Origin of the sequence: Lysinibacillus sphaericus (genome assembly GCF_001629735.1) — a bacterium.
Lineage (GTDB): Bacteria > Bacillota > Bacilli > Bacillales_A > Planococcaceae > Lysinibacillus > Lysinibacillus pinottii.
The window spans coordinates 346,028-807,400 of record NZ_CP015224.1 but is presented as its reverse complement, the minus strand read 5'-3'; the positions used below and the strand labels follow the sequence as shown (position 1 = coordinate 807,400).

446 protein-coding genes, 11 pseudogenes, 6 riboswitches and 1 other annotated feature (2 of these 464 only partly in view) are annotated in these 461,373 nt (G+C 37.3%); of the genes and pseudogenes, 111 read left to right on the top strand and 346 right to left on the bottom strand.

Going from position 1 to position 461,373, the window contains the following annotated elements; translation table 11 throughout:
- The 5 genes in view from A2J09_RS03835 to A2J09_RS03815 are tightly spaced (at most 41 nt apart) and all read right to left on the bottom strand, a layout consistent with a single transcriptional unit that may run on beyond the window.
- Nucleotides 1–1,487: the start of an S-layer homology domain-containing protein gene (locus A2J09_RS03835; RefSeq protein WP_012293754.1), read on the bottom strand. It extends 3,163 nt beyond the left edge of the window; the window shows 1,487 of its 4,650 coding nt (coding positions 1–1,487); the start codon lies at nt 1,485–1,487; the stop codon falls past the left edge of the window.
- Nucleotides 1,488–1,511: 24 nt separating this feature from the next.
- Nucleotides 1,512–2,048: a phage tail protein gene (locus A2J09_RS03830; RefSeq protein ID WP_012293753.1), complete on the bottom strand. Its 537-nt coding sequence runs from the start codon at nt 2,046–2,048 to the stop codon at nt 1,512–1,514.
- A gap of 19 nt (nt 2,049–2,067) precedes the next feature.
- Nucleotides 2,068–2,562, bottom strand: a complete 495-nt coding sequence (locus tag A2J09_RS03825) for a phage tail protein (RefSeq protein ID WP_031419402.1) — start codon at nt 2,560–2,562, stop codon at nt 2,068–2,070.
- 25 nt (nt 2,563–2,587) lie between these two features.
- Nucleotides 2,588–3,112: a phage tail protein gene (locus tag A2J09_RS03820; protein ID WP_012293751.1), complete on the bottom strand. Its 525-nt coding sequence runs from the start codon at nt 3,110–3,112 to the stop codon at nt 2,588–2,590.
- Nucleotides 3,113–3,153: 41 nt separating this feature from the next.
- On the bottom strand, nt 3,154–3,621 hold the full coding sequence (locus tag A2J09_RS03815) for a GNAT family N-acetyltransferase (RefSeq protein WP_036161229.1): 468 nt from the start codon (nt 3,619–3,621) through the stop codon (nt 3,154–3,156).
- A gap of 544 nt (nt 3,622–4,165) precedes the next feature.
- On the opposite strand from A2J09_RS03815, the gene A2J09_RS03810 reads away from it, so the two are divergent.
- Nucleotides 4,166–4,522: a hypothetical protein gene (locus A2J09_RS03810; RefSeq protein WP_012293749.1), complete on the top strand. Its 357-nt coding sequence runs from the start codon at nt 4,166–4,168 to the stop codon at nt 4,520–4,522.
- 244 nt (nt 4,523–4,766) lie between these two features.
- Here A2J09_RS03810 and A2J09_RS03805 read toward each other — a convergent pair whose 3' ends face one another.
- The 3 genes from A2J09_RS03805 to A2J09_RS03795 form a co-directional block, all read right to left on the bottom strand.
- Entirely contained in the window at nt 4,767–7,040 is a 2,274-nt protein-coding gene (locus A2J09_RS03805; protein WP_012293748.1) for a DEAD/DEAH box helicase, read from the bottom strand.
- Entirely contained in the window at nt 7,015–7,398 is a 384-nt protein-coding gene (locus tag A2J09_RS03800) for a YppE family protein (RefSeq protein WP_012293747.1), read from the bottom strand. Before A2J09_RS03800 ends, A2J09_RS03805 begins: the two co-directional genes overlap by 26 nt.
- A gap of 217 nt (nt 7,399–7,615) precedes the next feature.
- Nucleotides 7,616–7,810, bottom strand: a complete 195-nt coding sequence (locus A2J09_RS03795) for a hypothetical protein (protein ID WP_008176489.1) — start codon at nt 7,808–7,810, stop codon at nt 7,616–7,618.
- Between the two features lie 380 nt (nt 7,811–8,190).
- On the opposite strand from A2J09_RS03795, the gene recU reads away from it, so the two are divergent.
- Together recU and A2J09_RS03785 are read left to right on the top strand one after the other, a co-directional pair.
- Nucleotides 8,191–8,835: a Holliday junction resolvase RecU gene (gene recU, locus A2J09_RS03790; protein WP_012293746.1), complete on the top strand. Its 645-nt coding sequence runs from the start codon at nt 8,191–8,193 to the stop codon at nt 8,833–8,835.
- 1 nt (nt 8,836) lies between these two features.
- On the top strand, nt 8,837–11,515 hold the full coding sequence (locus A2J09_RS03785) for a penicillin-binding protein 1A (protein WP_012293745.1): 2,679 nt from the start codon (nt 8,837–8,839) through the stop codon (nt 11,513–11,515).
- Between the two features lie 73 nt (nt 11,516–11,588).
- On the opposite strand, the gene A2J09_RS03780 is transcribed toward A2J09_RS03785, so the two are convergent.
- The 7 genes from A2J09_RS03780 to A2J09_RS03750 form a co-directional block, all read right to left on the bottom strand.
- Nucleotides 11,589–11,903 carry a YpoC family protein gene (locus A2J09_RS03780; RefSeq protein WP_012293744.1) on the bottom strand — a complete coding sequence of 105 codons (315 nt, stop codon included), beginning with the start codon at nt 11,901–11,903 and terminating at the stop codon, nt 11,589–11,591.
- Nucleotides 11,900–12,562, bottom strand: coding sequence for an endonuclease III (gene nth, locus A2J09_RS03775; RefSeq protein ID WP_012293743.1), 663 nt, complete (start codon nt 12,560–12,562; stop codon nt 11,900–11,902). The genes A2J09_RS03780 and nth overlap by 4 nt, the downstream gene beginning before the upstream one ends.
- 12 nt (nt 12,563–12,574) lie before the next feature.
- The gene (locus A2J09_RS03770; RefSeq protein ID WP_036161224.1) at nt 12,575–13,303 is read right to left on the bottom strand and encodes a DnaD domain-containing protein; all 729 of its coding nucleotides are present in this window, start codon (nt 13,301–13,303) and stop codon (nt 12,575–12,577) included.
- Between the two features lie 77 nt (nt 13,304–13,380).
- Nucleotides 13,381–14,676: an asparagine--tRNA ligase gene (gene asnS / locus A2J09_RS03765; protein WP_036161220.1), complete on the bottom strand. Its 1,296-nt coding sequence runs from the start codon at nt 14,674–14,676 to the stop codon at nt 13,381–13,383.
- Between the two features lie 28 nt (nt 14,677–14,704).
- Nucleotides 14,705–15,898, bottom strand: coding sequence for a pyridoxal phosphate-dependent aminotransferase (locus A2J09_RS03760; RefSeq protein WP_012293741.1), 1,194 nt, complete (start codon nt 15,896–15,898; stop codon nt 14,705–14,707).
- 16 nt (nt 15,899–15,914) lie between these two features.
- Nucleotides 15,915–16,397 (bottom strand): cell wall elongation regulator TseB-like domain-containing protein, encoded by a 483-nt coding sequence (locus tag A2J09_RS03755; RefSeq protein WP_012293740.1) that lies wholly within the window; start codon nt 16,395–16,397, stop codon nt 15,915–15,917.
- Between the two features lie 332 nt (nt 16,398–16,729).
- Complete coding sequence (locus A2J09_RS03750) at nt 16,730–18,163, bottom strand: tetratricopeptide repeat-containing diguanylate cyclase (RefSeq protein ID WP_012293739.1); 1,434 nt, start codon at nt 18,161–18,163, stop codon at nt 16,730–16,732.
- A 287-nt stretch (nt 18,164–18,450) separates the two neighbouring features.
- Here A2J09_RS03750 and A2J09_RS03745 point away from each other — a divergent pair, with 287 nt between their 5' ends.
- Complete coding sequence (locus A2J09_RS03745; RefSeq protein ID WP_012293738.1) at nt 18,451–20,298, top strand: multicopper oxidase family protein; 1,848 nt, start codon at nt 18,451–18,453, stop codon at nt 20,296–20,298.
- Nucleotides 20,299–20,625: 327 nt separating this feature from the next.
- Here A2J09_RS03745 and A2J09_RS03740 read toward each other — a convergent pair whose 3' ends face one another.
- Nucleotides 20,626–21,873: an MFS transporter gene (locus tag A2J09_RS03740; RefSeq protein WP_012293736.1), complete on the bottom strand. Its 1,248-nt coding sequence runs from the start codon at nt 21,871–21,873 to the stop codon at nt 20,626–20,628.
- A 501-nt stretch (nt 21,874–22,374) separates the two neighbouring features.
- Nucleotides 22,375–22,587 (bottom strand): DUF3955 domain-containing protein, encoded by a 213-nt coding sequence (locus tag A2J09_RS03735; protein WP_012293735.1) that lies wholly within the window; start codon nt 22,585–22,587, stop codon nt 22,375–22,377.
- Between the two features lie 236 nt (nt 22,588–22,823).
- On the opposite strand from A2J09_RS03735, the gene A2J09_RS03730 reads away from it, so the two are divergent.
- From A2J09_RS03730 to A2J09_RS03715, 4 genes are all read left to right on the top strand, one after another.
- Nucleotides 22,824–23,279: a hypothetical protein gene (locus A2J09_RS03730; protein ID WP_036161218.1), complete on the top strand. Its 456-nt coding sequence runs from the start codon at nt 22,824–22,826 to the stop codon at nt 23,277–23,279.
- 531 nt (nt 23,280–23,810) lie between these two features.
- A complete protein-coding gene (locus A2J09_RS03725) occupies nt 23,811–25,565 on the top strand; it encodes an ABC transporter ATP-binding protein (RefSeq protein ID WP_012293733.1) in 1,755 nt (584 codons plus the stop codon).
- Between the two features lie 17 nt (nt 25,566–25,582).
- Nucleotides 25,583–26,260, top strand: a complete 678-nt coding sequence (locus A2J09_RS03720) for a response regulator transcription factor (RefSeq protein ID WP_036161216.1) — start codon at nt 25,583–25,585, stop codon at nt 26,258–26,260.
- On the top strand, nt 26,257–27,330 hold the full coding sequence (locus tag A2J09_RS03715; RefSeq protein WP_036161214.1) for a sensor histidine kinase: 1,074 nt from the start codon (nt 26,257–26,259) through the stop codon (nt 27,328–27,330). Before A2J09_RS03720 ends, A2J09_RS03715 begins: the two co-directional genes overlap by 4 nt.
- A gap of 23 nt (nt 27,331–27,353) precedes the next feature.
- Here A2J09_RS03715 and A2J09_RS03710 read toward each other — a convergent pair whose 3' ends face one another.
- Nucleotides 27,354–27,941: an NAD(P)H-dependent oxidoreductase gene (locus A2J09_RS03710; protein WP_012293730.1), complete on the bottom strand. Its 588-nt coding sequence runs from the start codon at nt 27,939–27,941 to the stop codon at nt 27,354–27,356.
- 119 nt (nt 27,942–28,060) lie between these two features.
- Between A2J09_RS03710 and A2J09_RS03705 the strand changes: the two genes are divergently transcribed.
- Both A2J09_RS03705 and A2J09_RS03700 read left to right on the top strand, forming a co-directional pair.
- Nucleotides 28,061–28,498: a MarR family winged helix-turn-helix transcriptional regulator gene (locus A2J09_RS03705; protein WP_012293729.1), complete on the top strand. Its 438-nt coding sequence runs from the start codon at nt 28,061–28,063 to the stop codon at nt 28,496–28,498.
- A 248-nt stretch (nt 28,499–28,746) separates the two neighbouring features.
- Entirely contained in the window at nt 28,747–29,493 is a 747-nt protein-coding gene (locus A2J09_RS03700; protein WP_012293728.1) for a YqcI/YcgG family protein, read from the top strand.
- Between the two features lie 11 nt (nt 29,494–29,504).
- Here A2J09_RS03700 and A2J09_RS03695 read toward each other — a convergent pair whose 3' ends face one another.
- From A2J09_RS03695 to A2J09_RS03680, 4 genes are all read right to left on the bottom strand, one after another.
- On the bottom strand, nt 29,505–30,821 hold the full coding sequence (locus A2J09_RS03695; RefSeq protein ID WP_012293727.1) for an amino acid permease: 1,317 nt from the start codon (nt 30,819–30,821) through the stop codon (nt 29,505–29,507).
- Nucleotides 30,822–30,836: 15 nt separating this feature from the next.
- A complete protein-coding gene (locus tag A2J09_RS03690; RefSeq protein ID WP_036161210.1) occupies nt 30,837–31,772 on the bottom strand; it encodes an arginine deiminase family protein in 936 nt (311 codons plus the stop codon).
- Between the two features lie 144 nt (nt 31,773–31,916).
- Nucleotides 31,917–32,945 carry a spore photoproduct lyase gene (gene splB / locus A2J09_RS03685; protein WP_012293725.1) on the bottom strand — a complete coding sequence of 343 codons (1,029 nt, stop codon included), beginning with the start codon at nt 32,943–32,945 and terminating at the stop codon, nt 31,917–31,919.
- Nucleotides 32,946–32,957: 12 nt separating this feature from the next.
- Nucleotides 32,958–33,182 carry a transcriptional regulator SplA domain-containing protein gene (locus tag A2J09_RS03680; protein ID WP_012293724.1) on the bottom strand — a complete coding sequence of 75 codons (225 nt, stop codon included), beginning with the start codon at nt 33,180–33,182 and terminating at the stop codon, nt 32,958–32,960.
- Nucleotides 33,183–33,359: 177 nt separating this feature from the next.
- Between A2J09_RS03680 and A2J09_RS03675 the strand changes: the two genes are divergently transcribed.
- The 3 genes from A2J09_RS03675 to A2J09_RS03665 all read left to right on the top strand — a co-directional run bounded on the left by A2J09_RS03675 (nt 33,360) and on the right by A2J09_RS03665 (nt 39,521).
- Nucleotides 33,360–34,748, top strand: coding sequence for a TldD/PmbA family protein (locus A2J09_RS03675; RefSeq protein WP_012293723.1), 1,389 nt, complete (start codon nt 33,360–33,362; stop codon nt 34,746–34,748).
- Nucleotides 34,749–34,751: 3 nt separating this feature from the next.
- The gene (locus A2J09_RS03670) at nt 34,752–36,095 is read left to right on the top strand and encodes a TldD/PmbA family protein (RefSeq protein ID WP_012293722.1); all 1,344 of its coding nucleotides are present in this window, start codon (nt 34,752–34,754) and stop codon (nt 36,093–36,095) included.
- Between the two features lie 330 nt (nt 36,096–36,425).
- Nucleotides 36,426–39,521 (top strand): copper amine oxidase N-terminal domain-containing protein, encoded by a 3,096-nt coding sequence (locus A2J09_RS03665; RefSeq protein WP_012293721.1) that lies wholly within the window; start codon nt 36,426–36,428, stop codon nt 39,519–39,521.
- An 88-nt stretch (nt 39,522–39,609) separates the two neighbouring features.
- Here A2J09_RS03665 and A2J09_RS03660 read toward each other — a convergent pair whose 3' ends face one another.
- From A2J09_RS03660 to A2J09_RS03640, 5 genes are all read right to left on the bottom strand, one after another.
- Complete coding sequence (locus tag A2J09_RS03660; protein WP_227256869.1) at nt 39,610–40,119, bottom strand: QueT transporter family protein; 510 nt, start codon at nt 40,117–40,119, stop codon at nt 39,610–39,612.
- Between the two features lie 149 nt (nt 40,120–40,268).
- Nucleotides 40,269–41,024 (bottom strand): 3-oxoacyl-ACP reductase, encoded by a 756-nt coding sequence (locus A2J09_RS03655; RefSeq protein ID WP_012293719.1) that lies wholly within the window; start codon nt 41,022–41,024, stop codon nt 40,269–40,271.
- 56 nt (nt 41,025–41,080) lie between these two features.
- A complete protein-coding gene (locus A2J09_RS03650) occupies nt 41,081–41,302 on the bottom strand; it encodes a DUF2829 domain-containing protein (protein WP_012293718.1) in 222 nt (73 codons plus the stop codon).
- 51 nt (nt 41,303–41,353) lie between these two features.
- Nucleotides 41,354–42,217: a GNAT family N-acetyltransferase gene (locus tag A2J09_RS03645; protein WP_036161207.1), complete on the bottom strand. Its 864-nt coding sequence runs from the start codon at nt 42,215–42,217 to the stop codon at nt 41,354–41,356.
- Nucleotides 42,218–42,230: 13 nt separating this feature from the next.
- Nucleotides 42,231–42,797 (bottom strand): histidine phosphatase family protein, encoded by a 567-nt coding sequence (locus tag A2J09_RS03640; RefSeq protein ID WP_012293716.1) that lies wholly within the window; start codon nt 42,795–42,797, stop codon nt 42,231–42,233.
- A gap of 485 nt (nt 42,798–43,282) precedes the next feature.
- Between A2J09_RS03640 and A2J09_RS03635 the strand changes: the two genes are divergently transcribed.
- Nucleotides 43,283–44,590 carry an ATP-binding protein gene (locus A2J09_RS03635; protein ID WP_012293715.1) on the top strand — a complete coding sequence of 436 codons (1,308 nt, stop codon included), beginning with the start codon at nt 43,283–43,285 and terminating at the stop codon, nt 44,588–44,590.
- Between the two features lie 244 nt (nt 44,591–44,834).
- Here the strand turns inward: A2J09_RS03635 and A2J09_RS03630 are convergent, their stop codons facing one another.
- The 6 genes and pseudogenes from A2J09_RS03630 to A2J09_RS03610 form a co-directional block, all read right to left on the bottom strand.
- Complete coding sequence (locus tag A2J09_RS03630) at nt 44,835–46,298, bottom strand: spore germination protein (protein ID WP_012293714.1); 1,464 nt, start codon at nt 46,296–46,298, stop codon at nt 44,835–44,837.
- A gap of 150 nt (nt 46,299–46,448) precedes the next feature.
- Nucleotides 46,449–46,916, bottom strand: coding sequence for a 6,7-dimethyl-8-ribityllumazine synthase (gene ribE, locus A2J09_RS03625; RefSeq protein ID WP_008176574.1), 468 nt, complete (start codon nt 46,914–46,916; stop codon nt 46,449–46,451).
- Nucleotides 46,917–46,942: 26 nt separating this feature from the next.
- Nucleotides 46,943–47,551 (bottom strand): annotated as a pseudogene (gene ribB, locus A2J09_RS03620) (3,4-dihydroxy-2-butanone-4-phosphate synthase); the annotation flags it as partial.
- A gap of 26 nt (nt 47,552–47,577) precedes the next feature.
- Nucleotides 47,578–48,216, bottom strand: coding sequence for a riboflavin synthase (ribE, locus tag A2J09_RS03615; RefSeq protein ID WP_036162654.1), 639 nt, complete (start codon nt 48,214–48,216; stop codon nt 47,578–47,580).
- A 180-nt stretch (nt 48,217–48,396) separates the two neighbouring features.
- Nucleotides 48,397–48,522, bottom strand: a riboswitch (FMN riboswitch).
- A gap of 117 nt (nt 48,523–48,639) precedes the next feature.
- Nucleotides 48,640–48,765: riboswitch (FMN riboswitch) on the bottom strand.
- A gap of 93 nt (nt 48,766–48,858) precedes the next feature.
- Nucleotides 48,859–49,137, bottom strand: a pseudogene (locus A2J09_RS23300) (IS5/IS1182 family transposase); the annotation flags it as partial.
- A 289-nt stretch (nt 49,138–49,426) separates the two neighbouring features.
- The gene (locus A2J09_RS03610; protein WP_036161200.1) at nt 49,427–51,052 is read right to left on the bottom strand and encodes an ABC-F family ATP-binding cassette domain-containing protein; all 1,626 of its coding nucleotides are present in this window, start codon (nt 51,050–51,052) and stop codon (nt 49,427–49,429) included.
- Between the two features lie 597 nt (nt 51,053–51,649).
- On the opposite strand from A2J09_RS03610, the gene A2J09_RS03605 reads away from it, so the two are divergent.
- The 3 genes from A2J09_RS03605 to A2J09_RS03595 all read left to right on the top strand — a co-directional run bounded on the left by A2J09_RS03605 (nt 51,650) and on the right by A2J09_RS03595 (nt 54,537).
- Complete coding sequence (locus tag A2J09_RS03605) at nt 51,650–52,774, top strand: YibE/F family protein (RefSeq protein ID WP_012293707.1); 1,125 nt, start codon at nt 51,650–51,652, stop codon at nt 52,772–52,774.
- Nucleotides 52,771–53,550, top strand: a complete 780-nt coding sequence (locus A2J09_RS03600) for a YibE/F family protein (protein WP_012293706.1) — start codon at nt 52,771–52,773, stop codon at nt 53,548–53,550. Before A2J09_RS03605 ends, A2J09_RS03600 begins: the two co-directional genes overlap by 4 nt.
- Before the next feature lie 366 nt (nt 53,551–53,916).
- Nucleotides 53,917–54,537, top strand: coding sequence for an HAD-IA family hydrolase (locus tag A2J09_RS03595; RefSeq protein ID WP_012293705.1), 621 nt, complete (start codon nt 53,917–53,919; stop codon nt 54,535–54,537).
- Nucleotides 54,538–54,570: 33 nt separating this feature from the next.
- Here A2J09_RS03595 and A2J09_RS03590 read toward each other — a convergent pair whose 3' ends face one another.
- Together A2J09_RS03590 and A2J09_RS03585 are read right to left on the bottom strand one after the other, a co-directional pair.
- Nucleotides 54,571–54,945, bottom strand: a complete 375-nt coding sequence (locus tag A2J09_RS03590; RefSeq protein WP_012293704.1) for a methyl-accepting chemotaxis protein — start codon at nt 54,943–54,945, stop codon at nt 54,571–54,573.
- A gap of 48 nt (nt 54,946–54,993) precedes the next feature.
- Nucleotides 54,994–55,269, bottom strand: a complete 276-nt coding sequence (locus A2J09_RS03585) for a geobacillin-26 family protein (protein WP_258858676.1) — start codon at nt 55,267–55,269, stop codon at nt 54,994–54,996.
- A 697-nt stretch (nt 55,270–55,966) separates the two neighbouring features.
- On the opposite strand from A2J09_RS03585, the gene A2J09_RS23295 reads away from it, so the two are divergent.
- Complete coding sequence (locus A2J09_RS23295) at nt 55,967–56,176, top strand: hypothetical protein (RefSeq protein WP_139015325.1); 210 nt, start codon at nt 55,967–55,969, stop codon at nt 56,174–56,176.
- A 301-nt stretch (nt 56,177–56,477) separates the two neighbouring features.
- Here A2J09_RS23295 and A2J09_RS03575 read toward each other — a convergent pair whose 3' ends face one another.
- Both A2J09_RS03575 and A2J09_RS03570 read right to left on the bottom strand, forming a co-directional pair.
- The gene (locus tag A2J09_RS03575) at nt 56,478–57,473 is read right to left on the bottom strand and encodes a VanW family protein (RefSeq protein WP_036162649.1); all 996 of its coding nucleotides are present in this window, start codon (nt 57,471–57,473) and stop codon (nt 56,478–56,480) included.
- A gap of 398 nt (nt 57,474–57,871) precedes the next feature.
- Nucleotides 57,872–58,810: pseudogene (locus A2J09_RS03570) on the bottom strand (beta-propeller fold lactonase family protein); the annotation flags it as partial.
- A 1,176-nt stretch (nt 58,811–59,986) separates the two neighbouring features.
- Between A2J09_RS03570 and A2J09_RS03565 the strand changes: the two are divergent.
- Nucleotides 59,987–60,967 (top strand): hypothetical protein, encoded by a 981-nt coding sequence (locus tag A2J09_RS03565; protein ID WP_012293695.1) that lies wholly within the window; start codon nt 59,987–59,989, stop codon nt 60,965–60,967.
- A gap of 495 nt (nt 60,968–61,462) precedes the next feature.
- Here A2J09_RS03565 and safA read toward each other — a convergent pair whose 3' ends face one another.
- Together safA and A2J09_RS03555 are read right to left on the bottom strand one after the other, a co-directional pair.
- Complete coding sequence (gene safA / locus A2J09_RS03560) at nt 61,463–62,071, bottom strand: SafA/ExsA family spore coat assembly protein (RefSeq protein WP_031418022.1); 609 nt, start codon at nt 62,069–62,071, stop codon at nt 61,463–61,465.
- Nucleotides 62,072–62,302: 231 nt separating this feature from the next.
- Complete coding sequence (locus tag A2J09_RS03555; protein WP_031418021.1) at nt 62,303–62,929, bottom strand: transmembrane-type terpene cyclase; 627 nt, start codon at nt 62,927–62,929, stop codon at nt 62,303–62,305.
- A gap of 169 nt (nt 62,930–63,098) precedes the next feature.
- On the opposite strand from A2J09_RS03555, the gene pgeF reads away from it, so the two are divergent.
- Complete coding sequence (gene pgeF / locus A2J09_RS03550; protein ID WP_012293692.1) at nt 63,099–63,860, top strand: peptidoglycan editing factor PgeF; 762 nt, start codon at nt 63,099–63,101, stop codon at nt 63,858–63,860.
- Between the two features lie 44 nt (nt 63,861–63,904).
- Here pgeF and A2J09_RS03545 read toward each other — a convergent pair whose 3' ends face one another.
- The 4 genes from A2J09_RS03545 to A2J09_RS03530 all read right to left on the bottom strand — a co-directional run bounded on the left by A2J09_RS03545 (nt 63,905) and on the right by A2J09_RS03530 (nt 69,036).
- Nucleotides 63,905–65,017 carry a Ger(x)C family spore germination protein gene (locus tag A2J09_RS03545; RefSeq protein ID WP_012293691.1) on the bottom strand — a complete coding sequence of 371 codons (1,113 nt, stop codon included), beginning with the start codon at nt 65,015–65,017 and terminating at the stop codon, nt 63,905–63,907.
- Entirely contained in the window at nt 65,014–66,093 is a 1,080-nt protein-coding gene (locus tag A2J09_RS03540; RefSeq protein ID WP_227256870.1) for a GerAB/ArcD/ProY family transporter, read from the bottom strand. Before A2J09_RS03540 ends, A2J09_RS03545 begins: the two co-directional genes overlap by 4 nt.
- Before the next feature lie 10 nt (nt 66,094–66,103).
- Nucleotides 66,104–67,513, bottom strand: a complete 1,410-nt coding sequence (locus tag A2J09_RS03535) for a spore germination protein (protein WP_012293689.1) — start codon at nt 67,511–67,513, stop codon at nt 66,104–66,106.
- Between the two features lie 149 nt (nt 67,514–67,662).
- Nucleotides 67,663–69,036 carry an amino acid permease gene (locus tag A2J09_RS03530; protein ID WP_012293688.1) on the bottom strand — a complete coding sequence of 458 codons (1,374 nt, stop codon included), beginning with the start codon at nt 69,034–69,036 and terminating at the stop codon, nt 67,663–67,665.
- A gap of 268 nt (nt 69,037–69,304) precedes the next feature.
- On the opposite strand from A2J09_RS03530, the gene A2J09_RS03525 reads away from it, so the two are divergent.
- A complete protein-coding gene (locus A2J09_RS03525) occupies nt 69,305–70,696 on the top strand; it encodes a branched-chain amino acid transporter BcaP (RefSeq protein WP_036161191.1) in 1,392 nt (463 codons plus the stop codon).
- A gap of 136 nt (nt 70,697–70,832) precedes the next feature.
- On the opposite strand, the gene A2J09_RS03520 is transcribed toward A2J09_RS03525, so the two are convergent.
- The 6 genes from A2J09_RS03520 to A2J09_RS03495 all read right to left on the bottom strand — a co-directional run bounded on the left by A2J09_RS03520 (nt 70,833) and on the right by A2J09_RS03495 (nt 78,215).
- Nucleotides 70,833–71,039: a hypothetical protein gene (locus A2J09_RS03520; protein WP_012293686.1), complete on the bottom strand. Its 207-nt coding sequence runs from the start codon at nt 71,037–71,039 to the stop codon at nt 70,833–70,835.
- 45 nt (nt 71,040–71,084) lie between these two features.
- A complete protein-coding gene (locus A2J09_RS03515) occupies nt 71,085–72,599 on the bottom strand; it encodes an NCS1 family transporter (RefSeq protein WP_036162646.1) in 1,515 nt (504 codons plus the stop codon).
- A gap of 180 nt (nt 72,600–72,779) precedes the next feature.
- Nucleotides 72,780–74,042 (bottom strand): NAD-dependent dihydropyrimidine dehydrogenase subunit PreA, encoded by a 1,263-nt coding sequence (preA, locus tag A2J09_RS03510; RefSeq protein ID WP_012293684.1) that lies wholly within the window; start codon nt 74,040–74,042, stop codon nt 72,780–72,782.
- A gap of 13 nt (nt 74,043–74,055) precedes the next feature.
- On the bottom strand, nt 74,056–75,423 hold the full coding sequence (locus tag A2J09_RS03505; protein WP_051563208.1) for an NAD(P)-dependent oxidoreductase: 1,368 nt from the start codon (nt 75,421–75,423) through the stop codon (nt 74,056–74,058).
- Between the two features lie 99 nt (nt 75,424–75,522).
- Nucleotides 75,523–76,926: a dihydropyrimidinase gene (gene hydA / locus A2J09_RS03500; RefSeq protein ID WP_012293683.1), complete on the bottom strand. Its 1,404-nt coding sequence runs from the start codon at nt 76,924–76,926 to the stop codon at nt 75,523–75,525.
- A gap of 44 nt (nt 76,927–76,970) precedes the next feature.
- Nucleotides 76,971–78,215 (bottom strand): Zn-dependent hydrolase, encoded by a 1,245-nt coding sequence (locus tag A2J09_RS03495; RefSeq protein ID WP_036161188.1) that lies wholly within the window; start codon nt 78,213–78,215, stop codon nt 76,971–76,973.
- Between the two features lie 140 nt (nt 78,216–78,355).
- Between A2J09_RS03495 and A2J09_RS03490 the strand changes: the two genes are divergently transcribed.
- The 3 genes from A2J09_RS03490 (at nt 78,356) to A2J09_RS03480 (ending at nt 82,578) form a co-directional block, all read left to right on the top strand.
- Nucleotides 78,356–79,525 carry a PucR family transcriptional regulator gene (locus tag A2J09_RS03490; protein ID WP_012293681.1) on the top strand — a complete coding sequence of 390 codons (1,170 nt, stop codon included), beginning with the start codon at nt 78,356–78,358 and terminating at the stop codon, nt 79,523–79,525.
- Between the two features lie 158 nt (nt 79,526–79,683).
- Nucleotides 79,684–81,045: an aspartate aminotransferase family protein gene (locus A2J09_RS03485; RefSeq protein WP_036161186.1), complete on the top strand. Its 1,362-nt coding sequence runs from the start codon at nt 79,684–79,686 to the stop codon at nt 81,043–81,045.
- Nucleotides 81,046–81,057: 12 nt separating this feature from the next.
- On the top strand, nt 81,058–82,578 hold the full coding sequence (locus A2J09_RS03480) for a CoA-acylating methylmalonate-semialdehyde dehydrogenase (protein ID WP_012293679.1): 1,521 nt from the start codon (nt 81,058–81,060) through the stop codon (nt 82,576–82,578).
- A gap of 96 nt (nt 82,579–82,674) precedes the next feature.
- Here the strand turns inward: A2J09_RS03480 and A2J09_RS03475 are convergent, their stop codons facing one another.
- The 5 genes and pseudogenes from A2J09_RS03475 to A2J09_RS03455 form a co-directional block, all read right to left on the bottom strand.
- The gene (locus A2J09_RS03475; RefSeq protein ID WP_031418010.1) at nt 82,675–83,007 is read right to left on the bottom strand and encodes a DUF378 domain-containing protein; all 333 of its coding nucleotides are present in this window, start codon (nt 83,005–83,007) and stop codon (nt 82,675–82,677) included.
- 187 nt (nt 83,008–83,194) lie between these two features.
- Entirely contained in the window at nt 83,195–83,686 is a 492-nt protein-coding gene (locus A2J09_RS03470; protein WP_036161182.1) for a methylated-DNA--[protein]-cysteine S-methyltransferase, read from the bottom strand.
- Nucleotides 83,673–84,588, bottom strand: a pseudogene (locus A2J09_RS03465) (DNA-3-methyladenine glycosylase family protein). Before A2J09_RS03465 ends, A2J09_RS03470 begins: the two are co-directional and overlap by 14 nt.
- Before the next feature lie 12 nt (nt 84,589–84,600).
- Nucleotides 84,601–85,110, bottom strand: coding sequence for a bifunctional transcriptional activator/DNA repair enzyme AdaA (locus A2J09_RS03460; protein ID WP_231112985.1), 510 nt, complete (start codon nt 85,108–85,110; stop codon nt 84,601–84,603).
- A gap of 70 nt (nt 85,111–85,180) precedes the next feature.
- Nucleotides 85,181–85,872 (bottom strand): annotated as a pseudogene (locus tag A2J09_RS03455) (isocitrate lyase/PEP mutase family protein).
- A 194-nt stretch (nt 85,873–86,066) separates the two neighbouring features.
- Here A2J09_RS03455 and A2J09_RS03450 point away from each other — a divergent pair.
- A complete protein-coding gene (locus tag A2J09_RS03450) occupies nt 86,067–87,890 on the top strand; it encodes a sensor domain-containing diguanylate cyclase (RefSeq protein WP_227256872.1) in 1,824 nt (607 codons plus the stop codon).
- Between the two features lie 121 nt (nt 87,891–88,011).
- On the opposite strand, the gene A2J09_RS03445 is transcribed toward A2J09_RS03450, so the two are convergent.
- Both A2J09_RS03445 and A2J09_RS03440 read right to left on the bottom strand, forming a co-directional pair.
- A complete protein-coding gene (locus A2J09_RS03445) occupies nt 88,012–89,310 on the bottom strand; it encodes an MFS transporter (RefSeq protein WP_031418003.1) in 1,299 nt (432 codons plus the stop codon).
- 22 nt (nt 89,311–89,332) lie between these two features.
- Complete coding sequence (locus tag A2J09_RS03440) at nt 89,333–91,366, bottom strand: CocE/NonD family hydrolase (protein WP_036161180.1); 2,034 nt, start codon at nt 91,364–91,366, stop codon at nt 89,333–89,335.
- A 286-nt stretch (nt 91,367–91,652) separates the two neighbouring features.
- Between A2J09_RS03440 and A2J09_RS03435 the strand changes: the two genes are divergently transcribed.
- Complete coding sequence (locus tag A2J09_RS03435) at nt 91,653–92,342, top strand: TetR/AcrR family transcriptional regulator (protein ID WP_031418001.1); 690 nt, start codon at nt 91,653–91,655, stop codon at nt 92,340–92,342.
- 58 nt (nt 92,343–92,400) lie between these two features.
- On the opposite strand, the gene dinG is transcribed toward A2J09_RS03435, so the two are convergent.
- From dinG to panB, 5 genes are all read right to left on the bottom strand, one after another.
- The gene (gene dinG / locus A2J09_RS03430; protein ID WP_012293670.1) at nt 92,401–95,172 is read right to left on the bottom strand and encodes an ATP-dependent DNA helicase DinG; all 2,772 of its coding nucleotides are present in this window, start codon (nt 95,170–95,172) and stop codon (nt 92,401–92,403) included.
- 216 nt (nt 95,173–95,388) lie between these two features.
- A complete protein-coding gene (locus A2J09_RS03425) occupies nt 95,389–97,512 on the bottom strand; it encodes a 5'-nucleotidase C-terminal domain-containing protein (RefSeq protein WP_012293669.1) in 2,124 nt (707 codons plus the stop codon).
- 281 nt (nt 97,513–97,793) lie between these two features.
- Nucleotides 97,794–98,177, bottom strand: a complete 384-nt coding sequence (panD, locus tag A2J09_RS03420) for an aspartate 1-decarboxylase (RefSeq protein WP_031417997.1) — start codon at nt 98,175–98,177, stop codon at nt 97,794–97,796.
- A 2-nt stretch (nt 98,178–98,179) separates the two neighbouring features.
- Nucleotides 98,180–99,034, bottom strand: coding sequence for a pantoate--beta-alanine ligase (gene panC / locus A2J09_RS03415; protein WP_012293667.1), 855 nt, complete (start codon nt 99,032–99,034; stop codon nt 98,180–98,182).
- Nucleotides 99,031–99,870, bottom strand: a complete 840-nt coding sequence (panB, locus tag A2J09_RS03410) for a 3-methyl-2-oxobutanoate hydroxymethyltransferase (protein ID WP_012293666.1) — start codon at nt 99,868–99,870, stop codon at nt 99,031–99,033. Before panB ends, panC begins: the two co-directional genes overlap by 4 nt.
- 420 nt (nt 99,871–100,290) lie before the next feature.
- Between panB and A2J09_RS03405 the strand changes: the two genes are divergently transcribed.
- Genes A2J09_RS03405 through A2J09_RS03395 form a run of 3 tightly spaced genes read left to right on the top strand, consistent with a single transcriptional unit; the run spans nt 100,291 to nt 102,043 of the window.
- The gene (locus A2J09_RS03405; RefSeq protein WP_012293665.1) at nt 100,291–100,611 is read left to right on the top strand and encodes a PadR family transcriptional regulator; all 321 of its coding nucleotides are present in this window, start codon (nt 100,291–100,293) and stop codon (nt 100,609–100,611) included.
- Complete coding sequence (locus tag A2J09_RS03400) at nt 100,604–101,206, top strand: DUF1700 domain-containing protein (protein WP_012293664.1); 603 nt, start codon at nt 100,604–100,606, stop codon at nt 101,204–101,206. The genes A2J09_RS03405 and A2J09_RS03400 overlap by 8 nt, the downstream gene beginning before the upstream one ends.
- Nucleotides 101,207–102,043, top strand: coding sequence for a DUF4097 family beta strand repeat-containing protein (locus tag A2J09_RS03395; protein ID WP_031417992.1), 837 nt, complete (start codon nt 101,207–101,209; stop codon nt 102,041–102,043).
- Nucleotides 102,044–102,096: 53 nt separating this feature from the next.
- Here the strand turns inward: A2J09_RS03395 and A2J09_RS03390 are convergent, their stop codons facing one another.
- The 6 genes from A2J09_RS03390 to A2J09_RS03365 all read right to left on the bottom strand — a co-directional run bounded on the left by A2J09_RS03390 (nt 102,097) and on the right by A2J09_RS03365 (nt 107,126).
- Entirely contained in the window at nt 102,097–103,080 is a 984-nt protein-coding gene (locus A2J09_RS03390) for a biotin--[acetyl-CoA-carboxylase] ligase (protein ID WP_012293662.1), read from the bottom strand.
- 145 nt (nt 103,081–103,225) lie between these two features.
- A complete protein-coding gene (locus A2J09_RS03385; RefSeq protein ID WP_012293661.1) occupies nt 103,226–104,404 on the bottom strand; it encodes a CCA tRNA nucleotidyltransferase in 1,179 nt (392 codons plus the stop codon).
- Nucleotides 104,391–105,536, bottom strand: a complete 1,146-nt coding sequence (gene bshA / locus A2J09_RS03380; protein ID WP_012293660.1) for an N-acetyl-alpha-D-glucosaminyl L-malate synthase BshA — start codon at nt 105,534–105,536, stop codon at nt 104,391–104,393. Before bshA ends, A2J09_RS03385 begins: the two co-directional genes overlap by 14 nt.
- Nucleotides 105,537–105,569: 33 nt before the next feature.
- Complete coding sequence (mgsA, locus tag A2J09_RS03375) at nt 105,570–105,974, bottom strand: methylglyoxal synthase (RefSeq protein WP_008181558.1); 405 nt, start codon at nt 105,972–105,974, stop codon at nt 105,570–105,572.
- Between the two features lie 19 nt (nt 105,975–105,993).
- Nucleotides 105,994–106,791 carry a 4-hydroxy-tetrahydrodipicolinate reductase gene (gene dapB, locus A2J09_RS03370; protein ID WP_031417990.1) on the bottom strand — a complete coding sequence of 266 codons (798 nt, stop codon included), beginning with the start codon at nt 106,789–106,791 and terminating at the stop codon, nt 105,994–105,996.
- The gene (locus tag A2J09_RS03365; protein WP_031417989.1) at nt 106,791–107,126 is read right to left on the bottom strand and encodes a nucleotide pyrophosphohydrolase; all 336 of its coding nucleotides are present in this window, start codon (nt 107,124–107,126) and stop codon (nt 106,791–106,793) included. The genes dapB and A2J09_RS03365 overlap by 1 nt, the downstream gene beginning before the upstream one ends.
- A 115-nt stretch (nt 107,127–107,241) precedes the next feature.
- Here A2J09_RS03365 and A2J09_RS03360 point away from each other — a divergent pair, with 115 nt between their 5' ends.
- Nucleotides 107,242–108,111, top strand: coding sequence for a YitT family protein (locus tag A2J09_RS03360; protein WP_008181565.1), 870 nt, complete (start codon nt 107,242–107,244; stop codon nt 108,109–108,111).
- A 56-nt stretch (nt 108,112–108,167) separates the two neighbouring features.
- On the opposite strand, the gene A2J09_RS03355 is transcribed toward A2J09_RS03360, so the two are convergent.
- The 54 genes and pseudogenes from A2J09_RS03355 to prsW form a co-directional block, all read right to left on the bottom strand.
- Entirely contained in the window at nt 108,168–108,842 is a 675-nt protein-coding gene (locus A2J09_RS03355; RefSeq protein WP_008181566.1) for a zinc metallopeptidase, read from the bottom strand.
- Nucleotides 108,843–108,902: 60 nt separating this feature from the next.
- Nucleotides 108,903–109,499, bottom strand: a complete 597-nt coding sequence (locus A2J09_RS03350; protein ID WP_031417988.1) for a lipoprotein heptaprenylglyceryl N-acetyltransferase LhaT — start codon at nt 109,497–109,499, stop codon at nt 108,903–108,905.
- Between the two features lie 237 nt (nt 109,500–109,736).
- Nucleotides 109,737–110,504, bottom strand: coding sequence for a menaquinol-cytochrome c reductase cytochrome b/c subunit (locus A2J09_RS03345; protein ID WP_004232669.1), 768 nt, complete (start codon nt 110,502–110,504; stop codon nt 109,737–109,739).
- Nucleotides 110,505–110,545: 41 nt separating this feature from the next.
- Complete coding sequence (qcrB, locus tag A2J09_RS03340; RefSeq protein ID WP_008181573.1) at nt 110,546–111,220, bottom strand: menaquinol-cytochrome c reductase cytochrome b subunit; 675 nt, start codon at nt 111,218–111,220, stop codon at nt 110,546–110,548.
- 19 nt (nt 111,221–111,239) lie between these two features.
- Complete coding sequence (locus A2J09_RS03335; RefSeq protein ID WP_031417987.1) at nt 111,240–111,746, bottom strand: QcrA and Rieske domain-containing protein; 507 nt, start codon at nt 111,744–111,746, stop codon at nt 111,240–111,242.
- A 154-nt stretch (nt 111,747–111,900) separates the two neighbouring features.
- Nucleotides 111,901–112,350, bottom strand: a complete 450-nt coding sequence (locus A2J09_RS03330) for a DUF2487 family protein (RefSeq protein ID WP_031417986.1) — start codon at nt 112,348–112,350, stop codon at nt 111,901–111,903.
- 141 nt (nt 112,351–112,491) lie between these two features.
- Nucleotides 112,492–113,049, bottom strand: coding sequence for a ReoY family proteolytic degradation factor (locus tag A2J09_RS03325; RefSeq protein WP_031417985.1), 558 nt, complete (start codon nt 113,047–113,049; stop codon nt 112,492–112,494).
- A gap of 14 nt (nt 113,050–113,063) precedes the next feature.
- A complete protein-coding gene (locus A2J09_RS03320; protein ID WP_012293650.1) occupies nt 113,064–114,332 on the bottom strand; it encodes a tetratricopeptide repeat protein in 1,269 nt (422 codons plus the stop codon).
- Nucleotides 114,333–114,428: 96 nt separating this feature from the next.
- Nucleotides 114,429–115,715, bottom strand: coding sequence for a 3-phosphoshikimate 1-carboxyvinyltransferase (aroA, locus tag A2J09_RS03315; RefSeq protein ID WP_036161175.1), 1,287 nt, complete (start codon nt 115,713–115,715; stop codon nt 114,429–114,431).
- A 58-nt stretch (nt 115,716–115,773) separates the two neighbouring features.
- Nucleotides 115,774–116,871, bottom strand: a complete 1,098-nt coding sequence (locus A2J09_RS03310) for a prephenate dehydrogenase (RefSeq protein ID WP_012293647.1) — start codon at nt 116,869–116,871, stop codon at nt 115,774–115,776.
- Nucleotides 116,868–117,968 (bottom strand): histidinol-phosphate transaminase, encoded by a 1,101-nt coding sequence (hisC, locus tag A2J09_RS03305; RefSeq protein WP_012293646.1) that lies wholly within the window; start codon nt 117,966–117,968, stop codon nt 116,868–116,870. The genes A2J09_RS03310 and hisC overlap by 4 nt, the downstream gene beginning before the upstream one ends.
- 18 nt (nt 117,969–117,986) lie before the next feature.
- The gene (aroH, locus tag A2J09_RS03300) at nt 117,987–118,355 is read right to left on the bottom strand and encodes a chorismate mutase (protein ID WP_012293645.1); all 369 of its coding nucleotides are present in this window, start codon (nt 118,353–118,355) and stop codon (nt 117,987–117,989) included.
- Nucleotides 118,352–119,443 carry a 3-dehydroquinate synthase gene (aroB, locus tag A2J09_RS03295; protein WP_012293644.1) on the bottom strand — a complete coding sequence of 364 codons (1,092 nt, stop codon included), beginning with the start codon at nt 119,441–119,443 and terminating at the stop codon, nt 118,352–118,354. The genes aroH and aroB overlap by 4 nt, the downstream gene beginning before the upstream one ends.
- Before the next feature lie 3 nt (nt 119,444–119,446).
- Nucleotides 119,447–120,628, bottom strand: coding sequence for a chorismate synthase (aroC, locus tag A2J09_RS03290; protein ID WP_012293643.1), 1,182 nt, complete (start codon nt 120,626–120,628; stop codon nt 119,447–119,449).
- A gap of 298 nt (nt 120,629–120,926) precedes the next feature.
- The gene (locus A2J09_RS03285; RefSeq protein ID WP_031417978.1) at nt 120,927–121,703 is read right to left on the bottom strand and encodes a CheR family methyltransferase; all 777 of its coding nucleotides are present in this window, start codon (nt 121,701–121,703) and stop codon (nt 120,927–120,929) included.
- Between the two features lie 84 nt (nt 121,704–121,787).
- Entirely contained in the window at nt 121,788–122,018 is a 231-nt protein-coding gene (locus A2J09_RS03280) for a hypothetical protein (RefSeq protein WP_031417976.1), read from the bottom strand.
- Nucleotides 122,019–122,144: 126 nt separating this feature from the next.
- Complete coding sequence (locus A2J09_RS03275; RefSeq protein WP_012293641.1) at nt 122,145–123,770, bottom strand: long-chain fatty acid--CoA ligase; 1,626 nt, start codon at nt 123,768–123,770, stop codon at nt 122,145–122,147.
- 69 nt (nt 123,771–123,839) lie between these two features.
- Nucleotides 123,840–124,607, bottom strand: coding sequence for a 3-hydroxyacyl-CoA dehydrogenase (locus tag A2J09_RS03270; protein WP_012293640.1), 768 nt, complete (start codon nt 124,605–124,607; stop codon nt 123,840–123,842).
- Between the two features lie 14 nt (nt 124,608–124,621).
- On the bottom strand, nt 124,622–125,770 hold the full coding sequence (locus A2J09_RS03265; protein ID WP_036161172.1) for a thiolase family protein: 1,149 nt from the start codon (nt 125,768–125,770) through the stop codon (nt 124,622–124,624).
- A 276-nt stretch (nt 125,771–126,046) separates the two neighbouring features.
- Nucleotides 126,047–126,166: pseudogene (locus tag A2J09_RS22745) on the bottom strand (nucleoside-diphosphate kinase); the annotation flags it as partial.
- Nucleotides 126,167–126,337: 171 nt separating this feature from the next.
- On the bottom strand, nt 126,338–127,195 hold the full coding sequence (locus A2J09_RS03260) for a hypothetical protein (protein ID WP_036161169.1): 858 nt from the start codon (nt 127,193–127,195) through the stop codon (nt 126,338–126,340).
- A 126-nt stretch (nt 127,196–127,321) separates the two neighbouring features.
- A complete protein-coding gene (locus A2J09_RS03255) occupies nt 127,322–127,921 on the bottom strand; it encodes a hypothetical protein (RefSeq protein WP_012293636.1) in 600 nt (199 codons plus the stop codon).
- An 11-nt stretch (nt 127,922–127,932) separates the two neighbouring features.
- A complete protein-coding gene (locus tag A2J09_RS03250; protein ID WP_012293635.1) occupies nt 127,933–128,265 on the bottom strand; it encodes a hypothetical protein in 333 nt (110 codons plus the stop codon).
- 235 nt (nt 128,266–128,500) lie between these two features.
- On the bottom strand, nt 128,501–128,908 hold the full coding sequence (locus tag A2J09_RS03245; RefSeq protein ID WP_012293634.1) for a phage holin family protein: 408 nt from the start codon (nt 128,906–128,908) through the stop codon (nt 128,501–128,503).
- A 180-nt stretch (nt 128,909–129,088) separates the two neighbouring features.
- Nucleotides 129,089–130,432, bottom strand: coding sequence for a phage portal protein (locus A2J09_RS03240; protein ID WP_012293632.1), 1,344 nt, complete (start codon nt 130,430–130,432; stop codon nt 129,089–129,091).
- A gap of 77 nt (nt 130,433–130,509) precedes the next feature.
- Entirely contained in the window at nt 130,510–131,064 is a 555-nt protein-coding gene (locus tag A2J09_RS03235) for a hypothetical protein (protein WP_012293631.1), read from the bottom strand.
- Between the two features lie 64 nt (nt 131,065–131,128).
- Nucleotides 131,129–132,718: a terminase large subunit domain-containing protein gene (locus tag A2J09_RS03230; protein ID WP_012293630.1), complete on the bottom strand. Its 1,590-nt coding sequence runs from the start codon at nt 132,716–132,718 to the stop codon at nt 131,129–131,131.
- 2 nt (nt 132,719–132,720) lie between these two features.
- Nucleotides 132,721–133,116 (bottom strand): hypothetical protein, encoded by a 396-nt coding sequence (locus A2J09_RS03225; protein WP_036162631.1) that lies wholly within the window; start codon nt 133,114–133,116, stop codon nt 132,721–132,723.
- Between the two features lie 28 nt (nt 133,117–133,144).
- Nucleotides 133,145–134,134, bottom strand: coding sequence for a hypothetical protein (locus tag A2J09_RS03220; RefSeq protein ID WP_036161165.1), 990 nt, complete (start codon nt 134,132–134,134; stop codon nt 133,145–133,147).
- A 64-nt stretch (nt 134,135–134,198) separates the two neighbouring features.
- Nucleotides 134,199–134,384, bottom strand: a complete 186-nt coding sequence (locus A2J09_RS03215; RefSeq protein ID WP_012293627.1) for a hypothetical protein — start codon at nt 134,382–134,384, stop codon at nt 134,199–134,201.
- A gap of 32 nt (nt 134,385–134,416) precedes the next feature.
- Nucleotides 134,417–134,587 (bottom strand): XRE family transcriptional regulator, encoded by a 171-nt coding sequence (locus A2J09_RS23290; protein WP_139015324.1) that lies wholly within the window; start codon nt 134,585–134,587, stop codon nt 134,417–134,419.
- A gap of 84 nt (nt 134,588–134,671) precedes the next feature.
- A complete protein-coding gene (locus A2J09_RS03210; protein WP_012293626.1) occupies nt 134,672–135,538 on the bottom strand; it encodes an SU10 major capsid protein in 867 nt (288 codons plus the stop codon).
- A gap of 30 nt (nt 135,539–135,568) precedes the next feature.
- The gene (locus A2J09_RS03205) at nt 135,569–135,964 is read right to left on the bottom strand and encodes a hypothetical protein (protein WP_036161162.1); all 396 of its coding nucleotides are present in this window, start codon (nt 135,962–135,964) and stop codon (nt 135,569–135,571) included.
- 925 nt (nt 135,965–136,889) lie between these two features.
- Entirely contained in the window at nt 136,890–137,852 is a 963-nt protein-coding gene (locus A2J09_RS03200; protein WP_036161158.1) for a hypothetical protein, read from the bottom strand.
- A 1,181-nt stretch (nt 137,853–139,033) separates the two neighbouring features.
- Nucleotides 139,034–139,237, bottom strand: coding sequence for a hypothetical protein (locus tag A2J09_RS03195; protein WP_012293622.1), 204 nt, complete (start codon nt 139,235–139,237; stop codon nt 139,034–139,036).
- A gap of 105 nt (nt 139,238–139,342) precedes the next feature.
- Nucleotides 139,343–140,380 carry a tyrosine-type recombinase/integrase gene (locus A2J09_RS03190; protein ID WP_012293621.1) on the bottom strand — a complete coding sequence of 346 codons (1,038 nt, stop codon included), beginning with the start codon at nt 140,378–140,380 and terminating at the stop codon, nt 139,343–139,345.
- Between the two features lie 116 nt (nt 140,381–140,496).
- A complete protein-coding gene (gene ndk / locus A2J09_RS03185) occupies nt 140,497–140,913 on the bottom strand; it encodes a nucleoside-diphosphate kinase (protein WP_012293620.1) in 417 nt (138 codons plus the stop codon).
- An 86-nt stretch (nt 140,914–140,999) separates the two neighbouring features.
- On the bottom strand, nt 141,000–141,974 hold the full coding sequence (gene hepT, locus A2J09_RS03180; protein ID WP_012293619.1) for a heptaprenyl diphosphate synthase component II: 975 nt from the start codon (nt 141,972–141,974) through the stop codon (nt 141,000–141,002).
- A 19-nt stretch (nt 141,975–141,993) separates the two neighbouring features.
- Nucleotides 141,994–142,698, bottom strand: a complete 705-nt coding sequence (locus A2J09_RS03175) for a demethylmenaquinone methyltransferase (RefSeq protein WP_012293618.1) — start codon at nt 142,696–142,698, stop codon at nt 141,994–141,996.
- Between the two features lie 14 nt (nt 142,699–142,712).
- Nucleotides 142,713–143,480 (bottom strand): heptaprenyl diphosphate synthase component 1, encoded by a 768-nt coding sequence (locus tag A2J09_RS03170; protein ID WP_012293617.1) that lies wholly within the window; start codon nt 143,478–143,480, stop codon nt 142,713–142,715.
- A 252-nt stretch (nt 143,481–143,732) separates the two neighbouring features.
- The gene (gene mtrB / locus A2J09_RS03165) at nt 143,733–143,951 is read right to left on the bottom strand and encodes a trp RNA-binding attenuation protein MtrB (protein WP_004232621.1); all 219 of its coding nucleotides are present in this window, start codon (nt 143,949–143,951) and stop codon (nt 143,733–143,735) included.
- Nucleotides 143,952–144,013: 62 nt separating this feature from the next.
- The gene (gene folE / locus A2J09_RS03160; RefSeq protein ID WP_012293615.1) at nt 144,014–144,583 is read right to left on the bottom strand and encodes a GTP cyclohydrolase I FolE; all 570 of its coding nucleotides are present in this window, start codon (nt 144,581–144,583) and stop codon (nt 144,014–144,016) included.
- A gap of 219 nt (nt 144,584–144,802) precedes the next feature.
- Entirely contained in the window at nt 144,803–145,075 is a 273-nt protein-coding gene (locus A2J09_RS03155; RefSeq protein WP_004232618.1) for an HU family DNA-binding protein, read from the bottom strand.
- 199 nt (nt 145,076–145,274) lie between these two features.
- On the bottom strand, nt 145,275–146,753 hold the full coding sequence (spoIVA, locus tag A2J09_RS03150) for a stage IV sporulation protein A (protein WP_031417971.1): 1,479 nt from the start codon (nt 146,751–146,753) through the stop codon (nt 145,275–145,277).
- Nucleotides 146,754–146,846: 93 nt separating this feature from the next.
- Nucleotides 146,847–147,629, bottom strand: a complete 783-nt coding sequence (locus A2J09_RS03145; protein ID WP_031417970.1) for a YphF family lipoprotein — start codon at nt 147,627–147,629, stop codon at nt 146,847–146,849.
- A gap of 22 nt (nt 147,630–147,651) precedes the next feature.
- On the bottom strand, nt 147,652–147,864 hold the full coding sequence (locus A2J09_RS03140; protein ID WP_008180416.1) for a DUF2768 domain-containing protein: 213 nt from the start codon (nt 147,862–147,864) through the stop codon (nt 147,652–147,654).
- A 223-nt stretch (nt 147,865–148,087) separates the two neighbouring features.
- On the bottom strand, nt 148,088–149,104 hold the full coding sequence (locus A2J09_RS03135) for an NAD(P)H-dependent glycerol-3-phosphate dehydrogenase (protein ID WP_012293609.1): 1,017 nt from the start codon (nt 149,102–149,104) through the stop codon (nt 148,088–148,090).
- A 107-nt stretch (nt 149,105–149,211) separates the two neighbouring features.
- Nucleotides 149,212–150,522: a ribosome biogenesis GTPase Der gene (gene der / locus A2J09_RS03130; protein WP_031417969.1), complete on the bottom strand. Its 1,311-nt coding sequence runs from the start codon at nt 150,520–150,522 to the stop codon at nt 149,212–149,214.
- A gap of 290 nt (nt 150,523–150,812) precedes the next feature.
- Nucleotides 150,813–151,949, bottom strand: coding sequence for a 30S ribosomal protein S1 (gene rpsA, locus A2J09_RS03125; RefSeq protein WP_012293606.1), 1,137 nt, complete (start codon nt 151,947–151,949; stop codon nt 150,813–150,815).
- A gap of 102 nt (nt 151,950–152,051) precedes the next feature.
- Nucleotides 152,052–152,726, bottom strand: a complete 675-nt coding sequence (gene cmk / locus A2J09_RS03120) for a (d)CMP kinase (protein WP_012293605.1) — start codon at nt 152,724–152,726, stop codon at nt 152,052–152,054.
- 96 nt (nt 152,727–152,822) lie between these two features.
- On the bottom strand, nt 152,823–153,482 hold the full coding sequence (locus A2J09_RS03115) for a flagellar brake protein (protein WP_012293604.1): 660 nt from the start codon (nt 153,480–153,482) through the stop codon (nt 152,823–152,825).
- A gap of 86 nt (nt 153,483–153,568) precedes the next feature.
- On the bottom strand, nt 153,569–154,852 hold the full coding sequence (locus A2J09_RS03110; RefSeq protein ID WP_031417965.1) for a PepSY1/2 domain-containing protein: 1,284 nt from the start codon (nt 154,850–154,852) through the stop codon (nt 153,569–153,571).
- Nucleotides 154,853–154,867: 15 nt separating this feature from the next.
- Nucleotides 154,868–155,701: a spore cortex-lytic enzyme gene (sleB, locus tag A2J09_RS03105; protein WP_012293602.1), complete on the bottom strand. Its 834-nt coding sequence runs from the start codon at nt 155,699–155,701 to the stop codon at nt 154,868–154,870.
- Between the two features lie 96 nt (nt 155,702–155,797).
- A complete protein-coding gene (prsW, locus tag A2J09_RS03100; RefSeq protein WP_012293601.1) occupies nt 155,798–156,472 on the bottom strand; it encodes a glutamic-type intramembrane protease PrsW in 675 nt (224 codons plus the stop codon).
- A gap of 84 nt (nt 156,473–156,556) precedes the next feature.
- On the opposite strand from prsW, the gene A2J09_RS03095 reads away from it, so the two are divergent.
- Complete coding sequence (locus tag A2J09_RS03095; protein ID WP_012293600.1) at nt 156,557–157,525, top strand: asparaginase; 969 nt, start codon at nt 156,557–156,559, stop codon at nt 157,523–157,525.
- Nucleotides 157,526–157,553: 28 nt separating this feature from the next.
- Here the strand turns inward: A2J09_RS03095 and A2J09_RS03090 are convergent, their stop codons facing one another.
- The 7 genes from A2J09_RS03090 to A2J09_RS03060 all read right to left on the bottom strand — a co-directional run bounded on the left by A2J09_RS03090 (nt 157,554) and on the right by A2J09_RS03060 (nt 164,984).
- Nucleotides 157,554–159,095: an aminotransferase class V-fold PLP-dependent enzyme gene (locus A2J09_RS03090; protein ID WP_012293599.1), complete on the bottom strand. Its 1,542-nt coding sequence runs from the start codon at nt 159,093–159,095 to the stop codon at nt 157,554–157,556.
- A 4-nt stretch (nt 159,096–159,099) separates the two neighbouring features.
- Nucleotides 159,100–159,660 carry a glycerol-3-phosphate acyltransferase gene (locus A2J09_RS03085; protein WP_036161153.1) on the bottom strand — a complete coding sequence of 187 codons (561 nt, stop codon included), beginning with the start codon at nt 159,658–159,660 and terminating at the stop codon, nt 159,100–159,102.
- Nucleotides 159,661–159,716: 56 nt separating this feature from the next.
- Entirely contained in the window at nt 159,717–160,682 is a 966-nt protein-coding gene (locus tag A2J09_RS03080; RefSeq protein ID WP_012293597.1) for a YpdA family putative bacillithiol disulfide reductase, read from the bottom strand.
- A gap of 113 nt (nt 160,683–160,795) precedes the next feature.
- Nucleotides 160,796–161,551 carry a metallophosphoesterase gene (locus A2J09_RS03075; RefSeq protein WP_012293596.1) on the bottom strand — a complete coding sequence of 252 codons (756 nt, stop codon included), beginning with the start codon at nt 161,549–161,551 and terminating at the stop codon, nt 160,796–160,798.
- A gap of 146 nt (nt 161,552–161,697) precedes the next feature.
- Nucleotides 161,698–162,426 (bottom strand): LysM peptidoglycan-binding domain-containing protein, encoded by a 729-nt coding sequence (locus tag A2J09_RS03070; protein WP_036161149.1) that lies wholly within the window; start codon nt 162,424–162,426, stop codon nt 161,698–161,700.
- Between the two features lie 86 nt (nt 162,427–162,512).
- Complete coding sequence (locus A2J09_RS03065; protein ID WP_012293594.1) at nt 162,513–163,955, bottom strand: RecQ family ATP-dependent DNA helicase; 1,443 nt, start codon at nt 163,953–163,955, stop codon at nt 162,513–162,515.
- Entirely contained in the window at nt 163,956–164,984 is a 1,029-nt protein-coding gene (locus tag A2J09_RS03060; RefSeq protein ID WP_036161145.1) for a YpbB family protein, read from the bottom strand.
- A 106-nt stretch (nt 164,985–165,090) separates the two neighbouring features.
- Here A2J09_RS03060 and A2J09_RS03055 point away from each other — a divergent pair, with 106 nt between their 5' ends.
- The 3 genes from A2J09_RS03055 (at nt 165,091) to A2J09_RS03045 (ending at nt 166,999) form a co-directional block, all read left to right on the top strand.
- Entirely contained in the window at nt 165,091–165,339 is a 249-nt protein-coding gene (locus tag A2J09_RS03055) for a ferredoxin (RefSeq protein ID WP_004232564.1), read from the top strand.
- Nucleotides 165,340–165,473: 134 nt separating this feature from the next.
- Nucleotides 165,474–166,067 carry a hypothetical protein gene (locus A2J09_RS03050; RefSeq protein ID WP_036161142.1) on the top strand — a complete coding sequence of 198 codons (594 nt, stop codon included), beginning with the start codon at nt 165,474–165,476 and terminating at the stop codon, nt 166,065–166,067.
- A gap of 149 nt (nt 166,068–166,216) precedes the next feature.
- A complete protein-coding gene (locus A2J09_RS03045) occupies nt 166,217–166,999 on the top strand; it encodes an enoyl-ACP reductase FabI (RefSeq protein WP_012293591.1) in 783 nt (260 codons plus the stop codon).
- A gap of 53 nt (nt 167,000–167,052) precedes the next feature.
- On the opposite strand, the gene A2J09_RS03040 is transcribed toward A2J09_RS03045, so the two are convergent.
- Both A2J09_RS03040 and A2J09_RS03035 read right to left on the bottom strand, forming a co-directional pair.
- A complete protein-coding gene (locus tag A2J09_RS03040) occupies nt 167,053–167,778 on the bottom strand; it encodes a sulfite exporter TauE/SafE family protein (protein ID WP_012293590.1) in 726 nt (241 codons plus the stop codon).
- Nucleotides 167,779–167,802: 24 nt separating this feature from the next.
- Nucleotides 167,803–169,008 (bottom strand): MFS transporter, encoded by a 1,206-nt coding sequence (locus tag A2J09_RS03035; RefSeq protein WP_012293589.1) that lies wholly within the window; start codon nt 169,006–169,008, stop codon nt 167,803–167,805.
- Nucleotides 169,009–169,308: 300 nt separating this feature from the next.
- Here A2J09_RS03035 and A2J09_RS03030 point away from each other — a divergent pair, with 300 nt between their 5' ends.
- Together A2J09_RS03030 and A2J09_RS03025 are read left to right on the top strand one after the other, a co-directional pair.
- A complete protein-coding gene (locus A2J09_RS03030; RefSeq protein ID WP_012293588.1) occupies nt 169,309–170,133 on the top strand; it encodes a methyl-accepting chemotaxis protein in 825 nt (274 codons plus the stop codon).
- 15 nt (nt 170,134–170,148) lie between these two features.
- Nucleotides 170,149–170,694 (top strand): GNAT family N-acetyltransferase, encoded by a 546-nt coding sequence (locus A2J09_RS03025; RefSeq protein WP_012293587.1) that lies wholly within the window; start codon nt 170,149–170,151, stop codon nt 170,692–170,694.
- 380 nt (nt 170,695–171,074) lie between these two features.
- Here the strand turns inward: A2J09_RS03025 and A2J09_RS03020 are convergent, their stop codons facing one another.
- Nucleotides 171,075–173,876 carry an S-layer homology domain-containing protein gene (locus A2J09_RS03020; RefSeq protein ID WP_051563204.1) on the bottom strand — a complete coding sequence of 934 codons (2,802 nt, stop codon included), beginning with the start codon at nt 173,874–173,876 and terminating at the stop codon, nt 171,075–171,077.
- A 417-nt stretch (nt 173,877–174,293) separates the two neighbouring features.
- Here A2J09_RS03020 and A2J09_RS03015 point away from each other — a divergent pair, with 417 nt between their 5' ends.
- The gene (locus tag A2J09_RS03015) at nt 174,294–175,175 is read left to right on the top strand and encodes a tyrosine-type recombinase/integrase (RefSeq protein ID WP_036161139.1); all 882 of its coding nucleotides are present in this window, start codon (nt 174,294–174,296) and stop codon (nt 175,173–175,175) included.
- Between the two features lie 416 nt (nt 175,176–175,591).
- On the opposite strand, the gene A2J09_RS03010 is transcribed toward A2J09_RS03015, so the two are convergent.
- Together A2J09_RS03010 and A2J09_RS03005 are read right to left on the bottom strand one after the other, a co-directional pair.
- A complete protein-coding gene (locus A2J09_RS03010) occupies nt 175,592–177,145 on the bottom strand; it encodes a flotillin lipid rafts scaffold protein FloT (RefSeq protein WP_012293584.1) in 1,554 nt (517 codons plus the stop codon).
- A 15-nt stretch (nt 177,146–177,160) separates the two neighbouring features.
- Entirely contained in the window at nt 177,161–177,691 is a 531-nt protein-coding gene (locus A2J09_RS03005) for an NfeD family membrane protein (RefSeq protein WP_036161135.1), read from the bottom strand.
- A gap of 386 nt (nt 177,692–178,077) precedes the next feature.
- Between A2J09_RS03005 and A2J09_RS03000 the strand changes: the two genes are divergently transcribed.
- Nucleotides 178,078–178,449 (top strand): hypothetical protein, encoded by a 372-nt coding sequence (locus A2J09_RS03000; RefSeq protein ID WP_012293582.1) that lies wholly within the window; start codon nt 178,078–178,080, stop codon nt 178,447–178,449.
- Nucleotides 178,450–178,536: 87 nt separating this feature from the next.
- Here the strand turns inward: A2J09_RS03000 and A2J09_RS02995 are convergent, their stop codons facing one another.
- Entirely contained in the window at nt 178,537–179,271 is a 735-nt protein-coding gene (locus tag A2J09_RS02995; RefSeq protein ID WP_012293581.1) for a hypothetical protein, read from the bottom strand.
- 157 nt (nt 179,272–179,428) lie between these two features.
- On the opposite strand from A2J09_RS02995, the gene A2J09_RS02990 reads away from it, so the two are divergent.
- Nucleotides 179,429–179,623 (top strand): hypothetical protein, encoded by a 195-nt coding sequence (locus tag A2J09_RS02990; RefSeq protein ID WP_031417945.1) that lies wholly within the window; start codon nt 179,429–179,431, stop codon nt 179,621–179,623.
- A gap of 117 nt (nt 179,624–179,740) precedes the next feature.
- Here A2J09_RS02990 and A2J09_RS02985 read toward each other — a convergent pair whose 3' ends face one another.
- The 4 genes from A2J09_RS02985 to A2J09_RS02975 all read right to left on the bottom strand — a co-directional run bounded on the left by A2J09_RS02985 (nt 179,741) and on the right by A2J09_RS02975 (nt 183,873).
- Complete coding sequence (locus tag A2J09_RS02985) at nt 179,741–180,532, bottom strand: GNAT family N-acetyltransferase (protein WP_036161132.1); 792 nt, start codon at nt 180,530–180,532, stop codon at nt 179,741–179,743.
- Entirely contained in the window at nt 180,525–182,327 is a 1,803-nt protein-coding gene (gene abc-f / locus A2J09_RS02980) for a ribosomal protection-like ABC-F family protein (protein ID WP_036161129.1), read from the bottom strand. Before abc-f ends, A2J09_RS02985 begins: the two co-directional genes overlap by 8 nt.
- A gap of 104 nt (nt 182,328–182,431) precedes the next feature.
- Nucleotides 182,432–182,572 (bottom strand): RAxF-45 family protein, encoded by a 141-nt coding sequence (locus A2J09_RS23850; protein ID WP_012293577.1) that lies wholly within the window; start codon nt 182,570–182,572, stop codon nt 182,432–182,434.
- A gap of 272 nt (nt 182,573–182,844) precedes the next feature.
- Nucleotides 182,845–183,873, bottom strand: coding sequence for an AbrB family transcriptional regulator (locus A2J09_RS02975; RefSeq protein ID WP_036161126.1), 1,029 nt, complete (start codon nt 183,871–183,873; stop codon nt 182,845–182,847).
- A 223-nt stretch (nt 183,874–184,096) separates the two neighbouring features.
- On the opposite strand from A2J09_RS02975, the gene A2J09_RS02970 reads away from it, so the two are divergent.
- From A2J09_RS02970 to A2J09_RS02945, 6 genes are all read left to right on the top strand, one after another.
- A complete protein-coding gene (locus A2J09_RS02970; RefSeq protein ID WP_031417941.1) occupies nt 184,097–184,546 on the top strand; it encodes a LytTR family DNA-binding domain-containing protein in 450 nt (149 codons plus the stop codon).
- A gap of 1 nt (nt 184,547) precedes the next feature.
- Entirely contained in the window at nt 184,548–184,952 is a 405-nt protein-coding gene (locus A2J09_RS02965) for a DUF3021 domain-containing protein (RefSeq protein ID WP_036161123.1), read from the top strand.
- Between the two features lie 5 nt (nt 184,953–184,957).
- Nucleotides 184,958–185,878: an ABC transporter ATP-binding protein gene (locus A2J09_RS02960; protein ID WP_012293572.1), complete on the top strand. Its 921-nt coding sequence runs from the start codon at nt 184,958–184,960 to the stop codon at nt 185,876–185,878.
- Nucleotides 185,878–186,753, top strand: a complete 876-nt coding sequence (locus tag A2J09_RS02955) for an ABC transporter permease (protein ID WP_012293571.1) — start codon at nt 185,878–185,880, stop codon at nt 186,751–186,753. The genes A2J09_RS02960 and A2J09_RS02955 overlap by 1 nt, the downstream gene beginning before the upstream one ends.
- A 134-nt stretch (nt 186,754–186,887) precedes the next feature.
- On the top strand, nt 186,888–187,643 hold the full coding sequence (locus tag A2J09_RS02950; protein WP_012293570.1) for a DUF2087 domain-containing protein: 756 nt from the start codon (nt 186,888–186,890) through the stop codon (nt 187,641–187,643).
- A 17-nt stretch (nt 187,644–187,660) separates the two neighbouring features.
- The gene (locus A2J09_RS02945) at nt 187,661–188,002 is read left to right on the top strand and encodes a GIY-YIG nuclease family protein (RefSeq protein WP_036162625.1); all 342 of its coding nucleotides are present in this window, start codon (nt 187,661–187,663) and stop codon (nt 188,000–188,002) included.
- Between the two features lie 66 nt (nt 188,003–188,068).
- On the opposite strand, the gene A2J09_RS02940 is transcribed toward A2J09_RS02945, so the two are convergent.
- The 3 genes from A2J09_RS02940 to A2J09_RS02930 form a co-directional block, all read right to left on the bottom strand.
- Nucleotides 188,069–188,443, bottom strand: coding sequence for an MmcQ/YjbR family DNA-binding protein (locus A2J09_RS02940; protein ID WP_031417935.1), 375 nt, complete (start codon nt 188,441–188,443; stop codon nt 188,069–188,071).
- Between the two features lie 98 nt (nt 188,444–188,541).
- Nucleotides 188,542–189,360, bottom strand: a complete 819-nt coding sequence (locus tag A2J09_RS02935; protein ID WP_012293567.1) for a YitT family protein — start codon at nt 189,358–189,360, stop codon at nt 188,542–188,544.
- Nucleotides 189,361–189,443: 83 nt separating this feature from the next.
- The gene (locus A2J09_RS02930; protein ID WP_036161119.1) at nt 189,444–190,742 is read right to left on the bottom strand and encodes a M48 family metallopeptidase; all 1,299 of its coding nucleotides are present in this window, start codon (nt 190,740–190,742) and stop codon (nt 189,444–189,446) included.
- Between the two features lie 331 nt (nt 190,743–191,073).
- Here A2J09_RS02930 and A2J09_RS24045 point away from each other — a divergent pair, with 331 nt between their 5' ends.
- From A2J09_RS24045 to A2J09_RS02905, 6 genes are all read left to right on the top strand, one after another.
- A complete protein-coding gene (locus tag A2J09_RS24045) occupies nt 191,074–191,430 on the top strand; it encodes a LysR substrate-binding domain-containing protein (protein ID WP_012293565.1) in 357 nt (118 codons plus the stop codon).
- Between the two features lie 215 nt (nt 191,431–191,645).
- Nucleotides 191,646–191,774 carry a hypothetical protein gene (locus A2J09_RS24380; RefSeq protein WP_012293564.1) on the top strand — a complete coding sequence of 43 codons (129 nt, stop codon included), beginning with the start codon at nt 191,646–191,648 and terminating at the stop codon, nt 191,772–191,774.
- 61 nt (nt 191,775–191,835) lie between these two features.
- Nucleotides 191,836–192,294 (top strand): PTS sugar transporter subunit IIA, encoded by a 459-nt coding sequence (locus A2J09_RS02920; protein WP_036161116.1) that lies wholly within the window; start codon nt 191,836–191,838, stop codon nt 192,292–192,294.
- Nucleotides 192,291–192,554: a PTS sugar transporter subunit IIB gene (locus tag A2J09_RS02915; protein WP_008174366.1), complete on the top strand. Its 264-nt coding sequence runs from the start codon at nt 192,291–192,293 to the stop codon at nt 192,552–192,554. Before A2J09_RS02920 ends, A2J09_RS02915 begins: the two co-directional genes overlap by 4 nt.
- A gap of 34 nt (nt 192,555–192,588) precedes the next feature.
- Entirely contained in the window at nt 192,589–193,857 is a 1,269-nt protein-coding gene (locus tag A2J09_RS02910; protein ID WP_012293562.1) for a PTS ascorbate transporter subunit IIC, read from the top strand.
- Nucleotides 193,858–193,964: 107 nt separating this feature from the next.
- Nucleotides 193,965–194,217, top strand: a binding site (T-box leader).
- 67 nt (nt 194,218–194,284) lie between these two features.
- A complete protein-coding gene (locus A2J09_RS02905) occupies nt 194,285–195,109 on the top strand; it encodes an ATP-grasp domain-containing protein (protein ID WP_012293561.1) in 825 nt (274 codons plus the stop codon).
- A 33-nt stretch (nt 195,110–195,142) separates the two neighbouring features.
- Here A2J09_RS02905 and A2J09_RS02900 read toward each other — a convergent pair.
- Nucleotides 195,143–195,582 (bottom strand): annotated as a pseudogene (locus A2J09_RS02900) (transposase); the annotation flags it as partial.
- A gap of 455 nt (nt 195,583–196,037) precedes the next feature.
- Between A2J09_RS02900 and A2J09_RS02895 the strand changes: the two are divergent.
- Complete coding sequence (locus A2J09_RS02895) at nt 196,038–197,024, top strand: BMP family lipoprotein (RefSeq protein ID WP_036161113.1); 987 nt, start codon at nt 196,038–196,040, stop codon at nt 197,022–197,024.
- Nucleotides 197,021–198,682, top strand: a complete 1,662-nt coding sequence (locus tag A2J09_RS02890) for a methyl-accepting chemotaxis protein (RefSeq protein WP_036161109.1) — start codon at nt 197,021–197,023, stop codon at nt 198,680–198,682. Before A2J09_RS02895 ends, A2J09_RS02890 begins: the two co-directional genes overlap by 4 nt.
- A 55-nt stretch (nt 198,683–198,737) precedes the next feature.
- Here A2J09_RS02890 and A2J09_RS02885 read toward each other — a convergent pair whose 3' ends face one another.
- Entirely contained in the window at nt 198,738–199,496 is a 759-nt protein-coding gene (locus A2J09_RS02885) for an SDR family NAD(P)-dependent oxidoreductase (protein ID WP_012293557.1), read from the bottom strand.
- A gap of 165 nt (nt 199,497–199,661) precedes the next feature.
- Here A2J09_RS02885 and A2J09_RS02880 point away from each other — a divergent pair, with 165 nt between their 5' ends.
- Together A2J09_RS02880 and A2J09_RS24500 are read left to right on the top strand one after the other, a co-directional pair.
- Nucleotides 199,662–200,852 carry an AraC family transcriptional regulator gene (locus tag A2J09_RS02880; RefSeq protein WP_036161107.1) on the top strand — a complete coding sequence of 397 codons (1,191 nt, stop codon included), beginning with the start codon at nt 199,662–199,664 and terminating at the stop codon, nt 200,850–200,852.
- A complete protein-coding gene (locus A2J09_RS24500) occupies nt 200,743–201,018 on the top strand; it encodes a TIGR03943 family putative permease subunit (RefSeq protein WP_324611333.1) in 276 nt (91 codons plus the stop codon). The genes A2J09_RS02880 and A2J09_RS24500 overlap by 110 nt, the downstream gene beginning before the upstream one ends.
- Before the next feature lie 38 nt (nt 201,019–201,056).
- Here the strand turns inward: A2J09_RS24500 and A2J09_RS02875 are convergent, their stop codons facing one another.
- The 12 genes and pseudogenes from A2J09_RS02875 to A2J09_RS02825 all read right to left on the bottom strand — a co-directional run bounded on the left by A2J09_RS02875 (nt 201,057) and on the right by A2J09_RS02825 (nt 213,591).
- Nucleotides 201,057–202,340, bottom strand: coding sequence for an NtaA/DmoA family FMN-dependent monooxygenase (locus tag A2J09_RS02875; RefSeq protein WP_012293555.1), 1,284 nt, complete (start codon nt 202,338–202,340; stop codon nt 201,057–201,059).
- 226 nt (nt 202,341–202,566) lie between these two features.
- Nucleotides 202,567–203,697, bottom strand: a complete 1,131-nt coding sequence (locus tag A2J09_RS02870) for a CamS family sex pheromone protein (protein WP_036161104.1) — start codon at nt 203,695–203,697, stop codon at nt 202,567–202,569.
- Between the two features lie 281 nt (nt 203,698–203,978).
- A complete protein-coding gene (locus A2J09_RS02865; RefSeq protein WP_036161101.1) occupies nt 203,979–204,374 on the bottom strand; it encodes a VOC family protein in 396 nt (131 codons plus the stop codon).
- Nucleotides 204,375–204,522: 148 nt separating this feature from the next.
- Nucleotides 204,523–205,437, bottom strand: a complete 915-nt coding sequence (locus A2J09_RS02860; protein ID WP_031417922.1) for a D-alanyl-D-alanine carboxypeptidase family protein — start codon at nt 205,435–205,437, stop codon at nt 204,523–204,525.
- 90 nt (nt 205,438–205,527) lie between these two features.
- Nucleotides 205,528–206,622, bottom strand: a complete 1,095-nt coding sequence (locus tag A2J09_RS02855) for a sensor histidine kinase (RefSeq protein ID WP_012293550.1) — start codon at nt 206,620–206,622, stop codon at nt 205,528–205,530.
- A gap of 22 nt (nt 206,623–206,644) precedes the next feature.
- Nucleotides 206,645–207,367: a VanR-ABDEGLN family response regulator transcription factor gene (gene vanR / locus A2J09_RS02850; protein WP_012293549.1), complete on the bottom strand. Its 723-nt coding sequence runs from the start codon at nt 207,365–207,367 to the stop codon at nt 206,645–206,647.
- 197 nt (nt 207,368–207,564) lie between these two features.
- A complete protein-coding gene (locus A2J09_RS02845; RefSeq protein WP_012293548.1) occupies nt 207,565–208,152 on the bottom strand; it encodes a pyridoxamine 5'-phosphate oxidase family protein in 588 nt (195 codons plus the stop codon).
- Nucleotides 208,153–208,282: 130 nt separating this feature from the next.
- The gene (locus tag A2J09_RS02840) at nt 208,283–209,056 is read right to left on the bottom strand and encodes a DUF817 domain-containing protein (protein ID WP_012293547.1); all 774 of its coding nucleotides are present in this window, start codon (nt 209,054–209,056) and stop codon (nt 208,283–208,285) included.
- 239 nt (nt 209,057–209,295) lie between these two features.
- Nucleotides 209,296–210,723 carry an amino acid permease gene (locus A2J09_RS02835; protein WP_036161096.1) on the bottom strand — a complete coding sequence of 476 codons (1,428 nt, stop codon included), beginning with the start codon at nt 210,721–210,723 and terminating at the stop codon, nt 209,296–209,298.
- A 276-nt stretch (nt 210,724–210,999) separates the two neighbouring features.
- Nucleotides 211,000–211,905, bottom strand: coding sequence for an arginase (rocF, locus tag A2J09_RS02830; protein ID WP_012293545.1), 906 nt, complete (start codon nt 211,903–211,905; stop codon nt 211,000–211,002).
- 563 nt (nt 211,906–212,468) lie between these two features.
- A pseudogene (locus A2J09_RS22735) lies at nt 212,469–212,749 on the bottom strand (transposase); the annotation flags it as partial.
- Nucleotides 212,750–213,000: 251 nt separating this feature from the next.
- Nucleotides 213,001–213,591 carry a TetR/AcrR family transcriptional regulator gene (locus A2J09_RS02825; RefSeq protein ID WP_031417850.1) on the bottom strand — a complete coding sequence of 197 codons (591 nt, stop codon included), beginning with the start codon at nt 213,589–213,591 and terminating at the stop codon, nt 213,001–213,003.
- Nucleotides 213,592–213,717: 126 nt separating this feature from the next.
- On the opposite strand from A2J09_RS02825, the gene A2J09_RS02820 reads away from it, so the two are divergent.
- Both A2J09_RS02820 and A2J09_RS02815 read left to right on the top strand, forming a co-directional pair.
- Nucleotides 213,718–214,710 carry an NADPH:quinone oxidoreductase family protein gene (locus A2J09_RS02820; protein WP_036161093.1) on the top strand — a complete coding sequence of 331 codons (993 nt, stop codon included), beginning with the start codon at nt 213,718–213,720 and terminating at the stop codon, nt 214,708–214,710.
- A 290-nt stretch (nt 214,711–215,000) separates the two neighbouring features.
- Nucleotides 215,001–216,128, top strand: a complete 1,128-nt coding sequence (locus A2J09_RS02815; RefSeq protein WP_012293542.1) for an acyltransferase — start codon at nt 215,001–215,003, stop codon at nt 216,126–216,128.
- 92 nt (nt 216,129–216,220) lie between these two features.
- On the opposite strand, the gene A2J09_RS02810 is transcribed toward A2J09_RS02815, so the two are convergent.
- Nucleotides 216,221–218,698, bottom strand: coding sequence for an S-layer homology domain-containing protein (locus A2J09_RS02810; RefSeq protein WP_012293541.1), 2,478 nt, complete (start codon nt 218,696–218,698; stop codon nt 216,221–216,223).
- Nucleotides 218,699–219,751: 1,053 nt separating this feature from the next.
- Here A2J09_RS02810 and A2J09_RS02805 point away from each other — a divergent pair.
- The gene (locus tag A2J09_RS02805; RefSeq protein WP_036161090.1) at nt 219,752–220,267 is read left to right on the top strand and encodes a YwhD family protein; all 516 of its coding nucleotides are present in this window, start codon (nt 219,752–219,754) and stop codon (nt 220,265–220,267) included.
- Nucleotides 220,267–220,503 (top strand): ferredoxin family protein, encoded by a 237-nt coding sequence (locus tag A2J09_RS02800; protein ID WP_012293539.1) that lies wholly within the window; start codon nt 220,267–220,269, stop codon nt 220,501–220,503. The genes A2J09_RS02805 and A2J09_RS02800 overlap by 1 nt, the downstream gene beginning before the upstream one ends.
- 152 nt (nt 220,504–220,655) lie before the next feature.
- On the opposite strand, the gene A2J09_RS02795 is transcribed toward A2J09_RS02800, so the two are convergent.
- From A2J09_RS02795 to A2J09_RS02755, 9 genes are all read right to left on the bottom strand, one after another.
- Entirely contained in the window at nt 220,656–220,922 is a 267-nt protein-coding gene (locus tag A2J09_RS02795) for a hypothetical protein (protein WP_012293538.1), read from the bottom strand.
- 159 nt (nt 220,923–221,081) lie between these two features.
- Nucleotides 221,082–221,519: a dUTP diphosphatase gene (gene dut / locus A2J09_RS02790; protein WP_012293537.1), complete on the bottom strand. Its 438-nt coding sequence runs from the start codon at nt 221,517–221,519 to the stop codon at nt 221,082–221,084.
- Between the two features lie 11 nt (nt 221,520–221,530).
- The gene (nrdF, locus tag A2J09_RS02785) at nt 221,531–222,499 is read right to left on the bottom strand and encodes a class 1b ribonucleoside-diphosphate reductase subunit beta (protein ID WP_031417839.1); all 969 of its coding nucleotides are present in this window, start codon (nt 222,497–222,499) and stop codon (nt 221,531–221,533) included.
- Entirely contained in the window at nt 222,487–224,580 is a 2,094-nt protein-coding gene (nrdE, locus tag A2J09_RS02780; protein ID WP_012293535.1) for a class 1b ribonucleoside-diphosphate reductase subunit alpha, read from the bottom strand. Before nrdE ends, nrdF begins: the two co-directional genes overlap by 13 nt.
- Nucleotides 224,577–224,936 carry a class Ib ribonucleoside-diphosphate reductase assembly flavoprotein NrdI gene (gene nrdI, locus A2J09_RS02775; RefSeq protein WP_012293534.1) on the bottom strand — a complete coding sequence of 120 codons (360 nt, stop codon included), beginning with the start codon at nt 224,934–224,936 and terminating at the stop codon, nt 224,577–224,579. Before nrdI ends, nrdE begins: the two co-directional genes overlap by 4 nt.
- Nucleotides 224,933–225,157 carry a glutaredoxin family protein gene (locus tag A2J09_RS02770; RefSeq protein ID WP_031417836.1) on the bottom strand — a complete coding sequence of 75 codons (225 nt, stop codon included), beginning with the start codon at nt 225,155–225,157 and terminating at the stop codon, nt 224,933–224,935. The genes nrdI and A2J09_RS02770 overlap by 4 nt, the downstream gene beginning before the upstream one ends.
- Nucleotides 225,158–225,273: 116 nt before the next feature.
- Nucleotides 225,274–225,452, bottom strand: a riboswitch (cobalamin riboswitch).
- Nucleotides 225,453–225,978: 526 nt separating this feature from the next.
- Nucleotides 225,979–226,884, bottom strand: coding sequence for an NAD(P)/FAD-dependent oxidoreductase (locus A2J09_RS02765; RefSeq protein ID WP_036161086.1), 906 nt, complete (start codon nt 226,882–226,884; stop codon nt 225,979–225,981).
- Between the two features lie 465 nt (nt 226,885–227,349).
- Complete coding sequence (locus A2J09_RS02760) at nt 227,350–231,489, bottom strand: chitobiase/beta-hexosaminidase C-terminal domain-containing protein (RefSeq protein ID WP_012293531.1); 4,140 nt, start codon at nt 231,487–231,489, stop codon at nt 227,350–227,352.
- 79 nt (nt 231,490–231,568) lie between these two features.
- Entirely contained in the window at nt 231,569–233,434 is a 1,866-nt protein-coding gene (locus A2J09_RS02755) for an S-layer homology domain-containing protein (RefSeq protein ID WP_012293530.1), read from the bottom strand.
- Nucleotides 233,435–234,111: 677 nt separating this feature from the next.
- Here A2J09_RS02755 and A2J09_RS02750 point away from each other — a divergent pair.
- The 3 genes from A2J09_RS02750 to A2J09_RS02740 all read left to right on the top strand — a co-directional run bounded on the left by A2J09_RS02750 (nt 234,112) and on the right by A2J09_RS02740 (nt 235,268).
- Nucleotides 234,112–234,474 carry a DUF2085 domain-containing protein gene (locus tag A2J09_RS02750; RefSeq protein ID WP_051563202.1) on the top strand — a complete coding sequence of 121 codons (363 nt, stop codon included), beginning with the start codon at nt 234,112–234,114 and terminating at the stop codon, nt 234,472–234,474.
- A gap of 18 nt (nt 234,475–234,492) precedes the next feature.
- Nucleotides 234,493–234,774, top strand: coding sequence for a zinc-ribbon domain-containing protein (locus A2J09_RS02745; RefSeq protein WP_036161082.1), 282 nt, complete (start codon nt 234,493–234,495; stop codon nt 234,772–234,774).
- 170 nt (nt 234,775–234,944) lie between these two features.
- Nucleotides 234,945–235,268 (top strand): zinc-ribbon domain-containing protein, encoded by a 324-nt coding sequence (locus A2J09_RS02740; protein ID WP_036161079.1) that lies wholly within the window; start codon nt 234,945–234,947, stop codon nt 235,266–235,268.
- 222 nt (nt 235,269–235,490) lie between these two features.
- Here the strand turns inward: A2J09_RS02740 and A2J09_RS02735 are convergent, their stop codons facing one another.
- The 9 genes from A2J09_RS02735 to A2J09_RS02695 all read right to left on the bottom strand — a co-directional run bounded on the left by A2J09_RS02735 (nt 235,491) and on the right by A2J09_RS02695 (nt 245,923).
- Entirely contained in the window at nt 235,491–235,697 is a 207-nt protein-coding gene (locus A2J09_RS02735) for a TM2 domain-containing protein (RefSeq protein WP_012293527.1), read from the bottom strand.
- Between the two features lie 246 nt (nt 235,698–235,943).
- On the bottom strand, nt 235,944–236,273 hold the full coding sequence (locus A2J09_RS02730) for a cupin domain-containing protein (protein WP_012293526.1): 330 nt from the start codon (nt 236,271–236,273) through the stop codon (nt 235,944–235,946).
- Between the two features lie 27 nt (nt 236,274–236,300).
- Nucleotides 236,301–237,281: an ABC transporter substrate-binding protein gene (locus A2J09_RS02725; RefSeq protein WP_012293525.1), complete on the bottom strand. Its 981-nt coding sequence runs from the start codon at nt 237,279–237,281 to the stop codon at nt 236,301–236,303.
- An 83-nt stretch (nt 237,282–237,364) separates the two neighbouring features.
- Nucleotides 237,365–238,192: a helix-turn-helix transcriptional regulator gene (locus A2J09_RS02720; protein WP_012293524.1), complete on the bottom strand. Its 828-nt coding sequence runs from the start codon at nt 238,190–238,192 to the stop codon at nt 237,365–237,367.
- A 420-nt stretch (nt 238,193–238,612) separates the two neighbouring features.
- The gene (locus A2J09_RS02715; protein WP_036162621.1) at nt 238,613–239,950 is read right to left on the bottom strand and encodes an opine metallophore biosynthesis dehydrogenase; all 1,338 of its coding nucleotides are present in this window, start codon (nt 239,948–239,950) and stop codon (nt 238,613–238,615) included.
- Between the two features lie 23 nt (nt 239,951–239,973).
- A complete protein-coding gene (locus A2J09_RS02710) occupies nt 239,974–240,768 on the bottom strand; it encodes a nicotianamine synthase family protein (protein ID WP_036161075.1) in 795 nt (264 codons plus the stop codon).
- Nucleotides 240,769–241,244: 476 nt separating this feature from the next.
- Complete coding sequence (locus A2J09_RS02705) at nt 241,245–242,954, bottom strand: methyl-accepting chemotaxis protein (protein WP_051563200.1); 1,710 nt, start codon at nt 242,952–242,954, stop codon at nt 241,245–241,247.
- A gap of 363 nt (nt 242,955–243,317) precedes the next feature.
- The gene (locus tag A2J09_RS02700) at nt 243,318–244,811 is read right to left on the bottom strand and encodes a helix-turn-helix domain-containing protein (RefSeq protein WP_012293519.1); all 1,494 of its coding nucleotides are present in this window, start codon (nt 244,809–244,811) and stop codon (nt 243,318–243,320) included.
- A gap of 416 nt (nt 244,812–245,227) precedes the next feature.
- Nucleotides 245,228–245,923: a response regulator transcription factor gene (locus A2J09_RS02695; RefSeq protein WP_036161073.1), complete on the bottom strand. Its 696-nt coding sequence runs from the start codon at nt 245,921–245,923 to the stop codon at nt 245,228–245,230.
- 396 nt (nt 245,924–246,319) lie between these two features.
- Between A2J09_RS02695 and A2J09_RS02690 the strand changes: the two genes are divergently transcribed.
- Genes A2J09_RS02690 through A2J09_RS02680 form a run of 3 tightly spaced genes read left to right on the top strand, consistent with a single transcriptional unit; the run spans nt 246,320 to nt 249,938 of the window.
- Complete coding sequence (locus A2J09_RS02690) at nt 246,320–247,396, top strand: GerAB/ArcD/ProY family transporter (RefSeq protein ID WP_061504547.1); 1,077 nt, start codon at nt 246,320–246,322, stop codon at nt 247,394–247,396.
- Complete coding sequence (locus A2J09_RS02685; RefSeq protein ID WP_061504548.1) at nt 247,383–248,783, top strand: spore germination protein; 1,401 nt, start codon at nt 247,383–247,385, stop codon at nt 248,781–248,783. Before A2J09_RS02690 ends, A2J09_RS02685 begins: the two co-directional genes overlap by 14 nt.
- A 27-nt stretch (nt 248,784–248,810) precedes the next feature.
- Nucleotides 248,811–249,938 (top strand): Ger(x)C family spore germination protein, encoded by a 1,128-nt coding sequence (locus A2J09_RS02680; protein WP_036215097.1) that lies wholly within the window; start codon nt 248,811–248,813, stop codon nt 249,936–249,938.
- 345 nt (nt 249,939–250,283) lie between these two features.
- Here A2J09_RS02680 and A2J09_RS02675 read toward each other — a convergent pair whose 3' ends face one another.
- Complete coding sequence (locus tag A2J09_RS02675) at nt 250,284–251,831, bottom strand: esterase/lipase family protein (RefSeq protein WP_012293514.1); 1,548 nt, start codon at nt 251,829–251,831, stop codon at nt 250,284–250,286.
- 1,163 nt (nt 251,832–252,994) lie between these two features.
- On the opposite strand from A2J09_RS02675, the gene A2J09_RS02670 reads away from it, so the two are divergent.
- Complete coding sequence (locus A2J09_RS02670) at nt 252,995–253,513, top strand: hypothetical protein (RefSeq protein ID WP_012293512.1); 519 nt, start codon at nt 252,995–252,997, stop codon at nt 253,511–253,513.
- A 166-nt stretch (nt 253,514–253,679) separates the two neighbouring features.
- The gene (yiaA, locus tag A2J09_RS02665; protein ID WP_031419202.1) at nt 253,680–254,150 is read left to right on the top strand and encodes an inner membrane protein YiaA; all 471 of its coding nucleotides are present in this window, start codon (nt 253,680–253,682) and stop codon (nt 254,148–254,150) included.
- A 102-nt stretch (nt 254,151–254,252) separates the two neighbouring features.
- Here yiaA and A2J09_RS02660 read toward each other — a convergent pair whose 3' ends face one another.
- From A2J09_RS02660 to A2J09_RS02645, 4 genes are all read right to left on the bottom strand, one after another.
- Nucleotides 254,253–255,302: a 2,3-butanediol dehydrogenase gene (locus A2J09_RS02660; RefSeq protein WP_012293510.1), complete on the bottom strand. Its 1,050-nt coding sequence runs from the start codon at nt 255,300–255,302 to the stop codon at nt 254,253–254,255.
- A gap of 19 nt (nt 255,303–255,321) precedes the next feature.
- Nucleotides 255,322–255,960, bottom strand: coding sequence for a GntR family transcriptional regulator (locus tag A2J09_RS02655; protein WP_012293509.1), 639 nt, complete (start codon nt 255,958–255,960; stop codon nt 255,322–255,324).
- 364 nt (nt 255,961–256,324) lie between these two features.
- Nucleotides 256,325–257,305: a serine hydrolase domain-containing protein gene (locus tag A2J09_RS02650; RefSeq protein WP_012293508.1), complete on the bottom strand. Its 981-nt coding sequence runs from the start codon at nt 257,303–257,305 to the stop codon at nt 256,325–256,327.
- Between the two features lie 150 nt (nt 257,306–257,455).
- Nucleotides 257,456–258,055: a TetR/AcrR family transcriptional regulator gene (locus tag A2J09_RS02645; protein ID WP_036161063.1), complete on the bottom strand. Its 600-nt coding sequence runs from the start codon at nt 258,053–258,055 to the stop codon at nt 257,456–257,458.
- Between the two features lie 384 nt (nt 258,056–258,439).
- Here A2J09_RS02645 and A2J09_RS02640 point away from each other — a divergent pair, with 384 nt between their 5' ends.
- On the top strand, nt 258,440–259,837 hold the full coding sequence (locus A2J09_RS02640; protein ID WP_031419199.1) for a hypothetical protein: 1,398 nt from the start codon (nt 258,440–258,442) through the stop codon (nt 259,835–259,837).
- Between the two features lie 459 nt (nt 259,838–260,296).
- Here A2J09_RS02640 and A2J09_RS02635 read toward each other — a convergent pair whose 3' ends face one another.
- From A2J09_RS02635 to A2J09_RS02620, 4 genes are all read right to left on the bottom strand, one after another.
- A complete protein-coding gene (locus A2J09_RS02635) occupies nt 260,297–261,790 on the bottom strand; it encodes a sodium:solute symporter family protein (RefSeq protein ID WP_139015322.1) in 1,494 nt (497 codons plus the stop codon).
- Between the two features lie 211 nt (nt 261,791–262,001).
- On the bottom strand, nt 262,002–263,462 hold the full coding sequence (locus A2J09_RS02630; RefSeq protein ID WP_036161060.1) for an aldehyde dehydrogenase family protein: 1,461 nt from the start codon (nt 263,460–263,462) through the stop codon (nt 262,002–262,004).
- Between the two features lie 42 nt (nt 263,463–263,504).
- Nucleotides 263,505–264,674, bottom strand: coding sequence for an iron-containing alcohol dehydrogenase (locus tag A2J09_RS02625; protein WP_012293503.1), 1,170 nt, complete (start codon nt 264,672–264,674; stop codon nt 263,505–263,507).
- 19 nt (nt 264,675–264,693) lie between these two features.
- Nucleotides 264,694–265,893 (bottom strand): M20 family metallopeptidase, encoded by a 1,200-nt coding sequence (locus tag A2J09_RS02620; protein ID WP_012293502.1) that lies wholly within the window; start codon nt 265,891–265,893, stop codon nt 264,694–264,696.
- Between the two features lie 116 nt (nt 265,894–266,009).
- Between A2J09_RS02620 and A2J09_RS02615 the strand changes: the two genes are divergently transcribed.
- Both A2J09_RS02615 and A2J09_RS02610 read left to right on the top strand, forming a co-directional pair.
- Entirely contained in the window at nt 266,010–266,477 is a 468-nt protein-coding gene (locus A2J09_RS02615) for a PucR family transcriptional regulator ligand-binding domain-containing protein (protein ID WP_036161056.1), read from the top strand.
- 62 nt (nt 266,478–266,539) lie between these two features.
- On the top strand, nt 266,540–267,610 hold the full coding sequence (locus A2J09_RS02610; protein ID WP_012293500.1) for a PucR family transcriptional regulator: 1,071 nt from the start codon (nt 266,540–266,542) through the stop codon (nt 267,608–267,610).
- Nucleotides 267,611–267,906: 296 nt separating this feature from the next.
- Here the strand turns inward: A2J09_RS02610 and A2J09_RS02605 are convergent, their stop codons facing one another.
- From A2J09_RS02605 to A2J09_RS02585, 5 genes are all read right to left on the bottom strand, one after another.
- Complete coding sequence (locus tag A2J09_RS02605) at nt 267,907–268,188, bottom strand: hypothetical protein (protein ID WP_036161053.1); 282 nt, start codon at nt 268,186–268,188, stop codon at nt 267,907–267,909.
- Nucleotides 268,189–268,347: 159 nt separating this feature from the next.
- Nucleotides 268,348–268,731: a GntR family transcriptional regulator gene (locus tag A2J09_RS02600; RefSeq protein ID WP_012293498.1), complete on the bottom strand. Its 384-nt coding sequence runs from the start codon at nt 268,729–268,731 to the stop codon at nt 268,348–268,350.
- A gap of 21 nt (nt 268,732–268,752) precedes the next feature.
- On the bottom strand, nt 268,753–269,532 hold the full coding sequence (locus tag A2J09_RS02595) for an ABC transporter permease (RefSeq protein WP_012293497.1): 780 nt from the start codon (nt 269,530–269,532) through the stop codon (nt 268,753–268,755).
- A 5-nt stretch (nt 269,533–269,537) separates the two neighbouring features.
- Nucleotides 269,538–270,440 (bottom strand): ABC transporter ATP-binding protein, encoded by a 903-nt coding sequence (locus tag A2J09_RS02590; RefSeq protein ID WP_012293496.1) that lies wholly within the window; start codon nt 270,438–270,440, stop codon nt 269,538–269,540.
- On the bottom strand, nt 270,424–270,675 hold the full coding sequence (locus A2J09_RS02585) for a PLD nuclease N-terminal domain-containing protein (RefSeq protein ID WP_036161050.1): 252 nt from the start codon (nt 270,673–270,675) through the stop codon (nt 270,424–270,426). Before A2J09_RS02585 ends, A2J09_RS02590 begins: the two co-directional genes overlap by 17 nt.
- 186 nt (nt 270,676–270,861) lie before the next feature.
- Between A2J09_RS02585 and A2J09_RS02580 the strand changes: the two genes are divergently transcribed.
- Entirely contained in the window at nt 270,862–271,401 is a 540-nt protein-coding gene (locus A2J09_RS02580) for a transcriptional regulator (protein WP_012293495.1), read from the top strand.
- Nucleotides 271,402–271,434: 33 nt separating this feature from the next.
- Nucleotides 271,435–272,295 carry a YitT family protein gene (locus tag A2J09_RS02575; protein WP_012293494.1) on the top strand — a complete coding sequence of 287 codons (861 nt, stop codon included), beginning with the start codon at nt 271,435–271,437 and terminating at the stop codon, nt 272,293–272,295.
- Nucleotides 272,296–272,588: 293 nt separating this feature from the next.
- On the opposite strand, the gene A2J09_RS02570 is transcribed toward A2J09_RS02575, so the two are convergent.
- Complete coding sequence (locus A2J09_RS02570) at nt 272,589–274,190, bottom strand: Na/Pi cotransporter family protein (protein WP_012293492.1); 1,602 nt, start codon at nt 274,188–274,190, stop codon at nt 272,589–272,591.
- A 278-nt stretch (nt 274,191–274,468) separates the two neighbouring features.
- Here A2J09_RS02570 and A2J09_RS02565 point away from each other — a divergent pair, with 278 nt between their 5' ends.
- A complete protein-coding gene (locus tag A2J09_RS02565; RefSeq protein WP_012293491.1) occupies nt 274,469–274,783 on the top strand; it encodes a hypothetical protein in 315 nt (104 codons plus the stop codon).
- A gap of 71 nt (nt 274,784–274,854) precedes the next feature.
- Here A2J09_RS02565 and A2J09_RS22730 read toward each other — a convergent pair.
- From A2J09_RS22730 to A2J09_RS02445, 27 genes and pseudogenes are all read right to left on the bottom strand, one after another.
- A pseudogene (locus tag A2J09_RS22730) lies at nt 274,855–275,067 on the bottom strand (histidine kinase dimerization/phospho-acceptor domain-containing protein); the annotation flags it as partial.
- Nucleotides 275,066–275,263 (bottom strand): annotated as a pseudogene (locus tag A2J09_RS24595) (IS3 family transposase); the annotation flags it as partial. The pseudogenes A2J09_RS24595 and A2J09_RS22730, both read right to left, overlap by 2 nt.
- Before the next feature lie 179 nt (nt 275,264–275,442).
- Nucleotides 275,443–275,961: an IS3 family transposase gene (locus A2J09_RS24590; RefSeq protein WP_012293488.1), complete on the bottom strand. Its 519-nt coding sequence runs from the start codon at nt 275,959–275,961 to the stop codon at nt 275,443–275,445.
- 254 nt (nt 275,962–276,215) lie between these two features.
- The gene (locus A2J09_RS02550) at nt 276,216–277,043 is read right to left on the bottom strand and encodes a M23 family metallopeptidase (RefSeq protein ID WP_012293487.1); all 828 of its coding nucleotides are present in this window, start codon (nt 277,041–277,043) and stop codon (nt 276,216–276,218) included.
- Nucleotides 277,044–277,257: 214 nt separating this feature from the next.
- Nucleotides 277,258–278,670 carry a hypothetical protein gene (locus A2J09_RS02545; RefSeq protein ID WP_012293486.1) on the bottom strand — a complete coding sequence of 471 codons (1,413 nt, stop codon included), beginning with the start codon at nt 278,668–278,670 and terminating at the stop codon, nt 277,258–277,260.
- A gap of 429 nt (nt 278,671–279,099) precedes the next feature.
- Nucleotides 279,100–279,822 carry a peptidoglycan recognition protein family protein gene (locus tag A2J09_RS02540; protein ID WP_012293485.1) on the bottom strand — a complete coding sequence of 241 codons (723 nt, stop codon included), beginning with the start codon at nt 279,820–279,822 and terminating at the stop codon, nt 279,100–279,102.
- Entirely contained in the window at nt 279,819–280,085 is a 267-nt protein-coding gene (locus A2J09_RS02535; protein WP_012293484.1) for a phage holin family protein, read from the bottom strand. The genes A2J09_RS02540 and A2J09_RS02535 overlap by 4 nt, the downstream gene beginning before the upstream one ends.
- Before the next feature lie 12 nt (nt 280,086–280,097).
- Nucleotides 280,098–280,343, bottom strand: a complete 246-nt coding sequence (locus tag A2J09_RS02530; protein WP_012293483.1) for a hemolysin XhlA family protein — start codon at nt 280,341–280,343, stop codon at nt 280,098–280,100.
- A 124-nt stretch (nt 280,344–280,467) separates the two neighbouring features.
- Entirely contained in the window at nt 280,468–280,578 is a 111-nt protein-coding gene (locus A2J09_RS23845) for a CD1375 family protein (protein ID WP_196764891.1), read from the bottom strand.
- Nucleotides 280,578–280,997 carry a hypothetical protein gene (locus A2J09_RS02525; RefSeq protein WP_012293482.1) on the bottom strand — a complete coding sequence of 140 codons (420 nt, stop codon included), beginning with the start codon at nt 280,995–280,997 and terminating at the stop codon, nt 280,578–280,580. The genes A2J09_RS23845 and A2J09_RS02525 overlap by 1 nt, the downstream gene beginning before the upstream one ends.
- 13 nt (nt 280,998–281,010) lie before the next feature.
- Nucleotides 281,011–282,636 carry a hypothetical protein gene (locus A2J09_RS02520; RefSeq protein ID WP_012293481.1) on the bottom strand — a complete coding sequence of 542 codons (1,626 nt, stop codon included), beginning with the start codon at nt 282,634–282,636 and terminating at the stop codon, nt 281,011–281,013.
- Complete coding sequence (locus tag A2J09_RS02515) at nt 282,636–283,184, bottom strand: putative phage tail protein (RefSeq protein ID WP_012293480.1); 549 nt, start codon at nt 283,182–283,184, stop codon at nt 282,636–282,638. The genes A2J09_RS02520 and A2J09_RS02515 overlap by 1 nt, the downstream gene beginning before the upstream one ends.
- A complete protein-coding gene (locus tag A2J09_RS02510) occupies nt 283,177–284,262 on the bottom strand; it encodes a baseplate J/gp47 family protein (protein ID WP_012293479.1) in 1,086 nt (361 codons plus the stop codon). Before A2J09_RS02510 ends, A2J09_RS02515 begins: the two co-directional genes overlap by 8 nt.
- Nucleotides 284,262–284,666: a DUF2634 domain-containing protein gene (locus A2J09_RS02505; RefSeq protein WP_012293478.1), complete on the bottom strand. Its 405-nt coding sequence runs from the start codon at nt 284,664–284,666 to the stop codon at nt 284,262–284,264. The genes A2J09_RS02510 and A2J09_RS02505 overlap by 1 nt, the downstream gene beginning before the upstream one ends.
- Entirely contained in the window at nt 284,666–284,980 is a 315-nt protein-coding gene (locus A2J09_RS02500; protein ID WP_012293477.1) for a DUF2577 domain-containing protein, read from the bottom strand. The genes A2J09_RS02505 and A2J09_RS02500 overlap by 1 nt, the downstream gene beginning before the upstream one ends.
- Nucleotide 284,981: 1 nt before the next feature.
- On the bottom strand, nt 284,982–285,944 hold the full coding sequence (locus tag A2J09_RS02495) for an XkdQ/YqbQ family protein (RefSeq protein WP_139015321.1): 963 nt from the start codon (nt 285,942–285,944) through the stop codon (nt 284,982–284,984).
- Nucleotides 285,937–286,620 (bottom strand): LysM peptidoglycan-binding domain-containing protein, encoded by a 684-nt coding sequence (locus A2J09_RS02490; RefSeq protein WP_036161043.1) that lies wholly within the window; start codon nt 286,618–286,620, stop codon nt 285,937–285,939. Before A2J09_RS02490 ends, A2J09_RS02495 begins: the two co-directional genes overlap by 8 nt.
- Nucleotides 286,613–288,535: a hypothetical protein gene (locus tag A2J09_RS02485; RefSeq protein WP_012293474.1), complete on the bottom strand. Its 1,923-nt coding sequence runs from the start codon at nt 288,533–288,535 to the stop codon at nt 286,613–286,615. Before A2J09_RS02485 ends, A2J09_RS02490 begins: the two co-directional genes overlap by 8 nt.
- Nucleotides 288,536–288,749: 214 nt before the next feature.
- Nucleotides 288,750–288,914 (bottom strand): hypothetical protein, encoded by a 165-nt coding sequence (locus A2J09_RS23610; protein ID WP_008174525.1) that lies wholly within the window; start codon nt 288,912–288,914, stop codon nt 288,750–288,752.
- Nucleotides 288,915–288,943: 29 nt separating this feature from the next.
- A complete protein-coding gene (locus A2J09_RS02480) occupies nt 288,944–289,378 on the bottom strand; it encodes a phage tail assembly chaperone (RefSeq protein ID WP_012293473.1) in 435 nt (144 codons plus the stop codon).
- Nucleotides 289,379–289,438: 60 nt separating this feature from the next.
- Nucleotides 289,439–289,954 carry a phage tail tube protein gene (locus tag A2J09_RS02475; protein WP_012293472.1) on the bottom strand — a complete coding sequence of 172 codons (516 nt, stop codon included), beginning with the start codon at nt 289,952–289,954 and terminating at the stop codon, nt 289,439–289,441.
- A gap of 15 nt (nt 289,955–289,969) precedes the next feature.
- On the bottom strand, nt 289,970–291,292 hold the full coding sequence (locus A2J09_RS02470) for a phage tail sheath family protein (protein WP_012293471.1): 1,323 nt from the start codon (nt 291,290–291,292) through the stop codon (nt 289,970–289,972).
- 1 nt (nt 291,293) lies between these two features.
- A complete protein-coding gene (locus tag A2J09_RS02465) occupies nt 291,294–291,506 on the bottom strand; it encodes a hypothetical protein (protein WP_139015320.1) in 213 nt (70 codons plus the stop codon).
- Nucleotides 291,478–291,936 (bottom strand): phage tail terminator family protein, encoded by a 459-nt coding sequence (locus A2J09_RS02460; protein WP_012293469.1) that lies wholly within the window; start codon nt 291,934–291,936, stop codon nt 291,478–291,480. Before A2J09_RS02460 ends, A2J09_RS02465 begins: the two co-directional genes overlap by 29 nt.
- A gap of 796 nt (nt 291,937–292,732) precedes the next feature.
- Entirely contained in the window at nt 292,733–293,152 is a 420-nt protein-coding gene (locus A2J09_RS02455; RefSeq protein ID WP_227256917.1) for a hypothetical protein, read from the bottom strand.
- 191 nt (nt 293,153–293,343) lie between these two features.
- Nucleotides 293,344–294,372 (bottom strand): DnaD domain protein, encoded by a 1,029-nt coding sequence (locus tag A2J09_RS23605; RefSeq protein ID WP_012293467.1) that lies wholly within the window; start codon nt 294,370–294,372, stop codon nt 293,344–293,346.
- A gap of 326 nt (nt 294,373–294,698) precedes the next feature.
- Nucleotides 294,699–294,992: a helix-turn-helix transcriptional regulator gene (locus A2J09_RS02445; RefSeq protein ID WP_036161040.1), complete on the bottom strand. Its 294-nt coding sequence runs from the start codon at nt 294,990–294,992 to the stop codon at nt 294,699–294,701.
- Between the two features lie 160 nt (nt 294,993–295,152).
- Between A2J09_RS02445 and A2J09_RS02440 the strand changes: the two genes are divergently transcribed.
- The 3 genes from A2J09_RS02440 (at nt 295,153) to A2J09_RS02430 (ending at nt 297,384) form a co-directional block, all read left to right on the top strand.
- Nucleotides 295,153–295,509 (top strand): helix-turn-helix domain-containing protein, encoded by a 357-nt coding sequence (locus tag A2J09_RS02440; protein ID WP_012293465.1) that lies wholly within the window; start codon nt 295,153–295,155, stop codon nt 295,507–295,509.
- 95 nt (nt 295,510–295,604) lie between these two features.
- Nucleotides 295,605–296,126: an ImmA/IrrE family metallo-endopeptidase gene (locus A2J09_RS02435; RefSeq protein WP_012293464.1), complete on the top strand. Its 522-nt coding sequence runs from the start codon at nt 295,605–295,607 to the stop codon at nt 296,124–296,126.
- Nucleotides 296,127–296,484: 358 nt separating this feature from the next.
- Nucleotides 296,485–297,384, top strand: a complete 900-nt coding sequence (locus A2J09_RS02430; RefSeq protein ID WP_012293463.1) for a hypothetical protein — start codon at nt 296,485–296,487, stop codon at nt 297,382–297,384.
- A gap of 158 nt (nt 297,385–297,542) precedes the next feature.
- Here A2J09_RS02430 and A2J09_RS02425 read toward each other — a convergent pair whose 3' ends face one another.
- Complete coding sequence (locus A2J09_RS02425; RefSeq protein WP_036161037.1) at nt 297,543–298,139, bottom strand: TetR/AcrR family transcriptional regulator; 597 nt, start codon at nt 298,137–298,139, stop codon at nt 297,543–297,545.
- 117 nt (nt 298,140–298,256) lie between these two features.
- Here A2J09_RS02425 and A2J09_RS02420 point away from each other — a divergent pair, with 117 nt between their 5' ends.
- From A2J09_RS02420 to A2J09_RS24040, 5 genes are all read left to right on the top strand, one after another.
- Complete coding sequence (locus tag A2J09_RS02420; protein ID WP_012293461.1) at nt 298,257–298,985, top strand: ABC transporter ATP-binding protein; 729 nt, start codon at nt 298,257–298,259, stop codon at nt 298,983–298,985.
- Nucleotides 298,982–300,001, top strand: coding sequence for an ABC transporter permease (locus tag A2J09_RS02415; protein ID WP_012293460.1), 1,020 nt, complete (start codon nt 298,982–298,984; stop codon nt 299,999–300,001). The genes A2J09_RS02420 and A2J09_RS02415 overlap by 4 nt, the downstream gene beginning before the upstream one ends.
- A 159-nt stretch (nt 300,002–300,160) precedes the next feature.
- Complete coding sequence (locus A2J09_RS02410) at nt 300,161–301,033, top strand: ABC transporter ATP-binding protein (protein ID WP_012293459.1); 873 nt, start codon at nt 300,161–300,163, stop codon at nt 301,031–301,033.
- An 18-nt stretch (nt 301,034–301,051) separates the two neighbouring features.
- Nucleotides 301,052–301,753: a hypothetical protein gene (locus A2J09_RS02405; protein WP_012293458.1), complete on the top strand. Its 702-nt coding sequence runs from the start codon at nt 301,052–301,054 to the stop codon at nt 301,751–301,753.
- A gap of 46 nt (nt 301,754–301,799) precedes the next feature.
- Complete coding sequence (locus A2J09_RS24040; RefSeq protein ID WP_012293457.1) at nt 301,800–302,303, top strand: response regulator; 504 nt, start codon at nt 301,800–301,802, stop codon at nt 302,301–302,303.
- Nucleotides 302,304–302,414: 111 nt separating this feature from the next.
- Here A2J09_RS24040 and A2J09_RS02395 read toward each other — a convergent pair whose 3' ends face one another.
- Together A2J09_RS02395 and A2J09_RS02390 are read right to left on the bottom strand one after the other, a co-directional pair.
- On the bottom strand, nt 302,415–303,182 hold the full coding sequence (locus tag A2J09_RS02395) for a DUF4184 family protein (RefSeq protein ID WP_012293456.1): 768 nt from the start codon (nt 303,180–303,182) through the stop codon (nt 302,415–302,417).
- A gap of 305 nt (nt 303,183–303,487) precedes the next feature.
- Entirely contained in the window at nt 303,488–303,931 is a 444-nt protein-coding gene (locus A2J09_RS02390) for a 2-thiouracil desulfurase family protein (protein ID WP_012293455.1), read from the bottom strand.
- 200 nt (nt 303,932–304,131) lie between these two features.
- Between A2J09_RS02390 and A2J09_RS02385 the strand changes: the two genes are divergently transcribed.
- Entirely contained in the window at nt 304,132–304,614 is a 483-nt protein-coding gene (locus tag A2J09_RS02385) for an NUDIX hydrolase (protein WP_012293454.1), read from the top strand.
- Between the two features lie 45 nt (nt 304,615–304,659).
- Here A2J09_RS02385 and A2J09_RS02380 read toward each other — a convergent pair whose 3' ends face one another.
- The 3 genes from A2J09_RS02380 to A2J09_RS02370 all read right to left on the bottom strand — a co-directional run bounded on the left by A2J09_RS02380 (nt 304,660) and on the right by A2J09_RS02370 (nt 307,299).
- The gene (locus tag A2J09_RS02380; protein WP_012293453.1) at nt 304,660–305,175 is read right to left on the bottom strand and encodes a DUF6886 family protein; all 516 of its coding nucleotides are present in this window, start codon (nt 305,173–305,175) and stop codon (nt 304,660–304,662) included.
- A gap of 12 nt (nt 305,176–305,187) precedes the next feature.
- Entirely contained in the window at nt 305,188–305,928 is a 741-nt protein-coding gene (locus A2J09_RS02375) for a class I SAM-dependent methyltransferase (protein WP_012293452.1), read from the bottom strand.
- A gap of 186 nt (nt 305,929–306,114) precedes the next feature.
- Nucleotides 306,115–307,299, bottom strand: coding sequence for a YbfB/YjiJ family MFS transporter (locus A2J09_RS02370; RefSeq protein WP_012293451.1), 1,185 nt, complete (start codon nt 307,297–307,299; stop codon nt 306,115–306,117).
- Nucleotides 307,300–307,412: 113 nt separating this feature from the next.
- Between A2J09_RS02370 and A2J09_RS02365 the strand changes: the two genes are divergently transcribed.
- The 4 genes from A2J09_RS02365 to solA all read left to right on the top strand — a co-directional run bounded on the left by A2J09_RS02365 (nt 307,413) and on the right by solA (nt 312,523).
- Nucleotides 307,413–308,303 carry a LysR family transcriptional regulator gene (locus tag A2J09_RS02365; protein ID WP_012293450.1) on the top strand — a complete coding sequence of 297 codons (891 nt, stop codon included), beginning with the start codon at nt 307,413–307,415 and terminating at the stop codon, nt 308,301–308,303.
- 201 nt (nt 308,304–308,504) lie between these two features.
- Complete coding sequence (gene guaD, locus A2J09_RS02360; protein WP_012293449.1) at nt 308,505–309,872, top strand: guanine deaminase; 1,368 nt, start codon at nt 308,505–308,507, stop codon at nt 309,870–309,872.
- 53 nt (nt 309,873–309,925) lie between these two features.
- Nucleotides 309,926–311,278 carry a uracil-xanthine permease family protein gene (locus A2J09_RS02355; protein WP_031419142.1) on the top strand — a complete coding sequence of 451 codons (1,353 nt, stop codon included), beginning with the start codon at nt 309,926–309,928 and terminating at the stop codon, nt 311,276–311,278.
- A gap of 126 nt (nt 311,279–311,404) precedes the next feature.
- Nucleotides 311,405–312,523: an N-methyl-L-tryptophan oxidase gene (gene solA, locus A2J09_RS02350; RefSeq protein ID WP_036161030.1), complete on the top strand. Its 1,119-nt coding sequence runs from the start codon at nt 311,405–311,407 to the stop codon at nt 312,521–312,523.
- Nucleotides 312,524–312,746: 223 nt separating this feature from the next.
- Here the strand turns inward: solA and A2J09_RS02345 are convergent, their stop codons facing one another.
- From A2J09_RS02345 to A2J09_RS02330, 4 genes are read right to left on the bottom strand one after another with little or no spacing between them, the layout of a single operon-like run.
- Entirely contained in the window at nt 312,747–313,310 is a 564-nt protein-coding gene (locus tag A2J09_RS02345) for a 5' nucleotidase, NT5C type (RefSeq protein WP_012293447.1), read from the bottom strand.
- Nucleotides 313,311–313,328: 18 nt separating this feature from the next.
- On the bottom strand, nt 313,329–314,414 hold the full coding sequence (locus A2J09_RS02340; RefSeq protein ID WP_012293446.1) for an FAD-dependent monooxygenase: 1,086 nt from the start codon (nt 314,412–314,414) through the stop codon (nt 313,329–313,331).
- Nucleotides 314,411–315,523: a bifunctional diaminohydroxyphosphoribosylaminopyrimidine deaminase/5-amino-6-(5-phosphoribosylamino)uracil reductase RibD gene (gene ribD, locus A2J09_RS02335; RefSeq protein ID WP_031419136.1), complete on the bottom strand. Its 1,113-nt coding sequence runs from the start codon at nt 315,521–315,523 to the stop codon at nt 314,411–314,413. The genes A2J09_RS02340 and ribD overlap by 4 nt, the downstream gene beginning before the upstream one ends.
- 15 nt (nt 315,524–315,538) lie before the next feature.
- Nucleotides 315,539–316,270 (bottom strand): GTP cyclohydrolase II, encoded by a 732-nt coding sequence (locus tag A2J09_RS02330; protein ID WP_012293444.1) that lies wholly within the window; start codon nt 316,268–316,270, stop codon nt 315,539–315,541.
- A gap of 270 nt (nt 316,271–316,540) precedes the next feature.
- On the opposite strand from A2J09_RS02330, the gene A2J09_RS02325 reads away from it, so the two are divergent.
- The 4 genes from A2J09_RS02325 to A2J09_RS02310 all read left to right on the top strand — a co-directional run bounded on the left by A2J09_RS02325 (nt 316,541) and on the right by A2J09_RS02310 (nt 320,328).
- Nucleotides 316,541–317,176 (top strand): GntR family transcriptional regulator, encoded by a 636-nt coding sequence (locus tag A2J09_RS02325; RefSeq protein ID WP_031419135.1) that lies wholly within the window; start codon nt 316,541–316,543, stop codon nt 317,174–317,176.
- 158 nt (nt 317,177–317,334) lie between these two features.
- Nucleotides 317,335–318,534 (top strand): quaternary amine ABC transporter ATP-binding protein, encoded by a 1,200-nt coding sequence (locus tag A2J09_RS02320; RefSeq protein ID WP_012293442.1) that lies wholly within the window; start codon nt 317,335–317,337, stop codon nt 318,532–318,534.
- Complete coding sequence (locus A2J09_RS02315; protein ID WP_008174570.1) at nt 318,527–319,381, top strand: ABC transporter permease; 855 nt, start codon at nt 318,527–318,529, stop codon at nt 319,379–319,381. The genes A2J09_RS02320 and A2J09_RS02315 overlap by 8 nt, the downstream gene beginning before the upstream one ends.
- Before the next feature lie 68 nt (nt 319,382–319,449).
- The gene (locus A2J09_RS02310; protein ID WP_012293441.1) at nt 319,450–320,328 is read left to right on the top strand and encodes a glycine betaine ABC transporter substrate-binding protein; all 879 of its coding nucleotides are present in this window, start codon (nt 319,450–319,452) and stop codon (nt 320,326–320,328) included.
- Between the two features lie 55 nt (nt 320,329–320,383).
- Here A2J09_RS02310 and A2J09_RS02305 read toward each other — a convergent pair whose 3' ends face one another.
- From A2J09_RS02305 to A2J09_RS02295, 3 genes are all read right to left on the bottom strand, one after another.
- Nucleotides 320,384–320,698, bottom strand: coding sequence for a DMT family transporter (locus A2J09_RS02305; protein ID WP_012293440.1), 315 nt, complete (start codon nt 320,696–320,698; stop codon nt 320,384–320,386).
- Nucleotides 320,698–321,039 (bottom strand): DMT family transporter, encoded by a 342-nt coding sequence (locus A2J09_RS02300; protein WP_031419133.1) that lies wholly within the window; start codon nt 321,037–321,039, stop codon nt 320,698–320,700. Before A2J09_RS02300 ends, A2J09_RS02305 begins: the two co-directional genes overlap by 1 nt.
- A 125-nt stretch (nt 321,040–321,164) precedes the next feature.
- Nucleotides 321,165–321,261: riboswitch (guanidine-I (ykkC/yxkD leader) on the bottom strand.
- Nucleotides 321,262–321,292: 31 nt separating this feature from the next.
- Nucleotides 321,293–322,441, bottom strand: coding sequence for a PstS family phosphate ABC transporter substrate-binding protein (locus A2J09_RS02295; RefSeq protein WP_036161026.1), 1,149 nt, complete (start codon nt 322,439–322,441; stop codon nt 321,293–321,295).
- Between the two features lie 211 nt (nt 322,442–322,652).
- On the opposite strand from A2J09_RS02295, the gene A2J09_RS02290 reads away from it, so the two are divergent.
- The gene (locus A2J09_RS02290) at nt 322,653–323,126 is read left to right on the top strand and encodes a YbaK/EbsC family protein (RefSeq protein WP_012293435.1); all 474 of its coding nucleotides are present in this window, start codon (nt 322,653–322,655) and stop codon (nt 323,124–323,126) included.
- Nucleotides 323,127–323,200: 74 nt separating this feature from the next.
- Here A2J09_RS02290 and A2J09_RS02285 read toward each other — a convergent pair whose 3' ends face one another.
- Nucleotides 323,201–324,250, bottom strand: coding sequence for a DUF418 domain-containing protein (locus A2J09_RS02285; RefSeq protein WP_012293434.1), 1,050 nt, complete (start codon nt 324,248–324,250; stop codon nt 323,201–323,203).
- 183 nt (nt 324,251–324,433) lie between these two features.
- Here A2J09_RS02285 and A2J09_RS22720 point away from each other — a divergent pair, with 183 nt between their 5' ends.
- Nucleotides 324,434–324,697, top strand: coding sequence for a Parvovirus coat protein VP1-like protein (locus A2J09_RS22720; protein WP_080695175.1), 264 nt, complete (start codon nt 324,434–324,436; stop codon nt 324,695–324,697).
- A 9-nt stretch (nt 324,698–324,706) separates the two neighbouring features.
- On the opposite strand, the gene A2J09_RS02280 is transcribed toward A2J09_RS22720, so the two are convergent.
- A complete protein-coding gene (locus A2J09_RS02280) occupies nt 324,707–325,504 on the bottom strand; it encodes a GNAT family N-acetyltransferase (protein ID WP_012293433.1) in 798 nt (265 codons plus the stop codon).
- A 135-nt stretch (nt 325,505–325,639) separates the two neighbouring features.
- On the opposite strand from A2J09_RS02280, the gene A2J09_RS02275 reads away from it, so the two are divergent.
- Nucleotides 325,640–326,146 (top strand): GNAT family N-acetyltransferase, encoded by a 507-nt coding sequence (locus A2J09_RS02275; protein WP_036161024.1) that lies wholly within the window; start codon nt 325,640–325,642, stop codon nt 326,144–326,146.
- A gap of 45 nt (nt 326,147–326,191) precedes the next feature.
- Here the strand turns inward: A2J09_RS02275 and A2J09_RS24035 are convergent, their stop codons facing one another.
- From A2J09_RS24035 to A2J09_RS02190, 18 genes are all read right to left on the bottom strand, one after another.
- A complete protein-coding gene (locus A2J09_RS24035; protein ID WP_012293431.1) occupies nt 326,192–326,362 on the bottom strand; it encodes a hypothetical protein in 171 nt (56 codons plus the stop codon).
- A gap of 9 nt (nt 326,363–326,371) precedes the next feature.
- A complete protein-coding gene (locus A2J09_RS24030; protein WP_227256916.1) occupies nt 326,372–326,677 on the bottom strand; it encodes a pyridoxamine 5'-phosphate oxidase family protein in 306 nt (101 codons plus the stop codon).
- A 178-nt stretch (nt 326,678–326,855) separates the two neighbouring features.
- Nucleotides 326,856–327,719 (bottom strand): AraC family transcriptional regulator, encoded by an 864-nt coding sequence (locus tag A2J09_RS02265; protein ID WP_012293429.1) that lies wholly within the window; start codon nt 327,717–327,719, stop codon nt 326,856–326,858.
- Nucleotides 327,720–328,309: 590 nt separating this feature from the next.
- Nucleotides 328,310–328,507 (bottom strand): hypothetical protein, encoded by a 198-nt coding sequence (locus A2J09_RS02260; RefSeq protein ID WP_031419126.1) that lies wholly within the window; start codon nt 328,505–328,507, stop codon nt 328,310–328,312.
- 87 nt (nt 328,508–328,594) lie between these two features.
- The gene (gene glnA / locus A2J09_RS02255) at nt 328,595–329,929 is read right to left on the bottom strand and encodes a type I glutamate--ammonia ligase (protein WP_036161021.1); all 1,335 of its coding nucleotides are present in this window, start codon (nt 329,927–329,929) and stop codon (nt 328,595–328,597) included.
- A gap of 200 nt (nt 329,930–330,129) precedes the next feature.
- Nucleotides 330,130–331,476, bottom strand: a complete 1,347-nt coding sequence (locus A2J09_RS02250) for a sodium-dependent transporter (protein ID WP_036161017.1) — start codon at nt 331,474–331,476, stop codon at nt 330,130–330,132.
- A 183-nt stretch (nt 331,477–331,659) separates the two neighbouring features.
- Nucleotides 331,660–332,247 carry an ECF transporter S component gene (locus tag A2J09_RS02245; RefSeq protein ID WP_031419122.1) on the bottom strand — a complete coding sequence of 196 codons (588 nt, stop codon included), beginning with the start codon at nt 332,245–332,247 and terminating at the stop codon, nt 331,660–331,662.
- 219 nt (nt 332,248–332,466) lie between these two features.
- Nucleotides 332,467–332,654: riboswitch (FMN riboswitch) on the bottom strand.
- A gap of 153 nt (nt 332,655–332,807) precedes the next feature.
- The gene (locus tag A2J09_RS02240; RefSeq protein ID WP_012293424.1) at nt 332,808–334,091 is read right to left on the bottom strand and encodes a hypothetical protein; all 1,284 of its coding nucleotides are present in this window, start codon (nt 334,089–334,091) and stop codon (nt 332,808–332,810) included.
- Complete coding sequence (sigX, locus tag A2J09_RS02235; protein ID WP_031419120.1) at nt 334,088–334,621, bottom strand: RNA polymerase sigma factor SigX; 534 nt, start codon at nt 334,619–334,621, stop codon at nt 334,088–334,090. The genes A2J09_RS02240 and sigX overlap by 4 nt, the downstream gene beginning before the upstream one ends.
- Before the next feature lie 79 nt (nt 334,622–334,700).
- Complete coding sequence (locus tag A2J09_RS02230) at nt 334,701–336,476, bottom strand: ATP-binding protein (protein ID WP_031419119.1); 1,776 nt, start codon at nt 336,474–336,476, stop codon at nt 334,701–334,703.
- Nucleotides 336,469–337,185 (bottom strand): response regulator transcription factor, encoded by a 717-nt coding sequence (locus A2J09_RS02225; RefSeq protein WP_004232215.1) that lies wholly within the window; start codon nt 337,183–337,185, stop codon nt 336,469–336,471. Before A2J09_RS02225 ends, A2J09_RS02230 begins: the two co-directional genes overlap by 8 nt.
- Nucleotides 337,186–337,300: 115 nt before the next feature.
- Nucleotides 337,301–338,482, bottom strand: coding sequence for a c-type cytochrome biogenesis protein CcsB (ccsB, locus tag A2J09_RS02220; RefSeq protein ID WP_012293421.1), 1,182 nt, complete (start codon nt 338,480–338,482; stop codon nt 337,301–337,303).
- Nucleotides 338,479–340,155 carry a cytochrome c biogenesis protein ResB gene (gene resB / locus A2J09_RS02215; RefSeq protein WP_036161013.1) on the bottom strand — a complete coding sequence of 559 codons (1,677 nt, stop codon included), beginning with the start codon at nt 340,153–340,155 and terminating at the stop codon, nt 338,479–338,481. The genes ccsB and resB overlap by 4 nt, the downstream gene beginning before the upstream one ends.
- Before the next feature lie 13 nt (nt 340,156–340,168).
- A complete protein-coding gene (gene resA, locus A2J09_RS02210) occupies nt 340,169–340,702 on the bottom strand; it encodes a thiol-disulfide oxidoreductase ResA (protein WP_012293419.1) in 534 nt (177 codons plus the stop codon).
- A 327-nt stretch (nt 340,703–341,029) separates the two neighbouring features.
- Nucleotides 341,030–341,761, bottom strand: coding sequence for a pseudouridine synthase (locus A2J09_RS02205; RefSeq protein ID WP_012293418.1), 732 nt, complete (start codon nt 341,759–341,761; stop codon nt 341,030–341,032).
- Nucleotides 341,762–342,212: 451 nt separating this feature from the next.
- Nucleotides 342,213–343,259, bottom strand: a complete 1,047-nt coding sequence (locus tag A2J09_RS02200; protein WP_012293417.1) for a D-alanyl-D-alanine carboxypeptidase family protein — start codon at nt 343,257–343,259, stop codon at nt 342,213–342,215.
- A gap of 95 nt (nt 343,260–343,354) precedes the next feature.
- Complete coding sequence (scpB, locus tag A2J09_RS02195; protein ID WP_031419117.1) at nt 343,355–343,948, bottom strand: SMC-Scp complex subunit ScpB; 594 nt, start codon at nt 343,946–343,948, stop codon at nt 343,355–343,357.
- A complete protein-coding gene (locus tag A2J09_RS02190) occupies nt 343,920–344,699 on the bottom strand; it encodes a segregation/condensation protein A (RefSeq protein ID WP_031419115.1) in 780 nt (259 codons plus the stop codon). Before A2J09_RS02190 ends, scpB begins: the two co-directional genes overlap by 29 nt.
- Before the next feature lie 55 nt (nt 344,700–344,754).
- Here A2J09_RS02190 and A2J09_RS02185 point away from each other — a divergent pair, with 55 nt between their 5' ends.
- A complete protein-coding gene (locus A2J09_RS02185) occupies nt 344,755–345,258 on the top strand; it encodes a DUF309 domain-containing protein (RefSeq protein WP_012293414.1) in 504 nt (167 codons plus the stop codon).
- Nucleotides 345,259–345,542: 284 nt separating this feature from the next.
- Here the strand turns inward: A2J09_RS02185 and A2J09_RS02180 are convergent, their stop codons facing one another.
- From A2J09_RS02180 to A2J09_RS02125, 12 genes are all read right to left on the bottom strand, one after another.
- Entirely contained in the window at nt 345,543–345,914 is a 372-nt protein-coding gene (locus A2J09_RS02180; protein WP_031419112.1) for a GNAT family N-acetyltransferase, read from the bottom strand.
- A 199-nt stretch (nt 345,915–346,113) separates the two neighbouring features.
- Nucleotides 346,114–347,433, bottom strand: coding sequence for a diaminopimelate decarboxylase (lysA, locus tag A2J09_RS02175; protein ID WP_031419110.1), 1,320 nt, complete (start codon nt 347,431–347,433; stop codon nt 346,114–346,116).
- 223 nt (nt 347,434–347,656) lie between these two features.
- On the bottom strand, nt 347,657–349,105 hold the full coding sequence (locus tag A2J09_RS02170) for a spore germination protein (RefSeq protein ID WP_012293411.1): 1,449 nt from the start codon (nt 349,103–349,105) through the stop codon (nt 347,657–347,659).
- Between the two features lie 15 nt (nt 349,106–349,120).
- Complete coding sequence (sigF, locus tag A2J09_RS02165) at nt 349,121–349,864, bottom strand: RNA polymerase sporulation sigma factor SigF (RefSeq protein ID WP_206700923.1); 744 nt, start codon at nt 349,862–349,864, stop codon at nt 349,121–349,123.
- A gap of 58 nt (nt 349,865–349,922) precedes the next feature.
- Nucleotides 349,923–350,363, bottom strand: a complete 441-nt coding sequence (gene spoIIAB, locus A2J09_RS02160; protein ID WP_031419108.1) for an anti-sigma F factor — start codon at nt 350,361–350,363, stop codon at nt 349,923–349,925.
- Entirely contained in the window at nt 350,356–350,709 is a 354-nt protein-coding gene (gene spoIIAA, locus A2J09_RS02155) for an anti-sigma F factor antagonist (RefSeq protein ID WP_025114066.1), read from the bottom strand. Before spoIIAA ends, spoIIAB begins: the two co-directional genes overlap by 8 nt.
- 272 nt (nt 350,710–350,981) lie before the next feature.
- Nucleotides 350,982–352,232 carry a thymidine phosphorylase gene (locus A2J09_RS02150; RefSeq protein ID WP_012293408.1) on the bottom strand — a complete coding sequence of 417 codons (1,251 nt, stop codon included), beginning with the start codon at nt 352,230–352,232 and terminating at the stop codon, nt 350,982–350,984.
- 12 nt (nt 352,233–352,244) lie between these two features.
- A complete protein-coding gene (gene deoB, locus A2J09_RS02145) occupies nt 352,245–353,426 on the bottom strand; it encodes a phosphopentomutase (protein ID WP_031419107.1) in 1,182 nt (393 codons plus the stop codon).
- Nucleotides 353,427–353,518: 92 nt separating this feature from the next.
- Entirely contained in the window at nt 353,519–354,421 is a 903-nt protein-coding gene (gene xerD, locus A2J09_RS02140) for a site-specific tyrosine recombinase XerD (protein WP_012293406.1), read from the bottom strand.
- Between the two features lie 171 nt (nt 354,422–354,592).
- Nucleotides 354,593–355,057 (bottom strand): ferric iron uptake transcriptional regulator, encoded by a 465-nt coding sequence (locus tag A2J09_RS02135; RefSeq protein ID WP_008174639.1) that lies wholly within the window; start codon nt 355,055–355,057, stop codon nt 354,593–354,595.
- Nucleotides 355,058–355,179: 122 nt separating this feature from the next.
- Entirely contained in the window at nt 355,180–355,692 is a 513-nt protein-coding gene (locus A2J09_RS02130; RefSeq protein ID WP_031419104.1) for a hypothetical protein, read from the bottom strand.
- 58 nt (nt 355,693–355,750) lie between these two features.
- Nucleotides 355,751–356,302 (bottom strand): NUDIX domain-containing protein, encoded by a 552-nt coding sequence (locus A2J09_RS02125; protein ID WP_012293404.1) that lies wholly within the window; start codon nt 356,300–356,302, stop codon nt 355,751–355,753.
- Between the two features lie 75 nt (nt 356,303–356,377).
- Here A2J09_RS02125 and A2J09_RS02120 point away from each other — a divergent pair, with 75 nt between their 5' ends.
- The gene (locus A2J09_RS02120; RefSeq protein WP_012293403.1) at nt 356,378–357,277 is read left to right on the top strand and encodes an aldo/keto reductase; all 900 of its coding nucleotides are present in this window, start codon (nt 356,378–356,380) and stop codon (nt 357,275–357,277) included.
- Nucleotides 357,274–357,753 (top strand): VanZ family protein, encoded by a 480-nt coding sequence (locus A2J09_RS02115; protein ID WP_036161007.1) that lies wholly within the window; start codon nt 357,274–357,276, stop codon nt 357,751–357,753. Before A2J09_RS02120 ends, A2J09_RS02115 begins: the two co-directional genes overlap by 4 nt.
- Before the next feature lie 175 nt (nt 357,754–357,928).
- Here A2J09_RS02115 and A2J09_RS02110 read toward each other — a convergent pair whose 3' ends face one another.
- Together A2J09_RS02110 and A2J09_RS02105 are read right to left on the bottom strand one after the other, a co-directional pair.
- Nucleotides 357,929–358,195: a YqkE family protein gene (locus tag A2J09_RS02110; protein ID WP_036161004.1), complete on the bottom strand. Its 267-nt coding sequence runs from the start codon at nt 358,193–358,195 to the stop codon at nt 357,929–357,931.
- A gap of 22 nt (nt 358,196–358,217) precedes the next feature.
- Nucleotides 358,218–359,402 carry an acetyl-CoA C-acetyltransferase gene (locus tag A2J09_RS02105; protein WP_139015318.1) on the bottom strand — a complete coding sequence of 395 codons (1,185 nt, stop codon included), beginning with the start codon at nt 359,400–359,402 and terminating at the stop codon, nt 358,218–358,220.
- A gap of 206 nt (nt 359,403–359,608) precedes the next feature.
- On the opposite strand from A2J09_RS02105, the gene A2J09_RS02100 reads away from it, so the two are divergent.
- Nucleotides 359,609–360,580, top strand: coding sequence for an alpha/beta hydrolase (locus tag A2J09_RS02100; protein ID WP_012293398.1), 972 nt, complete (start codon nt 359,609–359,611; stop codon nt 360,578–360,580).
- A 48-nt stretch (nt 360,581–360,628) separates the two neighbouring features.
- Here A2J09_RS02100 and A2J09_RS02095 read toward each other — a convergent pair whose 3' ends face one another.
- The 3 genes from A2J09_RS02095 to sirA all read right to left on the bottom strand — a co-directional run bounded on the left by A2J09_RS02095 (nt 360,629) and on the right by sirA (nt 361,986).
- Nucleotides 360,629–361,132 (bottom strand): S-ribosylhomocysteine lyase, encoded by a 504-nt coding sequence (locus tag A2J09_RS02095; protein WP_051563191.1) that lies wholly within the window; start codon nt 361,130–361,132, stop codon nt 360,629–360,631.
- A gap of 110 nt (nt 361,133–361,242) precedes the next feature.
- Nucleotides 361,243–361,461: a YneF family protein gene (locus A2J09_RS02090; RefSeq protein ID WP_004232154.1), complete on the bottom strand. Its 219-nt coding sequence runs from the start codon at nt 361,459–361,461 to the stop codon at nt 361,243–361,245.
- A 99-nt stretch (nt 361,462–361,560) separates the two neighbouring features.
- Nucleotides 361,561–361,986, bottom strand: a complete 426-nt coding sequence (sirA, locus tag A2J09_RS02085; protein WP_025114054.1) for a sporulation inhibitor of replication protein SirA — start codon at nt 361,984–361,986, stop codon at nt 361,561–361,563.
- Nucleotides 361,987–362,328: 342 nt separating this feature from the next.
- On the opposite strand from sirA, the gene A2J09_RS02080 reads away from it, so the two are divergent.
- From A2J09_RS02080 to A2J09_RS22715, 6 genes and pseudogenes are all read left to right on the top strand, one after another.
- Nucleotides 362,329–362,685, top strand: a complete 357-nt coding sequence (locus A2J09_RS02080) for a lmo0954 family membrane protein (protein WP_012293395.1) — start codon at nt 362,329–362,331, stop codon at nt 362,683–362,685.
- Between the two features lie 15 nt (nt 362,686–362,700).
- Nucleotides 362,701–363,339 carry a PspA/IM30 family protein gene (locus A2J09_RS02075; RefSeq protein ID WP_012293394.1) on the top strand — a complete coding sequence of 213 codons (639 nt, stop codon included), beginning with the start codon at nt 362,701–362,703 and terminating at the stop codon, nt 363,337–363,339.
- Nucleotides 363,340–363,451: 112 nt separating this feature from the next.
- The gene (liaF, locus tag A2J09_RS02070; RefSeq protein ID WP_031419090.1) at nt 363,452–364,135 is read left to right on the top strand and encodes a cell wall-active antibiotics response protein LiaF; all 684 of its coding nucleotides are present in this window, start codon (nt 363,452–363,454) and stop codon (nt 364,133–364,135) included.
- Nucleotides 364,132–365,172 carry a sensor histidine kinase gene (locus A2J09_RS02065; RefSeq protein ID WP_012293392.1) on the top strand — a complete coding sequence of 347 codons (1,041 nt, stop codon included), beginning with the start codon at nt 364,132–364,134 and terminating at the stop codon, nt 365,170–365,172. Before liaF ends, A2J09_RS02065 begins: the two co-directional genes overlap by 4 nt.
- The gene (locus A2J09_RS02060) at nt 365,147–365,779 is read left to right on the top strand and encodes a response regulator transcription factor (protein WP_031419087.1); all 633 of its coding nucleotides are present in this window, start codon (nt 365,147–365,149) and stop codon (nt 365,777–365,779) included. Before A2J09_RS02065 ends, A2J09_RS02060 begins: the two co-directional genes overlap by 26 nt.
- A gap of 262 nt (nt 365,780–366,041) precedes the next feature.
- Nucleotides 366,042–366,343: pseudogene (locus tag A2J09_RS22715) on the top strand (transposase); the annotation flags it as partial.
- 313 nt (nt 366,344–366,656) lie between these two features.
- On the opposite strand, the gene tkt reads toward A2J09_RS22715, so the two are convergent.
- Both tkt and A2J09_RS02050 read right to left on the bottom strand, forming a co-directional pair.
- Nucleotides 366,657–368,651, bottom strand: a complete 1,995-nt coding sequence (tkt, locus tag A2J09_RS02055) for a transketolase (protein ID WP_012293389.1) — start codon at nt 368,649–368,651, stop codon at nt 366,657–366,659.
- A 125-nt stretch (nt 368,652–368,776) separates the two neighbouring features.
- The gene (locus A2J09_RS02050; RefSeq protein WP_012293388.1) at nt 368,777–369,010 is read right to left on the bottom strand and encodes a DUF896 domain-containing protein; all 234 of its coding nucleotides are present in this window, start codon (nt 369,008–369,010) and stop codon (nt 368,777–368,779) included.
- A 190-nt stretch (nt 369,011–369,200) separates the two neighbouring features.
- Here A2J09_RS02050 and A2J09_RS02045 point away from each other — a divergent pair, with 190 nt between their 5' ends.
- Nucleotides 369,201–369,728: a GNAT family N-acetyltransferase gene (locus A2J09_RS02045; RefSeq protein ID WP_036160999.1), complete on the top strand. Its 528-nt coding sequence runs from the start codon at nt 369,201–369,203 to the stop codon at nt 369,726–369,728.
- A gap of 143 nt (nt 369,729–369,871) precedes the next feature.
- The gene (gene def, locus A2J09_RS02040) at nt 369,872–370,450 is read left to right on the top strand and encodes a peptide deformylase (protein ID WP_012293386.1); all 579 of its coding nucleotides are present in this window, start codon (nt 369,872–369,874) and stop codon (nt 370,448–370,450) included.
- Nucleotides 370,451–370,468: 18 nt separating this feature from the next.
- Here def and A2J09_RS02035 read toward each other — a convergent pair whose 3' ends face one another.
- Nucleotides 370,469–371,134: a YneB family resolvase-like protein gene (locus A2J09_RS02035; protein ID WP_012293385.1), complete on the bottom strand. Its 666-nt coding sequence runs from the start codon at nt 371,132–371,134 to the stop codon at nt 370,469–370,471.
- On the bottom strand, nt 371,131–371,445 hold the full coding sequence (locus tag A2J09_RS02030) for a cell division suppressor protein YneA (RefSeq protein WP_031419080.1): 315 nt from the start codon (nt 371,443–371,445) through the stop codon (nt 371,131–371,133). The genes A2J09_RS02035 and A2J09_RS02030 overlap by 4 nt, the downstream gene beginning before the upstream one ends.
- 166 nt (nt 371,446–371,611) lie before the next feature.
- On the opposite strand from A2J09_RS02030, the gene lexA reads away from it, so the two are divergent.
- Nucleotides 371,612–372,229 carry a transcriptional repressor LexA gene (gene lexA, locus A2J09_RS02025; protein ID WP_031419079.1) on the top strand — a complete coding sequence of 206 codons (618 nt, stop codon included), beginning with the start codon at nt 371,612–371,614 and terminating at the stop codon, nt 372,227–372,229.
- A gap of 103 nt (nt 372,230–372,332) precedes the next feature.
- On the opposite strand, the gene A2J09_RS02020 is transcribed toward lexA, so the two are convergent.
- The 4 genes from A2J09_RS02020 to A2J09_RS02005 all read right to left on the bottom strand — a co-directional run bounded on the left by A2J09_RS02020 (nt 372,333) and on the right by A2J09_RS02005 (nt 376,527).
- Nucleotides 372,333–373,055 (bottom strand): gamma-glutamyl-gamma-aminobutyrate hydrolase family protein, encoded by a 723-nt coding sequence (locus tag A2J09_RS02020; protein ID WP_031419078.1) that lies wholly within the window; start codon nt 373,053–373,055, stop codon nt 372,333–372,335.
- Nucleotides 373,056–373,089: 34 nt separating this feature from the next.
- Complete coding sequence (locus A2J09_RS02015) at nt 373,090–373,842, bottom strand: prepilin peptidase (protein ID WP_031419077.1); 753 nt, start codon at nt 373,840–373,842, stop codon at nt 373,090–373,092.
- A 258-nt stretch (nt 373,843–374,100) separates the two neighbouring features.
- Entirely contained in the window at nt 374,101–376,194 is a 2,094-nt protein-coding gene (locus tag A2J09_RS02010; RefSeq protein ID WP_012293380.1) for a DUF2339 domain-containing protein, read from the bottom strand.
- 81 nt (nt 376,195–376,275) lie between these two features.
- Nucleotides 376,276–376,527, bottom strand: a complete 252-nt coding sequence (locus tag A2J09_RS02005) for a phage holin (RefSeq protein WP_012293379.1) — start codon at nt 376,525–376,527, stop codon at nt 376,276–376,278.
- A 235-nt stretch (nt 376,528–376,762) separates the two neighbouring features.
- Between A2J09_RS02005 and A2J09_RS02000 the strand changes: the two genes are divergently transcribed.
- Complete coding sequence (locus A2J09_RS02000; protein WP_227256914.1) at nt 376,763–377,761, top strand: acyltransferase family protein; 999 nt, start codon at nt 376,763–376,765, stop codon at nt 377,759–377,761.
- Between the two features lie 182 nt (nt 377,762–377,943).
- Nucleotides 377,944–378,675 carry a CPBP family intramembrane glutamic endopeptidase gene (locus A2J09_RS01995; RefSeq protein ID WP_012293377.1) on the top strand — a complete coding sequence of 244 codons (732 nt, stop codon included), beginning with the start codon at nt 377,944–377,946 and terminating at the stop codon, nt 378,673–378,675.
- A gap of 15 nt (nt 378,676–378,690) precedes the next feature.
- Here A2J09_RS01995 and A2J09_RS01990 read toward each other — a convergent pair whose 3' ends face one another.
- The 6 genes from A2J09_RS01990 to A2J09_RS01965 all read right to left on the bottom strand — a co-directional run bounded on the left by A2J09_RS01990 (nt 378,691) and on the right by A2J09_RS01965 (nt 385,274).
- On the bottom strand, nt 378,691–380,046 hold the full coding sequence (locus A2J09_RS01990) for a YjiH family protein (RefSeq protein ID WP_012293376.1): 1,356 nt from the start codon (nt 380,044–380,046) through the stop codon (nt 378,691–378,693).
- A gap of 394 nt (nt 380,047–380,440) precedes the next feature.
- Complete coding sequence (locus tag A2J09_RS01985) at nt 380,441–381,211, bottom strand: IucA/IucC family C-terminal-domain containing protein (RefSeq protein WP_031419072.1); 771 nt, start codon at nt 381,209–381,211, stop codon at nt 380,441–380,443.
- The gene (locus A2J09_RS01980) at nt 381,208–382,035 is read right to left on the bottom strand and encodes an ABC transporter ATP-binding protein (protein WP_031419071.1); all 828 of its coding nucleotides are present in this window, start codon (nt 382,033–382,035) and stop codon (nt 381,208–381,210) included. The genes A2J09_RS01985 and A2J09_RS01980 overlap by 4 nt, the downstream gene beginning before the upstream one ends.
- Before the next feature lie 50 nt (nt 382,036–382,085).
- Nucleotides 382,086–383,126 carry a FecCD family ABC transporter permease gene (locus A2J09_RS01975; RefSeq protein WP_012293373.1) on the bottom strand — a complete coding sequence of 347 codons (1,041 nt, stop codon included), beginning with the start codon at nt 383,124–383,126 and terminating at the stop codon, nt 382,086–382,088.
- On the bottom strand, nt 383,119–384,135 hold the full coding sequence (locus A2J09_RS01970) for a FecCD family ABC transporter permease (RefSeq protein WP_036160992.1): 1,017 nt from the start codon (nt 384,133–384,135) through the stop codon (nt 383,119–383,121). The genes A2J09_RS01975 and A2J09_RS01970 overlap by 8 nt, the downstream gene beginning before the upstream one ends.
- A 131-nt stretch (nt 384,136–384,266) precedes the next feature.
- On the bottom strand, nt 384,267–385,274 hold the full coding sequence (locus A2J09_RS01965; protein WP_031419069.1) for an ABC transporter substrate-binding protein: 1,008 nt from the start codon (nt 385,272–385,274) through the stop codon (nt 384,267–384,269).
- A 456-nt stretch (nt 385,275–385,730) separates the two neighbouring features.
- On the opposite strand from A2J09_RS01965, the gene A2J09_RS01960 reads away from it, so the two are divergent.
- Nucleotides 385,731–386,042 carry a CotD family spore coat protein gene (locus A2J09_RS01960; protein WP_025114030.1) on the top strand — a complete coding sequence of 104 codons (312 nt, stop codon included), beginning with the start codon at nt 385,731–385,733 and terminating at the stop codon, nt 386,040–386,042.
- A gap of 91 nt (nt 386,043–386,133) precedes the next feature.
- Here the strand turns inward: A2J09_RS01960 and glnA (A2J09_RS01955) are convergent, their stop codons facing one another.
- The 3 genes from glnA (A2J09_RS01955) to A2J09_RS01945 all read right to left on the bottom strand — a co-directional run bounded on the left by glnA (A2J09_RS01955) (nt 386,134) and on the right by A2J09_RS01945 (nt 389,308).
- The gene (glnA, locus tag A2J09_RS01955) at nt 386,134–387,468 is read right to left on the bottom strand and encodes a type I glutamate--ammonia ligase (RefSeq protein WP_031419067.1); all 1,335 of its coding nucleotides are present in this window, start codon (nt 387,466–387,468) and stop codon (nt 386,134–386,136) included.
- 54 nt (nt 387,469–387,522) lie between these two features.
- Nucleotides 387,523–387,900, bottom strand: coding sequence for a MerR family transcriptional regulator (locus tag A2J09_RS01950; protein WP_031419066.1), 378 nt, complete (start codon nt 387,898–387,900; stop codon nt 387,523–387,525).
- 157 nt (nt 387,901–388,057) lie between these two features.
- Nucleotides 388,058–389,308, bottom strand: coding sequence for a methionine gamma-lyase family protein (locus A2J09_RS01945; RefSeq protein WP_031419065.1), 1,251 nt, complete (start codon nt 389,306–389,308; stop codon nt 388,058–388,060).
- Nucleotides 389,309–389,652: 344 nt separating this feature from the next.
- Here A2J09_RS01945 and A2J09_RS01940 point away from each other — a divergent pair, with 344 nt between their 5' ends.
- On the top strand, nt 389,653–390,258 hold the full coding sequence (locus tag A2J09_RS01940) for a trimeric intracellular cation channel family protein (RefSeq protein ID WP_031419064.1): 606 nt from the start codon (nt 389,653–389,655) through the stop codon (nt 390,256–390,258).
- A gap of 76 nt (nt 390,259–390,334) precedes the next feature.
- On the opposite strand, the gene cobT is transcribed toward A2J09_RS01940, so the two are convergent.
- Together cobT and A2J09_RS01930 are read right to left on the bottom strand one after the other, a co-directional pair.
- Nucleotides 390,335–391,390: a nicotinate-nucleotide--dimethylbenzimidazole phosphoribosyltransferase gene (cobT, locus tag A2J09_RS01935; RefSeq protein WP_036160989.1), complete on the bottom strand. Its 1,056-nt coding sequence runs from the start codon at nt 391,388–391,390 to the stop codon at nt 390,335–390,337.
- 90 nt (nt 391,391–391,480) lie between these two features.
- Nucleotides 391,481–391,658, bottom strand: a riboswitch (cobalamin riboswitch).
- Between the two features lie 68 nt (nt 391,659–391,726).
- Nucleotides 391,727–392,584 carry a DMT family transporter gene (locus A2J09_RS01930; protein WP_036160986.1) on the bottom strand — a complete coding sequence of 286 codons (858 nt, stop codon included), beginning with the start codon at nt 392,582–392,584 and terminating at the stop codon, nt 391,727–391,729.
- 269 nt (nt 392,585–392,853) lie between these two features.
- Here A2J09_RS01930 and A2J09_RS01925 point away from each other — a divergent pair, with 269 nt between their 5' ends.
- Entirely contained in the window at nt 392,854–393,249 is a 396-nt protein-coding gene (locus A2J09_RS01925; RefSeq protein WP_012293363.1) for a hypothetical protein, read from the top strand.
- 49 nt (nt 393,250–393,298) lie between these two features.
- On the opposite strand, the gene A2J09_RS01920 is transcribed toward A2J09_RS01925, so the two are convergent.
- The 61 genes from A2J09_RS01920 to rbfA all read right to left on the bottom strand — a co-directional run.
- Nucleotides 393,299–393,601: a rhodanese-like domain-containing protein gene (locus A2J09_RS01920; protein WP_025114024.1), complete on the bottom strand. Its 303-nt coding sequence runs from the start codon at nt 393,599–393,601 to the stop codon at nt 393,299–393,301.
- 95 nt (nt 393,602–393,696) lie between these two features.
- Complete coding sequence (gene hfq, locus A2J09_RS01915) at nt 393,697–393,927, bottom strand: RNA chaperone Hfq (protein WP_031419061.1); 231 nt, start codon at nt 393,925–393,927, stop codon at nt 393,697–393,699.
- Nucleotides 393,928–394,024: 97 nt separating this feature from the next.
- Complete coding sequence (miaA, locus tag A2J09_RS01910; RefSeq protein WP_012293361.1) at nt 394,025–394,927, bottom strand: tRNA (adenosine(37)-N6)-dimethylallyltransferase MiaA; 903 nt, start codon at nt 394,925–394,927, stop codon at nt 394,025–394,027.
- A complete protein-coding gene (locus A2J09_RS01905; protein ID WP_036160983.1) occupies nt 394,914–395,831 on the bottom strand; it encodes an alpha/beta fold hydrolase in 918 nt (305 codons plus the stop codon). Before A2J09_RS01905 ends, miaA begins: the two co-directional genes overlap by 14 nt.
- 3 nt (nt 395,832–395,834) lie before the next feature.
- A complete protein-coding gene (locus tag A2J09_RS01900) occupies nt 395,835–397,481 on the bottom strand; it encodes a glycerol-3-phosphate dehydrogenase/oxidase (RefSeq protein WP_036160980.1) in 1,647 nt (548 codons plus the stop codon).
- Between the two features lie 18 nt (nt 397,482–397,499).
- Nucleotides 397,500–398,993, bottom strand: a complete 1,494-nt coding sequence (glpK, locus tag A2J09_RS01895) for a glycerol kinase GlpK (protein WP_036160977.1) — start codon at nt 398,991–398,993, stop codon at nt 397,500–397,502.
- Between the two features lie 17 nt (nt 398,994–399,010).
- Entirely contained in the window at nt 399,011–400,873 is a 1,863-nt protein-coding gene (mutL, locus tag A2J09_RS01890; protein ID WP_036160973.1) for a DNA mismatch repair endonuclease MutL, read from the bottom strand.
- Between the two features lie 15 nt (nt 400,874–400,888).
- Nucleotides 400,889–403,459 carry a DNA mismatch repair protein MutS gene (mutS, locus tag A2J09_RS01885; RefSeq protein WP_012293356.1) on the bottom strand — a complete coding sequence of 857 codons (2,571 nt, stop codon included), beginning with the start codon at nt 403,457–403,459 and terminating at the stop codon, nt 400,889–400,891.
- Between the two features lie 127 nt (nt 403,460–403,586).
- Nucleotides 403,587–404,243 (bottom strand): outer spore coat protein CotE, encoded by a 657-nt coding sequence (gene cotE, locus A2J09_RS01880; protein ID WP_012293355.1) that lies wholly within the window; start codon nt 404,241–404,243, stop codon nt 403,587–403,589.
- 131 nt (nt 404,244–404,374) lie between these two features.
- Nucleotides 404,375–404,812: a YlbF/YmcA family competence regulator gene (locus A2J09_RS01875; RefSeq protein WP_012293354.1), complete on the bottom strand. Its 438-nt coding sequence runs from the start codon at nt 404,810–404,812 to the stop codon at nt 404,375–404,377.
- Nucleotides 404,813–406,357, bottom strand: coding sequence for a tRNA (N6-isopentenyl adenosine(37)-C2)-methylthiotransferase MiaB (miaB, locus tag A2J09_RS01870; protein ID WP_012293353.1), 1,545 nt, complete (start codon nt 406,355–406,357; stop codon nt 404,813–404,815).
- A gap of 178 nt (nt 406,358–406,535) precedes the next feature.
- On the bottom strand, nt 406,536–407,840 hold the full coding sequence (locus tag A2J09_RS01865) for a carboxylate--amine ligase (protein WP_012293352.1): 1,305 nt from the start codon (nt 407,838–407,840) through the stop codon (nt 406,536–406,538).
- A 77-nt stretch (nt 407,841–407,917) separates the two neighbouring features.
- Complete coding sequence (locus tag A2J09_RS01860) at nt 407,918–408,928, bottom strand: histidinol phosphate phosphatase domain-containing protein (RefSeq protein WP_012293351.1); 1,011 nt, start codon at nt 408,926–408,928, stop codon at nt 407,918–407,920.
- The gene (locus A2J09_RS01855; RefSeq protein WP_012293350.1) at nt 408,928–409,710 is read right to left on the bottom strand and encodes a DeoR/GlpR family DNA-binding transcription regulator; all 783 of its coding nucleotides are present in this window, start codon (nt 409,708–409,710) and stop codon (nt 408,928–408,930) included. The genes A2J09_RS01860 and A2J09_RS01855 overlap by 1 nt, the downstream gene beginning before the upstream one ends.
- Nucleotides 409,707–410,708, bottom strand: coding sequence for an ABC transporter ATP-binding protein (locus A2J09_RS01850; protein ID WP_012293349.1), 1,002 nt, complete (start codon nt 410,706–410,708; stop codon nt 409,707–409,709). Before A2J09_RS01850 ends, A2J09_RS01855 begins: the two co-directional genes overlap by 4 nt.
- The gene (locus A2J09_RS01845; RefSeq protein ID WP_012293348.1) at nt 410,705–411,490 is read right to left on the bottom strand and encodes an ABC transporter permease; all 786 of its coding nucleotides are present in this window, start codon (nt 411,488–411,490) and stop codon (nt 410,705–410,707) included. Before A2J09_RS01845 ends, A2J09_RS01850 begins: the two co-directional genes overlap by 4 nt.
- Nucleotides 411,487–412,332 (bottom strand): ABC transporter permease, encoded by an 846-nt coding sequence (locus tag A2J09_RS01840; RefSeq protein ID WP_012293347.1) that lies wholly within the window; start codon nt 412,330–412,332, stop codon nt 411,487–411,489. Before A2J09_RS01840 ends, A2J09_RS01845 begins: the two co-directional genes overlap by 4 nt.
- 70 nt (nt 412,333–412,402) lie before the next feature.
- A complete protein-coding gene (locus A2J09_RS01835) occupies nt 412,403–413,239 on the bottom strand; it encodes an alkaline phosphatase family protein (protein ID WP_012293346.1) in 837 nt (278 codons plus the stop codon).
- Nucleotides 413,229–414,317: an ABC transporter substrate-binding protein gene (locus tag A2J09_RS01830; protein ID WP_012293345.1), complete on the bottom strand. Its 1,089-nt coding sequence runs from the start codon at nt 414,315–414,317 to the stop codon at nt 413,229–413,231. Before A2J09_RS01830 ends, A2J09_RS01835 begins: the two co-directional genes overlap by 11 nt.
- 239 nt (nt 414,318–414,556) lie before the next feature.
- Entirely contained in the window at nt 414,557–414,934 is a 378-nt protein-coding gene (locus A2J09_RS01825; protein WP_206700921.1) for a 2-oxoglutarate ferredoxin oxidoreductase subunit beta, read from the bottom strand.
- Between the two features lie 208 nt (nt 414,935–415,142).
- Nucleotides 415,143–416,009: a 2-oxoacid:ferredoxin oxidoreductase subunit beta gene (locus tag A2J09_RS01820; RefSeq protein ID WP_012293343.1), complete on the bottom strand. Its 867-nt coding sequence runs from the start codon at nt 416,007–416,009 to the stop codon at nt 415,143–415,145.
- Nucleotides 416,009–417,748, bottom strand: a complete 1,740-nt coding sequence (locus A2J09_RS01815) for a 2-oxoacid:acceptor oxidoreductase subunit alpha (protein WP_012293342.1) — start codon at nt 417,746–417,748, stop codon at nt 416,009–416,011. Before A2J09_RS01815 ends, A2J09_RS01820 begins: the two co-directional genes overlap by 1 nt.
- A gap of 258 nt (nt 417,749–418,006) precedes the next feature.
- Nucleotides 418,007–418,273: a stage V sporulation protein S gene (locus A2J09_RS01810; protein WP_004224903.1), complete on the bottom strand. Its 267-nt coding sequence runs from the start codon at nt 418,271–418,273 to the stop codon at nt 418,007–418,009.
- A 178-nt stretch (nt 418,274–418,451) separates the two neighbouring features.
- Complete coding sequence (locus A2J09_RS01805; protein WP_031419033.1) at nt 418,452–419,249, bottom strand: TIGR00282 family metallophosphoesterase; 798 nt, start codon at nt 419,247–419,249, stop codon at nt 418,452–418,454.
- 130 nt (nt 419,250–419,379) lie between these two features.
- Nucleotides 419,380–420,366 carry a glycosyltransferase family 2 protein gene (locus A2J09_RS01800; protein ID WP_012293340.1) on the bottom strand — a complete coding sequence of 329 codons (987 nt, stop codon included), beginning with the start codon at nt 420,364–420,366 and terminating at the stop codon, nt 419,380–419,382.
- Nucleotides 420,366–421,886, bottom strand: a complete 1,521-nt coding sequence (locus A2J09_RS01795; protein WP_012293339.1) for an oligosaccharide flippase family protein — start codon at nt 421,884–421,886, stop codon at nt 420,366–420,368. Before A2J09_RS01795 ends, A2J09_RS01800 begins: the two co-directional genes overlap by 1 nt.
- 32 nt (nt 421,887–421,918) lie before the next feature.
- A complete protein-coding gene (locus tag A2J09_RS01790) occupies nt 421,919–423,016 on the bottom strand; it encodes a glycosyltransferase (protein ID WP_258858710.1) in 1,098 nt (365 codons plus the stop codon).
- Between the two features lie 58 nt (nt 423,017–423,074).
- Nucleotides 423,075–424,160 (bottom strand): glycosyltransferase, encoded by a 1,086-nt coding sequence (locus tag A2J09_RS01785; RefSeq protein WP_012293337.1) that lies wholly within the window; start codon nt 424,158–424,160, stop codon nt 423,075–423,077.
- A 10-nt stretch (nt 424,161–424,170) separates the two neighbouring features.
- Nucleotides 424,171–424,869: a CpsD/CapB family tyrosine-protein kinase gene (locus A2J09_RS01780; RefSeq protein ID WP_012293336.1), complete on the bottom strand. Its 699-nt coding sequence runs from the start codon at nt 424,867–424,869 to the stop codon at nt 424,171–424,173.
- Nucleotides 424,869–425,585, bottom strand: a complete 717-nt coding sequence (locus tag A2J09_RS01775; RefSeq protein ID WP_012293335.1) for a YveK family protein — start codon at nt 425,583–425,585, stop codon at nt 424,869–424,871. Before A2J09_RS01775 ends, A2J09_RS01780 begins: the two co-directional genes overlap by 1 nt.
- A 69-nt stretch (nt 425,586–425,654) precedes the next feature.
- Nucleotides 425,655–426,590, bottom strand: a complete 936-nt coding sequence (locus A2J09_RS01770) for an O-antigen ligase family protein (protein WP_227256913.1) — start codon at nt 426,588–426,590, stop codon at nt 425,655–425,657.
- Nucleotides 426,591–426,843: 253 nt separating this feature from the next.
- The gene (locus A2J09_RS01765) at nt 426,844–427,608 is read right to left on the bottom strand and encodes a tyrosine-protein phosphatase (protein ID WP_012293333.1); all 765 of its coding nucleotides are present in this window, start codon (nt 427,606–427,608) and stop codon (nt 426,844–426,846) included.
- A gap of 146 nt (nt 427,609–427,754) precedes the next feature.
- Nucleotides 427,755–429,314: a ribonuclease Y gene (gene rny, locus A2J09_RS01760; protein ID WP_012293332.1), complete on the bottom strand. Its 1,560-nt coding sequence runs from the start codon at nt 429,312–429,314 to the stop codon at nt 427,755–427,757.
- A gap of 523 nt (nt 429,315–429,837) precedes the next feature.
- Complete coding sequence (gene recA / locus A2J09_RS01750; protein ID WP_031419019.1) at nt 429,838–430,899, bottom strand: recombinase RecA; 1,062 nt, start codon at nt 430,897–430,899, stop codon at nt 429,838–429,840.
- 160 nt (nt 430,900–431,059) lie between these two features.
- Nucleotides 431,060–432,319, bottom strand: a complete 1,260-nt coding sequence (locus A2J09_RS01745; RefSeq protein WP_012293330.1) for a competence/damage-inducible protein A — start codon at nt 432,317–432,319, stop codon at nt 431,060–431,062.
- A gap of 17 nt (nt 432,320–432,336) precedes the next feature.
- Nucleotides 432,337–432,915 carry a CDP-diacylglycerol--glycerol-3-phosphate 3-phosphatidyltransferase gene (pgsA, locus tag A2J09_RS01740; RefSeq protein ID WP_031419015.1) on the bottom strand — a complete coding sequence of 193 codons (579 nt, stop codon included), beginning with the start codon at nt 432,913–432,915 and terminating at the stop codon, nt 432,337–432,339.
- A gap of 47 nt (nt 432,916–432,962) precedes the next feature.
- The gene (locus A2J09_RS01735) at nt 432,963–433,892 is read right to left on the bottom strand and encodes a helix-turn-helix domain-containing protein (protein WP_012293328.1); all 930 of its coding nucleotides are present in this window, start codon (nt 433,890–433,892) and stop codon (nt 432,963–432,965) included.
- Nucleotides 433,893–433,908: 16 nt separating this feature from the next.
- Nucleotides 433,909–434,694 (bottom strand): DUF3388 domain-containing protein, encoded by a 786-nt coding sequence (locus tag A2J09_RS01730; RefSeq protein WP_008178931.1) that lies wholly within the window; start codon nt 434,692–434,694, stop codon nt 433,909–433,911.
- 226 nt (nt 434,695–434,920) lie between these two features.
- On the bottom strand, nt 434,921–435,178 hold the full coding sequence (locus A2J09_RS01725) for a DUF3243 domain-containing protein (RefSeq protein ID WP_008178933.1): 258 nt from the start codon (nt 435,176–435,178) through the stop codon (nt 434,921–434,923).
- Between the two features lie 44 nt (nt 435,179–435,222).
- Nucleotides 435,223–435,951, bottom strand: coding sequence for an elongation factor P 5-aminopentanone reductase (gene ymfI, locus A2J09_RS01720; protein WP_012293326.1), 729 nt, complete (start codon nt 435,949–435,951; stop codon nt 435,223–435,225).
- A complete protein-coding gene (yfmH, locus tag A2J09_RS01715) occupies nt 435,951–437,249 on the bottom strand; it encodes an EF-P 5-aminopentanol modification-associated protein YfmH (RefSeq protein WP_012293325.1) in 1,299 nt (432 codons plus the stop codon). Before yfmH ends, ymfI begins: the two co-directional genes overlap by 1 nt.
- Nucleotides 437,246–438,517 carry an EF-P 5-aminopentanol modification-associated protein YfmF gene (yfmF, locus tag A2J09_RS01710; protein ID WP_012293324.1) on the bottom strand — a complete coding sequence of 424 codons (1,272 nt, stop codon included), beginning with the start codon at nt 438,515–438,517 and terminating at the stop codon, nt 437,246–437,248. Before yfmF ends, yfmH begins: the two co-directional genes overlap by 4 nt.
- 174 nt (nt 438,518–438,691) lie before the next feature.
- Nucleotides 438,692–439,651, bottom strand: a complete 960-nt coding sequence (locus A2J09_RS01705) for an ABC transporter permease (protein WP_012293323.1) — start codon at nt 439,649–439,651, stop codon at nt 438,692–438,694.
- 1 nt (nt 439,652) lies between these two features.
- Complete coding sequence (locus A2J09_RS01700; protein ID WP_012293322.1) at nt 439,653–440,699, bottom strand: ABC transporter permease; 1,047 nt, start codon at nt 440,697–440,699, stop codon at nt 439,653–439,655.
- Nucleotides 440,699–442,246, bottom strand: coding sequence for an ABC transporter ATP-binding protein (locus tag A2J09_RS01695; RefSeq protein WP_031419011.1), 1,548 nt, complete (start codon nt 442,244–442,246; stop codon nt 440,699–440,701). Before A2J09_RS01695 ends, A2J09_RS01700 begins: the two co-directional genes overlap by 1 nt.
- A gap of 443 nt (nt 442,247–442,689) precedes the next feature.
- Nucleotides 442,690–443,772: a BMP family lipoprotein gene (locus A2J09_RS01690; protein WP_012293320.1), complete on the bottom strand. Its 1,083-nt coding sequence runs from the start codon at nt 443,770–443,772 to the stop codon at nt 442,690–442,692.
- 54 nt (nt 443,773–443,826) lie between these two features.
- Nucleotides 443,827–444,555 carry a GntR family transcriptional regulator gene (locus tag A2J09_RS01685; protein WP_008178950.1) on the bottom strand — a complete coding sequence of 243 codons (729 nt, stop codon included), beginning with the start codon at nt 444,553–444,555 and terminating at the stop codon, nt 443,827–443,829.
- A gap of 186 nt (nt 444,556–444,741) precedes the next feature.
- Entirely contained in the window at nt 444,742–447,033 is a 2,292-nt protein-coding gene (locus tag A2J09_RS01680) for an FtsK/SpoIIIE family DNA translocase (protein ID WP_031419009.1), read from the bottom strand.
- A gap of 153 nt (nt 447,034–447,186) precedes the next feature.
- Complete coding sequence (locus tag A2J09_RS01675; protein ID WP_012293318.1) at nt 447,187–448,854, bottom strand: ribonuclease J; 1,668 nt, start codon at nt 448,852–448,854, stop codon at nt 447,187–447,189.
- A gap of 259 nt (nt 448,855–449,113) precedes the next feature.
- Nucleotides 449,114–450,013, bottom strand: coding sequence for a 4-hydroxy-tetrahydrodipicolinate synthase (gene dapA, locus A2J09_RS01670; protein WP_012293317.1), 900 nt, complete (start codon nt 450,011–450,013; stop codon nt 449,114–449,116).
- A gap of 13 nt (nt 450,014–450,026) precedes the next feature.
- Nucleotides 450,027–451,064: an aspartate-semialdehyde dehydrogenase gene (locus tag A2J09_RS01665; RefSeq protein ID WP_012293316.1), complete on the bottom strand. Its 1,038-nt coding sequence runs from the start codon at nt 451,062–451,064 to the stop codon at nt 450,027–450,029.
- Between the two features lie 82 nt (nt 451,065–451,146).
- Nucleotides 451,147–451,737 (bottom strand): dipicolinate synthase subunit B, encoded by a 591-nt coding sequence (locus A2J09_RS01660; protein WP_012293315.1) that lies wholly within the window; start codon nt 451,735–451,737, stop codon nt 451,147–451,149.
- A complete protein-coding gene (locus A2J09_RS01655) occupies nt 451,731–452,510 on the bottom strand; it encodes an NAD(P)-dependent oxidoreductase (protein WP_012293314.1) in 780 nt (259 codons plus the stop codon). The genes A2J09_RS01660 and A2J09_RS01655 overlap by 7 nt, the downstream gene beginning before the upstream one ends.
- 9 nt (nt 452,511–452,519) lie before the next feature.
- Nucleotides 452,520–452,783 (bottom strand): YlmC/YmxH family sporulation protein, encoded by a 264-nt coding sequence (locus A2J09_RS01650; protein WP_012293313.1) that lies wholly within the window; start codon nt 452,781–452,783, stop codon nt 452,520–452,522.
- A 1,133-nt stretch (nt 452,784–453,916) separates the two neighbouring features.
- Entirely contained in the window at nt 453,917–455,140 is a 1,224-nt protein-coding gene (locus tag A2J09_RS01645; RefSeq protein ID WP_031419006.1) for a M16 family metallopeptidase, read from the bottom strand.
- A gap of 83 nt (nt 455,141–455,223) precedes the next feature.
- Nucleotides 455,224–457,338, bottom strand: a complete 2,115-nt coding sequence (gene pnp / locus A2J09_RS01640; protein ID WP_012293310.1) for a polyribonucleotide nucleotidyltransferase — start codon at nt 457,336–457,338, stop codon at nt 455,224–455,226.
- 447 nt (nt 457,339–457,785) lie between these two features.
- Nucleotides 457,786–458,310, bottom strand: a complete 525-nt coding sequence (locus tag A2J09_RS01635; protein WP_031419005.1) for a DoxX family protein — start codon at nt 458,308–458,310, stop codon at nt 457,786–457,788.
- Nucleotides 458,311–458,701: 391 nt separating this feature from the next.
- The gene (gene rpsO, locus A2J09_RS01630; protein WP_008178982.1) at nt 458,702–458,971 is read right to left on the bottom strand and encodes a 30S ribosomal protein S15; all 270 of its coding nucleotides are present in this window, start codon (nt 458,969–458,971) and stop codon (nt 458,702–458,704) included.
- A gap of 153 nt (nt 458,972–459,124) precedes the next feature.
- On the bottom strand, nt 459,125–460,075 hold the full coding sequence (gene ribF, locus A2J09_RS01625; protein ID WP_012293307.1) for a riboflavin biosynthesis protein RibF: 951 nt from the start codon (nt 460,073–460,075) through the stop codon (nt 459,125–459,127).
- Between the two features lie 12 nt (nt 460,076–460,087).
- Nucleotides 460,088–460,999, bottom strand: a complete 912-nt coding sequence (gene truB, locus A2J09_RS01620) for a tRNA pseudouridine(55) synthase TruB (RefSeq protein ID WP_012293306.1) — start codon at nt 460,997–460,999, stop codon at nt 460,088–460,090.
- A 125-nt stretch (nt 461,000–461,124) separates the two neighbouring features.
- Nucleotides 461,125–461,373: the 3' portion of a 30S ribosome-binding factor RbfA gene (gene rbfA / locus A2J09_RS01615; protein WP_012293305.1), read on the bottom strand. The gene runs 93 nt beyond the window's last position; 249 of the gene's 342 nt are visible here — the last part of the coding sequence; the start codon falls outside the window, past its right edge — the gene reads right to left on this strand; its stop codon occupies nt 461,125–461,127.

Sequence of the window (461,373 nt, the reverse complement as noted above, 5' to 3'; positions counted from 1 at the left end):
GCCCCATTCAGCGTTAGCGTTGCATAACTATCAGCTAATGTCGGTGTAACCTGAATATTTCCTACATTACTAGCTACATTTGCAGTGTAATCTGTCGTACCTGAAGCAAAGGCTGGACTTAACGTTCCTGTTGAAAGGGTTAAGTTGCTTAAGTCTGCATTATTGCTTAATGACCCTGTTGTAAAGGTTTGATCACTTCCATAGCTTGTACCTACAGAGTTTGTCGCATATGCTCTGTAATGGTACGTCGTATTTGGATTTAACCCACTTAGGTCAGCAGTAAAAGTACCTGTTGTCCCTGTTATCGTTATTTTACTATTAATGGTCGTCGGATTGGCAGTCGTTGCATAGACAATTCCTCTTTCTGTAACTATCGCTCCACCATCAGCTGTAACATACCCACCAACCGTTGCTCCTGTTGTTGTCACATTAGATGGGATAGTATTTGTAGTTACAGTTGGAGCATTAGCAGGAATAGAGGTCGTCACTGACTTCATTGTATAAGCACTTTTATTGCCTGCAGCATCTTTTACAATGACATTAAAATAATATGTCGTACTTGGTAATAACCCCGTCACATTAAATACTTCTAAATCTTTTGAAAATCCAGTTCCTAATGCTAAACCGTTTACTTCGATATCACTAACAGTATCCATATTATTACTGCTAGATTGATAGACTCGATACTCTAAATCGCCCTGTAGTGTCACATCGTCTGTTGCCTTTTCCCACCCAAGCGTTACACCTGTTGTACTGACATTTGAAGATGTAATTGTTTTGTTTGATATTGTAGGAGTTTGAGTATCAGAAAAACTGTCGCTCACATTGGCAATTGTTATATTATCAAAGTTTAAGTTTGATGGCTCTGTATTTGGATCATTAGTAGGGAAATCAAATTGCCACGTAATTTCTAAGGATTCAGCACCATTGTAATCAAATTCATTACCATTATTTAAGAGAGTACTTAATTGATGGATCATTCCATTCCCAGAAATCTCCTTATTAGCAATTGAGTGAGAGCCTAACGTAGCTCCATTCGTATCTTTTACAACTAAGGAAAGCTTACTAAATGTGAGTTTAGGAAGATCTGGAACAATACTTATCCCTAAGTCTTTAAACGTGAATGTTTTACATATATTCCCTCCCTCTGCTTTAATAATCAGAGTTTCCTGAGCCTTAGGTGTATAATTTTGTGTATACAATTGTGATGTTGCTGGATCAACTACAAAACCGTTGCTTATTATAAACTTATCCGAAAAGGTTGAAAATCCTGCACCCGCACTGTTATCACCACTGACAGATCCACCGAAATCATATGTACCATCAGCAGTTCCATTCACAGCAGCCTCTACCTCTATGGCAGGGATATAGCCAATCGATGCCATCATTAAAATTAAGACTATTAAAATACGGACATAAAATCTCATTTTTTTACGGACCATTTTAATCCCATTCCTGCCATTTTTGAAAGCCTGCGATCGATTCATAGTTCCACCCCTTTAAATTTCCTGTTACCCTCTAGATGGAAACTCACCCTGTAAGCAAATAATATAATTCATCACCAAGAAGGGCTGCATATTATTATGTGGCTGACTCCCACCTGTCAAACCTAAAGCTTGCGTGTTCATTTGAACATCCAAATTGGTATCATACAAATGTGGTTGTTTGGGTGGTCTCCCGGCCCCTACACCCTCTGCCCAAAATAAACCAATCGGATTACCTGACGTTCCAACACTTTGTATAGCTACTGGAGTATGAGAGTGAGCAGGTATTTGGGACTCCAAAAGCGTCACTGTTTGTGTTCCTACCGCTTCACCAACTTTTCGCGGTGTTAATCCCATTCCTGATCCTTGATTCATAGGTGCTGACGCCATTAAATTCGGTAATGCAAAGGTTGTCTTCCCATCGCCACCATACTGAACACCTAATATAGAATAAAGTGCTGTATTTTGCTGAATGTTCATCAATTGACCGTTACATAACGCCCACCCCTTTGGCGCAAAGTTTCCTGAAAAAATTCGGATTTCACCGATATACGCATCTGCCATTCATACCAACTCCTTTTACTTAATTTCTTGTTGGAAAAATACCTTGAGTAGCGATACAAAAATGTACGGCTAAATAAGGCTGCATATTATTATGGGCCTGTCCTCCTCCAGCAGAAGATAATGCAGCTGAATTCATCGTTACAGTCGGACCATCTGCATATAAGTTATCCTTTTGTGCCCATACATTTCCTTTAGGGGAGGGTACACTTGCAAGGTTTGATGAGCCGTACACTTGATGAGTATGTTGAGGTATTTCATTAACTGTTAAAGAATGTGTCACTTCACCCGCCTTTGTTCCTAAAGGTAATGAAGGACCTACATGGATTGGGACACGTCCTCGCAAATCCGGTAAGGCAAATGTTTTTACCCCATCCCCTCCATAAACCGTTCCTAACAGCGCGTATAAAGCTTGATACTGATTAATAGGAAGCAATTGCCCTTCACAAGATAACCAGTATCTTGGCGCATAATTCATCGCAAATAATCGAACTTCACCTAAATATGGTTCTGCCATTTTCATCCTCCTTTGTACATATGTTTTATGGCTGGGTAGGAAATACTCCATATAACGAAATAATGAAGGAAATTGCTACTGTTGGCATCATGTTGTCATGTGACTGATTGCCACCAACAACCGAGCTAGCATTAGCGTTCATTGTAACTGGCGTTAACGGATTGCCAGCTCCATCTTTATCATTTGAGTAATTAGAATATCCACTTGTCGTTGCCCACAGCTTATTAGTCGGTGTTGAGGTATTCCCAACAGCTGTAGCCGCTTGAACAGTATGTGTATGATTTGGCAGTTGATTGGCAGTTAACGTAATCAATTCTGTACCACCAGCAACACCTATACCGTACTGTGGACTAACATGAATAGGAACACGTCCCATTAAATCTGGCAACTTAAAAGTAGTTTGACCATCCCCTCCATATGTTGTTCCAAGTAAAGCAAAAAGTGCCTCATTTTCTGAAATACTAAGAAGTTGTCCATTGCATAAAGCCCATCCCTGAGGAGCAAAGTTTCCTGCAAACATACGAATCTCTCCTAAATAAGACTCACTCATTGACTCTCACCTCCTTTCGAATAAATTGAAAATTCAGTCTTTTAACCGAGTGACTCAAACCTCATGGCAATATACGGAGAAATGTCTTCGGTAACGTAAAATCCGCATCTTTCATATAGGCGCCTTGCAGGATTTCCATGCCATACATGGAGTGTAACAGACAAATTCTGACTAGCCGCACTGTTTTGTAATTGCTTTAATAACTTGGTTCCATAGCCCTTACCTCTAAAATCAGGCAATAAAGAAATATCAATTAAATGAATATTCCCACTTTTACATTCAGTCATTATCCTACCAATTTCCAAACCTTCATGAAAAATAATTTCATGCTTTGCTTGCGGAAAATTTTGTTGATAAAATCTCTTTTGCGCTTCGTATTGAATCAGTAAAAGCGCGTGTAATTGTTGTTCATCTACGGCAAGCATCGAAAACTCGTTCTTTCGTGTAGAAATATATAACTCGTAAAGAAACGCATCATCTTGAGATACAACATTTCGAGTCTGTACCATATTCCACCACCATTTCATCAAATAGTCATTAAACCTATAAAATTATGTCCCATTTCAGATTAACTAGGAGAGAATAATTGTCCTCCTAGTTAAAAACCATATATTCCTATTTATTTATATATTACTTAAAGTTAACATTCAACAAATATTTGTATATTTAAAATTTTCTTTACCTTACTTTTCTAATTGTTGGTGTAAGTCACACAAACGAGACAAAGCCCCGAATTAATCAACACGAACATGTTTGAATAAAGTTTATTTAGCCTTAACTCCTTTTTAATTCTATTTATTGTGTAATCATACATTGAATTATTATTTAAAAAGTCCATTCTCCATAAAGTTACGGCATCCTTGTTGGTTGACCATTTAAATAATTTTATTTCTAGAAAACTAACACTTTTATCTAATTCGCTTGTACTATTGCAAGTATTTTCTATAAAATGAAATTACATATATAAGGTGCGTTAGATGAATGCCACCCTTACTTTGTAATGAAGTAAAAATATTTATGTAATCATTAATAACTTTTCTTGGAGGAAACGCATTGTTTAAAAATTTTCGTGAAGAACTAAAAAAAGAATGGAAAAACACAACAGAGGATTTAGAAAAAGAAGTATTTAAAGTATGGCAGTTAGAATATAAGGGGCATATTATTCGCATTGTAAATGCTGTGACGGAAGAGGTTCTTTATATTAATAATGAAGTAGTAGATAAAAAGAGTAGAGACAGTATGTTCAAACAAGTTTATCCCTTTGTAAAATTGAAAGGTGAAATTACAGAAACTAATGGAACAGTATCAACAGTAAAAGTAAAAATAGGTGGATTACTCAGTTTAAATATCGTCGTTAAAGTAAATGGTACAATACTACTTCATGAGAAACACAAAATTTCTATCGACTAATTTTTGACTATTCTACTACACCAAATGTTCAGCACTCGAATCAGAACAGTATTGTCTTCACAAATTTATTAATATACCTCTTGCATTGCCAATAAACGTAGAGGAAAAAGTGTAAAAGGACTTAGTTCCATACTAAAAAAAGAAATAAATCCTTCTAAAAAAATTGTCAGGTATATACATTAATAGATAGATAAAGAGAGCTTGAGGAAATCATTCAGATATACCACAAGCCCTCTTTTCTTTTTTAATTAATTTGATTTAATCTCTGAAGAAGTATAATGACCCTCTTTTTTCCTTCCTGCAAACTGTCCTGCGCTCCAATACATGATGGACATCCAGATTCACAAGGACATTTTGAAACATGCTCTAAGGTTTTCATTAATAGATCTTCCCATAAGTCATAGACCTTTTCACTTAAACCAATCCCACCAGGATATTTATCGTAAACAAAAAATGTGGGCAACTCATTATGGGATGCTTTAACTTGTGGGACAACTGCTACATCACTGCTATCACATTGAATAAACAAAGGAATAAACGCATTCATGGCATAGGCTACTCCAATCATTACCTCTGTCAATTCCGCCTCTGACCATTGCTCTGTTAGATGAAGTGAAAGCCATGATGCACTTGTATGCATTTCATCTGGAGGTAAATGAATGGGCCCCGATCCGATATTATCATGCGTTCCAAAGCGAATTTTTTTGAAAATAGTTGCCTGTGCGACTAATCCTACATCCCCGAAGCTAATCGTACCACCATTATATCCTCGGCTTCGATCTTCCTCTAATACCTTCATTTCAACGGCAAGATTGGCATCTGTATAATAATCGACGTCGACTTCACGGACATAGGCTTTCTTTTCTTCCCAGTCGAGCTGCTCTACTTGGAATTGAATCCCTTGATGTAAATAAATCGCTTCCTCATGTAATAATGTCATGGCACTATGACGATCCATTTCTCCAATTACCTTTGTTTGGGCAGGAATAGACAGATTAATAATTACCACATTTTCCTGCGAAGCAGACCGTAAGCTAATATCATGTGCTGGGAAACGATCACTCATCCAATGCCACTTATCACTCGTCTTAAAGACAACGCCTTCTTCGGCTAAATAATCTAACAACTCTTGTATGTCATATTCACCATAAGTATCTTCTATAGAAAAAGGTAATTCAAAAGCGGCACATTTTAAATGATCCATTAGAATTAACATATTTTCTGGATAAATACGTGCCTCCTCTGGTGCACTACCAAGTAAAAATAAAGGATGATTAACCACATACTGATCAAGAGCAGTCGATTGTGCAACATAGATAATTAAAGCCTCATCTTGCCGCCTTCCTGCACGTCCTGCTTGTTGCCAGGCACTTGCGATATTACCTGGATAACCTGTCATAATACATGCTTGTAACTGGCCAATATCGACCCCTAATTCTAACGCATTTGTACTGACAACGGTTTGAATGGTTCCATCACGCAAGCCTTTTTCAATGACCCGACGTTCAGATGGCAAATAACCACCTCGGTAGCCACGCACGGATTCATCAAGCAGCTTATTGCGTGTGAGTTCCTTTAAATAAGTGACAATCATTTCAACCCGTACCCTACTTTTAGCGAAAATGATGGATTGAATACCAGCTATATAAAGCCTCTTTGCTAAATCACTTACCTCTAATACAGCACTTCTACGCACCCCAAAAGTTTTATGAATAATGGGCGGATTATAGAAAAGAAATGTTTTCTTACCGACAGGTGCTCCAGAGTCTGCGATGAGCGCATGTGATTCATTTGTTAGCAACTCTGCCAGCTCCTTAGGATTTTTTATCGTGGCTGAAGTACAGATAAACACAGGGTTACTACCATAAAATTCACATATGCGTTTTAATCTACGAATAACATGAGCAACATGAGAACCAAATACCCCTTTATATGTATGCAATTCATCAATAACGATATACTGCAAATTTTCAAATAGCGATACCCATTTCGTATGGTGTGGCAAAATTCCTGAATGAAGCATATCAGGATTCGTCATAACGATATGTCCTGCTTTACGAACCTTCTGACGAATGCCTGGAGCCGTATCACCATCATAAGTATAACTTAAAATTTCTTCACCACTTTGTTCAATAAGTTCATTCAAGTCATTTTTTTGATCCTGTGCTAAAGCCTTTGTTGGAAATAAATAAATGGCACGTGCGTTGTTATCCTCTATTATTTTTTGCAACACCGGTAAATGATAGCAATACGATTTACCTGATGCGGTTGGTGTAACAGCCGTAAAAGATGTACCACTCTGTGCCAAATCAAAGGCCTCTCGCTGATGCGTATAAAGTTGCTCGATCCCTCTTGCCTTTAAAGCCTTCACTAAAGAAGGATGTAAATTTTCTGGGAAAGAAGCATAACTAGCAGGACGGGCTTCAAGTGTTTGCCAATGAAGAATGCGTTCTTTTAATTCTTCATCATATCTCCATTCATGTAAAAGCTCGCTAATCGTTCGTTTCTTCGATAGCATTTACTGCCTCCTCCTTTACCAGTCGTTCGAAGTTTTTCATTGTAAAGGAGGTAGAATGAATAGCATCTAAAAAACGTTTTTTACTTGTTTCCTTATAATAAGATTGCACAACAAATTGCTCCATCGATTCTACCGTTGAAGCAATTTGTTGTGTATGCATATATTTCGGTCGATTCTCTTGAATCCATTTATTGGCCTCTTGCTGCCATTCCTTCAACAGTTGGTGAATTTTATCAGCATGTGGTTTCACCTCTTGAAAAAAATCAGGTGTACGGTCCTCCTCACGCATTTGCCAAAAACGTGAAACACATCGATCACATTCATCTAATAATTTGGATGTTTGCTGAATAACTAACAATTTTGCACCTCATCTCTCATCAATTACATGTAAGCAAATATTTTTCGTAGCAAGTACATATATATGATGAGTATGTCTTGTCCATCATTTCAACTACGAAAATATGGCATCTCTTGATACCCTTACCTTTACCTACTTGTTTTGTGGTAAATACTGTATCAATTTTAATGCTATTGAGTTAGTTCAATTGCTTATGAGATAAGTGTACCAAAGTCTATCATTTTTCACTACTAATAGGCGAACAAGCATTCTTTACTTGCCAGTTCTTTTCTGCTAAGCTTACTTTCTGGCTAACTGCTTTGAGCTGCAAAAAAAAGTGCATATTCTGAGCATTGTTCTCCAGAGACACTCTCGTGAAAAGTAATTGATTGACCAGATCTAACTGCGCAACTAATTGTTCTAACTTGTTCAAAATAACGCCCCCTTTGCTTTACTTAAGTATTCCTCGCATGTATAAAATTACCTTCATGCGTGACAAAATAAGCGTAAGTTAGCTGAAAGAAGAAGATTTTCGATAAATTTTTAAAAATGAACCTTCCAACTAAAAAGGCGTCCTGAATGAAAGGTGTAGATATTTCACCACTCTTCAAACGTTTTTATGTTTAAATTTATCAGTTATTTTGACGATTCGAGGAAGACAATCATGAGCTTTTTTTCGACGCAATTTGTTTATTCATTGCATCCACTGTCTACTAGTCTTGTAACAAAGACAACACGGATGTAGGTAGAGAAGAGCCATCAAATCATGGTAAACTACTATATAGGAAAGCAGTTTGATAAAGGGTGAGCTAAATGACAATTCGCTATCCAAATGGGAAATTGTATACCCCCAATACTTCTGTACAGAAAACAGAAAAAAAGAGTAAAAGTAAAGATTTGTCTTTTAGTAATCGTGGAAAGACGCTAGAAGATGAAATTAATGAAGCAAACGACTATTATATAAAAAGACGACTTGCTATTATTCACAAGAAACCTGTCCCTGTACAAATCGTCAAAGTAGAGTACCCTTCACGAAGTGCTGCTGTCATTCGTGAAGCATATTTTCGAACACCCTCTACAACCGACTACAATGGTGTTTGGAATGGGCATTATATTGATTTTGATGCAAAGGAAACTGCTTCCAAAACCAGTTTCCCCTTAAAAAACATTCATGAGCATCAAATGACCCATATGCAGCAAGTGACTGAACAAAATGGTGTGGCTTTTATTATCGTTCGCTTTTCAGCTTTTGAACGATATTTTATTGTGCCATATGAAGTTTTACAAAAGGCCTGGAAAGCAATGGAAAGTGGCAATCGTAAATCCATACCCTTTTCAACAATTGTAGAAGAGGCGTATGAAATTCCTACTAGCTATTATCCACGTATCGATTATTTACCCATCATCCAACAACTGATCGATGCAAAATGCTACAGGTTTGAAAGTGAGGAGAAATAGAATGACTGAACGTCGTCGAACACGTGGAGAGCATCAAAAGGCTCTCGCTGAAAAAAATAAAAAAGGTAAGAAAACAACAACAAAATCGTCAACACCCGCTAAAATGTGGATAAAACGTATTTTCTTAACTCTATTAGTCATCGGTGTTGTAGGCTTCATTGGAGGAGCAGGTTTATTTGCTTACTATGCGAGCACCGCTCCTAAGCTTGATGAGGAATTATTGAAAGACCCTGTGTCTTCAGAGTTCTACGATAAAAACGGTGAAATATTTGCAACAATTGGTGCTGAAAACCGCAAATATATAAAATATGAAGATATACCCGAAGACATGGTGAACGCTATTCTTGCAACGGAAGATGTACGCTTTTTTAAACATCACGGCATGGACTTCTACCGTCTAGGTGGTGCCATACTTGCTAACTTCCGTGATGGCTTTGGTGCACAAGGTGCCTCTACCCTAACACAGCAAGTGGTCAAAAACTCATTTTTACAAAATGAAAAGAAATTAAAGCGTAAAGCACAGGAAGCTTGGCTAGCATTTCAATTAGAACGTAAATATTCAAAAGAAGAAATTTTTGAAATGTATTTCAATAAAATGCTAATGTCAGGCCGTATTTATGGATTTGGTACAGCAGCCCAATATTTCTATGGAAAAGAATTAAAAGATTTAACATTAGATGAAGAAGCATTATTAGCAGGATTAGTACAACGACCAAATGCTTATAATCCATTGAAAAACCCTGATCTTGCCAAGCAACGTCGAAATACGGTTTTAGGATTAATGTATCAACACGGAAAAATTTCGAAAACAGAAATGGAAGAAGCTAAAAACGTTGATGTCCAAGCAGGTCTTGCAGACGATGCAACGCGTCAATCCTTTGCTGGTTCGAAATACGATGCCTTCCTAGATGTCGTTATTAATGAATTGGAAAATAACGGTGATGGTTCAGCCATGGCAGAAGGTATTAAAGTGTATACAACACTTGATCCAAATGCCCAAAAAGTTGTTGAAAATGTCATGAACGATGACAGCAATTTCCCGACAGAAGATATTCAGTCAGGTGTAGCAGTCATTGATACGAAAACAGGTGCTATTCAAGCTGTTGGTGGCGGTCGACATTATGGTGCCGAACGTGGCTGGAACTATGCAGATGATTTAACAAAAAATCAACCTGGTTCTACCATGAAACCATTAGTGGACTACGGTCCAGCCATTGAATATTTAAAATGGTCTACAGGCCATACACTTGTAGATGAACCTATGAACTATTCCAATTCAAAACAAACTATTACAAACTGGGATGGCAGATATATGGGTGCCATGACCGCTCGTAAGGCATTATATGCTTCACGTAACGTACCCGCTGTCAAAGCATTACAAGAAGTAGGTACTGAAAATGCGAAGGAGTTTGTTGGACGTTTAGGGATTGAAACAGAAAACCTTTACGAATCAGACGCAATTGGTGGTGGAGCGATTACTATCTCCCCAATTCAAATGGCGGCTTCCTATGCAGCATTCGGAAATAACGGCGTTTATACGGACCCACACGCTATTACAAAAATTGTTTACCGTGATGGGAAAACATCTAAAAATTATACACCTGAGCCTAATGTAGCGATGAGTGAAGCTACAGCTTATATGGTAACAGATATGCTACGTGATGTAGTTGGCAACAAACCTGACGCATCAGGTACTGCAGCTAACGTCCCTGGACTAGATATCGCAGGTAAAACAGGTACAACCAACTATTCAGCTGAAGATTTTAATAAATATAATTTACCGAACACAAGCGTCCCAGATTCATGGTTTGCTGGTTATACGACAAACTATTCCATTGCTATATGGAGTGGCTATGAAAAACATTTTGATCCAATTACAACGTGGGAAGAACGACGTTTACCACAAAATCTATTTAAATCGATTATGCAAGATATTTCAGCAAACGTTGAAACAGAAAGCTTTAAAAAGCCAAGTACAGTTGTAGAAGCAACGATTGAAGTAGGGTCTAAGCCATTGAAATTGGCAAGTGACTTTACACCAAGTGAATTACGTCAAACAGAGCTATTCGTTCGTGGTACTGAGCCAACAGAAGTGTCGAGTGTTTATGAGGCACCAGAATTGGCTACGCCATACAACGTATCTGCAAGCTTAGATTTAGGTGCACAGTCCATCAACATTTCTTGGGAACATGATGCTAGCTTGAATCCAGAGACAGACGAACCATTACCGACTTCCTTTGAAGTAACTGCAACCCGTGATGACGGTAAAAAGTTTGACCTTGGTAAAACAGAGAGTAAAGGTTTAACAGTGGCCAACACGCTGGAAGATGGCAATTACACGATTTCAGTCGTAGCCATTGTGGATGGTGCACGAAGTGAACCTGGTACCACTACTTTCCAAATTACTAGTACAACGGAAGAAGAGGATGTAGAAACAGAAAATCCGGAAGAGCCAAACATTGATTTACCAACAGATCCTGGTGAAGGAGATCAAGATAATGGTAATAATAATGGCAACGGCAACGGAAATGGCAACAACGGTGGCAATAATAATAATGGCAATGGGCATGGGAATAACGGCAACAACGGTGGCAATAACGGTGGTTCAGATGGAAGTCAGCAACCAACGCCGCCTACTGATCCTGTAGACCCAAATGATGAAGAACAAAGCTCAGAATAAACGAAAAACCGAGAAGCACAGGATGCTTCTCGGTTTTTTCATTCTATAAAGAGCTTAAACTATCCTACCCACTCTATTTTTTACTAGCTTGAATTCGCAAACGTGCTGTCCGTTTTTTCGTTTCCTTAAACAATTCATCAAGCTGACGATAACAAGCGTATTGTCCTGGCTTAGCTTTGATAAAGGCAAGCCGTTCAACTCCATTAATCGGCAGCACCTCGTCTCCTGCCGCCTGTACAAGTTGTTCAAACAACTTAATTGCTTCTTCCATTAAGCCTTTTGCTGTACCGTTTCGAGCATCATGGGCTTCGTGGATGTTCGCTTGAAGGGTTGTCCATTGGGCAAACCAAGCATCTACCTGATCTTTTGCAATAGCTTCACTATTCATGCTTCCTTCACCAAACCTTTCTTCAAACGCTTTTGACCTTCACGACAATCGCTGAGTAAAGGACAGGCATGGCAGCCAGGATTTTGAGCCTTACAATGATAACGGCCAAAGAAGATTAACTGATGATGCGTTTTCGACCACTTATCCATAGGTGTTTTTTTCATAATCGTTTCTTCGACTTCAAGCACGGAATCTTTCCATCGGCAAAGACCTAGACGTTTAGAAACACGCTCTACATGGGTATCGACTGCCAGTGCAGGAATATCAAAGGCTACTGATAGCACTACATTGGCTGTTTTCCGCCCCACACCTGGCAATGTTACAAGTGCTTCTCGGGTTGCGGGTATTTCGCCATTATATTCATCTAGTAAACGTTGACATAAAGCCTGGATGTTCTTCGCCTTATTGCGATATAAGCCAATAGAGCGAATATCCTGTTGTAATTCTTCCAATGGGACAGCCAAATAATCTTCAGGCGTTTTATATTTCTGAAATAATGTTTTTGTTACTTTATTAACAAGTACATCCGTACATTGTGCAGATAATAATGTCGCAATTGTGAGCTCAAAGGCGTTGTCATGCACAAGCTCACAATGTGCATTAGGAAACATTCGATCCATTTCTTCTAGGCAATGCTCCCACTGTTTTTTTGTTAACAAACCGGACGCCCCCTATTCTCTCTCTTCTAACCAATTATAAAATGGTACTTTATTGGTTGGTTGTGCATCTTGCTGAACTGTGCGTGCTGGATTTCTACTAAAGGTTTGCTTCTCACGAAACTGCTCACTTTGCTTTTGTGCAGCCTGTGGTGTCGTAATATTTTTCTTCTTCCACTCTAACAAAATCCGATCAATATAACGAATACTCAGTTTCCCTGCAAACACAGCTTCTTTTAATGCCTCTTTAATGAGTGTTGGACTATGGTTGTCCTCATCAAGCCAACATCCTATTTTTTCAAGCTCTAAAGGAGATAAAAGACGTCCCATTTCTTCTTCAAAGAGTCGGAAAATCTCTCCTTCTTCTTGTTGAAGTGTTATGGCGGATTTTTGTTGCTCTTTCATCTCGATCATCTGCACAATTCGCTCCCAGAGTGGATAAACCGAATATTTTTCATAGAGCTTGCCACCTGTATCCACATCACGAGTAATTTCAAGGAAGCCCTTTTGCATTAATCGTTGTAAACGGGATGTTAGTTCATTTTCTGGCATTGTGAGACGATTCTTTAGATCATTCGGTGTAGGGAAGTCATACCCTTCCATATGAAAGGCTAATAAGTGCATGACAATTAGCGCCTCTTCATCCTCTATATTTAACTCCTTATAAAACTGAAAAAAAAGCTGAGGGATGGGAATCATTCTCTGCTCAGTCCATGTACGGAGTCGATGATTATTTGCATTCATATTTCTCTTGACTCCTTCTTTAAGTAAGTAGAAAAGCCGCGTAGATATTTCACTACGCGACTTTGAAATTGATTTGCTTATGGATATAAGCGGTTCAGTAAACGTGGGAATGGAATGGTTTCACGAATATGTTCTGTACCAGAAATCCATGCAACAGTTCGTTCTAATCCAAGTCCAAAGCCTGAATGTGGAACAGAACCATGTTTACGAAGGTCTAAATACCATGCATATGCATCTAAAGATAGGTTATGTTCTTCAAGACGAGATTTTAATAAATCATAGTCATGGATACGCTCAGAACCACCAATAATTTCACCATAGCCTTCAGGTGCAATTAAATCAGCACATAATACAACATCATCGCGATCTGGATGTGGTTGCATATAGAATGGTTTAATGCCTACTGGATAGCATGTAATGAATACGGGCTTGTCGAATGAATTAGCAATGGCTGTTTCATGAGGTGCACCAAAATCGTCACCCCACTCAATATCGTCAAAACCTTGTTCATGTAAAAGCTTGATCGCATCATCATATGAAATACGAGGGAATGGTGCTTTAATATTTTCAAGTTTCGATGTATCACGTTCAAGTCGCTCTAATTCTAATTTGCAGTTAGCCAGAACCGATTGTACAATATGCGTTACATATTGCTCCTGTACCTCTAGATTTTCTTCAAATTCTACAAAGGCCATCTCAGGCTCAATCATCCAGAACTCGATTAAGTGACGACGTGTTTTAGATTTTTCAGCACGGAAAGTTGGACCGAATGAAAATACTTTCCCTAGTGCCATAGCTGCCGCTTCCATATAAAGCTGTCCTGATTGAGAAAGGAAAGCATCCTCATCAAAGTATTTCGTATGGAAGAGCTCAGATGTACCTTCCGGTGAAGACCCTGTTAAAATTGGTGGGTCCATCTTTGTAAAACCATTATTGTTGAAAAATTCGTAAGTAGCACGAATGATTTCATTACGGATTTTCATAATGGCATGTTGTTTACGAGAACGTAACCATAAATGACGGTTATCCATTAAAAATTCAGGACCGTGTTCCTTTGGTGTAATTGGGAAATCTGTCGCTGTATGTAGAACTTCAATTCCTGTTACAGCTAGTTCACAGCCAAAGCTTGAACGTTCGTCAGCTTTCACTTCTCCTGTAATATACATAGAAGTTTCTTGCGTTAGTCCCTTAGCTGTTGCAAAAATTTCTTCCCCCACCTCTTCTTTCACGACAACACCCTGAACAAAGCCAGAACCATCACGAAGTTGTAAGAAGGCGATTTTACCACTTGAACGTTTGTTAGCTAGCCAAGCGCCAATTTTGACTGTTTCACCGATATGCTGTGGCATATCTTTAATCATAATTTTTTTCATAGAAATCCTCCAAAGTTGTCTAGAGGGATTAGTCTTGCCATTTTGATTTTACAAATGTATCAATACGACGGACTGCCTCTTCTAGTAAGTCTAAAGATGTAGCATAAGATAATCGCATAGTAGTTGGTGCACCAAAGCCAGAGCCTGGAATCACAGCCACGTTTGCTTCTGTTAAAATATCCGCAGCGAATGCGTCTACTGAATCATAGCCAGTGTGAGCCATAGCTTCTGCTACATCTGGTAATAAGTAGAATGCACCCTGTGGTTTTAAGACATGGAAGCCAGGAATTGCACTTACCTGTGGGTAAATTTTCTCAAGACGAGATTCGAATGCTTGGCGCATTTCCTCTACAGCGTCCTGTGGGCCATTATACGCTTCAACAGTTGCATATTGTGCAGTTGTTGTCGCATTAGATGTTGAGTGTGATGCAAGGTCAGTCATTGCTTTAACGATGTCCGCATCACCTGCAGCATAACCAATACGCCAGCCTGTCATAGAGTGAGATTTTGCCACACCATTCACAACAATTGTACGTGCTTTCACTGCATCAGAAAGTTGTGCAATTGAAAAATGCTCAATACCATTGTATACAAGCTTCTCATAAATTTCATCTGACACGATTAAAATATCCTTTTCTTCTGCAACTGCAGCAAGTTCTGCAAGCTCTTCACGTGAATATATCATACCAGACGGGTTGCTAGGTGAGTTGATAATGACAGCTTTTGTTTTATCAGTTACAGCAGCTCTTAATTGATCGGCAGTAATTTTATAGCTTTGTTCACGTGTACCTTCAACGTATACAGGTACTCCGCCCGCTAATTTCACTTGCTCAGGATAAGACACCCAATAAGGGATTGGAATAATAACTTCATCGCCCTCGTTTAAAATGACTTGGAATAACGTGTATAAAATATGCTTTGCACCTACACCCACAATCACTTCATTAGGCTGATAAGAAAGGTTATTATCGCGCTGTAGTTTATCGATAATGGCTTTTTTTAGAACTGGAAGTCCACCAGCAGGTGTATATTTTGTATAGCCCTTTTCCATTGAATCAATGGCAGCATTTAAAATGTTTTGAGGTGTATTAAAGTCTGGTTCACCAGCACCAAGGCCAATGACATCAATACCTTGCTCTTTTAGTGCTTTTGCTTTCGCAGTAATAGCTAATGTTGAAGATGGTGTTAAAGTTTTTACACGTGTTGCTAATAAGTTTTTCATCCGGGATCTACTCCTCTTATAAATTCGTAATGCGCTTCCACCAGTCGCCATCCTTAAACATAATATAGACATAGTTGAGTTTGTCGTGGTCGTTTAGGTATGTAATCTCCCAAACAACGCCTGGCTCCTCATAGCCCAATTTCATGTGGAGGACCTTCTGTACATTTCCTTCATTTTTAAAAACCGATAATGCTTGCTTTTCCGTAATACCATCTTCTAATAACACTTCCTGCATGGAATCCTTGTCTAGATTCGTCGGAACAAAGACAGCCTTTTTATCACCGTATTCGTCTACCCCGAACACAGTAACATACGAATGTTTGCCATTATATGTGTAGGACTCCGATACAATTGCGAGGGCTTTGGCATCGAGTGCCAACTGTTCAGCCTGCTCTTCAATTGAACGGAACGGAGCCTCGGCTTTCCAGAGTACTAAAATGCTAATGACAAGTGACAACGAAACAATAAAGACAGAAATGAAAATTAACCAGTTTTTCATCTATTCACCTGTTGTTTCACATCGTGCTTTTTTGGCACAACACATAGCGGATGTTTGTGTGTGTATTTAACTACATTACAATTCATTTTGCTTTCCATTTTGTCAACCTGCTTTCTTTCCTCATACCACAACATTATACAACAATTTTATGCTGTCGTGTTTCTTAATTTCATATATTGTACGTTGCTAGAATAACGTTTTCAAATGATTGGTACAGTAAATTTTATTCTGTAACATTCTGCCTCGTTGTAAATTGTGATGGCACTTCAATTTCTGTAAAGAATATTTACTGAAACAATAGAAAAATTCCTATTCAACACAGTAAATAGGAATCATTCAAATGATGATAGTTCGTATAAAATATGGGTGGCACGGCCATTATCTTTTGCCTCATATAAACAACGATCAGCTTGCTCAAATAAATCATTATAATAATAATTTTTTTGATTGTTTATACAAGCCCCCATACTTACTTTTAGTGGATAGCTTTTCTGGTCTTTTTCTAATGTTAACGTTAGCAAATGGGCGTGTGTATTTTGGACAAGTGCCTTGATGTATGCCTTTTTGGGGTGACGAATACAGACAATGAATTCATCTCCACCATAACGGATAATTTTGACGTCTTCATCTCGCAAAAATTCCTTTAAGCCATTAGCTAAAAGTTGTAAGACCCTATCGCCAAACAAATGACCATGCCTGTCGTTAAATAGTTTAAAATTATCAATATCCAAAACTGTAATACATACATAGGATTCTGCTATTTTGGCAGCATGTAACCATTCATGTAGCTCTTGATCTAAGAAGTGGCGATTCAAGACACCTGTTAAAGGATCATAATGTGCTTTTCTTTCTAATCTCTCTTTTTGACGCTTAAACTCCAAATTCAACACTTGCTGTAGTAAATTATCAACGCTCATCTGTTCCGAAAGGTTAATATACTCTTTTTGGACATCAAAAATTTCATCTCGCCAATTCAATTGGTACAGGACATTCAACAATAAGCGCATCACTTTTTTCATAATGGGCTTATCACCATAGGATTTGGCTAGATCTATTGCTTGTTGATAATATTGCACTGCTTCCTCAAGCTTCTGCTGCTTTTCATATAAAAAGCCATAGCCAAACAAGGCTGCTACTTTTTCAGGTTTATGCTGAGAAATTATGCTAGACGTTAATGAGTCATCAAGCAATGCCTTTCCTGCTAAAAAATCCCCTTCCAAAATATATACATCTGCTAAATTATTATTGATGCGAATATCTAATAATCTTGCTAAATCTGGTTGTGTCTCATATAGCGTTTTATTATACTCTCTTGCTAACAACCCCGCTTGAAGGGCTTCCTTCGTACAGCCCTTCTCTACCTCTATATAGCACAAATTATTATGACAACGAACAAGCATCATAAAATCTTGTAATTCTTGAGCAAAAGCAATTGACTGTTTCGTCATCTCTGCTGTTTTTTCACGGATTCCTACCATATCGTATATTAACGACATGGCCAAATAATAATGCATCAAATCTTTGCTAGTACCATATTTTTCACAAATAGCCTCATACTCGAAAATAAGGCTGACAATGGCTAGCGTATCGCCCAAAGAATGATGTACTAAAATTTTCTGATAGTACAAGTCCAATACAATTTCATAGTTTTTTCCCTCTAAAGCTACTAAAAGACCTTGATCTGCCAGTTTCAACGCCTCTGTTAAAAACCCCTTTATGCGCATTTCCATGATTGTCTTATTTAATTCCTCTAATGTTAACTCCACTGTCTCACCACTTTTCCAAGCCCCTATTTAATCCTTCACTTTGTTCTGTAACAATTATAAGACATATTCATTCACTTCGTTCGACTTTTTAGCAATATCCCAACTATTACCTCGATTTCAAAAAAAACTTTTATAAGACAGCTATTGAATGTCCTTTTGTTTTCCCCTTCCATTAAATTTTTATACCATTACACATTTTTCTCCATTTTTGTCCCAGTCAACTGTTGTTTTTACCCATATGATGTGATAACTAGGCATTTAAAGACATTGAAAAGGGATGTGATGTTTTGAGTTTACCAATTAACCCTTCTGACCCAGCTACCATTCCAAAATTTGTAGATGCTCTACAGAAGCCGGTGACCGCAAAACCAAAATACTGTAGAGGACAAAAGAAACATGATTATTACGAGCTAGTCATGATGGAGGGCGAGCACCGCTTTCACAAGCATTTTCCTAATACATTAATATGGGGGTACAACGGCCTTTATCCAGGACCCACTATAGAAGCGACGAAAGATAAAACCATTTATGTCAAATATAAAAATCAATTACCACTACAGCATTTTTTACCAGTGGATTTTACACTTCATGCCGCCAACGATTCCCAAGAGGTAAGAACTGTCACTCACTTACATGGTGCCAATGTGGATTGGGAGAGCGACGGTCATCCTGAGGCATGGTACACAAGAGATTATCGACATACCGGTCCAAAATTCAATAAAGAAATTCATGAATATACGAACCACCAGCCTGGTACTACAATGTGGTACCATGACCATGCTATGGCTTTAACACGCCTTAATGTCTATGCTGGCTTGGCAGGTTTTTATTTACTTAGAGATGCTCTTGAGGAACGTTCTAATTTGCCATGTGGTGAATACGAATATCCTATTTTAATTCAAGATAAATCATTTAATGAGGATGGCTCCCTTTTTTATCCTGATGAGCCACCATTTCCAGTTACTGTACATCCGTCCATTACTCCAGGTTTCGTAGGTAATACGATTGTTGTCAACGGCAAGCTATGGCCCTATTTAGACGTCGAGCCACGTAAATATAGATTCCGGTTCCTCAATGGCTCCAATCGAAGAGGCTATGTCATCAGCTTGTCAAATGAGCAGTCTATGATACAAATAGGGACAGATGGCGGTTTTTTATCAACCCCACAAGCGATTCAATCTGTAGAGTTACTACCTGCTGAACGCACAGATGTCATCATCGATTTTTCAGCTTGTGAGGGTCAGGAAATCACCTTACTTAACACCGATACAGATTTTATCGATGAGCATACGAACGTCATTATGCAATTTAGAGTATCACTTCCCTTAAAATATGAAGATACGAGTGAAGTTCCAGAGAGGCTGGCAGTCACAATGGATTTACACCCACATCATGCACATATTGAAAGACAATTACCATTGACGGCAACAACTGATGAATTCGGAAGACCTATGTTGTTGTTGAACAATCGAATGTACCATGACCCAGCGACAGAAAAACCTTCTTTAGATAGTATTGAAATTTGGAGTTTTATTAATACAACGCCTTTTATTCATCCTATTCATTTGCATCTCATTCAATTTAAAATTCTTGAACGTCGCCCATTTGATTTAGACCTCTATCAAAATGAGGGAATAGTATCATTTACAGGCCCCCCTGAGGAACCACGGGACTATGAGCGTGGTTGGAAAGATACAGTGAAAGTAGATGCGGGCAAAATTACGAAAATTATTATGCATTGGAAGGATCATGTGGGGAATTACATGTGGCATTGTCACTTCCTTGAGCACGAAGACCATGATATGATGCGACCTATTCTTGTGATGAAAGATGTCCATGCTGTTCAACAGCCTCATGCTGAAATAGAGCCGTCATCCCATCAGGAGGTTACTACTACTACCACTTCTACACCTACAACAAATACTAGTACGACACATCATAATGAGTCACCCGTACCATTATTAAATACTTCTCAAATTCCTTCCACAGAGGAAGAGGAAATAAAGGAATCATTAGTAGAGGAGTCTGTGCATATCGGAAATAATGTTCAACACAGGCCCATTTTGCTTTTCCCAACTAAGTCCACACCTGCGGGTACGAGTAGGCCAAGACGACGTGGACATAGAAGATTTTAGTCACTAACCATTGAAAAGTAGAGGTTTTCTACAAAAGGATAGATATATGTAGGAATAAGGAGTTTTTATGTAGAGGTTGATGGGAACGAAGGGTGGCGACTCTTGCAGGAAAAGCTAGAAAGTCGAGATGCTGGATGGAGTGGATGTGTTCTGTACGAAAGTGAAGCGGCAGCAACGAAGCTTGGGAAGCAGCTCGCCCCCGGCCGTAAAGGAAATCAACGGTTTTACTTTATTTTACTGTAAAGAAAAAAGACTGTAAGCAAACTCGAAATTCATTGAGTTTGTCCACAGTCTGAAACTACCGTGTAAGCGGTAGTTTTTTTGTTTTCAAGTGTGTACACGCCATAATCTATTCGTGAGGAGCGCTAATAGCAGCATCATCATACAAATCATTAGAATCGGTATAAAGATGTTGACGCGAAAGGTCTCAAACAATAGGCCATATCCCATTTGCCCAATGGGGGCCATACATTGTGAAACAGCCATCATAATAGCCATAACCTTACCTAAATTTTCATTGGGTGTTTCCTTTTGCACAAGGGTCATTACGTAAATTGAAATAATAGTCATCATCATTGCCATGACAAGTGCAGAGCCAATAAATAATAAGTATGAAGCATAATAGCCTATTTGAAGCATTGGTGGAATAACGGCTATAGCCATAGGAATGACCAAAATAGCAGTTAGCAATACCCAAACATATAGCCTACTAATTTTTAGCTTTTTAGCAAAATAGCCCATCGTTAATGCTCCAAATATGGTTGCTAAATCAATCATACCCATCCCTATTCCGTATAATGAATCACTAACATTTAATGTGACACGAAGGATGATGGGGACTCCTACGATAAAGAGCGGTGTAAATAATAAATTTAAGAAAGCCGCCAGTATCGTGCATTTTAAAATAAAGGATTGCTTCACAACATATTTAAATCCCTCTTTTATATCCTTGAATAAAGTCAAAACTAATTGTCCATCGTCATCCCGTTTCTCAAAAGGGATGGTCAAAAACATTTCTACAATTGCTGTAAAGAAAAATAATAGCCCACTTACTAGGACAAGAATTTTGATGCCAAGCATTCCATAAAGTATTCCTCCTAGGACAGGTGCAGCCACACCAGCTAAAGCTTGCACCCCATTCACAATCCCATTTGCCTGCTCAAGGTGCTGTTCTTTTACTAATAATGGAATACTAGCTATTACCGCTGGTGAATACATAGCGCTAATGATGGACAGGAGCACCATAACTACCCCTATCCCTAGAACTGAATGATATTCTGTCCACAATGTAATATAGAAAATCAATACAACGACACAACTAATGGCATCAAATAACACCATTAAATGACGTCGATTAAAACGATCGGCAAGGGCACCTCCGAATGGCGTGAGAAGTATAGGTATGCTTGAAATAGCAAAAAGGACGGCAAAAAGGTCTGCCCTACCCGTCACATCTAAAACAAAAAGGGATAGTGCAAATCTTAATAAGGCAGAACCTAAAATAGAGATAATCTGCCCAAATACAAGGATTTTAAAATCTTTTGAAAATCCTTTACCTTTTACGTATGTTTCCATGTAATGACTCCCCCCTAATTAGACCGACTGTCTGTCATTGTTTTTGTATAAAAAAAGTGTAGTGATAAGTTTAGATTTTGGTTGTGACTAAAACTTATACCACACTTTTAGACCGACTGTCGGTTTATGATTAGTATATGGGAACTCTCCAAAAAAAGGAACTTATTTTAATAATTTTTCAAAATTCCTCTGTTGACTAAATGTTTATTTGGTCAATAAAAGCTGTCATGGCATGACTTACATAGCGGTTCACTCGGTAAATAATGAAACGCACTTAGACTAGGAGTAGCATCTATCATACGAATGATACGCAATTACGAATCATTCATTTGCTGAATTAATAGATACGGCTGCCCGTAGCCCCTATATTCGCACGAACTAGAAAACATTCGTCCCTATTCACCTGCTTCATGATATCAATAGAAGCAAGGATTTTATGATTTACCCGTGGAAATTTTTGATGAAAAGAACGGTCCTTGTTTCTACTATATAACCAAATATTTAAATATGTTGAGTTTTCTTTATTAGTGAAATTAATGCTAGCCCTACTACACAAACTACCCCAATAAATAATAATAAAAATCCAATAGGAATTAAAAAGAATGGCTCCTCTAGTGTGCCATCTGATGCTACACTACTTCCTTTTATCATAAAGATCAAAAAACTAAGTAACCCTAAAATAAATGGGGTTGAAGCTAAAATGTATTTTTTCATTATTATAACTCTCCTTAAATTACTAATATTCCTGTACAAAACTTTTTTTAACCTTTACCGCAATCATCCTATGATTTCGTTAATAGGATACATCACGGATATATTTTAAGTCAATCATTTTTTATCGAAAAACAATAAATTTTTATTCTTATACACTTTGTTTTTTAATTGACATTATAAAACCCTATCGATAGAATGACCATAAAGCTCTATTGTAAATTTGGAAGGGTGATTTTATGAGCTATGAAGATTTAATGCAATGGAAAGGTTATTTGTTTTTAGATAATTTAGTAGAGCCAGGGACAAACTCTTTGAGAATATCTATTAAACGAGCTGCCATTAGTTCTAAAAGTGATGATGTAAGCTTTGATGAATTTACATTTAACGATGTCTATCCTATTGAAATTGATACGACCCTCCCAGTCATAGATATAGAATTCGATTCTTATGTATCCTATTCTATTTATGATGAGTCATTTCATTTTGTAAGTCAGGAGGATGAATTCATAGGTAATTCCGTACGTTTATTTACAAAATCAGCTTATTTAGATTTTATAAGCAAAGGGACTATAGCTTTAGATATATACTCCTATAAAGAGCTATTCCATTATCAGATTGTTTGTTTAGACCATATAATTGATATTGTTTCATTCGATAAACCTACTCTATATAAGCAAGTGAATAATTTCTAAAACAGGAAACGTTATTTTGTTGCCTGTTTCATTCCGATAAATATAACCCGCAAACTTGGCCCCTTGCCGATCAAGCATAGTATGAAAAAAAGGAAGTCTAACTGAACAATGAAGCTTAGACTTCTATAAATGGTATTATCTTGTTTAATAGATTTCTGATATTCACCTCTTGAAATATATCTTAATCTTCTTGATCGGATACTCAAGAGAAAACACCTTTAATTACTAGGCATAGCCACTATTATTCCACCAATAATTTTTATATCAGGCTTCCCCTATTGCAAAACACTCTTTTATATTTTAAACTTCCTGATAAAACTTAGTCCCGTATAATGCTAGTTGTTTAAAGCTGATCTTAAAACCGCTTCTTCTAAAACATCTATGCCTCGCTCACTAGCCCTATGTTGAAGGTGATGATGATTTGAACATCACCTTTTATTTCATTTCACATTCAGTTCATAAACGCGTGCTATAGTAAAAGCCATAGGAACGATTTACGTTGTTTGAAGACATTGAAGGAGGCTTATTGCTTTGCAAGAAACATCAAAAGAAACTACAAAAAAACCAGATTGGCGACGATTTATACAATTAGTAAAACGAGCTGAACCACCTATTTGGCTCCTAGTTATCGCTTTAATTATGAGTTTAGCGACTACGGGCGTAGGTTTTATCGTCCCATTATTTACAAAACAATTAGTGGACGGCTTTTCATTAGAATCGCTTAATTATTGGCAAATCATTTTGCTTGGTATTGCTTTTATCGCTCAAGCCATTGCAAGTGGATTATCGATCTATTATTTGAATCGTGTAGGTCATCATGTAGTGGCAAAATTACGTGATCAACTTTGGCGCAAGCTGCTGCATTTACCTATCCCCTATTATGACGAAAACGATACAGGTGAAACATTAAGTCGTGTAACAAATGATACAGCAGTCGTTAAAGAGCTCATTACAGAGCATCTAGCAAACTGTTTATCGGGTGTTATTTCCATCATCGGCTCCATTATTATTCTTTTATTTTTAGATTGGAAAATGACATTAGTGATGTTAATCGCTGTGCCCCTAGCGATGGTTATTTTAATGCTACTAGGAAAACGCATGTTTGTGATTTCGAAAGGGATGCAAGACGAAACTGCTAAGTTTACTTCGGTATTAAATCAAGTTTTACCTGAAACACGCTTAGTTAAAGCTTCTAATGCGGAGCAAGTAGAATATGAGCGTGGGAAAAAGGGCATTACGAATCTCTTTAACTTTGGTTTAAAAGAGGCTAAAATCCATGCACTTATTTCACCATTAATTTCATTCGTTCTGATGTCGGTTCTAGTTGCTATTATTGGCTATGGAGGCGTTCGTGTTTCCTCTGGTGAACTGACTGCTGGTGATATGGTGGCTTTTATTTTATATTTAATCCAAATCATCATGCCCATGACACAATTGACCATGTTCTTTACTCAACTTCAAAAAGCAATGGGTGCCACTGAACGTATTAGTGCTTTATTGGAGCATGAAGAGGAGCATATCGAAGAAGGCATCACAGTTAATAAAATAGATCAGCCTATTTATGTTAACAATGTTGACTTTTCATACGGTGAGGATCCGATTTTATCCAATATAACCTTCACAATAGAGCCTGGCAAAGTAACGGCCATTGTAGGTCCAAGTGGTGGGGGTAAAACAACTACATTCTCTCTATTAGAACGGTATTACCAACCAACTAGCGGTACTATTACGCTAGGAAAAACGCCCATCGAGACATTTTCACTTCACTCCTGGCGTAGTCAAATTGGCTATGTAGCTCAAGAAAGTGCCCTGTTGTCTGGAACGATTCGAGAAAATATTTGTTATGGTGTTGACCGTGAAGTACAGGATGATGAGCTAGAAAGAGTGGCCAAAATGGCTTATGCTGATCAATTTATTAACGATCTTCCCGATAAGTTTGATACAGAAGTAGGCGAAAGAGGCATCAAGCTTTCAGGAGGGCAACGTCAGCGCATTTCTATTGCGAGAGCGCTATTACGGAACCCGCAAATTTTAATGCTGGATGAAGCTACATCAAGTTTAGATAGTAAATCTGAAATATATGTACAAAAAGCGTTAGATAATTTAATGCAAGGTCGCACAACATTAGTCATTGCTCACCGCCTATCAACGGTAGTAGATGCCGATCAAATACTATTTGTAGAAAAAGGACAGATTACAGGGTGTGGCACACATGAAACACTCTTTGAGACGCATGCCATGTATCGTGAGTTTGCCATGCAGCAATTACGAATTAAAGAGAACTAACGAAGGGAATTATTTAAATGACCAAACTATTAATGGTAGATGATGATGCCCATATTCGAGAATTAGTAAGAGTATTTCTTCAAAATGAAGGTCTCGAGGTGATTGAAGCAACGGACGGTGTCGATGCACTGTCCAAGCTAGCCTCTGAAAAGGTTGATATGGTTATCATGGACATTATGATGCCAAATATGGATGGTTGGGCTTTATGTGAGGAAATTCGTTCATATCATACAGACCTCCCTATTCTCATGCTCACTGCAAAAGGAGAAACCGCCCAAAAGGTCAAGGGTTTCCATTTAGGGACAGATGACTATTTAGTAAAACCCTTTGAGCCTGCCGAGCTAATTGTACGTGTAAAATCGATATTAAAACGCTATCGTATTGCGCTCTCTCAAGTAGTAGAAGTTGGCAACGTTAAACTCAATCGTCATACACATGAAGTGGATCTGAATGGAGAAATCATTGTCCTTCGTTTAAAGGAATTCGAACTACTATTTACATTAGCGAGCTATGTGGGCAAAACATTTTCACGCGAACAATTGATTGAAGAAATTTGGGGCTATGATTATGAAGGAGACGAACGCACAATAGATGTCCATATAAAAAGAATACGTGAGCGTTTTCCTCAGGAGATCAGCGGCTTTGTCATCCGCACTCTTCGCGGTCTTGGCTATCGCTTGGAACTAGCCTCATGAGAAAACGAAAATTTCTTGTCAGAGTTCTATTTGTTCTATTCCTCTTTCTCATTACCAATACTCTATTTGCTTTTATTTCTTATCATGTAATGGAATGGCTGTATGGTCAGTTAGGTACAGAACCCCATGATTTTTGGCAGCAATTAGGCACCGTCCTCGGTGTTTTCGTACTCTTTGCCTGTTCGGCCGCTATTATCTTCCTAATTGGGCTCAATCGACAACGGAACTACTGGGACGCTATTGTGGAAGCATTAAGACAGATGGCGAAAGGAGATTTTAATATCCAATTAGATGTAAAAGGCAATGAGGAAGACCAATTCGGTCAATTAATCCATGGCATCAATCATATGGCTATTGAATTAGGAGAGCTTGAAAGAATGCGACAAGAATTTATTTCAAACGTCTCCCACGAAATCCAATCACCTTTAACGTCTATTAATGGCTTTGCGAAGGCTCTTAAGAACATACATCTACCGGAAGAAAAGCGGCTACATTACTTAGACATTATAGAATTGGAAAGTAATCGGTTGTCCAAGATTAGTGATAATTTACTGAAGCTGACTTCGTTAGAATCACAGCATCATCCATTTGAAACAACAACCTATCGACTGGATAAACAATTGCGAAATGTCATTCTGGCTCTTGAACCTAATTGGGTAGCTAAACAACTGGACTTTGATCTCCAGCTAGACAATATAACTATTACCGCAGATGAGGATTTAATGAATCAGGTTTGGATGAATTTGCTAACGAATAGTATTAAATTCACACCCGACAATGGAATAATCACTTTGTCTATGACGCAGCATGACAATACCATTACCATCATTGTCCAAGATACTGGCATAGGCCTATCCGAAGAACAGCAAATGCATATATTTGAACGATTTTATAAGGCCGACCAATCACGGACAGCTACAAATGGTGGGAGTGGGCTTGGTTTAGCCATCGTTAAAAAAATTATTGATATGCATCACGGGACCATCACCGTTGAAAGCAAGCTTGGTGAATTTACAGCCTTTTTGATTACATTGCCCATTGATACTACAAAAACTCGTGCAAACGACTAGAGATGTCTGCACGAGTTTTTTTATTAGTAAGCCACCTTTCTAAAATATTGATACACTTTGTTCAGCTTTTGCTGGTGCTTCCCTTTTTTACTTTCCATGTTACCAAACTCAAAAAACTTCACTTTCTTCATTCCCACAAAACTAAATAGCGCTCTTTTCATCAAAATTTTATGCGCATTATTCAGCCATAGCAGCGGATAATTGGTTGGTCCCTTCATCGTGGACACACATACAACCGACTTCCCTTTCAAGAGTCCTTCTGGGAATAATCCTTTAGTATCTCGATACGCAAAATTCGATGCAAACAATTGATCGAAATAGCCTAACAGCATAGCAGGTGGTCTCCCCCACCATATTGGATAGACAAATACAATCTGATCTGCCCAAATCAGCTGTTGACGATACTTTTCCAATTGCGGATCACGATACATATCCCGACGTCGTTTATGCTCATGGAAAATTAAACGCGGATCGAATTCTTCTTTATATAAATCTAGTAGCTGTATCTCATCAATGGCAGGATTCTCTTGACAACCCTTCATCACTTCCTGTAAAAATGCATAATTTAAGCTCTTGTGGTTTGGATATGTATAGACAATTAATGTTTTCATACTACGCCTCCATTACTTATCATTTGATAACTAAATAATAATCGATTCATTTTTTATTGTCAAATGATAATTGTTTTAAGATAAGTTATTTGTTATCTTGACAATAAGAGGTGATCCAAATGGATAAAAGCAGTTTATTTCATCAATTCGTAACGTTTACAGCAAGTGTCCATCAAGTGACACACGAGCTGTCACAAAACGTGACCGTTGCCAATATAACACCGCTTCAATATAAAATTCTTGAATATATTAAAGTAAGCCAGCCCGTAACGCCTACCGAAATAAGCGAATGTCAGCATATGTCTTTACCCAACACAAGTCGTGAATTGCGAAAATTACAAGACCAAAACCTCATTGAAAAATACAACGACACGGAGGACCGAAGAAAGCAGTACATTCGCTTGTCCATTGAGGGAGATAAAATGATGGAGGAGGCCTTTGCATGCATTGAGGAGCGCTTTTTACAGCTTATTCAACATGCTTCACAGGAAGATATAAAGGATATTCAACTTGCCCTAACTATCCTGGAACAAAAGGTCTTTCAACAAAAAGAATAATATGTGCAGCTTCAATGTTCTTATCAGTCAGCCATTGAAGCTGCACTATTTTTCAAAACAAATATCTTTAGTTTATATGCCGCTCCTCCCATGCTCAAAACAATCTAAATTAAGCAAGACTCTACTCTTCATGCCATCCATTGAGTAATTTATAATTGATCCATATGTCCTTACATATTCATCATAATTTCGTAACCTATTGGCTTTTTCATTAATAGAATAAAGGTGTATAGAAGGAGGAGACTCAAGTGGACGTAGGAATATTTGACAGGAAGTGGATTGAGGAAAATTTGGATACACTTCCAATTTGGCAACAGTCTGCCTACATGGATTTTGCCAACACGATTGCTGATGAAGAAAATACCTTTCCGTGTGTACCTGCCAGAATGGGGTTTTTATCGAATCATCTGCGCTATAGTTTTATTGGAGATCCACGGAAGGAGCAATCCATTCATGAGCTAGCACACTGTTTAAAGGAATTCACAAAATCCTCGCAAACTTTTGGTAAATATACAACACTCACTGTATTCTTTCATACCCCTCAAGATATGCTCTGTAATTATAAAGTCGAGGATTATCAGCAATTGTTTTGGACCATACTTAACCAATTAACTAACATCGACGATCTCGATTGGCCTGAACAAATACCAACCGACCCCGCACACAATGAATGGGAGTTTTGTTTTAACGGTGAGCCCTATTTTATCTCCTGCGCAACACCCGCACATAAAATGCGCAGGAGTCGCCATTTCTCTACTTTGCTCATGGCCATTCAGCCACGCTGGATTTTTGAAGAAATAAACGACTCTACTGCATTTGGGCGAAAATTAAAGAAGCTCATCCGTCAACGCATAGCCCATTATGATGCACTCCCTGGACATCCCGATTTAAAATGGTACGGTCAAGAAGATAGTTATGAATGGAAGCAATATTTTTTAAGTGATGATCATCAAAGTCCGTCCAAATGTCCGTTCTTACGAAGGTCGCAAAAATAACGTCCAAACCATTAGGCTTCCTTATGACTTTGCCTTTTCACAACAATCCAGGTTGCTATCCCTATAAGGACAAGAAAGAGCAGGCTCACGAAAAAGCCGAGTCTGCTTGTTTTTTCTCCTAGCGTACCCGATACTGTAACCGCTATGAGCAGCATCCCCAACCCATTTTTCACATGCTCCCACTTAGATAACTCCATAAGCTTCATATAGGTTATTAAAATAAAGAGCCAGTTATAAATCAACATTAAACCTGCTGCTGTCATCAAATATTCAAAGATTTTTTCAGGCATGAGAAAGCCAATAACGATTGTTATGACTAAGCCACCAGTTAAAAATATAAAGGCAGGCATAGGAACTTTTCTTTTCCCTTTCTTCGCTAGTATTTTGGGTGCATCATGATCCTCTGCCAGTGTAATAAGAATCGTAATCACCGCATAGAGAGAAGCTACCATTGTTGAAAATCCAGCAATGATTAAAACACCATTAAAAATATCTGCCACAAAGGGAATGTGATAACCTTGAAGGGCTGTAATAAAGGGACTCTCATCAATCGTAAAGTCCTTCCAAGAGACAAGCGCTAACGCAAGTGCAATGGCCATTAAAAAAATGATCGTAATAACTACTAACATTATTCTGCCTGCTTTTGGTGCTTCTTTTGGATTTTTTAAATCAATGACCATTAACCCCATTACTTCAATGCCTCCATAGGCGTAAAAGGCATACAATAGCCCGAGCCAAATTCCTTTTATACCTTGTGAGAAAAATTCTTCATAATTCGCATAGAGTGAATCCAATGTAGAGGCTTGTGACCCTTTCGTGATGATGACAATGGCTACGATAATAAACATCACAATCGCTGCCGCCTTTAAAGCTCCAAATATGTTTTGGAAGTTTTCAAAACCCTTCATCCCTGTGAGAATCACAACTAACCCTATAGCAGCATAGATAGAGGCTGCAACCCATAATGGCAATGCGGGAAACCAAAACTTTGTAAAAATTCCGAGCGCCATAAGCTGGCTCCCCATAATAAGAATTTCAGAGATTAAATAGACCCAACCATTACTAAATCCCGCCCACCTGCCAAATGCTTGTTTAGCATAAGTACGAAATGAACCTTTATCAGGATTCTCAACAGACATTTTAACAAGTGCATCATAAACAATATACGTACAAATAGCCGCTAATAAAAAAGGAATTAAAACAGCCGGACCACTTTTATGAATGGCCATACTTGTTCCAAGAAAAAAACCTGTTCCTAGCGTACAGCCTATACCGATAAGCGAAAGCTGCCACCAGGACAACCTGCCCTTACTTGTATTTGATGTCATGTAATCAACCCTTCACTACTTTCTTACTAAAGGCAATGTCATACATCGAATGCCTCCACCACCTTTTTCAAGCTCTGTGATGTCCACTTCCAGTAATTTCTTTTTACTTAATATTGGATGCTTCAATAACTGCTGCTTAGATGCCTGCTTACTGATTACTAACGTTTCTGGATCAAGATTAATTAAGTTAATGTCCGGAATGGTTTTATAGGTTTCCAGCCAGTAAACATCAAAACCATGACGCTGTAAAAATGGTGCGGGCATATCAAAATAACTTCCCTGGGCTGTAAACACCTGTACAGGAAAATAACGCACAAAGCTTTTAGCAATCATTAAGTTATGATTCACAACATTACAATTCATATCTAAATGAAGCGTATCATTGCCTTTCGGTAAATCAATAACCGCAATTTCTGAAAATCCTTGTTGAAAGAAGCGCTCCTTCAAGCTTTCAACAGCCTCTAATGAAGTTCTCATCCCTAGATTCATGAGGATTGCATCCTTATTTAATAGCATGACATCCCCACATTCAAGGGATTGAGAAGGCTGTGCATTGCTTATAAATTGTTCGGGAAACCACTTGGCTAAAATAGCATGAGCATATGGATACTCAGGGCGTCTTAACGAGCTTCCAGCGTTACCAGGTAAAAGCTGCTGCCCCACAACACAGGCTAAATCGCGCACAAAATAACGATTAATGAGCTGTTCACTTAACAACTGCTGTTCTTTTGTTAATTCTTTGGCATAATCGATTACTCTTACCCCAGCGTTTTCAAGCGTTGTCTTCAATGCCAGGAAATTTTCCATAGCTTTATGATGGTTGACAGGCTCACTCCACCCAACCTGCTCAGCTATTTTTGAATCAGTTACATCTACTATCGAAGGTGCACAAAGCATGACCACCTTTAGTTCCTCATGCTCCGACCAACAATTTACTTGAAATGAGTCCATCTTTGTTCTCCTCTTCTGCTTGTCGTTCTCTGTTAGCGTTACCATTGAAGGGGGGATTATACAATAGGAACAGTCACAAACAATGTCATGAACTATATGTAGCATAAATAAAAATTTAGAGAGAACGACAAAGGCTCTCTCTCATTACGTAAAATATTCTAATTTCGCTTGCGGGAAGAACTTTTTCATATAGCCATATAAATGTTCTTTAATATCTTCTTCCTCATCTTTTTGATAAATGTATTTACCTATTCCATATTTCCCCCATTTATATCGTCTCACGGTTTCGTCAAGTTCTAGCTTTGTCATCGGATAATTTTTTTCAATCACACGTTTAGCTGGCTTCGTAAAGCGATGCTGGATAAACTCAAACGTAATATCCTCACGCACATCTTTTGGTAATTCAGCATCTAACCGCTCAAACATCTGATAATACCCCTCCTGCCATCCATCATGTAGATAAATGGGGGCAACGATGAAACCGAGCGGATAGCCAGCCCTTGCCACTTTCCCAGCCGCCTCAATTCTTTTTGCTAATGGAGAAGTTCCAGGCTCAAAATGCTTAATCACATAATCCGCATTGACGCTAAAACGGAATCTTGTTTTACCATTATGTTTAGCATCCAATAGGTGATCCACATGATGGAACTTCGTCACAAATCGTAATTGACCTAATTCACTTTGTCCAAAATGCTCAATAGCACGTTTCAATGTATGTGTGAGATGGTCAATCCCTACAATATCGGACGTACAGGATGCCTCAAAACGTGTAATGTCAGGAGCACGTTCAGCCATATAATGATCAGCCTGCTCCAATATTTCATCCACATTAACATACGTACGAATATAAGGCTTGCTACCCATCGTTGTTTGTAAATAACAATAATGGCAATGACCCATACAGCCAGTGGCAAATGGAATGGCATATTCAGCGGAAGGCTTGGATGTATCAAACTTTAACGTTTTCCGGATGCCCACTACCAAAGTAGATTTGGCTACTCGATACTTTTGAAAATCATTGTCTCCAGGGAGATTTCTTACTTGGTTATGCGAAGTTGTATAGCGTATTTCGATTCCCATCTGCTCAAACTTTTCTTTTAACTCCTGACCTAACGGATAGTGGAGCGCATCAGGCTCAAAATAGACGAGCTGAGGGATAAATGGTTTATTCATCGTTATCCTCCCTCAATGAAAATACTGGTGGTAGGCTTGCTCAGCCGCCATTTCACTTGAAAAAATTAACATATCATTCGTTATCGGATAATAGGTTTCAAATAGGAATACGGCTAGCTCCTCTGGTTGCTCTGGATGATTAACCACCGCGGCTTCCTGTATATTCGCTACATCCTGAATATGAGGATTCCGATAAAAAATATAAACGATATCACCGACATTATATGGTTGTTGCATCTTTTCACCTTCCTCTGTCTTTCTGTTAGTGTGGTGAAATGGTTAGAGAAATATGTCATAAAAAAATTTTTTACGTAATATACATAAATTTATGTGAAGCTATCTTCAAATCTAGGAAAATAGAATAATGCAGAATTTTTTAATTATTTGGTATAATCAAGAAAAGGAGGAAGATATATGATCAAACAATCCATTATTGAAAATGTCCTTGAAGCAGCGCTAGCAACTGGTGGGGATTTTTCAGAAATTTTTATTGAAGATAAATATGTCAATGACTTTGTCTTACAAAGCGGCAAAATTGAACAAAGTATTACTGGGCGTGATTTTGGAATTGGTATCCGCATTTTTTCAGGACTTCAAAGCATCTATACTTACACCAATGATTTTTCTGAGGCAGGTTTATTAGCAGCGGCAGAGCGTGCAGCCCTGGCCATCAAAGGCGGTAAATCGGGTACCATTCACCCTTTGCATAAAGAAATCATCACTCCTATTCATCAAATTCTCCGCATGCCTCATACAGTGGAACACGCAAGAAAAACAGCTATTATGCGACAAGCAGACTCTATTGCCAGACATTATGATCCCCGAATTCATCAGGTAAAAGTTCGATATTTTGATGAACAACAAAACGTACTGATTGCAAATTCAGAGGGTAAGCTTGTTGAGGATACACGCGTTCACAGTAGACTTAGTATGCAAGCGACAGCTACAGAGGGTACTGAGGTACAAACGGGCTTCTATGGCCCAGGTGCACATGCAGGCTTTGAATTTATTGAAAAGCTAGACCTAAACCATTATGCAGGAGAAGCTGCACGTATCGCAGTCACAATGCTTCATGCAGATGAATGTCCAAGCGGTAAATTCCCTGTCATTATTGATAATGAATTTGGTGGTGTCATTTTCCATGAGGCTTGTGGACATGGCTTAGAGGCAACTGCTGTTGCTAAAAATAATTCAGTATTTGCCAATCGTATCGGTGAACAAGTCGCTCCTGAAATTGTTACATATATTGATGATGGTACACTTCCGAACGAGTGGGGATCATTAAATATTGATGACGAGGGAGAAAAAACTAGAAAGAACATTTTAATTGAAAATGGGATTTTAAAGGGCTATTTAATTGATAAATTTAATGCTCGCCGTATGGATGCACAGCCAACTGGCTCTTCTCGTCGACAATCCTATCGATTTAACCCCACATCACGTATGACAAATACGTATATTGCCCCAGGCACATCTACGCCAGCCGATATTATTGCATCGACCGAGTATGGTATTTACGCAAAGTATATGGGAGGTGGACAAGTTTCCCCTTCTACTGGCGATTATAATTTTGCCGTAATGGAGGCCTATATCGTTAAAAATGGAAAAATTGACCGCCCTGTACGGGGCGCAACACTCATTGGCAATGGCGCAAAAACATTGCAGCTCGTTGATCGAGTAGGTAATAATCTCGCTCATGGAGCAGGTATGTGTGGTTCTCTAAGCGGAAGTCTTCCTGTCAATGTTGGTCAGCCAATGATTCGGGTAAGCGAAATAACAGTTGGTGGAACGAAGGGGGAATGATGAATGAACATTGCTAAATACCAGGAAAGACTATTAGACAAGGCACAAGAAGCGGGATTTATAGAAGCGGAGGTTTATTATGAACAAAATAAATCAATTCGATGCATGCTCTACAAGGGCGAGATAGATAGCTACGAAACCTCTGAGGACGGAGGGCTAAGTCTACGAGGGCTTTACAACGGAAAAATGGGCTATTCCTATACAGAAAAACTAGACGATGATTCGATTTCCTTTTTAATTAATAGCGCAAAAGCAAATGCAAACATACTTGATGAAGATGAGGGCGTAGCCATTTTTCATGGCAGCGCTAAATACCCATCCTATGAATATTACAATGAAGAATTAGAGACTATCGGAATTCCAGAAAAAATAGAGCTCCTTCGTTCCATCGAAGAAAAAATTCGCGCATACGATTCACGTATCATTGCTCTTGATTATTGTTTCCTGCAAGAATATACGACTGAACGCTCATTAGTGAATAGTAAAAATCTTGCCTTATCACATAAGGAGAACGGCCTCGTGATTTTCCTCTCCACCGTTGTAAAAGAGGGTGAAGAGATGAAAACAGGACGTTATTTGAAAATGACACGTGATTTTCCTTCTCTGCATGCTGATGATATTGCCAAGGAAGCAGCTGAGGAAGCTCTTGCGAATTTAGGTGAAAAATCGATTCCTAGTGGAAAGTATCCAATCATACTTCGCTCTGATGCATCAGCATCATTATTAGAAACATTTATGCCGATACTGTCAGCTGAAAATGCTCAAAAAGATCAATCTCTATTAAAGGGAAAGGTGGGACAAAAGGTGGCATCAGGGGCAGTTTCCCTACTAAGTACTCCATTCCATCCTGCCGCATTGTCTGGAGCAAGCTTTGATGGTGAGGGTGTTGCAACAAAAGAGCAGGAAATTATTTTAGAGGGGACACTCCAAACACTTCTGCATAATAGAAAAACGGCCAAAAAAGATAACTGTGAAACAACAGGGCATGCCCATAAAGATTCCTATAAAGGAGCCTTAACGATTGCGCCCCAAATTTTATATATTTCAACTGGTGAGAAATCTCTAGATGAATTAATTCAGTCGGTTGGTAACGGTGTATTAATTACTGAATTATCTGGGCTTCATTCTGGTACGAATACGGTTTCAGGTGATTTTTCAGTCGCTGCTAAAGGATTTCAAATTCAAAATGGTAAAATTTCCTCCCCTGTTAAGCAAATGACGATAGCAGGTAATTTTTTCGATTTTTTACAGGATATTAAAGAAACTAGCTCTGATCTTTACTTCCTACCAGGAGGATATGGCTCCTCATCGCTACTTGTAAAGGAACTATCTGTAACAGTGGAATAACACCAAAAAGTAAGCCATTCTAATTTCTCGGCAATTCTTTTATCTATAGTCACCAACCTCTCATTCAGTGGAAGCGACTATGGGTGAGAGAGTTGCCTTCTTTATTGTATAAAGGCAGTGTCATCCACTATTTTTGCTAATCCTCCTACCACCTTCCCTCTTAAAATTCTCTTACAGCTTCTACGATATGTAGACAAGGAAATACTGCGATATAGCAACTAATGGTTAAATTTTCTTTTAGAGGTAAAATGGTGAAACTTTTAGGCCTTTGATACGTTAAATAAGTTGTCATGCTGCGTCAGTTATATGGCATGAAGAAGGGTGGAATATATGAAAAAAATATGGACTTTATTTTTTGCAGCAATGCTTATTGTACCGCTATTGCTGCAACCGGCAACCGCACAAGCGGCAAAAGCCATCACAATTACTGTTGACGGGGTTCAATTGAAGACCGATCAGCCGCCAGCGATGATTCAAGGGCGTGTTATGCTGCCACTTAGAGCAATCTTTGAGGCATTGGGTGCCAATGTAAATTGGGATTCAAGGAGTCAAACTGTAACAGGGTTTAAAGGAGATACTACAGTAGTTCTCAAAATGAAATCGAAGGTAGCTACTATTGATGGCCAGTCAGTTACGCTTGATGTACCAGCACAAATTTTAAGAGGCAGAACTATGGTACCAGTTCGCTTCGTTAGTGAAGCGCTTGGTCAGGAGGTTGACTGGAACTCAAAAAATCAGACTGTCACTATTATATCTGACACTCCAACCTATATCAGTATTTCTCCTGCGAGCAATGTATCTGTACGCGATGTTAATGATCAGGGAGATGGGCGTGACATGGAGATTAGCTTTTCCAGATCGTCTACAGAATCATACGTCGATCATTATCGGGTAATGGTTTTGAAGGCATCCAAAAGCTTCAATTTGGCATCTGCCTTGAAGGTCTCCCCTTCTAATTATACAGTAGTATCTACATCAAATTCGAATCGTGCTGTTACTTTATCGCAGAATTCAAGGGATGTGGATGGAGACTTCATTAGAAATGATCAGCCTTATGTAGTTCGTATACTTGCGGTTGGGAAAGGTTCTTATTCTAGCGTTTTATCGAGTTCTTCCGCAAAGATTACCTTAACGAATTTGTCGTCTGTTACAGAGGTAACAAATGTGAAAATGAATGATATTAACGATTTTGGCGATGGACGCGATATCTCAGTTAGCTTCACTCGTCCGCAAAATGATAACAATATTTCCAATTATCGTATGTATATCGTAAAGTCTAGGGATGCTAGCAATTTTAGTCTTACTACTGCCAATAATTTATCAAGCAGCTACTATACAACCGTGAATAAATCGGGAAATAACGGCAGTATTTTGACAGGAACTTTATCTTCCACAGCACGTGATACTGCCGGTGATCTCATTAAGAATAACGTACCTTATACAGCGTTCGTTATGTCTGTAAGTAACACGAATTCATTAGGAAATAAGCTGTCATCGGGCTCATCATCCGTAACACTTAGTCAAAATACAATGTCTACTCCGATTATTACACAAGTGAGTGATATCAATGACTTTGGGGATGGGCGTGATTTAAGAGTTAGCTTCAATAAAGTGTCCGATGAATCTACTCTTAGCGCTTACAGAATTTTTGTAGTAAGAGCTAACAACTATTCAAATTTTACATTGACAAAGGCAAACAGCTTATCTAGCACTTATTACACACAAGTAAACAAAACAGGCTACAATATTACTCAGGTACTCTCTTCAGGAGCAAGAGATACTGACGGATATCCCATTCAAAATGGCGTTAGCTATCGTGTGTTCGTTATGGCCGTAACAAATAACTCAGCGAATAATACGCTATCTTCAGCCTCGAATACGATTACGCTATATAGCAGCAATGCGGGTGCAGTATCGAATCTATATGCTAACGATGTAAGTGATTATGGCAACGGACGCGACCTCTTTGTCTCTTTCAATAAAGCTGTAGACGAGTCCATTATTAGTCACTATCGGATTCTAGTTGTACCAACAGCTTATTACAATAGCTTCAGTCTGACGGAAGCAAATAATGTATCCAGCAGCAATTATACAACTGTATACAAATCTGGAAAATCCACATACGAGCAAACGTTATCTGAAAATACTCGAGATGTGCGCGGTAATACAATCAAAGAAGGTACTAGCTACCGCATTTATGTTTTAACTGTAGCGAATGGAATAGGAAGCAATGCACTATCTGCGCCGACATCTACGATTACGCTAAATAAGAACTTTAATGTGCAAGCTGTATCCAATCTAAATGTGGCAGATATAGACGATAATGGAGATGGCCGTGATGTGCAAGTAACGTTTACAAAGCCTTCGAATGAATCAAATGTCAATCATTATCGAATTCTAATTGTACCGACAGCTTATTACAGTAGCTTTAATCTTTCACAAGCCAATAGTAGTAATTATTACATCACTGAAAGCAAAGGTGGGAATATAACTACAACGAGAACTTTGGATGGGATTAGGGATGTACGTGGTAATTTTATTACGGAAGGAACTAGCTACCGCGTCTATGTACTGACTGTATCCAATGGAAATTCTCCAAATACCTATGCTCTATCCTCTGCTTCGCCTGTCATTACACTTAGTAAAAGTAAAGCTGTTCAGGCGGTAAGTAATATTAATGTAAGCGATGTTGGTGATTATGGAGATGGTCGAGATTTACAAATATCGTTCTCGAAGCCTTCTGATGAATCCAATATTGGTAGCTACCGTATACTTGTCGTACCCGCATCAAAAGCAAATGGATTTGATGTGAACGCAGCTATTAAAGCCACTAATTTTATGGATATAAATAAAGGTCAATCTAGTATAAGTTTGGGAACTGGTAGTAAAGATACAGAAGGAAGACTGATAACGAATGGCGAAGAATATCGCATCTATATATTGTCCGTAGGTAATGGCACGTCAAAGGCAATGTATAACTTATCCTACCCATCTTCTTCTATTACTTTAGTGGATCATTCAGCACCTGTAGCGGTAGAGAATGTACAACTGAGTATTCAAGGTCAACAAAATAGATATTCCGATATTACCATTAGCTTCGATGTCAAAAACGGACAAAACGTAACGGAATATAGAGTGTTTATGCTACCTAAAGATGCCGCAGATGGTTTCAAAGATAGTGATGCCATTAACAATAATTATAGTACTAGAATTTATCAGAATGGTCTCCCCAATGTAAGTCAAAGTCTAAATATAGATTTAGATGCATTTGGAAAACCACTCACAGCATCCATAGAATATGTGGCTAAGGTTTTAGCTGTGGGCAAAGGAAATTATCTATCAACTACGTCCAATTCAGTGATGCTTCTGGAAAAGCCTGATAATACTAGTGGTGCGGCGTCCCAAGACGCTCAAATTAACCCATAAGACAAATAGTTTATAAAGAAGGGACTCCCAATGGTCTTCATCGACCAATGGGAGTCCCTTCTTGCTGTATGGATCATGCTATAATAAATTATTTGGACAAATCTATTTTTTTATTTAATAAATATATTGATAGTCCACCAACTGTCATAGACAATAATTCTCCAACCCCCACTGTGAACCATGTAGCCCAAAAAGGAAGGTCATAAAGAATGGTTAATTGCCCTGCAACCGTAAACATGGATACAGCAAAAATCAATGCCGTCACTACCATTTTTACGATATCATTGGCGATATGCTTTGTAATGCTTCTACAAAGTACTAGTACTAGGAAGGTGGCAATCCCGCCAATTGGCACATCTACTATCCATGTGGGCGACATAAAATTTGCTAGTATGACGCCTAATGTCACTGCGTATACATAACGCTTATTGTACAAGGCCAGATAATTAAACATTTCTGACAATCGTAGTTGAACAGCGCCAAAGCTAATGACTGACAATAAAACCGTTACAGCAACATATAGTGCTGCAACAAGAGCCGTCTTTGTCAGTTCACTCACTGACATACGGCTTGAATCTTTTACAATCGATGTATGCAATTTTATTCTCCTTTGTAAAATAGCTAATCGCTATTTTAGTAATAACTACGACCAAAGGAAGAGAGCTTAGCGCCCTATCTGAAGTGCCGTAGTGCAAGCAATTTTGCTTACTTGCGTATTATAGCAGAAGAATAACTTGATGAACAATCCTACTTAGTCAACCAGCCACCATCGATTGGTAATACAGTACCATGCATATAATCTGCTGCTGAGCTTGCTAAAAATAAGGTTAAATTTGCAACCTCCTGAGGCTGTGCCCAGCGACCAGCCGGCGTTTCCTGTGCTACCCATTTCGCCATTTCTCCGTCACCCTCAAAATCTGCCTGATTCATCGGAGTTTGAATGGCTCCAGGTGCAATTGCATTTGCTCGTATTCCCGCTCTACAATAATCTAAATCTAACTGCTTTGTATAGCCAACAATGGCATGCTTAGAGGCTGTGTAGGCCGCTCCACCACCACCAGCAACAAGTCCAGCAATAGAAGCCATATTGACAATCGTACCAGCTCCTCTTGCAACCATATGAGGCAAGATTTTATTCGTCACAAAAAACGTTCCTTTAACATTGGTGTTCATAATTTTATCCCATAATGCTTCGTCCGTATCCAACGTCTTTGCAAAGCCATCTAAAATACCTGCTGTATTACATAAAATATCAATTTGTGTAAATGAAGAAATAGCAGCTTCGTACGACTGTTCCACATCTTGTTGGTTACAAACACTACCAACCATATAGGCAAAATGCTCTGGATATTGCTGCTGTAATTGGACTAACCCTTGCGCTTCTATATCAAAACCAAATACATTCGCGCCATTTTCTAAAAAAGCAAGTGCTTGAGCATATCCAATTCCTGATGCAGCCCCCGTAATAAAAATCGTTTTATTTGTATATTCTTCGAATCTCATAACATGTCTCCTTACAACAAGAAGCCACCTCAAAATTGAGATGACTTCTCCTATTATTATTCAACTACTATCCAATCTTCCGCTAATAAATCACATACTGTAGGCGTGAACATTGTGTAGCCTTCTCCACGTACATTAATCAAAAAATAAGGATTCAAAGTCTCTCCATCGTGTTGACTTTGGCCGACTAGCTTCACATATAGTTCAGCCCCGCCCCAGCCTTTACGAATTACTTTTTCTCCTGCTTTTAAGCGTGGTAATATTTCTTCAAACGTCATGTCTTCATCCTCTATTCCCATTCATTATCGCATTAGTATACTGGATTTTCATTAGGTTGACAACAATGGGTAGCATTGCTTTTTCATCTGTACCTGCTCTGTCGTCACCTTTAGTCCATTTGCCACTAAATAGCTTGTTGCTGGATTACTTGCTAAGAAATTAACAGCTGATATATTCACCTTCTGAGCTGTCAAACTGGCTAAAAAATGCGGCAGTAATTTGACATTACTCACGTCTAATACTTCTAATTGATAAAGAATAACCCGCTCCAACTCACCCTGTTTACCCCAAACTGTTTTATATAACATATAGCCCAGCACATCATTTGCTTCGTTATAGAAAACCCGAGCTTCTCCTTGCTTAACGCTATGCCAGCTACATTGCCAAGGGACATCTTCCTGATAAAATGGCACATGAGGTAATTGCTCTGGACGAATTATTTCTGCTCGAATAGCTGATGTTTGTTCTACTCTCGCTGCATATTCCCCACTTAAAAATTGAAGTTGATCGGTTATAGCATAGCCATATTTCTCATACAAAGCAATCGCTACTGAATTTTCCTTTATTGCTTCCAGTACAGCAATTTCAACATTTTCACGTTCATAGATTGCTAGTGTTTCCTCCATTAGTAATCGTGAAACGCCTTTCCCACGATAAAAGGGTGAAATGCCTGTGCCGCCATTCCAAGCCACTTTCTTACCATTAATAATGCGAAAGCCGTTCATAACAATACCAATCGGTTCATCATGGTCAAAAACGACAATGGAGTGCTCAGCTGACAGCCCCTCCCCAACAAGTCGCTGCAAAAACATTTCTGTCGACATGTCAATTGGCACAAAGTATCCTTCAAAGCCTTTGTTCCACGCCCGCAATACTTCCTCAAATGTACATTGAGAAACTGTTTTGATATTCATCATTTCCCTCATCTCAAATTGTATCTAATTTTGCTAAATCTTCTAATGTCAGTTTTCCCAAAATTTCATACCCATGACCTAAGCCCTTAGGTTTTACAATAACGGTGCCCATACTCGAAATATCCCCTAGCCCCATATCTTTCGGAAAACTATGGCCAATCATGACTCTATTGATTCCCTTCGGTGGTTGCATTTCCATCATAGATTGAAAAGCCATTAAAATTGTATTTTGTTGAACAGTCGACAAATTTCCACCTAACATAAAGATCTCAAACAAAAAAGGGTCAATCTGTACCTGAACATTTGGAAAAGCCAACTGAGCTGTTTCAATCGTTCGACAGAAAGGACTAGCTGTGATAGGCGCAAGGATGGGGATTTGCCAATAACGTAGCATCTGGCCATAATATACAGCCTCATGACGACCTTGTTCTGATAAATTTCTTTGATACTGACAACTTTGAAATAGAGCATTCGCTTGATCTACACCTACTGTTGCAGTCCCATGCCTTGCATATAAAATAAGTCCTCCTTCTTTTAATAATTGCAGGAGATCCTTTTCCAATTCTTTCATCCCCTTCATTTTATCACTTTATTCTTTGTAATGTATGTCTTACAAATAGAAAAAAGCTCCCTATTTTTTAGGAAACTTCTTTCTTTTACAGGGAAATAAAGTAACGCTGTCGATCTCCACTTCTGGCAGACGCTCTCAGCAGGAGTCGCATTCCCCTCGTTCCAATTAATTTTTCGATAAAGTACTTTATCTACCAAAATATGGAACAGATGATGTATGACAGGCAAGGGATTTTTTTATGCGACCTTTGTTTCAGGAATTTTATGAACTTTCCTTGGGTATAGGAACTGAGACATAAAATGTGCTATTTCACCTTTTTAGTTTACTTTCTTGTAAAGGATTATTAAACTAGTGTTTACGGTGTGTAATTTTAAAGTCATATTGATTTTGTGTTTTATTTTATGTAGGATAAACAAGCATTGTTTGGTTTACAAACAAAAAATAGAGTTAATTAATATTCTAGAATATTAATAGATGAGGAAGTCCCGAGTTATATGAAAAATCCAAAAATAAAGCTTATATTAATTCTATCAACAATTTTATTATGTTTGTTTACAAGTTTAAACATCATTACATCCTATGTAAAAATTAAAAAGACCGTTGAAGAATCAATTGCTAATCAAAGTCTAGAGGCTGCCACTACCATTGCATCTTCCATCGATACCATTGCCTATCAGCAATTTTTAGATAATCCGCACAAGAATGATTATTATTGGGAAGTAAGAAGTTACTTAAATGATGCAAGGGTAAAGCTAGGTGCATTATTTGTTTATACATTACAGGTGGATAACCCAAAAGTATCAAAAGCAATGGTAATGGGTATGCCGAGTGAACTAAAAAAAGGATTTGAAATAGGTGAGGTTTGTACTGTTCCTGCTCAACAAGTAGAAAAAGCCTATCATGGTGAAACCTATGTTACAGAGGTAATCCATGATTCAGTCCACGGTTCTTATTTATCTGTTGGTGCGCCCATTAAAGATGATACAGGCAAAATAATTGGTTATCTAGGTATTGATATAAGCGCAGATACTTTAAATGGTATTAAAGGGAAAGTCATTGAAGATAACCTATTTATTTTTATTTTCAATGGTGTTTTTATTTTAATTGTTGCTGGTTCTTTTTTATTTTTACAAAGATGGTACCAAAAAGAGGTAGCGAAGGAAGTAGGCGCTACAGAAGATACTTACCAAGCAGAAATCAAAACGTTGATTACCTCGGTGTCTTCGTTACGTCATGATTTCACGAACCATATTCAAGTTTTACATGGCCTTTTACAATTAGAAAAAACAGATCAAGCAAAACAATATTTAGCATCACTGTCTAAAGAAGTGCAAGCGATTAAATCTTTAAAATTAAATATTGATCATCCAGGTTTATCCATATTATTACAAACAAAAAAGCTAACTGCACAGAATCATAATATTGATATGGATTTTACCATCTCTCAGGGCGACTTTAATAAAATTAAAACGACAGATTTAATCAAGATTCTATCGAACTTAATTGACAATGCGATTGATGCTGCCAATGAATTGCCTGAGGGGCAACGTAAAATTATGATTTGTTGTCAAGCAAATGAAACACAATATGAATTTAAAATTACGAATACAGGACCGAATATTGTAGATGAGAATCAAATCTTTAAACAAGGATTCTCTACGAAAAAGCATGAAAATGGTAAAATTCGAGGGCAAGGTTTATTTATCGTGAAAGAAATTGTCCATAAATATCATGGAGATATTTCGATTGAATCATCGAAACATCTTGAAACGACTGCCATCGTCCATATTCCGTTCAAATAGCTACAAAGTGTAGAGACCATTAGACAAAGGCCATTGAGAAAATGATTCTCAATGGCCTTTGTTTTTTCTCATCCTCGTACGCATAGTAATAGAAGTACAGCACGGCATAACAACTTTTTCGGAAAGAGCAAGAGATGCGGCTAGACCCCTTCCGTAATGAAAACCAACGGCCTCATGTTATTTCCATGAAAAAGAAAGAAAAAAAACTTTTTGAGCTTGTCTACAGCCAAATATTAGTCAACGGTCAGACACCCTGATTTTTTTTTGCCTTATTAGTAGCTGTTCGTGTCCGATCTTGTGGTTTTAAGAATGGTGGTCGTAGACTATAGCTCTTTGGCGATAGACGTAGCAAGGACTTGCCGATATCCCCCTTATCGTAATCAGCACTAAAATTTATATAGGGCACACCTAAAACACGCATATTTGCTGCATAAAGGATAATAAAAAAGACTGAAATAAAAAATCCAAACAGACCCAAAAAAGCTGAAAATAAAATGATGATTAATCGGAAAATACTCATTGCTGTCACAAAGGCTTGATTGACTAGTGTAAATGCAGCAATACTTGAAATCGCAATGATAACAATCATCGAAGGGCTTGTCACACCAGCTTTAATCGCAGCATCTCCAATGATTAATCCTCCCACCACACTGATTGAACCACTAATCGCACTAGGCAAACGCAAATTGGCCTCGCGAAACATTTCAAACATAAATAGCATCATCATTATTTCAAGTATTGTCGGAAATGGTAATCCGGTTCTTGACTCGACCACTGTCGCAAGAAGAAGATATGGAAGCTGTTCTTGATGATAGGTGGTTACGGCAAGCCAAAAACCAGGAAGTAACATACTGATCAGTATTCCAAATATTCGGAGCACCCGTTCCATTGAACTAACGATGATGGGATATTCATTGTCCTCAGCTGTTTTAAAGAGCAGCATAATATTGGCCGGAATAATCATGGCATACGAAACGCCATCGATCATTATTAGTATTCGTCCTCTCATTAATGCCTGAAGAGCAAAATCTGGTCTTCCCGTATAATCATGTCTAGGGAGAACTTTAGCCGTTTGTTCAATTGCCTCCATCAGCAAATCGCCATTAACGACAATATCTGTATCAATTTTTTGTAATTGTAAACGGATTTGTTCTAGCATATTCAAATTCACAATGTCTTCCATATATAACACAGCTACCGTTGTTTTAGAGCGTTGACCAATCTCTAATGTTTCTACACTAAATGAATTTGTAGGTAAACGTTTTCGTAGTAAAGCTATATTAATAAATACATCTTCAATAAAATCATCTCTTGGCCCTTTCACAACTAATTCAAGCGTTGTTTCCCCAGGCTCACGATTAGGTCTATTTGAAATATCACTGGAATAAATCAAGTGATCTTCCTCAAAATATAATAAGACGTGGCCTTTATAGACTCTTGTAATAATATCCTCTTTCTTCATGACCTTTTGTAAATAAGGAACATGAAGATGCTGTTCAATTAGTTCTTCTAACGTTTCATCAGAACCACTATTAAATAAGGATTGGACACGTTCGACTACAACGGTTTGAAGAAGTTCTTCGTCTATCATGGCGTCACAGGTTATCATATGGACGGTATGTTGCTGAAATTTATACTGTTGGAATATCACATCAGCAGAGCGTTGAAATAGTGATTTCAACATTTTCAAATTCATCATTTGTTCCATTGAAATACTTCTCATCTCCTACTGAGCCTGCTCAAATTTAGTACATTTATGAAAACTTGGACGTTTAATAAATATACTTAGGCATATTTTTCCCATGGATATAAAAATTATTCAAGCAACCAGTACGGTGATAACCTATTCAGTATGTTCTTAGCCAATCATTTTTTGTAGATTCGCCATCTCAATTGCCGATATTGCCGAATCATACCCTTTATTACCTGATTTTGTCCCCGCACGTTCAATCGCCTGTTCAATATTTTCTGTTGTAACAATACCGAAAATAACTGGCACATTGGTCGTTAACGATACATTTGCTATACCTTTTGCCGACTCATTACATACATAATCATAATGTGTTGTAGAACCGCGAATAACCGTTCCTAAACCAATAATCGCATCATATTTTTTTGTCTCTGCTAATTGTTTCGCAATAAAAGGCACCTCAAAAGCTCCAGGCACCCATGCAACATCAATAGATGCTTCATCAACACCATGTCGCTTTAACCCATCCATTGCTCCATCTAATAATTTGCTTGTAATAAACTCATTGAATCGACCTACAACTACTGCAATTTTTAAATCCGTTCCTATTAATTGTGCTTCAAATGTTTGACCCATTTTTTATAACTCCTTTGTTAGTAGTTTGTTGTTAATGTTTGGCTACGATAAGCGGCTAACGCCTCAATGGAAATCATTTTTAAACCATGATGTGCTGCATACTTTGTCAGTTCTTCAAAGCGCATCATGTGACCATCGTCTCCCATGATTTCACAAATCACCCCAGCAGGAATACTATGACAAAGCTTAGCTAAATCAATGGTCGCCTCCGTATGGCCTCTTCGCTCTAAGACACCGTTATCCTTTGCGATTAATGGAAAAATATGTCCTGGCCGACGAAAATCAGTGTTTTTTGCTTGAGACTTCAGCATCTTTTGTATAGTGAAAGCCCGCTCAAAGGCACTAATCCCTGTTGTTGTGTCTATATGGTCGATACTTACGGTAAATGCTGTTTGATGGTTATCCGTATTATGCTGAACCATTGGGTGCAGTTCTAGCTTATGTGCTAGCTCCTGCGAAATCGGCGTACAAATTAAACCTCTCCCATAAGTCGCCATAAAGTTAATCGTTTCAGGAGTGATATATTCAGCAAGTGCAAGAAGATCCCCCTCATTTTCCCGATCTTCATCATCCACCACGACAATCACTTTCCCTTGTTTTAAATCCTCTATGGCATCTTCAATTGCATGTAGCACTCTTGTCATCTCCTTATTATGTGATCTTAAAAACCATGCCGTGCCAAATAATCTCTTGTTATCATAGACTTGTCTTGCCCGTTCTTCAATTGGTTTACAATATACTTACCTACTAAATCTGTTTCAATATTGACGAATGCGCCAATTTTTTTCATGCCTAAAATTGTTTCCTTGTAAGTATGAGGAATCAGTGAAATAGTGACATAATTCGATTCAACATGAAAGATTGTTAAGCTTGTGCCATCAATCGTTATGGAGCCCTTTGGAATACAGAAACTTGTTAGTTCCTCAGACAATTCGATATCAATATAGACCGCGTTAGCGACTGGACGCTTTCGTAAAATTTTCCCAACTGCATCAACATGGCCAGCAACAAAATGACCACCAAATCGCCCGTTCGCAGGCATCGCACGCTCCAAATTAACTGGATCGCCTACTGCAAGCTGATGTAAATTTGTCGCTTTGACGGTTTCAGGCATGACATCCATCGTCAGCTCTTGATCCGTAAAATGGGTCACCGTTAAACAAACTCCATTGACGGCTATACTGTCCCCTAGCCTTACATCTTCTGTAACTTTTGAAGAGTGAACAGTGATTTTCATACTGTTCTTATTGCTTTGCAAGGCTTTAATAGTGCCAATATCCTCTACAATACCTGTAAACATTTCTTCACCTGCTTTCACTCATTTACGTAGCTTTTATCCGTCACTCTTTCTTTTCTATCCGTCTCCCTTCTGAAGCTTCTATAAAAAGAAAAACCCCTTTCACAAAGGGGTTTTGGGAGTATAAGACATCAATAAATAAGCCTACTTGGATATACATTTTTTCCATAGACTAGTATCTTATTTGTTCTTCTCCCATCCAGACTATCACTGTCGGTTTTGGATTTGCACCAAATCAGCTTGCGCTCACGGACTTTGAATAACTTCATCACCGCCGATTGGGAATTTCACCCTACCCCGAAGAACATCTTCTATTCAATTGATTGGCTAAATAAAAAACTTCCCTACAAGTTTGCGGGAAGTAGTGTAATAAATGCATAATCAAATAGACCTTTTAAATTACATTGAATTTAAAAAGCTCGCACTTATACCCTTCTCCCATCCAGACTGTTACTGTCGGTTTTGGATTTGCACCAAATCAGCTTGCGCTCACGGACTTTGAATGACTTCATCACCGCCGATTGGGAATTTCACCCTACCCCGAAGGATCATTTTATTTAGCTAGTTCTTACGATAACACTATTTAATTATATTATCTATACTTCTGTCTGTATTTTTTAAAAAAGGTGCCACCCCTTACTATAGCTCCACATACGACGCCCAAATATGACGTTGAATGAGTTTTTGATGATGCTTACTTTCTGTACATTGGGAAAGGCTTGGACACTTCGCACAAATCAAAGGATTCGATTTATATTGGCGATATCCTTCCTTCGTCGTTGTCGCATACTTCAATATCTGCCCTTGTTTCAAAGATAACAATAATAATGCCCGTCATATATACTCATGCTTTCGGAAGAATCCATCTTTCATTTTAGGACGTGTATATGGAAGAACAGGCAACATTTGATTCTCTAACAAATAAATATATAGTCTACATGGAGAATTTACTTTTCAATACCCTATGTAGAAGTTGATGGGAACGAAGGGCGGCGACTCCTGCGGGAAAAGCGGGAAAGTCGAGATCCTGGACTGAGCGAAGCGAGGGAAGCAGCTCGACCCCGCCCGCGGAAAGCGTCCGCCTGTAGTGAAAATCAACGGCTTTACTTTATTTTATTGTAAAAGAAAAAAGACTGTAGTCAAACTCTCAAATTTTTTTGAGTTTGTCTACAGTCTGAGCCACCTATTACTATAGAGGTGGCTTCTTAGTCCTTTAATGACTTAACTTTTGAACATAATCATTATAATTTCCTGAAAAGGCGGTCACACCAGTTGGAGATAATGCTAGTAATTTATTTGCTAGCTTATTAAGAAAATATCGATCATGAGAAATGCATAATAATGTGCCATCAAATTGCAAAAGCGCCTTCTCCAATACTTCCTTGCTAAATAAATCAAGATGATTGGTCGGTTCGTCCATTATAAGTACATTTGCTTTTTGCAAAATTAGCTTTGCTAAGGCTACACGCGCTTTTTCTCCACCGCTAAGGGAGGCTATCTTTTTAAAGACATCTTCTCCCGTAAATAAAAAATTACCAAGCACTGTCCGTATTCTTGCCTCTTCCATCGAAGGGAAGGTACCCCATACCTCTTGTAATATTGTATGATTAGGATGTAATGACTCTTGCTCCTGATCATAATAACCTATTGTCACACCATTTCCCCATGCAATAACGCCACGATCCGGAGTTAATTCATGTAACAATGCCTTCAATAACGTTGATTTTCCAACACCATTTGGGCCTATTAATGCGACCCGTTCGCCTCTATATAATGAAAATTCAATATCTTCCATTAATATTTTTCTGCCCGCATGTAACTGATAGGAGAGTACTAGGTCCTTTACCTTCAGTACTTCTTTATGTGAATTCTTATCAGTAGCAAATGTCATTTGTGCATGTTTTTGATTCTTGTGCGGCTTTTCAAGACGTTCTATCCGTTCAAGCTGTTTCCTTTTGTTCTTGGCACTTTTTGAGGAAGTAGCCATAGCAATATTCCGTTGAATATAATCCTCCATTTTTGTGATTTGCTGCTGCTGCATCGTATATTTCTTCTCCAGCAGTTCACGATCTTTAGTCTTGCTTTCCACATACTTAGAATAGTTACCGCTGTATTTTGTTCCATGAGTACGTTCAATCTCATAAATCTCATGGACAAGGGCATCTAAAAAGTAACGATCATGTGAAATAACAAGAATGGCCCCTTGATAGCCACGTAAATAACTTTCCAGCCAATTTAAAGTCGCAAAATCCAAATGGTTGGTCGGTTCATCTAACAGTAACAAATCCGGCTGCGTTAATAAAATTTTAGCAAGTGCCAGTCTAGTTTTCTGACCACCACTTAATGATTCGATAAGTGTGTCTGTCGGTGTACTACTAAAGCCCATCCCATTTAACATACTATTTATTTTTGCCTCGATGTCATAGCCTCCCTGTTGTGAAAACCAATCGGATTTGCTAGCATATCTCTGCATCACTTGTTCCAGCTTTTCAGGGGCATTTAGATAAGAAGACTCACTCATCTGCATTTCCAACTCTCGAAGTTCCTTTTCAACCTCTAGAAGCTCCGTAAATGCCCCAAGCATTTCAGTCCAAATCGTATGGTCTGGCTGCAATCCACTATCCTGTTGCAAATAACCTAGTTTAATTCCTTTCCCCCTATAAATATCGCCTTCATCATAAGGAATATCCCCTACAATCATCTTTAGTAGCGTGGATTTTCCAGCTCCATTTACACCTATAAGTCCAATCCGATCGCCACGTTCCATTTTCATCGTTATGTTAGAAAGAATGGGCTCTCCCAAGTAGCTCTTACTAATTCCATTTAATTGAAGTATCATTTTTTCCATCTCCTTATTTATTTTATCCATTACTAATAAGCAATCGCTCAAGAAATAAATGGACATATAAGGTTACACATCACTTTTCACTCCTTTCAAACACAAAAAAGGTGCCGTCATAAAACGGCACCTTCCACCCCTCCTATGAACAAGAGGGCATGTTAAATTTTACTATTAAACAAAAAAACGCCGTTAAGAACCGGCGTTTTTGTATCTATACATCTCATTTGATTGGATACTATCAGTTTTAAAGAAGGCTAGAAGCAACCGGAACCTGCATCGATATGAAATTTGCTTAAAAAAGGGCATACTTCTCCCTTTGCCAGCAAACCTCCACAAAGATTGTAAGATTTCACCACTATTTCAGTTAAACCTTTTGCACAAACAGTTCCCATTACTTCGTCCTCCCTTCGATTTTATAGTATCCACTAATCTACCATAAATCTTTCTAGATTACAAATGTCCTCTCACGTTCTTATTCTTATATGCCTTGGAATATGGCACGCCTATCGTTACACTTAATAATATATCGGAACTTACTATTGTTAAAATCGTTCCTGTACAAGTGACTATTCAGTCCACTAGGAGGTCATTCCCTTGCAATTTTTAAGAAACTTAACAATTAAACAACGTATTTTCTCTGCCCTATTAATACTCGGCTGCGGAATATCGATCTTTTTCGTTCATCATAATGAACAATTTTATGATCGACCGATTGCTGAAATATTGAATGTCAAAGTGGTAGAATCAGAGCCTCTAACAGATATGTACGACAATGACGATACTTTGTATACGCAGCAAATTAAGGCTGTACTTAAAAATGGGCAGCACAAAGGACAAATAATTGATTTGATGAATGACTACTCTTCGTCTGGAGCCTTTGATCAAGAATACTTTGTCGGCAATGAAATTTTTGTCGCAATAGATGCACATTCGACACAGTCAGATTTAACGGGGACCATTCTCGATTTGAAACGAGATCAAACAATCATGATTATCACTTGGACTTTTATCTTTGCGCTACTCATCATCGGAAAAAGACAAGGTTTATTTGCCATTATTAGCTTAGTCGTAAATGCCAGTATTTTAACATTTGCATTAGACCTTTACGTAAAGCATGGCAGCCTCAATTTATTATTCATCAGTGGTGTGTGTGTCCTATTATTTACTGTTATTTCATTGTTACTGATTAGTGGATTGAATACGAAAACATATGCAGCCATTGTAGCTACTCTTTTAGGGACAATCATAGCCCTTAGTATTAGCTCTGCTGTGATGTGGTTGACGGGAGAAAGCGGCCTACGCTATGAGGAAATGCAATTTTTAACACGTCCCTACCGAACTGTTTTTATGGCTGGTTTATTCATTGGTTCACTTGGGGCTGTTATGGATGTCGCGATTACTATGTCCTCTTCTATTTACGCCCTATATGAACAAGACTCTCGTATTTCTTTACAAGCTTTAAAGGCATCTGGTCAGGAGATTGGAAAAGACATTATGGGTACCATTACAAGCATTCTATTCTTCGCGTATATTTGTGGCTCCATACCAATGGTCATCCTCTATTTGAAAAATTCATCTACATTAGGACTCACTCTATCCTTGAATCTTTCATTAGAGCTAGCTCGTGCCCTTGCAGGGGGTATTGGAGTAGTCCTGACAATACCTATCAGTCAATATACAGCTATTTTTTTTATTAATCGAAAGAGGGTTAAAGAATGAATGTTATCGTTGTTTTGGCAATTATTTTATGTTTATTGATGGTGGTAGTTGGAGGTAAGCAAGGCCTACGCTCGTTTCTTTCTTTATTTTTAAATTTTGCTGTTCTCTTCGTGACCATTTTCCTCATGACAAACCCTAAAAACAGCCCTATTATTCTAACGTTTGTTGCTTGTACTGTCATCAGTTGCATTAGTTTGTTTTATATTAATAAAACAAATAGTAAAACCATTACTGCATTTATTTCGACAATGGTAACGATTGTTGTTTTATTGCTTTTTATTACGTTTATAACGAAAAAGGCCATGATTCAAGGATTTGGCGAAGAATCAACAGAAGAAATAAGTATCTTTTCTCTCTATATCGGTGTTAATTTCGTGCAGATTGGTGCATCGGTCATTATTATGAGTACGATAGGTGCCATTATGGATGTTGCCATTTCCATTGCTACCTCTATGCATGAGATTTTTTATCGCAATCCTTCGATCAGTAGAAAGACACTTTTTACATCTGGAATAAGTATTGGGAGAGACATTTTAGGAACCGATACAAATACTTTATTTTTTGCTTTCTTTGGTGGCTATTTAAGTTTATTGATATGGTTTAAGGATCTCTCTTATTCGATTGGCGAAATCGTCAATTCCAAAGTCTTTAGTGCGGAAATGATGACAATTTTTTGCGCAGGCATCGGCATTGCACTAATTATTCCTATTGCCTCCTCCGTCAATGCTTATTATTTAGTAAAAACACGACAAAAAAAGAATAGCTCTCTCCCATAAAAACAAAACTATCACTTTGTCGTGATAAGTACTGGAGATAAAGTGAGTACCTCTTTGCCTTTATGGTTTGAAACGTACAACACACCTAAAATGGTATGCAAATTTGTATTAGCCCTAACATAAAACACAAAAAGAATTAGGTAGCTATAGAGGGTGTCTCATAAGAGTTTTGAGACACCCTCCTTTGTTGCATCTTTTCCATTGCAAACCCAGCATTTTCTGATAATATTTACCATAAGATGATTACGTAGCTTTTAAAATGACTGTTATCTATGTTTCATGACCTAACAATTGGTCGCCCATTCCATGTAACATTTTTAAGCATAAAACGTCAATACAACTAGATAATAAAGGAGAAAGTTTGCAATGAAAACTATAATTTTTGATTTTGATGGAACGTTGGCAGATTCAACTGCTGTGTTTGCATCAGCATGGAATACATTAGCACAAAAATATAAATTTAAAGGAATTGAATTGAAGGAAATTGATACATTAAAAAAATTATCGATTTCAGAACGTAGTAAGTTATTTGACTTTCCAATGTATAAATTACCTATGATTTTACCGCAATTTTACAAGCTATATCGCCAATCATTAAACGATGTTCATCTTTTTGCAGGGATGAAGGAAGTATTACTCGAACTCGATAATAGAGGATATAAGATTTTGATTATCTCTTCTAATTCAAAGGACAATATTGTAGAATTTCTCAAAATAAATGGCATTCACTGTGTTACAGATGTCCTTTGCTCCAATCGTATTTTTAGCAAAGATAAAGTCATGAAAAAGTTTTTGAAGGAATCAAATGTTTCATCATCTGAAGTGGTATATATAGGTGATGAACAGAGGGATATTGTCGCGTGTAAAAAAGCAGGCATACCTATTATATGGGTAGAATGGGGCTATGACGCAATTGAAGTCATACAAAACGAAGAGCCAGAATACAAAGTAGCGACACCCGATGAAATTTTAGAGATTATTTTATAGCAGGATAATAGCCCTTCACTCGGCTATTATCCTTTAAATTTCTTGTCTTTGATTTCGCCTAATCTGCATTAACTTGTCAGCAGAATTATTTACCCCTTTATAAGGATCGCTTAATTCATGCATACTCGTCGCAACTTGCTGTGTAAAGGCAGCAATTTGATTAGCAGAAGCAGTCACCTGATCAATGGATTGTTTAATGCTTTCTAATTGTTTCGTAATACGATTCGCACTTTCTGTATTGCTCTGGAACATTTTTTGTATTTCAGATGCGACAACTGCAAAACCACGTCCATGCTCACCCGAACGAGCTACTTCTATCGACGCATTCAAACCAAGAATTTTGGCTTTCATCGCTAAATCTTTTACCAATTGAACAATCACATTCAGTTGTTCAATATTGCCTGCCAATCAATACTTTCCTCTGCACTTTGTTCAGCTATGTCATTGACCTCACTATCAATTTATTGGATTATCAGGATTCGGTCTATGTAATTGCCATGATTCAGGTGAAGTAAATTCAATAGTATATTCATAGTTTGTGAAAATATTTTGTTTCATCGAAGATGCGAAAGTGCTAATATCACCAGATGTCTGTTCTTTCATGGACTCTTCTAAAGCTGCAAGTTCATTCAAATCTATTACTAATTTAGATGAATCATCGCCCTTAATTTGAGTTGTTAGAATATTAGAATTCTTATCAAATGTTGCGACCATCGGTTTACCATTTTCAATTGACTCTAATTTTCATTATCTTCAATTACATTTATTTGAAGGCTATCAAGGTATTCAATTGCCTTATCAACCATACCTAATTCTGAATTGAAGTCCGAATTATCAATTATTTGTTTGGATGTAGCTAGGAAGTTGTTCTTTTCCATTTCTTTAGCATTTGCAAGAATTGGAGCGAAATTTGGAATTTAACCATATATTTTTTTATATATAGTATTAGGTATTATTTTCAAGTTATTAATCGAGCAAAAATAATAAATTTAATACTAATAGGATTATCCCTACTAATAAAAAAATAAAACCTAATATATTATTATGCACATTTTTTTCCTTTTTATTTTTAAGTAATAAGTAAGTACCGCAAGTTATAAATATTATAAAGAGTAAAAAAAATCCAACAATTGTTAACCATGTCATTACAATATCACTCCATTCTATTTATTATTAAAATCTTGATAATAAAGCGATACTTCTTAAGTACTTTATTTGCCTACTCTCCATAATACTCATTTGTTAATTATATCCTCTTTTTATACATTATAACTTAATAATTAAAAAACTTAATATGTCTAAAGTGGAAACAGCATCGGTACCACAGCCATTAATCCAGTTTTAACGTTATAATGGGATACAATATTTAATCCAAATGGGACGATTACAAGAGCACAAATAGCAGGTGTAGTGGCAGTATTGAAACTGTATGTACACAAAGACACAACAAAATTTTCAGGCATCAGGCATCAGGCATCAGGCAACGGCAAAACATTTACAGATGTTTAAACTTTCAATTGAAAACGTAACTGCTATAGGAATTATGGGAACAAGTACCAATACGTTTAATCTGAATGATACGTTAACACGTGAACAGGCAGAAAAGTGCTCAACCAACTATTCGAAAGACCAGCTCTAGATAGAATTACAGCACCTTCATTTAAAGACTCACCTTCAACACATTGGGCAATCGGAGAAATTGAAGCAGCTGTAACAGCACAAAGGATAAAAAATAAACAAGAAAATATAATTCGGGGGAACATTGAAGCTATGTAGGTTTTGAGGTGAATACAGTGTCAATAAAGCCCATCGCTTCTATAACAGCCAGTAGTTTTGATGCATTGTCTATTTCTCTCCCTAATGTTTACTATATATCCAATTTTAACTATATCATGCCAGTTAAAAAAGACACCAACGTCCTATGGTGTCTTTTCACAGCATTATTCCTTTGTCAATATTTCTACATATTTTTCAGCTGTTCGTATGTCAATCGTCAAAAAATTTTCTCCATAGGTTGTTTGAATTAAAAAAGGAACATCACTCGTGTTCTGAAACCTAAAATCCAAGCTCCCATAGGAAACAGTCGCATCCCTTCCCTTTGGCACATATCCTATATCCAAGGAATGATGGTGACGTTCTACATATTTAACTCGTAGTTGATCCACTGCATTAAACAGGGTTGAAGAAGTTTGACAAACGCCCCCACCAATGCCCATAACCACTTTTTTATTAATAATTTCTGGTGCAGGCTGATAGCCATTTGCTTCATCTCGAGGTCCGACCATCGTATTAAATGAAAAATGGTCCCCACTACCAACGATGACATTATTAATAGCCTCCGCAGAAAGCTCAATATTTTTATTTCTTCCTACGTCAGCGCTATTAAAATACGTCGTATAGGATGCCACAACGACCTCTTCTAAATAAGGAATGTCCTCTAATGAATAGCCACTTTGAGTCAAATAAAGAGGTACCTCCACTTGACCACCAGTAGCAGAGGCTTCTAGAATTTTCTCCACTAATTCACTTTCCTTTAAAATCATTTGCGGCCTTCCCTTAATAACCTTTCCTGCTTCATCCAATCGATCGAGTATCATGCGCTGGTCATAGCCTTCCTTCTCACTAGTCCCTCTTGCTAGTTCCTTTGCTAACTGCTCAATATTCCGCTGATAGGCTTGCAGCTCTGTCTCATAGCCACTATCCTTCGGTGAAATAGTTTCAATAATCTTCTTTGTCTTAGGATCTACAATCTCTATAAGAGCCGATTCCTTTTGTGGCACTTGCTCATAGGTAACTGTTTTTTTCAATTCTTCGATTTGCTGTTTTACTTGTTGATTTTCTTCCTCTATCCTTGGGTCATTGTTCGAATTTTTTTGGCAACCTACAAGTCCAACTATACATAAAACACAGAACGCGGAAACCCACTTTTTTTTCAACACAAACACCTACCTCTATGGTCATACTACAGAGACATCTTATTCATATATTGCCTATAGTGTGTGGCTTTTGTAGATATTTATTTGTTCTGTTCATATAAAACTTCACTCACAATCAGGATTTGTTTACGATTGAGGATTACAGTTGATAAGTTATGTAACACTAGGGTAGCATGGCACCAATAGTTAGAAGTAAACGACCGCTACCCCCATTTTACGCTCTTCGATTATGTGTAAATTTTTCATAACGTATTCTTTCCAGTTCTTAACCCAATTTTGGTTCAACTGGCACGTCCTGCCAAGGAATGAAGCGCTACGAGTATAAAAAGTTACAGTTTTTTGAAACAATTAAGTCACAAGCACATAATCGTGAATGAAAATAACTTGCTTTTTCCATCCTATAGACAAATTACCCCTGTATCTATACCAGTCGGTCCATTAAACCCTGGGATTGTATCCACTACCATATTGGTAGCTATATCTATGACAGACACTGTATTGTCAGTTTGATTTGTGACATATGCAAAAGTACCATTCGGCAGGATCGTTACTTGGTCAGGTGAAGATCCAACAGGGATTGTAGCTATCACCATATTGGTCACTGTACTGATGACAGATACAGTATTACTACCTTTATTGACGACGTACAAAAATGTACCATCAGGTGTAATGGCTGCTCCTACAGGTCCGGTTCCTACAGGGATTGTACCCACTACTGTATTGATTGCAACATTAATGATAGATACATTATTGCTATTTTCATTTGTCACATACGCAAATTGCCCACTCGGTGTGAAAACAATGGATCTTGGGCGGATTCCAACAGGGATAGTAGCAACTACCATATTGGTTGCTGTATTTATAACAGATACATTCCCTGAATTTTCATTTGCCACATAAGCAAATGCACTATTCGGCGTAAAAGCAATACCTTGAGGTTGGAGCCCTACTGGAATAGTGGCAGTTACAGTATTAGTTGCTGTATCTATAACGGATACAGAATTAGCTGCTGGACCATGGTTTGAAACATAGGCAAGTGCTCCATTTGGTGAAATCGCTACACCAAGAGGCTCATCTCCTACAGGAATCGTAGTGACTACCGTATTGGTTGCTGTATTAAATACAGTTACATTATCCGAGAAAAGCGCTGGCACATACCCAAACGCACCATTTGGTGTAATCGCTACTTCTAGTGGAGCAGTCCCTACTGGAATGGTGGCAACTATCATATTGGTTGCTGTATCTATTACTGAGACTCTGTTATCAGGAGTTTCTAATTGTCCAGCGTCTGTTACATAGACAAGATAGTTACAGCTTGGTGGTACCGGTAAAAAAGGGTGATTACAACGACAAGGGCAACAAAAACCGCAGCAATGGCAATGACAACCTGGATTTGATTTCAACTTGATTCTCAAAAATTTCGGTTCTTTTCTCACGCTGAACTACCTCCCTGACATATATGGCTACTATATGCCCACAGAAGTAGGTTTCTTGTACATTCACCTAATCTAACTAGTTGTAATTAGTTGCTTTACTTTTAAATACATTGTCCGCTAGTTTTACGATGGAGGGGATAAAGATGGCGTCTGTTATTCTTCGTCAGACATGGTTCAACTTTATTTATTCTTCTACACCCTAGGTTTAAATAACAACCGGAATAGTAAGTTATAAAAGCATGAAAAAGACTACCATTACCCATAGGCGCACTCTGAATCCCAAAAAACGTCCAAAATACAATGTATATACTGCAAAAATCTTCCGTATAAATATCTCGACATTTACTTAAATTGTTTATTTACTAAATCAAACGTAACCTTAATAGTAATTTTTTTAATTCGTTCGGATTCATCTTAATAATAATTTGAATCATCCAGAATGCACTAATTAACGCCGATTTTAATAGCAAAATCCCATTAGCAGTTTGAAGAATACTCCAAACCACTTCTTTAAATCTTTTATATACTCTATTACCCGTTAAAAACTTGATATAGAAGAAGCAAATTTAAGCCTATACCTAACACTAGCATCAAATCCACTCTGCTACATAAACCATCGGAACAATAATTTTTTCAATACGGAAGTACTAGCCATATAAACATAAGGGAATTCTACATTACTAGAGTAATCCAAATGTATAATTAGTCGGACAAGTTTGTTGAATAAGCACAAAATTCAATGAGTCGTTATCCATGACACTGTAAGATATATCTTAACTATCAATGTAATCAATAAAGATTAGACTTAACAAATATAGTCATTACAACTGATATCACTAACCGTGATATAAAAAGCCTAGTGTTTTAGTGATATCAAGAAAAAACCTAAAAGTACCTATTGTAACGTTCTTTAAAAGCACCGTCATTGTCCCCTCTATTTTGCCTATTATACCCCAAGGTGTCGGAAGCATGTAATCTATGTTAATGCACAATCCTTATCTACTAAACTTGCATACTATGTGAGTATCTCTTGTGTAAAATCTCAAGGGAAATTCAATTAATGTGAGGAGTTCGTAAATGAGTCAGTTTGAAGAGAATCATTTTGGACAAATGAAAGGTTGTCAATGTAATTGTAGAAGAAAGGAAGAGAATCAATGTCCATGCAGGCGTAGAGATGAAGGTCAACGCCATTGTAGTTGTAAAAATGCAGGTTGTAACAAAGTTGCTCCATGCCATGAAAAGTCCTGTAACCAATGTAAAAGCTGTTGCAGTTCTTGCTATGTATGCTGTCAAGCCCAGTGTGAGCAAATAAGGGTAAATATCAGGGTGTTTAATGAATCGACGTTAGTTTACACTGTAACCCAGGGGGATAATCCAGTCGATCAAGCTGTTTCTTTCAGTGTGTTTGGACTTGATTTTCCAACAATAATTCCAAAACCAAGAACGATTACTGGGGTCATCAGAGCGGATGGAACAATCTATTCAGGAGAAGGATTCAGAGTATCTCACCGCAAAGGGACTGGCTACTATACAATTACGTTTAATCAACCATTTGGGGCTGTGGATTCAGCAGGCAAACCACCTGTAATCCAGATTATTGAAGAACCCATGAACGGAACTATTTTTTTTCAGGAAAGGTCCTTTGGTGAAAAAGTAGCTGACACTATTTCGGGATTGATCGATAGAGAAGGAAATATTCAATTTGGAACCAAGTTACAAAACAGTAATGAGTATGCCTTTACTGTACGAAAAGATCCATGCTATCCAGGATTATTTATTGTGGAGTTTAAACCTGAACTGAATGTCACTTTCGTCTTTACCGACCCATATAGCGGTAGCAATATTAGAGTATTTGAAGTGGAAGCCTCTCAATCTGGTTGCTGCCATTGTCACCCAGGCTTCGGAAATACAAATGAACCAGTGACTGGGACTGGCGTAGACATTGTTTCCCATGATAGTTCTGGTTTCTCTTATAGAACTTATGAAGAAACTACGTTAAGAAGAAGATATACCGATTTGCCAGTGGTTTTCAATATATTGGTCACTAGAGAAAAATAAATTAATCTGTTATAGCTGGCATGGCAACACAGTAAATCAAGTACAATAGTCTATTGTTAGATTTTTATTTAGTTGGAGCACAATATTTTTCAAACTATGGCTACTTGAATAAAGCTTTAAATCAGTTCTCTGACAACCTTTTTATATTTATACAGAATGATCATTTTTTCCAAAATATCAAACCATACAAATCCCCCCTCTACCTTGTGCAGAAGGTAAAAGGGGGAATTTAACATTCAAATACCACTATAGGCCAAAGCTTTGTACATGTTCATACATTTTGACTTTACATAACAATAAAAAAGGAAGCAGTAACGATTTATTGTAGCATTATTGTTAGGGACCTCTTATCTCAACATACTTCCTTTTATATACTTCTTTTTTAAAAACGTACAACTTGATAGACCAATATACAGTACAAACTACGGATACACTGCACATAGCTAGTTTATTTCCAAATGTGAATTATGTGTTATTTTTACATAGTAAATAAATTTATTTTTGTATAAACATTTGCGTCCAGTAGTTGCCATCCGCTACATACCCTATACCGATATGTGTATAGTTTTTGCTGAGAATATTAGCACGGTGACCTTCACTGTTCATCCATGCTGTAACGACTTCCTGTGCCGAGCGTTGACCCTTGGCGATATTTTCACCAGCTGATTGATAAGAAATACCGAAGTTTTTCATCATCGTAAATGGCGTACCATACGTTGGGCTTGTATGGTCAAAATAATTTTTATCATGCATATCCTGCGACTTGTATTTAGCTACTCTTGATAACTCCCAATCGTCTTGTAATGCCGAAAGACCTGCTTTCGCACGTTCCGCATTAACCCGTTTAACGACCTCTTGTTCAACGCTTGCTTGTTCCTTTACAGGGACCATTATTTTTTGACCAGGATAAATTTGATTTGGATTGGCAAGTTGTGGGTTTGCATCAATTAATTCTTGTACTCCTGTTTCCGTTTTCAAAGCGATTTTCCAAAGAGTGTCACCAGATGAGACTGTATAGGATTCAGCCGCCATTGCCCCCACTGGTAGTAATAATGAAGCTGCAATAACTGAAGCAAGTGCTGCTTTTTTTATTTTTTTCAACATGTCTATCATCCTTCCTGTTTGCTCTTCTAATATCGTAAATAGTTTCAGAGCAATAATCATCACAAAATATTTGGAAGGATTTTTACAAATACATGACAGATGAACTACAAAATTTGACGAATCCCTTTTTAACAACCTTTATGAAGATGCACCTTGTCATCAAGTTGCAATATCATTGTAATCAACAAATATTACCAATTATATAAACCACCAATAGTTACCTAATAATCACTACTTCGTCGATAATTTCCTCTTCATTTTGTAAATTAGTAAAATATAGAGACAGTCATAAAAAAGAGTAGCCATAGAAATAATGGTCATGAACGGTGTACGGAAATAGAGATAAAAGCCAATCGCAGCAAACAAAGTTCCAATCATCTTACAGACTGCAATGCCCATAGATTGACCATCTAAATTCCCTCTTCGTAATAATAATCCGATAAATAACCCAGACATCATGAGATTTTGCAAAAATGCTGCATACTTCCCTTCATAATCCTGAAATTGATGAATAATCCCAAAAATCATCAACATGCTGAACATTAAAGTGACTAAAAAAGAGGCATACAATAATTTTTTAGAGAGAATTCTTCGATATTCGGGTGGCGCAAATCGTAAAAATTGCATCAGTATCACGACATCTAAAACGAGCCATGTGAGCGTAATCAATCGTTGAAGGTCATTTTGTGGGTAAAGAAATGTAAAGATAAATTCCCATGCAATATTGGCACAAATAGCAACCATAGGCATACCGTATTTTTTATCCTTCCATCCTTTATAAATAACTAAAATATATGTAATGATCCAGAAAAGACCCATGCCTAATTGACAAATTAATAAAATATCTAGTTGAGGCATCTTTTTATTCTCTCCTTCCACATAGGATTCCCCATACTATATGTGAAGAAATCTATTCATTATGTCTAAAAGTTCGCTAGTAGGGTAAGGGAAAGTAGTAACAAATATTCAAGGGAGTGGAACCTATACATTCATAGTGGAATCTTATATAGTAAAGCGGGGTGATTGAATGAAATCAAAAATATATGTAGATAATGATCAATTTATCGCTGGAACTACCTTAAAGGATCCAATGGAATTAGAGCATAATAATATGGCTTTGCATACTTGCGATAATATCCATGATGTCATTGACAATCGTCAACAATTAGCCACAACTTTGAACTGCAATCTGCAAGATTTTATTTGTACGGAGCAAACACATAGCGCCAACTTTCATCGAGTAACATTTGCCGATAAAGGACGTGGCGCTGAGCAAATGGATACAGCAGTGAAAAACACGGATGCTCTTTATACGTTTGAGCCTAATTTATTATTATGCAGTTTTACAGCCGATTGCGTTCCTGTGATTTTTTATAATGCTGTCAATGGTTTAGTGGGCGTCATTCATTCAGGCTGGCAAGGTACTACCAAAGAAATTACACCTAAACTGTTCCAGCATTTGTTGGAACAAGAACAATGCCGACCTGAGGATTTTCACGTTCAAATCGGTATGGCTTTAAGCCAGCAAAAATTCGAGGTAGATGCTGATGTGTATGAGAAGTTCCGCAGTCTTGGTTATGCAGACGATTTTATGTATTTTAATGCAGCAACGCAGAAATATCATATTGATAATCAAAAAACTGTGAAAAAGCAATGTGAACTTGCTGGTATTCCATCTGAGCAAATCCAAGTTGATGCCACTTGTACATTCCTTAGCCCTGATGGCTTCTCCTATCGTCAGGACAAACAGGCAGGCAGACATTTAAGCTTTATTATGCGAAAATCTTAAACAAACGAAAAGGACAATCCACTTCAGCATAAGGATTGTCCTGCTTATTTTAACGTACCAGTACTAATAATCGACGTCTCAACATGTACCTCTGTTTGTAATTTGCTAATGACTTCCCTCGTTTTTTTGGTCGTCCACTTGCCATGATAGTACATTCTAAATTTTTCACTTAGCCCACTAGGATCGACATCCATATTTTTTAGTTTATCTAAAAACTTGGTAATATCCTCTTCTAGCTGCTTATTTACATCCTTCTCTAACCGACTAATGCTTTCAATCGTATTCAACTCGTATTCTCTCGACCCTTTGTATTCGCTTAACGTTCCTTTAATCTTTAGGCGAATGATGAGCTTTGGTGAGTCAACATTCTTATTACTTTGCATTTTAATAGAGCTCTCAATTAAATCAATCATCAATTTTTCCTCCCCATATCCCTCATGTAGATCTAAATGGAGAGGTGCGAGACTTTTTCTTCCTAGTAATGCTTGAACAATCAACGCTTCCTCAGGCTTAATCACTTCATGCATATGGTTCCCCTTAAAAACAGCAACACCTTTAATTTCAATTTTATCATCGCGTTTTTCAAGATATGGGATGATTGTATCCGTCACAGGATTCGTTATTGTATACATAAAATCATGAATATTCGTATTCGGATTAAATGCTGTATTTATACTGGGTTCCAATAAATCATTAATGTAAATATTAATGTTTGGTTTATCCGGGTAATTTCCCTTTATAATGGCTTCTGCTTTGTCCTTCACAATAGCAATGAGGACTTTATTGCCTACCTCAGCATTCCTGTATAGATGCTGAATGACATTTTGTATCTCACCTTTTCGTGCAAAATCTTCATTAACCAGCACAACTCGTAATTGGTTAAAGACAATTTTTTTATCCGAAAGCTTTTCGATTTCTACGATGCCATTCGATACAAGATCTGTAGACACCGAAAAAATTTGTGTTTTTTGTTGTGCCTCTGGGGAATATTGAGGAATAGCGACCGTTAATTTCATTTGATCTTCATCCATATAGTCGAAAGCCATTATCCCAACCATACCAATATCCTCTAAAGGTACCTTCAACTCTTTTCTTGAACAACCAGCTAATAATAATAAAAGCGCAAGTGTGATGCTTAGTAGAAGCTTTCTATTCATTGTTGCACCTTCTTTTTTCGAACTATATAAATCATGCTTAAGAAGATTGGCCAAATAATTAGCATATACCCAATATAATTACTTGCTGTAAAAAGTTTCTCTTGGAATTCTCGAGAAAATGGCATTCTAATAATCAAAAAAATGATAGCGGCAATCACATATAATTGATAACTATTTTTCTTTTTAAACAACGTATCCACGCCTAATTTGGCACACCACACATAGGCAGTGGCCGTGGATAATATAAAAAATACCCATAACGTTATACCAATAATATCGATTCGTTCCACAAAGGTAAGTTCGCCGGCTTTAAATAAATTTAAAACGGAAAACTCTACGTTTTTCAACTGCCATTCAGAATAATAGATGACGCTTACTACTGTCGTGAAAAAACAAAGGAGAATACTAATCCAAATACCAATCAATGAATGACGAAAGGCTTTTTTTTGATCGATTATATATGGAAAGTAAAACATAATTAATTCATAGCCAAGGACTGATAAATACCCTTCTTTAAATGCATTAAAGAAATCTAGCCCACTAAAATTGAATAAAGGGAGTAAATGACTTACCTCCCCTTTTTCAATAGCCCACTGTGTAAAATATATCATGCCGATTGTAATAAAAAAACTCATCATGCAAAATCTGGCAATAGATTTGATACCACCACTTACAATATATATCAGCAACAGTAAGAAACACAGCACAGGCAATGTGATGGTTTGCTCTTGTAACGCTGTACTTTGTATGAGATGCATATAGTTGCTAATAATTCCTGCACTAAAGATAATAAATTGAATGACAAACAAGAGATTAAGGCTTTTCCCTAAGACTTTCCCGAAAAGAATTTCATTGATACGAAATAAATGTTCATTCGGGTATTTAGAGCAAAGCCAAATCATCGGCCAAAGAGTTAAGGTAGCGATAATACCGAATAATACGGGCATAAACCACTCGGTATAGCCCATAGCACTTAATTTTTGTGGCAATGATAGTATGCCGGTCCCTACCATAATGCTCTGGGCCAAAAAAATGACGTGATAGCGATTTAACATCTTTACGTTAGCTGCGCTCAAGTCTTTTACCTCATTTCTCCTCTGTCGTTTTTTTCTGAGCCCTTGAAATGCCGGATTTTTTCGTTAAATAGTTGATAGGAAATCTGATGACATTATCTAACAAATCGGTTGGATTTCTCGGTATACCTGGCGTCATATAATGAGTTCCTAATGATTTTAAACTTAGTAAATGATGAATTAACCAAGCAAAGGCAAGCATTTGCCCAAATAGACCAAATAACCCAGCCGATAAAATGAAAATATATCGCACAAATCGGCTAGCATTACTCATCAAGAAAATCGGTGGTAGGAAAGATAATAGTGCAGAAGTGGCCACCAACACAATAAGAATATTACTAAGTAGCCCTGCCTGCACAGCCGCAGTCCCTATGACAATACCGCCTACGATACCGATTGTTTGTCCGACTTTGGCAGGCATTCGAGAACCGGCTTCCCGTAATACCTCTACAATAAGTTCGATAAATAACACTTCAATGAGAGGTGGAAAAGGAACTTTACTTCTTGATTCTTGAAGATTTAATAAAAGCTCATATGGCAATATTTCTGGATGGAAGGTTAAGGCAGAAATATACATGGGCGTAATCATAATCGTTAAGAAAAAACCAAAGAAGCGTAGCATTCTAAGTAAAGAGGCTGTTGTCCATCGGTTATAATAATCCTCAATCGACACGAACATTTCAAAAAAAGAGGTCGGACAGACAATTGCTAATTGGCTATTATCCATAAACATGACAATTCGGCCGTCAATAAGGTAGCGACAAATACTATCGGGGCGTACCGTCATATAATATTGAGGAAATGGTGATAATGGATTATCCTCAATTAATTGCTTCAACACCGATATATCCGTAAATAAAGGAAATACCACCTGATCAATACGATTTCTAAGATCATCCAAGTTTTTATGATTCACAATATTGTCCATATACATAATGGAAATTTTAATATTAGCCTCTGAACCAACAATACGATTTTCATTTTTTAGCTGAGCACTTTGAATTCGTCTTCTCACTAGAGAAATGTTGGTCTCCAAAGATTCTGTAAATGCATCCTGAGGCCCTATAACGGTTGATTCCGTTTCAGTATTCGTAATGGCCCTTGTAGGAGCACTATACGTATCCATACTTAATAGCGCATTGGTTTCATGAAAAAACAGCAGTGTTTGCCCAGAATTCAGTTTTTTGATAACTTCTTGTATGTCCTTAGGGTCCACATATTGAGCCATTTGATGAATTTGTTTCATATTATTGGTTAACGGAATAGATACCATTGTTTGTAAGGTCATTTTTTCTATAAGAGAGGAAAAATAGATAAGGGTAACATCCCCTTCTTCTGTAGCAATCATATTTAGTTTTACATCATCTACATCATTAATTTCCTTCTTTAATTTAGCAACAAGCTGTTCAGGCATTTCGTTCATTCCGTTCAACCCCTTTATTCCGACGAATACCAGTTCACATAGAGTTTTTTATAGTTTGGCACGTTTACGAACATTTATGTAAAAAATATGCTAGCAAAAATAGACAAAAAAAAGATGCTCCTCTTATTTTAAGAGAAACATCTTTTTTGCTATTTACCTTGATCTGTACTGTATCGATTTTTGCCAATACCAAATGCATAATAACTAATTGTTACTATTATTAAAAAAATAATTCCTACAATTAGAGAAATACGCGTATCGTCATTAATCCACATGCCAACCAGTACCATGATTAAAAAGATAATCGTTAAGTAATTCGTAATAGGCGCTAATGGCATTTTGAAAGGGTGATTCGCTAATTGTTCACCTTTCACTTTTCTAAATTTCATTTGACTAATTAATATAATAAACCATGGTATCATACCGGGTAAAACACTTGCACTATACACATAGACGAATAAATTCTGTGGTGCAATATAGCTTAAAATGACACCAACCACTAAACCAATTAACACGCCAGCTGTACCAAATAAAGGTACTCCATTTTTGGAAAGCTTCGCGAAAAATTTAGGTGCTTGTCCATTCATCGCAAGAGTATATAACATACGTCCTGCACTATAAATACCACTATTACAGCCAGACATAGCAGCTGTAATAACGACAAAATTAATAATACCTGCCGCCGCAGTAATACCTACCTTGGCAAATGTCGCAACAAAAGGACTACCGATCGTACCCAATTCATCCCACGGATACACTGTCACAATGACAAAGATGGCTCCGATATAGAAAATTAAAATACGCCAAATAATACTTTGAATGGCATTCGTAATTGTCTTTTGTGGATTTTTTGCTTCCCCTGCTGTAATCCCAATAAGCTCTACCCCTTGATATGCTGCGACTACTAACGATAATGCAAAGAAGAAGCCTGTCCAGCCGCCAGTAAAGAAGCCACCATGACTCCATAGATTCGATAAGCCAATCGCAATACCATCATTACCAAAGCCAAAGAAAATCAGGCCAACGCCTGCTACAATCATTAAAATAATCGTTACGATTTTAATCATGGCGAACCAAAATTCAAATTCACCAAAAGATTTAACCGAGATAAAGTTTGCCACACCTAATATGATCATCGCAATGAGACCCGGTATCCATGCTGGTAAATCAGGATACCAATACTGCATATATGTTCCCACAGCTATAATTTCTGACATACCAACAATTACCCATTGGAACCAGTTGCTCCATGCCGTTAAATAGCCTGCTAGAGGGTGTATATATTTATAGCCAAATGTTGCAAAAGAGCCTGTACTTGGCTCCATATAAAGCATCTCACCCATTGCTCTCATAATGAAAAATATAAAAATACCTGCAATTCCATAGGCAAGGAGTACAGAAGGTCCTGTCCATTGAATGGCACTTGCCGAACCCATAAATAAGCCCACACCAATCGTACCGCCAAGCGCGATCATTTGGATGTGACGTGCCTCTAATCCTCTTTGTAATTCTTTGTTGGCCACTCCATAACGCCTCTTTTCCTGTTGTTCTATCTACGTTGAATATACTTTAAAATCATAATCAATTTTTCTTAAAAAGACAATTGTATTTTTAGGAAAAACAAAAAATAATGTTTTTTTGATAGATTTGGCATACTGAACAGCTTCCAATATTCCTATTCTAAAATTTCTAAATATTTTAGTTTTTTCGCTTTATTTCGGCAAAAAGATTGACCCAATTATCAAAAAAGTATAATATTTTCACATATTTCTAAGAAAAAGAGGAGTAACTGTGAGTAAACTATTATTTAGAAAAAAGGAAATCGAGGAACTATTACAAAACGAAGGGACTATTCAACTAAAGAAAACGTTAGGTGCCTTTGATCTTCTATTATTAGGAGTTGGTGCCATCGTGGGCACGGGTATTTTCATCTTGCCCGGAACGGTGGCAGCAACGCATGCGGGACCTGGGATCGTTTTTTCCTTTATTATTGCCGCCATTGTTTGTGCTTTTGCAGGCATGTGTTATTCCGAATTTGCATCAAGTGTCCCCGTAACTGGAAGCGCCTATACGTATGGCTATATTGTCTTTGGCGAAATTGTCGCGTGGTTAGTAGGATGGGCTTTGCTTTTGGAATATGGATTGGCTGTAGCTGCTGTTGCGACAGGATGGTCATCTTACTTAAACTCACTTCTTGCCGGCTTTCATATCGTTCTACCTCAAGCAATTTCAGGAGCCTTTAATCCTGCTGCTGGCACATATATAAATGTACCAGCAATCTTTATTATTTTTGCTACGGCATTTTTATTAACGCTTGGTATTAAAGAATCCACTCGATTCAATTCCTGGATGGTTTTCTTGAAGGTAGCTGTCATCTTACTATTTATTGGCGTAGGGGTATTTTATGTAAAGCCTACTAATTGGGAGCCCTTTCTACCATTTGGCATAAGCGGCGTCTTCAGTGGGGCGGCACTTGTATTTTTTGCTTATTTAGGTTTTGATGCGGTATCTTCGGCTGCTGAGGAAGTAAAAAATCCCCAACGGAACATGCCCATTGGCATTATCGGCTCTTTACTCATTTGTACCGTGCTTTATGTTGCCGTATCAATGGTATTAACGGGGATTGTTCCCTATCATGCCTTAAATGTAAGTGACCCCGTTAGCTATGTGATGCAGCTTGTCCACCAAGATTGGATTGCGGGAATTATCTCCCTTGGTGCCGTAGTAGGAATGATGACCGTTATATTAGTTATGTCTTATGGAGGAACGCGACTCTTATATGCCTTAGGCCGTGATGGTTTACTGCCCAAAAGCATGGCTGAGCTAAGTCCCAAATTTAAAACTCCTGTCAAAAACACATGGATATTTGCATTACTAGTAGCTTTTTGTGCAGGTTTTGTGCCACTTTCTAAGCTTGCTGAATTAGTCAATATGGGTACATTAGTGGCGTTTACCATTGTATCCATCGGTGTGGTGTATTTACGAAAAAATAAAAATATTCCTTCTGGAGGCTTTAAAGTACCATTTTTCCCAGTACTACCGATTTTATCATTTTTATTATGTCTCTTTTTAATTTCACAGCTTTCTATTCTTACATGGATTGCATGTGGTATTTGGTTCATCATCGGCTTGATTGTTTATTTGGCTTATGGTCGAAAGAATAGCGAAATGAATAAACAATAAAAAAAGGTGTCTCTTACAAATTCTTAGAGACACCTTTTTGCCTTCCCATAAAGGCTTACTGTTGTTGCATAGCAAACCCGCAAACATAAAAACCTCTATTCCACCATCGGCCAATGAAATAGAGGCTACTTTGTTATTATAATAGGGTTTGTTCCTGTAATTTTGCTGTGAAATACTTTCGTGCATCTGCCGTTAGAATTTGTAGTAATGTCACTTCTTCCTGACGAGCGAATTCTACAAACATCCCACTTAAATTTTCGTAGACATATTTGATTTTAAAGCCACTATCTAAATAATGATCTACTTTTTCGATTTCCTCTGTGCTTTGTTGGAATTCAGACATGCCATCACCTCACCTTCTTTTGAAAATGTCTTGATGTAGTCTCACTTATTCGGCACCTTTTATTTCTAACAGAGGGTCCGGTTGCTCCACAAGCTCTTCTTCCTCTTGGTCTGTCAACGCAGGGACTTGTTGACCAAATAGTTCATCCAAATTATGTCCGACCGTAATACCTAAATACTTCGCATCACTTGGATCTTCTAGCTCAGCTTGAGGATACTTTTTAAACCACCAATACTTTGCTAACACATAATAGACAATTGCACCTACAAAAAACCCTACTAAAGAAGAATAAGCGGAAAAAATATTGGCAACGGCACCTCCGATTACCCAGGCCACTAACCCAGCGAAATTAAAACCTTTATAGTATTTAAATTGCCCATCTAATTCATACAGTTCTTTGACATGTACACGTCGTTTGCGAATGAGATAATAATCCGCAAATAAAATCCCTACAATCGCTGTTAATATTCCACCTATAATCAATAGAACATTGACCATCACATTAAATAAACTCCAGGGCTGTGCAAGAATACCAATAATCCCCGCAATAACAACCCCTACCCAAAACGGTACTTTTGGACCACCAATATTCGAGAAAATAGTAGCAGCCGGCACAACATTAGCAGATGTATTCGTTGACCATTGTGCCAACACAATCATCAGCAAAAGGATACCTAAAATAAAACCACTTGCACTTTGTTGTAAAGCATTGATGGGATCAGCAGATGCTACTGCCATATAACAAACTGCACCAATTGTGACAATAAATGTGTTCGTTATTGGCATAACAATCAAGGAGCCTACAAGCTGTGTTTTATTCCGCTTGAACCAATTCCGTTCATTTTTAGGTGCTTTAAAAAAACGAGATAATGATGGCATATCTGCTGCCAGCGTTGACCAAAAGCCCATGTTTGCCATGACCACTACCATAAAAGCTGTAAAGGCGGCAAAGCCCGTTGTTGGCGTTTCCACCCACGTCCAAATATTTTTCCCTTGTGATGTGGCATGATCCGCCAATGTGTAATACATCCAGCAAGAAATCAAAATAATGACAGGCGCTGCTAAATCAGCGAAGCGCTCAATAGACTTAATGCCTAATGAGGTATTAAAGAGTTGAAGCGCCGCAAATACAAGGAAACAAATAAACCAATTATCAAAATCAAACAATAAATTTAAAATGCCGTTTATGGCTAATGCTCCAAAATACGTATTAAGACCAAACCAACATGCGGCTGTTATGCCCCTTACAAGTGAAGGAATATGAGTTCCAAATGTGCCGAATGGTGCACGCATATAAACAGGGAATGATAATCCATGCTCAATACCTATATCACCAATTAACGTCATAAAGATACCGATCAAACAGGAACCTACCAACGTAGCTAAAATAACCATTGGTAAGGATAAATTGGTAATTGCTGAACCGCCGATTGCAAAAGCCGCTAAAACAATCGCCATTCCTATCCAAATCACCGCAAAACCAAATGTTCCAATATTTCTTTGTTGATGTGTCACTGGAAGTAAATCTGGGGATTTTAAATAATTCCCGTCACGTTCCATAAAGTTTCTCTCCTTTTTTTTAATTTCCGTGACAACTACTTGAAGTTTTTCCTTCCTCCATCGCCAATTAATGAAGGAAGGTGGAATTTCGATTTTCTTCATTATCTTCATTCAGTTGGTGTTCGAAAGGCTAGAGCTTCCCCCTATAAATGTCTACTACTGAATAAAGATGAAAAGTCTTTATTTTGAGAGACTACTAATGAGCGTTTGGCGTTCATTCCATGTCATTGGTGGAACGGTTGATTTTCGTTCAACCATAGAAATTGCACCATCCACTGGACAAACAATAGAGCATAAATTACAACCTACACAGTCTTCTTCACGAACCTTTAGCAATGGACGTCCATTTTCAGTATAAAGATCAATACATTGATGTGATGTATCCTCGCAAGCAATATGACACTTGTTACAATTTATACAAACATCATTATTAATTTCTGCGACAATTTTATAATTTAAGTCTAAATCACCCCAGTTTGAATATCTTGAAACGGAGCGACCTACTAAATCCATGACGGAAGCTAAACCTTTATCGTCTAAATAATTGTTCAACCCATCAATCATATCCTCCACAATACTAAAGCCATGGTGCATCGCTGCTGTACAAACTTGAACGCCTGTAGCACCCATTAAAATAAATTCTGCGGCATCCTGCCAATTAGAAATTCCGCCAATGCCCGAAATCGGTACATTGACTAATGGATTGCGAGCACATTCTGCCACCATATTAAGGGCAATTGGCTTTACAGCTGGGCCACAATAGCCACCATGTGCTCCTTTACCAGCAACATGAGGAACTGTATTCCAAGTATCTAAATCTACACCTGCTAAACTATTTATCGTGTTTATCATACTTACGGCATCTGCTCCACCTCTAGTAGCCGCTTCTGCCGTAACTGTAATATCCGTAATATTTGGTGTTAATTTCACAATGACCGGTGTACGTGCTGCTTCCTTTACCCAGTATGTTTGCTTTTCCACCAGTTCAGGGACTTGACCAGAGGCAGAGCCCATCCCTCGCTCTGCCATCCCATGTGGACAACCAAAGTTAAGCTCAAGACCATCAACCCCCACATCTTCTACACGTTTTACGATTTCATGCCACTTTTCTTGCTTTGGCTCCACCATTAAAGAGGCTATAATCGCGTGATGAGGAAATTTCTTTTTTGTCTCATATATTTCTTGTAAATTCACTTCTAACGGTCGATCCGTAATCAATTCAATATTATTGAAGCCCGCTACACGTTGACCGTTATAGCTAACAGCCGCAAAACGTGAAGATACATTTAAAATGGGCTCCCCCAATGTTTTCCACACGGCACCACCCCAACCAGCTTCAAATGCGCGTTGTACTTGATAACCTGAATTCGTAGGTGGTGCGGATGCCAACCAAAATGGATTCGGCGATTGGATGCCTGCTAAGTTAATGCGTAAGTCTGCCATGTAAGTTCCCCCCTTATGCAATCTCACTTGGTTTTCTTAAACGTTCATGAATCTTGTATGCTGCATCTTTTCCTTGCTGTACAGCAGTCACCACCATCGCCTCTCCCTGTCCATTGCCAAAGACAACGTCTCCACATGCAAATACTTTGTCATTAGACGTTTGCATCGTTGTCTCATTTATATCAACAACCCCATTTGTATGCGCTAAACCGAATGCTTCAATTAATGAAACAAAACGGGTTTGCCCAATAGCTTTAATAACAGCATCCACTTCAAGGATAAAATTAGAGCCCTGCACTTCCTCTGGTCTTTGTCGACCATCAGGTCCTGGCTCCCCAAGCTTCATTTTCACGCATTCAATGCCTGTCACCCTACCAGCCTCATTACCAATAATTTTCTTTGGTGCTGTGAGCCATTTAAATTCCACACCATCCTGCTTAGCAAATTCATACTCAAATTTATAGGCAGTCATTTCCTTTTGCGTTCTTCGATAAAGTATTTGGACATTGTCTGCACCTAAACGCACCGCACTTGTAGCACCGTCAATGGCTGTATTTCCTGCACCAATAACAGCTACACGTTTTCCTACGATATCATTTGTAAGCGGTCCCATTTTTGTTTTTCTGACAAACTCAATAGCATCGTGGACACCCTCTAAATCTTCACCCTCAATGCCTAGATTTGGAACAGCCCCCATACCAACAGCTAAAATAACATGGTCATATTCTGCCAAAATTTCATCCGCAGTAATGTCGACACCAACCGTCGTATTTGTTTGAATATCCACTCCAAGCTGTTCTATTTGCTCCACTTCCCAATCTACAACATCGTTTGGTAATCGGAAAGCTACAATCCCATAACTCCCTAAGCCACCTGCCTTCGCTTCGGTCTCATAGATGGTTACTTGATAACCGAAACGGCTGAGTTCTCTGGCTGCCGATAAACCAGCAGGGCCTGCTCCAATAATGGCTACCTTCTGTCCATTACTTTGCCCCTGTTTAAATAGCTGGACATTCGTATCCATTGCCCAATCTGTTGCATACCGCTGTAACTCCCCAATTTTGATTGGCTTTGTTGAAGAGTTTAAAACACACACTCCTTCGCATAGTTCTTCTGTTGGACAAACCCTTGCACAGCTAGCACCAATAGGATTTGCTTCTAATATAGTCGTAGCAGAACCCTTCATATTACCAGATGCGATTTTTTTTATAAAATTTGGGATTTGAATACTTGTCGGACACGCTTTAATACATGGTGCGTCATAGCAATAGAGACAACGATTGGCTTCCTCAATAGCCTCATTCTTTGTCATCTTGTTTTTTAATTCCACAAAATTACGTTTTAGCTGTACGGTCATCGCATTTTCTTGAATCGGAACCATTCCACATCCCCCTCATGTGTTCATTTTTTCCGTGCACCCAATTACTAGACCGATTGTTTTGTTCTCCAGCCAAAACAATCGGTTCTAAACGGCAGGAAGCTAGATCTTCAAGGCTTCCGCAGCTACTGCTTTTAATGGACGTTTAATATATTGTCCGCTACCTAGTACACCAACAAATTCTTTATTTTTAATGACATACTCGCCACGTACTAGCACACTAATAGGCTCGCCAGTCACTTCCCATCCTTCATATGGGTTATAGTCGACGTTCATATGGTGTGTTTTAGCCGAAATTTGGCGTTTTGCCTCTGGATCAAAAATAACAATATCTGCATCAGAGCCAATGGCGATTGTTCCCTTTTGAGGGAATAAACCAAATATTTTTGCAGCACTTGTAGAAATCATATCAACAAATTCATGAATCGTAATTCTACCTTTTGCAACACCTTCAGAATATAAAATACTGAAACGATCCTCAATGAAAGGTCCACCATTTGGGATTTTTGAGAAATCATTTAGGCCTAATTGTTTTTTCCCCTTAAAGCTAAAGGAGCATTGGTCAGAGCCAATTGTCTGAAGCTGTTTCGCCTTCAGGGCATTCCATAAATGTTCTTGATGATATTTTGGACGAAGGGGTGGTGACCAAACATACTTAGCTCCTTCAAAGCCTGGCTGTGCAAGAGCTGATTGATCGAGTGTTAAATAGGGTGGACATGTTTCACCATAGACGTCATAGCCCTTTTCACGAGCGGTAATAATTTCATCCACCGCCTCTTTACATGTTACATGCACTACATATAGCTTTGCTCCAGCAATGTGTGCTAACTCGATGGCACGTTTTGTTGCCTCTCCCTCTAATTCGGCCGGACGAGTTAAAGCATGATAAATCGGCTCCTTATGACCTGCACGTCTTGCTTCCTCAACAAGCTCATCAATCACAGAGCCATTTTCACAATGGACCATCACCAACGCTCCAAGGTCTTTGGCAATTTTAAACGCCTTAAAGAGTGTTCGATCTGAGGCTTGGAATTCTTTAGCATAGGCCATAAAGACTTTGACAGAGGTAATTCCTTCTTGCTCTAAAATTTGAGGTAATTCGGCTTCGGTTTCAGGCGTTAAATCGCCAATCATTAAATGAAATCCATAATCAATAGCAGACTTTCCCTTGGCCTTGTCATGCCACTTTTCTATAGCTGCTGATAATTTTTCTTCACCAGCTGTTAGACAGAAATCTAAAATAGTAGTTGTCCCACCAAAAGCCGCCGCAATCGTACCAGACTTCCAATCATCATCTGTTACCGTATTATTAAATGGCATATCTAAATGTGTATGAGGATCAATCCCCCCTGGCAATACATATTTACCAGTTGCATCAATGGTTTCAGCGCCATCCTCACTTAAATTCCGTCCGATTTGCACAATTTTTCCATTATCAATTAAAATATCTGCCTCAAATGCATCCGCAGCAGTAGCTACTCTTCCACCTTTAATAATTTTTTTCACTGTGCCCCTCACCCTTCATCACAAAATTCGAGAATACTTCATGTTTAATGCAATGTATAAGTTTCGCCCATACTAAATTTTGTTTGTAGCGTTAGAACCGTTTCTAGTAAAATATCTGCTCCCTTTGCACAATCCTCAAAGGTTGTTTCCTCTTCCTCACAATGACTCTTCCCCTGAATACTTGGAACAAAAATCATGGCCGACGGAACCATACTTGCCATATACTGGGCATCATGCCCTGCCCCACTAAACATGCGATGAGCAGTATAACCGAAGCTCTGGCAGGCTCTTTCTATTTCATTACAAATGGCTCCATCAAAATGTACGGTTTCTCTCCCCCACAGCTTTACAGGGTGGATATTACACCCTCCTGCGGTTTCTGGTAGCGCATTAAGAATATCCTCAACCTGTTCCATCACCTCAGGATATTGATGACGTGAATCAATCGTAAATGTCACCCTATTAGGGATGACTGTGTGAATATTAGGAACCACGTTCATACGACCAAATGTAAACACTAATTGCTCATCAATCTTTCCTAGCTGCTCATGTAATTCAGTTATAATCGTTGATGCAACAATCATAGGGTCTTTCCGCATTGCCATTGGTGTCGTACCAGCATGATTCGATTGCCCTGTAATTGTAATTTCGTAGCAAACCATACCAAGCACACCTTCTACAACTCCAATTTCTCGTTGTTTGGCTTCTAACACTGGCCCTTGCTCAATATGCAATTCGATATAAGCGAGGGCTTCCTTCAGACGATTGCCTTGCTCTCCCTCATATCCACTCGCTTGTAACGCTTCATGGAAACGAACACCATTTTTATCTGTGGATTGTAGCATCTTTTCTTTGTCAAATTTTGAGGTGATAACCCCTGAGCTCATCATTGCTGGGTCAAAACGAGCCCCTTCTTCATTCGTGAAATTGACAATCATAAGCGGAATATCTACTTCAATTTCATTTTCCTTGATAGTTCGAATGGCCTCAATAGCTGTTAAGACGCCTAATACACCATCGAATTTTCCGCCCTTTTCCACCGAATCTAAATGAGAACCCATCACGATTGGTGGCATATCCTTTTTCCCAGGAAGAGTCGCATAAATATTTCCCATATCATCCACATGAATGTCCATACCTAAAGCTTCGCAACACTCACAAAAATAGTTTCTTGCTAATACATCCTCATCCGAAAGAGACAAACGTGTGACGCCACCCTTATCAGTAGCCCCAAATTGACTAAATTGTTCAATTAACTCTTGCAATCGTCTACTATTACATTTATACATATGCAAGTCCTCTCTTTCACAGTAGTTATTAAACATTTTAAAATAGATATAATTTGAGAGATATGGATAGAAAACTAAAAAAATATGTGCAACTGCACATCATATATGGTAAGTTATGTTCATAATTAAGGGGGGGAAATATGGGGACGATTCGTAAAATTGTGGAGGGAGTTCAATTCCCAATGCTCACATTAGTCGCTGGACATAGTGGTACGTATCGAAGAGTTACGGGTATTAATGTTGTTGAAAGCAATGATTTAATCATGTTTTGTAGACCCAATGAATTAGTCGTCACAACTGGTATTAATTTAGATGCAGACGAAGATTCATTAGAACAACTTGTGAAACAAGCCTACGCTAAAAAAGTAGCTGGTTTTATTATTAATACAGGTCCATTCATTCCTGATATTCCAGAAGCTGTCATCTCTTTTGCCAATCAAAATGATTTCCCTATTTTTCAAATGCCATGGAATTATAGAATAGCTGATCTATTAAAAACGACCTTTCAGTTTATTGCCAACCACCATCAGGAGCTATCCATCGAAGAAAAGGTTCTGTTCAATTTATTATTCCATTACAAACAAAACGCTAATGCAATGAAAGATCAACTAGCACAGCTAGGTTTTCCCCAAGGGAGAGAATTAGCCATCATTACTTGTACAACGGTCGGCACTCAAGCCTCCATCGATCGATATGAGGTCTTGGTGCAGTTCGCTTTTCAAAATCACTATCAACGCTTCTTAAAATTAAAACATAAAAACTACCTCATCTTTTTAATTGATAAAACACAGATCAATACACCGAATATACCCTTCTCAAAAATCGTTGAAGAAATCTATGAAAAAATCACGTTAAAAAATGGTTACTTGGATATTATTATTGGAAAAGGAAACTACCATAAAGAGCTTGAAAATGTCCGTAAAAGTTATGATGAATCATTAACGGTCATTCATTTAGCTCAGCTCCACAACAATCGTTTTTTATACAAATATAAGGAAATAGGTGCCTATAAAATTATTATGGCTGTGCAAAATCAATCACTCATGAAATCCTTCAGCCACGATATACTAGGTCAACTTTATCACTATGATGATGTGCACAACACAGATTATGTGCCATTTTTACGCATCTTTCTTGAGGAAAATGGCAGTACAAGTAGGATTAGTGAACGACAGTTTATTCATCGCAACACCGTTCTTTATAAAATAAAAAAAATTGAATGGCTATTAGATATGGACTTAAGTAATCCCTTTACAAAGACCAATCTATATATTGCCTTTTTAATTGAGGACGTATTAACACATCAATAGATTAAATATCCGACTTTTCTTTCATAAAATATTCCTTCTAAAACACTTAAGGCATACATATAAAGTACAAATGGGGTCGACTTTGCATTTTTGTTGTCCACATTAGACTCAAAACGTATGCATGCTCAGCCATTACCTGTATAGAAGGAGTGAGTGTAGTGACCAATGTAACAAGACCGAATTGGCAAGTCAAAGACGAACAATTTGTTTGGCACGCCATGAAGCCATATAACCCTAAAGCAACGTTGATTGTCCAATCTTCTAAGGGCGCATGGATTACCGATATAGAAGGAAAACGCTATTTAGATGCTATGGCGGGCTTATGGTGTGTAAATGTTGGCTATGGTCGAGAGGCAATTGCTAAAGTTGCCTATGATCAATTACTAGAAAATACGTATACACCGTTATCTGTCGGACATATCCCAGCTATTCAATTAAGTGAAAAGATTAGTGAGCTTTTAGGAGATGATTATGTCGTCTTTTTCTCGAACAGTGGCTCTGAAGCAAATGAAGCTGCCTTCAAAATTGCTCGACAATATCACCAACAAAAAGGACAGCTCAATCGAACGAAGATTATTTCCCGCTATCGTGCCTATCATGGTAGCTCGATGGGAGCCTTAGCGGCAACTGGACAAGCTCAGCGAAAATACAAATATGAGCCATTAGCACCTGGTTTTATCCATGTCACGCCACCTGACTCATATCGCGCCAATGAAGACCATATTCAAAGTAAGGATCCATGTGCATTGCCATCTGTGCAAGCGATCGACCATGTGATGACATGGGAAATGTCAGAGTCCATTGCTGCTGTCATCATGGAGCCTATCATAACGGGCGGCGGTGTGATCATGCCCCATGAGAATTACTTACAAGGGGTGCAAGCAGTTTGTGAAAAACATGGTGCATTATTAATTGTGGATGAAGTGATTTGTGGCTTTGGGCGTACGGGTAAAGCTTTTGGTTTCCAAAACTATGGTGTCCAGCCTGATATTGTGACAATGGCAAAGGGCTTAACAAGCGCTTATATGCCACTATCTGCTACTGCTGTTCGACGTGAAATTTATGAGGCTTTTGCAGGGAATGACGATTACGATTTCTTCCGCCATGTTAACACATTTGGTGGCTCGCCAGCCGCTTGTGCCGTGGCATTGAAAAACATTGAAATTATGGAAGAGGAAAATTTATTTAACTATTCGGCTACGTTAGGTGATACTCTCCTGAAAACTTTACGAGAGGAATTAAAGGAGAACCCGTTTGTTGGGGATATTCGTGGAAAAGGACTTTTGATAGGTATAGAGCTTGTACAAGACAAAAAGAGCAAAATTCCACTAGATGTCACACTTGTTAATAAAGTCATTGCGCACTGTAAAGAACATGGGCTAATTATTGGAAAAAACGGTGTAACTGTGGCAGGTTACAATAATGTTTTAACGCTTTCTCCTCCACTAATTGTCTCCTCAGAGGAGATCGACTTCCTTGTGGAAAAATTCACTCAAGCCTTACATTCTATAAAATTGTAGGAGGACAGCTCAATGGTAACAAATACGGATATTCAAGAATTAGGCCATTTTATCAATGGACAAACTGTTTTGGGAAAAAGCGGATATTTTTCTGATGTATACAATCCAAGTACGGGTTCCGTCATTGCGCGGGTTTCTCTAGCAACACAAGATGAGGTAAAAGAAGCAATCACTGCTGCCAAAAAAGCCTTCCCAGCATGGCGCGCATTATCCGTTGGAAAACGTGCAGAAATCATGCTCAGGTTTCGCCAATTATTGACAGACAATATGGATGAGCTCATCGATATAATCTGTAAGGAAAGTGGAAAAACCAAAGAAGATGCGAAAGGTGAAATTGCACGTGGTTTAGAATCGGTTGATTTAGCCATCAATGCCCCACACTTACTAAAGGGTGAGTATTCGGTTAATGTAGGTGGTCAAATCAACGCTTATTCTTCCAAAGCTCCATTAGGCGTAGTGGCTGCCATTTCACCATTTAATTTCCCTGTTATGGTCCCACTAGCCATCACAAGTATGGCTGTAGCCGTTGGAAACTGCGTCATTTTAAAACCGTCTGAACGCGTCCCCTGTTCTGCATTATATTTATCAGAGCTATGGACAAAGGCAGGTTTACCGGATGGCGTATGGACGGTCATTAACGGTGATAAAGATGCCGTCAATGAGCTCTTATCAAACCCAAAAGTTGAAGCTGTATCCTTTGTAGGGTCGACTCCAGTTGCAGAAACTATATACGCGACGGCTTCTAAATTTGGGAAACGGGTGACTGCGCTAGGCGGTGGGAAAAATAATATGGTTGTCATGCCAGATGCGGATTTAGAGCATGTCGCAAATGCCTTTTTAGGTGCAGCCTATGGTGCGGCTTCTCAGCGTTGCATGGCTATTTCTACCATTATTCCTGTAGGAGAGGATACAGCGAATAAATTAGTCACGCTCCTGGCTGAAAAAATTGCCAAATTAAAAGTGGGGCCTTATACAGATTCCGACGTTGATTTTGGTCCAGTTATTACACAGCATTCGAAGGAAACAATTATTGGTTATATTGATCGTAGCTTAGAGGAAGGCGCAACCATCGTTTGTGATGGACGACATCCGGAAATTTCCAAGCAATCACAAGGGTTTTATCTCGGTCCTACGCTCCTCGATCATGTTAAACCAGGTATGGAAATTTATGAGCAGGAGGTTTTTGGACCAGCCCGTAATATTGTCCGTGTAGGTTCATTAGATGAAGCGATTGCCTTAATAAATGCACATGAATTGGGTAATGGCGTGACAATCTTTACGAATGATGGAGCAGCTGCTCGTAAATTCACTACTGAAATTGAAGTAGGGATGGTTGGCGTGAACGTACCTATCCCCATTCCAGTAGGCTATCATAATTTTGGTGGCTGGAAACGCTCAAGATTTGGTGAGGGGCATATGTTTGGACCCGATCAAGTACGCTTCTTTACGAAAACAAAGACCATTTCAGAGAAATGGATTGCACAGGGTGGTGACACTACATCCTCCTTTGCCTTTCCAAGCAATCAAGAATAATGAAAACTTGCGTAGTCGTTGAACAGACTACGCGAGTTTTTCCCTATTTGAAAAAAACTGACGAACCAATAATGGCCACCAGTTTTTGTCATAAGCTTACTTATTATCTTTTTTCTCCACTTTTTTCACTTCTGTTGTCTTCTTCACTTCAGTGAAATCCGCTTCTTCCCCAGCCTCCATGCCATAGCTAGGATTTCTATCGATACGTGTATAAGTATCTACGTCTTCTTCGTCTTCAAATCGCTTCACCAGAATTGGTAAGGTAATTAAACCAGCGATGCCGACTAGTGCGTAAATCCATCGCGATAAAACCGCTGTTTGGCCGCCAAACAAATAAGCCACTAAATCAAATCTAAAGAATCCAATGAGTCCCCAGTTGATTGCACCAATAATGACTAACACTAATGCGATTCTATAGAGCACGCTCATGAGTACACCTCCTTTATCATTTTTACTCCACGCTAATTTTTTTAGCAGAGAGGTGTCATAAGAAGCGATAAAATGATAAAGACTAGTCATTAAAACCGCCGTTTTGACGGTCTTATTTTTTGCAATAACCACTTTTTTATACAGGCAGAAGTGGCGAGGTGTCCAATTGGACTAAGAGCATTTAACCTTATTTAGTATTGCTCGTTAAATGATGGGATTGTTCATGTTGAAGAAGCCATTTTTTACGCCAAATCCCACCACCATATCCAGTCAAAGATCCATTAGAGCCAATAATTCGATGACATGGAACAACGATACTAATAGTATTTTTACCATTGGCTCTACCAACAGCTCTCACCGCTTTTTCATTGTGAATAGCCACTGCAATATCTTTATAAGAGGCTGTTTCACCGTAGCCTATATTAGGTAATGCATGCCAAACGGCTTGTTGGAAGTCCGTTCCTTTAAAAACATAAGAAAAAGAAAATTCACGACGTTCACCGATAAAATATTCATGTATTTGCTTTAAACATTCCAGCAACACTGTAGGTGTGTCTTGTTGAGGAGCATGGATGAGCTCTTCTCGTTCTGCAAAATTAATGCCCTCAATTGCTTCTGTATTTCCTTCAATTTCAATCATGCCAATCGGTGATTGATAATCTAACTTAAACCGTTTCATATAGTGACCTCCATAAGTAAAAGGTGGCATAAGCCTGCCATCCTTGCCAATGTTGCGAATAATGGAAAATTTCCTCCATTGAAGGTTTTCGTTCCAAACCTAATTGCATTTTTAGTGCATTATGTAGACCCACATCTGCTATAGGAAATGCAGATAGCTCTTGTAAAGATTTCATTAGCACATAATCGGCTGTCCAGGCCCCAATGCCTCGAATAGCCATTAAACTTTTTTTCTTGTCCTCATAATCTTTTTTTTTGATGTAGCCTTTCTTTTGCCAATTGACCATTCGCTATAATTTTCGCAATATCAATGATGTACTCTGATTTTTTCTGCGTAAACTGGAGCATTCTCAATTCCTCCACCTGAATACACGCTATTTTTTCCGGTGTTGGAAATAACCAGTGATTCTCCTCTTCAAAGTGTACGTTTTCTCCAAAATGTTCAACAAATCGCTTTTTAAGTGTATAGGCAAACGTTAAATTAATTTGCTGTCCAATAATAGCCCACACAAGTGCCTCGAATAAGTCAGGTATTCCTAATAAACGTAATCCACTATATTTTTCTATCAAGGGCTGTAAAATGTTATTCTTGTTAGCCATCTGATAAAAACAAGCCAAGTCAGTATTTAAATCAAACCATTCTTTAAGATAGTGGACCACTCTTTCTCTTTCATTAACCGATGGCTGAATCATCGGAAATTCTACTTTCATTTTATAAGCTTGCTCACTTATTCTACATAAAATGAGCTGATCCTCTATCTTTAATACTTTTAAGAGGACACCTTCTTTTATTTGATGGAGAATTTCTTGATTGGATCGCTTTAAAAAAATCAAACACTCTGTAAAACTAAATTCCGCCGGAAGTTCGATTTCTAAATAATCAGTGTGATTTATCCAGTTCATAGTCTATCTCCTTCAAAGATTTCGATATTCTGTGGGCGAGCAATTTTTTAATCGTCGAAACACTTTATAAAAATTAGAGGGACTTTGAAATCCAGCTTCATAGCAAATTTCCAAACTTGTATAGTCTGTATGCTTTAATAGGTGAGCCGCCTTATCAATTCTTATTTTTTCAAGATAAGCTCGAGGAGTTTCCGCCTTCACTTGTTTAAATAGCCGTTCAAGATAAAATGGACTAATACCAACATGGTCTGCCATATCCTGCAAGGTTACCTTTTGCTTATACGCATTGATGATAAAAGACGTTACCTGTTGAATCAATTGTGTTTGCGGTGAACATTCAATTTCAGGCTGACATCGTTTACATGCTCGATAGCCTGCCGCCTCGACTTCTTGAATAGATTGAAAAAATTCAACATTCATCTTTTTGGGTTTTCTTGATTTACAGGAAGGACGGCAATAAATTTTAGTCGTTTTAACCGCCGTATAAAATAGCCCATCAAAAGTTTGATCACAAGCTATAATCTTCTACCACTTCTCCTCAAAGGATAAATTAATTGGATTGTCCACGAATAGCTCCCCTCATTTTCATAGATTATACATATAAAGAAGATGTATCTTGATTTTTTACTAATTGTGCAGCATGCTGTGTTAAATAGGCAATGATTTTATCTGAAAATGCATTGCCAAAACTATCCGCCATACCCCTAATTTTTTTAAAGTTTGGCCATTTGTTAAGCCTGGGATAAAGATACCACTTGCTCCACTCTCTACATAAGCGATGGCTCAAGTCATCGTTTCGTGAAATGGCTGCTCTAACTGAAATACGTATCTGTTCTAGCATTCATAAAAAAATTTCGATAACCGCGATTATCTAATATGGCCCTCATATTTGTGAATAAATGACAGTAATCAGTCAGACTTCTTAATTTTGCTTGATGTTTGAATGAATCTTTAATATTAATTCCGGTTACTCCGACATCTGCTGTCCTTCATACATTGTTAATAATGCTTTGTTCATCATGTCCATATCCCGCTTCAATATCCCCTGTTACTGGGATGTTTACTCGCTCTGCGATAGCTTGAATAATAGCTTAATGACGCTGATAATCAATCCGTTCACCATCTGCATAGCCAAGTAAATTCGCAATCCCCCCTGCTAGTAGTGCCAATCGCCTGAAAACCTGCTTTTTCTAATAGGAGTGCCGATAAACCATCCCAAGCGCTCCCTAAAAATAAAAGCTCCTGTAAGAAATGTAAATCATTAAAAATCTGTATTTTTGACATATGAAAAGCTTCCATATCGTTTACTAGGCCTCATATTATCAGGAAGTCCCCATTATTTCGTCCTCAATCTTGCTGTTATGGTCTATAATAAGGAGGTATGAATTAACTTAAATTTCTAAAAAGAGAAAATTAAACAAATATTGCAGCTAGTCAATTTCACCTAGTAACTATAGAATGGGAGCAATGAATTTTTGATGAAAAACAAAATGATTAGAAAAATCATGTTATTGATTTGTTTTACCCTATCTTTGGTCATCCTTATACCACCTGTTAGTGCAATGAGTCCAACAGATGAGCTAGTAGACCCTATAATATTAGGAGAACATTATAAAATTTTTCGAGATACATCTAAAAAGGTCTCTATTGAAGAAATATTAAACGGCAATTATGATCATCTCTTTGTTGCGAGCAATCAACCCTATCCCTTCTTTTGGCATACTAAAGATACCATTTGGTTGCGCTTATCTATGGCAGATATTTTATTGTATAAAGAGGAACCCTATTGGCTAGAGGTGACCGATAAATTAGATAGTATTGAGTTGTTCTTGGTCAAAGCGGATGGATCCTATGATGTGCAACGTAGGGGAATTGATAATCTAGGGGAACAATCTCTTCCATCTAGGTCTAATTTATTTCACATCCAAGACCCTTCTACTCAAGAAATTTTTATCAAGTTAGATGGAGCATTGCCCCTAAGTATTACCTCCTATTTATATACGGAATTAAGTTTTACGAATAAAATCAGTGACTATAAATTTTTAACTGGCATTTTCTATGGTTTTTTATCTGCTCTATTAATTTATAACTTATTTTTATTTTTTTCATTGAAGGAAAAAGCTTACTTTTTCTATGTTTTATATATGCTGAGCTTTATTTTCTATCAAGCAACTTTAAATTCGCTAGACATTGAGTTATTGGGCACATGGGTGTCGAAGGAATTTTTTATTAAATCATTAACAATTAGTGGCAATTTGCTGCTTTTATTTATGCTTCTATTTTGTCTTCAGTTTCTGGAGTTAAAGACATTTCTACCGTCTTTCCATAAAATCGGAAAATTACTATTGTGGATAACAATTAGTTCTTTAATGGCGTCATTTATTCTCCCAGACGTCGCACTCATCAATAATTTCACAACTACCTTTGCAGTAGTAGTCTTTATCTTTCTATGGCTGTCTGGCATTTTTGTTTTCAGAAAAGGTCAAAAGATGGCTCGATACTATATCATTGGCTGGACAGTTTTACTAAGCTCTATCATTGTTCAAGCGCTGGCCTTTTTAAGTATTATCCCATTCCATCCACGAATTTTTGAGGAAGTACCAGCTATTGGAGCTATTTTCGAATCCATTTTTTTATCATTAGCATTGGGTGATAAAATCAACATCATTAAGAAAGAACATCAAATCATGCAAGAAACATTAAATGAAACATTAGAATATAAAGTTCAGGAACGCACAAAAGAGCTTGAATCAGCCAAGCTTGAGCTTGAAGCATTGGCAAATACGGACCGTCTCACTCAAATACCAAATCGTGTCCGCTTAGATGACGTATTAGAAAAAGAATTTGAGCAAGCTACAGGAAGTGGCACACCACTTTCGATTATTTTGTTAGATATTGATCATTTTAAAGCTGTGAACGATGAATTCGGACATCAAGTGGGTGATCTTGTGTTACGTCATGCAGCAGACCTTTTAAAAAATTATGTACGAGTAGAAGACACGGTTGGTAGATGGGGTGGCGAGGAGTTTTTAGTTGTTTGTCCACGCACTCCCTTAAAGGATGCTGTGCATCTCTCAGAAAATCTAAGACAGCAACTAGAACAACATTCATTTCCAGTTGTTCATCACAAAACGAGTAGCTTTGGTGTGACAAGCTTTGTCATGGGCGATACCATTCATTCTTTATTATCAAGATGTGATAAAGCATTATATAAAGCAAAGGAACATGGTAGAAACCGTGTAGAATATTTTCAAGACGATATAAATTGGGAGACTAACCAAGAGGCATCCCCCCTATTATGATGGCTCTTTTCCTTCTGTAAATACTGCATAGCCTCCTCTAAACGACAAAGATGACTTCGGTTTTTACCAAAGTCATCTTTTTGCCTCAATGGAGCCATTCTATTATTTATTTTTGGCTAAACTAGGTAAGCACCTGGTCCTTCGCAAGCTTTCGTTGCAATGCAATTTCCTTGCGTTTTTCTTTCGTCACACGTTGCCAAATGACTACTGTAACGAAGCCAACAATAGCTAAACCTAATAAAATACCAAAAAATACTTTATAGCCTGCTGTGCCACCCCAATAATCTAAACAAGCCCCTGCAATAATCGGCATGAAGATTTCCCCACTATAGCCAATAATCATTAGCGGCATGGACACTGTACCTGTTGATTCTACAGGATAATCTCCTTCTACTAAAATAGCAAAATGCATTGCCTGTAAAGCATACATTGATGTATAAATAATCCCTATAAATATTAAAAGCATAAGGATAAAGGAAGCCTTGCCGGGCAGTAAAATGAGCCCTACTAAGCCTAGTGCTAATAATATATAGCCAATTAACACCATATTAGACACACCTATCCGGTCACCGATAATGCCTGCACTAAAACTGCCAATTGGTCGACAATACTGAGAGAAGTAGCCCAAAGCCGCAGCGATTAACGTAGATGCACCAAATGCAGCTGTTGCATAAGGTGTGATGTAATAGTAACTAATAATCATCGCATAAGACGTAAAAATAAGAATAGTCGCAAGCCAAGTAGTTGGCATCTTTAACACTTTCCATAGGACTGCCCAGTCAAATGATTTACTCCCATCCTTGTCCTCACGACTGATGGTTCCTTGATCAGGGTCTTTATAAAGCATCATAATCATGAATCCCAACAAAAGACAAATAACCGAATATACCGTAATAACCGCTGAGAGTGCCATTTTATCACTCATATGCTTCGCAAAAAAAGCAAATATCCCTAAAATCACAGCAGATTGAATGATATTGGTTACACCACGACCACCCTCAAAAAAACCAAAAGCTTTTCCTTGCTCATTTTCAGAACCTAAAGAACGTACTGCTTTTACTAATGCTCCCCAAAACGTCATGATGGATGTGATTCCCCAAGCAGCATGTATGAGGAGAAGCACTGGATATGGTGGATACAGTAATAATGTAAAACCTAATAACCCTGTGGCAACTAGAGAAATGGTTAATAAATATTTCGTTTTCCAACGATCTGCACAAAAACCTCCAAATATATAGGAAATTAAACAACAAACACCATACGCACTACCAAGAGTCCCCATTTGAGTATTCGTCAAATGAAATGCATCGAGAAAGACATCATAATAGTAATTTCTAAAATAAGGTAATGCATAAATTAATGCACCTGAAACAGCTAAAATAACTAAAGTAGCTGTATTCTTTTTTAACTTAGCTTCCATATGTTTACCCCTTATATGTTATTTACAAGCCATGACGTTTAATTTTTTGATCCCATTCCTTATGGAAGACCTGTTTGTCATTTTCTTTGATCGCCATCTCCCCAATAATTTGGAAGTTTTCTAGAGTAGATGTTTTAGTAACCGTAATATCAGCATCTATCCACCAACCCTCACGACCTATTTTCATTTTTTGATAGATTGTATAGTGAGCTGACAATGGATCAGCATTCGATAAGGTTAATTCTCGTTTCAAATTATGTTCAACCGTGATATCAATATCATCAAAGCGATATATCCCTTCACCAAAAACGCCTCCAACCCCATCAGTAATACATGTCCATGTATCTGTTAAAATGTCGTATGAAATAGAACGATCCACTCTTCCTTCTTGGAGCGTTGTTATAGGTGTTAATGTTGCACTTTCAGGATTCATATTTGGTCCAGCTATTTGATGTCCATGGAAGGTTGGCAATGTGAAAGTAGCTGTTTCAAGATTTAATGTCAATGTAGCGTCTTCTGGCATCGGCCAAAACATTGGCCAAAACGTTGTTGCTAATGATAAGCGTAAACGGTGCCCCGCTTTAAATTGATGTCCACAGCAATCTAATTGCACAAAGGCTTTCACTTTTTTACCAGGAATTAATAATTCTACATGATCATGACCATTCAAATGTGTTAAATTCATCACGCCATAGGACACACGAGTAACAGCTCCATTTGGTGCAACGTCTGACAACTGCGCAAACAGCATCGCATGTGGTTTATCACTCATTAATTCCACTTCAAACTTCGGATAACCCACAATCTCTAGTGGGTTCTCTAGCATGTCTGTTTCAAATATCATGGCCATTCCGTCATCAACTCGTTGATCTGCTGGACTTTCGCCTAGTACTCCAGCACCCATCCATTCTCCCGATAATAGACCATGATTTTGTGGTGTTTTTAATTGTACCTGTTCTTGGTGATCACTACGATGCTCTACTAATTTTCCATGTGTCAGTTGATACGCCTTCGTTTGTACCTCTGCCACTGTTGGCCATGATTCGAGTCCAACCCAATAGCCATGGCTGACTGGTTTCTTAACAGATGGTTCCATGCTTTTTTCAACCCAAACATTCACCATTGGTCCGTCCATTACATCATTGTCAATTCCTTTTAACCAATGATCCCACCATTTCACGGCCTCTTGTAAAAAGCCCATTGCTGGACCTGGAACTCCATCATGTGGGTAAACATGTGCCCATGGGCCAATAATGCCCTTTCTAGGAACAGAAAGCCCTTCCATTAAACTTAAAACTGTGTTCGTATAGGAATCTTCCCAACCATCTAGTGCAAAAACAGGAATTTCGATGTCATCATAATTCTCACAAACTGAACCATGCTTCCAGTAGTCATCTCTTGTTTGATGCTCCATCCACTGTGCCATCCATAAAGGCATATTTTCTAAACGTTGCATCCATTTTTCACGCCAGCTATCGCCAACAATATGAGGATCAATCGGACGTAGCTGGTACGCTAACATAATGGCGCCCCACCAGAAGTTATCATTTAACAAACAACCACCCTTATAGTGAATGTCATTGTTATAGCGATCATCCGTGAAGCCTACTGTAATAATCGCCTTTAACGCTTTTGGTCTTCTAGCAGCTACTTGCAGAGAATTAAATCCACCCCATGATTTCCCCATCATCCCAATATTGCCATTACACCAGCTTTGGCTAGCCATCCATTCAATTACTTCAAGTGCATCATCCTGCTCTTGCTTTAAATACTCATCTTTTAATAAGCCATCTGACTCACCTGACCCTCGCATATCTACTCGAACAACGGCGTATCCATGTCCCGCAAAATACCCGTGCATTGGCTCATCTCTTGCTCTTGTACCATCTGTTTTGCGATAAGGAATATACTCCAGAATAGCTGGTACTTTTTGTCCTGCTTCTACTGTCGGTAACCAAATTCGACTAGAAAGTTTTGTGCCGTCTGCTAATTCAATCCATGTGTTTTCGATTGTTTCATATGTACACTCAAATTGTGTCACAATTTTTTTACTCATTGAATAAATCCTCCTCTTGTGTTTAAACTCATTGCTCTAGCATCCCTTTTTATCTAATTATTCAGAATCTTAATTATTTACTAATCATGATTATAAAATAATTGTGATTAGTATATCATCTGAAATTCCAATGTACAACACTGAAAATGCTAAAAGCTGATGCTATAATGGAAGATGTAAAGCAAAATTGTTATGCTATAATAAGTTTAAATTAACTTACAAATGGTAAATATATGAATTTAACTAATAATTTTACATGGACAGTGTACGTCGGGGGGACATTACTATGAAAAAAAAGGAAATACAAAGGAGTCGTATGTGGAAATACTTTGTAGACGCCACGGCAGAAATTATAGAAGAAGAAGGATTGGAGAATGTGACGATTAGAAAGGTTGCCGATAAGGCTGGTTATAACAGTGCAACCATTTACAATTATTTTTCAGAAATCTCTCATCTCCTCTTTTTTGCATCAATGAGATGTATGCAAGACTATACGAACGAAGTTGCGCGTTACATAGAAAGAGGCAAAGATCCTATTGATAAATATTTATTAGCTTGGGAATGTTTTTGCCAATACTCCTTCAAACAGCCACAGATTTTTCATGCCGTCTTTATTATGGATTTAGGAGAAACACCAGAAAAATTATTGGAAAATTATTATAACTTTTACCCCAATGATTTAATTAATATTCCAGATGATTTAAAGACTATATTGTTTCAGCACAGCCTGACAAAACGAGGTCGTTCTATGTTAGAAATTGCTTTAAAGGAGGGCTACTTAACAGAGGGTAACGTGGATGCTATTAATGAAATCACACTCTTAATTTGGCAAGGTATGTTTACCAACCTTTTAAATAATCGAAAAAGCTATGATGCTCAACAAGCAACGGAAATCGTTATGAGCTATATTACTAAAATTGTTCAAAACGCTAACCTTTTTGAGGGTCAAACTAACAACAAACAACCCTTACAATAGGATGAAACGTCTAAGCCATTTAAAAACCCCTTCTAGCTCATGCTAAAAGGGGTTCATTCTATTTTTGCCAATGGTTCAGTTCTTTTAATAATTCGGGTAGCTGCAATTTCTTTACGTCGATTGGCGGTAGTGCTTTTATAAATTCTTTGCCATAGGATTTGCTTGTTATTCGACGGTCGAGGACAATAAAAGCACCTTTATCTTGAGATGAACGAATTAAGCGACCAAAGCCTTGCTTAAAGCGCATAATAGCCTCAGGCAATGACAACTCCGTGAAGGAATTGCGTCCTTGCGCTGTAAGATGCTGAGCTCTTGCCTTAAAGATAGGCTCTTCTGGTGAAGAAAATGGCAGCCGCACGACAATAACAGAGGCAAGGGCATCTCCAGGAACATCTACACCTTCCCAAAAACTGTTTGTTCCAAAAAGAACAGCATGGCTAAATTTTTGAAATGATTTCAGAATACGCATACGGCTACCACCTGTAACACCTTGCGCAAAAAGCATATAATCATCTAAAAGTTCACTATCTTGAATGAGCTCGACTGTTTTCCGTAGCATATCCTGGGCTGTGAAAAGCACAAAACAACGACCTTCTGTCATTCTAACAGTTCTCGTAATCGCATGAGCAACTGCCTCAATATATTCTTCCTGACTAACATGCTGAATGTCTGGCATATCAGTGACAATATATGCCTTTGCACCCGCATAATAGGCTGGCGGTGCTTGTAATTTTATTACTTCAACGCTATCAGAAATTCCTAATTGTCGTGTAACAAAACGCTCATTGCCTGGTACCGTTAATGTGCCTGATGTCCATATAATGCTCGCTTGCTTGCGAAGAGGTGCTAATACTTGTTCAATAATGGGTGTTACATTGGCTGGTTTTTTAAAAACATGTAAACTGCCAGGAACACTTCGAACATCAAATTCTAGCCAAACTGAACTTCCGTCCTGTGGTGACAGGAATATGTCTTCCCATTCCGCAATTTTTATTTTTACTTCTCGAATCCAATAATGCCATTCGGATACAACATAAAGATCATTTTTATCTAATTGCTCAATATTATTTTCAAATCCTTGGGCTGCTTCAGTCGCAAGATCAAGCCATTGCTGAGTTAGTTTGCTTACATGTAAAAATGACTCTTTGGCAAGCGTAACATCCTCTATAAACAAGGTACATTTGCTGCTAGCTCGCTTCCCTTTCATATGCTGCTGCATGCTTTGAACTGTTCGTTGAATGGTCTCATCAAATGCACGCTGTAACCGGATAAACTGAGCATCCAGTCGCTGTAAACTTTGCATCGATACGCGTTGTTTTTTCTTTGCCGCTTCACAAAAAAGGTGATATAGTGCTGTGTCCTCCATTGTGCCAATTTGACCGAAAATATATTTCCATTGCGTATAGGAGAAGACTATTTCATCCTGTTGCATCGCAGCCTGAATAAATTGATGTGCTTCATCAATTACCCATCCATCTACTTGTGTAAATATCGGCGTTTGACGAACCAAATCGCTTAAAACCATAGCATGATTTGTCACAATGCAGTCAGCAAATGCACTGTTCTTTAGAGCTTGTTCATAGAAATCAAAGCCTTTAGATGGTTTGTCATTTGGTATTTTGCGGATTTTCTCTAAAAACAGTTGTCCGCCACCTGATACATTCAGCTCACTTAGCACACCCGTCTCTGTTTTCGTCAGCCAAACGAGAATCTGTAAAATAGAAAAAGTATCATCATAGGATTCGTCACCATATGCCATACATTGTTCAAAACGATCTAGATCAATATAATGCTGCATCCCCTTTAGTACGCATATGTTTACTTTTGTACCAAGGATTTTCTCTATCTTTGGTAGCTCCTCCTCTACAAGCTGTTCTTGTAGATAGGATGTATAGGTACTAATCGCGATTTTCTTATGGACAGTACGAGCATATACAATGGCTGGCAGTAAATAACCTGCCGTTTTGCCAATACCCGTGGAAGCTTCAATTACACATTCCTTTTGCTCATGTAGTGCTTGCCAAATCGTATCCATCATCTTAAATTGTGCTGGACGTTCTTCAAAATTGGGTAGAGCCTTTGTCATTAAGGCCGTTTTATCTGCCACTGTTTGCGGATAATCAATCGTCTCTGACGCATTGTCATGTTTATTACGACCATTACAAATCGCAAAATTCCGGTAATAGTGCACATTTTCATTGCCTGTTTTATGCTGACGTTTTATTTGCAGTGCCTCGAAAAAAAGCTGTGAAATATTCGATTTTAAGCGAAAAGAACGCTTATGCATTTGTTCTAATGTTAGTTGAGGCAGACTTAGTAGCTCTTTCCAACAACATTTGAACAGCTCTGCTGTAGCACGAGCATCATCATCCGCTCGATGTGCATTGGCCAACTCTATATTTAAATCCGCCGCCAAGTCTCCTAGCTTAAAGCCGAGTGACATCGGAAACAAAATTTTTGCTAGCTCTACTGTATCCATTTTTTTACCTTGCCACTTTGGAAGGCCTGCCCGTTTAAACTCCGCCTGTAAAAATGATAAGTCAAAATCGGCATTATGGGCTACAAACACACAATCAGCCAGTAGCTCATATATGTAATCCGCATGTTCCTCAAAAGGGTATGAATCCTTTACATCCTCATTTGTTATATGCGTTAAATCTTGAATAAAAGTAGGAATGGCTTTGCCTGGGTTAATAAATTTCGTATAGGTACGCTCAATTTCCCAATCCTTCATAATAACAATGGCAATTTGAATCATCCGGTCCCCATTCGCTGGTGAATGACCCGTTGTCTCCAAATCCACAATGGCATATTTTTGACTTTCCATCATACATCTCAACTCACAGTTCACATTAGATAAGAAGAATTTTATCATATATTTGGTTCAGCAGCATCCTTTCTCCCCTACACGTCTTCTAATAGGCAATTCCTTTTGCTCCATATAAATTAAAAAACCGCAACCTCAGGGAATCCTTTAAGGTTGCGGAAATAGCCTTGTGACATATTTTAAAGATGATGTTGTTTTCAAGCTATTTTTTAGAAAGTATTATTTCTTTTTTGCAACATCAACAATACGACCTTCAGCAGTTGTTTTCACTTCTTTTAATGATAATAATTGCTCTTGTAGGTTCTCCCAATCAGATAAACCTAAATCTGTTACTCGACCTTCTTCATATGCTTTAGCAAACATATCAAAGCCGTCTCCACCTTTAGCAGTGAAGGCATTCGTTGCTACTGTATATGTTTTATTATCTTCTAAAGCAACATACTTGCCAGTTGCTTTATCTAAATATTCGATTGAAACAACACGTGAGCCAGCTTCTTTTGATGAGTCATATTGTAATTTCGCTCCACCAATGTGTAGGAAACCACCATTTTCTTTAGGTGCATTTTTTAAGGAAACTTCAAATGCTGCTTTTAGCTCAGCTCCAGTAGTATCCATTAATGCTAATGTGTTACCAAATGGTAATACTGTAATCACTTGTCCAACCGTAATATTGCCTGCTGGAATTGCTGCACGAATACCGCCACCATTTTGTAGTGCCATGACAACTGTTTTATCTGTATATTTTTGTGCTTTTGCCAACATACCATCTGTAATAATATTACCTAACGCTGTTTCATTGCTACGTACACTTTCTAAGTTTGTTTCAGTTGCACGTGGATTTGCTAACTCCTCAGAAATTTTCACACCGATTTCCTTGTTGTTAACTTCATCAATTTTTGCTTTATATGGCGCTAGTAATTTTACTAATGCTTTATCTTCAGCTACTTTACCAAGGTCGATTAATTCGCCACCGTACTCAGTGACAACACCTTTGCCATCAAATGTGACATCCAATGTTCCTAAAAATTTGACATACTCATTAGCTTGTACAATTAATGTTGCATCTTTTGCTTCGCCTACAGTGTTTGTATCTACAACAAATGGCTCGTCTAATTTAGTATGGTCATGTCCACCAACAATTACATCGATGCCTGGTACGTTTTTCGCTAGTAAAATATCATTATCCACATTTGGATTATCATTATAGCCAATATGTGTTAAAGCAATAATTTTATTAACGCCCATTCCCTCAAAAGCAGCTACTGCTTTTTTCGCTTCTTCAATATAGTTAGTGAATTTCACTTTACCTGGAGAAGCAATATCCAAAGTTTCTTCTGTTGTTAAACCAAAGATACCAACTTTTTCTCCATCAATTTCTTTTACAATACCTGAATAGATTTTACCGTTTTCAGGTTCACTTGAAATAAGATCTGTAAATAAACCTGTAAATTTAGCATCTGCTGAAAAGTCTGTATTGGCATCCACAAATGGGAATTTAGCACCTTTAACAAAGTCTGCAAGTGCTTGATGTCCTTCAGGTGATGAACCTAAATCAAATTCATGGTTACCAAATACCATAGCGTCAAAGCCAATTTCATTTAATAGCGCTAAATCTGCTTGCCCATGGAACTCATTGAAGTATAATGTACCACTAAATGCATCACCCGCATGTAAAGTTAAAACATTTTTCTTTGTTTCACGTTGCTCTTTTACAGCTGTTGCTAATTTCGGTAGTTCATTTGCACGAGCATGTGTATCATTAACATGTAAAATGGATAATGTAAATGCATCTTCTGGTTTTTCAGGCGTTTCTGGGTTTAATTTAGTTAGAGCTTCTGCAATCAATGTTGCGAGTTGTCCACGTGTTACACTTTTACTAGCTTCATGATTTTTAGCACTCTCTAATTCTGGTAAATTAGGAATAGATGACAAGATTTTTGCCAAATCACCATGTGTAATCGTTTGGTTTGGACGGAATGTATTATCTCCATAGCCTGAAACAACTTTTAATCCTACTAATGCAGCGATTGGGCCGTAATACGGATTAGCTGCATCAATATCCTTAAAGTTTGGATTCACAACTTCTATCGTGTCTAGCTTTAATGCGCCTGCAATCATTTTTGCAGCCTGTCCGCGCGTGACATTTGTATCAGGTTTGAATGTACCATCTGGGAATCCGCTAATAATACCTGCCGCATAAAGTGTCGAAATGCCCTTATAATCTGCATGACTTTCCTTTACATCCGAAAATGGGCTAGCTGCTGATGCTGGTGCTGCTGCTACCGCTGTGATAGCCAATGCTGCTGCAGTTGCTGTTAAAAATTTGTTACGTTTATTTTCCATTACAAATGATACCTCCACTAGTAAAATGATGTACTAACAACTAAATTCTACATAAATATCTCATAAAATACTAGAACATTTGTAAAATTTTAATTTCACAAACTAGTTTAATAGTTAGAAAAACAAAATTTTACCAGTACTTTTGTAGCGGTTTTGATTACATAAAAAGGAGGATGGGCTAATCGGCTACAGTCATGAGCCTTGCCATCCTCCTTTTTGATATCGATTTCCAGCCACTTTACTCATTTGTTTCTGGAATCATGGTAAAACGTTCTCTTGTCTTACATCACTGTTGCTTCTGGTTCATAAGAAATCATTTCTTTAATCGAATTATCTTCTCCCATAATGGCAACAGTCGGTTTATGATCCTTAGCCTCATGATTATCCACATATACATAGGAAATAATAATGACAATATCGCCACGCTGTACGAGTCGGGCTGCCGCCCCATTCACACAAATTACACCTGAACCACGCTCACCAGCAATAATATACGTTTCAAAACGAGCGCCATTATTATTATTAACAACATGTACCTTTTCATTTGGGAGCATACCAACTGCCTCAAGTATGTCCTCATCAATTGTTATGGAGCCGACATAATTTAAATCTGCCTGTGTCACTGTTGCACGGTGGATTTTACTATTCATCATCATTCGTAACATATTTATAGTCCCTCTTTCACAGTAAAGATACTATTATCAATTAAGCGTGTCTTCCCAATATACACAGCAGCTGCCAACAATACTTGTTGTGTCGTTTCAGTCACTGGTGTTAAATCTGGGTAGGCTAATAATTCAATATAGTCAATTCGGCCATGAGTTTGTATTTGAATATGAGCTTTGGCCTTTGCTAATGCTTCCCTAACATCTCCCGTTGCTAAAAAGCTATCCCGAGCCAATTGTAGTGCTTCATGAATGGCAGGAGCCTCTTCTCTTTCCGATTCGCTTAGATAAATGTTGCGAGAAGACTTTGCTAATCCATCTTCCTCTCGGACAATAGGTACGACGCGCATGTCTAAAGGAAAATTAAAATCACGGACCATTGTTGTAATAATGGCAACCTGCTGGGCATCTTTTTGGCCGAAATATGCTCTAGTGGGAAGTGTAAGATGGAATAATTTTGCTACAACTTGTAGCACACCATCAAAATGGCCAGGACGACTTGCTCCGCAAAGAATCGTTGCCTGTTCACCCGCATGAATACGAATTCCACCATCCTGCGGATACATTTCTTCAACACTTGGTGCGAATACAAGGTCTACGCCGACAGACTCTGCTAACGCAATATCTCTTGGCAAATCCCGTGGGTAACTTTCAAAATCTTCATTTGGTCCAAATTGTGTTGGGTTGACGAATATACTCATGACAACTAAATCATTTTCTGCACGTGCTGTTTGAGCCAATGTTAAGTGGCCTTCATGTAAATATCCCATAGTTGGAACAAGGCCAATCGTTTTATGAGCTTGTTTAGCTGCTTGAATTTCAGCGGTTAATGCTTGTATCGTTGTCATGACCTTCATGATTGGACGCCTCCATATAGCTGGTCTAATGCATCCTCTTTCATTGTGAAGAAATGCTTCTGTGCTGGGAAAGTACCTGCTTTGACAGCTTCCACATAGCGAACCATTCCTTCACTTGCCTCTTTCCCCATATTGGCAAATTGTTGAACAAACTTTGGCACATGATGTGAGCCATAGCTTAACATGTCATGATAAACCAACACTTGGCCATCTGCTTCTACACCTGCACCAATACCTATGGTAGGAATGATAAGATGAGCTGACACAATTTCTGTTAGCTGATGTGGAATACATTCCAAGACGACTGCACATGCACCAGCCTCTTCACACTGCTTGGCATCCTCAATAAGTTTTGTTGCCTGTTCAGCCGTTTTCCCCTGCACCTTATATCCACCAAGTACGCCTGCTGATTGTGGCAGTAAGCCTAAATGAGCAACCACTGGAATACCTGCAGTTGTAAGTTTTTGAATGACCGGAATGATATCTCCTGCCCCTTCTACTTTTAAGGCGTCAGCACCTGTTTCTTGCATCATATAAATGGCCGTTTTCAATGTTTCATTGACATCACCATGATAGGAACCAAATGGCATATCAACTACCACAAAAGTATCCTTCGCCCCACGTCGAGTTGCTTTTGCATGATGAATCATGTCTGCTACAGTCACTGGCATTGTAGAATCGTAGCCAAGGACAACCATTCCAAGTGAATCTCCTACTAGAATCATGTCAACATTAGCAGCCTCTGCAAATTTAGCGGCTGGATAATCGTAGGCAGTCACCATCACGATTTTCTCTCCTGCCGCTTTCATCTTTAAAAAATCTGTTGTCGTTTTCATTTTGTAGTCCTCCTTTTTAAGGGAAGAAAACAGAAAAACCCCTCGGTTCCAAAATGGACAGAAGGGTTGTGTTTCGTTCGTTAGCAAAAAGCCCCCTGCATAACTCGGCAAGAGGTGCTAGCTTCACTTTGAAAGTGAGCTACTTGTTGAACGTATTGTTTTCTTCCGTCCCTGTCATAAAGATCAAGGCAGATATTTGTTCGTATTGGATCTTGCGTTTAGAAGGTGCCGTTCACAATGGATACTGCCCTTCAGCACATACTATAACAATAAAACTTGTAATCTTCAAATATTATTTTCTAATAATAACAACTTTCATTTATAAAATTTGACAATCAATGCTATACGTCATATACTATCCACATACTATATGGCATATAATATAAAATGAAGTATAAGTAATGAATGTGAGGTGGAAAGATGACATTTCAGCTTGGCTCAGCTTTACTAGATGCTTGTGTATTGGCCATTGTGGACAAAGAAGATGCATACGGCTATTCCTTAACTCAGCAAGTACAATCCGTCATGGATATTTCAGAGTCTACACTGTACCCCGTATTACGTCGCTTACAAAAAGCGGATTATTTAACAACCTACGATCAGCCCTATCAAGGTAGAAATAGACGCTATTATCAAATTACAGAGGATGGCCGTATACGATTATTAGAGCTTTTAAAAGAATGGCGAGTGTATAAGGAAAAGGTTGATTGTGTACTTTTAGGAGGGAATATAGATGGATAGAGATAGCTATTTGAAAAAGCTACGAGGGAAATTACGGCGACTTCCTGCGCATGAGTTAGACACGGCTCTTGCCTATTATGAAGAATACTTTGAAGAAGCAGGCGAGGAAAATGAGCAACAGGTTATTTCAGAGCTAGGCTCCCCCTCTCATGTTGCCTCGCAAATATTGGCAGATTTTGCCTTGAAAGATTTAGAAAACACTTCGGAGAAATCGACTAAAAAGAATATGACAGCTATATGGCTTATTATTCTAGCTATCCTTTCTGCACCGCTTTCTTTACCACTTCTGGCAACAGCTATCGCCCTTATTGTCTCATTTGGTGCTGTCATTATTAGTTTGATTTTTGCGATTGGAGCTGGCATTTTAAGTATTTTTATCGGCGGAATGGCTGCCCTTATTTCAGGATTCTTTATTTTAACAGAGCATTGGCCAACCGCATTATTATTTATGGGGGTTGGCTTAATCATTACAGGGTTGGGTGTCTTACTCTTTCCATTCGTTGCGCGTTTTATTAAGAAAACCGTCCTGGTCTCTGTAGAAACATTGGGCAGATTGTTCCATAAAATAACGAAAACAAAGAAAGGAGGCCTGTAAATGACTTCTAAAAACTCCCTTGTTGCCATAACCATAATTGCATTAGGTATTTTACTGACATTGGTCGGCTATTTTTCAGGAGGTCGATGGTTCATTATCAAAGATGGGGATGGCCTTCACGTGCCAGGTAGCCATAAACTAATTCATGAATCATATAACCTAGATAAGTTTACTAGTATAAATATCGTGAATGATTATGGGGATATTACCATTGTCTCAACTGAAGACAATTATAAACTGGAAACGAATGTACTCGAACAACAAGACGTCTCGTATCATGTTGAAGATGGAACTTTACAGATTGAAACAAAGGCAAAGAAAAAAAATGGGTTTGCATTTGGCTTCTCTAGCTTTTCTTCTCCCTCTATCAAAATCTATGTTCCAGCAAATACTAGCATAGAGGCGATTGTAATAGATAGTGAATTCGGGGATACAACACTTCGAGGGTTGCATTATCAACAGCTAAATTTAATGCAAAATTACGGAGATATTACCTTCAACAACATAACTGGAGAGAAAACAGAGATTACACAGGACTTTGGGGATTTAACGTTCAAGCAATATTCTAGTAATGGTGTAAACATCGAAAGTGAGCATGGTGATATTCATATTGCTGGAACTTTAAATGGGACATCAACCATTACATCTAGCTTTGGAGATGCAACGCTTCACTTACAAAATAAACAAAGTGATCTTGGTTATGAAGTAAAAACAAGTTTTGGGGATATAACGGTTAATGGCACAGAAGAAAATGGCAAGGTCACTCAGCTTTACAAGGGTGATGACCAGCTGAACGTTTCTTTATCGCACGGTGATGTCAATGTTTCACTCAAATAATAATAATTGAAGTCATCAAAAAAGCTGCAGGTACACACCTTGCAGCTTCTTTTTTATAGTATTTTGATATCTCCTGCATAAATGGTGCGGACCAAACCATCATCTTGTGTAAGCTGTAGCACCCCATCATCTGTAATTCCACTAGCTATCCCTTCAAAGCGTTCTCGTATTGTCGTCACCTCAATACGCTGACCAATCGTACAAGACAGCTGCTCCCATAGGGTTTTAATACTTGCAAATCCTTCTTCGACATATAGCTCTGTAAATTGCTCAAGGTACTGTAAAATTAATGCTACAAGTGCTGCACGATTAATTTCCTCACCTGCTTCTAATCGTAGTGAAGTAGCAATCTCCGCAATATTTGATGAGAAATCGGCTGCCTCCTGGTTAGCGTTTATTCCAATGCCAACTAGTAATGCCTGTACCAGATCTGCCTCTGCCTGCATCTCCGTCAAAATACCTGTACATTTTTTTCCATTAATTAATAAATCATTGGGCCATTTGATAGCTGGCTCAATATCTTTATAGAGTGTTGTAATGGCCATTGTGACAGCCACTGCGACAACAAGCGTATAAGAGGATGCCTGTTGAGGTGTGACATCAGGTCGAACGATAATCGTCATCCAAATACCGCTACCATGCACTGATTCCCACGGACGAGCCATCCGACCTCGACCTGCTGTTTGCTCTTCACCAATAATGACTGTGCCATGTGGTGCACCCTCTTGTGCAAGTTTATGGGCAATCGTTTGTGTGGAATCTACAACATCGAAATAATGAATTTTTCTTCCAAAATGCTCTGTTTTTAAAAAAAGGTCAATTTGTGTGGGACTTAAACTATTTGGTACACCTGTTAATACATAGCCTTTTTTCTTTATCGTTTCAAACGTGTAGCCTTCTTCTTGTAATGTCTGCATATGTTTCCAGACAGCCGTCCTTGAGACACCAAGGGAATCCGCTAATTCTTGACCTGAAACTGCTTCTCCATTGGCAGCCAGTATTCTTTTTAAAATTTCGTCTTTTATGGAAATTGTCATGTTCACATCAATCCTTTTGTAAACTCCGCTTTTTATGTAACTATACTTCATCATACTGTAAATCAACTGAAATGACCATCAGTGATATAAAATGACAAGCCGTCCCACATTTTCCTGAGACGGCTTGTTGTCAATATATATATGCTTACGCTTCATGGAAGTAGTGGCAATCTAGCCAATTTTTTATACGCTCCTGGTCATTTTCAAGTTCATTATGAATTATGGCTTCCAGTATGTCGCCTAATACTTCTTTTACCCAAGGGCCTCCCTTTTTTCCAGACCATTTAAGTAAATCCGCTCCATTCACCACAACTTCTTGCTTCTGTTGAATGGGTAGCTGATCCTGTAATACACGAATAGGCTGGCTAGGTAAACAAACGTCCAGTTGGAGTAGTTTTGCGAAATATATGGCTGCTTCTAACTCCTGTTCTTTGTAGGTAAAATAATGAATGTTTGTCCAGCCACTATTTAACGCTTCATAGGCTGTCAATACAGCTTTAACGAACGCCATTTCTTTATTGGACAATCGATAATCCCGTAGAATCTCTCGCCAATTTGCACCTTGAAGTAAAGCAAAATAAGCCCAGCCTACATGCTTGTCCTCAGTCCGAAAATCATACCAGCGATGAGCCTGAAAATTCCCATGTAAATAAGCTGCCAAGCCACTTTCCTCTAATTTTTGAAGGCCACTAAAAACGGACGTTCCAAGCCATAGCTTATCTAGCTCTGCTTTAATTCGTTCTTTTGCAATAAAAGCGATATCGGGCGCTCTATTTTGTATCGCAGTCATAGTATCTTTCGCTATTGTGAAATCAAGCTGTGCTGAAAAACGAATTGCTCGTAACATGCGCAAGGCATCCTCAGCAAAACGTTTGTCAGCATCTCCAACAGCTCGAATAACACGAAGTTCAATATCTTGACGACCCCCGTAATAATCAACAAAAGTGCCATCATGACGCATAGCGATGGCATTCATTGTAAAATCACGGCGTTGTAAATCGTCTTGCAGAGAGCGAACGAATTGCACTTTATCGGGTCTTCGATGGTCTGTATATTCCCCATCTGTACGATAAGTTGTTACCTCAACTGGCCCAGCAGGTACGATAACAAGTACCGTCCCATGCTGAATTCCAATATCTACAGTCCGTTGAAAAACTGACTTTACCTCTTCAGGCAGCGCGTTTGTCGCAACATCGACATCATGCGCAGGGCGATTCAGTAAAGCATCCCTAACAGCTCCACCTACAATAACTGCCTCAAAGCCTGCTTGTTCTAATTGTTCAATTACTGAATAGGCTGTTTGCCATTCTTTATTGTTTTGCATGATTTCTTTCCGCAACCTTCTCGTACAGATTTTCGTATTGTTCTACAATTTTGGACGAGTGGAATTTGTCGCCGACTGCTCGAATGGCTGCCTCTCTGAAACGCAGCAATTTTTCCTCATCTTGCAACAACTGAACAGCATATTCAGCTACCGTTTCAGTATCTCCTAAGTCCACAATAAAGCCATCCACACCATGTTCAATGACTTCCGGGATACCCCCTACATTTGTTCCAATACAAGGTACTCCACAAGCCATTGCCTCTAATAAAACCAGTCCAAACGATTCCTGTTGAGAAAGTAACAATTTTAGGTCACTAATAGCATATAGCTCAGCTAAATTTTCTTGTTTTCCTAAAAATAGAACATCCTTCATATATGGACTTTCCTTTACTTGGTCCATTACACGATGCTTTTCGGGCCCATCACCCACTAATAAGAGCTTTGCCTTCACATTAGCACGTATTTTCATAAAGGCTTCAATAATATGTGGAAGATTCTTGATTTTGCGGAAGTTAGATACATGGATGAGAACTTTTTCATCTTCTTGAATACCAAATTGCTCTTTTAGGTTTCTGGAATTACGAGGGAAGTACTCACGTTCATCCACAAAGTTATAAATGGTTTCAATGGGCTTAACTGTATCAATTAATTCATAAGTTTGTTCTTTTAATGCGTGTGACACGGTCGTCACAATATCAGATTTATCAATTCCATACTTAATGGCCTGTGAAAGCGTAGAATCCTGCCCAAGCACTGATATATCTGTGCCATGAAGTGTTGTAACGATGCCAATATCTCGCCCACTCATTTCACGTGCTAACACAGCACATACTGCATGTGGAATTGCGTAATGCACATGCAACACATCCAACTCTTCATCCTTGATGACGTCTGCCATTTTACTCGCTAATGCAATATCGTATGGTGAATATTGAAACACTGAATAATTATTAACTTCGACTTCATGGAAAAAGACGGTTGGATAAATTTTATTCAATCGAAATGGTACGCTTGAGGTAATGAAATGAATTTCATGCCCTCTTTCTGCAAGCATTTTGCCTAATTCTGTTGCAATTACACCAGAGCCTCCAACTGTTGGATAACAGGTAATGCCGATTTTTAGCTTTTTCATTCGATGATCATCCTTTCTAAATCACGTCTTTTATTAGTTACGTCTTTCTTGTATCAGTCTCCAATCCACAAAGCCTTCTTGTAGGCCTTTTAATAATATTTCTGCTGTCCCCATATTTGTCGCCAGTGGCACTTGGTAAACATCACAAAGACGGATAAGTGCAGAAACATCTGGCTCATGTGGCTGTGCTGTTAATGGATCTCGGAAAAAAATAACCATATCCATATCATTGTTGGCAATCATTGCGCCAATTTGTTGGTCGCCACCAAGTGGACCTGAACGAAATCGTGTTACCTCTAAACCAGTGGCTTCAATGACACGCTGTCCTGTTGTACCGGTAGCATAAAGTGAATGTTCAAGTAAAATTTCTTTGTAAGCAATAGCAAACTGTACTAAATTATCTTTTTTACGATCATGTGCAATCAATGCGATTTTCATATAGCTTCCATCCCAATCTTTAGATGATGTTTTCTAAACCATAAACAAGTTGATCCATTTTCATAACCTCTTCTACACAAAAGGCAATGCCCGACATAAATGAATTTCGATTTAATGAATCATGGCGAATTGTTAAAAGCTGCCCATCTCCACCAAATAATACTTGCTGGTGTGCCACTAAACCAGGTAAGCGAACAGAGTGGATGCGCATGCCATCAAAGTCTCCACCTCTTGCACCTTCAATGGTTTCTTTTTCTTCTGGATGCCCCTGAGTCTTTTGCGTACGTGCCTCTTGTATTAATTGAGCTGTTTTCACAGCTGTTCCAGAGGGTGCATCAAGTTTTTGATCATGATGCATTTCAATAATTTCTACATCTGGTAAGTATTTGGCCGCTTCTTTCGCAAATTTCATCATCAGGATAGCGCCAATCGCAAAGTTTGGTGCAATAATGCAGCCTAACTCTTTTTCTTTGGCAATGGTTGATAATTCCTCTAGTTGTGCATCAGTAAATCCTGTTGTACCAATTACAGGTCGTACATTTAAATTCAACGCTTCTTTAGTATGATTGTATACAGAATGTGGGTTCGTTAAATCCACTAATACGTCTGGAGAAGTTGCTTCTACAAGATCATGCATTTCCGTAAATATAGGTACTGTATAGCTCGCTGGGAACATGTCTAAATCAGCTAATGTTTTTCCTACTTCCTTATAATCTAGTACAGCTACTAATTCCATTTTGTCATGTTTCATGACCGTATGTACAGCCTCAGCCCCCATTTTTCCTCTTGCTCCTGCAATAGCTACACGAATCGACATCATTCTTCATCCTTTCTCGTCCAACGATCCTTATCCCTTGTTTCAAATTTATGTATGACTCTTAATAGAGCTTCATCTAATTTAATACCCTGAGCATTGGCAAAGCATACTAAAACAAAGAAAAAGTCACCAAGTTCTTCTTCAATACTGTTTATTTCCTCAGTATTCTTTTTCTTTTTTTGTCCATATACATCCTGAACCTCACGAGATAGCTCTCCTAATTCCTCTGTTAAACGGGCTAGCAGTTCGAATGGTGGGAAATATCCTTCTTTAAATTGTCCTATATAATTATCAACACGCTGTTGTAATGCTTGCATTGTTAGTTGTTCTGTCATTTACATCACACTCCTATTTACCATCCTATATAATTTACACCGTTGTTGTCAAAACCAATAAAATGTCAGATAATAGATATCACTACTTCATTTGTTTGGAACTACAGGAGGCCAAATGTTAAAACAGATTAAAATTCGTAATATTATCGCAATAATGCTCGGAGCAGCCATTTTTAGCTTCGGGTTTGTTCACTTCAATATTCAAAATCAGCTAGGTGAAGGTGGACTAAGTGGAATTACACTCATACTATACTTTACATTAGGATGGGACCCCGCCTTAATGAACCTATTATTAAATATTCCCATGTTTATAATTGGTTATCGATTACTTGGAAAGAAATCTTTTGTTTATACGCTTGTTGGCACTTTATCTGTTTCTCTTTTTCTAAAGATTTTCCAGAAATATCAGTTTACCATTCATTTAGAAGATGACATGTTACTCGTTGCTCTTTTCGCGGGTATATTCGTCGGACTTGGCCTAGGAATTGTCTTCCGCTTTGGTGGCACTACCGGCGGCGTTGATATTTTGGCACGACTTGGACATAAATATTTTGGCTGGAGTATGGGTAAAACGATGTTTGTCTTCGACGCCATTGTCATCATCCTTTCATGGCTTACATTTTTAGATGCTCGTTCCATGATGTACACATTAGTCGCTGTATTTGTTGGCGCTCGTGTTATTGACTTTGTACAGGAAGGAGCCTATGCAGCGCGTGGTGCTCTCATTATATCTGAGAAGTCCGGTGTTATTGCCGAAACAATCGCCTTACGAATGGAACGCGGGATCACTATTTTGGAAGGACATGGCCACTTTACTAAGCAGCCTAAGGAAGTTATTTATTGTGTGATCGGTCGCAACGAAGTTGTACGCCTAAAATCCATTGTTCATGAAGTGGATCCACACGCTTTCGTTTCTATTATAGAAGTACGCGATGTAGCAGGAGAAGGCTTCACTCTTGATGATCAAAAACAACCGCTTCATTAAGTGTTTGAAGATAAAAAACTTGTTATAGTGGTGTTCCACCATAACAAGTTTTTTTCTTAGTCATCGCTACGCATATTCGTAAAAATTAGAATTAGACGTAATAATTCTAGTACCGCTACCGCTGCTGCTGCTACATATGTTAATGCTGCAGCACTTAATACTTTTCGTGCTGGTCGTTCTTCTTCATTTGTAATAATGCCAAGCGAATTCATTTGAACTAATGCCCGCTTTGAAGCATCAAACTCCACTGGAAGTGTCACTAATTGGAAAACAACACCTGCTGCTAATAATATGATACCTAAAAGCAAGAAATTCGTACTACTTGCAAAAATACCAATCATTACAAAAATCCAAGATGCATTCGAAGAAATATTTGCCACTGGGACTAGCTTACTACGTAATGTAAGCATAGAGTAAGCTTCTTTATGTTGGATGGCGTGACCTACCTCATGGGCAGCTACCGCAGCACCTGCAACACTCGCTTCATAAAAGTTACTTTCTGATAAAGCAACTGTTTTAGTTGCCGGATTATAATGATCAGACAACACACCTTGTGTTGGCACAACTCGTACATCATATAAGCCGTTCGCATCTAAAATCGCACGCGCTACCTCTGCACCTGTTTGGCCTTTCATTGTACGTTGTTTCGCAAATTTATTATACGTGCCTTTTACTTTCATTTGTGCATAAAGTGGTAGCAGCATAATAATAATAAAATAAACTATATACATGCTTGTTGACAATATTCTAACCCCTTTCTACCTCTATACTATAATTCTATAATTTATACCCTAATTCGGCAAATATTTGCGCCACCTAATTGAGAAAATCGCAAGGAGAATACATGCAATTGATAACCAAAACGTAAAGTAGCCAATATAGCTTGTGTACTTGACTAAATCCCCATACATAGGCATTTGACCAAACACATAGTCAATGACATCATTATGGAGCGTCCAGACAGCCGCTATAAATACATGCCAGTAAGTGAATACATATTTCTTCATATATAAGATTGCTTGAACGGCCATTGCAAAATGTGAGCCAACTAGCATCCAGCCTTGCCAACCGATTGACCCTGTTTCAATTAATGTCCAAATATTCATGACATCAGCCCATAGACCATATTTCACTAATGTTACAAGCGCTAATACTTCCATTAACGGCCATCTTTTTCCCATAATCCAAGCAATTAACACAAAGCAAAAGAATAAGCTAGCTGTTGGACTATCAGGAACAAAAATATAAAAAATAGGCTTAGTAATTGCAAGCTGCCATCCATACCAATAATAGCCATATACTGTGCCTAATAGATTAATAATAAGCAGCGCTATTAAGAATGACTTATGGTTAAGAAGATACCAAAGATTTGCACGTGTTATCTGCATGATTACAACTCCTTGCGCTTTGCTAAAATTCTTTGTTTATGTACAGTATAGATTTTTGTAGGTGAAATTATTTTCACAACTTCAATATGTGCTAATGGATAGAATTCATTCGCTTTTATCTACTTTTCGACATTTTTCGCTAAAAAATCGAGGGTAAGGGAACCTTTTCTACTAGCTTTCAGTCCAAATATATAACAAGGTCGAAAAAAAAGAGCCAGTTTCCTGACTCTTTTACTATTACTCAGCTTTTAAACTTTCGATAAATTCAGCAAGTTTCTGAAGATCTTCATCTGAACCTGTCCATAATCCTGGTGGCATGTTACCACGACCATTATGAGCAATGTCCTTAATTTCATCAGCTGTTAATCCAGTGTTCATTAGAGATGGTGCACCAGCTCCACCTTCTAAGCCTTCACCGTGACATGTAATACATGCTGAACCAGCGTATAGTTTATAACCTTCTGATTCTTTATCGAATTCAACTGTTTCTACGATTGCACCCATAGCTTTTTGAGCTTCCCAGTCGTGGTTAACAACTGACTCCCAAGTTAGGTAGAACATAGCAGCTAGAGTTAATAACATAAACGCTGTCGGTAATGGACGTTTAGATGGACGACGTTCTGGACCCTTGTCTAAAAATGGCATTAATAATAGCGCTCCAAATGCAAGACCTGGAATTACAATTGCTCCAATTACATTGTATGGACCAGAAGCAAATGAGTATTTTAAAAGTTGATACATGAATAAGAAGTACCAGTCCGGTAGCGGTGTATATGCTCTAGTTGGATCTGCCGGCCCTTCAAGTGGTGACGGGTGAGCGACAGTTAATAATAAGTATCCAATTAAAAATACAGCACCTACCATCCATTCCTTCAGTAAGAAGTTCGGCCAGAAAGCTTCCGTCTTACCTGGATATTCGGAATAATCCTTTGGAACATTCGGCATTCTGTGATTCGCTTTAATACGAGAATCGCCGACAAATTTCATTCCTTTTCCGCGATGCATAGTGTCCCCTCCTTTTAAAGATCATCGAACCGTCAAGACAATTACAACGGCCCTGAAATTCCTTGACGACGAATCATGATAAAGTGTGCTGCAAGTAACCCAAACAATACTGCAGGCAAGAAGAATACATGAATCGCAAAGAATCGAGTTAACGTTTGAGCACCAAGAATAGTAGTGTCACCCGCTAATAATACTTTAATCATCGAACCGATAAACGGTACAGATGCTGCAATTTCGATACCTACTTTAGTAGCGAATAATGCTTTCATATCCCATGGTAATAGGTATCCTGTAAAGCCAAGACCCATCATTACACCAAAAATACCTACACCAACCATCCAGTTTAGCTCACGAGGTTTCTTATAAGAACCTGTGAAGAACACACGAAGTGTATGTAAGAACATCATTACGATAACTAATGAAGCTCCCCAGTGGTGCATACCGCGCACGATTTCACCAAATGCTACTTCGTTTTGTAAATAATAAACTGATTTCCAGGCATTCACAACGTCTGGTACATAGTACATTGTTAGGAACATACCAGATAGAATTTGAATTACTGTGATGAAGAATGTTAATCCACCGAAGCAGTAAACGAATGCTGAAAAATGATGTGCAGGGTTAACGTGCTCTGGCACTTCGTGGTCGGCAATATCACGCCAAATAGGTGTAATATCTAGGCGTTCATCGACCCAATCATAAATTTTATTTAGCACTGTTGTCGTACCCCCTTACTTATTTAACTAGAGTATTTGCTTTAGCTGGACCAATCATTAAATAGCCATCTTGTTCTTGTACTTCAAATTCATCCAACGGACCTAGAGGCGGTGTACCTGCAACGTTTTTCCCGTTTTTCTCATAACGTCCTGCGTGACATGGACAGAAGAATTGACCTGGGTGTGCAGAATCTCCATTCCAGTCAACCATACATCCTAAATGCTTACAAACAGGTGAAAGGGCAATGATTTGATCGCCACTTTTATAAACCCAAGCTACATCTGTAACCTGTGATTTGTACCATGCATCCACTTGTTCATATGAAAAGTCAACTTTTACAGGCTCTTCAGTCAAGTCAGCGATTTTATGCTCTGTTTTTACAAAATCTCCACCCTCATGCTTTTGTAGCACAGGATCAATTGCAAAGCGAAGCATTGGCATTAGCATACCTGCCGCCATAAATCCACCTACACCAGTAAGAGTATAACTTAGAAATTGACGACGTGAAACTCGATTATTACTCATTATTTTCCCCCCTCTAACTTAAAGGTCAGTCCAACGGACATACTTTTACAAATAGTAATACTAGGACATATATATGATATATCAAGTCCATAGCTTGGTCAATATAGCATTCTGTGGAAAGCTGGAGAATGTGAACATTTATTGAAACTAATTGTTAAATCTGTGCCCATTTGGTCGAAAGCATCGGAACCACTTGCCGTAATTGATCTTCGAGAATTGATTTTTTCACACCTGCGTCCATGCTTTCTAATGGAATTGCTGGTAACCAAATAATATTTACTATATCTCCAATATTTGTCCAAGAGTGATCACAAGTAATGAAGAACACATGCTTAAAGCCAGCATTATGTAATTGTGTTTCAAATTGCTTCGGTAATTCTTCGTTTTTTAAAGAAGCCATATAAGAAAAAGGTGGCATGACTAGTAAACGGCCTTTAAACTGTTGTTCTATGAAAGAAGTTAAAGACATTAGAAAATCTACCTCAGCGCCACTTTGTTTCATTTTCTCAGAAGCTAAATCGATGGATATGAGCGGAACAATCGCAGTATCGATGAAATCCTTCTGTCCCAAAAATGATGTCACATCGTTTGCATTAAAGTACATTCAACAAACCTCCTTTATCACATAATAAAAATGCCCTTTTCCACTCTTCAAATAGGATACCCAATTAAAAGTGAAAACAATCATTCACTAGTAATGTTACCATATTGAAGTGGGTAAAGGACATTCAATTTTTACCTATAACTAAGGTAAATTAGCCGTTTCCTTTAATGCTTGTAACAAATTAGACAATTCATAAAAACGTTCTTCATCTCCCTGATCGAGGGCATCATCAATTTGTGCAAGTAATTTTTCTTCTTGGAATACGAGTAAGCTATTGGAAAGCAGTTCTTCTGCCAGTAAACGATCTTTTTCACTAACTAACAGTGTCTCTGGCATATAAGGGTTTTCTTCTAAAACTGCTAAGTATTGTGCACTTGGTGGTATATTTGGAAAATTCAATTGTATATACATATCTTCTTGCTCGTGTAAGCGTAAATCATGGAAAGACTTTTCAGCGTCTGCTGTCATTACATTGCCTTTATAGAAACGAAAAGGCACACCTGTTGAATCAACCGTAGACATCACCATTGCTCTAGGACAATAGTGAGCTTCTTCCACAAATCGGATTCGTTTTAATAAGTCATCATTACTAAGTAAGTAATTTAAAATCCACACACACTCACGACGTTTCAATTGATAATTTTTTAAAAACCATCGAACAAATGCTTTTTTATCAACAACTGATACAGAAGCAGTCATACCCACTCCCTCCTTTACTCAAATTCTAAGGCTTCTAACTTCTCTTGCCATTCTGGTTCACCTGGTTGAATGTTCATTAATTGTTCAAGAACCACTTTCGCTTCTGAACGTTTACCTTCCTCTAATAAAAAGTACACATATTTTTCTAAAAATGTTGCGTCTTCCTTAAAATCATTATATGCCAAACGGTAAAATTCGTATGCACGGTCGTACAATTCTAAATTTTCATATGCCTCTGCAGCAAATGGATATAACGTGCTCCATTCAAAATCATTTTGCTGTAGAGTCTCAAATAATTCGATAACATCTTCATTCCGTTCCTGTTGTCCTAAAACAGAAATAAGTGCTAACACGGCTTCCATATACTCAGGGTCTAATGCTATTGCTTCTCGTAAATATTGCTCAGCTTCTACTGGTAAACTATTTTTCAAGGCCATTTTTCCAGCAAATAAATAGAGCGTTTTATCATATTCATCGCGTTTTAATCCCTCTTGGATCGCCGTATAGGCTTTTTGATTTTCCTCTGTCATCGCATAGCTTTCTGCCAGCAATAAGTAAGCCGAGAAGTAATCAGGATCTAACTCTTTCAATTCCTCTAATTGTTTAATAGCCATCTCGTATTTTTGGGATTGGAAGGCTGAATACGCAGCACCAAATAAAATATCTGGTTTCACCTCATCTTCAAGTGCCTTTAAATAATAATCCAATGCTGTTTCGTAGGCAGCCCCGGCACGATAAACCTCCGCTAATCGTTCCACAAGATGAATACCAGCAAATTCTTCTTGTTGCTCATTTAATTCTTCATACAATCTTGCGGCTTCCAAAAAACGACCTGTTTCAAATAACAGTTCGGCTTTGGCAAAATGAAGTAATGGCTCGTCTGGCAAAATTGCTAGTGCTTCATTTATACGTTTTTCTGCTACCTCAAATAACCCCTGCATTTGATAATAATCCGCTAAAACTAATAATGCTTGTGGATATTCTGGTGAGCCTTCTTCGATTTCAAGCAATAAATTTAATGCCTCATCTTCATCACCAAGCTCCATTAATACATTTGCACGATCTATTTTTAACTGTGCCTCTTCTGGGAATAAGAATTGTAAATGCTCCAGTACGCGGTCAGCTTCTTTCATGTACCCATATTGCATAAAAATTTCTGAAAGTGCGTAAATTTCCTCGGGTAGCTCCTTCACTAAAAATGTTTCAAGTAGCTGATCTATTAATGCTAAGTCTCCCTGTTCAAGTGCTTGCATCATTTCAGTCATCGCATTGTTCACAGTCATTCACCTATTCTTTCTTTGATACCTTTATGCTACAAAACATTTACCACCGAAACAAGAAAAAACTCCCCAAAAGCTTGGAGAGTCAATCTTCAATTGTTACCTTACTGCCTCAATATGTTCAAAGAATGATGGATAGGATACAGCGATACACTGTGCATCATCTAAAGTGACTGGTCCTTCGGTCATTAAAGCAGCCACAGCACCCATCATTCCAATTCGATGATCGCCATATGTTTTGAGACTTGCACCCTTTAATGGTGTTGGCCCTTCAATAATCATACCATCATTTGTTGCTTCGATGTTAGCACCCAGCTTTTTTAATTCAGCTACAACCGCTGTAATACGGTCTGTTTCCTTTACTTTTAACTCCTCGGCATCTTTAATAATGGTTTGACCATGTGCCTGTGTAGCAAGTAAAGCAAGGATTGGTATTTCATCAATTAAACGAGGAATCATGTCTCCCTCGATTGTTGTACCAGATAAAGTAGATGTTTGGATTTGAATAGTTGCTGTTGGTTCAGCTTGACTATTGTCATTTGGCATCACTGTCATGGTTGCACCCATTTTAGAAAGGACCTCGATAATTCCATCACGTGTTGGATTAACGCCAACATTTTCAAGTGTTAATTGACTATTATGACAGATTGCCCCCGCCACTAAGAAAAAGGCTGCAGATGAGATGTCCCCTGGTACAGAAACATGAGTCCCACTTAAAGCTTGTCCACCCTCTAATGAAACAACCCCATCCTTCACTTCGACATCGGCACCAAACTGACGGAGCATTCGTTCAGTGTGATCTCTTGACACTTCTGTTTCTCTAACTATCGTTGTTCCCTCAGCACGCAAGCCTGCAAGTAATATAGCAGATTTAACTTGTGCACTAGCTACTGGCATGTTGTATTCAATGGCCTGGAGTTTTGTACCTTGAATGGCTAATGGTGTATATTGACCGTCTGCACGTCCCGTAATATGGGCTCCCATTTGACGCAGTGGATCAATAACACGTCGCATTGGTCGCTTGCCAATAGATGCATCCCCCGTCATGACTGAATGAACTGAAGATCCTGCTAAAATTCCGAGCATTAAGCGCGTTGTTGTACCAGAGTTACCTGTGTACAACACCTCTGTAGGCTCCTGCCAACTATCCATCCCTGGACTCTCTATCTTTACACTCGTTCCTTCCACCTCAATATGCACACCAAGCTTCTGGAAGCAATCAATGGTACTTAAACAATCTTCCCCAAGTAAAAAACCTTCTACTGTTGTTGTTCCAGTCGCAATGGAACCAAACATCACAGAACGGTGAGAGACCGATTTATCGCCTGGAACAGTTAGTGATCCCTGTAAAGATGGCTTATTGTATTGTAAAACTTTTTCACTCATTAATTTACTCCCTCCAATATGAAGACAGAAAGCGCCGTAATCCCGACGCTTTCTTTTTTTATGAAATATATGTTTCAAATTTCGCACGTTTTTGTATACATGCTGCTGCACGTTCGCGGTCATTTTCACTTTGGAAACTAATGACCAAAATACCGAAAACATCCTCCCTCGATTCGACAATTCTTAAATTCGTAATACTTATTGCCTCATCAGCTAGCAAACCTGTTACCTCGGAAATGACACCTGGATAGTCTGGAACATCTACGTATAAGTCAAACGCTGTATACATTGCTCCTGCGCTAATTGGTAATTCATCTCTCAGTTCTTTGGCAATAGAAAAATAGTCTTCAATATCTCGAGAGGTACCATTCGTCAGCAAATCCTTAATACGGCCCATTTCTTTTTCCCAGCCTTCTAGCTGAGTAAGTAACTCATCACGATTTTGTAAAGTGATGTCTCGCCATAAAACCGGGTTGGAAGAGGCTATACGCGTCACATCACGGAAGCCTCCTGCTGCAAGAGAGCGAGTCATAGGATATTCCCCATTCTCTCCTCCTAATTGATGCACAAGAGAAGCTGCAATAACATGAGGGAAATGGCTCACCACAGCTGTCATATGGTCATGCTCACTTGCAGAAACACTTACCACCTTTGCATGCGTAAATTTTAATAGACTTTCTAGCTGTGCCATATGAACAATTTCTTCACCAGCGAGCGGTGTTAGCATATAGTAGGCATTTTCAAAAAGATGCGCCTTTGCAGCTAATACGCCACTTTTGTGTGAACCTGCCATTGGATGTCCACCAATAAACGTAATGCCCAGTTCACGTAATTCACCAGCTTTTTGCATAATTAATTTTTTTGTACTTCCTGTATCTGTTACAATGACTTTATTTTTTAATGGCCATGATTTTAATTGCTCCATCCATTCAAGCGTTGCATTAACTGGTGTACCGAAAATAATAATATCGACATCCGCTGCAATTGCCTGTGGATCCGTCACAGTGTCATGTACAATATTTAATGCTTGTGCATGCTCACGTGTTTGAGCATCCATGTCATAACCAATAATCTTTGTATCTGGTGCCTTCTGTAAAGCAAGGGCGATAGAACCACCGATTAATCCTAGCCCAATAACGAGCACATTGCGTGTCATGCAAATACTCCTTGCTCTTTTAATACATTGTCAAGTTGAACTAGCAATGCTGCATTTTGGGCTTCGGTACCGATTGTGACACGGATAAATCCTGGTAATCCTAAAGCATTACCACTGCGCACAATAAAGCCCTTTTTCATAAGCTCTTGGAAAATGACATCACTATCAGCCTTTGTATCAAAGAAAATAAAGTTCGTATCAGATGGGAAGTATTTTAGATTATGTTTTTCACAGAATTCAACATATTGTTTTTTACCATGTTCATTCGCTTCACGACATGCTTCTATATATTCCTGATCACTAAGTGCAATAGCAGCTACGGCTTGGCTTAGACTTGTATTATTAAATGGACCTCTGACCGGATCAAGCTTTTCAATAATAGTTGGTTGGCCAATCGCATAGCCAACTCGGAACGATGCCAAACCATATGCCTTAGAGAATGTACGTAATAAAAGAACATTTGGATATTGGTCGATGATTGGTAGAGTATCCTTATGTTCAGGATGTGTCACGTATTCAATGTACGCTTCATCAAGTACGACAAGTACATCGTTTGGTACTTTGGCAAGGAAGGCACGTAAAGCCGTATCTGGAATGACCACACCAGTAGGATTATTCGGACTACATACCCATATAACGGCTGTTTGATCATCAATCGCAGCAGCCATCGCCTCTAAATCATGTGCACCCTCCACACAAGGAATTTTACGGATTTCAGCACCTTCAATTTCAGCATTATGCCAGTATTGGGAGAAGGATAGGTCAGCCATAATGGTATTTACCCCTGGATACAACAAAGCACGAGTAATAATAGCAATGATATCGTCAGAGCCGTTACCAAATAGAAGCTGTGTCTCTTGAACACCTAGATGATTTGCAACAGCTGTACGTAAATTTTGTGCATAGCCATCTGGATAAAGAGCATGATTCACTGCATTATTTTGTAAATAAGCTGTCACCTTAGGTGAGCATCCAAATGGATTTTCATTAGATGCCAATTTAATAACTTCTTTTAAGCCATATTCACGTTGCACTTCTTCAATTGGTTTTCCTGGTTTATACGCTTGCATACCGTCCAATTGTTGTTTCCACTTCATCTAAAACATCTCCTCTACTTATTTAGCTTGTGCTAAATCTGGTCTTAATTTCACTGCATCATTGAGATACAAGTGCTTAACATCTTTTTGGGCTACCTCTATATTCGCATGAATTAATACTCGAATACATAATGGTAGGGCATTCGGTACATCCATTTCATGTGTACACATCACTGGAACATATTGCCACCCTTCCATCAATCGGACTGCCCGAGCAGGAAATGCTGAGGTAATATCAGGCGTAGTAGAAATCAAAATGGAAGCAATATCATCTATTTCTACATTATTTGCTGCCACAACCTCACGCACTAATCTTGCTGTCTCATCCCATACAAGCTCTGGCTTGTCAGATTCAATTGTAATTGCTCCTCTAAGTCCACGAATCATACAAGCACCTCCGCTAATAACTCTCTATATTCGGCATCTACTTCTTTGCATTCTTTTAAATCAATTGCCCGCACAAACGGTTTACCGATTTTTTCTAACAAAACAAATTGCAAAATTCCATATTCTGTCTTTTTATCTTTCATTAAATAACTTGTTAATTGTTCGAATGTATAGTCATTTACTGCCTCAAAAGGATAGCCATTTTTAACTGCAAATTGTAAAAATGCTTTAGTAAATGGACGATTGAGCTCCCCATAACGTTCACTCAATAATAAGCAATACACAAGACCAATCATGACTGCCTCACCATGAGCGACTTTGCCGTAGCCTGCAGCCGCTTCAATCGCATGTCCATATGTATGGCCCAAATTTAAAAACTTTCGAACAGATTGCTCTGTTTCATCCTCTGCGACAATTTTTGCCTTAACCTCAATTCCCTTTTTTAGCTGCATCGCTAATTCCTGCTGATTAAAATGCATCACGGAATCTGCTGCCATTAATTCCTCTAACCATGCTGAATCAGAAATCATCGCATGTTTGATTAACTCAGCTGTTCCTGAACGAATTTCGCGTACAGGTAGGGTTTCAGAAAAAACTGTATCGTAAATAACACCTTCCGGCTGATAAAATGCGCCAATCATATTTTTTCCTAATGGATGGTTAATAGCCGTCTTACCACCTACGGCTGAATCATGCGCCAAAATAGTTGTTGGAATTTGAATAAACGGAATTCCGCGCATATAGGTTGCTGCAACAAATCCCGTTAAATCACCAACAGCCCCTCCACCAAAAGCAAAAACAAATGATTTCCGAGAACATTTTTGCTCAAGTAAAAAAGTTTGAGCTGCATAATATTGCTCAAAGGTTTTGCATGCTTCGCCACCAGGCAAAATAAATACTTCAAAATCATATGGGAAATTTGCCTTGAAATAGTCTCCCTGAGCCTCCCATACATGAGCATCTGTAAAGACAAAAAACTTATCTGCTTTATTTAGCTGATCCGCATATGTTTGAATAGCTTCAGTTAGAAAACGATGGCCAAGTAGAACCTCATAATGATGTGATTTTGTTGCAACTGGAACACGCATATATCAGAACCCCTTCGTATATTGACGATGTTCATCAATTTGAGCTTTTAATTGTGGTAATTGGTCACTATGGAATTGTTCCAAAATAACAGTCGCTATTTCCCAGGCAATAACATGCTCCGCTACAACTGATGCAGCTGGTACCGCACAGCTGTCCGAACGCTCTACACTTGCTTTAAACGGCTCTTTTGTTTCAATATCCACACTTTGTAATGGTTTATATAATGTTGGAATTGGTTTCATTACACCTCGTACAACAATTGGCATGCCCGTAGACATACCACCCTCTAAGCCACCAAGTCGATTGGTCGCACGAGTATAGCCTTCTTCTTCCGTCCAAATAATTTCATCATGAACTTCAGAGCCTTTGCGACGAGCCATCTCAAAACCAAGCCCAAATTCTACCCCTTTAAATGCATTAATAGAAAGCATTGCCGCCGCTAACTTAGCATCGAGCTTACGATCATAGTGTACATAAGACCCTATACCTGCTGGCATACCTTCTACGATGACTTCAACAACTCCACCGATAGAATCCCCAGCTTTTTTTGCTTCATCAATCGCATCTACCATCTTTGCAGATGCCACTGGATCTACACAATAGCAAGGGTCCGCTTCCACAATGGCACGAATTTCATCGACTGTTTTCCCTTCCACTAAGGAGGTATCAGCCTTAATTCCGACAATCTCCGTAACATGCGCCACAATAGAAATACCTAATTCATTTAATAAAGCCTTTGCCACAGAGCCGACTGCTACACGTACAGTTGTTTCACGAGCTGAAGAACGCTCTAATACATTTCGCAAATCACGGTGTCCGTATTTCATGCCTCCAACTAAATCTGCATGGCCCGGACGAGGTCGTGAAATTTGCCGTTTGATATCCTCAGGATTTACATCTTCTGCTAATGGCTCAGCACCCATAATTTTCGTCCAATGCTTCCAATCATCATTGGCTACAACTAGAGCGACAGGTGATCCAAGTGTTTGTCCATGACGAACGCCTGCGACAATCTCTACTGTATCTGTTTCAATTTGCATGCGTCGTCCACGTCCATGACCTCCTTGACGTCGCTTTAAATCGTGATTAATTTTTTCTGCAGTAATAGGTAAGAGTGATGGTAAACCTTCAATAATTGTTGTTAGTTGGGGGCCGTGTGACTCACCCGCTGTTAAGTAACGCATAAACGCTTTCTCCCTTCAACTCGCTAAAGTATGTATTTTTCACTATAACATATATTCTTTAAAAAAACAGTCCTTTTGCAAATGTCTTTTAAGTTCATACTATTTACACAACCTATATGCGAATATTCTGAACGACTTGCATAAAACATTACTACACTACTGAAGTGAAGTGCTAAAATTTATAAAAAATACGCCTTTGCTTAGGATAAGCGAAAAGCGTACGAATTATCTATGTTAATGCTTTAGTTACTATATGTACATGATGAAACCAGTCATTTGTACAAGCTTTTCATTCATATTATAAACTGTTTTTCCGATAGAAGAATGTGTCCTCTACTTCAAATTGGTAACGAGATGGATTAAAAATTTGCTCTGTCGATCCTACAAATAATATGCCATCCTTGCGTAATGCTTTACTAAAATCGTTATAAATTTGATCTTTGGCTTCTTCCGTAAAATAGATCATTACATTGCGGCAAACTATTAAATCATAATTGCTGTCATAGGTATCATTGAGCAAATTTTGTTTTTTAAAGGTCACACAACGCTTAATCTCATCTTTCACGCGGTAGAAGGATCCTTCTTGTTCAAAACATTTAGCTTTAATGTCATTTGGCACTTCAGCTAAGGAGCGCTCTGGGTAGACACCCAATTTCGCTTTTTGAATGACATTTTCATCTAAATCAGTAGCAATAATTTGAATTTGAGATAAAGGCACTAATTGAGATAAGACCATTACTAATGAATACGGCTCTTCTCCTGTTGAACAAGCAGCACTCCAAATTTTTAAACGCTTATTAGTTTGTAATAGCTTAGGTAATATTTTCTTTTGCAATACTTCCCAACGCTTGCCATTACGATAAAATTCAGAAACATTAATCGTCATACGATCTAAAAACTCATTCATTAAATCACGATTTTGTTCAAGTGCCCTTAGAAAGTCAACAAAATTTCGATAACCTTTTTTTTCATAAAGTGAGGTTAATCGTCTTTTCATTTGCGCTTCTTTATATAACGCTAAATCTATTCCTGTTTTGCGCTTGATACCTTCTATAAACTGTTCATAATCAGACATATGGTCATCTTCCCCTCTAGCGTCGTAGTTCCATTATAGCTGAAAAGAGACAATCCTGAAATAGTCTTTCTCATGTATACTCGTCTACTTGTTTGAGTTTTGTTTTTCCTCTAATAGTAGCACCTTCGACTGTTCTAATTCAAGGCGCATTTTTTCCGTTTCAATTGTATAGGTTTCTAATCGCAGCTTTTCTAATTCTACTTCTTTTTCGATAGCCTTTAATTTTATTTTTTGCTGTCTTGTACGGGAATCTGTAAAAATTCCTGCTAAAGAAATAATAACCCCACCAATAATCGCTACAATGGCAATTGACAATATATCCACATCCTTTCGTTTCTAAAATTATACGGCAAAATAGAAAAAATAGTTTCACTTTCCAGAAATTTATTTCAATTTAAAAAATGAAGGTAGTTTTTCACTACCTTCATTCTAGCTACAGGACTAAACTTGTATACGGTAATGTTTTAAATCTTCTCGCAATTTCGCCTTCAAAAACTTACCTACAGATGTTTTTGGTACCTCCTGAATGAAAACAATATCATCTGGTATCCATGTTTTATGGAATTGCGCTTGTAAGTTTTCGATTAGTTCCTCTTTAGAAATAGAATTTTTGTATTCTGGCTTTGGCACTACGCACGCCAAAGGGCGTTCCAGCCATTTCTCATGTGGGATGGCAATAACAGCGGCTTCAAAGACTTTTGGATGGGACATCAAGGCATTTTCTAACTCAACTGACGAAATCCATTCACCGCCACTCTTAATTAAATCCTTTGTACGATCCGTAATTTTTATATAACCATCCGGCGTCATTACCGCAATATCCCCTGTATAAAGCCAACCATCCTTAAAAGCTTCATCGGTACGCTCATCCTGATAGTACTCATTTGCAATCCACGGACCTCGTATCGTTAGTTCTCCCATCGTTTTACCATCCCATGGCACCTCTCCATTTTCATTAACAACACGAGTCTCAAGAAGTGGCATTGTCATCCCTTGGGTAATGCGAACATGCATTTTTTCATCAGCCGTATAGTCCTGCATATGGGTTAAATACGTTGATAAGCTTACAAGTGGAGAGGTTTCTGTCATGCCGTACCCAGTCATATAAGGAATCTTCAACTCTTCCTCAAAGCCCTTTACAAGACCAATAGGTGAGGCGGAACCTCCACAAACAATTAACCGCATAGACGATAGGTCACGAGGGTTTAGACGTTGCTCCTGTAAAACGCCCAGCCAAATAGTGGGTACACCTGCCGTCAAGGTTACTTTGTACACATCAAAAAGCTCAAGTAAAAGCTGTGGCGTAAACATTGGACCAGGTAATACCTGTGTGGCACCAAAGGCTACACTAGCAAAGGGGAATCCCCATGCATTAGCATGAAACATTGGTACAACAGGTAGTACAACATCTGATTCACAAATAGCAATACTATCTGCAAGCCCAGCAGTTAAACTGTGAAGGACAATACTGCGATGTGTATAAACTACTCCTTTCGGCATACCAGTCGTTGCACTTGTATAGCACATACCTGCAGGTGTATTCTCATCTAAATCATCTGGAAATGAGAAATGCTCATTAGCATCTGCAATTAATGCCTCATAGGACAAAGCATTTGGAATGGGGATAGATTCAAGTGCCACAGCATCACCCATAATGATAATGTGTTTAACCGTTTTCAGCTGTGAAACAAATGGTGCAATAAGGGGTACTAAATTGTCGTCAATTAATAATATTTCATCCTCTGCATGATTAATGACATAGATAATGTGCTCAGGTGCCAACCGAATATTGATCATATGAAGAACTGCTCCTGCACAAGGTACAGCAAAATAGGCTTCTAAATGACGATGATGATTCCAAGCAAATGTCCCAACCTTCGTGCCCTGCTGCATACCTAATTTTGTGAGAGCATCCGCTAATTGACGAGTTCGTTTGACATATTCTTTATACGTAAATTCATGAATTGTCGTAGCACTTGTTCGCGAATATATTTTCTTTGACTGAAAAAATCGTTCTGCTCGATTCAAAAAACTTGTTAATAATAAAGGCGTATCCATCATATGCATGTTACCGCTCCCCTTCGCTGACAAATTTTTGAAACAACCGAGGCTGACTGCCACTACAGATAAAAAGATTTACTTAGGCTGCATACGAATGGCTCCATCCAAGCGAATGACCTCACCATTTAACAAACCATTTTGGATAATGCTTTCTACAAGAAGTGCATATTCTGACGGCTTGCCAAGCCGTTTAGGGAATGGTGTCATTTGCGCAAGAGCCATCCTTGCAGGTTCTGGTAAAGAAGCAAACATCGGTGTTTCAATTAAACCAGGAGCAATAGTCATCACACGCACACCAAACGCGGCGAGCTCACGTGCAATTGGTAGTGTCATCGCTGCTACGCCACCCTTTGATGCACTATAGGCAGCCTGTCCAATTTGGCCATCAAATGCTGCTACGGATGCCGTATTAATGATAACGCCGCGCTGACCATCGTCATTTGGCTCATTTAGCTGCATTTTCTCAGCAACTAGACGGATGACATTGAATGTACCAATTAAATTAACCATTATTATTTTTTCGAATAAACCAAGTGCATGAACACCTCGCTTGGAAATTATTTTGCTCGCATCCGCAATTCCTGCACAATTCACTGCAACATTAATAGGGCCAAATGCTGCTATGGCTTGCTCAAGACCTGTTGCTACATCCTCTTCCTTTGTAACATCTACTCGTACATAGAGTGCATGTTGCCCTAATTCCTCTACTATAGCTTGTCCACGTTCATCATTCACATCAAAGATGATGGATTTGCCACCTTGTTCGACGATTTGGCGAACAGTCGCCTCTCCTAAACCCGATGCACCACCTGTTACTACTGCTACTACATCATGCTTCCTCATTGCCCATATCCCCCTTACATTTTTTCAATAATCGTAGCATTAGCCATCCCCATACCTTCACAAATAGCTAGTAAGCCGTATCGGTAATTCTCTCGCTCCATGCGGTAGAGCAAAGTCGTTAACAATTTTGTTCCGGTAGCACCTAATGGATGTCCTAGTGCAATCGCTCCTCCATCTGGATTGAGTTTCTTTGGGTCCCCACCAATTTCCTGCAACCAAACAAGTGGCACAGGTGCAAAGGCTTCATTGACCTCATAGGTATCAATATCCTCTATCTTCAGGCCAGAACGTTCTAACGCCTTTCGAGTCGCTTCGATTGGCCCTGTTAACATCAATGTCGGGTCAGAGCCCACAACAACTCTTGTAATAATTTTAGCGAGTGGCTGAATACCGAGTTCCTGCGCTCTATCCAAAGCCATAACCACTACTGCTGATGCCCCATCACTCATCTGACTCGCATTACCAGCCGTAATCACGCCATCCTCTTGAAAAACAGTTTTTAAACTATTTAAAATATCAACAGTAGTTTCAGCACGAGGACCCTCATCCCTACCAACGGTTGTTACAGTATCATCTTCTTGGATTACTTCAATTGGTAGGATTTCATCTTTGAAATACCCAGCTTCAATGGCTGCTAGTGCGCGTTGATGACTCTCATAGGCATAACTATTGAGCTGCTCTTTTGATAATGACCATTTTTCGGCTATTTTTTCTGCTGATAGCCCCTGATGTATAATATTATAATTTTCCTGTAAGCGATTACCTAAATGAGCATTTTGCATGTTAGTCCCCATAGAAACCCTAGACATACTTTCCACACCGCCAGCAATAACTACATCCATATCTCCTGCTAAAATGGCTTGTGCTGCGAAATGCACAGCTTGCTGGCTCGAACCACATTGACGATCGATGGTCACCCCTGGCACACTATCAGGAAATCCAGCCATTAACAGGGCCGTCCGTGCAATATTTCCCCCTTGCTCTGCTGTTTGTGTTACGCAACCTAAAATAACATCATCCACCTGTTCTTTAGTTATGCCTGCTCTTTGTACAGCCTCCTGTAACACATCAGCTGCCAGATCATCCGCTCGAACATGACTTAATGCTCCCTTCCTTCGCCCCACAGCCGTTCGCACAGCTGCAACAATCACCACTTCTCTCATCTCCATTACCCCTTTTCTTCGTCATCCTTCACAGTTTATTGACAAGACTATTAATATATACCTAATTTAATTATCAGAATATTACATCTTTTATTGTACATGAGTAAGTAGTTTTTAACAATTCTAGACGGTTCTAGAAATAAATTAATATTTTAGCTAATAAAAAGGAGCATGCATTTTACCACTATCGTATTTCCACGATACTATCCATCTCCATTTTTTAAGCAATAAAAAAAGCAACCCCAATTATATTGAGATTGCCTAATCTATTCGAAATTAAACTAAATCTTCACCGAAGAATAAAGCGATTTCGCGCTCTGCAGAAGCAAGAGAGTCAGAACCGTGGATGATGTTGTGAGAAACAGTTGTTGCATAGTCACCACGGATTGTACCTGGGAAGCTACCAAGAAAATAGATTTTAACTATTATCCCTGAAATCACTAATATCATGGGTTCTCTGAAATAAACGAAAAAAACTAATTAGAACTAAGTTATTTACCTTCTATTTTCGATTATAAATGAATTGGAAAAGGAAGGCAAACAAAAAAGAGATTCACCAACTGTTGCTCATATCGAAACCAATTCAAACTTACATACATCACTTGGTTCAACATCTAAGTCATCTGTTGTCCTAACTATAGGATTCGAAATCATAGTTTCACTATTTGTTAGTGAATATGCTAGGAATTGTAATAGTCGCTTTAATAGATTTTCAAACTTTTCTTCATTAGATAATTTAGAATTTGTATCAAAGATAAAGTCAATAAATTTCACTCTATACTTTATTATATATAGGCAATTCGTGTTATACTCCTGAATAGCTTCCTTTAATCCCAAGACTTCTAATATATTTTGTACAATTTCAGGCGATTTACTTAAATGAACAACATTAGATTGATTTACTATATTATGATTGAATAAAAAACCATTGATACAATTATCTGAATTATAGAACAAATTTCCCTCTAAGCGATTCGCAACCAATCTAGCAACATTCCTATGCTCAGTATTATAAAAATTTTCCCAATCCACTTGTTGTCCTTTAAAGATACATTTTAGTTTAGTACCTTGTTTTTCAAAAATAATATCATGGTTTTCAAAGAAACACTTAATTTCTGTTTCACTCAGTAGCGCACTATGAAGATTGTACAGCTTTTCGTTTCCTTCAATCGGGTTAATTCTCTTACTCAGATGAAAAGAAGTAACATATAAATCTTCTATGTAACTTTTCAAGTCCTCTAGCTTATCCGCTGATTTTACTAACTGATAAAAACCATCTAACGAAATATCTTCATGATTAGATTTTAAAAATTCAAAATGTTCATCTGTCATATAAAGTATTTTTAAGTCTGTCTCACTTATTTTGAAAATGTTACACAACGACCTTACAATTGTTTCTGCGCTTTCAGTATCAATAACAATCACTATATTCCCCCTAGAGTATAAGTTTACTTCACAGCAAGTAAACCACATTATACCATTTTTAAGTGCGTGTGAAAAATGACATGGTATAGTACAAAAAACACACACAGGGGTATCATCAATGACCCATTAAATAGGAAGTAACACATCTTCTGATTGCACCTTTAGCTCAATCAGACCTGCTTTCACAATCTCAGCATTAATAACCTTATATGACCTTCCATAGAGCTTTATTGTTTCGTTCACTTGGAAACTCTTTCGATTCTTGGTGTTGTCTTGTACATTGATAACAAGCGTCTTAGTAGCTGTTACAATTTGTTCTTCGTCAACTGTCATTTCCTTATAGCTAATAACAGCAGGCTCTTGACGGTCTACAACAGTTTCCGTCTTATAGATAGGTCTACCCATTGCGTCAGTACCCACTTTGATTTTAACTGTGATGGTCGGCTCTAGGACATAGTTGCAATACTGTACTAAAGCTTTGTATTTAAACCTTCTATAAGCTACTACATCAGTCATTACAAGGTAGTACCTACTATTAATACTGATATAGTCACCACGCTTAAACTCACTCAAGGAATGGAAATGAAAGGTGCTGTCAGGCGTTAGCATTGCATTGGTTACAAAGCCATCTACTGCGCTTGGTGTGTCTGTCAGTTCATTCATCATATAAGGCTGAACAAGCCCTGAGAGCGTTTCTGTGAGCGTCTGAGCATCAAATAAATTCATCTTATCCACTCCTAAATATACAAAATGAAAATCTCAGAATTATTATTTTCAGTTTTCATTTTCCTTACTTTATTTGTTAATTGGTCAATACGCTTCATGAGGTTCTCATGGAACTCGCTGACCGTCATATCATCAATTTTGATTGACTTCATCATATTCGGATTGTTAGCTACTGATTCAAGCATACTAAGAGCAGTAGCATAGATTGCTTTTTTATCTGTCATAGACTGCGGATTGTACTCAGCATGAGCTTCAAGACCGTTTTCAGCAAGATACACCATCAACTCATTCTGCTCAAGGTTAATTCCTTTTGTTTCCAACTGCAAGCGTTGTAAATTGTTCATTTTTAGTTATCACTCCAATTAATTTGTTTTGTATAAATATTCATTTTTAACTTCCGATAAGCTGAATTATGTAAACTACAAGTAGTCACAAATAGTTGATATATCAACATTCTTCGATTTTATCAAAAATCACTATTATACATTTTCTATACATCTTTGATATATCAAGGTTTCTTCCGTCTACATATCTGTAAGGCTATTGAAAATCTTGCATAAAAAACAGCGATTTTATACATTAATATTTTTGTTGATTTTCCTCATTTGCCAACTGTAATAGTCTTTCCTTCACACCTCTAGGCAATGGTACACCAATCCTAGCTAGGTTCTCAGTAATAGACAACCCTTCCATGCCGATATAGAAGTAAATAGCCATTGTCCTAAACACAGGCGCACCTGACGCTGTAAGTACATCTAATAGGTTCGCCAAGACTATCACAATCATAATAGTGGCTTTCTTCAAGAAGCCGACAAAAGCAATCTTTGAGGACAGACGCTTTTGCACAAGTGATACAATGACACCTGTAACAATATCAATAACCATAAACGCAACAAGAACAGTCAATGATACATGCCACCCACCAATAAGGAAGGATAATGATGTTCCTGTTAATGCTAGGATAGTGAATAAACTCATTTTCTCCATTGTTCATTCACCTCCAATACAACTGTTGTAACAGGCGTGAAAAATTGGATATAGTCACTCCAACCCTCCACACCTGAAAAACCACTAGTTTTCACCAAAAATAAAAAGCCTACGTTCAACCAAAATCCCTATGATTTCAGCAAACAATAGACTTATCTTTTATCCCTATGTTATCCATCTTTACGATACCTTTTCTATATCATCACTAGAGCCACCAAAATTACTGTGTTCTACCTGCTCAAATGGTTTCACATCTTGTATGCGATTCATCTCAAGCGTAACATCATTCACATATGGCGACTGCTCAAGGATTGTTTCAACGCTTAAAGCACCCATTGCATGTTGCTTACTCATGTTGTCAATAATCTCAGCATGGTTAGATGGTGTGTTGTATTGGAAGTTAAATTCAAGCGTCATAAAATCATCTTCTGAAATTTGAACATCTTTGTATCTCAACAGCTCACAGACCTTCTCCCAACGCTCATAGAAGCCCTGTTTCAAGTAAGTTTCATTTAGCCCTGCTTTTGTATCTGCTAGTGAGAACAACAGCTTAATACTAACCTCTGATAAATTGCTCACATCAGTTTTGTTCATTGATACAGCAGGAGTTGAACTTACATCTAATAAAGCCTGTTGTAGCGTCTTGTAGACTAATTCAAAAGACTTAGAATCTAATTGATTAGTCACCATTTTGAAGTCAGCACCATCATCAAGGTTTAAACCACCTCCAACAATGTCAGTAGGCAAGGAGTCTTTAAGTTGCTGACCAACTGCAACAGGAATAGGATTCATAAACTTGTACATTGAATCAACATACTTGGATAACACATCTTCCATATTATCTAAGATACCTGTGTAATCATCTAACTCTGAGCGCCCCTCTGTATCACTAAACTCATTGTCAGTCTTGTATAGGACAGGTAAGCCACTTAGGTTAGCATACTGAGCAGCGAGTTTTAACTCACCACCTTCATTTGACCATTCCTGCCCTAGTTTGTCAGTATAAATTGTGTAATAAGCAATTCCATCAAAGACATAATGCTCAATAAAGGCAATCATTTCCCCATGATGATTGAACACAGGTGTCCCATCCTCTGCATCAATAATCTTTGAATCAATTCTCCCTTTAGCATTAATAAAAAGGTATTCAGCCACTTGACCAAACTTAATCAGCTTGCTAAGTATAATAACATTTTTATCATCAAAGCGACCTAGCTTATTGACCTTCAAGAACTGCTCAATCATCTTCTCAGCACCTATGATATTGACACTGTTCTTCAACAGGTACTGCGTTTGGAAGTTCAAAATAGTCTTAGCCATCTGAATCACAATTTTGCGTGGCTCAATGACCTGACCATTGTACTTAAATGAATCACGCTGTAGTATTTTGTGCTGACCATCTAAATACTTTTTCTTACTAAACACATCTTGCAAACGCTCTTGGTTGTCATAAGAGTTCACCTCCTCTAAGAACCAATGAGGGTTGCTTTTGTGTTTAACCTGTAAATATCTATCTAAATTCATTTTCTGCTTCCTTTCCTAATTTTAGAATAAAAAAAGTCACACTCTTATCAGAGCGTGACTGTAACCACAAATTATTACTAGGAATCTCTTTGTACCAATTCCTTAAATGTCATATTCATTTCTTCTTCAGTTAAATCTTCAATAAAATCTTTATATTTTTCACTCTTCTTCAACATTTCATCTCGTTCTAAAGACCGTTGATTAGAAGATGAGAATTTAACAGATACAATTTGTTTCCATATATCAAGAGATAAACGTAATTCTAATAAGTATTTAGGGCTAGTTAATTCTTCAATTTTTTTCTCTGATATTTCTTTTATAGTAGGATTATCTAATGATGATAGGTGTAAAGAAATTGCATCACCATGATTCGTTAAATTATGTTCAAGAATTTCAGTTGTTGCATAAACTAAAGATTTAATAAGAAAACTTTCTTTAATTTTTGTTTCTGACAAGATATTTTCAATATGTGTTTTAAAATCCACAATTCTATTAACTTCTTGGTTCGGTTTTAACCCTAGTCCAACATTAAAACCAAGAAGTAAAACAAATGTATCCATATCCAAATAGAATCCTTCTGTTTTTTCTTTAAATTCCTCTAAACTTTCAATATACAAATCTAACCATTTCATAACTATCCCTCCTATACTTATATATTACAATAAAAAGTAATTATCTACCACAAGAAGACCAAATTCATACATACCATTTATTTATTTTCATACCTTGAATTGCTAATGCTGTTGAAATCACGCTATCATCATGGTGCAAGTCACTATTCCCTCGCTTATTACCTAAGCGACCATTTGTTTCAACAAACATTTGCATTTGCTGTAAGGTAGTCTTACATTCGATATTCACAAGCCCTAGCTCAAACTGCTCTTTCATATCGCTTATCATAATCGCCTTTGTTTTCTCAGATGTAATGAAACCAATTTGTAGCTTCTTCTTTCCTCGTTCATCAAAGGTTTTCATCTTATACATATTGAGATAGCCACGCTCTTTGCGTAGGCGCTCAATGACAGGTAAACCATATGAGTTGCGTTCTACTGTCAAAAAAGCATAGTTATAAAAAATACCCAAGTCATAAATGACCTGAGCAAATTCATAGACTGCTATTTTATTATGGTAGAAGCTCATTACTTGTTGCCCTTCTGAATCAAATACAGTAATTGTTGAGTAGTCATTACCTGAGCCACTTGCTGTATCGACACCAAAGTAATATTTTTTTGAACGCTCAGGCAATTCGAAAAGGTCTAAGCCCTTACCGATGTATTTTCGAACGCTCTCAGGTACTTCTGACAGCACCTCATTTTTAGATAATGGCTCAATTGAATAAGAAAGCCTAGTTAATACCTTGTTTTGGTCAAATACACTTTTCCCTGTGCTAATAAAGGATTCTAACGCATTAGAAGGATATTCTTGCATGAACTGTTGTTCATTCTCCATGTCTTGAATTTTCCATCTTCGCCACATAAGTTGTCTTAAAGTTGCCCCTGCTCTATGTAGAACTGATTCATCTTCTTCTAAATCATCAGAAACAAGTCTCTTGCCACCATTGGTAGCTTTGTACCAACGCTCAGCTTCATCATAGTCATGGGCGAATTGTTTTTTGTATAGCTTGTGATAGAAGGGAATGAAGTAAGGAACATACTTAGACTTATTCTTGAGGGCTTGCATATACAAGCGATAGAAGTGGTTACTTGTACCATTTGAGGTTGTTTCAATTGTTAATTGGCTCTCAGCTCCTTTTGCAAGGGATTGTTCAACTGAGAGTAGTTGCGTTTCCTGTGAAGCATAGAAAGCAAACTCAGATAAATGGACATAAGTATACGTTGAACCACGCCCAATATCTTTGTTCCCCGCTGTCACAGAACTGATTCTTGAGCCATTAGTGAATAATAACTCACTTCTGTTATCCCTGCGAACATTTGGAAACACATGAGGGAATTTATCTCTTGGAACAGCATCATTCATTTGCTTCAACTTTTCAAAGAGTGCTTTTGCTGAATCACCCTTATAACTCACAATCAAGATATTTTCATTAGGCTTGGTTAATGCTCGCCACAATGCCCTAGCAAGAACAAACGTGCTTATACCTGCTTGTCGAGCTTTACCAATGACTACAAAGCGATTTTCTAGCATAAGATTTTCAATTTCTTGCTGTGCTTCATTGATTTCAAACTTTATGACTTGATTCTCGTTGTCAGTAATAAAAATAAAGTTCTTAGCGAATAATGGAAACTCACTAAGAACTTTGGTCAGTTTATTAACTTTAGTTACCATTTTTAAGACAGCTCCAATTCATCATAAGCACCATCGTTTTCTATTGGCTCATAGACTTTAGTTGTCTTAGCTTCCTTGTTAAATGCTCTCACCTGCTTTTGAAGGTCTAGTAATAGCTTAATAGACTTTTCATCACCTTCAATGGCTCTCTCTGCTGTAACTTGATAAATCTGCTCTAAATCATTCGCCATGCGTGATTCAAGATACAAATTAGTCAACATCAGATACTCAGAAGATTTCTCCCACTTCTTCATGTGGTTCAATGTTTTCACATCTAATTTTTGACACAGTTCTTCTTCCGAAAGTTCTTCTGTTCGATTGATATATAAGTCAAACTTCCATTTGAAGTATTCCCTTTTCTTGTATGGAACTGCTTCAAGTGCTTTGTAAATATCCATAAATATCATTCCTTTCTTTTGATGGGATTTAGCTGTTATATCCATCTCTACATTCAATAGCAAGTTTTGCTAGTTCAATGCATCTATCAACCACTTTATACTCTTCATATGTTTCTTTATCCACTAAGGGTTTTTGCTTTTTCAGTTTATTAATGCGATTCTCCCCTGCTCTAAGAACTCTTTTCTCAAAGTCAGTTAAGCCTACTTTTCTTTTTTGTTTTCGTAAGTCTAAAACAGCAATATAATCCTGTTCATTAGGGAACACATCTTCACCGTTTTCATCTTTAAATGTGTTGAATCGCTTTTCTGTTTCTTTTAGTTCTTCTACAGTAAAATGCTCTAGGTTAGTTACTTCCTCTATTTCCTTTTCACCATGTTTCTTTCTAAATGAATGATGTGTGATTTCATCATCTTCAAAAGGTGTTGTTCTGTATTGATTAGTGTTTTGTTTACCTGTGTCATTGTAATCACCGATATTTTTGTGAATCAGACCTACTTCAACAGCTTCATTGACTACTTTAAATGCTGTCGATTCTGAGCATTTTAAAATATTTGCCCAACGTGACTTAGAGCAACCAAATATGCCATCACCACTGTTAGCCCACTTAAAAACAGCTAGGTAAACATGCAAATGGCGAATATCTTTGATTCCATCAAACACCTCAAAATCAAGTTGAGTGAAATACTCAGTGTCAAATTTTGATAGCTCAACTAATAAAGTATCATTTGCTTTGAAAGCATCTGTAAGCTCACCATCTGCATTTGTAAATCTAATAACTTTTTTATCTCTTAGTGAGATAAGCGTATTCTTAATGGCTTGTACCCCTCGCTTTTGGCTACTTGCTAACTTGATATGCCCCATATCATGGATAGTCGATGGTGTTGTAAATATTTGACCTCTCAGGTTTCTGCTCATTGATAGCAACGAGTAAACATATAATTCCTCAGATGTAAGGTGAAACTCAGTTCTTTCATCTATCATTTGATTGTTAATTTGAATATAAGTAAATTTTTCCATTGTTAAAAACTCCTGTGTGATTGTATTTTTGTAATAAAAAGGAAGTCACCCTCTAGGCAACTCCCTAATTGATTTCCTTGTATTTGTCTAAAGCTCGCTGTAGTTCATCAGTTTTTTGATAGACTGTATAAATGGCATTATCCTTAATGCTTTTAGCCTTAATGATGTATGAAATGCCTTCTTCTTTTAGAAATATTGATAACTTCTTTGTAAAGCAAAAGAAGAAATCTTGCTCAGTTAACTGTTTCATCTGTAACGCTCCTGTTCTACTCCATTGAGCATTTAGTTGTTCAAGATATATTCTTTGTACATCTTCACTTTGCTTGAATCCATTGCTACTTTGTTATTTTCGTGACGTGATAGCAAAGCGATTGAGCAATCAATGTGCTTAGCAATATCAGATAGCTTAATTCGCTTTTGTCTACGCATTAAAAATAGCTCTATTTGTGTCATGGTCTTACTTCCTTTCTTCTAGTAATAAATTTGCATGATATGAATTGAAAAAAGCACTCCCATTACAGAGAGTGCCTAAAGGTATTATTCGCCCTGAGTTAATACTGCAACTGCTTTCTTTGAACCAACTTTTAATGTAGCTTCTGCAACCACTTGACCCTTCACTGAGTCACCTGTTTTTGCAAGTGGCTCAAAGTGTGGCTCACGCAAGTATGCTAAATCAACATAAGCGTCATTAAAGAACACCACTTTGTCAGCAGGAACATGTTTAGATAAAACAAATTTCACTGAACCATAGTTAGTATTGATTTCATCAACTAGCAATCCAAAAGAAGTTGTTACATGATTGTATGAGTAATTATCCTTATAGATAGCGTCAATTTTTTCTTTAATATCAGCATTTACAAAGGCATAAACCTGACCTTCTGCTAAATTCTGATTCCAAAGGTTACGCATAACTTGTTTAATTGCTTTTTCATCAATTGGAGCTGTTACAGCATTAGTAGCGTCAGCCATTTCAATTAGACCTGATAATTGACGCTTGAAAGGCGCTTTTGAACCATCTGCTTTAAGACCATTGATGAATTTCTTTTCCATGTTTACTTTTAGCTCTAACAATCGGTCAGCAACCTCTGCTGAGAACTGAGTTGATTGCATTGCTTCTGCTGTACCTGATACCTGAACACCCTTCTTGAAAATCTCAAGGATGTTACTTAGCTCTGCTCTAGCGCTCTCATAGAAAACTGTGGTGTCCGCACCCTCTACTGCTGAAATATCTTCATCATTTGAAAGTGATTTTTCTCTCCATGTGTACACAGTACTAAGCGCTTTTTCAATATTACCTTTTGCCATAAGTAATGATGTAAATGGCGTTGCCTGAACTCCAATTACTGCAATCTCATTTGCTAATGAAATGCGTTCTGATTCTGTGAATGATTGTGAATTAAACATTAATAAATTCCTTCTTCCTGTTATTTTGTTTTACTTAAATAATTTTGCGAACTTGCTTGCAATCATGCCTTTAGCGTCACCATTTTGCTTGTGAGCTGTATAATCATCTTGCTTAGCAACTTCTTTTGGCTTGAAGCCCATATCTAACTTGATTTCAGCGATTAATTGCTGAATCATTTCAATTTGCTTTTCAATGTTTTCTGTAGGTGAATACGTTGTTGCAAAGTCTTTGGCAAAACCTAAGCCCTCTTGCTCAAGTCGGAACTTCAAAGTATCCTCTTTAAGTTGTTGTTTTTCAATCTCAAGTTGCTTGGCTTGGTCTTGGATAGCGTCATAGTCAACCGCTTGCTCCTCTGTCTGTTCAACAGGTGCTTCAACTACCTCTGCTACCATTTCAACTGATTCTTCTGTTTGTAAGTTTTCCATTAATAATCCTCCTTCTGATATGAATTTTTCCGTATTTTCACGAATAAAAAAGCTAATAAGCAAATGCTCATGGCTTGATTTTCCACCAACCTATTTAAGACCTGAGAACGCTCTGTACGGTGTTCTAATTGAGCCACTCATAAATCTTCACCCGAACCATCAAGATGGCTCACAGGTGCTACTCAAGCTTTCCAAGTGGTGTCCTGAGCGCTCCACATTCAATAGATGTAATGAACATACTCAGTTAAAGATTTGAATAAAACTCAATAAAAAAAGGACTACAATAAAGTAGCCCTCAAACAATGGCGATAATTACGTTCAGTAGTTATCATTTTTTGGATTATCTTATGGAAATTATGCTAAGGCTCTAGTAAAACCTGAGCATAAGTAAAACTTTCATTTTATTAAATAACCCTCTCATTCTTTAAGGCGGTGGGAAGTCACTTTTGTAATACTTTTTTGTACAAGCCCTTTATCGACATGCTTTACAGATAGATAATAGTCCATCTTTTGCTGATTTATTGTCGCTATAAAACTCGTCAGTAGCAGGCAAGTGTTCACCGCACTTAGTACATTGTTTTGTTTTTAGTCCTAGTGTGCTTGTGTAGATTACTCTACGCCATTGTCTCTCAGTAAAGAAAAGAATCCCTCATTCTTTAAGGCGGTGGGAAGTCACTTTTGTAATACTTTTTTCCGCACAATTAAAAAACACCTGCAAAATAGGTGCTTTCACTACTTCCTCCAAAAGAAGGGTATTAATTAAGTCACCCGCATAACGAAGGTCACAACCTTCACACACGACCTGAGAGCCATCTAAGCAACCAAGTATCCATCTTGCTATATCTCGAATCGTCTGAGGGCTATTCTGAGAAGGTAGGCAAGAGAAAAAAGCACACCACGAAATTTCGATGTGCTTTTATAATAACTAATCCTCTTCACTAGAATCAGATTCGCTATTATGCTCTAACAATGTATCTCTGTATAATTCTAATAGACCTTTTACACTTTCTAAATTCGGTAAAAGAACAGGTGCTTCATTAGAATCTTCATTATTATTTTCAATTTGACGTTCTATATGTACCTCAGTTCCTTTAAGCATTAAGTTCGCCATTCTTTCAAAAGCCATTTGATGCAATTCAAAATTCTCAGGTGTTTGTGGTACGTCAGAAGTATTCATTACACTACGAACATACTCCTGTCTTATCATTTTTTGTTGCATATTCATATTTTCCAAAATTAATTGCTTAGTCTCCGCATCAAAATTCACTTCATTTTCTCTGCGTTTATCCTCTAAAACTATCTTTACATACTTGATAGCATTTGCTAAAAATAAACCGAATATCTTGAAGTCCACTAAACTATCTAATGCAACTTGATACCATTCTGAACCTTTATCAAATCCGACTAACTTGGCTTTTTTATTATCTGTAAGAACTATTGAGAAAATCTGATTCAAATGTTTTGTAAACTCTGCTACATCATCAAATAACTCAAAAGAAGGTAGTTTAATCGCATAAACAAAATTATATTTTTCGTTTCTATTATCTTCCACAATTCTTACTGTATCTATAAGTATTGAAAACTTAGCAAGTATTTTCTCTAAAGTTATTTTAAGTTCATTAAATCTATGAGTATCTTTGCTAGCAATAAAATAACTTAGTTCGCCTATTTCTTTTTTAAGGCTTTTTTCAAAAGGACTTTTTTGCATAGTTTTAATCAATACTTCTACTTGAGAAACAGAATCATAATAAAAGTTTTCCCAATCTATATCACTAAAAAAATTCATATCCTCTTCTGCTTTTTGTACTTTAACTGAAAGCGTATTATTTATACGACTTGCATCTGCAAAAATATCATCTACCCAATATTCAATTTCCTTAATTCTCATTAAAAACATCCTCCTTATTACTATGTCAATCATACCAAAAAGTTGGATGGTATTATCTGATAAATTTATGATATTAAGAAACCATATATCAAATGACTGTTTTGACACTACTTCCTTTGAGGAAGGTGTATCTATTCCACCTAGTAGATTCTTAGATTCAATTCATGAAAGCAGACTAGGGCGTCAGCCCGTCCATAGTTTTTTTCTTTATCCCTATTTATTTCTTTAATATGTTTCTTTCTTTAAACTTGTCAGAATGTGTTCCAACTCAGCTCACATTTTAGACCACCTTATCTAAAAACTGTCCCAAATTGGGACACATTTTAGACCCACCCTAGTGTAAAATCTGTTCCAAAATGGTACACACTTTATATAGACAATTTTAATCACTAATAAACTAATATTATTTACGCCCTAAGTGGATTTAATGCTTGACAATCATTCACGTCCTACCAAACATGAAGCCGAGTGAGTAGCAACGGCTCGGTGAAAAAGTGCCTGCCTTGTTCTCAAGAAATCTATAAATAGACTACAAGGAACAAGACAGACACCTCTCATAGTTTCATGAATCCTCGTTCGTAGAATCCGTATCGTATGCCCTGTTTAAGCGTGAACTCTCGTTCGGTATATCTACTATCTACTTCTGCCCCCAATAGTTCTCACAATCTGTACAATCGCTTTCTGCTATGCCACTAATCCTTATCCTACTGCATGAGGAAATCACGAAACTTTTGTGATGTTTGATAATACCCTGTGTAGCCGTAACCACTCAGACCTTCCACTCCTGACCTTTAACGGTAGTCACCACCATTCGCACCCAAAGCGAAACAAGGAACGCTTACATAGAGTGCTAACGATAATTATTACATCGGCTATCGTACAAACCTGTCAAGTTTAGTTTGAGAACGTGTTACTAGGCTTCCACGTTCGACTACCAAAAATAAACGCACTTAAATAAGCCTAGACGTTGAATTTTTTTTGAATAGGCTGTACAATAGCGTTACATTGGTGTGTATGCTATCGCTTTGCGGTAGTCATATTCAGTTAAAAGTCGTTAGTGTTCCCGCACTAATGGCTTTTTCTATGCAATCATTTTCTATTGCAACCTCTCACATCATCATTCAGATAACGTGAGAACGCTCTAAGCCTAATGCCTGTTTATACTCGCTTAGTCGAGTTTTCTATATAAGCTTTTCATCCTGTTCTTCATGTACATCAATCTTGACTGCTTCAACAATCTCAAAGCTTTCCACATCATTTAAGACCACCGTCTGACCATCTTTAGTTGTAATTACAATGCTGTCAACATTCCCCTGCGCTGTTGCAAACTCGTTGAACCCTTCAAAAGTCTGTGGTACTGAAAAAATAATTTTGTAGTCTATCATTGTCTTCTACTCCTTTTGTTTTCATCATTTGTGGTAACTAATCTACTAATCCTCGATTTAGTCAAAGTACGTCAGCATAGCTTGTACATCTTCGTTTATCCTCCCTTATAAAAAGTCACGTAAGTTTTTTGCTACTGTACCAATATCTAATCCCAAATATTTTGAGGTTGTTGATAAATCTGAGTGAGCTAAGGCATGAGATACTAAGTTTATATCTGCCCCACGTTTCACCAAATTTTGGGCATACAACCTTCGAATGGAATGAGGATTAACGTTCTTTAAATTCCACTTTTTACTGTACACCCATAAATTTTTTGCAATTAAATTTGACGGTGAAACTGTATTTGAAATTGGTACGCCTATGTTTGAAAGAAAAATATAATCATTCTTTTCTCTATGTTCCTTCCTGACATAATCGTTTATTGAAATCAACTCTCTTAATAAAGTACACATTTCATCATCTAAAGGGAGAATCAATGGTCTATGCGCCTTCATTATCTCTCCTTGTAATTTCAAAAGCATATTATCAAAATCAATATTTTGCTCTCTCAACGCACCCAATGTTTTAATTCGAATACCTGTTTTGTATAAAAGTAAAATTGCTATACTATCACGTAATCCTGAATATGTTGATTTATCCAAAAGTGATAACAATACTGTTAACTCTTTTTCTGTAGCAGCTTCCTTAACGCTTGTATTTACTTTTATTTTGATGTTTTTCCAAAACTTCGAGTTATACCATCCGTTATCGTGACACTTGCTTAGAACGGCTTTAATTTGCTTTAAACGACCTTGTAGGGAAGTGTCCTTCACATTGTCGAAGCTTGATAAATATTGATAAATTTTTTCATTGTTGATTTCGTGGAGATATTCAACTTCGGTAACCTCAACAAAACGCTTAAAATTATAGTTATAACTATCAATTGTCCTTGGTCTTAATCCACTTAGTCGCCATTGTTGATTTAAAATTTTTAATGCATGTCCAATTTTTATATTTCTACTATCCATTTCATCAAAAGTATCAATTTTAACTATTGAGTTATCGGTTTTTTTTACCATTTCTTTCTTTGGTTCTTTTTCAGTTTTGATAGTCAATAAGCTTATATCAATGTTTGAGTTAACTTTATTGAATGATTTTGACAAACAAAAAACCTCCTAACATTTTTTTGTTAGAAGGTAAAAGTCACATCGAAAAATAGATGATTTTATTATTTAGTTCTATCCGTAGTTTTTTTCGCTACGCTTCTTAGAATCGAAAATTAAACTAAATCTTCACCGAAGAATAAAGCGATTTCGCGCTCTGCAGAAGCAAGAGAGTCAGAACCGTGGATGATGTTGTGAGAAACAGTTGTTGCATAGTCACCACGGATTGTACCTGGGTTAGATTCCTCAGGTTTAGTTGCTCCCATCATTGTACGAGCAAGCTTAATTACGTTTTCGCCTTCCCATACCATAGCGAATACAGGACCAGAAGTGATGAAATCAACTAGTTCCCCAAAGAATGGACGCTCAGCATGTTCAGCATAGTGCTTTTCTGCTAATTCTTTTGGAATTACCATTAATTTAGCACCTTTCATTACAAAACCGCGACGTTCAAAACGATCAACGATGTCTCCAACTACTTGACGCTCAACGCCATCTGGCTTAACCATTAAAAAAGTTTGTTCAATTGCCATGTTTAAAACACTCCTTAAGTTCTTCTAACAGGTTTTACACCTACCGATAAATATTAACAAAAAACGCGACTTTGTACAACAAAAAGCTAGAATTTGCGCTTACCCATAAACAATGCGACATCACGTAGCTTTTTCTTTACGGGATGTTTTGGTAAGGCATCTATTTCTTGTAAAGCTTTTTTCAAGTATTTATCACTCATACGATTAGCTTGCTCAATTGCATGAGATTTACGCACATAGTGCAACATATTTTGACGTTCGACTTCTGTTAATGTACCGGCAAATACTTTTACTAAATAAGGCTGCATCTCCGGATCATCCTTTAACAAGAGAATCGGTAAGGTAATATTGCCTTGTAGTAAATCACTACCCGCTGGCTTTCCTAGCTCCTTATCTGTTGCCATTATATCTAAAACATCGTCGATAATTTGGAAGCTCATGCCCACAAAGTAGCCGAAGCGCTTTAAATGACGTACAGTTTTAGCATCAACGCCTGCCGCCACAGCCCCTAACTCACAACTTGAGGAAATGAGTAAAGCTGTTTTGCGTTTGATTCTTCTAAAATAATCTTTTAAACCTTGATCTAGTCTAAATTTATCTTCAATTTGAATAACTTCACCGTTACAAATCTCAACCATGGTACGTGCTAAAATTTGATGAACTAGTGGGTCTTCTAATTTTGTAATATATTCGAGAGCACGTGCAAAAATAAAATCGCCCGTGTACATTGCTACTCGGTTATTCCATTGCGCTTTGACAGTTGGGCGTCCTCTTCGCATATTGGAATCATCAATAACATCATCATGGACAAGTGATGCCATATGAATGAGTTCTAAAGGGACTGCAACATCCTTCATCTTCTCAATGTCATATTCACCAAATTTTGCACCTAGTAATACAAAAATTGGTCGTATACGTTTGCCACCAGCTTGTAATAAATGGAGAGAAGCATCGTTGATCAAATATGAAGATGAGTCCACCGCATTTTCTAACTCTCGTTCAATGATATCGATATCTGATTTCAAATCGGAATAGAGTAGTTTTAACTTCATCTTTTCCACGTGTGAAAACCTTCCCCCATTAACGTATCTTTTTAAAGCCTATATGCATTGCCGCAGCCCCGCCACTGTATGCTTTGTACGTTACTTTTTCTAATCCTGCCTGCTCAAACAATGCCGCTAACTTTTTCATACCTGGGAAATCATTCGCAGATTCTTGAAGCCAAGAATACTCCTTGTAACTTTTCGCAAATATTTTACCAAATATCGGCATTATATATTTAAAATAAAAACGGAATAATTGACGGTAACCAGGAATTTCAGATTGAGATGTTTCTAAACATACAACCATACCACCTGGTTTTACGACACGGTGCATTTCCTTTAATACTTGCAAATAATCTGGTACATTGCGTAGACCAAAACCAATCGTCACATAATCAAACGTATCATCTGGAAAAGGTAATTCCATAGCATTTCCATGAATCAATTCAATTTGCGGATATGGTTGTACTTTTTTTTCGCCAACTTTAAGCATGTTTTGACTAAAGTCGAGTCCTTTAACTTCTCCACTTTCTCCAACTGCCTCAGCCAATGCGATCGTCCAATCTGCTGTACCACAGCAAACATCCAATGCCTTTGATCCCGGTTTGACAGCCATGTGTTTCATGGTATCGTTACGCCAACCAATATGCATTTGGAAACTAATAACACCATTCATTTTGTCATAATTATCCGAGATACTCTCAAATACTTCATGAACATGCTCTGCTTTCGTTTTAGCCATTTTGAAAACCTCTCTTATCCGTTAGTAGAAGCAATAGAAGCCTCTACATGTGCATGTAAAGCTCGTTTCACATCATTTTGTAAAAATGATGCACTCTCCACCATCTTTGACAGCTCTATTTTTAAATGCACTATTTTCTGCTTGATGACGCTATGAAAAGTTGTACCATGACGTTGAACACTTTCTTCAAGTGCCTTACCTATTAAAGACGATTGTCCACGTTGATAAGCTGTCATTTCTTTTTCTAAACGTAAAATCAATAAACTTTTTTCCATTAACGGTATATATTCACTAAAAGAATAAAGCTCGAAAAATTGAGCAATTAATCCTGATTCAATATTGCACATCGAAGCATACCATTGCTCGATCGTTCTTTGTTCAGCCTCATAAACCTTTATCTGGTTTTCACATCGTGTCACAATTCCTTGTGACAATTTTCGTATCAATTCGACATTTCCAGACATTGCTAATATTTCGTAATAACGACCACTATAAAAATCCCCAGCTAATACCGTTAGCTGCTGTTCTTTAGAAGTAGCATCTAATTCTTTTATATGATCGTGTGCCGCCAATGCCGCATACACAATGCCAACAGTAATGGCAGCCTCTTGTTGCTCCTGTTGCCACACTTCACCATTCAAAAATGGGACTAACAAATAAAACAATTGATTTTCATCTAGCACAGGCATTCCTGTGTATTTTTGCAAAGTTCTATGACGAACATCCATGAAAATCTCTGTTTTTAACTGGGCAATTGAATTTTGAATGTATGTTGCATTCATAGACCTTACTCCATTTCACTTTCAAATACGTTAATCCTATCTTAGTCTTAACGTTTGCTTACTGAGTCATTATAGCATACGCAACGATGCGGAATAAAAAAATTTTGCTTACTTCAAGAGGATAGGCAGTAAAGCTTTCCCATGAGGTGGGAATGCTACTGCCCATATAATTAGTTTTTCACAACTAACTCATTTATATGTGCCTAAATGGCACGGATAAAAACTATTATGAAACCATATCTTGTCTATTTATTATTTTTTTGCTTCACTATTAATCACACCATGTGCTGTATGAATCTGTGCTTTCCCTCGAATCTTCATCGCAGAAGTGTGTTCTGTAAATTGAGCAATCATAACTTCGCCGGCATCTAACTTTTCAGAATGATGGAACTTTGTATCTGTTCCACGCGTTAAACCAATGACATGTACACCATCTTCTTCAGCTTGAATAACAATATAATCTTGTGACATTCTTGTACACTCCTTAAATCCGACAAATTCTTAGTTCATCATAACATAATTAGACAAGCAATTTAAGACATTTGAATAAATGATAGAACTTCTCTACGTTTCACTTCATCTTCCTCGTAAACACCTCTTGCTACAGATGTTACGGTTTTGGAGCCTGGTTTTTTCAGCCCGCGCATGGTCATACACATGTGCTCAGCTTCAATCACCACATAAACCCCTTTTGGTGCTAGCATTTCCATTATTGTATCAGCGACTGAAGACGTAATACGCTCTTGCAACTGTGGTCGACGAGCAATTGTTTCTACTGCACGACCTAATTTGCTTAGCCCTGCCACAATGCCGTCATTCGGTATGTAAGCGACATGTGCTTTTCCATAAAACGGAACTAGATGATGCTCACACATCGAATAAAAAGGAATATCTTTGACAAGAACCAACTCTTCATGATCCTCGTGGAACACTGTTCTAAAATAGTCTTTAGCATCCTCATGTAAGCCACTAAACATCTCAGCATACATTTTGGCAACACGTTTTGGTGTATCTAATAAACCTTCTCGATTTACGTCTTCACCTACCGCCTCTAAAATCATTTTAACGGCTTCTTCTATTTTTAATAAATCTATATTCGACATTCAAAAAAACCTCCTGCATATCAAAACATTACACATTTCCCTATGCATCGTAGCACATCCAAAAGGTAAGCGCAAAATGACTTACTTGTTTCACAAAAAATTTGTTGCAAGTTAGCAAATCTAGCTTTTATATGATTATGTATTAATACTTGACGTTAAAAAGAGCAGTCTCCATGTTCGTTAACATGAAGACTGCTCTATGTAACTACTAGACGTGTATTATTTTACCGCGTCTTTAAGCGCTTTACCTGGTTTGAAAGCAGGCACCTTGCTAGCAGCGATTTCGATTTCTTTACCAGTTTGTGGGTTACGACCTTTACGAGCCGCACGTTCACGTACTTCGAAGTTACCAAAACCAATTAATTGTACTTTGTCACCCTTTGCAAGAGCATCTTGAATTGTATCAAATACAGCTTCAACTGCTTTAGAAGCGTCTTTTTTAGAAAGACCTGCAGCTTCAGCAACAGAGTTTACTAATTCTGTTTTATTCACACCATTCACCTCCTCTCAAAGGGTCATGAACCAATTCTGTAAAAAGAGTAACACATAGAAAACCGCTACGCAACTGTATTCATTCATGATTATAACCAAAAAATCAGTTTTTCACCCAAAAAATCAAAAAAAAGGACTTTTCGCATAAAAACGAAAAGCCCTTTACCTATTTTTTTACACTTCTTTTTAATTTTTATCACTATAAAATAAAGGTAACTAACCCACGATCCCCTTCATTTACCATACGTTCGATCGTTTGACGCATACGTTTTTTGGCAGTAGGTGGAACTGCATCCATTTTATAGCGAATACCTTCTTTTAATACTTCATGTAATGGTGTTCCAAATAGCTGTGTATTCCATAGTGCATCACGATCATGTAAATAAGCATGGTTCAAATCTTTTAAAAGTTGCTGACTATGGAACTCAGAGCCGATTAATGGGGCAAATTCTGAATCCATATCGACACGAATAATATGATAAGATGGCGCCTTCGCTTTCATTCGTACACCAAAGAAATTATTTTGCTTAATTAATTCTGGAGCTGTTGGCTCAAATTCCTGCATCATTGGTAATGTAACACCATAACCTGTCATATCCGCATCATGTATGGCACTTTTAAAGCGTTTTTGAGCTTCTTTTGCCTCAGCGGCTTCCTTAATAAATAGTAGCCAATCTTTTTTCGTTTCAATCGGTTCCTCTAACCATTCATTACAAACCGATTTATATAGTTCACCCTGTAAGGACACACGAATTACAGCTGTTCCAATACCCGCATCTACATGAACTACTTCACTTTGATCTATAAAATCAATAGCTTTAAAAGCGTCAGATGCTTGTTGCACATCCCTAATTTTCATAACAGAAGAAAGTACCTCTTCCATCGAATCAATCAGTGCAACATTTAATGGATGTGAGGCATCTAGCACGTCTAACCAATCTGGCTTCTCCACTTCAATTGTCCGGATTGGGAATTCAAATAGTGCCTCTTGTAAAATATACTGAATATCCGCTTCTCTCATTTGATCAATTGAAATGGCGATAACAGGAACATTATAACGTTCAAACAACTCATTACGCAGTTGAACAGTTTCTTCTCTAGCAGGCATTTGGCAATTAAGTAATATGACAAAAGGCTTGCCAATTTCTTTTAATTGCTCAACAATCTCTTCTTCTGCCTTCTCTGCAGCTCGACGACTAATACCGTTAACTGTTCCATCAGTCGTCACTACTATTCCAATATTCGCATGATCGCGAATTACTTTATCCGTACCTATTTTCGCTGCTTCCTGGAACGGAATAGGCTCTGTATGCCAAGGAGTATGAACAAATTTCGGACCATTTTCATCTTCATAGCCTTTTGTTCCTTCGATAATATAACCCACACAATCTGCTAAACGAATTTGAAATGGCATTTCATCATCACCGACCACAATACGGGTTGCTTGAGCAGGCACAAACTTCGGCTCAGCGGTCATAATGACTGGCCCTGGAGAACTTTGTGGCAACTCATCCTGTGCTCGCATTCTTTCTGTTTCATCCACAATGTTTGGTAACACGACGGATTCCATTACCTTTTTTACAAATGTTGATTTACCTACACGTACTGGACCGACAACACCAATATAAACATCGCCATTTGTTCGCTCTGCAATTTCTCTAAATACTGCTTCACTCAAGGTTTCTGCCTCCTTTATCTACGCTTTTTCACTATATGCGAGCTTGTAGACAAATATGAAAAAGCCCCTCACAAATGTAAGGAGCTTGTTTTATTATTCTTCTTTTTTCTTGGCGGCTTCGGCCTCTTGTTTTTGTCGTTCTTGGGCCTTCTTAACATCTGCCTTATAAGTGTCCATATCATAAACTGGCTCACCTTTCTCATCCACTGTATACGGAACAGAGTAGGCAGGTACTACAGGAAATTTATCGACAAGTAATTGGCGAATATCATCACCTGGTTTGACATCTGGCTTGTCTTCTTTTAGAAGTTGCCCTAAATCAATGGAATAATCTACATGCAATTCACCGTCTCCAGTCATAAAGAGCGGCAATTCGACGCCAGAATAGGGACTTTTCACAGTAACCTCTGTTTTATAGCCCAAATCCTTATAATTAATTTGGTACACATTATCAGATGTTGAACCTGTTATTGGTAAGTATTGTGTAGATAGTTTCCGAATACCTATTTCACGAATACGCTCTGCAGCATTTAAATCTACTAGTTTAACGGTCGCATCATGTTCTGGATCCCAAATAATATACTGATATATACCGCCTTTTTCATAGGCGTTTCCAGGGATCGTCGACAAATACTTCGGCATAAGCTTTTCAAAATCGATTAAATATTTGATATATAAATCTGTATCTAATTCGCTATTTTTAATGGGTACTAGCCCACCAGTTGCTTCCCGGTATTCATTAACAGCACGCTGAACAGCTGCTAGTTGGTCCACATCAGGCGTAACCTTCGCCCTTTTCTCGTCTTCTGGGTACGCACACCCGACTAACAATATGGCGGTTGCAATTACCAACAGAAAAGCACTTAGTTTTTTCATGTTACTGACACCTCGTTATTTATTATGCTGGCCAAGTGGCAACTATAAGTACCATTAAAAATGTGCCAAGTCCAAACAGTATGTATGCACATAAATTTACGATTGTTCGTAAAAATACATTTGAAATCTTGTTACGAGCTAAATAAATTAAGCCGACTGATATAATCATAAAACCTATACAATAAAACGATACCCACATTACATCTAAAGCAGGCATATGAGCTAACGGGCCCATTTCAAATAACCACCTTTCTTTCTATGTCAAGACACAATCAAAGTATATTATACTATGTGCCTTTGTTAAAAAGAAATAGTTGTCCCATAACTATCAAGAAATGGACAACCTTTTAAAATGCTTTCACTATTCAACTAATAGCACATAATAAGGTGTCTCAGTAGATTCACTAAGACACCTTATTTATGTCCGTTTCATGACAAATTTAATCATAAAAATAATATTAATGCTTCATCTCGTCAATTTCACGTTTTTTCATGCGCATCATAAGTGCATCAACAGCCACTTTCGGCTCTACATCATTAAAGAGTACGCTATAAAGCTCCGTAGAAATAGGCATTGCCACACCATACTTCTCTGCTAATTGATAGGCGGCCTTTGTAGTCCGGACTCCCTCTACAACCATTCCCATTTGATCAAGAACCTCTTGTAACTTCATGCCCTGCCCTAACATATTCCCTGCTCGCCAGTTCCTTGAGTGAACGCTTGTACACGTTACAATCAAATCTCCCATGCCCGTAAGGCCTGAGAACGTAAATGGATTACCACCCATTTTTACACCTAAACGAGTAATCTCCGCAAGCCCCCTCGTAATTAATGCCGCTTTCGCGTTATCACCATAATTCAAGCCATCTGTAATGCCTGCAGCTAAAGCGATAACATTTTTCAGTGCCCCACCAATTTCTACACCGATCACATCGTCATTTGTATAAACACGGAAGAATTGGTTCATAAATAGATCCTGTACTTTTTCAGCAGCGTCTATGTCTGCACATGCAGCTGTAACTGTTGTAGGATGATGAAGAACTACTTCCTCCGCATGACTCGGCCCTGAAAGCACTACAATTTCATCCACTTTTTCAGCAGGTAGGCTCTCTGCTAATATTTCAGAAATTCGCTTTAAAGAATCTGGTTCAATTCCTTTTGAAACATGTACAAATAAAACTTTTTTTGTTAATTCAGCCGTCAATTTTTCACAAACCTCACGAATTGCTTTTGTCGGCACAGCCACAACGATTGTTTCAGCATGTGTTGCTGCCTTTGCAATATCACTCGTAGCATGTAAATTTGTTGGCAATACCGTTTCAGGTAAATATTTTTTATTAGTATGCATACGGTTGATTTCTTCTGCCTGTTCAGCTCGATGTGTCCATACAAGCGTATCATGGCCATTTTCCGCTAGTACCATTGCCAGCGCAGACCCCCAAGAGCCTGCTCCTAACACACAAACTTTTTCCATAAAAAATCCTCCCTTATAGTGGGTTGTCTACACTAATTTTTTCTTGTAAAAAGACGCCACCCAACAAATATGTCGGGTTGGCGTATTGTATGTGTATGACTATAACTTTAAGCTCGTGCTCGTGTAATTAAACGAATCGGTGTTCCTTCAAAATCGAATGTTTCACGAATACGATTTTCTAAGAAACGTTCATAGGAGAAGTGCATAAGCTCAGGTTCATTGACAAATACCACAAATGTTGGTGGTTTAATCGCAACCTGCGTAGCATAGTAAATACGTAAACGACGACCTTTATCGGTTGGCGCAGGATTACGTGCTACAGAATCCTCTATGACTTCGTTTAAAATAGAAGATTGAATACGCATCGCATGATTCTCACTGACACGTTGGATAATTGGTAAAATCTGATGAACACGCTGTTTTGTATTCGCCGATACGAAAATAATCGGTGCATAGTCTAAAAATAGGAAATGCTCACGAATTTGCTGCGTAAAAACATTCATCGTTTTTTCGTCTTTCTCGATAGCATCCCATTTATTGACAACAATCACCACTGCTTTTCCAGCTTCATGTGCATACCCAGCAATTTTCTTATCTTGCTCCTGAATACCCTCTTCCGCATTCAGTACCACTAACACAACGTCTGAACGTTCAATCGCACGTAACGCACGCAAAACTGAATATTTCTCTGTCGTCTCATAAATTTTACCTTTTTTACGCATACCTGCAGTATCAATAATGACATATTCCTGATCTTCATACGCATAAGGTGTGTCAATTGCATCACGTGTTGTCCCTGCAATATTACTTACAATCACTCGATCTTGACCTAAGAAAGCATTCACTAAAGATGATTTCCCTACATTTGGACGACCGATTAATGAGAATTTAATCACATCATCTCCGTACTGCTCTTCATCTTCTTTTGGGAAATGTTTCGCACATTCGTCTAATAAATCCCCTAACCCTAAGCCGTGAGAGCCAGAAATTGGCCAAGGCTCACCGAAGCCCAATGCATAAAAATCATAAATCATTTCACGCATATCAGGATTATCAATCTTATTGACTGCTAAAACAACTGGTTTCTTAGTTTTGTATAAAATTTTAGCTACTTGCTCATCGGCTGCGGTTACCCCTTCACGACCATTTGTCATAAAAATAATAACGTCTGCTTCTTCAATGGCGATTTCGGCTTGTTGACGAATTTGCTCTAAAAACGGCTCGTCCCCAATTTCAATCCCACCTGTATCAATAATATTAAAATCATGTGTTAACCACTCTGCCGAACTATAAATACGATCACGTGTTACGCCTGGAATATCCTCCACAATAGACACACGCTCTCCAACGATACGGTTAAAAATCGTCGACTTACCTACGTTCGGACGACCTACGATGGCTACTACTGGTTTCGTCATCTGTACTTCATCCTTCCAACTTCTTGTCTTTCGCTATTATACACGAAAAATGCCATTATATCATATCATATCCATAAAGTAGAACGCTATGTATGGCTTTAACAATCCAAACGATTTATTTTCCCGGTTTTTTCATGTATTTTGAGAGCATGTGTGAAGGCTTTTTGAGGATAAATCCTTTGCTTTTTGAATCCTATCTACTATTTAATCCAAAGGTTCTATCCGTCACTTTCGAATTCCATTACTCCAACAAAAAAGCGAGGATACAATCTTGTATCCTCGCGTTCTTCTTATTTAAAATTTTTTAATTGATCGCCAATTACGTCTCCGAATGAGAAGCCTGTGTTTTCTTCAGGTAATTCGTAATCGATCACTTCTTCTGCTTCTGGATTTTCAAGTAATTCTTTAATGCTTAGCGCTAATCTACCGTCCTCAGCATTGACATCAAGGACTTTTACTTGTACATCTTGTCCTTCTTTTAATGCCTCATGTGGTGTATTAATGTGTTTGTGAGCAATTTGCGAAATGTGCACTAATCCTTCAACACCAGGGAAAACTTCCACAAATGCGCCGAATGATGTAAGACGCTTCACTTTACCTTCTAAAATCGTACCTTTAGCTGCACGTTCTTCGATATTAGACCACGGTCCAGGAATCGTTTCTTTAATAGATAATGAAATGCGTTCATTTTCTGGATCAACAGATAGAACTTTTACAGTTACACCTTGTCCTTCTGATAAAACTTCACTTACATCACTCACATGCTCGTGAGACACTTGTGAAATGTGGACAAGACCATCGATACCACCAAGGTCAATAAATGCCCCAAATGATGCTAAACGCTGTACTTTACCATCTAAAACGTCGCCAGCCTTGATTTGATTTATAACGTCTTTCTTTTGTGATGCCTTTTCTGATTCAACCACTGCGCGATGAGATAAAATAAGACGATTCTTTTCTTTATCAAGCTCAACAATTTTGAAGCTTAATGATTTGCCTTTGTAGCCCTCAAAATCATCGACAAAGTAGTCTTCTACAAGTGATGCTGGTACAAAGCCACGTACACCTAAATCTACGACAAGACCACCTTTAACAATATCCTTTACTTCCGCTTCAAAAATTTCTCCTGCGGTAAATTGTTGCTCGAGTGTATCCCATGCTTTTAAAGCATCCACTTTACGTTTTGATAGGACAAAATTTTCTTCCTCAACCTTTGTAATCATCAATTCTAACTCATCCCCAACAGAGATGACATCAGAAGCTTTCTCAATGTGTAAGCTTGATAATTCGCTGATTGGGATAATACCATCAAATGGTGCACCCGGAATTGATACAGATACTGCTTTTTCATCAACTTGCTCTGCAATACCTTTGACGATATCACCCTCGTTAAACGTTTGTTCTGCATAGTTCATTTCTTCAGACATATGTAACCCTCCTTCGCATCTTCCCTTACTATTTTATTCGATATTGAAGACAAAGACAAAAATAAATCCTTTAAATTCGAAAAATGTCTGAAATTTTAGGATTTATAGCATTTTTTCTTCTGCTAATTTTAAAATAGCTTGTGCTGCATCATCGATAGACAATGCTGTCGTATCTAAAAATATGGCATCTTCTGCTTGGATAAGTGGTGATGCTTCGCGTTCACTATCTTTTTTATCACGCAATGCAATTTCTTCCTGAAGTTTTTCAAGCGAAGAGTCGATTCCTCTTTTTTGATTGTCTATGAATCGTCTTCTTGCACGTTCCTCTACCGTTGCAGACATAAAAATCTTTAGCTCTGCATTTTTCAATACATGTGTTGCAATATCGCGGCCATCCATTACGACGCCACCATTTGCTGCCAGCTTTTGTTGTTGAGCTACTAATAACTCACGAACCTTTGCATGTGCAGCTACCTGAGAAACGGATGAAGTGACTTCATTTGAACGGATATCGGCTGATACATTATGACCATCTAAAAAAACAAGCTGCCCCTGTGGAGATGGCTTTAAATCGATGGTGCTAGCCGCTAGCATCTCCGCTAATTTTGCTTCATCATCTAAATGTATGTTTTGTTGCATCGCTTTATACGTAACTGCTCGATACATTGCACCTGTATCAATGTAAGTAAAATCAAGTGCCTCAGCAACAATTTTTGCAATAGTACTTTTACCGGCACCAGCAGGACCATCTATCGCAATTTGGATGTTTTTCTTCATATTCTTCCCTACTTTCTGTCACCTCATATTGTATCATATAACCTATAAAAAGCCCTCTGCTAGAAGAGGGCTTTTAAAAAATTACTATGCGGCATATTAAGCATTAAATGGATTCAATTCTTTACGTCGATTGCCTAACTGGCGCTCAAAGCAAAAGCGAACGATATGTTGCTGGTCTACATCATCTGAATCCGTCAGCTGGATTGTTGCAATTCGTTTAGAATCTTTTTCAAAAATACGCACGACAGTTGCCTCTGTTATTACGTATTTCACATCCCCATTGACAAACGGCAAGGCAACTGTTAATTTCACCTCATCGCCATCATCGAAAGCTACTTCTCCTTTCAAAATGAGGGCTAAGCCTCCTGCACTAATATCCGCAGCTACTAACTGATATTTGTGATCCTTGAACTGAACGGCCACATCCACTGGTGTTTCAACACGGACATATTCTCGACGTTGAATTTTGATAAATTCCTCTGGCTTTGGGCAATGCAACATAATCATAGGTATATGGCCCGCTTTACGACCTATTACCTCTGTATTAAAGGCAAATGATTGTTTGTCCTCGGTACGAAAGGTTGCTCTAAATTCAGAGCCATCTATCAAAAATGCTGTTTTCTTTGTCGCCATATTAATTGGATAATCAATATAAAGAATATGATCTTGTTGCTCTACAACCTTACAGCGGAATTTCTCCACACGCTCTGTATAAGTAGGTTCAAGTTGTAATTGTGTACCAATTTTAATCTCCATGAGCATCTCCCCGTACGAAAAATATGGTTTAATTATCTCATGAGATATTAATTTTGGCTATAAAAATTGGTAGTATTTTCTTATTATTAAGTTAAATATTCCACTTTTAAAACATTATGATTTTCTGCATCAATGACGATTCTAAATGTCTCTTGTGTTTTACCATCACGCAATGCAATGACCTCATAGCATAGACGTTGTTCAAATTCCCCATTATCCGTATAAATATTTTTTACTTCTTGGACTTGAATATCATCTTGGAAGAATGTTTTCCAATCGATTGGTTTTGCTGTTTGTTTTTTAATATTCTCTTCTTGAATGTATTCCATCGCGTTTGCACCCAACAACTCACCCGTATCTTTAGCTAATTTAAGTTGAACACCATCCGCATAAATTAAAGCGTTATCCCCTGGATGTACACGGGCAAATGTTACGTGCCAAGCCTGATGATTTTCGCGCGATTCCACATAGGCTACATCTTTCATGCCAAGTTTTTTGACATATTCTTCGGCTTTTTTGAGGATTTCCTCCTGTGACTGCTTCGCTTCATCAACAGGACGTTCCACTAAATAGGACAGTAAATGCCCTCCCTTTACCGTTAAATCCACATACCCTAAACGAATCCCTTGGTGGAATTGTATGTGATAGAACGGATAAGGTGCCGTGTCACTACTTTTTGTTACAGTAAATGTCGCGTCTTTAATAACTGGGAATAAATATTTCACCTTTTCTAACGCTTCTTTTTCCGTAATTTCGGCATCCTGTAAAGCTTTTAACTCAATCTTTTTTTGCCAGTCTGACTCAGATAATGTTAGCGGGAAATCCTTTTCTCCATAACCTTTTAACGTGTCCTTCACTTTATCAAAGTTTGTGTTTGGATTTTTATTATCCACTTGCTGCAGCCAAACATCCATTTTTCCATTATGTTTATAAAAATCGACAGTTGCGGCTGTCCAATCATCAGACAGCGCTTGTAAATTCGAAGAAACCTGTGGCATTTTTTCACGCCAAGCTACATAATCGCCTGTCTTTGCTGTTCTCTTCGCTTCATCGCCAAGTCGCCCTAAATAATTCATCCATTCATTTGATAGTTCTTGCCCTATCGGAATATTAGCAATTGAAGAACGAACTTCTGAGCTTAAACGCCAAACTGAATCTAATTCACTGTGAATTGCCTGCTCGTCTTGAAACAGTAGTGACTGCGATACTGATCGCTGTAGATGAGATAGTTTTTCAGATGCATCTGTTAACTTATCTGTATACTGTGCTAATACGGTACGTTGTAAATCTTCTTTATCTCCATGTAAATCAATACTATATGCCCCTAACCCGATAACAGCTATCGTTAAGACCACGAGCCAAGTTTTCATCTAAGTTCCTCCTTTCTATGAACAGAAAATATGCTCTCCAATTTGTTTAATTTGCGGACGTGACCAAATCCATTTACTTGTTGCTGTTTTCGGATTGAAATAATACAATGCATTTTCAGATGGGTCCCAGCCATTCATTGCATCAATAACAGCTTCTTTTGCTCTATCATTAGGCTCTAACCAAATTTGTCCATCTGCTACCGCTGTAAACGCTAAAGGCTGAAATATAATTCCGGAAATAGTATTTGGGAAATCAGGACTTTCTAAACGGTTTAAAATAACTGCGGCTACTGCTACTTGTCCCTCATACGGCTCTCCCCTAGCTTCTCCATACACAGCATTCGCCATTAACTGTAAATCACGTTCTGTATATTTTGGAGGAACTTGTGTCTGTGTTCCATTGTTATTAGTAGTACCACTACTATTTCCTCCGCCACTGCCAGCACCACTACCTGTACTAGTTCCTTTATTCACTTGCTGATCGAGCGGAATACCACCATAATAGGTAAATTGATTACCAGCATTTAATTGCGCTTTCACCCATTTTTCATCGTAATCAGAATAACCAGCTATAGTTTTTTTGGTCTTCGCTCCAGCGATACCATCTACTGGCAAACCATATTTCTCTTGGAAATTACGTAATGCCCAGTATGTGTTATAGCCAAATTTCCCATCAATTTTACTCTTATAAAAACCTAAGTATTGTAGCCTTGCTTGCAATTCAATGACATCATCTCCATAGGCACCACGAGTAATTTGCTGGTTACTAAATGCAATCACTTCATTTTGAGGAATCGCAATTATACTAATTCCTAATATCAAAGCAAAAAGTATGCTTACTAAACGCACTTTTATCACTCCTTTTTTTTATAGCTTGAAACAAATGAGGCAATTTATACATGATAAAAAAGAATAAAGCGTAGAAATCTTGACGATTTCTACGCTTTATATTTTTTTATGCATATGCAAATGTTGTACCAGATGGTAATGCGCTAGTTTCACTTTTCGTAAGCCAAACCACCATAAAAACAGCATAAACGGAATCATTAAATAAATCCAGTGACCTTTAAATGATAATATTGTATTGTATAGAATGTGAAGTACAATTGGTGCACAAAGCGCCATAGCAATCATTTCTTTTGTCTTGGCAAGCTTTGAAAACTTAGCACGTCCATAATAGTAGCCCATTACTACGCCAAATAATGCATGACTTGATACAGGTAATAGAGCTCGCATAAATGCTGTGTCCAAGCCAAAGGATAATAAATAAAGTACGTTCTCAATTGTGGCAAAACCAAGTGATATACTTGCCCCATATAATATACCGTCATATGGATCATCGAATTCTACATGATTGTAGATGGCTATTAATAGTACAAACCATTTAAAAAATTCTTCAATAACACTAGAAAAAAGAACGTCTTGAAGGTAAAAATATCGAAAAACTCCTTCCTCTGTTAGTACATATTGTAAAAACAGAATCGGGAACGTTAAAAATGCACCGTATAAAAATGTTTGCAATAAAGTTCTTCTTGGCTCCGTAGCCATTTGATTGCGCAAATAGAAATAACTAAAAAGCGCTAGACCGGGAGCAATGGCAGCAGATAATAAAATGATCATGATGCCGGCTCCTTTCAACAATAGACTGCTATTATTATACCATGTAATGACAAAAAAACTTTTTAAAAGGAGATTTTATTTTTCATGAAAAAAACAATTTTATTAATTCATACTGGCGGCACAATCTCCATGGCGATGAGTGCTGAGGGAGCAGTTATGCCCAACAAAGAAAACCCTCTCATGAAAGAGAGTAATAAACTTAATTCATTGGCGACCATTATTGAAATAGAAGCTTTTAACCTACCTTCTCCACATATCACGCCAACAGAAATGCTTCTATTACGCAACTTGATTATAGAGCAAACTACAGCCCAGCAAATCGACGGTGTTGTTATTACGCATGGTACAGATACATTAGAAGAAACTGCCTATTTCTTAGAGCTGACAACAAATTTAGCCATTCCCATCGTACTAACAGGTGCGATGCGCTCATCCAATGAGCTTGGAGCAGATGGCATTTATAATTTGATGGAGGCAATCCGAGTAGCAGTCGATGATGAAGCTCGGGACAAAGGCGTTCTAGTTGTTATGAATGATGAGGTACATCTTGCCGTCAATACAACGAAAACGAGCACAAGTTCAGTCAATACTTTCCAATCCCCACAATATGGACCAATCGGGCTTATTACAAAATCACGTATTTTGTTCCATCATGCGCCAATTCGTCGTCAATATGTAGACGTTAATAGTTTATCTAAACGCGTAGCTATGCTAAAGGTTTATGCTGGTATGGAAGAAGATTTACTTGATGTCGTGCTCGCATGTAAATATGAAGGTGTGGTGCTTGAAGGATTAGGACAAGGAAATGTCCCTCCTTCTGTTGTAAAAGGCATTGAGAGCTTGATCCAACGCAATATCCCTGTAATCCTTGTTTCCCGCTGCTTTAATGGTATCGCAGAAGGTGTCTATGGATATGTTGGTGGCGGTAAAATGCTGGAAGACTTAGGTGCAATATTTGCCACGGGTATCAATGGTCAAAAGGCACGATTAAAATTATTAATTGGACTGAACACAACTGGAAGTCCTTTAAATTTAAAGGATTTTTTCCTGTAGAATCAATGTATTCATATGGAGCACTTGCTTATGCCTCGGTTATTTGTTCATAATAGTGCAGCACTTCATGAAGACGTACAAGGGCGTCTTCGAAATCGGGCTGAATGACTGCGAATTGAAGGAATCCTCTTTGGCGTAAATATGGGCTATCACCATGAGCCAAAAGTCCATTTAAGGCTAAATCGATGTGTAAGTTTGAGAGTGTTTCTGGCAGTTGAATCGTTATAAGCATTGGGTACTGAGTTGTTGGTAATTGAAAGTGCATATATGGTAGCTGCAGTAGCGCCTCAAAACGTTGCTGTAGCTGCGCATAGCGGACTGGATAGGCTTGTAATGACTCATCTAAATTTCCGAGCAACACGGCTGGAAGCGTAAAGGGTATGGCGCCTTGGTGGTAATTTGCTAAGTCCAAGTATGCAGGCAATGTAGTGGTGGATTGTGCTAAATATTGTGAAAATACAAATGCTAGCCCACTCATTGCCCCAATTGCTTTCCCACTCACTGCGGTAGCTAAATAACAGTCCTGTAACGAAAATGGCATAGCCCCAAACGTACTGATGCTATCTACACAAAGTTTTACATTATAACACTTTGCCAAATGACCAAGACTCTCTAAATCATTGCAAGTCCCCGTTGAGGTTTCCCCATGCACTACCAACATCCACTGATATGCTCCATTTTCTAGCAACGATGCTATTTTCTCGTAATCAAAAATTGTTCCCCATTGTTGTTCTGCTGCATCAAAATCTAAAGACCAACGGACCGCTTGTTTTCTTAACCGTTCACCAAATTCTCCATTTGTTAAAATAAGACCTTTTCCTAGTTGCTGAGCGTGTAGTTGAGCAAGCATCACTTCATTGGCCAAAGTTCCAGTTCCAACGATTATTCCAACATGCTTAGTATTCGCTAAATGTAGTAGCTGTTGTTGTACTCGTTCATAGATTGCCTTAAAATTTAACGAACGATGCGATAAATTGGTATAACCAATTGTCTCCAATTGCTTAACAGGTCCAGGATAAAAAGTATAGTCATCTTTTGCAAGCCTACGTTGTAGGTCATGCTCAAATACATCTCTAGTAAGCACCATTGGTAAAAACTGTGCATCCTTTGCTCCAACAGCTGGTGCAAATTGTTGAAAGCCCATTTGCTTATAGAGCTTTTCTTCACGCGTTGTTCCTGAAATTACTGCTGCGGTGTAGCCCTTTTCATAGGCAAATGTGTTTAAAGCTTGTGTGAGCCTCCATAGGACTCGCCCAGTTCGATAATTTTTTTTCACAGCAAGTAGACGTATTTCACAAATCTTGCCACAAATCTCTTCCGGTAAAAATTGCTCTACCTTACCAATTTTTTCATCCATCGAAAAGGGTCTTTGATCTCTAAATGCTACCATTCCGATTAATTCTGTTTTTTTATACACTACTATATATGTATTTTCCTGATGGAATCTGTCAATTTTTAGTCTTTGCTTATTGGGCTCATGCTGTGGAATTTCTTCCACAAATGTCTCATAATTTAATCGCGCAATCGCCTCATACTCTTCATTTGTTTGAGCTATTTTACACCAATACATCTCGTTACTTCCCTCTTTTCCATGACTCCTTAATATTAGACATATGTCTTATGATCATACACACGATTGCAATAATCAAAAGTGCATAGGCCTCTAATTGACCCGATTGTATGATAGCGCCAACATAAAAAATAAAACCTCCAACCATGCCTAATGTTAAGCTCCTTGTGCATATAAGCACGGCCGCCGTACCTGCAATCATCCATAAAAACAAGCTTGTTGATAGAGCGAGGCCAACTCCAATAAAAGTTGCGACTCCTTTTCCTCCTTTACATTTCAGCCAGAATGGATATAAGTGCCCTGCAATGACACAGGCTGCTCCACTAACAATGACCCATTCTTCTAAATGCCATAAGCGCCCTAAACTTACCACCAGTGCACCTTTCATGGTATCACCTAGAAATGTCATAAAAAAGGCCTTCTTGCCAAGGACGCTTCCCGCATTGCGCGCACCTAAGTTTTTACTGCGTTCTTCCTGTAAATTAACACCATATATCTTTCCAACGAAAAATGCTGTCATGAAGTTTCCTATTAAATAACTGAAGAGCAAATACAAACCAATCAATCATATTCCCCCTTGCTAAAAGGCTGTATAAGCTACATGCCTATACAGCCTCACCTTTATCCTTTTCTTTGAGCGATAGTTTGTGCGATGCAATCCCCATGAAAACGTCCATTTTCAATAAAAATTTCGTTGGCGTTATTTCCCGCGGCAATGACGCCTGCGATAAACAATCCTTCCACATTTGTTTCCATCGTTTCTGGTGTAAAATAAGGGCGACCCGTTTCTTCATCAATATTGACGCCCATAGCTTTAATAAAGGAGTGATCAGGATGATAGCCAGTCATAGCAAAGACAAAATCATTTTTCATCACCTTTTCATGGCCATCTATTGCTAAGACTACTTCATGCTCACGTATTTCTAACACATTCGTATTAAAATTCATGTCAACTTCTCCTGTTTTGACTACTCCTTCAAATTCAGGTAATACCCATGGCTTAATACTTGGAGAATATTCATGTCCTCTATAGGCAACCGTAACACGAGCACCAGCCTTATTTAATTCCAACGCTGCATCTATAGCTGAATTTTTGCCCCCAATGACAAGAACATCCGTATCAAAAAATTCATGTCCCTCTTTAAAATAATGGAAAACTTTAGGTAATTGTTCTCCATTGATATTTAAATAATTAGGATGATCATAGTAGCCTGTTGCAATAATGACATAAGGCGTTTCATAACTATCCTTATCTGAAGTAACAGTAAACATACCATTATTTTTCACAACACTTTGCACTTTTTCAAAGCGGTTAACTTGAATATTTTTTAATCGAACAACTTCTCGATAATATACAAGGGCTTGATTCCGTTTGGGCTTACGTCCCTCAATAATAAATGGCACATCGCCAATCCCTAATCGTTCACTTGTACTAAAAAAAGTCTGGTGGGTAGGGTAATGATAAATCGCATTTACGATATTTCCCTTTTCAATAACGATGGGTTTTAATCCAATATTTTGCAAAGCTATTGCTGCTGCTAAACCGCATGGGCCTCCTCCAACAATAATCGCATCTGCTTGCTGCATTTCTTGACACTCCAATCGAATATGGACAGCTATAGTTGCTGTTCCTTGCTTACATCCATTATTAAAATAGACGATACCTTTTTATTATACGCCTTCTAGCAAGTTTTGTTTGTTTATTTACTCGAAATATCAATGTCGATGATATGACATTGTGGTTTGGCACCAAGTCGCATTGGCAATAATGTAGTACCATAGCCATTACTAACTAAAGTCATAACACCATCTCGCTCTCGATAAGAACCATTAGGATGGACACCATATGGACCAAATCGAATCTGTCCTCCATGTAAATGTCCACCCATCATTAAATCAGCACGGTACTTGGCACGGACTTTCTCAAAAACACCTGGATTATGCGCAATAAAAGCAACTAGATCATGCTCTTCTACTTTTTCAAATGCTTTTTCAAAGCTATATTCTTTAACTGTTGTATCCTCAATTGCACTAAGCCAGAAACGGTTTTTCGCAGGTAACAGCACCGCATCATTGACAATAATTTGAATATGATGCTGCTGCAATATGCTCTTAAGCCTCTCCTCTCCCACTTCTCTGTCATTATTTCCCCATACAAAATAAGTAGGTCCAATAGAAGTTAATAATTGTAAATTCTCATGAATACGTGGAATGGGTGTGCGATTATCTGCTAAATCTCCACCAATAATGACAGCATCAAAATGTCCTGTTAATTGAGCAATCATTTTTTTATTAATTTTACGTAAATGAACATCTGAAATAAAAAATAAACGTAGTTTTTCCGGCGCTCCCTTTAATAGTAGCTGGTGATGTAAAACATTGTTTTCATGTGCCACCTTCAACATATAAATCAGAAAGACGACCACTACGATAAGCAATAGCCCTATATATAGCATTCCCTCACTTCTCCTTACGACAGCAAAAAGACGATTCGTTTCCTATGAAGAATCGTCTTTTTACTAAATCAGACGTACGTTTTGGTGTGAACGTTTGTCCTTTATTTTATACTAGCTAAACTATATGACCATTATATGGTTTTTGTCTAAGGAAGTTTAATTACTTGCCCAACCATAACTGTATTTGAAGACATACCATTGGCAGCACGAATTTTAGCTAAAGTCGCTTCACTGCCATCACCATAATGATTTAATGCAATACGGAATAAGTTCTCATTTGCTTTAACAGTATGTGTACTTGCTTTAGTATTTTGTTTTGCTTCTTCCGCTTTTTTTGCCTCTTCAGCTTTTTTCGCTGCCTCGGCCTGTTGCTGAGCTATTCTTGCCTCCTCAGCTTTGCGAGCTTCTTCCGCTTTACTTGCTTCTTCCGCTTTTTTTGCCTCTTCAGCTTTTTTCGCTGCCTCAGCAGCTTTTTGGTCAGCTGCTACTTTATCAGCATTTTCTTTAGATGGTTCGTTTGACTTTTGATCAGCTTGCTCGCCCTTGTCTTTATTTTTGTCCTTGTCAGATGCAGATGCCTCTGAAGAATCCATTTCGACGACCTGTTCACCTGAATCTTTCTCAGCTTGCTCTATTGTTTTCCCTGGCTCGTAAAACTTCCAAAAATAGACTAGAATTGTTAATGGAATAAGGATAAATATAACAAAAAGAATCGTCATTAACGGTGTTTTCCGTTTCGGATTTTTAGGCTTTTGTTTCTTATCTCCATTTTTATTCATTCTGGAAACTCTCGACAAAGTTTGCTGTTCGTTTTGTTCATCTTCAAATGATTGACGATGTTCTTCTATTTTATCGCGATAATCTTCTTTACTCATTTGTCTTTCCCCCAAACCTTACTACTCTTTTTGTCACTCTATTATGACGAATTTTACGAAAAAAGTAAATGACCGTCAGTTTTAGTCTAATTACCCAGTAATAGTAGCTGCAATCGACGTTCCCACGAAATCATTTCTATTTTTTTCTCTGTTGTTAAGCGTACTTTCTTGATTTCATCATAATGGATTCCACAATTTTCACAACACTTTTCCGGTTTTTTTTGCAATTTTTGCCCGAAATACCCGACAAGATGTTCACGAATACAGTCTTTTGTCTGTATAATCTTCAACATTTCATCGACTGCACGGTATTTTTCTAGGGCTAATTGATTGAGGCGAGCCTTTACTTGCTCCTTAGTTTCTTGTTGCATCCAATAGTCCAACACACGAAATGCTGTCTCTCCTAATTCTCCATTTTTTAACATCTGTGCTGGTAGTACTTGCTGAGAAAGAAGCTCCTCATAGCGATCAACATGTTGAGAACTCGGAAGGTCACCTGTCACAACGAACTTCGCCAGCTCTTCATCACCATCACAATAGAGTAAAATGGCATGTGCAGGTTCACCATCTCGACCTGCTCGACCAATTTCCTGCATATAATTTGCAATATTAGCAGGCATTGATTCATGAATGACCTGACGAATATCTTGTTTATTAATCCCCATACCAAAAGCATTTGTTGCCACTATCCAGTCCAATTCTCCATCAATAAACTGCTGCTGAATAAATTGGCGATCCTCAGCCCCATAGCCTGCATGATAGGCTGCAGTACGAATACCTACTTGTAAAAATGCCTCACTATACTGTTGCGCTCGTTTGCGTGAGGAAACATACAGTATACCTGGGCCAGCAGTTGCTTTGACATGTCGCATAAGCCAGCTCGCTTTATCCGCCTTATCCTCCAGAACAATGCGTCCTAATTGAATATTGGGCCGATCAACATTATACATAAATTCAAATGGGTCCTTTAACGATAATGTTTCTCGAATATCTTGCATAACCTTCCTTGTTGCAGTGGCGGATAGTGCTAGCAATGGAGGTCGATTGTGCCTCGATAGCCACTCACCTATCCGTAAATAATCTGGTCGGAAATCATAGCCCCATTGCGATATACAATGTGCCTCGTCCACTACGATTAAACCTAATTTTACCTGTGCTAGTTTCTCTTGAACCTGCTGCTGAAGTAGCATCTCTGGCGAGGTAAAAATGAAACGGTATTGTTCTAAATAATGTAATACATATCTTTTTTCTGTGATGGATAAAAAAGAATTTAAAGCGACAACCCTCTTTTCCCCAAAACGTTTCAATTCCTCTACCTGATCTTGCATTAATGAAAGCAATGGAGATACAATCAGCACTGGCTTTTCTAAAATATAAGCTGGTAGCTGATAGCAAAGTGATTTTCCCATTCCTGTTGGCAATAAGGCCATTACATCTTTCTCTTGAAGTATTGCTTCAATGACTTCCCTTTGCCCTGGTCGAAATGATGAATAACCAAAATGTTTATGCAATAGTTCTTCCAGTTCCATTTATACTTCTCCTTTCGCAAGGACAAGCCTTAATTGAAAATAACTCAATTCCTTTAAAGCCTCATGTAAGATTTTCAATTTTTTCGTTTGATAATGCTTTGATGCCTGCCAAACTTTTTCAGCTTCCTCATATGAGACGAATGGACCAATGGAAAAGTTCGGTTCATACATCGCTAATTCCACAAAGTGGTCTTCAATAGTACTTTGCTTCAGTTTTCTTATTTGCACTATTTGTTCAACTGAATATCCCTGTTCATACAATTGTGCTGTTTGCTGTGCGGAATCGGTTAGCAATATTTTCACTCTTACTCCTTGTGCCACTTCTTTAAGCAATGGATAATCATTGTTTTGTTGCACTTCGTTTAATAATTTATGTAGTGTTTCAATAAAAGCTAATTGACTATCTAGCACAGACTCCTTCCGTTTATCGGCAAGCTGCTGCCATGTCCAACCAGGCAAACGATACCCACTTAATCGATAAAGGACAAGCTGTTTGCTACCATCTGAAACTGGAATATTCTTCAGCACGCTGGTGCATTCATCTAATAATTGCTGTTGTAAATGACCTTGTAGATAATGATGATTCTGCAAAAAGGATCGCACCCAATTTTGAATATCAGGATCTCTACTGATGGGTGAGAAAGAACGAACAGCTGCAGTTTGATACGACAAACTTTGCACAATTAATGAAAGACGTGCAAAAAACACATGCTCATTTCCTCGATAATGCCATCCATCAAAGAAAAATGGCGGGGTTTGTTGCGCTCGCTGCAAACCTAGCTTTTCCATGTAAAAGTGACCAGATTCCTGCACTTTTAGCCAACTATATTGCATAAATAACGTTACCGCCTCATCAAAGGTAGTCCGTGGTAGTTTAGGTAATAAACCAAAATATTGATGCAACTGAAAAAGGCCAATGTCTTGAATAGTCTGACCTGACCGCTTTCCTTTCAAGACGTGATAAGCAGCCGAAATCGTCCGTTCCTTATTGAGTTTTTGAAAGATTTGCAATAGAATTTGATGAAACATTGACGCAAATTCCTCCAATTTAATAGTATTTAAGTTGAAATGTAAGATAAACATCTTTAAAATGAGTATGAAGCTTTGTAGGAACATCGTTAAAGGAGAGAAAAAAATGGCTAAATACACAATAGTTGATAAAGATACATGCATCGCTTGTGGCGCATGTGGAGCCGCAGCGCCAGACATTTATGATTATGATGATGAAGGTATTGCCTTCGTTATTTTAGATGATAACATGGGAACTGCTGAAGTGCCAGAAGATCTATTAGAAGATATGCAAGACGCTTTTGAAGGGTGTCCAACTGACTCTATCAAAGTAGCAGATGAAACTTTTGATGGTGACTCATTAAAATTCGAATAGTCTTCAATATGTATGTACACCCAAAAGGCATCCTTCAATGGGTGCCTTCTTCATTTGGATGAAATATTCTACTAACTTTTGCAACAAGATTATCAATCATATGCTATACAGACCAATCTATTGGAGGAATGATGATGTTTGAGCAGTTACAAGTAGAGCATAGTTTATTCCATATCGATAAAGAGCATATCAATCAATTTAAAAAACTCGCGGCAAAATGGCAAATAATTTTTCCGCAGGTTTATGCGAAATGTTTGAATACACTCGATTCATGGGCCATTGTGTTAAATAATTGGTTTTTTTTTAAATCTCAGCATACCGATGAACTGATTCTCAATCCTTCTAAAGCCATCTACTACTCTATCAATACATTTTTGCTGGAAGAGCTCAAAAAAATTCAAATAATTCAAAAAATAAATCAATGTAATAATGACGATTTACAATACTTTGCTGCGTTTCAGTTAGGAAATGCCATCGATTTATGGGTTTATAAGACGGTTGGAAAAAGTACTGCGGCCGATTTATTAAATTCTCAGGAAGACAAACCTTATTTTCTCGCATATTTAGATGATGGGTTTCAAACGGACAACACGCCTTTCCATAGAGACCAAACAAGAGCCATCAAAATACTTGCTCAAACAATTCGTAACCACAATTGCTTTAGAATCACTATCAATAGTGCTGTTTATCAAGCAGTAGATATGTATGAAGATTATGTAGCTAATTAGTATGCCATTTCATTCGTCTCTCACATAGTAGGGATGAATTTTTTTTTGCCCGATAATCGGCTACTCTATTGCAACGTTTTTTTATGTATGATAAGATTTTAGTAGTTGGTACTAATAACAGATATTATCTCACAAAGGAGTTCTTTATAATGATGGATAATTTATTACAATTAAAAGATAAAAATATTGTTGTCATGGGTGTAGCGAATGATCGTAGTATCGCATGGGGCATTGCAAAACGTTTATTTGATGTAGGGGCAAACGTTATTTTCACTTATCGTCAAGAACGCTCATTGAAAAAATTACAAAAGCAATTAGACAATATGGGTCAAGCTGATTCTCTTGTTGTTCAATGTGACGTTAATAGTGATGAAAGTACAAAAGCAGCATTTGATGAAATTGGCTCAAAGGTTGGCATTATTCATGGTATTGTGCATTCAGTAGCTTTTGCTCACGCCGAAGATTTACACAACCGCTTCCTAGAAACAACACGTGAAGGCTACGCATTTGCACAAGATACAAGTGCCTACTCTCTAATTTCAACAGCAAAAGCCGCTCATCCATATATGACAGAGGGTGGCTCGATCGTTACAATGAGTTACTTAGGTGCGGAACGAGTGCTTGATGGCTACAATGTGATGGGTGTAGCAAAGGCTGCATTAGAGGCTTCTATGCGCTATCTTGCTGCTGATATTGGTCAAGACAATATTCGCGTCAATGCTATTTCAGCCGGTGCTATTCGTACACTTGCTGCAAAGGGGGTTCCTTCCTTTAATACAATTTTACACAAAATTGAGGAAACAGCTCCTTTAAAACGAAATGTTCAACAAGATGAAGTAGCTGATATGACCATTGTTATGCTATCTCACTTATCACGTGGTGTCACTGGTGAAACTATTTACATCGACGCTGGCTACAATATTATGGGTTAACTATAAAGAAGGACGGAAGATAAATACTCTCTTCCATTCTTCTTTTTTCTTTATCATATCGTCCCAATACTTTGTATGAATAAAATCAGACCTGCTGCTACTAAAAGAAGATAAATCAATGATCTAAATAGCTTTTGATTGAGCCTAGTATACAACATTTGTCCCAAAATCAAACCGATGAAAACAATAGGCAAGGCATACAGACTATAAATCCACACTAGTGTACTTGTGCCCTCAACAGTAACTTGAGATAGTAAACTAATAAGATAGATAAAAATATAATAGGCTAGTGAAATAGCTCTAATGGTTTCTTTATTTTGATGCGTGCTCGCAAAATACATCAACAATGGCGGTCCTGCCATACCAATACTTGTTGTAAACATTCCTGAGATTAAACCAACGCCATAATCTCTACCACTTGTTTGTTGAATAGAGAAATTTTTCATCAATAAAAACGTAAGGCCAATTAAAAGGATGGCGATTATAAGTTTAAATGTCGTGGCATCAACTAAAGCAAATACAACGCTACCGAAAGGAGCACCCACAACACTACCAATTATAATCCTCTTCAGCAAAACGGTATCAATATCATGCCTCACCCTCCAAATTAGAGAACAGGAAATAACAAGGGACAGTACGATATTTATTTGCATCGCCTCTTGCGGAGAAAAAAGCAACAATAAAAAAGGGGTGGCCATAATAGAAAAACCAAACCCCGTACTTGTTTGCAAAATGGAAGCTGTTAGTATAATAAAAAAGTACAAAAGTAATTCCTGCAAAACAACACCTCACATCATTTAATACTATAGAGTGGTGGTAACATGTTGCTTAGCAATTAATTCCTTCAATAAGAAAGATAAAACGCAAGCAATTAGTAAAAATAAAGCAATCATGGCGACCACACCTATCCAGCCATATTTCACCCAAAAAACACCACCTACTGTCCCACCAACACTCGAACCAACATAATAAAAAAATAAATAAAGGGATGATGCTTGTGCTTTATCATGTGTTGCCCGTTTACTCACCCAGCCACTTGCGATAGAATGAGCAGCAAAAAAACCAAAGGTAAACACCGTAATGCCTATAATTTTTAAAGTAAGGAGCCCATTGAGTGTTACAACGGCTCCTGCCAACATGATGGCAATGGCTAGTAATAGCATTTGTTGGCGTCCGTAACGATCGGCTAGACTACCAAACCAAGCTGAGCTTACTGTTCCTACTAGGTATATAACAAATATCCAACCTACAATGGTCGCGCTCAAATTATAGGGAGGGGCCATTAATTTAAAGCCAATATAGTTATAAAGTGTGATAAAGCTTCCCATCAGAACAAATCCTATACCATATAGACACAACATAGAAGGGTCCTTCAGATGTTGCCACAGCGTTTTAGTTAATGCTTTTAATTGTAAAGGACGAGGGCTAAAATGCTTAGAGCTTGGCAGCATCCAGACAAACAACACACTGACAATAAGGCTGATTCCTCCTAGCACCATCATCCCTACATGCCAGTTATAATGGTCCGTTAATGTCCCAATAATGACTCGTCCACTAAGTCCTCCTACAGAATTACCACTAATGTATAGACCCATGGCAACCCCTAAGCTTGCTGGTTCCATTTCCTCGCCTAAATAAGCCATGGCAATTGCCGGTAAACCTGCAAAAACGATTCCTTGAAGCACTCGCAATACTAAAATTATTTCAAAGTTTGGTGAAAACGCAAGTGCCACTGTCAATACAGAGGCTGCAAAAATAGAAATCGTCATCAATGATTTTCTTCCCCATGCCTCAGATAACGAACTAATAATAATTAAACTCACTGCTAAGGCAAAGGTAGTGACAGAAAGAGATAAACTTGCAACAGCTGGCGAGACGTGAAACAAATCTGCAAATGTCGGCAGTAATGGCTGTGTTATATAGAGGTTAGCAAAAGTAATAAAGCCTGCCAAAAATAAGACCCAATTTGCTTTACGAAACGCTTTCGTGCCCTTTTGTATATATTCCATGACTCTCTCTCCTTCAGCTCTTCAGCATTTCTACTATTATTTTAATACAATATTTTGCAAAACACACGACCTCTCCGTCAAAAAATGGACAAATCCATCGTCATTTTCACTAAAAAAAGTAAAATTTAATTGACATTTAAAAACAATCCAATTCTCTTTCCAACGCTATTTATAAAAAGGAATTTACTATTTTGACTTGGCAAATATTATGCTACAGTAAAGGTAATCATCTAGAACCATTGTCACAATGAATACAGATGACACAACCATTTTTCATTGACTAGACTTGGAGGAATTTTTATGAAAATTATCGAAGCTTTAGCCCTTGCAGCACCTTATATTCACCTTGCATTAAAGCAAGAAGCCATTGTAGCTGTTATTGAAAAGGACAGTGAAACAGTCATCAAGTATTTAGCAGGTAAACGTGTAGATTCAGGCTATCATGATGGACAAAAAGTAAATGCTAATGACCAAAATGTTTACATTGCCTTTAACGGACAAAATGCAGATGTGGTTATACCGAAGGATGTTTACGGCGTAGCAATCAATGCTTTTTCATTCCCCATTCGCGAAAATGGTTTAGTAGTAGGTGCCTTAGCGTTTGGCCTACCAATAGATAATGAGCTTAAACTCGAAGATTATATGAGTACTATGGATAATATTGTCAATAGCCTACAGGATAAAGTACATACAATTGCTTCCCATTCAGAGGAATTAGCGGCGACTAGTGAGGAAATAAATAAGCAGGCACAGCATGCCCTAGAGGATTCAGAAAAAACCAATGCCGTAACGGATTTAATTAAAAGCATTTCCCGCCAAACCAATTTACTTGGCTTAAATGCATCCATAGAGGCCGCTCGCGCTGGACAACATGGTGCTGGCTTTAATATTGTGGCACAGGAAGTTCGAAAATTGTCCTTTGAGACATCTAGTGCTACCGAAAATATAGAATCCTCCTTACGTAATATTAATAGAAATCTTGAAAACCTAAAGCAAAATATGGGACAAATTAATGATGCCACGAATGAGCAAGCACAGCTCGTACAAGATTTTAGCGAAATTATCGAAGAGCTGACAGTGCTTAGCCGAGAAATGAAAGGCTTTATGCATGATGCACTAAAATAGAAATGAGGTGATGAGATGGATATTTACATTAATGATGATTTATCTTTACGTACAATTACCCTAGAGGATGCAGAAGCAGTTTTTGCATGTACCGATGCTTCAAGAAAGTATTTAAAGGAATGGCTACCATGGCTGGACTATACAAAGGAAGTAGCAGATACAAAAGCCTATATAGAAGGCTGTATCAAGGGGTATGAAGCGAATAATAGCCTTTCTCTCGTCATTCTCTTTAAAAATGAAATTGTCGGCATCGCTGGCTTTAATACTATTAATCCCACTAATAAAATCGGCACGATTGGCTACTGGCTTAGTGAAGGTGCACAGGGGCATGGCATTATGACCAAAGCTGTAAAAGCTCTATTACAATATGCCTTTGAAACATTACAACTTCATAAAGTGGAAATTCGTGCTGCTGTTGGCAATGAAAAAAGTCGCGCAATCCCAGAGCGCCTTGGTTTAATGAAAGAGGGCACCCTACGAGCAGCAGAATGGCTTTATGATCATTATGTGGATCATGTTGTATATGGCATGCTCCGAAGTGAGTGGCAGCAACAAAAATAACAAAGCGACCTGATGAATCGATTCGGGACTAACTCCTATATAAGACAGAGATCAAAAAGATCATTCAATCGTTGCTGGTAATGAATCGGCGACTGGTTGTTTCGTTTCGCTTATATTCGGCTACCGTTATTAAAAATCAAATAACTTTTGACAGTTTGTTTGACAATTGCCGTCGTACATTTTCCCGATTCTCTATAACTTACTTTGCCATTTAAATAACGTAAAACAGCTTCTAATTTTTTATTAGCCGTATATTTATCCATAAAAAAACTGCGCTTCTAATTGTTAGAATGTGTCTAACAATTTAGCGCAGTTCACTTTTGAATATAATTAGCCAGATAAATTTCCCCTATACAAAATAATAGAAAATACTTCCTTTACTATTTCCACAGCTCAAAGCCGTTATCCTTACGCGTGTAGCTATGCTCTGTAGACGCTTCTATGATGTAGCAATACGCCCAATGTTTTTTAGTTAAATCCTTATATTGCACTGCGTCCGATGGGATATCGCTAAGTTCGATTTTGCGGTTTAACATGTTGTTAATAATTTTCACCACTTCAGCGCGAGTGATTGAACTTGCCGGTCTAAAGCTGCCGTCAGGATAGCCATTTATCCACCCCTTAGTATACGCGCTGTCAATATACGCTGCCGCCCAATGGTCGATTGAGACATCTTTAAACGAAGTGTTTTCGTTTGTTAATAGGTTATCAAATCTTGAAGCTATGGCTGCAAATTCCGCTCTTGTAATTGTCTGTCTAGGCTTGAACGTGCCATCCCTATACCCCACCAGTATGCCTTGACTTGCAAGGTAATTGACCGACTGTGCATACCATGTGTCGCCACCGACATCACTGAATGTTCCATTTACAGCAATATTCTTATTTTCGTCTTTTATCAGCCTGAAATATATTGCCGCCGCTTCCGCTCTTGTGATTGAGCTTCCTGGCTTTACGCTGCCGTCAGGGTAGCCGTTAATATACTTGATATGTTCACCAGTTTCAAGCTCGGGGATAGCCTCTATGTTCTTACTATAGAAGAATACAACCTTGTTTTCACCTGCTTTGAACGTTATCGTTTCCGTCTTTTTACTGCCCGTATCCAAGTGATAACCCTCAATAGCCAGGGCGTTTATCGTTTCTGTCGTGCCGACTATCACACTTGAACTTTTACTATAGATAATTTCTCCAGATTGCTTGTCTATGCCTTGAACTAGTAATGTCGCCGAAGGTGCTCCACTGCTGCTATTGTTATTGTTACTGCTATTGTTATTGTTACTGTTATTGTTACTGTTATTGTTACCACTGCCACCTTTACTTGTCCATTTTGCATATAAAGTAATGTTGTCGGTAACAGTATCTGTATCAAATTTCCATGCATTAGTTAGTGTATCTTCTTTATACCAACCGCTGAACGTATACTCACTTTTGATTGGTGGCGTTGGCTCGGTTATAAGGCTACTTCGAGGAATGTCCGTTTGTTCTGCCACTGCAGAACCACCGTTGGAATTAAAGTTTACTGTATAAAGTGACTTTGTCAAATATTTAAATCCCACACCTACAATATCGCTTATTGTTTCAGTAGCAGTGCTCATACGGTAATCTGCCGGGTAGATTACTAGGGCTTCATCATTAAAAATACTGCCTTCGTTTCCCCAAAAACGTGCTTTTCCCTTGTTAGTCAATAAAAACGGTTCCAAAATTAAAGGATTGGCTAGATTTATAGTCACAAAGCTTGGATCGCCTGTCGTTTGGGCGTAGAAAACGCCTCCCGATATAGTGTCGATTTTTGCAGGAGAGGTGCTACTTAAAGTAGTTGAATTGATTGCATGGAAGCCGCCAATGAAAATGCCGCCAGAAATCATGTTTACCGTCGTTTCATTTAGGAAAGCTTCTCCAGATGCGCTGACACTGGTAAATTTGCCCCCACTGATGAGCTTGATAATAGCATTGGGATGATTCGACGCATAGTTCCAAAGGGCAATAGAATCTCCGGTGATTTCTGTATTACTGCCGATTTCATTAATCGTACCAACATTCAGAAGGCCAACGTTTGTCGAAGTAATAATGGCATTGCTAATGATATCAATAGTTCCACCAATATCATTTTGAAGCCCAGCTTCTCCACCTAAAAAGGTTCCACCACTAATCTTGTTAATAAAAGCGCCGTCTTCTAGTAGCAGAACACCAATCTCTCCATCAAAAGTTCCGCCAGAAATTTCACCGATACCTGATGGGTCGCCCAATGCTACAATGTCAATGCCTCTTCCATAGTAATTTGCAGTAAGCTTGGTATAGGCACAAATAAATCGACCACCACTAATTTTTCCAATAGTTCCACCACGAAGCAGGCGAAGAGCAGCAATCTCTTGTTCCGCAAAAAAATCCCCGTTGGATATCTCACCAATTTGTGCCTTACCATCCACCTGAACGTTCGCCCACCTCTCTGGAGAAGCAGCTAAATTTCTGAAGGTGCCGCCCGAAATTAGATTGATTTTTGTATCTTCGTCATACATATATAACGAGTGCGTTTTACCAATGATAGTTCCGCCACTGATTTCCTCCAGCCTGGCACCATTCGTCATCGAAATGGCGATTGATCCAGAAGATTCCAAATGTCTGCCGGTTATTTTTCCAGATGCCTTCGGATCGTATAAATCCAGTACCATATTCCGAGGCCCAGTCGCTAAAAGCTTTGCTCCGTTGTTTATTTCAATATTCCCATTTGCAACGGTTATAATTGTTCTCTGGGGACCTGAAAGTGTAAGTACTTCAGTATCCGAGCCCCCTCCCAAAGTCAAATCAAAGCCATCCTGAACCCTAAAATTAGCATTAATACCCAGTGTAACCTTGTAATTTCCACCGCTAGCTAGTAGCGTAATATCTTTCATAATTGAAATCGCAGAGGATAGATTTATATCTTCTGTTACAGCAATCGTATCATTGTCCTGTGCTGCATTTATCGCCCCCTGCAGCGTAGCATATGTTGCGCCATCCACTCTAGGAGCGGTGTCGTTGGAAACTATACTAGGTGATACAAACAGTGTAGCTGCGCTATCCGCATTTACCGACAACAAAAACTGCGGCATGAGTGACAAAAACATTATCAAAAATAACAGTAGTGAAACCGTCCACTTATTGCATATTCCTTTTACAGTACCGGTTATTCTTTCAAAATAGTTCATCTTTCATTACCTCCAATTTGTTAGTAACTTCCTAAAGGTACAACTTTAAATTTGAATTAATATTACTTTGGTGATTTATTCTGTTAATAAAAAGATTGTCTAAGTATGTGTTAAAATGCTTCTCCCTCCTAGCCCCACCCCTATCTTTACTTACCAATCTTTTTATTTTAGTTGCGATAAATATAATTATCGCAACCAAAAAAAGCTTACAAAATCCTTCTAAGAAGGTGCTTTGCAAGCTTTGAGATTTTTTTGTCGATTTTTTTCGAATAATGAAATAATATAAGGTTTACTATGCTCATTATAGTTTATTATAAAGCTAGTAGTTGCGATAATTATATTTATCGCAACTGTGTTGTAAATTGTAATATTTGCTGATATACTCGTGTCAAAGTCAAAAAGGAGTATATTATTTTTATGCTATTAAACACGTTAAAGGACTTTTTGCCTAAATTCATTAAACATTTAACATATGATGAATACGCAAAAAATAGTATTAGAAGCTATCAAAAAGATATTTTAAAACTGTTTGCTTTTTTAGAGAAAAAAGACGGAAAATTGCAAAAAGAATATTTAATAGAGTATAAAAAATCATTGGAAATAAGATTGAAACCTTCAAGCGTCAATCGCAGCATTGCGGCGGTCAACAAATTTTTTAAATTTATAGGGCTGGATGATTTCACGCTAAAGGCTCTCAGAATTCAAGAGCAGACAACTGCTCAACATGAGCTTACCCAAAAGGAACTTGACAAGTTAATTGAAAGCGCCTTCACAAATAAAAAGACGAAAATCGCGATGATTATGCTGACGCTTGCCTACACAGGAATACGCATAGGGGAACTGCAGTTTATCACCGTTAAGGCTATCAACAGCGGAAAGGTTCTTATTAAGAATAAAGGAACTGTACGCACGATTGTAATACATAAGGACTTACAAGGTTATTTATCCTTATATTGCAGGGAAAAAAATGTGAAAAGCGGTATCGTTTTTACGGGCAGTAAAGGCAGCCCAATAAGCCGTTCCTATATTGCACGTGCAATGAAAGAAGTAGCAGAGCAATGTGGAATTGATCCAGCAATGGTTTTCCCCCACAATCTGCGGCACTATTTCGCTCGAAGCTTTTTAGACTGCGGCAATCCACTGTCGGATTTAGCAGATATTTTAGGACATAAAAGCATTGACACCACAAGACGGTATTTAAGAACCAGTGCTGAAACAAAACAAAAGCAGTTGGCAAAGCTGAAAATCATCCCGAACTGGCAAAGAAATTACGGGTATTCTCAGGAAAAAATAATGTGACCACTTGTAAAATTGAATATAAAACGAAATTAGCGCAATTTGAAAGGATTGGGCTTTTTTGCATAAATATGTGGATATGGAGTTTCCATTAGGTAGAGAGTGATTTTTTTTGGTGCATCCCTGAATGCTATTAAAATTTTTTATTAACGTCCTTATTGTAAAATGAAATATTTCTCTCAATAGTATATTTTTTAGGTGTTCTGTTGATTTCATTGCCAAGATACCAATACATCGGAAATTTTTTCCTGCTTCACTTAATGTGTTCTTTTCCTGATATCTCAAACTGCATCATTAGTGAAAGAACATTTTGTCATAAAAAAATCCCTATTAGATAAACAGATTTTTTGATCTGTCTACCTAATAGGGAGCCTATCACAATTAGAGCTGTAGTTTTTCTTTAAGTAAATTTAGGTTGATTAGGATTGCTCTACAGTCTCTTTTGTTTCGACAGCCTCAACAGGTGCCTGCTTTTTTTCTAAGCCTAGGGCAATTTGCTCTAATTCTGGACGCAATGTATGCTTACCAGCATAGCTCTCGATCAGTTCTTTCACATCAATGCCAGAAGTTTCTTTCAATGTCTCTTGTAGTGTAGACATTAAATTAGTCGCATAGGACGTTACTTTATTTGCGCCACTACCTTCCCCACCACCAGTATCAACGACTGTAATCTTATCGATATTACCAAGTGGGCTCGCTAGCTCTTTTGCATATTCCGGCATCATGCGCACAACCATATCCAGTACAGCTGCTTGACCATAATATTCAAAGGCTTCGGCAATTTTACGTTTAGCTTCAGCTTCCGCAAGACCACGAAGACGAATAATATCTGCCTCTGTCTCCCCTTGTGCTCGTTCTGCATCAGCTTTAGCAAGACCATCCATTCTGATTTTTTCCGCTTCTGCTTTTGCTAAGGATTCAATACGGTATTTTTCTGCATCTGCTTGTGCAAGCTCTCGCATTTTTTCGGCAGCTGCATTTTGTTCCACCGCATAACGATCAGCGTCAGCCTTTTTCTTCACCTCAGAATCATATTGCTTCTCACGACGTAGAATCTCTTTTTCTTCTAATTCAATTTGCTTTTGACGCTCTATAATGCGAATTTGCATTTCTTGCTCCGTTACTTCCTGTTTAGCACGAGCTGTTTCGAGCTCATAGGCTTGGTCAGCACGCGCTTTTGCTATATCTTGCTCACGACGGAATTCAGCAACCTTTAATTGATTTTCTTTTTCCGCTTCCGCAATTTCTGTCGCACGCTCTAGTTCTGCCTTTTGCGCTTCCTTCGATGCTTCTGCGCGTTTAATACGTGTTTCTTTTTCCGCATCTGCTGTCGCAATATCAGCATCTCGTTTTACTTGAGCGATTCTCGGTTTACCGAGTGAATCTAAATAGCCATTTTTATCTCGTACATCCTTGATCGTGAAAGATACAATCACAAGACCCATTTTAGCTAAATCCTGAGAAGCAACACGTTGAACCTCCTGTGAGAATTTATCACGGTTTTTATAGATTTCTTCAACCGTCATGGAGCCTAAAATTGAACGTAAATGACCTTCTAACACTTCACGTGCTTCCCCTTCACGCTCTGCCTTTTGCTTTCCTAAAAACTGCTCTGCCGCCGTTGCGATTTCAGAGATAGAGCCACCTATTTTAATAATGGCTGTACCGTCAGCCATTACCGGAACACCCTGCTCCGTATACACTTCAGGCGTTGTCACTTCTAGTTTGCTAGATAGTAAACTTAATGGCTGTGCTTGCTGGAAAATAGGGAATACGAATGTACCGCCACCGCGAATAATTTTTATACGATTCCCCGACTCATCTTTATGTACATTTTTAGAGCCGAGATAGCTACCCGTCACAATCAGTGCTTCATCAGGACCTGCTGTTTTATATTTTGATACATATAAACCTACTAGTGCTATTAATACAAATGCTACAATTCCTAAAACGATTAAAATTTCGATTGACATAGACTCATCTCTCCTTTAGACAAATTTTTTCTCATATGTTCTGACGAAAAGCGTACCATCCTTCACATCCACGACAAGTACGGTTTCATCATAGTCAATGGCTTCATTATCATAGCCTGTTGCCCGCTTGGAAATCATACCACTTGTGGTTTCAATGACAACCTCTCCAAAGCCATCTACAGGTATGGGTACAATGACTTTTCCCAATTGTCCACCTAGTGATTCTTCCGTATAAGCCAATGAAACATCTGCTGACCGTAGTGGAACGAGAACAAATAAATAAAAAAAAGTACTTAAAATAGCGCCGATGATACATGCAGCAATAATGTTCCAAACGCTAGAGAACCAGGCTAGTTTTTCTAAAATAAATCCTGCTGCAGACATCAATGTAATGAAAGAAAGAATGACACTCGGATTAAAAATGGGCAGTCCTTCCCCAATACCTTCAACTGCATCACCAAAAAACATAACTAGTATTGTGGCAAGACCAGAAAAAATCAAAACCACCAAAAAGATTTGCTCGAGTGAATAGCCAAATAGCGTCAAGTTGCTCACCCCTTTTCATCATATTACCTACTATACGGATGTCACTTAGAAAAAGTTTCAAAAATTTTCAAACTTTTAATATTCCCCTATTTTTACATATTTATAGTGACTAAGTGCAATGTTATAAAAGTATAGATGGAGTGGGTAGAAAGGAAGCTTCTATTCATCATAAAGAGTACCTGGAGATTATAAAATGGAAAGCGCAAGATTCATTCAGCTTCTAGTATTATTTTGCTCTTTCACCACAGACTACAAAATTATTGAGGGTTATCTTGTATTATTTTTACTCTATTTATAATTTTCCCTCTAATATAACATAAATCCATTCCCATCTAATAGAACCATGTTACAATAGAAAGGAATTATGGCAACTAAGGAGATATAGCATGAAGCTCTCGACGATCTTAAATTTCTTTATTCTAGTATTTTTCACATTATTATTTGTTAATGATTTCTTCCCTGACACAACGATTGCAACGATCTTGACTAAAAAAATGATTCTTCTTATATTAGTCGTGCTAGTGATCATACAGCTTGCCTTAGATAAAGGTCGATATAAAAAGATGTCTAAGAAGGCCTATATTGGTTTGACTCTGTATACAGTTGGTTTATGGATTGTATTGACTTTGCTCGGTGGACAGTCACAAATTGGTTTATCATTTACTAGCCCACTGTTCTATATCATTATCGTATTGCTTGGGCTGGATTTATTACGGATTTCCCGCCAAGCTAAGCGCGATCAAACCGAGGAAAAATAAAGAATGGGCTCATCGGCTTGAACTGCCACTTGCTCATACATAAAAAGCATGTCACCGACTGGAATTCCAATCGGTAGACATGCTTTTTTAAGATTCTAGTACATTTAAAATCTCATCCAATTCATGAACGGCTAAATCTAGGCGTTCCTTTGCCTCGATATTTTGTTGTTTTAAATGATTAAACTCTAATAAATTGTTTTCATGCTTTAATTTGATAGAAGATAAGCGTTCAATTCGTGTTTCTACCTTTTCTATTGCTTGCTCACAGACTGTTGTCCAGAGCTTTTCTGAATGCTGCATTTCCGTTGTTGATGGGTTATGCTGACGCATAATTCGTGTGTAAATGACTTCTATTTGCTCGATTAATTCTGTATAAAAATGCCGTTCAACGCGAGTAGTTTGGAATGTTGGATGCTCTACCTCTTTTGCATATGGTGTAATTTGACGTAGGAGCTTTCCAGCATTTTCCCCGAAGGCATGCGATAAATTTAAAACATTCATTAGTTGCAGCAATAAACGGATTTCTTCAAGATTAATCAGCTGTGAATCAATGCTTTCCTTTAATTTTAAGGATTCCATATAACGGCGATCAAAATGCTCAATTTCGCCGTTGCGTTGCTCTACTAGATGTTCACTTGCATTGTCTTTTAAGCTTTTAATATAGCGAATCGCATGATTTTTTAGCTCTTCTGGTGACAGCAAGTTGTCATTGTCTTGTTGTGGTTTTCCTCGTTGAACATACGCAAATGCATCCATTTTTTTGGGCCATTTTGCTGCTGAGGTTTCTTTTGAGACATTATAGCGTATATAAATTCCGTGCATTCCATATCCTCCAAGTCCATAAACAAGTATCTCTAAAGACAATAAATCGAATACGGTATTTTTTCAAGTAAAAAACTTATAATCCATGAAAATTCCTCTTTTATAAGAATAAAACAAATTTCCTGAATAGTCGATACTATTCAGGAATTTTACTAGCTTGCATTCAAAATTATATCCTTTGACTAGTTTAGTACCTGCACCGATATATCATGGCGTAGCTATTAATAGGGAGGAAGATTTCGATGTCGTAATGAGCTATCGTGCAACGGGTGCAACAAATTTTGACCTTTTAAGAAATCGACCTGTTGTGAAAGAGATTCAAATTGATTTGACCGAGCTCATGGCCGATTAGCTGTTATAACAGACCATGACCCAAGCGTCATGTAATTATAATTGGCAAGTACAGTTCTAAAAAACCCGCCAACTTCTAAACCTTACAGGAAGTTGGCGGGTTGCTATTTATGTTAGTTTAAGAATTTTCTCGTATATTTTGAATACTTTTTCCTTCTGTAAATGCATGAATGGATGCAATGGATCCAATTGATTTAAAATTTGCCCTATCATAGACTTTAGCAACCTGATCGTTAATTGGCCATATCCATAGCTGCTCGAGCTTTTGATTCACTGATTGTTGTTGGATATGCTGCAACATATAGCCGATTAAACCACGTCCTCGATAGCTTTCAATGGTTGCTACACTCTCAATTCTTCCTTGCTTTCCTGACACAAACATACTAGCCGTACAGCATGGCACCCCATCTAGTTTTAATAAATAGTACGTAAAGCTTGGCGAAGAATAAGCTTGCTCAAAGGCCATTTTAATTAATTCAGGATCTCCAAAGGCAGAAATGCTCATTTCCACTGCCATGGCTTCGTCTATATTTACATCTGTTACTCGTTCAATTTGGATGGCTGGATGTGGTGAGAGTTGACTAAACTCACCATTCCAACACTGAATTTCATTGACAAACTGCTCATACTGAAAGCCATGCGTCTCTAAAGCCTCCATACATGCTTGATTGTCCTCAAGATTATATAAATACAACCGTGGGATAAGCGACTTAGATTGATAGAACATTTTTATATCTTGTAAAAACTGAGCAGGATTTTCAATCTTTCGCCAAACATGTGCATGATTAGCATCATAATAAGTTGGGATTGCCTTATTGTAGAATAAAACTCCTTCTTGACATACTTCCATCTCACTAAAACTCTTTACATGATCTATATCAAGCTGCATAATGCGTTCTAAATTAAGCATGTTCCGTTCCCTCTTCCACCCATTTTTTATATAATTCCTCTATGTGCTGTTCCAGCTTTTGCCGTTGCTCTTCAACAAGTGAAGGTTCCTCTAGTTTTGCCTCTAATTTTTCAATTTGTTGTTCAATGGATAGCTCTTTTTTGACAGGTTGTATTTTAGGCACCCGTTCATTTACAACTTCTTTTTTCTTAGAGAGTTCCTGTAGCTTTTGTCTAGCCCACTCGTAATCTCCTTCAAACACATGAATAGTTTGATCCTTTAGCCATGCTGTTTTTGTAAATATTTTTTGTAAGAAATAGCGGTCATGGGACACACCAATAATAGTTCCTTCAAAGGATTCTAGCGTTTCCTCCAATACTTCTCTTGCTTCTATATCTAAATGGTTCGTTGGTTCATCCAAAATGAGCACATTAATATCCTCATGCATTAATTGAGCTAATCGAAGGCGCATTTTTTCTCCACCGCTTAAATTCTTCACTTGTTTGAAGACATCATAGCCATAGAACAAAAATCGTGCGAGAATATGGCGCGCTTCAGCCTCAGACACCGCTACATTTTCTCGAAAGGCATCAATTAATCGGATAGCTGGATTTTTATGTTCAAACTGTTGAGACAGATAGCCAATTTTCACATTACTGCCTACGTGGCAAACACCTTGGTTAGGAACGACCTCCCCTAGCATCATTTTTAATAAAGTTGATTTACCACTACCGTTGCTCCCAACAATCGCAAGTCTTTCTCCAAAATAGATAGCCAGATTACTGTCTATCAATAAAGGCTTATCATAGCCGTGGTGTATGTCTTGTAATTGTACTACCTCTTTGCCGCTACGTTCAGCCATCGTTAAAGCCAGATTCATTTTCTTTTTTGAGAGTGGCTTCTTCACCCGTTCGATACGTGCTAATGCTTTTTCCATACTTTTTGCTCGTCTATGCATAGAAGCATTTGGTGGATTTGCTTCATTAGCCCATTGTTTTAAGCGTTTTATCGTTTCTTGCATTTTCTTAATTTTCTTTTGTTGCTCTTCATAATCAGAAAATTGTTGTTCGATCTTTGCCTCTTTCTGCGCAAGAAATGCATCGTAATTACCGCTGTACGTAAATGCCTCTCCATCTTCAATTTCAATTACTTTATGTGCAATCTGATTCATAAAATGTCGGTCATGAGATACGACAATAACAATCCCCTCAAAGCTGCGCACATAATTTTCAAGCCATTCGATCGCCTGCATATCAAGATGATTCGTTGGTTCATCTAATAATAAAATAGCTGGATGGCTCAATAAAATTTGCCCTAGCATTATCTTCGTCTTCTCGCCTCCACTTAAACTACTAAACGGTTGCGCCAACATTCCCATAATACCTAAGCCATTAGCAATCATCACTAATTGGGCTTCCACCTCATAGCCCCCCTGTAGCATGAATTGCTCCTGCACTTGCCCATATTGCCATAAAGTTTTATCCGTTACGGTTGACTGCATTTCTTGCTCCAGTATCGTCATTCTAGCCTTTAATGCATAAATATCAGCAAATGCCTCTTCTAATACTTCCTTCACTGAATGTCCTGGATAATGTGGAATTTGATGTAAATAGCCAATCGTGGCATCTTTACTTTTTATGATACGTCCTCGATCTGGCATATCTACGCCCGATAGAAGCTGCAATAAAGTTGTTTTACCACTACCATTTACCCCAACAATCGCAACATGTTCACCACTATTTACTTCCAGTTGTAAATGCTCAAATAATATATTGCCACCCATAATTTTTTGTATTTGCTCAGCTTTCATTTGCATCGTTTTTTCCTCCAATGAAACGCGCGAAAACATCTAGACGACACAAAAAAGACTGCTCATTAACAAGCAGTCTTCTTCTCATTAAAATGTGTGAAAAAGAATGGTTAATTCGCTACGTTTGTTATTTGATTTTGCTTAAAAATGGACAGACCTATCCCGTTGTTCGCAAAATCGAAAGTAATGACGCGTGCAAAATACATAGCCGTATCCACTTTTACACATGCGTCCGTAGCGTTTTTATTCATTCTTTTTCACCTCCGTTCATTATAGTTAAACATATAATACCATTTTTCAGATTTTTTGAAAAGGGGCTAAATTAACAATCGTTTTATTTTATAAATATACAAACTGGCAATCTAGTTATATACCAGTAAAAAATAGTAATTCATTTAAGCATGGATGCTATTAATAGCGCAGCATTACTGCTAACAGCGAATGCCGAAACATTGCAGGATTTAATCCATCAATTGAAATATAACCAGCAAAAAAACATGAGGGATTAATTGATAACTATCCTTCATGTTTTCACTTTTTTTACAAACATTTTGACGACAGGCACAAGGAAAATTGAAATCACTAGGATTCGGAAGAGTTGAAAAGCTGTGACGATTGTCACATTGGCATGTACAGAAGCCGCAATAATCCCCATTTGATCAAGTCCCCCAGGCACAATACTTAAAAAGCCTGTCCTAAAGTCGAGACTGTATAAACTTTTCATTAAAAATGTTAAGCCATACGCTGCCCCTATATAAATGCCAGCTGATACAAATGCATAAAAAATATGCCTCTTTGATAAATGTAGATCTTCTTTTTTCAACAATAACCCGATATGGATTCCAACCATCAATTGAGCAATATGTAGAAGAGATACGGGGATTCTAGGCACTTCTATCCCCACCATATTAATTCCCATCAATAAAAATACGGGGCCAAGCATATAACCTGTTGGAATTTTAAGCTTTTGAGCAATCCACCCTGCTAAGCCACAAACGATTAGTATACCGACAAGGCCCCATGTATACATTCCGTTGCTCATAGTGCTGTTTCCACCAACATCTGTCAACATGAGCGGGACAAAGCCGACGATTAAAAGAACACGGAGGATTTGAAAGAACGTAATGACCACCATATCCATATCGCCTTGCTCCTCAGCAAAAGCCACAACCTGTGCCATGCCACCAGGTACACAGCATGTCAATGCCGTTGCAAAATCCAAATCTGTACGTTTGGCTACTAAATAACTGACACCAAAAAATAACAATATAAAAATCACATTTATAACGACAATACTCCCTAAAAAAAGCTTAATATCCTGCACCGCTTCTGGAGTAAAGGCAAAGCCGATAGAATACCCTGCTACGATTAAACCAAAATTACGGAAGGAAGAATGCCATCTCAATTGTACATTGGTCGACAATTGCACGATAAGTACCGCTGTAATAGCGCCTAGCAACCAAGGCATTGGTATATGAAGTAGTTGAAAAACGACAGCACCTATGAGGCCAATGCATAATGTAATCAATATATGCCTACCAAAAACAAACATACTAGCAACCCCTTACAACTAGATAACAATATTATGACGTTTCTTAACCTTTTTTTCTATTGAAGCGACTTTTGTATGGTTTGCTATCGTTCAAAAATAACCTCTTATCGATAAAATTGAACCTCTTACCCAATAATTTACCTTTGCTAAAATTTTCTATGCTACATTATTATTACCTGATTCAGCGTTTTCTCCTTGATGGGGAAAGTAAAGGAGGTCTCCTATGAAAATTCATTTAACGATTCACCATGAACTTGAAGAAACAGAGGTTCATATACATGCGAAAGAATACAACGAACAAATTGAAAGACTCATGCAGCAATTACAAGCGTCCCAAACTACTATGCTAGATGGGTACTTTCAACAAGAAATTCATCTACTAAAAATTACTGATATTTATTCCATCTATGCAGAGGATGCCAAAGTATTTTTACAAACGAATGAGCAAGAGTTTGAGTCTAAACGAAAATTATATGAACTAGAGGCACAGCTTTCAAAGGACTTTGTACGAGTAAGTAAATCTACACTTGTCAATATCCATAAAATCTCCTCTATTCAAATGGGCAAAATCGGTACAACACAATTACTGCTTGAAAATGATGTAACCATTCATGTTAGTCGTAAATATATAAAAGAATTGAAGCGACACTTAGGTATTGGGAGGGATCTATAGCATGAAATATATAAGCATGATGATTATCGGACTACTCATATCCCTTAGCTCTTCTTATGTCTTAGTGACATTTAGCGTCCTATCAAATAATGCGATGGTGTCCGGCACAGAATTACTGGAGCAAACTGTAATTGCAGCCATACTTGGCATTGCCATCGGACTTATATCTGGTATTTTTGAGTTTGAATCCATTCCTTTTATGGCGCAGCTACTCTTGCATTTAATCGCTGTGACAATCTGTGTTTTAATTGCTGGCTATTTTGGTGGCTGGTTTATGCATTCTGGTGTGAAATATGTGCTGCTTTCTGAAGCCGTTATTTACATCATCGTTTGGTGTATTCTTTATATCCTTCAATTAAATGATATTGAAAAAATAAATCGAGAAATCCGAAAGAGAAAGGAATAATCTAGATGACCTTCGCGGTAAAAGTTGAGAATTTATGTAAACAATATGGTGACCACCATGCGGTTAACGACATTTCATTCACAGTTGAACGAGGTACCCTCTTTGCTTTTTTAGGAGCAAACGGTGCTGGCAAATCGACAACCATTGAAATCCTTTGTACTTTATTAAAAAAATCCAGCGGCCATGTCACTATTAATAACTTTACACTAGATGTCAGCAATCATAACGCAGATATCCGTAAATCCATTGGTGTTGTGTTCCAACAAAGCCTATTAGATGATCGTTTAACTGTGCAGGAAAACATTCTACACAGAGGCAGAACATATGGATTAGCAAAAACACAGCTTGCTGAAAACTATCAATTTGTTTCCTCCTATTTGCATTTAGAGGATATAGAAAAGCAAAAATATGGAACATTATCAGGCGGTCAAAAAAGACGAGCAGACATTGCACGTGCACTTATTCATCGTCCAACTATATTATTTCTAGATGAACCTACAACCGGCTTAGATCCACAAACACGACAATTAGTTTGGCAGGCCATCAAGCAGCTCCAACTCGAAACGAATATGACTGTGTTTTTAACAACCCATTATATGGAGGAAGCGGCAGTCGCCCATCAGGTCCTTGTATTAAAGGCAGGAAAAATTGTCGCACAGGGTACGCCTGATGCGTTGAAAACAAAGTATGCCTATGACTCTATGGCCGTTGTTTTCAATAATCCAATAGACGGTGTTAAATGGCTGGAAGAACACGCCATTTCCTATACCGAGAAACAGGAGATCTATACAATCCGTTTGGAGTCCACCCTACAAGCTCTCTCCCTTTTAAAGAAAGCGGAGCCACTCATCGCCTCCTTTGAAGTGATTAAAGGAACGATGGACGATGTCTTTCTTCATATTATGGCAGAGGGGGATGTTGCATAATGGAAGCCTTAATGAGCTTAGTACAACGAAATAACAAAGTATTTAGGCGAGATAAAACACAAGTGTTCTTCTCTCTACTATCGGTGATTATCGTCATTGTGCTTTACGCCGTATTCCTCCAAAAAATGCAAGTAGATGCCATTGAACGAATCACGGAAGCCACACCTGAAGTGATTACCATGGTGAACGAATGGGTTGTAGCAGGGTTACTATCGATGATTGCCGTTTCAACAACACTTGGTGCATATAGTATTGCCATAAAGGATCAGGAATCAAAGGCAATGGCCGATTTTTTAACTGCCCCTCTTTCCCGCGCCACCATACAAATGAGCTATGTACTCAATGCATTAATAATTGGCAGTATTTTTTCCTTTATCGCATTAATTGGCTGTGAAATTTTTATAGTAGCAACAGGCGGTAAGCTTTTAAGCCCTACACATTTTGTTCAAGTACTTGGCATTATCTTATTATCTGTCTTGCTCGCAAGTGTCTTGAATCTATTTCTTTCCTTGTTTGTGTCGACACAAAATGCCTTCTCAACATTAGGAACTATTGTCGGTACACTACTCGGATTTTTATGCGGTGTTTATGTCCCACTTGGTGCTCTACCAAGCTTTGCACAAAATTTAATTATGTATTTTCCGGTTAGTCATACTACATTACTCTTACGAAACACATTTATGGAAAGCTCCATTACCAATATCTTTGAAGGTACACCGGTCTCCTATGTGAATGACTATAAAATTAATTATGGTATTGTCTATGAGCTTCATGGTAATACCCTTCATGCCTCAACGAGCATCCTCATTATCGTTGGTACAATACTCATCCTAGCAATTGCCTCCCTCCTTTTGTTTAAAAGAAAATATAAATAAATAGTTGCCAACGTTTTTACACATCGTTTAGAAAACGATGTGTTTTTTATTGCTTTATAACAAACAATTTGTTATTTTAATAATAAATAAGCAAACAAATATAAAAATCGTTTGTTTTTAACGGAGGATTCCTAATGGATGTAAATGAACTATTTTGGCAAGCCCCTATCGATAATCTAAAAAAGGGTTATATCGACGATGAGACACATTTCACTTGTCTACTATGTGGAGAAGAAATAGAAAAAGGAATTATTTACCCGTACGATGGCTTACTGTATGAAGCCGAAAAAATGATGCAGCACCATATTACAATTACACACCAGTCTGTATTTCATTACTTAAATGGACTCAATAAAAAAATGACCGGCTTAACTGAGCATCAAAGTCATATTTTACGCTTATTTTATGAAGGTAAATCAGATCAGGATATAAAAAAAGAATTAGAGATTGGCAGTGCCACGACTATTCGTCATCACCGTTTTGCGTTAAAGGAAAAAGAACGCCAAGCCAAGACGTTATTAGTCATGATGGAATTACTGAAGGAACAAGATCGAAAGGAGGATACGTTTGTGTCTATTCATAAAACAGCTACAATGGTTGACGATCGCTATAATGTCACTCTCTCAGAAGAACAACAAGTATTAGCGAAATTATTTCCACATGGTGTTGGTAAGGAGCTAGTTCGTTTTCCTAAGCGTGAAAAACAAAAAATTATAGTACTTCGTGCCATCTCAATGCTTTTTGACAAAGAAAAACAATATACGGAAAAAGAATTGAATGAAATCATCAAACCCATGTATGAAGACTATGTTCATATACGCCGTTACTTAATTGAATACGGTTTTCTGGACCGTAAAGCAGACGGTAGTGCTTACTGGGTAAAAAAATAAGAAGGCAGGTCATGAAAATGGATCATAAAAAAGAACTAAAAGAAATGTATAAGGACATGAAAATTGAAGCGGGTGTTTTTACAATGACGAATACACAAACAGATAAAGTATTTGTCGGTAGCTTTAATAATTTGAAACGGTTAAATGGTTTTCAATTTATGCTCAAAACTAATACACATACGAATAAGGAGCTTCAGGCGGACTACAATTCATTTGGTCAAGATGCCTTCGAGGTGAAAATCGTTGAGTATTTAAAGAAGAAGGAAGAGGGTTATTTCGATGCTAAAAAAGAGCTTGAAAAGCTAGAGCAAAAATGGCTCGACACACTAAATCCTTATGGTGAGCGTGGTTATAATTGATTATAAAATAAGCGCATTTACCAATAATCAAGGTAGATGCGCTATCCCTTACTCATAGGAGTCTTGTTATTCTTTTGCTTCCAATAGGTAGATTTCCTGCTGTGCTGTTTTCGTTAATTTACTAAAAACAAGTTCATACGAATGCTTAATAAGATTCTCTACCAAATCCATCGGGACATCTTCAGCATCCATATAAATGGAGTTCCAATGCGTTTTATTCATATAGTAGCCAGGTATAATGCTGGCATAGGCTTCTCTTAATTCCTCTGCTCGCGCAGGCTCACATTTTAACGTTAGCACTGGCCTACCTGTGGTATTTCCTCCAATCATGGCATACATCTTCCCGCCTATATGATAGCGATCTGCTTGCCATTCTTCCTTATAGTCATACGTTGTTCCTTGCAGCTGAAGACAATTTGCATGAATCGTTTCCTTTTCCATTTCCATTCCCCTTCCAAGATCAACTAGTTACCTCTAAAATAAAAAAACACACGTTCGATTATAATTAGTATAATCGAAATCATGTGTTGAGAATAGCGTTATTTACTTGTACCACGATCAAACATCCCCATCACCTCGGTTGTTTGCAAAATATTCACAAACGACTTAGGATCGGTTTCCTTAATCGTACTTTTTACATCAGCCAGTTGATAGCGTGTAATAACCGTAATTAACACTTTACGGCCTTCGCCAGAATAGGCTCCTTTCGCATCGATAATCGTTACCCCTCGATGAAGCTTTTCTAATAACTGCTGTTTGACCTCTTCGCCTTTATTCGTAATAATCATAAGGGTTAATTTAATATGGCTTGTATGAATCGTGTCCACTACTTTTCCGGTAGCATAAATGGAAACAAGCGTTAATAGCGCTGCATCCCAGCTAAAGACAAAGCCGGAAGCTGCCACTACGATACCATTCATAGCAGCAATTAAAGTACCAAGCGGAAAATCACGTTTACGGCTTAGTAGCATAGCAATAATATCAAAGCCTCCAGAGGAGCCTGCTGCTCGGAAAATCAACCCCATTGCAACACCTACGATGACCCCACCAAATAAGGAAGCAAGAATTGGCTCTTGTGTGGCCTTGTAAATCGGAATAATATATAAACTTACTGATAAAACAGCCACCGATAGAATTGTATAGCTAATAAATCGTTTCCCAAGCTTCATCACACCTAAAATGAGCAGAGGTAAGTTCAATAGTAAGTTTAATACCCCGGTATTCAACGGCGTTATAATCCCAAGCATAATAGCAATACCGCTTAATCCCCCACTTAAAATTTCATGAGGAATTAACAAAAAATTATAAGCAAAGGCTACTAAAACGGAAGAAAGTGTAATAATAATCACATTACGCATGATGATGTCCCCTATAAACGACCAAATTTTGATACATCTTTTCCATAGACTACCCAACTTACTTACTGAGAAAACCTATTTATTTACTTTTTCTTCTGTTCTTCCTTTAAAGGACCCTCTTGTTTCTGTTCGCCATTATCAGCGACCTTATCAATACGCTCCAGCATTGGAGGATGTGTATAACGGAACCATTTCACCAAAAGCGGTGGATTGACCTCGCTTAAGCCTGAAATGGTTAGCTTTTGAAATGCCGTTACAGCCGCTTCCCGATCATTCATCAAGTTAATCGCATATTGATCTGCTCTCGATTCCTGGTATCTGGATACATAATTAGACACGGGATTGGAAGCAAATAATAATATGGAAGTAATTAGTAAAAATAATGGGTAGGAGCTAATATTACTAATTTTATTAATGTTGAATACCTGTCCATATCGTGAAGCTAAGCGTCGCATAATTTTGGCGGTTAGCCATAAACCAACTAAAGAGAGTAAAAGATAGCCTACAATGCCAAAATAAATATGTTTTTCAACATAATGCCCCATTTCATGCGCCATAATAAACAAAATTTCATTATCCGTCAATCTGTTTAATGTAGTATCCCAAAGAACAATTCTTGAATTGCTACCGATCCCTGTCACATAAGCATTTAGGGCATTCGTCTTCTCAGCCATATTCACCTCGTAAACATGCTCTGCTGGGATATGTGCCTGGGTAGCAAGTGAAAGTATTTTGCTTTCCAGCTCTTTATTTTTTAACGGATAAAAATCATTGTACAAAGGGTCGATCACAACTGGCTGAATAAACATCACAAAAATTGAAAAGGGGATGGTTAATAGCCATGCATAGAGCCACCATCTTTTTTCACTCTTTTTAATGAGCCAATAGAGCACTGTCACTATGATCAAGGTCATTCCAAAGTTCACCCAAAAATCAATGACACCATCCTTCATCCAAGATCCAAATGCTTGCGTGCTGATGCCATAGCTTTTACTGAGATAATAACGATAATAGTCCAGTGGGAATAAAACGACATAGACTAGTAATGACAATAAAAATAAGTAGGTTGCATTTTGCAAAAGCTTCCACTTTGTTTGGGATGTGCTCACTTTCTCAAAATAACGTGAGACACCAAACAGTAATATCATGAAGTAAACAAGCCATTCCAAGGGAGTAGCTACAAAAAATAAAAAGTTCCGTATTTTTGAGTATTCACCACTTAATAATAGTTCCTTACCAGACATAAACATCACTGGATCAGCAGCAGTTCCCTGTAAGGCACTTGGAATTTTGCCCCCTCCACTGTGGAATATATACCAGTACATACAAAGCACGTAAACACCGAAAAATAGTAGCGCAACAATGCCGATTTTTTTAGCTATATCAATTCCCCCTCATATCAAACAAAGTTCGTCCTATAGTCAGTGTAAGCGAAATTATCAAAGTTAGAACAAATATGGACTACTTTTTATCATCTCTTTTTTGCAAGAAAAAATTCGCTCCATTTCTAGCAATGAGGACCATATATCCTTCTCATTGTTTTAAAATGTCGTGAATTTAAGATAGTGCTTATTATTTATCCATTACAAATGTTGTTTTCCCACGTTGATCTTCACTTAAATAGCTTGCGGATAATAAATGGTATCTCTTTGTTTCCTCGTAATAAGTAAGCATCTGCTACAAGCTTTTGCCCTTCATCTGATAAATCAACCTATGCTTTTGCTGCTCCTGCATGTTTCGCTTCGCTTTATTGAAAACCTATTAGCTGGCCATATTGGCTCCCTACGACTAGGAGCAAGCGGATTACCTGCACATATTTTTATGCCAGATTTAATTCATCAAGTTTCACTGGCTTATCCAGAGATTCGTATTTCGTTAGAGGTAAAAACAGCTCCTGAAATTGAAAATAAAGTGGCGCTTCAGGAAATAGATTTTGGGCTCATTAAGGGAACTAAACAGGAAAATACTGCCCTTCAATACGAGACAATCGGAGAGGATTCCCTTGTTTTGGCATCAGTCCAACACATGAACTTGCTTCTAAAAGAGCATCACCCAAGAGGATGTTCTTAAAAATAAGCTTTTATTGCATACTTCTTCTAGCTCCACGAATCACTTTATCGAAAAGTGGATGGACCCTTTTCAGCCTTCTACTTATACCATCGAATTGGATTCTGTGAGTACAATAAAAAAATGCTGACCTTCTTAAAGAACTTAGCCTTCGTTTCTGATGCCTTAATTGAAGAATAGTTAAAATCAGGTCTACTAATGAAAAGGATTTACAGGATGTGACGCTTCAGAGAAAGATTCAATTTATATATCCTAAAACTCGTTTAGATAATGCCATTGATGAGTTTGTCAAAATGTCGATTTACAAAGTAGCACAGCGATTAAAAATGTCTTCAGTTCTGACATAATTCCACAGATAGCCGTAATAAAATGCAATGGGGATATATTTATTAGAAAGGAGGAAAGTATTTGCTAACCAAATTGCTGACAAAGGATTGTATCCAAATTGCAAACGTTGTTCCGTCCTGGCAAGAAGCTATTCGTTTAGCTGCCACCCCATTAGTCCGTCAAAACAAAATTGAACAGCGGTATATCGAGGCAATGATTCAATCCATTGAGCAATATGGTCCTTATGTCGTTATTACACCGAAAGTCGCTCTTCCACATGCACGACCATCAGACGGTGTCTATGCTCTAGCAGTAAGTTTGCTATGTTTACAGCAGCCTGTTTTTTTCAGCCCTAATCAGCCTGTCTTTTTAATTTTTGTTTTAGCTGCTATGGACAATACTTCACATCTACAGGCATTGGCTGATCTAACCTTAGTGCTACAACATCCGAATCAGGTTGATAGCCTAATTGCTTGTCAGCATGAGGAAGACATAAGTGAGAAAATTAAACAATTTACGACAAAGGAGTCAGCAGGATGAAAATATTAGTCGTGTGCGGTAGCGGATTAGGAAGTAGCTTTATTTTAGAATTAAATGTAAAGAAGGCATTAGAGGCTATGGGCAAAGAGGCTGAGGTGACCCATACGGATTTAGCATCCGCAAAGGCGGAGAAAGCTGATATTTATTTAGGTGCGGCCGATATTGTGAATGAATTAGCGAAAGACAACGCAATCATCGTGAGTATCGTCAATATGATGAATATATCGGAAATTAAGGAAAAGCTGGAACCTTGGCTTTAAGCAAAAAAAAAATTGGATAGGATGAGGTGTTGGTATGTTAGATGTTATCATGCATGACATTTTAGGAACACCAGCTATATTAGTCGGCCTATTCGCATTTGTTGGTTTATTAATTCAAAAGAAATCAAGCTCCACTGTTCTTTCTGGTACTTTAAAAACAATTATGGGCTTCGTGATTCTTGGGGCAGGAGCAACAGTCTTAATTGGCTCGTTAGATCATTTTAGTAAAATGTTCGACCATGCTTTTCAAGTTCAGGGAGTTATTCCTAACAACGAAGCTATCGTAGCAGCTGCTCAAACTAATTTCGGAACAGCAACTGCACTCATTATGGTATTTGGGATGATTTTCAACTTATTACTTGCGCGATTTACGCCATTAAAATATATCTTTTTAACTGGGCATCATACATTATTCATGGCTTGCTTAATCGCTGCTTCTTTATCTGTTGGTGGAATGAGTGGGACACCTCTTATCATCGTCGGCTCTATTATACTGGGGCTTTGTATGGTAGTATTCCCTGCTATTTTGCAACCAACTGTCCGCCAAATAACAGGCAATGATGATTTTGCTGTCGGTCACTTTGGTAGTGTTGGTTACTATGTATCAGCTAAAATCGGAAAGCTCTTTGGCAATAAAGCAAAATCAACAGAGGATATACAGGTACCTAAGTCACTTGGCTTTTTACGAGATACCTCTGTCGCCATCTCTTTAACTATGAGTGTATTCTTTATCATTGTAGCGTTTTTCGCAGGGCCTTCCTATATTGAGGCTCAACTATCTGATGGATCTAACTTCATTATTTTCGCCATTATGCAAGCGATTACATTTGCAGCTGGTGTTTATATCATTTTAGCTGGTGTACGGATGTTAATTGCTGAAATTATTCCAGCCTTTAAAGGCATTGCTGATAAACTTGTACCAAATACAAAGCCTGCACTCGATTGCCCAACTATTTTCCCCTTCGCCCCAAATGCTGTTATCATCGGTTTCTTATTTAGTTTTTTAGCTGGACTTGTTTCAATGTTTATACTACCTTTCATCGGACTGAAAGTGATTGTTCCAGGGCTAGTTCCCCACTTCTTCACTGGCGCTGCAGCAGGTGTGTTTGGTAATGCTACAGGAGGCAGAGTTGGTGCCATGTCAGGTGCCTTTGCCAACGGTTTATTGATTAGCTTTATTCCTGCGATACTTCTGATTTTTATGGGAGACATCGGCTACGAAGGCACAACATTTGGTGATTCAGACTTTGGTGTTATCGGCATTATTATTATTAATTTATTAAAATTATTTGGAGCTGTTTAAAATTTAGATAAAAGCCCTACGCACAATATATCAAGACCTAATTTTAAAATTCCATTGATTTTATTTTCTGTCTAATATATAATCATAAAAAATTAATTTACTTTATATAAAATTCTATGAAGAGAAAGAGTACGTTATTGTTTCTGTTCCAAAGAGAGCTGGTGTTTTGCTGAAAACCAGTGTTCAGATAATAACCGAAAATCATCTCTGAGAAGTAAAGTCGAATGTTTAGTAGGCTTTATCGGTTTCCTCCGTTACAAGGGACAACGTATGATAGTACGTTTGTAAAGGGTAGTAAAGTGTTATTCAAACACTTTATTAAACAAGAGTGGTACCGCGAGTTTCAATCTCGTCTCTTACTGAGACGGGATTTTTTTTTAGAGAATATTTTCACAATAAAAATTTAAGAAAAGCAGGTGAAGGCGTAATGAAGACATTATTATTTGTAACAGATTTATATTATGAAGCAAAAGGAAGAAACTATTATGAAGAGGATTTATTTCTAACCTCTAAACTTAGAGAAACCTTTAGTTTGGTCATCTGTCATCCTGAAGATATTGAATCATTTGAAAATGATGTTGATTTAATTGTTTTCCGAAATGCAGGTCCAGTTGCAAATTTTAAAGACAAATATGAAGCATTCCGTAACCGAATTGTTTCTAGACATTTAAACACATATAATTCGTTTAATGGAAAGGCTGACATAAACGGAAAAGAATATTTAATAGAACTAACAAATGCTCATTTTCCTGTTATTCCAACGATTGATACTCTTGATTCCTTAAATAAACTCCCTGATGTAGACACGTATATCTTAAAGCCGAAAGATGGAGCAGATTCTATCGGGATGGATTTTGTTACAAAAGATGAATTGAGTGAAAAAGTTAATTCAGAATCGAAAAATACATTAGTACAACCATTTATCAATTTTGAATATGAAGTCTCATTTTATTTTATCGATAAAGAACTTCAATACGCCCTTTATGCACCAGATAAAGATAAAAGATGGGAATTGAAAGAGTATGTAGCTACAGAAGAAGATTTAGCTTTTGCTAAACGTTTTATCGACTGGAATAATCTTGACTGGGGGATTCAACGAGTTGATGCCTGTCGAAGCGAACAAGGGGAGCTTTTATTAGTCGAATTAGAAGATCTAAATCCCTATCTTTCCTTATTAGAATTATCTGAAGAGACACGTCAGAACTTTGTAGAAGCAATGAAAAAATCATTACAAAAAGCTCTTCAAGCCTAATCTTAATCAATTATTTTATTTAGAAAATGGAGGCGAAACATACATTTCTCGTTCAGCAGTCTTTAATATTGCACCATTTTCTAATTCCCTTCGATCCACTAAACGAATTCGATGTCCCTTGCCATGATCAAAAATGAAACCCTCCATGAAAAGAGCGAGAGCTTCTCCAATATGCAATCCTTTGTTAAATAACAATTGAATTAAGAATGTATTTCGAATATTGGGGGTTGCTTCTAATCCTTGCTGCACTTGTCCTTTGTGAGTGTGTCTACTTTTTTTCGTGGTTCCTTTAATTTAAGTATATTTCTGATAGAGGGTTAATCCTTATTTACATGATGTAAAAAACTTTTATAACGTGAGTGTCTCTCTGTAAACAGTTGTTTCATCAGCTTTTCCATCATGTCATTTTACACTTCTTCATTCCGATAAAGGTAGTCATAGAAATTTGCTATAACTGTAATTGTAAGGTAAATTGTCTTTTCCGCTCGTTTTGCTTTTTCTTGTTGGAGGAGAGTAACATTTGAACTCTGATAAGGGCTTCAAAGACCTCATTACGCCTCCCGCTGTGAGCTGCGCACTCCACAAAAAACAACCATACGCTCCATTTATTGAATACATACTTTACGATATTTTCAACATCTAATTAACAAATCTAATATCCTCTTATTAGTATAGTCTATTTAACAAATTGCGTTGGGCTTTTTTGTTATTGTACATACGTGGGAAAGTGGGAAACTTTAATAAATTTATTACTTGATTAGTCATCAAGCTTTAGATTATTAACTTATTATGTATATAGATTTGGATATATATTCTTATAGATTCTACAGAAATTTATTTTATTCGTCGTCTGACATCAGACTAAAAATATTAAATTTTTGCCGATATATACTTTATAACTAGGAAACAACAGGAGGTAGTACACATTTTGAAGAAATTAATGGTGGCTTGTCTTTTGATTGCTCTATTAATAGCAGGTTGTTCATCGGCTCAGACAGAAACATCAAAGGAAGACTATAAGATAGGCGTTTTACTATCGGATGCTGGACTTGGAGATGAATCATTCAACGATTCTGCTTTTAAAGGACTTGAAAAGGCGCGGGATGAGCTTGGTATTTTATTTGATTATAAAGAGGCACCAGATGGAAATTATGAGGAAAAACTACAGGAGCTTGTAGAAGAAAAATATGATATTATCATTGGTCTCGGTTTCTCTGTACAAGAGGCACTAGAAAAGACTGCGAAGCAATTCCCGGAGCAACAGTTTGTATTGATTGATGGACAGTCAGATGTGAACAACATTATTTCTATTACCTTTAAGGAGCAGGAAGGAAGCTTCTTAGTTGGTATGGTGGCTGCTATGACAAGCAAAACAGGAAAAATCGGCTTTATTGGTGGGGCAGATGCTTCTGTTATCCATCACTTTGAAAATGGTTTTATAGAAGGAGCTCACTATGTAAACCCAAATATTGAAATTATGAGTGACTATGCAGGAACCTTTGATGATACACAGGCTGGTGCGGCAATCGCTGATAAATATATTCAACATCAAGTTGATTTTATTTACCACGCTGCTGGTTTTACAGGCTTTGGGGCGATTAAAAAAGCTGAAGAGATGGGAATTTATGCAGCTGGGGTTGATATCGATCAATTTTATATTGCTGAAAAAACAGTCGTCACTTCTATGTTAAAGAATGTTGACCATGCCGTTTTTCAACTCGCAAAAACATTGGTGGACGAAGGTAAATTAACTGAAAAATCCTTGGCTCTAGGGCTAGCCGAGCAAGGTGTTGGACTAGCTGATATCCGTGTGATTACATTAAAGTCTGAGCAACAAGTCGCTATTGAAAAAGCCCGTGAAGCGATTGTTGCAGGCTCGATAAAAGTTTCTGCAGAAAAGAGGGATAGCCAGTGACACTACGAAAGAAATTATTTATGAACACGTTGATCCCCATCTTGCTGGCAATGGGGATGATTGGTTTTATTATTGTTCAAACATTTTCCATTCAAACAACAGCACAAGACGATACCGCACTATTACTCTCAGTGAAAGAGCTTGAACAAAGCTTCGTAGTTGCTAGCCAATCATTAAACAACTACACCTATTTAGATAGTGAGGCCAATAAAAACGAAGCGCTTGCTATATTACAAGAAACAAAAGTCAATTTAGATGCATTAGCATCTCTGACAAAAATTCCTGAACATCAAAAATTAATCAATAAAATATCGAATAAATTTGCAGAGCTTGAAAAAGCTACAAAATCGGGTTTCCAAGATGACAATCGTTCAGAAATTAAAAAGCAATCTCTTCGAATTAAAGGCATTTTAAATGATATGTATTTGTTAAAAAAAGAAACAAATGAATGGTATCAAGAGATGATACAAGTAACAAAGCAAAAAATTGGTTTTATTATTACAACAGCTATCATAGGCAGTATCCTATTAATCTTAGCAACGATTATTTATTCCTATGTAGCTGCTAAAAGAATTACCAAACCTATCAACCAAATTGTAGAATGTGCGCAGAGCGCGGCTACTGGGGACCTTACAATAGATACCTCCACCCTTTCCTATCAATCAAATAGCCGTTACGAGATTGATCGATTGACGGAAAGTTTTTCACAAATGATGACGAATTTAAGAAGCACTGTGTTGTCCATTGATCAAATAGGCAAGGATGTTAGTTTATTTACACAGGATGTAACAAGCCATATGCAAAATATTAACGAAGGTAGCAATCAAGTAGCCGTATCTACTGACGAATTAGCAAAGGGTAGTTACACGATGTCAGAAGATATACAATCGGTCGCGATGCTCATGAATAATATGTCGGATCAATTTAAATCCGTTGCTCACACAACGGAGCAATCAGCTATACATGGTAAACAGGCATTGGATGCCGTTCAAAATGGGCAGTATACATTGGAAAAACAATCTACCATTGCAAAAGATATTCAAGGCGCTTCACTAGCAATAAAGAATGCAGTTACTCAATTTTCACAATTTACAACGGAAATTGAAGGAGCAGCTAATGCTGTTCATACCATTGCCAGTCAAACAAATTTATTAGCTTTAAATGCGGCTATTGAAGCAGCCCGTGCTGGCGAAGCAGGAAAAGGATTTGCCGTTGTAGCCGATGAGGTTAAAAAGCTTTCTTCGGAAACTGAAAATGCCACAAATTTAATTTCTTCGATGGTGACTCATATTAAAGATGGTATCGACCACATTCTAGTTACGGCTGAAAGAGGGCATGAGCTTTCAAATGAGCAAGCACAATCAATGCTAGAAACGGAACATTCATTTGCAGCCATTACTAATCATATCACCGATATCCATCAAGATTTACAGCATCTTACTAAGGAAATGATGCAAACAAATGAAATGAGCCAGCAAGTGAATGGGACGATTGAAAATATCTCTGCGATTACAGAAGAAACGGCGGCGGGTACAGAGGAAATTTCAGCATCCACGCAGGAACAACTAGTATCCTTCCAGAAAATAAATACAAAAATCGTCGATCTTCAAAAAATGACGGATACATTAATGAATGAGCTAAAAAAATTCACTTTATAGCCCCAATCAAACATGAAAAAATCCAGTGGCTAGTCTTGCACTGGATTTCTTCATTTTACAATGTTAAGCCGCCATCAACCACTACGATAGAGCCTGTCATATAGCTTGCTTTGTCTGAAGCTAGGAAAACAACCATTTCTGCTAACTCTTCTGGTTTAGCGTAGCGTCCCATTCTCATATTTGGAATTTCCTCTGGAATATAGCCACCTGTTTCAAACATAGCAGTGACACTGTTTGTTAACGCTGTTTCTACTCCGCCAGGACAAATCGCATTGATACGAATACCTTTTTTCACATATTCTAATGAAGCAGATTTCGTTAAACCTACAACCGCATGCTTACTTGCAGAATAAATGGCCATACTATGCTCGCTACGAACGCCCGCTGTTGAAGCCGTATTTATAATCGAGCCGCTACCTTGTCCTTCCATAACTTTAATCACATGTTTTAAGCCAAGAAAAACACCTTTTACGTTGATTGCCATAATACGATCATATTCATGATCAGTAATCTCTGTTAATGGGGAGATTTTCTGAATCACGCCTGCATTATTGAAAAACACATCAATACGACCATATGTTTCAACAGCAGCATTCACATATTTCTCTACATCTTCACTGTTCGAAACATCGGCCTGAACGAAGATTCCTTCTCCGCCTTGCTCTTTCATCAAGTTTAATGTCTCTTCTCCCGTTTCCTTGTTGAAATCAACAATCACGACTTTTGCACCGTTGCTAGCAAGCTTTAAACTGCTTGCTCTTCCAATACCGCTCCCTGCACCTGTTACAACTGCAATTTTATTTAAAAGTTCCATCTTCCATTCCTCCCTAGTATGTTGAATACATGGTCTATTTTATTGCTACTTTCCCCTTTTTTATTGTATTATTTTACACAAAATAGTACTTTCCTATTGTCTATTCATAAAAATTGAAACTGCTTTCATTTTGATAGCACCATTAAGGACTGAGGTGTGTAGAACGTGAAAATATCCACTATCGACCTTCAATACATAAGTCAATTAATTTATGAAATACATCATCTTCCTGTTTCTTATATTCATGCATCGGGAGAAATAATTTTTGAATATGCATCAGCGGAATGTCTCAATCATTCATCCTATTGTTCTATAAAGGAACAATTGAAAACATATCCTTACCATACGTCTTCAACCGACTACCCGATTTTTTTCACGATCGCTAATGTTAATTTTTTCTTTATCAACCTCACGATAAACGAACAATATTTGGGAGCCTTAATTGTCGGACCCTCTCTTTCACCACAAATGGAGGAAATCACTGATTATGAGCATGAGCCTATTCCTACTCTTCATTATCAGGAATACTTAGCTATTAGTTTATTTGTTTATTATTCCATCTATCAGCGAAAATTAAATAAAACAGCGGTTATTCATTATAATCAAGAGCTAAAGCCCCTCATTCGTCATGAGGGACATACAGCGCTTGAGCTTTCGTATGCCAGAAGAAATGATATCGTTCATACAAATCTTTACTACGAAAAAATATTGTTAGACAATGTGAAAAATGGGCGTATGGAGAAATTAACAGAAGTCTTGAATTATTCCATTGTTGAACAAGCGGAACTAGGAGTACTTTCAAAACGCAATAATTTAAAAAGTGTACAATATTTGATGATTACTGGGATTGCCCTAATTTGTCGTGCAGCGATTGAAGGTGGGTTAAACGAAGAAACAGCCTTTACATTAAGTGATTTTTATATTCAAAAACTAGAGGATCAAAATAATTTAATCGACATTCTTTCGTTAATGGAGGAAGCTATTTACGACTATACTAGCCGAGTGGCACAAGCTAGTACAAGGAAATTTTCAGCACCCATTACTACTTGTGTCCATTTTATTGAAAATCAATTATATGGGGATATAACTCTCGATCAACTTTCAGCTATTTGCCATTTAAGCCCTAATTATCTTTCTTCTTTATTTAAAAAAGAAGTTGGGATTTCCTTTACTGAATATATTCAGCAACAAAGAATCGATGAGGCGAAAAAGCTTTTAACATTTACAAACTATCCAATTTTAGATATTGGCTCTTTACTTAATTTCACAGACCAAAGCTATTTTATTAAAGTTTTTAAGAAATTTACGGGTATCACCCCTAAGCAATATCGTAGGCTTTCTAACAGAATTCTCTGAGGCACCTACGCTCACAGAAGATACATGGCTCGAAGTAGTCGGCACAATTGGTCAAACAACTTATGAGGGGGCAAGCTTACCTGTCATCCATATTGATAATTGGGTAGCAATTGAACAACCCGAATCACCCTATCTTTATCCTATTAATATTCGGATGAGCTTCTAGCAATAAAAGGGCAAAACGATTTGTTTGCCCTTTTACGTTTATTTATTAGATAATTGCATGTTTAAGCCTAAATGGGACCGTAATGTGCTACCTTCATATTCAGCCCGGAATAACCCACGCTCTACTAACATAGGGATAACATCGCTAAAGAATAAATCCAAAGATTTCGCAGGACCACCTGGAACAGCAATAAAGCCATCCAATGCCCCCTTCTCATAAAAAGTAACGATTTGATCGACAATATCATGTGATGTGCCGATTGCTACAAGATGTGCAGATCCAATTACTTCTGGACGAGCAAGCAATCCCTCAACAGATGGTTCATTTTCCATGATGTAACGACGAACAAGTTTAGCATGTGTTCGACTGCGTACTTTCTGATTCTCAGGTGGTAACATATCCACTGTTACAGGATCATGAAGTGCCATATGCCGAACATTCAAACCTATAACTGATTCTAAAGCATCGTAACGACGCTCCAGGGTTAAATGTGCGTGTGCATGATGGTACATGTCTAATGCTTCTTCATATGTATCTCCAATAAAGAAATAGAGTCCTGGTAATAACCGTATATCATCTGCTGTACGTCCCACGTTAACAGCACGTTTCCGTAAATCATTACGCATTTCAATACCAACCTCCATAGCTGGTGTCGCCGCAAAAATGGCATTCGATACGGCTGCTGCAAATTGTCGCCCTACGTCCGATGCTCCTGCTTGAAATAATGGCATTTCTCCTGCCGGATGCATCGGTATATTTAACGGCCCCTTTATATGGAAAAACTCTCCCTCATGATTGATAGGCTTCATAAGTTCTTTTATTTTCTCTATATCACCATCTGTTTCTAACATTTCATATGGATGACTATGCCATAGCTGCTTCACAATCTTAGTACATTCAGCCGCTTTAGCATACCGCTCCTCTGAGGAAGGCATAGGCTCGTTACTAAAATTATAAGCACCATCAATGGAAGTCACAATATTCCACCCTACACGCCCACCACTAATCCAATTCAAGGATTGTAATTGACGGGCAATCAAATAGGGTGGTGTAAAGGATGTAGAAATGGTCGTTACTAATCCTATTTGCTTCGTTTCTCTGGCCACTGTTGCCAATAAAAAGCTAGGGTCTAACCCAACTGTACCTTTTGTTTTAGCCATTAATTCTGGATGAGCCATTAAATAATCTGCCTTAAATAGAAAATCTAATTTAGCCGCCTCCGCACGCTTTGCGAATGCAATATGTTCATCAATCAATGCACCTTTCTCACCATCCTTGTCATGCACAGCTAGATGCATACCAATAATGAGATGTCTTTTCATGGATACTTCACTCCTTTTAAATGAAAATGATTATCATTTTCATCATACCCATTCATTTTAAAGATTGCAATGCCATTTGCCATAAAAAAAGAGGTGCCTCAGTTATATGGGCACCTGTACTTTTTAAACACTTACTATAAAGGATAATATAGGTATTATCATCCATGAAAAGTTTGACCTCTTTATTAACAGCTAGCCTAAAATAAACATTTACGATGTCGAGAAGTTAAATAGGCGTTGCAAAAATTTGTTTTTCAAGAGGGTCCCAAAGGACAATTCCTACATCTTGTTGCTGATCAATGATCCGAACTGTAATGGGAGTATAATCAATTAATATGCTATTTAAATTGGTACTTATGAGCTGTAATAGACCAATCAGCTCTGGTTCATTTATAAGTGGAGCGTTCACCTCTATTTGAATATCTGTTAATTTGCCTTTTTCATATTGTAGCTTGCCAAATATTTTTAGGTTTAAATGTTTAAATCCTTTCTGAATATCCTCTTTGAAAAGCAATAGTTTTGTATACATATTCTGGTCTAAAGTATATAACGCTTCCGAAGGGAATATATAAAATTTCTTATCTATTTCAGCCCATTTTGTAATGGTAGCTTCCCCATGAGGAATAAACGTTTCTGCTAAAAATACCCCTGGAATAATATCATTTATATTCGATTCCTGAAATAACGTAAGGTAAATAGGAACATTCGGTATTTTTACATTTCCCCTAATATCTTTAACTATCTTTTCAGCTACTTTTTTACCAAAGATTTTGACATCATCAATTTCATCATTATTTTGGTCTACCTTCACTTGCCCAGTGTAAATTAAACCTTCATCATCAGTTACTCGTATATCATAATATTCATTTAACGATATGGCGATTGACATTCCCTCTATTTTATTAGTTTCTTTATTAATAAAATCTTGTTCCAATACATGAGAAAGGATTAAGGGATACCTCTTTTCATCCTCTAATACATTATCGGTTTGATGTTCAATAGCGGGGTTTAAACCCACATCTTCATTGGTTTTTCTACTTAGCCATTGGCTAATTGTTTTACCACTTAAATATTGACCTTCCTGCATATAGAACTTCTCTGTGGAAAAATGATTGACTGATAATTCCATTAAACCTCTTTCTATTTCATTCATATTTAATGCATTATTCATATTCTTAATAATGGAGCCTCTAGCAATATTAAATTTAGCAGGTTGTTGAATTTCATACGTTTCCTTTTTTTGAATAGACGATATATACTTTTTCTCATCCTTCGTGACCTCCTCCATCTCACTATTACAAGAACTTAATAACAAGAGGGATGCCACTGATAATAACATTCGTTTTCTTCTTTTCATTCCATTTACTCCTTGATCACTATGTAGCAATTCAAACTCCTTTATTAAAGATACCAAATTTACCAAAATAAAACATTATCAATTTGAAAATTTAACCACTTTCATCCCTTCTGACGATGCGTTACCACCAATTAAAAAAAGACCTATGTCCGTAAAAGAACATAAGTCTTACTAGTTGTTTGCATAGGGGGTTAGTTTTGATGAAGTCGGTTTGCTCTGAGTTTTTATGACCCCTTCAAGCACTTTTCCCTACTTACTAGGCAAATGCTACATCAGTTTGCTTATTTTGCATTTTTATCTGGCTGATGAATACCAAATACATTCCCTTCCGTATCCATATAGTATCCCTGCCATGCCATACCGGGTAATGCATACTTGGGCATGGCTACTTGACCACCATTTTCAAGAATACTTGCTTCTGTTACATCATAACTTTCTACACCCATCGTACAGGCGAATCCATTCATAGCTTGGTTTGGCTCCGGAGGAGGACCTTGACGTTGCATTAAAGCGCCATCAATGCCATGCTCATCCTCACCACCTGTTACTGCCCCAAAATAGGGCATCCCTGCGTAGTCACTCCAATCTTGAAATGACCAACCAAAAACGTTCCCATAGAAATTCTTTGCTCTCTCCATGTCACTTACATGAATTTCAAAATGCACTAATCTCCCCATTGTATCCTCCTTAGTAGCAAACATGTTTGAATACATTTACTATAAAGCATTTTTTGAAGGATGAAAAATAAAACAATTAGTAATTTTCTATTAATTCAGCATTGGTTGATTTATGACGATTCTCTAAAGGTTAATCTTCTACACTAATTTATAATTGACTATACACGGAAAATGCATCTGTTATATTATATTGTTCTGTTCGGGAATTTCCTTCCGCTCCCACTGTTACTAGGATGTATTCTTGTCCATTTATTGTAGCTAAACTTGCTAAGCATAAACCCGCGTCGTCAGTATAACCTGTTTTTCCACCTAAAATTTCTCCGCCTGGTAATGCTCTTGTTGTCATATTTTGAAACATTTTATTTGTAAAAGTTATCCCCTCAGGATGACGATTTGTAGGTTTGATAGAATATCTTTCGGCTGTATAAACTTGACGAAACTCATCATTTGTTAATGCATATTGCAACAGTAAAGACATATCTTTAACAGTCGTATAATGATCTGAATGATGCAATCCAGTAGTATTCATAAAATGAGTATTTTTCATGCCTAACTGTTGGGCCTTTTCATTCATTAGATTTACAAATTTTCTTTCCGAACCAGCAATATATTCAGCTAAACCGATGGAAGCCTCTGCCCCTGATGGCAGCATAGAACCATATAATAAATCCTCTAGCGTTAGCTTTTCATTTGGGAGAAAACCAGCAAGTGATGCATTCGCTTCGTATAAATTATTAAATATATTGTTCCCTAAAACAATTTCTTCCTGTAAATTAGGAATCTGCTCGATAGCAACTAAAACCGTCATCATTTTTGTTAATGACGCAGGGTAAATAACTTCCTCGCTATTTTTATCTATCAAAACTTTATTGTCATCCAAATTCACTAAAATAGCATTTGAGCTATATAAATTAACATTCATCATATCGCCGCTCTTTGTTGGCGTGTCGAACGACTGCGTGTTAACTTGTAAGCTTACAGGCGTTTCTTTGGCCCATATAAAATAAACAAACAGCATGACGAACATGAATAGTATAGTAAAAATTCCTTTTCTCTTGAACATATAAAAACAACTCCTTCTCATTATGTCTTTATTCAAACATAAAAAGAGGAGCTTTATTTTAATTAACTATTAGTGAATTCTTAAGGTTTCTTAAGAATTACTCGGAAGCATGACAGTAAATATAGTTTTTTCGTTACTTGAAGTAGCTGTAATGGTTCCTCCATGGGCTTGTACAATTTCATTTGAAATAGCTAATCCTAGTCCCGCACCACCAGTTTGTGTGGATCTCGCATTGTCTAAACGATAAAACTTTTCAAATATCATCTTTAGTTTTTCAGAAGGGATAGTCTTCCCTGTATTTGAAAACGAAATAAATGTCTCATTATTTTCATTTTTAGCACTAATTTCAATTGTACTGTTTGGATCACTATAGGCCATTGCATTTTTTAAAATATTATTAAATACTCTTGCTAATTTATTTCCATCTGCATATATCGTAATCTCTCCATCTATATGGACGATTGCCTTTTGACCTCTAGGTGCTAACAATGGATAAAATTCATCGGCGACTTGCATCAACATATAGTTTAAAGGTATTGATTCTTTCTCTAAAATAATGGATTGTAAATTAAATCGAGTGATTTCAAAAAACTCGTTAATTAAATGCTCAAGCCGATAAGATTTTTCGAGCGTAATCGTTACATATTTTTCTTTTTGCTCTATAGGCATGTCCTTAGCCTCGTCTAAAAGGCTTAAGTAGCCAATCATCGAAGTCAAAGGAGTTTTAATATCGTGTGCTAAATAAACAACGAGGTCATTCTTCCGTTGCTCCGCCTCTTGCGCATCCCTCGCTCGTTTTTCTAATTTATTTTTTACATCATTTAATTTTTTCTCTAAAAAATCTAGCTCTGCGGGAAGACGGATCTCCTGTTCTGACTCGTCAGAAAGCATGGAAATACTAGAACTAATTTGATGAAAATAGCGAGTAAAACGAGATAGGGCCATATAAAAAATAACTAGAAGTAATAAAATGAATCCAATCGTTAGCCAAAGGGGTTTATTTTGTTGGAATAATACAAAATAAGCTTGTCGGGCTGCATAATAATCTAATTGTAAAACATTTTCACAGAAGGACATAAAAGCATTAGCAAAAGGCGCTTGCAAAACACCATCGATGAGGGCGAAGTTGATAATAAGACCAAATAAAATGGCCACGACAAGAATAAAGATAATTTGTAAAATCATTTTCCTCTTCAGTCTTCCAAACTCATTTTTCAATGGTATACCCCACTCCCCAAACCGTTTTAATAAATTTTGGGTTCTCTACAGAATCTCTCATTTTCTCGCGCAAATGCCGTATATGAACCATAACCGTATTATTACTATTGAAATACTTCTCTCCCCAAATTTCCTGAAATAACTCTTCTGAGCTAATAACCTTCCCTCTATTCGAGCTTAAATACCACAATATAGAAAACTCTGTAGGTGTAAGGGATAATTGTCTTTCATTTAACAAGACTTGTCTTGTATTTTTGTTAATCATTAAACCTGCAAAATCAATCGTATCCTCATGTGGCTTGGAACTTTGATTGTATAACGTAAATCTTCGCAACTGTGCTTTAACGCGAGCGACCAGCTCTAATGGTCGAAAAGGCTTCGTAATATAATCATCTGCTCCTAAAGAAAATCCATTTATTTTATCAATTTCTTCTTCCTTCGCCGTTAGCATAATCACAGGGAAATTATAGGTTTCACGTATTTTTTGCAAAATGGTAAAGCCATCAATCTCTGGCATCATAATATCTAAAATAGCTAAATCTAAACCTTCACGCTCAATACAAGCTAATGCCTCCTGAGCTGAATAATATTTAAATACATTATAATTTTCATTTTTTAAATAAAGCTCAATTAAATCTGCAATTTCTTTTTCATCGTCGACTACTAAAATGTTCAAACGAACAGCCCCTCTTTCTATCCTCTTATTTCCCATGATTTTTCACAGGCATTATAGCATTTACTTATAGCTATATCTATAAATAAGAATAGTTTATTTTGGAAACCAAATAAAAAAGATTCGGAAATAACATATTTCCAAATCTTTTTGTATATCGAAATAAGTAAAGTCGTTCATTTCCACGGGAAGGAGCGGCTCCCCTCGCTTCGCTTCAATTTCATCTTTTAAGTGTATTAATTGGATGAATCAATGGCAGTAGAAGAAGTTTTTCGAGACATATCTTGCGTTACTATTCTCCCTGGATAAAATTTCATTTGTTCATTTAATTTATTTTCTTTGGCTGTTATAGTAATAGGTTTCACCTTCAGTACCAATGTTTTACTCCCTAAAGAAGACTGATACTTTTCGATATGTGTTTTCGATAAATGAGTAAGGTAATAGCTCGGTACATATTTATCAAGCATTGCCTGCATGGCAGCCGTTGATTCATTCAAATCTGTTACTATTTCTATTTGACCATTCGCCACAACACTCATATATGCCGTATCCGTTTCAGCAGGAATGGGATCTACCATTGTTCCAAATGATTCGCATACAGTAATGCATGCATTTGGATTGTTCTCGATAATATTTATTTTTCTCCCCTCATTCGCTCCATGAAAATAAAAATATCCATCTTTAAAGACATAATTTAATGGAATAACATAAGGCATATGTTCATCCACTAATCCAAGAAAAGCAGTTTGTCCGTCTTCTAAAAATTGCTTGATATGGCTGTCATCTGTACATACTTTTAGATGCATTCGAATGTCCGTTTCCATTTTTCAACCCCCAATTCTCTTCTACAGAGGAGTCTACAGCAGGAAGGACACGTAAAAAAGGCACAGTTTGATGAAAACCGGTGGGTACAACTTCAAACTATCGAATTAGGGAAGATTTTATTTTTCTCTTTTACTCTTCCGAGTCTCGATAAAATAATTTGAGCTGTGCCACTATCATAATGCTAATAACGACAAGTAAAAACCAAGAACTAATCTTCCCAAAATGAACGATCGTCCAAGCTACCTCTTGATTGGGGTATGACCATGCACCAAAAAATGTAGCAATATTTTCCGCAATCCAAATGAAAAATCCAATTAAAAAGAATGACACGACAATTGGCATTTGATAGATGTTATCCCGTACAGTAAATTTGACAACAGTACGGTAAAACACAATGAACAGTAAAGCCATTAACAGCCATCTCAAATCATACATAAAATGATGTGTGAAAAAATTCAAGTAAATCATGGCCCCCAGTGGAATAGCTATATAACTTTTTGGCCAATTGACAATCTTTAAATCAAACCTGCGCCACGCTTGGCAAATATAACTGGCTACACTCGCATACATAAAGCCACTATATAATGGCACACCTCCAATTTTTGACCAAGCCTCTTCTGGATAAGACCAAGAATTAACATTCACTTTATAAAGTTCAAGAACAAGCCCAATAATATGAAACAGACAGATTACTTTTATTTCATCTTTCGATTCTAGACCAAATTTATACATCAAGTATTGTGTCACTAGACAGATTATTAAAATGAAATCGTATCTTGCAACGCCTGGTATATGAATTACTTTTGAGAGCGCGAGAGTCATAAATATAACTACAGGAAAAATACAAGATAATGATTGATGGTACGTAAAGTACCCTAAGTCTTTCAAAAAATTCTTCATCATTCATCCACCTCAGTAATGATACAAAGTTTGAGGAACTTAGCTTGCAAAACTAAATTCTTCTTGTATGAAGAATATACGATTAATTATCTTATTTCAATATTTTTTTATCGATAATCAATAAATTTTCCCCGCTTTTTATAGGAACAATTTTTTATGAAATACGTCCTTCATTTTCTAAATTTGTGGAATTTAGAAGGGAAAATAGAAAAGAGTAGCCGTCTTAGCAGCTACTCCCATAGTTAAAGATACATTTTTTGCTCTAATTTTAACTGTACTTCTTGTTGGCTTATTTTCATCACCTTAGTCTTCTTCACTTTTACGTAATAAACGACATAACAGCCGATAAAGAATGCTCCACCACAATAAAGTGCTAATCGTTGCGATGGATCAAATGCCAAGCTTGCCATAACAATACAGTTTGCGACTAAACCGATAATTGGAATAATGGGATAAAGTGGAGCTTTGAATTTTAAATCCTCCACTTTTCCACCTTGTCGTACATAGGAACGTCTAAAAGCGATTTGTGATGCTGTAATGGCAATCCAGCCTATTTGAGCGCCTAAACCTGCAAGCGATAAAAGCCAAACAAAAACAGTTTTTGCAGCGAAAACACTAGACAGAAGTGATAATCCAGCTACAGCAAGTGTTATTAATAATGCGTTCATAGGAATCCCTCTCTTATTCACCTTCCCTAAAGCTGGGCTAGCCATTTTTTCAACGGAAAGAGAGAATAACATACGCGTTGCTGCATATAGACCCGAGTTAGCAACCGATAATAACGCTGTTAAAATAACGAAGTTCATGATGTCAGCCGCATAAGGTATACCTATACTATCCAATACAACTACAAATGGGCTTTCAACAACTCCAGCTTTATCCATAGGAATCATACCTGCAAGCACAACAACGGATAGAACAAAGAAGAAAAGCGTACGCCATACGGTTTGTTTAATAGATTTAGGAATCGTTTTTTCTGGATTTTCACTTTCACCTGCAGCAATACCAATTAACTCTGTCCCTTGGAATGAAAAATTCACAGTGATCATCGTTATAAGCAATGCTGTTACACCATTTGGAAATAGTCCACCCTCATAAAAATGAGTAAGGAATGGGGCATTCGTTCCATCCTTCATATCGATCAAGCCAAACATCGCTGCTCCCCCAACTCCTAGGAACATAATGATAGCTAAAATTTTAATGCTAGAAAAAACAAACTCTGCTTCACCAAATGCCTTTGCTGATAAACCATTTAATAAAAAGAGCAAGGCCCCGAAAATTAAACACCACATCCATACGGGTGATTCAGGAAACCATCTTTGCATAAGTTGTCCAGCCCCTAAAAATTCAAGGGCAACCGTTACCGCCCACCCCAGCCAATAAAGCCAGCCAACAGCAAAGCCTGTAGCAGGACCAATAAATTTCGTCGTGTATGTTTGAAATGAACCAGATACTGGCATAGCTACTGATAATTCACCTAAACAAAGCATCGTTAGATACATCACTAACCCGCCTACTAAATACGAAAGAATAGCACCTGTTGGGCCGGCTTGATTAATGGTAAAGCCTGATCCAAGGAAAAACCCTGTTCCTATACAGCCTCCAAGTGAGATCATAAACAAGTGTCTAGCTTTCATACTTCTTTTTAATTCATATTGTTCTGATGCCATAAAAAAACCCCTTATGCTACTATCTTGTAAGCACTTACTTTTGTAGGTGCAAAAAGATAACTATTAGAAATATCAATAGATTTGATTTTTAAAATTTAATCTATTTTGTGAACAGTCAATTTTCTGACAAATAAAAGTTCCCGTTTAGTCTAGAGCATTAATTCGTTCTATTGTAAACTACTATTAGGGAGAGCAATTTTCTAATGTTCGGTTGTGGCGACCTAATTTTATTAAAAAGTTCTTCCTTATCGCTCTTGCAACTTCCCTATCGTTTGCTTAAAGTAATGTATCGCCAAAGAGTGAGCTGATTAAAGCTACGGCAGCGATAGCTGTTTTATTATATTTATCTAATACCGGGTTTGTCTCTACAAACTCTGCAGAAGTAATAATATTTGATTCTGATAGCATTTCCATAGCTAGATGACTTTCACGGTAGCTAATACCACCTGCCACTGGCGTTCCTACACCCGGAGCATCATTAGGATCAAGGCCATCTAAATCTAACGATAAATGGACACCATCAGTGCGCTCCTTTAAATATTCAATCGTTTCAGCCATTACGGTCGTCATGCCTAAACGATCGATTTCATGCATCGTATAGACCTTTATACCAATTTCCTTAATTAGTTGCTTCTCACCCGGATCTAAATCACGTGCCCCAATAATAACAACATTTTCAGGCTTAACTTTTGGCGCATAACCACCAATATTTGTAAGTTCTGGATGACCAAGTCCTAAGCTTACTGCCAAAGACATTCCATGAATATTACCTGAAGGTGAAGTTTCACCAGTATTTAAATCACCATGGGCATCGTACCAAATAACACCTAGATTCTCATAATGTTTGGAAACACCTGCTAATGTACCAATGGCAATACTATGATCTCCTCCTAGAACTAAAGGAAAGCGTTTTGAGGAAATAACTTGATCTACTTTTTGACCAAGCTTGTCATTAGCATCTGCTACCGTTTTTAAATTTTTCAAGTTAGTTGTTGCTTCTATTTCTACTTCTTTATTAACAAGTTCGATAGTCAAATCCCCTTCGTCTTGAATGGAATATCCAAGACCCTCAAGTCGATCTGTTAGCCCAGCATATCGTATGGCACTTGGCCCCATATCAACTCCTCTTCTTGTTTGACCCAAATCCATTGGCACCCCAATAATCGTAACTTCTTTGCGCATAATAATTTCTCCTCTCCAATAATTACTTTCACAGTATAAAGAAAATGAAAAATTGACTCAACTCGACATTATTTTTAATTTTTATACAGTTTGGATTATTGAAAACATAGATTTTATCATGCATAAATGACTGCATAAAGAGCAAACCAATGCATACAAAAACAGTATTTTACAATTTCACATCTTTTATTGTCAGAAATTTCAATATTGAAACAGTAAAACTATTCTTTTTTTATCGTTTTTTCCGAAAATTTAAATGGTAATTTAAGATTTTAATACAATTTAAAGGTATAATATTAAAAATGTATCCTTATTTGGTTATATCAGGACCATTTTTTACTACTAAAAATTCTATTAAGTAGATTTACCTTTTCATTTTTGGACAGAAAAAAAGCCTTACATCATAGCTGTAAGGCTTCAGTCTGTCGACAAAAGGAATTGAGAAGTTCACACTCGATTCCTTTTGTCATTTTTTCTCTTTCATTATGTTTAAAAATGATAATTTGATATCCAATAAAACAGACTCTTCAAGTATAAGAACTCTTTGAAGCCGCCTGCCACGGCTAGTTTTTTGGTAGCAAGAGAGTAAGTATAGGCCTGCATGGACAATTTTTCAGACCTCTAGGTTGTCCATCGTATACCATGCTTTTCCTTTGCATCGGCAAAGACATGCTCAATCGTTTCCTTACGCTTGCATAAATTTGTTTGATGTCATAGGAATGGCGTAAATGTTCAGCTTCCTCCGCATACAGTTCCCCAATATGGCGTTGAATGAATTTTTTGTGATTCTTACTTTCTGTACATTGGGAAAGGCTTGACACTTAGCACCATTCAAAGGTTTCGATGTATTATCACTCCAAAAATTTACCTATGTAGATGGGGTACTTTATGTAGAAGTTGATGGGAACGAAGGGTGGTGACTCCAGCGGGAAAAGCGGGAAAGTCGAGATCCTGGACTGAGTGAAGCGAGGGAAGCAGCTCGACCCCGCCCGCGGAAAGCGTCCGCCCGTAGTGGAAATCAACGGCTTTACTTTATTTCATTGAGTTTGTCTACAGTCTGAAGCCTTACATCATAGCTGTAAGGCTTTAAAATTTCTACGTTTTTAATAATTTTAAAATACTATTCAAACATGTTTCTTTATAATATTGATGTTGTTCTTTTAAATCATCGGTTAACCATTGTATCAAAGAACCATCAATCATCGCCCTCATCATTTTTGCACTTGCGAGGGAATCCATATCCTGACAAAACACACCCTCATGTTGTCCCAACTTAATAATTTCTTGTCCGATTCCCCAGCAATTCTCATAAAATTTTAAGTTTATTTTCTTATACGCTTCATTTCCATTCGCTTGGGCTAAAAAATCTAAATACACTCTGTAAAATTTTTTATTATCTTGAGGGGATACAAAAACAGCATTTAAATAGGCGTGAAGTTTTTCAATTGCTGTCTCGTATTTGGCGATTTCTTTTATTTCAAAACTATAGATTTTGTTTGTTGTGGATTCCAGTAATTCTAATAATATGTTTTGCTTGCTCGTAAAGTAATAGTGGACTACCCCTTTCGAAACATTTGCATGATTGGCTATATCTTGTAATGTGACATTATCGTAGCCTAATTTTGAAACAGCATCAAAGGCTGCTTTCATTATCTGTTTTTTTCGTTCTTCCTCTTTCTTTTTCATAGAAGCCTCCAATGACTTGATACAAGTCATTATACATGAACAGAGTGCATTTTCCAATTTTATGTTGACCGGTCAGAATAATTTTGATACTGTTTAATGGAATTAGATTGTAGGAGGATGTTTACGATGACAGTAGAAAACTTTAAAGCGTTGGTAGTCAATCAAGATGAAAATTTTACAGTGAAAGTTAATGATCTTACTTTAAATGATCTTCCGAATGGTGAGGTATTAATTAAAGTAAGCTACTCTGGCATTAATTATAAAGACAGTCTGGCAGCTATACAGGATGGTAAAATCGTTACTTCCTATCCTTTCGTACCTGGGATTGATTTAGCTGGGATTGTTGTATCCTCTGAAGATTCTCGCTTTCAAGAGGGTGACAAGGTAATTGCAACAAGCTATGAAATTGGCGTATCTCATTTTGGAGGATTTAGTGAATACGCTCGAATCCCATCTAAATGGATTGTTCCATGTCCAAGCGGTCTTTCTCTCAAAGAGGCAATGATAATAGGAACAGCAGGATTTACGGCTGCTTTGTCGATTCAAAGATTACAGGAAAATGGCATTAGTCCTGAGAATGGAAAAATCCTTGTTACGGGGGCAACTGGTGGTGTAGGTAGTTTCGCTGTCTCAATTCTCTCAACACTAGGTTATCAAGTAGAAGCAAGTACAGGGAAAGATTCAGAACATGAATACTTGAATAACCTGGGGGCCACTTCAATTGTAGCTCGTGAAGAGGTATTTGATGGGAAGATTAGAGCATTAGGCAAACAAAAATGGGCTGCAGCTGTCGATTCTGTTGGAGGAGAACCACTTGCCTCTTTATTAAGTCAAATTCAGTATGGCGGTGCTGTTGCTAGCAGTGGGTTAACAGCAGGAACAAACCTTCCTACAAGCGTCTTCCCCTTTATTTTAAGAGGTGTAAATTTACTTGGAATTGATTCTGTTTATTGTCCAATGGATGTACGATTGAACATATGGGATCGTTTAGCAACTGATTTTAAACCAGCTAACCTTGAAGGCTTCATTTATCAAGAGGTAACATTACAGCAACTTCCAAATGTTTTACCTATTTTATTGAAAGGTCAAGCAAGAGGTCGATTTCTTGTGAAATTATAAATAGATACTCCTATATAAAGTGCGAACGAAAGCCTTCTTACATATGAATGTAGGAAGGCTTTTAAAATACTTTTTTCAGTACTTCAAGCTACTATGCATCAGGCATGGTAGCTTTTTTATTGTTTGACACCCGCCTGACATAAAAATTCATTATAGTAAGCCATGACCGTAATACTAGACGATTCTGATAAAAAATTGTCTAAATTCATGGTTCTAAACATACCATTAATGTATATAAGCATTACATTCAGGGAACTCAAAAACTATCAACTATTTTTGGAGATGATTATATGAAACGAGCACATATTGATGAATTAAATATTACTAGAGCCTTAGCTATACTAGCTGTACTTCTTATCCATTCTACTAGTACACCTGTTACAGCTTTGTCCAGCGAATCAAAACTCTACTCTATTTATGTTTTCTTCAATATTTTTCCTAAATTTGCTGTCCCTGTTTTTATTTTTTTAAGTGGGTTTGTTTTATTTTACAACTATATCCAAAAGGATTTCACCAAAAAAATGATTGTTTGTTTTTATAAAAAAAGAGTGACCCAAATACTTATTCCCTATCTCTTTTTTTCTGTCTTTTATTTTGCCGCTATGCAATTTTATGTGACGTGCGATTTTTCATTAGCATGGCACGCCCTTTTTAGTGTTGAATTTCTTCAGAAACTATTAATTGGAAAAGCATATACTCATTTATATTATATATTTATTATGGTGCAGTTCTATCTAATGTTCCCGTTATTCTTATATATTTTAAAGAAAAAACCTGCCCTATCCCCTCTTCTGATTTGGACAGGACTAGCTCTTCAATGGATTTTTATCCTATTAAATGCTGAGTATTGGCAGTATCCTTATAGAGGGAGTATTTCATTCTCTTATATACTTTATTTCTTGGCTGGTGGATTTTTAGGGGTTTATTTTGAAAAATATAAACGGTGGTTCCAACTAACCCAAAAAAACTTTCCGATTTCTATTTATTTCATTTGGGCTATTTGGTTATTTTCTACAATTTATAATATTTATCTATATTACTTTGTTTATTCATCTTCAACCTATTTAGCCAACAGTATCGTATTTGAACTAGTCTTTCAGCTACAATCTTTAACGGCCTGTATCGTCTTGTTACAGCTTTCTTTCTGGATTTTTAATAGAGGGAATAAAGCCTTGGTAAATGCCCTTATTAATCTTGGTACATTATCATTTGGCATTTATCTACTACATCCTTTTTTCCTCTTCCTTTATCGCCAAATTCCTGTCAGCGGTAATAGTCTCTTATTTCATGTTTGGAGTGTCGGAGGTTTTATTGTTGCTCTATTTATTACGTGGATTGTGGTATTTTTGGTGGGGAAATATTTTAAATATCATTGGATTGCATTCGGACCGATTCCAAAAGAATTTCCTTATAAATAAATGTTGCCTCTTATAATAGTAGAAACTATATTGACTAACAAAAAAGCCCTGTGGAAATTGTTCCACAGAGCTTTTTTCAATGATCGGCTTAATTATTTTGAAATTGAACCGTCTTTTACTTTGTTGTTATTAGCATCAACAAGGTTTGTAGCTTTAAATTCAACTACAATGCTATCAGTTAAAGCATAGTCAGCTTTAGTTGTCACAGTTAATTTACCATTAGCTACAGCAGCTTTAGCCACTTCTACAGTTGAACCAGCAATTTTTACTGTTAAACCTGTTGGTGTAGCTTGATCAGCAATACTTTCAGTGAAGTCAACTGTAAATGTTTTGCTATCTACTACTGTTACTTTAGAAGCTACAGGTACAATATTTTCTTTAAGAGCCACTAGAGTTGTAGCTTTTCCATTTTTAAGAGTGTTACCTTTTGTATCTACTACATTTTTAGCTTCAAGTACATAATTACCATTTGCCGTGATAGAACCTTCTGGTAAAGTGAATCGTACTTTTTTAGTGCCGTCCACAAATTGAAGTTGAGTGCCAGCAGGTAGCTCTTTTCCTCCAAGTGTGTAGTTAGAAGCATTTGTTGCTGTTGCAGTCACATCAGCAGCATATTCAACAGTGAATACATTGTTATCTGTTACAACAACTGGTGTTGTCCCAAGTACTAATGAATCTGTAGTAGTTTCTGGTGTAGCTTCATACGTTCCAGTTGTCACATTGAATGTAATTGTATCTGCAGTTACGTTGCCAGCTAAGTCAGCCACTGCTTTAGCAGATAATTCAAATGTATATGTTGAATTACTATCTAAATCAATGTCCACTTTCACCGTATTTTTCTCTGCACCCTCAATTTTACCGTTACCATCTACATCATAACCAGCATCTGCTTTTACAACTGTTTCTTTTCCAGTAGTGTAAGCAATACCATTTTGAGTTTTAAGAGTTAATTTACCATCTACTTTTACTGGTTCGCTAAAAGTAAGGTATAGCGCATCTACATCAGTAGTAGCATTTACATCATCAGCTACTAACATTTTAGTAGAAGCAGATACAAGTGTAGCAGGTGTTAAATCTTTAGATAGAATAGCCTTGAACTCAAATGCATCTCCTGCATTGCCAGCTAAATCTTTTTGTCCTTCTACTTTAACGTCCGCATTAATGAATGTAGCTGTACCTAATGCAGCTTTTGCATCAATAGTAAATACAGTTTTATCTTCTGCATCTTTCATATCAGCATCTTTTAAGTAGTAAACCGTAGAACCAACCGTTACTTTTGCATATTCTTCAGCAGTAGCGCCCGCATCTGCATCAAGATTTTGCTTCATTAATTCTTCTGAGAAATCAAACGTAATTTCTGTACCATTCACAGCAGTTGAAACAGTTGGTTTTGAATTATCAACGTCTGCTTTTAGAACCGTGAAGTTCACTGCAATCGGATTTGCAATATTATTAGCAAAGTCAGTTGCTCCTACGATGTCTACTTTATAAGTCTGTTCAGCAGTTAAGCCTTTGATTGTTAATGTCTTTCCAGATAAAGTATAACGATCTTTAGCAAGTTCAGTACCATTTAAGCTAACTGTTCCTTCGTTTTGTACAAGCTCATCGAAAGTGATTACTGCTGTTGTGCCTTTTGCTTCAACAGAATTTACGCTAACAGGAGTTGTATCAGCAAATGTGATTAATTTATTAAACTCTTCAGTTAGAACTTTTGCATCTGCTTTTGTTTTGATTGGGTTTACAGTTACTTTGCCATTTGTTAATTTAATTTCTTTATCAGTTGTTAAAATAACAGTCATTCCGTCTTCAGAAACTTTTGCGTTCGTAATAGCTACCCCGTCAATAGCGTATTTCGCTGTTACAGCAGCATCTTTTCCATCAACAGCTGTGTTGAACTTCACTTCAAATTCTTTTGCGTTAAGCCCTTTTACAGATTCTACTGCTGGTATTACTTCTTGAACTGCATCAATTGTACGCTTTACCATAGTAGCAAATTCTTCGCGGCTAATTTTATCCTGTGGTGCTAATAATGATCCTTTACCATTGATTACACCATTTTCAACAGCTGTTTCTAAGTAAGATACAGCCCATTTAGAAGCTTTAGAAGCATCTGAGAATTGACTAAGGTCTGCTTTACCAGTTAATTGATAACCTTGTACGATAACTTTTGCAGCTTGTTCTCTTGTTAATTGTGCTTTCGGTTCAAATTTACCATTACCCATACCATCAAATAATTCTGGTGAAGTGGCAAGCACTGCATTATAGAACCAGTCATTTTCATCTACATCTGTAAAATCTTCTGTTCCAGTAGCTTTTAAGTCTAATGCTTTTGATAAAATTTCAGCAGCTTCAGCACGAGTAAGTGTACCAGCTGGGTTGAAGTTTCCTTTTTCGTCACCTTGGATGAAACCTTTGTCAGTTAAAAACTGTACTGCTTCTTTTGCCCATGATGAAATGCTACCTGCATCATTAAATTCAGCAGCTGATGCTACCGGTACGATTGCTGATGCTACAAGTGCTGCTGTAGCAGTAGTTGCAAAAAATTTACGACCTTTGTTATGTTTCGTCATTTGTATATTCCTCCAGAATTCAAATAAATTATATTATTCTGTGAGAACAATATTACCGCTCTATTAAATTTTATTAATATGTATAATACGTTCTCTCAAATAATAATTACTAATAGTTATGGATAAAGCAGCCTTCAAAAATTTTCATGATGAAATATACCAATCAATCTTAAATTTGCTTTACAAGACAATAATATAACTACATTACCAATAAATAAACGCTAAAAATAAGGTAATTTTAATACCAAATTGGTCGTATAGGTAATTATTTCATAAATAATTACCTATAAATAGAAACTCATAGAGAAATGAAGACAAGATGCAGAAAAAACAGTTATTTATTGCTGGAAACTTTAACTTTCTATTTTTTTAGATTCCATTTATTTTTTAAAATAATAGTAGGGCTAATAGCTTTTCTAACGATATAAATGTAAAATATTAACAGACTAAATTCTATGCTAATAAAATAAAATATAAATTGTTAAAATCATTGTTTCGCTAATTGAGTGAGCTTGAAATTATATATCGTTTTTTTGAAGGGATGGATGAAAATAAATATAGGAAAGATGCGTTTTTTCATAATGATGGCAGAAGAATTGAATGTTGTCGTGCAGCAGAATGTCTGTGGATGGCACTACCTCCCCTTAGTCAAGTAAACTTTTTCAACAGACTAGGAGAATGGTTGAGCTCCATTTATCCTAAATCATCCTCTTAATAGACTATTTTTCAAGTTCCTTAATTACGTGAAATTCCAAAATTTTTAAGCGAAATATCCATAACTGTATATAGTTAATTTACCAGATCATAACAATTCAGACGTAAGTCCGAAGACAACAAAGGATAATAAGCTGTATAGTTCAGTTATACTTTTTAATCTAAAAAGTATAAGGAGAAATCCTAGGCAGCCCTTACGCATAGTTTAAAATTGCTACTAAAACGTTCAATTAGATTCTTTTTTAAAGCTATCGTAATAAGTGTGCTATTTTTTGTACTATAAATTGTTTGGAAATCGGAATATGTAAATATTGTAGAAAGTATGTGGGGGTGTTTTCTATGAAAGAAAAGATACATTTTACCATCTTAAGTAATGATTCAACCGATGGAGATGGGGGTTACGGCGTAGGTACCCTTGATTTAAATAATGTAACGCCTATTATTATAGATTGTGAAAAAAAACACGTATTTATAGACTTAGAAGCCTTACATGGGCGAAGTATTATTGAAAAAAAAGTGCGTTTTTCACCAGATTTAGCTCATGCTAGTGACGATTATAATCGTTATTGGATCGTTTGGGTAGCTCTTCAGGTCGGGGAAAATGGACCTTATTATGCGGGATGTACTGCAAGTGAAGTACGGGTAGCAAAGGAAGAACGACGCATTAAACTTGGCTATAAATCGTTGCCAGAGCAAGTAAATTATTTAGATAAAGCACTTAAAGGGACATTTATCCTAAGTCATGTCGATCCCAAATCAAAAAAACTACTTTTCCAATTTTTATCTGAATTTAATGAACAGTATTGGAAGCACTCGCCTGAAGAATTAAAACATCAATTAGGGGAGGATTTATAATGGCCTTTGTAATTACAGAATTATGTAGGGATGAAAAAGCAGCCGTTTGTTTAGATGTCTGTCCCGTAAATTGCATTGTAAATACAGATACACAATATGTCATTAACCCTGATATCTGTATCGATTGTGGCGCTTGTGAATTAGTTTGTCCCGTAGAGGCTATTTTTTTTGAGGATGAATTGCCTGCTGAATATCATACTGCCACTCTACTAGCACGTAACTATTTTCGGAACTAGATGATATACAGCTTACTATCTAATTCCAGCAGCAATATATTGATTGAATAGATGTCATGATTTAGAGCTCTGAACGCCATGTGAAAAAGTAGTACAAACGATGGTTTGTACTACTCATATACTTTTTATTTGATCTTAGCGAACAAACCATATTACTTGCTATCTATTTTTAAGACCTCCCAAATAGAATTATCTACTTCTATTGCTTGTCTATAGGGTAGCTCTCTATTAGCCTTCGCATTCCAATATGCCTCCCCGACAGGTTTATTACCTAATTCAAAATCTATACCATCCCACGTATCTTCACGAAATGCATAAAATGCCCAATGACAGCCATAATCATTAAAAATATCCATTAAATCCTTGATATATTGATCCGCTCCAGCAACCATTCGGTTAATGCCAAACTCTTCTGCCATATTATCACCTCATATAAATCCTACTGAACCTACGTTACACAAATGTGACAACCTATGTTTAAATATAAATTGATTAGATTATTCTAGGGAAAAATAAAAAGGATTGAGTTCAGTACATACCAAACTCAATCCTTACAAACGCCTATTGAAAACTTAATCTTATTTTGTACCACTCGCTCCAAATCCCGAAGTTCCACGAACCGTTTGAGATAATTCATTAACTTCCAAGAGTTGAATAGTAGGGACAAATTGAATCACCATCTGGGCAATTCGCATAGATTTTTCTACGAAGAACGTATCTTGACCATGATTAATTAAAATTACACCGATTTCCCCTCTATAGCCTTCATCGATTGTTCCTGGGCTATTGAGCACTGTAATACTATGTTTTAAGGCTAGTCCACTTCTTGGTCGAATTTGTGCTTCCGTTCCTTTTGGTAATTCAATTTGAATTCCTGTTTTAATTAATTTAGTCCCACCAGCAGGTATCTCTACAGTTTCAATGGAATAGAGGTCCATCCCAGCATCGCCAGGGTTAGCTTGCATGGGTAGCATTGCATCTTCATGCATTCTTTTGATTTTTACTTCTACATTCATTGTTCTTCATCCTAACGATTAAAATTAAATGTGTCATCTGTAATTGGCGCTACTTTTGCCTTAGCATAGGTAGCCCCCTTTTGTGAAAAGAAATCATATGTGGAGCCCTCATTACGAATTCCATTCATAACGATTGGATTCACTTCTTCTTCAGGAAACATAGCTTCAAAACCAACATTCATTAAGGCTTTATTTGCATTATAACGCACATAGGCTTTTACCTCAGGCGATAATCCTGTCTCCGCATAAATGTCCTCTGTATATTTCATTTCATTCTGATATAAATCCAGCAGTAATTCATAGCCCCATAATTGTAAAGCTTCTTGCTTTTCTTTTGAAAATTGCTTATATAGATTTTGAGCAAAAAATCCTACTGCAACACCATGAATGGATTCGTCGCGCAAAATGAGGGAAATAATTTCAGCACTGTTTCTTAAAAAACCTTGCCCACCTAAGTATAATGGGTAGAAAAAGCCAGAATAGAAAAGGAAGGATTCAAGCATAACGGATGAAAACATCGCTTTCCATAAGCTCTCAGCGTCCCCTTCTTCAATACTATTATAAATATCCGCTATTTTATTTGCCTTATATTGTAAATATTCATTTTTCTTTACCCATTCAAAGAGCTCGTCTATTTCCTCGTTTGTACAAAGCGTTGTAAATATATAAGAATATGATTTAGCATGTATTGCCTCAAATGCATCAAAAACGGTTAATACAGCCTTTTCCTGTAAATCATCTGTATAAGCAGCAACACGATTCATCCCAATATTTGTCTGAACGGTATCCAGCAAGGTTAATCCTGCAAACACTTTTTTATACGTGTCCTGATGCTCAAAACTTTTCCACTGTTGAATATCTTTACTCACTGCAATTTCTTCGGGAAACCAAATTTGCTTCCATTGCTGGTCCCAAAAAATTTGGGCCAGTTCACTTGTTGCTTTGTTCCAGTTGACTGCCTCATACACTATATTTGACATGCTACACACTCCTCTAAGCTTTGTAATCGTTGACGAACATAGTAAACGGACTTAATCCCTTTAACCCATGCATAAATGTATACTTTAGCTAGTTGTTCTGTTGTCCAATTATCAGTGACATAAAGAGTCATTGAAATACCTTGGTCAACATGTTTTTGAGAAGCTGCGTATAAATCAATTAAATCATAAGGATCAACATCATATGCCTCTACATATAGATGACTGTTTTCATTTGTTAAATGTGGCATTGGATAAATTGTTCGACTATCTGCATAATCACGAACCTCTACACGTTCTGTACATGGAGAGATGGAGGCCGTACAGCTACGAATGTACGAAATACTACCAGTTGGTGCTATAGCTAAACGATATGAATGGAATAAGCCATATTGCATAACATCTTGCTTTAATAATCCCCACATTTTACTAGTAATGATTGGAATGTTTCCGAGTGCTTTTAATACAGCAGGTGAAAGCTCTTCTTCAGTCTTATTTACATATTGATCAAAATAGATACCTGAAGCATAATCGCTATCTTCAAATCGATAGAACGTTTCTGCTTTTTCTTTAGCCATTTCCATCGATGATTTTAGAGAATAATAGTTCATTGCTTCCATAAAGCGGTCCATGAAATGAATAGAATCTTTCGAGCCATACATAATTCCCTCCGTAACAAGATGTCCATGGAGATTCATACACCCTAGACCTACTGAGTGCATTAATTGATTGGCTTTTGCGACCGACGGAACATTTTTGATGTGCGTCATTTGGGATACATTTGTTAATAAGTGCATAGCTGTATCGATTAATGCTTCAAAATCATTTACTTTACTCGCTGCGTGGATATCAATTGACCCTAAATTACACGACACATCTAACCCATATTCGTTAGGTTGATCTTGATCTGTGATAACACTAGTTTCTTGAACTTGCAAGATTTCAGTACATAAGTTTGACATTTTTACGCGACCGATATTTTTTAGTGGATGTACGTCATTAACATTATCATCAAAAATTTCAAAGGGATAACCGGATTCGAATTGAGCTTTTTTTACCTCTGTATAGAGTCTACGCGCATTCAAACGTTTAATTTTACGGATTTTAGGATTATCTAGTAGTTCATAGTACATTTCAGAAATTGAAATTTCCGACATTCGTTTACCATATACTTTAAAAATATCATATGGACTAAATAACACTATATCTTTATCACGCTTCATCAGTTCGAAGAAAATACTTGGTATAATAATACCTGTTGATAGTGTTGCGAGGCGAATTTTATCATCAGCATTTGGTTTTTTTGATGAAATAAAATTCTCTATATCTGCATGGAAAATATTTAGGTAAACAACTCCTGAGCCATTACGCTGACCAAGCTGATTAGAATAACTAAAAGAATTTTCTAATAGTTTCGCCACTGGAATCACACCACTTGCACGATTTAGTATTTCTTTAATTGGATCACCTAAAGGACGTAAATCCGTTAAGTTGACCCCGACCCCTCCACCTAGACGTGATAGCTCTAAACAATAACCAATATTTTCAGCGATGCTATTCATGGAGTCATCCATGGATAATTTAAAGCAACTTACTAATTCGCCACGAGCTTTCTTCCCACTATTTAATGCAGTAGGCGTTGCAGGTTGATAGGCTTCCATCATCGCTTCCACAGAACGTTCTGCTAGTACCGTGTTCCCCTGTGCCAAGTACAAGGCAATAATGACAATCCGGTCCTCATATTTTTCTAAGATTTCTTCTCCATCACGACTTTTCATAGCGTAGCTGTCATAAAATTTGCTAGCACTCATAAATGATGGGAAACGGAAATTATAATCATACGCTTTTTTGTACAACTTTTTAATAAAATCCATCTCGTACATGTCGATAAAAGCTTTTTCGTAGTAGCCTTCATCAACTAAATAGCGGATTTTTTCCTCTATATCTATAAAGTAACGTAAACGTACGTTGACATATTCTAAAAAGTAGCGGCGCGTAGCCTCACGATCCTTTTCTAACTCTAGTAGCCCCGTTGTACTATAACGATTCAGTACGTCATTATTAAGCTTTAAATAAGTTTTCATCCCATTACCCTCGTTTCATAAAACGTTTGTATAGCTTCATAATCTGTTTGATTGCCGCGCAAATCTAATTTCCTCACTAATGGTACATGATAGGTAGTAGCAATTTTCTCTCCTGCTGCGCCAAATACATGATGTCCAAAGTTACTGTTGCCACTAGCAACTACTCCTTTACAAAAATCTCTGTTTTTATCTAAGAAACGTTGCACTTTTGCTGGAATGTCGCCTAAACCATCTGTGTATGTAATTAAAAGATAAGGCTTATTCAAGCTTAATTCCTCTGAGAGTTCAATAGATTCTGCCCTTAGTTTAGATACTACATTGCGGACATTTCCTGTACGACTAGCGTAAACGATCATAGTGTAATCATCTCAATACGAGAAACAATTTCCTGAACATCCCCTATAAATGTTTCATCCACCTCTAAAACAGGCACACTTAAAAAACCTGCATCAATAATTGTTTGTTTAGCTTGTTCATCGTGATCAATATTAACAATTTCTGCTTCAAGTCCTGCTCGTTGTAATTCGGATTTTACCCAAAGGCATTTTGGACAGATTGTTTTCGTATAAAGTTTCATAGTAATCCCTCTTTTCATAAAATAAAAAAGCTACCTCTTCTAAAGAGATAGCTTACATGGAAACGTTAACATACTAAAAATACTGACGTTCCCATCTCTTAATCCCCGAAGAAATGATAAATTTGTTTTATAAAGGCAGGTCTCCTGGCTTTGCTTCAATCTCTGATTTCCTTCCCATGCGAATGCACAGTGGTTACAATCATCGTCAGCTTTACAGTTGCGGGGACAGCGTCGGAATAGTACCGAACTTCCCTATTAAACTACATATAGTAGTACCTATACAAAACGAACACAATATATTGTTTTTCAATAGTTTTAAGTGTACCATCCTTTATATAAAAAGTAAATCGCGAAATAAAAGTTCATCAATTTGAGACTATTCATATTTTCTGACATAACCTTAAACGAAAGAGCTAAAACATAATCATATAAAAATATAACTATAAAAAAAATAGGAAGATACATGCTGATCATTTATTTACCTAATAACTTAGGCCCAATTGAAATTTTATTCATAAAAAAGGCATCTTTCCATAATAGTAAAGATGCAATTATGACTAAAACTACATAATCGTCAACCCACTTTGAGAAAGATGTAAATCATTCATCATACTCAATATATCCTATCTTTGCAGATTTTTCGTTGTACTTGTCCCTTTGCAACTATTCATAATAATCAGGTACCTTTAGCCAGTTATTCTGTATTCATAGTATAACATATCCAAGTTCTTTCTCTGTCCGCTCAACTAGGTATATTAACTTTATCCTTTATTTACAAAAATAGCTGATGAATTTTCTATACTCATCAGCTAACCTTTTACTTAAAACCTATCTATTGTGATATCCAAATTTATACTAGAGGCTGTCTTAAAACCTTCCGCAGCAGCGATCATTAAAGAAGAGGCACCCCCCTTTTCCGTTTCACCTGCAACATATATTCCAGCCGCTGTTGTTCGTCCAGCACCATCAGTAATAATTATCCCATTTTCATCAACTTGGCAATTTAGCTGTTTAGCAAATTTATTTGGACGATAAAAATTAGGTACGACAAATCCACCACTTCTTAAAATATGTTCACCTGTTTCTAATTCAATACTAATTAAGTTACTATCTTCCCCATGCAAGTTTTTTACACATTCTGTATACAGTTTAATTTTTTTACGTTCAAATTCACTTTGAACGTTATCGGAAAGTTGATGACCATTCGTAAAAACGATTAAATCCTGTGACCAATTAAAAACCAATTTGGTCATATGTTTAATATGCTCCTCTTTTTCTGCTATGATAGCCAATGGCTTGTCTCTCAGCTCCCAACCATCGCAATAAGGACAGCTAAACAAGCTTTTACCATAATATTGTCTGATTTGCGGGAGGGGAAACTCCTCTTGTATTCCAGTAGCTAACAATACTTTTGCAGACATATATGATTTATTTTCCGAAGTTTTGACAAGAAATAAACCGCTTTTATCATTTTTAGTTATCTCGATAATTGTTTGATCTAACATAGATATAGATGGGTAAGATTTTATTTCTTTACTAGCTATATTCTTAAATTCTTGTGGCTTTATCCCATCTCTTGTTAAAAAACCATGCGACTCTTGAGTTACACGATTTCGATTAGTTCCATTATCAAATATAGCAATCTTTCTGCGCGCCCTTCCCAATGTTAAGGCAGCACTTAAACCAGCAGGGCCACCACCTATAATTACACAATCGTATTTATTCATCCTTTTTTCCTCCACATCAAAATATATTATAGACCTTTAATATCTGTAATTAAGGCAAAAGACACCGCAAAAGTTATATACCTTTTCAATTATGAGTCATTAAACCCTTAATGTTTAACTACCTCATTAAAGATTACGTAGCATAAAATAACGTTTAGTTTGTCGGGTCTTACCGCCCTATTAAAGACTTAACATATCTATAATATCTATTTAGTTTTTTTTCGTCAATTTTTTCGTTTTCATATTTAAAATACATAGGACCATCAAATATCTGCCGTTGAAAGAATTCTTGTCCACAGAAATGAATCTACTATAGGCTAGTTATGAATGAGGTAAAGTAAAAGCCACTCCAAAAGTTTGGAATGGCTAATTTTTTTACTGTACTTCATGAATACTGTCCGTACTGTTTAATTATCAAAATAAAGTATGTTTAGCATATGCTTTACATTGTTCCTGCAAGTATCATTACTTAAATTCAATTTCCTCTGCCGATGCCCCTTTTGTATACGTTATGGTCGATCCAGCAGGTAAATTACGGATTTCTTTTACATTTTTTCCTTCAATAATAATGGAACCAATTTTCGTACCTTTAAAGTCAATAATCGCATTTCCTTTTTTAGGACTGATCACTACAGTTTTGTTTGCAAATCCTTCGCCATGGAATTCGGCATATTGACTAAATACTGCAATGCCATTTTTAATAATGGTATTTTCCCCTAACGTTAATGAAATGCTTGGACGATTCACTATTAATTTACCAGTCTTGTAGTGATTAAAGCTATATACATTTTCAGGTACTATTGGTGTTGGTATTTCTTCTTTTCCTGCTTGCAAATCAATTTGAACTAATACAGGGTCATGATCCGATGCTCTGCCTTGTGCCTCTGTAAAGTTCGCATTCATATGAATTAGGTCAATTTCCGTAACATCCGCAAGATGATTCGAAACTAAAATATGATCCAACACTTGATTGTTCCCTTGGAAGAAGTACGTAAAACGATCTTGCTCTGGGGCTTTATCTATCATATTCGTTAAAACATCTCCTTTCAATGTTTCAAGTGCTGGTGTGAACTCAAAGTCATTCATGTCCCCTGCCACTATGAAATTTAAATTCGGATTTATGGCAAGTCCTTCATCGATAAAATCATTGATGGCCTGAGCAAGTTGAATACGTTTCTTAACTGATTCTAAAACTGGTGGCTGTGTTGGTCCCCAAAGTGAACCATCCCCACCTTTAGAATTTAAGTGAGCTCCGATAATAACTACACGTTCATCTTGGAATTCAAATTCCGCTGCAATTGGTTTTCGTGTATCTACAAATTTTGATGGATCAACAAAGCCAGGATTTAAAGCAAGGCTTCCATCTGCTGTCCATGTATTCGCTTGGTTGCCTAACCCTTTTATACCTGACACTAATGAAACACGTGTCGGATTATATAGATAGCCAACACGAATATTACCGCCTGGTGCACCGCCTACTGTATTGTTAATTGGCATGACATCAATCCAATCATAAGCAGGACCACCCGCAGCTTTTATCGCATGAATTAATCGCATGTAGCTTTCAGATGCATCTGCATTTCCTGAATCAATTTGACCATCGTTATCTTGAACTTCGACTAATGTAATAATATCTGGTGACTTCATATTATTTACAAATGTCGCTGCAATTCTGTCTACTTTTTCGTTAGATGTATTGGCAGGATTATTCGAAAAGTTTTCGATATTATAAGAAGCGACATTTAATTTGTCCGCTACTGGTTGAAGATGCGTCACTTCTTGTTGAAGATGTGCCTTTGTTACATTAGGAAAAACATTATTCGTGTTCAGTCGATAGCCATCTGTAAAGTTTTCTACAAATCCGATAAGCGGTTCATTAAAGCGATCCCCTGAATCATAATTTTTTCCAGCTACTCCTTCAAGCATAATTTTTTCTGGATTATAATCATCGGCTGCAATATTTAAACCGCCATTCACATTAAATGTATTATTTGTTGTGCTTGGTACAACAATTGGTGAATCATTATTGTACATCGGTCCAATCACTCTCGCCTCTGGGAACGATACTCGCATATACTCAATGGATTCCCAAAAATCGATGCCATCTTCTTGTGGATCAAAAATTGCCAAGCCATCATTATCAATAATTTTATTTGGCGGGAATAGATCCTCTCCTATCACAAGAGGCTCTGGAATTACTGCTTTACCTGTTTTTGTAATATTGGTTGCTGAAATTTGCGTATCTCTTAATCGAGAGTTGCCACCCGCTTCAGTTACATTTCCTGATACTTTAATAACGTCCCCTACTACTACATTATGTGCCGACTTACTTACCTTGATCGCTGTCGATTTTACGCCATCGAATGCTGTCTCGCCTTCTTGCATAATGAAGCTACTTGAATTAATAACGAATGTTACAATTCCTTCTACATCATTTACTGCTAAATTGACATATGGCGATAGGTGGCTTGCCCCTTGAATATCGCTAATTGTGGCATTGTTAGTATCAATCATCTCATAAACAAATGTAGCAATCGCACTATTCGTTAAACCTTCTTTCACTGCAATCGCTTTAATCGTCAATGGCTGATTAACAATAATTTCCCCTGTATACTTTGTACTAGCTGTTGTTGGTGCAGAGCCGTCCAATGTGTAATAGATCGTTGCACCTTCTGTCATGGTAGAAAGCGTAACCTTCGTACCAGCTGTTATTCCACCAACGTGAGAAGCTTTGATATCCTGAACCTTTGTTACATCTTCAATAATGCGAAGCGGGAGGAGTTGATGATTTGTATATTGACCAACAATGCCTGTAATTTCCCCATACGTTTTTCCACTTACTAAACCAGAGTCTCTTGTTTTATCATAAATAGCAAATGTGCCTGCATCATCAGTTCCGGTAAAGTTTTGACCTGAACCAGTAATAGCAACATTTTTAATGGTTACTAATTTCGATTCATTGTCTTCTCCAACCTCAATACTTTTAATAATATGTGCCTCTGGTATTGTAGAAGGAACAGGCATGCCAACAAGCGAAATATTCGTTAATTGCTTTAGTCCACTATATTCATCTACTTTACCTTGCACCAACACCCGATCACCGACTTTTGCAGTAAGACTATCTACAGGATAAATAGCTATCGCCGCGCCGTCTTCATCTTGAATGTGAGCAGTCGCTGTTTCTAATTTTGCTGTTACAATACCTGATACGGTTACCACTTGTCCTATTTCTTTATTACGTGCTTCCGTAATCGAAATATGGGTTGGTGCATCTTTAATTGTAAAATTAAAGGTCGTCATTCCACTATCGTTTAAGCCCGTTGCTGTAGCAAATGCTTTAATCGTCATTGCTTCATTTACAACAATGCCCGCTGCTGTATTATAAACCTCACTAGCTGTTGACGGTTCGGAACCATCTAACGTGTAATAGATTGTTGCATTTGGTGTATCTGTAGACAATGTTACCTTTGTACCTGCAAAAACTTCACCCGTTGCTGGAAAAGCTTTCACATTCGTTACTTCTGTAGGCACATAATTTAATACTAATTGAAAGCTTTCCGCGTTTAACGTTTTTAACTGATATGCCCCGTTAAAAATGGAAGCAATCCCTGTCACTGTAATCACATCATTGTTATTGAACCCATCTGCTTCAAATTGAGAGAACTGATAGCCCGTACGGTTATCATGGCGAATTAAAAGCTCGTTATTTTCTGCATCAGCTGCTTTAAACTCAAATGTTCCATACGTACCAGATGACGCTAAATCTTTAATCTTCACATTTTCCAGTGTAATTAACTTACCTTGTATACTGTCATCAATGGGTAGATTAACTATTTGTGGTGCTGGTGCTGTCCCTGAAGAAATGCGTTCAATTGTTGGCGAATTAAATTGAACTTCTCCACTAAATAAACTCGTTTTCCCTGTGATTTTGACAATATCTCCAACAGCTAAGCTCCCTGCTTCAGTTGAATTAGAGAAAACATATACCCCTGCAGACTCATCCTGTACATAGAAGGCCTTGCCACCCCAGCTACCAGGTGTTGCTGTAACGGTCCCTTGAATCTGAACTATACGGTCTGTTCCAACAGCTGCACGAGCTTCGGCAATTGTCCCTTCTGTGACAGAAGGATTAGTCGGTTCTGTTGGTTCACTTCCAACGAACTCAATTGAAGTGGGTGATTTTAGCCCTGCATGACTACCAAAATATTTATCTAGTGACCCTGTTATTTTAATTTTTTTCCCAAGATTACTTGGGTTTGTTTTTAAACCAAAGTTGGCTCTATATGAGCTTGGGGAGGTTGGTAATTGAATATACAGCATTTTCGTGACATCTGTTTCACCAGGTGTGTCGGCAATAGCCAGATTTGTGTCGCTATCTGCTATCACTGAATACGAAGTTTCACCTTTAACAAACCCAACTATATATCCTTCCACAGTAACATTATTCCTAGCTGAATTGGGATCAAATTGGTTGACAGCTTCCCCCACTCCAATAGCTTCTGTCGTTTCCGCCTTTACAACTGTTAGATAGGGCAAAATCATAGAAATTACAAGTAAAAATGATAACGCTATTTTGGAAACGACATTAAATTCATATTTCTTCATTCATTTAGCTCCTTAGATTTTTTATCTTTTAACCTTTTCTCTATCTTGCAAAGGAATTTACAGAAAAGTTATTAGTCAATTACTCAATTACTGTGTTTCCTTCAACAGATAACCCATCTAAACTGATGTTAACATTTGGTGCATCAATGATTAAATCACCTGCAATAATACCAGTACTACCAGTTGGCATTAAAGAATATCTCCCTTTAGCTGTTGGAGCTGTTATCGTTACATTCCCCATCAAGGTATGACCATTCAAATCAATCATGACTAAATCTGTTAATGTTACATCTGAAGACACTGGAGCTATTAATTTAATTACGTCTCCTGCTTTAGCTTTTTTTAATGCTTGTTTTAATTCCTCAGCATTCTTAACATTAAATTCATTCACTTTTTCTGGGGGAATAACTGGATCAGGGGCCACATTTCCTCCACCTGTGTTTGGTGCCCCAGTACTCGGCGAAGAACCTCCAATAATTGCCTTAATTTTGCTAGCCACCGAGGCATAATTCGTAATAATCTTTGTTACAGATGAACCTGTTGGGATCGATAAGTTATTTATTAGTAAATCTGAACCGATTGAAACTCTTGCATCAGGGTTTAGAATCGTTAAATAATTAACTACACCAGCAGCATTTAACGCTAATTCCGCGGGCGTGGAAAGCAAAAGTCGTTCAAACTTTACATTTCCAGTCATATTCAGTTTTGCCGTAGAATCTATTGTTACCTTATTTGCTGCTCCATCAATATTGATAGCGGATATAGCAGCTGTCATAATAATTTCAGGAATGACTGTGTTCGACACAATCGAAATATTATTTCGTTTGACATGTACTTTTCCAGTATGCGAATTTTTAATTTTCAATACAGGTGTACTTTGATTTGCAATTTTATTTTCTAAAGAAGCATTAGCTCCATCCATGGTATCTACTAAAATTCCGTCAGTAACTGTGGCTCCATCAAATTCCACTTTTGTTTTAACAGTTGGGGTAATAGTCGCTTTTCCTGTAACCGATATATTTTTAACTGTCACACCATCTGCGTTAATTGTTATGGAATCAAGCGTTGCATTTGTATTGAATACAACTCCCTTCTCTACTGAACCTGCATTATTTAAAACAACATTATTTACTTTTGTCATCACACCATTTTTAATTGTTGCTGTAATTTCAGCCTCCAATAGTGCGGTTCTGTTTTCAGTGGTAAAAATTGACTTTACTGAATCATTAAAAAGATAGGTCTTACCATTAATAGTCATTTCATTCGCTGTATAGTCTTCAACTTTAAACGTTACACTTTGAGAGGGGTGAGAAATCGAAGGACCAACCGCTTCTGAACGATTAATAAATGCAGCCATTTGCCCTCGTGTTACATTTGAAGAACCTTCAAATAATGTAGCTGTCTTGCCATTCGTTACGTTGTTTTCATATAAAGCAGCAATCGCTTCTTTGTACTCAGCACGCACATCCGTGAATGGTAATGAATTTGTATTCGAAGCTTTTAAATGAAACGCGTTCGCTAAAATCTTTGCTACATGGTTACGTTGAATATAATCACCCTGACGAAATGTTCCATCTTCATACCCATCAATAATCCCCTCTTGCTTTAAAGCCGCAATAGCTCCAAAATATGGCTGAGTAGTAGAAATATCTTTAAAATTGGGATTGCTAACATTGGATGTGTCTAGTCCTAAAACACTTGCAATAATTTTAGCAGCTTGTCCACGTGTTACGTTTTGTTCAGGTTTAAATGTGCCATCTTGGAACCCATTAATCATGCCACGATCATGTAAATGCTTAATGTCGTCATAAAATGGATGCGTTCGATGGACATCCTTAAAGCTACTTGCTTCTGATGCAATCGGTGCTACCACCACTACTGTTGAAGCCGTTAATGCCATTGCTGTTATTGCTTTTAAATACTTCGATTTCCTCCATTTACTCATACTTAGAGTAATACCTCCCCATTTTCCTATTTAATAAGGGTATTGTTTAATCCAATGAATGAATTCAAGGTAATTGTCAAAATTAACACTACCAAAATATTGGTTAACATAGTAATTTTAACAGAAAAATAATAAAAACATTCTAATTTATTATTAATATTCTAAATACTATGTAAAATAATCTATAGTAAACTTTAACAATATGAATAAGAGAAGTAATATCAGCTCTTTGTCTTTTTCCCCTGCCGTTACATTAAATTTTTCCGCTTATATAAGCCAGAGACAAGGTAAACGCTCTATCACTTTTAAAGAAATTGAAACATTTGCCCCTTTCTCCTCAACCTTTTTCACAATGCGATAATCACTTTAACTGAAAAAAGCTGATGAGTTTCAACTACTCAATCAGCTTTGGAAACCGCACTTATTTATTACTATTGACCCCCCATAATATAAAGATGGCCTATATATCTTTGCCGAAGCTGTCGACTTCTTAATAGCTCAAAAAAAACTTTATTATCCTCTGTCAAACGCTCTTTTGAACTATCTTTCCGAACAACTAATTTCTCATTCAATCAATATTTAAAAAATTATATATTTAAAACTAAATTATGTAGTATATTCCATAAATTCTATTTATGTTATATACTATACGCTAGAATAATAAAGGAGTTACAGTTTTGGAAAATAGTATTAATTTTCTTTTGAAGGTTGTTTTCTTTTGCCATCAAAGACCAGACCGGTCATTTCATTATAATGGGAAAAAATTCCCACTATGTGCAAGGTGTACTGGTATGGCAGTAGGCTATCTCTTATCCATACTATTAGTCATACTTTTAGGAAGATTTGATTTATGGATTATAGCCTTATTAATTTTACCAATGGCTATCGATGGTATAGGACAATTATTTGGTAAATGGACAAGTAATAATAATAGGCGGTTCCTCACTGGATTACCTGGTGGAATCGGCATTATTTATCTTTTCTATACTATTGGTTACCAATTTTTTTTACTTGGCCAATATGTTGGAAGAAATCTATAAAATACTGGAGGACCTATTATGTATTGTAAAAATTGCGGCGAACAAATTTCGGAGCACGCAGAAATTTGTATCCACTGTGGAGTCCGCGTAAAAAATGCAAGTGGTGAAGACAAACCCAACTTGGCCGTTAACATACTTACACTTTGCTGTGTGCCACTTGTTGGATTAGTGTTGTTCTTTGTTTGGAAAGACGAAAAACCAATTGCGGCTAAATCTGCTTTAACTTTCTTCTTTATTAACTTAGGACTTATCATATTATTCTATATTGCCATGCTCCTTATAGGATTATTTAGTTCCTAAATCGAGTGATTACATATGTAAGGTATTTATTGTAGTGAACATAATCTTTTTTAGCTAAATATGCTCTATAAGGGATGTACGTTCAACCGTTATCGATACTATACTAATTAGCTGAACAGCAGAAAAAAGTTGGTAAATGGGCATTTTCTAAGATGCAGGAGGTCTTTAATATGTATTGTCCCAATTGTGGTTCTAGCGTTAACGAGAATGCCGAAATTTGTCTACACTGTGGCGTTAACATATTAAAATTTAGCGGTCAAGTAACTGCGGCAAAAAATGATACACCAAACATTTGGATTAATGTACTCAGTTTATGCTGTTTCCCTATACTTGGAATTATTATCTATTTTGTATGGAAAGATACACAACCTAAAGCAGCAAAATCAGCTTTAATATATGCTTTGTTTGGTATAGCTATATCAATCATTATCACGATTATTTCATTTGTAATAGGCGTTGTAGTAGAGATGATGAATGATAGCTATTATTACTAAAAAAGTGATTATTTTAATGTAGCTGCAGTATACTGTTAGCTTAAAGTACTTAAACAATAAGATCCGCTCAATTAGTTAACCACTAAATAAATAAGAAGGGTAGACATTTAGAAAAGTCTCCCTTCTTTTATCGCATTACTATAAATAAAATCAACAAGCTGAAAATAATCTATGTACAAGCCCATCGTTTTTATATTTCAATAATTTACTAATTATGTTCTATTACGATTTAATAATGTTGCCGTCCTTATCAGTAAATTTACCAACGATTATCATAATTAAATCAATAATTGTCCAAATACCCAATCCACCTAATGTTAAAAACATTAAAATTCCTGTACCGATTTTACCAGCATAAAAACGGTGAACACCTAGACTTCCTAAAAAGAAACAAAGTAATAATGTTGCTACGAAACTTCTGTCTGACATAAAATACCTCCAATAAATTTATAAATACTATAGTATGAGACCCTACCAAATAAGTATATTACAATTTAAGTATTTTTCAACATTTTTTTCCTCGAAATTCATTCTATTTTTTTGATACTTTACTCCTATAAAATAGTTCTTCTGAAGGTCGATATATTGTTATTAACACACTTATCTCCATCTCTAGCTTGCCTCGTTCGTTCAATAAAAAAGAGCTGACTATGCAGCTCTAGAATTTTTGTTATTTTATTTACTATCAGTATTTACTATGCCTTTAGGCTCCACTAGCATAATATGGCATTCTTTTTCGGCAAAAGGCTTATGCGCAGGGCCACCTGGAATTATAACCATCTCCCCTTGTGAAATTTTCACCTGGCCATCGCGAAAAGCGATAAATAGCTCTCCTTGGAGGACAATAAATACTTTATCCGCTCCTTGATGCTCATGCCATATAAAATCTCCATCAATCTTAACCAGCTTGAATTGGAAATCGTGTATTTCACCAATAACTTTTGGTGCCCATAGTTCATTTATTTGAGCTGCACTCTCATTCAGATTAATAGCTTGATAATACATATACTTCTCTCCCTTTATTTGTTCTACTTAATTTTTTAGAGCTTTTGTTATATTTTGCAAAGCGTATTCCATAGCTAGTGGGCCACCAGTAATAGCAGATGTATCCATCAAATGAATATTTCCTTTCTTTACCGCGTTCATATTATTCCAAACATTATTTTCATTTAACTCACTCAGTAATGTTTCTTTTTTGGTTATATCCCCTATAAGGAAAATATGGTCTGCTTGAATAGTTGAAATTCCTTCGAACGCAGAAAACTGATTGCTCTTACCATTAAATGTGATATCTGGTGTAAGTCCCAACCCCTTTTCTTTATCAAACGCAAGTGTATAAACAGGGTTATCTTCACCCAAAACATTAAAAGTTTTTCCATCCCATGACACTATAAGTGCTACTGACTCTCCTTCAATCGATTTTAAATCTTCACGCCCAGTTGTAATTGCTTGCATCATTTTTTCAATTACTTTTTCAGCTTCGTCCTCTTTGCCAATAATCTCGGCTACTGTACGGAGACCATATTGCCAATCTTCATAAATATCCTGGTATTTTAAAGTAATGACTGGCGCTATTTTTTCAAGTGATTCATACAGTTTTTCATGATGTTCTGTTGCTAAAATAAAATCAGGCTCGGTCGATAGAGTTTTTTCAATACTAGGAGACAATTTATCTCCTAATTCTTCGGTTGAATCTAGTTTTCCATTTAAATAGGCTAAAGAAGATAGATACTCTTTATCTGTAGAAGCTGTAGGCGGCTCACCCAGTGCAACTAATATTTCTGGGTAAAAATACCAAAGCGACGCTATTTTTTCAGGTTTCTTCTCGATAACTATTTCTTTACCTAAGGCATCCTTAATGGTTCTTGGCCAATCAGTAGTATCCTGCTGAATCGCTGAAGTAGATGTCTCTTTTGTAGATATTCCTTTATTTTCAGTTGGTGTTTCATTACAGCCTCCTAGTATTCCAGCTAATAAAAGTATTGAGAAACACAATCCTTTCATCTTTTGCATCCTAAATTCCTCCAACATATGATCTTTGATATGCCATTAGTATAGTAAAGGCATTGATAGATTTGAATGGATGCTTGTTGAAACTAGCATGGATTATTAATGAACTTCTCACGAAACTCTTTAGGAGGTATACCAAATTGTTTCTTAAACACTCTACTAAAATAAAAGGGGTCATCCATTCCGACAGCCTGCGCAATTTGTTGTACAGGAGCATCACTTTTAAAGAGCATTTCTTGTGCCATGTTTATACGGTATTTCAATAAATATTCTGCTGGTCCCATCCCTGCATGTTTTCTAAATACATAAGATAGCCGATTTCGATTCACGTTATATTGTTCTGCAAGCAAGGGAATTGTAAGGCTTTGATAATAGTGTTCATGAATATAGGAAGATACCTGCTCAAATAAAATATGTGATTGACAGCTATTTTGCCGATTAACCACACATAATAAAGCCTCATTCAATACATCACGAAATAGCATTTCAGTCTGAAACCTAGAAATGCCTCCGCGCTGATTATACACATGCCAAAGACGCATAACTAATTCGATAAGACGAGGAGATTGTCCAGTTGATAATTCAAAATGTTGATGAGAAAAGCCTGCCTCCTGCGGTTCTGAGTTACATATGCGATAGAGAACAAGGATATATTCCCAATTCGTATTATCAAAATTCTTTTGATCCAGTTTCATTTTTGCACCGCCATGCACAATTTTTCCTGGAGAAAAGATATAAGGTGTGCCATTGAAATGAAATTGTATTTTTCCATTAAGTGGAAAAACAAATCCAGGAAAAGCATCTGTATAGTCAGCGTATGGCACACCTGAATTACTAGCATATCGATATATTCCTTCTACTTGAAATGGAATATGTGCTAAATATTCTGCTAACTGATTTACATCGATGTTCAAATTGCATACCTCATTTCAAAAATTGTTTACCAGTAATCGTAAAATTCTAGCTGTACATCTTGAATAACTTTTGACCATAAACAGCGTATACCCTTCAATAAGCTACTGATGTAGCTAAAAGACACAGACATTTTAGGTCTGTTCCTCTATCTTTTTACAGAAGGTCCATTCTGCAATATTATTCAAACGTATTTAGCCTAACATGCGAAAAGGTGGAGATGACGATGCTCGTCTATCTCCACCTTATCGATAATGATTATCATTGTCAATTTAAAATAGAACCACCCATCTACTAATTGGTGGCTTGCACTACGCATTTATTTAGCAATAACTTCAGACTTTTGAAGAGTCCGCTAATTCTTAGTTTTCATACGACCGCTAAAGCCAGCTTAATGATACGACTGATTGAAAACTTAATAACTAATTAATCCTGTTACATATTTTCTTCCCTGTCTTTTGTTTTTCACTTAAAATTAAATCCTTACAAATCATCTCGATTTCTTGTGAATAGGATTTTATTTGGAAGGCATCAGAAAATATTTTATTCCTAGATGTAGCCACAACTTGCTGTAGTTTTTTTTCGTAGGTTTGGACAAAATGATCAAGCGTTGGGCTTTCCAATTTCAGGGCACTCGCAATCCCTTGTATGATTTTCATACGAAAATAGTCCTCTTTTGGCATTCTAGGAATATCCCATTCTCCATCAAGATTTTTATACATTCCTTTAAAAGGGATTGCCGAAAAATCAAAGTATTTTCCTTCTTTGTTTGGTATAGAAAATGGATCAATTAATAAAGAAGCATAACGAATATAGAGCAAATATTCTTGATGTATAGATTCAAGTTTATTAAAATTCTCGATTTCCTGTCTATTTATACTTGCTGGCTGCAATGGATAATTATCATCTACCATAAACTTTAATAAATTGAGAGGTTGAATATTGAAGTGGTTTGTGATTTTCATCATTTCTCCCCAATAGGTTAGTAAATGCCTAATCATAGTATAAGTAATAGGCCCCTCAGGATAAAGCTTATACACATATTTTGTTACGTTATCCTCCTCAAATACTGCTTTTAATGCAAAATCATTCATAAATAAGGGAGGATGGACGTACAAAGAAATATTCCTTGTTTCTGCCTCAAGGGGACAAGCTAATTTTTTCAAATGAATTCCCAAATCCTTAAATAATTCAGTAATTCTAACTAGTCTAGAAGACGTTGAGTAGGTTGAGCCAATATAAATTGTATTCTTCACTCCTGTTGTCAAAACTTCATTTGATGGAATTCCACCTATCCATCTAGTATCTCCATAATATGTGGAAAAACTAATGATCTCTGCATGAGGGCAAAGATTCTTTAGAAAATTAGCCATTAAAAGACTAGAACCAAATGTAGGTGAGATTAATATATAGCTACTAACCTCCTTCAATACTTTCGTATCAATTTGTGCTAATACAGCTAGATAAGAATCTGTCGTCACACAAAGGACAACAGTATCCCACTTTCCAGATATTTTATGATACCCCTTAAAACATGCATCAATCTTACATACTCCTGAAACAGCCTGATGTTGTGTATTTTGTACAGACACCTTAAGTACAAGCTGATGCTGAACAACTGCTTCAAAGAAAATATTGGAACGTACAGATTCTCGACCTGCAATAGCAATTTTACTCTTGAAAAAATTTTTGAAATTCACAGCTAATTGAATGACTGTAGGCCCTGTTCCTAACAGTAATACATGATTAAAATAAGTCATAGCTTTCTCCTCACCTATTAAATTCATTGTACCTTTTGATATAAAACAACATCAAAGACATGTTGAGGTTGCATAACTTCTTCTATTATATGCCATTTATTTTCGTCTACATTTTGCCTAGGGTAGTTAAAAAGAGACTTTAGTCCATTTCCATAACGCATAGCAATCAGCACATCTTTATTTGTCACATCATATAATTGGTCTAAAATGTCATATTTATTACTTACGGTGGAACTAAATATAACATGACTAATTTGCTGCATAACTGTTAGCTCCTCTAATGTCTTCTTATCAATTTGAATGGATAAATGACTTCCTAATTTATTTACTAGATGTTTGCTCAGCTGAATCGCCTCATCATCAATATCTATTCCAAAAACGTCTGCTCCTGTTTGTTCTGCAACCATTAATAATGTTATGGGAAAAGACCCAGAACCTATCAAAAGTACCTTCGATTGACTGGTAACTTGAAAACCTCCAAATTCCTTGCAAATACAAGCTCCTATATTACGAAAGTAATCGGTCATCTCTTTCTCTTCATGACTTAGTAATACCGCCCAATGTTTCTCTAGGATTTGGACACAAACAGCAGAATTATTTCTTAAATTGTCGATTAATGATAGTATCTCTATCGATTGTTTGATATGTTTCCATTGTTTTTCATTATCACGATTGATTATAAAAGAAGAATAATCATCCATTAATTCACATAGCTCATCATAATTAATTAGAAGATGATCTTTGTTTTGCTGGATCATGAACTTAAATTTTTTATCAAAGTACTTTAATTTTTTTAACAATAGCTCGATATCGTTCACTTGCCCCACTCCTATTTTGAGAATTAAAGTTCAATATATGCTATACCTTCTAAAACTATTGCAACATGTCCTTGAGAATCTGAATTTGACCGTTCAGCAAAAAAGAATGAAGGGAGTAACGAAATTAGGTTATCCCAGCTATGTTATTAAGCGATAGAAAAGGCATTGACATCAGGCTAGCACCTACTTATGAATAGCCCAGATTGATGACGTCTAAGGAATCTATCTAACTCCTATAATTTCACACAAAAAAACCAGAAGCTCACCTATAATAGGAGCTTCTGGTTATTCATTTGTGCAAATGTCTAGAGTACCTGGCTGGTTATAGGGAGTAAGTGTAACATCAAGCGTATCTTTTTACTTAGCTGTTTATCAAATCCTTTTATCCTTGCCTAAGAACTTCGATTATCCTTTAACTGAAATAATTGTAGAATAACTTCAATTCCTCTTATGTACTTCTTAAAAAATCTGCCACGTCAAACTTTAAACGTATTTGTTTTGTTTTGTAATTCTTCTGCCATTTTAGAAAGTGTAAAAGTAGATGCAGTAATTTCTTCCATGGAAGCTAGCTGTTCTTCAGTAGCTGCCGAAATATTTTGTGTTCCCTCCGCAGAACTTTGAGCGATTCCGTTGATCTGCTTCATAGAATCAGTCATATGTCTCATTTCTATCGCCATATGCTCTACTGAAGTAGAAATCCCCTGAACTTGAGCCGAAACTTCCTTGGTAGCATGTTGAATTTTCTTAAAGGATTCTCCTGCCGTGTTTACACAGTTTATACCTATAACCACTTCATTTGTTGTGAATTGCATTGAATCTACCGCTCTATTCGTTTCCGTTTGAATCCCATCAATTAATACAGAAATTCTCCGTGCAGACAAAGAGGATTCTTCAGCTAATTTTCGAACTTCTTCTGAAACCACAGCAAATCCTTTACCATTTTCCCCTGCTCTTGCCGCTTCTATAGCTGCATTTAATGCTAATAAATTCGTCTGTTCAGCAATACTTGTAATAACTTCTACAATTTGCCCAATCTCTGATGAGCGATCTCCTAAACCAAAAATCACATTATTTAGACTATCAATAGACGTTTGGATTTTGTTCATTTGCTGAACAGCGTTTTTAATAATTTCATTTCCATCCACCGAAATTTGTTCTGCATGAATAGCTGCCTCTGATACGCTAGTTGAATTACTTTCGATTGTTTGGACATCTTGGGCCATTTGCGTAACAATATCTTCTGTTTCTATTAGTGTTCGAACTTGATGCTCTGTTCCACTTGCAATATCTAACGTAACAGTTGCAATATGCTCACTGGCTTTACTTGTTTGTTCCGTACTTGCCGTGAGTTCATTAGAAAACGCTGCCATATGTTCAGACGATTGCTTCACCTGACCTATTAAATCTCTTAATTTAGTAATCATACGATTAAGTGATGCAGATAATACGCCAATTTCATCCTTAGAATCATAGTCTACACTAAAATTTAATTCTCCCGCTTCTGCCCGTTGGACAGCAGTTTTTATTTTATCTATTGGAGCTGTTATATATGTACGGACACCAATAAAACCGAACACAACATACAGTATGCTTAATACCGTTGAAATGATCAATGTATACCTAGTATTTTTATTTACTTCTTCTACACTTTCCTTATACAAAGAGCTTGCATAGTCTCTATTTAATTGTGTTAACTCTCGACCTTTTGATAAAATCCTATTATACTCAGGCTCAGCAATAGAATAATAGAGATTTAATGCTTCCTCATTCTTATTGGCAAGACTTAATTCGAATACTTTTTCCATAGTTTCTTTAAAACTTGGATATTCATCAATCAGTTCATTTATTATTTCTGCTTCATCTGACTTTAAGCTGGTGTCATTAAGTAATTGAAGATTCATTTCATTTTCTTCAAAAGCCTTCTTTACCCCAGCATGAATTTCATTAATCGTTTTTTCATCAGTGTAATGGAAGGAACGATACATGTATGTTAAAATAATACGGTTATTTAGCCTATAATCAGTCAAAACTATACCTGGTTCTAAGCGGTCCTTAAATATATCCTCTATATTATTTTTTAAAGATTTCATCGTATTGTATCCAACGACTTGAATAATACCAACTGTAAAAATGGATATTAACATTAAAACTAATAATTTTTTCATTGTAGAAAGATTGCGTAACATCATAATTACCCCCTTCGATTGGAAATATAGCAAACGAAAATTTGTATGAATTAACGGTTATTCACTTAATAACAAAAACGTTTGGTCTTACTTTATCACCGGTTCGTTTCCCAAGTACCCAAACTACTTTATACAGAAAGGTAACCAAAAAGACTATGTATTTTAACCCCTTCATTTGAAAATGGTTAAAGGTAGTACAATGATGATTCTTTGTCTAAAGCAAGATGGTATGCACTCATAAAAATGAAGCAGTCAGATGTATAACCATTATGTTTTTCTACTATTTTTAAGAATAGTATTCAAAATAATCAAATAATTCTTGTTTCAGTTTTCTTGTCTCAAAATCAATGAAATCCCCACACTTTATACTTGACTTAATAATGTTTTTAAAAGTAATTGGTCTGGCTGTTGTTCTTTAGTAAAGTAAATCTTTTGAAGTCTTTTACCTAGCCTGAAAAAATCCTCTCTCCCAGGTATAGAATCCCATACAAAAATATCTTCTTTGTCTTTAGCAATATTTAAGTATAGGCGATCAGTAATGATCAATTCGGCTTCTTCATCTTTTGTACAATAATCAACATGCGAAAAGACGCGTTTGACCTTATCGAATAAATAATGAACATCATGAATCAAGGAGTATATTTTTATTTTTATGGTGCTTCTTTTAAGAACATCGATTGATTGCTTTAGTAATCTATGATATCTACCAATTAAAAGCTCTCTTCGTTCAAAAACCTTATAAAATTCTTCATTCTCTAAAAGATAGTCGTAAAATTGATTCATAATTTCAATTTGTATAGTAGCATGACAATCAAATCTCTTTTTATAAAGGTCTTCTTTAAATAAAAATGCAGGACCAGAAAAATTCAATGTATGATAATGAAGGTTCAGTAAGTTTACAAACAGTACTCCATATTCCTCTATATCTAAAGTAATTGAAAAGAACTTCCTAAATTTCTCCATCCAATACAAAGTAGCTTGTACAAATAATTCTTGATTATGGTATTGACCAAAATTCATCATTAAACTTATGGAACTTTCACTTTTCTCATAACGATGCTGAGACTCTAGAAATGAAAATGAAAACTTTATCTCTTTCTCTATTGCTTCATCATTCAGGTTTGTGAATTTTTTAAATAAAACACTAAATGTTTGTGAAAATTTTTCAAATTGATAATGATGTTCTGTATATCTTGTATATGCCACGTCATCTTCTATGACAAAACCCATTTTAGCCCGTATTAAGCAAATCGCTAGCAAGTATAATACGGAAATTTGAAATTCTCGATTATAGTCCTTAATAATTTCTACTATTTCCTCTCTAGATATTCCTAAAAAAGGCCAAGTTTCTCCCCAACATGAATTCCAATAGAACAAATAGTAAAAGTAACGAAATTGTTTTTCAGATCCTTCAAGTGTAATGAAATCTTGAGACGTATATTTTAATTGAAATTCATTTAATAAAGGTTTAATTTTATTTATTTGACGATATATAGAAGCTTGACTTGTAAAATTTTCTATAATAAACATATTAAAATCGACTAATTTATTATAAAAAATATCATTGAAAATTTTATATGCTAACGAATTTTGCAGGTAAAATCTTTCGATTGTTTTAATCGAAAAATAATCTTTATAATCCAATTTAAATTGCTTTTGTTTCAGTTCGTTTAAAAAAATAGCTTCATCAAATTTTTCTAAATCACTTGAGAGTTCTGTCACTATTTTTAAGATGGTTCTTTCAGATAAATCCATTTTTTTAGCTAACTCCTGACTAGAAAAGAATCGTTTTTCATTATGGATATGATCTAACAGTTGCACCTTTTGTAAAGTGAAACGATCTAAAAAATTATACATACTCTCACCTCTATTTCTTACGAATTTCTCTACCAATATAGATACACCTATATAGAACTGGTAACAATATTATGGTTTATTACACTTTTTTTAAAACCCAGCGAGCAAAGATTGCTATTAAATTCTTTCGGAATAATTAAATATACCTATATTAATTAACCATTACCATAACATCTATTCACATGTCTTCAAAATCAATATTTGTTTCAAATGATACACAAATTGATAATTAGATATAAGAAAAAAGAATTATTTGTAATTTAAGCACTTTTGTTATGGCAGTCAATCATTTTATTGTCAGGAGCACCAAGTAGATACAATCAGTTAAAGTGGGAGAAAATACGTGGAATTCTTACGTGGTAGGGGTTTTCAATGAACGCAAAATTATCCGAATATAAGAAATATTCGGATTTTTATCAATGTAGTATTGTCTGTTTTTGATTATAATTCATCACATATAAATTAGATATAGCTAAATTATAAGGAATCCACCTGTTTTTAATAGCTTTTTCTATCGCTTGTAGGCGAGTCTTTACTGATAATTTGTTATAAATCTTATTAATGTTCATTTTGATTGATTTTTTGGAAATATTAAGGTTTTGACTAATCTCTTGTACGTCTTTACCTTCTGCAAGCATTAGCAAAATGACATATTCCCGCTTTGTAAAAAGATGCGCTATTATTTTCTTCGAATCGAATAGTTTTAAATAGCTTTTTATAAAAGTTGTCATTGACGAGCTATCAAAATAGTATTCACCTTTAGAAATTAAGTCTATTGCTTTTGTTAATTCTATTAATTTTATATTATATAAAATAAACCCTGAGACACCAGCTAACAAAGCCTCGTGCATTTCTTCCTCTAAAATAATTGAAGTAAGAATAGCAACATATGTAGTAGGATATTCGGATCGAATTCGTTTGACATCTTCTAAGTTATTTTTACTAAGCTTATTAATGACGATAATATCTGGTTTGTATTGACTCATTAAAGCATAAAGATTTTTTGATAAGTTAATGTCTGAATAAATATTATAGTCATTCTCCAGAATTTTCACTAAGCCCATTTTTAAATAAAGATTGTTTTCTAAAATGATAATATTCTTCTTAAGCAAATTGAAAAAGCCCCCTTTTATTAAATTTGGTGCAATTTTTCTTAAAAATTTATTAGCATTTTCACTGTTTCACACTGCTTCAATATAGTTAAATATTAGCAGTTATATAAAATAAAACAAAATCTACTTTTGATTGCTTTTTAACATGCTTTGAAAATTAGTAGAGTAATTGGAGGTTTATTAGGTACGGTAGTTTGGCTGTACATAATAACAATAATGGTTGTGGGTAAAAGCTGAAATGCAGCATAGTTTACTTATTATAAATCCTCAGAAGAGAGTGAATATTTTATTCGAGAGCTATAAAGGCGTTTACGTGTGTCTATAATAAAAATACACCCCATTCGATTAGATGACCTCGGACTTGGGGAGTATTGTTAGGAGGGGGTTAATGATAAAATGAACAAAGTTTTACAGCCAATCCATGTATATTGTTTGTTATTCTTATCAGTTAGTTTTTTAGCACACTTTGTTTTAATTCCCTCAATTTTTACAGTGGTGGAACGTGAAGCTTGGATAAGTGCCTTGCTCAGTTTAATCCCCATACTCCTTTTAGCATTATTTATTTCTAGAATAACTTCTTCATTAAATAATAGTTCAATCCTTGAATTAAAAACTGTCCAAAATAATAAAACACTGTACGTATTCATCATTTATATATATATCGTTTATTTAATGTCATCAACGTTTGTCTCACTCAAATTTACGATTATTTGGGCAGAAGAAAGTTTTAACTCTGATTATCCTTATTTTATTACAGTCATTTTATTTATATTATTATGCTTTTATGGTTCCCTAAAAGGGCTTAAGACCATAGCTATCCAGTCCTTGATTATTTGTTCACTATACATTTTTTTGTTTGTTCTTCTCAATTTAGGAAACTCAATGAACAATGAATACGAACTATTATTACCAGTAAATACAAGTAATACTCCGTCCATTTATTGGGGAATATTATACATATGTATTGGTATTTTAGAAATGGGCTTTATTTTAATCGTTTTAAATGGTTATGTAAAAGAGAAACTGAAAAGGAAAGGTATACTCATATTTTCTATTCTGTTTGTCTTATTCGTTTTAATCGCTATTGTGACGGCTGTATCTGAATTCGGCATTTATCTAACGCAAAAAATGCTCTTTCCTATTAACGAGCAATGGAGAGTTTTATCATTTGGTAAGTACTTTACAAGGTTAGATTCTTTATCTGTTCTCCAATTATTATCAATGGCTTTTATTCGTATATGTTTATTTATGTATATTGTGTCGTCCTTCTTTAAAAATCGAAAATTCATATTAATTGTTGGTTATTTATGCTTAACAATAGGATTATTAATTCCTTGGTCTGTTTCTGATTTTTTGTCATTTATAAAAAGCGCTTATCTCCTTTCTATTTTTTTATTTTTATTCTTTTTTATGATTGTTTTCTATGTAGTAGAAAAAAAGCAAAAGGGAGTTCATCATCTTGACCGAAAATAAGGATTTTCTCTATAAAGAATTAGGCCACCAATCAGATATAACGATAAGTAGTAAATTCTATATGTTTAATAATGAAAAGCATGAAGTTATATTTGTCTATTGCCATAGTTTAGTTGATAGTGTACTTTTTTTGAATTCATTATTACCAAATATTAGATTCCTTGCTGAACACGGACATTTACATGATGTTGAAATTATAAACCGTTATTTAGAAGTATTTGAAATCAAAGAGTACCGAACAAAGACAGATGAAATGAATAGCAAAATTTTCTCAGGTTTTTTATATTTTTTCCATGTTCCATCAAATAGCTTATATTCAACCAATTTAGCTAAACTTCCTGAACGATCCATTGAAGAATCAAATATGGAAGTCTCATTAAGAGGACCGAGAGATGGGTTTGTTGAAAATATAGATACCAATTTTTCTTTAATAAGAATGAGATTAAAAAGTAAAAATTTATCAAGTAACGATTTTACAATTGGCGACACCAGTAAAACCAAAGTTTTATTGCTCTACATTGAAAACTATATTGACCAAAATACGTTAAAGAATGTACAAAGCAAACTAAATAAAATAAAAGTAGATAATATTGCAAGTAGTTATCATATTGAGGAATTACTTTATGATAAGCTGCCCCTCTTTCCCCTCCTGGATTATTCAGGAAGGCCAGATTTTGTAGTAAGTTCCCTCAATAAAGGCCGTTTTGTCATACTGGTAGATGGAAGTCCAAGCTGTTTAATTGGACCCGTAAATTTATTACTTATTTTGAAAGCAGCTGAAGATGATCAAACCAATTTTTTATTTGTGAGTTTATCACGAATTTTAAGAATTACCTCTTTATTAACAAGTATATTTTTACCTGGACTTTGGATTGCATTAACTGTCCATCAACTAAACCAGCTACCCTTTCCCTTACTAGTATCAATATCTGCATCTAAAATTGGACTACCTGTTTCCTCTTCGTTCGAAATTCTTATTATGCTCATTTTTTTTGACCTTTTTCGAGAAGCGGGAATACGTTTACCTAAAGCTGTAGGTCAAACGGTTGCAGTTTTAGGAGGCTTAATAGTTGGAGATGCTGCTATAAGAGCAGGATTTACATCACCATCAACATTAGTAATTGGAGCACTTACCGTTATATCTAGCTATACATTAATTAATCAAAATGTACTAGGCAATGTATTTTTAATAAGAGTCGCAACATTAATAATTGCCTCCTTTTTTGGAATGTATGGCTTTGTTTTAAGTGTCTTATTTTTCTTAACATATATCTCGTCATTAGAAAGCTTCGGTCATCCTTACCTTTCTACATTTTCAAAAGTAAGTATACCCAATCTTATTAAAGGTTTTTTAAAAATGCCCTTTAGAATTAAAATAAAAGACTGACTGTTTTTTCAGCAGAAGGGAGTTTATATGTCCCATTACTTTACTTCCCCATACAAAATGACGTTAATTTTTCCTTTATTATTTATTCTAGGCGGCTGTTTAGGTACGAAGGAAATTCAAAGTGAAGTTTATATTACCGCTCTTGGTATAGATTATTCTAATGATATGTATCATTTATATTTTCAAGCTTTCGGATTTACCAATGTTGCGGGCTCAGATCCTGGCATTGCATCTGAGCCTGCTCCAATTGTTGTTGGACATGGAGAAGGTGAAACTATTCAGGGAGCAATCGATGATATAGAAAAGAATTCTGTTAACCCTTTGTATTATGGACATATACAAACTTTCTTTATTTCCAAAAATATATTGGATGGTCATTTGGATGAATTTTTTGATTTTTTTAGTAGGGATTATTATCTACGTTATAATACTTTAGCTTATGGATATGAAGAAGATGATATTAAAGAGATAATGAATGTACATGGTCTCTTTTACAAACCGCCAATATTAACTTTTCCTTATGATCCAAATGAACAATTATTCTTTAATTCATTCATCTCAACCAGTACTGTTCAAGACATGATTAAAAGGTATTATGAACCAGTTGGATCCATTATGGTTCCTACAATAAAAATTAGTGAAGATTATTGGATGGAGGATAATAAATCTAAAAATATTTTAAAAATAAGTGGTGCTTATTTTCTTTCACGTCAAAAATTCAATGGTTGGATAAAAGAAGAAGAACTTTCAGGGCTGGATTGGTTTAATAAGGATTTTAATAACATGAAATTATTAATAAAGGATAAGTCAGTTTCAATGTTTATTGAAACTATAGATTATCATATAGAAATTGTGGATAATTCAATTCCAAAATATATTATAAATTTAGACATTAAAGCTTCAATCAGAGAAAATCCAAAAAATATTGGAAAAGAAACAATTGAAAATGAAATTAAAAATATTATTTTATCACAGTTTCAAAGTACCTTTAATAAAGGGTTGGAAATAAACTCTGATGTCTTCAATTTTTCAGAAAAAGCTTATCGCTTCAAGCCCCAATCATGGACTGTAGATAAATTAAATTCCATTACTGAACATTCAATTAAAAAATTTAATATTCATGTTTTCATCAAGGATGATGGAGCTAAAAAGTAAGAAGGTCACCCTTCACCCTGTTGAGCGCATGATACCCCCTAATAGTCAATGTTAAAAAACTTCAATATGTTAAAATAACATTAACTTAAAGGGGGCAAAATCATTAGATTTTTCACGCTCAAGCGTGAGTGTTTCATAATAAAAAAATATTTCATCTTCTGAGATGGATTGGGGTATTGTTTTAATCGTTTATTAGAAACTTGTATATCCTCATATATAGAAACATGTTTTTTTAGTATTGTATTGGCAAAGCATTTCCCATGCTAGTAAACATATCGAAATCTTTCCTCATGATAAGCAGCTAACCTTCCTTTATATTCACTAATTTTCCTAACTAAGTCATGTCTATTTTAAATACTTAGAACGAACAATCGTCCTCTTATATGGCTCACCTTGTAAGGTTTCACCAGAAATGTTTAAAGTTATGTTATATACACCAGCCTTTTTATTCTCTGGAAAAATTACTGAAAATTTTTGTTGATCAACCTTTTGTATTTGTAGAGAGGAGGCAATATCTTTGCCTGCTGGATCTAGTACTTGTACATCGAAGGCAAGATTTCGTAATTTTTGATTTGCTTGTATTGTAATAATATTATTCGTTTCTAATGCTGCTGTTGGTATACTCACCTTAATCAAAGATGGGCCTCCATGTTGAACAGCTAGTAAATACGCATTATCACCTTCCTGCGTGCTTATATTTACCTTCCATTCCCCCTTCTCAGAGATAACATTAGGAAATGTATGAGGTACCACGCCATTAAAGAAAGAGGCTTCCTCATAAGATTCGATTGTCTCGTTTGTGTATTTTTTTCCTGAAGGAGATACCAACTCTATCTTGTCAGTAGTCATTCCTGTCCACAATGTAACATTATCGAGTGCGGTATCTATATAAAAAGAATGTGTAACATCATTTGATGACTGTAACTTTCCTCCATAAAAATAATGAGAAACATCTAACTCTTGAAACATATCAGTTTGAGAAAAGAATTCTTTGTTCATAATGCTAAGATCAGTAGAAGAAGACTGTAGATAATGTTCCAATCTAGAAAATACCGCAGATCCCATTCGAATATTGTCATGGTCAAGTGAGGTATCGGTAAATAGATGTGTTCCGTAAAATAATTTAGTACTCGCCTCTTTAACTAATCCATCATTTGGATCGGAAAGATATAGACCACCCATCCAAAGTGCAGATAGAAATGGCCCTGTATTAGTACCGGCAATTGTATAATAGTTGTTTTTGCTTACATTGGGGTGATTGTCTATTAGTGAGCGAAAGTGTTCCATTTCTCCAACCTGAAGTGAATATGTTCCATCATCTTTTTCACCTAGTAAATCAGCTAGCCAACCTGCCCACCAACTATATGCAAGGTCAGCTAACTCTGATCCATAATGAGGGGATCCTAAAGTAAACACTCTACCAACGTACGGATGAGCATTATTAAGTACTAATGCTGCTTGAGTATCGGGCCCACCCTTACTATGGGCAACTATATTTATTTTTTTTCCATGAAAATATTGACTGATTTCTTTTAACATAGAGGCTAATAATTTTCCGTTATCGTATTGACTATAAGAGCCTTTACCTGCTGAATCATACAATTGAACAAATACCGTTTGATATCCAGCTTCATAAGCTTTTGTATACATATCATTAAGACCGTGATATTCAGTATGACCATACCAATTGGTAGAATTACCGTTTTTTCCTTGAACGAAAACAATAGGTGGTTTATTCGGATCAGCATTAGGTGGAGTATCTCCAAGAAACCACTCTCCAGGTGTAAAACTTTCACCTGGTGGCTTCAATCCGTTTGGTTCAATCGTATTTGAGGCAAAAACATCTGGAGTAGAAAAAAGAATACTTGTCACTATACCTAATAACAAAACCATTTTTTTCAAATTGTTTCCCTCCTAATCTGTATAAATCAAGTTCGAGAAGCTGTAGAAAAGTAATTTAGATTTTATAATCACTCAATTACTACAAAAGCTTAGAAACCATAATTAGAGTAGTCTCTCAAAAAATCTTTAAATATTGATATTTTTCACATTCACCAACAGTACGATGAGGATTTTATTTCGTTTTTTTACAAAACTCATATAATATAGTATTCAAAATAAATATAAACTATACTTTAATACATCTGCTAAATTGGAAGTAGCCATTTGGAAAATGGTTATCTAAAAGGAATATTTAGGGGAAGTACTTTAAAATACAGTTCATCAAAAATCCAATAAACCTCTAATCGTTTTAGTTGTATTTCTAGAGGCGTAAACCATTCCCTGATGCCAAACTTAAACAACCCACCATCACAATAAATTCTATAAATTAATATTACTTGAATCTACTACCTTAGCTTTATTTTTATCGGTAATATCATAAGTTTTCACATTTAATTTAGCTCCATATACTCCTTCAAAAGAGCCCCTACCCCTTACAGCAACAAAAGTTGCACCTAGTAATGGAATAATCACTACTCATCATTTTCAACCTCTTTTTTTGACTATCCATAATAATGTTTGTATAGAGGATCATTCAATATAAATTGTTTAATTTTTTGCATTTCCATCCAGTATAAGTACCTGTTGTTTTAATTGTATTTATAGGGGCATCTATGGCGTTTGCTCTTTACAGCTCTTTAATATGTAAAACAGATTTCGCCATCATGATTTATTTCATTTGTTCGTAAACAGGTCCTTACCACCGCTCCGTTACGAGAATGATAGTTTCAAAAATTTTATTCATAGGTAAGCCCTAACGTTTCCATTCCTTTACCTGCAGTATGGTACATATTATCAGGAGTAAACACTGCCTAATATATGAAACCATTCCCATCCTTGATTTTAGTATTGGCATATTGAAGGGAAAATTAAATTAGTAGCTCTCCATTGTATTCGAGTAGACATAGTATTTCGAGTTATGATAGCCTGACAATCAGTCATATTAGCCACTCAATTGTCGTACTCTTATTTATACATATTGGACACTCGTACAAGTACCTTCTTTCTAAAGGAATATAATATAATACTTTAATTATATTACTGAGGTGAAAAATATGTTATTTAACCAAATGCATAAATGTATTTGTCAAAATGAAAACAATTTCTTTAGAAAAATCGTTGCTCTTTCTGGTCCAATTGCGCCTGCTGAAAGAGGCGTGTTGGGTTATGGTTCACTAAGAAGTCTAGTATTAGAATCTGTGGTTGGACCCACTCGGACACCCATTTCATTTGATGAAGTAGGTCCGTTATCCAAAAATATTACAGTAAGTAGCTCTGGGAATGAATTGGTAGTTCTTGAAAGTGGGATATACCAGATTACAATTTCTATAAATTCAGAGGCCACTGCAGCTCCAGATCCAACTCAGCCATTTTTCACAGTATTCATTACAATCAATGGAGTTCCCATTTATGATGGCACAGGAGAGGCAATATTTAATGTGGCTAATAGAAGTAGTTCAGCCTATATCATTCAAACTCCTTTAAATCCTGGAGATGTAGTTGGCGTAAGTGCAGCTGGAAATCCTGTATCTGGATATGGCAGCCGCGCATTAACGATTGTTCAATTAAGTTAAAAAATAGCTTTAGAGGAATGAACTGAACCCTGATATAGGCAAGGGCACCCTATTCAAGATAGTAAACCTGATGCTAAGGAAGAAAAAAAAAATTCAAATATGTTTCTGTTCTCATAACATCCTGTAGATGAAGAAGTTATTATACAGTGATAGAAGGAGGAGAAAATTGTCGAATCAAACTGAGAGTTCAGAAGAAAAGGAAAAACAGCCAGCTCCAAAAATCAAAGTGGAAAGGCAGGAGGGAGAACCGACTGCTGCTTTTAAGGGTGCTTCTTGGGCTGCATTGTTAGTGGGTGTTACTGCTTATTTTATAGGTTTGTTTAACGCAACGATGCCACTAAACGAAACTGGATATTACTTAGCAGTTTTAGTATTAGGACTTTACTCGGCAGTATCTCTACAAAAATCAGTAAGAGATAAGGATGAGGGAATACCCGTTACAAATATGTATTATGGTATTAGTTGGATTGCACTTATAGTATCTATTTTATTAATGGCTATTGGATTATACAATGCTGAAAGTATTGTTTTAAGCGAAAAAGGATTTTATGGGATGTCATTTGTTCTTAGTTTATTTGCATCCATCACGGTTCAAAAGAATATTAGAGACACGCAAAGGGCAAGAGAAAGAAATTAAGGTATATTTTTAAAGCTAAAATGCACCTCAGTAGCAGACTATAAAAATAAGAAAAGAGCATGGCTGCCATTAGCCATGCTCCCGAAGAATAGATTTAGATTATTAATTTTCTCCACTAATAGAAACTAAAATTTTAGACTGCGATTTGTCGCTTGTTAATGTTTTAAATCCTTTGTCAACAATTTCATCTAGTTCAATTTGACTTGTAATGATTCCTTGTGGATTTAGTTGACCAGCGCTCATTGCATCAATTGTTCTTTGAAAAATGGATGGTGTATAGACAATGGATGATAGTACATTAACACCTGTATTTGTAAGTTGCATTGGATTCCATTCAATTGGTCTAGCAAAAATAGAAACGATCATCATATTCCCACGAGGTTTTGTAACATCTATTGCCTGCTTAAAGGTAGGAGCTACACCAGCAACCTCAAAAGATACATCAACACCATCTGCTACAATTGCTCGAACTGCCTGTACAGGATTTTCTTTACCTGAATTAATAGCATGGGTTGCACCCAATTCTTTTGCCTTTTCTAATCGTTCATCAGATAAATCTAATACGATGACTTTGCTTGCACCAGATGCTTTTGCAGCGATGACTGTTAATAATCCGATTGGGCCAGCTCCAAATACTGCAACAGAATCTCCTAATGTAACGCCAGCATCTTTGACAGCTTGTACAGCTACTGCCATTGGTTCTACTAGTGCACCATCTTGTAATGTTAAGTTATCTGCTAAACGGTGTATATTTGTTGCAGGGACATTGACATATTCCGCAAATCCACCGTCTCCATGTAATCCTATAAAGTTAAATCCATCATATCGATCGACATCTTCATGTTTGTTTCTATAAGTTAAAGTAGGATTGATGACCACTCGGTCTCCTACCTGTAAGTCCGTAACTTTAGAACCAACTTCCTCGATGATACCAGCAAATTCATGACCCATTGTAAGTGGGGCAACTTCACCTGTTAAATCAGCTTTCACATCAACTGGTACAAAAACTGGACCTTCTTCGTATTCATGCAAATCACTGCCACAAATACCAGCCCATGCTACTTTTACTTTCACTTCATCTTCTCTTAAAGTACGTAATTCAACCTCTTCTACTCTAATATCTTTCACACCATGCCAAACTGCAGCTTTCATTTATGTTACCCCCATAAAATTATTTAAATTGGTACCATAAAATAACATCTTTAATAGCTACTCGTGCATGATCAAAATCTGACGCTTCTATACATCTGATAAATGTATTGATGGACATATGGTAGGACTCAACTAGATTCATTTTCCATTTTGTTTGGGCAACTACATTTGTAACAAAGATTGTTTCTTTAAAGAATCGTAGCATCGCAATATTTCCTGAAACATCAAAAAACAACTGTAATAAATGAGCAAACGAAACAACATATTCATAAATATTTTCAGCAGACTTTTTTTGTTTCATCGCTTCAAAACGAATTAATAGTTCATTTTGCAAATCACCAGTCCATTTAGGTTCACATTTAGTCAGTGCAAAATCCAATAGGTTATAAAGCGCTTCCAAATAATCCTTCAATTCCTGATCGGATATAGTCTTCACTCTTACACCTTTATGTTGTACTTTTTCAACTACACCATCTTTTTGTAAAAGATAAAGTGCCTCTCGGACAGGTGCATGACTTACTTGTAACTCTTTTGCAATTTCCGCTTCTATTAAGCGCTGACCTTGTTCATAATAACCAGAAAATATGCGAAATAATAATTGTTCAGCTATTTGTTCAGAAATTGTTTTTTTTGAAATTGAATTTTCATCAAACCCCATTAAACCACTCCAATAAATTTATATGTTTTATTTTAACATAGTTCAGTGTATAGGGTGATTAGCTACAGGTGTTATATATTATGGATTATAGATTATCGATAATCTATAAAAGTATTCTATTATAAAAATTCAATTCTTTCAATTATCTTGTTTGTGGGTACGTAATTAGAGAAAATTAAAACATGCTAAAAAAGTAGTTGTTAGGTTGATTAGACCTGTATATGGAGCTAGTTTGATAGATAAATTGCACAGTATTATGCCATAAAAATGGCCCACAAATTGCTAGTTATTATCTAACAATTTGTAGGCCTCAATAAGACTCTGCTCTAGCAATTTCATCCAAATAAAAAAAAGTGTCTTACCCTTAGTTGCAATTCTCTAAATAAGCAACAATTTCATTAGCAACTGTTGACGTTAATAACGTCGACATATTACTTAAAACTATAATCGTCACGTTCTTTTCTAGCAACTTCAAGTATGAGGACGTAAAACCATTAATGCCCCCATGATGAAAAATGAGCATATTATTCTTTTTTGTCTTCGTAATGTTCCATCCATATCCATAGCCAAAACGACCTGATGAAAACATTTGAGATGTTATATTTTTGGTTAATAAACTATTACTTTTTATTCCATCATCAAGTAAATGTAAATCTTCAACTGTTGAAAATAACCCTCCAGCCGAATAAGTGTTAGACATATTGATGAAGCTAGCATGATAAATATTATTATTTTTATCCAACTCATAACCACTTGCTTTATGCTTTTGAATAGCTTCGTTAGAATCAAGACCCGTATTTAACATGGATAGAGGCTGTAAAATCTTTTGTTTAAGAAATTCTTCATAACTTAAACCACTTATTACTTCAAGTATCTTACCTAACACAATGTATCCTGAATTAGAATAATTAAATTCTTTCCCTGGTAAAGATTTGAATGAACATGAAGCAATCCAATTTATCAAATCATCTGGAGATTGTAGCTGATAAGATTTTAATAAAAAATCAGGTTGATCAGTTATATTACCAATGCCAGATGTATGAGTTAATAGATGTTCAATCGTAATTTGGTTGCCTTTTGGAAAGTTCGGAATAAAATCAGCTACAGTATTATGTAACAATAACTTTTTTTCTTCCATTAGTATTAAAATTGCAATGGCAGTAAATATTTTTGTTACTGACCCAATACGGAACTTAGTTATAGCGGTATTTGGTATGTCCCATTCATAATTTGCTTTTCCAAAAGATTCTTTATAAATGGTTTCTCCTTGACGAACTACTAATATATTTCCACTAAATTCCTCTTCCTTTGTGTTTAAAAATGAATGAATATATGATTTTAGCAAATTTCAAGCACTCCTTAGTTTGTACTATTAGTTACTTGAAATGTTATCCAATGGCATAAACCATACCTCCTTTTGAATTCTGGCTATATAACTTTTGTTTATTAGTATTCCAATGTATGAAAACCTCATTCTTTGAGCATGTATGGCTTTTTATATCCCTCTATTTCCTCTAATTTCACGTTGTTTTATCTCGAGTAATTCTATAATCGTTTTACATATTCTTTTAAGTGGTTCATTTGATTGGGAAGTGAGTACAAAAATACTGCCACCTTCTATCATGCTAAAGACTAAATACGACATTTCTGTAGCTTCATTAGGGGGCCAGTTTGATTGAATAAATTTTGCCTTTACTATCAAAATAAGTGCTTCATAAGCATCCTTGCATGCTAAACGAAGTTGCTCACTCATATGCCAAGTTTCCAAAGAAATAAGTGCTAATGGGATCCCATCATGGGCAACTTTCGAATCAAAACTTGTAAATTGATCAAAAAAACACTCTAAAGCTTTTATTACATCATTATGCTGTGAAAATAAATTTCTTAGCTCTTGAACAGCAAGATCCTTTGTTCTGTTAATTGCCTCTGTCGCTAATTGTTCCTTACCTTCAGGAAAATAATAATAAAGCGAACCTTTTGGACAACCCGACTCTTTAATAATTTGATTTAATCCAGTAGCGTGGTACCCTTGTTTTTGAAATAGTACTGACGCCGTCGATAAAATTTTCATTTTACTTTCTTGATTTCTAGGCATGTTCCCCTCCGAATTATAATGACTGGTCTATATAATAAAGTGTTGTATCTATAAAGTCAATACGAAGTAATAATTACTGTCATACTATATTTTTTACCTATTAATATTTATACATAATGGCTAGGTTTTTTTCTCTTGATTAGCGTTCTTCTTCGTAACAATGCTATCGCTTATTATTCTTGCTCCTTCATCATTTCAAAGTATTACTTCAACGTGTAGCACGGCCCTTTTCATTAATTTTATGCTTTTCAGCATCAATAGTTATTATTTACCTTATAAATTTACAAGAACTTCCACCAAGCTCGAAATTTTTCAAAATCATCACCATCTTTTTTTTCTCTTCATATTCTATAAAATCAGGTCGAATATTGAGGGGGAAACATTATGGGGATTGAATTCACAGCTCTCCATTGGATTTACGTTATTTTCATTGTGCTCATCATCGGATTTATGGTTAAACGTCGTGATACCACCCTCATTTGTATACTTGGCATCTTCATGCTAGCGATCATTGCGACTGGCAATTTAACTTCGTCCATTAGTGGTATTTTTAACAGCTTTATTTACGCCATTACAGAGTTGTTATCCACCATTTTGATTATTTCGATTATTGTTGCCATGAGTCGAGTAATGATAACTTCAGGTATTAATGAGATTATGATTGCTCCTTTTACCAAATTTATTAAGACACCCGCACTTGCCTATTGGACAATTGGTCTTTTGATGATGTTAATCTCTTGGTTTTTCTGGCCTTCACCGGCTGTTGCGTTGTTAGGAGCCGTTTTGTTGCCTGTTGCGATTCGTGCGGGGCTTCCTGCACTTGGCGTTGCCATGGCGATGAACTTATTTGGGCATGGGATGGCGTTATCGAGTGATTTTGTCATACAAGGGGCTCCAAAACTAACCGCTGATGCAGCAGGTATACCTGTTGGAGATGTGGTTACGGCTAGTATTCCACTCGTCATTACTATGGGGGTTGTGACGACAATTGTTGCTTATATTTTCTTACGGCGAGATATGAAACGAGGAACGTTACTTTTCAATACGGTCAACGAGGAAGAGGAAGCTGGCGAAAAAGAAACTACTGAACATTTACTGTCAATTGGGCAAAAGCGTTTCTTCGCCGTGCTTATTCCCATTGCCTTTATATTAGATGTAATCACGATGTCAGTATTCAAATTAACGGGCGGCGATGCAACTGCTCTAATCGGTGGAACCTCTGTTTTTATCCTACTTTTGCTTAGTATTGTTACTCATAAAGCGGAGGGTCTCGAGAAGACAACAAGCTATTTGATACAAGGGTTCCAATTCGGCTTTAAAGTTTTCGGCCCTGTTATCCCAATCGCCGCATTCTTCTATCTTGGAGATGCTGGCTTTACACAAATCATCGGGGACCATCTCCCCGCTACCTCACACGGCATTGTTAATGATCTTGGAGTTGGCCTTGCCGCGGTCGTACCTTTAACAAAGGAAATTGCTGTTATGACGTTAGCGGTTGTTGGAGCTATTACTGGATTGGATGGTTCGGGCTTCTCTGGAATTTCTTTAGCAGGCTCAATTGGCAGTCTATTTGGGAATGCCATTGGTGGGGGAACAGCCACTTTAACTGCTTTAGGGCAAATCACAGCTATTTGGGTTGGTGGTGGCACCTTGATTCCTTGGGCTTTAATTCCAGCTGCTGCTATTTGTAATGTCAGCCCATTTGAACTGGCAAGGCGGAACTTAATTCCTGTAGCCATTGGGCTTGTTGTGACGACGATTGTAGCGGTGTTTTTGATTTAAATAAGGCGCTCCCTGATAAAATTTTTATGGGCCTATGTACCTTCATATGTCTAAATTGGAAACAGCTCAGGTTGATAGAATGCTAATTTGTCTTATATTGGTGGCGGTATACTGATTCCCATAAAAGAAATATAAGTAAGACCACCCTTTACGGAGTGGTCTTCATTGTTATAATCAGTCTCTGTAAATTGTCATTTCTATTGGGGAAATTCATAGTAGTAAAAACTATTATCATCTGCTCGTCCCTTAATAATTGTGCCTGAACTATTATTAATTAGATCTGACGCCAAATATCGGTATTTTTCGCCCTTTTTAAAACATCTTCAGGCGCAGGTATTTTAAATGGATCGATTTAATCTTTATCAACACTAAAAGTTGATGAATAACCCTTTAAAGCGCCATCGGCAATACCTCGCATACTGACATTGCGACTGAGCTGATTAATAACTCTCTCCCCACTTAGTTTGATTCTTTAGGAATTAATACACTTTCAGTTTCATGGGATTCTAATTCTAAAGGTGATTCAATTAATTCATAAAACTCTTGGTTATCGGTAACATGGTTTTTAGATGTTGCCAAAGAAACTATTATTCCTACAATAGTAGCTACAATTACAGCAATAGGGCTAATAAAATAAATTGGGAAGCTTAAAGTTATAGCGATTCCGGAATATGCTAACCCTGAAATCATTGATGAAAGTGCGCCCAAACTGTTGTACTTTTTCCAATACAATGAAATTAGTATCGGAATTGCCACTATACCTGTAAAAGTTGATAAAAACAGCAATGAGTTTTGAATATTTCCAATGAAAACGATCCCAAAAATTAATGTAGAAGCTGCAATTATAACAAAACATATTCTTGAAGCAATTATGAATTGTCTATCCCCTTTATTTTTCAAGAAATATCTGCGTACAACATCATTTACAATGATTGAAACTGCAGAATTCCAAACTGCAATCAGAGTGCTAACCCCTACAAGTAATAATGTTACTAATAGTAATCCTTGTACTAATGAGTTACTTTGAGTTGCTATTAATAAAGGTAACGCTTCCTCTGGTTTATCCAGACTTGGGAATACAACTTTTGAGAACATTGTAGCTAAAACGACCATACCGTATAACACTACAATGAAAAATGTATTCCATAGCATAGCTGTATAAGCAACTTTTTCATTCTTTGCTGAGAAGATTCGTTGACCATACCAAGGGGCAGCAATATATAAGAACAGAATTTGCAGGCCCCATGTCAATGCGATAGGGAAGTTAACCTCTGTATCCCAAACTGGTGCCAAAGATAAAAGTTTCGGTTCGTATACTTGACTCAAACTTCCAAATCCACCAGCTGCACTAATACCAATAAATAAAATTGTTGGAATCCCAATCATAATCATTATAAATGCTACAACATCAATACCAATTGCTGTCAATAATCCACCAGTGATACTTAAAATTAGACAAATCACTACAATTGTTATGGAAAAGATTACTGGATCTACCCCAAGTAAAACGCTTCCTATTACTGCTAAACCTGCTAGATACGAAGCTGGTGCTAGCCATGTATAGAACAATGTGATGATGGCTGACATAAATCTTATAAGTTCTGAGTATTTTTCATTCTTAAAACGTTTATCAAAAAATTGAGAAATGGTTGAAATATTTAATTTCCTATATTTTTTAGCAACCGTAAATGCGTATGCAAGAAATACCGCAATAAATATTAAAGATGTATACCACATACCAACAGTACCAAATAGATAAGCTACAGAAGCTCCACCTATTAAAGTTGCTGTATTAAACTCTGCTGCTACTAGAGTTGCCGTTAATGCAAATAATCCTGTTCCTTTGCCAGCCAAATTATAATCTTGATAAGTTTTTATCTTTCTGAACGTATTGTAGGATACCGCAAATAATATAACCAAAAAAATGGAGACGATAATATATTTAGTAACCATGCTATTCCTCCCTTTATAAGGAAATTTATGAATGATTAAAAAACTTTAAATCATTACTTGAAAGCCTAAGACTAAATGGACATGAATTATCATAAAAACAGCTAGATTAATGTAAACTTGCTATATGAGATAATATAGCTGTCTTATTTATACTGTTTGAATTACATTATTTGTTCGATCGATATCCCTAATATATGGAAATATAATTTTATTAAGATAAATTTACCCAAACTGTTTTCACTTCAGTATAATTATCCAAAGCGTATGACCCCATTTCACGGCCAAACCCTGACTTTTTATATCCACCAAATGGAGATGCAGGATTTGTTGCATTGTAGCAATTAATCCAAACTGAACCGGCTTTTAATTTGTTTGCAAGTCGATGTGCTTTTGTTAAGTTCTCAGTCCAAATACCAGCTCCTAAGCCGAATTCTGAATCATTAGCTCGATGAATTATCTCTTCTTCAGAATTAAATTTAGACACTACCATAACCGGACCAAAAATTTCTTCTCTAGAAATTCTCATAGAATCATTAACATCTACAAAAATTGTAGGTTCAACGAAGCATCCTTGCTCTGATGCTTTACCTCCATATAAGATTTTCGCTCCCTCTTCTTGTCCAATTTTAATATAATTTACTACACGCTCTTTTTGTTCTAGTGAAACTAAAGATCCCATCGTCGTATTGTGAGATAATCCACTACCTAGTTTCACCTTTTCGGCACGTTCAGTTAATTTCGCAATAAAAATGTCATAAATATCTTCATGCACGTAAACTCTGGAACCTGCACTACATACTTCACCTTGGTTATACATTATGCCTGCAAATACTCCATCAGCTGCTTTCTCTAAATTTGCATCAGATAGGACAATATTCGGAGACTTACCTCCTAATTCTAATGTTACTCGCTTCATTGTATTTGCGGCTTCTTTCATAATAATTTGACCTACAGCAGTAGAACCTGTGAATGCGATTTTATTGACTAATGGATGCTTAACCAATGCATCTCCTGTAGTTTCACCGTGACCAGAAATAATATTTACTACACCCTTAGGGATTCCTGCTAATTCTACTAATCTAGCTAAATATAATACAGAAAGGGGTGTCTGTTCTGCTGATTTAAGGACAACTGTACAGCCTGTAGCTAATGCTGGAGCAATTTTCCAAGATGCCATCATTAAAGGGAAGTTCCAAGGAATAATTTGACCAACTACACCAACTGGTTCATGACGTGTATAGTTTAAAAAGTTATCGCCGATCGGAATGGTTTGACCCATATTTTTAGTCGCCCAACCAGCAAAATATTTAAATTGGCCTACAGCATTTGGAATATCGTTTTCGAATAGTTCCGTAATAGGTTTCCCATTGTCTAAGCTATCAATTTCTGCTAGCTCTTGTTTATGCTCATCAATGAGTTCGCCTAATTTATAAATTAGACTTCCTCTTTCAGCTGGAGTCATAGTAGACCACGGACCATTCTCAAATGCTTCCTTAGCTGCTAAGACCGCTTTATTCACATCTCCCACACTTGCCTCATGAACCTTTGCTAATACTTCATTATTAGCTGGATTGAATGTCTCAAAAATAACATTATTTGAAGAAGGTACAAATTCACCATTAATATACAGATACGCATCGTTCTCTAAAAATTCAGACACTTTTTTTGACAAATCTCAATTGTTTTATTCATAATCACACTCTCCTTTTTTGATTTATAGAGCTTTCGATAAAATAGTATAAATATCTTTTCTCGTTGCATTTCTAGGATTTGCATTCATATATAATTCATCGTTGAATGCAATATCAGTTAAGACATCAATGCTTGATTTCTCAATCCCAATATCATTTAATTTCGCTGGAATCCCAACCTCTAATGTTAGTTCTTTAACACGTTTTACCCCAGCCTTAGCTGCATCCTCTACTGACATTCCCCAAGTATTTACACGTAAAGCTTGAGCAATATCTGCAAATTTCTTTGGATTAGAAATCCAGTTATATTCCAATACATACGGTAATAAAATTGCATTTACGATTCCATGAGGTGCATCAAATTGTGCACCGATAGCATGTGAAATTCCATGCACTAAGCCTAAGCCACCATTTGACATACCGATACCAGTTGAAGCGCTTGCTTGTACCATTTTATTCATAGCTGAAACATTAGTAGTATCGGCCACTGCTTCTAATATAGCTTCTCCAATTACTTTTACTGCATGAAGGTTAAGAGCATCAGTCAAAATAGACCCATTTCTAGAAACATACCCCTCAATAGCATGAGTAAGTGCGTCCATTCCTGTCGTTGAAACTAGCGAACTAGGCATTCCTAATAATAAATCGCCATCTAAAATAGCTGCTTTAGGGAATAGTGCCTCTCCAAATACCAATTTCTTTGTTTTCAATTCTTTATCATCTTCAGTAATTACAGCTGCATGACCACCTTCACTTCCTGTTCCAACTGTAGTTGGGATAGCGAAAACTGGTAACGGTTGATTTTGATAAAGGTCAAAGCCAAAGTAATCAGAAATTGATCCTCCATTTGTAAAAAGTACAGCTAATGCTTTGGCTGTATCAATAACACTTCCTCCACCTACTGCAACAATTTTCTTAATCCCTTTATCTTTATATAATTCATAGATTGCATTAGTAGCTGTAACACTAGGATTCGGTTTGACGTCATTAAAAATATGCTTTTCTGTTGAGACGCCTTCCAATGAATTAATAACTTTGTTTAAAATACCAGAAGCCTCAATTCCTTTATCAGTAACTACTAAAATATTCCCGTCTTCAAACTTTTCAAGAGTAGTTGAGAGAAACTTCAAACTCCCCGATCCTGTGTACACCGTCGTTTTTGACATAAATTCAGTATTATTTAATTCACCCATTTTATAGTCCTCCTTAGATTTAATAAATGTCCTGGAAATTTTTTGCTAGATTAACATAGTAATTGATTGATTTAATTAAACTCTCAATTTCAATATTTTCATTTGGCTGGTGGGCTAGTTTTTCATCCCCAGCACCATAAATTATTATTGGACAATCCAATGATTTTCCGAAGATAGATGCGTCTGTATAGTAATTGACACCAATATTTTCAATTTCTTTTGAGTTTAAATCCTTATTCAATTTTTGTGCATATTGTATGAATTTGTCTTTGCTATCATTTAAGAGAGGTCTTAAATTTTGTAAAACACTAATACTAGCTACAAAAGATGGATCGTTCGACTTTAGTTTTCTAATCACTTCTTCAATACTTTTTATCACTAACTCATTTGTCTCAGCCGTTACTGTTCTAATATCAACTGCGACTGTGCATTTATCAGGAATAACATTTGTTGCAACCCCACCGTCAATCCTATTAACACTCATTGTAGTACTTCCTAATAGCTCATCTTTTAAAGGGAATGCTAAGTTATTTAGTTCTTCTAAAATCTTTAACATATTCGAAATAGCATTAATTCCTTGTTTAGGCATTGAGCCATGTGCTGTTTTACCAAAGGTACTAATTTCAAGCCAAAGCACACCCTTATGTCCAATAAATACTTCCAAACTAGTAGGTTCCGCAATAACTATGGCACCAGGATTTTCTATAACTCCATTATCCATTAGGGTCCGTGCACCTAAACAATCTACTTCCTCACCTGCAGTTCCTAAAAATATGATGTCATGTTCTAATACGGTTCCAGATTCTTTAAGAATTAGCATAGCCTCTATGAGTGCTGCTACCCCACCTTTCATATCGCAAGTACCTCGTCCATAAATTAAGCCATTTTCTACCCTTGCTTCGAATGGATCATAATCCCATTCATCTTCCCCAATCGGTACAGTATCTAAATGACCGCTGAAGTAAAGCTTCTTCGCATTCTTATTTTTACCTCGTAAGTAAATGACTATAGTAGATCGATTTTCTAATGACTCTATAATTTTTGTTTCTAAACCAAAATCTTTTACAAATACATCTAAAAGTGAGGCAAGTTCCTTCTCATTACCAGGAGGATTTACAGTATTAATTTGTACTAAACATCTTAATAAATTCACTACTCTTTCCTTATTTACAATCTCCATATCTACAACTTCTTCATTTATAATTTTCAATCCCTCCATAACAGAAAATTCTTTATATTCTGACTTATTTGCAATTATATAGCTTCATTTGTTGTATAATTATCTAAATTAAGATTGAAATTATTGTACTTTTGAATAAAAAAGGGGGGGATTTTATGAATTGTAAGGAATTGCTTGCTCTCGGTTGTTTTGAAAATACGGAAGTTATCACAGTTTGTCCACTAGCACAAAAAATTAAAAACGTAACATTTATCGATGCTCCTGACGGCGATAAGTGGTTAAGTTCAGGCGATTTTGTACTTACTACAGGTTTTTTCGTAAATTCTAATCAAATGCAATCTTGGGAAAGTGATTTATTGGCATTTATAAAAGTATTAATTGAAAGAAAATGCTTTGGATTAGGTATTAAAATTGGAAGACATATTCCTTATATCCCAAGTGAATTAATAGAATATTGTAATAAAAAAGGCTTTCTTATTATTTCATTAAATAATGAATATCCCTGGACTGAATATTTAGGAGAAATTACAAACACTATTAATAAATTTAGAAATCAAGAAATAGAAGCATTAAACAACGTCTATAATAAATTTCATACTTATTTGAAAGAAAGAAAAAAATAGACAGTCTAGCAGAAATTTTATATAAAATTATAGGAATTCCTTTAACAATTTATCTTAAAGGTTTGAATATCCGTATAGATTATCCTGAGAAATTTGAACATGATTTAGAATTGGATTATCTTATAACAACTGTCTTTAGTGGAATCGGCAATGAAATAGAAGAAGTCCGCTATAAAAATATTAATTTTACAATCAAATGGATTAATGAAAAAAACACTTTAGAGGGAGGAATTTTTATTTGGGGGTTATTAAATGAGGAGTCAGCAGAAGCCCCTGTTGCAATCGAACACGCAGCGCTAATAGCTAATTTACATGTAGAGCAACAAAATATTATAAAATCTATTGAACAACGCCAAATGAATGAATTTTTGTTGGATTTGATCAATGATAACTATCAAACTAAAGAGCTATTAAATAAAAAGTTGATTGATTTAGATATAACTTTACATGATCAGTATATTATAGCACTTGTTCAAATCCAGCCTATAAATAACGCGATTACGTTGCCTTCCTATCATGAAATTCTAAGTTTCTTTAATTGGTCTAACCTATGTAAAGAAAATAATATATTAACCGGCCTAGATTTAAATAGCAAAATAATTATTTTATTACCCATAAATAACTATAGGTCCCTGTTAGATCATTTGGTATATGATATAAGTAAACATTTTCCAAAAATACGATTTTCAGTAGGTGTAAGTAGAAAATATAATTTTAATTCTTTGAAGGAATGTTATAGAGAAGCAAGGATTGCATTAAACACGATAGTCAAACAATCCGCTAACGTACAAGACTCTAGACTAATTATTGTTGAATTTTCCAACCTATATTTAGAAAGGGTTTTATACTCAGAAAACTCAGATTTAGAAATGAGATATATTTATATGGAAACACTTGATCCAATAATACAGTATGATAAAAAAAATAAATCTAACTTTCTCGATACCTTGGAACATTTTATAAAAAGTAATATGAATATAGAAGTTACAGCTCAACAATTATATTTACATAAAAACACAATTAGATATCGTATGAAGTTAATTTCAGAGTTAATGAATATAGACTTCAATAACTTAAATACAATTATGTTGTTAAAAATCGCTTTTAATTATTTACATTTGATGAAAGAATAATTTTATTTCTCCAATTTAATAGGATTGATTCCTAAACACTCGCCATCACGTAATTTTTCCCCTCTCTAATTTAACCTTTCTCTTGTCACTAAGCATCCCACTAAGTAGCCCGTATGATGAAATGAAAAAACTTTCATCATACGGGCTCATATATCCCAGGCATAAACTTCTCCAAAAAAGGCATCCCGTGATTGCCGGCAGATCGTCGACAAGAGCACTCGAAGAACTGTCCAGCACCGTAATTCGCCGAAGACAACCGTTCTGGCACATTACTCACACGTCATGCCCTATGAAAATTAAAGAGAATTCTTTTTCCGCTTAATCATCATGATTGCAGTTGGTGCTTTTCTCATTAGCAGCCCAATAGACTGGATTATTTTAGAAATTTTAACAATTTCTTTTTTCGCTAAAATTCCATGTATATTTGACCAACTCGCATTTTGGGGAATAATTGCTTTAGCTGTTGTTGGCGTAGTCACTGCCATTGCACTACTGGGCTTTATTTTACCGATTGTAATTTCCTTATTACCTTTTATCATCCTTATTTTTTTAGCTGTATCTTTATATCGATTCTTCAATTATTCATACAACTTCAAATAAAATAACGTTCACAAATGAAAGCTTGGGCTTTTATAGCGGAATATTGTCTATGCAGCCTTTTATGCAATTTCTTTAACAGTCAGTAACAGTAACGGTTGGATAGTTTTTGGGGCATTGTAGAAGCCCTCTCTTTCACTCTAACTCTCCGTATAATATTTTCGTAAACTCTCCTGAAACATTTCTTCAAGTTGCCCTTCTTTAATTCCCAAAAGATACGCTTCTATCAATATTTGTTCCACACTCATAGAAAGTTGTTGAAGTGAAATAGTCTTTGCTTTGCTAGAATCTACACTAACGACTGCTCTAGAATGAGGTTTAATGGTAATAATACCCTTTTTTTGAAGCTCTTTGTAGCTTTTATGAACTGTATGCAGATTAAGGTTGGTTTGTGCCGCTAGCTGACGAATAGAAGGCAAATGGTCTCCCTTTTTTAAATTTCCTGTCGTTATGGATAAAAGCAGCTGCTGTGTGAGTTGCTGATAATAGGGAATTTTGCTTTTACGATTTACTTTTACATTCATTTGCCGAGGATTTCCTTCATATTAAAATTTCTTTTTAGCAATAAAATGATGCATGATAACCACCATGAATAGTACAAGTATTATTGTGACAACAAAATTAAAGCCATACCATGTTGCTACGTCACCTGTCATTAATATCGTAGTCGCATACAAGCTATTACTAGCTGGATTAATAACATCTAAAATTGGATGTAAGCCAGCACAAAAACGACAAATGAATAAAACACCAATACTGATTAAAGCAATAAATGGTGAACTGTTAAAAAAGGTACTGATCATGGCAACAAATGTAATAACAAACAACAGCCAAATACAATAAAATACTAAAGCCATTAATGCACGCGTTATCGGTACAGAGGTAAATAAATAAGATGTATAGCCAAAGGACATTGCATAGCCAATCGTAATACATAAAACAGCTAAAACATAATGAGTAAGGATTTTACTACCCAGGTAGGAGGAGATAGATACAGGCCTTGTGAGAATGAATGCCATCATTCCATTGGCTTTTTCTCCTTGAATAATACCCATCGTTGCAATGGTAAGTATGATTATACCTAATTGATCAAATTGCGAATTAAGGGTTGAGGCAAGCACTTCTTGTCCCTCTGGCTTTGTCAATGTTGGATCAATCATAATCCCTTCAATACCACCCATTGATTGTAAAATAGCAGGCAAGAAATACATCATGATTGGCTGAGTTAGACCTAGTAGAATATATACAATGGGTAGCCAAATGACCTTATACTCCTTTGTCATTTGATTCATTTCTTTTTTACTTAATGCTATAAACGTATTCACTCCCGCTACACCACCAATTCTAAAAATATTTCTTCTAAGCTTTCTTGAACGCCAAGATTAAACTTTGTAAAAATCACGTTAGAATCCAATCCGCACTGTAGTAATCGATGGGCATCCGCTTCCAACTGATTGACATATACTTTAAAGCCATCACCACAACCTTCGATTTTCTTTACATACGGTAACTGTTCAATCGTTTTTAGCCACTTAACATCTTTCTTTTGAATCATTATAAAGATAGCTGAGTCTTGATAGCGATTCAGTAACTCTAATTTTGTCGCATCTTCTATTTTGTAACCATTTTTAATGACCACAAAGCGCTCACAAACCTCCTCCGCATCGCCTAATATATGTGTAGAGAGTAATATGGTCGTTTCTTTTTTGATGTCTTTTAATAAATTCAACACCTCACGTCTACCAATTGGATCTAGTGCTGATACCGGTTCATCCATAATTATTAAAGCTGGCTTGTGTAATAAAGCTTGTGCGATGCCAAGACGCTGTTTCATACCTCCAGAAAATGTTCCGACATGAACATGCGCTTCTTTCCCTAAGCCCACCTTTTCTAAAAGAATTGGAATGTCCTTTTGTAATTGTTTTTTTGATATACCAGAAAGTGTCCCCATAAAGGATAGCGTTTCAAATGCTGTCATCCACGAGAAGAAATTAGGGTACTGTGGTAAATAACCAATTTGATTTTTCATCTTTGAAATTTTTTGTCCATCAAGCACGATGTTTCCTTCATCTGCATAGAGAATGTCAGCAATGATTTGAATTAATGTGGATTTCCCTGCTCCATTTGGTCCAATAAGCCCTACACATTCATTCGTATCTATAATTAATGAAAAATTATTCACAGCCGTTTTATATTTAAATTTTTTTGTAATATTATTAATTTCTAAGCGCATGTTTATTTACATCCTTTCTACCTATTACAAAATATAGAACCGAACCAATTGTATTGAAGAACAAAATAATAATTGCCCACATTAGTATATTTTCTCTCGTTTCTCGGTGCCGATATAGATCGACAAGTGCAACAACGATAAGTAAAAAACCTACGAATAAAAAAGGTAAAAGGATTGGTAGTATGCTTGCCCAATCCATTTGACCTAAGTCTTCAAAACCATAGTGTAATTTCATAAATTTATAGCCCCTTTCATTATCATTATCAATAATGATAACAGAAGCGTAAAAAAATTACATTACCTTTTTACTGTACACCCCCAAAAAAAACCTATAATATATTTTTTGATAATGTTCTCAATTTGAGAACATTCGAATGCTTTCCTTGATACCATCTCATTCATTTATTAGGAGGATCGGTTTATGCGCAATAAAGCAGAGGTATTAATGCACCCTGTGAGAATGAAAATTTTACAAGCTCTAATGCACAATAAAGAAGAAGGCTTAAGCACTTTGGAGATGATTTCAGTCATTAAGGATGTACCGCAAGCTACTTTATATCGACATATCCAAATTTTAGTGGACGAAAACGTCATAAAAATTGTGAAGGAGCGAAAAGTACGTTCTGTTACAGAGAAGTTCTATGCATTAAATGAAGGGGCAGCAAAACTTAGTAAGGAGGAGTGGACACAGCTCAAAACCAAGCAAAAATTAAATTACATTTCCTACTATCAATTAGCGCTACTATCTCAATATCAAAATTATTTACATTCACTTGATGAAAAAGAAAGTACCGCAGATTTAGCTACTTTTTCTTTTATTGACTTGACGTTATCAGTTGATCAATTCAAGAATTTTGATGATGAATTAAACGCTTTACTAACTAAATACTATAATATGGCCGACTCAAGTAAAGGTTCGGAGACTAAAACAATTGCTATAAATATTATTCCAAAACCTTAAGTAATATTTTACGTAAAGAAATGGAGAAGATTTATGAAAAAAGGAAAGTCACTAGAAAACACACGAAAATTCATTATGATTATTATTGGGGCAGTTATTGCTGCTTACGGGCTAGAGGCTGTATTGATTCCAAATGCTGTTATTGATGGTGGTGTAACAGGTCTCAGTATTATGGGAGCTCACCTATTTGAAATTCCATTAGGCTTACTGCTCTTTGTACTAAATATCCCATTCGTCTATATCGGTTATAAGCAGGTTGGAAAAACCTTTGCCTTAATGAGTAGTGCTGGTATCGCAGCATTATCCATTTCCACGGTTCTTTTACATGATGTCAAAACCATTTTAGGCCCGAATGATCCCTTACTAATTGTCTTATCTGGTGGTATGCTGCTTGGTGTAGGTATTGGGATTGTCTTACGTAACGGTGGCGCTTTAGATGGTTCGGAGGTTTTAGCCGTATTACTATCACGTAAAATTCCATTTTCAGTCGGCGATATTATCTTATTTATCAACGCCTTTATTTTCTTAGGGGCAAGCTTTATCTTTGGCTTAGAGAGCGCTTTATACTCAGCGTTAACATATTATATTGCGAAAAATGTTATCGATATTATCCAGGTTGGTTTAGAGAAATCAAAAGAAGTCCGTGTAGTTAGTGCAAAATCTGAGGAGATTGGGGACGCAATCCAAGCTCGTCTCGGACGTGGTGTTACCTATACACATGGACGTGGTGGCTTCTCCAATGAACCAACTGAAATTTTAAACTGTGTCATTAACCGTATGGAAGAAAACAAGTTAGTTTCTATTATTAAAGATATCGATGAAGGTGCCTTTGTTGTGATTTCTGATGTTTCAGAAGTTCGTGGCGGTAACTTTAAGAAAAGAGATATCCATTAAAGTAAAAGTAAGTAAGACGCAACCATGTCTTACTTACTTTTTTCATTTTAAGAGAAACTATTCATACTCGTACTTTACTCCACCTCATAAACTCAACACCCCTATGATTACGACTATTGCAGCACCAACTAATGAATATGGATAGCTATTGGTTTCAAGGCTTTATCCCCTACATTTACGATTCTATCCGTCACTTTCAAGGCTTTATCCACCATTTTAGATGTCTTATCCATCACATTGAACGCCAATTAAAAAGCTATTCAGTAGTTTTCACGCTACTGAACAGCTCCATTTTAGGAAATAACAGTTTCCGCTATATTGGATGCATGATCTCCGATTCTTTCCAAATTACTGACGATATCTGCAAATACAATGCCTGCTGAACCTGAGCATACGCCTTCATTTAATCGCTTAATATGCAATTTACGTAAACGTCTCTCCATATTATCTATTTCATTTTCTTTTTCAACCACTTGCTGTGCTAAAGATCGATCTTGTTTGTCGAGAGATTCGATAGCCATTTTTACAGTCGCTAATGTAAAAATGAACATATCTTCTAACTCTTTCAGCGCTTGATCGCTTAAGCGGACGCGATTACTATCTTTGTATTGTAGAAGCTCGATAATATTTTCTACATGGTCACCAATTCGCTCGATATCACGAATGTTGTCAAACAAAGCATGATGCAGCTGAGAATCATGGTTCGATAGAGATTGCTTTGATAGCTCTATTAAATATTCTGTAGATTGACGATCTAAGTTATTGATAGCTTCTTCCAATTGTTCGACCTTGCCTACCAATTTTGTGTCAGCTGTTTTTAAAATCGTTAACGTTTCTTCTAATCCTAGAATACTATATTCCCCCATACGCACGACTTCCATTTTTGCTTGGCCTAGTGCAATTGAAGGTGACTTAACAATTAAATTTTTATCCAAAAATTTTGGTTTATATTCGATGACTGAATCTTCACCAGGAATTAATTTTGTTACGACATATGCCCAAACGCCAATAAACGGCAGTTGAACGAGCGTATTAATGACATTAAAAGTTCCATGAGCAAAGGCTATTTGCATTTTTGGTTCTAAATTAAGCAACCCAGCAATCCATTCTACGTAGTTCGTAAATAAGCCAAGTATCAGCATAAAGATAATCGTACCCACTACGTTAAATAGTAAATGAGTGGCAGCAGCTCTTTTTGCTGCTATAGAAGCACCTAAGGCAGCTAAGATAGCAGTAATGGTTGTTCCAATATTATCACCAAACAAAACAGGTAATGCTCCGTGTAAAGAAATTAAATCTTCAGCATAAAGTCCTTGTAAAATACCAACTGTAGCAGAGGAAGATTGAACAATTAAAGTGAATATTGTACCTACTAATACACCTAAAATCGGTACATCGGACATTTGGATAGTCAAATCTATAAATGGCTGCCAATCTCGAAGAGGCTTCATCCCACCACTCATGAGCTCTAAACCAATAAATAAACCAGCAAACCCGAAAAGTACTTGTCCAATATTTTGAATGATACTTTTCTTAAAGAAAAATAAGCAAATGGCACCCACTGCCATAATGGGATATGCATATGCACCTACGTCAATCCCTATTATAAAGGCAGTAATAGTTGTACCAATATTGGCACCCATAATAACGCCAATTGCTTGGCGCAATTTCATAAGTCCAGCACTTACTAGTCCTACTGTAATAACAGTGGTTCCTGAACTGGACTGTATAAGAACCGTAACAATAATACCCACTAGTACACCCATTAATGGGTTTGTAGTAAATTTATCTAAAATATCTCGTAGACGGTCACCAGCAGCCTTCTGTAAACCATCTCCCATAAATTTAATAGCAAAAAGAAATAAGCCTAACCCTCCAAGAAATTGGAAAATCATCTCCTGTATATTGATATCCAATCTATTCAACCCTTTCCTTGTTGTCAGACTTTATTATTAATAGTTTTAAGCTTTCTGTACATATCATTTACAATGGATTAAATAAATGTTTACACTGCCTTTACAATTAGTCCAAAAAACGGACATAATCAAACAAAATTCAACAAAAAGCAAACAAAAAAACATGAGAAAATCGCTGTTAAGATTTCCACATGTTTTCTTTTGACGACTGAGGAATTTTCCTTTAGGCTTGAAATAGACATAGAAGGGGGCTTTTTATGGATATTTTTATTGCCAGTAACCGTCAACTACCCATCCGTTATTATGTACAAGAAGCTGTTTGGATTCGCCGCGGTGGTAGTACCAAGCTTCCTGATTTAACATTGCCATTTTTCGTTGAAGTGGAAATTAACAGTCACTACAACCTTTCAATCATTAGAGATTATATTACTGATTTTCAAAAGCAATACAAACAGACAGAAATTCAAATATTAATTAAAAACACTGCTTTCTTAGCTGCCATGCAGGATATGCTTGCCAGCCATGAACAACCACATCATGCTATAACCATTTATCCACTTTGGACAAATTAGTTACGCCGTAAAGGGCAGTGAGAAATTAAATTTTTCAATTGCTCAGATTTAGAAAAGGCTATCTTCAACTATTCGTCATACTGTTCTTTTGTCTCATATTTCTCTTCTCTTAATAAACGCAAGTATCTCATAATAGACGTCAGAGGTGTTCTTAGGTCATGAGAAACGTTTGTAATGAGGTCATTCTTTTGCTGCTGCTCAACTTTTCTTTCCATGTCAATGCTGGTCATAATTTCTTCTGACATTTGATTAATGTTATGGGTTAATAACGCAATTTCATCCTCGCTTCATGACCGTGTATGCAATGATCTCGCCATTACATAGATCAGGGACGGGTGATAAATAACGTTTCTCACCAAATAGATGGAACTCTGTCACGTCTGTTACCCATTTCTCGTTCATTTTTTTCGCTGTAAAATCGCGTTGTAATATGTTTGGGACAATTTTTCCAACGTTACCTTTATACGAACGATATTTCTTCATGCGGACTTCACACTTTATGCCAATGGCATTCAGATAGATGGACTGAATTGCGACTTTCACATCAGCGTATTTATCATGACGATTCAAACGCTTCTCTCAGTAATAATATGTACTACATGGAATATCAGCAACTTTGTTTAATTCCACTACTTCATAGATTTCCTTTAGTTCATTAATTACTTGCGCTTTGATTTGATTGGTAATTTTTCTTGCATTTGAACTAAAGTATTCAACTTTTTTAAGTACGCATTCTCCATTTCTAATTGTTTAATTCGTGCTTCTAACGCCTCAACAGATCCTTCAGCTGGTGTTGATTTCGTTGTTCTTTTTGTCTCTTTTTTCATAGATGGATGCCCCTTTTTCTTAGAAACAAGGGCATCATAACCACCAACTTCAAACTTCAACTTCCAATTCCGAATCATGCCAGAAGATGAAATATTGAATAGTGCTGCTGTGTCTCTCGAAGATGTACCTGTCTCGTTCATATAATTAAGTACATTCATTTTATAGTCAGCTGAATAGTTTGTATAGGACTTTAAGAAAGTCTCTACGCCATTTTTTTGATAACGGCGAACCCATTCGCTGACAACCTGAGCTGTCACACCGATATCTTTCGCAATTTCGATCAAAGGTTCATTTCCATTTAAATATCGTTGAACTGCTGGAATACGTTGTTCAACACTTACTTTTGCCATAAAAAAAACCCCCGTAAAAGTTAGATTGATGTCTAACTTTTACGGGGCAGTTCAATGAGACCCTGTTTTTTAAAAATTTTGTTTAATAGTGATTCATGACATTGTTTAACTATAAATTACATATAAAACCCTTATTGATAGGTCTCTTTTGATAATCCTTTTAATTTTTTCCATCCTGTCATTAAAATTACTAACAGAAAGAGACCGACATCATTGCTAGGCTAGTCTTTAATCATATTAATTATCTTTTGAATTTAGTTTTTAGTTACTAATACTTGATCCGCTTTAACCCATTCTGCACCTAAATTGTACCAACCATCTTTGGCGGCATGTACTTTATAAGTTCCTGGTGCTAATTGACGTTTAAACGCTCCGTTAGGAGTGCTATACGTATTAATAGTAGATGTAACAGTTGCATGGTGATTAGCAATAGTTCCGTAAGCATGGTGAACATAACCAGACCCTACATTATAGAATAGAGTTCCATCAGCTGCATACTCTCTTTGACCATACACTTTGTATTTTCCACCAGCTTCAAGTTGACCGATAATTTCATAGCCAACATTTTTGAACACATTTGCCTTCTGAGTAATTGTAATCGTTGCCCAAGTTCCATCATACGTATGGTAGCTAACTGTTGGCTTGTCCCCGTTTAAATAAGGCATAGGATCTACCGCCTCTGATTGAGACACTCGTGCTTTTTCATATATTTCAAAATGCACATGTTGTCCAGTTGAACTCCCACTGTTCCCCATAACACCAATTTTATCACCTTGATTGACAGTTTGACCAACAGAGACACTAATAGATTGTAAATGAGCATAAAGTGTATCATATGTTTTCCCATCAATACTGTGTCGAACTATTACATAGTTTCCATAACCGCCATTACATGTATTACCGATAGAGCCATTATTTGAACAACCACCAACGGCTTTGTTAATCACACCCGCAGAGGAAGCATGTACTGGTACATTGGAGCTAGTATTTGCAATATCCACTCCATAATGCATTGAACCACTTCTCATGCCATAAAGGCTTGTATAAATACCTTCAGCTGGTTTTATAAATACCTGTTTCATCAAACATTCTCCTTTTTTGAACTTCCTATATTTTAGTAGTATTAGATTGAATAATATATTGATATTTTTTAAGTAATAATTAAGTAATACCAAAGATAAATACTGAAAATAATACCGATTTAATAGAAAAAGCCCATTACCAATTAAGCTAATGGGCTTAAATTTTTAAATAAATTCTTTCGTCAATAACTTAGTGATTCTTTCTAAACTTGTTTTAAAGTGTTGTTATTCCACTGTTCATTGCTCCTGCTAAGCCTTGAAGGATACGGGATGCACCAGCTTCTGCTTTACCACCAGTATTAGTTGAAACAATGTTATACGGAAGTGCTGCTGAACCTGCTTTGTTTGCAATTGCAGAAGTTAATTTACCAGAGGTTACTAGAGTGTGACCACCATACCAAGCTGCTGTATATAGATAAGCTGTTACTGAAGCTGGATCACTGTTATGTGCTACTAAAGTATTGAAATTTTCATTTGAGGTTTTAATCTGCACTGATGTTGGTGTATTTACTGAAGCAAAGTGTTGATAAGCCGCTAAAGCATAACCAGACGTTGGAACAGTGGTTGAATCTGTAGCGTCCGGACTACCAGCCTTAAAGTTTGGAAGTCCAATCTCATAAGAACGACCTTCGTTTATAATTTGAGTATTGTAGTAGTTCATAATTTCTGCTGCTGTTTGTTGACAAACGTGAGAACTTAAAGCTATTGCATTTTTGAATTGAGGTATTTTTGTAGTGTCACCTAATTCTGCAATTCGATAAGCACGAGCCGCAAGGTTAAGACCCCAGATAACGAATGAGTTGTAGCCAGATGATGGGAAATACCCTCGTATTTGGTCGATATCACTTACTGTACCATTATCACCCGCACGGCCTGCCCCGATATTTACACAAAGTTCAGTTAAACCGTTGTTTCCACGAGAATTACCGTATGATTCACGTAGACGCGTACACATTTGTGTGAACCAAGCGCTCAAGTCAGAATAGATTGCATTACCAGCACCGTTAATAGCAGCATTAATAAAGTGAACTGCACCTAAACCAAGAGTTACACCATTAAGTCCAGTTTTAGCATGTTTAGTACCAACTAATGACCCAGTACTAACTGTTAAACCATTTCCATTTGCTAGACGTACATTTTTATAGCTATTTAGACCAGTAAAAGTAGTGTAGGACTTACTAACGTAACCAGTAAGTGCTGAACGTAATTCTGTTTGAGTTACTGGACGAGATGAATCAGCTTGTGTATACGAAGCCATATCAGCATCTTTTGCAAGAGCTAACGCTGCATAAGCACCTAAAGCTAAAATTGGATTTTCTGGACCTTCCTGAGATGGATTGGCTGGGTTAATGAATGATTTGTAGTTGATTAAAATACGGTGAATACGAGTTAAGATTTGACCACGAACTGTCGCAGAAGATGCGTTAGAGTAAAGAGATGTCAAGAATAGTAATTGACTGCCAGCACGTTGACGTTTGACTGGTACTGATTTATCAGTTGTACCAAAAATATCATGGAAGTTAGTTTTAGAGCCTGAATCTGCTGCCAAACGTACTGCACCATCTCCCATAATATTAGTAAAGATTTTTTCTGCTTCTGTTTTGACTGTAAATGCCAAAGTTATCATCCCCTTATGTTTTAATAAAAAGCTCCCTTTTAAGAACGTTTGTTCTTGTTTTATTATAGAACAAACGTTCTTATTTTACAAGGTAATTTATACATTTAAAGTTAAATAAAAGAAAAAATACGATTGCAGCAACTTGTATATAAGAATTTCATAATAAAAAACAAAAACCTAGGCTCAAAATTTGAGACCCAGTCTTTTTAAATTCTTACTAGATAGTTTGATTGTTTTTGAATTGGATCCTTGTAATTCCAATGTTGCAATTTCTTATCCTCATTAAACCATTCACTGTTGTTTTCAACCCAATTATTTCGAAATTCTTCATATGATATACAGTCTCTCATCGAATCCAAATTGGAAACCACAACACCTCATATTTCAAAAATAAGAATTCATACGCCCTTTTGCAATTAGGGTAACAGGCTTCTGCTATTAAGTGCTCCGTTGTGTAATGATGATTTTTAATCCTTCAAAATCTCCCCCAGTTAATGTACCCGCATCGAATTTATCTAGCCATGATTTGTCTATTAATTTCTTGTCTACGGTTTGTTTGATTAAATCACGTACTGCAGCTTTTGTTGTCTCATTTGTAAATTTCATACAACCATCATCCTTTTCAATTTGTTGTGGTATATCCATACCATTCAAAATATCGTTTTTAAATTGACCCTCTGATATCCCCATGCTCATCAAATATGAAAATGGATCTCGATGTGTCGTACCTTTTAAATGATCTGTGATCCAGCGGTGTGACTTTATACCATTGCCACTACCATCAAGTATAGTAGGGATTCCAGCATCTTTTGCAAGCTCCCTTAATACCCAAACATAAGCCGCGTAATCTTTTTCAAACTGTTCCTTATTATTGGTTCGAGCTAGTTCTACTTGGGCAAAGCTAAATGGATTCCCTTTTGGCCCACAACCATATTGCACGCGATTCACGGGGGCAATTTGTACAATACGTCCTCCACCACCTACCCAATGGGAAGTAAAGGCATTTGCTTTATTACGATTCATATAGGTTATTTCATTTTCTAGAGCGTTCGGGCCACAATTATTTGCATTGCCCGATTCATGGGCAATGACGTATTTGACTGCAGTTAAAGCATAGTTTGGTAGTCCTGACATGAAGCGCTTTTCAATGACATAACTCATTTTCCATTACCCTCTTTATTTGAGTATTGTTTATATAATTGATTGCTAAAAACAGCAGCTCCACTTACAAGAACCCCTTGTACAATACTTTGCATAGTGAAACCCATCAAGCTGATTGTAAACGTTACCCCAACTACTAATAAAATATAGGGAATCAACCAATCTTGCATTTTAGGTGTATTCTTTAAAGCCTGTCCTATAACCAATAAAACAGGCACTACAATTAGCGCCTGTTCAATAATATAATCATATAAAAATTCCATAGTATGATCCCCCTAGTAGGTTTTGATAACAAGTGTTAACAATCCTAAAATAACAGCGCCTATAATAGTTGTAGATACCCACCAAACGATTTTATCAATTTTGTTTAATCGATGGTGAGCATTTTTAGTACTCGCTAATGCTTCCTCTGCGATATCCTTAGCGTTATCCGCAGTTTGACGAATATCTCTAATATCATCAATTTTTGCCTCGATACCTCCAAGGCGTTCATAAATATTTCTGATTAATTCATCTCCCATGACATCAATCCATTTCTCTTTTGATTCAAATAAAAAGCTATGAAAAGTATCGAGATTCAGTAGTTCATCTCGATTGCTTTCATAGCTTAAAACACATAAAAAATAACGCTAGCTTATGCTGCGTTTACTTGTTTTCGCTATTAAGTAATGCTTGTACAGCTTCTCGCCATAACAACGGCACCTGATCGATTGTTCGCAAATTCATTTTAATTAAATCCCAATATAGTTTAGCCATTATAAAACCTCCTTAGTTGCTATTAATTCCGCCACTTCTGCAATAGCTAATTGATTTTCTATTTTGTCTTGCTGTTGTGCCTCCGCTGATTCAGCTATAGCTAGTTTTAATTCTTTATTTTCTGCTTTTACGGCAGCTAGCTCTTCTTTTAGTATTTCCATTTCAGTCTTCGGTATTACTTCGTATTCATACCACTGTTCTCCAGTTTGGGGATTGACGAAATGCATTGCCATTTTACCGTTAGATTCTGGCTGGGGGATAGACTCGACAAATACCCCGCCCATCTTCTCAATCGCTTCTTTTGACATTAAATTTCCATTCTCATCTTTAATTCCGTATACAGGATCAAACGGAATGTAGTTTGTACCCACAACCGCTGCTTTCCCTTCTGATACTTCTTGTGTCCATAATAAAATCATTTAAAAATCCTCCTTATTTTAAGGATACATACCAATCCCATTTTCTTATAATTCCATACGACCATGTTCCTTGACTTTGTGACATTATTACACTGTCAAATAATGGTTCATAGGTTAATGCCTGAATATGTTCGATATACGCATTTCGACTTTGTGATAAAATCTGATTCCATACTATCTGTAGATTTTTGTTGAGTCTGCCGATTATGTTATAGTTCATGTTTGATATGGTTGTACTATCGACTTCCCGCCAATAAAAACCAGCGCCTGTCCCAAAGTATGCGCCACCGTTACCGTCAGTGCATAAATTTAATGGGTACGAATATTGTTCTCCTATTAAATTGTTTATCGCTATAGCACTTCCTGCGGCGCCAGAAGATGATATAACACGTATAAGGTTTTCGTTTCTATACGGAGTATAACTAGAGTTACCTCCGCCATATGATACCATTATACTTCCATCTGATAACTCTATAACGTTTTTCATACTTGATATATATACGCTCACAGCGCTGTGAATAGTATATAATGCTACCGTCCATAGAGTCGCTCCATTGCTAGCTTGTATTTTGACTACACTATAACCACCATATCCAGTAGCAATAACAATATTGTTATCGGATAACAGTCTCATGTCGACAACATCCGCGTTGTTATCTACTGGTTTCGTCCATATTAAACTCCCATATCGATTATATTTTCGTATTTCACGTTTATCACCGCCGACACTTTGGTATACATTAATTGCAACATATACGTCCCCTGTATTCGTAATAGCCACTCTGTTAGCTATACCGCTATTTCCTAAAGGTATAACTGCAAGTTGCGTCAGGTCCAAATTATATATAAAGACGTTTCTACCTGAGTAAAAAGAAAGAAAATCACCATTAACAGTTACACCACTAGGAATTGGTCTATTAGGATCGGATAATGTTATTTTGTTTACTAACGACCCAGTTGGTGAATATTTTGCCAAAGTGGTAACACTACTATCACGATTATCTGGATTAGTAATCATGTAAACATTTCCGTCTTTGTCTACTCCTGTTGGAAAAGCACCACCGTAATTTACAGGTGCCGCGATCCATTGTGACCTATAACCTGCAGTTACTTTAGACGTTGGTATTTTCTCGCCACTGTTATACACTTTTAGTGTACCGACTTGTTCACCTTCATCATTTGTAAACGTCTTATCTTTTACAACATCCTCGGGTTTGGCTGTTCCTACACCTCCTTCACCCTGTAAGATAAAAGCCCCTGCACGATAGCGAACAGTATACACACCATTAGCCTTTGCATTACTAAATGCTGTGCCATTCGCTTTTTTTATAGGAATAGCACCTAATCCATTTATATTTAATGTCATTGCTGCTGTACTGTTTGCATTAACTGGAAATGATACAGCTAGACCATTTTTATAGCTTTCAATGTCAGGAATATTTGCAGTTAAGGCGTTCGCTGTGCCTCCTACTGTTTCCAGCCATTTGACTGAATCAGTAGGGCTGACAGTTGGGATGGTATCCTCAATACGTTTCATCTCCGTATCAATCTTATCAAGATTGGCGTTAACCACATTTACATTATAAAACTCATCTTCATTATCCTTTTTAAAACCATAATTAACAGTGTCAGTAGACATTACGATAACACTTCCTCTCTCAGTTGTTTATGTGTATAGGCGGCCAATTGAGCGTGCGTAAAGCGCGCCAGTGCACTATGTTGGATGTATCTAATTTCCACATACACCAACATGTTTTGTGGAGTTACTCGCTCTAGTAATACCTCTACAATTTCAAATTCTCGAGACACGGTTAACTCCAGCTTTACACGTACCCACTTTTCAGATGTACTGCGAGTAAGCTCGTACTTTCCCTCCCCTAGTAAGCTATCAAGTAGCTGTTTCAGAACGGGAAAACTATACGGTGCTTGTTCTTGATACCGTGATAAAATGCGAAAACGACGTGTTTCAAGTGTTTCTGATTCATTAGTAATTAAACCAAGCATTCTCTCATAACGATGGGCACCACTTTCATCTAGGGCAAGGATAAATTGATTATTAAATAACGATTCCGTTAGTTCCCATACTCGCTCTAATGATGGATTTTCAAGTGATGCAATCTTTTGAAGTTCCTTGATTTCGTGAAGGATAGGAGGGAGGTAGCTTAAAACATCCACTTTTCTAGCCACTTATAGTCCCCCTCTTTGGTATTGCTTCTTTATCAAGTTCCAGGTTGCTTGCCTTACCATTTAATATTGTGTTAGCTATATCGATGACTCCATTAATACCAAGAATACGTGTTTCAATTTGGCTTATACGAATAATCAGCCCTGCTTCATCTTCTTGTTTTGTAACTGCCGACGCCCAAAGTTCTGCGAGCTCCTTAAAGTATCCATCAATTACCTCTTGGATAGCATTCTCTACATCCTCAAAAAACCAACCAGATTGCAGGGTAATTGTTGATATGATATTTACTGTTGTTTCATTGACAGCCGAAATAGTAACGTTGTGATCAATAGGAGCAAGGCCAACTCCGTCACCTTGCGCATCTAATGGATCCATCAACTGTTGTACTAACCCCACTAATTCATTGGATGGTTTCGAAAAAGTAGAGTCAATAATCGTAACGCCAACAGTGCCACCTCCATATTTTGCTCGGTAGATACGTGCACCTCCAACCCCTGGTATATTTCCAACTCGCTCTTTGTAATCGGCGCGGTTCCCTCCAAACGAAATACTTTCAAAGCTATTGAAATAACGCGATCTAAAAGCTTCTGTATCTTCTTCGTTCTCTCCTGGAATTAACAAATCCGTTAACTGTGCTGTCTCAAGACCTGCAATGTAATCAATCGGTATTAGTTGTCCTGTCTCGAAATTTCCAATCTCACCTACGGTTTCACACTCCAGCTTAAAAATACCTTTTTCGATTTTTTCAAGGACTACGTAGTTGCATTCTTCCTGCGAAAAACGTGCACCTAAGGGAACATCGATATTGAATACTCCTTTGCGTATAGCTTTCGTTGCAGGCGTTGGACTAAGTCCCCGTTCAGCTGCCCGCCTTATTAAATTCTGTCGTGAGGCCGTATCTGCGAACATTTGATTTTCGTAGTTTAGCAATGTAAAAAGAATTTGAGCAGTCTCGGCAGTATTGGCTGCTGTTGCCTGATAAATCAACGATGTCTCTCGTTTATCCTGTGCTGGTACATTAGAAAGTTTCTGAACTAATAAATCCTCATAGGAAGTATTTAAATCAAAAATTGCTACCATTAATAATCCACCTCTTTCTCTGCAGTGATTTCACCAAAAATGGTGTGGGCTACGTATTGAACGTGCACTTTATTTTTAGTGGTTGTTACTTCAAATGAATCAACATTCGTAATGCGGTCATCTTGTAATAAAGCCTCTTGAATGCGTTGTTTTACTTCGCTGGCAACATATACTGTTGGTTGGCCAATTAAATCATTGGTTTCAAAACCTGTGTTCCAACTATAAATTAAATGATCGTAACGCTCGATATTAAGCATAAAAAAAATCGCTTGTTTCATGGCCTCTAGTTCATCAATGGTGCCATAACAGCGATCTAATTCGTTATTTATTTTAAATGTCTTAGAAGGTTCAATTTCTTCCTCAAAATCGAATGTCAGTCCATCGTTTATGGCCTGTGGAATCATCAAATCACCTCTTTGTCTATGATTAAGTATTGTTGACCACCGTGCACGCGGATCATCGTCACCTTGTCACCCGTATTTAAGCCGTTATAGATTTTATATATCTGCTCTGGTCCACCATCTACACCCATCTCTACTTCATAGTCCATTACAGCACGGGTGAGCTTCAATTGTTCTTCTTTTAAAGTCAATTTCTGATCAATTTGAACTTCTAGTGGATCTACTCTTAATACATTGCCATAAATAACCGTAGCGAGCTTTTGGGCATTCAGAACTCCCAACACAAGTTTTTGAATTTCTTTTAAAATATCCTCCATACTACGCAATGAAATCACCGCCAATCAGCGTTAAATCCATACTATAATTAGATTCTTTGAAGGTATGCCTCACACTTTCAACCATCATGAAATTAGCCACTGATAAGTCACCAACATACAAGAGTACTGCTACCTGACTACCACCACGTACAATTGGATTACCGAATACTTTATTAATGTGTAGCTTTCTCGATTTACGATTATAAAACTTAAGCATGCTTTCTGCTTTAGCCTTACCATTTACCCCTTCATCGAACTTATCTGTTAACTGAAGAACACCCCACTCGGTCATCCTGCTTTCACTTTCGGCCATGTAAGTAGCACGTTCACCTGTTTCTTTATTTTCACGTACTAACTTGATTTTGTTATACGTGTTTTCATCAATGGATGAAGTATATTCAAACGTTTCACCTGATTCTTCATCTATCAGTAAATCGGTTTGAAGCGCCTTAGCTTCACGTAAATTCAAAGCTCCAAAGTCATCATAGAGCACAAATAGCCTTTGAGTATTGAGAGTCGTTTCAGCCAAGGCATTAGACATAACCGTGAACAGTTCTTGATTATCTTCAACCATACAAGGTATTACATACTTTGTATCGTCTATAGTACCGGTCTTTAGCTTAAAGTCCTTTGCAATTATTTTAAGTACTTGAGCAGCTGTTTTATTCTCATACCTATAGGTATCTTTATTTTTAAAGTAGCGAAGTTGATCGTAACAAGTAACCGTAATGATTCTGTTATTCGAACGTTTCTTGGTAAAGACAAAACCTTTGAAAATCTTGTGTCCGTCATATTCGAAAGTAACTGCATCCCCCTCATGAAAGCTAAGCATACCATCCTTAATTACATTGAATGTCAGTTTTCCTGGAGTGCCTTTTCGATGTGTTTCCCACACTATACCTTCCTCTACGGCACATTCGTATAGTTGCGCCTTACTCATGATACAAAGTTTTGATTTAGCCAAGTTTTATCACCTGCCCTGGTTTAATTACGTTTGGATTGCTAATATTATTAATTTTTGCTATTTCGGTGTATTTAGAGCCATCACCTAAGTACTTCTTAGCAATAGCCCACAATGTTTCTCCTGCTTTAACAGTATGTGTTTTTGGGGTTTCTTTTCCTGTAGTTGGCCGCTTCTGCTCTACTACAGCTTTCGATGCGGTCTTTGCTGTACTTCCTGCATTATTAGCTTTTGTAGCTGGTTTCAAGTTGATTTTTTTATTGCCGTACTCCCTGTATTGCTTTAACTGGATTCGTACAATAACATCAAAGCCATTATCGGCTGATTCCTTAATCTCATAATCCTCAATTGATACAGTCATGTTTGTGTCAAATAATAAATTACCTGTAGGCAGCATACGATTTACGAGAAATCGAAAAGGTTTGTCAGAGATTTTTAATTTTTTTAGTTTACTAAGGTAAAATGAAGCTGGTTGAAAACCATTTGGATAAACAGCAAATGGGTAGTTGACGTTGGGCAGTAATACCTCAAAATCTATATTCGTTAGTCCTGTTTTTTTTATTACATTTACTTCTCCCTCATTCATTAACACTACTGTTTCGTTTCTGCCATTAATCTTCAAAGTGAGTTCGGAAGGTGCGATAGGAAACTGTAAGCCATCTAGAAAAAAATTATACATCTTCGATTGAACCCCCTTCTGCTAGCATTCCTGAAACTTCTTCAACACGTTGACCAAATCTATCAATAATGCCATCAATATCTAGTTCACTGCTAATTCGGTTTTCATTTTTCATATCTACTTTGATTTCTGCCGTCGTATAACGATTGATTGCTTCACGTTCAGCTATATCACGGAGATACTTTAAATCCTCATTCATTATTTTAATACCTTCCGTTGCCTTCTCAGTATTGTCCGCTGTTTTCTTACCTAACTCATTACCTTTATCGAGTTTGTCACCTAACGCTAGCGCATTTTCAATGTCATTTTTTATCTTATCATCTTTAATATTGTTGCTTTTTTCTTCACCTGATTGAAATAGATTGGCCCCCCAATTGTATCCTTTATCCCAAGACTTACTTAATTCTTTAAATTCCATTTTGGGCGCTTCCCAATAATCATCAGGAGCTTCGCCAACCCAGTTATCCAAAATTCCTCTAAGACCCTTTAGATCACTTGTAATGGACTCTCGGTGACTATACTCGGTACCCACTTTTAAACCTACGGAAGATGAAATATTCTCTGGTAATAGCTTCACAAACCAATTCCAAGCTTGTATCGCAAAGTTAACTGCGTCAACAATAGCATTAACAAAGCTTGTAGCAAATCCATCCCATCCACTAATCATTGAAATAATTAAATCTAACATATTAGTTGCTAGATTATAAAATAATTTCTTTACCGAATACATTGGGTTTTTCCATACATTCACAAAAAATTCCACATAAGAGGCCCACATATTCCACATATAGGCGATTACATTATAAATCATTGATCCTAACACCATGAATGCCCCAGCTATTATTCCTGTAGCACTAATCGATGTCCCAGCAAAATAATTGAAAGCCGCTACTGCTAAATAGAAAAGACCAATAAGAATTACAATGGCTATTACTAAAATAAATATAGGATTGGCTGCTATCGCTGCATTTAAGCCCCATGCTGCAGCTGTTGCGGCTGATGTTGCAGACACACTCGTCCATGTAGTTGCCGTTAATAATCCAATCGCAAGCGTTCTTAGACCAGTCCAAATCGTACTGGCTATTTCTGCTGCTTTTACTAGTAGTAAAGCAGACTCGTATACCAACATTGCTGCTGCAACAGTACTTATTATAGGAACTATAAACGACCAACTATCTTTTAAACTTCCATCGGGTATAAAAAAACTCAATGTACTCGAGACAATTGAAGATAATTTCTCCATAGCATTAGCTGCATTTTGCACGAGCTCCTTAAAAAGATCGTTTTTTACAATCCCATCGAATATTCCCTCAAAAGCCAAACCAAGGACAGCTTTCCTTATCTCGGCCATAGAAATTTTACCACTACTTGCTATTTCTCGTATTTTCTCAATTAAAGCATTAAGGTAATTCGTAGTATTTTGGACACCATTTGACGTAGACTGAAATGCATTATTTAAATCCTGGCCTTGAAGGTTTCCACTTCCCATTGCTTGTGTTAAAGGTTGCTCGGTTGTTTGTAAACCATTGTTGATTAAATTTAACCCTGATGTGGTGTTATTTTCATTGGACAAGAGTACTCTCCCAACTACTTGAAAATCTAAATATTTACCTGCTATCTCCTTGATTTTAGTTAATAATCCACCAACTGCTGTAGTACCATCCCTAATATTGTTGCTAAAACTTTGTAGGGTGTGATCAGTTTTTCGAATTTCGATTTCAACTCTGTTAAATTGCTCAGCAGTTTTAGCTAATTCTCTTTGAGCTAGTTGAACACTAGAGATATCCATCATTTGCCCAGAAGCGGCATGCATAGCTTCCAACTGATTAACCATTCTGGAAACCATATTATGCATGGCTTTAATTGGTTTACTTAAACGATCATCAATTTGAATTGCCGTACGGATTGTAGCCATGAACTCTCACCTCTTTATAAAAAAAGCATCCTTTGAGAAGGATGCTTTTATGGCTATTGTTTAATAATTTAAACTTTAACTCTTCCTAAACTTAAGTAGAGCTATGTGTTTTCTATTGTTTCCAACTCAATTTTCCAGCATAGTTGAATTTGCAAGACTCCAAAATTGACATAAATTAAATAAATGATAGCCCTGTAGGCTAATTTGCTACTTATTAACGCTTTCTACCTTTTTTAGACCCTCGTTTTGCCTCGCGTTCTTGCTTCTTATCTTCCTCGATTTTAATCCGTAGAGACGCTATAATACAAGCTTTATCCGCCAAGGATAGCGATACATATTCAGACGGAAGACGACGCATTTTATGCACCCACCAATGCATTATATTAGCTTCACCATCACCGTCGTCTATTAGTTTTTTATTTCTTCAACCATATCCTCTAGTTCCGCTTGATACCCATTAACTTCCTGTGCTACCGCTGAGGCATCTGCAATTTCACCAATTGTCAGCATCTTACCAAGTAAAGCATCAGCCCCCATCACACCATAAGAATCCTGTAGCTCTTTATCGTTTAAATTAGGATATACAATAGATTCAATAGTTAATAAACGTTGGTATTTAAAATGATCAAAATCAGTATTATACTGCCCCTTACGCTTTCCTTGCATAATCATAGAACGCTTAGTAGATTCAGATTTTAATTCCTCGTCTCGTTCTGGCGAAATTGGCGCGAACTCCCATTCAATTGGATTCCCTTGTTCATCCACGAATTTCTTTGAAATAGCATGCTTAATGTTTTCATTTTGCTTTTTATTGTGTGCAAAAAATGCAGTTAAGTTTGACATAATTAATCACCATATCCTTTTTATTTATATTTAAAAGAGCCCACATCATGAGCTCTCGTTTTATAGCATTTCTTGTAATGTTGTAAATTCTTCTGGCATATCCCAATCCTCGAAGGTGAAATCAATAGAATCCTCTAAGTACTCCGCATCTGCATCTAATGCAGCGATGATACCTCCATCCATATTACAATCAACCAGAATCGTTGTTTGACGACCTACCGACGCTGACCCATCTTCGTTAGTCACTTGGATATCAAAATAAATATCCTGCCCAGTGTCTTTGTATCGCTTTAATAACTTACGGAATATTGACGTATTAAAGTGGAATGTAGCACTGCCTGTATATTCTGCTCCAGTAGCCTTATTACCTTTAGCTACACGCCCCATAATAGGAACTTGCGTTTTAGTTTTATCCATACGAGCTTCTAAATTAATTAATTGAGCAAATAAATAACGACTTCCTTCAACCGTCACGTATGCTCGACCTTGAGCACCATGAATGGCATTGCGAGCATGCATTGTAGCATCCGCAAAATACTGTAAATTCATTGGAATTAATGTTTTGTTTGATTTCATCTGTTTGCCCTCCCTTTATGCTACTGTTGTTGTAATGTAAAGTTGTGACATCGCAACCGTAGGAATCACGACTTCATTTACTACAACAGCTTTCTTTGAATTACCTTGTGCTACCGTTAGTTCATCCTTGTTGTAATTTTGGATAGCTCGAATACGTTGCATTTCCATTCGATGACTACCAATGTCATTCCATAAGGAAATGCGACCATCTTGATCATTTGGCACCTGACCTAAATAACGAGTATTAAATAATTGAGCTGTATCAATCGCAAGCTGATCAAGTACACGAATGACTTGATTCAAGCTGAAGTCCTCGTTCTTATCATCCGAAAATGAAGTAAAGGTATTCACATCTTCAAGTACACGAATTTCATCACCAACACGATGTAACAAATATTTGCCAGCCTTTAATAAAGTTGAGAGATGTGACTGCGTCTTTGTTTCAGACATATCAAGTGTAAATTCACCCTCGTATTTTTTATTAGTATTTGATTTATTGACAGCCACCCCAGCTTGAGCACCAGACACCCAATATACGGCACCAAATACTTCTTCTTCCGGTCCGATAGTATCGTTTTGTACATCAATAATACCTTCATGGTTAGTACTGCCAAGTTTATGACCTACAAGTTGGAATTTACCACCGATTTGGTCACGAATACGCTTTGTATATTCAACATACAGCGATTTAATTGAACCTTCGGAGGACAAGCAGCCTAGAATATTGAACCCGTATGCTTCTAAAGCGTCTAGTGCCTCTTGATGTGCACCTCCAGTAATAGCTAAGCCATTGGATCCTCCAGCTAATGCTGTACCAGCTGTAACAGCTAGAGGTGCATTCGGTTTAAACACGACAAAATCATTGGCGATTAAGTCTGTAGCAGTCGCTACTGCCATTTGCTCGTCTACTAACACATTAGCAAGTAATGTTTTAACATCGAATTTCGATGGCTCATCAATATTTGCCTGAATGACAATCGTAATATCATTCCCTCGAGCACCTTTGTACTTAGCTGTTGCAAAATCATTTGTCGCTGCCTCTGCATCCACCGCAAGTTTGTAAAAATAAACCGTGACCGCATTTTTAAATACATCACGGATACCTTTCATTTTTGAGTCCATATATTCATAACCAAAAATTTTGCGTGAATCCTTTCGTAAATCCTCTTGTGTTACAGCAAATACTTCACCATCTAAGCCCCAGTCAAGTGCAATTGGCAAACCAACATAACCACGATTGCTTAGATTTACAAATGCACGAGTAGCGCTAATAAAATTGTGATATTTTCCTGGTAATACTTTGTTTTGTGATAAAAATACTCCTCCACCTAACGCCATATTAATTACCTCCCTTATCGAATTTCTTTAGTATTTCATCCACTTGAGCGAATGAATAAGTTTTACTTGAATCTAGTAATGCGTTTAATGCATCACGGCGATATAAATATTTTTGACTTTTTAAAAGTTGATCTTTTGTAAATTCAGGTAATTTTGAAAAAATTACGTTTTTGCTTTCCTTCAACTCAACCTTCTTCTGAATTGCTTTTGCCAACTGAAACCACCTCTTCTTTGTGCATATAATGATCTAATGACCCCATAAAAGTATTTTCTTCATTTTCTTGTAAGAAGAAATTAAATTGAATAAAATTATTGCCAATGCCTTCAATAACTTCGCTAGTTGCTCCGGTACCAAGCAGTAGTGAACCATTTAACAGCGTTATTTCTTTGATTACTTGTTGAACCTTCAAAGTCATATTAGCCGCCTCAGATATGCCATTTTCAGGGAAGTACTTTACATTAAACTTTGCTGTTACTTTCCATCGACCACCTATTTGTCGGATATGCTCTAAGCTCAAAAACTGAATTAAAAAAGCAGGCGTATGAAACTCCTGCGGCACTTCATCTATATATTTTTTATATTCCGCTCCGAAAGCTTCGTGAAGCTTAATAGATAAAGCATTTTGAATATCATAAATTTCCATCCAAAGCCTCCTTCAACAAATTCGTTAGTAAATATGAGCTCAGGTGTTTTGATTATTTAAGCTTCAGCTCATCCAATCGATCCAACCTTGATTTGTGAATCGGTTTTTCTTCTCCAACTAAAAAACGCCTTCCCTTATACCGAATAGGAAAGCGTCATTTTACTTTTACTTGAATGTGAACCATTTCGCATAGTCTCCTTTGCAATTGATTGCTTGGAATACGTTTTGTTCTTATGGAACTGATGAGATGTCTATAGCTACTACCCTTGCCCACTTAGCTTTGTTTTACAAATCTTTCAACTGAAACCACTCCCTCTTTTGCCTGTTATATTCCTGGAGATCCGATAACTAATCCCTAAAAAATAAAACAGCTTATTTATGCCTCACCCAAGCTTATGGGACATATTGATCGGTCGACGGTCTCACTCTTGTTAATTTATGATGTTATAAATTTCAAAAGGGGAAATCCTTACCTCGTCGTCCTACTTCCAAGTTTACACTATCAGTTACTTAAAATGATATATTTGGAACGTTTGGAACATCTGTCACACTTGGAACATTTGGCAAGTAAAAAAATCTTACCAAGCAATTCTTCTACCTTTAGATTTAATCAAGAACTTTTGGAGGTATAGAATCTTCTATTTGTTTTAGAATTCCCTTGTGTTTTAATATGTATTTTTGTCTAGTAAAGCTTTGTACTCGCACTTCAGTGAATACGCGTATTAAACAACCGATACGAAATGGATTTCTTGAGCAAATTATTTAAAGGATTATAAAAAAAGAAGTAACCCTTAGGTTACTTCAGCATCATATCTAAAATTCTTTCACGCACACGTTGTACACTAGTATGACTCATATTCAGATTTGCTCCAATCCAGCGAAATGGCATACCCTCTAGTAACCAGAAAAGGACTTCCAGTTCAAGGTCGCCTGTAACCTTGTCAGCTAAATTTTGAACTAATAGTAGCTCATCTTTAATCTTGTTCATACGCTCCTCACGTAAAGCCCTCATCTGAACATGTGCATGAACTGGGTCACTCGCTCTTCCAATAGCTTTTGGCATTGCTGCCTCAAAGCCATACTTGGTTGTAGAAGCCACAGCTGTCAATGATTCTAATTCTTCCTTCATTCTCATGTACTTACGCATATTGTCATTGTACTTTTTAATTGCCTTGTCTAGTTGGTAACGATTTAGTGGTATTTTCTCTATTATCATAGCTTTGCCCTCCTATGTATCTTTTCAATTCTCTCTGCTCTATCATTCCGTCATTAACCGTTAAGTACTTACCCTTGTGCTAAATAAATATCAACCACCCATCCTCAAAATCCCCTTTTGGTTTTTAAGTGCTAGTTCATCCTTGACCACCAAACTTACGAAATTACATTTATTAGCAATGGCTCACATTTTTATTTGCCAAGCATTTCTAAAACTTTTTGTCTCTCGGCCTCAAAATCTATCGCGCTGTTATTAGATTCAGTAGATGGTATTGGGTGCTCTACTTTATCATTACGCTTATCAAACCATTCTGGCACTATTTCTCTTCGGCCAAGAGACTTTTGATAAGAATAAGGGAAGGATTGCTGTCTCTTGTTTATCTCCCTTTGTTCCTTAGCCTTTAGTTGCCCATCATTCGTTATTAAATCTGTTCGCCAGTTTACTAAAATACGCTCTATATACTGAATTGGTTTGTTTGGTTGCTGTAGCACCGCAATTTTCATAGCCTCATAAACAAGGACTGGATTATTTTCACATGCCATATGTTCTATACATTCGCAAATATAACTAGAAGCTTTTTGGATGTTTTCATCATAGAATTTAGTTAAAAAAATTAATTGTTCGTTAGTGACTGTCGACTGACTATCTTCACACTCTGTTGTTTCTTTTTCTTTTTCTTTTTCTTTTATTTTTTCTTGTTGTTTTTCTTCTTCCCTACAGTCTTTAGAAGGTCTATCGATAGGGTATGGATAGGGTATCGAATCTTTATTATTACTATCATTAGACTCTTTTTGCTCATTCAGCTTATTTAACCATATACATACGGTATCGATACTGTATCCTAACTGTTCTAATGAAGTAACATAGCTCCTAACAAAAGGGATATGTTTAACGGCAAGAAGCTCTTTTTCGATACATTTTTTGACTTTAGGAGAATTGATAAAGTTGTATTTCGCCCAGTTAATCAACATGATTTCCTTTGTTAATTCGTTGTAAGAGATTTTCCCGTATTCAAAGAATCTTTGTAATAATTTTTGTACAGTTTCACGGTTATAGCCGGTATGCATTTCTATGACTCTATATGGTAATTCGTAAATGCCACATTGAGTTGTGTTACCGTTTGTCATCAAATATAGATAGAAGTATTTCTCCTCTGGTGTAAGATCTAATACAAAGCCATCATCCCAAAATGTTGTGTGTACATGCCTAAATTTAGCCATTTGCGTTCGCCCCTCATTCGTATAAGTAATTCATTGATGTCTAGTTCGTATAAAATGCTTTTTTTAGTTTTTGTATTACTCAAATGATCCACCTTGTCCAAAAGCTTATTAGAAAAGTAAGACTGCCCCGTTTGAAGGGATACCGAGTATATTTCTCATAAAATCCATATTCATTGACAATATTTATTCTAACGACCTACATTGAATTGAGACTGGTCCTTATTCTAAAGAATAATTATTTCAGTCATATTAGTTAGCGCTAACTCCGTACAAGTCCGGGGCTTGTTATTACTCATTCAACAATTGGAACGTTTAAATTATGATGGTTAAAAGCTTGGAATGGATTGATATATAAATTTTCTTTTGGTCTCCTTACAAACACAACATTTAGTTGTCTTGTTACGTAAAAAAATTTGGGATGGTTCCATTTCAAATAGTTCAGAAATTGCTAATGCTACTTCTAAAGAAGGTGTGCGTACTCCTTGCTCAATCATTCCATAATAGCTTTCACTAATAGTAATACCTATTGATTTATCAAGTTTTTCCACAACATTTTTCTGTGACCAATTATTTTGTTTTCTAGCCTTGATAAGTATTAACCGACGATTTGTTGTTTTCAAAATCGCACCCCCAACTTTTTGTTGTCTTAATAATACCCAACAAAAAGTTGTCAGTCAAACAAAAACTAGATTTTTTGTTGTTTTTTATTTTTAATTGGCTATAAACCCAACAAATTGTTGTATAATTAAACTATATATTTAAGTGAGGTGTAATCATGTCATGTCTAATGTATCGCAAAGGCTTAAAGAGTTAAGGAAAGAAGCTAAATTAACGCAAGCAGATGTTGCCAAATTCTTAAGTATTTCGGAAAGTGCGTACGGTTATTATGAACAAGGCCGCAACGAAATTTCCATAGGAAGTGTTCAAAAGTTAGCAGAAAAATACGATGTAAGTGTAGCGTATATATTATGTGAAACAGATGAAAAACAACCTTTTGATAAAGACGAGGCAGCTTTTCATGCATTTGCGAACGATCCAGAGTTGCAGGTTTTTTATAAAGAGCTTCCTAAATCAGATGAAGAAACCGTTCGTCGTTTACGTGATATTTGGGAAATTATCAAACATGAAAAGAAATAAGATGTATGTTTTTAGCCCTTCTTCCTAGAAGTGGGGTTTTATTATAAAATAAATAAGAACATACGTTTCATTACATAGAGTTTGGGGATGATTTTATGTCAAATACTACATACACTGAAGATTTTATTGAAAGCCTTTATACGAAAATAGGAATTTTATTACCACATCAGCTAGATGTTAATGAAATTGCATGCAGGCTAGGTATTTTACTATATTTCTGGGATAATCCTAGTCAAGTTTTGTTTTTGGGTGGAAGAGCTTATATTTTTTTAAATCAAGACCTATCACCTAAACAGATGTGGCAGGATTTTTGCCATGAGCTTTGTCATGTTTTATTACATTGTGGCAGCCAGGAGAAAATGCCCTATTCATGGATTGAGTATCAAGAGTGGAAGGCTAATAATTTTATGGTACAAGCATGTGTACCAACATTTATGTTAAATAACATAACCTTACCAGGAAATGAGGATAAAGCCATTCAATTAATTCAAGATCTATTCAATGTTGAATGGGATCTCGCTTATAAAAGATTAGAACAATATAAAAACAATAAATTTATACATGAATTAAATGCTAACACTCTAAAAATGTATGGAAATAATAATCATACGATCTAGGATGATTATTTCGATAGACGGCTACTTTCCAATTAGGAAGGAAAATTTTTTGCATTAATGAAACCAGCCTAACTTTGCTTCATTGTGTATACCGAAGCATCGGAAACTTGACCAGTATTTTATGATTGGATATTAGTCTAAAAATGGAGGGGGCCCATTTAATAGTCCCCTCTCCTCTATCCCCCACACATCTCCACTTAGGACGAATTTTTTTTTCAAAAGAGTCATAAAAGGTTAGAAGGTACATTGTTCTAATGATTATTTCCTACTTAAATTAGGCATACAATTGCTGCCAATCGAATAGAAACCTATATAGAAAACATTTTGTTATGGGAAAAATAAAGTGGGGTGTGAAAGGATGCTTAAAGTAAATGATGCAAAAGAAATGGTACTTGGAATTGTGCAAGATGACCCATTGTTTGTTGCGCTACAGCATACGCCTTTAGAGGAGAGCCTATACAATGATGAATATTTGGCAGACATCGATGAAACAAATCACTATACGATAGCAGAAATCGCTGGCTGGTTTGATATTACAGATGCCATGCTTCGCTACTATTTGAAACCGTTTGAACAGTACATTTTTGACAATGCTACACCGAATGTAAATGGTAATATTCGCTTAGATTTGCCAGCTATATTAAGGCTAAGAATGATTTTATTATTAAAGGATGAATATCGTGTGAAGGGTATAAAATTATTGCTTGGTATTGATGATAATGGTCAACTGTTAAAGCATCAAATTACAGCTACGACCATGGATTCCGGAGATTTATCTCATAAAATTGATGTTCTTGGGAATGTCCTACAGCAAATGATTCAAACAGGACTCTTTCAGATTTTGCCGAATGAGAAGCATGGGACGTTACAAGTTAACATTAATCAGGAATTTCTTGCAGAGAATATTCAACGATTATCCTCCGATTCTACTCTTCAGTTTGAGGAAATTCAAAAAGAAACAGCAGAACTAAAAGAGGAGAATGAAAATCTCCAGCAACAGATTACCGAGCTGCAAGAAAATAGTGTCAAGGACATTGTGCAAAAAATTAGAGAGCGTCATATCGAAAATGAAATCGTTTCTACTTTACGTACGGAAGCATTACAGCAATTTTCAATGAACAACCAAGTTAGTTTTTTCAAAAGGATGTTCAGATCTTCTCAAATTGACATGGAAAAAGAACAATTTGTTTTAAATTATATTTCAACGCATTTAGAAGAACGCTTGGAAGTTGCGTTGAGCGAATATTATGAAAAATAATCCAAATTTATTAGAACATGAATGAGACTAATTAAAAAGTCACAATCATGTTCTTTTTCATTTTTCCCCTGTGGTCAAGTTCGCTACTTAGCGTTATTCGTTTTTTTATGAGGCGCAAGTCTACATAGTCCATACTATGTTATTTAGATTTTTTTCGTTTAACTGCCAGCTACTACATTGCCTAAAAATCGTAATAATCGGAAATGCAACGTGACCATTTCTTCTACCGTTAAATTCTCATTGCCCTTCTCTAACCATTCTTGAATGACTCCTAAAATTGCAGATGCTATAAAGGCTTGTAAATATTGCTGAAATTCGGGGTCCCTCACTTCCTCGCGAACCGCCGACAATCTGTCCAAAATATGATTGCCAAATATGGTTTTCATTTTTTGTGTAAAGCTAGGACTTCCCTGTTCACCTAATAACATACGAAAGGCAGGTGCATGATCTTTGATGCAGGTAATGACCTTGATGAACGGTTGATAAAGTTGTCCCATTTTTAAAGTTTGAAAAGCATCCACTGGTTGTACATGCTTCACATAGCGTTCCAATTCCATCAAAAGTTCCTGCTGCAAATCCTCCATCACTTTATATTTATCAGAATAATGTAAGTAAAAGGTGCCTCGATTAATTTGAGCGGTTAGTGCTAAATTTTTTACTGTCACGCGTTCAAAGCCGACCTCCTCCACTTGCTGGGTCAATGCCGTTTTAATCGCTAGTTTTGTTTCAAAATTCATCTTATCATGTACGGACAATGCGCTTCCCTCCATTTACTTAACACATACTGGCAAACTGTTTATTGTATTTGCTCACATGCTACCTTAAAATTTTTATCAAATCAACATTGTGTTCAGTGAAGGAGTGAATTTTATATGGTAAACCATGCCATCTCCATCAATGCCCTTGAAAAAAGTTTTCAATATAAGCAGGTCATTGCCCCCCTTTCTTTAAATATCCCTAAGGGGCAATTAATGGGATTGCTTGGTCCATCAGGCTGTGGAAAAACAACGTTAATTAAAATGATAATGGGTATGCTAAAACCTGATAACGGCGCTATTGAAGTATTAGATTTGGTTGTACCTCATCAACAATTATTGAAAGATATCGGCTATATGGCACAATCAGATGCTCTTTATACAGATTTAACGGGGGAGGAAAATTTACATTTCTTCGCTAAGCTCTATCCCTTATCCAAAGCAGAACGAATGGAGCGTGTAGCCTATGCTGCCAATCTTGTCCGTCTAACCGATGATTTACAGCTTAAGGTGGAGAATTATTCTGGCGGAATGAAACGAAGATTATCCTTAGCAATTGCCCTTATTCAAGATCCTAAGCTATTGATTTTAGATGAACCAACAGTAGGTATTGATCCTGTCCTCAAAAAAGAAATTTGGCAAGAGCTCATTCGTTTAAAAGAACAAAAACATAAAACCATTTTAGTAACGACCCATGCAATGGATGAGGCAGAAAGATGTGATCAATTAGCTATGCTGAGAAATGGTCGGATTATTGCCCAGGGTACACCTCAGGCATTAAAGGAACATTACCAAGCAAAAGATTTTGACGAAGTATTTTTATTGGCTGGAGGGGACGGACTATGAGAATTGCTGCAATGGTAACAAGAATCATCCAACAAATGAAACGAGATAAACGGACACTTGCATTATTGTTCTTAGCTCCACTGCTTGTACTGTCATTAATGTACTTTATTTTTAATAGTAACGAAGCTACGATCACATTAGTTGTCTCCGATGCCCCCACGCCAATCATAGAGAAACTAAAAAATGCGGATTTTTTTATTATTGAAGATAATAATTTTACAAAAAAACAACTTCAGGATAATGAGTATGATGGATGGCTAGCAATAGAGCCAAATAGTAGTAAATTAACTTTATTAAATGCTGATCCTTCCCAGTCAAAGGCTTTAACCATGCAGCTTGCACAAATTTTACAGCCATCTCAAGCCTCAACAATGGGAAGCTTGAAAACAGACTATGTGTATGGTGATGAGGATACTGCCATTTTTGATATTTTTAGTCCCATGCTCATTGGTTTCTTTATCTTTTTCTTTGTTTTTTTAATTACTGGCATTGCCCTGTTAAAGGAGCGCACCTCTGGAACTTTGGAACGTTTACTCGCAACACCCATTAAGCGTTCCGAAATTGTAGCAGGTTATATGATTGGCTATGGTCTATTTGCCTTTCTACAAACGATTATTATCGTGTTGTTTGGCATATATGTACTTGATATTGTCCATGTAGGCTCAAGCTGGCTTGTTTTACTTATTAATATGGTAGTCGCTCTTGTATCCTTATCATTAGGTGCGCTATTATCGAGCTTTGCCGCTTCTGAATTTCAAATGATGCAATTTATACCATTAATTATTGTTCCACAAGTATTCTTTTCGGGCATTTTCCCACTTGAGAGTATGGCTGAATGGCTTCAAAACATCGGCCGAATCATGCCACTTTACTATGCAGCAGACGCATTGAATGGCGTTATGTATAAAGGTTATACTTTCCCTGATATTATCCTGAATCTCAGCATACTTGCTTGTTTCGCTATTGTTTTTATTACGTTAAATATTATCAGTTTAAAAAAATATCGTTCGTTATAATGAAATATTAAAGTTCTGCTTTATTAGTAGAACTTTTTTATTGCGAGTAAATTAATAGCTAAATACAGGAAAATTATCCAATTTTATTGGAGTGAAAGACCAAATTTCTTTATAATAATTTTATAATCATAATTATCCAAAGAATAAAGGTGAGTGAAGATGGCTACTATTTTGGAAATACAAAACGTTTGTAAACAATACAATGGGAAAACAATTTTAGATCATGCATCGTTTTCGATTGCGGCCAATGAAATTATTGCGCTTGTCGGAAAAAACGGTTCTGGAAAAAGCACTTTACTCAAAATTATTGCGGCGTTTATTAAACCAGACAGCGGTAAAATTGTGGCGCATAAAACCTCTCTAAAAGTCGGTTATGTCCCAGAAGTCACCCCTTCAAATATTTTATTTACACCACAAGAATATCTTTATCATATGGGCCGGATTCGAGGTATGCCAAAAAGGCATCTTTTGCAAAAGATAGAAGAATTGCTTGATATGTTTCAATTAAAAGAGTCGCAAAATACAAGGATCGTCCACTTCTCTAAAGGAATGAGGCAAAAGGTAATGATCATGCAAGCCATGCTAGAAGAAACAGATTTATTAATAATGGATGAGCCATTGTCAGGGCTAGACGCCAAAGCACAAAATGATTTCGAACAAATATTGGCTACAGTAAGAGATAAAGGACTAAGCATCATCCTAACTTGCCATGAAACAAAATTACTCGAAAACCTTGTCGATTCAGTTTTGCTTATTCAAAAAAATCAAATTATTCATGCAAAGGAATTGACTAGCTATCCTGTGAATCGACTACTATTTGACATTGCAAGTTTAGCATTACTAGATGAAATTTTACCTTTGATGGATATCCAACAAAAACGACCTTTAGCGAATGGGCATTTCGAAATAGTAGCAATTGTACAGACAAAGGATTCAGATCAAATATTGCTAAAGCTACTACAAAAAAATGCCTCTATTAAATATTTAACTAATGTACATCACAAAAAAGAACAATTTTCTTCTCATTTTTAATAGGAGGTATTGAAAAGGATGAGCAGTTTATTGCGCTATCAATTGATCAATTATTTAAGAACCTATCAATACGTACCACCTTTTACTATTTTTATCCTATGTCTTGTCGTTAACTATACCTTTGTTCCTAATCCTATATTAGATAGCTATTCATTTACATCACTTATTCTATTCTTTTTAATGGGCTGGTTTACTGTTACGTTATTTCATGCAGAGGATGAGGGACAAAAGATGATTACTACTCTTCATGCCAAAAGTCCAACACATTACAATATGGGAGTTTTCATTATTTGTGGTTTAATTGCTTTTAGCTTAAGCTGCGTTTCTGTCTTCTATCCGATTCTAATTGATGCGTTTTTCGAAACACCCAAACCATTACATATAGTATTAGGTTTCTTGTCACACTTTAGTTTATCGATTCTTGCTATTGCACTCACTGCCTTGTTCACAAGAGAACTTGTAAAAAATAAGCAAAATACTTGGTGGGGTGTCATAAGTATCCTAATTATTTCTGTCGTTATCGCTACTTTAAAAAATAATATACAAGCTAGTCTCCTGTGGCTACTACCACCTGTTCATTTTTCACTAGAAATAATGAGTGTAGGTGATCAACTTGAAGTAGTCCCTAACGTATTTTACTGGCACTATGCTTGGATAATCATTTACGCGTCCCTTATCATTACTTTATTTTTCTTCCTCGTTAACCGAAGAAGAAAATGATTCTCACTTTTTATGAAGGAGAGATAGTTTCATAAAGAACATCAATATGCTAATTGTGGAGGACGAAAATGATATTGCCAATATTATAAAGGATTACTTAAGCGTTCATCAGTTCCATTCACATATTGTAAGAGCTGCCCATGAAGCTATCCTTTATTTGCAAGAGTCCGCTCCAGATTTCGTAATCCTTGATCTTTCTCTACCCGATTGTGATGGGATCGACATATGCCGTAAAATCCGTGAACATAGTAATGTGGCGATACTCAGTTTGAGTGCTAGAAGGAGTGTTACCGATAAAGTATTGGGGCTAGGATTCAGTGCGGATGATTATATGACTAAACCATTTTCACTAAGTGAGCTAGTGGCAATTACCAATGCCCTAAAGCATACCTCCACTGGAGATACTATAACTATTACTACTTATATCGAGTATCAAACACTCTATATTCAGGGGTGTTTCCGGAAGAAATGCCCTTTATTTTCGAACGTTATTTTAGAGGTCGCCAGCCCGAAAGAGAGCCCGCTATTAAAAACGAAGGAGCGGGGCTAGGGGCTATCTATTTGTCTATTATGAAGGAACACCATGGTTCCATTTCATAGCAAGCACAGGGAAGGTACTACCTTTATTCTCACACTCCCTATCTCGTAAAAGACTCCCATTTTAGGTAGTCTTTTTATCGTTCATCGTACTTTTCCGATATGCTAAACAGAATGAAAGGGTAAGTACGCTACCAAAAAATGAATCGATGATACGGACAACCCATACTCCATAGCTGCTTAAAGGAATGCCATTGATTAACTGCCAAAGACTTACATAAACAAACGTTAATAGTGCTAGTACACTCCAAAAAGCAATTTTTTTCTGAGGAGATACGGCCGACACTTTTTTATGTTTAATCAAAGATGCCCTGTAATACATATATCCCAAAATAAGCGAAATGCCTAACAATGTACTTCCATGTTGTAAAAATTTATATATGGGAATTGGAAAGCCAAATAAAGTAAATGTTTGAGAAAGAAAACGAAGATTGGTCACCATAAGCCCATTTTGATGTGTAAATGAATCCCATATGACATGGGTTAGCATACCTAGTAATGCTGAATAACTAAAAACAATGATTTTCCAAGTTTTAGTCCCTGCCTTTTGATAGCTATTAAAATCCTGTAAAAATTCTGGTAAATGGCTCATGATTGGCTGATGGATAAACCGTTGATAAATCAAGTAGATTACTAGAACGAGTGGAAGATTGAATAAAAAGAACCCTGTAAATGTATGACCAATCTCCCCTATTGGCCGTCCCCTTAAAAAGTATTCGAAATCTGGAGCCATACTACCTAATACCAAGGCAGAAAAATGAATATATTTACTTTTCCGAGAAAAAGGTAGGACCGCCGCTGGATGAGCAAATGTTAATGGCAAAACTTCCATCTCCTTTTATGACATCTTTCAGATTATTACAACGTTTTTTAGTTGAAAAGGTTACTCCGACTGTATGAATTTATTAATAATTTCATAAGGACCTACTAATCATTACATATAACACTAATGAAAATATATTAAAAGGAGGATTACTATGGAAAAAGAAGTATTGATACGAGCCCCAAATGTATGTAAAACCTATTCAACTGGTAGCGAGCAATGCCATGCCATTAAAAATATGAATATTGATATTTATGCTTGGCCCCTACTCATTAGGGGCTCCTTTTATCGATTTCTGGAGGAACCATACTTCACTAAATATTTTCTTCCGATAGCACGACAATATTATTTCTTCGAAGTAAGGCAGTGGTTACGCCTTCCCCAACTATTTTAGTCCCGTTAAACTCGCCATTATAAATCGCTGCACTACCGCAGGATGGGCTATTTTCCTTTAAGACGACCTGAGTCGCCCCCACCTCTAGCGCTTTCTGTAAGGTCGCATACGCTCCCTTCAGATACAGCTCTGTGACATCACGGCCAGACCTTTCAATAACGGTAGCTTTGCCATCAAGAACATCTTCTCCATTTCCGCCCACAATTTCAGCAGGCTCACGAGGTGTTGAAAATCCTCCCATCAGCTCTGGACAAACGGTGACAGCCTTTTTCTCTAACACTAGCTTTTGTACACTATCATCTAGACAGTTCGTACCGTTATAACGAACATTTAATCCTGCTAAACAAGCACTTATTAAAATCACTGCCTCCCTCTCCCTCCATGATGATCGTCTGTATGAATAACATCATTTTAACATGCGTTCCTGGAAAATGACTAAGTGACCTAGCATTTTCTCTGATACAATACTTATCAAAGCTGTTCTAAAATAGGGATTAACCATCTATTTAACTTTCTAAGAAATTGATAGGGAATGTTAAAATAAAGAAGAAGGAGTAGATTTTCGTGGAATTTACGATTTGTTTTCTAAAAAAAGGGGAGCACATCCTATTACTTAATAGAGATTATCCAACTTGGATGGGCGCATGGAATGGTGTAGGTGGTAAAATTGAACAAAATGAAACACCTTTAGCTGGTGCCCTACGAGAAATTAAAGAAGAGACAGGTATTACGGTTGAGGATATTACATATAAAGGTAAAATAACATGGACCGATGGGGTCATTGATTATGGCTGTATGTATGCGTTTATAGCAGAGATTCCTGATTCATTTACATATATTACACCGATAAAGGTTGCAGAGGGCATTCTTGATTGGAAGGAGCTTTCTTGGATTTTCCACCCTGAAAATGTAGGCATTGCGGATTTAAAGTATTATTTGCCTACAATGCTTAATGAACCAACAAACTACGAATACATCTTTACTTATCAAGACAAAAAATTAGTCAATATCTCTTCAACACCCATTGAACAAACATCTAAAATATAATAAATAAGCCTCGTCATTGTAAAAAGTACATGACGAGGCTTGTTCTTATGGTCTTGTCTGGGCTAATCGCATTCGACACATTGACCAACATAACGTTGTATGCTGTATTTCATCATGGATATCCCATAGACTATCTACTGCTCTCAATTCGACATTACGTTCTAGCAATTCACTACATATATCCTCGATTTCAAATAACGCAATAGGAATTTGAGCTGTTTCGCTAACCAAATAGCCAGCATTTTCATCTTGTAACGTAAACCCTTTTCTCTCAAATTCATATAGGTACAGTCTTGTATTTTTCAATACCTCTAACCACTTGCTTTCAATCACTACTACATGAGGAGCTATTGCGAGATAATGCTGTCTGTCCTGCTCTGTAGTTTGACTCCCAGCATGAAAACAAACACGCGGACAATCTCTGGGAGTTAAATAATTAGGCAAGCATCTCTCGTTAATTGCCCATACAAGACCTTTGCTTGCATCTAAATCTAGTCGCTCAGGTATACGAGGATGGAAAATCGTTATCGTAGGGTCTTCGCTAACATGAAATAATCTCACGGACTCTGCTCCTTATTTTTTCAACTTAAATACAATAAAATCAGCACAATGCAAATCTTCCTCAAATTGAGGATACTTCTCTAGCATCTCTTGTGACGGTCTAGGCTCTACAATTTTTTCTATATGAAAGCCAGCTTCCGTAATCGCTTCCACATAGCTTGTTAATGTGCGATGAAACAATACAATAGGTGGGTCAGCAGCTAGTTGTTGATATACGCCTTCATAAAAGTAACGTTGTACCTTCCAATACTGTTGCTCCAGCTGCTCATGTCTAATCCATCCACTATTTGGTGTAACAAAGCATGGATGCAATATTGAAAAAATAAAAGTACTATTCGGCTTTAAAAGGCGATACATCTCACGTATTGTAGCACGATAATCCTCTAAATCTTGAAGAACCATATTCGAAACGATACGATCAAATTGGTTGTCTGCTAAGAAGGCTAAATTTTCACAATTACCATGAAAAAATTGGACCGGCAACTGCTGCGGTGTTCTTTCCATAGCAATGTCTAGCATTTTTTGTGAAAAATCAACAGCCGTTACGATAGCCCCTTTTTTCACTAGTATTCTACTTAAATATCCTTCGCCACACCCCGCATCTAATATATGCTTTCCATCCACCTCTTCCAGTAAAGAAAAGATAGTAGGGTTTAATAGTACTTCGTGATGAATATCACCATACTCATAATAATTAGCCGTATACCTTTCCGCATATTGATTCCAACGTTCAATGGCTTGCTCTGTATTCATGAAAATACCTCATTTCAATGTTAAATCGTAACGTTACGTCCCTTGTGCACTTGTCTATTTTTTCATATAAAGAAAAAAAATTATAGACTTTTATTTAATTTTTTAATATCATGTAGATAGAGGCACGCCTTCTTTAAGTAAATGACTAAAGCCAGAAATCCATATAGGATTTCTGGCTTTTATGCTTTATATAGAAATGGTATGTTCAGCAACTGTTTCCTTTTTAATGGTTAGCCATCTTCCCACTAACATCACTAGTAACGCCAAAAAGACGATGATACCCGCAAAGACTAGTGCAGCCTTATAGCTATTATAAATATCGACCAACTGTCCGGCGACAATCGGTCCAATTATTTGTCCAAACGCATAAAACGTTGTTAGTAATGATACAACAAATCCACTCTGTGTAGGAAAAAGTTGTCGTGCATAGGATGTAGTCAGTGTCACAATACCTACAAAGGTTAGACCGAATAAAAATGATGCTAGCAATACACTCCATACGGTTTGTGAAAATACAGGTAACAAGATGCCTATTACTTGAAGTATGTATGCCACAAACAAAATTTTTATCGCTGAAAACTTCTCTAATAAGATCGTCCACACAGGTGCTGATGGGATGGCGGCTAATCCTACAACAACCCAGCTATACGAGGAGTATGCTTGGAGAGAAGGAATATTGTGAATAATATCAACTAAAAATGTACCCGTGATAATATACCCAAGTCCCTCAAGTCCATAGGACAGGATAAGCCATGGCATAAAGCCCTTTGTCATTTTCGTATTCGAAGATTTTGCTCCTTTTAAAGTATCCTGAACCTCTAAACCTCTCCATAAAATGGTAGTAATCAGTAAAAAAACAATTGATAGTATGCCTAGTCCTACCCATGTTCCTTGCCATGCAAGTCTCTCTTCAATAAGAGGAACGCATATACCTGAAATGGCAATCCCTAGCCCTATACCACTAAATACATAGCCCGACCATCGGGATAGTGAGTGTTTCGCCAAATAATCCATGACAATACTAGACGTTAGAACAAAAATGAGTCCACCTGTAATACCAGCGATTAATCGAAGAATTAACCATATACTATACACCTCAATCAAGCCCATTAATCCAACTGATAGGACATTAAAAATAACACTTGCCATTAAAATTTGTTTACGCTGACGATGAATAAAGCCCGCCCATAGTGCCCCAATGAAATAGCCAATATAATTACTTGAAGCTAAAAACCCAGCAACTTCTAAAGAAAATCCTACATCCTGTCGCATAAACGGTAGGATCGGCGTAAAAGCAAATCGACTAATCCCCATAGCGATGACGAGTAATAAAATTCCTCCGAAAACAATCCCCATATGTTGGCGATTCATAGTGTCCCCCCTTTTCCCCTATTGTAATTAAAAGGATACCGAGCAAAAATTAATAAATCTAATATATAATGTATATAAAAGCATAAAAATAATTTATAAAAGGTGTGTCTATCATGAATCTACATGCACTGCGGTTATTTACAAAGGTAGCCGAACTCAATAGTGTTTCCAAAGCTGCGCAGGCCCTTATGATTAGTCAGCCCGCTGTAACCATTCAAATTCGAAATTTAGAAAAAGAACTAGGTTTAACATTGCTAGAATCAAAAGGTAGAGGTATTACATTAACTCAAAGCGGCACCTTTTTATATAAGCAAGCACAGCGCTTATTTGATTTAGAAATAGATATCGAAAATAAAGTACAACAGTTAAAAAATACAGGCCATGAGGAATTACAAATTGCTTCCACACATGTACCCTCTCATTTTTTATTACCTAAATTATTGGCTCATTTTAAACAAGTCTACCCAACTACCCATATTCATTTAAAAACAGCTAATTCACAGCAAGTAATAGAAGAGTTACTCCATTATAAAGCAGATTTAGCCTTTATTGTTAAAGAAGATGGTCATCACCCTGATATTCATTATCAATTTCTGATGAATCTAGATTATTGGTTTATTGTGCCATACAATCATTCATTAGCTGGGCAAACGGTTTCTCTTTCAGAACTCATGCAACAGCCCTTTGTCACAAGAGAAGACGGTAGTTCCACAAAGGAATACTTAAATGCATTATGTAAAGTATATAAGATTCCCCCACCTAAAGTAGGACTACAGCTAGATGGAATCAATGAGTCGATTCATGCTATTGCAGCTGGTTTTGGGACGATGCTAGCTCCATCTATTGCTGCATCCAGCTTTATCCAACAGGAACAAATAGCACGAGTGTTTATTAAAGAGATTGACATTCAGCGTCCGATTTATCTTTGTACACGAAAAAATGAACAACACCATTCAGCTTCTTTTAATCACTTTCTTCATATCATTAATGAAACGATTTCTTAAAGAAAAAGCACTCTAGCATCAAAAAAGAGTGCCTTTTTTTGTATCCTTCAGCGTCCGTAAAAGCTATAAAAATGTAGGCTAAGACTTGATCTCTCTTCTTACCACCCCATATTATTATTCGTTTTTTTTATAGACTTAATAGTTTAAATAGCCTATAATAATCCGTGTTATTATCAATAAACGAACATTAAGGTGGTTTTTATGGCTGAATATACGCAAATTTTTAAAGGAACGGCTTTTACTAGTACATCTGCTACTGAAGTTCAGATTTTAAAAGATTATTTATTTTTCATTAATGCAGATGGCATGATTGAAAAAACAGTCTCTCCTGAACATGCTGATTACCAACAACTATTAACTACATACCAACACCATAAACATTTTCATCAATTAGATGAAGGTCAATATTTCTTACCAGGATTTGTCGACTTGCATGTACATGCACCACAATGGGCGCAATCTGGTACAGCTTTAGACATACCACTTTATGATTGGCTGAACACATATACATTCCCTATCGAATCAAAATTTTCGGATTTAGCATTTGCCCAAGAGGTCTACGAAGATTTAGTGAGCACACTCCTTGCTAACGGCACAACAACATCCTTATATTTCGCGACAGTTCATAAAGAGGCTAGTATTCTTTTAGCAAAAATTTGTGCTGAAAAGGGGCAACGAGGATTAGTCGGAAAAGTGGTGATGGATGACCCTGAACAAAATCCTCATTTTTACCGAGATGCTACTACACAAACAGCGCTTGCTGATACAGAAGCATTCATTTTAGCTGTTAAAGATTTAGCAAAGACAACTAAGCAAGGTGTATACCCAGTTGTCACTCCTCGCTTCATTCCAAGCTGTACCGACAATGCTTTAAAGGGCTTAGGGGAATTAGCAGCAAAATACAATACACATATCCAATCTCACTGTAGCGAAAGCGACTGGGAACATGGCTACGTCAAGGAAAGATTCCATAAAAATGATGCTGAGGCTCTCCATGATTTTGGTTTATTAGGCGAAAAATCTGTTATGGCCCATTGTAATTTCCTAAGCGATGATGATGCACGTTTATTTGCTGAGACAGGCACAGCTATCGGTCATTGCCCGATTTCTAATGCCTATTTTGCAAATAGCGTTATTCCTATTGCCCGCTTCCATGCACTTGGTGTTGATATTGGATTAGGTTCAGATATATCAGGTGGATTTTCCCCTAGCCTTTTCGATAATGCAAGACAGGCAGTCATGTCATCGAGAATGCTTGAAGATGGTGTAGATACAGCAATTGTAGCCAACAAACGTGGTGTTCCAAATTCACGTATTACGATTAATGAAGCCTTTTATCTAGCGACAGCTGGTGGCGGGGAAAGCTTAAGTCTTCCAATTGGCCGTTTACAGGAAAATTATACATGGGATGTACAAATCATTGATACAAAGATCCATTCTGCAAAGCTTCCAATTTTCGATAGCCAAGAAGCATTACACGATATTTTCCAAAAAATAATGTATCTTGTTCGTCCAGAGAATATTCGTGAGGTTTGGGTCCAAGGAAATAAAGTTCATTCAAGGGACTAATGATTTACTAACTGTCTATATTAAAAATTTATTCATATGAGGTGCACATCTTCGTGGAAACGCAACATAGCCAACTAACTAATACAACGAAAAAAACAACACAATTAACCGTACTTCCAGATGAAAAAGTCTCGATTGGTCAATCAGCGCTACTAGGTTTACAGCATGTCATGGCAATGGATGTTTACGTTGTCCCATTTTTAATCGCCATGTTAATTGGCTTACAAACTGGTCAAGCCAGTGCATTAATCCAATCAACCTTTATTGCTGCTGGACTTGCAACTATTATACAAACACATTTCTGTATGAAATTACCGATGGCACAAGGTCCTTCCTATGTTCCGTTAGGAGCCATCGTTGGTATTTATGCAGCAAGTGGCAGTGGTGATTTAGGTTGGAGCACAATATTAGGTGCAAGCTTAATTGGGGCCATTTTAGTGATTATTTTAGGTTACACAGGTATCTTCAATAAAATTGTACAGACATTTATTCCGCCCATTGTAGGGGGAACAATTATTTTTGTTGTTGGTTTATCCTTAATGCCTGTCGGTTTAAGCGATAATATTTTTAATGGGGCAGGTGCATCCATTGAACAAAATATTTATTTAGCGTTAATTTCAGCAGTTGTCCTAATCATTTGTGTAATGTTTGGTACAGTCTTCCATCAAAAGGGTCGCCTATTCCGTATTGGCTCCGTTATTATTGCTTTAATAGTCGGTAGTGTTGCTGCAAATATGATGGGAGTTTTAGATTTATCAGCTGTATCACAAGCAAAATGGTTTAGTATGCCACAAATTCCATTCGCGGATTTCAGCTTTAGCTTTAATATTTCCGCCATTATTACAATGGTCATTATCTATATTGTCTTAATGGCGGAAACAACTGGCACATGGTTTGCCATTAGTAATGTCATCGACAAACCTTTAACGGATAAGCAAATTAATCGCGGTGTTGTTGGTGAAGGGATTGGCTGTTTTATTGCTTCTTTACTAGGTTCTACACCTGTAACTGGTTACTCTACAAATGCAGGGGTTATCTCCATTACAGGAATTGCTAGTCGTCGCGTATTTATTGCTGCGGGTATTTGGTTTATAGTTTTTGGTTTCTCTGGTAAATTAGCCGCACTCATTTCAGCGATTCCCTCGGCTGTCATTGGAGGAGTGTTTGTCATTGTATGCGGCATCATTGCTATTAGTGGTCTGCAGGTAATGAAAAATGAACCTATTGGCGAAAAGGAAATGTATGTGATTGCTATTCCAGTCATTTTAACGTTAGCGTTGACATTATTGCCAGATGATTTCTTGTATTCATTACCTACAACTGTTCAATATTTATTGGGCTCACCAATTGCCACAGCTGCAATTGTAGCCATTGTCCTCAATAAACTATTACCACGCTCAAAATAATCAACCAATTCATGCACAACCCTCTTTTTACATTGGAAGCGGGGGTTGTGCATATTTAATTTTTCAAAAATTTCTGTTTCATTTTCTAACAATCTGTTATACTTGAGCAAAAAAGTAGGGATTATTATGGTATATGATGTCATTATAGTTGGAGCAGGCTCTATGGGGATGGCGGCAGGTTATTATTTAGCAAAGTCTGGGAAAAGTGTTTTAATGCTGGATGCTTTTGATCCCCCTCATGAGGAAGGGAGCCATCATGGAGAGACAAGAATTATTCGATTTGCCTATGGTGAGGGAGCTAGCTATGTACCTTTCGTTAAACGAGCTGGGGAGCTATGGCAGGAGCTCGAATCTTTAGCAGATGAGAACTTATTTTTACAAACTGGGGTAGTAAATATCGGAGAGCCAACTTGCAGCTTTATTCAAAACGTAAAAGCCAGCGCTACCCTTCATGAATTAGCACTCGAACACTATTCAGCAGCTGAAGCCATGAACAAGTGGCCTGGATTATCTTTACCAGCCAATTTGGTAGCATGCTTTGAGCCGACAGCTGGGGTCCTTCGAGTTGAAGCATGTATTAGAGCCTATAAAAAGCTAGCCTTGCAAGCTGGGGCACGCTTACAGATAAAAGAAAAAGTTGTTGGCATCCAAGCGGGAGAAATTGTGCAAGTTCAAACGGCCAATCAAGTCTATGAGGCAAAGCATTTAATTGTCACTGCTGGGGCATGGGCAACTGAGCTACTTCAAACGCTGGACATCGCCCTTCCTGTTACACCAACGCGAAAAACCTTTGCATGGTTTGAAGCGGATGAACAGCTTTATAGTAATGAGGTCTTTCCAGCCTATTGCTTTGAATTCGCTGATTCCTCTTACTATGGCTTCCCAAGCATTGATGGTGCAGGACTAAAGCTAGGTCGACATGATGGCGGCGAAGAAATAAATCCAAATAAACCTCTTCATCCATTCGATGACCATGATCGTGCAGATTTACAACATTTCATTCAGCAATTTATGCCTCAGCATGGAGCATTAAAATACGGGAAAACGTGCAAATATTCCATGACGCCAGACGAAGATTTCATCATCGATTTCTTACCTACTCATCCAAATATGATAATTGCGGCAGGTTTTTCAGGTCATGGCTTTAAATTTAGCAGTGCCGTTGGAGAAGCTCTCGCAGAATTAACATTACATGGTAAATGCAAGCAGGATTTAACACGCTTCCAGCTTAATCGATTTTATTAGTTTTGAATACATGTAGAAAACAATCAATAGCCGGCATTAAATGGATGCTTCATCATAAAAGCAGAGTGGAACGTAAGGCGGCAATTCCAATTGTGGAAATAAGCGACGTTACTTTATTTCATTCTTTATCAATTTAATATTTTATTTTTATTAACCTAAAAAGAACCCCAAACATGTAACTTTATCAATCACTATAATTTGGGGTTCAACCATATTAAAAATCTTACGCTTCAATCAGTGCTAAAAAATCCTGCCAATGATGCAATCTTGGTAACTCAACATGCTGATTATAAGATTGATTTTTTAAAATTACTTTTGTTTGTATATTGTGAAGTGTCTCCAGTACTGCTGGTTTATCATCTACATAAACATCTAAAGCAAGCTCTTTTATAATCGCTACCTTCTCGGCATCTTGCATCCCACAGAAAAAATGGCCCTCTTTTATCGGAAACCCCTGTGCTTCCATCCATTCTTTTGTTTGCTTACAAAATTGCTTCGGCCGAGAGGTAATGTAGTAAATATCATGACCATGATAAGCTAAAGCTTGCAGCATTTTTAATGACCCTTCAAAAGAAGGACAGTTCGTAAAATAAATCTCTTCTAATGAACTACTCCACATCGCTGCGCCCTCTGCATCTGATAAACCAAAAGGCTCATGAATTTCTACTCTTTTTAGCGTATGAAAAATATCAATCGGAATATTTTTCCCCATTTTTTTATTGTAAATGGCAAAGGCATGTGCCCGTAAATCTATCAGTGTATCATCAATGTCAAAACCAAATTTCATTAGATGTGTTACATCCTTTCATGATGCTCTATTTAGAAAATGAGCAGAAAAAGTTTGTTCTCTCTCTATTTGTACTGCTAAAACATCCTCAATAGCTTGCTCTCGCATATGCTGAAAATCTTGAACATTAAAATGAGCTAATGAATCTTTATTTAATAGAGATGCCAAACAATCCGCATCTTTTAGCGCACTGTTCAAGCCAAATGCTCCTGTTGGTGTCATCGTATGAACCGCATCGCCTAAAAGCACAAGACCCTTCGTGCCCCAACAGTTACAATGACAGCTGAAAACATCTAACAGCACAAAATCTTTCCAAGACCGAATGTCCTCCTTTACAGGCTCAGATAATGCAGGGAATTGCATCGTAAGCTGTTGGATAAAAGGTGTAAATGATTGTTTTCGAAGCTGTGGATAGCTCCCTTGTTCAATATTCCATCCAATTTGAATAAAGCCACCAACTTGCGTGAACAATGATAATTGCTTATCTCCAATTAATGCCATTTTAATAGAAGGCTCCCAGCCTGAAGGTGCAGGAATTTTAGCCCATAGCAAGTCAAAGCCATGTTTTTGTTTTTGAACATCAATATGTGCCGCCTTACGAATCGTTGAATAGCGTCCATCAGCACCAATTATTAATTGGCTATCGACCTTTATGGTTGTTCCATCTTTTATGGCGATTACGCCTTTATAATAACCCGACGCGTCCTGGATAAGCTCCGTTACCTTCGTATGTAGCAGACAAGTAAAATGAGAAAATAGCAGCGCTTTTTCTAAAATCCCCTTTAATAAATTAGCTTGAGGAACATGAATTCCTAGATGACCTACTATGTCATTAGGAAAAATGGTTTTAAAGGCCTTACCATCTGCGTAATATTCTAGCTTTTCCATGCGTAATAAGCCAAGCGACTCGACTGCTTCGAAAAGTTGATGACTTTTTAAAACAGCCTCGCCTTCTTCATTTAAATGTTCACCACGAAAAGACTTTCCAAGATCCGCATTTTGTTCTAGTAGGATGACAGATAGCCCTTTTTTGACCAGTAAATAAGATAAAAGTGCACCTGCTGGTCCAGCCCCTACTATACAAACATCCGCTTCATAGTTCAATTTTCTTCACCTTGCTTTGGATAAGCAATAATACATAAATCCTCGCCTATCTTATCAAATGAGGCAAATTCAACCTGCCATGCCTCATTCATTAAGGAGGGATTAGAGCCCGCAAAAGGGGTTAATGATAAATTCCCTCCTAGAACCTTTGGCGCTATATAAATCACATATTTGTCAATGGCACCTTGCTGTAAAAATGAAGCATTCACTTTACTACCACCCTCTAGCAAAATATCTGTAATGCCATGCTCATAAAGTCTTGCAAGCATTTCATCAATATTTAGCCCACGTTCGTCCTTCTCTATCGGTAAAACTGTGAGACCTTTATTTATCAATAAATCGATCTTTTCTTGGCTAACATCATTGCTGCAAACAAGAATTGTTGGGGCTTCTTCCGTATTCAACACATTCGCATCTAGTGGTGTACGTAATAGACTATCCATAATGATACGTGTTGGATTTTTTCCGTAGCCCTCGCTTAATCTTGTTGTTAATGATGGATTGTCAGCGATAACTGTACCAACACCAACTAGAATACCATCTACCTCATGGCGAATACGGTGGACGTCCTCACGTGCAGCCTTACCTGTTACCCATTTAGAATGACCTGTATGCGTAGCAATTTTCCCATCTACAGTCATCGCAAATTTTGAAATAATAAACGGTCTTTTAGTGAGCATGTTATGGATAAAGCGTTCATTTAAACGACGTGCTTGTTGCTCCAAAACACCTACCTCCACTGTTATACCTGCATCACGCAACAATTGAATGCCACGACCTGCTACAGTAGGATTAGGGTCTTGCATCGCAACCACAACTCGACTAACGCCAGAATCCTTCACTAGATTCGCACAAGGAGGCGTTTTACCAAAATGTGAACAAGGTTCAAGCGTAACGTATAGTGTAGCATTCTGTGCATGTTCTCCAGCCATACGAAAAGCATGAACTTCTGCATGTGGTTCGCCTGCTTTTCTGTGTAAACCAGTGCCTACAATAATGTCATTTTTGACAATTACCGCCCCGACAAGTGGATTAGGGTTTGTATTACCTTTTGCACTAGCTGCTAGGTCTAGAGCTAGTTGCATGTATTTTTCGTCTTTAGTAGTCATGGTCGCCACCTCCACTTATTGTTTTTCTCGTAAATGTCCAGATTTTTCAACCTTCGTTTCCAAATAAAAACGATTCGTTTCCGTTAAGCCACCCCATAAAGGAACATGCCCTTCTGCCGCCAAGCCACGAGCCTGTAAAGCAGCCAATTTTTTAGGATTATTTGTAATAAGTGTCACAGGTTTTGCGCGTAGTGTTGCTAATACCGCAAGTGCTTCTTCATATGAACGAGTATCGTCAGGGAAGCCAAGTGCATGGTTTGCTTCTACTGTATCTAGCCCTTCTTCTTGTAATAAATAAGCGAGTGATTTCGAGAATAATCCAATGCCTCGCCCTTCATGATCGGCTAAATAAAAAATAGCTCCACAGCCGTGCTCTACAATCATTTTCATAGATTCATGCAATTGATAGCCACAATCACAGCGCTGACTGCCAAATATGTCACCAGTGTGACAAATACTATGCATGCGGATTAAAGCATCCTCTGAATGGGTAAAATCACCATATACAAGAACTGATGATTGCTGTAAGAAAGCCAAATTGGCTGTAGCTAAGCTATCAATGATTTCTTCTTTTGATACATTCACATCTACTGTAAGCCAGTTATACCACTGAAAAGTAGCAGAAAAGTCACCTTGTTGAACGGGCAAATTGACAGGACCAACTAGGCAAATATTTTCTGTATTCGTGTGCTTTATAACTGTCATTTTATCTTTCACTATGTCCATAATTTTAGTAGTAATTGTCATATTAATCTCCAACCTTCTATAGGAAACAGTTGGTTAAACCACCAACTGAGCACATGTATTTTCACACCACTTACATAACGTAACTTAGTTTATAATAATAACTGAAAAGTGTCAAACAACGGCTACTATCCTATTATTTTTAATAGTAGATACAAAAATTTTAGCATTACTTTTTCATCATATACTACTAGCTTATGGAGATGCTATTTTTTCTGTGCAGGCTAGTCTATAATAAGCTGTGGTACCTGTAATGACGAAAGGAAGTTTAAAATGAACTTAGAAAAAACTGTTCAACTAAAGCAGCCAAAATATCAACAAATTGCTATCGACCTTGCCTCCAAGATCGTCGAAAGAAAATACCGCATCGGCGATAAAATATATGCTAGATCATCTCTTGCAAGTCAATATAATGTGTCTGCTGAGACTGCTAGAAGAGCAATCGCTGTTTTACAAGACTTAGAAATTGTAGAGGCAACGAAAGGTAGCGGTGTCATCATTAAGTCGTATGAAAAAGCAGCTCATTTTGTCCGACAGTTTCATGACGTTCAATCGATTCATGAAATACAAAGTGAGCTTCTGACAAGTATTCAAAAGCAACAGCATGAATTAATAAATTTACAAGACAAAGCAAAGCAGCTAATTAGTCGTACGGAGCATTTCCGTTCAGTAAATCCATTTATCCCTTATCAATTAGAAATGACTGCGGAAAGTCCATGCATTCATCAAACTGTACAAGCCTTAAATTTTTGGCAAAATACATCAAGTACCATCGTCGGTATTCGTCGTGGTAATGAATTATTACTATCACCTGGCCCTTATGTATCATTCGAAGAAGGCGACATTATTTATTTTGTGGGAAATGACGAAAGCTTCGCTAGAGTACAAGGCTTTTTATATCCCAATTAAAAACCGTTTAGGCGCTGATATCACAGCGTTTAAGCGGTTTTTTTCTTATTGGTCGGTTTGACAAAAGTAACAACCCTTTGTTACAGTAAGGTTGTTACTTGTTTATTTTTGGGTATCACTATCCTCATATAGTAATAATCTACGAAAGGAGTGCTTCTATGGAAAAATTAAAAGTAGAACACGTATCGAAAGTGTTTGGCAAACATATTCCCCAAGCACTAGAACTCGTCAAGCAACAAAAAAGTAAGACTGATATCTTAAAAGAAACAGGTGCAACTGTTGGTGTATACGATGCCAGCTTTACAGTAAACGAGGGAGAAATCTTCGTTATCATGGGATTATCAGGAAGCGGTAAATCTACATTAATACGGCTCTTAAACCGCCTTATTGAACCAACGAGCGGAAATATATATATCGATGGAGAAAATATTTCTAAAATGGGTAAAGAAAGTTTACGGACTGTAAGAAGAAATAAAATGAGTATGGTTTTCCAAAACTTCGGTTTATTCCCCCATCGTACATTACTTCAAAACACCGAATATGGCCTTGAAATCCGAGGCATTTCAAAGGAAGAACGCCAAGCAAAAGCAGAGCAGGCTCTTGAAAATGCTGGATTACTCGCTTACAAAGATCAGTATCCAAGTCAATTATCAGGTGGTATGCAGCAACGTGTTGGATTAGCGCGTGCTCTTGCCAATGATCCTGAAATTTTATTAATGGATGAAGCTTTTTCAGCATTAGATCCATTGATTCGAAAAGAAATGCAAGATGAGCTACTTGATCTACAACAAAAGGTCAAAAAAACAATTTTATTTATCACGCATGATTTGAATGAAGCATTACGCATTGGGGATCGCATCGCTATTATGAAGGATGGCTCTATCATTCAGATTGGTACGGGAGAAGAAATATTAACCAACCCAGCAAATGATTATGTCAAAACATTCGTGGAAGATGTGGACCGTTCTAAAGTATTGACGGCTGAAAATGTCATGGTGCGACCAGTGTATGTCAACGTAGATTTAGATGGCCCTAAAGTAGCGCTAAAACGCATGCGACAAGAAGCGGTTAGTTTACTAATGGCGGTCGACAAAAACCGACATTTACAAGGCTTTATTACAGCAGACGACGCATTAGCTTCAGCAAAGAAGCAAGAGCAAACCGTTCACTCCATTGTGCAATCAGAAGTGTTAACAGTTCCACCAGATATGCTATTACAGGATATATTAGGGATGATTTATAATTCACCTACTCCTATTGCCGTTGTAAAAGATGGTCGCTTGCTTGGTGTGCTGATTAGAGGCGTTGTCATCCAAGCACTTTCAACGAGTGATGAGGAGGCGGATGTACATGAATAATTTTTTAGATAATATTCCAACAATACCACTAGCTCCATGGGTAGAATCAGCTATGGACTGGTTGACGAGTAATTTTTCAGCGTTCTTTAACTCGATTCAGCAATTTGGAAAACTACTCATGAATCAGGTCACTGATTTGTTAAATAGTATCCCAGCCATTATTTTAATATTACTTGTCGTTGTTTTTGCCTTTTATGCAACTGGTAAAAAATTCGGACTTGCCTCATTTTCATTAATAGGCTTGTTGTTTATCTATAATCAAGGTCTTTGGACAAATCTGATGGAAACAACCACGCTCGTTATCTTTTCAAGTATTATTTCCATCATCATTGGTATTCCACTTGGGATTCTAATGTCGAAGTCTACAATCGCTGAAAGTATTATTAAACCAATACTCGATTTCATGCAAACAATGCCTGGCTTTGTCTACCTCATCCCAGCCGTTGCCTTTTTCGGCATCGGAATTGTACCTGGTGTCTTCGCATCAGTTATCTTTGCTTTACCTCCAACGGTACGTATGACAAACCTTGGTATTCGTCAGGTACCTAAAGAATTAGTGGAAGCCGCAGACTCTTACGGTAGTACAGCTAGTCAAAAACTATTTAAAGTAGAAATCCCACTTGCTAAATCAACGATTATGGCAGGTATTAACCAAACTGTCATGCTGTCCCTTTCTATGGTAGTCATCGCCTCGATGATTGGTGCTCCAGGTTTAGGACGTGAGGTCTTAACAGCCCTTCAACGTACACAGGTTGGGAATGGTTTCGTTGCAGGTTTAGGTTTAGTTATTTTTGCCATTATTATTGACCGTTTAACACAAAGCTTTAATAAAAAGAAAGCCTTATAAAATTAGTTTATTTTCTTGCCAAGAAGGCAGTTTAATAGATATAAATGATGGACAGAAAGGGAGATTAGATGAAACTGAAAACATTATCGAAATTAGGAATGGCCTTAGGTTTAGGCTTCATGCTCGCTGCATGTAGCGGAGAAGACTCTGGTTCTGGAAAAAATAGTGATTCTAAGGAGGTAAACTTAGCCTATGTAGAGTGGGATACTGAAATCGCCTCCACAAATGTAGTGGGGCAAGTCCTTGAAGATTTAGGCTATGATGTGACATTAACTCCTTTGGATAATGCCATTATGTGGGAAGCAGTTTCTAAAGGCGAGGCAGACGGCATGGTCGCTGCATGGTTACCACATACACATGAATCACAGTATGAAAAATATAAAGATAAATTAGATGAGCTTGGCGAAAACCTTGCTGGCGCCAAAATCGGCTTAGTTGTACCAAGCTATATGAAAGCAAACTCTATTGAAGATTTAACAGATGAAGCTGATCGAACAATTACTGGTATTGAGCCTGGAGCTGGTATAACAGCAGCAACAGAAAAAGCATTAAATGAATATGATAATTTAGCAGATTGGAATTTTGTTACTTCTTCGTCTGGTGCAATGACTACTTCTTTAGCTAAGGCTTTGAAAGATAAGGAAGAAATTATTGTTACGGGTTGGTCACCACACTGGAAATTTGCTAAATATGATCTTAAATATTTAGAAGATCCAAAAGGTGTTTACGGTGGCGAAGAAACAATCAATACTTTTGTTCGTAAAGGGTTAAAAGAGGATTTACCAGAAGTGTATTCAGTGTTAGACAACTTTCACTGGACAGCTGAAGATTTAGAAAGCGTTATGCTAGAGGTTATGGATGGTAAAGATCCAAAAGACGCTGCTAAGGAATGGATTGAAGCAAATCCAGAAAAAGTAGCTGAATGGACAAAAGATGTAAAAAAATAATGTAAACAAATGCACTTCCTTTGTTTCAACGGGAAGTGCATTTGTTATGCTTCTTTTATGACAAAATTTTCAACATGACGGCTGCTCCTAAAACAAGCACTATACAAACAATTCTTCTCCAATCCTTTGATTCATTAAAGAAGAACATTCCTAGCAAGGCTCCTCCAGCCGCACCAATTCCTGTCCAAATTGCATAAGCAGTACCCATCGGTAAGGTTTCCATAGCATACGCAAGTCCTGCAAAGCTTAATGTAAATGCAAATATTAATAATCCTAAGTTTTTTTTATTCTTTTCGTTATTATATTTACTAATCATATAGACACCCATCATCTCACATAGGCCTGCCATTATTAATGCCATCCATGCCATTATTCAGTCACCTCTTTTTCCTTCGGCTCTCCTGTCACAAGCTTTAAGCCTACAACCCCTGCCAATAAAACAACAATACATAGTATTTTTGCTAGCTTCCACGGCTCTCCAAACAGTAAACTATCCGCGCATACTGTGCCGGCTGTCCCCAAACCTACAAAAATCGCATATACCGTACCAACTGGTAAGTGCTCTCCCGCTTTAATTAGTAAATAAAAACTAACATAGATTGCAATTACAGTGCCTATCCATTCCCACACACCCGAAGCATGCTTTAAACCAATGACCCAGCCTACTTCAAAGCAAGCAGCGATAATGACACTTACCCAATGCTTATTCATAAAAAATCCCTCCATCTTATCAGACACGACGAATCACTTGTTGATGACTATCCTTCCTCAGCTTTCGCCAAAACACCTGATTTTAGCCAAACAAAAAAGCCCAGAAGAAACTGTCCTTCAACAGTATCTCCCAGGCTTTTATCCTTCCGTGTCACAAAATCAATTTGTGGTTTTCTCTCGGACCAGACTAGCATCTGCTACGGAACCCTAGAAAACTTTACAATATTTTATTAACCTTAGTATAGCAAACTATTTAATACTTTTCCACTGGAACATAACCGACTTTGGCTACTAATGCTTGACCCTCATCGGTAAGTATCCAATCGATTAGCTTTTGAACATTTTCATTCTCCCCCCCAGCAGTGACCGCATAAAACTCAGAGACTAAAGGATAGGTCCCATTTCGAATGTTCTCTTTAGTTGGGGCTATACCATCAATGGATAGTAATTTGATTTTTTTATTACGAACCATCTCTGTCGAATAGTATCTAAACGTAAAGCCCATCGCATTTTTATAATTTCGATATTGAGATACTTCATGGATAATTCCACCCATTCCTGAGGCAATATTTTCAGAGGGTGCCTCCATAATTGGCTTATTATCCATTAAATTTTCTAATGCTGTTTGGCTTCCGCTATCCGCTGGACGTTGGAAAGCACGGATGGCTTCATCCTCACCGCCAACATCACGCCAGTTGGTAATTTCACCAGCATATATTTTCTTCACCTGATCCAATGTTACATTATCCACATTGTTTTTATGATGGACGAAAAAAACAAATGCCTCTCGCCCAATCGGTGTCATATTAAACGTAAGTTCTTCTTTTTCTGCTTGCCATTCTTGCTTAATAGATGGTGCTGCCACAAAAATTAAATCCACATTTCCCGCTATTAAATTTTGATAGGCTTCTGGTGTACGGTTAACTTGGACCCTACTCTTATATGGCTGATAGTCTCCCTTAGGATAAGTAGCCTCAACAAAGGCTGCATATAAAGGATACATAGCTGTGGCTCCATCTAATCGTGGTAATGACCCTGTCAATTGTAATGAGACTTTTTCGTCAGGCTTTACCACTTGATTGTCCTGCGTAAATGGTTGATAAGCAGATATATCAATTTCTGCATCAACAGTAGGAATACTCAGCTTATAATAATGTTGAATAGGAGGAATTAAAGCAAATATTATTGTCACACCCAATGCACCCATTACCCATCTCTTTTTCTTTTTTGTATTCATCCAATTAAATATTCCACAAACAAACAATACAAATACACAAACTGGAACCGTATAAACTAGTTGCAGAAAGTGCATATGACCACTCAATATGACAATAAGTACTACCATTAATGTCACTACTGATAAACCAATCATAACGCTCACAATTTGTAAGAATTTAATCAAGCCGCAACCCTCCAGTGTAATTTTACACTTTCAAATTAATCGTACTAAATAAAGCAGATATTCGCAACATTATATTCTGAAAATTATGTTAAAATTAAATTTATCTTGATTCGACATCTGCTTGAAACAAGATAGAGCTTTTGGTGGATCCAACATTTAGTAGGGGAAAATTCGCCAAGGCACAACTGGACGGATTAGGAGGATTGTACATATGGCAATAGAAAAAGCACGGAATCATTTAGCCCAATGGCATGTGGAACACAAAATACAAGAATTAGAAGAGAGCTCTGCCACCGTTGAATTAGCAGCACTGGCACTTGGCTGTGAGCCTGCCCGCATAGCAAAATCTTTATCCTTTCTTGTCAATGATAGCGCTATACTAATTGTGGCAGCCGGAGATGCAAAAATCGATAATGCCAAATATAAAGCAGTTTTTGGAACAAAGGCAAAGATGCTAGGTAAAGATAATGTCGAAGCTATGATAGGTCACGATGTCGGTGGAGTTTGTCCCTTTGGCGTTAATGAAGGAGTTGTTATTTATTTAGATGAATCCCTTAAACGGTTTACAACGGTATTTCCTGCATGTGGTAGTAGCAATTCTGCGATAGAGGTCACGATTTCCGAGCTAGAAACCTATACACCGTATGAAGAATGGATTGATGTCTGTAAGGGCTGGAAGGATTAGACAAATAAAAATCGGTAAGACTTTTCAACAGTCTCACCGATTTTTGTTATTTCCCTTATTAATTTATAGAGCTTTTACGATGTCTTTGTCGAAATCTTTTTACCATATGTCATATAGCGCCATAGTTTTTCAAATGGTCCAATTGAAAAGAATTTGAACCAAATCATACTAAAGATAATTTGAATGGCAAAAATAATACATGCGATTACTACAATATCTGATGGTGAAACGACTTCTAAGCCCATTAGTGAGATAATTGCCGTGCCAATAAAGCTTTGGGCTAAATAGTTGGTAAATGCCATTTGTCCCACTCGTCCAATCGGCTGAAGCATTTTCACAATAGGACGATTTTCCAAAATTATAAATAAACAAGCTAAATAAAAATATGTTGTCGGAACTACTCCTAAACCAATAATAGATTGTAGCTGTTGGTCATCTGCTTGTGATGCAAACCATATCCACAATGAAAAACCAATAAAGAATGGGCCTGTAACAAAAAGCAGCCATTTTATTTTTTGAATATGTGCCCCAATATGACCAATCCAACCAGCTTTTGCTACTAAAAATCCGCTTAAAAACATGATGAATATAGCGATAGCATCATTGCCTAAAAGTCCTGAAATAGTGGACATTACAGCATGAGTCGGCATATACATTTGACCTAATATAGCAAGAATATGAAGTGTGATGATTGTAAAAAGCCATTTACAAATTGTTGAAATTTTCGCAGAGTAAAATGGTAGCAATAAAAATCCAATGACTGCATAAATGGCTAAAATCGAACCCCAAAACAAGAAAATATGAATGATACCGATTATCAATAATGCAAATAAACGTCTTGCAAAGCGCCATTTTGGTTTATCCCCACGTGCTTCTGCCCGGGAAGCAAAAATATAAAAGCCAACACCGAATAGGAAGGAAAAGATTGAAAAGAATTTCTTTTCAATAAAAATATCAATAAGTGAATCGATCACTCCATTGATGCCACTATAATCAGGTATAGGTCCGCCTTCTATAATGACCTGATAGGCGCCTACATTAATAAATAAAATGCCAAATAAAGCTAATCCTCGAATAATATCCAAGGAAAGAATTCGTTCTTTTTTTGTAACGGATGGATTCATGTTCAACTAACTCCTTATCTTTTATGCTATAGCTAGCATAACTCTTCATCCTTACAGCTATTTTTTTTAAAGCTTACAGGAACCTTACAAATCAAAAGATTAACTTAATAGTTTTTTATCCGATTCTCTCGAAAAAAATAACATACTTTATAGTAAGAACATAGCAGAAGAGAGGTTTCTCCCATGAAAAGAAATCGTAAATTTGGTTTTTGTTATCCTGGCTATCGATACTGCGGACCTGGTTGCTCGGGACCAGGTGAGCCCACGAATGCGGTGGATAGCTGCTGTAAACTACATGATGAATGTTATGATCGTTACGGTAGCATAAGATATTGTGATGAACTGTTTCAGCAATGCCTCAGACCTCACATGCATACACCCAATAAGATGGCGAGAGATGCTAGACTATTTTATCAAGTATTCGAACTACGCAATCGTTTCTTTTAACAACAAAGCTCACGGTGTTTTGAAAACAACGTGGGCTATTTTTCTTGTATAAATCGCATATTTTAGTGGATCGGTAAAGCCCAGCTTCGTACCTAAGTAAATGGATGCTTTATTTGTAACATCACAATCCCAACAAGGCTTTAGCTCGTTGGCCAAACAATGATTGATAAATGTTGTCGCCATCAAACTAGCCAATCCCTGACCTCTAAAATTCGAATCTGTCATAATATCAATTTCCGCATATTCGTTTGATGTAAAAATAGAGACAGCTTCACTAATGATTTGCTCTTTATGTAGTAAACAAAAACCAAATCCATTTGTCAGGAAATTAGCTGTAGAATCCCAATATTCATCATAGTAAGCATGGGTGAACTCCATCGCTTTTTTTATATGATGTCGAGTAATTGACATCACCTCAAAATTCGATACTTTTTGCTCATCTCTACCATCATACAAGCTTTTATTAAATGTAAATGTATAGCGTTCTAGTTTTCTTAGCTGTCCTTTTAGCAGTTGTTCAATTTTAGTATTCCATTGCTCTGAATATGAAAATAAGGTAAAACGCTCCCCTTGCTTTATAGATTGCTCGAGACAGGCGGAAAGCTGACAATCAATTTCACTAGTAGTTGAATTACCATACACAAAATAAATTCCTGATTTTGTATGTATTAATAGCGTTTGAAATAAAGTTGTATCTGTATAAACTGTTCCTTCTATTAATTGATCGAGAACACTATAAACAAATGTTGGAGCCCTTTTAATATTTCGTTTAATGCTCGGATAATGATTAACTGTAACTTTTATCACGATGTTTCCCCCTTTTTATTGGCATTATGTACCTTATCTTCTATAATAAAATATAGATTTATTTGAAGGGACTGAATTATGCACAGATAGCAATATTTTTCATCCAACATCATTAAAATTTTGGAGGTAAAAGTATTGATTGAATGTATGAACACGGAAAGATTATTATTACGAAAAGTAGCTAATGCTGACGCTAAAAGTTTATGGTCGATTTGGTCAGATCCTTCTGTGACGAAATTTATGAATATCTCAAGCTTTACACACGAAGAACAGGCGCTAGACATGATTGAATTACTAAATCAATTAGCTAATGAACATCGTGCCATTCGCTATTCCATCATTGAATTGACAAGTAATCATATCATTGGCTCCTGTGGATTTCATAACGTGGATTACGATAATGCTACCGCAGAAATTGGCTATGACTTGGCGAAGACTCATTGGGGCAAAGGCTACGCCACAGAAGGTATCATCGCTTTAATCCATGTAGCTTTTACACATTTGGACATGTCGACAATTATAGCAAAGGTCGATGCGGCGAATATCAATTCCATCAGAGTCTTACAGAAATTGAATTTTATTTTGCAGGGCTACGATAGCACTGAAAAAAATTTACAAGTATATGTACTATGTAAAGAGTAATATAAAAAGCTAAGAATGGTTATCTAATCATTCTTAGCTTTTTGCTTAGTGATACATGCCGTGATTAATTTTCCCCGTTAACTTTTCTATTTGTACTTTGAATAATTCTATTTTAGGCATAATTGGATAGCCCTCTTTTTCAAATATCCATTCAGGATTACCATACTTCTCTAAAAGCGCATCAAAGAACCATTCCTTCTTTGACTCCTCTTCCATTCTTACACCTTATCCAAATAGCACTACACTTTGGTAGACAAGTGCAGATTGGTAAGAATATTTTTTCCCTGGGTGTAAATCGCCCATTTCACTTACTTCTATACTGATTTTAGGGTTTTGTTTAATATTGGACCAAAAATGGCTTTCTAGAATATTACCAATATGCAAATAAAGTTTTCCTTCATACACATAAACAAATAGAATTACATAAGGATATCCTTCCTCATCAACTGTCGCAACATACGCGACTTTCCCCATCTTCCAAAATTGCCGCGCTTCATTTTTAGAAATTTCTACACGTTTGTTTTGAATCATACCTCTTATCGTTAACCCCCTCATCAAAATATAGTACGATAAAAATAAAAACGTTAATCTCAAAACATATATTTCATTTACATCTTTATGGTATCTAAAAAAAGAATAGTTTTCCTTTCGCGCATAAGTAAAGCCAAGAATGCACTCGTTTAGCATTCTTGGCTTTATTACTTTAACGCTATTTAATTGGAATCCAAATTTCTGAGTATGAATCGGGGCTATACGCATCCTCTTCTGGGTACACTTCAAGCTCAGCCGTTCCTGCTGGCTCATATGGATTGGAGGGGAACCACTCTGAATATATTTGTTTCCACGTATTTTGCATAGCATCTGGCATTGGCCCGTGCACCTCAAACACAACCCACTTTGATGCAGGTACTTCCATCGTTAATAGATCCTCTCCCACATCACCTACATGATTTGTAGCAATCCAGTAATCAATGAAGCCCTGTTGTCCTTGGTTTGTATTTGGTACACAAACACCTAATACTCCATTGATGTTGCCATTATTTAATTGATATAGCTGATGATCGAAGCCACTCTCATTGATTTCCTGCCAAAACAATGGAATTTCCCGAGTGTTTTCTCCGTCTTGGCAATTGTACGTTCTTTTCACCCCAACAACTTGAAACTTATCTTTTTCTACGATTTTATACTTCATTGGTTCTGCTCCCTTCAAGCTTACCTGAATCACCAGGCGATTGTATGATTTTAGTGGTCCTTGCCTCTTTCTCGCTTCACTCGGCGTTACATAATGCTGTTTACGAAACGCTTTTGTAAAAGCTTCAGGAGTTTCATAGCCATACTTGTAGGCGAGATCGATTATTTTTTGATCTGTATCCATTAATTCCTGAGCCGCTAATGTTAATCTCCTCCGTCGTAGATAATCCGCAATGGACATATCCGTTAAAATCGCAAACGTTCGCTGAAAATGGAAGACAGATGAATTAACCTCCTGTGCAATCTGTTCAATCGTTATGTTTTCTAATAAATGATCTTCCATAAAATTAATGGCTTTTTGAATCGACTCAATCCAACTCATTGCTCTCACTCCCTGATACCATCTTAAAATAGTTAATGCTTTCCAGCCTGTCTTTTTATGCTAACTTTGGACAGGTATGTGTAGAAGCAGTTTTTCATCACTAACACTCCTTCTATTTTCGTTACTTTACATACGATTTTCGCCTTTCTCCACTAAAATCCATTGTACTAACTATCGAAAAACAACCATTATATTTATAATAACGGACAAGGCCTTTATTTGTCCTTAAATCAAGGAGTGTCATCATCGTATCTTACCAAATGAGGAAGAAAAGAATTCAGATGAAAAGGGGGCAATGGGAAATTTCCAAGCATGTTGTAATCATGAAGTATACGAAGAATTAGGCTACAGGTAGTATCGATGATAAATCTAATGCAGCTGTAGAAGTCTGTTACTTTGAAGCCATCATAATTGGCGGACAAATGACCCTTCTTAATCTTGAATAAATTAATGTATGATATTGCATGGAAATCTAAAGATGAGGTCGCACTACTACCATTAACATTCCTAAAAGATCGACCATTTCTCTTATGTTTATGTCAATAAAAAAAGTCACGCCTCTCGACATGACCGATTTTTTTCATATAAAATTATTGGCTGTTCTCTTCTTGATGCTGATAAATAATTAAGGCAGAATGGATGACCGTCTGTTCGCCGATATAGAGGGTATTGTACTTGATATCAAGTATGAAAAAGTAACTCAAATCTAATAAAGCCCGATTAATATCATGTTCAAATTGCACAATATCGTTGTTTTGGATTGTCACAACTTGAGTCGTTTGTGTCATTGCCCACACCCCTTTTCTTTCATGATAGTTCAAAAGGGTATCAAAGTCAGTAAAAAAATATTGGAGCAAAATAAGCTCCAATATTTTTTAGTACATCGTTAAATATTCCTCACGCTCCCAGTTATGGACCCGTGTACGGTATTTATCCCATTCTATTTCTTTGGCTCTATTAAACTTTTCATAAATATGATCACTTAGAGCTTCTCGTACAACTGCATCCATTTCTAATTCAATTAATGCGTGTTCCAATGAAGATGGTAGACTATCAATACCATTTAATTCACGCTCTGGACCTTTCATTTTATAAATATTTCGATCTACCGCTGCTGGAGGCGTTAAATCTTTCCGTATGCCGTCAAGTCCAGATGCTAAGATTACAGCCATTGCTAAATAAGGATTTGCTGCAGGATCAACTGAACGTAACTCAATACGTGTTGATAATCCTCGAGCTGCTGGAATACGAATAAGTGGCGAACGGTTTTGAGCAGACCATGCAACATAGCATGGGGCCTCATAGCCTGGAACTAATCGTTTATAAGAATTAACCAGTGGATTCGTGATAGCAGTAAAGCCATGTACATGCTGGATAATACCTGCCATAAAGCTACGAGCTGTTGCGCTTAATTGAAGTTCTGCGTGTTCGTCATAGAAGGCATTTTTATCCCCTTCAAATAACGATAGGTTAAAATGCATGCCAGAGCCGTTAACTCCAAATAGTGGCTTAGGCATAAATGTTGCATGTAGCCCATGCTGTGCAGCAATCGTTTTTACGACTAATTTAAATGTTTGAATATTATCGCATGCTTCGATGGCGCTAGCATATTTAAAGTCAATTTCATGCTGTCCAGGTGCAACTTCATGGTGAGAAGCTTCAATTTCAAAGCCCATCCCCTCTAGTTCTAAAACAATATCACGGCGACAATTCTCCCCTAAATCTGTCGGAGCTAAGTCAAAATATCCTCCGCTGTCATTTAGTTCAAGTGTCGGATGCCCTTTTTCATCCAGCTTGAAAAGGAAAAATTCTGGCTCTGGTCCCAAGTTAAAGGAAGTGAAGCCTAACTCCTCCATTTCCTTTAAAACGCGCTTCAAATTAGATCGTGGATCCCCTTCAAAAGGTGTTCCATCTGGTCTTGCAATATCGCAAATAAAGCGTGCCACCTTACCTTTTTCAGCTGTCCAAGGAAAAATTACAAATGTATTAAAGTCTGGTCTTAAATACATATCTGATTCCTCTATACGTACAAAACCTTCAATCGAAGAACCATCAAACATGACTTTATTGTCTAATGCCTTTTCTAATTGGCTCACAGGTATCTCTACATTTTTAATCGTACCTAATATATCAGTAAATTGTAGGCGAATAAACTTCACATTTTCTTCCTTCACTCGGCGTATAATACCTTCTTTTGTATAATGTTTCATTTTCCACCACTCCAATGTAAATTTAATTAACACAACTTTTTTATGACTGTTTTAAAAATACATCATTTTTTAAAATTTAGCAACATTCATGTAAGGTTTTATAACATCGTTTTTTTAGAATATATTCATCTTGATTTTCGATACATAAAAAAAGGTATACCCATTAACTAAATGGATACACCTAATTTATATTTTATTTTTTAATATTGTAAAAGCATATTAACGAACACTACCAGAATGACAACAGGTACTATAATCAACATTAACAATCTGTAGGCTGAATAATATCCCTGTCCCATATGACTTCCCATTAACAGTTCTCTTCTTACAAATTCCTTATCCACTACATAGGCAATAAAAATAGCAATAAACAAGTTCCCCAATGGTAGCATTAAGTTAGATACTAAAAAGTCAGTTGCATCAAATATGTTCTTTCCAAAAACCGATACATCAGCTAACAAGCTAGAGGAAAGGGATGCTGGAATGGCTGCGAGAAATACGACTACACCAAGACATGAAGTCCATACAAGACGTGTTTTTTGACTATTTTCCATCAATGCCGCTACAATAATCTCGTATAAACTAAACGAAGACGTTAATGTGGCAAATAAGAACAATAATAAAAACATCGCTAAAAATACTTCCCCAAACGGCATCTGGCTAAATGCTGTTGGTAGCACCATAAATAATAAGCCCGGCCCTGCTGCCGGCTCTAAATCAAAAGCAAAAACAACCGGGAAAATGGCTAGTCCGGCTAAAAATGAAACCAGTACCGTCAGCATAACTACGGAGCCTGCCGAATTCGGAAGACTTACATCTTTTTTGAGGTAGGAACTGTATGTAACAAGACAAGAAAATCCTACTGCTAATCCAAAAAATGATTGCCCCAAAGCTTCTAATATAGATTTCCCTGTAATATTCGAGAAATCAGGCCATAAAAAGAATTTTATCCCTTCCATGGCGCCATCTAATGTGACAGCACGTATCACAAGGACAATGAACATAATAAAGAGCAATGGCATCATCCATTTATTTGCCTTTTCAATACCATTTTGGACTCCTAATGAAATAACAAGTACATTTGCTAATGTAAACAAAGCTAAACCTACAAGCGTAATCCAAGGTGTACCAATTATTTTTCCAAATAGCTCTGCAGGATCAATAGCTGGGTCAATGACAGCACCTGTTAATCCTAGCCCACTATAAATAAAAATCCAGCCCCCGACAACGCTATAAAATGTTAGTAATAAAAAACATCCGAGAACACCCATTCGGCCAATCCATGCCCACCCCTGCTTTGTAGGAGCAATTTTTTTATAGGCAGTGATTGCCTCAGACTGCGTACCTCGCCCTAATATATATTCAGATAATAGCATCGGGAGCCCAATTAATAATGTAAATAGCACAAATATTAAGAAAAACGCGCCTCCACCACTTTGCCCAGTTACATACGGGAGCTTCCAAATCGCTCCTAGTCCAATTGCAGCACCCGCTGATGCTAAAATAAATCCTAACTTACTAGACCACTGTCCTTTTTTTCCACTCATCTCTTCAAACTCCTCAAACATTCTAAACTCATCTCTAATTCTACATGAAAATAGAGTTCTCGACTAGGTATTACTAAAAAAGAACTAGTGATATCTCGACAACCTATTACCTTTTTCTATTTTCCTTCCACCATTTCATCTCATAAAAAAACCTCGAGTTCTTCACTCGAGGTTTAGTACAATTTATTTTGTTATATACATAGAACGCTGGCGGTCAATCCATTTACGCATTGTTGTAAATAATAACGCCATAATACCCGTTAATAAAATTCCTTTGACAATATTAAATGGTAAAATACCAGCGACAATCATTTTATATAATGAATCACCTACAACAGGCTCCATACCTAAAAAGTAAGTGTACATTGGTAAAAATACAGCATAGTTTAAAATACTCATTCCTACTGCCATCACAACTGTTCCCGTTGCTAAACCTCCAACAAGACCAGCAATTGTTTTAAAGCGATTAAAAATAAAGCTTACTGGCAATATAAATAAAATACCTGTTACAAAATTAGCCATATGCCCTACGGGAACGCCTGTTGGAGTGCCTGAGAAAATCCAATCCAACACATTTTTAAACAACTCTACTAAAATACCAGCTACAGGTCCCATCGTGATTGCTGCAAGTAAGGCAGGCATATCACTGAAATCCACTTCTAAAAATGCTGGGAATGGTGGAATTGGGAAATTAAAAAGCATTAATAAAAACGAAATACTGCTCAGCATGCCAATCGTAATAAACGATTGAAGTTTGACATTTTTCTTCATAGAAAGCTCTCTCCTCTTTGCTGATTCAATCTCGCAAGAAGAAAGGTGACGATCTTTCAATTGTTTCATGAAAAAACCCTTATGCGTTTAATAAAGCATAAGGGAGAAAGGCATAACGAATAAACGTCCTCATCAACTAATTTTTGAGCACCGTTAAATAAACCATACAAAAAAGCGCTCGGTCATAGTTTATTTCATGACAATGAATGACGATCGTACCTTCATCTTCTCCCATCCAGACTTTAACTGTCGGCCTTGGAATTCCACCAAGTCAGCCATGCGAAAATTCGCACAGGTCGCGGGCTGAAGAGTTAAAAATAAATCAATCGAGCTAATGAATAAATTCACTAGCGATTTACCACTCTATTACCGCCGGTCGGGATTTTCACCCTGCCCCGAAGATGAATCATATTATTTTATACTACAGCTTTACTATAATGAATTATGAAGTAAAAGTAAATAGTTCTGCTCAAAAAAATCCGATTAAATTGCTATGTTTTATAAACAGTAAAGGCATTCCCGCTATATGGGAATGCCTCTCTTTTTTATTCTTCTTTCGACTATGGTAAAAATTGTTTATTTGGTCCCACTGGCTTTGGTAAATAACCCTTCAAATCAAACCCTTCCCAGCTTTCTTGCACAACATTATCTAAAAGTAGCTGCTGATTAAAGCTAGCAGCAGTCAACATCATGGCCTCAATTAATTGAGTTGCTCGTATTGGTTCCATAGATGTTAAATCAAGCGGAATATCAAAGGTAACAACTACACCTTCCTCTTGTTCTTTGACTGTGTATGTCACATTTTCAGGCACAACGGATGTATAGACATCATCATTTTTATTTTTCATCTGTGTAAGTGCTTCTGTAACTGTCTCAAAAGTTTGACGGAAATCTGGTGATAAATATTCTGCACCATTAGTATCTTGGTACAAGTAATAATTATAACGCTTGGCATTAGTTAAAGACATCGCTTGATTTGGCTCACCTTCTTGAGAAAACTCATAGGGTGTTCCATCTTCATTTTGTATTTCTACTTCGGAATATTCAGAGTCCGAGAAGGTATCTTCCATTGTGCCTTTGTATTCATTAACTGTAGCAGAGGCAACATCATAGTCATTTTCCTTTGGCAAGACATGGATGAGCTTATCATCCTTCTCCTTCAGCTCACCTTTATAAGGATGATACTCTGTAAACCCTTTAGCCTCCTCGTCAATTTGCGGAGCATACTTTTCATACATCCGTAAGGTAGAAGGCTTCTCTCCTCCAAAATCAGTAGCCACACGTTCATTTGGGATAACATACGTCATAGGAACACTTTCCGCATCGCGTCCTGCCAAACCAATACGGAAAACGACAGCATCCTTTACATCCTCCTCGTAGACAGAGGTACGTAAAGATAAAATGCGCTCATGCTCCGCGACAATACTTTTGGAATCCAGCATTTCATCCTGCGTTGCCGCTTCCTTTGCCGCTGAATCCTCTTGCATCGTAGAATACTGAGCTGTTTCAGGCATACTCGCTTGATCTTTTTGTTCACCTTGATTATTCTTCCATACTGTGCCAACGAGTATTGTTAGCACAAAGACTGCGGCTACACTCATAAAAATCTGCATATTACGTACCTTCGATTTTGTCGCAGGCTTTTTAATGATAGGATCTTCCTGTTGAGATGGTTCATCTTCTATAGGTTCTTGCATAGCTTCTTGAAGGTGGATATTATCTTGCAAGCGAGCATCTGCCATTAACCGATTTAATATATCTTCTTTCGAACGGTGGTCAGAAAGCTTAGGGGCATTGTTCAGTACATGTTCAAGCTGCTCATCATCAAATGGCTTATGTGTCATTGCCGTTTCGCCTCCTGTTCTCTGATCGGCTGTAGCTGTTGCCTTAAAAATTTAATGGCTCGATGCTGGGTTGTTTTTACCTTTGCTTCTGTCCAATCAAGTATTTGCGCCGTTTCTGCTATCGATAAATCCTGGAAATAACGCATAATAATGACCATTTTTTGGTCGCCAGTACAGTTTTCTAATACTGACGCTACTTGCATAAATTCATCACTGGCCTGTAGCATTTCCTCCGGTGATGGTGTGTTTGAATGGAGCTGTTCCGTTTCCCAGTCAAAGAAATCAAGCGAATGCTTCTGACGAACAGCTTGCTTTCTAAAATGATCAATCGCAACATTTTTGGCTATTGCAAAAAGCCATGTTTTCTCACTACTATTGCCTGCAAATTGATCATATGAGCGCAATACTCTTACATAAACCTCATGCGCTAAATCCTCAGCAAGTGTACGGTTTTTTACTAGATAGATTAGAAACTGGAACACGTCTTGATGATAGGCATCGTAAAGTCGATGGAACACGGAGTCATTCAATGCACTCCACCCCCGTTCTATATTATTTGTCGTCTTACTTTCGCAGAAGTTACAGCCAACTAATAACAAAACCCTGTTATTAATCGAACGGTAAATAAAATGTGAAGGTTGTACCTTCCTTAAGCACACTATCTACCATAATATTTCCTGAGTGTGCCTTTACAATATTTCGTGCAATGGCTAAGCCAAGTCCCGTACCACCCTTAGATCGAGTACGTGCCTTATCCGCTTTATAAAAGCGTTCAAAGACATAAGGTAAATCATCTTGAGGAATACCATGTCCTGTATCTTGAACAGAAATTTTAGCAAATGTTGGCTCCTTTTCTACTTTTACCGTGACAGACCCCTCATCTGTATGTCTTAATGCATTGTCGACTAAATTCGTGAGTACTTGCTCGATACGATCCTCATCTATATTAATCATAGCGTCGTCATTAAATTCACTATCGAATAGTAGATGAACATGCTTCTCTTTTGCCACCTGTGCAAATTTTTGAGTAATACGTTCAAATGTAGAATTAATCGGTAATTCATCTTTATAGAGCGTCATATGCCCCGATTCCATGCGTGCTAAATCTAATAAATCAGTGACAAGGCGACCCATTCGTTTGGATTCATCATAAATAATTTTTGTAATTTCATTACGTTCTTCCTGATCTTGAATAAAATCATCATCCATCAATGCTTCAGAATAACCTTGAAGCATGGCGATAGGAGTACGCAATTCATGAGAGACGTTCGCAATAAAATCAGATCTAAGTTTTTCTAGGCGATGTTGTTCTGTCATATCACGAATAACCGCGACTGCCCCTCGAATGATTTCTCCACTATAAAGAGGGCTAATTGTAAAAGTATAATAATTTCCATCCATTTCAATTTCCTCTTCTAGCTTATCCTCAAACATGAGTACATGGTCCAGCATATGATAAAGCTCTGGCGGTATTGGTTTAGCACTTTGTGAGCCTTTATTTACAAACCATTTTTGCATTAGACGTTCTGCTGGTGGATTACTTAATAATATTGTACGGTCACGATTAAACGTAATCACTGCATCTGTCATGGATGTCAAAATATTTGATAGCTGTTCATTTTCTTGATTGATAACCTCTAAATTATGCTTTAATTGACGACCCATTTGGTTGAAGGCAACTGCCAGCTGTCCAATTTCATCATTTTGAGTGGTAGGCATTTTTGCTTCAAAATTCCCCTTTGCAATTTCAAATGCCAGTTCACGCATTTTTCTAAGTGGTGAAGTTATACGAGAAGACAAGAAGAACGCAAAAAATGTCGTCAAGACAAATGCTATGAAAGCTGCCAAAAAGACAATTTTCGTCGTTTCCTTGGACGTTTTATGTAGAGCATCGGGGCTCTGATAGATGAAAACTGCTCCATGTACAGCATTTTCTACATTCAAGGGGAAGCCTAGCACTACATAAGATTCCATTTTCTCTGGATCTGTAGAGGAGGGCATCATCATTTCTTTAATAATGGGTTCGTCTGATTGAAAGACTTCACGGAAAGATTTATTCGCCAAAATGGTATCTTGAATTTTCTTTTTATTGACACCCTCTTGCATGGCAAAGGATACCTCTACATGGCTAATTGCAATTAGTGCATTGGTGCCTTTAGGTAAAATATCTTTTAATAGTTCCGAAGTCGATTCAGCTGTTTCATTGTCATCCACTATACTTGCCACAGTGGCAGCCGTTTGACGTAAAGATATTTCTGCTTGCTGCATGTGGTAGTTTTGAAGAAATTCAAGCATTAATACCGTGAAAACAAATAATACAAATGAAACGAGAAGCAATATGGTTACCCATAGCTTCCCGACAACACTATTCCATATTCTATTCATTGACAACCTCAAATTTGTAACCAACGCCCCAAACTGTCACAATCATTTTAGCAGCGTTTTCAGAAACACGGTTGAGCTTTTCGCGTAAACGTTTTACGTGTGTGTCAACTGTACGTAAATCACCAAAGAAATCATAATGCCAAACTTCTTTTAGTAGTTGTTCACGGTCAAATACTTTGTCTGGCGATTTCGCTAAGAAGTAAAGTAATTCATACTCTTTTGGTGTTAAATTAACCTCAATGCCCTCAGCCGTTACACGGTGTGCATCATGATCGATCATCAAATGCTGGAACACCACTAAATCTTTTGAAGAGGATGCATTTGTCGTAGGTGAGAATGCCTGTGAACGACGTAAAATAGCCTTCACACGTAACACAACCTCACGAGGACTAAATGGTTTTACAATATAATCATCTGCTCCTAGTTCGAAGCCTTGAACACGATTAGCTTCCTCACCTTTAGCAGTTAATAAAATAATAGGTGTTGCTGCTCGTTCACGAATTTCTGCACACACTTCTAGCCCATCTTTTTCAGGCATCATAATATCAAGTAAAATACAGTGATATTCTTTTTCTAAAGATTTTTCGATCGCTTGTTCACCATTTTCTGCCTCGTCAACAAGGTAACCTTCTCGCTCCAGATACATTTTTAATAAGCGGCGAATACGATCCTCGTCATCTACTACTAATACTGAAATATTTTCTGACACTTTCACGATCCCTCTCTTCCAATCTTTCTCTAACTTCTATTGTACATGGTGTGACACATATTGAAAAGAAAAGAAAGCCTCTTCGCTACAGCGAAAAGGCTTGTTGTTTCACAGGTTATGCGTAGGAGTGTAAACCTGCAAGAATTAAGTTAACAGCAATTAAGTTAAATAAAATAATGCCGAAACCAATTAATGCTAACCAAGCAGATTTTTGACCTTCCCAGCCTTTTGATAAACGTAAATGTAGGAATGCCGCATAGAATAACCATGTAATAAGAGCCCATACTTCCTTAGGATCCCAACCCCAGAAGCGACTCCAAGCAATTTGCGCCCAAATCATCGCAAAGATTAAAGCGCCTAGGGTGAATACAGGGAAACCAATTAGCACTGAACGATAACCAATTTCATCAAGTAATTGTAAGTTAACACGCTTCACAAGTGGTTGGAAAATAGCACTTATTCGACGACGTGCAATTAAGCGAATTAATAAATAAAATACTGACCCTACTAATAATGACCAGAAGACAGTTGTTAATTTCTTCGCATTAATTAATGCTGGCATTTCTACGATTGGTGACATGCCATGCTCTTCAACCACCTCATACTCATTCATACCGAATACAGGTGGTAAATTGTAAATAATTTTACGTGTAGTTCCTTCTTTATCCACATAATTGTAGCTAGATTCATAATCCATTGCACTGAATGTAGATGTCACAGCGACAAACCCAACAACTACTACAAGACAGTACATAACGGCTTCTAACCAAAATCGCTGTTTAGAAGGCTTCGTTAAATCTACAACCTTTAATAAGTAAATAAGTCCAGCCACAGCACTGATCGCTAAAATAGATTGCCCTAATGCCGCTGTAATTACGTGAATTGTTAACCAATGGCTTTGTAATGAGGGCACTAATGGACTTACTTCTTTCGGGAACATCGAAGCATAAGCGATAATTAAAAGTGCTACTGGTAATGCTACTAATCCAAGTGCAGATAAACGATAAATAAAGTAAATTAAAATAAACGCACCAACAATGAACATACCAAAGGCAGTTGTAAATTCAAACATATTACTTACTGGCGCATGTCCAGTATAAATCCATCGTGTAATAAAGTAGGCAAGCTGTGATACAAATCCAATAATTGTTACCACAATGGCAAGCTTACCCCATTTACCCGTGTTTTTACCCGTAGCATTCCCTTGCTTAATGGAACCACCAAATAATAACGTCGCAACTAAATAAGCAATAAAAGCTACAAATAACAGGTTTCCACTTATGTCAATCAAACTCATAAGGTGTTGTCACCTTCCTTTTCTTTAATGCCACCATCCGTGGACTCTTCGCCAGCCTCTTCTTTCTCTAACTGATCTTTGTACGGAGGCAATGCAGCAAATGCTGTAACAGCATCTAAATCCTTCTTCATGCTGAACATATTTTTATTAACATGGGCAGCCATTAAAACACGGCCATCCGGCTCAACTTGAAGCCATAAACGACGGTGATTCCAGTATGATCCAATTACGACACCAATCATAAAGATAACTCCACCAACAAATAAGATAGGAATTGTACTATCTTTACGGACCGTAATACCTGACATATCACGCATCTCAGCAGCAGCAAATTTCATTCTATATTTATTTTCGCCCAGTGGTTCTAGTGGTGGCTGCATAATTTCCACAAAACTTACTTCGCCTTCTGGTGTTTCTGGCGTAGTCATTTTAAATAAAAATGCCGGATTATTTGGAATCGATGTTTTTGTTTGAGGTTCTCCATTTTCAAAGCCATCAAAATCTGGTGTATAAACTAGAATTTGCACGGAAGACCCATTACCTAAATCATATTCTTTTTTAGGATTTGTTAAATCAATTTCCACTTTACCAAGTGATTTTTCACTCGCCTTATTAATTAATTCAAAATTCATTTGCTTTAATTCATTCAGACGATAATCCATTTGATAAAGAGCGAAGCCATCTTCTTTTAATGGGTGATTGACACGAATCGAATAATCTTTAACTTTTTCTAAATTTTCCGTATCGCCAGGGATTGCATCTTTAGGCTGTTTGTAAAGCGTAATATCAGTTTGGAAGTTTTTAGCAACCACGTTAACACCCTGTTTTACTTGCTCTCCTTGAGGTTCATTATCGTGAGTTTCTAAAATAAAATCTTTGTTTTCAATGAAATAACCGTCCATGCCAGTAATAGCACGTGTCTCTCCCTCGCGGACCCATATTGATTCATCAACATAAAATCCTGGGATAAGACGTAACATAACCCCACTTAAGAAGATAATGAGACCGACATGGTTTATGTACGGACCGTAACGAGAAAAGCGACCTTTTTCAGCTAAGAGAGCGCTACCATCTCGACGAACAGAGTATCTCATTTCAGTCATTTTTTGAGCCACTTTATCAAGCGTCTCCTCTGCGTCAGCCGTTATTTGACCTTCACCAATAATACGTTGACGCTTCATAAAGCTTTCATGTCTTTTAACACGCTGATTCTTTAGTGATTTATAGAGTGGGATTCCTCGGTCTAGACTCGCTACAATAATTGATACAGCTAGCATACCAACTAAAATTTGGAACCACCATGAACTGTATAAATCTGAGAGTCCTAGCGTGTAATAAATTTTACCAAACGTACCATATACGTCAGCGTAATAAGCTCCCTTCTCTATATCAGAGGCTTTTACATAAAACTCTTGTGGTAGTAATGTTCCGATTGAAGCAGCAATTAATGTGATAATAATTAAAGATATACCAACTTTAACACTAGAGAAGAAATTCCAAATTTTGTCGATAATCGATTTGTTATACGTTTTAGAACGAATGGCAGTACCGTCATAACGCATATCAACAACTTTATTTTGCTTCTCTTCTTCCGTTAAAGGACGACCACATTTCTCACAGAGCTTCGTGCCGTAAGGGTTACTATGACCACAAGCACAAATGATTTTTTCCATCGTCATTTACTCCTTATTTCGGCTTCACTAATTCCATGTACGAAGCAATATTTGCATCTGTCATTTCACCAGTAATAATTTTTACGACTTTTCCTTCTGGATCAATTAACACTGTAGCAGGTAGTTGACCTACGTTATAAGCAGTCATAACACTTTTTGTTTTATCGATAACTACCGGGAAAGACAATTTATATCGATCGACAAAATTCTGTACTTCAAAATCCGTTTGAGCGATATTAACCGCTAAAGTTTGTACACCTTGATCTTTAAATATTTGATACTGTCTATCCATCGCAGGCATTTCCTTTTCACATGGCTTACACCAAGTTCCCCAGAAATTTAAAAATACCCCTTGTCCTTTATAATCCGACAATTTATGTTTTTCACCGTCTAAATCTACTAACGTGAAGTCAGGTGCTTCTGAGCCAACTGCTACTAACTCTACTTTTTCCTTTGTTGCTGTTCCATAAACCGTGTACCCGATTGCCAATGCTAATACTGCTAAAATGACCGTTCGTAGTACGAGACGCTTTTTCTTTTTCTCCAAGTTAATAAACCCCCTATCATTTACGACTTTGCGTAAACATTGTAGACATGAAGCTTTTTACATTATAAAGACTTTAGCATAGAACTTTTTCAATTTATAAACGTCTTTACGTATGTAAAAACATCTATGAAAATTGTACGTCAACGATGTGTTAAGCTCTTCTGGCTAAAATGTAACTAGGCGTACTATTCTCACCTATTATAGCAAAATGATACAAAAACACTTAGCTATTAATTATGAATGATTTATGAACGATTTCACCAAAAAGAAAGTGAAAATAGTTTTTATTCCTTTTAAAGTATCCTCACTTTCTTCTGGCAAGTTCTTTTAATCCAGTTTCCCTGTTTCTGCTAACACACGCAATTGCTTGACTTCATGCTTAGACAATTCACGGAATTCACCTGGTGCAAGTCCGTATAAATCTAAAAAGGCAAATCGTTCACGTTTTAATTTGACAACTGGTGTACCAATAGCTTCAAACATACGTCGAACTTGGCGATTACGGCCTTCATGAATCGTAATTTCGCAAATTGCCTTGCCAGCATTTTCGTCAAAGGATGTCATACTTACTTTGGCTGGTGCTGTCTTTCCATCCTCTAATTTAATACCACGTTGAAGCTTTTTCAGACCTTCAATTGTTGGAATGCCTTTGACACGTGCGATATACGTTTTGTCAATTTTAAATTTTGGATGCGTTAACATATAGGAAAATTCTCCATCATTTGTTAATAGCAATAATCCAGATGTATCATAATCAAGACGACCCACTGGGAAAATACGTTGCGGAATATGATGAAATAAATCTGTGACAGTTTTGCGTCCTTTATCATCTGTCACGGCCGAAATAGTGCCACGTGGTTTATAAAGTAAGAAATAAACTTTATCTTCTTTTTCAAGCTTTACGCCTTCCACTTCAATTGTATCTGAGTTAGACACCTTTGTGCCTAATTCACGGACAACTATACCGTTCACTTTTACTTTACCTTCTACTATCAATTGCTCTGCTTTTCGCCTCGAAGCAACACCCGCATAAGCAATGACTTTCTGTAATCTTTCCATTTCTTCACCTCTAGTTTTCTTTCACATTAACAATTTCGTTGAAAATCGATTTCTCGTTCAATTGAATAGGGTTAATTTTCCCGCTAATCTGTGAAAATTATGTCATACTTTAGCGCAATATTAAAGAAAAACAAATTTCACAATCATTGTTGGAGTATTCGTAATAATTTTTCTTTAGCACATTTAGCAATAGTAGGAATAAAAATTTTATTTTACCCTTCTAGTAGTATACTCTTTTTACCAGTAAGCAAATCGTTTTAAAAAAAATGTTTATATGCTCTGTTTGCACTCTTATTTTGAACGTAATCAAGAGTAATTTTATATTTTTCCATTGCTACCCCAAGTTGCTAAGCTTTGATTAGATTAATTTTAAGGAAATAGATATTCTCGCATCATATATCCTTATTCAGTTCAACCGGTTATATAACAAAAAAATCAGCAAATCGTTTTTTCAACGATCCGCTGATTCAACTTTTACTGGTATTGCATAAATACGTTCTTCACCTAAAAAGATTGATAAGACAGCTTCCTGACGTTTTCTTGAAACGTGTAAAACTTGCCGCACTTGCTCTTTTTCCTCTTTATTTAATTGCAGGCGAACAGGCTCTTCTAATCGAATAGCCAATTTTTTATTAACGTTGTATTTGCCCTTCTTCACCACTGTTTCAAGATCGTAATCTCTCCACACTTGATTAGAAAAGCTTCGATGAACATTCCAATCATCCGATTCATTTAACGTGACAACAATACAGGTTTGCCCATCCTTTTGAAAGGCTGTTGCAAGCGTACGACCAGCTACCTTTGTAAAACCTGTTTTACCAGCATAGGCAACTCCAGTAGCAGATTTTAAAGAACTCACAGGTTGTTCTGTTTCATCATCAATTTCCGCAGCCATCCCTGAGCCTTCTCTTAATAGTCGATGCTTATTCTCCCATAGCATTCCGTTAACCGTATTCGCTTTATAAAGAACCGTTGAGGCAATTTTCTCAAATGTTTTATTTTGTAAAGCGACTCTTAGCATCTCAGCAGTATCTCTTGCAGAAGATAAATGCTCTTCATGATGTAAGCCAGAGGGGTTCATAAAAACCGTATTGGTAAGACCCGCAATAACGGCTCTTTCATTCATTAATTTGACAAAGCCTTCAACAGAACCCCCTACATGCTCTGCTAAAGCTGTCGCAGCATCATTGCCTGAACGAAGCATTAAACCATATAATAACGTTTCTACGGTTACCGTTTCGCCTGCCTGCAAATAAATAGAACTTCCCTCAGCCATGGCAGCCTTTGGTGAGATGACAACTTCCTCTTGCAAATCACTATTTTCGATAGCCACAAGTGCCGTCCAAATTTTCGTTAAGCTAGCAATTGGTAGCCGTTCATTACTATTTGAACCTATTAACACGCGACCTGTCTCTCCATCTAAGACCGCATAGCCACTTCCTCCTCTCGCAAAGCTTGATTGAGGAAGTATTACCATTAACACAATGATCATCAACATTATTAATCGAAATAACCGAAGCAACGAGCCACTCCTTATTCAATATGATAGGAAAGTATAGATTTATGTTGGTCGTTATGCATTATTCCTATACATTACTTTGCACCATTAAAAGCTTCTTGGAATTTGGTCATAAATAAATCGGTTTCTTGCTCAGTTTCTGCAAACTCCTCCTCTGGCAGAGGTGGCATTTCCTCTACACTGTTTAAACCAAAATAGTGTAAAAATTCTTTAGTTGTTCCATATAGGATAGCACGTCCAGTTCCTTCTGAACGCCCTACCTCTTTAATCAACCCTCTTGATACTAAAGTCTGTATAGGTCTTTCACATTTTACACCTCGTAAATCTTCTATAGCTACCCTAGTAATTGGTTGTTTATAGGCTACAATCGCTAAAACCTCAAGAGAAGCCTGGGATAAGGATTGTGCAGTTGGATTTTCTACCAATTTTTGAATAGTATCTGCTAAATCTGATTTTGTAATAAGCTGAAAAACGCCTGCCATTTCTTTCACAGTTATTCCTCTAGCTAAATCTTCCTCATAGACTTTTCGCAAGGCATCCATTGCCTGTACTATCATCTCATCTTGTTCACCTAACAGCTGAGAAAGTTGTTTAATTGTTAAGCCATCATCTCCGACAACGAACAATAAGGCTTCAATTCTACTCTGTAACATCAATGTTTTCGTCATTTTCCCATTCCTCCTTCTGTAAGGTAACTGTTAATTCTTCAAAGTTACCATCTTGCTCTACGATAACGACCTGACGTTTCATCAATTCAAGAAGGGATACAAACGTCAAAATAAGTGTCGGCTTATCTTCATAGGGAAAAAGCTCGAAAAATGATGCACGTCCACCTGTTAATCGCAAAGAATCTACAACCGAACGCATTTGATCCTTCACTGACCGTTCTTGCCTCGTTACTGTCGTTTTAAGAGGTTTCTTTAATTTCTTTCGACGCATCAATTTTTGAAATGCTCCAAGCATATCATAAATATTCACATTCAAATCAAACAAAGCCATTTGTTCGTCCGATGCTAAGCCGGTTAAATCAGCAGGTGGCCTTGTAAATACCTGCGCTCGATCTGTTTCAAGCTCTTGCAAATTGCTGGCAGCTTCCTTATATTTCTTATACTCGATTAATCGTTGCACCAGTTCCTCACGCGGGTCTGGGCCATCAACTTCCAATTCGGCATCTTCCATTTCGCCCTCATGAATAGGTAATAGCATTCGGCTTTTAATCGCTAGCAGTGTTGCGGCCATTACTAAATATTCGCTTGCTTCATTTAACTCCAATACTTGCATGGCATGTATATGGTCGATATATTGTTGTGTGATTTCAGCCATTGGGATATCATAGATATCAATTTCCAACCTGTGAATTAAATGCAATAATAGATCAAGAGGCCCTGAAAAGGCATCTAATTTTACTTCGTAAGACATAATTTTACCACCCTGAGATTCTATGTTCTTATAGTATAGTGGAAAGGAGTTCAAAATGCATCCACAGCATCATACTTTATTTATTGATTACTGCGCTTATTTTAATGGCAATCAGGATTTTTTTGAATGCCATGAAGTGCTTGAGGAATATTGGAAGGAAATCGCGTATGGTGATAAAATGCACCCATTGGTTGGCTATGTACAACTTGCAACAGGCTTATATCATTGGCGGCGTGGTAATGATACTGGCGCTATACGAATTTTAGAAAAAGCACTTTATAATTTTCAACAAAATGAAGATCATATCTTTTTCCATGAAATTAGTTACTATCAACTCCTGACAGAAATAAAAAATTGTCTTGCCGCGATTCAAACAGGCAAGTCCTTTCATGCATTCCAGCTCCCCCTTTCACCTAAGTTGCTGGAATTAACAATAGCCCGTATACAAATTTTACCCTATAGTAACTCAAACTATCTTCTTCATAAGCATATGCTAAGAGATCGCTCACATATACTTGCAGAGCGACAAGAAAGTAAACAAAGAAAAGGTAGACGTTAATTTCCACTACGTGCACCGCTGGCGAAGATGTGCTGATTTCATCGCTTCCTTAGCTTCGTGATATCCTGAATTTCGATTCCCTCGCTTTTTCCGCAGGAGTCGGCTTTGTTTCAATCAACGAAACTTTTGGGATGCTAAAACGCTGATAACCCAAGTACTATTCAAGGGATGAGACGTAGTCATTTAGAGTCGTTATCTCTACAGTAATTACCAATTGAGAATAGCAAAAGCCATCGAGAGTGTGAATGCTCGATGGCTTTTGTCTACAGTATGTGCAGACGATGTTACTCGTCTGCTTTTTTTTCGATGCAATTGATACATTTTTGAACTAATTGACGTGTTTCATCTGTCGCGCGTACATGTTCATATTGACCTAGCACTCCTATTTCCTGAAGCATTTCCTTCGCAACACCCTCGCCTCTATAGGAAGGCACAACAGATACATGTTGGATCGTAGCAGTATTATTCTCATCTGTTACCAGCCCAACAATGCCAACGTATTCATCATTTTTTTTCCATAAGTATAAAACCCAGTTATCATCATTTTCATAGGAGTGGATGGTCTCGGTAAGCTTTTTTACGTCTTTTTCGTTCGGCATAAACGAAAGTAGCCCCATTGCTATTTTCTCTAAAGCTTTTTTATATCGAATTAACATATTTGTCTATTCCCTCTTTTTCTAGCTGTACATAATCTTTGACTATCCTACACGATTTGTACTTTTACCGCAAGCCAATTTCTGTCTTACGAACCAGGTCCGAGAATTCCTTTAGACGCCAACACCCAATAGACAATACCCCACAACACAATAAAAGTTGAAATGGATGCTAGTAATACCCATTTATTCTTTCTCAAATTTACTCACCCTTTTTTAAAGTTAGCGGGAGATCGTTTTGCACAATATCTTCATAACTTTCGCGGCGAATAGCTAATTGATGCTGTCCATTCTCTACAAATACAACAGCAGGTCTAGGAACACGGTTATAGTTACTTGCCATAGAATAACCATATGCACCTGTACAGAAAATGGCTAAAACATCACCTGAAGCTGCGTCTTGTAGTTTAGCATCAATAATTAATTTATCGCCAGATTCACATAATTTACCAGCAACAGTATAAATTTCATTTTTCGGTTCATTCGCTTTACTTGCAATGATTGCCTCATACTTAGCGTCATATAATGCTGGGCGGATGTTATCACTCATCCCACCATCAACTGCAATATATTTTCGCACATCTGGTACTGTTTTTTGTGATCCGATTGTATAAAGAGATGTTCCTGCATCACCGACAAGTGATCGACCTGGTTCAATCCAAATTTCTGGCATTTTTAGTCCAAGTACAGTTGCTTTGTTTTTCACTACTGTAATCATGTCCTCTACATATACTTGCGGTTCAAGCGGTGCATCTTCTTCAGTATAACGAATACCAAAGCCCCCACCTAAGTTTAACACAGTACATGTAAATCCGTGAGCCTTGTTCCAATCAGAAATTTTGTCAATCAATTTTTCTCCTGCTAACCCAAAGCCAGCAGTGTCAAAAATTTGTGAGCCGATGTGACAATGTAAGCCTAATAGCTCTAAGAATTCATGGTTAAATGTTTGTTGGAATGCCTCATCCGCTTGACCATTGTTTAAGTCAAAACCAAATTTTGAATCAGCTTGACCTGTCGTAATGAAATCATGCGTATGTGCTTCAACCCCTGGTGTAACACGTAGTAATATACGCATTTTTTGTTGGCGACGTTCAGATATTTCTTTCAAAAGCTGAATCTCATAGAAATTATCTACAACAATACAACCGATTTTGGAGTCAAAAGCTAGCTCTAATTCTGCAATGCTTTTATTATTGCCATGGAAATGAATGCGCTCAGCTGGAAAACCTGCTTTTATAGCTGTAAATAATTCTCCACCTGATACAACATCCAAAGATAGGTTTTCTTCTGCTGCTAATTGATACACAGCTACACATGCAAATGCCTTTGAAGCATAAGCTACTTCTGCTTTTACGCCTAGTTTTTTAAACGTATCGATAAAGCTGCGAGCACGCTTCCGAATAAGTGCAGTATCATACACAAAAAGTGGTGTACCGTACTCTTTGGCAAGCTCTAGTGTGTCTACCTGTCCAATTGTTAAATGACCATTCTCAGAAATCGCTTGTGTTCCATATAAATGCATGTGCATCTCTCCCTTTTCACTTCGTTCCATTCTGTCACTTTTACAGAAATATGGTAGGATCTACCCTATGGTAATAAAGTAGTCCCACCAAAAATTAATTTCATCCAGCTTCAAGTGGCCTATGTATAAAACCTCCCTTTTGCTGAATGAAAATAATTTTTGCAAAAATCACAAAATACTATATGTGAACTTTATCACATGAAAAAATCGAGTGCAACGGCTCCTATGATCTTTTTCGCTGTTTGGAAGCAACTACATAAGGTCTTAATGCATCTGCCGTCATTGGGAAACGAATAAGAACACGTAGCATCGCCATTGGGAAGAATGGGACAAGCGGCCAAAAATATGGTGCCTGCATTGGTCGTAATGAACATAAATACGTAAACACTAAGAATATGCCAATGAATAAACCATTAACGCCCCAAATACCTACCATAATCAATAAGAACAGCCTAAATATTTTTATGGAGATACTTAGCTCATAGGACGGGATAATAAAAATGAGAATAGCTGCAACCGCTGTATAGAGTACAACCTCTGCTGAGAATAGTCCCACATCGATCGCGATTTGACCAATAATTACCCCCGCAACCAAGCCCATCGCAGTAGACAGCGGTGTTGGGGTATGAATGGCGGCCATCCTCAAAAATTCAATACCAATATCTGCAATAAGTATTTGCAGTAATAAGGGTACATGCGATTTCTCCTGGGTCCCTAAAAAAGAAAGAGCCTCTGGCAGCAATGATTCATTTGTTGCAAATACATACCACAAAGGTAATAAAAGTAAACCCATAATAGCGCCGAAATACCGCATAAAACGTACAAATGTTCCAACTAATGGCGCCTGTCTATATTCCTCCGCATGCTGCAGTAAATGGAAAATTGTAATTGGCACAAGAATAACAGATGGTGAAGTATCTACCATTATGGCGATATGCCCTTCCAGTAAATGCGCCGCAGCAATATCTGGCCTTTCCGTGTAACGAACAAACGGAACTGGATGGAATTTTTGCTTAAACAGCCATTCTTCTAATGATTTATCAGCCATTGTTAAACCATCGTGGTTAATCTGGTCAAGGCGCTGTCGTAATTTTTCGAGCATATCTTCATTGGCAATATCCTTCATATACGCTATTGCGACGTCGGTTTGGCCGATTTTGGATATTTTATGTAGCTCGAAACGTAAATTACTATTGCGAATACGCCTACGAATTAAAGCCGTATTTTGAGATATTCCTTCTGTAAAACCATCCCTTGAGCCACGTATTACCTTTTCATTGTCGGGCTCCTCAGGGGAACGTCCTGGATAGTTTCTGAGCTCGGCAATGTAGCAATAGCCACTTTTAGTAATAAAGGTCACTTGCCCGCTTAAAATGGCTAATAAATAAGCTTTACGCTCGGTTTCCTCTGAACGTCCGTGAAAGTTAAAATAGGACTCAAAATACTCCTTCTCATCCTCCACATCGATGTCATAGTCCTCATCAGGGAGCATGTTTGAAAGTAATTGTGTTAGGGCTTCGCCATCCACAAGGCCACTAATATAGGCGCAAAGAACCGGCAAATCTTTGACAAATAAATGCTTAATCCCAACGTCAAATGATTCGCCGTCACCAAATTGCTCCTTAAGAAAATCTTCGGCTTCTTCTAAGCTGCTAAATAATTTATTTGTCATGCTGTCACCATTTTCTTAGATGTCTTTTTTTATTACTTCTTGCTCCACAGTTGCACTTGTAGCCATCCAGCTTTTTAATTGAGCTAGAATTTTTTTCTCCAAACGGGATACTTGCACCTGTGATATGCCTAGCCTATTTGCAATTTCAGTTTGCGTGCAATCTGAAAAATACCGTAAATAAATGATAGACTGTTCTCTCGGTTCAAGCCTTGTAAGCACTTCTTTAAGGGGGATATAATCAAATGGTTGCTCGGATTTTTCATCCTTCATTTGATCCATCAATGTGATGGAATCTCCTTCACTTTCATACAATTGCTCATGTAGAGAGGCTGGATCTCTCAATGCATCTGATGCTGTCACAATTTCCTCGGTTGTCACACCAAGTACTTGAGCCAGCTCCTGAATCGTTGGCGGATGTTCATTCCTTTTAATAAATTCGTCTGTAGCATGTCGGATTTTAAAGTTCAGCTCCCTAATAGAGCGACTCACCTTCACCATGCCATCATCCCTTAAAAAGCGTTGAATCTCACCAATAATCATAGGTACTGCATAGGTTGAAAATTTAACATCATACGATAAATCGAACTTATCTACTGATTTCATGAGTCCTATGCAGCCTATCTGGAATAAATCCTCGAGCTCAACACCTCTCGTTGTAAAACGTTGAACAATGGACCATACAAGCCTCGTATTGCCTTCTACCATTCGTTTACGAGCCTCATGATCGCCCTGCTGTGCGCGTGCTATTAAATCACGCATTTCCTCCTGAGACAAAAGCTTTTCGGACGACTGTTCTAACGGCTTCACGATGATACCCTCACATTACCGCTGTCCGAACTGTGTAAAATTTCTTCGTAAATGTTACAGTTGTTCCTTCTCGCCACTTGGACATGACTGTTAGCTGATCAGAAAAACTGTCCATAATCGTAAAGCCCATACCTGAGCGCTCCATTACACTTTTTGTTGTAAATAACGGCTCCATTGCTTGACTCACATCTTCAATTCCTATCCCTTTATCCATTACAGACACCGTTACAACGTCATCTTCACGTTTAGCATGAACAGTGACAACACCCTTGCCATCCTCTTCATAGCCATGAATAATGGCATTGGAAACTGCTTCTGAGACAACTGTTTTAAATTCAGACAGCTCATCAATAGTTGGGTCTAATTGAGCAATAAAGCCTGTGACCGCAACACGGGCTAAGGCTTCATTTTCACTAAGTGCTAAAAAAGTTAATGTCATTTCGTTATCCATTTACAATCCCCCTTACGCGATCAATCGCTTGTTCCTCTGTTGCATCCATCATCCAAGGCCCTAAACCTGAAAATTGAAAAACTTTTCGCATGGTTGGCGATGGATTCAATAAAATAGTTCGCCCAGCAACTGCCTCTAACTCACGCATACGACCAAGCACTAAACCTACTCCCGAACTATCCATAAAAGATAGCCCTTCTAAGTTCCAAATGATGGTCGTCACAGTGCCTTGGAAAATTGCTGCAGAAATTTTCGCTCGAATTTGCTCTACTGCATGATGATCGAGCTCCCCAAATAAACGTATAACGACTGTCTCTCTTGTGACCATTTCTAATTGAAAATGCATGAACATCGCCTCCTCCTCGTGCAATTCCACATTTAATACGCTGAATCCTTGCGGTTGACAGAACTAGTGCAAAGTCTTCTGAAATAGTGTCAAATCGACATACTTATAGCTTTTTAGGTTTACGTGCAGTATGGGATAAGTGAACGTGTTTTAAACAAGCGGCAGTTATCTCAATATGAAATTTATACGAAATGTAAACATTTCATAGGTTTAATGGTGGAACAACAAAAAAACGAGAACCCTCGTCTGTGAGAGCTCTCGCAAAAGAAATTTTATACAATTGTATAAGCTTGCTGTATTTTAAGAATTGTATCTTGATTGATTTGGTTATTGGCATATAAATAAGCAATAATATCCCCATTTTTTACACGATCGCCTTTTTTAGCTACCAGTTGAATGCCTGCATCGTAATCAAGCGTGGATTCCTTTGTTAAACGTCCAGCACCTAGACTAACACTAGCTTCACCAACTAAAAGGGCATTAATCGTTTCCACAGTACCTTCCGTCACTGCCGCAACTGAAACTTTATGGGCCGTTTCATTTTGTACAATATCTGATACGTCCCCACCTTGTGCAACAATAAACTCCTCAAATTTCGCAGCCGCAGAACCATCTGCTAGTACGCGCTTAACTGCGGCAGTTGCTTCTGCTTCATCAACACCTGCGGCAACTTGATACATTAAAGAAGCAATGACTACACATTCATCTAGTAAATCCTCATGTGTTTCTTCCATACGACCACTTAATAATGCATAGGCTTCTAATACCTCAAGCTTATTACCAATCATTTTACCAAGAGGATTATCCATATCACTAATATGGGCAACGACTCTGCGTCCAAGTTTTTCCCCAATCGCTGTCATTGTATCAGCTAATCGCTGTGCTTCTTCTTGCGTTTTCATAAACGCACCTGAACCACATTTAACATCTAGCACAATACCATCTGCACCACTAGCGATTTTTTTGCTCATAATAGATGCAGCAATTAATGGGATCGAATCCACCGTGCCTGTCACATCTCTTAATGCATACAACTTTTTGTCGGCTGGTACAAGATTACCTGTTTGCCCAGCAACTGCAATTTTATGTCGATTGACATTATCAATGAATTCTTGTGAGGAAAGCTCTGTTTTGAAGCCTTGGATGGACTCTAACTTATCGATTGTACCACCTGTAATGCCTAGACCTTTACCACTAAACTTAGCTACCGGAATTCCTAGAGATGCAATTATAGGTGTGACTACAAGTGTGACTTTATCACCAACGCCACCTGTTGAGTGTTTATCAATTTTAAAACCCTCAATAGACGTTAAATCAATGACATCCCCTGATTCAATCATTGCTTTTGTTAAATAAAACGTTTCATCATCAGACATTCCTAGAAGTCGAATCGCCATTAAGAGTGAGCTTGCTTGATAATCAGGAATGGAACCTGCCGTATAGCCATCAACAAAATACTGAATGTCAGCTTGTGAGAGCTCTAATCCTTGTTTTTTCTTTTCAAACAATTGCACCATATTCATTCGAAAAACCCCCTATTTCAATTCTTGTAAGAAACTTTTACCAAATGCTGGTGCTTCTACTTGGAAGTTCTCAGCCACTGTAGCTGCAATATCTGCAAAAGTTTCACGAAGCTCTAGTTCAGCACCACCATTAAAACGTGGAGAATAGACAATTAACGGTACATACTCGCGTGTATGATCTGTACCGTGGAAGGTTGGATCATTTCCGTGGTCTGCTGTAATAATTAATAAGTCATCCTCTGACATTGCACTCGTAACTTCTGTCAGTCGCGCGTCGAATTCTTCCAATGCCTGTCCGTAGCCTAGTGGATCACGACGGTGTCCAAAATTAGCATCAAAGTCTACTAAGTTTAGGAAGCTCATTCCATGGAAATCACGGCGGACAACTTCAGCAAATTTGTCCATTCCATCCGTATTATTTTTAGTACGTACAGCATCTGTGACACCTTCACCATTGAAAATATCAGAGATTTTACCAATTGCAATTACATCTAAACCCGCGTCCTTTAAGACATTCATCGTTGTACGACCAAATGGCTTCAGCGCATAGTCATGTCGATTTGAAGTACGGGAGAAGTCCCCTGGCGTACCTATAAATGGACGTGCGATTACACGACCGACTAAATACTCGGGCTGTAATGTTAATTCACGCGCAATTTCACAGATTTTATATAATTCCTCTAATGGTATAATTTCCTCGTGTGCAGCAATTTGTAATACCGGATCAGCTGATGTATAGACAATAATTGCTCCAGTTTCCATATGCTCTTTACCGAAATCTTCTATAACCTGCGTACCACTCGCTGGTTGATTGCAGAGTACTTTACGACCCGTACGTTTTTCTAGCTCAGCAATCAACTCTGCAGGAAATCCATCAGGATACACCTTAAAGGGCTTATCAATATTTAACCCCATAATTTCCCAATGCCCTGTCATCGTATCTTTCCCAACAGAAGCTTCTTGCATTTTCCCATAGTATGCTTTCGGCTCGTTTGTCGCTTGCATTCCTTGCAGCGGCTCAATATTTGCCAAACCCATTGACTCCATTACTGGCATTGTAAGCCCATTCATTTTTTCAGCGATGTGTCCTAATGTATGTGCTCCTACATCGCCAAAATTTGCAGCATCTGGCGCTTCACCAATACCTACAGAGTCCATTACAACGACATGGATTTTGTTAAACGGTTTATTCATCATTATTGCCTCCAATCTCATGACTCTATTTTACCAAAAAAATGCGAAAAATAAAGGTCAGACATCCGACCGAAAAAAATTTTCTGAAATTTTTAAGCACGTGGATGAAATTGCTTATATACTTCCGATAATCTTGTTTTACTAATATGTGTATAAATTTGCGTTGTTGAAATATCTGCATGACCTAGCATCTCTTGTACAGCACGTAAATCAGCCCCATTTTCGACTAAATGAGTAGCAAAAGAGTGACGCAATGTATGTGGTGTTAACTCATGTTGGATGCCTGCCTTTAAAGCATGCTCCTTCATTAATTTCCAACAACCTTGTCTTGTTAAACGTTTCCCTCTTTGATTAATAAAAAACGCATCAGTTTTTGGATATTTTCCCTGTAATTGACCACGAGCATTATTTAAATAGGTACTTATGGCTGATAAAGCACTTTTGCCAAGTGGAATGATTCTTTCTTTTCCACCCTTCCCAAATACGCGAACAAATCCCATTGTTAAATGAAGGTCTGCTAAATCTAAGGCTATAAGCTCACTGATTCGCATACCCGAACCATATAATAGTTCCAGCATCGCTAAATCACGGATACCTTGTGGCTTACTTCTATTCGGCGCAGTCAATAAGGCTTCGATTTCCTCTATAGATAAAATATTCGGTAATTTTTGCTCAATTGTTGGCATTTCTAAATGGACCGTTGGATCTGATTCAGCACGCTTTTCTCGTAGTAAAAATTGGTGAAAACTACGAATAGATGAAATATGGCGAGCAATCGTACGGCTTGTCTTCCCCTGTACGCGTAGTTGCTCTAAATGTCGTAGTATGGTCGTTCTTTCTATATGGTTAAAATTAGCCATACCCTCTGCATTTTGCAAAAAATTTACATAGCTTTCTAAATCTCGGCGATAGGATGCTAATGTATTAACAGATAATTGCCGTTCCACTTGGATAAAATGGATATAATCCTCTACTGCGTATTGAAATTCATTCATCACAACGCCCCCTCACTGTCAATTATTTTCTATTTTAGCATGGCTATTAGAAATGTGCTAAAGCCCCCTCCATTCGACATAAACCAACGATAATAAGGATGATTATTTCATAAAAAAACAAAAAACTGCCCGATTTAATCTATACTAGAGATTAAAACAGACAGCTTTTCGTTAATTTTCTTCATTCGATTCGTCGTTTTTATCATGACAGCGCCAGCATATGCCGTGGAAAGTTAGTCGGTGATCCTTTATGATAAAGTTCCAACGCTTTTCAACAACGGCTTCCACATCTTCAAGTAAATCTTCTTGAATTTCATCAACAGCTCCACATTCAATGCAAACTAGATGATGGTGGAAATGGGCAGCTCCCTCTTGGCGTAGGTCATAGCGCGACACGCCATCGCCAAAGTTGATTTTGTCGACAATTTTGAGCTCAGTTAATAATTCTAACGTTCTATAAACAGTCGCTAGACCAATCTCTGGTGCTTTTTCTTTTACTAAAAGATATACATCCTCAGCACTTAGGTGGTCTTCTTCGTGCTCAAGCAAGACAGCAACTGTTGCTTCTCGCTGCGGCGTCAGCTTGTAACTAGCACTATGCAACTGTTTTTTTATACGATCAATTCGGCTCTCCATGTGACGCCCCCCTAAACTCTTTCCATTATACCAAAGGAGTAAATCCTATTACAAGATAGTGAATAGATTTCTAACACGCTTTTACTTTTTTATCTGATCACAATCTCTGTCTATTAAATCCATCATTTTAACACATATGAAACAACAATAAACTCAGCAACTATTATGATGAAAAATGCGATAAAATTCAACAAAATTGTCCGACCAGATACTTGTTTCCCGATTTTTCGCTTTGACCAAGCGGGTACAAGTAAATTGCATAGGACTAGCAACAATATACAATAGATAAGCTGAAATGGAAACCACCAAATCGTATAAAGCCAAAAAGCTTCAAGTTTTTGTAATAAAAATACAGAACTAAAGCCAAAAAAAGTTGCACGCATGGCTACAGTTACACGTACTAAAATTTTTAACACACTGTGAGTTGCTAGTATTAATACAAGACCTATGGAAATGGCAACAGGAAGCACTAAATGAAAAATCGAATGCCTGTCCCCATCAGCTAAACGAGGTTCTATAAATAAAATAAACGGTTCCGCTTTCGATCCACCAAAAATATGAAAGAAAATAACGCCACAAACAAAGCTAACTGCAATGATGGAAGCGTGATAAAATATAGACACCGTACGAGACATAAACATGCTCCTTTTCTATCAAGGTTTGTACAGCTTATGCTCGTCCGTCTCTATTATGCTAAAGATTATTTTCTAAATAGGTAGCAAGCCAAAGTACAGCAAATGCAGTTTTAGCATCAAAAATACGTCGATCCCCCACCATTGATTGTGCTTCTTCCAACGAAACTTCTAAAAGTTCGACAAACTCATCCTCATCTAACGCTGCTTTATTGTCGATGATATACAAATCCTTCGCTACATATAGATGAATGATCTCGTCTGCAAACCCCGGTGACGTTGCAAATGTTTGTAAGTATGTAAGGCTATGCGCGCCGTAGCCTGTCTCTTCCTCTAATTCACGGCGAGCTGTCATCGCTGGTTCTTCACCAGGTTCAAGTTTCCCCGCTGGAATTTCAACAATAGAACGTTCAAGTGCCTTTCGATATTGCTCCACTAACACTAATTTACCCTCATCCGTCACAGCAATTACCGCAACCGCTCCAGGATGCTTGATAATTTCACGCTTTGCAACCTGACCATTTGGTAATATGACATCATCAACCTGTAGCTTTACAATTTTTCCGTCATAGATGGGTGTCGTTTTTGTCGTTTTTTCCTCAAACTTTTTCATAGACGATAACCTCGCTTGTCCTTCAGATATGTTCATTGTACCATTACAAGTAGAGAAATCGAAGGAGGTCGTTTCATGAAAAAGAGGCAGCTAGGCACTAGTGAAATATTCATTTCAGAAATTAGTTTAGGAGGCATGTCACTTTCCACAGATAAAAAGCAAGCAGCAGCTATTGTCGATATGGCATTAGATGCGGGCATAAATTATTTTGACACTGCCGATTTATATGATTTTGGTACGAATGAGGAGATCCTAGGTGCGGCATTAGGGAAACGTCGTCAAGAGATTATCCTTGCCACAAAAGTAGGTAATCGCTGGACTGAAGGTGCAGAAGGCTGGCAATGGGATGCTTCGCCATCCTATATAAGACAAGCTATTCATGCTAGTTTGAAACGATTAGGAACGGACTACATTGATGTTTATCAGTTACACGGTGGTACAATCGGAGATGATTGGGATGGGATTATCGACACTTTTGAGCGCTTGAAAAAAGAAGGACTTATTCGAGAATATGGCATTTCTTCGATTCGTCCAAACGTTTTGCAACGTTTTTTACCTGCAAGTTCAGCTAAAAGCGTCATGATGCAATATAGTGCTTTAGATCGCCGCCCCGAGGAGTGGTTTGACTTTATTGCGAACCAAGGCGCTTCTGTTGTAACACGTGGCACAGTGGCTAAGGGCTTATTAACAAATAGCTGGCAGCAACGTCTTCAGGGAGTAAAAGGTTTTAACAACTATTCTTCAGAAGAGTTAACAACAACGTTAACAAGTTTAGCTTCACAATATAATAATTTACATGCACTGGCACTGGCTTTTAATTTAAAAGAGTCTGCAATCGCTTCTACAGTAATTGGAGCAAGCTCACAGGAGCAACTAGCACAGACCCTCTCTGCCTATGAAAGCATGACTGCTATAACCGACTTGGAAGCAGCAAACACTTTAACAAAAAATGAACAATATGTAGAACATCGATGAAAAAGTGGTTGATTTTTATCATCTGTCTAGTTGTGCTAATTATTTCCTCTAGTATGACTTACGAACAACAAAGTATTTTACCAGAGCTTAAAAATTTATTAGCAGATAAACCTTTTGAAAAACAACTATCCTTTTTAAAAATCCCTTATTGGGACACAGTCGTATCAGTTGAAGAACGTGGTTATTTTCCATTTGTCGAATTTTTAATTCGTAAACTAACACATTTTATCGGATTTGGCTGCATTGCGCTTGGGTTATACTTTGCTTGGGGTAAACACCGTTTCGCAGCAACTATTGCTATTGCTGGAACAGCATTTATTGCTATACTTGATGAATTTCGTCAAAGCTTTACACCAGGTCGTACAATGAGCGGCCAAGATGTGCTTGTTGATACAGCTGGAGCTATTATTTTTGTTAGTGCTGTTGCTGTGTTCAGGAAATTGTTGAAAAATAAAAGACAAAAGGCACTATATTAGCCTTTTGTCTTTTATATAAATCAATAAAGGAATCTTCAATAATCAAAAACTCAGTTTCTTGATACAAGGTAGCCCCTGCTTTTTCTAAAATTTGAGGGGAAGCAAAATGATTTGTTGCTTTTCTACTTACAATTAAAAACAGTGATTCCACAAGTGTGAATTCACTGTTTTCTTGTTAATATTTAGTGCCTTTATCGCCATACTCATTTAGTAATTCTTCAAATGATTTATTTTTTTCTCGCTGCTTACGTTCAAAAGCTAGTTTAGCTTGGCGTTCCTCTTCTGCAGCCTGTTCTTTCATGGATAAATCTTGCTTTGCCGCCTTTAATTTAGCTAGCACATCGCCACCTAGTTGGTCTGCCAATGTGACTGCCTCCTGCTTTGGCAAGCTTGCTGTCATGCTATTGCTTGTCTGTTTCTGTTGTTTTCGTTTCTTTCCCATTTCATTCACCTTCTTATTGACATCAAGGACGCTTCACTACTGTGGCTACGCCTTGACCACCTCCGATACATAAAGTGGCTAAGCCTATTTTTGCATCACGCTTTTCCATCTCATGTAAGAGTGTGACCAAAATACGAGCTCCACTTGCACCAATTGGGTGACCAAGAGCAATCGCGCCCCCGTTTACATTTAGTTTATCATGATTAAAGCGTAATTCACGATCAACAGCAATCGATTGTGCTGCAAAAGCTTCATTTGCTTCAATCACATCGATTTCTTCTAAAGTTGTTGCTGCCTTAGCCAGTGCTTTTTGGACTGCTTTAACTGGACCAGTTCCCATAATTGCAGGATCTACTCCCGCACTTGCATTGGCTGTAATAATCGCCATCGGCTGAATACCAAGCTCTTGCGCCTTTTTCTTAGACATCACAACAATTGCCGCAGCTCCATCGTTAATACCTGAAGCATTAGCCGCTGTTACGGAACCATCTTTTTTAAATGCTGGGCGTAGCTTACCTAGAGATTCCTCTGTCACGCCTGCACGCGGAAATTCATCCTTGTCGAATACAATAGGCTCTCCCCTACGCTGTGGAATCTCGACAGCGACGATTTCATTTTCAAATTTACCAGCTGCAATTGCTGCCTCTGCACGTTGCTGAGAACGTGCTGCAAAAGCATCCTGTTCTTCTCTCGAAATTTCATACATATCACATAAATTTTCAGCTGTAATGCCCATATGATAATCATTAAATGCACACCATAGACCATCATGAATCATAGTATCCACAACCTTTTGATCGCCCATTCGGAAGCCTTCACGCGCATTTTTTAAAACATAAGGGGCTTGGCTCATATTTTCAAAGCCTCCAGCCACGATAATTTCAGCATCACCAGCTAAAATAGCTTGCGTCGCTAAATGCACAGCCTTTAAACCTGATCCGCAAACTTTATTAATTGTTAGTGCTGACACCTCATTTGGTAAACCAGCTTTTATCGCTGCCTGACGAGCTGGATTTTGTCCAAGACCAGCCGATAACACATTCCCCATAATGACCTCATCGACTTGTTCCCCAGCTACTCCTGCACGTGCTAAAGCGTCCTTAATAACAATACTACCTAGAGTTACAGCTGGTACGTCTTTTAATGTCCCCTGAAATGAGCCTATAGCTGTTCGAACAGCACTCACGATTACTACCTCATTTATCATGTCCATTCTCCCCTTTTCCCCGTTCAAAAATCAACACTGCTGCATATGCTACTAGCAGATATGTATATTTTAACAAATATTTTGACGATTTTCGATAATAGAAATAATCGCAGTTTTGCCAAAGTTATTGTAAAATGTTGACGTGTTTTAAACAATCTCAGTTGGGAACATTACAAATAAGAAATAGCATGTGGAGGTGTTTTATCATGAAAAAGAAGATGCTTTTATTCTCTGGTATTACAACAACGCTTGCCGCTGCAGCTACTGGTCTGTTCGGCTTCGCGCTTTCCAATAAATTAATGTATATTCAACAAAAAGATCCAGAATTTATTCGTGAACGAGAAACGACTGCCAAACGTTTTGATGAGGCTTGGTACAATAAAAACTTGAAATGCGAACTTAATATTGATTCTCCAAATGGCTACACAATTAGAGGAATTATGTTTCAGCCGTTACAAACCAATAACACCATCATCATATGTCACGGCGTTACAGAAAATAAAATAAACTCCGTCAAATACGCTCGGCTATTTGAAAGGCTAGGCTATAATTCAGTTATCTTTGACCATCGGCGTCATGGCGAATCTGGTGGCAAAACAACTAGCTATGGTCACTATGAAAAAAATGATCTTGATGCTGTAGTTAATACAGTAAAAGCCATGATCGGTGAGGATGCAATACTAGGTATTCATGGGGAATCTATGGGTGCAGCAACAATGTTACTTTATGCAGGTACGGTGGAAGATGGTGCTGATTTTTATATTTCAGATTGTGCATTCTCCGATTTTTCCATGTTGCTCAAGCAAATAGCCAAAACAGAATTTAAATATGGCTCTATTATTCCCATCCGTTTTGCCGATTTCTTTGTCCGCCTCCGGGACGGCTACTCATTTAAAAGTGTAACACCTGCCGAAGCCGTCACACATATTGAAAAACCTGTGCTCTTTATCCATAGTATTCCAGATACGTTTATTCCAGCTTCCATGTCACTCGATCTCTACAATAAAAAAACCGGTCCAAAAAAATTAAAACTTTTTGATACGGGGGCACATGCACAATCCTTTAATGAAAATATGGATGAATATGAGGATTTAATTCATGATTTTTTAGACAATTTTATTTATCAAAAAATCAATCAGGATTCTTCTTCTTCGAATGTCATTCCATTCCATTTTTAGGGCAATGAAAAACCTTGCGTTATTTTACTCGCAAGGTTTTTATTTTATTTAATCTTCAAAAATAATATGCCATTCATCACGTTTCGCTAAAAACTCTTTCGCTAATGCTTTGGCCCCTTCTAAACTATGGCTAGCAGCCCAGCCACATTGCACTTCATTGCATGCAGGCACTGCGGTTGCCTTTGTCACATCTGTAAATGTGTTCTCTAAAATAGCTAATAAATCCTCATAATCATTATGATTGATCAAGGACACATAGAAGCCTGTTTGACAACCCATTGGACTGAAATCAACAATATGATCAGAGTAATTACGGATAATGTCAGCAGATAAATGCTCCAAAGAATGCAATGCAGGCATTTCCATATGCTCCTTATTTGGCTGTTTAAAGCGAATATCGTATTTATAAACCTCATCGCCATTTTTGCCCGTTTTCACACCTGCTAAACGAACATAAGGTGCCTTTACTTTTGTATGATCTAGATCAAAACTTTCTACATTTGTTTTTTCTTTTTGCAATATACACAACTCCCTTCCGTATAGTAACTCCATTATACATAGTTTCCCGATAGAGTTGTATGATTTTTAAGAATTATTTAAATACTATCAAAAATAAAAAAACAACTAGTTAAGCTTGAACTAGTTGCTCGGAACATTCCAAATTACTTCTGGAATTTATTCATTTGTGCCATCATTTGACGTACTTGCTTTTCAGACGGCGTACGACCCATTTGTGCCATCATCATACGAATCATTTGCTCATTAATAGGTGGGTTTTCTTTTAAATATTTCATCATAGCTTGACGAGCGAAATAGAAACCAAGTGCCGCTCCCGCTGCTAATGCGATAATTACGATAATAATCCAGCCCCATGTAGGCATACAACCAACCTCCTCCACTACAATATACCGAGAAAAAACTCTCCACGCTCCATTATACACCAAATGATAGCATGTTACTATATATTGTAGTGAAATTTCCTAGTGCATTGTATACTTCATAGGTTTCAACCACCCACATTCATTATCTTGTTTATTGAAAGCTATAAATCGTTCACTCATCTTGGCAAGCATTTGAAATAAATCTAAATCTAGCATTCGTGAGCCTTCACAATAAACACAAATCTTACGATCGACTAAATAAATAGCCATTTTGCCTTTTATCGGATGTTCTAAAAACAAAGCATTACGAGCTCTTTCTAAATGTGCATATTTGGAATCAAGTTGATGCTCTAACATTGCTGCTATTTCATCAAAACGAACGGATTCACATATATACGCAAGCTCTTTTAAGGATTTCTCATTGGCGTCTTCACAGCCTTGCATCATCTCTAATAACTTTCGTTCTCTGCCAAAAATAAACGTTAAATGCTCTTCTTTTATCTTATATATGGAATAGGTTCTCACCAGAAATCCTCCTTCGCTCAGTTTATTTTCCATAAGTATAGCTCATCCCATCTTGTTAATTTGTCAAACGGAGGAAGCTTTCATCTTCTATTTTTGTCGAAAAGCTTCTAGTTTAGGATCTAAAAATTATTTTATGGCAGATGATAATTTTCTCTAAAAATGAACGGCTATTTTTCCTAAAAAACAAGCAATATCTACTCATTGGGTACGCCAAAAATCCTCTTTTGTTGCAGCTTAGATAGTTCTCAGCCTCAAGACCTAGTAGAAAATCAATTTCGAGTCCGTTTTAGACAATCTTGATAATAGGTAACATAAAGGTACAAACGAAAGGAGCTAAAACAAATGAGAAAATTTCTTTTATTAACTGGAGGCGTTATCGCAGCATGTGTTGCACTTGCCTTAATCGGACCATTGGCAGGCTTATTATTCTCCGGACTATTTGTAGCACTAGGGATGCATTTCTACATGGCAAGCAAGTCAAATTTCGGTAAAATCTTTTGGTTTGCGGTTGGTTTAATCGGTATTCTATCAGCAGTATCTAATATTCCTGCAATGATTGGTCTTGCAGCAATCGCTATTGTCTATGTCATTTATAAAAAATGGAATGGCGAAGAAGTAAAAATCCCAACAATTGAAGGTAAAAAAGAAGAAGATCCATTTACAAACTTCGAAAAAGAATGGTCAAATTTAACAAAATAAAAGGAGAGAATAAATATGAATTTATTTCAACGTTTTAGATATACAGTAGAAGCAGACTTACATCAGTTATTTGATAAGAAGGAACAAAAAAATCCAATTGCTATGTTAAATCAGTACATCCGAGAAGCTGAAAAACAAACAGAAGAAACAGGTAAATTATTAGAACGTCAAGGACAATTAAAAGAAAAGCTTGAGCAAGAATATCAACAAAATGCAGATTTACTTGCTAAACGTGAATCTCAACTGACATTAGCGAAAACTAGTGGCGAGCAAGATTTAATTGATTTTGCAATGGATGAAGTGACAGCTTACACTGCCCGTAATCATACGTTACAAGCGAGTATCGAAGCAAGTACACGTGAATATTTCGAGCTAGAGCGTAAATTCGAAACAATGAAACATAAAATTAAAGACATGAAAGTTCGTCAATTACAGTTAATGGGCAAAGAAAACGTCACGCGTGCCCATCATCAAATGGACGGTATGATTGCCAAAAACAATAAAACAAATTTTGAAGATTTGGAAGCTTATATTGATAAATTAGCTTATCAAATTGACAAAGATCATGAAGTTACAACATTTGAAGCAAGATTGGCACAATTAGAAAAAAAAGCTGCAGAGGAAAGCTCTCCACTGCTAATTGAAAATAAATAACATGTTATAATGGAAGTAATGCGCCCTCGCTAGCCGGCGCATTCTTTCACGTTTTAAAACAGAGGGTCCCATTCCCTCTTTTATACTATTAGTAGAAAGAAGGGTGACCCTCTTGCAGAATTTCACTACAAATAAGCTCACATTTTGGGTACTATGCTTCTTTTTACTCGTTTTTGTGGAGCTTACTATTTTTAATAATGGTGGCGCCTTTTGTTTATTGATTGGGGCCGTACTGCTTTATTTAAGCTTTTCTAAAAAAGTTCGCTTTTTTAAATGGACCGGCATATTCTTCATCGCGATTGCATTATTCACAATGTGGAGCCTCCGTCTATTCATTGTCATAATGCTCTTATATATGCTTTATCAATACTTACAACGAGAAAATGAACCAAAAATAGTCGGTGCAGAGCTTTTTGAAAAACTATCTACTTCGAAAAACGACTTAATTGGCACCATCCAAGCACCAACAGAGGCATACAAATGGCAAGATGTGCAGATTCAACGTTTAGCAGGGGATATTACAGTGGATACGACTCAAACGATTTTGCCTGCTGGCACAAGTCTAATTACGATTCGTCAAGGTATCGGTAAAGTACAAATCTATGTCCCATATGAAATACCTTTTCGTATACACTATACTACCCTATTCGGTGAGCTTACTTGCTTACATGTGGGCCCACAACGTATTTTAAATGAAAGTGTTAGCTTTTCTGATGGAAATCCAGAGGATGCAAAACGCATATTAATTATTCATGTTGCAACATGGCTTGGAGATTTGGAGGTGCTGCGTAAATGATTGCCTTTATCTCAAGATTATTTACCTTATTTTTCATTTTAATGAGCGCTACATTCGGATTGCTTGTTGCCGTATGGGGAAATCCTGATGAAAAAGCTTGGGAACCTTTATGGCGACAAAATTATAATAATTTTCCTCTTGGCGGAATTATTGTAGTCAGCCTATTTGCTCTAAGCTTCCTCTTTGCCAGTTGGATTAGTATGACTGCTCGTGCCCGAGAGGCTCAAGCAACAAAAATTGTCAAACAGTTAATTGAGCCTGATTTTGTACTTTCTAAAAAGCAAGCCCTTCCGAAACCATTAAAAAAAGCACTTATTCAAACAAGTGAATTAATAGATACACAGCGTAAAAGCCTACAGCGCTTATCCAATGAACGTGCAGAAGCTCATGACAAAATTATTCAGGAACGCATCGTTGCTGAACGTCAACGTCTGGCTAGAGAATTACATGATTCTGTGTCGCAGCAATTGTTTGCGGCCTCCATGTTGCTTTCTGCTTTAACTGAAAGTGACGAAAATGCGACTAGTTTAAAGCAAGTGGAAAAAATAGTACAACAAGCACAGCTCGAAATGCGTGCGTTACTGTTACACTTACGCCCTGTTGCACTCCGCAATAAAACGCTTGCGCAAGGCTTAGAGGAATTAATTATTGAGCTTCAGCAAAAGGTTTACTTTCATATTGAATATGAGCTAGAAGAAATGGCATTAACGAAAGCAGAAGAAGATCACTTATTCCGCATTGCCCAGGAAGCCCTCTCTAATACACTTCGACATGCCAAAGCAAGTGAGGTTGAATTGTTGCTTGTTGCACGAGATGACTTAGCCATTTTACGCATTCAAGATAATGGTTTGGGCTTTGATGTAGAAGCCGATAAATCCACTTCTTACGGCTTGCAAAATATTGCTGAACGTGCAGTTGAAATAGGCTGCACATACAAAATTGTGTCAGTCCCTGAAGAAGGAACGATTGTCGAAGTAAAAATTCCACTACATAAGGAGGAGGTCAATAGTAATGATACAAGTACTCATAGTGGATGATCATGAAATGGTGCGTATAGGCGTTTCAGCTTACTTATCCGCACAGCCTGATATTACAGTTGTTGGTGAGGCTGAAAACGGGCAAGAAGCAGTTGAGCGTGCTCTTGCCTTAAAGCCTGATATTATTTTAATGGATAATGTTATGCCCATTATGACTGGTGCTGAGGCAACAGCAGAAATTTTAGCGGCATGGCCTGAGGCAAAAATCATGATGGTGACTAGCTTTTTAGATGATGACAAAGTCTACCCTGCATTAGAGGCAGGAGCAGTAAGTTATATTTTAAAAACATCTAATGCTAAACAAATTGCGGAAGCCATTCGTAAAACAATGGGTGGCGAAACGGTTTTAGAGCCAGAAGTCACATCTAAAATGATGCACCGTATGCGCAACGGCAATAATACACCTCTTTACGAGCAACTTACTGACCGTGAAATGGAAGTCCTATTATTAATGGCACAGGGCAAAGCCAATCAGGAAATCGCCGATGAGCTATATATTGCTTTAAAAACTGTGAAAACACATGTTAGCAATATTCTAGCAAAGCTAGAAGTGCAGGATCGTACACAGGCTGTTGTCTATGCATTTCAAAATGGGCTTGCCAAATAATTCCTACATAAAAAAACTGCATAACCATATGCAGTTCAGACTGTAGACAAACTCAATGAAATAAAGTAAAGCCGTTGATTTCCACTACGGGTGGACGCTTTCCGCGGGCGGGGTCGAGCTGCTTCCCTCGCTTCGCTCAGTCCAGGATCTCGTCTTTCCCGCTTTTCCCGCTGGAGTCACCGCCCTTCGTTCCCATCAACTTCTACATAAAGTGCCCCATCTATATAGGATGTTGAAAAGTAAATTTTGAGGTGCTAATACATCGAAACCTTTGATTTGTGCGAAGTGTCAAGCCTTCCCAATGTACTGAAAGTAAGAATCACAAAAAACTCATTCAACGCCATACTTGGGAACTGTATGTGGAGGAAGCTGAACATTTACGCCATTCCTATGACGTCAAACAAATTTATGCAAGCGTAAAGAAACGATTGAGCATGTCTTTGCCGATGCAATGGTATGCGATGGACAACCTAGAGGTCTGAAAAATTGTCCATGCAGGCGATACTAACTCTTGCTGTCATGAATTTAAAGAAACTAGCTACTTGGACGTGGCTGGCGGCTTAAAAGAGTTCTTATACTTGAAGAGTCTGTTTTATGGGATATCAAATTACCATTTTTAAACATAAAGAAAGTAAAAAAATGACAAAAGGAATCGAGTGTGAACTTCTCAATTCCTTTTGTCACAGTCTGAACTGCATAACCATATGCAGTTTATTTGATTTGGGATATTTTTGAAAATTATTGCCACAGATATATTTGTTAATTCCTTTAGTGATACGTCACTCAATACCTAACATTTGATTCTCACATGCTATAAAAAGTACCGCAACGCCCAGCGAATTGATACGCTGAGTGTTGCGGTACTTTATTAAAAATCTTATAGCGCTTTTACCTTCGCAACTACATTTTCTACAGTGAATCCGTATTTTTCCATTACTACTTCACCTGGAGCTGATGCGCCAAATTTATCGATTGCAAGCACATCACCATCAAAGCCAGTATATTTATGCCAGCCGAATGATGCACCCATTTCAATCGCAAGACGTTTAGTGACAGCTTTTGGTAAAACAGATTCTTTGTAGGCAGCATCTTGTTTTTCAAAGCGATCCATAGATGGCATTGAAACGACAGCTACATCCAAACCTTCACCTTTTAATGCATTTTGAGCTTCAATTGCAAGAGATACTTCAGAGCCTGTTGCAATTAATATAGCATCCGCTACTGCTTTAGTTGCAGGAGATACTGTGTAAGCACCCTTCGTCACACCTTCACGTACTGTTTCAATAGAAGCGTTAAGAACAGGTAAGTTTTGACGAGACAATACTAATACTGTTGGCGTATTTTCTGATGCAACGGCAAGCTCCCATGCAACAGCTGATTCATTTGCATCCGCAGGACGAACAACAGATAAATTAGGCATTGCACGTAGTGATGCAAGGTGTTCAATTGGCTCATGCGTTGGACCATCTTCGCCAACAGCAATCGAGTCATGTGTAAATACATACGTTACAGGTAGACCCATTAATGCTGACAGACGAACTGCCGGACGCACATAGTCTGAGAACACGAAGAATGTACCACCAAATACATTTAAACCACCGTGAAGTGCCATACCGTTTAAAGCAGCGCCCATTGCAAATTCACGCACACCAAACCAGATGTTGCGACCAGCATAATCGTCCGCTGAGAAGTCGCCTGCACCCTTCATCGTTGTTTTATTAGAGCCAGCAAGGTCAGCAGAGCCACCAAAGAATGATGGAGTTTTCTTAGCAATAGCATTAATCGCATCGCCAGAAGAAGAACGTGTTGCTACAGATTTACCAGCTTCATACACTGGTAATTCCGAAGCGAAGTCTGCTGGTAATTCACCCTTCATAGCCTGTTCAAATTGAGCTGCTAATTCTGGGAATTCCTGTTTATAAGCAGTAAATTTCGCATTCCAAGCTTCTTCAGACTGTGCTCCTTGCACCTCAGCCGCAGCATTAAAAGTATCATATACTTCAGCAGGAATTTGGAAAGGCTCATGTGCCCACTCATAGGCAGCTTTTGTTAATACCACTTCATCTGTACCAAGTGGTGCACCATGAGAATCCGCTTTACCCGATTTATTTGGTGAACCAAAACCAATCACTGTTTTCACTTCAATCAATGTTGGTTTGCCAGTTGATTTTTTAGCTTCTTCAATAGTTGCATTAATCGCATCAACATCTGTGCCATCTGCAACTTTTAAATAATTCCAGCCATAAGATTCAAAACGTTTTTGGACGTTTTCTGAGAATGACTTTTCTAAGTCTCCATCTAAAGAAATATCATTAGAATCGTAAAGCACGATTAATTTTTCAAGTTTTAAGTGACCAGCTAATGAAATAGCCTCTGCTGCTACGCCCTCCATTAAGTCTCCATCACCACATAATGCAAATGTATAGTGGTCAACGATGTCATGACCTGGTTTATTGTAAGTAGCTGCTAAATGACGCTCTGCCATTGCCATACCTACAGTCATGGCAATACCTTGTCCTAGAGGACCAGTTGTTGCTTCCACACCTACTGTATGACCATATTCAGGATGTCCTGGTGTTAATGAATCCCATTGGCGGAAGTTTTGAATTTCTTCCATTGGTAAACCATAGCCGCCTAAATGAAGTAGGCTGTATAGAAGCATGGAACCATGACCAGCTGATAATACAAAACGATCGCGATTATACCATTTTGGGTTCGCTGGATTATGGCGTAATTGTTTTGTCCAAAGCGTATAAGCCATTGGCGCTGCCCCCATTGGTAAACCTGGGTGACCAGAATTTGCTTTTTCAATAGCATCGATTGACAAAGTTCGGATAGCATTAATTGCTAATAAATCCGCATGTTGAGTCATTATATTGTGACATCCTTTCTCGTCCTATAATTGTTCTTCTACAGTTTAGTCAACATTGCTTTAGAAAACAATGCTTTTGTTATACTATTTGTATTTTCATACATGCTTTATTAAATTGTGTCACATTAATTTAGAAATTTATTTTTTTTCGCTTGTCTTACCTTCTCTGGCGTGACATCATTTCCTTCTGCATCAACCACTTTTACGTTTTCAATCGTATCACGCATCGTTGCTCTAAATGTATCCAAGTATTCTTTACGAAGCGCTGTTCGCTCCTTTGCCTCTTCATCCGTTAGTTGACCATTTTTTGCTTTAGCAGAAAGTTCATTTATACGGTTAATTTTTTCTTTTGATAACATAGTTACACACCTTTCAGTACCTATCTTATTGACTTCGGTATGCAAAGTATAGCACGGTTTCCCATTAAATGCAGTTATACCAACCCTTATTCAATCTGTTGAAATAAAAAAATACATGACTTCCAGATGTTTGAAGTGTATAAGTATTATATGGAAGGAAAAATTTAACTATATATTGGAGGATATACATGTGAACGTGACAACTAAGCGATTACTCATTCGAACATTTCAAGAACAGGACTGGGAAGCTGTTTATAGCTATACTTCAGATGAAAAAGTGATGCATTATATGCCTGAAGGTGTTTTCACTGAAGATCAGGCAAAGAAATTTATTAAAGAAAATAGCAGCGACAAAGCAAAACATTTTGCTATTGTTTCAAATAATTGCAAGCAAGTGATTGGTCATATTGTTTTCCATCCTTATTTCGGTGATCATACATATGAAATCGGTTGGGTACTAAATCCAGGTTACCAAAATCAAGGCTTTGCTTCTGAAGCTGCACATGCTGTATTAGACTATGGATTTAATGAAAAGAAACTTCATAGAATTATTGCAACGTGTCAGCCCGAAAATATCGCTTCCTATAAAGTTATGGAAAAAATCGGAATGAGGCGTGAAGGTTTTTTTAAAAAGTGTATACCATATGGGGATGAATGGTGGGACGAATACTATTACGCAGTCTTACGTGAAGAGTGGGACAATTTGTTAGGAGGTTAGAAGAACATTAAACACTAAACTACTAAGCTCGTGGAAATGGAAGAAGTTCCTGTAAATGGTATTAGGCACTTGGTCAATAATGGATGATCCGACCATACAAATTAGCTTGAAAAAACTTCTGAATACGGAGGAGGTATTTTTCGATGGCAAAATTTCATCCTGATTACATGATTACTATGAAAGATTTTGTAAAAGAACACTCGGTCCTATTACGAAAACAAACACAAGATGTTGCCATACCAGTTCCCTTAGAGGACCGACATATATTATTTTCTATGCTTCAATATTTAAAAAACAGCCAAGATCCGATTTTAACAAAAAAGTATAAGCTACGTCCTGGTAGTGGCCTCTCTGCAAATCAAATTGGCGTAGATAAAAGAATGTTTGCTGTCCTTTTTGAAGATCATGACCAAAAACCCGAAATGATGTTCATTAACCCAAAAGTAATGAGCCATTCTTTAAATATGATCTATTTGCCTGAGGGAGAAGGGTGTCTGTCTGTTAATCGACCAGTTCACGGTTTTGTACCAAGATATGAACGAATTAAAGTAAAAGCCTATACTATTGATGGACAGGAATTTATTTTGTCTTTAAAAGGCTATGAATCTATCGTTGTACAACATGAAATCGATCATTTAAATGGTATTATGTTTTATGATCGAATTAATAAAGATAACCCTTTTCAACTACCCCAAAATGTTATTATCGAAAGCTTGTATTAAAAAAATTAGCAGGCTATATTATTTGCCTGCTAATTTTTCTTGATGCTCTTGGAATCGGCGATGTACGGTTGCCTTACTTACCTCAAAGCCTAATCCTCTAAGAGTAATGGAAATTTCCTCAAAGGTAAAACCACGATTACGTAGCTTCACGATTTCATCAACAGGGAGTTCCTTCCGTTCCTGACCATGCGGATTCCCACGATTGGATAGGTTATTTTCAGGGCGATAGCCATTTTCCACAGCACGTCGCATACCTCTGCGGATTTTCGCATTATGGATTCTACGTTGATACTCTTCTACAATTGCTAAAATCTCTAGTAGCATCGTATCCATTTCGTTTAATTGAACTGGCCCTGCATCACGCATCGAATAAACATCTGTTGCTGATTTTTGTAATAAATGCAATACTGCCATCCTGGCATTTCCACGGCCTAAACGAGTTTCATCTTGTACAAAAAGAGCTTTTACTTCCTTCTCTTTTATAAAATCAAGCATTTCAAGTAAGCCTTCGCGTTCAACATCATAACCGCTATGCTTATCTTTAAAAACACCCTTTACTTCATAGCCTTGCTCTTTAGCACAGAGCACTAATTCTTCTTGTTGGCGCTCTAACGAGGAGCTTTGCGTTTCTTTTTCAGTACTTACCCGGCAATAGACAACAGCCGTCATTTGATTATTTTTCATTGTTCGTTTCTCGCAATTTCAATGGTTTTGATGGGACTGGCTTGATCACTCAAAACTGGAATGACTAGAGATTTACCCGCCACGATTTTAATATCTGCTAACTCATTTTCTGATTTGACAAGTTTAATCCAATCTTCTTTACTCATTTTACCACGGTATTGTTCGGCTAACGACCACAAGCTATCCCCATGTTCAATTTGAATTTCAGCGTAATTAACATCCCCCGGATCAGTGATGTAAAGGTAACTTGCGAAGAGTAAACAAGCACCTAATAATATAGTGATATGTGTATTTTTCTTTAACCATTTCATCATTATAACCTCTTTTCTAGAATGTTTGTTCGGAATATATGTTCCCATAATAAAGCGAACAAACGTTTTTGTCAAACACTTTTCGAACCTATGTTTGCATACGTGTTCGCATTCTGTTATACTATCAAATAAGAAGAATGATATTAGAAAAAAGAGGTGAGCAATCATGAAAAAAGTATCGAAAAGACAAGAGGACATTTTAGCGTTCATTAAAGACGAGGTACGAGCTAAAGGGTATCCGCCATCAGTCCGTGAAATCGGGGAAGCTGTTGGACTTGCTTCAAGTTCAACTGTTCATGGTCATTTGGCTCGATTAGAACAAAAGGGTTTTATTCGTCGAGATCCAACAAAACCACGTGCTATTGAAATTCTTGAACCTGAAGAATCCATCCAAAAGCAACACGTCATCCATGTACCACTTGTAGGGAAGGTTACAGCAGGTTCTCCTATTACAGCTATCGAAAATATTGAAGAGTATTTCCCACTGCCTGATACATATGGCACGAGTGAGGATCAGTTATTCATGCTAGAAATTATGGGTGAATCGATGATTGAAGCAGGAATTTTAGATGGTGATTTAGTGATTGTGAAGCAAAAATCAACGGCTAATAATGGAGACATTGTTGTAGCCATGACAGCTGAAGATGAAGCTACTGTAAAACGATTCTTTAAGGAAAAAAACCATTTCCGTTTACAGCCTGAAAATTCATCAATGGAACCGATTATCGTCGATCAAGTATCCATTTTGGGACAAGTTGTTGGTCTGTATCGCCGTGTACATTAATTAAATGAGGGTTTGAGGATTGTGTTCCTTCACTGAGCATAAATCCTCTTTTTTACGCAAAAAAAGAATCCATAAACTATTGGATTCTTTTGACAACGGCCTTTTAAGCCTCTTTTTTAAATTTTATGCTCGCTTCAATAAACGCTGCAAATAGCTTTTGTGCATGCGGATCTCCTGCTATAGCTAATTCCTCTGGGTGCCACTGGACAGCCAAGCAGAATGGTAATTCCTCATGTACCACTGCTTCAATAATGCCATCACTTGATTTCGCTGCAACTTTTAAATTCTCCGCTAGTACATTCACTGATTGATGATGAAAAGAATTGACGGCAATTTTCTCTTGTTCCAGAATAGTGGCTAATAAATTCTCCGCAATAATTTGTACATAATGCGTTGCTACTGATCTACCGGCCTGTTGCATATGTTTAATAAGCTTTGTACTATAATGGTCACTATCAATGTCCTGATATAACGTCCCGCCTAATGCAACATTTAATATTTGGATACCCCGACAAATACCGAAAATAGGCATTTTTCGTAAAAATGCAGCCTCAATTAATGCTAATTCTACGGCATCTCTAGCTGGATGAATTTTACCTAACTTTGGTGAAGGGTCCACTCCAAATAAAAAAGGATGTACATCATAGCCTCCCGATAGCAATAAGCCATCCGTAAGGGCTAAAATTTGTGCAGCATCTTCCTCAACCCCTAACGGAATAATGAGGGGGATACCGCCCGCCTCAATAATACTTTTGCTGTAAGCAGCATTTAAATGAGCTGATAAATCATCTTCTACAAAAGCTGTAATTCCAATAATCGGCTTCACTTGATTCCCCTCCACAAAATTGAAGATTAAATACTTACCAAAAACCTAAGTACCACTTGATGAACGAATCTCCATAGAAATAAACAATATTAGCGGCTAATGCAATTGATGGGCCAAAGGGAATAGGTGTTTTTCTTCCCTGTTTACGCTTTAATAAGACAACTATTCCGACTATCATACCAATGATAGCAGCTAAAAATAAAGTCAACAGCGTATGAATAGTACCGAGAACAAGACCAATTAAAAAGAATAATTTAATATCCCCTCCTCCCATTCCACCTTTCGATAAAACCGCAATACTATATAATATGCCAAAACCAACGAGTGAACCCAATAGGCTGTCCCACCAAGGTGTTAAAGGTGATAGTACACGTCCAATGACCAATATAGGCAAAAAGAATAAAAGAATCTTATCTGGAATTAACAGATAAGTAAAATCTGAAACAACTATAATGACTAACAATGAGATGAACGATAAAGCTACTATGAATTCCATGCTCCAGTTTAGCTTCAAATAAGCAAGGGCGAATAATCCTCCAGTCAACAATTCTATCGCTGGATATACTGACGAGATTTTAAAGCCACAGCCCCGACATTTTCCTCTTATAAACAGATAAGACAATACTGGCACTAAATCAAGAACCGTCAATGGTCTCTGACAGTTTGTACAATGGGAGGAAGGAAGTACAAGAGACTCCTTCCGCGGTACACGAAAGCCAACTACATTATAAAAAGAGCCAAACACTAGACCAAATAAAAAAATGATAATTGTATAAGCCATTTCCAAATTTATGTCCTCCTAAACCAATAGGCGCCCATACAATCCGTATGATGCGCCTATTCATATAATTATTGTAGTTTTGCTCGGTAATACACGTAACCAATGTTATTCAGAACAAGGGACATAGATAATATGTGATGTATTTGAGGAATATTTTCACAAAGGATTTAAAGTACGATAAGAAGAAAGAAGGAGTAGAGTAAGAGTATTATCAGTTTAGCACAAGATAAAAGAGATTCCAAAAATCATTGGAATCTCTTTTATTTATTTCCTCAGTAACCTACCTGATAACAGCATGCCAATGCCACCAATTGTTATAAATAGAACAGCTCTAATTAATAAATCAAGTGCTGATAGGTCGAAGAAAATCAGCTTGATAAACGCAATGACTAAGATAACAAAGCCTGTAGTGCGAAGCGTTTTTAATTGTTGCGTGGAACTAAGCCATAACGAAATACTCGCGGTTAGAAATAATGTAATCGTTGTAAGAGCTATACTTAGTTTCCAATCAAGTAGATGACTATACGTAAATTGATGAACGAGCCCCCATATCGAGATCATTGTGAGTACGACACCTGAGCTAACAATAGCGTCTACATATTTCCCCATTCGTTCTGCATATAGCCGATAAATACGGCCCTTTACTAGAACGTCCACAATAATCGCCACTATTACTGCTATATAAACTAATCTGGTCATCATACTTAAGCTGTCCAACATAGAAGGCTTTGCGCTGACCATCAAAGAAAATACGATAAAGAATGCTCCCAGCACAGGCGTTAGAACACGCCCTTTGAATTTCTCTGACACGAGCAGAGTTCCTGCAAACAAAGCAGCTAGTGCCATACACATCAAATACTGAATGCCATTTGTTGCCGCAAAATAGGCTGTATCTAGTTTGCTCATATAAGCTAAGAAGTAGCCTGTGGTGATTACTGCTAAAATATCAATAGCATATACATCCTTCATGACTTTCTCAAAAGGTGATAACGTTTCTTTTGGGCGTCTAGCATACAAGTAAATGACTACAAGATAAATAATCGGCATGAACAGGCTTACATGATTAAAGCTCATAAATGGTGTTGGTTCATGGAAAATAAAGTTTAGCAACAATGTCATCACAAGGAAAAATGATGTGACTACCTTCATCATACTGGCCCGTAATCGTAAGCTCATCATTACACCTGCAAATGCGATCAATGGATATAGTAAATCATCCACTTTATCAGGTATATTCATGATAAGTACCGTATTACATACGGTCATAAATGCGAGTGTTATAGCACTATCAAATACTTCCTGCCATTTTTGACGATGACTATAAAACGATAATGCTATGAATAAACCAAACAAAACAAGTAGCACTGCTTCCCCATATTCTAGTGAGCGTATGATCAGGTTCATCAGCAATAAACTAAATGACCCTAACGAAAATTGGAGCCCAATATGAAGAGCTCTCCATTTAGATTGTGCATGAAATAATCGACACCAGCTTGCATAAAAGATGGCTAGTATAGCAAGTAAACCAAAAGCAAAGACAACTTGCTTATCATGATTCATAAATGCAACAACACCTATTGCCACCACTGAGAAAAAGGCTGAAATATAAAGGGCAAGCTTCTGCTTGTGCTGTTGGACAACCAATTGCAGCATGGCAAATAAAACGATAACAAATAGTAAAATAATGATGGCACTAAAGTCCATATATTCTAATAAATAAGGTAGTAATAATGAGGTAAAAGCAACAAAAATAGTTAATGCCTCATTTTTCTTTAAGTAACTTATTGCAATACCATAGCCAATATAAAGAATCGTAATACCAAGCGCTGGTGTGAGATGGATGATCTCGTATAAAATGGCACTAGCTGCAGTCGTTAAAATACCAACAATAAATGCTCCGCCATATAATGAGACGGTAATAGCGGGAGAGCCTACTTTTCTACGTTCCAGAATATAAGCGATAATCGCCAATCCTACCGATAATGAATAGGCAAGGATGATTTTCACGCCATTCGATAAATAACCATAGTCACTAACAAGTTTGAGACCCCAAAGTACCCCCATAACTAAAATAACCATGAATACTTTTGGAAGTGCCCACATAACACGTTCCTCCATCGATGGCTGTGGTTGCACCTCTTTTTGTGCTGTTTTGACTGGGGTAGTCTTCGACTCCACTGTTGGTTTTGGTGTTGGTTTTGGTTTTATTGGAACCGATTGCTCGATCATTGACTGTCTTGCATCAAGAGTATTTATTTTCTCATTGCTTTGAATTCGCCTTAATTCACTTAACTCCTGACGTAACTCTGCCATTTCCTCCTCAAGTTTAGCCACTCTTCGTTCCATTTCAAGGGACATTCAATCATCCTCCCCACTGTATCAATTTTCTAACATTATAACATATTTATCCTTATTGTAAAATTACACTTTTTGAATACTTTATCGTGGTCTCCTATACATTAATGCCTTTTCACTATCACTTGTACCTTTTGTCGTTGGGTCTACTATGACACCCATTAATACAAGAATAGATAGAACTGTATTTAAAATAGCTGCAATTTGCTCACTTATTGCAGCTGTCAAATCAAAGCCGAAAATCGCTCCTACTTGTTGTGCGAGTAAGAGTAACAATGAAAATAGACCTAATAAAAATGGTATATGTTGAAGACGAACCTTCCAGTTAATTCTCATAAAAGCTCACCTCCCCCCCTCTTGAACCAGTATATGCAGGGAGGTTATGTAACACATATGCAAAAATGGAGCTTTTGACAAGTTTACTAGGTATTTTTAATAATAATTTGCGAACTAAACTATTTTCGAGTGAAAGACAGACCGGTTGTAACCATAATGCCAAATTCATATAGTTAGTAAGGTTGCATCCTGGCAGGAGATGCCCGCCAATTTACTGAAATCGAGGGTGATTGAGATGGTGTACGAGTGGAACGCATTGAGAGCTATTGCTTGCTTAAGTATTGTGCTATTGCACGCGACGACAAATATTGAAATTATTAATGGCTTTATTGATCAACCTTTCTATCAATTTTTTAGACTTGTGCTATGTGCCGCCACACCCATTTTCATTTTATTATCCATTTTAATATTAGCTAATCGCTATCAACATCAGCTGCCTTCCCATTTTTTATGGCATCGATTTCAGTTTATCGTCATGCCGTTTGTAGCTGCTGGTATTTTATATGCGGCTAATGCAGCCTTTCATTATCATGAAAATTTTTGGTATGCCCTGTATCGTCACATTATTTTGGGGGATTTTTCTGGGTGGTTTGTCATGACGATTTTTCAGCTCTATATTCTATTTTTTATGGTAAAAAAATATAATCTATCCTGTATATGGTTTGCTCCCATAATGTTCTTACTAGGGGTTTTCTATATGACACTAGCAAAATTAAATATAGATTATTTCGTAAATAACGATCATTTTATACGACTGCTCTTCGTAGGCTGGCTTCCTTATTTTGTATTTGCCTATTTCATGGGTCGTCATTATGAAAGATTCACATATTATCTCGTTAAATATAAATTTTTTACCGTTTTATCGGTTATACTTGCAACAGTCATTATCTATTTAAATTATTATTTGGGCGACCAGCAAATTACATCAAGAAGAATCGATATGATTCTATTTGTGTTAGCGATGACGATTTTCATTTTAACATTTGCCCAAATTTTACCTAAGCTGTCCTTCATCCATACCATAAGTCGTTATTCCTTTGGTATCTTTTTAATTCACTGGCTTATTCAAGAATATCTAGCTCCCTATAGTGCATTACTCCCTACCACTTCTCTACAAGTTATTTCACTTTTTCTAGCTAGTTTTGTCGTCTGTATGTTGCTCATAAAAATTATTTCCTTTCTCCCCTTTAGTGCATATTTAATCGGCAAATCTCACCAAAAAAAGTCAATCTAAAATTGAGGAAAAAATTTGATACAATGGATAATAGTTCATTAATTACGACGAGTACATTTATTACGTGTTGTGGATTTTAACATCATTTTAGAATGTATTTCCCTATTTTTTTTCAGAAGCACTCTCTTTTTAAGTGTCTTCCTATTAATTACTGCTAGCATGATTAGGAGGAAATGAACAGAATGAAACAAAAAGTGATTGCCAAAATAATTGGCTTAGAGTTTCTTATCATACTTTTCTATGTTGGTAACGGAGCTTTTGTTTCTATTAAAGAACCATCAAGCCCTTTGTTACAGTTTGTTATGTTAGTTCCACTAGCATTGGGACTCTTCATTTATATTGCCCTGAAAAAAAACTGGCAAATGTATTTCTTTCATCCTATTCAAAAGAATCATTTATTAATGATTTTACCGCTACTTTTTGTTTTAGGAATCATCCTTGTAAGTACTAAAGGATTAAATCTCACATCGATTAGCGATCTTATTTTTATGTTTTTAATGCAAGTGCTTATTGTGGCATTTATAGAAGAGACCATATTTAGGGGCCTTATGGTGCGAATGCTTCTTGCCAAGGGTGCATTTACAGCGGTATTCATTTCTAGTTTATTGTTTGGCATTACACATGCTTTACAATTACTTGGTGGGCAATCGCTTGAAGATACTATTATTCAAATCATCTATGCCCTTTTAGTGGGCCTTGTTCTTTCTTTACTTATTTTAGATGGGCAATCGATTATTATTACCATTATTTTCCACGGATTCAATAATTTCTTTAACTTTATGGGAAATGTAGAGAGCCCTACGCTTAGTGGTTATCTTATTATTTTAGTGCTATTTGTCTATATGCTTGTTTTATGGAAGCGAGTAAAGAAATCCTATGCTATAAATTCCATGAAAAATGCCAAGTCCATCTAGGACTTGGCATTTTGATTAGAATAAAAGGTGGCCCACTAATGCAGCAATTGGAAGTGAGATAAGTGTACGTAATATAAATATCACCACTAAATCGAAAAATTTCAATGGAATTTTCGTACCTAAAATAAGTCCACCCACCTCAGACATATAAATTAACTGCGTGACTGAAACAACTGCTATGACAAATCTAGTGGTATCAGATTCAATCCCTGCACCTAAAATAGAAGGCAGGAACATATCTGCAAAGCCCACAACCATTGTTTGTGCTGCTTGTGCCGCCTCTGGTAAACCAAGTACTGTTAAAATAGGCTCAAAGGGTTTGCCTAAAATCACAAAGATACTCGTAAATTCGGCAAGCATTAGGGCAATCGTACCAAAAGCCATTACGATAGGCGCAACACCAACCCATAAATCAATAACATTTCTAAATCCATCTTTAATAAATTTGCGTGGGTCACGATTGTCATGGGCAACAGCAAGTGCATTTTCTAAGCCATGTGAGACTAAATTATAGCCCTCTGGTAATTCCTCACGTGAATAGTCTACAGGCGTACCATCTATATATGTATCTTCTTTCTGTGCAAGTGGATAGATACGGGGCATAATAATCGCTAGTACAATTCCACAAAAGACAACTGTTAAATAGTATGGAATAAAATAGCGTGCCAAATGAACCGTATCCAATACTACGATACAAAATGTAATAGATACTACCGAGAAGCTTGTTGCAATAATAGCTGCTTCTTTTTTGGTATAGTTCCCCATTTCATATTGTTTACTAGTCATTAAAACACCAATCGTTCCATCACCGACCCATGATGTAAGGGCATCAATGGAAGAACGGCCCGGACTTTTAAATAGGGGTCGCATAATTCTCACCATCATTGTACCGAAAAATTCAAGAAGCCCGAAATTAGTCAAAAACGGCAAGAGGAATCCAGCAAACAAGAAGATGGTAAATAAAAATGTGACAAGACCATCATTAGGATCCATCAGTAGTCCACCAGTATTTTCGTTGTTGATGGCAAAAGGACCAAAGTTAAAGACAACCATTGAAGCAAAAACTAAGCCGATACAGCGGGTAATCGTCCAAAACCAATTAACATAAAACAATGTATCTAAAATACTTGGCTCTTTTACGTTTTTACGAGGAATAAATTTAGCCATAAGTGCGCCAATTGCTGAAATAGCAAACATAAAAATTGTAAAATAACTAATAATAGGAGCAACAATAGTTGCTAAAACATTTGCTAAAATTGCAATTGGTACCTTCCAGCCTTCTTCTGTTAAGACAGGTGTCATAAATAGAAAAATACCAATTAAAGAAGGGATGATAAAATAAACATATGTAGAAACAGCATATTTTTTCATTTTTTGATTAAAACCTCATTTCTATTAATCATGAAATTGCAACTTGATCTATTTCTCAATCTACTATTCTATAAGCTCTATATGTTGTGTTCATTCAAAACCTCCCCTCATAACCTGTTATAGTACTATTATAAAAACAATAGAGTTTTGAGTTTTAAACAGAAAAATACTCACATCATTCATGTTTTTATAACATTACTGTGTTATAAAACTATTTTAAACGCTATAAAGCCATTGGTTCAATCTCACATTTTTCTGAATTTTTATACAGGCAACAAATGCTTCAATCAAGTATAACAATTATATAAGATAACAAACAGAAATTTTTAAAGTAAGTAAAAAGTGAATAAACATCACATTTATTCACTTTGAGGAATTTGTAAACTTTATGAGGTTAGACGAGTCTTTTGATTTTAGGACAGGAGATACAAAAGTCATTTGCTTCATCAGATGTATGGTAATAGAAACAACATGTTTTTCTTAAGCGGATAGGTTGCTCAGATTCCTTTATTGTCACTTTAGGTCCACAATATTTAGTCAGAGGATTTTTCTTCTCGCCAAAGAGAGCACCTGGTGCCTCATGTACAATATAGGCATAATCCTCTTGTAGGCGAGTAATTTCTTGCTCATTGGCCCCTTCTCTTATTTTCGTTTCATATAGCCAATTGACATAAATAGCTGTATTTTCCCATAAGATTGTTTTTGGGATTTTACTTACTTTCATTAATGACTGCCACACTTTTGCTAGATTGTCCGCAAAAATTCCTTTCAGCACCTCGTCACGCCATGATTTACGATCAATTGTTGGCACAGACACCGTATGATCTATGAACCGAACGTTAGGTAGCCATGGCTTCGCATGTCCTTCTGCTTCCACCCAAATATTATCAATAGCAACGTGTAGCCCTTTATCGTATCTCGACATGGCATAGAATGCTGAAGCCATCGTCAAGACACTATAACGCTTTCCAAATAACGATGCTGTCACTAATAAAGAGGCCGATTGAAAAAAAGGTGCGATTGTTTGTAAATAGACTAGGGCCAGTTCAGAGTCCAATAAATTTTCCGCTCTTATGGAGTAAGTAGCGTCTATCGCGGGCTCAAACGTCAATCGATAATCGCTTAATAGTATGGGTATTTCTTCAGCTGACAATTTGTTGCTCAAGTGGCCGCTACCTCCTCAAATGCTTCCATCTGAACTGTTCGTCCCTTACCATGCGGAACACATAATGGCGTTCCAAATAGAGGGTCTCTCATTATGGTACAGTCCATCCGAAAGACCGCTTGTACCATCTCAGGTGTCACCACTTCCTCTGGCTTTCCTTGTGCGTATACCCGTTTATTTCGCACAGCTACAATATGATGAGCATAACGACAGGCTAAGTTTAAATCGTGTAATACCATAACAACTGTACGGCCTTCATGTTCATTCAAATCAAATAGTAAATCTAAAATTTCTACTTGATGAGCCATATCTAAATAGGTTGTAGGTTCATCTAGTAAAATAAGATCCGTTTTTTGAGCCAATGTCATAGCAATCCACACACGCTGACGCTGTCCACCTGATAATGCATCTACTGGGCGATCCGCAAATTCGGTCATCTGTGTCACCTCAAGAGCATTGTTCACAATAGTTTCATCCTCTGTAGACCATTGCTTTAACCAGCTCTGATGAGGGTAACGACCTTGTTTAATCAATTGTTGGACAGTTAATCCTTCTGGTGCAACAGGTCCCTGTGGAAGAATGGCTAAACGTTTTGCCACCTCTTTAGTTGAAATGGCGTCTAGTGGATGATTTTCTAAGAAAATTTCACCTGACCTTGGTTTTTGCAGTCGGGCAAACGTTCTAAGGAGCGTAGATTTTCCACAGCCATTGGCACCTACTAGTACCGTAATTTTCCCTTTTGGTATTTGAAGATTCAAATCTTCTAAAATAAGATTTTCACCATAGCTAACATCTAGATTTTGTACTTCTAAGACGTTTTTCAAAATCCCTTCACCCTCTTCTCTCACGCTTTTAACTCATTTATCATTGGGCATTATTGATTGCGCGTTCTAAATAGTAAATATATAAAGAATGGTGCTCCAATTGCAGCCGTAAAGACACCTGTTGGTAAATCCTTTGGTAAAAAGGCTGTACGTGCAACAATGTCAGCTACAATGACAATAATGCCACCAATTATAGCCGTAACAGGTATTAATCCTGCAAAAGAACGCCCTACTAGCAATCTACTCATATGTGGGGCTACTAATCCAACAAAGGCAATTCCACCAGCAAAAGCAACTGCAGAACCAGCTAGCATTACACTAATAAGTAAAAAGAGCAAACGGTACACTTGAACTTTTACGCCCAGCCCTATCGCAATGTCATCTCCTAATTCCTTCACATTGACGGTTCTCGCTAAAACAAATGTTAGAGGTAATAAGAGAGTAACCCATGGTAAAAGCAAGTAGACATCTGTCATATTTGCCCCATACAAACTACCTGTCAGCCATAGATAGGCCTTCGTTGTTGCGGCTACCTCGCTGATCACCAACAGCATAGTTACCACTGCCTTTGCTAACGCGGAAATCCCAATTCCAATAAGCACCATACGTATAGGTGTGACACCTTTTCTCCATGACAGCAGGTAAATGATAAAGGAGATAATAGCCGCACCTAAAATGGCAGCTAACGGTAAAAATTGAATGCCCACTGACCCCATAAAATACACGATAAAAATAATCGCACCCATGGACGCCCCACTCGTTACACCAATAATATCTGGAGCAGCTAAAGGGTTGCCTATGATTCCTTGTAAAATTAAACCAGCAACTCCTAGCGCAGCACCAACTAATAAGGCCATTAAAATACGCGGAAGCCTTAATGTATGTAAGACAAAATCGTACTCTCCGTTTCCGTAGCCTAATAATTCCTTCACTACGGTGACAGGATGAATAAAATCGCTACCCGCAGATAAACCAATAATCGTTATGATGACTAATAATAAGCTTAACAGTAGTATAATCCAACAAGTCTTTTTGGCGATTTGAAAAGATATGCGATCGGATTTCGTTCGAATCGTCCTATAATTAGACATTTTTAGCTAACCCCTTTCGTGCAATATAAATAAAGAAAGGAGCACCAATTAATGCAGTCATTACACCAATTGGCATTTCTAATGGCATAATTACGTATCTTGCTGCTATATCTGCAAGCAACAGCAGTATGGCTCCTAATACCGCACTGTACGGTATAATCCAACGATAATCCATGCCAACAAGATGAATCGCTATATGAGGGACAATTAAACCAATAAAGCCAATCGAACCTGCTACAGCAACTGAGCTACCTGCAAGAATAATTATGATGATGCCAAGTGTGAGTTTCGTCACCATTGTTCGTTGTCCCAATCCTTTTGCAATATCATCACCTGATTGTAAAATATTTATAGAACGACCCATACCTATTGCTATGATCGTGCCCCCTAAAATAAATGGTAGGACAGGTATGAGCATGTCTATGCTACGACCTGATACTGACCCCGCTAGCCAAAATAGTACACTTTGTAAACCTTGTTCATCAATTACTAAAAGCCCCTGCGTAAACGAGACAAATAGAGCTGTAATCGCTGCACCAGCTAGTACTATTTTAATCGGTGTTAAACCATCTCTTCCTAATGATCCAAGGAAAAACACCATAGCTCCCGCTGCACCAGCACCTAAAAAGGCAATCCACATATAACTCATTAAAGAATTAACAGAAAAAAGAGTAATGGCACTGACAATAAAAAATATTGCCCCTGCATTAATACCTAAAATATCAGGAGCTGCTAAAGGGTTTCTTGTTAATGCCCGCATCAATGCTCCCGAGATAGCAAGGCTTGCGCCAACTACTGTAGCGATCACAGCTCTTGTAAATCTAGATGTTCGAATAATGACATGCTCCTTATTAGCAGCATCATAATGAAAAATGGCATCATAGATTGACGAGAAGGGAATAGATGTTTGACCAATAGTTATGCTGAACATAAACGTCAGCAATAGGACCAAACAACTGATGAACAACCCTATTTGTTTCATCGAGGTAGTAGAAAGAAAAATTCTCATTTTGCGCCAACTTTCTTGAACCACATTTTATCTTTTGAGAAAAGTTGTAGGTTTTTATAGGCGAAACACTACAAGGAGAGGGCTGTCTCTCAAGCATTCTCTAACACTTTAAACAGCCCTAATCACTTTCTCTATTTATCTAATTCAAATTTGTCATAAATATCATCTAGCATTAAATTAGCACTAATCAATCCGCCAGCTAGATTCCAATTGATTTCATCTACTTGGTAAACTTGATTTGCCTTCACAGCATCGAGCTCTTTCCATAGAGGATGATTTGTCCACTCTTCATAATTCTTTTTCACAGCGTCATCATTTTCCATAAACATATAAATGACATCGGCATTCATTTGCGCAATACTTTCTTTATCTGTTAGTTTGACGATCTCCAATGAGTCATCAGTTAAATTTTTAGGACCTTGGAAGCCAAGCTCTGACAATATAGAACCTGCATATCCAGTTACATAAATACGTGCATGGTCTGCTCTGAAATTGACAACCGCAACATGGAATGGCCATTTATCGCCAAGCTTCTCTTTCATTTTTGTTTGGAAATCAGCAACTCGCGTATCCCAATCTCCAAATAACTCTTTAACCTTTTCTTCCTCATTCATTGCTTGACCCATCATTTCTGCTGTACCTTTGAAATCAAATACCGTTTCATGAGCAACGGTTGGAGCAATTTGTGATAACTGATCATAAATTTCCTCATGACGAACTTTCGATGCAATGATTAGATCTGGTTTAAGCTTTGCAATTTCCTCAAGATTTGGTTGTGTTTCTTGTCCCACAACTGCAACACCATCTAAATCTTTTTTCAAATAATTATAAAAAGGTGCTTCTGCCCAAGATTCTACTGCTCCTACTGGCTTAATGCCCATTGCTACTGCAACATCAGTAGCCCCTTGGTATAGCGTAACGATTTTTGTAGGTGTTCCTTCAATTGTCGTAGTACCCATAGCGTGGGTAATTTCACGGCTAGAAGACTCTGTATTACCTTCTTCAGCTTTATCAGTTTCTTGCGAACTACTACTAGTGTTTGATGCTTTATCTCCACATCCAACCATCAAGAGAGAGAAGATTGATACTAATGCAAAAAGAATAAAAATATTTTTGTTACGTAGTGATAATTTCGACATACATTTCCTCCTAAATTATAATCAATAACGATAATCATTATCAATTAAAGAGTATACTGTATGACTGTTTGCTTGACAATATCTATTTTTTCAAAAAATATACTTTTTTAATAATTTTATTGTTAATTTAGCTTCCAACTCAATCATCTATAGTTTGGAAGCATTAGGTTTGTTGGTTATTTGTAAAAATTTCGACACAATTATCGCAAGATGCAGAGGACTATTGTTTAAACACTAGATCGATTCACTACTATTTTGACAACAATAGAATGTGAAAAATGCGATTTGTAGTTCCTTTTTTCACCTAATGTGAAGGCAATTCTACATTAGATGTTCTACCATTCCAGTGACTTGTTAGATTTACCTATTCAATAATAGGCAAATAAATAGTCCCTATTGACGTCTATCTCATATCTTAATAATGAACGACAACTTATCAAAACAGGAGGTTATAACATGTTTCAACGAAGACGCCATCCGGCAAAAGGTCCACACTGCTGTCCGCCACAAACAATGCCCATGCAATTTGATCCACCACAATTTTTACCACCAGAGCAATATGTTCGCACAAATTATATCCATACAGTTGTTCCACATGTACAACCAGCACATGTCACAACAGTGAACAAACATATGATTGATCACCAATACTATTTCCCATGCACAGAGTCAGTTGTTAATGAATGCTGTGAAACACATACAATGTGCGGTATGCCACCTAACCCTTGTCATATGCCGCATCATCCCCATAAACATATGGGCTATTAATAAATAATGAGGGGGGCGAGTAATACCCGTTCATTATTTCAAACAAAAAAACCGAGTAGCCTCTCTTAGAGGTACTCGGTTTTATTCGTTATTAATACATTTTTAAATATTGATCGCGTTCCCACTGATGTACAGTTGTACGATACATATCGAACTCGATTTCTTTTGCTTCTTTAAAGTTAGCATAAATATGCTCACCTAAAGCTGCTTGCGCTACTTTATCTTTAGCCAGTAATGTTAAAGCATCGTCAAGTGCTGCTGGTAGGTTTTCAATACCATTCGCTTGGCGCTCTTCTTCCGACATCACATAGATATTACGGTTAATAGCTGCTGGTGGTGTCAAGTTTTGACGAATACCTTCTAGACCTGCCTCTAAAATAACAGCCATCGCTAAGTATGGGTTTGCGGATGGGTCCACTGAACGTACTTCTACACGAGTTGACAGACCACGTGCTGATGGAATACGAATGAGTGGTGAACGGTTTTGTGCTGACCATGCTACATAACATGGCGCTTCATAACCAGGTACTAGACGTTTATAAGAGTTAACTGTTGGATTTGTAACAGCCGTGAAACCTTGTACGTGTGCAAGGACACCAGCCATAAATTGCATAGCTGTATTTGATAGTCCTAATTCCGTAGATTCATCATAAAATGCATTTTCTTTACCTTTAAATAGTGACACGTTAAAGTGCATACCAGAACCAGCTTCACCAAATAATGGCTTTGGCATAAATGTAGCGTGTAAACCGTGTTTACGAGCGATTGTTTTCACTACTAATTTAAATGTTTGGATGTTATCACAAGCTGTAACAGCGTCTGCATATTTAAAGTCGATTTCATGTTGTCCAGGAGCAACCTCATGGTGAGAGGCTTCAATTTCAAAACCCATTTCTTCTAGCTCTAATACGATATCACGACGGCAGTTTTCACCAAGATCGGTTGGAGCTAAATCGAAATAACCACCATGGTCATTTACTTCTAAAGTTGGTTCTCCTTTTGCATCTAATTTGAATAAGAAAAATTCAGGCTCTGGCCCTAAATTGAAGCTTGAGAAGCCCATATCTTCCATTTTTTTAAGAATACGTTTTAGGTTATTTCGTGGGTCACCAGCAAACGGTTCGCCTTTCGCAGTGTAAACATCACAGATAAGACGTGCCACTTTCCCTTTTTCAGAAGTCCAAGGGAATACCACGAAAGTATCAAGATCAGGATATAAATACATATCTGATTCTTCGATTCGAACGAAGCCTTCAATAGATGAGCCATCAAACATCATTTTATTTTCTAGTGCTTTGTCTAATTGACTTACAGGAATCTCAACGTTTTTGATTGTGCCAAGAATATCTGTAAATTGTAAACGAATAAAGCTTACATTCTTTTCTTCGATGAGACGTTTAATGTCCTCTTTTGTGAATTTACCCACAGTTTTCCACACTCCTATAATTTGTCTAGCTTTTATGTTTACCCTACCCTATTTTTAATAGAATCGAGATAAATCCCCTCGTCGGATGGATGATTTTTGCATGCGCTGTGCTTGACGCATTTCTTCGCGCATAATTTGACGTAATTCAGAATCACTTAAATCTTGTTCTTCAATTGTAGAAACAGGATTTTTCCTTTTAGCAAATATCTTTTTAATCTTCGCCATATTCATACCCTGTTCTAAGTAGTCTTTAATTTCAAGCAATGTGTCGACGTCATTTAATGAAAACATTCGACGGTTGCCTTCTGTTCGGTGCGGCTCAATTAAATGGTGTTCTTCATAATAACGAATTTGTCGTGCCGAGAGCTCAGTTAATTGCATTACAATACTCATTGATAATAACGGCATAGTTCGTCTAATTTCACGACTCATTTAAGTCCTCCTCCAATACCCGCTTATCATATAACGAAATTTTTTCACTGTCAACCAACCATGTCAGGTTTCCTAACATGGTTGGCACTATTTTTTTCAATCCGAGAGAAAATTGTAAAAAACTATTCAAATTTACGGTTTGTCCATTTCCTCATCTCTATTTTTGAATAGCTTGTACCGCACTACAAATTGCAAATTTTACATGTTCATAAGTTAGCCCACCCTGTATAAAGGCTGTAAAGGGAGGTCGTATCGGCCCATCTGCTGTTAGCTCTATGCTGGAGCCTTGGATAAATGTCCCCGCTGCCATAATGACATCATCCTCGTAGCCTGGCATATAGGCTGGTTCTGGTGCGTAATGAGCATTTATTGGCGAGTTGGCTTGTATTTCCCGACAAAAGTCAATCATTTGCTGTGCGGTTTGGAAAGAAACCGATTGTATTAAATCTGTCCGATGTGCCTGGTAACTTGGAGATGTATTCATCCCTATTTCCTCCAGCATAGCTGCCGTAAAAATGGCGCCCTTTAATGCTTGTGATACAACATGTGGAGCTAGGAAAAACCCTTGATAAAAATCACCCAATGTATTTAATGTAGCTCCTGCTTCTGCCCCGATTCCAGGTGAAGTCATCCGGTACGCACATTTCTCCACTAAATCTGCTCGGCCTGCGATATAACCTCCAATTTTCGCTAATCCTCCACCTGGATTTTTAATGAGAGAGCCCGCCATTAAATCAGCACCAATCTCTGTAGGCTCTTGCTTTTCTACAAATTCACCATAGCAATTATCAACAAAAATAATGGCCTGTGGAGCTAGCTCACGAATCTTTGCACACATATCAGCAATCTCTGCTATAGAAAAGGATGGTCGCGTTGCATAGCCCTTTGATCGTTGAATGGCAATCACTTTCGTTTTTGCCGTTATGGCCGCTTCCACTCCTTCCCAATCAATGGTTTGATTATCCAGTAACTCAACATGTGAATAACCGATTTGATAATCTTTCAAGGAACCTGTATCTTTGTCACCACCATCAACAATGGATTGTAACGTATCATATGGCTGTCCAGAAATATAGAGCAACTCATCACCAGGACGCAGCACACCGAATAAACTAAGCGTAATTGCATGTGTGCCTGAAATAATTTGCGGTCGAACAATGGCGGACTCTGCTCCAAACACCTCAGCATAGACACGCTCTAAATTATCGCGTCCCTCATCGTCATAGCCATAGCCATTGGATGGGTGTAAATGATAATCACTCACTTGATGCTTACGAAATGCCGCTAGCACTTTTTGTTGGTTATAAAACGCCATCTCTTCCACCCTAGCATGAAAAGGTCTCACTCTTTCTTCTATTGTTGCCGCTAAAGATAGCGTCGATGCTGATAAATTAGATGTAAACGTCATTCTTTTCTTCTCCATTTCACAATTGTCATGCATATTATTCCGTAAACTTTATTCTATATCTAAATGGACCTCGATTATCCTAGGATTCCCTGATTGTCTACTTGTAATGAACGCTTATGACAGATGTTTTTCTTTATTTCATTAACATCTTATCAATTTGTATAGGTCCCTGTAAAACTTGCCTATTGTTTCTGAGTGAAATTTACGCTAAGCTAATGTGCGGACTTATTTCAAGAAGCGTATTTAATGTTTAATTTTGGCTATTAAATTCATAGATTTTGTTACTTACAGGATCTTTCAACTTTAGGAATGAGGTTCATTTATTGATAGAAGGGGTGAAAGGGATGGCTTGGGAAGTTTTTAGTATGATCGGTACAATTGCCTTTGCTATTTCTGGGGCAATTATTGCAATGGAAGAGGAATACGATTTATTCGGTGTTTATATACTCGGTATTGTCACTGCTTTTGGTGGAGGGGCTATTCGAAATTTACTTATCGGTCTACCTGTCACGACATTATGGGGACAGGATATGATGTTTCAAATTGCGCTTGCTGCAATTACCATATTTTTTATTTTTCCACATCATTTGATTCAACATTGGCATCGTTGGGGTAATTTTACAGATGCGATTGGTTTATCAGCATTTGCTATTCAAGGCGCACTCTACGCCGTAAAGCTGGATATGCCGATTAGTGCTGTCATCGTAGCTGCGGTCTTAACAGGGTCGGGTGGTGGTATCGTGCGTGATTTATTAGCTAGACGAAAACCACTTGTACTTCGTGACGAAGTCTATGGTGTGTGGGCTGCTCTCGCAGGGCTTGTTATTGGATTTGAAGTTTTTACAGGAGATATCTTCCTTTATATTTTATTTGCGGTAATTACAGCATTACGTATTCTTTCCTATATGATGAAATGGCGTTTACCTTTGCGAAGGTTGAATCGGGCATAGAGTCTATCATTGATAAAAAAAAACGAATAAGCGCAAATAGCTCTTTAACTATTTGCGCTTATTTGTTTTTCAGTAACTATTTAGCCAAAAGATTCGTTGCTTCTTCCAGTGTCACCATATTTTTCATCATTGAGCAAGCAGCATCTAATAGAGGAAAGGCTAGGGCTGCACCTGAACCTTCTCCTAACCGCATATTCATATGCAGCATCGGTTCCACTCCCAACAATTCAGCGGCTATTTTAGCTCCGGGTTCCTCCGAAGCATGAGAAGCTATGATAAAGTCCTTTACTTTCGGTTCAATTTGATAAGCTATAAGCGCAGCAATAGTCGAAATAAAACCATCAATCACAACAGGTTTTCGGTGACTTGCGGCAGCAAGTATAATACCAGCCATAGCCCCAATCTCTAGCCCTCCAACTTTAGCTAGTACATCAATGATATCGTTAGGATTTGGTTGGTTAAGCATAATTGCTTTTTCAATGACCGCTGCTTTATGAGCAATTCCTCCTTGACCAACACCTGCTCCAAACCCGGTTATTTGAATAGGGTCATAGCCAGTCAAAACAGCTAAGATTGCTGTGCTCGGCGTTGTATTACCAATGCCCATCTCACCTGTTCCAAGTAGGTTGGCCCCTTTTGTAATTTCGTCTGTTGCCACACGAATCCCCACTTCTATGGATTGAATAGCCTCCTCTCTAGACATAGCAGGGCCCTGTGCTATATTACCTGTTCCATATTTCACCTTTTGGATGATTACATCCGCATTGAGAGGGATATCCTCCTTAACTCCAACATCTACCGTTACAACTTTGGTATTGGTCACACTTGCAATTGCACAAACACCTGTACCTCCCTTCGGAAAATTCAATGTTTGAAATAAAGTAACCTCTTGAGGATTCGGCGTCACGCCTTCTTCACAAACTCCATGATCTGCTGCACAGACAATCATCACCTTTTTATCAATCATCGGATATAACTGGCCTGTAATTCCAGATAGTTGCACAGCAATGGACTCCAATTTCCCTAAGCTTCCTGGAGGCTTACAAAGAATATCTATTCGTTTTCTTGCTTGCTCCCTACTATTTTTATCAGCGCCTTGAATGTTTTGAATCGTGTCATGTAATAATTGCATTGTCATTTCTCCTCTCGTTCTTCATGAAGACAAAATAAAAGCCTGTAGTTTATTGTCATGACAAATAAACTACAGACTTTTCCATCATCTATATTCTTAAAGCAAATAGGCAGGTCTCCTGGCTTAAGTTCAACATTTCATAGTACCTTCCCAGCAATGAGCTAGTGGTCTTCACTATTAAACTCCCTTTTACAGTGGCGGGTCCGCTAAAGTTTTTCACTTTATTCCCTATTCTCCCTTAATGGGCACCTAATGCTTATATTAAACTACTTTTAATCTACGACAGAGTATTTTTTCTGTCAATATTTGAATGCGTTACTTGTATCATTTCTTCGGCTACCTATTTTTTTCTAGCTCACTTAGCAATGTTGACCCTAATAATAGTATCGCTCCTATTAGTTGTAGTAGCGTCATTTTTTCTCCAATAAACATCGTTGAAATGACTAATGATGTCAGTGGATCTATATAGCTAAGGATGGCTATACTTTGCCCTTTCAGCTTTGACATGCCCCAAAAGAACAATAAAAATCCAACTCCTGCATGGACAATACCTAATACTATTAATAGTAAGACTGACTTAAAACTGATTGTCATGACCTGAAATCCTGTTGTCCCAAGTATATAAAAACAAAGGAAAAATGCTGCTAAAGATAGTTGAATTAATGTATTTCCTGGTTCTTTTATGTTACCTATACATTTATTTGTAAATGTTAGAGCTGTGTAAAAGCATGCGGCGATAAGACCGTAGACAATGCCAATAAATTGTTTACTGTCCCCAGTGCCTTGACTTTGGACAATCAAATAAAGTCCGATAAGGGCCACACAGACATACATCATTTTTCTGCCAACTAGCTTCTCCTTTAAGATAATTGGAGATAAACAGATAACGAGTACTGGTGCAACATAATAACTAAGTGCAGCATTAGCAATTGTTGTTTCTTTATAAGCCTGAAATAAAAAAATCCAATTCCCACATAAGGCAACACTAGAAAGTACTAATTTCCACTTATTTTTGAGAATACTTCTTTTCGTAAAGCTTTCCTTTTTATAAATAAAAATCACTATCAAAAAACAAGCACCAATTAAGCTCATCCAAAAAGCGATTTCACTTGAAGATAAAGGTATATACTTGGCAAAAACACCAACTGCGCCAAAAATAATCATGGATAATACAAACGCTAATTTTCCGCTCATTACAATTCCTACTTTCTACGTATAAGTATTAACCTACACAGTAGAATCTATTGAAAATGAGCAAACTGTTATTGTATGCCTTACCAGTAGATTCTACTGTAAAGACATTGTTGGGGGTGCTATTGAACGAAACATACAAATCCCTCCTTCACCGATATAATTGTAACATATTTCAGAAAATTAAAGAGTATGTTTTATAGATAAAGGGAAAATGAATCACTAATTACTTCATTAGGTAAGGATAAAATTTTCTTTAAGGAGGAGTTAGAGTGCACGCAAGAGAATTAAGAAACGCTATTGCAGAGACTTGTGAAAACTATGATAGTCAATATGCGCAGTTAGTAAAACCGATTAATCAGTTATTAATGAATGTTGATGCTTTCATCAGTGAAGGAACAGCGTATGTCATTATAGAAAATTTGAAATTATATTATAGTGGAGATAAATACATGGCGGAATGTCACTTCGATGAGAGTGAAAATTTCTTACAGGATGGCATTGAGCTTCTAAAAAAGGGAGACCTGGCGAATGGCGCTTTACAAATATACGGTGCTGGTTTAAATTTTGCCAGTTATGCTTCAAAGGTTCGGGGGCAAAAAAATGTGAACCCGTACATGAACTTTGAAAAAAACTTTAGCCTCATCATGGATTCACTCCAAAAATAAGCACATGAAAAAAGAAAGAGTATACACTCTTTCTTTTTTCATTATGTCATTATTTAAATTCTAATTCGCCATCGTAAGCTAACATGCCACCTTCTAGGTTTGTCACATCAAATCCTTGTGCTTCTAAATAAGAACAAGCATTAGCTGAACGGCCACCAGCCTTACAAACGATAATATATGGCTTTGTTTCATCTAATTCCTCTAGACGTTCTGGGATTGTCCCAAGAGCGATATGCTGAGCGCCAGGAATCATGCCGTGTGCTACTTCATCCTCTTCACGAACATCAATAATATATAGGTCTTCATTTGCATCTAATAGTTCTAATAATTGTGTTGTTTCCATTGATTTCATCAAACTCGTCCTCCAAATATCTATTTCCTTTATCATTATAGCCTGAAGCAAAAAAAACAGCCAGTGTGGAGTACACTAACTGTTTAACAATCTTTTTATGCTTCTGTCTCTAAAAATTCTATTGGTTTTGCTGGAACGAATGTAGAAATAGCGTGCTTGTAAATCAGGTGCTGCTTATTATCAGCATCCAATAATAGAACTGTAAAATTATCATATGATTTCACAGTCCCTTTTAACTGAAATCCGTTTAATAGAAATACAGTTACAAAAACACTGTTTTTACGTAGTTGGTTCAAGAACGTATCTTGCAAGTTGATTGATTTCATCAAATAGCCTCCCTACTAACTTTCTACCTCTTCATTCCTATAGTAGCACGTTCTACCAATTTATCAATTAGTAATTTTTAGAAATTTTTCTTTAATTTTATAATTGTTCACCTGTCATCACAAAATGGACATCCATTTTATTGCGGAAATAAGTAAGTTGCCTTTTCGCATAGCGACGAGAATTTTGTTTTAAGCTGTCTATGGCGCCTTCTAGTGAACATTTGCCATCTAAATAATCATATAATTCCTTATAACCAATGGCTTGTATAGACTGCACACCCCGGATATTTTGTTGCCATAGCCCTTGGACCTCTTCTAAAAGACCATTCTCCATCATCAAATCGACACGGCGGTTAATACGGTCATAAAGCACCTCTCGTGACATATTTTGACCTAGCCCTAAAATCAAGTGATTATAGAGAGGTACCTCGCCTCGATTTTGAGCTTCAGCTGCCTTCGATACACCGCTTAATTCTAGCATCTCTAATGCGCGAATGACACGACGTGTATTATTTGGATGAATGGCTTCTGCAGTTTGAGGGTCTAGTTGTTTTAATTTATCGTGCATTGCCTCGGGACCAAGCTTCGCTAATTCATCATAATAGGCTTGACGTGCTGCCTCATCCACTTTTTCATCAGTAAATTGGAAATCAAACAGAACAGCTTGTACATATAAGCCTGACCCACCTACGATAATCGGTAGCTTATGACGAGCTTGTATGTCTGCAATTTTCTCTCTTACTAGCTTTTGATAGTCGGCCACTGAAAATGATGCTGTCGGCTCCAGAAAACTTAGTAAATGATGAGGAACTCCCTCCATCTCTTCTTCCGTAATTTTCGCCGTACCTATATCTAGCCCTTTATAAACTTGCATTGAGTCACCATTAATGATTTCTCCATTATACTTTTTGGCAAGTTCAATACTTAACGCTGTTTTTCCAGAAGCAGTTGGTCCCACAATTGCTACGACCTCAGCCTGCTGTAATTTATTTTCTATCATATTTTTCTAACCACCGTAATAATACTTGAAAGACTGCTTCTTGATTGTCTTCATTTAAAATTTCATGTCTTTTATCTTCAAATAAATAAACAGTGACATCCTCCACACCAGCAGTTGCTAATTGTTCTGCCACTGCGTACACTCCTAGTCCCTGTTCACCGACAGGGTCTTTACTGCCGCTTATCAAAAGTATTGGAAGATCCTTTCTTACTTTGGCAATCTCTTTTTTGCGATTCAAGGTTGAAAAGCCTGTTGTCAAATCTACAAAAAATTGATTGGTTGGAATAAAGCCACAGTATGGATCATCTATATACTTTTGAACTTCTACCTGTACAGAGCATAACCAATCATAGGCAGTCTTCGGATTTGGAAACTGCTTATTAAAACTACCAAAACTTAATTGATTGAGAAGCCTGCTTTCTGTCTCTTTACCAAGACCTTTGGCTAAAGCTTTGGACACGATATTACCAATTGCGTGTAAAGCTGTAACATTACCCGTTCCACAGAGCACAACATTGTCTACCTGTTCCCCATACCGTTGGATATAGCGTCTCGTAATGAATGAGCCCATACTATGACCAAAAATAATGAACGGTTTGTCGACAAATGGTGCATGTAATTGAGTCATTACTTCATGTGCATCTTCTACAACACGTTCAAAGCCGTTATTTTCAGCAAAAAAGCCTAAAGTTCCATTATAAGCAGCTGTTTCACCATGTCCACGATGATCGTGCATCGTCACTACATAGCCGGCTTTTTGAAGAGTGTAAGCAAATTTTAAATATCGACCACTATGCTCCGCCATGCCATGTAATATATGGATATGTCCAATACAAGGCTTTTTAGATTCTAATGTTCGTGTGAATACAAAATGGCCATCAGACATTTGAATATAACACTCCATCGCTTACTCCCCTTCTTTCACGAAAATAGTGGCATCCAAGATGGCTTGGTCTAATTCAGCCATATAAGCATTTCGTTGCTCCTCCGTATAATTCAAGTGTTGTTGCATCACTTGAAGCACTTGTTGCTTATAAAGCTGGACTGCTTCAATGTCAAAATACAGCATACCAGTACGGCGAATAAAGAAGTCACTTGGCGTATAGACCATTTCAGCTTCTAAGCCATATAATAGCATCGCATGTAAAGTAAGTGGCATTGTACTACCATGCTCATGTAAGTATTTTACGCGATCAAATAAAGCATCCACATTCGTGCCATATTTTTGAACAAGTTGCTTAGCTTCATCGTAATTTAAACCATACTGAACACCTTCTCGAGCTTTATAGGCAATATAGTCAGGGAAATTGATGGCATTAATCCCCTTTGCTCCTGACAGTGATAACTCTCGAGTTATGGATGCGCTCGCATGCTTATAACGACGGATTTTTACAATTTTATCTACAATCGATTCTGCCATTTGTCGGTAGCCTGTTAACTTGCCACCTGCTATCGTCATTAAACCACTCGGAGCCGTCCAAATTTCATCTTTTCTTGAAATTTCTGAAGGATTCTTTCCTTTTTCATAAATCAATGGACGAACGCCTGCCCACGATGATTCAATAGTAGCTCTCGTAATATTGGCTGTAGGAAATACTTTCTTTGCCGCCTCTATTAAATAGTCCACATCTTGCTGTGTTGCAACAGGATGTACTGGATTGCCCTCGAAGACAGTATCCGTTGTACCTACATAGGTTTTACCATCACGCGGAATAGCAAATGCCATACGTCCATCAGCAATATCGAAATAAACTGCTTGCTTTAATGGAAAATCTTTTTGATTTAGGACAATATGAACACCCTTCGTCAACCGTAATTGCTTATTATCAGCTACTTTATCCCTTTGACGTACATCATCTACCCACGGACCTGTAGCATTAACAATTTGTGCAGCGTGTACATTCAAAATGCGTCCTGTTAAATGATCTTCTACTTTAATTCCAATTAGCTTTTTCTTGTCGTAGATAAATTCCTTCATCTCCGCATAATTAAGACAAAGTGCCCCATATTCAACAGCCTTTTTTAATACTTCAATCGTAAGACGCGCATCATCGGTACGATATTCAACATAATAGCCTCCACCGACAAGTCCTTCTTGATTGAGTAAAGGTTCTAATGCTAAGGTTTCTTGCGCATTTAGCATTGTTCTACGTTCCTGTTTTTTGACACCTGCTAAACGGTCATAAACTTTTAAGGCTAGAGATGTTGTCATTGGGCTAAGGGAACCCTTTTTATATAAAGGCAAAAGCATTTTTTCTGGTGTTGTCACATGAACAGCATTGTCATAGACGATTTCACGTTCACGTCCCACCTCTGCTACAACTCCTACATCAAATTGCTTTAAATATCGTAGTCCACCATGGATGAGTTTAGTCGACCGACTCGATGTTCCGGCAGAGAAATCCTGCATGTCGATACATGCAACGGACAATCCCCTTGAGGCAGCATCCAGAGCAATACCTGCACCCGTAATGCCTCCACCAATGACTAAAACGTCAAAACTATAGTGCTCTAAATAATATAAAATTTTTGGACGATGCTCATATGAAAACATACCTTTTTCCCCCAATAGCTAAGATTTAAAAATTCGTGTTGCCTCTACAGCTCTTTGCCAGCCAGCATAATGAGCTGTCGCTTGGTCTTTTTCCATTTTCGGCTGGTAGGTTTGACCATTTACCCTCAGTGCTGATAAAACCTCTTGATTTGGCCAAAAATTTGTAGCAAGTCCTGCTAAATAAGCTGCACCTAATGCCGTTGATTCATTGAGCTTTGCCAGCTCAACATGCAACTGTAATATATCACTTTGGAATTGCATCAATAACTCATTTTTTACCGCACCACCATCTACACGGAGTACTTCAATAGGTGCCCCGGCTGCTACTTCCATAGCATCGAGTACATCCTTCGTTTGATAGGCTAATGATTCAAGTGTCGCACGGATGAAATGTTCTTTAGAAGTGCCCCGCGTTAGCCCAAAAATGGCACCACGAGCATCTGTATCCCAATAAGGTGTACCTAGTCCAACGAAGGCAGGTACAACATAGACGCCATCCGTATCGGCTACTTTTTTAGCATAGGTTTCAGAATCCTCTGCTGTCCGAATCATACGTAGTCCGTCTCGTAGCCATTGAATCGCTGAGCCTGCTACGAAAACACTTCCCTCTAATGCATAGGTCACTTTACCATCTATTCCCCAAGCAATTGTCGTCAATAACCCATTTTTCGATTTTACAGCCTGTTTTCCTGTATTCAATAACATAAAGCAGCCTGTACCATAAGTGTTTTTGGCCATGCCTTTTGTAAAACAAGTTTGCCCAAAAAGGGCCGCCTGCTGATCACCAGCAATACCTGCAATCGGAATGTTTTCACCAAAGAAAATACTTGCTGCCGTCTCAGTGTAAATTTCTGATGAATTTTTCACTTCAGGAAGCATCGACATCGGAATATCTAATAACTGACAAAGTTCCGCATCCCATTGTAATTCATGAATATTGTATAGTAATGTTCGAGCTGCATTTGAATAATCGGTAACATGAGCCTTTCCCTTTGATAATCGCCAAACAATCCAAGAATCAATCGTGCCAAATAATAAATCTCCATTGTCAGCCATTTCACGGGCGCCCTCTACATGATCTAATATCCATTTAATTTTTGTGGCTGAAAAATAAGCATCTAGACGTAATCCCGTTTTTTGCTGAAAAAGCTCCTCATGCCCTTGTTCTTTCAGGTCATTCACGATTTCCTGCGTTTGACGCGACTGCCAGACAATGGCGTTGTAAATAGGCTGTCCTGTATGTTTATCCCACACAACAGTTGTTTCTCGCTGATTCGTTATTCCAATAGCATGGACCTCGCTAGCATCATGCCCACTTTCTGTTAAGACGGTTGCAATTACTGAAAGGACCGAACCCCAAATTTCATTGGCATTATGTTCTACCCAACCAGCCTTTGGAAAAATTTGCTGAAACTCCTTTTGTGCTACATGAATAATTTCACCTTTTTTATTGAATAAGATAGCTCTTGAGCTTGTTGTGCCTTGATCAATCGCTAAAATAAATTCGCCCATTATTTTCCCCCTCTTCACTACATGACTCGTTTGAACATTTTTTCCACTTCATACGATGTAAAATGAATTAGCACTGGACGTCCATGTGGACATGTAAATGGATTATCAGCCTTGCGTAAATCTCTAAGCAAAATTTCCATTTGTTCTTTCGTTAAATAATAATTGGCTTTGATAGATTTTTTACAGCTCATCATAATCGCTGCGGCTTCACGTAATTTTTTAATATCTGCCTTTTTAGTCGTCAGCACCTGTTCAATTAAATCTTCAATGATTTCCTGTTCCTCACCTTGAGGGAACCAACTAGGGTGCTCTCGTACTACAAAGGAAGATTGTCCAAATTCCTCTAAAAATACGCCTACTGCTTCTAACTCTTGTTTGTGTTCTCGTAATAAAAGTGCCTCATCAGCCGCATAGTGGAATGTTAGTGGCAGCAGTAATGCCTGACGTTCATGTGGATTAACTTGACCAACCTTTTCCCGGAAAAATTCATATTTAATGCGCTCTTGTGCAGCATGTTGATCAATTAAATAAAAACCATCCTCCATTTGGGCGACAATGTATGTGCCATGGATTTGCCCTACTACTTCCAGCTCAGGGAACGGTTCCTTACCCGTTTCATCTACTAAATCCTCATGTTGCTCGGTAATAGTTATTTCTTCTATTTCTTCAGCCTCTAATGACGGAGTTGTCTGCCCATAATCCTTTACAATAGTAGAAACAGGCTCTGGCTCTACTGGAGTTTCTCGTTGGTTTTCTCGAATGGTTTGCACATCATATAACTTCTCTACAATTGCGTTCATTTTCTCCACATCTATCTTAGGTGCAGGCTTCCAAATATTTAATTGCTCTGTAGCTGGTTTGACGATTTTTTCTTTTTTCTCCATTTGTGGTACACGAATAACGCTACGTATTCTCTCACGAATAGTTTCTTCGATTAATTTTAAAAGCTCTGGCTCCTTACTTAAACGAATTTGATGTTTAGCAGGATGCACATTGACATCTGTCAAATATGGATCTCCCTCAATATAAAGCACCACAATGGGAAAACGTTCAATTGGTAAATACGTATGGTAGGCATCAACAATGGCTTTTTGTACTAAATAATGCTTAACCCAGCGCCCATTGACGAATAGAGACATATAATTTTTTGAAGCACGAGTTACCTCTGGTAGGGTCACATAGCCGGAAATACGATAATCGTGTGACTCTCCTTGGAAGGACACCATCTTCTTGGCATTATGTACTCCATAAATGGCAGCAAGCACTTGTTGCACATCTCCTCGTCCGTTTGTTTGGAGCAATATTTGACCATTATGCAGTAATCTAAAAGCAATTTGCGGATTACTAAGGGCAAGACGATTCATTAAGTCAATTGTGTGCCCAAGCTCAGTTTGAATAGTTTTCATATATTTTAAGCGAGCAGGTGTGTTAAAAAACAATTGTGATACCGTCAGATCTGTACCTTTACGTAAAGGGCCGGGCTTATGCGTCAACATATGACCACCCTCCAGCTCTAAATGTGTACCAGATTCACCGTTCGATGTAATTAGAGTCATTTTTGAAACAGAAGCAATAGATGCTAATGCCTCACCACGGAAGCCCAATGTACGAATACGAAATAAATCATGTTCTTGATGAATTTTACTCGTTGCATGGCGAGAGAATGACATAATAGCATCCTCTTCATCCATACCGCTACCATTATCAATTACTTGAATGGAAGTGAGACCCGCTTCTAGTAAAAAAACATCAATGGACGTACTTCCCGCATCAATAGCATTTTCTACTAGCTCTTTGACAACTGAAGCTGGTCTTTCAACTACTTCTCCTGCTGCAATTTTATTGGAGAGCCATTCGTCCATAATTTGTATGTTTCCCACTAACGTATCACTCCTTTATTTTTTCATGTTTAATAACTCTTGCTGTAACTCATATAAAATATTCATCGCCTGCATCGGTGAAGTTCCTAAAATATTAACTTTCTCTAATTTTTTTAGTACCTCTGCCTCAGCTGGTGCCATTGGCTCTTCTTCAGTAAATAAAGACATTTGCAGTGGTGGTTCTGCTATTTTCTGTGCTTCAGCCACTACTTCGTTCCCAGCCTCAAAGTTTTCCAATAGCACACGAGCTCTTGCCAAAATTTCTTCTGGTAGCTGCGCCAATTGTGCCACATGAATACCGTATGATTTATCAGCAGCGCCTTTTTTCACCTTATGCAGGAAGACAACCATGCCATTTTTTTCGGTAGCTGCCACATGGACATTTTGTAAGCGTGGCAAATCCTTTTCAAGAGCTGTTAATTCATGATAATGCGTAGAAAACAACGTATTGGCACCGATTTTGTCATGAATATACTCCATCATGGATTGAGCTAAACTCATCCCATCATAAGTAGAGGTTCCTCGCCCAATTTCATCAAATAACATTAAACTGTTTTTTGTGGCATGCATAATGGCGTGTTGAGACTCAAGCATTTCCACCATAAATGTTGATTGCCCAGCTGCTAAATCATCAGCTGCTCCGATGCGAGTGAAAATTTGGTCAGTGATAGGTAGCTTAGCCTTTTCAGCAGGTACATAGCAGCCCATTTGTGCCATGACGACAATTAATGCTACCTGACGCATGTAGGTACTTTTACCAGACATATTTGGTCCCGTAATAAGCATCATGTTGTTCTGCTCCTCTAGCACACAATCGTTTGGTACATACATTTGCTTGTTTAACATCTTTTCCACAACAGGATGGCGACCCTCAATTATTTCGAGCGCTCGTCCGTTATGGAATTGTGGTTTTGTAAAACGATATTTTTCTGAGATGCTAGCAAAGCTTAGCAAAACATCTAACTCACTTATGCTCGCTGCCAGTGCCTGTACACGTGGAATAAATTCCTTTAATGCATCTCGAATTTCTACAAATAAGTTATACTCTAGTGCTAGGCTTTCTTCCTCAGCATTTAAAATCAACGCTTCTTTTTCTTTTAGTTCCTGTGTGATATAGCGCTCTGCATTAGCAAGCGTTTGTTTACGTTCATAACGAGTTAAATCCGCTAAATGAATATTAGATTTAGTAATTTCAATATAATAACCAAAGATGCGATTATAGCCTATTTTTAAGTTTTTAATGCCTGTTTTTAGTCGCTCCTCTTGCTCCAACTGAGCGATCCAATCCTTACCATTACGGGCGGCATATCGAAGCTCGTCTAATCGTCCATGATAGCCGTCTCGAATCACATCACCTTCTTTAATGGTAATAGGTGGATTGTCCGTTATGGCTTTTGCTAAAAGTTCCACAACATCTGTACATGTATCGAGTGCTACCCCTATTTGTTGGAGGGTCTCCTTACCTGCACCCATTAGCTGCTGCTGAATAGCTGGCACTTGGCGCAACGAATCTCGTAATTGTGCTAAATCACGGCCACCTACATTGCCAAAAGCAACTCGACCAGCTAGACGCTCTAAATCATATACCTGTTTTAAGGCAGTTTGTAACTCTGTTCTAACAAAATATTCTTCCAATAAATCAGTCACAATCGCTAGTCTAGACTCAATAGCTGAGCGTGTGGCAAGCGGCTGATGTAGCCATTGTTTTAATTTACGGCCACCCATTGCTGTGACGGTATCATCGAGTAACCATAACAGTGTCCCTTTTTGATCTCCACCGCGAATGGATTGAATGAGCTCTAAATTCCGCTTTGAGCTAGAATCAATGCGTAAATAATGCTTCATTTCATTAAACGTAAATGCTTGAATATGTGATAACGAACGCATTTGTGTTTTATCTATATAGGCCAATAATCGAAGGCATGAAATTTGTAAGGCTGGCGGAACAGCTTCTACATAGCTAGCTGCTTTATCCATCGTCATTTCATCGGCTTCCACTGACAGTACAATGGCAGCATTTGCAGCATGTTCTGCTAACAATAGCTGTAAACTATCCGTTACAATAAGTTCACGAATACCATAGGCCTGCATTTGCATTAATAATGCTTTGCCATCGCCTTCAATGGAAGAAGCCACGGCTTCACCTGTTGATAAATCTAGATATGCATAGCCAAATGTTGTGTCATCCAGTTGTTCGGCTGCTCCAATAAAATGATTGGATTTCCCTTCAAGTGTCTTACCTTCCATAATTGTACCTGGTGTGATGAGTTGAACCACTTCACGTTTGACCACGCCTTTTGCTTGCTTTGGATCTTCCGTTTGTTCACAAATGGCCACTTTATAGCCTTTTTGCACAAGTGTTTCAATATAATTTTTAGCTGAATGATGCGGCACACCACACATGGGAATTCGCTCTTTTGCCCCTGCATCTCGGCTCGTTAATGTAATTTCTAAAATTTGTGAGGCATTGATGGCATCCTCAAAAAACATTTCATAAAAGTCACCTAATCTAAAAAATAAAAAGGCATCCTTGTAATCTTCCTTAACCTGCAGATACTGTTGCATCATTGGTGTATATGTTGTCATATAAATATTTACCTCGCTCTTACCTATAGATACTTTTATTATAACAAAAGATACATGCGAAACGCTTCATTCACCTTTTTTAAGATGCTAGCGTTTCGCATGTATCGAAAAATGATGGTTTCTAAAATTATCTTGGTCGTTCATCAGGAAACGATGATGACTCTAATACATACCTACCTTCTCCATCAGAGCTTGAAGATGAGCTTGAGCTCGAGCTAGATGAGGATGAGGATGATGAACTCTCATCATTAAAGCTCCAGTCTTCTTCATAATCTAGCGGATGTACACTAATACAAATTGTTGTTTCACCCATTACTTCCACAACCACTTCACGTTCCACTACAATTTCAAATTTCGTACCACATGAAGAAATAACTGCTTCAATACAATTTGGTTCTTGTATTACCCGTACACGAACATCATCACCAACACTAATTTCCCCTTCTCGATAGTGAAGCTTCACTTTGTCTTTATAGTGAATTGTTTCCGAAAACACAGCTGTCTTCGAATGATTACTGTAGGCATACCATACATTGACATCAAATTTCCCTGTTACTTCTACAAATTTCCCGACTCTTTTAGCAGAGCAAGTATGGTTAATTACCCAGCATCCTAAAATACTTGTCGGTTTATTTGTTGGTGATAATGTTACACGCTCTTCCGTTCTCTTCTTCCCTTTGGCAACTACTGCTTTCGTCACGATTTGTCGTAAACGTTTCAGCGCAATTCCTCCTTCGACTCTTTTCACTCCATCATATGCAGGTTGCGCCCATTGGGTGAACATATATTTTAGAGAATTAAATGATTCCTCTAGAACTCTTTCAGAAAGAGACTGCTATAGCATGAGCATTCCTCCATAGAAATGAACATAAAAAAGCTCGAATGCTGTCATTCGAGCTTTACTTCTATAATCTGTTAAGAACAGCTACCTGGTTGAGAATTATCTACATATGAACCCGTTTCACCACGTAGCACATCGCCGCCTGTTGAGCGGATAATCTCATTTGTTACATTATTAGCGATTGTATTCGATACTAATTGCAATAAATCATTAACATCGCCTTGTGATTCTTTAAATTGTTGAACAACTGGGATATCATTAATTTCTTCTTCGATTTTTGCAATTTTATCTTCAATCATTTTAAGCGCTTTTTCTTTCCCTAAGTGTTGGAAATTAACAGCCTGTTTTTGTAAACTTTTTAGACTAGCAATTCGTTCACGTACTTGTTGATTTTCATTGATTTGAGCTTCTGCTTTTTTGAAAAATTCAACCTCTGGTGTATTTGCAATCATATGTGCAATTTCATGTGATTTTTTAATTAAATCTTCTTTTGTGTATAAGATTTGTGTCATTTACGCTTCCACCTTTTCATTTTTTACGACTTCCAAAAACTCACCAGTAAGTGAATAAGATGTAGTCTCGATAATTTTAACCTTTACTAATTGACCAATTACTTCTGCTGGTCCTTTAAAATTGACCAAACGATTTTTACGTGTATAGCCTGCAAGCACATCATCTCGTCGTTTACTTGTTCCTTCAACTAACACTTCGACAACCTCACCATTTAAACGCTCTAAGGCTTTACGAGAATACTCACCCACAACTTCATTTAAACGTTGAAGTCGTTCCTTTTTCACCTCTTCAGGTACATTATCGACCATTTTTGCAGCCGGTGTCCCTTCACGAGGAGAATATATATACGTAAATGCTGCCTCAAAGCCAACTTCACGGTATAAGGAAAGCGTTTCCTCGAATTGTTCCTCTGTTTCATTTGGGTAGCCAACAATAATATCTGTCGTTAATGTTACTTCAGGAATGGCAGCCTTAATTTTTTCTACTAATGTCAGGAAATGCTCACGTGTATATTTACGAGCCATAATTTTTAAAATGTCATTAGAGCCAGATTGTACTGGTAAATGAATATGCTCTACTAAATTACCACGTTTTGCAAGTACTTCGATTAAATGATCATCAAAATCTCGAGGGTGACTCGTTGTAAAACGAATTCTTGGAATATCAATTTTTCTTAAAGCATCCATTAAATCACCAAGACGATATTCGATATCCTCAAAGTCTTTCCCGTAAGCGTTGACATTTTGACCAAGCAACATGATCTCTTGATAGCCCGCTGCCGCTAGCTCTCGAACCTCAGCAATGATCTCCTCTGGACGACGACTCCGCTCTTTTCCACGTGTATACGGTACGATACAATACGTACAGAATTTATCGCAACCATACATAATATTAACCCATGCTTTAATGGAACCAAGGCGTTTTTTCGGCAGATTTTCAATCACATCGCCTTCTTTTGACCAAACTTCTACGACCATCTCTTTCGACATGTAAGCTTCCTTAAGAATGTTTGGTAGGCGGTGAATATTGTGCGTTCCAAAAACCATATCGACATGTGGATAGCTTCTTAAAATTTTATTAACAACAGATTCCTCTTGCGACATACAGCCACAAACCCCGATTAGCATCTCTGGGTTTTTTCGTTTATATTTCAACAGGAAACCAAGTTCTCCAAATACTTTGTTTTCAGCATTTTCTCGAATGGCACATGTATTCAGCAAGACCACGTCAGCCTCTTCAATTATTTCAGTTGGTGTGTAACCCAGCTGCATAAAAATACCAGCCATTACTTCTGTGTCATGCTCATTCATTTGGCAGCCATAAGTACGAATGTAAAAAGTACGATCTTTACCCATTCCTGCAAATTGTTCGTCAATGCTAAAATCCTTATGGTATTTCACATCTTCTTTGCCACGTTTTTTAGCATCTTTTAAGGAAGGTGCCGTAAAGACCTTCTCAAAATATTTACTGTAATCCTTTTCAGGCTTGTCTTCTTTTTTTGGTTGATTGACCTGTTGATTAGCTAAGCGTTGTTCCTCATTCATCGCAATCAGGTAACTCCTTTCAAACGAAATCCATGCACTTGAATTTCCATCTTACTATTATACTGAATAGTTGATACTTCCTACAAGGCTTGCGCTTCAAATGTCGTGGTTTCGACTTAATTACAAGTAGCTGAAAGGATTGATTCGTCCATTTTCAAGTTCTATTATCTATTAGGCGCTAAACGTCCCGATTAATAAAATACTTCCTATGCTTGATATATAAGTATCCATCGTATAATTTCAGCTTAATCCAACGCTTCATACTCATATCCTCTTTATAAAATAAAGCATTTGTATATTGACCTTGTTTCACTAAACGTTTTGCTTCCATTTTTAATTTTTCATTCCCCATACATTTATATAAGGTTCTGGGAGGCAGTAGTGACCACAAATGCTTAGTTTGGACATATGTTCGTTCAAGCGGGATGTGGAATAGATAATCATCCACTACATATTGCATGTAGTTATGGCCGCTCGCTGTCACATAATAGCTGGAAGAACCGGCTCGTAAATTCAGCTCAAATAACTTGTACTCCCCATCTCGCGGATCATATTTCATATCAAAATTGGCAAAGCCCGTATAACCAATGTCCTCCAACAGATGCCGTATTGTATCCATCAATTGTTCATCATAATCGGTCATGACAGCTAAAGAGATGCCCTTGTTTTGCGGAGAGGGGTCCTCAAATAGCTTATTGCTTAAACACATCAATTTCACTGTTTTATCCCTCCCTACATAAACATCTAACACACGAATGAACGAATCATCACCGGGGATAAACTCTTGTAAAATTAAGGAATCTTGATAGCTTGAGCGATAAATACAGTGAACAATCTTTTGCACCTCACTGTCATTATGGGCAAGATAAATTTTTTTCTTCTCAGGAAAGGAGCAGCTAGAGTACGCCACAGAATTAGAAGGTTTAATAATGATTGGGTAGTGGAATGGTATAACGCAGTTTGTCTGTTGTTCCTTTGTTACAGTCACTGTTTGGGGGTATTTTAACTTATATAAGTCACAAAGTTGATAAAATTTTTCCTTCGTTTGAACCTTCTTTAGCAAAGCTTGGTCGATATAGGGTAAAATAAAATATTTTTCTAGCTCCTCTTTATTTTGAATGATTAGCTCTGCGTATAAGCAGTCACACACTAATAAAATCAATCGTTGATGCTGAAACTGCTTCGCCAGCATCTGCAGCGCTTGCACAAAATAGTGAGGGTCATCTAAATGCTCTACATATTGAAATTCGAGGATACCACTATTTTGAGTGGCGATGCCCTGTGCACCACCGGAGAAAAGTGATCGGAAATTCCCTCGCTCTCTAGCTGGCTCAATAACAAGGCTCTTAATATGATAAGCTTCATAAAAAGAACGGGCTACCCCGTAGGCATGCTGTCCTGACTGTATAACAATAGGCAAAAAAGGTTGTTCCTGTAGGTATGACAATTCGATCGCCTCTCTAGTAAAAATGAATTTATTCATTTGTATGCGCACTAGATTGTACATATGTAGCACCCATAAAAGACACTAATATAAAACTTTAGTGCCTTCTCCAGTATCTATATTTCTATAAATTTTTTAATGCGTTGTTCAAAAGAGACAAGAGATTGAACCCCATGACTCTTGAGCAAGTCCGTATTGGCAAATGTATATTTTCCTAAATCATCAGGGAAATGGGCATCTGAGGATACAGTAAAAATAACCCCATAATCAAGTAAGGTTTGTAAAAAACGAGGGCCAGGGCACATTTCTTTTACAGGATAACGATAATACAAGCCGGCATTGATCTCAGTGGCAGTTTGGGTTGACGTTAAAGCTTGTGCGATACGCTCATACCAAACTTTCAGAAAAGCCTGATCCTCTACCTGATAATTAAATACTTTAAAGTTGTCAAGATGGGCAACAAAATCAAATAGTTTGGACTGAATCATGTTTTCAACAGTCATAAAGAATCGTTCATAATTTTCTTGTAATGCTTGCGGATTCATTTGTTCAAATAGATGTTCTGTTTGGGGATTATCAAAGCCCCATCCATCCACAAAATGGACTGAACCGATGACATAATCCCATGGGTGGTCTGCTAATAATGAAGTTAGTTCCATCTCCCCACCTATAAAATAATCTGCCTCTATACCTAGTTTTAAGGCAATTCCTTCTTGGTGCCATTTTTCCTTCGCCTGCTGAATGGTAGAGACAAAAGAATCGATATTTTCTGTCATGACACGATCCAGCCAATATTGCTGTAATTGACCAATCTCACTATCGTCCAACTTCATAAAGCGCTCGAAATAAGCGCGCGTCTCCTTAAAACGATATAAGTGATCAACAATGCCTACCTCACGTAATCCAAGCCGCTTTGCTTGCTGAAGATATAAATCTAACCATTCCTCACTATAACAGCCATTTTGAACCCTCTTTGTTAACCTCTGAAGTTGATAGGTCATTTGCTCCTTTGAACCTTGTGCAGATGCATCCACACATTGAAAGAACTCAAGCGCCTGTGATGTACGCTCTAGCCAGCGCGATGAATAAGGACCCTCTTCTAAATGTACATGATAATCAATAGTCATCAACTTTTCCCTCCATTACATACCGTCCATTTTTCTTCATAAGCCTGCCACTCTAATGGACAAGTACTTTCACAAAAAATTTCCGTACATTCTTCAAGATGACAGATTTGGAAAAATGATTTTCCATTAATCTTTGATGCATCCGCTAATAAATAATTAACCTTACTATGCTTTTGCATTTTTTTTGAAATAAGAGATTCATCTAAATCATAATCATACACGACACCCTCACTAATGCCGCCACATGAGATAAATGCTTTGTCAAAATTCATATTATCTAACATTTCCAAAGTCATAGCGCCTGCGACAGAGGATTGTCGAGGATTCGCAGTACCTCCTAGTAAAATAACCTTCCCCGTCATGCGCCTTTCTTCTATTGCTAAATTGAACTGGACAGCTGCTGCAATCGAGTTCGTAACAACTGTTATATCGTCAACAGCCAGTAGAAAATCTGCAATATGGACCGTTGTCGTCCCCGTATCAATGGCTATCGTATCTCCATCACCAATACGTTTTGCGGCCATGCGAGCAATTTGACGCTTAGCCTCTTTTTGCATTTGAAGCTTACGCAAAAAGGCAGGCTCATTCCGCACGTTCGTATATTTAATAGCTCCTCCATGCACTCTTGTTAATAATCGCTGTTGCTCTAATTCATCAAAGTCTCTGCGTATTGTTTCAGGGGCTACTTGAAGCGCATCAGCAATATTCGCAACAATAATTTTCCCTTCCCGCTCTAATTGTTTTAAGATAAATTCAAATCTTTCTAGTTTTGCGTAAGTCATGATAATGCAATCACATCTTCTTTTGCGACATAACACTTATAGGTTGTTCCCATTTCAATTGAATCACCCTGTTGATGCAGTTGCTCCATTGTAAATATGGTTTCTCCCTCAAATGTTGTTCGAATGATATTGCCACTCATTAATGATTGTCTCGCTGTTCCTGTTATAGACAGATCGCCGTTTCTTTTATCGAAATGCAGAGCTTCTGGACGAATCGCAAATTTACGGGAGGTTTCTGGTAAAGATTCTCCGAGCATTCGCTCTAATACCTGTCGGGAAAAAACATTATAATGCCCGATAAAATTAGCAATAAATTCATTATCAGGTTTTGTATAAATCTCAGTTGGTGTCCCACTTTGCGCAATACTGCCATTATTCATTACAAATATTCTGTCTGAAACAGCCATGGCCTCTTCCTGATCATGCGTTACTAAAATCATCGTCATATTGAGCTTCCGTTGAATGGCTCGTAAATCTGTTTGAAGCTTCTTTCGTATTTGAGCATCTAGCGCACTCAGTGGCTCGTCTAATAACAACACTTTAGGTCGAACAATTAAAGCTCGTGCTAGTGCAACACGTTGTTGTTGACCTCCCGATAGTTCTTTCGGATATGCGTGGGCTTTTTCACTTAAATGAACAAGCTCCAGCATATCTTGAACGCGTTTTTCTAAATCAACTGAATTCTCCTTTTGCATACGTAAGCCAAAGGCGACATTTTCTTGCACGGTCATATTCGGAAAAAGTGCATAGGATTGAAAAACCATCCCTACTTGGCGATCCTTAGGTTGTACACCATTCATATCTTTGCCTTCAATGGAAATAAGCCCTGCCGATGCATCTGTCAAGCCTGCGACAATGCGAAGAATCGTACTCTTTCCACAGCCACTTGGCCCTAATAAAGTAATAAATTCACCTTTGTCAATTTTCATATTAATATTCGATAAAACAGTTGATGACCCATAGTTTTTATGAAGCCCTTCAATAACAAGATAACTCATAGATTTGTAGCACCTTTCGATCGTTTCGTTACTAAAGCAATGACAAATGTTAATAAACCCATCAGCACGATATAAATGAAAACTACTGCACTAGCAATATGTCCACTAGTACTAAGTTTTTTCATTAAATAAATTTGAACTGTTTCAAAGCGAGAGCCAACAACAAGATTAATTAAGACAAATTCACCAAATAAAACAGAGAAAGATAACAGCGCACCTGCAAATAAGCCTGGATAAACAGTAGGCAGTAAAATTTTTGTGAACGCTTGCCTTTTAGATGCCCCAAGTAATTGAGCTGCATCAAGAAGCTGCCTTGCATCTATATTTCGCAAACTATTTCGTGTGCCCTGATAGATATAAGGTAGAATTCCAACAACATAGGCCCCTAGAACAACGAAAATCATCGGTATCCCTATTTGACTATAAACACGGATAAGCCCAACCGCTAAAATGATTCCTGGGAAAGAATAGACCATGACAACGGCCATCTGTATCCATTTTTCATACGTTGGAAAGTACAAGACAATAACGAAGATGGCTGGCACAATAACGAGGAGTGCGATACTAACAGCACCACCTGCTAGCAATACTGAACGTCCAAATGCCTGAATAAATTCACTATCCTGAAACAATGTGGAAAACCATTTTAATGTAAATCCTTCTGGTAATATAGTTGAATTCCATTTTGATGCGAAAGCGTAGAGCATCGTTGCTAGAACGGGCAATATAAGATACCCCATTAACAGGAGGAAAAATAAATCAGCCAAGCCTCGCTTTTTCATTTAAGCTTCCTCCTTGTGTTTGAGATGCTCCACTCACTAATTAACATCGCCGTTACCATCGATACGGCTAAAATGACCGCAATTGCACTTGCTAGCTCTGGTTGGGCAAAGATATCACCTTTAATTAATGAGCCAATACGAATCGCCACTAAATTGTAATTACTGCTAGTCAGTGCATAGGCTGAGGCATACGCACCCATAGCATTAGCAAATAATACACTAAAAGTTCCGACAATCCCTGGAAGCATCACGGGTAGACCAATTTTCCTCCAAAACTGCCAACTGGATGCCCCTAAAAGTGCAGCTGCCTCCTTCCACTGCTGCTGGATTCCATCATAAATCGGATATAACAGCATAAGCGATAGTGGAAGCTGAAAGTAAATATAAATTAATAAAAGGCCACCCCAACTATAAAGTGAAAATGATGACAGTGCATCGATATCCCATTTTTCAAATAACAGTGTAAATAAACCACTGTTGCCAAGTAACACGATAAAGGCAAAAGCTAACGGAATACCCGAAAAATTAGATGTTAAATTTGTTAGTATTAAAATTTTCTCTCTCACTGGCTCAGAAAACTTCATCATCGCATAGACCGCGAACAATGTAACCATTAACGCGATAATAGCTGAAATGATGGATAAGGTAATACTATTTTTAAAACCTTGTAAAATATAGCCGTTCGTAAAGACAGCCTTGTATTGCGTTAGCGTGAAGCCATCACTATTTTGAAAGCTAGTTATGAGCATATACAATAAAGGGACAAGGAAAAATAATAATAGTAATACTAGAAAAGGAGAAAGCCAGGCAATGGATTGCCGCTTCGATATCAACACAATCACTTCTTTCTATAATTACTGCTGCCCAAGGGGATAATAGTCGCTCTAGCCTAACAGGAGCGACTATTATGATTTAAACCTCTTTTGCTGTATATACACCTTCAAGTAAAAGTGGCACCATTTCATCAGTAGGCTCCATCTTCAATAAATGACAGCATAGTGGTGCAATTTGTAATTGGGAAACAACACCCTCATTTATCCCTGCCTTGACAGAATCGGCGATTACAAACAGTGGAACATAACGATCCTCATCCGTTGTTCCTCCATGATTGCCATCACTCGTCATGCCATGATCAGCTGTAACAATGACCTCATACCCTTGTGCCATACATTTTGGAATGAATAATGATAATATGGCATCCATCGCTAAAACACGATTGCGATATTGTGCGGAATCCGCAGTAAATTTATGACCATCATCATCAACATTCATCGGATGAATATAAAGGAAATCAGGCTGCTTTTCATCCATTAACCAGGCTGCATCTGCAAATACATGACTATCCGGATAATGATCCTCAAAATAGAACAATCCATTGTCAATTGGTAAGGATGTATCCAGTTGAATTCTGTCAGCCATATGGTTAAATGGCGCTCTGTTATAAAGTTCACTTACCCAATAATAGGCTGAGGCTGCTGTAGACAATCCGTGTTCCTTTGCAACGTGAAAGACACTTTTTTGAGTCGATAAACGGACGGTCATATTACTTGTGACACCATGAACAATTGGGGGTGTCCCTGTTAAAATGGTTTCATATAATGGTCTAGATAACGCAGGAACCTCCGAACAAATTTTATAGCGGGCTGCTACCTTTCGCTCTACTAAATGGTGTAAAAATCCCATATGGGAACAAGCAGTATCAAAGCGTAGTGCATCAACGACAATTAAAACTACTTTCTTATTTTGCATGGATTAACACCTGCTCCTGATATAATTGTGGAATTTGCTTTGTTGTATCTTCCCATTTCTTTTGATCGTTTACTGGTTGAGCATTGTTATACATATCAGCTGGTAACAATAAATCTTTTACATCCTGTGGTAGGTCCACCTTGTCTCGAATTGGTCTTGCATAGCCTTTTGCTAAATTTTCTTGACCTGCATCAGATAAAATATATTCACGTGCTAGCATGGCTGCATGTGGGTTTTTAGCATACTTATTAATGATCGTTGCATAGCCCGAAGTAACAGAACCCTCTTTCGGTATCACTACATCAAAACGTTCCTCATCAATTTGGTGACGATAGCCTAATGCATTAAAATCCCATAAGATAGCGACATCAATTTCTCCCTTTTCTAAATTTGCGACAGATGGGTCACCCTGTAATCTACCTTGCTTCGCTAACTCTGCAAAAAAATCAATCCCGGGTTGAATATTGGACTCATCTCCACCAAAAGCCATGGCAGCAGCTAAAATGGCAAACTGTGCTTGGTTAGCTGTTAATGCATCTCCAATACTGACTGTATAATTGCCATTTTTTAAATCCTCCCACGATTTCGGAGCATCTTTTACATTATTTTTATCTGTTAAAAATGAAATAGTTCCTGTATAGCCTACAATCCAATGGCCTTCATTGTCTTTTGCCCAATCAGGTATCTCTTCCCAATAAGAAGTTTTGTATGGTAATGTGAGGCCCTTGTCCTTAGCAATCGGACCAAAAGCAATCCCTACATCACCAATATCTGCTGTAGCATCATCTTTCTCTGCTTCAAACTTAGCTAATTCTTCAGCACTCGACATATCTGTATCTTTGTGTTTAATGCTATATTCAGTTCCTAGCTCCTCCCAAGTCTCCACCCAGTTCGCCCATGTATCAGGCATACCAACAGAATTGACAGCCCCCTCTTCCTTTGCTTTTGTCGTAATTTCTTCAAGCGTTACATCTTCCTTTACCTCATTTGTACCTGATGAACTGTCTGAACAAGCTGCCAACATGGAAATGGCTAATGCACCAATTAAGCCTTTTTTCCACAACTTTTGAATTGCCATGTGTTGGACCCTCCATTTGTTTTGGTTTATTTTTATTTGCTTACATCCGTAATGGTATAAAACAAACATTAAGCAAGTATGGAGGTCATTAAAATATTTAGTAAAAATTATTGAGAAATTATAAAATCTATGAATGTAAATAATAATTGAAGGAGAATTGTAAAATGGAAGGAAGGAGATAAGGAGAAATCTAGTTCTGTATGTGCACGTTTGTTTGAAGAGACGTACACATACCTAGATTATTTGGAGAGACCTAAAAAATTTGCATATGTATGCGGCTCATTTTCCTTTAAAATTGTTAAAAATGTAAACGCTAGTTGAACAACAGACCACCATCTCATATTATAAGACATTTCAAAACGAGCGGGTTCTAACGTAAAGACATCCTGAAAAATAGTCATTGGTTCTATTTGCTCATCCTTTAAAATAGACAAAAAGCCCAAAAATAACGAATGATCTTTGACCTCTATCAGTTTGCCCTCTACTAGCGCGTCAATATTTTCAGGTTGTTGAAAATTACAGTGTGTTGCCACATACCGCTCTAAATTCTGAGCACGCTGCCTTTCTTCACGTTCCCTTTTCTTTGCAATAAAATCAATGACGTTATTCACGTGCATCGCCTCTTTTTTTTCTTTTATTGTAGCATTTTCGGGGAGATTTTTACCTCTACCAGCCCCTTCTATTTGTTTTAGATTCACAACTTGAATATGATTTCACATATTTTTTGTATCTTTACTGCTGTTTTCTAACTCTATAAGCAATACATTCATACAACCAAAAAAGCATTTGGACTATTACCAGTCCAAATGCTTTGATTCTAGCATTTTACATAAATTCTTTTACTAATTCATTGAACTCATTTTCGCTCATTTTGATATCAATATCTGTTAATGGTAACTCGGAGTAACCAGGTACTTTTTCTTGATAGGACGTTGTTTCTGTATCATGATAAATAACGCCTGTTACTAAGCCCTCGTTCTCCATCACTGTACGCATTGCCATACCGCGATCAGTGTGGTCATAGCCTTCAACATCCGCTAGCTTTGTTAAGTTCTCTTTAAACCAATCGTATGTGTTCACTTTGTTATATGTGACACAAGGTGAAAAGACATTGATGAATGAGAAGCCTTTATGATTGATACCCGCTTCGATTAAAGCTGTTAACTCTTTAATATCAGTCGAGAAGCCTTGTGCCACAAATGTAGCACCACTTGTTAACGCAACTTCTAAAGGTTTTAACGATGGCTCAATTGCTCCACCTGGTGTGGATTTAGTAATAAATCCAGCAGCAGAGCGAGGCGATGTTTGACCTTTTGTTAAACCATAAATTTGGTTATCCATGACAATATACGTAATATCGATGTTACGGCGAATTGCATGAATGGTGTGCCCCATACCAATCGCAAATCCATCACCATCACCACCAGAAGCGATGACATGTAAATCACGATTAGCCATTTTTAACCCTTGTGCAATCGGAAGTGCACGACCATGAATACCATGAAATCCGTAAGAATTAATATATCCTGAAATACGACCCGAACAACCAATCCCAGAAATTACTGCAAGTTCATTTGGTTCAATTCCCACATTCGCAGCAGCACGTTGAATAGCCGCTTGTACAGAGAAGTCTCCACAGCCTGGGCACCAGTTTGGCTTTACTGCATTACGAAAATCCTTAAATGTTGCCATTAGCGAGTCAACTCCTTCACACGATTTTCTAATTCACCTGGCAAGAATGGTGTACCATTATATTTAGTGATTGTCGCGATTTTATCGTGACCACCTATGTTCATCTTCATAATGTTTGCCAATTGACCCGTATAGTTATTTTCCACAACGATTACTTTTTTCGCTTTCGCTACAAGTGGTGCCATTTCCGCAGATGGGAATGGATGAATTAAGCGAACATGTGCATGATTAACTTTCATTCCTTGCACATTGAGTCGTTCTTGTACTTCTTCAATAGCGCCCCTTGTTGAGTTAAAGCCTACTAATAAAATATCCGCCTCTTCATGTGGAGCATTCACAAACACTGGATTATCAAATTTCAAATTCTCTAACTTACGGAAGCGTTTATCCATTTGAGTTTGACGATTACCCGTTGCTTCAGATGGCTTCCCTGTTTCATCATGTTCCACGCCTGTAACGTGGTGAATACCATGTAATGTACCAGGTAATACCCGAGGTGAAACCCCATCTTCAGTATCTTCATAGCGTTTGAAATAGGCTTTATCAGCGGCTTCTTCAAGATCATCAATCACAATTTTACCACGACGAATTTCAATCTTACTGTAATCAAATGGTTCTACAGATTGTTTCCCTAACGATAATTGTAAATCAGTCATTAAGATAACTGGTAATTGCAATTCCTCCGCAATATTAAATGCTTGAATTGTGTCAAAGAATGCTTCCTCCATTGTAGAAGGTGCAAGAACTACTTTAGGAATTTCGCCATGTGTTCCGTATAGCATTGCCATTAAGTCTGATTGTTCTTGCTTTGTTGGTAGCCCAGTTGAAGGACCTCCGCGTTGTGTATCCACGACCACTAATGGCTGCTCCGTCATACCTGAAAGACCAATTGCTTCCATCATCAGTGAAAGACCAGGTCCAGCCGATGCTGTAAAGGAGCGAACACCACCAAAGTTAGCGCCAATCGCCATTGTTGCTGCGGCAATCTCATCTTCTGTTTGGATGACTGTGCCGCCGAATTTTGGTAGTTTCTTAATTAGATACTCCATAATTTCAGAAGCTGGTGTAATTGGGTAGGCTGCCATAAAGCGTGTCCCAGCTGCTAATGCACCAAGTGCTACTGCATCATTACCAATCATAAACATCCGACGTTTTCCATCTGCTGGAGAAAGCTCCCATGCACCTACACGATCACCTAACAGCTCATTCATGATTTGACGACCACGAGTAATGGCCTCCATGTTTTTTTGAACGACCTCTTCGCCCTTTTTCCCAAAAATATCATCGACAACATTTTGGAACACTGCGTCCTCTAGGTTTAGCAATGATGCGGTTGCACCGATGGCTACCATGTTTTTCATCAATGAAGTGCCAAGCTCTGCTGCTATTTCTGTAAACGGTACAACAAATAATGGAGCCTTTGAATCTTCTGGTTTAACAGGATCAAATTTGGCATCCGCTAAAATAACACCATTTTCTGTAAGCTCTTTATAATTGACATCGATTGTTTCCTGATCGAACGCCACTAAAATATCTAAATCATCCGCAATTGCACGTACTTCTGTTGGACGAACTGTAATTTTATTATTCGTATGGCCACCTTTAATTCGAGAAGAGAAGTGACGATAACCGTATAGGAAATAGCCTAGACGATTCATTGCCATTGAGAAAATCTCACCTGTACTCTCAATCCCTTCACCCTGTTGCCCACCGACTTTCCATGAAAGCTGATGTAACATGTCAACAACTCCTTAAATCCAATGTGTACTATTATTTTTCCTTCATAAGTTTAACACGAAGAAACCTTCTGCACTATTGTTTCTCAACGATTTAGGCGAAAATCAGACCTTTGACTGAAAATCCTGTTCATAAAGTTGTAATTTTCAAATCTAAGCAAAATAACGAACCTATTTCAAGTGACATCTATCATATGTAAACAGGAAAACGAAAAAATGCCCGTCACTTATTATGTGACAAGGCATTTTACTTATTACTTTTTATCGAATACGTTTTTCCACTAGCAGCTTCAAGGCTGTACGTTCTTCACCAGCAATTAAAATATCGGCAAACGCCGGCGCGCAAATTAAATCTGTGCCACTTGGCGCTACAAATCCGCGTGCGATGGCCACTGCTTTCACGGCTTGGTTAAGTGCACCTGCCCCAACTGCTTGCATTTCTGCTTGCCCTTTTTCTCTGATTACCGCGACTAATGCACCTGCAACTGAATTTGGATTAGAGCGTGATGATACTTTTAATGAATCCACAATTATTCCTCCCCGTTTCGCGAATAGTGTTTACGCTCAACAACTCATGTCCCCCTTTTTGGACCTCAAGTTATTGTCCGTAGCACATTTTATGCGCCGCAAGACGGAAATAGACTAGTTTCACAAAGAATCCTGTTTCCTCGGAAAAAGTGCTGTAAATCAACATTCTTCGACTTATTTATCCTTGAAATGGATAATCTTCATTTATATAAATGCGTTCACAGGATTTAGCCTTCCCTGTTTGATTATCAATCTCTACAAAGAAACCACTTAATACCTCACGCCCTTTTTTCGGTACTTCAAAACGAGAAGGCATATTTGTTTGGAATTTATAAATGACACTTTCCTTCGTCATCCCTAAAATCTCATCATACGGACCTGTCATACCTACATCCGTAATGTAAGCTGTACCATTAGGATAGATACGAGCATCTGCTGTTTGAACATGTGTATGTGTCCCAACAACGGCAGAAGCCTTCCCATCTAAGTGCCAGCCAAGTGCAATCTTTTCACTAGTTGCCTCCGCATGGAAATCTACAAATACAAGCGGTGACGTTTGACGAGCTTCTTCAATCAATTTTTCTGCCATTGCAAATGGATCCTCATGTGGTGGTAAAAATACACGACCATGTAAATTAATGACAGATATTGTCACACCATTTTTAGAAATTTGCACCATACCTTTACCTGGCGCTTCTTCAGAAAAATTGGCTGGACGTATTAAATAATCAGCATCATCAATAAAATCAAATATATCTTTATTATCCCATGTATGATTACCCATTGTAATAACGTCTACACCCATTTGTAACAGGTCATTATAAATATTACGTGTAATTCCTCGACCTGCCGCAGCATTTTCACCATTGGCAATGACAACATCGACATTATATTTCTTTTTTAAACGAGGTAAATATTTCTCTACCGCATCTCGACCAATTGAACCAACAATATCGCCAATAAATAAAACTTTCATTTTTTCAACCACTCTTTCTTTCCATTACGTCTCTAAAAATTTGCCTTTAGAGACTTTACGTACCTTGAATAACATCATTAATTGTAACGCTAGGTGGAGGATTAAGCAAAATAAAATAAAAATCTGGCCATTATATCACTTTGGCTTTTTTCACCTTTATGTAGATAAGTGTAGAGGATAATGTAAGCCAATTCATTTTTATGAGCTTTAAAAAGATAATCTGTTTTAGATTACGGTTGATAAGCTTCACCTTCAAAACAGCTGGGTATGCTAGTAAAAAGGATTGAATGGCACTTTTAATGGCCTGCGGATTAGTTGGACATTGATGGAGAATAACAAGGAGCCCTTCAAATTGGTAATTTAAAAAGCTATTCTTTACTTCCTCATAAACTTCTCCATTTTGTAATTCCTCAAAAAGCTTTTTATACAACAAATCATAATTGTTTCTTATATTGCTCATAGCCCTGCTTGTAAGTGAATTTTGATTGTCAACATTATAGTAATAAAGCTGTCTTGGGACGTAGCAGATGGATTGATTTTTTATTACTGCTCTCGATAGAAACAACGTGTCTTCTGCAAAATTCATCGCTTCATCAAATCTTAGCCTATGCAAATCTATAAAGGATTTTTTATATAGTTTACAGCTGGCAAAACCAAAGTGCTTTTCACCTATTTCTGTAAATAATTTATTTAAACAAACAGTTGCACTATAAGTATAGTATGTCTTTGAAGGATAATATAGCTGCCTACTTCCCACTTCCTCCTGCCAAAATAAATCGCATTTAGCAATATTGCTACCTGTCAGCCTACAGGCGTGATACAGTTCTTCCAGCATAGTTAGCTCTAGCCAGTCATCCGCATCAACAAAAGTAATATATTGTCCATTAGCTTGTTCTATGCCTAAATTTCTTGCCTTACTAACACCACCATTGTCAATATCTAAAACAGTTATACGAGTGTCCTTCTGTGCAAAATTTTTTAAAACCGACAATGATTGATCATCGCTACCATCATTAATCGTAATAATTTCTATGTCCTTTAAACTTTGATGACAAATACTCGTAAGGCATTTGTTCAAATAGTTCTCGGCATTATAGACAGGGACAATCACACTCACTAAGACCAAAATTTTGCCCCTCCTTTACGTAATGACTCTATCCACCTTCTTCTCTGCTCTTTTGTCATGCCAATAGAGAAAAGGCTCCCGCCTGTCAAAACTGTATAATAAAAAATATAAAGGATGATAGAGCTCCAAATGATGGGAGGTTTCGTTAAATCCCATAGAAGCTGACTACAGCAAATAGCCAAAATAAATGCTAGAACTAGCCTGCTAATGGTCCGCCAAAAACCCAAAATATCCAAACCAATTTTTTTATAGTAATAAATATTCATGATAACTACATTTCCTATAAATAAAGAACATGCCGTAATAATTGCTGTGCCAATTTTCCCATAAAAAAAGATAACTGGTATGGATACAATCATATTGACCAGCGCCACAATCATTAATAAAATCGTTCTAAATTTAAAAAGATTTTTCGCTTTCAACACATTAATACCTAAATTTTGTATGAGATCAATACTGAATGGCACCATAATAATAAGAACAATCGCATAGATGGCCAAAAAATCTTTGCCTAACCATAGTAATAAAAATTCTTTTCCAAAAAGAAAGAATCCACCGAGCATATATCCCACTACTAAAAACTGAATAGCGCCCACTTTAATGAATAATTGGTTAATTTCTAATAACCCTTCTTCTTTTGTGACAAGCATAGAAATACGAGGTAGAAATAATCCACTTATGGCTAAAGCTAGTGACATAAATATTAATACTATTTGCATAGCCACTGCATAAATTGCAACATCCTCAGTTCCTTTTAATATGCCTAATAACACTTGATCCGTTTGCCAATAGATTTTATCAACGATGACTGTAATGAAAATAAAAAATGAATAGATAAAAATTTCTTTTATCAGCTTTTTGTTTTTCAAAGTAAAAGTAAATCGAATGGATAAGACCTTCATACAATAAATGGCATCCATTACTAAAAAGAGAATATTATAAATAGCGATAATATAGATTAACGTCACCGCATCGGTTCCCTGTAACAGAAAAAACAACATTGTCAAAGGCTGTACAATCACCTGTAGTAATGTTGTAAATTTAATAAAAATAAATTTTTCATATGCTTGTAAGATAGAAGTAAAAACACCTAGTGGGAATTGCACCGCTACACTAATGGTCATTATATAGCCCATTACTTTGGCTTTGGCTAATTGATCTCCTGATAAGCTTTGTCCAAAAACCATCTCTACCTGTGAAAATAGGAAAAAGCCTATCAATAATGTAAGACAGCCAATACTAATAAATAACTTCAAAAAAAATCCATTTAATGATGCCTCTAATGCCTTATCCGCAATTGCTCTATTTCTAGCAATATAGCGTACAATCGCATTGCCCAGCCCTAAATCTAAAATAGAAAGATAGCCAACAAGGACAATCATTAAAGAATATAATCCAAATTCTTTCTGACCAAGAAGCGAAATCATCAAGGGTGTAAAAAGAAGGGAAGAAATCATCGTGCAGCCGATTGTAAGATACGAAAGAATGGCTCCAATCTTAATTTCTTTCATGTGCACGCCTTTCTGTTAGTGAGGATTGGCTTTCATTCTTTTCTTTGAATAATAGCGGGATATAGAGATTGATATTGCTCTGCCACATGCTTAATTTCAAAGTTTGCTAAAACATGTGCACGACCAAGATTAGCTTTTTGTTCATATGTCTTTGAATCGTAATTTAATGCCCTATTGATGGCTTTCGATAAAGCGACCGCATCCTTAGATGGTACAACCTCTCCATAATTCCCTACTAAAAATTCACAATCCCCAACATTTGTAGTCACACAGCAAGTGCCACTGGCAAGTGCCTCTACCAACACATTCGGTAGCCCCTCTCCAGAAGATGATAAAATGAATAGATCAGCTGCAGCCATTAATTGTGGAATATCGTCTCTACTACCTAATAGGAATGTAAACTGCTCTAACTGCGCGTTTTCAATCATTTGCCGCAATACCTCATTAGAGCTTTCTATCTCATAGCCAACTAAAAACATATAAAAATCTTGTCGTTTTTGCTTTAACTGCTTTAAACTTGCCAGCAAATTTTCATAATCCTTTAAAGGGTCCCATCTACCTACATGCAATAAAATAGGTTGGTTCACTATGTTGAATCGCTCCAAATAATATTGACGCTTCTTACTAGGCTTATAAAAATCTGTATTTACACCATTTACAATAATTCGGTGCTGCTTATTCTTGTACCCAATAGCTTCATGGATTTCTTTCACCTTTGGACCACAAGAAATAATAGCGTCCACATGTTTAGATAATTTTGCACAAAGCTTCGCAATAAAAATTGTCCTTCGTTTATTGTCATCTTTATTTAAATTACTATGGTGAATACCCCAAATTAATTTCTTTTTGAGTAATTTTGAAAGAACGTATCCAAGAAGATTAGCATGATACATCCAAGTTTGAATAATATCACTCTCTCGACATCGTTGATAACAACGAACAAAGGCAATTCCCATACTGCGTCGCATATCACATATTGTTACTTTGATGTTTAATTGTTGTTCAATATACTTACCATAAGTTCCTATCTCTGTTAGACAAATAACCTCTATCTCATACATGTCCCTATCCACGTTTTGTAAAAGACGGTAAAGCATTGCTTCTGCTCCGCCAAGACCTGTGGTAGTGATGATATGAGTAATTTTAATTTTTTTTTGGATAGTCTCATCCTTTGAATTAGTTTACTAGCTATGTGTAAAGCGCACATAATCTAATTGCTATTTCTTCTGCATCAAGACCTTTATTTTTAAGACTCTTCCTAATAATTTGCGGATTTGGTTTTACATTCATTTTTATAATAGCTTGCAGCCAACTATTAATATCTCCCTGTAGCTCTAAATACTGTAGTAATCCCACATTAAGATCTACCTCTTTTGGCAGTGTGGAAGAAACGATGGCTGGTGTACCACAAATTTGAGCTTCTAATAATACAATGCCAAAGCCCTCGAAATAAGACGGTAAAATAAACTTATCCATGAGTTGAAGGAGCTTAATACTATCTGCCCGTGGTCCCAAAAATTGAACATAATCCTCTACTTTTTGTTCCTTGACGAGAAGGCGAATTTCCTGCTCTAAGGGGCCATCTCCTATCAAAAACAATTTAAATGGAATGTTTTGTTGCTTTAATTTAACAGCAAGCTCAATTAAAAAGGAATGATTTTTCACAGGTACAAAGCGACCAATATGCCCAATTACTAAATCCCCATCTTGAATCCCTAAATCTTCTGCTAAACTCTTTTTCTCTTCTGGCGATAAACGCTTTATCTTCTGCATATCAATTGGATTGGCAATAACCTCGTAGGGTCTTTTATGGAAGCAAAATTCACCCGCTTTTTGACTACACGCTACCAATTTCGTGGCATTTCCAACGCTTAGCCTTTTCAACAATGCTAACAGAGCTTTATTGTTCCATTCTTCAGCAACATTCGTATGGCTATGTAATACACGACATGATACACCTGCTAAACGAGCTGCTAGCATGGTAAAAACTGCTCGGTAGCCTGTATGATCATGAACGGCATCATATTGATATTGTTTTATAATCCTATAAATATTCCGCATATAAGAAAGTGGACCTTGCTCGGTAATATACGTTTCGTAAAATATTTTCGAACCTTGCTGTAAGAGAATTTCATGATAAGTCCCCTTATTAAATGACACAAAATCAAAATGGTATGAAAATTTATTAACATTCATCCAAGTATCTACAATCATGGTCGTTATACCGCCATAATCAGTAGTGGGGATAATATGCAAAACCCTTTTCAATGTCATTCTCCACCTTTTATTCTTTTCCATAATATTGCTCGTACGTGCTGCCCTTCATTTTATAATTATTCAAGATGACACCTAATATATTGGCTTTAGCAATCGTTAAGATGGATTTTGATTTTACAACAGCTGCTTTTCCTACTGTGCCCGTATTAACAACTAAAAGAGTACCATCACATTTATTAGATAAAATTTGTGCATCCGATAAAAAAAGTAATGGTGGTGCATCAATCATCACAATATCGTAGCGTTCTTTCACTTCGTGCAACAATAAAGTCATAGTTTCAGAGGCTAATAATTCTGTTGGATTAGGGGGGATAGCGCCACTCGAAATGATTTCCACACCATCTACAAAGGTTGCTTGAATCACCTCTTGTAAGGTCGCTTGACGTGATAATACAGATGATAAGCCAAAAACATTATCAAGATAAAATGTATGATGGAGCGTGGGCTTACGCATATCAGCATCAATAATGAGGACACGTTTTCCCTCCTGTGAAAACACAACACCGATATTAGCCGCATTGGTCGATTTTCCTTCACCTGCGATAGAGGAGGTGACTAGAATAGTTTTAACATCTTGATTGGGTTGCGAAAATTTAATATTCGCCCGAATGGTGCGATATTGCTCAGAAGGAATTGACATCATATCGGAAACTGTTACCAGCTTGCGAGCCATTGGGATTTTTTTTGTTTTTCTTTTGAACAGCATTAGGAGGACCCCCCGGCTCTTGATTTTTTACTATTGAGTAATTCAATATTACTGACAACTCCAATCACAGGTAATGATAATATTTCCTCGATATCCTGCTCTGTTTTAATCGTCCTATCAAGCGTTTCTAAAAAATAGGCGAGCACGAGTGCCAAGCTGAAACCACCAATAGTCGCTATTAGGAGGTTCAGCAATTTATTGGGTTTCACCGGTACTGGATGTTCACTGGATTGGGCAACAAAGAGAATATTAATATTGTCCACATGCATTAAAATAGGAATTTCCTCTTTAAAAATCTCAGCTATCGTATTGGCAATCTTCACAGCCCTTGCTTCATCTTCATCCTGTACACGAATATTAACCACTTGTGAATTATTGGCGCTTGAAACCTCTATTTGCTTCATTAATGTTTCGGGAGATGTTTCTAGTGCTAGGACATCAATTACCTTTGTTAAAATAACAGGACTTTTGATAATAACATTGTACGTATTAATTAAACGAAGGTCCGTATCAACATTCTGCGCTCCTATTAGTTGCTGATTCTCATAGCTTTTTTGATTGACCAATAATTGAGTTTCCGCTTCATAAATAGGTGTTTGAAGAAAATAATTAATGAAAACAGCAATGCCAATGGACAGTATCATCAGTATTAGGATGAAGAACCAGCGTTTTTGCCATACTTTTACTAGACTTTGAATTGTCATTTCTTCATTCACAAAATGGATCCCTCCTAATGTAGGCAGATAGCTGCAATGCTAATAAAGTATATTAAACAAGCCTATCGCTTATTCGGTCAATGTCGTCTTTTTGTCCGTATCTCTCAAGCTACCACTTACAACAAACACAAGAATATGGAGCACGTTAAAATAAAGAATTTCAAATGTAGAAACCCCTAACATTGCAACTATAATTAACGTCATCAAAACGGTAAGCTGGGCATTCATTCGGCGATAGCCTTTAGCAATGGCTAGCAAAAAACAGCAATAGCTAATCAATGCCAGTAGACCCGCTTCCTGTAAAATATTCATAAATGTATTGTGAGCATGAGATACACCTATAGTCCATAATGATTCCACACCATGCCCCCAAAATTGAACATGCTCAAAAACATATTGCCAAATTTCAAGGCGGCCATCTGTCATATTCGTAGACTTTTTTTCCATTTTTAATAAAATACTTTGTACAGCATCTTGCATCCTATTCATTTTCAAGAAAGCTATTAATACAACTAGAACAGTACCTGCAAAAAGAGCACTAAACTTTAGGAATGGCAGGAAGGCTTTATTCAAGCTTTTGATACTAGAAACAATTACTACAATCGTCACTAGTGCAGCCGTGAACAATGAAGTACGTGCATTCGAAAGCAGTATGATATACATACAAATTAAATATATCGTCGTATAAAAAACAAATAATAAAATTAATTTCGGCTGTTGTCGTTCATGTAATATTTTCACGGCTAGCTGATAGAGTCTTATAAGTACAACAACCACTAACCCCATCATAGAAAACCCCATGGTATTGGGATTCTCAAATACACCTGCAAACCCTCCAAACATATAGCGCGCTTGTTGGAAACATACAAATATAAATGGGACATAGGCTATTAAAACACTATTCACAACAATATCCATGACATGCTCTTTCACAAGGTCATTAAAGAAAATAGAAACTGCTAAAAACATGCAATATAATTGAAGACTATTTTTCAATAAATTCATATCTTGGTTTACCCCTGCTGCAATGATACAAAAGAACGTATACATACTAAAAAAAATACTAGCTTGTACATTTTGAATAATAATTTTTTTATGACAAAGTATAGAGATACTAATTATAAAAAGGCTGAGAACTAAAGATAATTTATGGTAAATGCCATCGACGGGCTGCATAAGGCTCATTAAAATAAGAGCGCTAAACATTAATGTGATGAATAGTTTCATATTATTCTCACACTCAATTCTACATACGTTATCAAAATAAAAGCCACCGCTTCTTCACAACAATATCCTCAAGTTCAAATCGCATGATAGGCTTGTTAGCTAAAACATTTGCATTATTCATGAGGAGTCGCTCAACCATCTCTATTTCATTCTTTTTCTCTAGATATTGAAGTGCCGCTTGGAAGCAAAACGTTCTTGTGCTTACATTATGGGCGTCAGAGCCAATCATATGAATGTAATTTGCTCTTACTAAAGCCAATGATAGTCGCTGCACCTCCTTACCAAATAAGCCTGTTAAACTACCTGTCGTTATTTGTGTAAATGCGCCTTCATGGATGAGGTCATCAAGTCTTTTCGGATTTTCTCTAATAGCAAGGTTTCGTTCAGGATGTGCCAAAATCGGTATATATCCAGCACATTTTAAACGTCTAATTATCTCTTTCGTATAAGCAGGGATTGTAGTTGAAGGAAGCTCTAATAGAATGTAGTGGGTGTGAGCTAATGTATGAAGTTGCTTTTGCTGAAGATGAGCCAAAAGCTCATCATGTAAACGAACTTCATGTCCTGTGTGGAGGGTGATTGGGATTTTTTGTTGCAGCAGTAACTGTTGTAAATAACGGACTAGCGCTTCTACCTTGCGATATGGGACATGATAATGTGGATGCATAGCATGTGAAGTACAGACTATATCTGTGATCCCCTCCCGTGCAGCTTGCCTCAACATGTTTAAGGAATCCGTTTCTTCTTTAGGTCCATCATCCACATCAAATAATATATGGGCATGAAGATCTATCATTTTGATCACATCTTTCTTCTTTAATCCATCTGCAGAAAATCTAGCCTTTTTCTTTTTTATGATGGATGCTCCTCAAACATGACTCTGGCTAAATTAAAAAAGAGGCTCTCTAGATATGAATCTAGAGAAACCTCTAACTTTCAATATTATTTCGCGTACTCTACAGCACGAGTTTCGCGAATGACTGTTACTTTAATATGACCTGGATAATCTAATTCTTCCTCAATACGCTTGCGAATATCACGTGCAAGACGATGAGAAGCTAAATCATCAATTTTTTCAGGTTGTACGATTATTCGGATTTCACGTCCCGCTTGAATTGCATAAGATTTCTCTACGCCATCATAGCTTTCTGAAATTTCCTCTAATTTTTCAAGTCTGCGGATATAGTTTTCAAGTGTTTCACTTCGTGCACCTGGACGAGCTGCTGACAATGCGTCAGCTGCCGCAACTAATACCGCGATAACAGATGTTGCTTCTGTATCACCATGATGCGAAGCAATACTATTAATAACGACTGGGTGTTCCTTGTATTTTGTTGCTAATTCCACGCCAATCTCAACATGGCTACCTTCTACCTCATGGTCAATGGCTTTACCAATATCATGTAATAAGCCTGCGCGACGAGCTAACGCCACATCTTCACCTAATTCAGCTGCCAGTAAACCTGCCAAATGCGCGACTTCAATTGAATGTTTGAGAACATTTTGTCCATAGCTTGTACGATATTTCATGCGGCCTAAAATTTTCATTAAATCTGGATGTAAGTTATGAATGCCAATTTCAAATGTAGTTTGCTCACCAGTTTCGCGGATTTGTTCATCCACTTCACGACGAGATTTTTCCACCATTTCTTCAATACGAGCTGGGTGAATGCGACCATCCTGTACAAGTTTTTCAAGTGCAAGTCGAGCCGTTTCACGACGGATTGGATCAAAGCCTGATAAAATAACCGCTTCTGGAGTATCATCAATAATTAAATCAATGCCTGTTAACGTTTCCAACGTACGAATATTACGGCCTTCACGACCAATGATGCGACCTTTCATTTCATCATTTGGCAAGTTTACAACAGATACTGTTGTTTCAGCTACATGGTCTGCAGCAAATCGTTGTAGTGCCAATGATAAGATTTCACGTGCCTTTTTATCTGAGTCTTCTTTTGCACGTGTCTCAGCTTCCTTCGTCATCACAGCAATATCAGTTGCTAGCTCTTTTTCTACTTCATTTAAGATAATTGATTTTGCTTCTTCTCTAGTTAAAGCAGAAATACGTTCTAGTTCTGTTTTTTGTGATGCAACGAGCTCGTCCACTTTGCTCTCCATCTGTTCAATATGCTGTTGTCTTTCAGCTAGAGCTTGTTCTTTACGCTCTAAGCTTGCTTCTCTCTTATTTAGAGTATCATCCTTGCGATCAAGATTCTCTTCTCTTTGCAATAAACGGTTCTCTTGTTTTTGAAGTTCTAAACGACGTTCACGAATGTCATTTTCGGCTTCAGTACGAAATTTGTGAGTTTCATCTTTGGCTTCAAGTAGTGCTTCTTTCTTTAATGCCTCCGCTTCTCGTTTTCCTTCTTCAACGATTGTTTCAGCGACATGTTTAGCACCAGTGATTTTTGAGTCATTCACTTTTTTCATGTAGATATAGCTAACAGCGGCACCAACGATGAGTCCAAGCAAAGCGGAGATGATAGTAATTCCATCCATATGAACACCTCCTCTTGCTATTTGGGTATTACAGTTTCAGTCGGCGCATACATCTATGTCCCTTGGCAAATTGTACAAGATTTTGTTAGCCTTTAAAACAAAATCCGTTTAATTGACCAAAGGTATTATCTGCATTCAGTAGGCGTTTTGACATCCTTCGAAAAGGATATTTAACTATAAAACTTTTGCTAAATGAAGATAAAATGTACTGCCTATTTAAAGTCATAATTCAGAAATTATACATATTTAATTGTATAGCTAGCCATCAGCTCTGTCAAGGATAGTCGGGCACCTGTTCGCCCTCTAAACAGAAAAAAAGTAAGTCCTATCCATTCAGTGAATTTTTTCCCTATAACTTTTACACTAGAAAAAAATTTACCTTTTATACCTTTTACGTCCACCCAGTACATAAGAAATAATTTCTGAGGCATATAGCTTCTATCTTATTATGTGTAAAAATTTTAGATTATAGACAAAAAAAGCATTGTTCCCTTAATAAATTGGGAACAATGCAATCGTTTGATTATTCTTCATCAAGAAGTGACATTAATTCTTCATCCATCTCGTCTTCTTCATGCGCAGCAATTGTATAGGAAGAAGCTGCAATACCATAAGAGGATCGAATTTTGTTCGAGATATCTTCCAAAACAGCAGGGTTTTCTTTTAAATACTGTTTTGCATTTTCTCGCCCTTGACCTAGACGCTCATCACCGTAGGCATACCAAGAACCACTTTTTTGCACGATGTCTAATTCTACACCTAAATCAACTGTTTCGCCTTCTTTAGAAATACCTTCTCCATACATAATATCAACTTCAGCTGTACGGAATGGCGGCGCTACTTTATTTTTGACAATTTTAATTTTCGTACGGTTACCAACAATATCATTACCTTGCTTAATAGCTTCTGCACGGCGAACTTCTAAACGTACAGAGCTGTAGAATTTAAGGGCACGTCCACCTGGTGTTGTTTCAGGGTTTCCGAACATTACCCCAATCTTTTCGCGAATTTGGTTAATGAAAATAGCAATCGTTTTTGATTTGTTAATAGAACCTGAAAGTTTACGTAATGCCTGTGACATTAAGCGGGCTTGTAAGCCGACATGAGAATCCCCCATATCTCCTTCAATTTCAGCTTTTGGCACTAGAGCAGCAACGGAGTCAATAACAATAATATCAATTGCACCACTACGAACTAGTGCTTCTGCAATTTCAAGTGCTTGCTCCCCTGTATCTGGTTGTGATAATAATAGCTCATCAATATTGACACCTAATTTTTGAGCATAGATAGGGTCTAATGCATGTTCTGCATCAATAAATGCTGCTTGTCCACCTTTTGCTTGTACTTCAGCAATAGCATGTAAAGCAACTGTTGTTTTACCTGACGATTCAGGACCATACACTTCAATAATACGTCCACGTGGATAACCACCTACGCCTAATGCAGCGTCAAGTGCTAGTGATCCACTTGAAGATGTGGCAATTTCTAAATCGGTTTTTTCACCGAGTTTCATAATTGAACCTTTACCAAAATTCTTTTCAATTTGTTTTAAAGCCTGTTCTAAGGCTGCTTTACGATCACTCATTCATTTTCCTCCTTCGAAAACTGTTCACTGTGTTTGTCTATCTCTACTATACTTGTTTTTGAGAAAACACGCAAGAAAAAAGCGAACATTTATTCGATTTTTATACAAAATAAAAATTTGGATAGTTTTTCTCTACCCAAATTCCTATTTTCACTCTATGTTAATATCGTTTTGTATAACCGCGTTCTTCTAAAAGCTGCATTAAATAATGGCATGTAAATTTCACTGCACGAAGTCGATTTGTATTTCGCATACCAGATAAATGAAGTAAGTATGTAAGTGGCTCCTCATCATTGATGGCAATACCAATCCAAACCGTTCCTACTGGCTGATGGTCATGTGCTGTAGGCCCTGCTTCCCCTGTTAGCCCAATTCCAATGTTTGTACCAAATTGTTTCCGAACTGCACTTGCCATTGCAGCAGCACATTCACCACTAACAACGCCGTGCGTATCTATTAATTCTTGTGAAATACCAAGATGCTTTACTTTTGCTTCTGCCGCATAGGTCACGACACCTCCAATGAGTGCGTCCCCTACCCCTGGAATTTCTGCAAGCTCCGATTGAAACAATCCTGCTGTTAAACTTTCCGCAGCAGAAATAGTAAGATGATTATCTAAGAGCATTTCAACTGTCTTTGAAGCAAGTGAATCATCATCCATACCATACTGATAGTCACCAACAAGGGCTTGTATCTCAGCCACTTTGGCAGCAATAAGTTGCTGGGCTTGCTGTTCTGTTTCTGCCTTTGCTGTTACGCGCAATGTTACCTCACCATCCGACGCAAGTGGAGCGACGGTTGGATTTGTTTGAGCATCTAAAATATCCTGTACCTGAACTTCAAGTTCGGCTTCACCAATGCCATAAAAACGCATCACATGTGAGGCAATAATCCCTCCATCATTAAGCATCGCGGCAAGTTTAGGCTTCGCCTCAAATTGAAACATAGGCTCAAGCTCTTTTGGTGGCCCTGGAAGTAAGATATACGTATGATTATTATTGTTGAAAATCATACCAGGCGCCATTCCATGGTGATTCGCTAGTATTTCGCTTCCAGCTAGAATTAAAGCCTGTTTCCGGTTATTCTCCGTCATAGGACGTCCTCGCTTGGCAAAAAACTGCTCAATATAAGTTAATGCTACCTCATCAAACTCAAGAGAAACACCGAGATGGCGAGCAATCGTTTCTTTTGTTAAATCATCTTTCGTAGGTCCTAGTCCTCCCGAAAATATAATTAAATCTGCACGAGATTCTGCCACTTCAATAGCTTGTTCTAAACGTTTTGCATTATCACCAACTACTGTATGGTAAAAAACATTAATGCCTAGCTCGGATAACTGGTTCGAGATAAATCTCGCATTTGTATTCGTAATTTGACCTAATAATAGCTCTGAGCCCACCGCTAGAATTTCAGCATTCATGATTCACAAGACCTTTCTTATTTAGACTCAAGTAAAACACGTCGATTAAGGTAGAAGTAGTCCCACCCAGACCATAGCGTAAAGAACAATGCTACATATAGCATTATCATATCAAAAGGAATACCAATGAGTTCGAAAATTGTGTTGTGTAAAAGCGCAGCAGCGATTGCTACTATTTGTGCCCAAGTCTTGATTTTGCCAAGCTGATTGGCCGCTACGACCTCTCCTCCACCTGCCAAAATAAGGCGTAAACCCGTAACAGCGAATTCACGGCTAATAATAATAATAATCACCCAGGCTGGTGCCATATCAAGCTCTACCATTAAAATAAACGCTGCTGATACAAGTAATTTATCAGCTAAGGGATCTAAAAATTTCCCAAATGTAGTCACAAGATTATACTTACGTGCATAATAACCATCTACCCAATCAGTTGTCGAAGCTAAAATAAAAATAAGTGCACCTATAAAATGATGGATTGGCATCTCTGCCCCAAATAGAGTCAATGTTCCCCAGCCAAAATCAAACATCATAACAATGACAAAAAATGGAATAAGCAAGATTCGTGAGATGGTAATTTTATTTGGTATGTTCATTTTTCTAACACCTTTCATGATGAAAGAAAGTAGCCATCACATGATGACTACTGTTCTTTATTGAAATTGATGACGATATTTTGAGTTACAACTTGCTGTGCATATGTGAGAAGCTCGTCATTAATATAGATTTTAGCTTGCGTAGAATTACCAAGACGGATACGAACATAATTTTGAGTCGTCGCGTCAAATTCTACCACTTCACCAGCATTATAAACACGAGTATCCGTTAATAATTCTTGTTGCTGTTGATTACGAATACCAACAAATGTAGGACCTGAAACCTCAATTTTCAGTTTCAGTGTATCTGTACCTGTTAACGTGTATGAAGTTGTTTCTCCATCTGCTTCAACAGTACCCGCGGAAATGGTTTGCTTGATCTCTTCAGTTTGATCAGTTTGATCTTCATCAGTTGGTGTTTCTTCTTTAGAATCTGTATCTTTTTGGTCATTTTTCAGAGCATCTTTTTCTTCTTTTTCTTTCTTATCTTTCGCACTATCAATAGGCTTAACATTCGTATCGTATTCAATTTCAGGAGACGTTGTGTTGCCTTCGCTTGTCCCTGGACTGTTTTTAGATTGCCATAGCACCCATATTGCTACAATGATTACGACAATAAATAACGCAACAATGATTTTCGGCATTGCCTCCATCATTTTATTGGAAGGGCCTTTCGTGACCTTTCTTCTGCTTGGACTATTCGTGATAGATTGACTTACTTGATCATTTGGAGTACTCGGCAGTTCATTTTTATAAGTCTCTAATATTTCTTCTGCATTTAAACCAACCGCATCTGCATATTGTTTAATAAAAGCTCGTACATAAAACGAGCCAGGCATAATGGAATAATTGCCCTCTTCAATTCCTACTAAATAACGCTTTTGAATTTTCGTTATTTCTTGTAAATCGTCTAAGCTGTAGCCTTTAGACAGTCTCGCCTCTTTCAGTCGAGTCCCTAATTCTGCCACTAATAACACCTACTTTAACATCAAATTAAAAATTAAATCCACCAAATGAATCGGATTCGGACATATGATTTTTTTCCATTATTTCATAAGTAATTTCTTCATCTGTGTGATGACGTAATTCAATAATATAATCAAAATCCTCTATTTTATATTCGGAATGCTGAACAAACATATCTGGATGCTCTACAACCTTGATGCATGGCATATTCATCATTTCACGCACTAATTGTAGATGTCGCTCATCAGATGAACGACGAGTCACAATACCATCTAAAATAAAGATATTATTACGACTAAATTCATCCCCCACTAATTTATTACGAACCGTTTGTTTTATCATCGTGGACGATAGAAAAATCCACTTTTTATTGGCACAAACACTTGCTGCTACTATAGACTCCGTTTTACCAACACGTGGCATGCCACGGATACCAATCAGCTTATGTCCCTCTTTTTTAAAGAGTTCGGCCATAAAATCGACTAAAATACCAAGTTCATCTCTTACGAAGTGGAAAGTGTTTTTTTCGTCTGCATCTCTTGGAATATAACGACCGTGTCTAATAGCTAAGCGGTCTCGAAGTTTTGGTTGTCGAAATTTGGTTACGTTAATATGTTCCATTGTCGAAACAATTGTACGAAAGCGTTCAATTGCCTCATCGTTGTCTGTATGCACTAACATACCACGCCGATCCTCATCGACACCATTGATTGAAATAATATTGACACGAAGCATCCCTAAAAGTGAAGCAATATCTCCTAATAATCCAGGGCGATTCACCTGAATCTCATATTCAAAGTACCAATCGCTCAACACACTCGTTCCCTTCCTATTAGTTAACGTAAAAAATCCTTTATAAGTTCCATCATAGCTGATTTTTTATGTAATGGAAAGTTAGAATACATGGAATTGCGGCGTTATTTTTAAAAACTTACTATTTTTTTTGAATGCATAGAAATAAGGCTTACATACGTTCCCGTTTTCACAAAAAAATAAATTTTTTATATAGAAAAAAGAGGAGATAAGCTCTCCTCTTTTTTTATTGCACATGCTTATTTTGGACAAGCTTAACGACACAATTCGCCAATGCATGCTTTTCATCTTCAGAGGCAACGCCCCATAAATCCGACAGCACTCGCTCTTGCTCGTTTTTAGGATCTACATTTGAAGCTAAATATTCACCAATTTGGACAGCAGCTGCTTGAATCATTTTCTTAGGCATGCCACTTGATTCAGCTTGCATAACGTTTTGTCCTAAAAACGATGTCCATTTTTGCCAGTTTTCTAAAATGGTCATATGTTTCTCCTCCTTTACACATGTAGTATGTGTAAAAAAGAAGATTATATGTACCAACCACCATTTAATCGAATGATTTGTCCTGTCACGTAATCGGCTTTCCCAGACAAATAAAAACGAACCATCTCAGCCACGTCTATTGTTTGTCCAATTGAGCCTAGAGGAATATCCTCCAAAATATAATTAAGCTCCTCTTTGCTTAAATGACTGTTCATCGATGTATTAATGAAGCCCGGAGCAATGGCATTTACTCGAATACGAGATAATGCTGCTTCCTTTGCGTAGGATTTAACAAATGCATGTTGTGCTCCTTTGACAGTTGCGTACAGCGCCTCCCCAGCAGATCCAGCTTCTCCCCATATAGAACCGATAAATAATACATAGCTGACATCATGCTGACGAAGCTTTTCAGATAGTAAAGCTGTCAGCCTCATCGGATTTTGAACATGGACTCTCCATAATGCGTCCATATCTTCCACTGTTGTATCCTCTAGCAGCGAATAATGCGCTTGTCCATTTGCGAAAATAATAGCCTGCACATTAAAAATCTGTGCGGCTACCATTTCTGCTCCTGTTACAATTGAAAAATCCCCCTGTACAAGCATAAATTCTTGTGCAGGGAAAGTTTTAGTAAGTGTATCGCATAAAGTTTCTGCAGCATTTTTATTAGTTGAATAGTGTAAATAGATAGACCAGCCTTCTTCAGCCAAGCTATGACAAATAGCGTGACCAATTTCACCTGAAGCACCTAGTACAAGAGCAAACTTTTTCACTAGGCATCCTGCTTACTTGGTAAAATTTTAAACACGGTTTGTTGAGATTCACCCTGAACTGAGACAAACGCTTTGTACAAATCATCAATTGTTAATTCCTCAAGAACTGGTACAACATCAAATAAATTCATGTCATTAAAGGAATAACGAGTAAATTGGTTAGCGATAAATTCTATAGAATTCAAAGCACGTAAGAAGAAACCAATTTTTTTGCGTTTAATACGTTCAAGATCAGCACTTTCAAATTGTGAATTCCCTTCAAATTTGGCCAATTCTTCTTTAATTGCCGATGTTAATTTATCAGGCTCTGAAGAATCAGAACCAATCATTGCAAATCCAAAACCATTTTCTAATGTAAAATCAAACGCATATGTTTCATCAATTAAACCTTCTTCGTAAACACGTTCATAAAAATTAGATGTACGTCCAAAAATAAGTTCCAGCGCAATTTGAACAGATAGCTCATGCTTTAACATTTCTCGACCTGACAAATTGGTTTCTTTTGCCTTCAATCCAACATAAACCTTAGGCTTTTGTACATCCATGTTTAATGTTCGTTCGCTAATCGCTACCTCAGTTGGTTCTTCCTCAAAGAAACGTTCAATGGATGCAGGTTCAGAAAACTCTTTTTTACCCTGATTTTCACGGATAAAAGTCATCATTTCCTCTGGGTCAACCGCACCAATCACAAATAATAGCATATTAGATGGGTGATAAAACGTATTGTAGCACGTATATAAATGATCCGCCGTAATGCCATCAATCGATTCAATTGTCCCAGCAATATCAATTTTTACGGGGTGATGATGATACATATTTTCAATCGTACCAAAATATAAACGCCAATCTGGTTGATCATCATACATCGTAATTTCTTGCCCAATAATTCCTTTTTCTTTGTTGACAGTCGCTTCTGTAAAGTATGGCTCCTGTACAAAATTCAATAACGTTTCAGTACTTTTGTAAATGTTATCAGTTGAAGAGAATAAGTATGCCGTACGCGTAAACGATGTAAAGGCGTTAGCAGAAGCACCATATTCACTGAACTTTTGGAAGACATCTCCATCTTCTTTTTCAAACATCTTATGCTCTAAGAAGTGAGCGATTCCATCTGGCACAGTAATGCTTTCTGTTTGACCAATCGGTATAAACGTGCGATCAATAGAACCATACTTCGTTGTAAAAGTTACAAATGTTTTAGAAAAACCTTTTTTCGGCAATATATATACATCTAAACCATTTTCAAGCTTTTCATAATAAAGGGTTTCATCTAGTTGCTTAAATTCAATTGTTTTCATTGTGCGGCTTGCTCCTTTCCACTTAAGAAATAGACCGCTTCAAGCTGCACTTGCTTCGCCATGTCCACAACATCTTCCTTCGTCACAGCTTTCCACTTATTTGCCCAAGATTCTACAGAGAACTCCTCCGGTAAATCTTTATATTGATCAAAAATTTCGATTTGTCCACGGGCAGAATCCAAGGACTCTTTTAATTGATTCGTGAGCATAGCTTTTGTTTGTTCTAGTTCTAAATCTGTTATGTTACCAGACTGCATTGTCATAAGCTGTTCTTTAATTAAAGATAACGCCTTTTCCTCATTTTTAGCCTCAATCCCAGAAACTACAAATACAAGACCATAATGTGAAGCATAGGAGCTAGAAGCATAATAAGCCAGACTCTCTTTTTCACGAACATTCATAAATAATTTTGCATGTGGATAACCACCGAAAATACCATTAAAAATCTGCATTTTAGCAAAGTCTGGATTACCAAATCTTACAGGCGTACTAAAGCCAATGTGAAGCTTCCCTTGCTTCATCTCATGCTGTTCTCGAACATAATCGTTTTGAGGATGCTGTTGCGGAAGAACGGCTGGCACTTCTTCAGGCGTACGATCATTAAATGGTAGCGCTTTTTTTAATTTCGCTACAATTTCCTCTTCATTAATATCCCCAGCAACATAAATATCTATTTTATCGTTAGCTAGCATGGATTGATAAGCCTCAAATAAGGAGGAAGGTGTAATTTTTTGAATTTCCTCGACACTACCATTTGCCGAAATAGATGCTGGTTCATTTGGTCTTAGGATTTGCTGTAAGCGGAATTGAGCAAAGCGAGATTTATCATCGAAAATAGATTCAATACGTTGTATAACTGTCTTCTTTTCTCGTTCCACAATGGATTCCTTAAAGACTCCATTTTCTAAATTAGGCTCAAAAATAGCCGTATGCAGTAAACCAAGTACGTCATTTAACACACTTGTATTTGCTAAATAGTGATCATTTACAGTCTCCACATTCATGAGGACTGTATGCTCATTCCCTCTTTTAGACGTATCAAAATATAAAACAGTGCCATATAGATCGTCTAAAAAGCTTCGAAAAGCAGCGGTTGTTTTATATTTAGCATTACTATGCTGCAGGACATTGGTTAATACAGTACGTTCCGATGCACTTTTAGCCGTTAATGCTCTTCTCCATTTAATTGAAAAATTTACGGTTTTAAATTGGGTCGTTTGTCGGATATGCAAATTGACACCTTTGGCAAAAGGTATAGTTTTAAACATATGAAACCCTCCTATCCTTCTTAATATAACGATGTACTACACATACTATACATGTCTACTGTCTATAATTGCAAAAAGAATCCAAAGTATGTATGGGAAAAATTATAAATTATATCATTCAACATGGAAAAAAAGACTGAGCATATTTCACTCAGTCTTTGATCATGACTTATTTTAACGCTTACCTTTAATATATGGTTGTCCACTTGCCTTAGGAGCATTCGCTTTACCGATAAAGCCTGCTAAAGCAAGGATTGTTAAAACATACGGTAAGATTTGTAAATAAACGGCTGGAACATTTTCGATGAAAGGAATTTGGTTCCCCGCAATACTTAATGTTTGTGCCAAACCGAAGAATAGGGCTGCACCTAGCGCACCAATTGGATGCCATTTCCCGAAAATCATGGCAGCGATCGCCATGAAGCCTTGACCAGCAATTGTTGCATGTGAGAAGTCATGTGTAATTGTTTGTGCATAGACAGCACCACCAAGTCCACCTAGAGCCCCAGAAATCATAACAGCAATATAACGCATTTTATTGACGTTAATCCCCATTGTATCTGCTGCCATTGGGTGCTCACCTACAGCGCGAAGGCGTAAGCCAAATGGAGTTTTATAAATAATAAACCAAGCACCAAATGCTACCACAAACGCCAGAATAGACGTACTGTAAACATCATGGAACAATAAACGACCAAAGAATGGGATGTCCTCTAAATAAGGAATTCCAAAACGGCGAATCGGTTGGTCAATCATATCTGTTTGACCTTTATCATAAATCATTTTTACTAAGAATACAGTAGCAGCTAAACCTAGTAAGTTAATAGCTACCCCTGATACCGTTTGATCAGCTCGGAAGGAAATAGAAGCAACGGCATGGAAAAGTGAGAAAATCGCACCAATTACAATAGCCGCTAGCATTGCTACCCAAACAGTTGCCGCACCTAATGATGAAGCAAATTCTAAATTAATAAATATACCAACAAAAGCACCAACAATCATTAAGCCCTCTAGCCCGATGTTGACAACACCAGAGCGTTCAGAGAATACCCCACCGATGGCTGTAAAAATCAAAGGTGTTGCATAAAGAATCGCTGAAGGGATGATGAAATATAACATTTCTAAAAAGCTCATGTTATTGTCCCTCCTTTTTCTTGCTCAGCTTCTGTAAGCCTACTCGAATAATATAGCCTGATGCTACGAAGAAGATAATTAACGCGATGATAATCGATACAATTTCTTCTGGAATACCGGCAGCATTTGGCATATTTAATGCACCATATTTTAATGAACCAAAAAGTGATGCCCCGAATACTACGCCAAGTGGTGTATTTGCACCAAGTAAGGCTACGGCGATACCATCGAACCCAATTCCTGTGAAGCCAGGTTTAATGGATGCGTTTTGGAACGTACCTAGAGCTTCCATCGCTCCCCCAAGACCCGCAAACATACCTGAAATAGTCATCGCTAAAATAATGTTTTTGTTAACACTCATACCCGCATAATCTGCAGCGTTTTTGTTGAACCCTACAGCTTTCAGCTCATATCCACGAGTTGTTTTTTCTAAAATGAACCACATAACTACAACCATTAATAGTGCAACAATGATCCCATAGTGAAGACTTGAGTTGTCTGTAAGCTCTCTTAAAAACGGAGAACGTAATGAAGCTGATTCATGAATACGTTCTGTTTTAAAGCTACCATCTGACAATTTTTTAATGACCGCGTTGGCAATATATAACGCAGTATAGTTAAGCATAATTGTCGCAATTACTTCATGCACTTTAAATTTCGCTTTTAAGAAACCTGCAATAAAGGCCCAAAATGCACCTGCTGCTGCTGCTGCAAGTAATGCCAATGGTAAATGAATGACTTTAGGTAGCTCAAATGCATAACCAACCCAAGCTGCAGCTAGCCAACCTAAAATAAGCTGACCTTCAACACCAATATTAAACAGCCCTGTACGGAAGGCAAACGCTACTGCAAGACCTGCCAATATATATGGTGTAATTTGACGAATTGTGTTCCCTATTGAGTATGAATCTCCAAATATACCTGTCCAAAGAGCGATATAACCTTGTACTGGGTCATAGCCACTGACTACCATGACGATAGCCCCTACAATTAAACCGATAATGATAGAGATGATAGGAACGAGTATATTAATGACACGATTTGACATTAGTCGTTCCCCTCCTTCGCATCATGCTTATTATTTTTTTTACTTTGGCCGGCCATTAATAAGCCAAGCTCTTGTTCTGTTGTTTCTTTAGGATTTAATTCATCCACAATTTGACCATCATAAATAACGGCAATGCGATCCGATACATTCATAACCTCATCTAATTCAAAGGAAATTAACAGAACGGCTTTTCCTTTATCGCGTTGCTCAATTAGACGCGAGTGAATAAATTCAATTGCCCCTACGTCCAGACCTCGTGTTGGTAGAGCGGCAATTAATAAATCAGGATTACGGTCAATTTCACGACCAATAATAGCCTTTTGTTGGTTACCACCAGATAATGCACGGGCAGGTGTCATTTCGCCATTCCCTGTACGCACGTCGTATTCTTTAATAATTTGATTAGCTTTCTCTGACACTTTTTTATAGTCCATGACAAAGCCTTTTGCTATAGGAGATTGGTAATACGTTTGTAGCGCAATATTATGACCAATTGGGAAATCTAACACTAGACCATGCTTATGACGGTCTTGCGGAATATGTCCAACGCCTTCTTCTGTAATGCTACGCGGCTTCAAATTTGTAATATTTTTACCGTTTAGTTCGACAGTACCACTTTTAATTTTACGAAGACCTGTAATCGCCTCGATTAATTCTGATTGACCATTTCCATCAATACCTGCTATACCGACAATTTCACCTTTACGAACCTTTAAGTTCAGACCTTTTACCTTATCAATATCACGGTAATCCGTTACAACTAAGTCATGGATCGCAAGTACTTCATCAGTTGGATTCGCATCCGTTTTTTCTGTTTTAAATTCAACTTGTCGGCCAACCATCATTTCAGCTAGCTGATCAGGATTTGTGTCAGCGGTTACAACAGTGCCAATTCCTTCACCTTTACGGATAATCGTTACACGATCGGACACTTCCATAATTTCTTTTAGCTTGTGGGTAATCAAAATAATAGATTTTCCCTCCGCAATGAGACGACGCATAATTTGAATTAATTCCATAATCTCTTGTGGTGTTAAAGAGGCTGTTGGTTCATCAAAGATTAAAATTTCAGCACCACGATATAATGTTTTTAATATTTCAACACGTTGTTGCATACCAACAGTGATGTCTTCAATTTTAGCATTAGGATCAACATCCAAGCCATACTTCTCAGAAAGGGCTTGTACTTTTTTTGCTGCATCTTTTATATTGACAATACCCATTTTAGTTGGCTCGGAGCCTAAAATAATATTTTCTGTTACTGTAAAATTCTCTACCAACATAAAGTGCTGATGCACCATACCAATCCCTAAATCATTGGCAACATTTGGGTTTGTAATTTTCACAGCTTTCCCACGAACGCGAATTTCGCCACCCTCTGGTTGATACAAACCAAAAAGGACGTTCATCAAAGTCGATTTACCTGCACCATTCTCTCCAAGCAATGCATGGATTTCGCCTTGTTTCAGTTGGAGGGTGATATTATTATTCGCCACGAAATTACCGAATTCTTTCCGGATTCCTAGCATTTCAATCACATGTTCCAATATTGTCACTCCCTTAATAGGCACTTTTATAAAGTAATTCCGCCTTAGCGTTTAGTATCTGCCTCTACTATGACTGATGGCACAGATTAGCAATACATCCAGTATTCGAAATGTATATAAACTAGATGACCGTTAGAGCTTTTTTTTGCTACAGTTCACTAATTCTTTAGACCGCTTTCGTTACCAAAGGCTATCTTTTATTTACTGATTAATCCCACCTATAGAGGTAGGTGTTTTGCTAAATTAATACAGGAAAGGTCATCGTTAGAAACCTTTCTTCTATTAACTTGTTACCATCATTATGAAAATCATTAATACTACCTCTAAAAGGTTCATATAAATCTAGTTAAATAGAGAATTGCGAATAATCTAAATATAACGATAGATTGAAAAATCATCATAAGGTCCTTCTTAAAAGTCCCTTATGATGATCAAAAGATGAATTATTTTTCCACTTTTTCTGGAACTTTGATTTCACCCTTAGCAATTTTTTCTTTATATTCATCGATTACTTTTTGTACATCTTCTGGAATTGCACCGCGAGAATCTGCAAGTTTAACCCCATCTTCAGCTAAACCATAAACAAGTGTTTCTCCACCAGGGAAGTCACCGTTTTTCGCTCTGTTTGAAATATCTACTACTGCTGTGTTAACGCCTTTTAACATTGAAGTTAAAGTTACATTTGTTTTATCGTCTACTTTACCTTCTTCGTATTGGTCAGCATCTACACCGATTACCCATACATCCGCATTTGGATCTTTTGCTTTACGTTCTTTTGCTTCTGAGAATACACCATTACCAGTTGCCCCAGCAGCGTGGAAGATTACATCTACACCTGAAGAGTACATGCTGTTAGCAGTGATTTTTCCTAGATCTGCTTTATCAAATGCACCCGTATATTTTACTTGGATATCGATATCTGGATTTACTGCTTTAGCGCCTTCAACAAAACCAGCGTGGAAGCGGTTAATAACTGGAATATCTACGCCACCTACGAAGCCGATTTTACCTGATTTAGACATTTTTGCTGCAGCAACACCAGCTAAGAATGCACCTTCTTGCTCTTTGAACAGTACGTTTACTACGTTGTCTGCTTTAACTTCAGCATCAATCAATGCAAAGTGATTGTCTGGATTTTCAGCTGCTACTGCATCGATTGCATCAGCCATCATGAAACCGATACCATAAACTAAGTTAAAGTCACGACGTACTAAGTTGTTTAAGTTTGTTTCATAGTCAGCATCTGAAGCTGATTGTAGGTAGTCAAAGCCACCATCACCTTTTTTAAGACCGTGTTCTTTTCCGTAAGCTTGAACACCTTCCCATGCAGATTGGTTGAATGATTTGTCATCAACGCCACCTACGTCAGTAACCATTGCTACTGAAAATGATTCTTCTGATGTTTCTCCACCTGAAGCATTATCATTTTCTTTTGCAGGTTTTTCGTCTTTTGTACCACAAGCACCTAAAATTGCGCTTGCCGCTAATACTGATGTTAATACTAAACCAAATTTACGTTTTTTCATTTAATTAACCCCCCAAAGGTATTGTAATTAGCAGGAAAAAAATTTAGAAATGTTCTACACCCGTTTACGAACTACATGGAAGCTGAATTTATCAGCTCGGAAATAATTTTTTGAATAGAGCACTACTTGATCATGGTCATCGTAATGCAACTGCTTTAACACTAAAAGAGCTGTTTCACGTCCACAATTCAAAATCGGTGAAGCTTGTTCATGATACCCAACTGGATCAATATACGTAACCGCATAGGCAACATGAATTTTTCCAGATTGCTCAAGAGCAGAGAACAGTGAAACTTCTTTTTTTTCGACAAAGTCAGTAGGCAGGAAGCTTGCGGGTAGCTTGTCTATACAGTAAACTACTGGCTCACCATCCGCTGTTCTGACACGTTCAATTGTGAGTATTTTATCGTCGCCATCACATTGGAAGCGTTTTAAATCTTCCTCAGAAGGAATGTGCTCAGCCGCTTTTAAAAAACGCGAACCAGGCTCCATACCCGCTGCCTCGATCATAGAAGAAATGCTCGATAAATGCTCGATGCCTGATGTAAACAACGGCTTAGGGTTAACAAAAGTCCCAACCCCATGTCGGCGCACAATCACATTTTCCTCTTCCAACAGTCGAAGTGCTTCTCTAAGTGTTGCTCGACTGACTCCGAGTGATTTCGATAATTCAAATTCTGAAGGCAGCTTTTCATTTTCTTTAAAAATGCCAGCCTCAATGTCAGATTTTAAACGATCGATAACTTGAAGATAGAGATGACGATGATCTGCTTTAATAGTCACATATATCACCACCAAATCAGAGATCAGACATCTGATGTACAACATTCCTACTAATCGTTCATAAATATAACATTTTTGCAGAATGAAATAAACAGTTTTAAATAAAATCTGTTATAGAATTCATTCTTTCTTCAAAATCGTTGCAAATAATGGACAAAAATACAGGAAGGACCATCCATTTACTGTTTAATTGTCGTATTGATGAATAAGTACTTGACGAGGTTTACTGCCCTCAGGAGGCCCTACAATACCGCGTTGTTCCATCTGATCAACAATACGTGCAGCCCTTGAATAACCTATACGAAAGCGACGCTGAAGCATTGACACAGATGCTGTTTGCATACTGACAACTAATTGCACTGCTTCGTCATATAATTCATCGGTTTCCTCTAAAATTGTTTCTTCTTCAGTAGGAATCATCTCCTCTTGATACTGCGCCTTTTGCTGTTCTATAACAAAATTCACAACACCCTCCACCTCTTGATCCGATAAAAAGGCCCCTTGTACCCTTTTTGGTTTCGATGCACCGGCTGGTAAAAATAACATATCTCCGCGACCAAGTAATCGTTCTGCTCCGCCCATATCTAAAATCGTTCTCGAATCAATGGCTGAAGAAACCGCAAATGCAATTCTGGATGGAATATTAGCTTTAATGACACCTGTTAGAACATCTACACTAGGTCTTTGCGTTGCAATAATCAAATGGATTCCAGCTGCACGTGCCATTTGGGCTAAACGGGTAATTGAATCCTCCACATCACTAGATGCGACCATCATTAAATCTGCTAACTCATCTACAATGACTACAATGTAAGGTAGCTTTGGATGCTTTTCATCTGTTTGTTCATTGACCTTTTGAACATGATTATTATAGCCCTCAATATTTCGTGTTCCTGTATGTGAAAACAGGTCATATCGACGTTCCATTTCAGAAACCACTTTTTTCAAGGCTTGAGAAGCTTTTCGTGCATCTGTCACAACAGGCGCCAATAAATGGGGAATACCATTATAAACGTTTAATTCCACCATTTTCGGGTCAATCATCATCAGCTTTACCTCATGAGGTTTTGTACGCATTAGTATGGACACTACGATGCCATTTATACAGACACTTTTCCCACTACCTGTTGAACCCGCTACCAGTAAATGCGGCATTTTATTGAGCTCTGCAAGAACAGCTTGTCCCGTAATATCTCGTCCAAACGCTACTTGCAACAATGCTTCAGGCTTAGCGCCATCCTTCGATTCTAATACTTCTCGTAAAGTGACAATGGCAACCTCACTATTTGGCACTTCAATACCAATCGCCGATTTCCCAGGGATTGGTGCCTCCATACGGATATCCTTAGCAGCCAGTGCTAAAGCTAGATCATCTTGCAAATTAACAATTTTACTTACCTTGACACCAATATCAGGCAAAATTTCATATTTTGTAACAGCCGGCCCCAAATGAACTTGTGTCACCTTTGCCTTTACGCCAAAGCTTTGCAATGTTTGTTCGAGCTTTTTGGCATTCGCCTGGATAACGGAATATTCTCCACTTTGGTCATGTTGGGGTGGTAATTGTAATAGATTATAAGATGGAAGCTGATAGTCTGCATTTTCTACAGTATCTGTCCCTTGCATATGGACCTCATCTATTGCTTCATCCTGTTCATGTTCCACTAAATCTGCCTGATCAAATATGGCTCTTTCCTGAGACACATTTTGTGTAAATGCAGAGATAATTGGCTCATGATGTATTTCTTCTTCTTGCTCAGGCATATCAGTAGTTTGATTGACCGCTGCAACCTCGTCCACACTTTCAGCTCTAGAACGACGATTGCTTGGCTTTTTAGGTGCATTTTTTTTCTTATCTCGATGTTTCTTTTTCCATTTACCAAATAAATCTGGCATTTTCTCTGCCAAATATGGCACCAATGCTTTCCCAGTCACCAAAATCAATCCGATAAAGAAAATAACCCAAGCAACAACCCTCGCCCCTGATGCTTCAAACAGTACATGAAGACCACTAAATAATAGGGCACCAATCATTCCACCACCAAGTGCATTACTGCGATGAATAATTCCCTCGGTATTGATTAAAATTCGCCATGATTCACGTAGAACCGAATCAGATAATAAGCCACCTGATTTTGATAATTGCTCAAATAAAATGCCGTGACTAAAAATGGTTAAGCTCATAATAATAAGGAGCATACCCAAAATTAAGCGGTCTTTCATACCGACCTTTTTACGACCAATCATCATTAATAACGCCACGAATATTAGCATAAATGGAACCGCAAAATGTAAATTACCTAAAAGAAACATTGCGAATGTTTGTAGCGTACGTCCTATCATACCGTATTCAAAAATCATGATGACTGCCAGCGCAATTAAGAGCAGTCCTAGAATTTCATACATAAGGGGAGACATTTCTTTTTTTTCTGTTGTTGCTTTGCTTTTAGTAACCTTTTTTCTTTTACTAACTGCCATCTCTATCACCTTCTTCTGCAATCCATTTTATATATGTAGCGAATCATACCATGTAGAACTCTAACATTCCAAAAAAAGGATTTTCCACCGCAATTGGGAGAAAATCCTTTTCCATTTACTTTTCCTCAAAGCCTTGACGATGAGTCATTTGTATTAATATTCCATAATGATTGGGATAATCATTGGACGACGCTTTGTTTTCTGGAATAGGTACGTATTTAAAGTATCACGAATTTCTTGCTTAATATTCGTCCATTCAAATGTATCTTTCCCGACATATTTTTCAATGACAGTCCTTGCGATGTCCGATGCCTCGACCATTAACTCTTCTGATTCACGAACATATACAAAGCCGCGTGATAAAATTTCTGGACCAGATGCAATTTTCTTTTGGGCACGATTTAATGTAACGACCACAATGAAAATACCATCCTGTGATAATAATTTACGATCACGAAGAACAATATTCCCCACATCGCCAACACCGATCCCATCGATTAAGACATTACCAGCTTGTACACGTCCACTCATGCGCATTTTATTATTTTTATATTCGACAATATCCCCTTTATCAGCGATAAAGATTTGTGATTTTTGCATGCCTAGCTGTTGAGCTAATTTAGAGTGAGCAATCAGCATACGGTATTCCCCTTGAACAGGAATAAAATATTTTGGCTGCATTAAATTTAACATAAGCTTTAAATCTTCTTGACTACCATGACCTGATACGTGCACATTTTTGCTAGAAGTTAGAATTTCAGCACCAGCTTTAGAAATGGAGTTCATCGTATTAGCCATTTGCACTTCCATACCTGGTGAAGGTGTAAATGTAATTAAAACTGTATCACCTTGCTTAATTTTAATATCACGATGATGCTTACGTACGATTTTTTCTAGAGCGTCTAAAGGCTCCCCTTTATTACCTGTTGTAATAATGATAATTTCATCGTCTTGATATTTTTGCATTTCTGAAATTGGAATAATCGTATCTTCTTCTACTGTTAAATAGCCAAGCTGTACACCTAAATCTACAGCCTTTTCTAATGGTTTCCCGACAATCACTACTTTACGGAATGATTTTTGAGCTTGGGCAAATACTTGTTGAATTCTAATAAAATTCGATGCATAAACAGCTACTAAAATACGTCCCGGTGCTGAGTGGAATGTTTTTGATAATTGTTCTTCAATGACAATTTCCGATGTCGTATAACCTGGTCGTTCAGCTTCACAAGACTCAGATAATAGAATAAAGACGCCGTCTTCCCCTAACTGGGCCATTTTCGCTAAATCAGGTTTAAATTTACCTGTCGCCGATTGATCGAATTTGAACTCTCCTGTATGAACAATCGCGCCTTCAGATGTATGGAACACCACCCCTAACGAATCGGGAATACTATGTGTTGTGTGGAAGAATGTTACATACGTTGAGTTAAAATTCATACGACTACGATTTGTTACTTCAAAAAACTTTACCTGATGTGGTGCAGGTAATTCTTTCAAATGTTCCTTTGCTAGAGCAATTGTTAATTTTGAACCATACACTGGTGCTTTTATTTTTTGCAATACATAGGCAATAGAGCCAATTGCATCTTCATGACCGTGTGTTAAGAATATACCTTTCACACGCTCTTTGTTTTCTTCTAAGTACGTAATATCAGGGATTACGATATCTATGCCTAGCATCTCGTCCTCTGGGAACATTAAGCCGCTATCTACTACAAATAGCTCTTCATCAATTTCTACTACGTACATTGCTTTTCCAATTTCGCCCACACCCCCAAGAGGGATGATTCGAATCAATTCATTTTTCTTTTTTGTCAATTTATTTCCTCCTAAAAAATATCCCGAACAGCAACCACTTAACATTTATTATACGGTTTGCTAAGCTTTTGCACAAATTAAAAATACATGTTTCACATCAGAAATATATTTTCTTATCTTTTTCTTATTACTAGTAGATGGAAATACAGATATTGGATTTCTATAGAAATAGAGTTATTAAAGTATTTTTGAGGATGCAATGTTATGAATTTCTCAACTAAAAAACGAGGCTGATTTGAATAATCAGCCTCGTCTATATTTATCTAAAACTTCTCGCTTTTTCTTGATACGTATCCCAAATTTTATCAAAATTTTCCTTCTCTTCATCTGTCATTTCCATCATTGGCAAACGAACATTGAGTGTATCAAAGCCTAGTTTTGTCATCGCATATTTAATAGGTGAAGGGTTTGGTTGAGCGAACAGCGCACGTACAAGAGGTAATAATGCTCGGTGAATTTTGGCTGCTAGCTTATGATTTCCTTCTTCAAACGCTTTAATCATTAATTGCATGTCATTGCCTACTACATGAGCAGCAACGGAAATAACGCCTGCCCCACCTATCGCCATTAGTGGCAATGTTAGGCCATCATCTCCACTGTACACTAAGAAATCATCATCTGGATCAACATTTTCGATAACATCGCCCATCTGATCTAAATTGCCGCTTGCTTCTTTAATCCAAGCGATGTTAGGAATCTTACTTAGTGCAACAGAAGTTTCATAGGCCACATTCACACCAGTACGCCCAGGGACATTATAGAGCATGACTGGTAGACTCGTTTGTTTAGCAATCGTTTCAAAGTGAGCAAAGATTCCACGTTGATTTGGCTTATTGTAGTAAGGAGCTACAAGCATTATGCCGTCTGCTCCATTTTCTTCTGCTTTATGAGTCATTGCTATAGAGTATGCTGTTTCATTGTCCCCTGTACCTGCAATAACTGGCACGCGACCAGCTACCTTTTCTACGGTAAAACGAACAACCTCTATTTTTTCTTCGGTGGACATAGTTGGATTTTCAGAAGTCGTACCACAAGCAACTATACAATCTGTACCATTGTCAATCAAATGATTAATAATACGTTCTAATTCTGGATAATTTATCGTGCCATCATCTTTGAACGGCGTAATCATAGCCGTTCCAATTCGACCTAAATTCATCCTTACACCCCTCTTATAGTAAGTTATCCTCAAGCATTGCTTCTGCAATTTGGATAGAGTTTAATGCAGCGCCTTTTAATAGATTGTCAGAAACGATCCATAGATGGAATCCTTTTTTGTTGTCTAAATCTTGACGGATACGTCCTACAAAAGTAGCGTCCTCCCCTTCTGCATAAATAGGCATTGGGTAAGTTTGTGTTGCAATATCATCTTGTAATACTACACCTGGTGCATTGCGTAATACGTCAAAAATCTCTTGGATTGATGTTTCTTTCTCTACCTCAATATAAACAGACTCTGAGTGACCTGAAACGACCGGCACACGAACGCAAGTAGCAGCAACTTTTAGCTCTGGTGCATGCATAATTTTTTTCGTCTCATTAATCATTTTCATTTCTTCGTATGTAAATCCATTATCTGTGAATTTATCAATTTGTGGAATGACATTACGAGCGATTGGGTAATGGCGCTTATCACTACCAGATGGTAAAATATTTGCTTCTACATCCCTACCTGCTTCCCAGTTTGCGCTTTGTGTTTTTAACTCTTGAATAGCAGAAATACCTGCACCTGAAACCGCCTGATACGTTGAAACCAGCACTTTTGTTAATCCAAATGCTTTACGAATTGGCTCAAGCGCAGCTACCATTTGAATTGTCGAGCAGTTTGGGTTTGCAATAATCCCTTTATGCTTCGCCAGGTCGCCTCGATTCACTTCAGGTACAACAAGTGGTACCTCTGGATCCATTCGGAAATGGCTCGTATTATCAATAACTACTGCACCTCGCTTTGCTGCTTCGGGTGCAAGCACAGCTGATACAGAACCACCAGCTGAGAATAAAGCGACATTGACGCCTTCAAAAGCTTCAGGTGTCGCTTCTTCAATTGTATATGTTTGACCATTAAACTCGATTGATTTCCCTGCTGAACGTGCAGAAGCTAGAAATTTAATGTTCCCTATTGGAAATTTACGTTTGATTAATTGCTCCATCATTTTTGAACCTACTGCTCCTGTTGCTCCAACAACCGCAACTGTTAACTGCTTTGTCATCTGTCATCTCTCCTTGAATACATGTTCCATAATGTGTGCTATTGTATCACAAAAATACTGAAAATTGTGTGTAATCTATGATTTATTTGAAATATTGTATCAACAGCGGTTGTAATTGCTTTTTCTGAGTAATTGCTGCATGAACAGTATCTACCATTCGGTCAAAATCAGCAATAAGGGAATTGGGTTTGGAATGAGGAGAGTCCTGACCAAATGGGATAAAATAAATATTTTTGGCATTTAACAACTTCATTATATTGATACCATTTAAGCCGAGTGCATCATTCGTTGAAATTCCTAAAACTACAGGTGATCCATTACGTAAAGTTGCCTTTGCTGCCATAAGTACAGGGCTATCTGTTGCCGCATTTGCAAACTTACTAATACTATTACCTGTCATTGGAGCAATCACCATAGCATCCAGTGGATTGGATGGGCCAAATGGCTCTGCTTCTTTTATTGAAGAAATAACTTTTTCTCCAGTTAAAGCTTCTATTTTTGCAATCCATTCCTCCCCTGTACCAAAGCGAGTTGCTGCATGTAAAACGGAATGGGTAATGATTGGTATAACTGTAGCACCTACATCCATAAAATTTTGAATTTTAGGTATGACATCTTCATACGTACAATGGGAAGCTGTAATACCTAGGCCAATTCGTTTCCCCGTTAACAATTTTCTTCCTCCTCTATGGCCTTGCACAGAATTTCAGCAGCATTATGTGCAAAGTATTTCCCAGGCAATGATGGCAACAGCACATATGTTTGAAGTTGCTCAGCATCTATATCTAAGCAGCCTGGCTCTGAGGCTAAATCATATAAAACTGCTGGAACATGATCTTTAAACGATTCTGTAATCCATTTAGCTGGAATGGTATTAATAAATGTACCTTCATTAATTGACCATAAACGATCATCTAAGTCCGTAGCTTTATAGCCATATGCTTTAGCTTCACTCACTTGTACAACCGAACGTGCAACAATATGAACATTAGCTCCCATCTTAACAAGTAAAGAAGCGAGCATTTTGGCGATACGTCCGAAACCTGCGATTGTAAAGTTTTGTCCGTAAATACATTTTTGCTCGAGTCCGTAAAACGTGGCGATAAACCCCTCTGCTGTTAATCTAGCATTTTGCCAAATAAACGATTCTTGTTGCAAGTAGCAAAGGGATTCATTTTTTTCTAGCAGATGCTTCCAATGCATAGTTAAACGACCTGTATAGAATTTAACCTGTGATATACCATATAGCTGTTCCACTTCTATTTTTAAAGGAAGGATAGGTAGAATAATTTTATTTGGTTGAAATTCTAAAACAAGCTTATTTAACTCCTCGTTCCAAACTGTCGTTCTTTTATAAAACACTGTTCTCGATGGACTTCTTAACATTGTTGCTAGTTCCTTTAATCTGGAGTCCTCACCGATAACGAGCCATTTTTCGTTTTCCAAAAGCTCACCTCACTGTAAATATTCTGACTGTACTGTAGATGTCTTGTTAAATAAAATTCGATCTTCACCAATTAATATAATTTCGTTCCAAGGGATCATTTCACTAACTTTCATTTTCTTTTTTTGGAAAGGTAATTTATCTTTGACAATTTCAAAACCATGTATTTTTCCTGTTTGCACATCTAATAGGCATTCTGTATGAGCCAGGATGCCAAAATGTACACCGCCCTCAATTTGAATTAACTCTTTATCCACCATCTCAGATAGTAGCATTCCTCATCTCCCTCCTTGAGCCGTTACCTCAATATATGCCGAGTTTTTGTAAATCGTGCCCCCTACCAAAAGTAGGAATATATTGCATTCACACTCCCTTCTGTATGTAGTGTATATACACAGATATGTGAGGTGAGGAGTTTGCATATCCATTTAAGCACTGCCAGTGATAAGCCCATTTATGAGCAAATCACTATCCAGCTCAAAGAAGCCATTCTAGCCAATAAATTCTAAGCAGGTGATTCCCTACCATCCATTCGCGCTTTAGCTAAGGATTTAAAAATATGTGTAATGACTACAAACATGGCTATGCCGATCTAGAACAGGACGGCGGCTTTACTGAAACAGTCGCTGGGAAAGGTAGCTTGTTACAGAACGTAACCAGGATTTCCTACGTGAGGAGCTTTTGAGACAGGTAGAGGAACATGTACAGAAGGCCGTAAGATTAGCGAAAACAGTTGATTTATCAAATGAAGAATTACAAAATTTATTCACTTTCATGTTAGAGGGGGATCAGTAAGAATGTATGCCCTAGCAATCCATGAGTTACAAAAGGATTTGAAGGATTTTCACTAAAAGGTGTAAGTTTTCAGTACCTCCAGGAACGGTAATGTGCTTCGTTGTTAAAAAAGGAATATGGCGATTTATTAATTTTTAACAAAAATCTTGTCGAGCATGAACAATCGATAAAAAAAGACATTGGCGTGGTTTTGGACGAATTACATGCCCTGAAACGCTTATTGCGACTCGGCTCGACAATGAAAAAGGGATTAAATCATGGAATACAGATTATTACTTTGAACGATTTGCTGTTCAGTCATGACCTTTATCCGGTGTCCCCATTTGCGCTCGGATACTGTCCTTGACAGTCGAAGCATATGTAGTTTCTTGATGTTTTGTTACATCTTTTTTAATTTCTTAGTCTGTACCTTTCTCTTCTTGTTCAGCATATCCTACCCGTGCAGGTGATAATGCCAGTGCTCCAACATATAGCTAATTTTCCACATTTTATATTTTCTCGTGAATGGTAATAATTTACAATATTGATTACATGCCTAATTGATACTATAAAAAAAGAGGTGTCTCCATAATCATTTGAGACACCTCTCTTAAGGCTTTACGATGAGGTAATTTTATTCACTTGGTCCAATAATTGAAATAGCTGGCTCTGCCTTCAAAATTTTAGCAATCAATCGATCCACTGAGGCCATAGATACAGCATCTATAGAAGCTAATACCTCGTCTACTGTACGATGTTTACGATGAACGAGCTCACTCGTACCATTACGATTCATACGTGCGCCAGTTCCCTCTAATCCAAGAACAAAGCTACCCTTCAGCTGCTCTTTTGCATTATCAAGCTCTTCTTCTGTGACGCCACCCGCAACAATATCGAGTAAAGTAGCATCAATAGTATGTTGTAGCTGCGCTAATTGTTGACGGCTAGTACTGCCGTATATGGTGAACGCCCCAACATCTGCATAACAGGACTGGTATGAGAAAATGGAATATGCTAGTCCTCTTTCCTCCCGTACTTCTTGAAACAATCGTGAGCTCATATTGCCACCAATAATATTATTTAACGCAATAAAGCTATACATATCAGGGTCCTTTACACCAATAGCTGGGTAGGAAATAGCTAGATGTGCTTGCTCAGTATCTCTAATTTTTGAGATTTCTCCAGGATGAAATGAGGGATTTGTCAGCACAGGTGCAATCGCAACAGAAGAAGGCTGATATTGTCCAAATAATCGTTCAATCGTTGCCATTAGTTGTGGTGAAATATTGCCCGCAATGGAAATAACTACAGACTCAGGACCATAATGCTTAGCCATGTAATGTCGAATCGCCTCTGCAGTAAATGTCTTTAAAGTAGCTGCACTGCCCAATATCGGACGGCCCAGTGCATCATTTGGATACATGACACTCCATAGCTTTTCATGTACATCATCGTCTGGAGCATCTTCACTCATTAAAATTTCCTCTAATACCACCTGCCGTTCTTTTTCTAATTCTTCTTCTGCAAATGTAGAATTAAAAAACATATCAGCCAAAATGGAGACTGCTAGCTCTGCATGATGATCTAAAACTTTTGCATAATAACATGTATTTTCTTTAGATGTAAAGGCATTTAATTCTCCTCCTATCCGATCAAATTCTTCCGCAATTTGACGAGCCGAACGAGTTGCTGTTCCTTTAAACAACATATGCTCTATAAAATGTGTAATACCGTTCTCTTCAGGTAGCTCATAGCGTGAACCCGCATTAACAAAAATACCCAAAGCGACTGATCTTACATGGTTAATTTGCTCTGACACAATACGAACACCATTCTGACATGTATGTACTTGAACCAAAAAATCTCCCCCAACTGTATATTTCTTTATTATGAATAAACTATTTAAAAAGGCTGCGCATTAGACGCAGCCTTTTATCTTTATTATTTTTGTTGTTCAGCGCGTTCTTTTTCCTCTTGTAGTACTACTTTACGAGATAAATTCACACGACCTTGTTTGTCAATTTCAATTACCTTTACTAGTAATTGATCGCCTAGTTTTAAGACGTCTTCCACTTGCTTAGTGCGTTCCTCTTGAATTTCAGAAATGTGAAGCAAGCCATCTTTACCTGGGAAGATTTCACAAAACGCGCCGAATTTTTCAATACGCTTCACTGTCGATAAGTAGTATTCACCTACTTTAGCTTCTCGTACGATATCCTCAATAATTTGTTTTGCACGTGCATTCATTTCTTCATTAGCTGAAGAAATATAGATTGTACCATCTTGTTCTGTATCAATCTTAACGCCCGTTTCTTCAATGATTTTATTAATTTGTTTTCCGCCAGGTCCAATAACATCACGAATTTTATCTGGATTGATTTTAACAATTACGATTTTAGGTGCAAATTCAGATAATTGTTTACGTGGCTCTGCAAGTGTTGCAAGCATTGATTCTAAAATATGCATACGGCCTACTTTAGCCTGTGTCAATGCTTCTTCTAAAATATTGCGAGATAACCCATCGATTTTAATATCCATTTGTAGAGCTGTTACACCTTTAGCTGTACCAGCCACTTTAAAGTCCATATCACCTAGATGATCTTCCATTCCTTGAATATCCGTTAAAATAGAATAATGTTCACCTTTTTTAATAAGGCCCATTGCAATACCTGCAACTGGTGCTTTTAATGGAACACCAGCATCCATCATAGCTAACGTGGATGCACAAATAGAAGCCTGAGAGGTTGAACCATTTGATTCAAGTACTTCTGATACACAACGAATTGTATATGGGAAAACTGATTCATCAGGAATGACTGCTTCCAGTGCACGCTCCCCTAAAGCTCCATGACCAATTTCACGACGACCTGGTCCACGAATTGGTCCTGTTTCACCAACCGAGAATTGAGGGAAGTTATAATGGTGCATAAAGCGTTTTGATTCTTCGACGCCTAAACCGTCAATAATTTGCACATCACCAAGCGCACCTAATGTACAGATAGAAAGTGCTTGAGTTTGTCCACGTGTAAATAGACCTGAACCGTGTGTACGCTGTAATAAGCCTGTTTCAGAAGAAAGTGGTCGAATCTCGTCTAGCTTACGACCATCTGGACGAATTTTATCTTCAGTAATTTGACGACGTACTTCATCTTTTACCATCTTATCAAGAATTGTATAAACCTGCTTCATCGTGTCATCATCGGCTTCTTGCTCTTCATAGGAAGCAATAATACGATCTTTTACAGCTTGAATTGCCTCATCACGAGCATGTTTCTCAGCCGTTTGAATAGCATCATGCATATCAGTCTCACAAGCAGCTTTTATATCCGCTTGAATTGCTTCATCAATTTCAAATAATGTAACTGGTTTCTTTTCTTTTCCTACCTCAGCTACAATTTGCTCTTGGAATGCGATGATTTTTTTAATTTCTTCATGCCCAAACATAATCGCTTCTAACATTACCTCTTCAGGAACTTCAAGTGCGCCTGCTTCAACCATGTTGATAGCGTCTTTGTTCCCTGCTACAGATAAATGAATTGTCGATTGGTTCGATTGTTCCACTGTTGGATTGACAATGAATTCCCCGTCAATATAACCAACTTGTACACCTGCGATTGGTCCATCAAAAGGAATATCAGATATAGCTAATGCTAATGAAGAACCAACCATTGCTGCCATTTCAGACGTACAGTCAGAATCATTTGACATAACCATAGAGATTACTTGAACTTCGTTACGGAAACCATCTGGGAACATCGGACGAATTGGACGGTCGATTAAACGGCTCGCCAATATAGCTTTTTCAGATGGACGCCCTTCACGCTTAATAAAGCCGCCAGGAATTTTACCTGCAGCATATAGACGCTCTTCATAGTTTACTGTTAATGGGAAGAAATCAAGTGGTTTAGGTGATTTTGACATTGTGGCTGTAGATAATACTGACGTATCGCCATAGCGTACTAATACAGCACCGTTTGCTTGTTTTGCTAACTGTCCTACTTCAATTACAAGTGGACGGCCAGCCCATTCATAGGAATAGACTTTCTTTTCGTTCATTCAATGAACCCCTCTCTATTATAAAAACACTTACTTCGTCTGTATGTACTAATTGTAAGTGTACCAAAAATGCTTGTTCTATGCTAAAAAATATTTCATGAAATAATCATACATTTAAATTCAGTTATTGCCAATTTATTTAAGATTTATTTCTATATTTTATTGAAAAAACATTTTTATACTTTTGTTATATGGAATTAATTTAAATTGATTCCTTCCTGACGAAAAGTAATGTATGTAAATAGATATAAATGCTTCTTCACATTATTATTTCAAGTGCAGGCTATACACAATAGATTTATTATAACACGGTACTTGTCATACATCCTACTAGTATAAAGAAAGTTAAGTATGTAGTAAAGTTTAAGTGTGTCAAGAGAAGAAATTTAAAATAAATGCCCCGTCAAAATAGCATTCACGGGGCATTTCGCGTCTTCTTTATGTAAATTATGTCGTTTTAGACACCGGTCGACCTATTTTATCTTTGTTTTTTACTTTTTGGATCATATTGCTGAAAGCTGGTAGGACGAAACGATCCAATCCAAACTTACCGGCATTGAAGCCTGCTGCTGCTATAAAGATAGCAAGTAAAATATCCCAAGGGTTACTTGATATAGTACCTGCCATTAAAAATGCGAAGTTCATAACCATCCCAAAAAATGCAGCATATGTTGTTAAACATCCTAGTATTAATCCCAGGCCGACTAAAAATTCTCCCCATGGAATAAGGAAATTAATAATTTCAGCATTGGGTAAAGCAAATGATTCAATAAACTTTACGTATAGTGGATATGCTAAATCCTCACCGCTCGTTACTGGATTTGCTATAGCATTTGCTAAAAAACCGGATGCATCAAATCCATTCATCAATTTTCCCCAACCGGCTGTTAGCCAATGCCAACCTAGATATATGCGAATAATGGTCAAGATTCCTGCAACAATATTATTCTCTCTTAATATTTTGTTAAACATTCAACTGCACCTTCTCACCATAAATTTTGTTTTTACATTTCACAAGCTGAAGTAAGCTGTTATAGATGGTGGACTGTTATGAATGGCCATTCATTGCTAAATAAAAAACAACCACTATTGATTAGTTCATTGATTCAACTCTATTTCTTTTGTCGCATGGACAACAAAGGTAGATTACCATATAACTAGTTGAATTTGGTTGCGAAATGTGATTAGAATATATCATCCTTTTATTGACTAGAACATGTTTTTTCTAGCTCGTTCACCGGAGCGTAAAAAAGTTATGGCTGATTATCGAACAAAATATAAATAGAGACGAGAAATAAACCATCCTTTTATTCAAAAAAAAAGACTGTAGACAAAACATAAGTTTGTCTACAGTCCGCTGTAATTAGCGACGTAAGCCTAAACGGTTGATTAGTTCACGGTAACGTTGTACGTCAGTTTCACGAAGATATTTTAATAAGTGACGACGACGACCTACCATTTTAAGAAGACCACGCTCAGAGTGGAAATCTTTTTTGTGTGTACGTAAGTGAGTATTTAGAGCATTGATTTCTGCTGTTAATACTGCAACTTGTACTTCTGGTGAACCAGTGTCACTTTCGTGAGTACGGTACTCAGCGATAATTTCGTTTTTACGTTCTTTTGTAATAGCCATTTGTATGGACCTCCTAAGAAAAATTATTTATCCCCATTAGCACAGTAAACGTTGGAGTCTTCGATATACCGAGCTAAGGTTGAGCATTATGCACTTATGAATGTTACCATAAATGATTGAGTCAAGCAAGTAAAAACCGTAGCTCAGTTGACTCTATTGTAAATCGTTAAAATATTGTATAGCTTCTTGTTTATCTTTTTCAATTTGCGTTTTTAAAGCATCAATACCGTCAAATTTTCTTTCGCTTCGTATACGTTTATACCAAGCTACATGTACTTCTTCGCCATAAATATTCTTATCAAAATTTAAAATATGAACCTCAATGGACAATTGCTTATCGTTCGGATCTTTAAACGTTGGTTTGTAGCCTACATTACAGACACCATCATACCAAGCATTTTGGACTAACAGACGGACAGCATAGACCCCACTTGCAGGAATAAAAGTTCCTTCTAAAGCTTGGACATTTGCTGTTGGGAAGCCAATTGTTCGACCACGTTTATCTCCATGTACAACCATTCCGTTTATTTCAAATGGACGCCCTAATAATGTTCTCGCTGCTTCCATATCACCCTCTTGTAAAAGTTGACGAATACGGGTTGAGCTGATTTTCTCCACATCATCCGTCTTCTTCTCAACGATTGTCACACCATAATCCCCATTGCTTAATGCACGCATATCGTCCATTGTACCTTTACCAAATGCCCCAAATGAATAATCGAAGCCAGCTGTCACATGTTGTATATTTAATCCACGAATAAATGTATCAATAAATGCGGCTGGAGATAGTTTAGCAAAATCAGATGTGAAATGGACAACAAACACTGTATCCACGCCTTGTTCCTCAAAAAGCTGCAATTTCTGCTGTAAGAGTGTAATATAGAAAACCTTTTCGTTACGCCCTCCAAGGACTAATGATGGATGCGGGTCAAATGTCATTACTGCGCTTGGAATTTGCCGCTTCTCTCCCTCTTCCTTTGCTGCCTTGATAACTGCCTGATGCCCTCTATGTACACCATCGAAAAAGCCAAGCGCTAATGAATAGGGCTGCATGCTTTCTCTTTGCTGTAATTGATGTGGGTATTTTAAATGAATGACCTCCATTGAAAAATCCTCCTACTCTATCGTCGGAAACATCTTGTGTGGTTTCATCAAGCCTGCCTTTGAAGGGTGAGCTTGATAAACCGCAACTGCCTTTCCATTGATTCCAAAGACAATTTTATCATGTATCTTTAACAATGTATCTGCTGGAAGCACTTGTCCATTAAAAATTTCTTTTTCATTGGCAGAAGTAATCTCAATATATGGATAGTCTGTTAATGCATACTCGACAGGTAAAATACAAGTAGCCACCTGCTCTTCATCCATGAGCTCAGCCACCTGTGCCAGCGTAAAACAGTTATCGCGCGTAAAGGTACCTGAAGCAGTACGTACGAGCTCTTTCATATGGGCTGGATAACCAAGTTCCTCCCCAATTTGGACAGCTAATGTACGGATATAAGTTCCTTTACTACAAGCGATACGAACAGGGAATGTAATCTCCTGTCCCTCGTAGGATTCATTGTCATCGAGAAGTTCTAGAGCATAAATGGTAACTTGGCGAGTCGGTCTTTCAACTGTCTCACCTTTTCGAGCATATTCATAGAGGCGTTTACCATTTACCTTAACAGCAGAAAACATGGGTGGAGTTTGTTCAATAATTCCTGTTAATGAAGCTAAAACCTCTTGTAATTGCTCACGAGAAAACTTTTTAATAGTCTGATCCTGTGCAACCGTTTCGCCCTCTGCATCCTCCGTTGTCGTTGTACGACCAATGGATATAATAGCTTCATAGGTTTTACCTGCATCTGTTAAATATTCTGCAATTCGAGTGGCTTGGCCAATACAAATTGGTAGTACACCCTCCACGCCTGGATCCAATGTCCCTGTATGTCCAACCTTTTTTGTACGTAAAATTTTGCGTAGTTTAAAGACACAATCGTGGCTTGTCATGCCTCTTTCTTTCCAAAGCGGTAAAATACCGTTCATATAAATCCTCCCAAATTGCCTTTAAAATAAATATTGCACCTAGCATAATTGCCAGGACAAAAAACTTCTTCATGAAGATAAAAAGCCTGCCTGCATGAACATGCAAATGGCAGACTTTTATTAGCTTATTCTTTGTGTAAATCTCTTAGCAAAGTATCAATACGATTTCCGTACTCAATCGATGAATCGAATTCAAAGATTAACTCTGGTGTACGTCGTAAACGGATACGTGAACCAATTTCTGATCGAATAAAACCAGAAGCCTTTACTAAAGCTTTAAGCGTTTCCTCGCGTTCACGTTCATTGCCTAAAGATGTGATATAAATAGTCGCTTGCTGTAAATCACCAGTTACCTCAACACCTGTAACAGTAAC

Coding starts and splice junctions, on each gene's coding strand:
- A2J09_RS03830 (WP_012293753.1), bottom strand. CDS start 2,048: ATGGCAGATGCGTATATCGGTGAAATCCGAATTTTTTCAGGAAACTTT.
- A2J09_RS03825 (WP_031419402.1), bottom strand. CDS start 2,562: ATGGCAGAACCATATTTAGGTGAAGTTCGATTATTTGCGATGAATTAT.
- A2J09_RS03820 (WP_012293751.1), bottom strand. CDS start 3,112: ATGAGTGAGTCTTATTTAGGAGAGATTCGTATGTTTGCAGGAAACTTT.
- A2J09_RS03815 (WP_036161229.1), bottom strand. CDS start 3,621: ATGGTACAGACTCGAAATGTTGTATCTCAAGATGATGCGTTTCTTTAC.
- A2J09_RS03805 (WP_012293748.1), bottom strand. CDS start 7,040: ATGCTATCGAAGAAACGAACGATTAGCGAGCTTTTACATGAATGGAGA.
- recU (WP_012293746.1), top strand. CDS start 8,191: ATGACAATTCGCTATCCAAATGGGAAATTGTATACCCCCAATACTTCT.
- A2J09_RS03785 (WP_012293745.1), top strand. CDS start 8,837: ATGACTGAACGTCGTCGAACACGTGGAGAGCATCAAAAGGCTCTCGCT.
- A2J09_RS03780 (WP_012293744.1), bottom strand. CDS start 11,903: ATGAATAGTGAAGCTATTGCAAAAGATCAGGTAGATGCTTGGTTTGCC.
- A2J09_RS03770 (WP_036161224.1), bottom strand. CDS start 13,303: ATGAATGCAAATAATCATCGACTCCGTACATGGACTGAGCAGAGAATG.
- asnS (WP_036161220.1), bottom strand. CDS start 14,676: ATGAAAAAAATTATGATTAAAGATATGCCACAGCATATCGGTGAAACA.
- A2J09_RS03760 (WP_012293741.1), bottom strand. CDS start 15,898: ATGAAAAACTTATTAGCAACACGTGTAAAAACTTTAACACCATCTTCA.
- A2J09_RS03755 (WP_012293740.1), bottom strand. CDS start 16,397: ATGAAAAACTGGTTAATTTTCATTTCTGTCTTTATTGTTTCGTTGTCA.
- A2J09_RS03740 (WP_012293736.1), bottom strand. CDS start 21,873: ATGGAAACATACGTAAAAGGTAAAGGATTTTCAAAAGATTTTAAAATC.
- A2J09_RS03735 (WP_012293735.1), bottom strand. CDS start 22,587: ATGAAAAAATACATTTTAGCTTCAACCCCATTTATTTTAGGGTTACTT.
- A2J09_RS03730 (WP_036161218.1), top strand. CDS start 22,824: ATGAGCTATGAAGATTTAATGCAATGGAAAGGTTATTTGTTTTTAGAT.
- A2J09_RS03720 (WP_036161216.1), top strand. CDS start 25,583: ATGACCAAACTATTAATGGTAGATGATGATGCCCATATTCGAGAATTA.
- A2J09_RS03715 (WP_036161214.1), top strand. CDS start 26,257: ATGAGAAAACGAAAATTTCTTGTCAGAGTTCTATTTGTTCTATTCCTC.
- A2J09_RS03710 (WP_012293730.1), bottom strand. CDS start 27,941: ATGAAAACATTAATTGTCTATACATATCCAAACCACAAGAGCTTAAAT.
- A2J09_RS03705 (WP_012293729.1), top strand. CDS start 28,061: ATGGATAAAAGCAGTTTATTTCATCAATTCGTAACGTTTACAGCAAGT.
- A2J09_RS03695 (WP_012293727.1), bottom strand. CDS start 30,821: ATGACATCAAATACAAGTAAGGGCAGGTTGTCCTGGTGGCAGCTTTCG.
- A2J09_RS03690 (WP_036161210.1), bottom strand. CDS start 31,772: ATGGACTCATTTCAAGTAAATTGTTGGTCGGAGCATGAGGAACTAAAG.
- splB (WP_012293725.1), bottom strand. CDS start 32,945: ATGAATAAACCATTTATCCCTCAGCTCGTCTATTTTGAGCCTGATGCG.
- A2J09_RS03680 (WP_012293724.1), bottom strand. CDS start 33,182: ATGCAACAACCATATAATGTCGGTGATATCGTTTATATTTTTTATCGG.
- A2J09_RS03675 (WP_012293723.1), top strand. CDS start 33,360: ATGATCAAACAATCCATTATTGAAAATGTCCTTGAAGCAGCGCTAGCA.
- A2J09_RS03670 (WP_012293722.1), top strand. CDS start 34,752: ATGAACATTGCTAAATACCAGGAAAGACTATTAGACAAGGCACAAGAA.
- A2J09_RS03665 (WP_012293721.1), top strand. CDS start 36,426: ATGAAAAAAATATGGACTTTATTTTTTGCAGCAATGCTTATTGTACCG.
- A2J09_RS03655 (WP_012293719.1), bottom strand. CDS start 41,024: ATGAGATTCGAAGAATATACAAATAAAACGATTTTTATTACGGGGGCT.
- A2J09_RS03650 (WP_012293718.1), bottom strand. CDS start 41,302: ATGACGTTTGAAGAAATATTACCACGCTTAAAAGCAGGAGAAAAAGTA.
- A2J09_RS03645 (WP_036161207.1), bottom strand. CDS start 42,217: ATGAATATCAAAACAGTTTCTCAATGTACATTTGAGGAAGTATTGCGG.
- A2J09_RS03640 (WP_012293716.1), bottom strand. CDS start 42,797: ATGAAGGGGATGAAAGAATTGGAAAAGGATCTCCTGCAATTATTAAAA.
- A2J09_RS03635 (WP_012293715.1), top strand. CDS start 43,283: ATGAAAAATCCAAAAATAAAGCTTATATTAATTCTATCAACAATTTTA.
- A2J09_RS03630 (WP_012293714.1), bottom strand. CDS start 46,298: ATGGAACAAATGATGAATTTGAAAATGTTGAAATCACTATTTCAACGC.
- ribE (WP_008176574.1), bottom strand. CDS start 46,916: ATGGGTCAAACATTTGAAGCACAATTAATAGGAACGGATTTAAAAATT.
- ribE (WP_036162654.1), bottom strand. CDS start 48,216: ATGTTTACAGGTATTGTAGAGGATATTGGCACTATTAAAGCCTTGCAA.
- A2J09_RS03610 (WP_036161200.1), bottom strand. CDS start 51,052: ATGATACTTCAATTAAATGGAATTAGTAAGAGCTACTTGGGAGAGCCC.
- A2J09_RS03600 (WP_012293706.1), top strand. CDS start 52,771: ATGAATGTTATCGTTGTTTTGGCAATTATTTTATGTTTATTGATGGTG.
- A2J09_RS03595 (WP_012293705.1), top strand. CDS start 53,917: ATGAAAACTATAATTTTTGATTTTGATGGAACGTTGGCAGATTCAACT.
- A2J09_RS23295 (WP_139015325.1), top strand. CDS start 55,967: ATGTACACAAAGACACAACAAAATTTTCAGGCATCAGGCATCAGGCAT.
- A2J09_RS03565 (WP_012293695.1), top strand. CDS start 59,987: ATGAGTCAGTTTGAAGAGAATCATTTTGGACAAATGAAAGGTTGTCAA.
- safA (WP_031418022.1), bottom strand. CDS start 62,071: ATGTTGAAAAAAATAAAAAAAGCAGCACTTGCTTCAGTTATTGCAGCT.
- A2J09_RS03555 (WP_031418021.1), bottom strand. CDS start 62,929: ATGCCTCAACTAGATATTTTATTAATTTGTCAATTAGGCATGGGTCTT.
- pgeF (WP_012293692.1), top strand. CDS start 63,099: ATGAAATCAAAAATATATGTAGATAATGATCAATTTATCGCTGGAACT.
- A2J09_RS03545 (WP_012293691.1), bottom strand. CDS start 65,017: ATGAATAGAAAGCTTCTACTAAGCATCACACTTGCGCTTTTATTATTA.
- A2J09_RS03535 (WP_012293689.1), bottom strand. CDS start 67,513: ATGAACGAAATGCCTGAACAGCTTGTTGCTAAATTAAAGAAGGAAATT.
- A2J09_RS03520 (WP_012293686.1), bottom strand. CDS start 71,039: ATGTCTGAATTCCAACAAAGCACAGAGGAAATCGAAAAAGTAGATCAT.
- A2J09_RS03515 (WP_036162646.1), bottom strand. CDS start 72,599: ATGGAACGTGACGGGAATTATTTAAAATCCCCAGATTTACTTCCAGTG.
- preA (WP_012293684.1), bottom strand. CDS start 74,042: ATGGCAGACTTACGCATTAACTTAGCAGGCATCCAATCGCCGAATCCA.
- A2J09_RS03505 (WP_051563208.1), bottom strand. CDS start 75,423: ATGGTTCCGATTCAAGAAAATGCGATGACCGTACAGCTAAAACGTAAT.
- A2J09_RS03495 (WP_036161188.1), bottom strand. CDS start 78,215: ATGTATAAATGTAATAGTAGACGATTGCAAGAGTTAATTGAACAATTT.
- A2J09_RS03490 (WP_012293681.1), top strand. CDS start 78,356: ATGGGGACGATTCGTAAAATTGTGGAGGGAGTTCAATTCCCAATGCTC.
- A2J09_RS03480 (WP_012293679.1), top strand. CDS start 81,058: ATGGTAACAAATACGGATATTCAAGAATTAGGCCATTTTATCAATGGA.
- A2J09_RS03475 (WP_031418010.1), bottom strand. CDS start 83,007: ATGAGCGTGCTCTATAGAATCGCATTAGTGTTAGTCATTATTGGTGCA.
- A2J09_RS03470 (WP_036161182.1), bottom strand. CDS start 83,686: ATGAAACGGTTTAAGTTAGATTATCAATCACCGATTGGCATGATTGAA.
- A2J09_RS03450 (WP_227256872.1), top strand. CDS start 86,067: ATGAAAAACAAAATGATTAGAAAAATCATGTTATTGATTTGTTTTACC.
- A2J09_RS03445 (WP_031418003.1), bottom strand. CDS start 89,310: ATGGAAGCTAAGTTAAAAAAGAATACAGCTACTTTAGTTATTTTAGCT.
- A2J09_RS03440 (WP_036161180.1), bottom strand. CDS start 91,366: ATGAGTAAAAAAATTGTGACACAATTTGAGTGTACATATGAAACAATC.
- A2J09_RS03435 (WP_031418001.1), top strand. CDS start 91,653: ATGAAAAAAAAGGAAATACAAAGGAGTCGTATGTGGAAATACTTTGTA.
- dinG (WP_012293670.1), bottom strand. CDS start 95,172: ATGATGGAAAGTCAAAAATATGCCATTGTGGATTTGGAGACAACGGGT.
- A2J09_RS03425 (WP_012293669.1), bottom strand. CDS start 97,512: ATGGAAAATAAACGTAACAAATTTTTAACAGCAACTGCAGCAGCATTG.
- panD (WP_031417997.1), bottom strand. CDS start 98,177: ATGTTACGAATGATGATGAATAGTAAAATCCACCGTGCAACAGTGACA.
- panC (WP_012293667.1), bottom strand. CDS start 99,034: ATGAAGGTCATGACAACGATACAAGCATTAACCGCTGAAATTCAAGCA.
- panB (WP_012293666.1), bottom strand. CDS start 99,870: ATGAAAACGACAACAGATTTTTTAAAGATGAAAGCGGCAGGAGAGAAA.
- A2J09_RS03405 (WP_012293665.1), top strand. CDS start 100,291: ATGACATTTCAGCTTGGCTCAGCTTTACTAGATGCTTGTGTATTGGCC.
- A2J09_RS03400 (WP_012293664.1), top strand. CDS start 100,604: ATGGATAGAGATAGCTATTTGAAAAAGCTACGAGGGAAATTACGGCGA.
- A2J09_RS03395 (WP_031417992.1), top strand. CDS start 101,207: ATGACTTCTAAAAACTCCCTTGTTGCCATAACCATAATTGCATTAGGT.
- A2J09_RS03390 (WP_012293662.1), bottom strand. CDS start 103,080: ATGACAATTTCCATAAAAGACGAAATTTTAAAAAGAATACTGGCTGCC.
- A2J09_RS03385 (WP_012293661.1), bottom strand. CDS start 104,404: ATGCAAAACAATAAAGAATGGCAAACAGCCTATTCAGTAATTGAACAA.
- bshA (WP_012293660.1), bottom strand. CDS start 105,536: ATGAAAAAGCTAAAAATCGGCATTACCTGTTATCCAACAGTTGGAGGC.
- mgsA (WP_008181558.1), bottom strand. CDS start 105,974: ATGAAAATCGCATTGATTGCACATGATCGTAAAAAAGATAATTTAGTA.
- dapB (WP_031417990.1), bottom strand. CDS start 106,791: ATGTCGATTCGTGTAGCTATTGCAGGAGCAAGAGGAAAAATGGGGGCT.
- A2J09_RS03365 (WP_031417989.1), bottom strand. CDS start 107,126: ATGACAGAACAACTAACAATGCAAGCATTACAACAGCGTGTTGATAAT.
- A2J09_RS03360 (WP_008181565.1), top strand. CDS start 107,242: ATGTTAAAACAGATTAAAATTCGTAATATTATCGCAATAATGCTCGGA.
- A2J09_RS03355 (WP_008181566.1), bottom strand. CDS start 108,842: ATGTATATAGTTTATTTTATTATTATTATGCTGCTACCACTTTATGCA.
- A2J09_RS03350 (WP_031417988.1), bottom strand. CDS start 109,499: ATGCAGATAACACGTGCAAATCTTTGGTATCTTCTTAACCATAAGTCA.
- A2J09_RS03345 (WP_004232669.1), bottom strand. CDS start 110,504: ATGCATCGCGGAAAAGGAATGAAATTTGTCGGCGATTCTCGTATTAAA.
- A2J09_RS03335 (WP_031417987.1), bottom strand. CDS start 111,746: ATGAGTAATAATCGAGTTTCACGTCGTCAATTTCTAAGTTATACTCTT.
- A2J09_RS03330 (WP_031417986.1), bottom strand. CDS start 112,350: ATGTACTTTAATGCAAACGATGTGACATCATTTTTGGGACAGAAGGAT.
- A2J09_RS03325 (WP_031417985.1), bottom strand. CDS start 113,049: ATGACTGCTTCTGTATCAGTTGTTGATAAAAAAGCATTTGTTCGATGG.
- A2J09_RS03320 (WP_012293650.1), bottom strand. CDS start 114,332: ATGACTGTGAACAATGCGATGACTGAAATGATGCAAGCACTTGAACAG.
- aroA (WP_036161175.1), bottom strand. CDS start 115,715: ATGAGTGAAAAAGTTTTACAATACAATAAGCCATCTTTACAGGGATCA.
- A2J09_RS03310 (WP_012293647.1), bottom strand. CDS start 116,871: ATGACACGCAATGTGCTCGTTATTGGGCTAGGATTAATCGGTGGTTCT.
- hisC (WP_012293646.1), bottom strand. CDS start 117,968: ATGAAGTGGAAACAACAATTGGACGGTATGCAAGCGTATAAACCAGGA.
- aroH (WP_012293645.1), bottom strand. CDS start 118,355: ATGATTCGTGGACTTAGAGGAGCAATTACAATTGAATCTGACAAGCCA.
- aroB (WP_012293644.1), bottom strand. CDS start 119,443: ATGCGTGTTCCAGTTGCAACAAAATCACATCATTATGAGGTTCTACTT.
- aroC (WP_012293643.1), bottom strand. CDS start 120,628: ATGCGTTACTTAACAGCGGGTGAGTCACACGGCCCCCAACTAACAACA.
- A2J09_RS03285 (WP_031417978.1), bottom strand. CDS start 121,703: ATGTCTGATTATGAACAGTTTATAGAAGGTATCAAGCGCAAAACAGGA.
- A2J09_RS03275 (WP_012293641.1), bottom strand. CDS start 123,770: ATGCATATGATGGATACGCCTTTATTATTAACAAGTTTTTTGAATCGA.
- A2J09_RS03270 (WP_012293640.1), bottom strand. CDS start 124,607: ATGAGGAAGCATGATGTAGTAGCAGTAGTAACAGGTGGTGCATCGGGT.
- A2J09_RS03265 (WP_036161172.1), bottom strand. CDS start 125,770: ATGAGAGAAGTGGTGATTGTTGCAGCTGTGCGAACGGCTGTGGGGCGA.
- A2J09_RS03255 (WP_012293636.1), bottom strand. CDS start 127,921: ATGAATTTATTTGATGCTCAGACGCTCACAGAAACGCTCTCAGGGCTT.
- A2J09_RS03250 (WP_012293635.1), bottom strand. CDS start 128,265: ATGAACAATTTACAACGCTTGCAGTTGGAAACAAAAGGAATTAACCTT.
- A2J09_RS03245 (WP_012293634.1), bottom strand. CDS start 128,908: ATGGAGAAAATGAGTTTATTCACTATCCTAGCATTAACAGGAACATCA.
- A2J09_RS03240 (WP_012293632.1), bottom strand. CDS start 130,432: ATGAATTTAGATAGATATTTACAGGTTAAACACAAAAGCAACCCTCAT.
- A2J09_RS03235 (WP_012293631.1), bottom strand. CDS start 131,064: ATGAAATGGTTAGATTTGTATATTGAAAGTTTAGAGGAATTTAAAGAA.
- A2J09_RS03230 (WP_012293630.1), bottom strand. CDS start 132,718: ATGGTAACTAAAGTTAATAAACTGACCAAAGTTCTTAGTGAGTTTCCA.
- A2J09_RS03225 (WP_036162631.1), bottom strand. CDS start 133,116: ATGGATATTTACAAAGCACTTGAAGCAGTTCCATACAAGAAAAGGGAA.
- A2J09_RS03220 (WP_036161165.1), bottom strand. CDS start 134,134: ATGGAAAAATTTACTTATATTCAAATTAACAATCAAATGATAGATGAA.
- A2J09_RS03215 (WP_012293627.1), bottom strand. CDS start 134,384: ATGAAACAGTTAACTGAGCAAGATTTCTTCTTTTGCTTTACAAAGAAG.
- A2J09_RS23290 (WP_139015324.1), bottom strand. CDS start 134,587: ATGACACAAATAGAGCTATTTTTAATGCGTAGACAAAAGCGAATTAAG.
- A2J09_RS03210 (WP_012293626.1), bottom strand. CDS start 135,538: ATGTTTAATTCACAATCATTCACAGAATCAGAACGCATTTCATTAGCA.
- A2J09_RS03205 (WP_036161162.1), bottom strand. CDS start 135,964: ATGGAAAACTTACAAACAGAAGAATCAGTTGAAATGGTAGCAGAGGTA.
- A2J09_RS03200 (WP_036161158.1), bottom strand. CDS start 137,852: ATGAGAATTAAGGAAATTGAATATTGGGTAGATGATATTTTTGCAGAT.
- A2J09_RS03195 (WP_012293622.1), bottom strand. CDS start 139,237: ATGATAGACTACAAAATTATTTTTTCAGTACCACAGACTTTTGAAGGG.
- ndk (WP_012293620.1), bottom strand. CDS start 140,913: ATGGCAATTGAACAAACTTTTTTAATGGTTAAGCCAGATGGCGTTGAG.
- A2J09_RS03175 (WP_012293618.1), bottom strand. CDS start 142,698: ATGGCTAAAACGAAAGCAGAGCATGTTCATGAAGTATTTGAGAGTATC.
- A2J09_RS03170 (WP_012293617.1), bottom strand. CDS start 143,480: ATGAATGCAACATACATTCAAAATTCAATTGCCCAGTTAAAAACAGAG.
- mtrB (WP_004232621.1), bottom strand. CDS start 143,951: ATGTCACAAGATTATATTGTTATTCAAGCTGAAGAAGATGGTGTACAT.
- folE (WP_012293615.1), bottom strand. CDS start 144,583: ATGTCGAATATAGATTTATTAAAAATAGAAGAAGCCGTTAAAATGATT.
- A2J09_RS03145 (WP_031417970.1), bottom strand. CDS start 147,629: ATGAAAAAACTAAGTGCTTTTCTGTTGGTAATTGCAACCGCCATATTG.
- A2J09_RS03140 (WP_008180416.1), bottom strand. CDS start 147,864: ATGGGCCCGTTAGCTCATATGCCTGCTTTAGATGTAATGTGGGTATCG.
- A2J09_RS03135 (WP_012293609.1), bottom strand. CDS start 149,104: ATGGAAAAAGTTTGTGTGTTAGGAGCAGGCTCTTGGGGGTCTGCGCTG.
- der (WP_031417969.1), bottom strand. CDS start 150,522: ATGACGAAACCAGTAGTAGCCATCGTAGGTCGTCCGAACGTAGGTAAG.
- rpsA (WP_012293606.1), bottom strand. CDS start 151,949: ATGTCTGAAGAAATGAACTATGCAGAACAAACGTTTAACGAGGGTGAT.
- cmk (WP_012293605.1), bottom strand. CDS start 152,726: ATGAAGAAAAACATCCAAATTGCGATAGATGGTCCTGCTGGTGCCGGT.
- A2J09_RS03115 (WP_012293604.1), bottom strand. CDS start 153,482: ATGGAGATTAAAATTGGTACACAATTACAACTTGAACCTACTTATACA.
- A2J09_RS03110 (WP_031417965.1), bottom strand. CDS start 154,852: ATGAAAACTTGGCTCGTGGTCTTAACGATAGCTGTTATCGGGTTAGGG.
- prsW (WP_012293601.1), bottom strand. CDS start 156,472: ATGATCATTTTATTATCTGCTGCCATTGCTCCCGGTCTAGCGCTTTTT.
- A2J09_RS03095 (WP_012293600.1), top strand. CDS start 156,557: ATGAAAAAAACAATTTTATTAATTCATACTGGCGGCACAATCTCCATG.
- A2J09_RS03090 (WP_012293599.1), bottom strand. CDS start 159,095: ATGTATTGGTGTAAAATAGCTCAAACAAATGAAGAGTATGAGGCGATT.
- A2J09_RS03080 (WP_012293597.1), bottom strand. CDS start 160,682: ATGCAGCAAGCAGATGCGATTATTGTTGGAGGAGGCCCATGCGGTTTA.
- A2J09_RS03075 (WP_012293596.1), bottom strand. CDS start 161,551: ATGCTATATATAGGGCTATTGCTTATCGTAGTGGTCGTCTTTCTGATT.
- A2J09_RS03070 (WP_036161149.1), bottom strand. CDS start 162,426: ATGAGTAAAGAAGATTATCGCGATAAAATAGAAGAACATCGTCAATCA.
- A2J09_RS03065 (WP_012293594.1), bottom strand. CDS start 163,955: ATGGAACTGGAAGAACTATTGCATAAACATTTTGGTTATTCATCATTT.
- A2J09_RS03060 (WP_036161145.1), bottom strand. CDS start 164,984: ATGTTTCATCAAATTCTATTGCAAATCTTTCAAAAACTCAATAAGGAA.
- A2J09_RS03055 (WP_004232564.1), top strand. CDS start 165,091: ATGGCTAAATACACAATAGTTGATAAAGATACATGCATCGCTTGTGGC.
- A2J09_RS03050 (WP_036161142.1), top strand. CDS start 165,474: ATGTTTGAGCAGTTACAAGTAGAGCATAGTTTATTCCATATCGATAAA.
- A2J09_RS03045 (WP_012293591.1), top strand. CDS start 166,217: ATGATGGATAATTTATTACAATTAAAAGATAAAAATATTGTTGTCATG.
- A2J09_RS03035 (WP_012293589.1), bottom strand. CDS start 169,008: ATGGAATATATACAAAAGGGCACGAAAGCGTTTCGTAAAGCAAATTGG.
- A2J09_RS03030 (WP_012293588.1), top strand. CDS start 169,309: ATGAAAATTATCGAAGCTTTAGCCCTTGCAGCACCTTATATTCACCTT.
- A2J09_RS03025 (WP_012293587.1), top strand. CDS start 170,149: ATGGATATTTACATTAATGATGATTTATCTTTACGTACAATTACCCTA.
- A2J09_RS03020 (WP_051563204.1), bottom strand. CDS start 173,876: ATGAACTATTTTGAAAGAATAACCGGTACTGTAAAAGGAATATGCAAT.
- A2J09_RS03015 (WP_036161139.1), top strand. CDS start 174,294: ATGCTATTAAACACGTTAAAGGACTTTTTGCCTAAATTCATTAAACAT.
- A2J09_RS03010 (WP_012293584.1), bottom strand. CDS start 177,145: ATGTCAATCGAAATTTTAATCGTTTTAGGAATTGTAGCATTTGTATTA.
- A2J09_RS03000 (WP_012293582.1), top strand. CDS start 178,078: ATGAAGCTCTCGACGATCTTAAATTTCTTTATTCTAGTATTTTTCACA.
- A2J09_RS02995 (WP_012293581.1), bottom strand. CDS start 179,271: ATGCACGGAATTTATATACGCTATAATGTCTCAAAAGAAACCTCAGCA.
- A2J09_RS02985 (WP_036161132.1), bottom strand. CDS start 180,532: ATGCTTAATTTAGAACGCATTATGCAGCTTGATATAGATCATGTAAAG.
- abc-f (WP_036161129.1), bottom strand. CDS start 182,327: ATGCAAATGAAAGCTGAGCAAATACAAAAAATTATGGGTGGCAATATA.
- A2J09_RS23850 (WP_012293577.1), bottom strand. CDS start 182,572: ATGAATAAAAACGCTACGGACGCATGTGTAAAAGTGGATACGGCTATG.
- A2J09_RS02975 (WP_036161126.1), bottom strand. CDS start 183,873: ATGTTTGTTTTTGGTAGGCATATATTGATTACATTATGCATTGGCCTC.
- A2J09_RS02970 (WP_031417941.1), top strand. CDS start 184,097: ATGAAAATTCATTTAACGATTCACCATGAACTTGAAGAAACAGAGGTT.
- A2J09_RS02965 (WP_036161123.1), top strand. CDS start 184,548: ATGAAATATATAAGCATGATGATTATCGGACTACTCATATCCCTTAGC.
- A2J09_RS02960 (WP_012293572.1), top strand. CDS start 184,958: ATGACCTTCGCGGTAAAAGTTGAGAATTTATGTAAACAATATGGTGAC.
- A2J09_RS02955 (WP_012293571.1), top strand. CDS start 185,878: ATGGAAGCCTTAATGAGCTTAGTACAACGAAATAACAAAGTATTTAGG.
- A2J09_RS02950 (WP_012293570.1), top strand. CDS start 186,888: ATGGATGTAAATGAACTATTTTGGCAAGCCCCTATCGATAATCTAAAA.
- A2J09_RS02945 (WP_036162625.1), top strand. CDS start 187,661: ATGGATCATAAAAAAGAACTAAAAGAAATGTATAAGGACATGAAAATT.
- A2J09_RS02940 (WP_031417935.1), bottom strand. CDS start 188,443: ATGGAAAAGGAAACGATTCATGCAAATTGTCTTCAGCTGCAAGGAACA.
- A2J09_RS02935 (WP_012293567.1), bottom strand. CDS start 189,360: ATGCGTAATGTGATTATTATTACACTTTCTTCCGTTTTAGTAGCCTTT.
- A2J09_RS24045 (WP_012293565.1), top strand. CDS start 191,074: ATGCTTTTGCTGCTCCTGCATGTTTCGCTTCGCTTTATTGAAAACCTA.
- A2J09_RS02915 (WP_008174366.1), top strand. CDS start 192,291: ATGAAAATATTAGTCGTGTGCGGTAGCGGATTAGGAAGTAGCTTTATT.
- A2J09_RS02910 (WP_012293562.1), top strand. CDS start 192,589: ATGTTAGATGTTATCATGCATGACATTTTAGGAACACCAGCTATATTA.
- A2J09_RS02905 (WP_012293561.1), top strand. CDS start 194,285: ATGAAGACATTATTATTTGTAACAGATTTATATTATGAAGCAAAAGGA.
- A2J09_RS02885 (WP_012293557.1), bottom strand. CDS start 199,496: ATGGAACTTTTAAATAAAATTGCAGTTGTAACAGGTGCAGGGAGCGGT.
- A2J09_RS02875 (WP_012293555.1), bottom strand. CDS start 202,340: ATGAAAAGACATCTCATTATTGGTATGCATCTAGCTGTGCATGACAAG.
- A2J09_RS02870 (WP_036161104.1), bottom strand. CDS start 203,697: ATGAAAAGAAGAAAACGAATGTTATTATCAGTGGCATCCCTCTTGTTA.
- A2J09_RS02865 (WP_036161101.1), bottom strand. CDS start 204,374: ATGGGGAGATTAGTGCATTTTGAAATTCATGTAAGTGACATGGAGAGA.
- A2J09_RS02860 (WP_031417922.1), bottom strand. CDS start 205,437: ATGTTCAAGAGAAAAGGAATTTTTACTATACTATTCATGTTCGTCATG.
- A2J09_RS02855 (WP_012293550.1), bottom strand. CDS start 206,622: ATGATTTTACAAATTATCTTTATTCTTGTCGTGGCCATTTTATTTGGT.
- vanR (WP_012293549.1), bottom strand. CDS start 207,367: ATGGGAAATAAGAGGATAGAAAGAGGGGCTGTTCGTTTGAACATTTTA.
- A2J09_RS02845 (WP_012293548.1), bottom strand. CDS start 208,152: ATGGAAACGGACATTCGAATGCATCTAAAAGTATGTACAGATGACAGC.
- A2J09_RS02840 (WP_012293547.1), bottom strand. CDS start 209,056: ATGATGAAGAATTTTTTGAAAGACTTAGGGTACTTTACGTACCATCAA.
- A2J09_RS02835 (WP_036161096.1), bottom strand. CDS start 210,723: ATGGCATCAGAACAATATGAATTAAAAAGAAGTATGAAAGCTAGACAC.
- rocF (WP_012293545.1), bottom strand. CDS start 211,905: ATGCGCAAAGAAGTTACGATTATTGGGGTGCCAATGGATTTGGGTCAA.
- A2J09_RS02825 (WP_031417850.1), bottom strand. CDS start 213,591: ATGAAAAAGAAAGAGGAAGAACGAAAAAAACAGATAATGAAAGCAGCC.
- A2J09_RS02820 (WP_036161093.1), top strand. CDS start 213,718: ATGACAGTAGAAAACTTTAAAGCGTTGGTAGTCAATCAAGATGAAAAT.
- A2J09_RS02815 (WP_012293542.1), top strand. CDS start 215,001: ATGAAACGAGCACATATTGATGAATTAAATATTACTAGAGCCTTAGCT.
- A2J09_RS02810 (WP_012293541.1), bottom strand. CDS start 218,698: ATGACGAAACATAACAAAGGTCGTAAATTTTTTGCAACTACTGCTACA.
- A2J09_RS02805 (WP_036161090.1), top strand. CDS start 219,752: ATGAAAGAAAAGATACATTTTACCATCTTAAGTAATGATTCAACCGAT.
- A2J09_RS02800 (WP_012293539.1), top strand. CDS start 220,267: ATGGCCTTTGTAATTACAGAATTATGTAGGGATGAAAAAGCAGCCGTT.
- A2J09_RS02795 (WP_012293538.1), bottom strand. CDS start 220,922: ATGGCAGAAGAGTTTGGCATTAACCGAATGGTTGCTGGAGCGGATCAA.
- dut (WP_012293537.1), bottom strand. CDS start 221,519: ATGAATGTAGAAGTAAAAATCAAAAGAATGCATGAAGATGCAATGCTA.
- nrdF (WP_031417839.1), bottom strand. CDS start 222,499: ATGTCAAATATAGTGTATGAGGCAGTCAACTGGAACAAAGCAACAAGT.
- nrdE (WP_012293535.1), bottom strand. CDS start 224,580: ATGAAAACTTATTTAAAGCTTAATAATGACGTACTGAATCGTTATAGT.
- nrdI (WP_012293534.1), bottom strand. CDS start 224,936: ATGATCGTTTACGCTAGTCGTACAGGAAATGTCCGCAATGTAGTATCT.
- A2J09_RS02770 (WP_031417836.1), bottom strand. CDS start 225,157: ATGAAACTTTATACGAAAACAATCTGTCCAAAATGCCTTTGGGTAAAA.
- A2J09_RS02765 (WP_036161086.1), bottom strand. CDS start 226,884: ATGAATAAATACGATTGTGTAATTATAGGTGGTGGCCCTGCTGGTTTA.
- A2J09_RS02760 (WP_012293531.1), bottom strand. CDS start 231,489: ATGAAGAAATATGAATTTAATGTCGTTTCCAAAATAGCGTTATCATTT.
- A2J09_RS02755 (WP_012293530.1), bottom strand. CDS start 233,434: ATGAGTAAATGGAGGAAATCGAAGTATTTAAAAGCAATAACAGCAATG.
- A2J09_RS02745 (WP_036161082.1), top strand. CDS start 234,493: ATGTATTGTAAAAATTGCGGCGAACAAATTTCGGAGCACGCAGAAATT.
- A2J09_RS02740 (WP_036161079.1), top strand. CDS start 234,945: ATGTATTGTCCCAATTGTGGTTCTAGCGTTAACGAGAATGCCGAAATT.
- A2J09_RS02735 (WP_012293527.1), bottom strand. CDS start 235,697: ATGTCAGACAGAAGTTTCGTAGCAACATTATTACTTTGTTTCTTTTTA.
- A2J09_RS02730 (WP_012293526.1), bottom strand. CDS start 236,273: ATGTATTATCAAGCTATTAATCTGAATGAGAGTGCAGCTCAAATAAAT.
- A2J09_RS02725 (WP_012293525.1), bottom strand. CDS start 237,281: ATGCAAAAGATGAAAGGATTGTGTTTCTCAATACTTTTATTAGCTGGA.
- A2J09_RS02715 (WP_036162621.1), bottom strand. CDS start 239,950: ATGACTTATTTTAATCATGTATTACTGTTAGGAACAGGGCCTACAGTC.
- A2J09_RS02705 (WP_051563200.1), bottom strand. CDS start 242,954: ATGTTACGCAATCTTTCTACAATGAAAAAATTATTAGTTTTAATGTTA.
- A2J09_RS02700 (WP_012293519.1), bottom strand. CDS start 244,811: ATGTATAATTTTTTAGATCGTTTCACTTTACAAAAGGTGCAACTGTTA.
- A2J09_RS02690 (WP_061504547.1), top strand. CDS start 246,320: ATGAACAAAGTTTTACAGCCAATCCATGTATATTGTTTGTTATTCTTA.
- A2J09_RS02680 (WP_036215097.1), top strand. CDS start 248,811: ATGTCCCATTACTTTACTTCCCCATACAAAATGACGTTAATTTTTCCT.
- A2J09_RS02675 (WP_012293514.1), bottom strand. CDS start 251,831: ATGGTTTTGTTATTAGGTATAGTGACAAGTATTCTTTTTTCTACTCCA.
- A2J09_RS02670 (WP_012293512.1), top strand. CDS start 252,995: ATGTTATTTAACCAAATGCATAAATGTATTTGTCAAAATGAAAACAAT.
- A2J09_RS02660 (WP_012293510.1), bottom strand. CDS start 255,302: ATGAAAGCTGCAGTTTGGCATGGTGTGAAAGATATTAGAGTAGAAGAG.
- A2J09_RS02655 (WP_012293509.1), bottom strand. CDS start 255,960: ATGGGGTTTGATGAAAATTCAATTTCAAAAAAAACAATTTCTGAACAA.
- A2J09_RS02645 (WP_036161063.1), bottom strand. CDS start 258,055: ATGCCTAGAAATCAAGAAAGTAAAATGAAAATTTTATCGACGGCGTCA.
- A2J09_RS02640 (WP_031419199.1), top strand. CDS start 258,440: ATGGGGATTGAATTCACAGCTCTCCATTGGATTTACGTTATTTTCATT.
- A2J09_RS02635 (WP_139015322.1), bottom strand. CDS start 261,790: ATGGTTACTAAATATATTATCGTCTCCATTTTTTTGGTTATATTATTT.
- A2J09_RS02625 (WP_012293503.1), bottom strand. CDS start 264,674: ATGGGTGAATTAAATAATACTGAATTTATGTCAAAAACGACGGTGTAC.
- A2J09_RS02620 (WP_012293502.1), bottom strand. CDS start 265,893: ATGGAGGGATTGAAAATTATAAATGAAGAAGTTGTAGATATGGAGATT.
- A2J09_RS02615 (WP_036161056.1), top strand. CDS start 266,010: ATGAATTGTAAGGAATTGCTTGCTCTCGGTTGTTTTGAAAATACGGAA.
- A2J09_RS02600 (WP_012293498.1), bottom strand. CDS start 268,731: ATGAATGTAAAAGTAAATCGTAAAAGCAAAATTCCCTATTATCAGCAA.
- A2J09_RS02590 (WP_012293496.1), bottom strand. CDS start 270,440: ATGCGCTTAGAAATTAATAATATTACAAAAAAATTTAAATATAAAACG.
- A2J09_RS02585 (WP_036161050.1), bottom strand. CDS start 270,675: ATGAAATTACACTATGGTTTTGAAGACTTAGGTCAAATGGATTGGGCA.
- A2J09_RS02580 (WP_012293495.1), top strand. CDS start 270,862: ATGCGCAATAAAGCAGAGGTATTAATGCACCCTGTGAGAATGAAAATT.
- A2J09_RS02575 (WP_012293494.1), top strand. CDS start 271,435: ATGAAAAAAGGAAAGTCACTAGAAAACACACGAAAATTCATTATGATT.
- A2J09_RS02570 (WP_012293492.1), bottom strand. CDS start 274,190: ATGATTTTCCAATTTCTTGGAGGGTTAGGCTTATTTCTTTTTGCTATT.
- A2J09_RS02565 (WP_012293491.1), top strand. CDS start 274,469: ATGGATATTTTTATTGCCAGTAACCGTCAACTACCCATCCGTTATTAT.
- A2J09_RS24590 (WP_012293488.1), bottom strand. CDS start 275,961: ATGGCAAAAGTAAGTGTTGAACAACGTATTCCAGCAGTTCAACGATAT.
- A2J09_RS02550 (WP_012293487.1), bottom strand. CDS start 277,043: ATGAAACAGGTATTTATAAAACCAGCTGAAGGTATTTATACAAGCCTT.
- A2J09_RS02545 (WP_012293486.1), bottom strand. CDS start 278,670: ATGATAACTTTGGCATTTACAGTCAAAACAGAAGCAGAAAAAATCTTT.
- A2J09_RS02540 (WP_012293485.1), bottom strand. CDS start 279,822: ATGAGTTATGTCATTGAAAAGCGCTTCATGTCAGGACTACCAAACTAT.
- A2J09_RS02535 (WP_012293484.1), bottom strand. CDS start 280,085: ATGGAATTTTTATATGATTATATTATTGAACAGGCGCTAATTGTAGTG.
- A2J09_RS02530 (WP_012293483.1), bottom strand. CDS start 280,343: ATGGGAGATGAATTAATCAGAAATATTTATGAACGCCTTGGAGGTATC.
- A2J09_RS23845 (WP_196764891.1), bottom strand. CDS start 280,578: ATGGCTAAACTATATTGGGATTTAATTAAAATGAATTTGCGAACAATC.
- A2J09_RS02525 (WP_012293482.1), bottom strand. CDS start 280,997: ATGATTTTATTATGGACACAAGAAGTATCAGAAGGGAAAGCAGCGGTT.
- A2J09_RS02520 (WP_012293481.1), bottom strand. CDS start 282,636: ATGTCTACTGACACTGTTAATTATGGTTTTAAAAAGGATAATGAAGAT.
- A2J09_RS02510 (WP_012293479.1), bottom strand. CDS start 284,262: ATGGTAGCAATTTTTGATTTAAATACTTCCTATGAGGATTTATTAGTT.
- A2J09_RS02505 (WP_012293478.1), bottom strand. CDS start 284,666: ATGATTCCACAGGCCATAAACGATGGACTGACATTCGATTTTGAGGAA.
- A2J09_RS02500 (WP_012293477.1), bottom strand. CDS start 284,980: ATGGAGGATATTTTAAAAGAAATTCAAAAACTTGTGTTGGGAGTTCTG.
- A2J09_RS02490 (WP_036161043.1), bottom strand. CDS start 286,620: ATGTATAATTTTTTTCTAGATGGCTTACAGTTTCCTATCGCACCTTCC.
- A2J09_RS02485 (WP_012293474.1), bottom strand. CDS start 288,535: ATGGCTACAATCCGTACGGCAATTCAAATTGATGATCGTTTAAGTAAA.
- A2J09_RS23610 (WP_008174525.1), bottom strand. CDS start 288,914: ATGCATTGGTGGGTGCATAAAATGCGTCGTCTTCCGTCTGAATATGTA.
- A2J09_RS02480 (WP_012293473.1), bottom strand. CDS start 289,378: ATGTCAAACTTAACTGCATTTTTTGCACACAATAAAAAGCAAAATGAA.
- A2J09_RS02475 (WP_012293472.1), bottom strand. CDS start 289,954: ATGAAATCAAACAAAACATTAATTCCAATGAATTTACAGTATTTTGCG.
- A2J09_RS02470 (WP_012293471.1), bottom strand. CDS start 291,292: ATGGCGTTAGGTGGAGGAGTATTTTTATCACAAAACAAAGTATTACCA.
- A2J09_RS02460 (WP_012293469.1), bottom strand. CDS start 291,936: ATGGAAATTTATGATATTCAAAATGCTTTATCTATTAAGCTTCACGAA.
- A2J09_RS02455 (WP_227256917.1), bottom strand. CDS start 293,152: ATGATAATAGAGAAAATACCACTAAATCGTTACCAACTAGACAAGGCA.
- A2J09_RS23605 (WP_012293467.1), bottom strand. CDS start 294,372: ATGGCTAAATTTAGGCATGTACACACAACATTTTGGGATGATGGCTTT.
- A2J09_RS02440 (WP_012293465.1), top strand. CDS start 295,153: ATGTCTAATGTATCGCAAAGGCTTAAAGAGTTAAGGAAAGAAGCTAAA.
- A2J09_RS02435 (WP_012293464.1), top strand. CDS start 295,605: ATGTCAAATACTACATACACTGAAGATTTTATTGAAAGCCTTTATACG.
- A2J09_RS02430 (WP_012293463.1), top strand. CDS start 296,485: ATGCTTAAAGTAAATGATGCAAAAGAAATGGTACTTGGAATTGTGCAA.
- A2J09_RS02420 (WP_012293461.1), top strand. CDS start 298,257: ATGGTAAACCATGCCATCTCCATCAATGCCCTTGAAAAAAGTTTTCAA.
- A2J09_RS02415 (WP_012293460.1), top strand. CDS start 298,982: ATGAGAATTGCTGCAATGGTAACAAGAATCATCCAACAAATGAAACGA.
- A2J09_RS02410 (WP_012293459.1), top strand. CDS start 300,161: ATGGCTACTATTTTGGAAATACAAAACGTTTGTAAACAATACAATGGG.
- A2J09_RS02405 (WP_012293458.1), top strand. CDS start 301,052: ATGAGCAGTTTATTGCGCTATCAATTGATCAATTATTTAAGAACCTAT.
- A2J09_RS24040 (WP_012293457.1), top strand. CDS start 301,800: ATGCTAATTGTGGAGGACGAAAATGATATTGCCAATATTATAAAGGAT.
- A2J09_RS02395 (WP_012293456.1), bottom strand. CDS start 303,182: ATGGAAGTTTTGCCATTAACATTTGCTCATCCAGCGGCGGTCCTACCT.
- A2J09_RS02375 (WP_012293452.1), bottom strand. CDS start 305,928: ATGAATACAGAGCAAGCCATTGAACGTTGGAATCAATATGCGGAAAGG.
- A2J09_RS02370 (WP_012293451.1), bottom strand. CDS start 307,299: ATGAATCGCCAACATATGGGGATTGTTTTCGGAGGAATTTTATTACTC.
- A2J09_RS02365 (WP_012293450.1), top strand. CDS start 307,413: ATGAATCTACATGCACTGCGGTTATTTACAAAGGTAGCCGAACTCAAT.
- guaD (WP_012293449.1), top strand. CDS start 308,505: ATGGCTGAATATACGCAAATTTTTAAAGGAACGGCTTTTACTAGTACA.
- solA (WP_036161030.1), top strand. CDS start 311,405: ATGGTATATGATGTCATTATAGTTGGAGCAGGCTCTATGGGGATGGCG.
- A2J09_RS02345 (WP_012293447.1), bottom strand. CDS start 313,310: ATGAAATTTGGTTTTGACATTGATGATACACTGATAGATTTACGGGCA.
- ribD (WP_031419136.1), bottom strand. CDS start 315,523: ATGACTACTAAAGACGAAAAATACATGCAACTAGCTCTAGACCTAGCA.
- A2J09_RS02330 (WP_012293444.1), bottom strand. CDS start 316,270: ATGACAATTACTACTAAAATTATGGACATAGTGAAAGATAAAATGACA.
- A2J09_RS02325 (WP_031419135.1), top strand. CDS start 316,541: ATGAACTTAGAAAAAACTGTTCAACTAAAGCAGCCAAAATATCAACAA.
- A2J09_RS02320 (WP_012293442.1), top strand. CDS start 317,335: ATGGAAAAATTAAAAGTAGAACACGTATCGAAAGTGTTTGGCAAACAT.
- A2J09_RS02315 (WP_008174570.1), top strand. CDS start 318,527: ATGAATAATTTTTTAGATAATATTCCAACAATACCACTAGCTCCATGG.
- A2J09_RS02310 (WP_012293441.1), top strand. CDS start 319,450: ATGAAACTGAAAACATTATCGAAATTAGGAATGGCCTTAGGTTTAGGC.
- A2J09_RS02305 (WP_012293440.1), bottom strand. CDS start 320,698: ATGGCATGGATGGCATTAATAATGGCAGGCCTATGTGAGATGATGGGT.
- A2J09_RS02300 (WP_031419133.1), bottom strand. CDS start 321,039: ATGAATAAGCATTGGGTAAGTGTCATTATCGCTGCTTGCTTTGAAGTA.
- A2J09_RS02290 (WP_012293435.1), top strand. CDS start 322,653: ATGGCAATAGAAAAAGCACGGAATCATTTAGCCCAATGGCATGTGGAA.
- A2J09_RS02285 (WP_012293434.1), bottom strand. CDS start 324,250: ATGAATCCATCCGTTACAAAAAAAGAACGAATTCTTTCCTTGGATATT.
- A2J09_RS22720 (WP_080695175.1), top strand. CDS start 324,434: ATGAAAAGAAATCGTAAATTTGGTTTTTGTTATCCTGGCTATCGATAC.
- A2J09_RS24035 (WP_012293431.1), bottom strand. CDS start 326,362: ATGGAAGAGGAGTCAAAGAAGGAATGGTTCTTTGATGCGCTTTTAGAG.
- A2J09_RS24030 (WP_227256916.1), bottom strand. CDS start 326,677: ATGATTCAAAACAAACGTGTAGAAATTTCTAAAAATGAAGCGCGGCAA.
- A2J09_RS02265 (WP_012293429.1), bottom strand. CDS start 327,719: ATGAGTTGGATTGAGTCGATTCAAAAAGCCATTAATTTTATGGAAGAT.
- A2J09_RS02260 (WP_031419126.1), bottom strand. CDS start 328,507: ATGACACAAACGACTCAAGTTGTGACAATCCAAAACAACGATATTGTG.
- glnA (WP_036161021.1), bottom strand. CDS start 329,929: ATGAAACATTATACAAAAGAAGGTATTATACGCCGAGTGAAGGAAGAA.
- A2J09_RS02250 (WP_036161017.1), bottom strand. CDS start 331,476: ATGAGTGGAAAAAAAGGACAGTGGTCTAGTAAGTTAGGATTTATTTTA.
- A2J09_RS02245 (WP_031419122.1), bottom strand. CDS start 332,247: ATGAAGAAAAATGTCAAACTTCAATCGTTTATTACGATTGGCATGCTG.
- A2J09_RS02240 (WP_012293424.1), bottom strand. CDS start 334,091: ATGACACATAAGCCATTTGATGATGAGCAGCTTGAACATGTACTGAAC.
- A2J09_RS02230 (WP_031419119.1), bottom strand. CDS start 336,476: ATGAATAGAATATGGAATAGTGTTGTCGGGAAGCTATGGGTAACCATA.
- ccsB (WP_012293421.1), bottom strand. CDS start 338,482: ATGAGTTTGATTGACATAAGTGGAAACCTGTTATTTGTAGCTTTTATT.
- resB (WP_036161013.1), bottom strand. CDS start 340,155: ATGGAAAAAATCATTTGTGCTTGTGGTCATAGTAACCCTTACGGCACG.
- A2J09_RS02205 (WP_012293418.1), bottom strand. CDS start 341,761: ATGGAAAGATTACAGAAAGTCATTGCTTATGCGGGTGTTGCTTCGAGG.
- A2J09_RS02200 (WP_012293417.1), bottom strand. CDS start 343,259: ATGTTGATGATCATTGTGTTAATGGTAATACTTCCTCAATCAAGCTTT.
- scpB (WP_031419117.1), bottom strand. CDS start 343,948: ATGACGAAAACATTGATGTTACAGAGTAGAATTGAAGCCTTATTGTTC.
- A2J09_RS02190 (WP_031419115.1), bottom strand. CDS start 344,699: ATGTCTTACGAAGTAAAATTAGATGCCTTTTCAGGGCCTCTTGATCTA.
- A2J09_RS02185 (WP_012293414.1), top strand. CDS start 344,755: ATGCATCCACAGCATCATACTTTATTTATTGATTACTGCGCTTATTTT.
- A2J09_RS02180 (WP_031419112.1), bottom strand. CDS start 345,914: ATGTTAATTCGATATAAAAAAGCTTTAGAGAAAATAGCAATGGGGCTA.
- lysA (WP_031419110.1), bottom strand. CDS start 347,433: ATGCATTTATATGGAACACAAGCGATTTCTGAGAATGGTCATTTAACA.
- A2J09_RS02170 (WP_012293411.1), bottom strand. CDS start 349,105: ATGACAAATAAATTATTTAGCAGCTTAGAAGAAGCCGAAGATTTTCTT.
- sigF (WP_206700923.1), bottom strand. CDS start 349,864: ATGCGTGATTTAATAGCACGCGCACAGCAGGGCGATCATGAGGCTCGT.
- spoIIAB (WP_031419108.1), bottom strand. CDS start 350,363: ATGGATAACGAAATGACATTAACTTTTTTAGCACTTAGTGAAAATGAA.
- spoIIAA (WP_025114066.1), bottom strand. CDS start 350,709: ATGCATTTTCAATTAGAAATGGTCACAAGAGAGACAGTCGTTATACGT.
- A2J09_RS02150 (WP_012293408.1), bottom strand. CDS start 352,232: ATGAATATGGTGCAATTGTTTGAAAAGAAAAAACAAGGATTAGAGCTC.
- deoB (WP_031419107.1), bottom strand. CDS start 353,426: ATGAATAAACCGTTTAACAAAATCCATGTCGTTGTAATGGACTCTGTA.
- xerD (WP_012293406.1), bottom strand. CDS start 354,421: ATGAATGAATTTCAATACGCAGTAGAGGATTATATCCATTTTATCCAA.
- A2J09_RS02135 (WP_008174639.1), bottom strand. CDS start 355,057: ATGGAGAGCCGAATTGATCGTATAAAAAAACAGTTGCATAGTGCTAGT.
- A2J09_RS02130 (WP_031419104.1), bottom strand. CDS start 355,692: ATGTCTCGTACGGTGTCTATATTTTATCACGCTTCCATCATTGCAGTT.
- A2J09_RS02125 (WP_012293404.1), bottom strand. CDS start 356,302: ATGAAAAAGTTTGAGGAAAAAACGACAAAAACGACACCCATCTATGAC.
- A2J09_RS02120 (WP_012293403.1), top strand. CDS start 356,378: ATGAAAAAGAGGCAGCTAGGCACTAGTGAAATATTCATTTCAGAAATT.
- A2J09_RS02115 (WP_036161007.1), top strand. CDS start 357,274: ATGAAAAAGTGGTTGATTTTTATCATCTGTCTAGTTGTGCTAATTATT.
- A2J09_RS02110 (WP_036161004.1), bottom strand. CDS start 358,195: ATGGGAAAGAAACGAAAACAACAGAAACAGACAAGCAATAGCATGACA.
- A2J09_RS02105 (WP_139015318.1), bottom strand. CDS start 359,402: ATGATAAATGAGGTAGTAATCGTGAGTGCTGTTCGAACAGCTATAGGC.
- A2J09_RS02100 (WP_012293398.1), top strand. CDS start 359,609: ATGAAAAAGAAGATGCTTTTATTCTCTGGTATTACAACAACGCTTGCC.
- A2J09_RS02095 (WP_051563191.1), bottom strand. CDS start 361,132: ATGGAGTTACTATACGGAAGGGAGTTGTGTATATTGCAAAAAGAAAAA.
- A2J09_RS02090 (WP_004232154.1), bottom strand. CDS start 361,461: ATGCCTACATGGGGCTGGATTATTATCGTAATTATCGCATTAGCAGCG.
- A2J09_RS02080 (WP_012293395.1), top strand. CDS start 362,329: ATGAGAAAATTTCTTTTATTAACTGGAGGCGTTATCGCAGCATGTGTT.
- A2J09_RS02075 (WP_012293394.1), top strand. CDS start 362,701: ATGAATTTATTTCAACGTTTTAGATATACAGTAGAAGCAGACTTACAT.
- A2J09_RS02065 (WP_012293392.1), top strand. CDS start 364,132: ATGATTGCCTTTATCTCAAGATTATTTACCTTATTTTTCATTTTAATG.
- A2J09_RS02060 (WP_031419087.1), top strand. CDS start 365,147: ATGATACAAGTACTCATAGTGGATGATCATGAAATGGTGCGTATAGGC.
- tkt (WP_012293389.1), bottom strand. CDS start 368,651: ATGACTCAACATGCGGATTTATTAGCAATTAATGCTATCCGAACTTTG.
- A2J09_RS02050 (WP_012293388.1), bottom strand. CDS start 369,010: ATGTTATCAAAAGAAAAAATTAACCGTATAAATGAACTTTCTGCTAAA.
- def (WP_012293386.1), top strand. CDS start 369,872: ATGGCAAAATTTCATCCTGATTACATGATTACTATGAAAGATTTTGTA.
- A2J09_RS02035 (WP_012293385.1), bottom strand. CDS start 371,134: ATGAAAAATAATCAAATGACGGCTGTTGTCTATTGCCGGGTAAGTACT.
- A2J09_RS02030 (WP_031419080.1), bottom strand. CDS start 371,445: ATGAAATGGTTAAAGAAAAATACACATATCACTATATTATTAGGTGCT.
- lexA (WP_031419079.1), top strand. CDS start 371,612: ATGAAAAAAGTATCGAAAAGACAAGAGGACATTTTAGCGTTCATTAAA.
- A2J09_RS02010 (WP_012293380.1), bottom strand. CDS start 376,194: ATGTCCCTTGAAATGGAACGAAGAGTGGCTAAACTTGAGGAGGAAATG.
- A2J09_RS02005 (WP_012293379.1), bottom strand. CDS start 376,527: ATGAGAATTAACTGGAAGGTTCGTCTTCAACATATACCATTTTTATTA.
- A2J09_RS02000 (WP_227256914.1), top strand. CDS start 376,763: ATGGTGTACGAGTGGAACGCATTGAGAGCTATTGCTTGCTTAAGTATT.
- A2J09_RS01995 (WP_012293377.1), top strand. CDS start 377,944: ATGAAACAAAAAGTGATTGCCAAAATAATTGGCTTAGAGTTTCTTATC.
- A2J09_RS01990 (WP_012293376.1), bottom strand. CDS start 380,046: ATGAAAAAATATGCTGTTTCTACATATGTTTATTTTATCATCCCTTCT.
- A2J09_RS01975 (WP_012293373.1), bottom strand. CDS start 383,126: ATGTCTAATTATAGGACGATTCGAACGAAATCCGATCGCATATCTTTT.
- A2J09_RS01970 (WP_036160992.1), bottom strand. CDS start 384,135: ATGAGAATTTTTCTTTCTACTACCTCGATGAAACAAATAGGGTTGTTC.
- A2J09_RS01965 (WP_031419069.1), bottom strand. CDS start 385,274: ATGTCGAAATTATCACTACGTAACAAAAATATTTTTATTCTTTTTGCA.
- A2J09_RS01960 (WP_025114030.1), top strand. CDS start 385,731: ATGTTTCAACGAAGACGCCATCCGGCAAAAGGTCCACACTGCTGTCCG.
- A2J09_RS01950 (WP_031419066.1), bottom strand. CDS start 387,900: ATGAGTCGTGAAATTAGACGAACTATGCCGTTATTATCAATGAGTATT.
- A2J09_RS01945 (WP_031419065.1), bottom strand. CDS start 389,308: ATGACGTTTACATCTAATTTATCAGCATCGACGCTATCTTTAGCGGCA.
- A2J09_RS01940 (WP_031419064.1), top strand. CDS start 389,653: ATGGCTTGGGAAGTTTTTAGTATGATCGGTACAATTGCCTTTGCTATT.
- cobT (WP_036160989.1), bottom strand. CDS start 391,390: ATGCAATTATTACATGACACGATTCAAAACATTCAAGGCGCTGATAAA.
- A2J09_RS01930 (WP_036160986.1), bottom strand. CDS start 392,584: ATGAGCGGAAAATTAGCGTTTGTATTATCCATGATTATTTTTGGCGCA.
- A2J09_RS01920 (WP_025114024.1), bottom strand. CDS start 393,601: ATGAAATCAATGGAAACAACACAATTATTAGAACTATTAGATGCAAAT.
- hfq (WP_031419061.1), bottom strand. CDS start 393,927: ATGAAATCAATCAACTTGCAAGATACGTTCTTGAACCAACTACGTAAA.
- miaA (WP_012293361.1), bottom strand. CDS start 394,927: ATGATAGAAAATAAATTACAGCAGGCTGAGGTCGTAGCAATTGTGGGA.
- A2J09_RS01905 (WP_036160983.1), bottom strand. CDS start 395,831: ATGGAGTGTTATATTCAAATGTCTGATGGCCATTTTGTATTCACACGA.
- A2J09_RS01900 (WP_036160980.1), bottom strand. CDS start 397,481: ATGTTTTCATATGAGCATCGTCCAAAAATTTTATATTATTTAGAGCAC.
- glpK (WP_036160977.1), bottom strand. CDS start 398,993: ATGGGCGAATTTATTTTAGCGATTGATCAAGGCACAACAAGCTCAAGA.
- mutS (WP_012293356.1), bottom strand. CDS start 403,459: ATGACAACATATACACCAATGATGCAACAGTATCTGCAGGTTAAGGAA.
- cotE (WP_012293355.1), bottom strand. CDS start 404,243: ATGTTCACCCAATGGGCGCAACCTGCATATGATGGAGTGAAAAGAGTC.
- A2J09_RS01875 (WP_012293354.1), bottom strand. CDS start 404,812: ATGACACAAATCTTATACACAAAAGAAGATTTAATTAAAAAATCACAT.
- miaB (WP_012293353.1), bottom strand. CDS start 406,357: ATGAATGAGGAACAACGCTTAGCTAATCAACAGGTCAATCAACCAAAA.
- A2J09_RS01865 (WP_012293352.1), bottom strand. CDS start 407,840: ATGAATAAATTCATTTTTACTAGAGAGGCGATCGAATTGTCATACCTA.
- A2J09_RS01860 (WP_012293351.1), bottom strand. CDS start 408,928: ATGACTATTGATTATCATGTACATTTAGAAGAGGGTCCTTATTCATCG.
- A2J09_RS01855 (WP_012293350.1), bottom strand. CDS start 409,710: ATGACTTACGCAAAACTAGAAAGATTTGAATTTATCTTAAAACAATTA.
- A2J09_RS01850 (WP_012293349.1), bottom strand. CDS start 410,708: ATGAGTTATCTTGTTATTGAAGGGCTTCATAAAAACTATGGGTCATCA.
- A2J09_RS01845 (WP_012293348.1), bottom strand. CDS start 411,490: ATGAAAAAGCGAGGCTTGGCTGATTTATTTTTCCTCCTGTTAATGGGG.
- A2J09_RS01835 (WP_012293346.1), bottom strand. CDS start 413,239: ATGCAAAATAAGAAAGTAGTTTTAATTGTCGTTGATGCACTACGCTTT.
- A2J09_RS01830 (WP_012293345.1), bottom strand. CDS start 414,317: ATGGCAATTCAAAAGTTGTGGAAAAAAGGCTTAATTGGTGCATTAGCC.
- A2J09_RS01825 (WP_206700921.1), bottom strand. CDS start 414,934: ATGCACGTGAATAACGTCATTGATTTTATTGCAAAGAAAAGGGAACGT.
- A2J09_RS01820 (WP_012293343.1), bottom strand. CDS start 416,009: ATGGCAACATTTAAGGATTTTCGTAATGCAGTAAAGCCAAACTGGTGC.
- A2J09_RS01815 (WP_012293342.1), bottom strand. CDS start 417,748: ATGTTACATCAGCTTTCATGGAAAGTCGGTGGGCAACAGGGTGAAGGG.
- A2J09_RS01805 (WP_031419033.1), bottom strand. CDS start 419,249: ATGAAAGTTTTATTTATTGGCGATATTGTTGGTTCAATTGGTCGAGAT.
- A2J09_RS01795 (WP_012293339.1), bottom strand. CDS start 421,886: ATGAAAGAAATTAAGATTGGAGCCATTCTTTCGTATCTTACAATCGGC.
- A2J09_RS01785 (WP_012293337.1), bottom strand. CDS start 424,160: ATGACATTGAAAAGGGTTTTGCATATTATCCCCACTACTGATTATGGC.
- A2J09_RS01780 (WP_012293336.1), bottom strand. CDS start 424,869: ATGCTGTTCAAAAGAAAAACAAAAAAAATCCCAATGGCTCGCAAGCTG.
- A2J09_RS01770 (WP_227256913.1), bottom strand. CDS start 426,590: ATGAATTTATTGAAAAATAGTCTTCAATTATATTGCATGTTTTTAGCA.
- A2J09_RS01765 (WP_012293333.1), bottom strand. CDS start 427,608: ATGATAGATCTTCATGCCCATATATTATTTGATGTGGATGATGGACCT.
- rny (WP_012293332.1), bottom strand. CDS start 429,314: ATGGATGGAATTACTATCATCTCCGCTTTGCTTGGACTCATCGTTGGT.
- recA (WP_031419019.1), bottom strand. CDS start 430,899: ATGAGTGATCGTAAAGCAGCCTTAGAACAGGCTTTAAAACAAATTGAA.
- A2J09_RS01745 (WP_012293330.1), bottom strand. CDS start 432,319: ATGAATGCTGAAATTCTAGCGGTGGGCTCAGAGCTATTATTAGGTCAA.
- pgsA (WP_031419015.1), bottom strand. CDS start 432,915: ATGAACATACCAAATAAAATTACCATCTCACGAATCTTGCTTATTCCA.
- A2J09_RS01725 (WP_008178933.1), bottom strand. CDS start 435,178: ATGACCATTTTAGAAAACTGGCAAAAATGGACATCGTTTTTAGGACAA.
- yfmH (WP_012293325.1), bottom strand. CDS start 437,249: ATGAAAACAATTGAATTTAAGCAACTAGATGAAACCCTTTATTATGAA.
- yfmF (WP_012293324.1), bottom strand. CDS start 438,517: ATGTTTAAAACTATACCTTTTGCCAAAGGTGTCAATTTGCATATCCGA.
- A2J09_RS01705 (WP_012293323.1), bottom strand. CDS start 439,651: ATGAGCTTTTTAGAAATGTTATATTTCATCATCCCTTCAGCGATTCTT.
- A2J09_RS01700 (WP_012293322.1), bottom strand. CDS start 440,699: ATGTCAAATCGTGTCATTAATATACTCGTTCCTATCATCTCTATCATT.
- A2J09_RS01690 (WP_012293320.1), bottom strand. CDS start 443,772: ATGAAAAAACGTAAATTTGGTTTAGTATTAACATCAGTATTAGCGGCA.
- A2J09_RS01680 (WP_031419009.1), bottom strand. CDS start 447,033: ATGGCAGTTAGTAAAAGAAAAAAGGTTACTAAAAGCAAAGCAACAACA.
- dapA (WP_012293317.1), bottom strand. CDS start 450,013: ATGAATTTAGGTCGAATTGGAACGGCTATGATTACGCCGTTCAAAGAT.
- A2J09_RS01665 (WP_012293316.1), bottom strand. CDS start 451,064: ATGACAAAGCAGTTAACAGTTGCGGTTGTTGGAGCAACAGGAGCAGTA.
- A2J09_RS01650 (WP_012293313.1), bottom strand. CDS start 452,783: ATGCTACTATCTGAGATGGTGGATAAAGAGTTAATTCAAATTGAGGGC.
- pnp (WP_012293310.1), bottom strand. CDS start 457,338: ATGAACGAAAAGAAAGTCTATTCCTATGAATGGGCTGGCCGTCCACTT.
- A2J09_RS01635 (WP_031419005.1), bottom strand. CDS start 458,310: ATGTTTAACAAAATATTAAGAGAGAATAATATTGTTGCAGGAATCTTG.
- rpsO (WP_008178982.1), bottom strand. CDS start 458,971: ATGGCTATTACAAAAGAACGTAAAAACGAAATTATCGCTGAGTACCGT.
- ribF (WP_012293307.1), bottom strand. CDS start 460,075: ATGGAGGTCATTCATTTAAAATACCCACATCAATTACAGCAAAGAGAA.
- truB (WP_012293306.1), bottom strand. CDS start 460,999: ATGAACGGTATTTTACCGCTTTGGAAAGAAAGAGGCATGACAAGCCAC.